Here is a 380,310-nt window from a genome sequence, read left to right on the forward strand (position 1 = left end):
CGGAGCAGGCCCCGCCGGTGAACCCGCTGCGCGCCATATTCGCCGCACTGGCCTGGATCGGCCGCCAGGGCACCAGATCCATCACCGCCCTGGTCATCGTGGGCATCGCGGTGCCGCCCCTGGGCGCGCTGTTCAAGCCCTTTCTCAGCGCGGCGGTCTTCGTGCTGCTCTGCACCGCTTTCCTGCGCCTGGACCCCAACCGGCTGCGCGGCTATCTGGGCAAACCCCGCCTGGTGATTCTGGCCACGGTCTGGACCATGCTGGTCATGCCCCTGGGCTTCGGTCTGGCCTGCTGGGCATTCGGCCTGGACCAGCGCTTGCCCGCCCTGTACCTGGGCCTGATGATGCAGGCGGTGGCCTCGCCCATGATGGCCTCGCCCGCCCTGGCCGCGCTCATGGGCCTGGACGCCACCCTGGTGCTCATCACCCTGGTGGCCAGCAGCGCGCTCATCCCCATCACCGCGCCCCTGTTCGCCCACTTTTTCATGGACGCCAGCCTGGCCCTGGACCCCCTGGCTCTGGGCCTGAAGCTGGCCCTGATCCTGGCAGGCTCGGCCTTGGTGGGCACCCTGCTGCGCCGCCTGGCCGGCCCGGTGGCCATCGCCCGCCACGGCGAGAAGATCGACGGCTTCAACGTGCTGGCCCTGTTCGTGTTCGTGGCCGCCATCATGCAGAACGTGGCCGGCTCTTTCGTGGACAAGCCCCTGCTCTCCAGCGGCCTGACCGTGCTGGCATTCGGGGCGTTCTTTTTGCTGCTGGCCTCCACGGCGGCGGCGTTCCTCTGGGCCGGGCGCGACCGGGCCCTGGCCCTGGGGCTCATGTCCGCCCAGCGCAACCTGGGCCTCATGCTGGCCGCCACCGGCGGAGCCCTGCCCGAGTTGACCTGGCTCTACTTCGCCCTGGCCCAGTTCCCCATCTACCTCACGCCTCAGATGCTCCTGCCCCTGGCCCGCAAGCTGACTCGGAAGGAGAGTTAGAACCTTTCCCTGATCTGCCATAGAGAGAAAAAGAAAAGAGCAGTTTTGAAAGAGGGAAGGGAACAGGGAAAGCTTTTCCCCGCTCCATGACTGCGCTGCTTGCGGTGAGAGCCCACCAACAAGCAACGCCCTGTTGGCCCCGATAGCTATGCTACCGGGGCGGCGAAGCCGCAAGAGATCTTCGGCGGGTACTGACGTGCGGCATAGGCAGAGCGTTCTGATGGCAGGGTTTCTTGTCGCCTCGCTTTCGCTCGACGACCCCGACGGGCAAGCTGTCGGGGGCAACAGAAATAAGGAGGAAATTTGGAATGAAAGTAGCCGCAAGAAATCTTGGCGACAATTCCTTCTGTCATAGCGAGGAGCGGATTCTTGGCCGCAGACTCGGAAAGGCTGCCTCGCCTAGACGGTTCGGGGAGGGAAGAAGAGGCAGGTAAGGGAAAGGCCTTGGTTGGCCCAGACAGCTCGCTGTCTGGGTCGCGGAGCGACAAGAGGTCCGGCCGGCTGCCGCGATTCTCTTCGGCGGTGTCGGTGGGACGATCCCGTTTCTTGCAGGCAGAGATTGCCGCGTCGCCGCTGAAAAGCGGCTCCTCGCAATGACAACCCCTCTTTTTTCTTAGTGGAGGGGCGGGGTTTATCCCCGCCCGATTCGGCAACGAAACATGAGAAGGGTCGAGGCCTAGCTGTAATCGCGCTCGCCGAAGATGGCCGTGCCCACGCGCACCAGGGTGGCCCCCTCGGCGATGGCCGCCTCGTAGTCGCCGCTCATGCCCATGGAAAGATGGGCCATGGCGCCGGGCGGCAGGTCCGGGGCCAGGGTGGCAGCCAGGCGGCGCAGCTCGGCGAAAAAGGGCCGGGCCGCCTCGGGGTCGTTGAAAAACGGCGGCATGGTCATCAGGCCCATGAGCTCCAGGTTGGGCAGCTCGGCCACGGCCTGGGCCAGGGCAAAGGCCTCGCCGGGCTCGCAGCCCGATTTCTGGGCCTCGCCGCCCACATTGACCTGCAAGAGCACCCCCAGCTTGCGGCCCTGCTCGCCGGCGTGGCGGTCCAGGGCCTTGGCCAGCTTGATGCGGTCCACGCTCTGGATCACGTCGAAAAGCTCGGCCGCGATCTTGGCCTTGTTGCTCTGCAAGTGCCCGATGAAATGCCAGGACGCCCCCAGGCCCACGGCGGGAATCTTGTCCTGCGCCTCTTGCACATAGTTTTCGCCGAAGATGAGCTGACCCGCGGCCAGGGCTTGGTTCACCGCCTCGGCCGGGTGGGTCTTGGACACCGCGATGAGGCGCACCTGCTCGGGCTTGCGGCCCGAAGCCTTGGCCGCCTGGGCTATGCGGGAGGTAACGCGGGCCAGGTTGGCGGCGATGCTCATGCCTTTTCTCCTTGCGGCTCGATGATGCCCTGGGCCAAGAGCAGCTCCACCACCGAGGCCAAGGGCAGGCCCACCACGTTGGTGTAGGAGCCGCTCACTTCCTTGACCAAGGCCGCGCCCAGGCCCTGCACCGCGTAGGCCCCGGCCTTGCCCCTGGGTTCGCCGCTGGCGATATAGGCCGCGATCTCGCCGGGGCTCAGCTCGCGGAAGCGCACCTTGGTGCGGCCAAGACCGCTGTGCTCCGAGCCGTTATAGCGCAAGCAAAAACCGGTGAGCACCTGGTGCTCGGCCCCGGAGAGGCGCTCCAGCATGTCACGGGCCTCGGCGTCGTCCTCGGGCTTGCCCATGATGCGCGCGCCCAGCACCACCAGGGTGTCGGCGGCCAGCACCGCCTCGTGGGGCTCGGCCTGCACGGCCCGGGCCTTGGCCAGGGCCAGGCGGGATGCGGCCTGCTCGGCGTTCTCGCCGGGCAGGAGCGCCTCGTCGATCTCGGCCGGGGCCAGGCGGTAGGCCAGGCCCACCCGCGCGAGCATCTCCTGCCGCCGGGGCGAGGCCGAGGCCAACACCAGGGCGCGCCCCGGACTGAGGCGATACAAGCTTAGTCCTCCAAATAGGGCAGACCGAACAGGCGGCGGGCGTTGTCCGCCGTGGTCTGGGCCACTTCCTCGGAAGGCAGGCCCAGGGCCTTGGCCAGGGCGTCGCACACCAGGCTCACGTAGGCGGGTTCGTTGTCCTTGCCCCGGTGGGGTGTGGGGGCCAGGTAGGGGCAGTCGGTCTCGATGAGTATCTTGGTCAGGGGCACGTCCTTGACCAGGGCGCGCAGCTCCTTGGCGTTCTTGTAGGAGATCACCCCGGTGACCCCGATACAGAAGCCCATGGACACCAGGTCCTTGGCCATGGCCGCGTCGCCGCTGAAGCAGTGCACCACGCCGCCCACCCGCTCGGCGCCCAGCTTGTCCAGCATGGACATCACCTCGGAGTGCGCGTCGCGGTCGTGCACCACCAGGGGCAGGCCCAAATCCAGGGCCATCTCGATCTGGGCCTGGAAGGCGTCGCGCTGGAGGTGGCGCGGCGAGAGGTTGCGGTAGAAGTCCAGGCCGCACTCGCCGATGGCCACCGCCGAGGCGGTGAGGGCCATGAGCTTCATCTCGGCCCAGGTGTCTGGCTTCACCTTGTCGGCCTCGTGGGGATGCAGGCCCACGGTGCAGAAGACGCCGCGCATCTGGCGGGTCAGGTCGGCCGCCTTGCGCGAGCTGGGCAGGTCGATGCCGATGGTGATGATCTGGCCCACCCCGGCCTCGCGGGCGCGGGCGAACGCGGCCGCCGGGTCCTTGAGCAGGTCCAGGTGTGCGTGGGTGTCGATGAGCTTCATGTTGACGTTTCCTTGCGCCGGGGCTCCGCATGGTCGCGGCGGAGCGAATACCATCGGCTGCTGGCGGAAGAATCCCCCCGGCCCGCCAGGGCAGCCTTTGCGAAATTATACCGGATGAATGGCCCTTCGTTCATATTTGACACACTTGAACCCTAGGCTACCATGACGCCGGTCATTTGAACTCCCCCGGCGCGAACACGCTGTGCCCGCTGAAAACCTTGAGCAGGCGGGCCGTGTTCAGCAATTCCGGATCTGCCGCGTCCATGAGCGCCACCTCCAGCCCGGCCCCGGCCGCGGCGGCCAGATAGGGCGCGGCCGCGAAGCCCGCCCTGGCCCCGGCCGTGGCCGTGACCAGATTGCTCAGGGCGATGAGCCGGTAGGGCGGCGGATCGAACACCTGGGGCAGGGCGCGCAAAGTGGCCAGCACCGCCGCCGCGTGGGCCTCGCCGCCTTGCAGGGCCAGGGGCATGACCATGGGGTCCAGGATCAGGCGGGGGCCCTCGATGCCCCGGCGCCGCGCCTCTTCCACGATCAGGGCGGCCAGGGCCAGGCGCTCCTCCACCTCCAGGGGCACCGTGGCGGTCATGGTGGCCGCGATCACCGATAGATGATGGTGCGCCGCGATGTCCAGGACCGGGCCCAAGCGGGCGGGCTCGGCCGTGGCCATGTTGAGCACCGGCGGCCGCGAGCAGAAGCCCACCGCTGTTTCCAAGGAGGCGGGGTCGGCCGCGTCTATGATCAGCTTGGCCGGGCTGGCCGCCTCGGCGGTGGCCACCAGCCACTGCCAGGTCTCGGCACGGCGGGCGGCGGGCACAAAGCCGGGGTTCAGGTCGATCCAGGCGGCGCCTTTTTCATGAAGCCCGGCGCACAGGTTGCGCACGAACTCGGCGTCGCGCTCCTCCAGGGCCCGGCGCACCGAGGGCCGCGAAGCGGTGAGGTTGTCGGCAGCCACGATCATCGCCGCAGATTACAGGGCTTCGCTCCGGCTGGCAAGAAAATGCCGCCTTTTCCGAGCGCTTGACAGGGCAGGGCCGGGGCGGTTGAATGGAAGCGTATCGACTTTCCCCCTGATCAGCGGAGCGACTAGGCTTGAGTGAAGAGCTGCTGCGCGGCCTGCGCCGTCGCCTGGAACAGCGCGAGGAGGACACCCTCTTTGCCGGGGCCTGCCTGAGCACCCAGGCCATGCGGCGGCGCGAAGACCCCCTGGCCGAGCGGGGCCACCGCCTGGCTTTCGCGGTGGACGCGGACCGGGTGCTGCACTCGCTGGCCTACACCCGCTACATCGACAAGACCCAGGTCTTCTCCCTGGTGGACAACGAGCACATCTCCCACCGGGTGCTGCACGTGCAGCTGGTGAGCAAGATCGGGCGGGGCCTGGCCCGGATGCTGGGGCTCAACGAGGATTTGGTGGAGGCCATCGCCCTGGCTCACGACCTGGGCCACCCGCCTTTTGGCCACGACGGAGAGGTCTACCTGAGCCGCCTGTGCGTGGCCCATGGTTTGGGACCCTTCCGCCACAACCTCCAGTCGGTGCATTTCTTGGAGCGCCTGGAAAAAGGGGGCAGGGGGCTCAACCTGAGCCTCCAGGTGCTGGACGGGGTGCTGGCCCATGACGGCGAGAGCCACACCGTGGGCCTGGCCCCCCAACGAGGCAAGAGTTTCGCGGAGTTGGACCGCGAGATGGCCGAGATGGCCGTGGGCGAGCGCCGCTCCACCACGCCCATGACCCTGGAGGGCTGCCTCATGCGCCTGGCCGACAGCATCGCCTATGTGGGCCGCGACCTGGAGGACGCCATCGCCCTGGGGCTGGTGGAGCGCCGGGAGTTGCCAGCGGAGGTGCGCGAGGTGCTGGGCGAGTCCAACGGAACCATCGTCTACCGCCTGGTGGAAGACCTGACGGTTCACTCCCTCGAACAGGAGCGCATCGCCTTCAGCCCCCCGGTGGGGTCGGCTCTGGGGGCCCTCAAGGCGTTCAACCTGGAGCGCATCTACACCAATCCGGTCATAAAGACCGAGCACCCCAAGATCGCGGCCGCCTTTGAGCTGATGTTCGAGCGCTTTTTGGCCGACCTGGAGGCCGGGCGGGAACAAAGCCCTCTGTTCGGCGATTTTCTGGCCAACCTGGACTCGGATTACCTCGACCAAACCCCACCGGCCGGTGTGGTGCGAGACTTCCTGGCCGGTATGACCGACGATCTATTTTTGAAACGCCACCAGGAAATGGTGGCTCCCCGCCGCCTGCCGCCACGCCTAAATACAGCCCATGCAAAACAAAACTGAGCGCTCAGTCGGATAGTACACTAGCCTGTTCCTGGTTGATTGAACCGTCGTTCACAATGTAAGGGAAAACAAGCATTTTTGACATTTTTGTGGTTGAACCGGCGGGCTCCTTTGTCATAGAATGCTCACTCAGCCAAGGCGCCCTCTAGCGCGAAAATGCATGGAAAGGCTCACGCCAGCATTGCTCAATAAGCCGGACCCAAGTTGAAACGACCACAGCAAGCCCGTCTCGCCGCTTGAGCGCACGGGTCCGGCCAGGAGGAGATATGCCGTCGCCTAGAACTGCCGGGCAGGAGCAACCCAGCCCTGCCGAGGCCAAACCGCCCCTTCTCATCATTGACGACATTCATCTTAGGTTCGGTGGGCTGAACGCCCTGAGCGGGGTCAGCTTCGAGGTCCAGGAAGGGCACATCCAGGCGATCATCGGGCCCAACGGGGCGGGCAAGACCTGCATCCTCAACTGCATCTGCCGCTTTTATCACCCCCACCGGGGAAGCATCATCTTCAACGGCCAGGACATCTCCAAGGTCGCCACCCACAAGGTGGCTGCCCTGGGAATCGCCCGCAGTTTCCAGAACATCGAGCTGTTTCGCGGCATGACCGTGCTGGACAACATCAAGCTGGGCCACCACGTGCACATGCACGCGGGGTTCTTGTCCGGCGGCATCTACCTGGGCCGGGCCAAGAACGAGGAGATGAAGGTGCGCGCCGAGATCGAGGAGCGCATCATCGACCTGCTGGAGATCGAGGCCATACGCAAGCAGGTGGTGGGCACCTTACCCTATGGCCTGCAAAAGCGGGTGGAACTGGCCCGCGCCTTGGCCATGCGGCCCAAGATTTTGCTCCTGGACGAGCCCATGGCCGGCATGAACCTGGAGGAGACCGAGGACATGGCCCGCTTCATCCTCGACGTGAACGAGGAGTGGGGGGTCACGGTGGTGCTCATCGAGCACGACATGGGCGTGGTGATGGACATCTCGGACAACGTGGTGGTGCTGGACTTCGGCACCAAGATCGCCCAGGGCTCCCCGGAGGAAGTCAGCAAGAATCCCCACGTCATCGAGGCCTACCTTGGGGCCGACGACGCGGCTCATTCCAAGCTGGGTTTGTAGCATAAGCCTGGAGAAGCGCTAGTGCCCCGGAAGACCTATCTGCAAGCAGAAACCAGCGGCGCGGACATCGGCAACGACACCATGCCGGCCCTGCTCAAGCGCAACGCCGACAAGTACGGCGACGACAAGGTTGCGCTTCGCGAGAAGGAATACGGCATCTGGCAGTCGTACACCTGGCGGCAGTACCACGAGCACGTGAAGTACTTCGCCCTGGGCCTGGCCGCCTTGGGCTTCAGCGACGACGACGCCCTGGCCATCATCGGAGACAACCGCCCCGAGTGGGTGTTCGCCGAGCTGGCCGCCCAGAGCCTGAAAGGCCGCCCCCTGGGCATCTACCAGGACTCCATCCTTAACGAGGTGGCCTACGTCATTGACCACTCGGAGGCCAAATTCGTGGTGGCCGAGGACCAGGAGCAGACCGACAAGGTCCTGGACATGAAGCACGAGCTGCCCCGGGTCAAGAAGGTGATCTACACCGACCCCAAGGGCATGCGCGACTACGACGACCCGCTGCTCATCTACCTGCCCGAGGTGGAGCGCATGGGCCGCGAGTTCGAGAAGGAGCACCCCGAGTACTACGAGAAATCGGTGGCGCGCCTGACCCCGGAAGACGTGGCCCTGATCGCCTACACTTCCGGCACCACCGGCTTCCCCAAGGGTTCGCTGCTCACCCATTCCAACATGCTCAAGATGGCCCTCAATTTGGCCCAGGTGGACCCCAAGTTCCCCAACGACGAGTTTGTCAGCTTCCTGCCCCTGCCCTGGATCGGGGAGCAGATGATGAGCGTGTCCACCGCCCTGGCCATCGGCTTCACGGTGAACTTCCCCGAGGAGCCCGAGACCGCCATGGCCGACCTGTACGAGATCGGGCCCAACGTGGTGTTCAGCCCGCCGAGGGTGTGGGAGCAGCAGGCCCGCTCGGTGATCGTGCGCCACTTGGACGCATCCTGGCTTAAGCGCTTCGTGTACCGCCTGTGCATGCCCATCGGCTATGAGATGGCGGACTTCCATTTCGACAAGCAGGAGCCGCCCTGGTACTGGAAGCTCATGTACTCCCTGAGCTACGTGATGCTCTTCCGGGCGCTAAAGGACCGTCTGGGATTTTCCAACATCCGCTCCGCCTCCACCGGCGGCGCGGCCCTGGGGCCCGACGTGTTCCGCTTCTTCCACGCTTGCGGGGTGAACCTCAAGCAGATCTACGGCCAGACCGAGATCTCGGGCATCTCCTGCATCCACCGCGAGGGCAAGGTGGACTTCACCAGCGTGGGCGAGCCCATCCCCGAGACAGCGGTGAAGATCGACGACCCCGACCCCGAGGGGGTGGGCGAGATCATCTCGCGCTCGCCGGCCCTGTTCGATGGCTACCTGAAGAACGACGAGGCCACGGCCGAGACCATCGTGGATGGCTGGCTGCACTCGGGCGACGCGGGCTACGTGACCGACGAAGGCCGCCTGGTGTGCATCGACCGCGTCAAGGACCTGATGCAGCTCACCAGCGGGGCCCGCTTCTCGCCCATGTTCATCGAGAACAAGCTCAAGTTCTGCCCCTACATCGTGGAGCCCTGCGTCTTGGGCCACGAGCGGGGCTATGTAACAGCCATCATTTGCATCGACTACAAGCACACCGGCAAGTGGGCCGAGGGTCACCGCATCGGCTACACCACCTACACCGACCTGGCTTCCAAGTCCGAGATCTACGACCTGATCGAGCGGGAGGTGGTGCGCGTGAACCGGGAGCTGCCCGAGGCGGCGCGCATTGCTAAGTTCCTGTTGCTCTACAAGGAGTTCGACCCGGACGACGGCGAGCTGACCCGCACCAGGAAGCTTCGCAGGCGCTTTATCGCCGAGCGCTACGCCAAGGAGATCGAGGCGCTCTACGAAGACATCGACCAGGTGCACGTGGAGAGCGAGATCAAGTACCAGGACGGCAAGACCGCAACCATCATCACGGACCTGCACATCCGCAAGATGAAGCCCATGGACCAATATGCCCTGGAGGCCGAGCGCAAGTGGTGGCAGTTCTGGAAGCCGGTGCACTAGAACCGGGCCCTTTTTAGACGGGAAAGGCGCATGCAGGAATTCCTACAGCTAATCGTGACCGGGTTGGTGATCGGCTCGGCCTACGCCCTGGTGGCCATGGGCTTCGCGCTCATCTACAAGTCCACCAGCATCATCAACTTCGCCCAAGGCGAGTTCGTGCTGGTGGGCGGGTATGTGTGCTGGTGGCTCTACACCGGGCTGCACGTGCCCATCGTGTGGGCCTTCATGATCACCATGCTTATCGCGGTGCTCATGGGCATGGTGCTGGAGCGCTTGATGCTCAGGCCCATGATCGGCGAGCCCATCATCAGCGTGATCATGATCACCATCGCCCTGGCCGCGGTGCTCAAGGCGGCGGTGACCATGCTGTGGGGGACCCAGATCAAGGTGTTCACCCCGGCCATCTTCAGCCAAAAGGCGGTGTATCTGGGCCCGGTGCTGGTGAGCGAGGTCTACTTATGGACCTTCGGCTTCGCCGCCGTGTTCCTGGGCGTGTTCGCCGCCTTCTTCAAGTTCACCCGGGTGGGCATCTCCATGCGGGCGGTGGCCAACGACCAGCAGGTGGCCCAGTCCATGGGCATCAGCGTAAAGCGGGTGTTCGCCATTTCCTGGTCCATCGGCGCCCTGGTCAGCGCGGTGGGCGGCATCCTGGTGGGCAACATCAACGGCATCAACATCACCCTGAGCGACTTCGGCCTCAAGGTGTTCCCGGCGGTTATTTTGGGCGGCCTGGAGTCCATCGGCGGGGCCATCATCGGCGGGCTCACCATCGGGGTGTTGGAGAACATAATGGGCTCGTACCTCGACGCCTATCTGGGCGGCGGGGTCAAGGAGATCGCACCGTTCATCGTGCTGATCATCATCCTTATGATCAAGCCCTACGGTCTGTTCGGCATCAAGGAGATCGAGCGGGTCTAGGCCCGCCGCGGCCCGGCCGGGGCCGCCAAACTTGGGAGGCGTAAATGCCCTGCGGTCTATTCTTCGAGACCTACCAGAAGGACCAAAGCATCTTCCCCACCTGGTGGCTGAGGTGCTGGATGATCGCCTTGGGCGTGTTCCTGCTGGCCTTCCCCTTCTTTGCCCAGCCGATCAGCGACCTGGTGGGCATCAACGTGCTCAACATGTTCAACCTGATCTTCATCTACGTGGTGGGGGCCCACGGCCTGAACCTGCTCACCGGCTACACCGGGCAGATCTCCCTGGGCCACGGCGCTTTCATGGGTGTGGGGGCCTACACCGCGGGCATCCTGGCCAACATGGGACTGCCTTTTTACGTCTGCCTGCCCCTGGCCGGCCTGGTCGCCGCCGCGGTGGGCATGATCTTCGGCATCCCCTCGCTCAGGCTTCGGGGCCTGTACCTGGCCATCGCCACCCTGGCGGCCCAGTTCATCCTGGTTTATGCCATGCGCAACTGGGAGCACCTCACCGGCGGTTCGGCCGGCCTCTTGGTGCCCACGGCCAAGATCGGCTCCTTCGAGTTCGACAGCGACTTCAAGTTTTATTTCCTGGCCCTGGCCTTTGCCATCATGGCCACCATGTACCTCAAGAACCTTTCCCGCACCCGCACCGGCCGGGCCTTCGTGGCGGTCCGCGACCGCTACCTCTCGGCCGAGGTGATCGGGGTGAACCTGTTCAAGTACCGCATCATGAGCTTCGGCATCAGCTCGTTCATGGTGGGCATCGCCGGCGGCCTGTGGGCCTACTACATCACCATCATCTCCGACGAGCACTTCACGCTGTGGCTCAGCGTCCAGTACCTGGCCATGTGCATCGTGGGCGGCCTGGGCCAGGTCCTGGGCTCCATCTTCGGGGTTATCTTCATGGTGGTGCTGCCCGAGCTGCTGCGCATACCCACCGAGCTACTGACCGGGATATTCCCCAACATCTCCGACATATTCGCCAGCCTGCGCGAGATGGTTTTCGGGATCGTGGTGATCCTGTTCCTGATATTCGAGCCGGACGGCATGGCGGCGCGGTGGCACACCATACGCGCCTATTGGAAGTTATGGCCGTTTTCTTACTAGAATGATAGGGAGCCAAGCCCGGCACACCAAGGCCGGGCGAGGGAGGGACCCCAAGGGACCAATCACGGCGAATGCCTAGCGGCCGCCCCCAAAGAGGGCGGGCCGGTGATTGGTCGCCAAGAAAACGGTTGGGAGAGTGGTAACTTGGGAAAGGAGAGGAATCGGATGAAAAAGGCACTGTTGATCATCGCCTTGATGGCGGCGGCCTGCCTGCTGCTGACCCCGGCGGCAATGGCCAAGGACATCAAGGTGGGCGGCATCTTCGACCAGACCGGCCCCACCGGCGCGGTGGGCGCGGACTATCAGAAGGGCGCCGTGGCAGCCACCAAGTTCTGGAACGACAAGGGGGGAATCGACGGCATCAAGTTGGACCTGATCTCCAACGACTACGCCTACAAGATCCCCGAGGCTCTGAACCTGTACAAGAAGTACAAGGACGTTGACAGGGTTTACGTGATTCAGGGCTGGGGCACCGGCGACACCAACGCCCTTCGGCCCCTGGTCAACCGCGACAAGATCGTGTTCTTCAGCGCGTCCTATGACGGCAACCTGACCAGCCCCAAGAAGAACCCCTACAACTTCTTCATCGGCACCAGCTACTCCACGGCCATCCGTTTGGCCATGATCTACGCCAAGGAGAAGGGCGCCAAGAAGGTGGTCTTCATCTACCCCGACCACCCCTATGGCAAGAACCCCATCCCGGCCGGCAAGGACTACGCCAAGAAGCTGGGCCTGAACATCGGCCCGGACGAGATCGTCAGCCTGCGGGCCATGGACGCCACCAGCCAGTTGCTGCACATGAAGAAGTTCAACCCGGACTTCGCCTGGATCGGCGGCACCACCCCCTCCACCGCGGTGATCATCAAGGACGCGGCCAAGCACGGCCTGACCACCAAGTTCGTGATCAACTGCTGGGGCTTTGACGAGAACCTGCCCCGCCTGGCCGGCAAGGCGGCCGAGGGCCGCGCCTTCGGTATGCTGCCCGTGGCGCCCTTCGGGGCCGACGTGCCCGGCATGAAGGACGTGGTGGCTTCGGCCGGCGGCAAGAACTACACCCTGCACTACGTGAAGTCCTGGGTGTCGGTCATGGTCATGGTCGAGGGCCTCAAGCGCGCCAAGAAGGCCGGCAAGCTCAACGGCCCGGGCCTCAGGGCCGCTCTGGAGACCTTGAAGGACTTCAACACCGGCGGGCTCTGCGCGCCCATCACCTACACCCCCGAGGATCACCGCCCCAACACCTCCATGGCTATTGGTGGCATCAAGGACGGCAAGATCTTCCTGGTCAAGGACGTGAACTTCCCGCGCAAGAAGGAGTACATCGGCTGGTAGGCCGAGCTCACGGCGGGGGCTCCCTCGGGAGCCCCCGTTTCACCTTGAACCGTTCGAGGACCGAATTATGCCGCTGTTGTCGGTGAACAACATCGAGGTCATCTACGATGACGTGATCCTGGTGCTCAAGGGCCTGTCGCTCACCGTGGAGGAGGGCCAGATCGTGGCCGTGCTGGGGGCCAACGGGGCGGGCAAGACCACCACCCTGAAAGCCATCAGCGGTCTTTTGAAGACCGAAGAGGGCGAGGTCACCGACGGGGCCATCGAGTTCGACGGCAAGCAGATAAATCTGCTGGAGCCCGAGGAGATCGTCAAGCGGGGCATCTTCCAGGTCATGGAAGGACGCCGGGTCTTCGAGGACCTCACGGCCAAGGAGAACCTCATCGCCGCGGCCCACACCCAGAAGTGCTCCCGCGGCGAGCTGGAAAAACGCATCGAGCAGGTCTATCACTACTTCCCCCGCCTCAAGGAGCGCGAGAGCGGCCTGGCCGGCTACCTGAGCGGCGGGGAGCAGCAGATGCTGGTGATCGGCCGGGGCATGATGGCCAAGCCCCGTTTGATGATGCTCGACGAGCCTTCCCTGGGGCTTAGCCCCCTGCTGGTGGGCGAGATTTTCGAGATCATCGGCAAGCTCAACAAGGAGCTGGGCACCACCATCCTGTTGGTTGAGCAGAACGCCCGCATGGCGCTGAACATCGCCGACCACGGCTACATCATGGAAAATGGCAAGATCGTCCTGGACGACACCACCGAGAAACTGAAAAGCAACGAGGACGTGAAGCGCTTTTATCTGGGCATGACCGACGTGGGCACCAAGCGCTCTTACCGCGATGTGAAGCATTATAAGCGCCGCAAGCGCTGGCTCACTTAGTCCGGCCCACCCACCCACCGGCAGACTGTGTTGCCGGCTTCGCTGCAGCCTCGACGTAGCTAAGGCTACGCCTCCGGCTGTCGGTCGCCGGACGCCTTGTCTGCCGGCGGCTGGATGAGCCGGAAAAAAATTTGAGAGAGAGTGTCTGGCGTTTGCCAAGGGCCGCCAGGCTTCGGAAATAGGGAGGGGAGCAATGCCGGACAAGGATCGCACCAGCGGGTATCTGCGGCCCGAGCTGGAGACCATGGACCCCCAGGCCCGCCAGGAGTACCTGGACGGCCGGGTGGCCGATATCGTGGCCCACGCCTATGCCAACGCCCCGGGGTTCAAGAAGGTCATGGACTCGGTGGGCGCCCAGCCGGGCGACATCACCTCGGTGGCCGACCTGCCCAAGCTGCCGGTGAACAAGAAGTCCGAGCTGGTCTCCGCCCAGCAGGCGGACCTGCCCTTCGGCGGCCTGATGGGCTCGTCCATGGACAACGTCAGGCGCATCTACATCTCGCCCGGACCTATCTACGAACCGGCGGACAAGACCTATAGCGACGACCGCTGGGCCCAGGCTTTGTATGCCGGCGGCTTCCGCTCGGGTGACATCGCCCAAGTGACCTTCAACTTCAACATGGTGCCTTTCGCTTTCAACCTGGACGAGTCGCTCAACTCCCTGGGCTGCGTCAGCGTGCCCACCGGCGTGGGCAACACCGAGCTTCAGGTGCAGATAATGAAGGACCTCCAGGTGCAGGGCTACCTGGGCACCCCCAGCTTCCTGGCCGCCATCGCCGACAAGGCCGAGGCCATGGGCCTGGACCCCCTGAAGGACCTGAACCTGCAAGTGGCCTTCGTGGCCGCCGAGGCGCTGCCCAGCAGCCTGCGCGCCGAGCTGGAGGAGCGCCTGGGCATGACCGTGCGCCAGTGCTACGGCACCGCCGAGCTGAACTGCCTGAGCCTGGAGTGCTACCACATGGGCGGCATGCACCTGGCCCAGGACTGCGTGGTGGAGGTGGTGGACCCGGAGACCGGCCAGCCGGTGGAAGAGGGTGAGATCGGCGAGGTGGTGGCCACCATCTTCAACAAGACCTATCCTCTGATCCGCCTGGGCACCGGCGACCTGACCTCCCTGACCTATGACACCTGCGCCTGCGGCCGCACCTCGCCCAAGATGGTGGGATGGCTGGGCCGGGTGGACCAGGTGACCAAGGTGCGCGGCATGTTCGTGCGCCCGGAGAACGTGCAGCAGGTGGCGGCCAAGTTCCCCCAGGTGGAGGCCTTCCAACTGGTGGTGACCCGCGAATCCAACCAGGACGTGATGACTCTGGTGTGCGAGCTGACCGAGGCAGGCGTGGACCGCGAGGAGCTTCGGGGCGACATCGAGCGGGAGCTCAAGGAGATCCTCCGCGTAAAGGGCCAGGTCAACTTCCAGCAGAAGGGCCAATTGCCCGAGGGGTGCAAGGTTATCGACGACCAAAGGAAATGGGATTAGCTGGGCGGCTGCGCCGCACTCGCTGGCATTAAAAAAATTGAAAAGGCCGGGGCAGGGCGCCTCGGCCTTTTTTGTTTAGTTGGGAAATTAAAAGATTTGTTTTGAAAGATGCGGCCGTCTGGCCTTGTATTCGTGGGGCCGTTCAGTGTGCGCCGGTCCCCAAGCCCAATGGAATGCGGGCTGCGGCTACGTCACGATAGAGCCAGTGGGCATGGAGGCCAAATTAGGCCCTTAGCCAACGAGGGCGGCGCGCAGCTTTTTCACTTTTTCTTTACCCGCCTCTTATTCCTCCACTGATATTTCTTGTGACCTAATGGTCCCTACGCCGTGGCCTCCCGGATACGCAGGCGCCAGTTTAGCCAGATCAGGTAGAGCACGAAGATGATGGTGCACACGGTGGTGGGCACCGCGGCGGCCGGGCCGAACAAGGCCAGGCACAGGCCCGAGGCCAGGCCGTAGTTTTTCATGCTGCCCAGCATCATCAGGGTGTTGGCCCGCTGGGGGTTGATGCCCTGCCAGCGCATGATCAAAAGCAGCAACTCGCCCAGCACGATGGAGGAGACCACGCCGATGATGATCAGGGGCATCAGCTCCAGGGGGTCGTGCAGGAACACCTCGCGGTTGAGCCCGATGATGGTGTAGACCGCCACGAAAAAGCCCCAGTTGGTCAGGGCGCCCCGGTGGCGCACGAAAGGCTTGTCCCAGCCCTTCCACATGAGCAGGCGCGACACGGCCATGGGCGCCACGATCAACACCATGACGATGATAAACAGCTCGTGGCGGAACAAATGCTCCCCGCCGAAGAAGGCTAGGAAGATCAGGGGAATCATCACCAGGCCGCCCACATAGGCCCCGGACATGGAGACCAAGGCGTAATCAGGGTCGCCGTCCAAGACCACGGCCAGGGGCATGACCACCACCGCCGGCGGGGCCGCGGCCAGCACCACCATGCCTTGGAAATAGGCGGGCTCGGGCACCAGCCACCAGGCCAGGAGCAGTATGATCCCGCCCTGCACCAGATAGCTTAGGAAAAGGCCGATGAGAGCGGGGCGCACCAGCATGCGGGGGTAGCGGAACACCTCGCCGGAGATGGACAGGGTGGCCAGCATCATGACGAAGGCCAGGGCCGGCACCACCAGGGAGCGGGTGTAGGCCGCGCCTTGCCCCACGGCCAGGCCGCAGACCAGGGCCGCCAGGAAGATGAAGTTGCGCTCGTTGAGCATTTTGAGGATGCGGTTCACGATGATTCGCCTGCGCCTGTCAAAAGAGTTAGCCTTGAACTTTTAAAACATAGGGCCCCGGGAAGGGGCGCGCAAGGCGGGGGGCCAAAAAGCCCCGCCCCGGGCGCGGGGCCCGGGGCGGGTAAATTGTGCCGTGCGGGATTATTCGCTCTTGGGATAGCCGATGCCCTGGAGGGCGGTGCCGATCTCGTCCAGGCTGGTGGGATCGTCGATGGTGGAGGGCACGGTGTACTTGGACCCGTCGGCGATCTTGCGCATGGTACCCCGGAGGATCTTGCCCGAGCGGGTCTTGGGCAGGCGGTCCACTATGGCCACCTGCTTGAAGGAGGCCACCGCGCCGATCTGGTCGCGCACCATCTGCACCAGCTCGGCCCGAATCTCCTCGGGGTCGCGCTTGATACCTGCCTTGAGCACCGCGAAGCCCACCGGGAGCTGGCCCTTGAAGCTGTCGGCCGCGCCGATGACCGCGCACTCGGCCACGTCGGGATGGGTGGCGATCACCTCTTCCATGGCCCCGGTGGACAGGCGGTGGCCCGCCACGTTGATCACGTCGTCCACCCGGCCCATGATGAACACGTAGCCGTCCTGGTCGATGTAGCCCTCGTCCCCGGTGAAGTAGTAGCCAGGGAAGGGGGCCAGGTAGGACTCCAGGAAGCGCTTGTCGTCGTGCCACAGGGTGGGCAGACAGGCCGGGGGCAGAGGCAGCTTCACCGCCACCACGCCCGGGGTGTTGGGCTCCACCGGCTCGTTGTCCGGCGAGAGGATGGTCACGTCATAGCCCGGAGCCGCCTTGGTGGCCGAACCCGGCTTGATGGGCAACAGCTCGATGCCCCGGCAGTTGCCCGCGATGGACCAGGCGGTCTCGGTTTGCCACCAGTGGTCGATCACCGGGCGCTGCAACAGGTCCGCGGCCCATTGGTAGGTGTCCGGGTCGGTGCGCTCGCCGGCCAGGTAGAGCGCCTCGAAGTCTCCCAGGTCGTACTCTTTGAGCAGCTCGCCCTTGGAGTCCTCGCGCTTGATGGCCCTGAAGGCGGTGGGCGCGGTGAAGAGCACCTTGACCCCGTGCTGGCTGATCACCCGCCAGAAGGCCCCGGCGTCCGGGGTGCCCACGGGCTTGCCCTCGTAGACGATGGTGGTGGCGCCGTAGAGCAGGGGGGCGTAGACGATATAGGAGTGGCCCACCACCCAGCCCACGTCGCTGGCCGCCCAGTACACGTCGCCGGGCTCCACGGCGTAGACGTTCTTCATGGTCCAGTACAGGGCCACGGCGTGGCCGCCGTTGTCGCGCACGATGCCCTTGGGCAGGCCGGTGGTGCCCGAGGTGTAGAGAATGTAGAGCGGGTCCGTGGCGGCCACGGTGACGCACTCGGCGGGCTCGGCCCCCGCCACCAGATCGTCGTAGTCCACGTCGCGGCCTGGGGTAAGCTCGGCCTCGACTTGGGGCCGCTTTAGGATGATGCAATGGGACGGCTTGTGGGTGGCCAGCTCGATGGCCCGGTCCAACAGCGGCTTGTAGGCGATGATCTTCTTGCCCTCGATGCCGCAGGAGGCGCTGATCATAACCTTGGGGGCGGCGTCGTTGATGCGCACCGCCAGCTCCTTGGGCGCGAAGCCGCCGAAGACCACCGAATGCACCGCGCCGATGCGGGCGCAGGCCAGCATGGCGGTGAGGGCCTGAGGCACCATGGGCATGTAGATGACCACGGTGTCGCCCTTGGTCACGCCCAGGGACTTGAGCCCCCCGGCCAGGCGCGATACCTGGTCCAGGAACTCGGCGTAGCTGATCTTTTGAACGGTGCCGGTTACCGGGCTGTCATAGATGATGGCGGTCTGATCGCCCCGGCCCGCCTCCACGTGGCGGTCGATGGCGTTGTAGCAGGTGTTCAGCTCTCCCCCGGTGAACCAGCGATAAAAGGGCTTGTTGCTGTCGTCCAGCACCTTGTCCCATTTTTTGACCCAAGTGATGTTTTCCGCTGCCTCACCCCAAAAGCCGTCGGGGTCCTCGATGCTCCGCCGAAACACCTCCTCGTAGGTCGCCATCGCCCGTTCCTTTCCCGCCGGCGCCGCCGCCGACGTGGTCCCAGAATAGAGAAAGCCGCGCCTCAGCCTCGGCGGTTACCCGCCAGAACTCAACCGCGCGTGGCTGAGGGCGGCGAAGATCCTGGGATAACTATAATAAGAAGACATTGCCCGACACCATGGGGGGCAACCCCCAATTTTAAGGGGGATGACCCTACCATATCCCTCTCATCGGCAGGCGTATTGTGCTAAGTTTGGTTGCGCGGAATTGTCCCTGAGCGCCATCAGGCCTCAGATGCTAGATTTCATACAACCCACGCCGTAAACCTGCCCACGGCTCTCACATACTTAGGAGAAACAGCAAATGAGCCAACAGCAAGAGCCCAAGCACCCCGCCTGCGCCGCCTGCAAGATTCCCAGCCACAAAAGGGTTTGCCTGGTGGGCGAGGGTGGAGTGGGCATCGAGGGCTGTCCCAGCCTGCATCAGGCCGAGGCCCTGGCCGTGGCCAACGCCAAGTACGAGGACCCGGAGCTGGCCGAGTTCGCCCGCCAGGCCTCCATCCAGGAGGCCACCGCCTATGGCAACCGCCATGCGCGGCCCTTTGTGCTCAGCCCCTGCAAGAGCCGCATTCAGGAGATCTGGGAGTTCGCCCAGCGCATGGGCTATAAGAAGCTGGGCCTGGCCTTTTGCGTGGGTCTGCGCAGAGAGGCGGCCACCGTGGCCCAGATCCTGGAGGACAAGGGCTTCGAGGTGGTTTCGGCGGCCTGCAAGGCCGGGGCCACGCCCAAGGAGATGCTGGGTCTCAGGGAGCAGGACAAGATCAAGCAGGGCAGCTTCGAGACCCTGTGCAACCCGGTGTTCCAAGCCGAACTGCTCAACCAGGCGGGCTGCGAGTTCAATATCGCCCTGGGCCTGTGCGTGGGCCATGATTCCATGTTCTTCATGAACGTCAAGGCGCCCAGCACGGTGCTGGCGGTCAAGGACCGGCTGTTGGGCCACAATCCCCTGGCCGCCATCTACCTGTCGGACCACTATTACTCCAGGCTGAAGGGCCCGGCGCCGGAGCCAACGGACGACTAGAAGGCGCTAGGAGGGGTTGCCGCCCCGGCCGAGGCGCTTTTGCAGCTCCTCGATCATCAGGGCGACGCTCAGGTCCAGGGGGTTGTGCACCTGGAAGGTCTTGAGGTCGGCCAGGGCCCGCTTGTACAGCCCCATCTTTTCCAGGGCCTCGGCGCGCATGTAATAGGCGTCGGCGATGGAGGGGTCGTGCTTGATGGCCAGGCTGAAGTCGTCGGCGGCCAGCTTGTTCTCGCCCTTGAGCATCCACACCGTGCCCCTGAGGTAGTAGGCCTTGGCGTAGTTGGGCTTCAAGGCCACCGCCTGGTTCAGGGCCACCACCGCCTCGGTGAACAGCCCCAGGTTGCGCAGGGTCTCGCCCAGGTAGTAGTGGGCCGGGGCGTTGGAGGGGTCGGCCTCCAGGGCCTTGGCGAAGTCGTAGACCGCCTCGGCCAGGTGGTTGCTGCGCGCCTTGGAGATGCCCCGGCTGGTGTAGGCCTGGGAGAGCTTGTCCAGGGGCAGCCCGCCCGAGTCGATGGCCTCGGTCAGGCGCTTGATGGCGTATTTGTGGTTGCCCACGATGGAGGCCGAGGCGCCCACCCGGAGGTCATCCTCGGGCAGGGGCTTGAACACCGGGCCGTCCAGGCTCATCAGGTTCATGCGGGTGGTTGGGTCCAGGTTCCTCTCCAGCACGTCGCTGGGGTCGCTTTTCATGCCCGAGCTTTGGGCCCAAAGCGAAGAGGGAAGCCCGCCGGCCAGCAGGAGCAGCAGCGCCCAGGCAATCGCCGCCTTGCCTAGACGTTTCCAGAGGCTATTGGGGTTATGCGGAATCATGCAGTCTGCCAACAAAAGCCCCGGCCCGGAAAACGGGGCCGGGGCAGGCATGGTTTTGGGGTGTAGGTCCGGAGCAGGGGAGAGGCTCTAGCTCCGCTCCGTGGCCTTGCGCCGGCGGCGAACCCGCCAAGCGGCCAGACCGCCCAAGCCGCTGGTGAGCAGCAGCAGGGTGGCCGGTTCCGGGGTGCCCGCGCCGCCGCTGCCACCCGCGGTCTGGTAGGTGACGGTTATAAACCCGTTCACCGTGGGCGGGGTGCTGCCCTGAGAGATGCCGCTGGCGCCGGTCACGCTCAGGTAAGTGCCGATCACCCCGGTGATGTTAAAGGTGCCCGCGCCCACGTAATCGGACCAGGCGCTGGCAACCACGTTGCCCGAGAGACTGTTGGTGATGTTGGCGCCGGGCAGCTCACCGTAGTCGATGCCGCCGCTTTGCACGCCCACGCCGTCGCCGTCATCCGAGCCCAGGCTGTAGTCGCCGCCGACCACGGCGGTCACCGGCGCGGCCGGGTTGGTGAGCACGGTGGGCAACAAAGGCCCGCCGGAGATGAGCCAGCCGCTGGTGCCGAAGTCCACATGGACGTTGGCCACGGGGGCGCTCTCGTTGTCCACCTGGGCCAGGCCGCCCACCGTTGTGAGGCTCAGCTCCACCACGATGCCGGTCAGATCGGCCAAGTTCCCGTTATACTGGTTGAAAAACATCACCGGAAAGTAATCGGGAACATCCGGACCAAAGGTTTGGGTCTGGATGATGTCAGCCTTGGCGGGAAGGGCCGCAGCCAGGAAAATCACAATGAAGACAAAAGCTTTGAGGTGGCGCACGGCCTATTCTCTCCTTGAAGGGCAGGCGGACCTAGCCGCCCTTTGGATTCACTTACAGTTATTATAGCCAATTCCCAATACGAAGCAATCATTCATAAAAATAAAAATTCATTAACACGGTATTTTAACAAAGAGCCGTCTCGCGCGGTGGGGCCTGGGCATGGCAAACAGCCTCGCTCCGCTGGAGCGAGGCTGGTCAGGAGCTTGGGGAGAAGAGGACCCCGGGCCCTGGGGTCAGACACTCTCCCTGCGCCGCCGGCGGACCCGCCAGGCGGCCAAGCCACCCAGGCCGCTGGCCAGAAGCAGCAGGCTGGCGGGCTCAGGAGTGCTGGCCCCACCGCCCACGGTCTGATAGGTGACGGTCACGGACCCGTTCACCGTAGGCGGGGTGCTGCCCTGGGAGATACCGCTGGCGCCGGTAACGCTCAGGTAAGTGCTGATCACTCCGGTGATATTAAAGGTGCTTGCGCCCACGTAATCGGACCAGTTGGTGGAGAGCACGTTGCCGCTCAGGCTGTTGCTCAGGGAGCCGCCGGGCAGCTCACCGTAGTCGATGCCGCCGCTCTGCACGCCCACGCCGTCACCGTCGTCCGCGCCCAGGCTGTAGTCGCCGCTGGTCACGGCGGTCACCGGCACGGCCGGGTTGGTCAGCACGGTGGGCAACAGAGGCCCGCCGGAGATCAGCCAGCCGCTGGTGCCGAAGTCAACGTGAACGTTGGCGATAGCGGCGCTCTCGTTATCCACCTGGGCCAGACCGCCCACGCTGGTGAGGCTCAGCTCCACCACGATGCCGGTCAGGTCGGCCAAGTTCCCGTTGTACTGGTTAAAAATCAGCACCGGGAAGTAGTCGGGGACCTGCGGGCCGAAGGTTTGAGTCTGGATGATGTCGGCCGACGCGGGCAGCGCCACCAGCAGCAAGGCCAGAATCACGATTGTCGTTGTAAGGATACGGGCGAATTCCTCTTCTCCCTTCAAGGCGGCTATTTCAGTGCCGCATCATTTCCTACTTCAAAGATATGCATTGAAGGGCTAAAAGCAAGAATAAAGGTGCACAATCAGGAAATGAGGAGGGAGAAGGGGCGAGACGCCATGCCTGCAAGGGCGAAACCACAAAAAACGCGCCAACCCCGGGGGGTTGGCGCGGCTTTTTACTGGTGCCGAAGGGGAGACTCGAACTCCCACGACCGTACGGCCACTAGACCCTGAACCTAGCGCGTCTACCAGTTCCGCCACTTCGGCTCGTCTTGGGCTCACCGCGCCCAAAGGCCCGGTGAACTTGTCAAAGAACAGGGCGAAGTCTATAATCACGACCCATGCTTGTCAAGTGAGTTTGTAGGCCCCGGGAGCTAGAAAATTACACATTTCGCGGGGCAGGGAGCGAAACAACCGTGCTGACCATAATGGGCCTTGAAGAGTTCCGGGTGCGCCATCCCCGGCCGGTGATCACCATCGGCAACTTCGACGGGGTGCACCTGGGCCACCAGGCCCTTTTCGCCAAGACTCTCGAGCGCGCCCAGGCCCTGGACGGCTGCGCCCTAGCCATGACCTTCGAGCCGCACCCCATGCGGGTGCTCCGGCCGGCGGTCAACCTGCCCCTTATAACCCCTTTGGAGCAAAAGCTGGAGCTGATGGAGCAGGCGGGCCTGGATGTGACCTTGTGCCTGCGTTTTGACCAGGACTTCGCCCGCCTTTCGGCCGACGACTTCGTGGACAAGCTGCTGGTGGGCCGCCTGGGCGCGGCCGAGGTGGTGGTGGGCTATGACTTCTCCTTCGGCCACAAAGGCTTGGGCGATCTGGAGCTGATGGGGTCCAAGGCCGAGCGCCACGGCTTCGCCCTGCACGTGGTGGGGCCGGTGCTGGTGGAGGGCCGCCCGGTGAGCTCCACCCGGGTGCGCCAGGAAGTGGCCTCGGGCCAGATGGCCGCCGCCCGGGAGCTTCTGGGGCGCCACTACCAGGTGCAGGGCAGCGTGGTCAGCGGCCACGGCCGGGGCGGACGTTTGCTGGGTTTCCCCACGGCCAACCTCAAGGTCTCCGACGAGCTGCTGCCCGGGCCGGGGGTTTACGCGGTGCTGGTGGAGCTGGAGGACGGCCGCCTGCTCATGGGGGCCAATAACATCGGCAACAACCCCACCTTTGACCACGGTGGGCTCAACGTGGAGACCCATCTGCTGGATTTCCACGGCGACGTCTACGGCCAGCGCATCCGGCTGCATTTCGTGGAGCGCCTGCGGGGCGAAAAGCGCTTCGAGAGCCCCGATGAGCTCAAGGCGCAGATCGGCCGCGACGTGGACCAGGCCATCGCGGTGCTGAAGCCCTGGGTCAAGGCGGGCAACGGCGAGGCGTAAGGCAGAAGGCAGTTGAGAAGGAAGGGGAGGGCATGGTCCCTCCCTATCAATTTTGGCGGGCGCGCTGGGGGCAAAGGGGCAGGTAATGGAAAGGGCGGGGCGAGGCCCTGATTGATTTGCCGGGTGGCCGTCGCTACCGCTGCCATTACAAAAATCATGCGGTGTGCCGCAACGGTTTCATGCGCCGGCGCCATTCCGACGTCCAGGCCGAACCCATGGCGGGCCGGTCTGGGCAGCACCCAGGCCCATGGCTTAATTCGACCACCTGGGCTTCTCCATTCACAGCTCCACCTGAGCGCAGCGCTCTTGGGCGGTGATAAATCCCGACCCTACACCGCATAAACTCGGCAACGTGCCGTGGTGTAGTCCAGGCGCCGGCGGCAGGCCGGACCGCCGCCCACCGGCACGTCCCCGTCTCTTTCCTCATTCCGAGCTGCTTTTTCCGATGAGAGCGGGCCGCTACAGCCCCGAGGTAGGCCTTCCGTCCCTGCGGATGCGCCAGAAGTGGTAGAGGCAGGCCACCAGCACCACGGCAGGCAGGGCCAGGCAGTGCAACACGTAGAACCTGAGCAGGCTGGCCTCGCCCAGGCTGGGGCCGCCCAGGAGCAGGCGCTGGAACAGCGGGCCCACCGCCGGGATGGAGCCCACCACCCCGGCGGCCACGGTGGCCGCGCTTTGGGTGGCCGGGTCCCAGCGCAGCACGTAGCCGCTCAGGTCCAGGGCCAGGGTGAGCACCAGCAGCAAGAGACCCACCAGCCAGTTGGCCGCGCGGGGGGGCAGGTAGGCCCCGCTCAAGAGCACCCGGGCCAGATGCAGGAACAGGGTGATGACCATGGCCTGCCCGGCCAAGAAGTGCAGCCGCCGGAAGAACCAGGCAAAGGGCAGGTCCCCAGCCTCGGAGGCGAAGAAAGCGGCCGCGCCCTGGGGGGTGGGCACGTAGGAGAACATTAGCACCAGGCCGGTGGCCCCCAGCACCAGGAAGAGCAAAAAGCTGATGCCGCCCAGGCAGAAGGTGGCCGAGAAGCGGGTGCGCTCGGGGGGTATGCGCGGGGGGTGGATGTGCTCCAGGAACCCGGCCATGGTTTAGCCCTTCAGCCTCGTGGTGGGGGCCACCTCCGAGCCCGGCCGGGCGATGAGCGAGCCGTTGGGGCTTTTTTCCAAGGCCAGGTGACTCAGGCCCCGGGGGGCGGGGCCGGAAAGGCGCGCGCCGTCCAGGGCAAAGGAGGAGCCGTGGCAGGGGCACAGGAAGCGGCCGCTCGGTTGGTGCCAGGCCGGGCGGCAGCCCAGGTGGGGGCAGACCAGGCTGAGCGCGAAGTAGCCCTCGCCGTCGCGGGCCAGGGCCACCGCCCCCACGTCCCGCGCCTGCCCCACGGCCAGGCCGGAGGGCGAGCCCAGGTCCACCGGGCCGGGCGTGGCCGGGCCTTCGCCCGAGGACACCAGGCGCAACACCGCGCCGATGCCCAGCCCCGCCGCGGCCACCAGGCAGGCCCAGGTGAACACGCCCAGGCCCTTGAGCAAGCCGCGCCGGCTGGGATCTGAAGAGCTTGCTTTGCTGGGGGTGGTTTGGCTCAAGGAAGCATCCTCGCGAATGAGGGGTTCGTCGCCTGGTTCATAGGATACCAGCAGGCTTGCCCTCGCGCCGGACAGGGGCTAGAGTTGATTCATGGCTGAAAGCACCCGCGCCAATCTTGTCAAGAAAGAGGGGCTCTGCTCCCTGATCGTGCTGGCCCTCTTGGGCCTGGCGGCGGTGGCCTATCCCCTGGCCCCGGTGGGCTCGACCCCAACGGGCCATGCCGACGCGCCCTGGGTGTTCCTGGGATTTCAACAACTCCTGCGCTGGCTGCCGGTGGGAATCGGCGGCCTGCTCCTGCCCGCCATCGGCCTGGCCTTGCTGATCATCCTGCCCTGGCAGCGGGGCCAGCGCGGCAAGGCCATTCCCGCCTATCAGCTCCCCGCCCTGCTGGAGCTGCCCGCCTGGGCGGTGCTCCTGGGCTGGGCCGGGCTCACTCTTTGGACTTTGCTGGCCTAAAGGGCCACGACTCCTCCAGCGCCTTCAATAGCCAGCGATTGTAATTCTTGCCCGGCTCGAGCAGGCGCTTCAGCTCTTCCTGGCTGTAGGGCCGCGAGCCCTCCACCAGGAACTCCTGCTGCGCCTCGCCCTTCAGGTTCACCACCCGAGTCCAGTCGCCCTTTAGGTCCAGGCCCTCGGCCCAGGGCTGCCACAGGCCCGGCGCCAGGGGGCTCTCTCCCGGCTTGGGCTTGCCCTCGCGGGTAAAGGTGAGCCCCAGGCCCAGGGCCTTGGCCGAGCCGTGGCAGTCGGCGCAGCCAACCGTTGGCCGGGCTATGGTGTGCGGGTTCCAGGGGGTGATGCCCAGGCCGGGCTTGGGCACCCGCGCCTGCTGGGTGATCTTGCCTTGCTGGTTCATGAGGGTGACCACGTACTGGAAGCGGGGGTTGAGCAGATAGGTGCGCCCCTCGGGGCCCACGCCGTACACCCGCCAGAGCAGACGCCGGAACCAGGGCGAGACCACCCAAAGGCCGGGCCGCTTCTTGCCGCTCAGGTAATCAGCCGTTTGCACCCAGGGGCTCTCGCTGCTGCCGCAGACCAAGGGAGGGCAGAGCAGCTTGAAGGCCTGAGGGTCGCCCTGGGCGGCGATGGGCGACCACACGCCGTAGGACATGCGGGTCTCCAGCATCACCTGCATGCCCCAGGCGCCGGGGTTGTAGGAGGCGTGGCAGGCATGGCAGGCCACCTTGGCGTGCTGGCTGATGCGGTGGGCCACCGGGGCCTTTTTGCCGCCGGGCAGCAGGGGCACGGCCCGCGCCTTGCCGTCCAGCTTGCCGGTGAGCATCAGCTCCTTGCCCTTCCAGGCCAGGTTCACCTTGAGCGCGCCCAGGCTGGTGACCGGGCGGGCGTCGGGCTTCTTGCCAGGGGTGCCGTGGCAGGAGTAGCAGCGCACCCCCACGTGCTCCAGGCCCGAGCCGCCCAGGCGGCCGTCGCCCATGATCTCCGAGCGGGGGTGGCAGTCGATACAGGCCATGCCAGCCTTGAAGTGCGCGTCCGGGCGCATGGGCCGCCACACCCGGTCCTGGATGAACTTGGGCCGCGCGCGGTCGGTCGCCAAGAAGCGGGCCGAGTCGCGGGCGTCACGAGCGGTGCGCCCGGCGTACTCCGCCCCGGCTCCGCAGCCGCCGCCGTGGCAGGTGAGGCACTGGCTAACCGGCACCTTCTTGGTCAGGGCGTGGCCCTTGGGCTTTTGGTTGTCCGGTCCGTAGACCCGGTGGCAGGCCGCGCACCCGGCCGAGCGCCGCGCGCCGTCGCTGTCCGCGCCCTTGCCCCAGAGGTGGCAGCGCAGGCAGCGCCGCCTGAGGAAGTCGTCCACCGGCTTGCCGCCCCGGCCCGGGCCGGGCAGCTCCACCAAGGGCCACTGGTCGTGCGCCCCGTACTCCGGCGAGGCCTGGGACTGCTCGCCCCAGAGATGGCGGGTCTGGTTGATCAGGCCCAGGTTGGTGGCCATGGGCGAGAGGGCCACCTTTTCCGGCCAGCCCTTATGGCAGGAGCCGCAGGCGCGCTTCGCCTGGTCCAAGGCCGAGGGGTTGGCCGCCATGCCCTGGTGGCCTTTGGCGGCCTCGCCGGCCTCGCCGTCGCCCAGGTGGCAATAGGTGCAGGCCAGGCGCTTGTGGGGCTCGGCTTGGGGTGGCATGGGCGAGGCGATGTCCTTGTGGCACTCCCGGCAGCCCACGTCCGGCCCGGCCGGGGCGGCCAGGGCCGGCAGGGCGGCCAGGCACAGCCAGGCGATCAGCCCCACGGCGATGAGGCGCTTCATCGCAGGGCCTTCCTTTCCCAGGCGCGGTGCTTGGCCTTGAGGTCGCCGTGGGGTCCAATGCGCTGCCAGGCCTTGGCCGGGTCGGCCAATACCGGGTCGTCGGGCTTGCGGTGACAGGGCAGGCAGCGGCCAAAGGCGATCACCTTGGCGATCTCCTGCTTGTTCAAAGGCCGCGCGCCCTGGTGGGTGCTGCTCTGCAAGGGCTGGCCCTCGTTGTCCACCAGGGCGTCCCAGTCCGCCGTTTGGCCCACGGCCCGAAGGTCGGCCAGGGGCAGGGCGGCCAGGGAGCCCAGGGGCCGGGGCCCGCCGCCCAGGCCCAGGGCCTTGCCGCTCAGGTGGCAGGCCTCGCAGGGCCGCACCTCCTTGCGGGTGGTGTGGGGAGCGATGGGGGTCATCACGATGCCGCTGCCGATGAGCCGGGGCTTGGGCACCTTGAGCTCCAGGCCGGGCAGGGGCACTCTCTCTCCGTCCAGGGCGGTGTAGACCACCTGGCAGCCGGGTACGAAGGGCTTGATCAGGCCGCCGCCGCCGATGGCCAGCAAGGGGTCCACGAAGCGGTAGAGATCGCGGCTCTCTTGCCAGGTGCCCTTGGTGTGCTTGTGGGTGTCATAGGACCACATCAGGCCGCCGGGCTTGCGGTAGTCGTGGCACCCGTAGCACTGCGGGGTCCAGCGGCTGTGGCAGGCCTGGCAGGCCAGGCGCTGGTGGCCGGGCTGGCGGTGGCGGGCGTCCTGGCCTACCAGGGGCACCGGGTGCTTCTTGCCCGGCTTGCTGCGCGAGTAGAGCACCAGCTTGCCGTCTTCTTGGCGCAGGTTGAGCAGGGGACGGCCCTTGGCGCTGAGCGCCAGGCGGGCGCGCTCGTCCAGGACCGGGCCCTTGTTGAGCGGGCCGTAGGCCGCCTCGTAGCGGGCATAGGCGTCCGGCGGGCCCAGGCGGGGAGGCCCGGCCGCGTCGCCGTGGCAGGTGGCGCAGGTGATCTCGGTTTGGTAGCGCATCCGGCCGTAGAGGCGTCCGTCGCCCATTATCTCGCGGCCCGAGTGGCAGTCGATGCAGCTCATCCCGGCGGCGGCGTGGGCGTCGGGCAACAGGGTGTGCACCCCGCGTCCGCCGCTGAGCTTGACCTTGGGGTCGCCCTCGCTCCAGGGGGTGCGGCCGTTTTCGTCTTCCACCCAGCCCTGGTAGTTGAGCCCCAGGCGGCCGGAGCGGTTGTGGCAGCGGCGGCAGTTCTCCTCGGGCGGGGTCTCGTGCAGCTGATGATAGGCCGCGTGCCCCGCTTCGTCGTGGTTCACGGTGGCGTCCAGGCCCAGGTAGCGGCCGGAGTTATCCCGCTGGCCGTGGCAGGCCGCGCAGCCCTTGCCGTGGGCCGACATACCGGCCTGGCGCTCGGCCCGCAGATGGCAGCGGGCGCAGAACTTGTTCCACTGCTCGTCGGCCACCTGCTTGGGCAGGGGCCCGACCGGGGGCCCGCCGGGAACCCTGACCAGCGAGGCCAGGGTGAGGGCAGGGGGCGGCACCGGCCGCCGGGGGTCGCTGATGGCCGCGGTGGCCACCCGGGCGGTGTAGTCGTCCTGGGCTCCCCAGGCCACCCGCAGGCTGGTGAGCACCCCGGTCATGGTGGCCATGATGGTGCGCTCCACGCGGTAGACCATGTTTGCCGCCGGGTCGCCCCGTCCGGCGTGGCAGCGACCGGCCGCCGCGCCGCGCCCCCCGCAGGAGGCCCGCGCCGTGCCCAGGCGCGAGGGGTTGCGCCCCATGAGGCCCCGGTGAGCCTCGTCCTTGGTCAGGGCCAGGCCCTGGCCGCCGTGGCAGGCCACGCAGCCCATGGCCTCCACCGGATGGGAGGGGCTAATCTGCTTGAGGCCCTGGTGGCAGGTGAGGCAGCGTTCGGGCTGGCCGAAGGCGGTGGGCACCACCTCGATGACCCGGGGCGGCTGCTCGGCCACCTCGCGGGCCCGCTCGGCCGCGCGCCGGGGGGCCATGCCCGCGGCCACCAGGCGGTCCTGGAGCTGCAAGGCGCGGCGTTCATTGATGGCCCGCACTTCCTGGTGCCAGGGGCGGTGCATCTGGGCGTACCAGGCCAGGCCCAGCACCGCGCACAGGGCGGCGGCGGCCAGGGCAAAGGCCCAGGCCCATTTGTGGGATGATTTTGACTCGCCGCCGGCCATGGGTTAGGCTACCAGCGTCTGTGCAAGCGGAGGTGGTTCATGATTTCTCGGTTCGCCAAACTGGCCGAAGCCATGCGCCAGGAATTGGATGCCGTTCCCCAGACCATGCGTCAGGATGCGGTGCTTCGTCAAGCCCTGGTGTGCCTGCTCTATCAAGCGGTCAAGGAAATGGGCCTGGTGCCCCTGGCTTCCTGGAAACCGCCCCGCTCCACCCGCGAGAGCATCGACCTGGTGGGGGTGGACCCCTCGGGCGAGGTGCCCAAGGTGATGATCGCCTTCGCGGTGGACCCGCTGGTGGATCTGCCCAAGGTCAAGTCCCTGGGCTGGGTGGAGTGCGAGGACAAGATCGTGGTGACCTTCAGCCAACGCAAGGACAAGGTGGACCAGAGCGCCTTTTTCCTCACCCCCGCCCTGAGCCACGTCAATCTCTACGACTAGGCCCCGCGCCCGATAAAAAGGCCGGCCCCGAGGGGCCGGCCCAAGAATTCGCAGCTATGGCCGCTTGGGCGCGCTTAGCCCTTTTTCACGTAAAAGCTGATGTAACCGTCCTTCTGCTCTTCGCCCAGGAACTCGTCGCCCGAGCGCTCGGTGAAGGCGGGAAGGTCGTTGCGCGTGCCGGGGTCGGTGCCCTGGATCTCCAGGATCTGGCCCGGGGAGAGCTTTTTCATGATTTTTTTGGTCTTGAGGATGGGCATGGGACAGCTCAGTCCGCGCGCGTCCAAAATCTCATCAGCGGTCCACTCGGCCATAACGTCTCTCCTTTAAGTCTGGTTATTCTGCCAAAGCCAATATCTATACTACTTACACTATGGTAAGGCTATCGGTCTCTTCGTTCCAGGCCATGATCGCCCACCAGACCAGCATCACCACCGCGGTGATGACGATGGCCCAGAAGTAGTCGGTGACCATGGGCAGGAAGATCGGCTTGCCCCAGGAACTGGCCACGTCCCGGGTCCACACATAGTTCTTGAACAGACTGTTGCTCATGGAGAAGGTGATCACCGCCAGGATCAGCTTGAACTGACCCTCGCCGGCCCGCCACACGCTGCCCGAGCCGCAACCGCCGGCCAGGAGCATGCCGATGCCGAAGATCACGCCGCCCACCAGACCGCCGATCCAGTGGTGGTAGATGTAGATCATCTGCCAGTCGGTGCGGAACCACTTGATGGCGAAAAAGCCGAACACGCTCAGGATGACGCTGAGGGCCACGGCGCGGGTGGCCACCGCCTCGCCGGTCATGAAGGGGTCGCGGAAGGAGCGCACGAAGCAGAAGCGGCAGCGCTGGATAACGATGCCGATGCCCACCGCGGCGAGCATGAGCACCGCCTCCTGGGTGTAGGCCCTAAAGGACAGGCAATAGGCCCAGCCCACCAGGAACAGGAAGAACAGGGCGCCCAGCCAGGGCTGCACCTTGGGCCACTCGATGCCGCCTTCCTTGGAGGCCTTTTGTTTGGGCGGCTTCATGTCAATGTGCTCGATCTCCCACATCAAGTACTTGAGCCCGATGAGCGCGCCCACCAGCAGGCCGGCCATCATGGCGAAGCCGGAAACCGAACCGGCGGCCAGCGCGGTGTAGAAGCCACCCACGTTGCAGCCGCCGGCCATCACCGAGCCCACGCCCATGAACACGCCGCCCACTAGGCCCTTGCCCAGCTCCCAGCGGGGGGCGTTGCGCCAGGCGAACTGGCGCGACAACAGGGCCGCGCCAAAGGCGCCGAACAACAGGCCCCAGGTGAGGATGGAGGTGTTGGACAGAAAGAAGGCATAGCCGGGCGCGGTGGGGTAGAGGCCGATCCAGTAGAAGAGCCAGTCGCTCCACACGCGAAGACCGCCGGCCACGCCCCAGGGACGTCCCGCGGCCATACAGATAATGCCCAACAGGGCCAGGAGTATGCCGCCCACCCACAAGGGCCAGTTGCGGTCGAACAGCAAGGAGTAGCCCTCTTTGAACTTCTCCACCAAAACGCTCATGCACCTACCTCCGCCACGATGGATTGTGCCTGGGATGTACACGGCTTGCGGCGCACCAGAGCGCCGTCCGGGGCCGTGGCAAACCGGGACATAGTCCCCAGATTATGAGCGGTGATGCCTGATTTGTCAAATTGTTATGTATATTGAATGGTTGGGTGGTAGAAATGGGTGACGGAAATGTTACGTTTTTCAACGTTCGCGCGTGCATGTGTGAACTTGTATGGGGGTTGCCGTATGTGACGGCAACTAGTGGAGCCAGCTGCGGATTAAATCGGCCGGGGCCATTGACTCACAAGCGTCACTTGGGCATTTTGGAATAGAAAAGACCTATTGGGGTAGGGAAATTACGACTAGATAACTATGGTTTAAGACCCCGGTCCCGGTGAGCAAGGGAGCGCGACAGATGGCGTGGAACAAAGGCAAACCCCTAAGCCGCCCGGCCTTGTTGGCGGCGCTGTTGGCCGCGGCCTTGGCCTTGGCCGGCTCGGCCGCGGTGGGGAGGGCGGACAGCCCCCAGGCCAAGCCCATCGACGGCAAGGCGATTTATCAACAGGCCTGTCTGGCCTGTCACGGCCCGGACGGCAAGGGCGAGCCCGCCGATCGTTTGGCCTTCAAGCCCCTGCCGCCGGACTTCACCGATTGCAGCTTCGCCAGCCGCGAGGCCAACCGGGACTGGCTCATGGTGGCCCAGGAGGGCGGCCCGGGCCGGGGCTTCAACATCATTATGCCCGCCTTTGGCAACGCCCTGAGCAAAGAGCAGCTCTTGGCGGTGATCAACTACATGCGCACCTTTTGCAAGGACAAGCGCTGGCCCCGGGGCGAGCTGAACCTGCCCCGGCCCATGTTCACCACCAAGGCCTATCCCGAGGACGAGGCGGGCATCCAGGTGCTGTACAACCCCTCGACTCCGGGCAGCGTGAAGAACAAGGTGTTCTTCGAGACCCGCATCGGCCCCCGGGGGCAGGTGGAACTCTCCTTGCCCTACGACTGGCTGCAAGTGGATGACGCGGGCGGCGGCACCTCCTGGAACAACGGTATCGGCGACGCGGCGGTGTCCTACAAGCAGGTCGTTTACGCCAGCCTGGAAACCGGGGCCATCGTAGCCCTGGGCGGCGAGCTGATATTGCCCACCGGCGACCAGGACAAGGACCTGGGCAAGGGCACCGCGCGCTTCGAGCCCTACGTGTCCTATGGCCAGCTCCTGCCGGCACAGTTCTTTTATGAATTCCAGGGGGGAGGGGCCATTCCCCAGGACGGGGCCAAGGCCAACGAGGAAATCTTCGGGCGTTTGGCCGTGGGCCGCTGCTTCTACGCCGGGCAGTACGGCCGCCGCTGGACCCCCATGGTGGAGCTGCTGGCCTCCAAGGAGCTGGTGAGCGGCGAGGACACCCAATGGGACGTGGCCCCGCAGTTCCAGGTAACTCTCAGCGACCGGCAGCACGTGCGCCTGGGCCTGGGCGCGCGCATTCCCCTGACCCAAACCGACACCCGCGACGTGCAGTACGGCCTTTATCTGGTCTGGGACTGGTTCGACGGCGGGCTCTTCGAGGGATGGTAGGTGATAGCATGAAATCATTAATCAGCCTATTCACCGCCGTCCTTCTCTTGTCTCTGGGTTCCGTGGCCCTGGCCCAGCCCCAGCCACCGGCTCAGATATTCGTCACCTCGGACCGCTGCGTGGCCTGTCACAACGGGCTAAGGACCGCCGACGGCCGGGACGTGTCCATAGGTTTCGATTGGTCAGGGTCCATGATGGCCAACGCGGCCAAGGATCCCTACTGGCAGGCGGCCGTTCGCCGCGAGATCACTGATCACCCCACCGCCTCGGCGGCCATCCAAAACGAGTGCTCGGCCTGCCACATGCCCATGAGCCGCTACACCGCCAAGATGCACGGCAACATGGGCCAGGTGTTCGCCAACCTGCCGGTGAACCTGGCCGCGCTCAACCCCGCGCCCAACGCCCTGCTGGCCTGGGACGCGGTGTCGTGCAGCATGTGCCACCAGATCACCCCGGCCAAACTGGGCACCCCGGCCAGCTTCACCGCCGGCTTCGTGGTGGACAACACCATGCCCCTGGGCGCGCGCCCGGCCTACGGGCCTTTCGTGGTGGACCAGGGCCGCCAGCGCATCATGAGCTCGGCCTCGCAGCTAAAGCCCACTCCGGGCGCCCAGATGAGGGACGCGGGCCTGTGCGGCTCCTGCCACACCCTCTACACCCACGCCCTGGGCCCGGACGGCAAACCGGTGGGCCGCCTGCCCGAGCAGGTGCCTTATCTGGAGTGGGAGCACAGCGCCTATGCCAGGGAAAAGCGCACCTGCCAGAGCTGCCACATGCCCAAGGAGCCCAAGCCCATGGCCATCACCTCGGTCATGGGGGTGATGCGCCAGCCCTTCAGCCGCCATTCCTTCAGGGGCGGCAACTTCTTCATGCTGGGCCTGCTCCAGCAGAACGCCCAGCCCCTGGGCGTCACCGCCCGGCCCCAGGACCTGGCCGCCTCGGTGGGGCGCACCAAAAAGCACCTGGAGACGCTCTCGGCCAAGGTCGAGCTGGTGGAGGCCAGGGTGCGCGGCGGCAAGCTGGAGGCCAAGGTGCGCCTAACCAACTTGGCCGGGCACAAGCTGCCCACGGCATACCCTTCGCGCCGGGCCTGGCTCTGGTTCCGGGTCACTGACGCCCAGGGCCGCGAGGTGTTCTCCTCCGGGGCCCCGCGCCCGGACGGCTCCATCGCGGGCAATGACAACGACCAGAACGCCCGGGCTTACGAGCCCCACTACCAGAGCATCACCCGGCCGGACCAGGTGCAAATATACGAGGCCATCATGGCCGATACCATGGGCCAGGTGACCACCGGCCTGATCAAGGCGGTGCGCTACATCAAGGACACCCGCCTGTTGCCCCGGGGCTTCGACAAGGCCACGGCCCAAAACGACATCGCGGTGCAGGGCCCGGCCCGCCAGGACCCGGACTTCGCGGCCGGCGGCGACGTGGTGAGCTACGTGGCGCCGGTGGACCCGGCCCAGGGGCCTTTCAAGGTGAGCGTGGAGCTGTGGTATCAGCCCATCGGCTTCCGCTGGGCCCAGAACCTGGGCCTGGTGAACTCCGCGGAGAGCAAGCGCTTCCTGGGCTATTACAACGCCGCCGCCAAAAGCTCGGCCCTGCGCCTGGCCGCGGACAACGCCAGCGCCCGCTGAGCCCAACCAGGGGCCTTATAGACCATCGGGGGCTTGCCCTAAGGGCAGGCCCCCTTTTTTAGGCGCCCCGTGCCGCTGGAAAGCGGTTGACACTGTGACGGCCCCCAGGTACAAAACTGTAGCCGGCCTGACTGAGATAACGTAGTATTTTTGGAGATTTCAGCCCATGAAATGGCGAGTGACCTGCCTGTTGGCCCTTTGCGCCTTTTTGTTCGTGGCCCTGGCGGCCCCCCTGGCCCATGCCGAGGGCACGGTGGACCTGGGCATCATCACCGTCAAGCAAAAGGATTTGGCCGACAACCTGCGCGCCCAGCTTCTCAAGGGCGCCAGCTTCGAGAGCCTGGCCAAAGCCAACTCCGTGGGCCCCGCCTCCTTCCGGGGCGGCCGTTTGGGCAAGGTGCCCAACACCCGGCTGCGCACCGAGTTCCGCGCCGCGCTCAAGGACCTGCCGCCCGAAAAGCCCAGCAAGGTCATTCCCACCGAAGAGGGTTACACCATCCTCATGCGCTTTGACCAGGCAGACGCCTCGGCCGAGGCATCCCCCCGGGCGGTGCCCAACATGGACAAGTCCCAGGATTCGGCCTTCCGCTTCAGCAGCAAGGCCCCCAGCATGGACGCCAAGCCGGAAACCCGCCCCGTTCCCGGTCCCCGATCCGGCCAGGCGGCCCAGGCTCCGGAGCCGCGGACCCTGCAAGGCCACGAGGCATCCTACCTGATCGCCCGGCGGCACGTGCTGGCGGGCATCGAGGCGCTAATCGGCGGTCAGCTCAAGCTGGCCGAGCAGAGCTTTTCCCGCGCCCTGGGCGAAAACCCCCGCGAAGACAGCGCCCAGTTCCTTTTGGAAATGACCCAGCAGGCGCGGGCGGGCAAGGTAAAGCCGGCCGCGGTGAAGCTGTTTGCCGAAGGCTTTGAGGCCGTGACTCAGGGTGATGGCAACAAGGCCCTGGAATTCTTTATGAAGTGCAAGAAGAGCGACCCCAACTTCTGGCAGGGCGACCTCTTCGCGGCCAACATGCTGGCCGGCGCGGGCAAGATGGGCGAGGCCAAGGAAATCATTGAAAAGCAGGTGCTTGCCCGCAACCCGCGCTCCTACCGGGCCTACGTGACTCTGGGGCTCATGGCGGCGGACAGCAAAAAGCCCAACGAGGCCCGCCAGTACCTGGAAAAGGCCATCTCCATCAACCCGGATTTCGCCCAGGCCCACTACCAGTTGGGCATGGTGGCCCTGTACAGCCAAGACCTCAAGCTGGCCGAGACCCAGTTCAAGCGCACCATCACTCTGGACCCCTACAACGACCAGGGCTACAACAACCTGGGCCTGATCTACGCCTTTAAGCGCCAAGCCGCCGAGGCGGAGAAGATGTACAAGAAGGCCCTGGCCCTGAACCCCAACTATCCGGACGCCCACGTGAACCTGGGCAACCTCTACGCCAGCCAGGGCAAGCTGAACCAGGCCATCGACGAGTATGTCAAGGCCTTGACCATCGATTCCAACTTCGCTCCGGCCTTCGGCAACATGGCCGCCGCCTATGCCCTGAAAAAGGACTGGCCCGAGGCCATCAAGGCCGCGGACCGCGCCCTGGAGCTGGGCCAGCGGGTGCCCCAGTCCCTGCTGAACGTGCTGGCCCCTCACCGCGAGGCCGCCAAAAAGAAGAAGTAGTTTCGGAGACTAGGCTTCGGGGAGCTTGAGCAGCTCCCACACCTGCTCCACCCGGCGGCGGCAGACCGGGTCTTCGCAGTCGTCCGCGCCCATTAGGTTCAAATCAGTGCCTTCCAGGGATTGGCCTTGTGCGTCCAAGACCTCCAGGCGCGCCTTGCCCTTGGCCTCGTCCCGGCGCTTGGCCGCGCCCCGGGGCGCCCGCCGCAGCCGCTCTATGGCCCTCAGGCCCAGGAAGTCCGGGGAGGGCAGGGCGGCCATGCGCTCCAGCAGGGGCTCGAAAGGCCCCAAATCCAGCCCCACCAGCCCGGCCACCCGGCGCACCTGCTCCGGGGTGGCGCTGGCATACTCCCGGCCCAGATCCAGGGCCTTCTCCTCGCCTCGCAGGTAATCGGCCAGCATGGGGGCCAGCTTGGCCCACCGCTGGGCCGGGGGCTCCCATCCCATGTTTTTCAGGAAAACGCCCAGCCGCTCCAGGTTGTCCCCGGCCCGCTCCAGGCCCCGGAACATGGGCTGGCCCACGTGGGACGCTTCCAGGTCGCGCTCGATGATGTTCATATAGGCGCGCACCGCCGCCGCCCGCAAAACGTCCCGGTCCTCGCCGGGGATGTCGCCCAGGTGGTGCAGGCTTTCGGCCAGGGCCACCTGGGGCATTTCACCAGCGTTTTCCACAAGCAATACTTCGTCTTCCAGCCAGGCCGGAACCGGGGCGTCGTAGGGGTCGCTCAACATTTTTTTCCTTTGCATAAGCAAGTATTTCGTTGCGAAGTAGGGGGCCGGGTGTTAATAAAGCACAAGTATAACGGGTTCGCGGCCGGGCCGGTAGCGGCGAGAGGCGGGGCCCGCAGTCAGGCCAGGAGCGGAGGCTCCGGAGGATTAAAACCATGGGTGGCGATTTCCACACCAATTACCGCGAAGAGAACCTGATCTCACGTTTGGAGAGTTCTCGCCAGTCCGCCTGGACCCGCCAGCTCATGCAATTGGGTGACTGCGCCGACGAGTTGGCCCAGAAGCTGGCCATGAAACTGGTCAACGCCAACCTCATCGAGACCAGCAACCAGCGCGACGTGGAAGACCAGCTGGCCGGCGCCCTGGGCTCCCTGCTCAATGCCGAAGATTTCGATATCCAGTATGCCATCGCCAACTTCCGCAATCTGATCCCCCAGGCCAACCGCATCAGCCTCTACGTCACCGCCTTTATCATCGAGCGCCTCATCGACCATCGTTCGGTGGTGGACATCTACGGCACCGACGAGGAGATCTACGCGGTGGTCAACACCGAAGTTACCGGCATGATCCGCTAGCCCGACTCCCTCGGAAATGACCAAGGCCCCCGATATCGGGGGCCTTTTTTATTGGGGCGAGGCGTTGGCTCCCCAGTCGCGGGCCTCAATACCAGCGCACCACCTCGTCCAGCTCCGCGCGCGGCGAGCGCATGCGGTTGATGGGGTTGTCCGGGTCCGCGTGTCCCAGGGCCACGGCCAGGACCACCCGCCTATTCTGGTCTATGTTCAGGAAATCCTTGATAACGTCGCCGTAAGAGGTGATCAGGCCTATGGGGCAGGTGGCCAGCCCCTCCTCGGCCGCGGCCAGGAGCAGCCAGCCCAGGGCAAAGCCCAGGTCCAGGGCCCGCTCGGCGGGGAAGGCTCCGTCCAGGGTGCCTACCACCACGGCGGGCGCGCCGTAAAAATTCAGCGATCCCGTGTTGATGAAGTCCCGCCCCAGGCCGGCCTCCTGCATGAGCGGGGCCATGAGCCGCCCCAACTCGGCCTGGCGCTGGCCGTAGACCTCGTCCAGGGGCGCGGTGTTGTCCGGCTTGCAGGAAAAGCCCCGCTCGCCGAAGGCGCGGGTGAGCTTCTTGCCCAGGCGGGGAACCTCATCGTCCATGACCACGGTGAACTGCCAGGGTTGCAGATTGATGGCGCTGGGCGCGAGGCGGGTCAGGTCCATGATTCGCTCCAGGACCTCGCGGGGCACCGGCTGGCCGGTGAAGGCGCGGCAGGAAGAGCGGCTGGTGATGGCTTGGGAAACGTGCATGGCGTGCCTCCGAATGAGTGCTGGCATGGTTTTAACACAGCCGGGGCCCGGCAGGAAGGGCCCTGTGCGGGGCGGTGCGCCACGGCACCGGCATTTCAACCTTGCAAAACACAATTACAACTTGCAACAAATGGTTTCCTGTTATATATACGCCCATTCAGAAACGTAGGGATTCAAAACGATAAAATAACAAAAATTGATCGAAATTAATTCGCTATATTGATTAGAAAAATAACAATAGTAACACCCACGGAGATTGTGAAGTCCGGCCCTATTACATACATTCCGATAAGTATGATAATGATTTTGTGAAAAAGGGATTTGGAAATGAAAATTGCAAGATAGAAAAATGGTAGTTGTGGAGTAGGAATTAAAATCGGCCAGACCGGGCATCTCGCTGGACGAGACGGGGGATTAGGCTATATCATAGTAATATTATCGTTAAAATTAGCTATAATAAGGTGGGTGTAATAACCTTGAAATGGCATCGAAAAGCAATGATTGACAAGATGGAATAAGAGTGTATTTTGAACATAGTTTAATTAGAAATGGGTAATTAGCGGTCAAAACGGGGCGTTGGCCGAAGGAGCCGCCGTGGGTGGCGGCAATATAGCAAAATTCACATAACAGCAAGAGATCGTTGCCGATGTTCTTTCAACTCAGCTTACTGATCGCCTTGGTATTATGCGTCGCCGGGTTGGCCTACAAGGTTTGGACCTGGCTCAGCGTTTCCGTTTCCGCCACCGAGAAGGAGGCCGGCTACTCACCCGGCCAACGCGCCTCGGCCGTGCTGGGCGGGCTGGTCCGCGCGGTGTTCAGCCGCAAGATATGGGCCATGCTGAGAGCCTTGATCCTGGACGGCCTGTTGCAGGCGCGCTCCCTCAAGCACAGCGTCCTGGCCTGGGCGGCCCACATCCTGGTTTTCAGCGGCTTCACCGGCCTTTTGCTATTGCACGCCTTGGGCACCCAGATCACCGACAATTTGTTCCGCAACTATTACCCAACCGTGGACCCATGGTTGTGGCTGCGCGACGCAATGGGCGTCATGGTCATGGTGGGGGTGTGCATCATCATTGCCCGCCGCATCTTGGTGCCCGGGCTGCGCATGACCACCCAGCGCGCCGACCGGCTGGCCATCATTCTTTTGGCCGTGATCATGCTCTCGGGCTTCGGGTTGCAGGCGGTGAAAATCACCTCGGCCCATGAATACCAGCGCATGGTCGAGGAATACTCCATGGTGGAGTCGCCGGAGGAAAAGCTGGCCCTGCGCTCGGTGTGGGCGGCGGATTACGGCGTGGTCTTCCCGGCCGGGCAGACCAGCACCGAGCCCGAGGTCCTGGAGTTGGGCCGCGAGCTCAACCAGGACTCCTGTGTTGAGTGCCACGCCCCGGCGCAGCACGCCTTCGCTTCCTACGGCCTTTCGCGCATCATCGCACCCGTGGCCCTGGCCCTGGACCGGGCCAACATGCCCCAGATCCTTTACTACATCCACTTCCTGGCCTGCTTCCTGGGCCTGGCCATTCTGCCCTTCACCAAATTCCTGCACATGCTCACCGCTCCGCTGCTGATGGGTTTCAACGCGGTGGTGGGCCGGGCGGAAATGGACCCGGCGGCCAAGGCCTTCTACCGGGCCCTGGAGCTGGACGCCTGCACCCACTGCGGCACCTGCTCGGTGCATTGCTCGGTGGCCCCGGCGGTGCGCGTAATACCCAACCAGACCATCCTGCCTTCGGAGAAGCTGGCCGCCCTGGGCGGATTGGTTCGCGCCTCCAACGGCAACGGGCCCGACCCGGCCACGGTGCGCCAGGGCGCCTACGTGTGCACCGACTGCGGTCGCTGCACCCGCCTGTGCCCGGTGGGCATAAACCTGCGGGATCTCTGGGCCGCGCTCAAGGAGGACCTGGAGTGCAAGGGCCTGGGCAAGCCCCTGCCCGAAATGGCCTCCGCCGCCTGGCAGGCTGCCGAGGATAGCCGCCAACAGGCCCAGGTTAAGGTGGACACCCGCGCCCTGCGCAAGACCCTGGGCTACTCGGCCCAGGGAGCCAACTTCTCGGAGTGCTACTCCTGTAAGACCTGCACCAACGCCTGCCCCCTGGTGTTCCGCAGCGAGCACCCGGCCGACGAGCTGGACCTGTTGCCCCATCAGGTGATCTTTAGCGTGGCCGTGGGCATGAAGGAAGAGGCCATGGGCTCGCGCATGGTGTGGAACTGTCTCACCTGCTATCAGTGCCAGGAGGCTTGCCCCAACCTGGTGCCCATCACCGACATCTTCTATGAACTGCGCAACATGGCCGCCAAAGAGGCCCGTGAGAGAGAGGCCGGAGCATGAGCAGCTACGCCCTTTTCGTGGGATGCCAGATACCCGAGTGCGCCCCCCAGTATGAGACCAGCGCCCGCAAGGTGCTCAAGGCGCTGAACTTCGAGGTGACGGACCTGGAGTTCAACTGTTGCGGCTACCCCATGCGCGACACCAGCTTCGAGTCCTTCCTGGTGGCCTCGGCCCGCAACCTGGCCCTGGCCGAGTCCCAAGGCAAGAACCTCATGGTCCTGTGCAAATGCTGCCTGGGCACTCTCAAGGCGGCCCAGAACTTCCTGGCCCAGCACCAGAACCTGCGCGCCCTGGTCAACGACATCCTGGGGCGCGAGGGCCTGGTCTACAGCGGCTCGGCCCAGGTGAAGCACCTGCAAAGCGTGCTGCACGATGACCTGGGCGTGGAGAAGATCGCCGATCAGGTGGAGCGGCCCTTCAGCGGGCTCAAGGTGGCGGCCTTCTATGGCTGCCACGCCCTCAGGCCCAGCCGGGTCACCAACTTCGACAACCCATACGAGCCGCACCTCATCGACGACCTGCTCAAGGCCGTGGGCATCGAGAGCGTGCCCTGGGAGGGCCGCATCAAGTGCTGCGGCGCGCCCCTGCGCGACAAGAACCCCGAGCTGTCCCTGGAGACGGTGCAAAAGCGCATCGCCGAGAGCAGCAAGGCCGAAGCCCAGGTCTTGGGCGTGGACTGCCCCCACACCTTCAAGCAGATCCAATGGGCCTTCGAGACCCTGGGAGGGGAGGGCATGGGCAGCCTGCGGGGCATCGCCGTGTATCCCCAGCTCCTGGGCCTGGCCCTGGGCCTGGACCCCAAAGCCCTGGGCCTGGACGACAACCGCCCCCGCTCGGGCTGCGTGGCCAACTTCCTGGCCGCCGAGCATCCCATCGAGCCCAAGGAGGAGCCCAAGCCCAAGGCCAAGGCAAAGCCCAAGGCCAAGAAGGAAGATGGCGGCGAAAAGGCCAAAGACGCGGTTTAGGGATGACTTGATGTGTTAGATTAAATGCTTGGATATAATATTTAAGGCCATTAATAAGCAAAAAAAGATAATTTAGCTGAATTATTGTTAAAGATCGTAAACAACGGTGATGCCCTGATTCCGGGCGTCGCCGTTGCCTTTTGGGGGAAACGGTTTTTAGCAGCCGTCGACCGGATATGAACCGGCACGGGGCGCGCCTCTTCCCCGCCGATCCCCAAGCCAGCTCGTATTTACACTATCATCTGCATTCGCTTGCCCTATAATGGATTTGACCGCAAGTACCGACTGAATGCCCAAGGAGCCCCCATGCCCCGCCATCGCATTATCCCCGCCGTCTTGGCTCTGACTCTGGCCCTCGGCTTGGCCCTCTCGGGCAGCCCCGCCAGGGCCGCCACTAAAAAACAGATCAAGGAGGCCCGGGCCGAGATCCGCAAGATGTCCCAGGACACCCTGACGAGGCTGTACAAGCTGCGCCCCTCGTCCAAAAAGGCCATGGACAAGTGCGCGGGCTACGCGGTGTTCAGCAACTTCGGTACCAAGCTCCTGTTTTTCGGCGGGGGCAAGGGCGAGGGCGTGGCCGTCGACAAGAAGACCAAGCGAGAGGTCTTCATGCGCATGTTGGAGGCGCAGGCCGGCTTCGGCATCGGGGTTAAGAAATTCAGCGTGGTGATCTTCTTTGACCGCCAGGCGGATTTGCGGCGCTTCGTGGACCAGGGCTGGGAGTTCGGCGGCCAGACCTCGGCCGCCCTGAGGATGGAGGACGAGGGCGCGGGCTATGCCGGGGCCATCTCGGTCTCTCCCGGGGTGTGGATGTACCAGATGACCGACCAGGGCGTGTCCATGGAAGCCACGGGCAAGGCCACCAAGTATTACAAGGACAAGGACCTCAACTGAGGCGTCCATCCTTGCGCTAAAAATGAATCGGGCGCTCGCCTTAATGGCCAGCGCCCGATTTCGGTTCTATGTGTGGTGCCGTCGGCCGGATTTGAACCGGCGTGGGGCATAATATTTTTAGATAGTTAGTCGGATTCTGCCAGACGGCTGTCAGACCGACGCAGCTTATTGGCGGTCTCATAGATGCGCCTGCTGGGCTCGGCCTTGTACTGCATGTAGCGCTCAAAGGCCGCGTTGGTTGCGTGCATGGTCCCGCTTTCGCGGAGCTCATCGCGGGTGAAAATGGCCCCCAGGGCCGAGGCGGCGCGGCGCCGGTCCGGGCCAAATGCCGGAAGAAGGGCAAATCAGGAAACGGGGTGGGCAGGCCGCGATAGAGTTCTATGTCCTCATCCAGCATTGGGATCAGCTTGGGCTTTTTCTCTTTAGGCTTGATGACCACGAAAAAGCCGTTGACGTCGATGTCCCGCTCCCTGAGGTTCCTCATCTCGCCAGGCCTGATGGCCACGTAGGTGGCCAGCCATTTGATGCCCAGCCATATGCGGGGGTTGCGTTTCCAGGTTAGCTCCTCCACGGTTTCCAGGATTCGGGCCTGGAGCTTCAAGTCAATGATGTTGCGCCAGCCGAGCTCGAAGCTGACTTTAGGCATCCTTGGAACTGGGATGTCTTTCTCGCGGAGATTTAGCCACTTGAAAAAGCCCAGCAGATGCGAGCGCATGTTGTGGCGGGTCTTATCGCCCACCTTCTGGGCCAGCAGGAAGTCCTCTATTTGGGCATACTGGATTTCCTTCACGTTGGTCTGGCCCCAGGTGGCCACCGCCTTGTTGATGGTGCGCTCCAGGTCCCGGAGCGAGTTGGCCTTGACCTCGGCGGCCTTGACCCTGAGCCATTGACTGGCCTGGGTTTCAAAGCCGAGGGGTGCCCCTGCTTATAATCGCGGGGGTCAAACAGCCCCCGATCCTCATCACAGCGCAGGGTGTTAAGGAAACGGGAGGCGGCGCCGTAGTTCCTGAACCTACGCTCGATCTCCCGCCCGAATTGGACCCGGAGCCGGTTGGCCTGTACCTCCGGGTGCTCTGGGCAGCAGACGGATTGACGCCGGTCGTTATGCTGGAGGATTTGGCCGCACAGGGGACACCTTTGGGAGGTGTAGATATTACCCTTCATGGACATGGGCTTGTCCGTGAAGGGTGGCAGTCGGCCTCTGGCTTTGGTGGAGCAGAGTCTGCCCAAGCCCGGGAGTCCCCAGGGTGGGCGGAGCGGACGTTAGCGGGGACAGGGCTGCAAGCTCCAAAGCGAGTTTGTCAAGCAATCAATTCACAGCAGGGCACTTCGGCAAGGTGTCCCCTAAGGATCGAGTCTGGCAAGACACACTAATAGGCAGGTTGAATTGCTCGATTGATGGGCGCAATTATTGATAGCAGAACCAGGGCTAACTTTTATGGCGAAATAGCAATGTTTGATCTAGCCGACACCATTCAATGCCTAGCAACCTGAGCTTAATCATCAAGTATAAAGGCTTCTCCTTTTTCCAAAAAAACTATGATTCAAACATTCGTTGAAAGGCCGACATGTAAATACAACTAGTAACCAGGAATATTTATTTATCCAGAACCGACCAGATTTTAGCAAAAAGCTCCTGCCGTTTTACCGGCTTGATAAGGAATGAGGTCGCCCCCAGAGAGGCGATCTCACCCAAGTTGGTATCATGAGAATAACCCGTGGCTATGATTATCTTCACTTCGGGATCTAAAAGCTTCATCTCTTGTAGGCAGCGCTTCCCCCCGATGCCGGGCATGCTCAGGTCCAATAACACCAAGTCGATTTCTTCCCTTTTGCTGTAGAAAATATTTAGCGCCTGCTCCCCGCTGGTCGCAGTCAGGGCCTTATAGCCCTCTGACTCCAGCCTGTGGGAGGTGATCTCCAGAAGAGCCTGCTCATCATCCACGACCAATATGGTTTCACCCCTTCCTTTGGCCGAAGGGGCGGGGTCAACCGTTGCCGTGGGGCCAGCCTCTTGAGCCGGCTTCAAATAGATGTTGAAGGTCGTCCCTTGGCCAAGATTGCTGTCACAGGTCAAGAAACCGCCAAATGATTTGACAGCGCCAAACACGGTGGAGAGGCCCAGGCCCGTACCCTTCCCCACTTCCTTGGTGGTGTAGAAGGGATCGAATATGCGGCTCATGTGATCAGGGTCTATCCCCTCGCCGGTGTCGGCCACACTGAGCACCACGAAATCACCGGAAAATTCCCGGGACCAAATTAGGCAGTTCAGGCCATTCACGTGTGCAAAGCCGGTGGATATGGTCAGCCTACCCCCATCTGGCATAGCATCACGGGCATTGGTGCAAAGGTTCATCAACACTTGTTCTATTTGCGGCTGATCACCCAGGCCGGAGGGGATGTCATCATTTAGTTGCATGTTGACTTCGATCATCTTGGGTAAGGTCTGTTCGAGCAGATGACCGACGTTGAGCACCGCCGCGTTGATGTCGGTTGGTTTGATTTTGTATTCAGCCTGCCGACTGAACATCATTATTCGGCGGACAATGTCCCGCCCCCGCTCGCTGCTATCCATGATGCTCTGTAGAGCTTCTGTATTCGCGGTTCCCTCCTTGGCGTCTTCCAGCGCCATCTCGGACATGCCCATGATGACCGCCAAAATATTGTTGAAATCATGGGCAATGCCGCCCGCCAAAGTGCCGATGGCTTCCATTTTCTGGGATTGCCTGAGGCGGTTCTCCATATCGTGTTTTTGGGTGACATCACGGGCGATCACCAGCCCCTGGGTCACCTTTCCCTGGTCGTCGCGTATGGGCACTCCCAGGTTTTCGTAAATGGTGTCCCGCAATTTCACCTCATAGGTGACAATCTCCCCCGTCAAGATTTTTTGATGCTCGGAGTCTATTACCGTGGCCACTTCTTCGGGGAAAAGTTCCCGGGGGCTTTTGCCCTCGAACTGATGGGGGTCCATTCCCGAAGCGTGGATGGCCTGCCCATCAGCGAAAACAAAGCGCCCCTGTGCCTCGAACAGAAACAGAGCCCCGTCCGGGAAGTTCTCGGCCATGGCGCGGTAACGGGCCTCGCTCAGGCGCAGGGCCTCTTCGGCCCGCTTGCGCTCGGTTATATCGGTGAAGGTTCCCAGGAGGGAGGGGCCCATTTCACTGGTCCCCTGAACCAGCCTTCCCCGGACCAGGAACCAGTGGGTTTCCTTTTGGCTGTCGTACAAGGGCATCTCAAAGACCGCGCTGTCCTGGTCACCGTGGGCCAGGGCTTGCCAGTGTTCCCTGATTCTGCTTTGGTCGGAGCCGGGGCATATTTCCAAGAGGTCTGCGAGGGCCGAGAATTGTTTTGAGGAGGGATAGCCCAGGATTTCCCGGATGCTTTCGTCGATGTTCAGTTCCTGTCCGCTGGGCATAAAGCTCCAGGCCCCCACCCGGCCGGCCTCGGTGGCCCATCGGTAACGGCGCTCCGCCTCCAAGAGGGAATCCCGCTGGCGAGTGGTCTGCCCCAGAAACTCCAGGCGTTTCTTGTCCATATAAAACAGGCTGATGGTCAGGATCAGGTAAACCACCATGTAGCGCAGGCCGAACTTGGAAAAATAAACCGAGACGAAATTGCCCATGAGATAACTGGCCGTGACCGACACGAGCAAAAACAGCAGGGAGAGGGCAAAACCCACCTTGGGGCCAAAGGCCAGGAGGCAAACCAGGGGGATGGTCAGGGCCCAGAGGATGGTGCCCGAGGCCAATTCATAGGTCAGAAAGTAGACGCAAAGGACCCACAGGAGCCCCACGAAGATTATGACCGCCAGTTTGAACAATAGTTTGGTCAGGCTCGGCGAGGTGATGTTGCTGAGCAGAACGGCGAAAAGGATGATGGTTGCCAGGCACAGGACATCCATGGTGCCGGTAAAGTACCAACCGACACTGAAATTGTTGGCAATGAAATAGGTGAAGGTGGGGATGAGGACCACGGTCAGGGCCCGCACCACATGCACCTGGAAGCGCAGATCGATGAATTTGCCCGAGACTTCTATGGGCTTGCTTTCAGGCAACCGGTAGCGGAACACCGCGAAAAGGGTGAGCAGGGCGGGGATGAAAAAGGAGGCCGCCGTGGGGTCCGGCAGCCCTCGATGATATAGAGCCACGTGGTAGTAGGCCACGAAAAAGACCGGGGCGCTCAGGCCGGCCAGGATGAGCAAAATTTCCTTTCTCTCTTGGGCCGGGTTATGGAGCAGGGAATCTACAAGCACTACCAGGGAAAAGCAGATCACCAAAAAAGGATAGGCCAGGTAGACCACCCAAAATACCGGGTTGAGGGTTAAGCGTATCGTTGAGCTGTGCTCAGCCGCTTGCTGAAGAACGAACAGGAGGTGGTGGTGCTGATTGGTCCAGGCCAGCGCGGCGGCGATCAGGGGAACCACTAAGAACCAGGCTATATATCGCCTGTTGAGCAGCCAGGACCAGCGGGAATAGCTCAGGGCCTGCATGGCAAATGCGGATGGTATGACCGCGATGCCGGTGAGGCCGATTTTGGCCCAAAAAATTTTAGCGCCCAGGCCCGGCACCTTGAGCATTAGGCCGTAGCCCAGGGCCCAGACACACAGGGACGTCATGAGGACGATGAGGCTTTTTACGGACCAGAATTCCCGGAAGCGGATCAGTTGAATCGCGGCGGTCAGGCAAAGGGAGGCGCTGACCAGGGTAAGAATCCAGGCGTGGCTAAGCCAAAAAATCATCGGTTTTGGGCTGTGAGGTGGGAAGGCGAGCTGCGGGGGAGTGTCCACAAATTGATTAGGAGCATGGCAACCCCGTTGTTGCATGTGCCAAGCGAGGCTCCGCGTTGGCCAATAACCAGGACGTCTAAGCCATGGCTACAGTCACCTGGCCGCCCACCTTGTGTACTTCATATCTCGCATAAGGCATGCTAGCCCGAATCGTCTATATTGGTCAATGATATATAGTTAGTTATAATGACATTTATCGTTTTTCATCGGCGGTTAATATTCTTCTGCAGGGGCAGGACGGTCACTGGGGGGAGGACGCGGCGGCTCAGACATCAGAAGTTTTTGGTAAAAGCCTAGGCAAGCTTAACTCAGACCTGATAAATGAGTTACAGGGAGGACAAACAAACTTAATCTTGGGCCCCCTTTCATCAATGAAGCATTTAGCCGACTACCTTAGCCGGGACCGATGGCCCGTAATTCAAAGCAGGAGATGCCACTTTCCATCGAGTAGGTTCCTGATCGTTTTCCGCAGGTCAGCGACCTTGTAGGATGTTGGAATTCTGCCATCAGCCATCCTCACCCGAGGCCGGTGGTGGGGACATCTCCGCAGATAAAGCCTCGCCGCCATCGCTATATTTTTCCTTTATGGCGAGTATCTCATCCTTTGCCTGGAAAAAAGCGTCCACCACTTCCGGGTCGAAATGAGTCCCACGCCCCTCCCTAATGATCCCAAACGATTTATCCAAAGTAAACGCATCCTTATAGGGCCGCTTAATGGTGAGAGCATCGAACACGTCGCAAATGGCCGCGATGCGCCCTACCAAAGGGATTTGCTTGCCTTTGAAGCCATGGGGGTAGCCGGTGCCGTCCCAATGCTCGTGGTGGGTCAAAGCGACGATTTCGGCCAGCATGAGGTAGCCCGTCTTCGCCCCGGAGAGAATTTTCCCACCGATGGTGGTGTGGGTCTTCATCACCACCCACTCCTCATCGCTAAGCGGGCCGGGCTTGAGCAGAATTTTGTCGTCTATGCCGATCTTGCCCACGTCGTGCATGGGCGCGGCGTAGAGGACCGATTGGGCTACCTTGTCGCCAAGCCCCATTTGGCGGGCCACGGCAGCGCTGTAGTAGCTCATGCGCAGAATGTGATCACCGGTGTCCTCGTCTCTGTATTCCGCCGCCCGGGCCAGGCGCGTGATGGTGTCCAGGGAGGCTTGGTGGAGCTTGTTCAGGGTCAGGCGTAACCCCTCGGTGCGCTCGGTTACCCTCCTTTCGAGGATCTCGTTATGTTGCTCCAGCTCCCTGCTGGCCAGCAGCAGGGAAAAATGGGTCTTGACCCGGGCCAGGACGATGGCGGGGCTGAAGGGCTTGCTGATGTAGTCCACCGCCCCCAGTTCCAAGCCTTTGGTTTCGTCGACCACCTCGGTCATGGCGGTGATGAAGATGACAGGGATGGCTTCGGTGGCGGTGTCGGCCTTGAGTCGGCGACAGACCTCGTAGCCGTCCATGCCCGGCATCATGATGTCCAGCAAGATTATGTCCGGCCGGTTCTCGGCCACCGCCTGCAAGGCGGATTCGCCGTCCATGGCCACCGCCACCTCATAGTCGTCACCGAGGGTTTCCAGCAAGATGTCTACGTTGGTCTTGATATCGTCCACCACCAGGACGCTGCCTTTGAGTTCCCTCATCGCTTTTACCCCTTCCCGCTGTTTGGGAGCAGGGTATCCAGCAAGGCCAGAGCCGCCATGAATTCGTAGTTGCTCACCAGTTTGCCCAGGTCTGATATCTTCAGTGAAAATTCCGGGGTCCAATTCAGAAGGGAAATTTTTTCGAAAGCCTCATTGCTGGTCTTGGGCTTGCGGGTCTTGAGCGCCGCGGCCAGTTCCTCCAGCGCCCCGGCATGCTCCTGGGGGCTGCCCTCCTGGCCATTGGCCTGTTTGGCGGCGGGGTCGCCGGCCGCGCCCAGCACCTCCAAGGCCTCCACCAATGGCCCCAGCAGCTGGGCCAGCTCTTCCAGCAGTGGGGGGTAACTCTCTGCCCGGCCTTCCTTCAGGGCCGACTCCACGGCCGCAGCCGCCGCCTGCAATCCAACCGCTCCCACGTTGCCGGCCACGCCCTTGATGCTGTGGGCCAGGCGCTGCGCCTCCTGCTTGCGGCCAGCCTCGATATGCCCGGCCAACTCCGCCGGGGCCTTCGCGTAGCCCTCCCGCAGTTCGATCAGCAAGCTTCGGTAGAGTTCGCGGTTGCCGCCCACCCGGTTGAGACCTTCGGCAAGGTCAATCCCGGCGATGGCCTCAGGCAACTCCGCGCCCGGCGGGGCCGGGCCGGCTGGAGTTGCGGCAGCGGCGTCCTGGGGGATCTCGGGGGCGAAGCCCCTGGTTCCCGGCTTAATCCAGCGGATCAGGGAGGCAAAGAGAAGGGCCGGATCTATGGGCTTGGGCACGTGGTCGTTCATGCCCGCCGCAAGGGCCTTCTCCCGATCCCCGTCCATGGCGTTGGCGGTCATGGCGATGATGGGCAGGTCGTCGAAGCGGTTGTCCTTACGGATGGCCTGGCTGGCGGCATAGCCGTCCATCACCGGCATCTGCACGTCCATAAGCACGGCATGGTAGTTTTCCCTTTCAAGCGCATCCAACGCCTGTTGGCCGTCGGCCGCTGTCTCCACCACCAGCCCGACCGACTCCAGAATCTCCTGGGCCACCTGCCGGTTGATCTCGTTGTCCTCCACCAGGAGCACCCGCGCTCCTTGGATGGAGTCGAGCCCTTCCATCTGCTCCTGTTTAATCTCCACATCCCGGCCCACCACCTCCTTGCCTAAGGCGGCCATTATGGCTTCCAGCAGCAACGAAGGGCCCACCGGTTTGAGGATGAAACCGTCCAGACCACTCTGTTCAGCCGCCTGCATGGTTTCCTCGCTGCCGTCGGCGGTGACCATGATGATGGCCGGTGTATTGGCCAGGTCCAGCTCGTTCTTTATGCTACGCGCGGCGGTGAGACCGTCCATGTCCGGCATACGCCGGTCCATGAGCACCAGGCCGAAGGGCTGCTTGTCCTTATCCGCCGCCTGGATTGCGCCTAGGGCTTCGGCCCCGGTGGTGGCCTGGTGGGGCTCCATGAACATGGGCAGGAGCATGGCCTGCAATACTTTTAGGCTGGTGGGGTTGTCGTCCACCACCAGCACCTTGAGCCCGCTGAGGTCGTGATGGGGTGATAATGCGCGCCCGGGTTTGGACTGGCCCAGGCTCAAGCGGGCAGTGAACATAAATTGGCTGCCCACGCCCTCCTCGCTCTCCATCCAAATCTCTCCCCCCATCATCTCCACCAGACGCTTGCAGATGGTCAGTCCCAGGCCAGTGCCGCCGTACTTGCGTGTGGTGGAGTTGTCGGCCTGGCTGAAGGCCTTGAAGAGACGTCCCATCTGTTCCTCGGTCATGCCGATGCCGGTGTCGCGCACACTGAAACGCACCAGAACCTGGTTTTCTTCTCTTTTCTCCAAGTGGGCTGATATGACGACCTCGCCCTTCTCGGTGAACTTGATCGCATTGTTGGTGAGATTGGTCAGCACCTGGCTCAGGCGCAGAGAGTCGCCCTTCAGTTCGTCGGGCAGCAGCGGGTCCACGTCGAAGATTAATTCCAGCTCCTTTTCCTGCACCTTGCCTCCCAACAGTGCGGCCACCTTTTGCAGGACCTCATCCAGCGAGAAGTCGATGGCCTCCAGGGCCAGCATGCCGGCCTCGATCTTGGAAAAGTCCAGGATGTCGCTGATGATGCCCAACAGGGTCTTGGCGCTGGACTGGATCTTGTCCAGGTAGCCCCGCTGCTTGGGGTTCAAGCCGTTCTTCAAGGCCAAGTAGCAGAACCCGATGATGGCGTTAATGGGGGTGCGGATTTCATGGCTCATGTTGGAAAGAAAATCCGACTTCGAGGCGTTGGCTTTTTCCGCTACGACCTTGGCGCTCTCCAGCTCGATGTTCTTGTCCCGCAGAGCCTGATCCAAAAGCTTGCGCTCCGTTATATCGCGGGCGGCGGCGAATACGCCCTGCAACATCCTATTCCGGTCGTAAAAAGTGGTCGCATTGTAGGACACTACGGTTTCCTTGCCGGACCTGCTATGCGCGGTCAGCTCGTAATCGGTGACCTTGCCTTGAGCTAGCACCTGCTTAATACCCGCCTCGGCCATTTCGGGATCGGTAAAGTAGTTCTTGAACGGCGCCCCAATCAGCTCATCGCGCGTACAACCGGTAAGTGCCTCCGTCTGTTTATTGACGTCGGTGATGATTCCTTGCGGGTCGGTGGTCATAAGTGCATCGATATTTGATTCGATGAGAGACCGCGTATAGAACTGCTGGTCACGGAAGCGCTGATCGATCTTCATCCGCTCCTCTTCCGCCTTCTTGCGCGCGGTGTTATCGGTGCCGATCAACAGATAGCCAATAATTTTGTCCTGCTCGTCGCGCAGGGCCGTGACGGATACCCTCGCGGGGAAACGGCTTTCATCTTTACGGATATAGGTCAGCTCGTAGATGTCTTCGATTTCGCGCGAGGCCTTGAACACCAAGGCTTCAAAACCGGGCGCAATGGTGGTGCCCAGATCAACGCTTAGCGAGGTGGCCCGCGCGATGATTTCCTGGGGATCGGAGATATCGGCCGGCGTGCGCTTGTTGATCATTTCGGAGGCCGAGTATCCCAGCATGCGCTCGGCGCCAACGTTGAAAATTTGGATGATGCCCTTGGCATCGGTGGCGATGCTGGAAAAGTTGGCGCTGTTCAAAATCGCCTTTTGCAAAGCCTCCGCATTAAGAAGCACTTGTTCTTGTCGGGCTTCGGTAGGGTTGTCCCCCTCGACGGGAATCTCCTCGTTAGCACCAGAACCTGGATGTTTATTCGGCATGGCTCTCCCCGTTCAACGCAAACCGACCTAGGTCAGCGAGCGTTTCATATCCATTTGGGTCAGGGCCAAACCGCAGGCGATGTGCGCGTGGCTTTGGCCATTTCCATGGCAGAGATGGCGTTCAAATGTTTGGTACCTTGGTCTGCGCTCTAACTCTCAACGCCGCCTTAAAAACCACGGATGTGACGCTCTGCGGAGCGCGGCTATAGGGTTATGGCAATTCCGCCAGGGCTGGACCAATGCCATGCTGAACAGGTCGTCGCCGCCGCATGCAGGGCGGATAAGGAGGGGCAAGGATAGGCCCGAAGGAAGCTTCAGGCGTGGCTGGCGAGGGCAATGTCGAGTCGAGGGCCAGCCAACGCTGAGCCCCATCAGGATTAAGGAATTGGGCTTGTCCTCTTATATAATTATATTATTCGCCTTGCTCTGCTTGCGGTCAAGCACTGGTACGCCTTGAACCGGCGAAGATGAGTTTTCGGAACAGCGGTTTAGGATGGCGGCACCACTGGGACGACAAACGGAATTTCATGGGAGGCAAGGTAGGCGGGACAAGTTTCAGGCGCAAGAGCTCATGCGAAAGTCAAACATGTGCTAAGCAACCTTCACTGGGGGGCGAGTAAGCAGAGTAGCCTCTTGCATGAACAAGATTGAACAGAATCCGTTGCGTGAGGGCCTTTTAGAAAATTCGTACCCATGGGCCGAACCATGGATTATTGAAAAAGGGGTTCCCCCCTCCCCAATTGGTCTCGGGTGAGACTTCCATGATGTATAGGGCATCGGCCACCATAATTAAGTATCACAGTGCGGAGTAAAGCTTCTTCCCGGTATTGCAGAGATTTTTCAACTTGGATGCCTAAAGGTAAGCGGGGGGCAAGCAGTGGGAGTTTATTCGTCCCCATCACTTGCTGCGGGTGGCAGTTTAGTCACACCGAGCTCGGCTAGGCGCTGCTTGATGGCCTCCATGTGCTCCCCGAGCTTTCGCTTCCGCTCGCTCGCCTGCTCGTAGGCCCCGAGTGCTGCTTGCCTGGTGCAGCTTAACCTGTTGTAAATAGAACCCGTCATCCCGCCGGTTTTGAGTCGCCCCGCCGTTTCCTGCTAAGATTTAAAAACAACCATTTTTTTGCAGAGGTACCACTTGCGAGCTTCGGCAGCGGCGGAAAAAGAGATCAGTGGGGTGGTGGACTCGGTGCGCGGCAGCGTGGTGGACGGTGTTTTCCAGCACGGCCTGCCGCCCCTATTGGAGGTGCTGGAGGCCGGACCGGACCGGGGGATCGTTATCGAGGTGGTGCGCCATCTGGACGAGCACCGGGTGCGCGGGGTGGCCCTCACCTCCACCCAGGGCCTGGCCGAGGGCTCGCCCCTGTGGGCCACCGGGCGGCCCCTCATGGTGCCGGTGGGCCGCCGGGTGCTGGGGCGCATGTTCAACGTCTTCGGCCGGGCCATCGACCTGGGCCCGGAGGTGAGCGGCGGGCAGTGGCGCTCCATCCACCAGGAGCCGGTGCCCCTGGACCGCCAGGCCACGGGCAGCCAAATCTTCGAAACCGGCATCAAGGCCATCGACGTGCTCAGCCCCCTGGAGCAGGGGGGCAAGGCCGGGCTGTTCGGCGGGGCCGGGGTGGGCAAGACCGTCTTGATCATGGAGCTGATCCAGAACATGGTCTCCGGCTACCAGGGGGTGAGCCTCTTTTGCGGCATCGGCGAGCGCTGCCGCGAGGGCGAGGAGCTCTACCGGGAGATGAAGGAGTCCGGGGTCCTGGACAACACGGTGATGGTCTTCGGGCAGATGAACGAGCCGCCCGGGGCCCGCTTCCGGGTGGGCCACGCCGCCCTGACCATGGCCGAGCACTTCCGCGACCAGGAGCACACCGACGTGCTGCTGCTGGTGGACAACATCTTCCGCTTCATTCAGGCGGGCATGGAGGTCAGCGGGCTCATGGGCCAGCTGCCCTCGCGCCTGGGCTATCAGCCCACCCTGGCCAGCGAGCTGGCCGCCCTGGAGGAGCGCATCACCAACACCGCCACCGGGGCCATCACCAGCGTGCAGGCGGTGTACGTGCCGGCCGACGATTTCACCGACCCCGCCGCGGTGCACACCTTCGGCCACCTCTCGGCCAGCATCGTGCTCAGTCGCAAGCGGGCCAGCGAGGGGCTCTACCCAGCTATCGATCCCTTGCAGTCGGCCAGCAGCATGCTGGTGCCCCACGTGGTGGGGGCCGAGCACTTTCGGGTAGCCCAGGAGATACGGACCACCCTGGCCAACTACGAGGAGCTCAAGGACATCATCGCCATGCTGGGCCTGGAGGAGCTCTCCCAGGAAGACCGGCGGGTGGTGCGCCGGGCGCGCCGTTTGGAGCGCTTCCTCACCCAGCCCTTCGCGGTCACCGGCCAGTTCACCGGCAAGGAGGGCAAGCGGGTCGGCCTGGAGCAGGCCCTGGAGGGCTGCCGCCGCATCCTGGAGGGCGAGTTCGACGACCACCCCGAGCGCGCCCTGTACATGATCGGCTCCATCGACGAGGCCCGCCAATGAAGCTCAAGGTGCTCCTGCCGGATCAGGTGCTGGTGGACGAGGAGGCGGCCAAGGTGGTGGCCGAGGCCGAGAATGGCTCCTTTTGCCTCTTGCCCCGCCACGTGGATTTCGTGGCCGCCCTGGCCCCGGGCATCCTCAGCTTCGTGGACCAGAACAGCCGCGAGGTGTTCCTGGCCCTGGACGAGGGGGTATTGGTCAAGCAGGGGGCCGAGGTCCTGGTCTCCACCCGGCGCGGTGTGCGCGGCGAGCAGCTGGGCGTGCTGCGTGATTTGGTGGAGAGCCAGTTCCGTGAGCTGGACCAACAGGAGGTCAAGGCGCGCACGGCCATGGCCAAGATCGAGGCCGGCTTCGTGCGCCGCTTCCTGGAATTGCAGGAGATGAACTGATGCCCGCGCCTCCGCCCAAGAAGGGGCCGAGCTTCGACCGCGAGGTGGGCCTCAAGGAAAAGCGCAAGATCAAGGCGCGGGCCGAGAACCGCTCGGTGTGGTTCGGCCTGGGCATGTTCGGGATGGTGGGCTGGTCGGTGGCCATCCCCACCGTGGCCGCCATCGCCCTGGGGGTGTGGCTGGACAAGAGCTATCCCGGCCCGCCCTCCTGGACCCTGACCCTTTTGGTGGTCGGGGTGGCGCTGGGCTGCCTCAACGCCTGGTTCTGGATCAAGCGGGAAAGCAAAGAGGACTGAGATGTTTTTACAAGGCTTGCAACCCATAACCCTGGCCCTGGCTTTTGTGGCCGGGCTGGCGGTGGGCTGGTTCTTCTTCTACGGCCTGTGGTGGACGGTGCGCCGCCTGCCCGCCTCCCGGCATCCCGCCCTGCTCACCCTGGGCAGCCTGGGGCTGCGCATGGGGGTGAGCCTGGCGGTGCTCTACGGGGTCATGGCCGGGGACTGGCGCCGCCTTGCCGTGGCCGTGGCGGGCGTCGTGGCCATGCGCCTGATCCTGGTGCGCCGACTGCGCCCGGCCGGGGAGAGCGCCTGATGGAATCGTTGGACCTGATGGGCATCAAGGACATCAGCCCCGACGTGTTGGTGTTCTGGTCCTGGCACTGGGCCAAACTCAACGCCACCATCGTCTACACCTGGATCACCATGTTCCTGCTGACCCTGGGCTCCTGGCTGGCCACCCGCAACCTGCAAGCCAGGCGCGAGCTCTCCCGCTGGCAGAACTTCCTGGAGGTGATCGTCACTGCGATGCGGGACCAGATTCGGGAGATCGCCCAGCGCGACGCCACCCCCTTTCTGCCCTTCGTGGGCACCTTGTTTTTGTTCATCGCCCTTAGCAACCTTCTGGCCATCATTCCCGGCTGGGTGCCGCCCACCGCCTCGCTCTCCACCACTGCGGCCCTGGCCCTGGTGGTCTTGATCGGGGTGCCCATCTACGGCATCCAGAGTCGAGGCTTTGCCAGCTACCTCAAGCAGTATGTGCAGCCCTCGCCCATCATGCTGCCCATGAACATCCTGGGCGAGCTGAGCCGCACCCTGGCCCTGGCGGTCAGGCTCTTCGGCAACATCATGAGCGGCACCAAGATCGCGGCCATCCTCCTGGCCATCACCCCCATACTTTTCCCGGTGGTCATGCAGGCCCTTGGCCTTCTCACCGGCATGATCCAGGCCTATATCTTCGCGGTGCTGGCCATGGTCTACATCGCTTCGGCCGCCCGTATCCAGGACCAGCGCGAACAAAAGGCCCGCGAAGCGGCCTTGGCGAAAGGAGACGACCATGGATAACTTGGGCCTCATCGGCATGATCTCGGTGGCCACGGCGGGCATCACCATCGGCTTGGGCGCCATCGGCCCGGCCCTGGGCGAGGGGCGCGCCGTGGCCCAGGCCCTGGCGGCCATGGCCCAGCAGCCCGACGAATCCAACACCATCACCCGCACCCTGTTCGTGGGCCTGGCCATGATCGAGTCCACGGCCATCTACTGCTTCGTGGTCTCCATGATCCTCCTGTTCGCCAACCCCTTCTGGGACTACGTGGTTTCCAAGGCGGGGAGCTAGCCCAGTGCTACTTGATTGGTTCACCGTGGCGGCCCAGGTCGTCAACTTCCTTATCCTGGTGTGGTTGTTGAAGCACTTCCTCTACGACCGCATCATCAAGGCCATCGACCAGCGGGAGGCGGCCATCGCCGAGCGTTTCGCCCAGGCCGAAACCCGCGAGGAAAAAGCCGCCCAAGAGGAAAAGGAGCTGGCCCGGCGCCGCCTGGAGCTGGAGGAGGAAAGCGGAGCCATGCTCGCCGAGGCCAAGGAGCAGGCCGAAACGCGCCGCCGCGAGCTGGTGAGCCAGGCCAAGCAGGAGGTGGAGGGCCAGCGCAACAACTGGCGCGAAGCCCTGGCCCGCGACCGGCAGGCCCTGGCCGGAGACCTGGCCCGCCTGGCGGCCCAGGGCGCGGCGGGCATGGCCCGGAGGGCCCTGACCGATCTGGCCGGGGCCGAGGTGGACCGGCTCTCCCTGGAGGTGTTCCTGGCCAAGCTGAAGGCCCTGGAGGGCCAGGAGCGCGGGGAGCTGGCCGAGACGCTGGGGGAGGCCGGGAGCCTCAAGGTGCGCGCCGCCTTCGAGCTGGACGACGAGCAGCGCGGGCGCATCGCCCAGGCCTTGGCCGGGCTCATGGGTCGCGAGCCGGAGCTGGAGTTCAGCCAAGACCCGGAGCTGATCCTGGGCCTGGAGATACGCCTGCCCGGCCGCAAGCTGGCCTGGAGCCTGGACGAGTATCTGAGCGAAATGGAACAGAGCCTGGTGGAGCGCCTGGCCCAGGCCCTCAACAGCGGGGCCCAGCGCGAGGCTGAAGCAGCTCCGGCTCAGGAGGAAGCCTCCGATGCCTGAGCGGCCCGAGGAGCTTAGCCGCGCGCTGGAGGCCCTGGAAGGGGCCTTGAGCCAGGCGGCCGACGCACCGGAGCCCCGCCCCCGTTTGCAGGAAGTGGGCGAAGTGCTTAGCGTGGGGCCCGGCGTAGTGCGGGTGGGCGGCCTGCGCGGAGTGAAGAGCGAGGAGATTCTCCTGCTCGAGGGCGGGGTGGAGGGCATGGCCTTCAACCTGGACCGCCGCGAGGTGGGGGTGATTCTCCTGGACCACGGCGAAGGCCTCAGCGCGGGCGGCGAGGTGCGCCGCAGCGGCCGGGTGCTGGACACCCCGGTGGGCGAGGGCCTGCTGGGCCGGGTGGTGGACACCCGGGCCCGTCCCCTGGACAACCTGGGCCCTGTGGACTCCTCGGACACCCTGCCCGTGGAGCGCCCCGCCCCGGAGATCATGCAGCGGGCCCCGGTAACGGTGCCCCTGCAAACCGGGCTCAAGGTGGTGGACGCTATGATCCCCATCGGCCGGGGCCAGCGTGAGCTGATCCTGGGCGACCGCCAGACCGGCAAGACCGCTCTGGCCCTGGACACCATCCTCAACCAGCGCGGCAAGGGGGTGGTGTGCATCTACTGCGCGGTGGGTAAGCGCTCCTCGGCGGTGGCCCATGTGGTTCAGAGCCTGCGCGAGGCCGGGGCCCTTGAGTACTCCCTGGTCATGGTGGCCACCGAGGAGGACCCGCCGGGCCTGCAGTTCTTCGCGCCCTACGCCGCCACCACCATCGGCGAGTGGTTCATGGCCCAGGGCCGCGACGTGCTGGTGGTCTACGACGACCTCACCCGCCACGCCCGGGCCTACCGCGAGCTTTCCCTCTTGCTCCGGCGGCCGCCGGGGCGCGAGGCCTTTCCCGGCGACATCTTCTACGTGCATTCGCGTCTGCTGGAGCGCTCCACCCACCTGCGCGAGGAGCACGGCGGCGGCTCGCTCACCGCCCTGCCCATCATCGAGACCGAGGCCCAGAACCTCTCGGCCTACATCCCCACCAACCTCATCTCCATCACCGACGGCCAGGTGTACCTGAACCCCGAGCTGTTTCGGAAGGGCATCCTGCCCGCAGTGGACGTGGGCAAGAGCGTGAGCCGGGTGGGGGGCAAGACCCAGCTTCCGGCCTATCACCGGGTGGCCGGCGACCTCAGGCTCTCTTACACCCAGTTCGAGGAGTTGGAGTCCTTTGCCCGCTTCGGCAGCCGTCTGGACGAGGACACCCGCAAGAACCTGGAGCGGGGCCGCCGGGTGCGCGAGGTGCTCAAGCAGCCGCAATACCAGCCCATGCCCGTGGCCGAGCAGATCGCGGTGCTTGTGGCGGTGAATCAGGGGCTGTTCGACGGCCTGGAGCTGGACCGGGTGGCCGAGGCGGAAGAGGAAGTGCGCCGGGTGATGCGCGGCCCCCTGGCTGAGCTGGCCGAGGCCGTTGCCCAGGGCAACCAACTCAGCGACGAGGACCTGGAACTGATCGCCCAGGCCGCCCGGCAAGCCCTGGACATGAAGCCCGGCGAGGCCCCGCCGGAGGCCGCCGATGAGCCGCAAGCCGGGGACGAGGCCTAGCCATGGAGACGGTGGAAGGCCTCAAGCGCAAGCTGGGCAGCACCGAGGATTTACAGTCCGTGGTCAAGACCATGAAGGCCATGGCTGCGGTGAACATCCGCCAGTATGAGAAGGCGGTGCGCTCCCTGGCCGATTACGCCCGCACTGTGGAGCTGGGCCTGGCCGTGGTGCTGGGGGCCGGGGGACGCCCCCCCCGGGCCCGGCGCACCGCCCACGGCAACCTGGGGGTGATCGTCTTCGGCTCGGACCAGGGCATGGCCGGGTCGTTCAATGAGCAGGTGTCCTCCCTGGCCTTCGACGAGTTGCGCGCCGCCGGGGTGAAGCTCGGCGGGCTGCCCATGGTGGGAGTGGGCCAGCGGGTGCTGGGCCCCTGGGAGGACGCCGGCGGCGAGGTGGAGAGCTACCTCCAGGTGCCCGGCTCCATCGCGGGCATCACCCCCCTGGTGCACCAGCTATTTTTCCTAATCCAGATTTGGGGCGAGCAGCGGGGCATCGACCGGGTGTGGCTCTTCTACAACCGCCAGCTCGGCGGCGCGGCATACAAGCCCATCAAGCGCGAGCTCCTGCCCCTGGACCGCGACTGGCTGGACCGGCTGCAGCGAGAGCCCTGGGAGGGGCCCAGCTTGCCCGCCTTCACCATGGACCCCCAGGCCCTTTTCTCGGCCTTCCTCAGGCAATACCTGTTCATCGGGCTGTTCCAGGCCCTGGCCGAGAGCGCGGCCAGCGAAAACGCCTCGCGCCTGGCGGCCATGCAGGGCGCGGAAAAGAGCATCGGCGAGCGCCTGGACGAGCTCACCAAGTACTACTTCCAGCGCCGCCAGTCGGCCATCACCGAGGAGCTTCTGGACATCGTCTCTGGCTACGAGGCCTTCAGCCAGCAATCTTAGTAAAACGAGGCCCCGCTCAGGCGGGGGGATGAAAGCCGGCCACCAGGGGCAGGTGGTCCGAGGCGGCCCGGACCAAGGCGGGCTCGCCGCCCAGTTGATACTCGGCTTGCCAGGAGGCGGGGCGGTGCCAGATGCGGTCAAGGGGCAACAGCGGCGCGCGGGAGGGGAAGGTGGCCAGGCGGGGGCCGGGCTGGAAGGAGCGGCGCATGTTGCGCAGCAGGGCGGCCCAGGGGCGCCACTCGTTGAAGTCGCCCACCAAGATGTCCAGGTCGCCGCGCGGCGGTCCCATTTTCTCTAGCAGGCGGGTCATCTGGCGCTCCCGCTCCCCGGCGCGCAGGCCCAGATGGGTGGCCACCAGGCGCACTAGCTTGCCGCCGCGTTCCAGCAGCACCTCCAGGGCTCCCCGGGGCTCGCGACCGGGCTGGGAGAGGTCCCAGCGGCGCACCCCCCGCACCGGCAGGCGGGTGAGCACCGCGTTGCCGTAGTCGCCCCGCCCGTCTTCAAGGGTTGGCCCGGCTACGACCCGGTAGCCGGTGCGCCCGGCCAGGTCCTGAGCAAAGGTGGCGCAGCCTCCCCCCAGCGCGGGGCAGACCTCCTGCAGGGCGATCACCTGGGCCCCCAGGCTGTCGATTACCGCCAGGCTGCGCTCCAGGTCCTGGCGGCGATCGGAGCCCACCCAGCGGTGCACGTTCCAGGTGGCCGCCCGCAGCAGGGGGCGGCCCCGGCCGCCGGATGCGGCTGCCGCGAATCGTCCGATCAAGCCTCGTCCTTTTCTTCCGCCGTCAGACGGCGCTTGGACCAGGCGGCCAGCAGGAACAGCGCGGCGGCGGCGGCCACCACGGCGGCGATCTGCCAGGGGCCGGGGTCCTGTATGGCGCTTTTCACCCTGCCAGCGAAGGTGGTGAACAGGACCACCCCGGGCAGCAGGCCCAAAGCGGTGCCCAGGGCGAAGTCGCGGAAGCTGATGTGCGAGGCCCCGGCCACCAGGTTGACCACCGTGAAGGGGGCCACCGGCAGGTTGCGCATGATGGCTACGTTGATGATGCCGTGTTCGGCCAGCCGGCGGCTCAGTTCGTTGAGGCCGTCGCCGGCCAGCCGCTCCACCGCCTCGCGCCCCAGCAGGCGGCCGATCCAATAGAAGGCCACCGCGCTTAGCAGGCAGCCGCCTAGGGCATAGAGCGGGCTGAGCCAGGGGCTGAAGACCAGGCCGGTGGCCAGCATGAGCAGAGTCACCGGCAGCATCACCGCCCCGCCCAGTAAAAAGGCCCCCAGCACCAAAAGCACCCCGGTGGCGCCGTGACTGAACCGGTAGGCCCAGGAGGCCAGGGCCGAGGCGTCGAGCACCCCGGACAGGGGGCCCCAGCGCCAAGCCACGGCCAGGCCTCCCAGTACCAGCAGGAGAATCAGCAGGCCGACCAGCTTGCCTTTGGAGGCCAGGCGGGTCTCGTCGGGCAAGAACTTCTTGGCCAGGCTCTTGGCCTCGATGGGCTTTTCCGGGTCCAGGAGGTCCCTGTCCATCAGCTCGGGGTCCAGCCACTCGGGCGGATGCTCGTCCAGCTCCCGCAGGCTGCGCCCCGGGCCACGCAGGGATTCCACCGCCGCTATCAAGGAGCCCTTTTCCCGCACCGCCACGCCCACGTCCTCGGGGGCCACGTCCAGGTGCTCGCCCAACAGGCGGTCTCGGAGGGCGGCAATACCCGAGGCCGTCTTTGGGTCGCCGGCCTCGATCGCCAGGTCGCACTCGGTGTCCAGGCCCATGGAGCGGTTGGAGGCGTTGGCCGAGCCCACCTTCAAAAGCTGATGGTCCACGATCAGCACCTTGGAATGCACATTGACGAACTCTCCCTCGCCCAGTCCGGGGACGTGGGGATAGTAGACTTTCAGGCGACCATGCTGGTCCGCCTCGCGCAGTCTTCTCAGCAGGCGGATGCGCAGGGCGTGCATGGTGCTTTCCTCCAGCCAGCCCACCGCCCGCCGGGGGAGGATCAATATCACCTCGGGCCCCTCGGCCTCGCGCAGACGCTCGGCCAGGCCCTGGCCTATTTTCCAGGAGGTGAGGTACTGGTTCTCGAGGAATATGAAGTGCTGGGCCGAGGCGATGGCGTCGAGATGAAGCCGCTCCACTTCGCGGATTTCAGGCTCGCCGTCATAGGCCGGCAGGGTCCGCGCCAGGGCTACCTCGATATCGTGAAAAGCGGGCGCGACCTCCCCGGGCCAAGGGTCGGCCCCGGCTTCGGGCGGCGCGGAGAGTTCCTCGCCCTGCGATCTTTGCCAGCGCCAGCGGAAGAGCTCACCTAGGCAGGCGGCCGCCGGGCCCTGCACCATGGCCTGCACGTCGTGGAAGGGGCCATAGTTTTTCCCCCTGGAATTGATCCGCCTCGTGTCCTCGGGAGAGTGCTCGTGAGTGTCCCAGCGGTTGCGGGCCAGATCGAATCCGCCCAGCAGGGCCAGCTCGTCGTCGACCACGATCACCTTTTGGTGGTGCGAGGCTCCCAAAGGGTGCTTGCCGTCCATGGCGAACCTCACCCCGCCGTCGGTGCGCCAGCCTAGATGGAAGATTGGTAGGAACTCACGCTCCAGGGCGTAGATCATGGCGAAGTCCCAGTTGAGGATGTAAACCCGCAACTGGGGACGTTTCTCGCTCAACCGGCTGAGGAACTCGCCCAAATAAAGGGGAGGCTCGTCGTGGCCCCGGTTTAGATGCAGCTTGCTGTCGATGTCCCAACTGAGGACGTAAAGGCTATGCTGGGCTTGTTGTGCCACCTGAACAAGGGCGTCAAAAAACTCCTCACCGTCCACCAACACGGCCAGGCGTTGGGCGCGTGCCAAGCGCCAAGCATTGCGGCCGGATTGCAGGATAGGGCCGCCTTCGGACCGGCCGTGGCGCTTGGCGCTTTCCCGCGGCGTCAAGGAGGAAGAATCTCGCTGGAACGTATCGTTGTCCATGAGGAAGCGCGGTTCAGTGCCTGCGGGCGGCGTTGGACAGTGATTCTAACATCTTAATAATAGCCTAAACCAATAGAGGTTGTCTCGCCAGTCCACATCTAACGAAGCCCCGTACACCCCACCATCATCATTAGGCAGATGACTTCTGGCCGATGCCAGGTCTTATTTGTATCCCGAATCATGAGCAATAGGTACTTACTGTCAATCGGCATTGAAAATTGATCCAGGATAGGCGTCGAATGCTGACCCACCTCCGTACGCAATGGTTTGGCCTCCTTTGGGGGCTTTGGTGTTTGAGGTTCTAAGTCAGTACCTGCTCTTGAACCTACGGCTTTCGTAGCCGTTTTCGATGATGCCGCAGTGGTGGGTCAGGCGATCCAAGAGTGCGGTGGTCATCTTGGCGCTGTGGAGGATGCCTGGCTGAGGACGGGTCAATTTTGGACGCCAATTACTGCCAAAACTGGGTCATTTTTGCATGCCGATTCACAGCCATCACCTGCGTCTGACAGAATTCAGGATGCCAGACGGCTGCCAGACGCAAAACGGGCACTTGCAACATGCAAGTGCCCGTTTTATGGTTCTATGTGTGGTGCCGTCGGCCGGATTTGAACCGGCACGGGTCGCCCCACCGCCCCCTCAAGACGGCGTGTCTACCAAATTCCACCACGACGGCACTTGGAAAATCATCGTATGCCCCGCTAGCCTTACTTGGTGGCCGGAGCCGGGGTCTTGGGGGCTGGGGCCGGAGCAGCCGGAGCGGCCTGCTTGGCCGGAGCGGCCATGGGGGCCGCGGCCTTGCCCGTGCCCTCCATGACGGAAGAGGGCGCGCCCTGATGGCCTAGGATGGCCAGGCCCAGGGAGGTGAGCATGAACACGATGGCCACCACGGTGGTCAGTTTGCTCAGGAAAGTGGCCGCGCCGGCGCTGCCGAAGACGGTCTGGGAAGACCCGCCGAAAGCCGCGCCGATGGAGGCGCCCTTGCCGGTCTGCAAGAGGACCACCAGGACCAGGGTTACGCTGGACAGGAGATGAATGATCAGGGTAATGGTGTCCATGAACTCGAGTTTCTTCCAGTTAGGCCGCCTGGATAATCCCCAGAAAGCTTTCGGCGGACAAGGAGGCCCCGCCTACCAGGGCTCCGTCCACCTCGGGTTGATTCAACAAGCCGGCCGCGTTGGACGACTTGACACTACCTCCATACAGGATTCTGGTGGAGTTCGCAACGTCTTTGTTAAATCGGGCCCCTAGCCATGCCCGAATATAGGCGTGCGCCTCGTTGGCCTGCTCGTTGGAGGCGGTCAAACCGGTGCCGATGGCCCACACCGGCTCATAGGCGATAGTGATCTTGTTGGCGTGTCCCGGCATGAACCCGGCCAGGGCCCCGGCCAGTTGGCTCTCCAAAACGCCTTCGGTCTGGCCGCTCTCGCGCTCGGCCTGGGTCTCGCCCACGCAGAGGATGGGCAACAGCCCGGCCCGCAGCGCGGCCTCCATGCGCAGGCGGCAGGTGCGCTCGGTCTCGCCGAAGTACTGTCGCCGCTCGCTGTGGCCCACCAGCACGTAGCGCGCCCCGGCCGCTTTGAGGAAAGGCCCGCTTACCTCGCCGGTGTAGGCGCCCTCGTCCTCCCAGAAGAGGTTCTGGCCGCCCACCAGCACCGGGCTGGAGCTCAGACTCAGCGCCACGGGCTCCAGGGCCAAAAAGCCCGGGATCACCAGCACATCCAGGTCGTCGCGCACCAGGCCGGAGGCGATATCCCCGGCCAGGGTAACCGCCTCTTCCACGGTCTTGTTGAGCTTCCAGTTGCCGGCAATGAGCAGTCTGCGCGCCATTAGGTCCTTCTCCCTGTGTCTAGTGGGCCGAGCCGCCGTTTTCCAGGCCGGTGTAGCCGCCCAGGGCCTCCACCGCGGGCAACACCTCGCCGGTGAGGAGCGCCAGGAAGGCGCCGCCGCCGGTGGAGATGTAGCTGATGTTCTCGATCTCCCCGGCGTTACTCACCGCCACGTCGGTGTCGCCGCCGCCGATGATGGTCATGGCGTAGGTCTGGGCCACTGTGGAGACCATGTTGTAGGTGCCGCGCGAGAAGGCGTCCATCTCAAAGGCGCCCATGGGCCCGTTCCAGATGATGGTCTTGCAGTCGCGCAAGGCCTCGCGGTAGAGCAGGCTGGTGGCCGGCCCTATGTCCATGATCATCCATTCCTTGGGCACGTCCAACACGGTGACCAGCTTGGTCTCGGCGTGGCGGTCGAAGCGGTCGGCCACCACGCAGTCCACCGGGATGTAAACCTTCACCCCGGCGGCCTTGGCGTTTTTTAAGAGCACGTTGGCCACGGGCACCAGCTCGGGCTCGTGCAGGCTCTTGCCCACGTCGATGCCCACGCTCATCAGGAAGGTGTTGGCCATGGCCCCGCCGATGACGATCTTGTCCGCGTGCTCCAGGAGGTTCTCCAGGGCCGGGAGCTTGGTCATGGCCTTGGCCCCGCCCAGGACCGCCGCCAGGGGCCGGGCCGGGTCCAGCATGGCCCGCCGGAAGTAGTCCAGCTCCTTCTTCATGGTGAAGCCGGCCACGCTGATGGGGGCGTAGTTCACCACGGCTACCACCGAGGCGTTCTCGCGGTGAGCCACCGCAAAGGCGTCATCCACGTACACGTCGCAGAGCTTGCCCAGGGCCTGGCCGAACTCGGGTTCGTTGTCGGTCTCGCCCTTGTGGAAGCGCAGGTTCTCCAGCATCACCACCTGGCCGGGCTTCATCTGCTCGATGAGCTTCTCCACCTCGGGGCCCACGCAGTCCGGGGCCATGGTGACCTCTTTTTTGAGCAAACGGCCCAGGCGGCGGGCCACCGGAGCCATGGAGAACTCCTCGGCAGGCTTACCCTTGGGACGGCCCATGTGGCTGGCCACGATGACCTTGGCGTCCTCGTCCAGGGCGTAGTTGATGGTGGGCAAGGCGGCCCGGATGCGGTTGTCGTCGGTTATGTTGCCTTCCGCGTCCAAAGGCACGTTGAAGTCAACCCGGATCAGCACCCGTTTGCCGGCGAGATCGACCTGATTTATGTATTGCAACTGACTACCCTTCTCCCAAGGGGAACGCGGCGGCGCGGGGGCCCCTCAACCCCCTCGCCGCCCGTTATTGGCTCTCCCTGGCCGGCGGAATCATGCCCGGGCCGGCCTACATGCTCCTGGCGACCAGGGCCGCCAGATCCACCAGACGGGCGGCGTACCCCATCTCGTTGTCGTACCAGGCCAGCACCTTGACCATGCGTCCGCCGATGACCTGGGTCAGGGGGGCGTCCACCACCGAAGAGTAGGGGCTGCCCGTGTAATCTATGGAAACCAAAGGTATTTCCGTTACCATCAGGACGCCCTTCATGGGGCCGTCCGCTGCCTCCTTGAGCGCGTCGTTCACCTCGGCCACGGTCACGTCCTTGGCCAGGCGGCAGGTCAGGTCCACCAGGGACACGTCCGGGGTGGGCACCCGGATGGCGAAGCCGTCCAGCTTGCCTTCCATCTCGGGCAGCACCAAGGTAACCGCCTTGGCCGCGCCGGTGGTGGTGGGGATCATGCTCAGGGCCGCGGCCCGCGCCCGCCGGATGTCCTTGGAGCTGCCGTCCAAAATGCGCTGGCTCATGGTGTAGGCGTGGGTGGTGGTCAGCAGGCCGTGCTCGATGCCGAAGCTGTCGTTCAAGACCTTGACCACCGGGGCCAGGCAGTTGGTGGTGCAGGAGGCGTTGGAGACGATCTGGTGCTTGGCCGGGTCGTACTGGTGGTCGTTGACCCCCATGACCACGGTCAGGTCCGGGTCCTTGCCCGGCGCGCCCATGACCACCCGCTCGGCCCCGGCCTCCAAATGGCCGCCGCACTCTTCCTTGGTTTTGAACTTGCCGGTGGTCTCCAGCACCAGGTCCGCCTCCTTGGGGCCCCAGTAGCACTGGTGGGGAACGTCCCGGCGGGTAATGGCCACCCGGTTGCCGTTGATGATCAGGTCGTCGCCCTCGTAGCTCACCTCGGCGTCATAGGTGCGGTGCACGGAGTCGTATTTGAGCAGGTGGGCCAGCTGAGCCGTATCGGCCCGGGCGTTAATGGCCACCAGCTTCAGTTCGGGATGACCCTTGCCCAGGATGCGGGTGGCCAGCCTTCCGATGCGTCCAAAGCCGTTAATGCCGACAGTCACTGCCATGGCGGGTAAACCTCCTTGGAGAGGTGATGCAAATTAGATTGCGGGAACGTTGTACAGGGACAAGGGCGCCCACCCGGCGCACCTTGGCGGCCGGGCCGAGGACAATCCCTGTAATCTCTTTAATCCCCTAGGGTTAACCCTGGGAAAACAATAAGTATTACCAACCCCGGCACCCAAAATGAGGGTTGACTTTAAGGTAAACTTAAGGGGGGGTGGGGGTCAAGAAATTTCCCCAACATTGTTAGCCGGCTACAAGTCTCGCCCCATGAGGATGGCGTCCTCGTTCTCGGGCTGGTAGTAGCGGGGCCGCACCCCCAGGCGGGCGTAGCCCAGGGACTGGTATAGGGCCAGGGCCGCCGCGTTGCCCGCGCGAACCTCCAGGCCGCTCCACACCGCGCCCAGGCCCTTGGCCTCGGCCAGGGCAGTGAGCAGCAACCAGCGGCCCACGCCCCGGCGCTTGTACTCCGGGTCCACCGCGATGTTCTGCACCTGGGCCTCGCCGGCCACCAGCCATAGGATGATGTAGCCCACCACCCGCTCCGTGCCCGCCTCCAGGGCCACCCGGTCCATAGCCCAGGGCAGGCTCAGCTCGTGGGCGAACATGCCCCGCGACCAGGGGTTGGCAAAGCATTGCCCCTCAATGGCCACCACCTGCTCCAGGTGGGCCTGGCGCAGGGTTTGGTAGGTGATATCCAGGCCGGGAGGAAGGACGGGCTCAGGCAGAGAGCAGCTCGCCGGCGGCGGAGATGGCGTCACGGCCAGCCTCGCAGACCTTGCGGGCCAGCTCTTGCAAGCCGACGCCGTCGCGGCCGGTGGCCGCTTTGATCATCATGGGCAGGTTCACCCCGGTCACCACCTCCACCCGGTTCTCTTCCAGGAAGGTGAGGGAGATGTTGTTGGGCGAGCCGCCGAACATGTCGGTAAGCACCAGGACCCCGTCGCCCACGTCCACCTTGTCGATGGCCGACTCCAGGCGGCCGTGCAGCTTCTCGGCCTCCAGGGAGGAGTCCACGGTGACCGTGGCCGCCTGCTCCACCTTGCCCAGAATGAACTCGGCGGCATTGAGCAGTTCGCGGCCCAGACGGGCGTGGGTTATGATCACCAATCCGATCAAGTTTCAATCCAATGCTACGTCGCGGTGCCGGATGGTCAGGCGGGTGCCCGGGATATTCAGCTCCCGGGCCAGCCATTCCACCACGGCCACCGAACGGTGGTGGCCCCCGGTGCATCCAAGGGCCACGGTGAGCTGGGTCTTGCCTTCCCGCTGGTAGCGGGGCAGAAGAAAATCCAACAAGCTTTTGAATCTCGTAAGGAAATCCTCGGCGATCCCGTCTCGAAAAACGTAATCTACCACCCGGGCGTCGCGCCCGTCAAGCTGGCGCAGCTCGTCCACGAAGTGGGGGTTGGGCAGAAAGCGCACGTCCATGACCACGTCCGCTTCCTGGGGCAGGCCGTGCTTGAAGCCGAAGGACAACAGGTTCACCTGCATCTCGGCCGGGCCGCCCTCCTGGCTGTAGGTGCACACGATCTCCATGCGCAGGTCGTGCACCGTGAAGCGGCTGGTGTCGATGATCTGGTGGGCCATGGCCCGGATGGGGGCCATGAGCTTCCGCTCGCGCTCCAGGCCCACCCGCACCGACTCCCCGGGCTCGGACAGGGGGGGCTTGCGCCGCGTCTCGGAGAAGCGGCGGATGAGCACCTCGTCGTTGGCCTCCAGGAACAACAGCTCCAGGCGGTGGCCGGCGTTGGCCAGGCGCAGATAGGTGTTGGGAAAGCGCTCCACAAAGCCGCGGCCGCGCACGTCCATGCCCAGGGCGGCTTGGAAGGGTGTGTTCAGGGAGCTGAGGGGAAGCTTTACAAAAGCGGGCAGAAGCTCCACCGGCAGGTTGTCCACCGCGTAGTAGCCCAGGTCTTCCAGGGCCTTCAAGGCGGTGGACTTGCCCGATCCCGACAGGCCGGTGATGACCACGAAGCGGGAGGGGCTGGAGTCTGGCTTGGGGCTCATGCCGGCTACGCCGTCTCTGAGGCAGGCTTAGAACTCTTCGTCTTGCGCCTCTATGATCTCGTAAATCTCGCGGGCGTCGCCGGCTTCCAGAAGCTCCTGGCGCACCGCGTTGCTTTTGAGCAGGCGGCTTATGCGGGCCAGGGCCTTGAGATGGGTGCCGGCGCTGTTGTCCGGGGCCACCACCAGGAAGAAAAGGTGGGCGGGCTTGCCGTCCAGGGAATCGAAATCCACCCCCGCCCGTGAGCGCCCGAAGGTGAGCATCAGTTCGTTCAGGCCCACCATCTTGCCGTGGGGGATGGCTATGCCGTCGCCGATGCCGGTGGAGCCCAGCTTTTCGCGCTCCACCAACACCTCCATGAGCGCGCCGAGCTCGATCTCCGGGTGCTGGGCCAACAGGGGGCGGCAGAGCTCTTCCATGACCGCGCGTTTGCCGCGGCCGGCCAGGTCGGCCACCACCTGATCAGGGCTGAGTATGTCGGTGAGCTTCATGGACCGTTCCTAGGCTACTGCGGCTCGATCAGGCCGAAGTTGCCGTCGGCACGGCGGTAGATGACGTTGAGCGACTCGGTGCGCTCGTTGATGAAGACCAGGAAGTCGTCTTCGGACAGGTCCAGCTGCATTGCCGCCTCGTCGGCGTTCATGGGCTTGGCCACCAGGCTCTGGCTCATGATCACCCGGGGGGTCTCCTCGGGCAGGCTCTCGGCCTCCAAGACCTCCACGGTGTAGGGGACCTCGGCGGCTTCGGAGCGGGCGCGGCGGCCCACATTCTTGAGCTTGTCGCGGTAGCGGCGCACCTGCTTTTCCAGCTTGTCGCAGGCCAGGTCGATGGACGAGAACAGATCGCCGGTGGTTTCCCGGCTGTGGATCTTCAGGCCCGAGGCGATGAGGTTAACGTCAGCCTCGTGACGGTGCTTTTCCACGCTCAGGGTTACGCTGGCCTCCAGGGGGCCATCCAGGTACTTTTGTAGCTTGCCGACCTTATCCCTGGCGTATTCCTTGACAGCCTCGGAACTTTCCACGTGGCGGAAGGTCACCTGGATTTGCATGCTGCTGTTCTCCTTGGCAATAAAATGGGCACCCGGAAGAATAATGAATATGTGGCTTACCCCCCAGCCGGTTGGTTGTCAACGCCCTTTTTTGCTCAGGGCGCTGAGGGGTTGCCGCCGGCGGGAGGAGGGCAGAATGCCCAACATCTCTCTATATTTCGCCACTGTCCGGCGGGCAATGTCTATATCTTCTTTTTTAAGCATATCAGCAATGGTCTGATCCGACAGTGGCTTGGCCGGATTCTCCTCGGAAATAATCTTGCGGATGCGCTCCTTGACCGCCTCCGAGGCCATGGCCTGGCCCTGGAAGCGGTTGATGCCGCTGTTGAAGAAGTACTTGAGCTCGAACACGCCCTGGGGGGTGTGCACGTACTTGTTGGTGGTCACCCGGCTGATGGTGGACTCGTGCATGCCCACGTCCTCGGCCACGTCTCTGAGCACCAGGGGCTTCAGATAGGCGATGCCCTTGTCGAAGAACTCTCGCTGGAACTTGACGATGGACTCGGTGACCTTGTAGATGGTGCGCTGCCGCTGGTGGATGGAGCGGATGAGCCACAGGGCGCTACGGAGCTTGCCCTGCACGTACTCCTTGGCCTCGGCGTCGCCGCCCGCGGCCAGGGCCGCGCGGTAGAAGTTGTTCACCCTCAGCTTGGGCAGGCCGTCCTCGTTGAGCACGATCACGTACTCCCCGTCCACCTTGTAGATGTAGATGTCCGGGGTAATGTAGTAGGGCTCTTCGTTGCTCAGCGCCTGGCCCGGCTTGGGCTCCAGGGTCTGGATGGCCTCCAGGGCAGCGGCCACCCGCTCCAGGGGCACCTTGAGCTTCTTGGCAATGACTTGGTAGCGTCGCCGCTCCAGGTCGCCCAGGTGCTGGTCGATGATGGTCAGGGCCACCTCGTCCTCGGGGTATAGCTCCCGGGCTTGGATGAGCAAGCATTCGCGCAGGTCGCGGGCGGCCACGCCCAGGGGATCGAAGGTGTGAATGACCTGGAGCACCTCTTCGGTCTGCTCCCGGTCGGCCCCGGCCATTTCGGCCACCTCTTCCACCCCCAAGGGCAAATAGCCGTCGGGGTTTAGCGATTCGATGATCATCTCGCCCAGGGCCATCTGCTCTTGGCTCAGGCCGGTGACCGCCAGCTGCTCCAAGAGGTGGTCGCGCAGGGAAGGGGGCCGCGAGATCATGTTCTCGTAGGCCGGGGCGTCCTTTTCCTCGCGCACGATGCTCTCGTAGCCCGAGCCGCCCGAGGAATACTCGCCCAGGTAGTTCTCCCAGTCGAAGTCCTCGTTGACGTTGCCGTCCACCTCCACCTCGGGCTCGGCCGCGGTCTCCGCCGCCGCCTCGGCCGCGATCTCGTCGCCCCCGTGGGCCTCCTCGATGTCGTCCGCGCGCAGGGCCGGGTCGCTTTCAGGCTCGGCCCCCGCGTCCATGGCGATGTCCTGGCTCTCCTGGGTGGTCTCCTCGCTTATCTCGAGGATGGGGTTCTCCAGCAGCTCCTGGTTGATGGTGTCGGCAAGCTCCAGCCGGTTGAGCTGCAACAGCTTGATAGCCTGCTGCAGCTGGGGGGTCATCACCAGCTGCTGGCTTAGCCGAAGGGTTTGTTTGATTTCCAGGGCCATGGTTTGGCTACAGCCGGAACTGCTCTCCCAGGTAGATGCGGCGGGCCACCTCGCTGCAGGCGATGGCGTCCGGTGTGCCTTCTTCCAGCAGGGTGCCTTCGTTGAGGATGTAGGCCCGGTCACAGACGCCCAGGGTCTCGCGGACATTGTGGTCGCTGATCAGGATGCCGATGCCCCGTTCCTTGAGCTGACGGATGATGTTTTGCAGGTCGGCCACCGCCAAGGGGTCGATGCCCGCGAAGGGCTCGTCCAGAAGAATGAAGTTGGGCTCGGTGACCAGTAGACGGGTGATCTCCACCCGGCGGCGCTCCCCGCCCGAGAGGCTGTAGGCCCGGTTGCGCCGGAGATGGCTAACGCCCAGCTCTCCCAGCAGGCGCTCCAGGCGGGCCTCCTCCTCGGCCTCGGAAAGCTCCAGGGTCTCCAGGATGCCCCGCACGTTTTCTTCCACAGTGAGCTTGCGGAAGATGCTGGGCTCCTGGGGAAGGTAGCTGATGCCCAGGCGGGCACGCTGGTACATGGGCAGGTCGGTGATGTCCTCCTGGTCCAGGTACACCCGCCCCTCGTCAGGGCGGATCAGGCCGCTGGTCATATAAAAAGAAGTGGTCTTGCCCGCCCCGTTGGGGCCCAACAGACCCACGATCTCCTGGTCGCGCACCTCCAGTGATACGCCGTCCACCACGCGGCGGCCGCCGTACACCTTGACCAAGTTTTCCAGACTGAGGCGGGGCATTTAGGCTACTTCTTGTCCTTCAAGCTATTGGGGGTGATGGTCACCGACACGCGCTTGCCCGGCTTGCCGTGCACCACCGCGCGGTCCTGGTCCAGGAACACGGTGATTTTTTCGCCGGAGAGCTGGTTCTTGCCGCGCCACACCGTGGCCTTGCCCTCCAGGAGCATCTTGCGGCCGCCGGCCCAGTAGGTGGCCTTGCGCCCCACGGCGATGCGGTCCTTTTGCACCACCTTCACGTGGCCCGAGGCCACCACCTTGCGCACCTTGCCCCCGCCGTCCATCAGGCCCTCGGCCTTCTTGGAGGCCTTGGACTCCTTGGCGTTCTGGTCGTAGAACACCGAGAGCTTGTCGCAGGTGATCTTCACGTCGCCCTGCACCGCCTTGACCTTGCCGATGAAGTCGGCCACCTGGGTCTTGTTGTTCACTTCCAGGCTGTCGGCCACCACATGGATGGGCTGGTCGCTGGAGGCCATGGGCAATTCGGCGGCGCCGGCAAAGGCGGCCAGGCCCAGCACGAGGGCCGCGGTGACGGCTGCGAACAGGAACCGGGTCATAGTCATCTCCCCTCGGAGCAATAAAATGGGCTCTAGTCCACCGTGGCCCCGGGCGGGGGGCCCGAGCCCTGAGGCCGGAAGGTGGAACGAACGTTGCGTTTCAGTTTCACCAGGCTTTTTTCCACCAGCACCCGCATACCCAGGCCCACTACCTTGTACTGGGCCCCTTCAACCGTGACTTCGGCATCGGTCTCGGCCACCTTGTCCTTGTCGCGATAGGTGATCACCGAGGTGGTGAGCCGGTCGCCTTGGCTGGTGTGGCCGTCCACGTGGCCCTTCAGGGTGACGGTCTGGGTCTTCTGGTTATAGACGCCCTCGTCGCCCTTGAGATATATGGGGCCGCCCTTGTCGCGGTAGAACTCGATGGCCACCTGGTCCAAAAATACCTTGCCGGTGTTCTCCTCGTAGCGGGCCCGGTCGGCCTTGAGGCTCCACTTGCGCACCCCGTTCTCCACGTGGGTGTAGTTGAGCCCTCGCAGGCGGGGGCGGCCGTCGCTGTCGGTGGGCGCCTTGTCGCCGGCCTTGAGGGCCGGCAGCTTGGCCGGTTGGTGCAGCATGGCCGCGGCCATGGCTCCGGCCACGATGGCCGCCAGCACGGCCAGGATTATCCACCGCAGACGCTTCAAGCTATATCCTCGCTGTCCGGCCGGCCGGGCGGTTTCCCGGCACGGGCCCTTGGCCTATGCCCCCGGCACGGCTTGCCGTTCCCAGCCGGGAGTCCGCGCCCCAAGTATATATAGGCGGCATGGGAGGGTAAAGGCAAAATTCTTGCATACAGGGATAAAACCTGGGCCAAATGCTCAGGAATCGGAATTATCATCACTTGAGTTCACATTTCCATTACAGTTTGTTTACAATAAGTGCAGCAAGACCGTCCCTCTGGTCATAAATAGCCGCCAGCCCCACTCCATCCCCCACCAGGATTCGGAGGATTTTTTTGTCCCAGGATCGGCCATGTCCCAAATGCGGCAGCAAAGAGGTCCGGCGCGTACACCGCAAGAATAACCAGGAGCGCTTCATCAGCCTCTTCGGGATATATCCTTACACCTGCCGGGGTTGCCGCCACCACTTCTACCGTCACCGCCGTGGTTCAGCCTTCCTGCTCCTGGTCGCGGCGGTGTGGCTGGTGTCGGCCGTGCTGGTGGGCGGGGCGCTGTGGTCGCTCTTGGGCCCAGATACGCCGGCCAAGGCCGTCACCCTGGAGCGGGCGGCCCCTCGGGCTCCGGCCGAACCCTCGAGCACGCAGGTGCGGGCCAGTCTGCAAGAGCTGCGCCTGGCCGTGGCCGCCCTCAGCCAGGAGAAAGCCGCCCTGCAACAGTCCCTGGCCCAGGTGAGCCGCCAGTTGGCCGCCCCGGCCCCGGCCGTCCCGGAGCCGCGCCTGGCCCAATTGGAGGCCGCCAACCTCCGGCTGCGCCGAGACCTGGAAACCCAGCGCCGCCAGCTGGCCGAGCTGAGGGCCCAAAAGGCGGACATGCAGAAGCTCGCGGCCGCCAAGGCCCCACAGCCCCTTCCCCAGGCTGCCGCCGCCCCGGCCCCAACCCCGGGCCTGCTGGCCACGGTCAGCTTCGGGCCGGGACGCACCCAGCTGAGCGGCCAGGCTCTCGCCGCCTTGCAAAAGGCCGCCGGCACGGCCAAGGGCTCCCCGTCCGCCGAGATATGGGTGGAGGGACGGGCCGACGCCACCCCTCTGGGGGCGGCCACGGCCAAGCTCTACTATGACAATGCGGGGGTGGCCCTGGCCCGGGCGCTCAGCGTGTTCCGGGCCCTGCGCGATCTGGGCGTGGACCCGGAGAGGATGCAGGTGCGCGCCTCCGGCGCTCCGGCCAAAGAGCCGGACGCCGGACGCACCGTCACGGTCTGGATGGTGAAAAGTCCGGGCTAGTCCAGCAGCCCAAGCCTCTTCTTGATGCACATGGCGTGAATGGGCAGGCCCTCGGCCTCGGCCAGGGTTATCACCGTCTCGCCCAAGGCGCTCAAGCCTTCCTTGGTCAAGTACTGGTAGGTGGGCTTCTTGATGAAGTCGTCCACCGACAACCCGCTGAAGCTCAGGGCCGCCTGGCCGGTGGGCAGCACGTGGTTGGTGCCACTGGCGTAGTCGCCCACCGGAACCGGGGCCCAGGGGCCCATGAAGATGCTGCCCGCATGGCGGATCTTCTGCAGGGTCAGGAAGGGATCGGCGGTGATCACCTCCAGGTGCTCGGCTGCGTACTGGTTGGTGAACTCCAGGGCGGCTTCCATGTCCTCGGCCACCAACACCGCGCAGTAGCGCAGGGCCTGGTCCATGATCTCCTGGCGGGGCATGCTGGGGTAGAGCCGGGCCATCTCGTCGCACACCGCCTGGGCCAGCTCCGCGTCGTCGGTGACCATCACCGCGGCCGCGTCCGGGTCGTGCTCCACCTGAGACAGGAAGTCCAGGGCCAAAAAGTCGGCCCGCGCGGTCTTGTCGGCCAGGATCAGGGCCTCGGAAGGACCGGCCGGGGAATCGATGTCCACCTGGCCGTAGACCAGCATCTTGGCGGCGGTCACGTACTTGTTGCCCGGCCCCACGATCTTGGCCACCTTGGGAATGGTCTGGGTGCCGTAGGCCAGGGCGCCCACCGCCCAAGGACCGCCCAGCTTGTAGACCTCGGCCACCCCGGCGATGTCGCAGGCCACCAGGGTGTAGGGGTTGGCGGTCAGGCCTTCGTCGGGCGGGGTGCACACGGCCACCCGCTTAACCCCGGCCACCACGGCGGGCAAGATGGTCATCAGCACGCTGGAAGGGTAGGCCGCCCGCCGGCCGGGCACGTAGCACCCCGCCGAGTCCAGGGGGGTGTTCTTGCGCCCGGCAATGATGCCCGGGGTCACTTCCATCTGCCACTGGGGGCGATCCAGCTGGGCGGTGTGGAACTTCTGGATGTTGGCCGCGGCGATCTTCAGATGCTCCACCACCTTGGGGTCCACCACCTTGTAAGCCGCCTCGGTCTCCTCGGGGGTGATCAGGAAGTCACCCGCCTCCAGGTCGTCCTTGAGCTTCAGGTAGTGCTCCACATTCACCGCGTCGCCGCGAGTGCGGATATCGTCCAGGATCTCCTTGGTGGAGCCGTATATGTCCGAAACGTCCTGCATGGAACGAACCAGGATGTTCTTCAGGCGCTCGGGACTGAGGTCTGCCAGTTTTTCGGGCTTTAACTGCATGGCCTTAAACTCTCTTGTAATTGCAAGTCTTCGGGGAAATGAGAAAATACCAGCAAGGCCCTGCTTTGGCAAGGCCCGGGCGGGCTAGGCGGCGGCCAGGTGGTCCTTGATGGCGTGGGCGGTGGAAACGTAGCCCAGCTCGTCCCAGGGCAGCTCCCCGGGCGCAAACACCTTGATCTCTAGCGCCTCGCGTCCGGCCACCACCTCGCCTCCCACTGGCCGGGCGGCGTATACCACCAGCACCCAGGGGTTGCCCTCGTAGGAATAGACCCCCACCAGGCGGGTCAGCTCCACCTCCAGGCCGGTCTCCTCGGCCACCTCGCGCACCCCGGCAGCGGTGACCACCTCTCCCCGGTCCACGTGGCCGCCGGGGAGGATCCATTTGCCGTGGGCCTGGTCGCGCTGGGCCCGGCGCAAGAGCAAGATGCCCTCGCCGTTTTCCACGATCACCGCCACGGCCACCTTGGGGTCCTCGTAAACCGGCGCGTCGCAGCCGGTGCAGTAGAAGGGCGCGCCGCCAGGGTTAAGGCCGCCGGCCACGGCCAGCTTGCCGCCGCAGAGCGCGCAGAATCGGGGGGTGAAGACCGGGGTCAAGGCTAATCGCACCCCGCCACGGGCTCCTGCCGCTTAATCAGGGTCACCTCGTTGCCCGACTCGTTGTAGATCACCTGATCCATGATGGACTTGATCAAAAACACCCCGCGCCCCCGTTCGGAGAGCAGGCGCTCGTTGGCCGTGGGGTTGAGCACGCTGTGATGGTCAAAGCCTTCGCCCTCGTCGCGGATGGTTACCTGGATCTCGCCGCTGGTGATCTCGGCGGTCACCCGGATCTGCTTGTCCTGGTCCCAGCGGTTCCCGTGCTCCATGGCGTTGGTCACCGCCTCCACCAGGGCCAGCTTCAGGTGGTTGTCCAGGTCCGGCCGGGCGAAGCCCACCGCCACCGCCGACAGGGCCAGCTGGTAGACCACCTCTTGCACGCACTCCGGACGGCTGGGGGCCTCCATGCGGGTCTGCTGCCAGATGGTGGGCAGGGCGCATCCCCGGGGCTGGATGCTGGCCAGGGACAGGCTCTGCTCCACCACGTGCTCCAGGGCGTCTAGGTCCAGGGGCTTGGCCAAAAAGTTCTCGGCTCCGGCCTTGAGGGCCTGCACCACGGTCTCGGCCTCGCCGTAGCCGCTGATCACCACCACCGGCAGGCGGGGGTTCAGGTCCTTGGCCGCCTTTAATAGCTGCAAGCCGTCGAGATACGGCATGCGCACGTCGGTGATGAGCAGGTCGAACTCGTGGGCGCGCAGGTGGTCCAAAGCCTGCTTGCCGTCGGCCGCCGCGACGACCCGGTAGCCCTTGTCCTCCAGGCAGCGGCGCAGGAGCTCGGTCATCAGCTTTTCGTCATCAGCCACCAGTATCCTGGCGTCGGCGGGCCGGTGAGTCGAGGAGTCGGATGGTTGAACTGAAGGTGGCTTCATTGGAAATCCATGACGATCAAAGCCATGTCGTCGCTGTGATCGCCCCGCGAGAAATTCTCCAGCTGCATTTGCAGCCGGTCCACGAAATCCTGGGGAGGCAGGTCTCTGGCCGCTTGGGCCATGCGTTCCAGGCCTCCTATGCCCAGGGGCCTTCCCTGGGCGTCCTCGGCCTCGGTGCACCCGTCGGTGTACAGGAGCAGGCGATAGCCGGGCCCCAGCTCGGTCCGGGTATCCTTAAAGCTTACCAAGGGCGGCTCTTGCGAGAAAACCCCCAGCAGAAAACCGGGGTTGCTCAGGCGCATCGCCGGCCCCGAGGGAGGCAGGCACAGGGGAGGGGGGTGCCCGGCCGAGCACCAGGTAAGGCGGCGGCCGGGGTGGTAGAGCCCCAAAAAGGCGGTGACGTAGCGGTCCTCCTCGGTGAGGCTCACTAGGTCCTGGTTCAAGGCGGCCAAAGCTTCCGCCGGGGAGTAGGTGCGCTCCAGGTAGCCGGGCAAAAGGGCCTTGAGAATGCTGGCGGTCATGGCCGAGGCCACGCCGTGGCCGGCTACGTCGGCCACCACCACGCCCAGGTCGCCGCTGGGCAGGGGGAAGAAATCGAAGTAGTCGCCGCCCAGTTCCTGGCAGGGTTTGAATAGCCAGGCCGCCTCCACCCCAGGGGCTTGCAGGGGGGCGGGGAGCAGGAAGTTCTGGTAGCGGGCGGCCATGGCCAGCTCCCGGCTCATGTGCTGGTTGGCCCGGCGCACCTGGGAAATCATGCGCCGCGCGTTCACCGCGTTGCGCACCTTCAGGGGCAATACCAGCTTCAGCTCGCGCCCCCTCAGCGGTTTGATGAAATAGTCGTAACAGTCCATGCTCAGGGCTTCGGAAAGCGAGTCCAGGTCGTCCAGGGAGCTGTTGACGATCACCGGAATGTCCCGGGCCACCTCATTTTCCAGGCGCCAGCGCAGGAAGGCAAAGCCGTCCATCACCGGCATCATCAGGTCCAGGAGGATCAGGTCCACCCCGGCCCCGGATTGTAGGGTGTCCACCGCCTGGCGGCCGTCTTCGCATTCGATGAAGTGGTAATCGCCCCGGGAGGTGAGGGCGGAGATCAACAGCTCCCGGTTCAGCCGGGAGTCGTCCACCACCATGATCGCCGCCTTGGGTTCCCAGTGGTCTTGCCGCCAATGATGACTCATTTGTCCGCTCCCGTGCGCGCCTGGCGCCACAGCCTTTCCATGATCGGGGCCAAGCGCTCCAGGGGCAACACCAGGTCGGCCGATCCCCCTTCCACCACCGCCCGGGCCATGCCGTAGATGACCGAGCTGGCTTCGTCCTGGGCCAGGATCAGAGACCCGGCCCGGCGCATCTCGGCGGCTCCCAGCGCGCCGTCGCTGCCCATGCCGGTCATGATTATACCAACCGCCGCTGGGCCCGCGCTGGCCGCGGCTGACCGGAACAGGACATCCACCGAGGGTTTGTGATGATTGACCAGGGGGCCGTCCTTGACTCGGACATAGTAGCCGTGCAGACCCTTTTCCAATAAGAGATGGCGGCCTCCCGGCGCGATGAGCGCCCAGCCCGGCTCCAGGGGCTGGTAGTCCTCGGCCTGGGCCACGCTGACCGCGCAGTTTTGGTTGAGGCGGGCGGCAAAGGGCCCGGTGAACTGGGCGGGCAGGTGCTGCACGATGGCCAGGGGAGGGCTGTCGGCCGGCAGGCCGGCCAGCAGGCGCTCCAGGGCCACGGTGCCCCCGGTGGAGGCCCCGATGGCCACCACCATGGCCGGCGTGGGGCGATAGCGCGAGGTTGCGGGCAGGGCAACTGCTTGGGGCGCGGCGGACGCGGATGGCAGCTTAAGCCGGGCCCGCGCGGCGGCGCGCACCTTGGAAACGATCTCCAGGCCCAGCTCGGGCAGGCGCTCCTGGAGGTTGGCGGTGGGCTTGCTCACCACCTCCACCGCGCCCAGGCTCAGGGCCTTGAGGGTGGCCTCGGCCCCCTGCTGGGTGGTCTTGGAGAACATCACCACAGGCATGGGCCGGGAGGCCATCAGCTTTTCCAGGAAGGTCAGCCCGTCCATGCGGGGCATCTCGATGTCCAGGGTCAATACGTCGGGATCGAGCTTGATTATCTTGTCCCGGGCGAAGTAAGGGTCCGCCGCCGCTCCCACCACCACCATATCCGGCTCGGCCTCGAGCAGGGAGCGCAGATACTCCCTGATCATGGCCGAGTCGTCGATGATGAGCACCTTGATGGGTTGGGTCATGTGTTTCCGCCTCTTTCGGCCGGGGCAGGCTTCAATCGTCGAAAACGGTCAGGTCCTCCGCGCGGGAGGCCTTGCGGGCCCGGCGGCGGAAGTCCTCTTCCTGTTCCAGCGCCTCCTGCCCCAGGGGCTGGGCCAGGCGCTTGATAAAGGCCTGGCCGCTATGGGGCAGATAAAACACCTTGCGTCCGCAGTTGCCCCCCACGTCGTAGGACGCCAGAGGGATGTTCTCCAGGGACAAGAAACGCCGCACGAAATCCAGGTTGGCCTGGGGCACGCTGCGCGCGCAAGAGGGCGCCGCGGGCAACACGTGGCCTCCGCCAAAGACCTTGGCCTCCAAATGATCCCGTCCGCCGCCCGCCTTGATGATCCCGCCGATCACCAGCTCCATGGCGTACATGCCGTAGCGGGCGCTGGCCGAGGCCTTGGCGCCGGGCAGGGCGCCGCTGCTTTCCGGCAGCATGAAGTGGTTCATGCCCCCGATGCCCAGACTGGCATCGCGGATGCACACCGACACGCAGGAGCCCAGGATGGTGCTTATCACCTCGTCGCTCCTCGTTACATAATACTCTCCCGCCTGGATGGTGATCAGGGGGCGCGAAAAGCGCGGCGAGTATTGGCGCAGCATGACGATCTATCGCTTCCGGTAAACCGTGGGGCCCACGCAGGCGAAGCGCCCGGCATCGGAGAGCAGGGATTCGGAATGGCCCAGGAACAACCAGCCCCCCGGCTTGAGGGCGGCGCTCAGCCGTTCCACGATGGCCGCCTTGTCCTCGGCCTCGAAGTAAATGAGCACGTTGCGGCAAAAGATGAGATCCAGTGAGGCGGCGCGGGGGTAGGGCGCGCCCATGAGGTTCATCTTGCCGAAGACGATCATCTGGCGCAGCTCGGGCCGGGCCTGGAAATGGGGCCCGCCGGGCTCGCGCAGCCGGGCGAAATGCTTGAGCAGCAAATGGCGGGGCAGGCGCTCGGTTTCCAGCCGGCCGTAGATTCCCTGGCTGGCCCGGCGCAGCAGGGCGGTGTGCAGGTCCGTGGCCAAAACCCGGGCCGACCAGCCCGGACGCAAGGCCAGGAACTCGGACAGGGTGATGGCCAGGGAGTAGGCCTCTTCGCCCGAGGAGCATCCGGCCGACCAGGCCCGCAGGGCGCGGGGAGGGCCCGTGGCGGTCAGGGAGGGCAGCGCCGTCTGGCGCAGGAAATCGAAGTGGTGCCCCTCGCGGAAGAAGCCGGTCTGGTTGGTGGTGATCTGGTTGATCATCTGCACCAGCTCGTCCTCGCCTGCGGCCGATTGGAGCAGGGCCACGTACTGGGTGAAGTTGGCCAGGCCCAAGGCGCGCAAGCGGCGGCTCAGGCGGCTGATCACCAGGTCCTGCTTGTTGGGCCCCAAGGTTATGCCCGTGCGCTGCTTGACCAAGTCGCGGATGGCCGTGAAGTCGGAAGCGCGCAAGGGAAAGGGGCCCAGGGGAGGGGCCTGGGGGGCGCGGGAGGGGCGGTTGGGTTCAGGAGGCATGGCGCATCGCCTCCGTGCCCAGCAGGCCGGCCAGATCCACCAGGATGACCAGGCGCGAATCGTGCTCCACCAGGCCCCGCAGGTGTTCGCGGCCCACCGGCCCGGCCATGTCCGGGGCCTCCTGCATGGTCTCCTCGGGCACGGCCACCACCTCGCGCACCATGTCCACCACCACGCCTTGCAGCTTGCCTTCCAGGCGCGCCAGCACCACCACCGGCTCGGCGCTCTGGTCGTGGGGCAGCCCCAGCAGGCGGCGCAGATCGAACACCGGCACCACCGCGCCCCTGAGGTTCATCACCCCCAGCACGTGGGCCGGGCTCAAGGGCAGGGCGGTGATGGGGGGCAGGGTGAAGATCTCCCGCACCATCCCCACCTCCACGGCGTAGGTCTCCGGCCCCAGGTCGAACACCAGGTATTGCGGGACCGGCCCTTCCACCGGGGCGGGCAGGCCGGCTTCCGGCTCGCGCGAGGCGGGCGCATCCGGGGCCCGGGGCGTGGCCTCTTGCCGGACGGGCATTGCCTGGGCATCCAGGGGGGCGTCCTCTTCGGCGGGCCCGGCTTGGGGCCGCTCCAGGGCGGCCAGACCGTGGCCCAGCTCCTCCGGCCCCAGCGGGCGCAGGCTCTCCCGGGGCAGGGACATCACGTCGCACAGGGGCCCGGCTTCCAGGGCCGAGGCGTAGAGCAGGGCCAGATCCTGGTCTTCGATTTGGGCGCAGGCCAGCAGGTCGCCCAGGGTGAGCAGCTCGCCCAGGCTGGTGTACAGGGACTGGGCGGGCACTTGGCCGCCGCCGGGCAGGGTCAGGCAATACAGACACACGCCCGGGGGCTGGTGCTCTAAGAGCCAGGGGCTGATCCCCCAGGCCGCGCCGGGACGGCCGGGCACGGCCAAGCTCTGGGGCCGCAGACGGGCCAGGTCCTGGCCGGGCAGGCCCGCCCCCAGGGCCGCCTCCAAAGCGCGCAGGGCCCCGGCGGTCTCCACATGCTCCAGCTCCTCCAGGCGGGCGAACATGGCGGCCAAAACGTCGGCTGCTTGCAATAGGGCGTCGGTGAGGTGCTGGCGGGGCTCCAGCCCACCCCCGGCCACCAGGCGCAGGGCCGCCTCCATGCCCCCGGCCAGGCGCTCCATGGGCTCGCAGCCGGCCAGGGCCGCGCCGCCGCGCACCGCGTGCACCGCGCGCAAGACGCTGTGCCCCGCCTCGCTCACCTGCTCGCCGCGCTCCAGGGCCAAAAGGCCCTGCTCCACCTCGGCCAACAGGGCCGGGGAGTCGGCGGCCATCAGGCGCAGCAGGCCGCGCCGCATCAGTGGGCCTCTCCCGTCTCCAGGGACATCTTCTCCAGGCTGGGCACATCCAGCACCAGGCCCACCCGGCCGTCGGCCAGGATGGTGGCCCCGCCGATGCCCGGCACCTTCTGGTAGTTCTGCTCGATGGATTTGATCACCGCCTGGCGCTCGCCCAGGATGTCGTCCACCAGCAGGCCGAAGCGCTTGCCCAGGCTGCCGATGATCATCACCAGGCCCTCGCAGGGGTCTTCCACCCCGCCTTCAAGGCAAAACAGGCGGGCCAGGCGCACCAGGGGAAGGTAGCCCTCGCGGTGCCGGATCAGCTCGCCCTTGCCGCGCACCGTGCGCAGCTGGTCGGGCCGGGGCTTCATGGATTCCACGATGGAGAGCATGGGCAAGACAAAGGTCTCGCCGGCCACCTTCACGTTCATGCCGTCGATGATGGCCAGGGTCAGGGGCAGCTTGATGCGGAAGGTGGCCCCCAGCCCAGGGGAGGAATCCACCTCCACCGAGCCGCGCAGGGACTCGATGTTCTCGCGCACCACGTCCAGGCCCACCCCCCGGCCGGAAAGCTCGGTGACTTGGCTGGCGGTGGAGAATCCGGGGTGGAACAGAAGCTCGTGAATCTCTTCCGGGCCGGGCCGGGCATCCGGCGGGATGAGCCCCAGGGCCTCGGCCCGCTGGCGCACCTGCTCCGCGTCGACGCCCCGGCCGTCGTCGGCCACCTCTATGAAGATGCGCCCGCCCTGCTGATAGGCCCTCAGCCAGATGGTGCCCTCGGCGGGCTTGCCCGCGGCCCGCCGCTCCTCGGGCGCCTCCAGGCCGTGGACCGCCGCGTTGCGCACCAGGTGCCCCAGGGGATCGGCCATCTGCTCGGCCACGTTCTTGTCCAGCTCGGTGTCCAGGCCGCTCAGCTCCAGGCGGATGTCCTTGCCCAGCTCGGCGGCCAGGTCGCGCACCATGCGGCGGAAGCGGTTGAAGGTGCCCTCCACCGGCACCATGCGCACCCGCATCACCTGCTGCTGCATCTCCCGGCTGATGCGGCCCATGGACTCCAGGGCGCTTTGCAACTCCGGCGCGGCATAGGGACCCACCCCCTCGCTCACCCGGCCCAGGCCGATGACCATCTCGCCCACCAGGTTGATCAGCTTGTCCAGCTTCCCGGTGTCCACCCGGATGGTGGGCGCGGCCATGGGCACGGAGCGGGGCGCTGGGCTGGGGGGGGAGGCCTTGGGCGCTGCGGGCTCGGCTGGGGCTTGGCGAGCGGCGGGCGCCTGGGCCCGGCTCGGCCGCTCCGGGGCCTGATTGGCCGGGGCCTCGCCGCTGGGCCGCACCGTTATCTCGCCCTCGTCGCGCACGAAGATGAAGACGTTCTCCACCGTGCTGATGGGGTGCCCGGTGAGCAGCCACAGTTCCCACCACAGGTAAAGCTGGAAGGGGTCCAGGCCGGCGAAGGGCGGCAGCTGTTCGCTGTGGCACACCACCCGCTCCACCTGGCCCAGCTCCTCCAGCTCCAGAAAAAGCTGCATGGGGTCGGTGCCCATGGTGAATACGTGGCGGGGCAGCTTGATGCTCAGGTGCAGGCGCTGGCGCCCGCCGGACTGGGCGGGCAGGGCGGCCGGAGCCGGGGCGGGGCGCGCCGGGCGCGGCGGAGGGGGCGAGCCCTGGTCCAGGAGAGGGGCCAGCTCACTGAGCAGCTCGTCGGCGGGCCGGGGCCCTTGGCCCTCCATGCGGGCCTGGATCATGCCCTTAAGTTGGTCCGTGGCCTTGAGCAGCTGGCCCATGACCGGGCCGCCGGGCTCCCGGGAGCCCTGACGCATCTGGTCCAGCACCCCCTCCATGAGATGGGTCAGCTCCACCACCTCCTCGAAGCCCACGATACCCGCGTTGCCCTTCATGGTGTGGGCCGCGCGGAACACGGTGTTGACCTTCTCGGGGTCCGGACCCCTCTCCAAGGCCAACAGGCCCTCCTCCAGGGCCTCGATGATCTCCTGCGCCTCTTCCGCGAATATCTCTAGGAGCTTGTCGTCCAACGCCGCTACCTCAAGCCAGGGTGCGGGTGAACTTTTTGACCACGGTGAGCAGAGTCTGGGGTTGGAAGGGCTTGACCAGCCAGCCCGAAGCGCCGGCCTCTCTGCCCGCCAACTTGCGCTCCGCCTCGTTTTCGGTGGTCAATACCAGGATCGGCAGGAACTTGAAGGGAGTCTTTTTCACCTCGCGGATAAAGGAGATGCCGTCCAGGCGGGGCATGTTCACGTCGCTGATGATCATGGCCGGCGAGCGCCCCTGGCCTTGCAGCCCGGCCAGGGCCTCCAACCCATCCTGACCGTCGGCCGCCTCCATCACCTGATAGCCGGCGGGCTCCAGCACCGCGCGCACCGACATGCGCAGGGTGGCCGAGTCGTCCACCAGCAGGATGAGGCGGCGGTCTTCGGCGGGCTGGGCAGGCATGGGGCTCACTCCAGGTAGGGGGCCAGGTTCCGGTTAAGGCCGGACAGCTCCAGGGCGCGCTCCACCACCCCGGGCAATCCGGCGAGCACGGCCCGGGGACAAGCGTCGTCTTGCAGCCAGGCGGTAAGCAGTTGCAACCCGGCCAGGTCCACCTCGCGCACCTGGGACAGGTCCAGCCGCACGGGCGGGGCCTGGCTCATGGCCGATTCCAGGGCCTCGCGCAGGATGTCCAAGTACTGCACCCTCAGCTGTCCGCTGAGGGACAACTGGCCGTTGTTGAATTGGTAATCCAGCAAAAGGACGCCGCCGGGTCGTCAGGCCGCCGGGGAGAGCTTGAAGATCTTGTCCAGCTTGACCACCTTGAACATGGTGTAGATGTCCTTGGAGAGGTTGTCGATGCGGACCTCGCCGCCGTGCGGCACCAGGTTTTTGTAGAGCAGCAGCAGCTTGCCGATGCCCGAACTGCCGATAAAGGTCACCCCGCTGAAGTCCAGGATGATTTCATTGAGCGAAGATAAATCCAGATCCAAAAAGCGCCGCTTCATCTCTTCCGCGCCGCGTTCGTCGATGTTGCCCGCGATCTCGATGCGCGCCTTGTCGTCTTGTGGAATTACCTTGAATTCCATTGGTGCTCCTAGCAAGCCTGGTGAGGTGCCATACCACGGACCTGTATGGGCAGGGCTTGAATTCCGAGCTACAGCTTAACAAAGCCCGCAAGGGGGCGCAATGAAAAATGATTAGGATTAAGGTGGGCTTAGCTCGCCGGCCCATGAGGAGTTTCAGGGGGCTTTGCGTGTCAAGCCGGGCAGGGTGATGGAAATCTCCATGTCTTGGCCTTGGCGGCGCAAAAGATAGCGGTGGGGCTGGTGGGGCGCGGCCTTGATGGCGTCGTGGATGCCCTTGGGCGTGGTCAGCTTCTTGCCGTCCACGGCCAGGAGCAGGTCGCCTTTTTTAACCCCCGCCTTGGCCGCCGGGCTTTCCGGGAACACGCCCACCACCTCCAGGCCCTCGGGCTTCACCTTAAGGAACACGCCCAAGCGCGGCCTGGGGCGCGGGCCGGGGGTGGAAACCGCCAGGATGTCCGCCGCCGGAGTCCCCGGCGCGGAGACCATGGCCGAGGCCGCCATGGGGCTCACCGGCAGCACGCCGATCAGTTTGACCCCGGGCAAGCGACGGGCGATGCGCGGGGGCAGGCCCAGCCCGGCGCTCAGGTGCCCGGCTCCGGCCAAGACCAGGCCTCGCTTGCCCCCATCGGGCCAGGGGTAGAGCCGTTTGGCCAGGTTGTTGGCCATGGTCTCGTCGCGCACCACCTGGGCCGCGAAAAAATTCTCCTGGGCCGTGGGGTTCTTTACCCCGTGGAAGGCGAACTGGCGGGCCACCTTGGCGCGGTAGTCGGGGTCGTCCAGGTCCAGGGACGGCGCGATGGCCGCGCGCTGCTCCGGGCTAAGGGACTTGAGCCCGTGCTTGGCCACCGAGCGCACGATCTCCAGCGGCGCGTTGAGGGCCACCAGCACGTGGCCCTTGGCCCGCACCTCGGCGAAGATGGGTGCGAACATCTTCCAGGGCTGGCTCCAGGCGTTGTCCCAGTCCACCTCTTGGCGGAACTGGTCTACCGTGATCTTGCCCGCGCTCAAACGGTCGCAGGCGGGCTGGGCGCTCTGTTCCAGCCACTCCACGCCCAGCACCAGCGGGCCCTGGGCTCCCAGGCGTTTGAGCATGTCGAGTTGTATCTGGTGATGGCCGGGATGGTCGTGGCGCTCGCCCACCAGGACCACCCGGGCTTGGTCCAGGCGCTCATTGAGCCGCGCCTGGCTAAGTGGCTTGGGGGCCGGCGGGGCCAGGAAGTCGCCGGGCTTGTAGGCCGGCGCGGCCGGGGCCTCGGGCGTTGGCCCCACCCCGGCGCAGCCCGTGGCCAGGCCCAGCCCGGCCAGGGCCAAGAGCAAAAACGCGGCGCGCAGACGGGGCAAACAGGCCCCCTACTTGTCCGTGGCCGGCAGGGGCAGGGGCAGGCCCGCCTCGCTGAAGCGCAGCATGATATTGTCCTTGATCCAGTGGGGGTCCCACCACTCGGTGGGGTTCACGTACACCCCGCCCACCAGCACCGAGAAGTGCAGATGGTCGCCCAGGGCCAGGCCGGTCATGCCCGAAAGGCCCACGGTCTGATTCCGCTTGACCTCGTCGCCTTTTTGCACGTTGAGCTGGGACATGTGGCCGTATAGCGTGGCCACGCCCTGGCCGTGGCTCAGGATAACCGCCTGGCCGTAGATGCCCATGTCGCCGGCAAAGCGCACGATGCCCCGCCCGGCGGCCTTCACCGGGCTGCGCTCGGTGTGGGCCAGGTCCACGCCCAGGTGAACGCTGCGACTCACGGTCTTGTTGTTCAGGACGTAGGCCCGGCGGTCGCCGAAACCGGCGCGGGGAGCGCCCAAGGGCCGGGCCAGGCCGTTCTCCCATAGCTGGAAGGCCTGGGCGGGCTGGGCCGCGGCCCGGATGGAGGCGTTGTTCCTCTGCCTGAGGTCCTGGTTGACCCACAAGAACTTGGCCAACGGGGTCTTGCGGTCCGTGGGGATCAGGGAGGCGAAGCGGGCGGCCACCTTGTTCATGAAGCGGTCGTTGAGCGTGATGATGTCGCTCTTGAATTCCTTCCACTTCACCTTCACGTTCAGCGGCAAGACGGCGGTGTTGCCCGCCGCGTCCTCGGCCCACAGGTCTATGTTGGTCCCGCGCGGGGTCTGGTCGCTATAGGCGAAGTAGCAAAGCTTGGTCTTGGGGCGTTGGGCCCAGGGAGACCAGCCGAAGAATACACGGTCGCCCACCCGCACCCCGTGCTTGGCCTGGTCCTCGTTCACGGTGTAGATGGCCAGGCCGGTGCCGCCCCGGTTGAGGCGAATGATCTGGTTTAGCGAGGCCAGACGGGGCGGAGTGGTGTCCACCACCACCGAGAATTCCTTGATGCTCTTGTTGCCCTTGAACCAGTTGCGCCAGGAGCGGTCGCCAGCCTCCACCACCAGGGTGGCCGGGCCTTGGCGCATGCCCATCTCCAGAGGATTAACCGCCAGCTTGAGCGAGGCCAGGGGCGCGCCCGGCGCGTCGAACTGCTGGTTGAGGATCACCCCGGTGCGCTCCTTTTGCACCAGGCTCACCTTGACCCAGGCCAGGCCCTGGCCCGCGTCGGCCACCTTCACGTACAGGCGGTTGGACTTGCCCAGGTGGCTAACCGGCTGGTCCAGGCCGATCTCCGGCGGGGCGCTCTCCAGATGGGGCCAGAGGTAGAAGGCGCCGCCCCCGGCCAGGACCAGGAGCAGGATGAGAATGATCAGCCAGAGACTGCTTTTACCACGGGACATGCGTGCGCTCTCCCTTGCCGGGGTTGGGGGGCTCTTGCTGCAAAAAGGGTAGGGCAGGGCCGAAGCCCTGTCAAGGATGCCCGGCTTGCCGGGGCCGCTTTTGGGCCGTAATATTGAGCCATGATCAACACGGTAAACGGCAAGACCCCCAAGATCGACCCCAGCGCCTACGTGGCTCCGGGCGCGGTGGTGGTGGGCGACGTGGAAATCGGGCCCGAGAGCAGCATCTGGTATCAGGCGGTGCTCCGGGGTGACATCAATTGGATCCGCATCGGGGCGCGCACCAGCATCCAGGACGGCACCATCGTGCACGTGGACCACAAGGGCGACGGCACCCTGGTGGGCTCGGACATCGTGGTGGGCCACCGGGTGATCCTGCACTCCTGCGTGGTGGGCGACCGTTCGCTCATCGGCATGGGCGCGGTGCTCTTGAACGGCTGCCGCATCGGCGAAGGCTCCATGGTGGCCGCCGGCGCGGTGGTGGCTCCCGGCTTCGTGGTGCCGCCGGGCACCCTGGCCGCCGGGGTGCCGGCCCGGGTCAAGCGCGACCTCAGCCCGGCCGAGCAGGAGAACATCCTGGGCGGGGTGGGGCGCTACTTGCAGGTCATGCGGGCCCACCAGGACCCCGAGGTCCGGGTGGACTTCAGCGTAAAGGTCTGAGCCGTGCCCCAGGACCCCGAACTGCTGGAAGAGCTGCTGCCCCAGGTACGGGCCAACTGCGCCGTGGCCGACGCGGCGGTGGCCGGCCGCTTCAGCCTCTGCGGCCTCCTGCTGCGCCTGAGAAACCTCTATAAATGGGAGCGGGCCATCCCGCCCTGGCAAGAGCAGGACACCCCCCAGGTGTTGGACTGGGTGAGCCAGCGCGAGGAGCTGTGGGAGAGCGTGCTGGAGGCCGAGCCCGGCGAGCTTAGCCTGGGCGGGGAGCGCTTCGATCCCTTTGACACCGAGGGCATCAACGCCCTGCTGGAGCCCGAGGGGCTGCTTTACGGCGCGGGCCGCATCGGCGGCCAGGCCCCGCTGTTCTTCCTGGGCCGCATCAGCGCCACCGAGCGCCTAAACGGGGTCAAGGTGCACCGCCTGGGCGATGAGTTCACCCAGGACATCTTGTTCCTGCCCGGCCTGCGCCAGGGCGGCGACATCTACCTGCGCAGCGCGCCGTTCCCTTATCTGGTCTGGGATCTCCTGGCCGATCCGCGCCCCAGCATGGCCGCCTTCAAGCGCTACGCCCTGGAGGCCTATGGCCGCGACCTGAAGGAGCTGCTGGCCCGGCCATCCTGGGACCAGTTGGAGCCGGTGCTCACGGGCGAAATGCACACCGTGCTGTGGCACGAGCTGGGCGAGGCAGGGGACGCGGCGCCGGCGGCGGAGCTCTTGGCCAAGGCGGCGGGCGAACACCCGGGCAGCGACGTGGAGCACTTCGTGCGGGGCATCAAGGACCTCATGGCCGACACCGGGCCGGGCGGGCGCCTGGCCTCGATCATCGCGGCCCAGGCCCGGGGGGCCCTGGCCCTGTACCCGGTGTGGCTGGCCGGTTTCCTGCGCCTGTTGTTCCCGGAGATCATCCCCGCGGTGCGCAGCTTCATGGATAGCGGCGACTGGGGGATCATCGAGCAGACCCGCGAGCAGGGCTGGCAAAAGGCCGCCGACGCCGCCGCCGAGCTGGAGGAGATATTCTCCGGCTACAGCGGCGCCGAGGCGCGCACCCTGGTGCGGCGGGTGGTCATGGAGCCCCTGGTGGGCTGCGCCGTCCCCGCCAGCACGGACTGAGTTGCCAAGGGAGGGTTGCGGGCGTTACTTGAGCCGGTAGGTGATCAGGCCGTGAGTAAGGTCGTAGGGCGAAACGCTGACGCGCACCTTGTCCCCAACCAGAACCTTGATCTTGAAGCGCTTCATCCTGCCGCTGAGCACGGCGCGCAGAGTGTGTCCCTGTTCGGTGACCACTTCCATCTGCCCCCCGCCCAGGGTTCGGGTCACCTGGCCTTCCAGGTGGATAAGATCGTCGCGGCTCAAGCTGCCTCCTTGGGTAGAAAAGTAAGATTTCGCCGCCCGGGCCTTGGCCCGCCCGCTCAACGGTTTCCAGCGGTTACACGGCGGGTCAACTATGCCACGGCCTCGGCACTACGTCAAGGCCGGGGGCTTTAGGCTAATCACAAAAACACTTGTCAACCCCGTGATGCATGTGTATATTTCCGACTCCAGCACACGGGTCGGCAGTTGCCGGCAGCGTCAGGAGGAATATAACCATGAGCCAGGTTTGCGAATACTGCGGCAAGAAGCCCATCACGGGCAACAACGTGTCCCACGCCCATAACAAAACGCGGCGCCGCTTCAACCCCAATCTGCAGCGCGTGCGCACCGTGGTCAACGGCCAGGTCCGTAGGGTGAAGGTTTGCACCCGCTGCCTGCGCTCCGGGGTGATCAACAAGCCCGCCTAAGTTTCGTTGAGCAGCAAATTTCGCGGAGGGCCCAGTGTGGGCTCTCCGCTTGCTTTTGGCCGCGCGCCGGGCGTGGCGAAGAAGTAAGAGGCAGGTAAGGGGAGATATCCCCGGGCCTCTTTTCGTCCTTGGGCCGCCCGGCTATCCAGCGGACCCGGCACTCTCCGTCCCGCCCCGAGGCAGGGCAGGGCGGCGTCCCGCACTCTCCCCGCGACGTATCGCCCGTATCTCAACCGGACGGCGCACTGCCCCTCGCCTCGGCCACGAGCCGTCCTTCTTTCCTTCAAAACCTTTTTTTTTTGAATTGAACCGGCCCGAACCGGGCCCTAGTGATCCATGCGCTTGACCGAAAGGGTCTCCTTGAGCCGTCCGATGAGGCGCAGCAGCTGGTTGAGCTGCTTGGCGTCGTGCACCTGGATGGTGAAGGTGGCGATGCCCTTGTTATCCTCGGTGGTCTTGACATCAGCCTCCAGGATGTTGACCTCCTGCTTTTTGAGGATGCCGGCCAGATCGGCCAACACCCCGGCCCGGTCCGAGGAGAGCACCTGGATGCGCACCGGCCGCACCTCGTCGCCGGCCATATCCCATTCCACATCCACCCGGCGCTCCGGGTCGGTCCGCTCCACGTGGGGGCAGTCCATGCGGTGCACCGTGACCCCGCGCCCCCGGGTGATGAAGCCGGTCACCTCGTCGCCGGGCAGGGGGTTGCAGCACTTGGCCAGGCGCACCAGGATGTCGTCCAGGCCGCGCACCTTGATGCCGCCTGGGGCCTGTTTGCGCCGGAGGCGGCGCACCGAGCGCTCGATGATCCCCGGCTTTTCCTCGGCGTCCTCGCTGGGGCGGGGGAGGATCTTGTTGACGATGTGTCTCGGCGAGACCTTGCCGTAGGCCACCGCGGCCAAGAGGTGGTCCGTGTCGGCCAGGGATAGCTCGGCCAGCACCGGTGCCAGCTTGCCTTCCTTGAGCACGTGGTTCAGGGTGAGCTTGCGCTTGCGTAGCTCCTTGTCCAGGATGTCGCTGCCCAGGGTCACCGAGCGGGCCCGCTCGCTCTCGCGGATGTAGGAGCGTATCTTGGAGCGCGCCCGACCGCTGACCACGAAGTTCAGCCAGTCCTTGGAAGGATTGTGGTTGGCCTGGGTGACGATCTCCACCTGGTCGCCGGTTTTGAGCTCGGTTTTTAAGGGCACCATGCGGCCGTTGACCCGCGCGCCCACGCACTGGTGCCCCACCTCGGTGTGGATGGAGTAGGCGAAGTCCACCGGTGTGGAGCCCCGGGGCAAGGACTTGACCTCCCCCCCCGGGGTGAACACGAAGATCTCACCGGGGTAGAGGTTCATCTTGAGCGACTGCATGAACTCGGTGGGGTCTTCCAGGTCGCGCTGCCACTCCAAAAGGCGGCGCAGCCAGGCGAAGCGCCCCTGCTCGGCCGCGTCGCTGGCCCCTTGCTCCTTGTAGCGCCAGTGGGCCGCGATGCCTTCCTCGGCCACTCGGTGCATCTCCTCGGTGCGGATCTGCACCTCCATGCGCTGGCCCATGGGCCCCACCACCGAGGTGTGCAGGGACTGGTACATGTTGGGCTTGGGCATGCCGATGTAGTCGCGGAAGCGGCCGGGGATGGGCTTCCAGATATTGTGCACCACGCCCAGGGCCTCGTAGCAATCCCGAAGCCGCGCCACCACCACCCTAAAGGCGATGAGGTCGTAGAGCTGGTCGATGTCCACCGCCCGGCGCTGCATCTTGCGGTAGATGGAATAGTAATGCTTGGGCCGTCCGCTCACCTCGCAGGTAATGCCCTGTTCGGCCATGCGGTCTTTGATCATCTGCTTCACGTCGGTGATGAAGCGTTCCCGCTCGCCCTGGCGGGTGGCCACCCCTTCCTTGATGCGCTGGTAGATGCGCGGCTCCAGGAAGTAGAGGGTCAAGTCCTCCAGCTCGGCCTGCCAGCGCCGGATGCCCAGGCGGTGGGCCATGGGCGCGTAGATGTCGCGGGTCTCCTGGGCGATGTAGCGCTGCTTGTTGGGCGGCATGTAGCCCAGGGTGCGCATGTTGTGCAGACGGTCGGCCAGCTTGATCAAGAGCACGCGGATGTCGTTGGCCATGGCCAGGATCATCTTGCGCATGTTCTCGGCCTGCTGGGCGGTCTTGGTGGTGGCCGAGAGCAGGGTGATCTTGGTCACCCCGTCCACCAGGGCGGCCACCTCGGGCCCCAGGAGCTTGGCGATGTCCTCGATGGTGGTCTCGGTGTCCTCCACCGCGTCGTGCAGCAGGGCGGCGCAAATGGAGGCCACGTCGGTGTGCATCTCGGCCAACAGGGCGGCCACGGCCAGGGGGTGGCTCAGGTAGGGATCACCCGAGCGGCGCACCTGTCCCTTGTGCACCTGGGCCGATACCACGTAGGCCTTCTGGATGGCGCTCACGTCCGCGCCCGGGTGATACTCCCGTACCGCGTCGATGATCTCGTTGATGCGTTGCAGGGCCATGAACCCTCGCCACCCGTTCCTTCAGGCAGTTGCTACAGAGGCTGCGCGCCGCCCTCGTTGGCCAGGCGCGCCAACAGCTCGGCCGCCTCGGCCACCGGCACCATCTCCACCTCGCCGCCGGAGCGGCGCTTCAATTCCACCGCGCCTTCCTTGAGTCCCTTGGCCCCCACCACCACCCTGAGCGGCACGCCGATCAGGTCCGCGTCCTTGAACTTCACGCCCGGCCGAAGATCGCGGTCGTCCAGGAGCACGTCCAGGCCCGCGGCGCTCAGCTTGTCGTAGAGCTCCATGGCCGTGTCCATAACCTCGCCGTCCATGGCCAGGGGCAGGATGCTGATGGAGTAGGGCGCGATGGCCAGGGGGAAGATGATGCCCCAGTCGTCGTGGCCCTGCTCAATGGCCGCGGCCACGATACGGGTCACCCCGATGCCGTAGCAGCCCATGATCACCGGGTGGGCCTGGCCCTCGGCGTCCAAGTAGTCGGCCCCCAGGGCCTGGCTGTACTTGGTGCCCAAACGGAAGATGTGGCCCACCTCAATGCCCCGGGCAAAGGTGGGCTCCTTGCCGCAGCGGGGGCAGGGGTCGCCGGGCGCGATTTCGCGCAAGTCGGCCCGCTTGGCTCCGGGCACGTCGCGGCCCAGGTGCACCCCCATCAGATGCGCGTCGGCCGCGTTGGCTCCCACCACCATGGTGCCCAGGCGGTAGAGCTCCTGGTCGGCGTAGATGGGGATGTCCAGGCCCACCGGCCCGGTGAAGCCCACCGGCCCGCCGCTGACCTCCTTGATCACCGCCGGGGGAGCCAGCTCCAGCTCGGCCGCGCCCAACAGGTTTTTGAGCTTGATCTCGTTGAGCACCCGGTCGCCCCGCACCAGAGCAGCCACCGGTTTGCCGTCGGCCAGATAGACCAGGGTCTTGGCCACGCCGGCGGGCTCCACTTGCAGGAAGGCGGCCACCTGCTCCACGGTGTGGGCGTCCGGGGTGTCCACCCGCTCCACCGCCCGCAGGGCCTCGGGCTCCTCTCCCTCGGGCAAGACCACCTCGGCCTTTTCCAGGTTGGCCGCCCAGCCGCAAGAACAGGAGGCGATGGCGTCCTCGCCGGTCTCGGCCAGCACCATGAACTCGTGGGAGAAGGAGCCGCCGATGGCCCCGGAGTCGGCCTCCACCACCGCGAACTCCAGGCCCAGGCGGGTGAAGATCTTGCTGTAGGCGTCGTGCATCAGCTTGTAGCTGGCCGCCGAGGTCTCTTCGTCAGGGTCAAAGGAGTAGGCGTCCTTCATGATGAACTCGCGCGAGCGCATCACCCCGAAGCGGGGGCGGATCTCGTCGCGGAACTTGGTCTGGATCTGGTACAGGTTCAAGGGCATGTCGCGGTAGGAGCGCACCTCGCGCCGGATGAGGTCGGTGATGACCTCCTCGTGGGTGGGGGCCAGGCAGTAGGCGTGCTCGTGGCGGTCGATGAAGCGAAGGAGCTCCCGGCCGTAATGATCCCAGCGCCCGGACTCCTGCCACAGGTCGGCCGGCTGGACACCGGGCATGAGGAGCTCCAGGGCCCCGGCCGCGTCCATCTCTTGGCGCACGATGCGCTCCACCTTCTTGAGCACCCGAAGGCCCAGGGGCAGCCAGGTGTAGACCCCGGCGGCCAGCTTGCGGATCATGCCCGCGCGCAGCATCAACTTGTGGCTGATCACCTCGGCCTCGGCCGGGGTCTCCTTGAGGGTGGGAATGAATGCCTGGGAGAACTTCATCGCGTACTTACTCGCTATCTGAATCCGGTTGAGGGGAATATTCCCGGGCGGCGCCGCGCACCGCCTTCATCAATTCTTCTAGTAGATCGGCCTCGGGCACCTTCTTGATCACCTCGCCCTTGGCGAAGATGATGCCCGTGCCCCGGCCCCCGGCCACGCCCACGTCGGCGTGTTTGGCCTCGCCCGGGCCGTTGACCACGCAGCCCATGATGGCCACGGTGAGCGGCGCGCTGACCTTGGCCAGCTCGGGCTCGGCCCGTTCCAGCAGGCCCATGAGGTCGTACTCGGTGCGGCCGCAGGTGGGGCAGGAGATGATCTCCACCCCCCGCTGGCGCAAGCCGCAGGCCCGCAGCAGATGCCAGGCCGCCTCCACCTCGCGCAGCGGGTCGGCGGTGAGGCTGATGCGGAAGGTGTCGCCGATGCCTTCCATGAGCAGGGGCGCCAGCCCGGCCGCGCTCTTCACCGCCCCGGCCAGGAGGCCGCCCGCCTCGGTGATGCCCAGGTGCTGGGGGTAGTCGTAGCTCTCGGCCCAGAGGCGGCAGGCGGCCAGGGTGGTCTGCACGGAGGAGGACTTGAGGCTCACCTTGATCTGGTCAAAGCGGTGGGCCTCCAACAGGCGCACATGGCCCAGGGCCGCCTCCACCAGGGCCTGGGGCGTGGGGCCGCCGCAACGGGCCAGGATTTCCTTGGGCAGGGAGCCGGAGTTGGCTCCCACCCGGATGGGCGCGCCGGCGGCCTGAGCCGCGTCCACCACCCGGGCCACGGCACTTTCGCCGCCGATGTTGCCCGGGTTGATGCGCATCCCGGCCGCCCCGTTCTCCAGGGCAGCTACGGCCAGGCGCGGGTCGAAGTGGATGTCCGCGATCACCGGCAAGGGGCTAAGGTCGGTGATGGGTTTGAAGGCCTCGGCCGCTTCTTGATCGGGCACCGCGCAGCGCACCAGCTCGCAGCCCGCCTCGGCCAGGGCCTCGATCTGGGCCAGGGTGGCGCTCACGTCGCGGGTGTCGGTGTTGGTCATGGACTGCACCGCCACCGGCGCGCCGTGGCCCAGGGGCACGCCGCCCAAATATATGCGCCGGGTTTTGTCGCGGGTGTAGCTCATGTCTATTCCCGTAGCGAGTCCTTCTCAGATTCAGTCTCGCGCAAAAAGCAGCCCAGGGAAAGCAGTTCCAGGCACCAGCTCACCGAGCTCGCCGCCGGGCCCGGCCACACGGCACTGCCGCCCCGGCACCCGGGTGATGATGAGCTCCTGCTCCCCGGTGCGGCTGAAATCAAAAACCTGCCCGATCCGGTCCGGCCCCAGGCCGATGACCGCGTCGCGGCCACAGGCCAGGCCCAGGAAGGCCGGGCCTTGCTTCAGGTCCGCTGACAGGGCGGCCAGCTCATCGCTGCTGAACCCGAAGCGCCAGGGCGATTTCTGCTTGGCGTGGCGCAGCCAAAGGCGCAGCTTGTCGTTGACCAGAAAGCGGCCCCGCTCCGGCTCCAGGGGCTCCACGCGCTTGCAGGCCGGGTGGCCCAGCACCAGGCTCAGGGCCGCGCCCCGGAAAAAATCGCGGGCTGCGATAGGCATCAGGCCAGGCCGCCCTTAATAAACAGCTCACGGACCCCTTCCAGGGCCAGCTCGATGACCCGCCCGGCCACGGCCGAGCCGTCGCCCTTGGCATAGAAGCTCTTGACCACGCCAGCGGCCAGCACCTCCAGGGGCGTGCCGGCCAGGCCCTCGTTCAGCTTGCTCAGGCTGGTGCCCTCGTAGGCCCTGAGCGGGTGGTACATGGCCTCGGAAAGCCCGGCCATCTCCGCCTCGCTGACCACCGGCACCAGGGGCCTGAGAATCTCATCCGCCGAGCGCCGGGCCGAGCGCGAGACCAGGACGGTTAGCTCCTCGTCCACCGCCTGCCAATAGGCCGGGTCCGCCGCCTGGTTCATGCGGGCCTTTTCCAGGGCGCAGGCCAACAGGCCGTATTGGATCTGGCCGTCCAGGGCCGCGTCCACCACCTCGCTCTGGCCCAGGGCCGCGCCCTGGATGGTGTGCTCGGAGCGCAGGGCCTGGCCCAGCAGGGCGGCGATGTCGGCCGAAAGGGCGTAGAGCGCTTCGGCGTAGGCCTGGGGGTCGGACTGGTCGGCCTGTCCCATGGGGCTCACTCGCCCCGGCCGCTGGCGCGCACTTCGCGCACCTCGATGCCCGCGGCCATGAGCACGGCGGTGAGCACCCCCAGGGCGGGCCCGCCGTCCGGGTTTAGGCCGGCCGGGTCGTGGCCGCAGGAAGGCGAGCGGTCTTTGAGCAGAGCCAGGCGCACGCCCTGGCGCCGGGCCTGGAGGGCAACCGCGCGGGCTCCGCGAATGAAATAGTCGCTCACGTCGCGGCCCTGGTCGTCCATGAGGCGGGCGCGGCCCTCGATGAGGTCCAGGCCCTCGCGGCCCCAGGAAGCGCCCACGAAGCGGGCCGGCGGCCGGGGCACTCCCAGGCCGCCCAGCACCTCGGGGCACAGGGCCAGAATTTCCTCGTCGCCCACCAGGGCCTTGATCTCCTCGTTCAGGGCGTGGCGGCCGTCGTAGCGCACCTTATGCCCCAGGAGGCAAGCGGAAACCAGGATCAAGCAACCACCTCCACCACGGACTCGCCGCCTTGGCGCGCGGCGATCTCGCCCACCAGGTAGGCCTCCTCGCCCAGCTCGGCGAGGCGGGAGATCACCGCCCCGGCCTGCTCGCCGGGCACCACTAGGGCCATGCCCAGCCCCCAGTTGAAGGTGCGGCTCATCTCGCGCTTGCTCAGGCCGCCGGCCTCTTGCAGCCAGGTGAACACCTGGGGCACCGGCCAGGAGCCCTCGCGGATCAGGGCGCGGCAGCCTTCGGGCAGCACCCGGGGCAGGTTTTCCAGCAGGCCGCCGCCGGTGATGTGGGCCGCGGCCAACAGCTCGAACTCGTCTTTAATTGCCAATACCGGCTTCACGTAGATCTTGGTGGGGGTGATGAGCGTCTGGCCCACCGTGCCTTCCAGGCCCTTGGCGTGGTCGTCCATGCCCAGATGGAGCTCTTCGAGCACGATCTTGCGCACCAGGGAGAAGCCGTTGGAGTGCAGGCCGCTGGAGCCCAGGCCCACGATGGCCGCGCCCGGGGCCACCCGGGAGCCGTCGATGATTGAACTGCGCTCGGCCAGCCCCACGGCAAAACCGGCCAGGTCATACTCGCCGGCCGGGTACATGCCCGGCATCTCGGCGGTTTCGCCGCCGATCAGGGCGCAGCCCGCCTGGCGGCAGCCTTCCACCACCCCGGCGATGACCGCCTCGGCCACGCCCAGCTCCAGCTTGCCCGTGGCCAGGTAGTCCAACAGGAACAGCGGCTTGGCTCCGGTGACCACGATGTCGTTGACCACCATGGCCACCATGTCGATGCCGATGGTGTCGTGCTTGCCCGTAAGAAAGGCGATCTTGAGCTTGGTGCCCACCCCGTCGGTGGAGCTGACCAGAACCGGCTCGCCGTCGGTCATGCCGGCCAGGGAGAACAGGCCCGAGAAGCCGCCCAGGCCCCCCACCACGCCCTCGGTGTGGGTGGATTTAACCAACGTGCCGATATTTTTGATGAACTGATCGGCTTTTTCTATGTCCACGCCAGCAGCGCGGTAACGGTCGTCCTGGCTCATGGGGGGCTGACTCCTCTGGTTTTAACCGGCCTTAACCTTAGCAGAAATCTCGGCGGGCATAAAGCGAAGCCACGGGCTTGACGCGGGCCGCCGGGGCGGGCAGAAATGGGGGGAGCAATTTTCCCTGGAGAGCCCCTTGCAAGCCTCGGTGACGCCTTTTGATCTGCCCTTGTTGGCCACCTCTCTGACCGCCCTGCCTGGGGTGGGGCCGGTGACCGCCCGCCGTCTGGCCGCGCGGGGCCTGCAAAGCTGGGGCGACGCCCTGTTCTTTTTGCCCGCCCGCTACCAGGACCGCCGCACTCCCACGCCCATCGCCGAGCTGAAGGAAGGCGACCTGGCCGTGGTGCGGGGCAGGGTGGCCGCCTCGGCCCTGTGGGGGCACAAGGGCAAGCTCTACCGCATGGTTATGGAAGATGCTACCGGCCGCATCACCTGCCTGTGGTTCCGCTTCAAGCGGGCTCATCTGGAAGGCTACGCCGAGGGCGCGGAGCTGTTCGTGGTGGGCGAGGTGAGCCAAGCCCCCAAGGGCGGTTTACAGCTGGTGCACCCGGAGCTTTACCGGGCCGAGGAGGTGGGGCCGGATCATCCCTCGGTGGGGCGGGTGGTGCCCATGTACCCCGAGGTGGAGGGCGTGGCCCCGGCCACCTTGCGCCGCTCCATGGCCGAGCTGATCAACCGGGCCACGGGAGACATCCCCGACCCCTTGGCCGGGCTGCTGCCCAAAGAGTTGTATCCCTTTGCCGCCGGGGAGGCCTTGGCCCGGGCCCACCAGCCGCCCAAGGACGCGGAGCCCCAGGACCTGGACCCGGCGATTGCCCCTTGGCGCAGGGCTCTGGCCGTTAATGAGCTGATCTACTTCGAGCTGGGCCTGGCCCTCAAGCGCCGCACCCGCGAAGCCGCGACGGCCGCGCCCCTGCAAGCGCCGGGCAAGCTCCTGGCCGCCTTGCTCAAAAGCCTGCCCTTCGCTCTTACCCCGGGCCAGAAAGAGGCCGTGGACGCCATCCGGCAGGACATGGCCCAGGGGCATCCCATGGGCCGCCTCTTGGCCGGGGACGTGGGCACCGGCAAGACGGTGGTGGCCGCCGCCGCCATCTGCCTGGCCGTGGAGGCCGGAGCCCAGGCCGCCATCATGGCCCCCACCGAGGTGCTGGCCCGGCAGCATCTGGCCACCCTACAAAGCTATCTGGAGCCGCTGGGCATCAGCATCGCCCTGGCCGTGGGCGGGGCCAATGGCAACAACGGCGCGGCTATCCGCGAGGCCGCCGCCGGGGGCGCCCAGGTTTTGGTGGGCACCCATGCCCTGTTCTCGGCCAAGGTGGCTTTCCAAAATCTTGGCCTGGCCATCATCGACGAGCAGCACCGCTTCGGGGTGCACCAGCGTTTGGCCCTGGCGGCCAAGGGCGCGCGGCCCCATCTGCTGGTGCTCTCGGCCACGCCCATCCCCCGCACCCTGGCCCTGGCCCTGGCCGGACATCTGGACCTGAGCGATCTGCCCGAGAAGCCCACCGGCCCGGCCAAGGTGGCTACCCGCGCCGTGGAGTTCGAGCACCGCAAGGCCGCGGTGGACGAGCTGGCCCGGGTGTTGAAGCGCGGGGAGCAGGCTTATGTGATCTGCCCCTTGGTGGAGGCCTCGGACAAGATCGAGGCCCAAGACGCAGTGGCCACGGCCCGGCGCTTGGAGGCCTACTTCCCGGATCACCGGGTGGAGCTGCTGCACGGGCGCATGGAGGGCGAGGCCCAGCAGGCCGCCCTGGCCCGCTTCCGCGCCGGTGAGAGTCGGGTGCTGGTGGCCACCACCGTGGTGGAGGTGGGGGTGGACGTTCCCGCCGCCACCCTGATGATCGTCCTGGGGGCCGAGCGCTTCGGCCTGAGTCAGCTGCACCAGCTGCGCGGCCGGGTGGGGCGGGGAGCCAAGCCCGGCGCCTGCCTGCTGGTGGCCGGACCCAACCCCGGCGACTTGGCCGCGCGGCGCTTGGCTGTGCTCACCTCGACCACCAACGGGGCCGAGATCGCCGAGGCGGACCTGTACTTGCGCGGCCCGGGCGAGGCCCTGGGCGAGAAGCAATCCGGCCTGCCGCCTTTCCGGGTGGCCCGCTGGGAGGTGGACGCCGAGTTGGTGCCGAGCCTCAGGGAGATCATCGCGGGCTGGCTGAAAGACGATCCGGAGCTGCGGAGCAAAAAGCTGGTTGCGGTGAAAAAAGAGGCGGTGCGGCGCTGGGGCCGGCGGTTGGGCCTGGTGGAAGCGGGGTAGGGGAAGAGAAAAAAATAGGTTGGGAAAAATGGGGGGCTACTGCTGTTTGCTTGCTCCGCCGAATAACGGAATTGCAGTCCGCTACCTCGCCGCCACCCGCCGCCCAGCGTGACCGTCTTGCCTGCTTAAAGGCCAGCCTAACGGCCTGCGCCGCCCTATCTCTTATCCATTAACAACTGCCCTGCCGATGTTGTTCGGCTTGTTTTCCAGCCACGTGCGCCGCAGGGGGGCGGCAGGGAAATTTCGCCAGGGGGGAAACTTTTGGCTTTATTTGGCGCCTTTGAAAGGTAAAAAATGTAGATAGGTTGCTTTGTTATTCACAGTGCCGATAGGGAGGATCCCATGCTTTGCAGTCTCGCCAATCTGGACCAAGGCAATCTGACCAGCATCCAGGAGCTGGAAAAGCAGGCCGGCGTAACGGTGCTGGCCTTTTCCTGCCAGGACCTGACCCCAGCGGCCCTGGATGCCGCCGTGCTCAGCCAATTGCAGAGCCTGGAAGAGAAGTTGGGCCTCTCCCTGGTGGCCATAAAGGCCTGAGCCGGCTTCGGCCGCCAGCCGTTATCAGCTCTTCTTTTTAAGCAAGTCCCCCAGGGCCGCGAAGGGCTGGTGGGTGGTGCCGCCGTCCGAGGCCTTTTGCGGCGCGTCCTGTTCATAGGACTGGGCCACCTGGTCGCGCTGATGCTCGTTGTCGTGGCAGTAAATGCACAACAGCTCCCAGTTGCTGCCGTCGGGCGGGTTGTTGTCGTGGTCGCTGTCCTTATGGTGCACGGTCAGCTCGCTGAGCCGCTTGCCGCTGAACTCGCGGCCGCAGCGCCCGCACACGTGGGGGAACATCTTGAGCGCCTTCTCGCGGTAGGAGCGCTCACGCTCGGCCCGGTTGCGCCGGGCCTCGGACAGCAGGTTGTCCCAGTTGTTATCAGCCGCCAACGATCCCTCTCCTTGTCGTCGCTCTAGAAGCTGAAGCCCAGGCCCGCGCCCCAGCCGTATTCCGAGTGCCACTGCCCCACCACGGACAGGTGGCTGTTGATCATGTAGCTTAGCCCGGCCTCGGCCTCCCAGAAGTCATGGGTATCGTAGCGCCAAGTTCCGAAAAGCGCCAGACGCGGGGTGAGGTCCCACACCCGGGCCAGCTCGACGCGCCCACCCAGGTCCGTGTCCATCCAGAACATGGAGTGCAGGTTGTAGGGCAAGAGGTAGTTGATGCCCACGATGCCCCGGGTCTTGTCCAGGGTGCCGGACTCGCCCTCCAGGTGCGCACCCGCGAAGGCCGAGAAGAAGCGGTTAACATGATAGGCCCAGGTGGGGATAGCCTCCCACTCGGCTTTGCTGCGCCGCTGCCAGCCCACCTCCCATTCCACCCCGATGACGTTGCGGGTGGAGGCGAGCTGCGCCTTGCCCTCGCTCATGTTGCTTAAGATGCTGCCCTCCACCATGGGGTACCAAGACTCGGTGTAGAGCCTGGGCCGCACCGCCTGCACTGCGGCGGGGGGCACGAAGCCCTGGTAGTGCACCAGCCGGGCCATGCCCGCCTTCATGTGATAGAGCAAATGGCAATGGAAGAACCAGTCGCCGAACTCGTCGGCCTTGAACTCGATCACCGTGGTGCTCATGGGGGCCACGTCCACGGTGTGCTTGAGCGGGGCGCGCTCCCCCTGGCCGTTGATCACCCTGAAGAAATGCCCGTGCAAATGCATGGGGTGGTGCATCATGGTGCGGTTGATCATGATGAAGCGCACCGTTTCGCCCTTTTTGATGCGGATCACGTCGCTGGCCGACAGAGGCTTGTTGTTGAGTAGCCACACGTAGCGCTCCATGTCGCCGTCCAGGGTCAGGCGGATGTCGCGCACCGGCTTGCCCTTGGCCAGGGCGGTGGAGTGCTTGGCGCGTAGCTTGGCATAGGGCGGCCAGGGGCGCTCCGGGCCGCCGTCTTTAGCCAGGGAAGGCGAGGCGCTCACGTCGCCGGCCAGGGGCGCTAAGTCATAGGACCAGCGCTTGCCGCTGGGCGGAGGGCTCGGGCCCATGGCTTCCATGGCCTTGCCCTGCGCCATGGCCGGAGCGGGCATCTTCATGCCGCCGTGCCCGCCCATGTCCATGGCCTTGTCCTGGCTTTGGCCCATGGCCATGTCCTTCATGTTGCCATGGTCCATATTCATTTGGCCCATGCCCGCCATGCCGGGCTTGTCGAACTTGCCCGCAGCCACCGCGCTGTCGGGCATGCCCATGGAGCCCGCCGGGGTCAGGGCCAGGATGCGGCCCAAGGAGGGCGTGCCGTGCATGAGGTACAGGTCCGGCCGGGGGATGGCCGGAGCGGGGTGGGGTGCTCCCTTGCCCAGCCACAGCGCCGCCCAGGAAGATCCGTCCTGGGCCGTGGCCCGGAACTCGTAGGAGCCTTTGCCAGGCAACTTGACGAGCAGGTCGTAGGTTTCGGCCACGCCGATCAAAAGGCGCTTTTCCTTGATGGGCTCCACCTCCTGGCCATCGGCCGAGAGGATGGTCAGGGGCCCGCCCGCGAACTCCACGTAGAAAAACGTGGAGGCCGAGCCGTTGATTACCCGCAACCGGAAGCTTTGGCCCGGCTGGGCGTCGATCTTCTGCATGGGTTTGCCGTTGATCAAGAAGCGGTCGTAGGCCACGTCCGCGATGTCCATGGGCGGCATGCGCACCATCTCGCGCATGGTGTAGTCGCCCAAACGGCTCAGCCGGGCCGCGCCGATAAGGCTCTGGGCCGAGCCCTTTTGCACCGAGAAAAATTCGCTGCCCCGCTTGAGGGCCTGCATAACGTAGCCCGGCGAGTCGTTGGTCCAGTCCGAGAGCACCAGCACCAGCTCGCGGTCGGCCGGTGACTTGTAATCCTTGGGCTTGATGACAATGGAGCCGTAAACCCCGCTCTGCTCCTGCAAGCGGGTGTGGGAGTGGTACCAGTAAGTGCCGCTCTGGCGGATGGGGAACTCGTAGGTGAAGGTGGCCCCCGGCGCGATGGGCGGGAAGCTGATGTCCGGCACCCCGTCCATGCCCGGCGGCACCAGGAGGCCGTGCCAGTGGATGGAGGTGTCCACGTCCATCTTGTTGGTCACCTGGATGCGGGCCGTGTCGCCTTCCACGAAGCGCAGGGTGGGGCCGGGGATGGAGCCGTTGACGGTCATGGCCGCGGCCGGCTGGCCGGTGAGGTTAACCTTACCCTGGGCGATAGTCAGATGATACTCGCGCACCTTGGCCAGGCCGGTGGCGGGCGCGGCCAGCAGGACCGGGATAATGAGCAGCAAGAATAAGAAGCGGACGGGTTTGGTCATGTGCGGGGGGCCTCCATTGCCTACTTACAAAGTATGGGAGGCTCTGCCGAACCAGTCAATGCGCGGCGGGGCGCCTCGGGTAAGACCCGAAGCGCCCCTCTGATTTAGATTTAGTCGCGGCTTAGTTGAAGGCGTCCTCCACCTTCCACTCCTGCCACACCTTGCCCACCAGGTCCTCGCCCGGGGTGAGCACCTTTTTGCCCGGCCGCCAGCCGCTGGGCGTGGCCTGGGCTCCCTGGCTCTCGCGCACCAGCTGGAAGGCCTGGATCTGGCGCAGGGTCTCGGCCACATTGCGCCCCACCGGCGGGGTGAGCATCTCCATGGCCTGCACCACGCCGTCCGGGTCGATGATGAAGCGGCCTCGCACGTCCACTCCGGCCTGGGGGTCGTACACGCCGTAGACTTCGCCCACCTTGCCGCCGCCGTCGCTCATCATGGGGAAGGGGATGCCGCTCTCCACCATCTTGGATAGCTCGTGATCCACCCACATCTTGTGCACGAACATGGAGTCCACGCTCATGGAGAGCACCTCCACGCCCAGCTTCTGAAACTCCGGATACTTCTCGGCGACCGCCGAGATCTCGGTGGCTCAGACAAAGGTGAAGTCGCCGGGGTAGAAGCAGAGCACCACCCATTTGCCCAGGTACTCGCTGAGCTGCACAGAGGCGAACTTGCCTTCATAGAAGCAGGGGGCGGTAAAGTCGGGGGCCTTGGTTCCTACGCGCACCATGGGACGCACCTCCGCGGCGGGGGTTTGACTAGTTTTTTCCTGGGGAGAGGGTTGATCCCCCACCACTCCCCCGGTGGGCCGGGCGCATCCGGCCTTTTGCTCTTTGGGCATACGGGTGTCTCCACCTGAGGGTTAAGCATTGGGATAAGCCATGCGAAATACATAGTTCTATTGAAAAGCCTAAAGGCAAAGGCCGGAGTTGTCTAGGGAATAAAGGTGATTCTCAGAGCTGAGGCGGAAAAGTAACCGAAAGCCGGGGGGCTATTTGCTTCGGCGGTCCTTGCGGCGCTCACGCTTCCAGGCGATGTCCTTTTTGATGCCTTTGCGCTTGTAGGGCTTTTCGGTTTCCTCTGGCATGAGGGTGAAGGAGCCGGGCGGAGAGTCGGCTGAAGGCATGGACGGGCTTTCGGGCGGCTTGGCCTTGGGCTTGGGCTTTTTGGCGGGCCGGGTTTGTTCGTCAATGGGCGGGCCCATGAGCGCGCTTGCCGGGGCCCAGTCGCACAAAAAGTACTCGCCCCAGGCCGGGAACATGGCCCCCTGGTCGCTTGCCTGGTGGGCCTGCACCGTGACCAGCACAGGCTCGGAGTCCCGGCGCTGGCCCAGCTTGAGGGCAGCTTCCTTGGTTGTGGCCAGGAGCCAGGGCCGTCCGTCGTGCCCGGCCTCCAGGCCCCGGCGGTGCAGGGCGGGCCAGGCCTTGCGCCGCGCGCCCAAATACAGGTGCGCCGGAGGCGTGGCCCCGTAGTCGGGCCCGGGGTAGTCCCGCTGGGTCACCCGCACCAGCTTGCCGTCGCACTCAACCAGCTCCGGGTCCACCCGGTTGGCCGCGTCCTCGATCATGCTGCCACGCAGGTGCCGCCAGCCCTCTTCCTGGTGCAGGGCGGCCAGGAGCTCCTTCACCGGCACCCAGCCGTCCTCCAGGGGATACAGGCCGAACTCGGCCGGGGCCACGCCCAGGGCGTAACGCAGCATTCGAACCAGGTTGTCCTCTTTTTGGGATTGGCGCTTGGGCATGGCGAATCAGGCGGCGATCAGCGCACCTCTTGCGTGACCCCCCTGGGGGTGACCAGGTAGCGCTTGACGCCCAGAGGGTGCTCCACCTCGATCTTCCAGGCAGTGGGGCTGGCGTCCAATAGCTTGACCTGCACCGGAGCGGGGTCGCTCAGCCCTAGGGCCTTTAGCTTGAGCAAGGTGATCTGGGCCGGGCCCGCAGTGGGCGTGACCTGGCTGGTTTGCGTGGCGGCCTGGTTGGGCTGGGCCGAGGCCGGGGTTGCGGCCGGGGCCTTGCTCAGGAGCTGATAGATCTGTTGCGCCACCTTCAGGGCCTTGTCGTCCTGGTTGTCCATGCGCCGCTGGTAGTGGGAGCCCACGAAGATGGCCACTATGCACAGGGCGGCCAACAGGGCGATGGCCTCGGAGCTGACCAGCTTGCGATAGGCGCTCATGACTACTCCTTGGCTTGGTGGGTCACCTTGCCGCCGCGGATGGTCAAGACCGCGCGGCCGGGCAGGGTGCGGCCGGCAAAGGCGGTGTTCTTGGACATCGATAGCATGGCTTCCGGCTCCACCACCCAGGGCGCGGCTGGATCGAACACGCACACGTCTGCCGGGCCGCCTTTGGCCAGGCTGCCGCCAGGCAGTCCCAGGATGCGGGCCGGGGAGGCGGTGAGGCGCTCGATGGCCTGGCTCAGGGACATAAGGCCTTCGTTCACCAGCTCCAGGATGATGCCCAGGGCGGTCTCCAGGCCGGTGACCCCGAAGGCGGCCAGCCCGAACTCCAGTTCTTTTTCCAGGACCGAGTGGGGGGCGTGGTCCGTGGCCACCGCGTCGATGATGCCCTCGGCTAGGCCCCGGCGCACCGCCTCGCGGTCCGCGGCCGAGCGCAGGGGCGGGTTCATTTTGCGGTGAGTGTCGTACTCGCCCACGTCCTCGTCGCACAGGGCCAGATAATGCGGCGCGGTCTCGCCGCTCACCGCCCAGCCCGCTTCCTTGGCCCGGCGCAAGGCCTCCACGCTGCCCGCGCAGGAGATATGGCAGATGTGCACCCGCGCTCCGGTGAGCCCGGCCAGGGCCAGGTCGCGCTCCACCGCGATCACCTCGGCCTGGGCCGGGATGCCCGGCAGGCCCAGGCGGGTGGAGGTGGGGCCCTCGTGCATGGCTCCGCCGGCCGAGAGGCTCTTCTCCTCGCTGTGGCACACCACCGGGATGTCGAAGCCCGAGGCGTACTCCATGGCTCGGCGCAGGAGGCGGCTGTCGCTCACCGGGTGGCCGTCGTCGCTCACCGCCACGCAGCCCGCGTCCTTTAGCTCGGCCATCTGAGTGAGCGCCTTGCCCGCCAGGCCCGGGGTGATGGCCCCCACCGGGTAGACCCGCGCGCTGCCCGCCTTGGCCGCCCGCTCCAGGATCTGCTCGGTCACCGCCGCGCTGTCGTTCACCGGGTCGGTGTTGGGCATGCAGCACACGGCGGTGAAGCCGCCGGCCGCCGCCGCGGCGGTTCCGCTGGCGATGGTCTCCTTGTACTCCTGGCCAGGTTCGCGCAGATGCACGTGCAGGTCGATGAACCCCGGGGCCACCACCTTGCCGGAGCAGTCGATGACCTTGGCGCTCTTGGGCGGGTCGATCTTGCTGCCCACGGCTTCCACCCGGCCCTTGGCCAGGAGCAGGTCGCCTTTTTTATCCAGTCCGCTGGCCGGGCAGAGCAGCCGGCCGCCCTTGAGCAATATGGGGCGTGGGGCGCTCATGCGGCCTCCGGTCCGATCAAGAGGTAGAGAAGGGCCATGCGCACCGCCACGCCGTTGGCCACCTGATCCAGGATCAGCGACCAGGGGCCGTCGGCCACTTCGGGGGACATCTCCACCCCCCGGTTGATGGGCCCGGGATGCATCACCACCACGTCTTTCTTGGCGGCGCGCATCTGCTTCATGCCCAACCCGAAGCGCTGGGCGTACTCGCGCAGGGTGGGGAAGAGCACGTCGGTGAGGCGCTCCTGCTGCACCCTGAGCATGATGATCACGTCCGCGTCCTCCACCGCCTCTTCCATGCAGGTGGCCACCTTGGCTCCCAGGGTGTCCGCCGCCGGGGGAATGAGAGTGCGCGGTCCGTAGAAAGTCACCTCGCTGCCCATGGTGGTCAGGCCGATGAGGTCCGAGCGGGCCACCCGGGAGTGGGTGATGTCGCCGATGATGGAGACCTTGAGGCCATCCAGATGGCCCTTGGCCTGGCGAATGGTCAGCATGTCCAGCAGGCCCTGGGAGGGGTGCTCGTGGGCCCCGTCCCCGGCGTTGATGATGGATATGGGTATGTGCTTGGCCAGCAAATGGGGCGCGCCGGACTGGGAATGGCGCATCACGATGCAGTCCGGGCTCATGGCCAGAAGGTTCTTGGCCGTGTCGATGAGGGTCTCGCCCTTGGTCAGGCTGCTGGTGGAGGCCGAGAGGCTCACCGTGTCCCCGCTCAGGCGCTTGGCGGCCAACTCGAAGGAGGTTCGGGTGCGGGTGGAGGCCTCGTAAAAGAAATGCACGATGGTCTTGCCGCGCAGGGTGGGCACCTTGCGGATGGGCCGGTAACTAATTTCTTTTAGAGACTCGGCGGTATCCAGAATGGTGGTGATCTCTTCGGCCGAGACCCCTTCCAGGCCCAGCAGGTTGCGGCGCGACAGGCTCACTTGACCTCCCTGTGCGGGCCATGCGGCCCTGAATCAGCCCAAAAAAAACCCCCACTCACCGCGAGGGGTGTGGAGGCCCATCCACCTATTTGCCCCGGCTCAAGGTTGCCGGGACCTTGGTTTGCAGCCATGCTTTTCGCCTTGCCGCTTCATGAGTAACTTAACTAGCTTTGATAGCAAACCACACGGGTTCTGTCAAGGACACAAGGCCCTTTTGAGGCCCTGGCCATGGGCCCGATGGCCGCACCTAGACACTTGTTGCGCTACATGGTACACCTGGGCTCATGGGCGGCAAGCTGCAAAAATACGTGGCGTCCCTGGGTCGGAGCACCCACCTGGCCGGCGAGGTGGTGCACGTGGAGGAGATACCTCCCCGCCCGGCCCATTACGCGAGTATCGACCCGCCCCTGCCCGAGGGCCTGGCCGGGGCCTTGGCCGCCCAGGGCATAACGCAGCTCTACTCCCACCAGGCAGCCGCGCTGAACCTGGTGCGCGCGGGCCGCGACGTGGTGGTGGCCACCCCCACCGCCTCGGGCAAGAGCCTGGTCTATACCCTGCCGGTGCTGGAGCGTCTGGTCGCTGATCCGGACGGCACCGCCCTGTTCCTGTTCCCTTTGAAGGCCCTGGAGCAGGACCAGATGGCCGCGATCAACCACCTGGCCCTTAGCGCGGGCCTGGGGCCGGTGGCTGCCATCTACGACGGCGACACCCCGGACGGTCAGCGCCGCAAGCTCCGGCAAAAGCCGCCGCCCATCCTGATTTCCAACCCGGACATGCTGCACCAGGCGGTGTGCGCCTTCCCCTCGGCCTGGGACAATTTCCTCGCGCGGCTCCGCTACATCGTCATCGACGAGGTGCACGCCTATCGCGGGGTGTTCGGCAGCCACGTCTCGGCGGTGTTGCGGCGGCTGCTGCGCCTGGCCGCCAAGCGGGGCAGCCGCCCGGGCTTCGTGCTCTCTTCGGCCACCATCGCCAACCCCGGCGAGCACGCGGCTGCCCTAACCGGCCGGGAGTTCGCGCCGGACCAGGTGGTGGACTTCTGCGGCGCGCCGGCGGCCGGGCGCTTATTTGCCTTGGTGAACCCCGGCGGGGCCGCCTCCACCACGGCCAGCCATCTGGTGGCCACGGCGGTAAAGCGGGGCCTGGCCACCATCTGCTTCACCAAGAGCCGCATCCATACCGAGTTGATCCACACCTGGGTCACCCGGGCGCATCCCGAGCTCAAGGACCTGGTGGCAGGCTACCGGGCCGGGTTCCTTCCCGAGGAGCGGCGGCAGATCGAGCATGACCTTTCTGCGGGCCGTCTGGCCGGGGTGATCACCACCAGCGCCCTGGAGATGGGCATCGACATCGGCGGCCTGGATTTGTGTGTGTTGGTGGGCTATCCCGGCTCGCAGATAAACACCTGGCAGCGGGGCGGCCGGGTGGGGCGGGCCGGGCGCGACAGCGCGGTGGTGCTGGTGGCCAAGCCCGACGCCCTGGACCAGTGGCTCATCTCCCACCCGGCCGAGTTCTTCGCCCGGCCGGTGGAATCGGCGGTGCTGGACACGGCCAACCCCCAGATACTCAGCAAGCACCTGATCTGCGCGGCTGCCGAGGAGCCTCTGGCCGCGGACGACGAGTTTTTCCACCCCAGCGAGCACCCCGAGGCCCTGGCCCGGGCCAGCCAGGACGGGCAACTGTTGCTGGACGCGGAGGGGACACGCTATTTCACCCCGCGCAAGCGGCCCCAGCGCGAGGTGGACCTGCGCGGCGCGGGCGAGTCTCTGGCCATCCTGGACCACCAGGGCAAGGTGGTGGGCTCCTTTGATGGGGTGCGGGTGTACAAGGAGGGCTATCCCGGAGCCATCTACTTGCACCGGGGGCGCACCTATCAGGTCAAGGAGCTGGACCTGGAGCACAAGAAGGTGCGGGTGGCTCCGGTCAGGGTCGACTACTACACCCACGCGCGCAGCGAAAAAGAGACCGAGATTCTGGAAGAGACCGGCCGCCGGCCCGTGGCCAACTTCCTGGTGCACCAGGGGCGGCTCAAGGTTACCGAGCAGGTGACCGGGTACGAACGGCGGCGGCTCTCGGGCGGGGACCTCATGGGGGTCTATCCCCTGGACCTGCCCGAGCTGACCTTTGAGACCCACGGCCTGTGGATCGACATCGAGGACCTGTTGCGCGCGGCCCTGGAAAAGGCGGGCCGCCACTTCATGGGCTCCATCCACGCCCTGGAGCACGCGGCCATCAGCATGTTCCCCCTGTTCGCCCTGTGCGACCGCGACGACATCGGGGGCATCTCCATCCCCCTGCACCCCCAGACCGGCAAGGCGGCGGTGTTCATCTACGACGGGGTGCCCGGAGGGGTGGGCCTGGCCGAAAAGGGCTTTGACATCATCGAGGAGCTTCTGGAGCGGGTGGTGGAGCTGTTGGACCACTGCGCCTGCGAGGACGGCTGCCCGGCCTGTGTGTTCAGCCCCAAGTGCGGCTCGGGCAACAAGCCCCTGGACAAGGCGGGCTCCTTGCACCTGACCCGCCTGCTGCTGGGCCAGGAGGAGCTTGTGCAGGTGGAGGTGGAGCCCGAGGCCCGGCCCATGATCACCCCGCCCAAGGACCAGGGCCGCGACGCGCCGCTGAGCTTCGGGGTGTTCGACCTGGAGACCCAGAAGCTGGCCGCCCAGGTGGGGGGCTGGGGCAACACCCACCTCATGCGCGTCAGCGTGGGGGTGCTCTACGACTCCGAAGCCGGCGAGTGCATCGCGTACCAGGAAAAGCAGGTGCCCCAGCTCATCAAGCGTCTAAACGAGTTGGAGCTGGTCATCGGGTTCAACCAGATGCGCTTCGACTACGGGGTGCTCTCGGGCTACACCGGCGAGGATCTGCGCCGCCTGCCCAATCTGGACCTGCTCCTGGAGGTGCAGGAGGCCCTGGGGCATCGCCTGAGCCTGGACGCCCTGGCCGGGGCCACCCTGGGCGCGGCCAAGACGGCGGACGGCTTGCAAGCGGTGGAGTGGTGGAACGAAGGGCGCATGGAGGAGCTGACCGCCTATTGCCAGGCCGACGTGGAGCTGACCCGCGATTTGTTCCTTTTCGGCCAGCGCGAGGGCTATCTGCTCTATGAGCGCAAGGGCGGCGAGCGTTTGCGCATCCCGGTGGACTGGTCCTGGCGGGCCATCCGTGACAAGCTGGGGCTGTGAGACGGGGAACGCCAAAGAGGAGGGGAGACATGACAAGCACCGCGAAAAAGTCAAGCGGTCTGATCATTGCGGGATGGCTGATCCTGGCGGCTTTCATCCTGTTGCGCTGCCTCACGGGCGGCAGCCAGGCGGAGCTCGTGGTCAAGCTGGGGCCGTTTTTGTTCCTGGCCCTGCTGGTGGGCTTTGCCCTGTTGCACGGCATAGCCCTCTATGGCGGCAAGAACTTCGCGGTGTTCCTGGCCATCGCCTTTGTGGTGAGCTGGCTCTATGAAAATTGCAGCATCATAACCGGCTTCCCCTTTGGCCATTACTATTACACCGCCGTGCTGGGCCCCAAGCTCTGGCACGTGCCGGTGTTCATCATGGGGGCCTACGCGGCGGTGGGCTATCTGGCCTGGACCCTGGCCCAGGTATTGCTGGGCAACTACCAGAGCCCCTTGCAGGGCAAGAACCTGTTCTTCGCGCCCCTGGTGGCCAGCTTTGTCATGGTGCTGTGGGACGTCTGCCTGGACCCGGTCAAGGCGACCATCGCCAAGCAATGGATTTGGGAGCAGGGCGGGCCTTACTTTGGTATTCCCCTGACCAATTACGCTGGTTGGTTCCTGTGCGTTTACACGATTTTCCAGTTGTTCGCCTGGTACATGCGGGGCAAGAATACGCCGTCGCGCCATGATTTGTTTGGCCAACGCTCCTTTTGGCTGCTGCCGGGATTCATGTACGGAACCATCTTGCTGGAGCTGCCCTTTTTGGCCCTGACCCGGCCCAACAAGACAGTCACCTCCATGGACCATCAGCAATGGTGGACCGCGGACATATATGGGAGTATGACCTTAATTTGGGTGTTCACCATGATTTTCGTGACTGTGCTGAGCACGTTCAAGATCATGGATCAGGTCAAGGATGCAACGGCATCACGGAATTAACTCGGAGGGTTTTTTGCGCATTAGTTTGTGCCATCGCATTTGGGTTCTTGTGCCCTGGGGAAAAGACTAGTTCAGGCAGGGCCGGCGTTCGATAACCCCGGCCCCTAGCAACTGAACCCCCACGGAAACAAGGACAATGCAAGACAGAGAGATTAAGCCAGAGGAGATAATAGAAGCGCTTTGCGCCATGCACCAAGGCCTGCCCCGGGGCGGGCCGGGTAGCGACGACTACACCAGGCGGGCCCTGAGCAGGCTGGAGGACCTTCCAACCTCGCCACGGGTCCTGGACATAGGCTGCGGGCCGGGCAAGCAGACCTTGGTTTTGGCCGAGGAGCTGGGCGTGTCGGTAATGGCGGTGGATTTTTACCGCCCCTTTCTGGACCAGCTGGAGGCGGACGCCGAGCAGCGGGGCCTGGCCGGGCTGGTGCGGGCCGTGCATGGAGACATGCAGCAACTGGAGTTTGCCCCGGCCAGTTGGGACCTGATCTGGTGCGAAGGGGCCATATTTATCCTGGGATTCGCCAAGGGGCTGCGCATGTGGCGGCCCTGGCTGGCTCCAGGCGGCTATGTGGTGGTGAGCGAGTGCTCCTGGCTGCGGCCCAACCCGCCCCGGGAGATAGCCCAGTTTTGGGACCAGATGTACCCGGAGATCGGCCAGATCCAGGATGACCTGGAGGTGATCCGCTCCGCCGGCTATGAGGTGGTGGATCACTTCATCCAGGCCCCCTCGGCCTGGTGGGATAATTACTTCGGCCCCCTGTCGGCCCGCATCGACGAGCTGAGCAAGCAGGGGGGCAATGACCCGGCCCTGGAGCTGGTTATGCAGCGGTCCCGTCATGAGATGGAGCTGTATCGCCGGTATCAGGATTGGTACAGCAACGTGTTCTATGTGATGCGGGCCATTTAGCAAGCAAACGGGGCATGGCCTGTCCGCGCGGGCGGGCCATGCCCCACATCATTTGATAGTTAGGCAGAATCGTTCATGTCCCAGTCTTTGATCCCAGGGGAACAATGCGCCGCCTGCCTGCAGGGGCTCATCGAGGCCACCATTACCGGCTCCAACCTGGAGCCCGTGGCCGAAGAGGCCCTGCGCGCCGAGATCGCGGCCTACACCCAAGACGCCCTGGAGAGGGGACTGGCCCCGGCCCAGGTGGCCAGCGGTTTCTTTGCCCTGGCCCGGGAGCGCTCCGGGGTGGACGATCCCTTCACCCAGAAAAAGGCGGCTGACTTCGCGGCGGCCCAGGAAGCGGCGGCCAAGCTGGGCGACCAGCCAGACACCTTTTCGGCCCGCGCCCGGGTGGCCATCCTGGGCAACGCCATCGACCATTTCTTCCTGGCCGATACCAGCCGGCTGTGGGAAGAGGGCGGGGGCCTGGAGCTGGGGCGCGACGACCTGGCCCGGGCGGAGATGCATCTGCGCCCCGGCGCCTCGGTGGTGATCCTGGCCGACAACTGCGGGGAGCAGTCCTTCGACCGTCTGCTGGTGGAGCATTTGGAGAACCGGGGCTGCGCGGTGTCCTATGTGGTGAAAAGCGGCCCGGCCCAGAACGACCTGACCCTGGCCGACCTGGCCGCGGCCAACCAGGCTCACGGCCTGGGCGAGGTGCTGGCCTGGAGCCCGGCCGCGGTGGGACTGGACCCGCATGCAATGCCGCCGCGTTTGGAAGACCTGCTGGACGAGGCGGACCTGGTCATCGCCAAAGGCATGGGGCACTACGAGACCCTGGCCGTGGCCGGGGGCATGCTGGAACGCGGCGCGGCTCCCTGGCACCTGCTGTTGTTGTTCCTGGCCAAATGCGACGCCATCGCGCGGAGCGCGGGCGCGGGCAAGGGGCAGGGCGTGGCCCTGTATCTGCCGGCCGCTTGATGCCCAACCCCGGCCGGGGTTACCATGCTGACATGAAAAAACCCGCCACTTACCATCGCCAAATTCTCTGGCTGGCGCTGCTTCTGAGCGTCCTGGCCCTGCTGAGCGCCTGCGGCAAGCCGGGCCCGCCGCCCAAGCCCACGGCCGTCAACTCCCTGCGCCTGGTGGCCGAGGCCGACTGGCCCTTATTGCTGGACGACCTGGAGGCCAAGAGCTTCTTCGCGGCGGCCGAGTCCTCCCTGGGCTATCTGCGCCGGGTCAAGCCAAACAAGCGTTTCAGCTTCGGGCCCTACCACATGACCGCCGCCCAGATGGCGGCCATGCTGGAGGAGCTTAAGGACCTGCTCTACCGCGAGCCCGACCCGGTGAAGCGCAGCGAGTTTTTGCGCGGCAAGTACGCCCTGCTGGAGGCCGTGGGCCGCGACGGCGAGGGCGAGGTGCTTATGACCGGCTATTACGAGCCGGTGCTCACCGCCCGCAAGATGGAGCAGGGCAGCTTCGTTTATCCCATCTACGCCCTGCCCGAGGACCTGGTGTGGATCGACCTCAGCCTGTTCAACCCGGAGCTGCCCAAGAAGCGCCTGGTGGGGCAGGTGAGCGGGCACAAGGTGCGGCCCTACCCGGATCGCGAGGCCATTGACTTCAAGCAGGTCCTGGAGGGCAAGGCCGAGGTGCTGGGCTACGTGGGCGACCCGGTGGAGGTGTTCTTTTTGCACATCCAGGGATCGGGCCAGCTGGCGTTCGGCGACGGCTCCCGCCTCCGGGTGGGCTACGCGGCCAGTAACGGCCAGCCCTACCGCTCCATCGGGCGCATGATGCTCAAGGAAAAGCTCATGGAGCCCGGCTCCATGTCCATGCAGGAAATCAAGGCCTATCTGGAGGCCCACCCCGAGCAGCGGCGCAAGGTGCTCACCCACAACCCCTCGTATGTGTTTTTCCGGCCCCTGCCGCCCACCGGCGGGCCGCTGGGCTGCTTCGAGCAGCCCCTGACCGCCGGGCGCAGCATCGCCACGGACCGGCGGCTCTTCCCGGGCCTGGCCCTGGGCTTCATTGACGGCACCATGCCCGCCGAGAGGGGAGGGGAGCGCCGCTTCTCGCGCTTCGTGTTCAACCAGGACACGGGTGGGGCCATCCGGGGGCCGGGGCGGCTGGACCTGTTCTTCGGCTCCGGGCCCCAAGCCGGGGCCCTGGCAGGGCGCATGAAGAACCCAGGGCGCATGTATTTCTTTTTTCCCAAGGAACTGATGGGCAGGTGAACCATGGCGGTTGAAAAGATGATCGGTGAGACCCGGCTGATCCTGAGCCAGGGGGACCTTACCCAGGCCGACGAGGAGGCCATGGTAAACGCGGCCAACAGCGCCTTGGCCGGGGGCGGGGGCGTGGACGGGGCCATCCACCAGGCGGGGGGCCCGGAGATCATGGCAGAGGGCCGGGCCATCGGGCACTGCCCCACCGGCGAGGCGGTGATCACCACCGCGGGCAAGCTAAAAGCCAAGAAGGTGATCCACACCGTGGGGCCCATTTACCAGGGCCGCCCCGAGGACCCCCGTCTGCTGGCCAGGGCCTACCGGAGCTCCCTGAAGCTCGCCGCCGAGTACAAGCTGAAAAGCGTAGCCTTCCCCAGCCTGTCCACCGGGGCCTACGGTTATCCCCTGGCCGAGGCGGCCCAGGTGGCCCTCCAGGCGGTCAAGGAGGGAATCGAGGCCAATCCCGGCTCTTTCCAGCGGGTGCGCTTCGTTTTGTTCAGCCAAGCGGCCTATGACGCCTACGCCCAGGCCCTGGCGCGGCTCTGAAATACCAAACAGCCCCCCAAATAAGCCGGAATTGCCGGGCGCGCCTTGACATTTGCCGGGGCAAATGGTCAAATTTTTGACTAAGACTGCCGCTGAAGCGCCCGTCCGGGGCGTTTCACTCTCTGCCTCATTCCAAGCGGTTGGGCTTGACAACCCTTTGCTGATTGCTAGAATGGGTTGTAGGAATCATTATCAAGGAGAGCCACAATGGAAACGCCAGGAAAACTCCGCATGACCACCCAGAGGCAGGTCATCATGGAGGAGCTCCAGAGCGTCAAGAGTCACCCCACCGCTGGGGAGCTTTGCCAGATGGTGCGCCGCCGTTTGCCCCGTATCAGCCTGGGCACGGTGTATCGCAACCTGGACATCCTTTCCCGGGCGGGCATGATCCAGAAACTGGACGTGGCCGGCCAGGAGATGCGCTTCGACGGCAACACCATGAACCACTACCACCTGCGCTGCCTGGAGTGCGGCCGGGTGTTCGACGTGGAGATGGACCTGCTGTCCGATGTGGAAGAGCGCCTGGCCCAGGAATCGGGCTTCGAGGTGCTGGGCCATCGTCTGGAGTTCGTGGGGCGTTGCGAGGCCTGCCAGGGCCGGGGCCCCAGCCACTAAATCCGGCTTATGAAAATTTGGAGCGACACTCATGGCGTCCGTTGACGACAAGAAAGTATTGAAAGCGCTGTCCGGGGCCAAGGAGCCCATGAGCAACAAGCAGGTGGCCGAGAGCGCCGGCTTGGAGAGCAAGCAGGTTTCCGGCACCATGAGCGCCCTGAAGAAAGAGGGCCTGGTGGAAAGCCCGGTCCGCTGCAAGTACAGCATCACCGCCGCCGGCAAGAAGGCCCTCAAAGGCTAGGCGACGCCGCGCGGCGATTCTCACGTTCACGTTCCCCTTTTTGGAGGTGACAGCATGGCCAGCCTGAAAGGCAGCCAGACCGAGAAGAATTTGTTGACCGCCTTTGCCGGCGAGTCTCAGGCCCGCAACCGCTACACCTATTTCGCCTCGGTGGCCATGAAAGAAGGCTACCGTCAGATGTCCGAGGTGTTCACCGAGACGGCCAACCAGGAGAAGGAACACGCCAAGCGCCTGTTCAAACTGCTGGAGGGCGGCGAGGTGGAGATCAGCGCAGCTTTCCCCGCCGGAATCATCGCCCCCACTCTGGACAACCTCAAGGCCTCGGCGGCCGGCGAAAACTACGAGTGGACCGAAATGTACCCCGGGTTCGCCAAAGTGGCTTTGGAAGAAGGCTTTGGCAAGATCGCCGGAGTGTTGGAGTCCATCGCCGTGGCCGAGAAGTTCCACGAGAAGCGCTACCTGGCCCTGGCCGGCAACATCGAGCAGGGCCTGGTGTTCAAGCGCCCCGGCCCGGTGGTGTGGCGCTGCATGAACTGCGGCTACGTGCACGAAGGTGAAGAGGCTCTTCTTGAGTGCCCGGCCTGCGCCCATCCCCAGGCCCACTTCGCGCTCATTTGCGAAAATTGGTAGCAGTCGCTTACCATATAAAAAGCGTGAAAAACTGAAACCAATCTTCTTTGCCCAAGGAGGCGAATCATGGCCGACAGGCTTCAGGTTTACAAATGCGACGTGTGTGGCAATATAGTTGAGTTGATCAAGGTCGGCGGCGGCGAGCTGGTCTGCTGTGGCGAGCCCATGAAGCTGCAGAGCGAGAACACCACCGACGCGGCCCAGGAAAAGCACGTGCCGGTGATCGAGAAGATCGACGGCGGCTACAAGGTGACGGTGGGCAGCGTGCCCCATCCCATGGAAGAAAAGCACTGGATCCAGTGGATCGAGCTGGTCGCCGGAGACAAGGCCTACATGGAGTTTTTGAACCCCGGCCAGGCGCCGGAGGCCACCTTCCTGGTGGACGCCTCCGGGGTCACCGCCCGAGAGTATTGCAACCTCCACGGTCACTGGAAAGCCAGCGCCTAATCTAGAGATTTAGGAGATACCACATGAAAAAGTACGTGTGCGGCGTTTGCGGATACGTTTACGACCCCGAGGCCGGCGATCCCGACAGCGGCGTGGCCCCCGGCACCGCCTTTGAGGACCTGCCCGACGACTGGACCTGCCCGGTCTGCGGCGCCTCCAAGGACCAGTTCTCCCCCGAGGACTAGTTCCCGACCAGGGGCCGGGCCGCCCGTGGTCCGGCCCTTGTTTTGCTTTTCGCCATTAGGCGTGTCTAACTCAGTGAGCGGATGCTGTCATGAAACCGGTTGAGATCAAAAAAGACATTTATTGGGTGGGCGCGGTGGACTGGGACATCCGTGACTTCCACGGCTATTCCACCTACAAGGGCTCCAGCTACAACGCCTATTTGGCCAAGGACGAGAAGGTCGCTCTCTTCGACACCGTGAAGAAGCCCTTCTACATGGACCTGATGCACCGCATCCACAACCTCATGGACCCCCAGGAGATCGACTACCTGGTGGTCAACCACCTGGAGATGGATCATTCCAGCTCCTTGCCCCAGGTGGTGGAGGCGGTCAAGCCCTCCAAGATCTACACGTCCAAGATGGGGGCCAAATCCATGGCCGCCCACTACAAGATCGACAACTGGCCGGTGGAAGCGGTGGGCACGGGCGACACCCTTAGCCTGGGGGCGCGCAACATCCACTTTTTGGAGACGCGCATGGTCCACTGGCCGGACAGCATGTTCTCCTACATCCCCGAGGAGAAGCTCCTGATCTCCAATGACGGCTTTGGCCAGCATTGGGCTACCAGCGAGCGCTTCGACGATGAGGTGGACAACGAGGAGTTGATGCGCCAGGCGGCCAAGTACTACGCCAACATCCTGTTGCTGTACTCGCCGCTGATCCAGAAGCTCATCAAGTCCGTGGGCGAGATGGGCCTGGAGATCGACATGATCGCCCCGGACCACGGCCTTATCTGGCGCGGCAACCCGGGCCAGATCCTCAAGGCGTATGACACCTGGAGCCAGCAGAAGACCACGGCCAAGGCCCTGGTCATCTACAGCACCATGTGGCACAGCACCGAGATGATGGCCAAGGCGGTCTACGACGGCCTGCTGGACCAGGGGCTGTCGGTGCAGCTTCTCAACCTGGAAAAGGTGCACCGCTCCGAGGTCATGACCGAGGTGCTGGATGCCAACGCGCTGGTCTTCGGCTCGGCCACCCTGAACAACGGCATGATGCCCAACATGGCCGACCTGCTGCACTACATGAAGGGCCTCAAGCCCACGGGCAAGATTTGCGGCACCTTCGGCTCCTACGGCTGGAGCGGCGAGGCGTCCAAGCTCATCGCCGCCGAGCTGGAGGCCATGAAGCTGGAGCTGGTGGGCGACCCGGTCAGGGTGAACTGGGTGCCCAACCACGATACCCTCAAGCCCTGCCGCGAGTTGGGCACGAAGATCGGGCGCATGGTGGTCGAGCAGAATCTGCCCGCCTCCTGCCGCGCCATCTACTGCGGGGATTAGCGGAGCTACGATGGCCCCGGCGGCCAGCTCCCGGCGGCAGGTGCGCCGCCTTTTGGAGCAGCCGGATTTTGCCGCGGCCTTGGATGAGATTAAAAAGCTGCCTCCCGAGCGGGCGCTCAAGCACTTGCAGGCCGCATTGGCCGCGGGCAAGGCAGAGACAAAGTGGCGGGCGGTCACGGCCCTGGGCGCGGTGATCGCTGGGCTGCCCACAGAGAACCTGGAGGCGGCGCGGGAGTTCCTGCGCCGCCTTCTTTGGTGCCTCAACGAAGAGTGCGGGGCCTCGCCCTGGGGAGTGGCCGAGGCCCTAGGCGAGATTCTGGCCAACTCGCGCACCCTGGCCCAGGAGTACGCCAACCTGCTGATCTCCTACATCCAACCCGAGGGGCACAATTTTTTGGATTGGGAGCCGCTGTTGGCCGGGGCGGTGTGGGGAGTGGGGCGCCTGGCTTCGGCTCATCCCGGCCTAGCCGGGGAGCGCGGGGCCGGGGAGAGCCTGATGTCCCTGTTGGGCAGCGACTCGGCGGCCGTGCGGGGGACAGCCGCCTGGGCCTTGGGCAACCTGGGGCAGGGGCATGGGGCGGCCGAGGCCCTGGCCGAGCTGGCCGAAGACCCCGCCGAAGTGGAGCTGTGGCGAGAAGGAGTCCTGTGGGAGACCACCGTGGGCAGCCTGGCCAGGGAAGCTGAGGATAAAATAATAAATAACAATGGGTAATCAATAAAAGATAATATTTGACATTAATAAAAAAAGTTAACATCCCACAAATCAATATAAAAACAGGCAGAATATTAGGCTGAGCCGCTATCCCGCGCCAAGGGTTGACACCCGGATGGCGCCGCGCTAATTTCGTTGTATACGAGATACAAGACAGCGGGCGGCTTGGCCAAGGCCGCCGGGGAGTCGGGCAAGGTGAGCAAGGACGGCAAGAGCACTTTCAAGCGGCGGCGCTCCCTGGGGCAGGAGGTTACCCTGCATCTGAAACAGCAGGTGGTGCGGGGCGAGTTCAAGCCCGGCCACCGCCTGGTGGAGGAGAACCTGGCCCGCGAGCTGGGCATCAGCCGCACCCCGGTGCGCGAGGCCCTGCACCGCCTGGAACAGGAGGGTGTGCTCACCAAACGCCCCCGGGGCGGCTATCAGGTGCGTCCCCTGGCCCCGGAGGAGGTGCGCGACGCCTTGGGGGTGCGCTCGGTGCTGGAAGGCTACTGCGCCGAGCTGGCCTCCAGCCAGGCCCCGCCGGGCACCATCGAGCAGCTCGAGGAAAACGTGGTGGGCTTTGAAAGGGCCCTGGCCGAGCAAAACGAGACCGACCTCTTGGAGATGAACAGCCAGTTCCACGTGCTGCTCTACCAGGCGGCGGGCTCGCCGCTGCTGCTGCGCCTCTTGGGCGAGTTGCAGGAGATCGTGGAGCGCATCTCCCGGGCCATTATCTCCAACATGGAGGCCGGCCTTTGGTCCACCGAGGACCACCGCGAGATCCTGGAGGCGATCAAGGCGGGCCAAGGCGCCCGGGCGGCCAAGCTGGCCCGCCACCACGTGGAGCACGGGGCCCAGTGGATCGTTTCGCGCATGATCGACGAGAAGCTGGAGCTGTAGCCCCATGAACAAGGCGCTGTATTTCGTCTACGCCGGCGGGGTGCTGCACATAGGCTGGGCGGTGTTCCATCTGCTGTTTCCCCGCGTGTTCAAGTGGGCCAAGGCCCTGGAGCCCCTGGACCCGGTGAACCGGGGCATCATGCAGATCATCAACCTGTGTCTCACCTTCTACTTCGCGGTGGCGGCCTACTTGTCCCTGGCCTTTGGGCCGGAGCTCTTGGGCACCCCCTTGGGGCGCAAGCTATTGGCCGTGTTCACCGCCTTCTGGCTGTTTCGCCTGGCCTTGCAGCAGCGCTTTTTCCGCATGGTTCACCCCGTGTCGCTGCTCCTGAGCCTCGCCTTCCTCATAACCATGCTGGCCTACGGCCTGCCCTTGGTCTGGGCGGGCCGCTAGAGCGGGCCTCATAACCATAGAGAGAAAATCATGGCCGACATCTTCACTCCCTGGCAGATCAAGGACCTCACCATCCCCAACCGTCTGGTGCGCAGCGCCACCTGGGAGGGCCTGGCCGGCCCGGACGGAGAGCCCACCCACGAGCTGATCCTGGCCACCGCCGCCCTGGCCGAGGGCGGCACCGGGCTGATCATCACCGGCTACGCCTATGTCTCGCCCGACGGGGTGGGCCTGATGCGCCAGAGCGGGGTGCACATCGACGCCTTGGTGGGCCCCCTTACCCGCGTCAGCGACGCGGTGCACAAGTCAGGCGGCCTGGTGGCCATGCAGATCGTGCACGCGGGCGGCCAGACCAAGTCCGAATGGATGAACGGCCTCCAGCCGGTGGGTCCCTCGGACTACTTCAACCCGGCCTATGAGCAGCAGGTCAAGGGCATGAGCCGGGACCGCATCGAGGACATCGTCGACGACTTCGCCCGGGCGGCGGCGCGGGTAAAGGCGGCCGGTTTCGACGCGGTGGAGCTGCACGGGGCCCACGGCTATTTGATCAACCAGTTCTTGAGCCCCATCACCAACCAGCGCGAGGACGACTACGGCGGCAGCCTGGCCAACCGGGCCCGCTTCGCCTACCAGGTGCTGGACCAGGTGCGCCGGGCGGTGGGCCCCAACTACCCGGTGTTCATAAAGCTAAACACCACCGACGCGCTGGAGGGCGGCCTGACCCTGGAAGACGCCCTGGTGGTGGCCAAGGGTCTGAGCGACCGGGGCATAGACGCCATCGAGGTGAGCGGCGGCACCCCGGCCTCGGGCAAGCTCTCGCCCTCGCGGGTGGTAAAGAAGGCGGAGCAGGAAGGCTATTTCCTGGACAACGCGGTGGCGGTGAAAAACGTGGTCTCCTGCCCGGTGATCTGTGTGGGCGGCTGGCGCTCCAAGGCGCGGGTGGAGGCGGCCCTGGACCAGATCGACGCCGTGGCTATGAGCCGGCCCTTCATCCGCCAGCCCGACCTGGCCAACCGCTGGAAGGCCGGGGAGACCCAGGCCACCTGCATTTCCTGCAACCAGTGTTTCGAGGTGGGGCGCAAGCAGGGCCTGGGCTGCGGCCAGGAACTGAAAAAGCAAAAAGCTTAAGCCCCAGCCCCCGTGGCCCCGGGCAAGGTATCGCATCATGCATGAACTTGAGGGTGCGCTGGAGGCGCTGGGCTTGGGGCCCTGGTTCCGGGAAAGGCTCGACCCCGGGCTGGCCGGGGGCTTTTCGCTGGCCCGCGTGGCGGCGGTGGACAAGGACTCCTGCCTGGTCAACACCGGCACCAAGGAGGTGCAGGCCCAGCTTACCGGAAAGATGCTCTGGGCGGCGGATTCCTCCCTGGACTACCCCTGCGTGGGGGACTGGGTCTATGTGCAGCTGTTGGATGACGACTCCTTTGCCGTGGTCCACCAGATCATGCCCCGCAAGACCAGCCTGGCCCGCAAGACCTCGGGCAAGAAGGTGGATTTTCAGCTGATCGCGGCCAACGTGGACGTGGCCTTCGTGGTGCAGGCCCTGGGCCGGGACTTCAACCCCAACCGGCTGGAGCGCTATCTGGTCATGGCCAACCAGGGCGGGGTGAGGCCCGTGGTCCTGTTGAGCAAGAGCGACCTGTTCTCGCCCGAAGAGGTGGCCGCCAAGACGGAGGAGATACGGGCCCACGCCTCGGATGCCCGGATCATGGCCTTCAGCAACCTGACCGGACAGGGCCTGGACGAGGTCTTGGGGCTGATGAAGGCCGGGACCACCTATTGCCTGCTGGGCTCCTCGGGCGTGGGCAAGACCACCTTATTGAACAACATGCTGGGTGAGGGGGGTTTCGCCACGCGAGATGTGAGGATCAAGGACGAAAGAGGGCGTCACACCACCAGCCGGCGCTATCTGATGCGCCTTCCCAGCGGGGCGGTGCTTATCGACACTCCGGGCATGCGCGAGGTGGGGGGGCTTTCGGTGGACGAGGGCCTGAGCGAGACCTTTCGGGAAATCCAAGAGTTGGCCGAGACCTGCCGCTACCGGGATTGCACCCACACCACGGAAAAGGGCTGCGCCGTCCTGGAAGCGCTGCGCGATGAAAGTTTGTCCGTGAAGCGCTATGAGAACTACATGAAGATGGTCCGGGAATCGTCTCACAACCAGATGTCCTATTTTGAAAAGCGGCAAAAGGACAAATCCTTCGGCAAGATGGTCAAAGACGTCATGAAAAGCAAAGGCAAGCGTAGCTGACCCGGCTTGTGGGCGGCGGACGGCCGCGACTGGGGCGGGAATCATGCGGCGGGCTTGCCAATCAGCCAACCGAGTTGGTATCAAGGGTAGGAATACTACCTCAACGGAAAGGGGCCCATGCCCAAGACCAAGCGCAAGCAGGAAAACAACGCCATGGCCGTGGGCCAGGCCAAGCAGGGCCAGCAGCTCAAGGGCCGCCTGTGGCTGGAGCGCGACGGGCAGACCTACCTCTCCTGGGGCCGGGTGGTGCTCCTGGAGCGCATCAAGGACAAGGGCTCGGTCTCCGCGGCAGCCAAGTCCATGGGCATGAGCTTTTCCCACGCCTGGCAACTGGTGGAGAGCATGAACACCCTGGCGCCCGAGCCCTTGGTGGACAAGCAGGCCGGAGGCAAGGGCGGCGGCGGGGCCTGGCTGACCCCGGCCGGCGAAAAGGCCGTGGCCGAGTTCTGGAGCCTGGTCGGCGGCTTCCAGGAGTGGATCGAGGCCCAGAAGCACTAGGGCCAGGCAGGCCTTTTTTATTTGGCTTGCGTTATTCTGCAAAGGGTATAACGTTATTTTTAAAATACAGTCGAGGCTGCCTGCGCCTCGCTAAATCAGCAACCCTTTGAGTAAAGGGAACAAGTCATGCGCCGTTGCTTGGCAATCCTGTTGGGCCTCAGTCTGCTCCTGGCCGGGGCCGCGCCGGTTTTGGCCGCGCCCCAGCCGCTGCTCATTTTCGCCGCCGCCTCCACCACCAACGCGGTGAACCAGATCAACCAGGCCTTTACCAAGGCCACGGGCATCAAGGTGACCGCTTCCTTTGCCTCTTCGGGCACCCTGGCCAAGCAGATCGCCAACGGCGCCCCGGCCGACGTGTTCCTCTCGGCCAACGTGAAGTGGATGGACTATCTGGACAAAGGCGGCAGCCTGGCCCCGGGCACCCGCTCCGACCTTTTGCGCAACCGCCTGGTGCTCATCGCGCCCGCCAAGTCGCCGGTGCAAAGCGTGGCCGTCAAGCCGGCCACCGACCCGCTCAAGCTGCTGGGCAAGGGCGGCTTTTTGGCCATGGGCGATCCGCGTCACGTGCCCGCCGGGGCTTACGCCAAGCAGGCCATGATCACTCTGGGCTGGTGGCCCAAGCTGGACAAGCACCTGGCCCTCACCGCCAACGTGCGCGCCGCCCTGATGCTGGTGGAGCGGGGCGAGGCGGCCCTGGGCGCGGTGTATGCCACCGACGCCAAGATCAGCCAGCAGGTGAACGTGGTGGGCGTGTTCCCGGCCGACACCCACAAGCCCATCGTCTACCCCGTGGCCCTGGTCAAGGAACGGGACAGCCAGGCGGCCAAGCGCTATCTGGAGTTCCTGCGCGGTCCCCAGGCCAAGGAGGCCTTCGCGGCCTTTGGATTCGAGGCATACAAGAAGTAGCTGATTTGCTGACCCCATTCGAGACAGAGGCCCTCAGGCTCAGCCTGAAGGTGGCGGGCTGGGCCGTGGCGGGCAGCCTGCCGGTGGGCATTCTCCTGGCCTGGCTTTTGGCCCGGGGCCATTTTCCGGGCAAGTCGCTCTTGGACGGCCTGGTGCATCTGCCCCTGGTGCTGCCCCCGGTGGTCACCGGCTACATGCTCCTGTTGCTCCTGGGCCGCAAAGGCGCGGTGGGGGCCTGGCTGCACGACACCCTGGGCATTTCCCTGGCCTTCAACTGGAAGGGGGCGGCCCTGGCCGCGGCGGTGATGTCCCTGCCGCTGCTGGTGCGGGCGGTGCGCCTGTCCGTGGAGAGCCTAGACCAGGGCCTGGAGCAGGCGGCGCGTACCCTGGGGGCCGGGCCGGTGCGCACCTTCTTCAAAGTCTCGCTGCCCCTGGTGTTGCCCGGCGTGCTCACCGGCGCGCTGTTGGCCTTTGCCCGCAGCCTGGGCGAATTCGGGGCCACCATCACCTTTGTCTCCAACATCCCCGGCCAGACCCAGACCCTGCCCCTGGCCCTGTACTCCCTGGTGCAGATGCCCGGCGGCGAGCAGGGGGCGCTGCGCCTGTGCATCATCGCGGTGCTGGTTTCCCTGGCCGCGCTGTTGGTCTCGGAGTTCATCAACCGGCGCTGGGCCGCCCGGCTGAAGGGCTGACCATGCTTAGCTTCAACGCCCGCAAAAAGCTGGGGTCGTTCGACCTGGAGGCCTCTTTCACGGCCAAGCCGCGTTCCATCACCGCCTTGTACGGCCCCTCAGGCGCGGGCAAGACCTCCATGGTCAACATTCTGGCGGGCTTATTGAAGCCCGACGCGGGCCGGGTGGTGCTGGGCGAGCGGGTGCTCTTCGACTCCCAGGCCAAGGTGAACCTGCGGCCCGAGCGACGGCGGGTGGGCTGCGTGTTCCAGGACGGCCGTTTGTTCCCCCACCTAAGCGTGCGCTCCAACCTGCTTTTCGGGCACAAGCTGGTGCCGCCGGAGCGCCGCCGTTTGGAGCTGAACGAGGTGGTGGGGCTGATGGGCATCGGGCACTTGCTGGAGCGCAGGCCCGCCACCCTGTCCGGCGGCGAGAAGCAGCGGGTGGGGGTGGGGCGGGCCCTCTTGACCAGCCCGGAGCTGCTCTTGATGGACGAGCCCCTGGCTTCTCTGGATCAAGAGCGCAAGAACGAGGTGCTGCCCTTCCTGGCCCGCCTTCCGCGCGAGCTGGACATACCCATCGTTTATGTCAGCCATTCAATCGAGGAAATAGAATTCCTGGACGCCAAGCTGATCGCGGTGCGTGGCGGCCGGGCCGAGGCGGCCGGCTAGGCCCGTTTGGCGCGTCGGGAGCGGCGGCGCAGGCCCCAGAACAGGCCGCCCGCCGAGGCGGTGAGCAGGAGGGTGCCCGGCTCCGGGGCGGCCCCCGAGGGCAGGGTGGAGCCGCTGAAGCCCTGGAAGCTGATGAGCCCGCCCGTGCCGGTGGTGCCGCCGCTGGTTATGCGAATGGAGGTCAACTCCAGGCCCACCTGGGCCGAACCGTAGCCCTGGGTCCTGCTGATAAAGCTATCGCCCACCCCGGTGGACCAGGTTACGCCGTCCAGAGAGTAGGCCCAGCGCTCGTCACTGCCCAGGTGGGTGTAATCCAGGGAGTCCAGGCGCACCGGCTGGCCGAAGGCCAACTCCAGGTAGCCTTTGTTCTTGTCCATGGCCCCGTAGCCGGTGCCGGTGTTGACCACGAACCCCAGCCCATCGCTGTTGGGGTCGTAACTGCCCAGGCCCCGCGAGTCCACGTAGACCAGGGAGGATTCCTGACCCTGGTAATAGGCGGTGAGGCTCCACTGCAAACCGCCCAAGTTGCCGTTGAGGCTGGTGGGGCCGGAGTAGCGGGCCTGGTTGCCGCTGGTGGATACCACGTTCCAGGACGAGGTTATGGCCGAGGCCAAATCAGCCACGCTGAATTGGAAGGAGTCGGCTCGGGCCGCGCCGGCGGCCGGCAGGCTCAACACCATGGCCAACAGGGCTATGTGTAAGGCTAAGCGCATGTCTTTTCTTGGAAATCCTCTCACATCCCGATTGTGGTCCGCGAGGCCGTCCGTGTCAAGCACGGGCGGGATTTATTTGCCCAAGGCGGGGTCGCGCGGGGCCGATTGACCGGGGAAGCCGCGGGCGGCTATATTGCCAGCAACCACCAATAAATTTGAGGGATTTCTATTCAGCGGGAAACCGATTTAGGCATCAGCGATACAGGCTCTGGTCCGCCTCCCAAGTCCATAGGGGACGCAACTGCCCGCCATACTTGCAAAAGAGGAGTGAGTCCATGAAAAAAGCCATCGCTTGGGGAATATTATTATCCTGGTTGCTACTAATGGCCCCAAGCGTGTCCCAGGCCATGTGTGCCTACAATGACGCCAAGCACCGGGTGACCGCCTCCTTCATCTGCGGCTGGGGCTGCATCAACACCTGGTCCATGGGCGTGGGTGAGCACGATTGCCGTCCCAGCAAGGGCGGGACTCTCAAAGTCACCTACATCGACACAGAGCACTTTCCTTTCATGGAATGCGATGTCTACAACATCGATGCTCACGGGTACGTGAAAATTTATGAAGATAAATTAATCAACTACTCCTCTAACGGCAGCGTCAAAGAAGTTGTCCAATGTGTGGATGGGTCTGCGCACAAATAGTGAGGCGTGGCAGGCTCAGCGCTTTCCTTCCGAGTAGGCGCCCACCAGCTCGCTCCTGAGATTCCCCACCTTCACCAGGGCCTGCTCCACGGCCATGGTTTCGGCATGGGTCATGGCCCGCCGCAGATGGGGGCACACGTAGTGCAAGCAGGCATAGGGACGCGCGTTCCAAGGCAGGGCGCAGCCGCCAACTTCCAGGAAAGGGCAGCCCCGCATCCGGGCGCTGGGGTAGGGTAGGCCCTCGGGCGCCAGAGCGGCCATGAGGATCAGGTCGCTGGTGTCGATGAGGCCCCGCCGGCTGATGCGCACGCAGCAGGGGCGGGAGCACTTGGGGCACAGGGAGGGGCAGTGGCGCGCGAAGACCTCGCGGGGCAGCTTCAGCCGGGCGTCGATGCGCGCGACCAGGGCCCGGGCCGGGGCCTGCGTGGGCGCGGCCAACTCCTCGGCCAGGCTCTGCAGCCGCTGCTTCCAGCGGCGGGGGCTGAAGGGAAACTTACTCAGACTAATAGCTCAAACCCACCCGCGAGCGCACCAGGTCCAGGGTCTTGACCGCCTCGGCCCGGGTTTTGTCCGCGCCCTTGGCCATGATCTCGCGCACATAGTCCAGGTTGTTCGCCAGCTCGGCCCGCTTGTCGCGGTAAGGCGCGAAGTACTCCCACATGCGGGCGAAGAGCTCCTTCTTGACCGTGCCGTAGCCCAGGCCGCCGGCCCGGTAGCGCGCCGTCAAGTCGGCCTTTTCCTCGGGCGTGAGGAACAGGCTGATCAGGGCGAATACGTTGCACTTGTCCGGGTCCTTGGGGTCTTCCACCGGGGTGGAGTCGGTGACGATCTTCATCACCTTTTTCTTGAGGTACTTCTCCGGCGCGAAGATTTCCAGGGTGTTGCCGTAGCTCTTGGACATCTTCTGCCCGTCGATGCCGGGGATGACCGCGGTGTCGTCCTCGATCCAGGGCTCGGGCACGGTGAAGGTCTCGCCATAGGCGTTGTTGAACTTGATGGCGATGTCGCGGGTGATCTCCAGGTGCTGCTTCTGGTCCTTGCCCACGGGCACCGCGTCGGCCTGGTAGAGCAGAATGTCGGCGGCCATGAGGACCGGATAGGAGAACAGGCCGTTGTGGGGCTGGAAGCCCTTGGCGATCTTGTCCTTGTAGGAGTGGGCCCGCTCTAAGAGCCCCACCGGGGTGTGGTTGTTCAGGATCCAGGTGAGCTCGGTCACCTCGGGCACATCGCCCTGCACCCAGAAGAAGGCCTTGTCCGGGTCCAGGCCCAGGGCCAAGAAATCCAGGCACGCGTTCATGGTGTCGGTGGCCAGGCGCTGGCCGTCGTAGACCGTGGTCAGGGCGTGCAGGTTGACCACGAAGCAGAACAGGGTGTGGTCGCGCTGGAACTGGATCATGCGCTGCATCATGGCGAAGTAGTTGGCGATGTGAAGGGTGCCCGAGGGCTGAATCCCCGAAAGAACGCGCATTTGCCTGGTCCTCCTGGTGCGGATTACGAATCAAACAAGCAATATACCCAAGGGGGGAGGGGGCGTCAATCAAAGCGGAGGCAAGGAGGTTTTAAGAGCGGTTAATGAAAGAACGGTTGGCTTTTTTAGAATAGGCTTTGAAACTTTTTATAGTCACCCGCTTTGAGCAGAGATTGCTTCGCTGCGCTCGCAATGACAGGGGTTGTCATTGCGAGGAGCGGCCTTGCCGCGACGCGGCAATCTCTGCCTGCAAAAGGGGGCTCCGACTGACAGCCACCTTTGGTGGCGCCAGGCGGCACCCCACTATTTCATTACCTGCTTTTTGCGCTGCTTGATCCGCGCCCGATTACTCCAACCCCAGCTCCCCCCGCAGCCGCTCGCTCAACTTCTTGATCAACTCAAACGCCTTCTCCACGGTCGCCCCGCCGTCTGGGTTGACCAGGCAGCAGGTGGCCGGGGACAGCAGCCCCTGCGCCAGGATCAGCTCGCGGTCCAGGCCGCGCCGCTCCAAAAAGCTCCACAGATCCAGCAGCATGTTGTAGAGGCTGTCCAGGCTCTCGGCCGAGAAGGGCTCGATGTTGGTGGGGGTGATGCCCCAGACCAAGGTTCCGCCGCGCTCCAGGAACTTCTTGATGGCCCCCGCGTAGGAGGTGAACACCTCGCCGTTGGAGTACACGTCCAGGGACAGCACGTCGATATCCAGCTTTAGCAGGAAGTCCCAGTCCACGTTGCCGCAAAGATGCACCCCCCGGGGCCGCTCGATGGCTTCGAAAAAGGCCGCCATGTCCGTGGCCGCCTGCACGTCGCTGTAGCCCGACAGGCCGCTGAAAATGAACTGGAGGCCCGGCTCGTCGATGAACATGAAGGCGTTGGGGTTCACCTCTTTGAGCCGCGCCAGCTGGGTGTTCACCCGGTGAGCCATGAACTCCAGCATGAAAGGCCGCACCGTGTCGTCAAAGAGTATGGGCCGGTCGTCCTGGTCCTTCACGTTGAGCCCGAAGCTGATGGGCCCCTCCAGCTGCCCCCGGATGGCGGGACGCTCGGCCAGGTCCAGCTCCAGAAAGCGGTGATACACCGCCGAATAGGGCCCGGTGATGTCGAAGTACTCCGGCTGGTCCATGTGGGCCATGGTCTCTTCGAACTCGGCCAGGAACTTGTCCATGGAAAAGGCGAGCGTCTGCTTGTCCATGTCCAGGACGATGCCCGGGAAGTGCTCCGAGGCCTGCACGTACATGTCCTCGTAATAGCTGACGTGCGGCAGCTGGGGCCAGAAGGGCACGTCCAGGCTCAGGGCCAGCTCCAGGGCGCGGTCCACGTCCTTGTGAGGCATGACCGCCATGGCCGTGGTCAACAGGTTGCCGGGTATGGGCATGGGGAGGCCTTTCTAGGTCTTGGGGGTGGCCGGCTTTTCCGCCGCCTCTTGCAGATACTGGCTCTTGATGGCGGTGATGTATTGCCAGTGGGTCTTGCGGGGCCGGGTCATGCGTTGCTCCAGGCAGCACTCCGCGCACCAGGTGCGGCCCTGGTGGCCATACTCCTCGCCAGGGGCGATCGCCTGTCCGCAACCCGCGCATCTGAGAAGCTTCATCGCTTCGTCTCCCGTCTTAGGTGTCCCACTCCGGCTTGAACTTGTTCATGAAGCTGCGGTCCAGATAGTCCTTAAAGGCGAAGGCCAGCTTGCCCTGCACGATGAAGCCCCACTTGTGCAGGATGCCCATCCCGCCGCCCAGGTTGTAGATGAGCAGATAGGCCCCTTGGGGCTCAAAGTCCTGGAGCTCGCCGCCGGTCAGGCGCGCCTTGAGGTTATGGAGCAGCACCGGGTTCTGGCGCACCGCGAACACCCCCACCTTGTCCAGGGGGCGGGGCTCGAAGTAGATGCAGTCGCCCCCGCCGAAGATGTCGGGGTAGTCCGAGCATTGCAGATACCGGTTGACCATGAGCCCGCCGTCCGGCCCCACGGGCAGGCCCGAGGGCCCGAACAGGGGGCGGGGCTTTACTCCGGTGACCAAAAACACCATGTCGTGCTCAAAGGCGCGGCCGTCGTCCAGCTCCACCCGGGCCGAGCCCACGTGCTTGGCGTAGCTGCCCTCGATGATCTCTATGCCGCGTTGGGCAAACACCTCGCGGGCGCGGGAGGCCACGCCCGAGGGCGCCCGCTTGAGGAACTTGCTCCCCGCGTAGATGCGCACCGCCGCGCCTTTGCCGCCGTTCCTGCGGGCCACGGCCCAGGCGTTGCCCCCAATCTCCAGCGAGGCCGGGCCCCCGCCCACCACCCCGATGTCCACCATCCGGTCGCGGGCTAGCTCCTCGATGCGCCAGCGCGCCTCCAACAGATTTTCGATGGGCTTGACCCTATAGACCCTGGCCTCGCGCTCCACGGTCTCGTCGGGGATCGAGCTGCCCGTGTTGCAGGAGAGCACGTCGTAGGGCACCGCGCCGTTGTTCTGGGTCAGCACCTTTTTGGCCAGGGGGTCGATGCCGATCACCTTGTCTTGCAGGAACACCCCGCCCGCCCGCTCCACCATGGCCTGCACCGGGAAGCTGATGTCCTCTGGCTGGTAGGTGCCGCCCAACATGCCCGGGCCCAAGCCCGAGTAATAGTGGCGAGCTCCCGGCCCGATCACCGTTACCTTCACCCCCTGGCCGACGATCTCGGCCAGGCTCTGCAACACCATCATGTGGGCGTGGCCCGCTCCGGCTAGCACCAGGCGCTGAGACATGCGGCCTCCGTGATTTTGGCTGATTCGCGCTTGTCCATGCCTAGATTGTACGCGAGGCGGGCTATGGGGCACAAAAGGTTGGGCCGCATTTCGGCGCGCTCAGCGCACCGGCCCCTTGAGCGCGGCGGGCGGGGTGCGGCTGCCCGTTGCTCCCGGGAAGTAGGGAGCCACGAAGGCCTTGCGCTTTTCCGCGAGCAGTCGGTCGGCCGCCTCATGGAACTTCACGTAGCGCTTTTTGCACTCGTAGAAGCCGTGCCACCAGGCATAGTCCGGGGCCATCATGGCCGTGCCCATGCGGGCCCGGCGGCCCTCGTGGTGCCACAGCTCGTAGAACTCGACCCACAGGGGGCTCCGGAATAAGGCGTCCCGGGCCATGAGGCCCTGGGCGTAGAGCTGGTCCAGCTTGGCCTTGCTGGGCGCGTAGTAGACCTGGTTGTAGTCCTTGATCACTCCGTCCATCTGCTCGTAATGGCTGAGCACCCATTGCTCGCCGTGGCATTGCAGGCACACGGCCTGCATTTGGGCACGGGCCTTTTGCCAGGCCACCGGCGAGGGCCAGGGCTTGAATTCGGAGGGCCGGATGGTCAGGGGCGTTTGCAGCTCCCAGGAGAGGCGCTCGCCCACGTCGTGGGTGGTGAGCACGCTGCCCGAGCCGCTCATGTGGCAGGCGGCGCAGGTGGGCGCGCGGTAGTCCACCCCCGGCGTCCAGGCGCCGGGCGCGGCGTCGAAGTTCCAGGTGGTTCCGGCCGAGCGGTAGATGGCCCCGTGCTTGGACTCGGCGTAGATCTCCTTTTGGGGATGATCCGGGCCCAGGTGGCACTGGCCGCAGGTCTCGGGCTGGCGCGCCTCGGCCAGGGAGAAGCGGTGCCGGGTGTGACAGGCCGCGCAGGAGCCCCAGGAGCCGTCCAGGTTGAGGCGTCCCACCCCCACGTTGGGCCAGGTCAGAGGGTCCAGCTTGCCGTCCGCGCCCAGCTTGAGCACCGTGCCGTGGCAGTGGAAGCAGCCCGTGGCCCGCTCCAGGCCGGAGTTGAGGCCGTAATTGAGCCAGGGATCGATGGCCCAGATGATCTTCAGGGTCGCGGCGTGTTTGCTCCTCGCGTACTGCTTGGCTTCGTCCGGGTGGCAGCGGGAGCAGTCCTTGGGCGTGACCACCGGGCTGACCGGCGCGCGGAAGCGGCCCTGGGCCCAAGGGCCGTCGCCTTTGGCGTAGACTTTGTAGTGGGCCTGGTCCACGTCCGGGTCGCTGGCCTCGGCCTGGTGGCAGTGCAAACAGCTCACCTTGGCCGAGGCGTGGCGCGAGCGCACCCAGTCGGCGTAGATGCCCGGGGTGGCTTTCTTGTGGCACTCGATGCAGGCCTTGGCCGCGTCGGGCCTAAAGGGCTGAGCCGCGTTGGCCAGGGGCGGGCCCCAGTTCCACCAGGCCAGACACAGGAGCACGCCCACCATGGCCCCCAGGACCACGTAGGAGAGCACCACCAGCAGCCGGGCGGTGGGTCCCAGCTCGGGGCCTGCCTTGGCCTCGGCCGGGGCCACGGGCCCCAGCTTGGGCAGGCGCTCCAACACCTCGGGGCCGTGGGGCGCGGCGGCCAGGGCCTCGGTGAGGTCCTCTCCCGCTTGGTGGCGGCGCATGTGCTCGCCGCCGGGCCACAGCTTGCTGTTTGATACGTCGTAGGCCTGGCCGTCGTATATCAGGTGGGTGGGCCATTCGGGGTGGCTAGCGCCGGGGGAGGGGGCCTGGGCCGCCTGGTCCGCGTCCTGCTTGAGATGGCGGTGGATATAGGTGTTCACCAGCACCGCGATGAACAGCATCACCAGGAACAAGCCCACCTTGATCAGCAGCACGATGCCGAAGGTGGTGTTGACCAGCGAGGCCCAGGTGGGCACCCGGAGCCAGGTGAGCGCCGCGCCGGTTATGGCCAGGGTGATCATCCCGGCCAGGCCCAGGATGCGCTCGCCCTTGGGCACCCCCTTGCTCAGGGAGCGGGGGCCGATGAACAGGTGGATGTAGAAGATGGCCCCGAACCAGATCACCGCGGCCAGGATATGCAAAAAGCCCGCGCCCAGGGACAGGGCCTCGCGCCACAGGGCGGGCTTGAGCGCCGGGTCCAGGCTGTAGCCCCGGGCCCGGAAGGCGTAGCCCTGAGGGGTGAGGGTGGAGCCGCCGTCCGGGTTCTCGTGGCAAAAGGCGCAGGACTGGCCGGTCTGGGCCGAGAAATAGGGGGTGGCTCCGGCCGGCAAGGCGGCCAGAATCAGCAGCAACACTGCGCCGCCCAAGGCAGCCAGCAAGAGGCGGGTAGGTCTCATGGCTCCAAAATACAACCCCCGCCCTGCGCTGGGCAAGGCGGGGGGACGGTTATATGGTGATCGGCTACTTCTTGTTTCCGAAGATCTGGGGCGGCTTCTTGGTGCTGCCCGTGGCGCCGGGGAAGTAGGGCGCCACATAGGCCTTCTTGTGGGTGGCGATGAGGTGGTCGGCCTCCTCATGGAACTTCACGTAGCGCTTCTTGCACTCGTAGAAGCCGTGCCACCAGGCGTAGTCCGGGGCCATCATGGCCGTGCCCATGCGCGCCCGGCGGCCTTCGTGATGCCACAGCTCATAGAACTCGTTCCACAAGGGGCTCTTGAAGAAGGCGTCCTTGGGCATGAGGTCCTTGGCGTAGAGCTCGTCCAGCTTCTTCTTGGTGGGTTTGAAGTACACCTCGTTGTAGTCGCGCACCACGCCGTCCAACTGGGCGTAGTGGCTGAGCACCCACTGCTCGCTGTGGCACTGCAAGCAGACGGCCTGCATCTTCTTGCGCTCCTGTTGCCAGGAGCTCTTGGCCGGCCAGGGCTTGAAGTCCTGGGGCCGGATGGTCAAGGGGGCTTGCAGCTCCCAGGAGAGGCGCTCGGTAACGTCGTGGGTGGTGAGCACGCTGCCCGAGCCGCTCATGTGGCAAGCGGCGCAGGTGGGGGTGCGGTAGTCCACTCCGGGGGTCCAGGTGCCGGGGGCTGCGTTGAAGTTCCAGGTGGTCCCGGCCGAGCGGTAGATGGCCCCGTGCTTGGACTCGTCCCAGATCTCGATCTGGGGGTGGTCCGGGCCCAGGTGGCACTGGCCGCAGGTGTCGGGCTTGCGCGCCTCGCTCACCGCGAAGCGGTGCCGGGTGTGGCAGGCCGCGCAGGAGCCCTTGGAGCCGTCCAGGTTGAGCCGCCCCACGCCCACGTTGGGCCAGGTAAGCGGGTCCAGCTTGCCGTCCTTGTCCACCTTTAGCACCGTGCCGTGACAGTGGAAGCAGCCGCTGGTGCGCTCCAGGTCACTGTTGAGCCCGTAGTTGAGCCAGGGGTCGATGGTCCAGATGATTTGCAAGGTGTTGGCGTGCTTGCTCACCGAGTACTGCTTGGCTTCGTCCGGGTGGCAGCGGGAGCAGTCCTTGGGCGTAACCACCCCGGCCACCGGCGCCCGGTACTGGCTGGTGGCCCACTTGTTGTCGCCCTTCTCGTAGACCTTGTAGTGGGTCTGGCTGATGTCCGCCTCGCCCTCCTTGGCCAAATGGCAGTCGGCGCAGCTTATGTTGGCGCTGGCGTGGCGGCTGTTGGCCCAGTCGTCGAAGATACCCGGCGAGACCAGCTTGTGGCACTCGATACAGGCCCGGGCCTGAGGGGACATGCCCCGCACGATGCGGAACTCTTTTACCTTGGGTTGGTTGGGGGCGGCCTGTTCCGCAGCCAGGCCCGCGCCGGGCATCAGGCACCAGGCCGCGAGCAGCAAGGCCATGCCCGCCAGGGTGATCGCCTTTTTCATCTCCCTCCATCCCTTCCGTTGGTGTTTCCGGTCCGAATCTCTCAAAGGTCAGCTGCCGTAGTTGTAGAGCGCCTTGGGCTTGTGCACCAGGGGCTTGTGACAGTCCAGGCAGCGTTTTTCATAACCAGGGCGCGGGTAGAGCACGCTGCGGTGGGCCAGCATGGCTCCGCGCTGTTTGGGCAGGTAGAGGATGTTGCCGTGGCACTTGAGGCAACGGTCGTTGTTGATGTCCGCCCAGGCCTTTTCGCGGGCTTTCTGGCGGTCGTACTTGCCGCCCAGGAAGTGGGCCACCACGTCCTTGATGCCGTGGAAGGTCTTGGCGTAGAAGAAATCGAAGGTCTCGTGGGGAGCGGGCAGATGGCAGTCCATGCACACCGCGCGGAAGCCCTTGTCGTTCACCGCGTGGCTGGAGGTGCGCCAGTCGTTGTACGCGGGCATGATCTCGTGACAGGATGAGCAGAACTCCGGGGTGGAGGTCCGGTACATGCTGTAATAACTGACACTAAAAACCGGGAAGGCCAGGACCAGGCCCAGCACCACGAAAAAAACTGGTTTGAACCAGCGGGCGCGCCAAATTTTGCCTAGCGGAGAATCAGCCATCCCTTACCCCTCGTCAGGTTGGCGCCGCGCTTTAGCGCCGGCGCATGGCTTGATTCCTCTTATTATGAGAGCGCGCGCAATTAAAAGGCAATAGTCAACAAATTAAAATATTTACAAAAAATGTTCACGGCTATTGTGGAAATCTCAAAAGGGGAGGCGCAAATCACTATGAAATTAAAAGGGTTAAAATGCCTAATTTAATGCGGTGATATGTGGCTATAATTTATAAAACAATCATTACTAAGTGTAAATTAATTTCCTCCTCGCAGCGGAGTGTAAATATGGATTTAACACCTCTGTCGGGGCCCGGTGTTAGCATGAATGATAACCATTTCCCCGGACGCCGTGATACGCTTGACAGGCAGCCCGCCTGTCCCTAGTTTATCGATAGCTATTCCTACTTGGATGCGACATGCCGCAAGACCGAAAACCAGACCATGCCCGCCGCGAACTGGTGAGCCTCGCTCCCCTGAACCAGGGGCCCACGCCCGAAGAAGTGGCCACGGCCACCCGCGAGGCGGCCCTGGCCGTGGACGACCTGGCCTGGCTGAAGCCAGGGGACACCGTGTTCATCAAGCCGGTGATCAACTCGGGCAACCCCCATCCCTCCACCACCAGCCCCACGGCCCTGGCGGCCATGGTGCGCCTGCTCCGGGAACGCGGGGCGGGCCGGGTGATCGTGGGCGACATGGGCGGGGTGGAGCATGTGAAGCAGCGGCCCGGCGGGGTGAAGGGCAGCACCCGGGCCCTGGCCGAAAACAACGGCCTGGCTCCGGCGGCCCGCGAGGCCGGGGCCGAGCTGGTGTTTTTCGAGGAGCTGGGCTGGGACGGTTTTTTTGAAGAGCGGCCCGCGCCGGGCTCCCACTGGAAGGGCGGCCTGATGCTGCCCAAGGTCTTGCAGGAGGCGGCGCACATCGTGCTCATGCCGCGCTGCGGACGTCACGTTTTGTTGGGCGCCACCCTGGGGCTAAAGGCGGTGGTGGGCTACATGCGCTTCGACACTCGCCTGGAGTATCACCACCAGGCCCGGAGCATCCAGGAAAAGACCGCCGAGGCCAACACCGTGGCCACCTTGCGGAATAAGCTTCGCCTGGTGGTCACCGCGGCGGACAAGGTCTTGACCACCTTCGGACCGGACAAAGGCTACGTGGCCCAGCCGGAGCAGGGCCTGGTCATCGCCTCGCGCTCTCTGGTGGCCCACGACATGATCTCCCTGGCCTGGCTGGCCCTGAACTGGCAAGAGGCTCCCGCCCGGCACAAGGCGTTCTACAACGACCCCAACGCCAGCCAGGTGGTGGCCAATCTGGCCAACCACTTCGTGGCCGGCATGCTGGGCGGGGTGGGGGCCGGACTGAGCGCCCAGGCTCTGCGCCGGGAGGGGCCGCCCTCGGTGTGGCCCGACCGCGCCCTGGAACGGGCCTGCCAACTGGCGGGCGGCGTGCCCGAGATAGGGTTGATCCCGGCGGGGGAGGGGCTCGACCCGGCCCTCATTAACGGACTGGCCGCCCTGGCCGCCCGGCCCGGGCAAGAGCAGGCCGCCTAGGGCGCATTGCGCGGGGCGGCCAAATGAGGCAACCTTAGATTTAGGATACAAACCCCGGCTCGCCGCGATGCCGCGTCCGCCGGGGCACGGACGACCATCCCACTCAATGGAGCGATAACATGAGCCAGATTCCCATGATCACCTGGAAGTGCACCAAGTGCGGCTACACCTTCAGCGCCGAGCGGCCCCCCGAGACCTGCCCCTCCTGCAATGAGAAGTGCGAGTTCGTGGATGTGAGCTGCTACACCCCGGACTGCGGCGGCACCGGTAGCGACGACCGTTTGGTTTAGGCCCGGCCCATGTTGGTGCTGGGCATCTACGGCAGCCCCCGCAAGGGCGGCAACACCGACCTGCTCCTGGACGCCGCCCTGGACGAGGCGGCCGTGGCCGGGGCCGAGGTGGAGCGGGTCTACTGCCGCCGCCTGAAAATGTCGGGCTGCATCGCCTGCGGCGGTTGCGACGACACGGGCATGTGCGTGCTGGACGACGGCATGCAGGCGGTCTACCCCTACATTCAACTGGCCAAGGCGGTGGTGCTTTCCTCGCCGGTGTACTTCTACGGCCCTCCGGCCCAGGCCAAGGCGCTCATCGACCGCAGCCAGGCCTGCTGGTCGGCCCGCATTTTGGCCAAGACCACGCCCGAGGCGCGCAAGTCCTATGACTCGGGCAAGGGCTACATGATCGCGGTGGGGGCCACCAAGGGCAAGCGCATGTTCGAGTGCATGGAGTTGACCGCCCGCTACTTTTACGACGCCCTGGACATGACCTACGAGGGCGGCCTTCTGGTGCCCGGCGTGGAGGCCAGGGGCCAGGTGGCCGGCGACCAGGGACTCCTGGAGCAGGCCCGCGCTCTGGGACGGCAGATCGTCGCAAGCGGCGAGTAGCCGCCCCCCAAGGAAAGGATTTTCGCTATGTCCAAAGCCCTGATCGTATACGCCACCCGCAGCGGCCAGACCCAGAAAATCGCCGAGATCATCGCCGAGGGCCTGCGCATGAACGGGAGCGAGGTAACCCTCAAGAACGTCACCGAGATCAAGGACGCGGCCCAGCTCAACGGCTACGACGCCTACGTCTTCGGCTCGGCCACCTATCATGGCGAGATGATGCCCTCCATGAAGCAGTTCCTGTTCCTGGCCGAAAAGGCGGAGCTGGAAGGCAAGTGCGGCGGCTCCTTCGGCTCCTACGGCTGGAGCGGCGAGGCGCCCCCGCGCATCTTCGAGACCATGAAGAACATCTTCAAGATGAATATGGGCGGCGACTGCCTGCGGCTCAAGACCGTGGACCTGGAGGGCGGGGTGCCCATGGCCCAGGGATACGGAAAAGATCTGGCCAAAATGACCGCCTAGGCGGCCTAGGACACAACATGTTGGGGCGCGCCGCTCCAGGGAGCGGACGCGCCCGTTTTTTATGACGATTTGGGTTGACAAGGCATTTGGCTTGCCTTTAGTCTGCCCGCAATTGCCAGTGGGCAAGGCATGGTGAAATGACAATTCGGTTGGGGTCTTAACCTGTTTTCTTCACGTGCCGGGGGTGCGGCGCGCCGGAGGTTGAGATGCACCGCTTTGCTCGGTTCACCAGACTGATAGTCCCCGTCCTTCTGCTCCTTCTCCTGGCCAGCCCCGCCGCGGCCGAAGTGGCCGTCACCGGCCAGATCGGCACCTTGGGCCTGCAAGGCCAGTTCACCGCCAACATCAACAAGTATTTCGATGCCAGGATCGGCGTGGGCGCCATGCCCAAGTGGAGCTTTTCGGCGGACGTCAGCGACATCGACTACAACTTCGACATGAGCCTCTACACCCTGGGCGGGTTCGTGGACTACCACCCCATGGCCGGCGGCTTCCGGGTCAGCGCCGGGGTTATCGTCAACAACCACGACATCAACTCCTCGGTGACCCCGGCCAAGGACAAGAGCTACAACATCGGCGGCACCACCTATCCCGGCGCGGCCCTGGGCACCCTGGACGCCAAGGCAGACTTCAACACCCTGGCCCCATATTTGGGCATCGGCTACAACGGGGTTTGGCGGGCCTACGAGCGCCTGTCCTTCACCTGCGAGCTGGGCGTGATGTTCTGGGGCGCACCGCAAGTCAACCTCAGCTCCAACATGTCTTCCGTGGTGCCCGGCCTTAAGCAGTCCTTGCAGCGCGAGGAGAGCGACCTGGAGAGCCAGTTGGATTTCCTGCAGTACTACCCCGTGGCCGCCGTCGGCGTGAGCTGGGCCTTCTAGACCCCGCTCCCACCAAGTAAACAAAAAGCCCCCGCCCGGATTCGGGCGGGGGCTTTCTTTTCGGTGCGCTGCCGGCTACAGGGCCCGCTTGAGGCGCTTGATAAAGCGTAAGTGATGCTTGTCGGCCAGGCCTAAATGGCGGATCAGGTGCAGCTTGGCCTGGTCCTCGATGAACAGCCATGCCAGGCAATAGAGCCACACCAGGCCGATGAGGCTCCAGGGAAGCTGGGCCACCAGGATGCCGAAGCCCACCAGTATGGCCGCCACCACCTGGGTGCCCAAAAGGGCCAGGAGCAAGACCGGGGCGGGCAGGGGAGGCTTGTAAAAGGCCTGACGGGAACGCACCACCAGCAGGGTGAGGTGCCCGGCCACGGTGAGCTTCAGATAGACCAGCGACTGAAGTTGGGGCACGCTCAGGTTCAAATACGAGACCGCCAGCCAGAGCAGGAGGAAGGTCTCCGCCACCCCGATGAGTCCCAGGGTGGTGGCGATGGTCAGCACCCGGCGCATGCGCCAGCGCACCGGTTGAGGGTCCAGCCAGGTGTTGTCATAGGCGATGGTCATGATGGGCAGGTCGTTGAGTAGCGCCAACAGGATCACCAGCACCGTGGTGGTGGGGTAGAAGTTGAAGGCCAGCATGGCCAGCACCACGAAGAACATCACCCGGATGGTCTCGGTGATGCGGTAGATGGCATAGGAGTTCATGCGCTCGAAAATCTGGCGAGCCTGCTCCACTGCCTTGACGATCACCGAGAGCCCCGGCGCGGCCAGCACCAGCGAAGCCGCCGCCCGGGCCGCATTGGTGGCCCCGGACACGGCCACCCCCACGTCGGCCTGTTTGAGGGCCGGGGCATCGTTGACCCCATCGCCGGTCATGGCCACCAGGTGGCCCCGCTGCTGCAGGGCCTTGACGATGCCGAACTTGTGCTCCGGGAAGACCTGGGCGAACCCCTCGGCCTGCTCGATCTTCTCGCCCAGGTCGCGCGAAATCTGCTCCGGGTCTGCATTCTGCCCGAATATCTCCTCGGCCGAGAGAATATTGGACTTCATGCCCAACTGGTGGGCGATCTCCCGGGCGATGGCCAGGTGGTCGCCGGTGACCATCTTCACCTCGATGCCCTGCTTCTGGGCCAGCTCGATGGTGGAGGCCGAATCCTCGCGGGGCGGGTCGTACAGGGGCAACATCCCCAGGAACTGCCAGCCGCCGGATTGGCCCGCCCGGGCCACCCCCAGGGTGCGGTAGCCCTTGGCGGCCATCATCTCGGCGAACTCTCGGGCCCGCTTTTCGGTGTCGCTGTCCAGCTCGCAAAGCTGGCTGATCACCTGGGGCGCGCCCTTGCTGTAGCGCATTGTTTCGCCTTCGGGAGTGCGCACCGAGGCCTCGGTGCGTTTGCTCACTGGGTCGAAGGGCGTGAACTTGAGCTGCTCGTATAGCTTGAGCTTGGCGCGGTCGCTCAGCTTGTCCAGGATGGCCTGGTCGATGGCGTCGCGGTTTTCCTCCTTGCTGGCCAGGGAGGCGGCCAGGATCAGCTCCTGGGCGTCGGCCGCGGCGAAGACCTCGGGCTCGCCCAGGGTGAGCTGGTTCTGGGTCAGGGTGCCGGTCTTGTCCGAACAAAGAATGTCGATGCCCGCCATCTCCTCGATGGACTGCAAGCGCGAGACGATGGCTTTCATCTTGGACAGGGTCAGCGCGCCCAGGGCCATGGTGAGCGAGAGCACCGCGGGCATGGCCACCGGGATGGAAGCCACTAGGAGGATCAAGACGAACTGGAACACCGCCAGGGGCGAATCGCCGCGCAAAATCTGGGTGAGCACCAAAATCGCGGCCAGGCCCAGGCTCAGGTAGATGAGATAGTCGCCGATGGTCAGCACCGCCTTCTGGAAGTGGCTGGGCGCCTCGGCGCTTTCCACCAGCTGGGCGGTGCGCGCGAACTTGGTGCCCGCGCCCGTGGCCGTGACCATGGCCAGCATCTCGCCCTGCTTGGCCACGGCGCCGGCATAGGCCGTGCCCCCGGCCTTCTTGTCCACGGGCAGGGACTCGCCAGTGAGGGCCGACTGGTCCAGGCTGAGGTAGTCGCCGTCAAAGAGCATGGCGTCGGCTGGCACGATGTCCCCGGGCCGGAGGCGCACCACGTCGCCGGGCACCAGCTCCTCGGCGTTGAGCACCTTCCACTGGCCGTCGCGCAGCACCCGGCACTCCAGGGCCATCTCGCCCTTGAGCGCTTGCAAGGCGTCGTCGGCCTTGCGCTCCTGCCAGAAGCCCACCGCCGCGTTGAAGGCCAGCATGACCATTATGATCACGAAGTCGGTGAGGTGATCGACGATGAGCGACAAGACCGCCGCCGCCTCTATCATCCAGGGAATGGGCCCCCAAAAGTAGCCCAGGAACTTGAGCAAGGCGTTCTGCTTGTGCTCCTCGACCTTGTTGGGGCCGTAGCGTTCCCTGCGGTTGGCCGCCTCTCCGCTGCTCAGGCCCTGGGGCCCGCTCTCCAGCTCCTGAAAGATTTGTTGGGGGGATTGCTTTTCCGGTTCCTCGGCTGTGGCTGTTTCACTCGTGCCCACGTCAGCCCTCCTCGGTATGTGCCAAGCTATATTTAAAGTCTATACCTTTTGGAGGAATGGCCCAAGGCGTGGGCGAAATCGCGCGGGTTTGGGCGCGACAAGGCAAAAAAGAACCCCCGCCCGGATTCGGGCGGGGGCTCGTTTTTGGGCTGGTTGGGGCCTTAGCCCTTCTTGCGCCTCAGCCGCAAGCGGCCCCATCCGGCCGCGCCGCCCAGGGCGCTGGCCAACAGCAGCAGGGTGCCCGGCTCGGGAGCCGCCGCGCCGCCGCCGGAGTAGGGGCTGTAGGACTGTCCGGTGGTGTTGAAAGAGCCCTCGATCTGCTTGGCGATGATCTGGCCGTTGATGGTGGCCCCGGAGGTCAAGATCTCCGCGTAAGGCGCCAAGATGGTGCCTTGCACCGTGATGTTGTTGATGGCCAGTTGCTCGGCCTCGTAGAAGTTGAACAGGATCTTGTCGGAGAAGTCGGTGAGGGCCTGCTGTCCGCCTTGCAGGCTGATGTCGTCGCCGCTCACGTTCAGGATGATGTGCGCGTCGCTGGGGATGCTGGACAGGGCGGCCCACCAGTTGGTGTTGCTCAGGTCGTTGCCCGAGATGTTGAACACCTGGAGGTCGCTGCTGCCGTCGCCGTTCAGATATATGCCGCCGTACTTATAGGTGGCCGCGCCCGTGGTCTGCAACAGGGACAGGGTGCCGCTCAGGTCTTCCAGATACTGCTGGGAGGCGCCGAAGTCCACCGGCAGGTTGCTCTGCTTCTGGTGGATATTGCTGCGGTCCACCCAGCTGGGCAGCTTGGCCTTGCCGCCCACCTGCACCTGTCCCGAGGCCACCGGAGCGATATTGGACTTGAGATTGCCGCCTACCACCAGGCTGTTGTCCGAGGGGCCGACGCCGTAGCCGATGGTGTAGCTCCTAAGGTCCGCGTCGCCGCCCACGGCGTAAGCGCCAGTGGTTTGGTTGTAGCGCACGTCCAAGTCATGGAGCACGAAGGCGCTGTACGCCCCGGCGGTGCCCAGGTTGACGTTGGTGGCCAGGGCCGGACCGGCCAAGCCCAATAGGGCCAGCGCCGCCACAGCTACCGTCAACAAATTGATTAATCTGATGGCCTTCATTGCATCTATCCATATCCGCCGACTGTAAGCGCGGCGAAAACATTGATCAACCGTTCGGGTGGACTATTCCACCTATCTATAAAGCTAAGCTCGCCGGACCTCCTAGTCAACTAAACTAAGATTTATTGTCTAAGTGGCTTTTCTTGTCAAAAACATGTCTTATAATTTAAGAGAGATGAGTGATGCCGCATTGAGAAAGTTTTCCGAGCTTGCCCGCTAGGAGGAATCACATCATGAAACGCATAGTCATTTTCATGATGTTCGCTCTGCTGTTGTTGCCCGCCACGGCCTGGGCCGACAACATCAGTTATCAGGGGATGCAACAGCCCGGCCTCAAGGTGGAAGGCTATGTGGGCTGGGGTTGGCACAGCCAAAAGGTGAGCGCCACCACCGGCGAGTTCAAGGTGACCTGGGACGAGCAGGAGGTGCTGGCCGCCTATTGCACCGACATTCTGACCTCCGGCGTGGGCGGGGCCTACAGCGTGGCCGCCCTGAACACCTTTGATTACGACCAGTACGAGAGCCTGTACCAGGCGGCCTGGATCATGGACAACTACGCCCCCGGCCTGGGATACATCGATTCCCAGTACAGCTCCACCGTGGCGGCCACCGCGGTGCAGGCGGCCATCTGGCATCTGCTCACCCCGGGCTACAACTCCTGGAACCTGACCAAGGTCAAGACCGGCTCCTGGTCTGACAAGCAAAACACCATGGACCTGTACGCCTCGGTTCTGGGCGAGGCCTCCCAGGTGGACTTCAGCTCCTACGATTTCAAGAACGACTTTTATTTCGGCGACAGCCAGCAGAACCGCCAGGACCTGCTGTTCGCCACCGGCGGCGCGGCCTCGGCTCCGGAGCCGGGCACCATGCTGCTCATGGGCTCAGCCCTCACCGGCCTGTGGGGCTACACCCGCAGGCGCAGGCGCCGCAAAAAGGTCTGATTCCAAGGCAAAACAGCCTCGGCCCCCGCTTCGGCGGGGGCTTTTCTTTGCCTGCCCCAAGGCCATCAATTACCATTTCGTAATAAACCGGCCAAGAGCCCAACGCGCTTCCAGTCTTTGCCCCCAAGGGGCCAATAGATAATTATCCAATTAAATTGATCTATTGAGGCATTTGCCCCTGCCGGAGGGGCAACGCGGCGCCAAGGTCGGCACGGCCATTGCAAATATTCGTCCCCGTGAATCTCTGACTCGATGGTCCGTCATAAGCCGTGGTCCGCCGGTGGTTTGCTGTTTCAACAACGAGAGGGGTGCGCGCCATGCGACGGATAGTGGTCAGTTTGCTCAAGGGCGGCGTGGCCAAGAGCGAAACCGCGGTAAGCCTGGCCCACGGCCTGGCCCTCAAGGGCTGCCGGGTGCTTTTGGTGGACACCGACGTGCAGGCTCAATGCAACGACATGTTGGGCGTGGAGCCGGAACAGGGCCTGGCCGAGGTGATCGCCGGGTGGGCCGAGCCCATGGAGGCCTTGGTCGAGGCCAGGGAGAATCTCTTTCTCCTGGCCGGCGGGGTGCCCCTGGCCGGAGTGAAGATGGAGATCGCGCGGCGGGAGATGGCTCCCGAGGCGGTGCTGGACGAGACCCTGGCCGCCTACGAAGACCACTTCGACGTGATGGTCATGGACACCGCGCCGGGCTGGGACACCCTGTTGGTCAACGCCCTGTACTGCGCCCGCGAGGTGATCTCGCCGGTGTCCATGGAGCCGGTGGCCCTGAAGGGCCTCAGGCGCTTCGAGGAGCGCCTGGCGGTGATCCAGAAATACAACCCCGCCCTGGCCCTCAAGTGGATTGTGCCCACCTTCGTGGACGGCCGGGTGAAAAAGACCGCCCACATCATGGAGCAGCTAGAGGCAGAGTTCGGCGACCGCCTGACCGCGCCCATCCGCTACTCGGTGAAGCTCTCCGAGGCCCCGGAATACGGCCTCACCATCTACGAGCACGACCCCCGGGGAGCCGGGTCCAAGGGTTATCGCGCCCTGGTGGAGCGGGTGTTGGCCGAGGCCCCGGCGGGCGAGCAGATGGTATTCGCCCCCCGGCCCGAACTGCCCAAGCCCGCGATGGCCGAGGCCGCCCCGCCCGTGGCCCAGGAACCCTCAATAGCTCAGCCCCAGCCCGCTCCCAGGGAAGCACCCTTGGCCAAGGAGCCCGTAATGGCCCCGCCCGAGCCGGCCCCTCAGGAAGCCCCCGTGGTCATGGAGTCTTGCCAAGAACAGGACGGCCCCCGGGTGGACATGCCCTCCTGGATGGCGCGCGAGGCCGCTCCGGAAGGGGAGGGCCTGGCCATAGAGATGCTGGAACCCCCCAACGATCAAGCAAGCATGGCCCCGGCTTCGGCGGCGGAAAAGTCTGCCCCTCCGCCACGGGACGCCGGGGCCCTTGCTTCTTCCGCGACGCCGCCGGAAGTGCCGCCCGACGCCAGCCTGGCCGCCCTGGCCGAGCGCCTGCTGCAAAGGAAGCTGGCCGCCCAGGGGGTGGAGATGCCGCCGCCGATGGCGGAGGAGGAGCCCCCCAAGGTTTGGGATCTGCGGGAGCGTCTGAAAAAGGTGCCGGTGCTCAGTCAGCGTCTCAAGCGCGGCCTGGGCTCGGGTTCATAAGGCAAACCGGGAGAGGTAGGCAACACATGAGCGGTTTCGACAACGCGCCCGACATCATGGGAGAGGCCCTGGGGCGGCTGCCGCTTCGGCCCTCCCTGGCCCAAGGCAAAGTGGTCAGCATGGCTCCCGAGGCTGCGGCCCGGACCAAGGCGCTGCTGGACAAGATGAAGCGGATGCGCCTGACGGGCATGGCCGCGGCTCTGGAGGAGCAAATGGCCCGCACCCCGTCCTTGCCTCCGGCCTTGGTGAACCACCTGGAGCGCCTGGTGGAGCGGGAAGAGGCCGAGCGCTCCGCCCGCCGGGTGCAACGCCGGATCAAAAAGGCCGGGCTCAAGGTGGAAGCCACGGTGGAGGGCATCGATCATTCCCACCCGCGCAACCTGAACCGGGCCCTGGCGGCCGAGATCGCGGCCTGCGGATGGGTGGCCAAGGGCTGCAACCTCATCATCACCGGGCCCATCGGCTCGGGCAAGACCTACCTGGCCAGCGCCTTCACCCGGGCGGCCTGCCTGCGGGGCTACAACGCCCTTTACCGCCGTTTGCCCGAGCTATTGCGCGAGCTGGCCGAGGCCCGCGCCAAGAAAGGCCTGGAGCAGTACATGGCCTCCCTGGCCAAGCTGGATCTCCTGTGCCTGGACGATTGGGGCCTGGAGCTCTTGGACCATCAGCAGGGCATGGACCTGCTGCAGATCGTGGAGGAGCGCTACGGCAAGAAGGCCATGATCGTGGCCAGCCTGCTGCCCGTGGATGAGTGGGGCCTGGTCATGGACAACCCGGCCATCGCCGAGGCGGTGAGCGACCGGGTGGCCGCCACGGCCCACTGCATAAACCTCAGCGGCGAGTCTTTGCGCCAGGAGTACGCCTCCCGCCGTTAAAACCTCTCACCCGGAGAATGCCATGCCCGCCAAAGCAGCCTCCCGAATCCCGCTGATCCGCCGGGTGTGCCTCCCCAGCTCACCCTGGCTGACCCTGGAGGACGCCGCCCAAGAGGCCCGGGTCAGCGGGCGGGTTCTTCGTCAATGCCTGAATCAAACCAGCCCGGCTGACGGGATGGTCACCTGCGGCTCCGGTCCCAACACTCTCATTCACCGCGACAGCTTGCATGAGCTGCTCGCGCGGGTCCTGCAACCGGCGGGTCTTGAAGAACCCGTCATGAAAAACAAGGGTCCAGGAGGTGATGAGTTGTGCAAATCGGCGGGACATACCTGAACAAGGCGGTGATTTATCTGTTGGCCGTGGGAGTGGTTTGGGCTGCGGGCCCGGCCTGGCCCCAGGACAACACTTGCGCCATCCCACGGCACGTTTGCCGGCATGTGCTGGTAGTGTGCCAAATGACGGCCTACCCGGTGAAGGCAGCGCCGGGGCAGGGGCTGGGTCTGGGGCAGATGAAGGCCATGGCCCGGCAGGCCGAGAGCCCTCAAGTTCGTTACTGCGCCCTCTATGCCCTGGGCGAGTCGAGGAGCCCCCAGGCGGCCGGTCTGCTGATAGCCCTGCTGCAAGACCCCGACCCCAGAGCGCGCCGGGGCGCGGCCCATGCTCTGGGCAAGCTTTCCCAAACCAGCGCGGTCATGCCCCTGGTGGAGCTGCTCTGCCGGCCGGGCGAGTGCCAGGCGGTGCGTAGCGCGGCCGCCGCTTCCCTGGGGCGTCTGGGCGATCCCAGGGCCGTGGCCGTCCTAAGCTATCACTCCCAAAGCCAGTACGCCTGGGTTAGGGGAGAATCGCTCAAGGCCCTGGCCCGCCTTAGGAGCTCCCCTGAAATGCGGCGGGCCGGCCGCTAAAAGGCAGCCGGACAACCCCGATATCGTAATCAGGCGATTACGATATCGTAATAGACTTGCGCGGCGTCCGGAGCGGGTCTAGAACCCGCCCGGGCGGCCGGTGCCCATGCCGCTGGGAGGCCTGACTTGGGGTAGGGCCTTGGGTTTCACGCCCATGGCCTCTAGCCGCTTGCGGTTCTCCTTCACCCACTTCCTGTAGGCGTCGATCTGATCGCCGCTGAGCACCTTGGACAGCTCGTTCTGGGTTTGCATCTCGGATTTGTGCTGCACCTCGAACAGGCGGATCATCTCGTTCACGTTGCTGGTGGAGGCCTGGGCCGAGATGATCTGCGCCCTGCGGGCCTGGTCCTGGCCCAGAATCCGGCGCACCGGGACCACCTGGGCGGGCTTGAGGGCCAGGCGCTTGGTCAGCTCGGCCATGGTCTGGTCCAGCTCCTCCCGGGGGCTCATCTGCTTTTGCTCGTCCATGGGGGGCGGGGCAGGGCGCGTGGCCTTGGCGTCCCGGGGCGCAGCGCTGTCCGCGCCCGGTGGCGGCGGGGGATAGGTCGGCGGGTTGGCCGCGCCGCCGCCGCAGCCCAGGGCCATGGTGAGCAGCAGAAGGGATAGGGATATGGCGTAACGAAGCATAAAGTTCGCTCCAAATGCAAAAAGGTACGCGCGACGGCCGCCCGGCAGGGGCCGCCCGGCCCGAATTATACCAATCGCCGGGCCCGGCGGCTTGGCTTGCATGGGTGGTTTTGCGGTGATAGCATAACCAGTTCCAAGCAGCCGCGATAAGCGGCCCGTATCGTAGCGAACAAACGGGAGAAACCAAGCCATGTCCGCGCCGGCGGTAAAGACCTTTCAAGACCTGATCCTGGCCTTGCAGAGCTATTGGGCCGATCAGGGGTGCATCATTGGCCAGCCCTACGACCTGGAGATGGGGGCGGGCACTTTCAACCCCCACACCTTGCTTCGGGTGCTGGGTCCCGAGCCCTGGAAGGTGGCCTACGTGGAGCCCAGCCGCCGCCCCACCGACGGCCGCTACGGCGAGAACCCCAACCGCTTGCAGCACTACTACCAGTACCAGGTGATCCTGAAACCCTCGCCTCTGGAGGTGCAGCAGCTATACCTGGACTCCCTGGCCGCTTTCGGCATCGACCCCCTGGAGCACGACATCCGCTTCGTGGAGGACGACTGGGAGTCGCCCACCCTGGGCGCCTGGGGTCTGGGCTGGGAGGTGTGGCTGGACGGCATGGAGATCACCCAGTTCACCTACTTCCAGCAGGCCGGCTCCATTGACTTGCAGCCGGTGAGCGTGGAGCTCACCTACGGCCTGGAGCGCATCGCCATGTATCTGCAAAAGGTGGACAACGTCTACGACCTGGCCTGGAACGACCAGGTGAGCTACGGCGACGTGCACCACAAAGGCGAGTGGGAGCACTCCACCTACAACTTCGAGGTGGCCAACACGGACATGCTCTTCACCCTGTTCGACCTCTATGAGGCCGAGAGCCGCCATGCGGTGGAAAAGGGCTTGGTGCTGCCTTCCTATGACTACTGCCTCAAGTGCAGCCACGTGTTCAATCTCCTGGAGGCGCGGGGGGCCATCAGCGTGACCCAGCGCACCACCTTCATCGCCCGGGTGCGGGCCATGGCCCGGGCCGTGGCCGAGGCCTACACCGCCCAGCGCGAACAGATGGGGCATCCGCTCCTGAAGGGCAAGGAGGCGGCGTAATGGCGGAGCTAATCTTCGAGATCGGCTGCGAGGAGATGCCGGCCCGTTTCGTGGCCCCGGCCATGGCGGATATAAAGAAGCTGGCCGCCGCCAAGCTGGGCCAGGCCCGCTTGCTGGAGATCGGCGAGATCAACTCCTACGGCACGCCCCGCCGCTTGGCCATCGCGGTCAAGGGGCTCAAGGAGCGCCAGGAGGACCAGGAAGAGACCGCCCTGGGACCGCCGGTAAAGGCGGCCTACGACGCGGACGGCAACCCCACCAAGGCGGCACTGGGCTTTGCCAAGAGCCAGGGCGTGGAGGTGGAGGCCCTCTCCAAGGTGGACACCGACAAGGGTGAGCGCCTGGCCGCGGTCAAGAACGTGCCAGGCCGTCCGGCCCAGGAGGTGCTCAGCGGGCTGCTTCCCGAGCTGGTGGCGGCCCTGTCTTTCCCCAAGACCATGCGCTGGGGCGATGAGAGCTTCCGCTTCGCCCGGCCCATCCACTGGTTCCTGGCTCTCTTGGACGGCGCGGTGGTGCCTTTCACCCTGGCCGGGATCAGCAGCGGCAACCTGACGCGCGGCCACCGCTTCCTGGCTCCGGCCGAGTTCGAGGTGAGCGGCGCGGCCGACTATCTGGCCAAGCTGGAGGCCGCCTACGTGCTGGCCGACCGTCCGGCCCGCGCGGCCAAGGTGCGCGCCGAGGTGGAGGCCGCGGCCCAAAGCGCGGGCGGCCGCCTGGTGCCCGACGAGCCGCTCATGGCCGAGAACACCGACCTGGTGGAGTGGGCCGCCGCCTGCTGCGGCTCCTTTGACCGCGAGTTCCTGGAGGTGCCCCGCCCGGTGATCATCAGCGCCATGCGCGAGCACCAGCGCTACTTCGCCCTGGAGGACGCATCCGGCAACCTGATGCCCAACTTCATCGCGGTGAACAACACCGTGCCCAAGGACATGGCCGTGGTGACCGCCGGGCACCAAAAGGTGCTGCGCGCCCGCCTGGCCGATGCCCGCTTCTTCCTGGGCGAGGACCGCAAGAAGGCGCTCATCGATTACCTCGAGGACCTCAAGGACGTCACCTATCACGCCAAGCTGGGCACCAGCTACGAGAAGGTGGAGCGCTTCGCCGCCCTGGCCGGTTATCTGGCCCAGACCCTGGGCCTGACCGAGGGCGAGGCCGAGCAGGTGGTGCGCGCCGCCCGCCTGGCCAAGTGCGACCTGGTCACCGAGATGGTGGGCGAGTTCCCCTCTCTGCAAGGCGTGGTGGGCGCGGAGTACGCCCTGCGCGACAACGAGCCCCCGGCCGTGGCCCGGGCCATTGCCGAGCACTACCTGCCTTCGGGCGCGGACAGCGAGCTGCCCGCGACCACGCCGGGCACTCTGGTGGGAATCGCCGACCGGCTGGACAGCATCTGCGGCCTGTTCGGCATCGGCCAGGTGCCCACCGGCGCGGCCGACCCCTTTGCCCTACGCCGCGCGGCCATCGCCATCATCCGGGTGGTCACCGAGAAGAAGCTCAGCCTTTCCCTGGAGGCCATGCTGGCCCAGGCCCTGGAAGGCCTGGCCGCTTGGGTGGAGCGCCCGGCTGATGAGGTTTCCGCCGAGGTGACTGCGTTCTTCGCCGCCCGTTTCACCGGCATCCTGGCCGAGCAGGGCGTGCCCACGGACGTGGCCCAGGCCGTCTTGGCCGCCGGGCTGGACGACCTCACCGCCACGGCGGCGCGGGCCAAGGCCCTGGCCGAGGTCAAGGACTCGCCCGAGTTCGCCTCCCTGGCCGCGGGCCTCAAGCGGGTGATGAACATCCTCAAGAAGGAGGCGGCCCAGGTTACCGAGGCCGCGCCCGACGAGGCCATCATGGTCGAGGATGCGGAAAAGGCCCTGTACCGCGCCTTCGGCGAGCTGGAGGCCGAGGCGGGCGAGCTCTTCGCGGCCGGCGACTACGCCGGGTTCCTGGCCCGGGTCTCGGACTTGAAGGACCCCATCGACTCCTTCTTCGACAAGGTGATGGTCATGGACAAGGACGAGGCGGTGCGCCAGAACCGTCTGGCCCTGCTCAACCTCATGGCCACTCTCTTCGCCCGCTTCGCCCGTTTCGAGCACTTGCAGCTCGTATAGCGGCGGCTAGCTAAAAAAAATAGGCCCGGGGAGCAGCGATGCTCTCCGGGCTTTTTTTTGAAGCTTGGACTTAAAAATAATATCATAGTTTGCAATTCATTTTCACAAAGGAGGGGGCATGAACCGATTGGCAATGAAAAAGGAAATTAGAGAGAGAGTGCTTGTTTTGGCACAGAGAGATAAAGCCGACTGGAGAGAAGCCGAACAACTACGCAGACAATTTGTATCTGATTATCCAATCAGTAAAATTATAAACCTTTCATTAGATGAGTATGTAATAGGCAAAGGCAGTGCCAATAAGTCATTTTGCTATCGTCTTGAACGTGAATTAGACAGCCTTGGACGTATTTTAGGCGCGACGGCTTTTAAGTTTGGTATATATTTCGGAAAAACCAAAAATGACTCTAGATATAAATATCGTTTTGCCAAGCACTGGGGGCAAACTGAAAAAGAGGTATTTGCCTCAGTAAAAAATGAGATTGCTTCGCTACTCAAAGCGGCGTCAGCTGGCAATTATGATGAGGTTCGCGTCAACAAATTATCTCCTATGTTTAAAGGGAAATTGCTATTTATTTATTTTCCAAATAAATTCACCCCAATCTATGCAAAGGACCACTTGAAATATTTCTTAGCGCAATTAAATTTACGCGGTAATTTTACAAATGAAACCGACATGCAGGTAGCATTAATGGAATATCGCTCTCAATGGCAAGAGCTTGAGAATGAACACCCATGTCTTTATATGAAATTCTTGTACGATGTCTTCGGATACCCATCATCGGCATCCTCTACGGAGGAGTCTCGAGTCGCTGATGTCCCTCTTCTGGATGATGCCATTAAAGGGGCTAAATTTATAGATAAAATTCCTAAAGGCAATTCTCGAAAAGCGCCTAAGAATGGGGCTAGTGGAAACAAAACAAATTATGATAAAAGGCAAAAGCGCCTCAAGCAAATAGGTGATAGAGGGGAAGAAATTGTTCTTGCAATGGAAAAACAAAGATTAAAAAATGCTAATGTTAGGGGGCTGGCTTCAAAAGTGAAGCATGTTGCGTTAACAGATGACAGCGCTGGATTTGATATACTATCTTTTGACGAAGATGGAACGAAAAGGTACATTGAGGTTAAAGCGACTACTGGCGAGACGCTGAATAATGGTTTTTATATTTCTGCAAATGAAGCAACCCAAGCGAATATATTGGATAAATATTATATATACTTTGTCCTTTCCGCAATGAGCGATAGACCGCGAGTTATGCCGGTCCCTAATCCTTTTGGCACTCAAAGCAAGTTTGAACTAACCCCAATTATTTTTCATGCCAATCTTAAGCAAGATGGGTAGCCTGCTGATTGTGTGTTATAGATATTACAATTACGAGAGATTGCTCATTTTGCTTTCCTCAGACCATCATCCCCAACGCCCCCTCCACCTCCCGAGCCACCACCTCGCCATCCCGCCCACGCCGCGCCTCCAGGGCCCGCCGGGCGCCGGCCCCGCCGATGCGCCCCAGGGCCCAGGCGGCCATGGCCCGCGCCCGCTCGTCCGGGTTGTCGTCCAGGGCCTGGATCAGGTTGGGCACGTAGGCCTCGTCGCGGGTGTTGCCCATGACCCGGGCCACGTTCATGTGCCAACGCCACAGGTTCTTGGCGTTCATGTAGAACATGTGCGGCCAGATGCGTTCCTGGAAATAGGGCACGTCCATGGCCAGCAGCTTGACTAGGTCGAAGTCGTCCGCCTTGGCCGTGGCGCGGGGGTTGGGCTCCAGGTTTGCGGCCAGCCACGGCGCGTTGCGCGGGCACACGTTCTGGCAGCGGTCGCAGCCGTACACGTACAGGCCCATGGGCTCGCGCAGTTCCAAGGGGGTGAGCCCTTGACCAAAGTAGGTCAGGTAGCTGACGCAGCGCCGGGGGTCGATGTGGCGAGGGCCCTTGAGCGCCCCGGTGGGGCAGGCCACCAGACAGGCGTTCTTGCACCAGTCCGGGCAGCCCACCTTCATGCTGGGCTCGCCGGGGGTCAGCTCCAGGTCCACCACCAGGGGCAGGGGCAGCACCCAGGAGCCGCCTCGCGCGCAGTTCTTGGCATAGAGCAGGGAGTTCTTGCCGTAGTCGCCCAGCCCGGCCCGGGCGGCGGCCGGGCGCTGAGGCAGGTAGGGCGGGAACTTGGATTGCACGCCATTGTCCCGGAGGAACCCGCGAAAGGCCTTCATGCGCTGGGCCAGGCCGTCCTTGGTCACCCGGTCGTCGTCCAAATAGCAGCGGCCGAAGAAGGGCTCCAACTGGCGGGGGTAGGCCTGCTTGAAGTAGTGCTCCAGCAAGACGATGATGGAGCGGGCTCCGGGCAGGGCCCCAGCCGGGTCGGTGCCCGCGACCAGGTCCATGTTCATGGCCTGGGCCCAGGCGTATTCCTCTTGCCGCTGCCCCAGTATTTCCCGCTGTTCGGCAAAGGGTTCGGCGGTGGTGAAGCCCACGTCCGCGAAGCCCAGTTCCCGGGCCTTGTCCATGATTTGGTCTTGTCGCAGCATCGGCCCTCCCTTGCCAAAACAGTCTGGTGATTCTCCTTTGAAGCGCCGCTCCCCGTCAACCCGTTAGAGCTTGGTCCGAGGGGGTAGGGGCGACCAGGCCCACCAGCCACGCGCTATTAGGTCCTTTTTTTATTGTCAAACTCGCCGCGTTTTGCTTTGTTGGAACCCGCCCCGCCTTGCCCCCTTCCCATCACCTCGCCCTAGGAGATTTCGATGATCATGCCAAGGTTCATTTTGCGCGCGGCCCTGCTGGCCACCTTGATCGTCACCCTGTGCGCCCCGGCCGGACTGGCCCGTGCCGCCTCCTCATACCGCTTCCCCGCCGAGTTCGAAAAGCAGCAGGCCGTGTGGCTGGGCTGGCTGTCCAAGGAGTACATCCGGGGCTACCCCACCGACCCGGTGCTTTTGAAAATGACCCGTGAGCTGGCTGCCAGGTTAAAGGTCGTGGTCTGCGTGCCCAGCGAGGCCCAGAAAAAACACGTGCAAACCCTGCTGGCCAAGGGCAAAGTCAACCTAGCCAACGTCTCCTATTTCACCATCCCCTTCACCATGCTCTACTGGCGCGACTTCGGTCCCATCTTCCTGAAAGACGGCGCGGGCCAAAAGATGGTCGCGGACTTCAACTTCAACTGCTGGGGCTATTTCCCCCTGCACGACACCCAGGCCCGCATGATGGAGCGCATTGACCGCACAGTGGCCAAGGCTCTGAAGCTGCCCAGCCGCATGACCCGGCTGGTAAGCGAGGGCGGGGACCGGGAGTTCAACGGCAAGGGCACCCTGCTGGTCACCGAGGCCTGCGAGTTCCAGCGCAACCCCAACCTGTCCCGGGAAGATATCGAGGCCGAGCTGAAAGATACCCTGGGGGTGAGCAACATCATCTGGCTCAAGCAGGGGACCGTGGACGACGATCCCTACAACACCAGCACCCTGCCCAGGCCGGGAGGCAAGGGCGTGGCCTATCGTAGCGCGGCGGCCAACAACCACATGGACGAGTACTGCCGCTTCGTGGGGCCACGCACCATCCTGCTGGCCGAGGTCAGCCAGAAGGAAGCGGCCCAGGGGCCGGTGGAAGCCGAGAACCGCCGTCGCATGGAGGAGAACTTCGCCATCTTGCAAAAGGCCAGGGATCAGGACGGCCAGCCCTTTGAGATCGTGCGCATCCCCATGCCCCATACGCTCTATTTCACCGCCCAGCCCGACGACGAGGCCTACTTCGGGCTGTCATCCTACCCCAAGTACGAAAACGGCACCGCCTTCCCCATAGGGAATCCGGTGACCATCATCCCTGCCCAGAGCTACTGCAACTTCCTCATTTCCAACGGGGTGGTGCTGGCCCAGAAGTACTGGCGCGAGGGGCTGCCCCAAACAGTCAAGGAGCGGGACCAGGAAGCCCTCAAAATCTTGCAGGGGCTGTTCCCGGATCGCAAGGTGGTGGCCATCAACACCCTGGCCATCAACTTCGGGGGGGGCGGCATCCACTGCACCACCCAGCAGGAGCCGGCCACGGGCAAGTAGGCCGCGCACGGCAAAGGCCCGGACGGGAATCCCCGCCCGGGCCCATGCCGGTTTCTATTTCAGCGCCGCGCGGCCTAGCCGCAGTCGCGCTTGATGATCTTGATAAGGGATTCGATCACCCCGTCCAGGCCCTCCTTCATGTCCTCCCAGTCGTTCTTTTGCCAGGAGGTGCCCATCAGGTTCACCGAGTCGATGAGGTCCTGATCCTGCTCCACGTTGGCCACGTCGGCCAGGGCGTTGGACAGCGTGCCCAGGTTCTTGTCCAGCTCGCTACCTTGCTCGATGCTCCCCACCTTGACCAGGGCCTCGGCCGCCTGATCCAGGGTGTTGACCATCTCTTCCAGCTCGGCACAGCTGGGAAGCTCCTGGGCGGCCATGGCCCCCGCCGGGAACAGGGCAAGACACATGGCCAGGGCCAGCGCCCCGAATACCCACTTTTTCACTTAGACCTCCGTGGTAACGGACCTTGATGTTGATCGGCAGGGTTTTGCCCGCCGCCATAAGAATCCCTACTTGTTAGGTTGGGCCTTGCGAGTACGTGAAGCAACACAATTAACGCCACGAAGCGCTCGCGGGCCCGCGCACAAGGCCCTTCATTTGTCCGCCCAGGCGTGGCAGAATCATAGCGTCGCCCCAAGTTACGCCCGGAGGATGGTAATGTTGCGCCGCGTTTTGTTCCTTCTGCCCATGCTGTGCCTGCTGCTCGCGTCCCTTGCCTGCCAGCAAGCGCGCATGGCCGTGCCTTCCGAGCTGGCCGTGGCCGCTCAGACCATAAAGGTAAAGCAGACCATGGTCTCGGGCTGGGACGCGCCCTTTGACTTTGGGCCCTACCATGTGAGCCGGGTGCAACGCGGCTGGACCGAGAGCACGGCCTGGGGCTTCCTGGGCTATGAGGACTACAAGGCCAAGCAGTCCTACCAGTTCGCCATTAAGAGCGAGAACGGCAAGCCCTGGCAATGCAACTGCGCCACCAAGGTGAGCCAGCAGGTGCTGGAAAGCATGGTGAGCGGCGAAAAGCTGACCTGGGAGCTGGGGGCCGGGGAAAACCTGGCCTGCACCCTCCTGGGCCCCAAGGGCGAGATGTGGCGCATGGCCCTGGCCGCCTCGGGCCGCGCCCGGGCGGTGATGCGCGGCCTGCTCAAGGGCCCGCAGCTCAATATCTCGGTGGAGGGCACCGATAAGCTGGAAGGCACCAGCCTTCCCATGCACGGCGCCAGCGGCTATGTCTTCTGGCTGAAAACCGCCACCAGCAGCGGCCTGTTGGGAGCGGTGCAGGTGATCAACAACGGCCTGCTGTGGCTACCCCAATCCCCGGAACGGGACGTGCTGGCCGCGGCCTCGGCCGCCCTGCTGCTGCATCAAAACGTGGATCGTAAAAACTAGGACCGGAAGACAGCCAATGACCCGACGCCTTCGCTTCGCCATGCCCCTGATCCTTTTGGCCGCCCTCGCTCTCTTTGCCGCCTGCGCCACGGCGGGCAAGCAGCCCCCGGCCGCTTCGGGCCTGGGAGCGCCCCTGGCGGTGAGCCACCCCGGCGAGGAAGGCTTTGAGGGCGACATAGTCTTCGGCCCTTACCGGGTCAACGCCATTCAGATGGAAAAGGTGAATCAGGCGGACTGGAGCTTCGTGGGGCGGCCGGGCCAGAGTATGCAGCAGGCCTTTAGCTTCGCGCTCAGCGGCGGGGAGCAGGACTGGCACTGCCTCTGCGCCCTGGGCGGCTACAGCACCGGAATGCCGTTGAACATCGGTACCTTCCTGGGACACGGCTTCTCCCTGGACCCCACCCACAGCCACTCCATGGCCTGCATCCTGCGCCCGGTGGGCGGCAAGAAGACCTGGCGCATGAGCCTCTACGCCCCGCCCACCAAGTGGAAGGACCAGGGGATGCTCAAGGATCCCACGGTGGAGGGCGGCCTGAGCGACGGGGTGGCTCTCACCATCCGCGTGCAGGCCAAGGGCACCGTGGCGGTGGAGACGGTGGGCGGCAAGATGCCCACGGAGTATCATTTCCTGGGCGACAACGGCGAGGTAGCCCAGATTCAGGTGGTCCCGCCCCGGCAGGTTTGGCTGCCTTCCGGGGCCCTGCGCGACCCACTGGCAGCGGCGGCCGGGGCCATTCTCTCGGTGCACCAGGCCAAGCCCGCAAAAAAATAGCCGGGCCCTTTCGGTGCACTCGGCCTAAAAATCCAGGCATCACTGCACCCTACATCTTGTTGTGTCAATGGAAGAGACCCACACAATGTTGTGTGCCCCATTGACTATGACCCCCACTTTTGCTAATTATGAGTGAACTCTAGCGTGGGGCGCCTGTGAAGGTTCGACGCCTGGACATCATTGGTTTTAAATCATTCGCCGACCGTACCCTGATGGATATTCCAGAAGGGCTTTGCGCGGTGGTGGGGCCCAACGGCTGCGGCAAGTCCAACGTGGTGGACGCGGTGCGCTGGGCCCTGGGCGAGCAGTCGGCCAAGCAGTTGCGCGGCTCCTCCATGGAAGACGTGATCTTCAACGGGGCCGACAACCGCAAGCCCGCCGGCATGGCCGAGGTGAACATCGTTTTTGAGAACGACGGCAGCGTCACCGCCGAGCCCTATGCCGGGCTGGCCGAGATCGCGGTCACCCGCCGCCTGTACCGCAACGGGGACAGCGAGTATCTGATCAACAAGATGCCCTGCCGCCTCAAGGACATCCAACAGGTGCTCATGGACACCGGCCTAGGCAACCGGGCCTACGCCATCATCGAGCAGGGCCGGGTGGGGGCCTTCATCGAGGCCAAGCCCGAGGAACGCCGCCTCTGGGTGGAGGAAGCGGCGGGCATCACCCGCTACAAGAACCAGAAAAAGGTGAGCCTGCGCAAGATGCAGGGCACCAAGGACAATCTCAACCGGCTCGACGACATCCTGGCCGAGGTGGCCACCCAGATGGAGCGCCTGAAGCGCCAGGCCAAAAAAGCCCAGCGCCACAAGGAACTGCGCGACCAGATTCGCGTCCTGGACCTCAACGTTTCCAGTTTCGAGTACCGCCAGTTCACCGAGGAGATCAGTGAGGTGAGCGCCGAGGCCGAGGCCGCGGGCACCAGCCTGGAGCTGGCCGGGCAACGCCTGGCCGCCTTGGAAGCCGATTTGGAGACCGCCCGCCTGGAGCTTTTGGAGGCCGAGGAGGAGATACGCGACTCCGGCGCCCGCCGCCTGGAGGCCCAGGGGGCCATCCAAAAGGCCGAGAACGAGCTGATCCTCCTGGGGCGCGAGGCCGAAAACCTCAAGCGTCAATCCGAGCGCCTGGAAGCCGAGCGGGTGGAGCTAAAGGGCAGCCTTGCCGCCGGCCAGGAAGAGCTCAACCAGGCCCGCCGGGTGTTGGCCTCGGCCGAGGGCGGCAAACGCGAGAGCGAGCTCATGGTCGGCGAGGCCTCCCAGGCGGTGGCCGCTCGCATGGAGGCCCTGGCCACGGCCGAGGAGTCGGTGGACCTGGCCAAGGCCGAGCTGGTCGACGCCATGAGCCGCCTGAGCCAGATCAAGAACCGCCTGGGCGACCTGGAGCGCCGCAGGGCCGACCTTAAGCGCCGCGCCTCCCAACAGGAAGAGCAGCGCGGCCAGCAGGCCACCCAGGAGGCCGAGGCCCGTCAGGCCCTGGAAGCCCGCCGGGGCGAGGCCGAGCGCTTGCGTGAGACCCTGGAAGAGGCAGCCGCCGACCTGGCCCGAGGCAAGGCCCGCTTCAAGGAGCTGACCACCGAGCTGGCCGCCCTGCGCCGGGCCGAGGACGAGGCCACCCGCCGCCGCTACGACCTGAGCGCGGCGGTGGACTCCATGGCGCTAAGCCTGGAATCCCACGACTGGGCCGGCGACGGAGTGCGCAAGGTTTTGGAGGCCGCCGCCCAAGGCGGTCCTCCGTCCGCGGTGCTGGGCGTGGTGGCCGAGAAGCTCAACGTGCAGCCGGGCCGCGAGGACCTGGTGGAGTCGGTCCTGGGGCCGGATCTCCAGGCGGTGGTCGTGGCCGACGGCGAGCAGGCCCTGGCCCTGGCCGCCTGGGCCGGAGAAAAAGGCCTGGGGCGCCTTCGGGTGGTGGCTCTGGCCGAGCTGGCCGGCGGCGGCTGGAGCGCTCCGCGCCAGGCCCAGCCCCTGGCCGGGCTGACCAAGCCCGAGCCCGGCTTCGAGCCTCTGTTGCACCTGTTGGCCGGAGCCGGCTGGTGCCCGGACCTGGAAAGCGCATGGCAGGCCGGCCGCTCCCTGGCCCCGGGCCAGGTGGTGGTGAGCCCGGGCGGAAAGCGCCTGGACCGCCCCGGCCTGGCCACGGTGGGCGGCGGAGTGAGCGATTCGGTGCTCACCCGGCGCAACGAACTGGCCGCCCGCCGCGAGGAGCTGGCCAAGGCCGAGCAGGAAGCCGAGGCCGCCACTCAGCGCCGCCGCAACGGGGAGGCCGAGCTGGCCGAGGCCGAGGTGGAGGTCAGCGTGCTGGCCGAGGAGCAACAGGCCCGCCAGGACGAGCTGGCCCGCCTGGAGCGCGACCTGGCCCGTAGCGAACAGGAAGCCGCCGGGGCGCGCCGCCGCCTGGAAGCCTTGCAGTTCGAGAGCGACGAGACCGTGGGTGAGCTGCGCCATCTGGAGGCCGAGGCCGACAACCTGTCGGCCCAAGCCGATGCGCTTAGCGGCCGCGATGCGGAGCTGGAAGAGGCCCTGGAAATGGCCCGCGAGGAGTTGCAGCTCTCCCGGGCTGAGCTGGAGGAGGCCCGCCACGCCGAGGGCGAGGTGAAGTTGGCCGCCCAGGCCAAGGCCAACCAGAGCGACCAGGCCCAGCGCGAGGCCAACCGCCTGCAACAGGAGCTGGACCGCTCCACCGCCCGCCTGCTGGCTCTGGGCCGCGAGTTGGAGCAGACCGCCGCCACCCTCACCGAGGTCACCACCCGCCGGGGCAAGGAGCAGGAAGGCCTGGGCGGGCTCTACGCCGAGCTGGATCGCCAGGAGGCGGGGCTCAAGCGGGCCCAGGACGTGCTGGGCCAGGCCCAGTCGCGCACCGGCCAGCTGGAGGGCGAACTCAAACGGGCCCGCGCCGAGCTGAAGCAGGCCGAGAACTCCAACCAGGAGCTGGCCTGGCGCCGCCGCGAGCTGGAGCTCAAGCGGGAGCAGGTGGCCGAGCAGACCATGGAGCGCTGCCGGGTGGAGCTGGCCGCGCGCTACCGCGAGTTTTTGCCCGAGGACAAGTTCGACCTGCCCGGGGGCAAGGAAAAGCTGGAGCGCCTGCGCAAGCGTCTCAACCGCCTGGGGCCGGTGAACCTGGAGGCCATCAGCGAGCACGCCGCCCTGGAGGAGCGCCACACCTTCCTCAGCGAGCAGCGGGCCGACCTGGAGGCCTCGCTGGAGGACCTGCGCTCGGCCATACGCAAGATCAACCGCACCACCCGGGGCCGCTTCCTGGAGACCCTGGAAGAGGTGAACAAGCGCCTGGACGGCGTGTTCCAGGTGCTCTTCGGCGGAGGCAGCGCCCAGCTCGTCTTGGAAGAGGGCCTGGACCCCTTGGAAGCGGGCCTGCACCTGATGGTGGAGCTGCCCGGCAAGAAGGTGAAAAACCTCGATTCCCTGTCCGGCGGCGAAAAGGCCATGAGCGCGGTGGCGGTCTTGTTCGCCCTGTTCCTCATCCGGCCGGCTCCCTTCTGCATCCTGGACGAGGTGGACGCGCCTTTGGACGAGGCCAATACCGGCCGTTTCCTGGACCTGCTGCAGCAGCTCTCGCGGCGCTCCCAGATCCTCATGATCACCCACAGCCGCTCCTCCATGGAGCTCATGGGCACCCTCTACGGCGTGACCATGGAGCAGAAGGGTGTGAGCAAGGTCCTCTCCGTGACCCTGGAGCAGGGCGAGTCCCTGGCCGCCTAGGCGGGTGGGGCCGAGGGGTATAAGCGGGGAGAGGCTGGGCCGTCAGGCCGGGCCACGCGGACATCAAGAGCAATGTAGGGGCGGGGTTTATCCCCGCCCTTTTTGGTTGGGCGCGATGGTGCCGGGTCATGGGAAGCTGAAGAGGTTGGGGATAGGGTGGGGGAGGCACAACCAAAGCCTTGTCATTGCGAGGAGCCGCCTGCAAGAGGCGGCGGAGCTTCTTGATGGGCCTCGGCATCCAATAGGTCAGCTGGGGATTTCTTGTCGCTCGGCCCAGGCCTCGCAACCCCTATAGCCAAGCTATCGGGGCCAACAGAGACACTTTTCCAACTACTCTCTTACCTGCTTCTTCGTCCTCTGTTATCCGCCCCAATTCCAGCACCGTCCTTGTCACCGCCTCTACCCTTGACGCCCGTGCCGGGTCTGACTAGAGTTGCGGCCAAGCCCTGGAAGCGCATCCGCCAACCTATCCCTCAAGGTTAGAGCAACATGGCCTTTTTCTGGCGCAAGAAAAACAAGCAGGAAGCAGAGACCGTCGAGGAGCAGGCTCAGGCCCCCGAGGCCCCGGAAGAGGTCGCTCCCGAAGGCGAGGCCGAAGCGGCCCAGGCCGCCGTGCCCGAGCCTGAATTGCTCGAGGCCGTGATGGTCGAAACGGCTGAGGAGCCCAAAGCCGAATCCGGCGAGCCGGTGGAGGAGCCCCCGGCAGCTTCCGAACCAGAACCAGAACCAGAGCCTGAGCTAGAGCCCGAAGCGGAACCCGAGCCCGAACCCGAGCCTGAGCCGGAGGAGCCCAAGCGCGGCCTGTGGGGCCGCCTGGGTGCGCGTCTCAAGAAAACCCGCGACAAGATCGGCGGGTCCATCGACCGCATCACCCTGGGCAAGAAGATCGACGACGACCTCCTGGACGACCTGGAGGAGGTGCTGGTCACCGCCGACCTGGGGGTGCAGACCTCGCTCAAGCTCATCGAGCAGCTCCGGGGCCAGGTGGCCCGCAAGGAGCTAAAGGACGCCGAGGCCCTCAAGAAGGCCCTGGGCCAAGGCATCGCCGGGGTGCTCTCCGAGGTGGCCGAGGTGCCTTCGCGCGACAACAACCCCCACGTGATCATGGTGGTGGGGGTCAATGGCGTGGGCAAGACCACCACCATCGGCAAACTGGCCCATCGCTTCAAGCAGGAGGGCCGCTCGGTGCTCCTGGGCGCGGGCGACACCTTCCGCGCGGCGGCCAGCGAGCAGCTTACCCTGTGGGCCGAGCGGGTGGGCTGCGACATCGTGGGCGGCCAGGAAGGGGCCGATCCTTCAGCCGTGGCCTTCGACGCGGTGGAGGCGGCGCTCAGCCGTGGCCGCGACCTGGTGCTCATCGACACCGCCGGCCGGCTGCACACCAAGGTCAACCTCATGGAGGAGCTCAAAAAGATCCACCGCGTGCTGGGCAAGAAGCTCGACGGCGCGCCCCATGAGGTGCTTCTGGTGCTGGACGCCACCACCGGTCAGAACGCCCTTCAGCAGGCCAAGCTGTTCAACCAGACGGTGCCGCTGACCGGCCTGGCCCTCACCAAGCTCGACGGCACGGCCAAGGGCGGGGTGGTGGTGGCCATCTCCGGCGAGCTGGGCCTGCCCATATGCTTCGCGGGCCTGGGCGAGGGTATGGAAGACTTGAAGCCCTTCGACGCCAAGGAGTTCGCCGAGGCCATCTTCTAGGCCGGGCGATCGCGCACAAAAAGAAGGGGAGGGCCGCTAGGCCCTCCCTTATTTATTGCGGCGCGGGGGCCGCGTCAGATCTTGCAGGCCTTCATCTGCTCGCAGACGAAGTCGCACACGTCCACAATGCGTAGGATGCCCGTCACTTTGCCCTGACGGCGTACCAGCACCGAGAGCTTACGGCCCATGACCAGCAGGTGCACCGCGTGGGCCAGGGTGTCGTTTTCGTCGACAAAGTCGTCCTGATCCAGGGGGCGCATGGCCTCCTTGGCCGAGATGTTGGCCGAGCGGGAGCACATGAACTCCCAGGGGTCTTCCCACAGCTCTTCCTTGTCCACCATGGACTTCATGAAATCCGGGTTGAGCCCGAAGTGGGTCAGGCGCTCGAAATCGCCGATCTGGCGGTATTTGGGCTCCATGGCCCGGAGCAGGTCCCAGTGGCTGATCTTGCCCACCACGTCGCCGCCTTCCAAAACCAAAATGGCGCGGTGCTTGAACTTCCCGGCCCGGGGGGTCTTGTCCCAGGACGCCTCCAAGGCGCTCACCGCCTCTTGCATGGTGGCCTCGGGGCCCACGCAGGCGTACTCCTCCAGGGGGATCATCAAGTCTTTCAAGGTCTGGCTCTTCATGGCGACCCTCCTTGCCTTATCTCTGGGCAGCGGAGCCCCTCGCGGAGCCCCCCTGCTTTGCCTGTCGTACATACCTCATTGTGTCACCAGCGCTCCAAAGCGGACAAGCCGCCTACCCACCCACCGCCTTCATGGCCTCGGTGGCGGTGGGCAAAACGCTGTCCGGGAAGCCCACCACGTTGTAGATAACCAGGAATCCGATGACCCACACCACGGCCATGCACAGAAGCCACAGCACGAAGCCGTACTTGATGAAGTCGGTGGGGTGGATGGCCCGCTGGCCGGTGTCCGGGTACACCCCCAAGCCGTAGACGATGGCGTTGTTGGGGGTACCCACGATCAGGAAGTGGGCGAAGCTGGTGGCAAAGGCCACGGCCAGGCCCACGGCCCAAGGCTCGCCGGGCACCTGGGTCATGATGCCCATGGGGATGACGATGGGGCCCAACAGGGCGGTGGTGCCCGCGTCGGACATGAAGTTGGTCATCAGGCCGGACAGGCCGCTCATGCCCACCCACAGGCCGAAGCCCTTGGACATGCCCACCGCTTCCAGGGCGCCCAGGAAGGTCTGGGCCAGCCACATGGCCGCGCCGGTCTCCTTGAGCAACGCGCCCAGGGTCAGGGCGCCGCAGTACATGAACCAGGCGTCCCAGGAGATGCCCCCCAGGATCTTGCGCCAGTCGGTGGTGCGGAAGATGACCGGGATCAACAAGGCCAGAAGGGAAGGTCCGCCCAGGCCCAGGTCGTGGCCGCCGAAAATCCACAAGACCAGGATCAAGAGAAGCATGCCGAAGGTTACGTATTCGGCATAGTTCATCTTGCCCATGCGCTTGGTCTCGTCCTTGATGGCCTTGAGGCCCGGGGTCAGGTCGGTGGTTTTTATTTTGCGCTTGAACAGCACGACCATGTACAAGGCCACCAGGAAGCCCATGACGGGCACCAGGGGCAGGCCGTACTTCATCCAGGTGAAGAAGTCCATGGGCACGTTGTACTCGTCCCAGAACCCCATCATGATCACGTTGCGGCCGCCGGCCGCCGGGCTGCCCACGCCGCCCACGTTGAGCGCGAAGCACAAAGCGAAAAGCAGGAACTTGGCCAGGGCCGGGTCATGCTCGATGGGCCCGCCGGGCTTGGAGCGCGCGGCCACCGCGCCCAGATACACCGCCATCATCACCGGGGTCATGAAGGCGCACATGGCGTGGGCCGAAATGAACGAACCAACCACTGACATGGAGATGCACAAGACGAACACCGGCACCATAAAGCCCTTGGTCCAGCCCAACAGCCAGGCGGCCAGGCGCTTGTGCAAGCCCACGTCCACCACGGCCACACCCATGGCCAAAACGCCCAACAGGAACATGGGGGCGTCGCCGGCAAAGGTCTTACCCACCATGGAGGAGGGCATCAGTTCCAGGAAGTAGGCCAGAATGGGCATGAGCACGCCGGTGAGGCCGATGGGTATGGCCTCGGTGGCGAAGAAGATAACCGCCATGGGGATGATGCCCAGCACCAGCATGGTCTTGTGGGCCGCCTCGGCGGCGTTGGTGGCTATGTGCCAATCAATCATTTTTTGGGCGAAACCGCCCTTTTGCACCACCGAGAGTACGCTCTCCGGGGTGGGCAGGACAAAGCCCACCAGCAGGAAGATGGCCACGCCGATGCCCATCCAGAGCAGGCGCCCCTTGAGGCTGCCTTCGTCGCCGCCGCCGTGATCAATATCGTGAGACATGGTTTTCTGGTCCTCCCCTCCTGATCCGCTGAAAAGAAAGGGCGCGGGGAATTAGTGATTTCGGTTACAAGCCCTAAAACTCTAATACAAACACTGCTGGACTCAAAACAAAATGTTCGGGTCCGCAACGCACATTATCTGGGTGCTTTTTATCACAACACCAGACAAAACTTAAAGAAAAAAGTAACAAGATAAGACACCTTGGTGTTGCAATATTTAACAGTTGCGATCAACTGATTGATATTTCTAGGTTGGCACCACCACCGGTGGCCTAAGCAACAGTTCCACCGCCTCCCGGGCGGTGTCGGCCAGGTGGGGGTGGGTCTCCCGGAGGGAGATGATCTGGCGTAAATTGTCCGCCGTGCGGTAGATGAGCTGTGCCAAATCGCCCTCGGCCCCGCTGTAGAGCAAGACCACCTGCTCGAATTCCATAAGCTGGCACCAGGCATAAACCGCGGCCGCGGCAGAGTAGGGCAGAACCGGGGTGTTGAAGCCCCATTGCCGCAGGCGGTCCATCATGGGGTCCAGGGCCTGGCGCAGCCCGGACAGGGCCGAACGCAGGCGCGGAGGCAGGGGCGGGGCGGCCTCGGGCTCGCGGTCGTCCACGAACAGGGCGATGAGCCCGGCCAGGAGCACCGGGTCCTGCTGGGGCAGGGCGCCCTGGCGGATGGCCTCTGCGATGAGTATCGGCTGGTCCAGGCGAAGCTGGCTGGCCCACAGGCCGTCGCCGGTGAGCTTTCCCTGGGGGTCGGCAAAGCCTTCGGTCCTGAGAAACTCCAGATGCCGCACGAAGTCGTACCAAAAGGCGTGGCTCTCCTGGGCCACCTCGGCCATGAGCGCCTCGGCCTGGTGGAGGAGCTTGCCCAGCCCCCGCTTCTCGGTGCGGCAGTCCGCCTCGGCCGGGCAGGACAAACACAACAGGCCCGAAAGCTCCATCTCCACCTCGGACAGGCGCTCGGCCAGCTCGGCCGACTCCTGGGCGGCCAACTCTTCGATCTGGGGCGCGCCCAGGGGAGTGGGATGCTCCGGGGCCTGCTCCATCACCGCCCCGGCCAGGGCGCGGCCACCGCCCGCCTGAGGCAGGCTGAGCTCTTCCTGAAACACCCCGGCCACCTCTTCCAGGGGTATGAACTGCAAACGCGGCTTGCCCCGCGTCAGGCGGCGGTCCTGCTCCAGGCCCACGGCCAGCACTCCGCGCTCGCCGTTGTTGGTCTCGCGCCGAAGCACGGCCCAAGGAGCGCCGTACATGTCCATGAACACGCGGCCCCGGCTCAGCGCACCCCAGATGCCCGCGCCCTCGTTCTTTAGCTCTTTGCTCATGCGCTGACGCATGGCCTCTAGCTGCCGCCTCCGGCGGCGGCGCACCACCGCCTCCTCGGGGCCAGGGCAGTCAGTGTCGGACAGCTCGAGGGCCAGGGCCTTTAAGGCCCGCTGGGGCCCGGCCCCGGTGCGCGGCTTGCCGCCGGTGCGCTCCAGGCGCTGGAAGGTGGCCAGGGACATGCCCAGCATCTGCTTTACCTCGGCCGGGCGCTGCGAGAGAAGCAGGTTGAGCACCATGGAGAAGTTGATGGACAGCTGGCTCTCGATGGGCTCGGGCTCGGAGGTGAGCAGGGAAGCCACCAGGGGGATGTCGTTGAAGGGACCGGGCACCACGCAGGCAAAGCCGATCTCGTCCATGCCCCGGCGCCCGGCCCGGCCGGTCATCTGCAACAGGTCCGTGGCCTTGAGCTCCACGAACTCGCGGCCGTTGAAGCGGTCGCTCTGGGTGATGACCACGGTGCGGGCCGGGAAGTTGACCCCCGCGGCCACGGTGCTGGTGGAGAAGATGGCCCTCAGAAGGCCCTTCTGCATGAGCCGCTCCACCAGAAGCTTTTCCAGAGGCAGGTGCCCGGCGTGGTGGCTGGCCGCCTGCACCTTGCGGATCTGCTGAACCTGCTCCTGCCCGGCCAGGAAGGGATAGGCCTCCACCCAGGCGTCGATCTCCTGGTTGAGCTCCTGCTCCATCGCCGCGTCGGTGAGCAAACGGGCGGCGGCCACGTGGCCCAGGGCCGCGTCGCAGTCCGAGCGCGACTTGAGGAAAAAGATGGCGGGCAGCAGGTCCGCGTGGCCCAGGGCCGAGAGCACCCGCGAGAAGGGGGGCAAATGGGTGGCCTGCCATCCCCGGCGGCGCTGGCCCTCGTTCTCCACGTAGTACTTGACCTTGCCGAACAGGCCCCGCGAGCTCTTGAGCGGGGTCAGCTCGCCGTCGGGCATCAGGAAAATGGGGTACAGGGGCACGGGCCGCTGGTCGCTGAGCACCGTGGCGCAGGGCTCGTCGCGCACGAACTCCAGCCAGCGGGCGATCTGGGCCGCGTTGGCCACCGTGGCCGAGAGGAGCAGCAGGCGCACCCGCACGGGCAGGTAGATGATCACCTCTTCCCAGACCACGCCCCGGTCCGGGTCGCCCAGGAAGTGGGCCTCGTCCAGCACCACCAGGCCGGCGTCCAGGTCCATGCCCTTGTACATGGCGTCGTAGAGCTGGTTGCGCAGAATCTCGGTGGTGCCCACGATTAGCGGGGCGCCAAGGTTCTCCTTGCGGTCGCCGGTGAGAATGCCCACGTTCTCGCGCCCGAAGATCTGACCGAACTCGGCCAGCTTGGCGTTGGACAGGGCCTTGAGGGGGCTGGCGTACCAGGCCCGCTGCCCGGCGGCCAGGGCCCGGGCGATGGCCTGTTCCGCGATCCAGGTTTTGCCGCTGCCCGTGGGCGCGCTCACCACCACGTCCTGCTTGGCCAGGGTGTCCACCGCCTCCTGCTGGAAGGGGTCGGGCACAAAGGGCGCGTCCTCGGGCACCCCTACGCTGGCCAGGACTGGCTTGAGCTTGGGGTTGATGGAGGGCGAGAAGGGGGTGCGATCGGGCGGCGGGGTGCGCCGGGAACGGCTGCCCGACGGCTTGCCGGGCTTGCCGGAGCGGCCCGCGGCGCCGGACTTGCGCGGCTTGCGGGGTGGACGCCGCTTGCTCATTGGCCGCCCCCGCGTTTCATGCCGGGTCCTCGTAGCCGGTGATGGCGTCCAACTCTTCCTTGATGCGGTTCATCTCATCCTCCAGTTCCTGCCGGGCCTGCTCCAGGGCCGCGCCCTTGATGTCCGGAGGATAGTAAAACTCCTTGCCCGCTGTGAGCACAATCTTGGCGAAAGGCTTGGGGATCATGGTGCGGTCCCAGGTCTTGCGCAAGACCCACACCCGTTTGGAGGACCACATGAGGGGCACCAGAGGCAAGCCGGTGCGCGCGGCCAGGGCGATCATGCCCTTCTTGGCGTGGTAGCGCGGACCCCGGGGGCCGTCGGCCACGGTGGCCGCGTAGCCCTCCGGGTGCTCGCGCAGATATTCGGCCATCTCCTTTAGCGCGGTCAGGCCGCCCCGGGAGGAGGAGCCCCGCACCGGCACCCCGCCCATGATCTCCAGGTAGCGGGCCAGGTACTCGCCGTCGCGGGAACGGCTGATCATGATGGCCGGGTGCAGGGGGCCGAAATAGTACAGGGCGTAGATGGCTCCCCGGTGCCAGGTGACTCCGATGCCCGGGCGGCCGGCGTCGAAGAACTTCTCCACCAGGTCGGGACGCAATATCTCGTTGCGGCAGGTGCGGAAAATGGCGCGCAATAGGCGGGCGGCGAGCTGGGTGACCAGCCAGAACTTCAGGCGTTCCCCGAATTTTCGTTGCGGCCCTGTTGCCAAGCCATCGCCTCCCCGAATAAACACCGGCCCGCCGCGGCGAGCCCATCCTATGCTTACCATGCCTAGGCGCCCGGGGCCAAGGGCCGCGAACAAATGCCTGCCCATTATGGGCCTTTTTTGCTACAAAAAGATTCAAGGCATGACGCCGCCAACCAGGAAAGGCTAGGCATGGAAATGACAGTGGAGCTGGGGCCGGGCGCGGAGGTGCGCGCCCGCTGGGACGACTTCGAGGTGCTCACCGACCAGCCGCCCGCCTTTGGCGGCCAGAACAAGGCCCCCGCGCCTTTTGAGCTGTTTTTGGCCTCCCTGGCCACCTGCGCGGGGTTCTACGTGTCCAGCTTTTGCCAGGCCCGCCACATCTCCATCGAGGGCCTGACCCTGGTGCAGCGCGCCGTGCCCGACCCCGACGGCCAAGGCAAGGACGCCATCGAGCTGGAGATAAACCTGCCGCCCGATTTTCCGCCGCGTTATGAAAAGGCGGTGGTGCGGGTGGCCAATCAGTGCACCGTGAAAAAGGCGCTCCTGAACCCGCCCGAGATCAGGCTGAGCGCCAAGAAAGTTTAAGGGGAAATTACACAGTCTGGCGAAGCCGCCCTAACCCCACCAACCCAGGCCCCAGGCGCAGAGAACCGCCGCCGCCGTGGCCAGCACGAAGGCCACCTGGATGAGCGATAGGCAGTGGTAGCCGTCGCCCTTGGTCACCGGCCCGCCCTTGGGGTTGATCCAGGGCTTGTCCACCAAACGGCCGCCGTAATAGTTGGGCCCGCCCAGGATGACCCCCAGGGCCCCGGCCGCGGCCGCTTCGGGCCAGGCCGAGTTGGGGCTCTTGTGGGCCTTGTGATCGGCCAGGGTAACCCGCCAGGCGTCCTTGGCGCTGAGCCCCAGCAGAGGGCAGACCGCCACCAGGATCAGGGCGCTGATCCGGGCCGGAATCCAGCCCGCGATGTCGTCCATGCGCGCGGCGGCCCAGCCCAGGTCGCGGTAGGTGTCGCTCTTGTAGCCCACCATGGAGTCCAGGGTGTTGATCGCCTTGTAGGCCACCGCCGCGGCCGGCCCGCCGATGGCCAGGTAGAACAGGGGAGCCACCACCCCGTCGTTGAAGCCCTCGGCCACCGTCTCCACCACCGCGCGGCGCACCCCCTCCTCGTCCAGGCGGCTGGTGTCGCGGCCCACGATCATGGCCAGTTGGCCCTGGGCGTAGACCAAATCCCCGGCCCGCAGGGTGTCCAGCACCACCCGGGCCTCGCGCCAGAGCTGACCCGCGGCCAGGCACTGCCAGGCCAGGAGAAGGGCGGCCAGCCAATACAGCGGCGCGGCGATCCAGGCGCAGAGAACCAGAAGAGCCAGGGCTCCCAAGGTGAAGCCGCCGGCCACGGCCAAGACCAGGATGGCCCCGGCCACCTTGAGGTCCGTGGGCGAGAAGCACCAGGCGCGTAAACGGCACTCCAGCCAGTCCACGGCCCGTCCCATGTAGCGCACCAGATGGGGCCAGGTGGGCGGGTCGCCGATAACGGCGTCGATCAGGGCGGCCAGGGCGATGATCCAAGCTCCGGTCATGGTTTCCTCTCGTGGACAGGGGCAGGAGCAATAAAGTCTAAAATTCTAGTTCAGGCTCGGCCTCGGCGCAAGCGGGAGGCGCGGGGATCGTGTTGCGCGGCCGGGCTTTCTGATAACATGGAGCCGTAACCCGCAACTCGTCAAGGAGCCGCCTTGCTAGCCTTTCACCGCTGGTTGAGCAGCCTGGGAGTGGGCCTGTTGCCCGGAGCCCAGGGCACCTACGCTTCGCTGCTGGTGGCGGGCCTGGCGGCCCTGTGGCTGGGCCTGGGCGGCGCGCCGCTCATTGGCTGGCCCTATGCCGCGCTCTGCCTGGCGGTGACCCTGGTTGCCCTGTGGTCCAGCCACGCGGCCTTGCGGCGTCACGTATTCGGAGCCTCGCCCGACCCGGGCCAGATCACCATCGACGAGGCAGCCGGGATGCTCCTGGCAATGTGGGGTGTGCCCTGTCTGGGCTGGCAGATCATCGCCGCCCTGGTGCTTTTCCGCATTTTTGACATCGTGAAGCCCCTGGGAGTGGGGGCGCTGCAACGCCTCCCAGGCGCCTGGGGGGTGGTGGCCGACGACCTGCTGGCCGGGCTATACGCCCTGGCGGTGTGGCGGCTGTTGGCCTGGGTGCCCACCGTCCTTTAAGCGACGGTTTCGCCAGGCAACGGCATACTGTGTTGGCGTCCGCGCTCCAGCCTCGACGTAGGTTTCCCTACGCCTCCGGCTGTCGCTTGCCGCCGCCTTGTCTGCCGCTCCCTGGCTGTGCCGGGGTTCCCAGACAAGCCGTTTGACCGCCGGATAGAAAGCTAACCCTAGCTCCCTTTTTTCACCAACTCTTTGGCTAGAACCAACTGAACCTTCTTATGAAGGCGCGGCTTCCAGCGCTCCAGGGCGGCGATGGTGTTGGCCTGGGGGTGTCCGATGGCAATGGCCGCTCCGCGCTTTTGGGCCAGCTTGATCAGCCTCTGGAACTGGGCGTCAATGTCCGTTGGGTTGCTGGAATGGTCCAGGAACACGTCGCGCCGGGCAGTAACCAGGCCCAGGCGCTGGGCAGTGGCCAGGCCCTGGGAGTCGGCGGCGGTGAAGCTGTCCACGTAGAACAGGCCCCGCTTTTTCAGCTCGATCAACACCGGCTCCATGCGCGCGGCGCTGCGGCTGTAGAGCGAACCCATGTGGTTGTTCACCCCCTGGGCCTGGGGCACCCGGGCCAGGTCCATGGAGAGCACGGCCAGCACCTCGGGGCGGGACATATTGGTCATAAGCAGGCCTGTCCCCTTGGGCATGGCGGCGTAGTTCACCGGCTCCATGGGCAAATGCAGCATCACCCCCAGCCCGGCCTGGCGGGCGCGGCGAGCTACCGCCTGGGCCTGGGGCGCATGGGGCAACACCGACACGGTGAGGGGAATCCTGAGGGCCAGCAGGCGATTCAAAGGCTGGGTGCCGTGGCCCATGTCGTCGATGATAAGGGCCACGCGGGGCAGGGCGGGCCGCTGAGGCTCGGCTGGGGCCGGGGCCGGCTGCTTCGCGGGAGCCGGCTTGGCCTTGGCTTTGGGCTTGGGGGTTGGCTTGGCCTTGGCGACGTGCTTGACCACGGCTTTGGCCCGGGGCCGGGTGGGAGTGCCGCCGCCCCACCACAAGCCGATGGCAAAGGCCAAAGCAACGGCCGCCGCGCCCAGGCCCCAGTAAAGGCGGCGCTTGGCGCGGCGGCGGTCGGCCTTGGTGGGCCGTTTACTCACTGGTTGACGGCTTTGGGCAGCTCCTTGAGTTGGGCCGGGGGCTCCCTGCGGCTAAAGACCTGCCAAGCCTTCAGGAGGTCCAGGGCCCGGGTCATCTGGTTGTCCTTGTCCAGGCGATCCTTGGGATAGTAGAGCTTGTCCATGGCCTTGTCCTTGTCCTTGGCGTCCTTGGCCGCGCCGTTGTCCTCGGCCTCGGGCTTGGCCGCGTTTTCCTTGTCAGACTCGGCCTGGGCGGGGGTATCCTCCGGCGCCATGGCACCTTGCAGGTCCGCCTCCTTGATGCCCTGGTTCTTCTCCGCCTTCTTGGTGGGTGCGGGCGGCTTGAAGGGCACCTCCAGGTCCGGGATGATGCCCTTGGCCTGGATGGAGCGGCCGTTGGGGGTGTAGTAGCGGGCCGTGGTCAGCTTGAGGGCGCCTTTGTCGCCAAGGGGCAGGATGGTTTGCACCGAGCCCTTGCCAAAGGTCGGGGTGCCCAGGATCATGGCGCGGTGATGGTCCTGCAAGGCGCCGGCCACGATCTCGCTGGCCGAGGCCGAGCCCTGGTTCACCAGCACTATGATGGGGTAGTTGCCCGCGGTCATGTGCGGCGTGGCCTTGAAAACCATGTCCTGGCCCGGCGTGCGGCCACGGGTGGAGACGATGACGCCTTGGTCCAGGAACTGGTCGGACACGTTCACCGCCTCGCCCAAGAGGCCGCCGGGGTTGGTTCTGAGGTCGATGATCAGGCCCTTCAGGGGCACTTTCTGCTCTTGCAGCTTGTTCAGGGCGGCGATGAGGTCGTTGGTGGTGTTCTCCTGGAAGCTGGCCAAACGGATCAGGCCGTAGCCGTTCTCCAGGAGGTAGAAGCGCACGCTCTTGATGGGGATCACGTCGCGTACGATGGAGATGTCCTTGAGCTTGCTCAGGCCCTCGCGCAGGATGGTCAGGGTCACCTTGGAGCCCTTGGGGCCCCGGATCACCTTAACCGCGTCCATGAGGTTCATGCCCTTGGTGAGCTTGCCGTCGATCTTTATGATGCGGTCGCCGGCCTCCACGCCGGCCTTGAAGGCCGGGGTCCCCTCGATGGGCGAGACCACGGTGAGGGTGCCGTCCTTCATGGAGATGACGATGCCCACCCCCGAGAAGCTGCCCTTGGTCTCCACTTGCAGCTCCTTGTACTCCTCGGGAGTCAGGTAGGCGCTGTGCGGGTCCAGGCTGCTGACCATGCCCTTGATAGCCTCGGTGAGAAGCTCGTCGGGAGTCTTTTTCTCCACGTACTTCTTCTGGATCAGCTCCATCACCTCGATGAGCAGGCCGGTGCGGCGATAGTCGTTGTCATCGGCCGCCTGGGCAGGGGACTGGCGCAGTTGGGGCAGCATGAAGGCGGTGACGGCCACCACCATGATCAGGAAGATTCCGAAACGCAACCAACGGCCGGGCATGAAGGCCTCCCCGTACAAGTTGAAAATTAAAGAACAACCTTATCCCGCGCCCCCCAGACGGTCAAGAGCCCAGCCGGAGCCAGGCCCTGGGGTCCACGGCCTTGGCTTCCAGGCGCACTTCCAAGTATAAACGCCCGCCCGGGGCCACGGTACCCACTACCTCGCCGGGCGCCACCACCTGGCCCTTGGCCACCGCCAATGAGCCCAGGTGTCCCAGCACGGTGTGCACCTTTTCGCCGTGGTCCAGCACCACCACCCGGCCCATCCGGCCCAGCTCGCCGGCATAGGCCACCCGCCCGCCCCAGGGGGCCCGCACCGGAGCTCCGTCCCTGGCTTGCAGGGTTATGCCCGGCCGGGAGGCTCCTCCGGGCGCCCGGAGCACCCGCCCCGGCACCGGCGGGCTCAGATGGCCCTGGGCCGCGCGCACCCCTGGCAGGGGGCGTGCCTCCTCCGCGCCCTGGGGCAACAGGGCAAAGGCGCGGGCCAGGCGCGCCTCGGCCTCCTTGATGGCCGCGATGCGCTCGATAATGGCCAGGCGGCGTTCTTGCATGTGTTCCAGCAGATTGCTGCGCTGGGTGTGCAACAGGCTCAGGCGCGAGCGGGCCGCTTCGACCTGGGAGCGAAGCTCGGCCAGCTGGTTCTGCTTGAGGGCCAGGCTGCCCTGCACGTGGGTCAGGCGGCGGCGGGCGGCCTGCAAATCGTTCAGGCGCTGGTGCTGCCCGGCAAGGAGCCAGGTTATGGCCCGGGAGCGCGCCGCCACCCGGCGGTAGTCTTGTTCCGAGGCCATGAGCCCCTGGTCGCTCTCCACGCCCAGCAGGTACAGGGCGCGGACCTGCTGGAGGTAGAGCCGCTCCTGACGCTTCAGGGTGGCGCGCAGGTTGGCTTCCTCGGCCAGGACGCCGGGCAGGCGCTGCTCCAGCTCCAGCTGCACCCGTTCCAACTCGGCCGCCTCGGCCTGTTCCTTGGCGTAGCTCTCTTCCAGGTTCTTCAGCTCGCCTCCCAGGCGGGCCATGGTCTTGGCCGCCGCCTCCCATTGGTCCAACAGGGAGATTAGGCGGTTCTTCAGCTCCAAACGGGCCTGTTGGGGAGTCTGGGCCAGGGACAGACAGGGGAGCAGGCAAAGGACTGCGAGCAACGCGGCCGCCGGCCAGAAGCGGGGCAAGCTCACACCATCTCCCGGGGGCGCAGGCTGCGGCCCACCCCCAGGAAACCGCCCAGCACCCCGGCCAGCACGGCCAGCCCGGCCAGGGCCAGAGGCAAAAAGGGCGGGAAAGCCAAGAGCTCAACCAGGCGCAGGCCTAGGGGCAGGGCGGCTGGAGCGGCCAGCAGATTAAACAAACCCCACAGGAGCAGGCTGGCCAGGATGGCGGCCATAAGGCCTTGCAGCACCGCCTCCACCAGATAGGGCAGGCGCATGTAGGAAGGGCTGGCCCCCACCAGTGCCATGAGCTCCAGCTCGCGCCGCCGCACATGCACCGCCAGGCGCACCGTGTTGCTGGCCACCAGCACCACGCCCAGGAAAAGCAGGATGCCCAGGGCCACGGCCAGGTCGCCGCCCGCGGCCAGGGCGCGCTCCAGGCGCTTGAGCCAGGGGCGTCCGCTGACCACCTCGGACACTCCGACCTGTTCCTTGATGTGCGCGCTAAGCTCGGGTCTGGCCGTCACGCCGGGCATGAGCACCAGCTCCACCCCGTCGGGCAGGGGGTTCACCTCCAGATCGTCCAAGAGCGAGGCCTGGGGCCCCAGCTGGCGCTTGAAGCGCACCAGGGCCTCTTCCTTGCCCACGTAGCGGGTGGAAGCCACGCCGGGCAGCTTGCTCATCTCCAAGGCCAGCTCGCGGCCCCGCTCGGCCCCGGCCGTGGGCGAGAGCACCACCAGAAGGGTAGGCCCGGTGAGCAAGCGGGAGGCGGCGGTGTCCAGGTTAAGGCAAAGCGTCAGATAGGCCCCCATGATGGCCAGGGCCACGGTGAGGGTGCTAACCGCCACGGCCTGGAGCCACATGTCCTCGCCCATCTGCCGCCAGGCGCGGCTCAGGGGCCTCCGGCCCACCCGGCTCAACAGACCTCCTCCAAACATCCCCTCTCCAGGTGCACCAGACGGGCGCCGCGCACCAGGGAGAGCAGGGTGGGGTCGTGGGTGGCCACCAATACCGTGGCCCCGCCCACGTAGTCGCCCACCAACAGGCGCATCATGGCCAGGGCGTTGTCCGGGTCCAGGTTGCCGGTGGGCTCGTCGGCCAAGATGAGATCCGGCCCCGGGGCCAGGGCGCGGGCCAGGGCCACCCGCTGCTGCTCCCCGCCGCTCAGGGTGTCGGCCGGGGCCTCGGCCATGTCCCGAAGCTTCACCTGCTCCAGCACCTCGCTGACCCGTTTCTCCATGGCCCGGCGTCCCACCCCGGCCACTTCCAAAGAAAGGGCCACGTTTTCGAACACAGTGCGCCCGGGCAGGAGGCGGAAGTCCTGAAACACCAGACCCAGGCGGCGGCGCAAAAGGGGCAGCTTGCCCGGGGCCAGGCGGCCCAGGTCCGAGCCGCCCACCACCACCCGGCCTTGGCTGGGCAATTCCGCGCCGTAGAGCAGGCGTAATAGGGTGGTCTTGCCCGCGCCGGAGGGGCCGGTGAGATACACGAACTGTCCCGGGGGCACGCGGAGGGAGATCCGCTTGAGGGCGGGTTCCTCCCGGTGGGGATAGAGCTTGGTCACCGACTCCAGGCGGATCATGGCCACATGCCGGTGTTGGGTTTGGGAGCCTTGTAGCCCACCCGGGCCAGGCCCCGGCCCATGGCCCGCTTGAGGCGGGCCTCGGCGATGTTGAAGGTGGCCAGGGCGTTGTAGTAGTTGTTGCGCGCCTGGGCCAGGAGAAGCTGGGCGTCCAAAAGCTCGGTGTTGGTGGTTAGCTGCTCCTTGTAGCGCTCGAAGGTGACCCGGTAGTTCTCCTCGGCCTGTTTCACCCCGGTGGTGGAGGTGCGGATGTTGATCTGGGCCTCGCGCAGGAACAGGGTGGCCTCCTTGACCTGCAAGTCCACCTCGTCCTCGAGCTGCTGCTTGGCCGCCTCCAGGCGGCGCTTGTCGGCCCGCTGCTGGCTGGTCTGGTGGGCGGTGCGGCCCCACTCCCAGAAGGCCCAGTCCAGCTGGGTGGTCACGGTCCAGTTGGTGGCGTCGTTGTACTCGCTGTCGCCCAGGGTGGCGTTGTTGCTGGTGAAGTCGTAGGAGGCCCGGAGGTTCACCTCGGGGTAGAAGCCGCTCTGGGCCCTTTTGATGCTCTGGTCGGCCTGCTTGAGTTGCAGGTCCACGGCCTTGATCTCCGGCCGCTCAACCCGGGCCACGTTGCGGAACTTGGTGTAGTCCAACTCCACGGGATAGGACTTTAGGATGTCTTTAACCCGCAGGGGCCGCTCCACGGCCAGGCCCAGCAGGCGGTTCAGCCGGGCCCGGCTCAGGGCGCGGTCGTTCTTGGCGCTCACCAGGCGCTGCCGGGCGTCGGACAGGCGCACCTCGGTCTTGAGCACGTCGTTGATGGGGATGATGCCCACCTCGTAGAAGTCGCGGCTCACCTTGAGCTGGGCCTCCAACTGGCTCACCGCCTCTTGGGAGACCTGCACGCCCTTGATGTAGCGCAGATACAGGAAGTACTGCTCCTTCACCTTGAGGGCCACGTCGAGGTAGGCCAAAAACAGGTTCACCTCGGCCAGGTTGACCCCCAGCTTGGTGAGTTCGTATTGGCTGGAGATGCGGAAGCCGGTGAACAGGGGCTGCTTGAGTCCGGTGGACCACTGGTAGATGTTGTCCTCGTTGACCACCGCGTTTATGGCCCCGGTGCGGAACTGGGGCGGGTTCTGGGTTTTTTGCCAGCCATAGCTGGTGGAGAGCGAGGGCAGATAGTAGGTGAAGGCCTCTTTTTGCTGGCTGGCCGCCTTTTCCAGCTCGGCCAGTACCTGCTTGATGTTGGGAGAGTAGTCCAGGGCCATGGTCAGGGCCTGGCTCAGGGAGATTTCCCGGCCCGTGGAGGGCGCCTTGTCATCCAAGGCCATGGCGGGGGAGGCGGCCAGGGCCAACATGATCAATCCGAGGCCCAGGGCAGCCCAGCCTTGGCCCAAGCCCATGATGCGCGTTCGCCTCACCCTTGCCCTCCTTGCGCCGAAAATACAAGCCGTTGGCGGGCCCGCGCCCGCTAAATATTGAATATGGCAGGCCTGCCCCGGGTGTCAACCATTGTGTAACCGCGAGGCTGGCCTCAGGCCCGTCCCTGCCCGGTGATGCGGTCCAGGGCGGCCTTGAACATCCCCAGGGTCCAGGCCCAGGGGCGCAGCAGGCACCAGAGCAAGGCCCGCTGCATCAGCTCCGGCTCCCGTTGGGAGAGCTGCTTCAAAAACCCCCGGTTGAGAGGATAGAGCAGCAGCAGGCAAATCAGGGGCAGGGTGATCGCCCGCTCCGGGGCAACGCGGGCCAAAGCTATGGCCAGGCCCACGGCCAAAAGCACCAATACGCTCTGCCAGAAGCGTCCCGCGCCCCGGCTACCGCTCAGGCCCAGGCGGCGGCGGTGCAGGATGTTGCGGAAGCGGTTGCGCCCCAAATGGTAGGCCAGGCCCAGGGCCGCGCCCAGGGTGGCGGGCAAGGGGCGCTTGATGGCCAGCTCCGGGTCCAGGGCCAGCTCCAGATCAGCCGCGTTCAGGCGGTAGGCCAGCTCGTAGTTCTCCAGGCCCTCGCCCTCGTCGGCCGGGTCGAAGCCCCCGGCCCGCAAGAATTCTTGGCGGCGATAGGCCGCGGAGACCGCGTCGGGCAGGGTCTCGCCGCGCTCCAGCTCCAGCTCCAGGGCCACCAGCCGCGCCCAGGCGGCCGAGGGGTCGCTGGGCAGACACCGGCCGCCCACGCCCACCAGGTCCGCGTCAGCCAAATCCGCCCCCAGCCTCGCCAAGAGGTCCGGGGGCAGGCGGCAGTCGGTCTGGCTGAAAAAGAGCACTTCGCCGTGGGCCTGCTCGGCTGCCTGGTTGCGCGCCGCCCCGGCCGGGCAGGGAGGCAGGGGCATAATGGTGATCGGCCCGCCCAGCTCGGCCACGCGGGCCCGCAGGGCCTCTTGGCGGGCCTGCTCCGCCCCGGGCAAGACCACCAGGGCCTCCCACTGCCCCGGCGGCAGGGCGGACAAGGAGGCCAGGCCCGAGTCGTCGCCGCCAGGGGCGGGGTCGGCCAGCAGGATCAGGCTGTAGGGCAGGGCGGATCGGTTCATTATGGCATGGCCCCCTGGGAAGGTTGCATGGCCGCGATTGTAGCAAGCCGGGGGGGATGCCTCAAGCCGCATCATGGGCTTGCGGAAAGGGCCGGGGAGCGTTAAGTATGGAATAACCTTTTTTTACCTGCCCGGGCGAGGCTCCTGGTCAAGGAGGCTGATGTGCTTTTAAGCGTGGTGATGCCGGTTTTCAACGAGGAAAAGTTCCTGCGCGAGATCATCCGCCAGGTGCAGGCGGTGGACCTGGGCGATCTGGAGCGCGAGCTGGTGCTCGTGGACGATTGCTCGGTGGACGCCTCTTGGCAGATCGCCCAGGAGCTGGAGGGCGCCGTTTCGGTGGACGAGTCCCTCAAGCCCTTCGACCGCCCCATCCGGATATTTCGCCACGCGGTGAACCAGGGCAAGGGCGCGGCCCTGCGCACCGGGTTCAGCAAGGCGTCCGGCGAACTGATCATCATTCAGGACGCGGACCTGGAATACGACCCCGAGGACTACCTCAAGCTCCTGGCTCCGGTACTCAAGGGCAAAGCCGATGTGGTATACGGCTCGCGTTTCACCGGCGAGCGGCGCAACATGTTCTTCCACCACTGGATCGGCAACCGCTTTTTGACCCTGGTCACCAACGTGTTGTTCAACACCACCCTGAGCGACATGGAGACCTGCTACAAGCTGTTCAAGCGCGAGGCCCTGGAGGGCATCGTGATCAAGAGCGACCGCTTCAACTTCGAGCCCGAGATCACGGCCAAGATACTCAAAAAGGGCATCCGCATCTACGAGGTGCCCATCTCCTACAGCGGCCGCGAGTTCGAGGAGGGCAAGAAGATCACCTGGCGCGACGGCTTCGTGGCCCTCTGGTGCCTGGTCAAGTTCCGCTTCACCGACTAGGCCGCCCCAGCTCATGTGGAAACAGTATTTATTCGGCCTCCTGGTCAGCCTGGCGGCGGTGTACTTCTTTTTCAAAGCCGCGCCGCCGGACCAGATGCTGGCCTCCCTGGATCAGCTCAATCTCTGGTGGGTCATACCCGCCACCCTGGTCTACATCGGTTCCTATGCCTTTAGGGCCGTGCGCTGGCACTACCTCATGCGGCCCGTGGCCGGGGTGCGCTTTCGGCCCCTGTTCGCGGCCCTGATGATCGGTTTTTTGGGCAACAACATCCTGCCCGCCCACTTGGGCGAGGTGGTGCGGGCCGTGGTCCTGGGCCAGACCGAGCGGGTGTCCAAGTCGGCCACCATGGCCACCGTGGTCCTGGAGCGTGTCTACGACGGCCTGACCGTGCTGTTCCTGTTGCTGGTGGTGCTGTTGTTCGTGGACCTGCCCACGGGCCAGGTGGAGGGCAGCCTCATCACCACCGCCAACCTGCGCGCCGCGGGCTGGCTGGGCCTGGCCCTGTTCGCCGGGCTGCTGCTGGTGTTGCAGGCCTTCCGCTGGCAGCGGGCCGCTTCGCTCCGGCTCATGGCCTGGCTGCTCAAGCCCGTCCCGGAGCGTTTCAGCAAAAAGATCGTCAGCGCTACGGACTCCTTCGCCGACGGCCTGGCCGTGGCCAAGGTCAGCGACCTGGTCTGGATCGGGTTTTACTCCTTGTGCACCTGGATGACCCTGGCGCTGTGGGCCTGGCTGTTCATGCTGGCCTTTGGCATCAGCCTGGGCTTCATGGCAGGAGTGCTCATGGAGGTGGTGCTGGCCCTGGCCCTGTTGATCCCCGCCGCGCCGGCCTTCGTGGGCACCTTCCATCTGGCCGCCGCGGCCACCCTGGCCTTCATGGGGGCCAACCCCGGGGTGGCCGGCTCCTACGCCATGGTGATCTGGCTAAACCATTTCGTGTCCACCACTCTGCTGGGCATCTATTATCTGTGGAGGTTGGGCCTGGGCTGGGGCGCTCTCACCGGCAAGGTGAAAAGCTCGCATTAAAGACCATTTAAGCGAAATTGCGCCTAAATAACTTTAAGTAAAATTCCGGAGGTCAGGGCCATGCAACAAGGCGAGGAGTTCAACTTCAGGGCCGGCGACCTGACCCTGGCCGGACGCCTGCACCGCCCCAAGGGCGCGCCCCGCTCCATGGCCATAATCTCCCACGGCCTAGAGTCCTCCATGGCCTCGGCCAAGCTGACCCGCCTGGCCCAGGCGCTGGCCGAGGCCGGGCACCTGGCCTACCGCTTCGACCACTCCGGCTGCGGCATATCCCCCGGCGACCTGAGCCGCACCTCGCTAACCGTGCGGCGCGACGAGCTACTGGCCGCCGTGGACGCGCTCAAGGCCGCCGAGCCCGGCCTGCCCCTGGTGTACATGGGCTCGTCCTTTGGCGGCACCACCGCCCTGCTGGCCGGGGACATCGAGCCGCCCGCCTGCTCTTTGCACTGGTCCACGCCCTGGGACTTCGAGCCCCTGTTCAACACCATCGCCAACCCGCCCGAACGGCCGCCTTTCCGCGACTTGGTGCGCGACGTGCCCCGGCACGACCTCGAGGCCGTCCTGGCTCGCACGGAGCGCGCCTTTTTGGTGCACGGCGAATTGGATGAGGTGGTGCCCGTGGGTCAGTCGCGCTGGGCTTTGGGCATTCTGCGCGAGCCCAAGGAACTGCTGGTGCTGCCGGCCGCGGACCACCGCCTCAGCGAGCTGGCGGACCAGGACCAGGCCATGGCCGCCTCCCTGGCCTGGGTAGACCGCTGTCTGGGCTAGAGACTAGTCCCTTACTTCGCAGTCGCTGCGCTTGAAACCATTGCAGGTGCAGGTGATTTTCTTGTCCGCGGGCGGGCAATCCCAGTTGTAATCCATGGGGCCGCCCTTGGAGGGCCGCACCAGCAGGGTGTACTCCACCTCCGGCTGGTCGTTGACCGCGTAGAGGCACATCATGCGTCCCGGGCCCTTCAGGAAGCCCTCGTAAGAAGCTCCGGTGAACATGTCGATGCTGGCGTTGGCAGTGGGGGGCTTGTAGTCCCGGCGCTGCTTCCAGCCGCCCGGCGCGCTCCACCATCCCTGGACTTTTTCCAGCTTTTCCGCCGGCGGGCAGGTGAGTATCCCTGACTGAATCGCCCCGGCGGCGGACGCCAGGGTCAGGACCAGGAGCAGGGCGAGGAGAACGCGGGGGATGGTCATGGTCTCTCCCGGAAGCAATGGAGGTGATTCGAGTCGTCAAGTCTTGCTTTTAGGGGCGGACGGGTCAAGGATTGAATGCGGCTCAATCCAGAAAAACCCGGTTGCGGCCAGCTTCCTTGGCTTGGTAGAGCTGCTGGTCGGCCCGCTCCACCAGCGATTCCAGGCTGTCACCCGGACGTACCGAGGCTGCTCCCGCCGAGATAGTCACGCACACATCGCCCTGCGCGCATTCGGTGCGGGTTTGCTCCACCATGGCCCGGTAGCGCTCGCCCACCTTGAAAAGGTTGTGCCGGTCTATGTTGGGCAGCAGGGCCAAAAATTCCTCGCCGCCCCAACGCCCCACCAAGTCGTAAGGCCGCGAGACTTCGTCCAAGGTGCGCGACACGGTGCGCAGCACCTCGTCGCCTACGTTGTGACCATGGGTGTCGTTGACCAGCTTGAAGTGGTCCAGGTCCATCATGAGTATCCCGAAGGACAATTCGGCACGCTGGAACTCGGACAGGCGTGACAGGAGCATCTGTTCCATATAGCGCCGGTTGGGCAACTGGGTGAGGCCGTCCAACAGGGCCATCTTTTCCAGCTCGCTCATGCGCAGGCGTTCCTCGCGGCGCATGGAGTTGTCGGCAAATACCTCCACCGCGCCGACCACGCGGCCCTCGTCATCCAACAAGGGGGTGACCCGCACCACCACCGGAACCCGGTGCCCCTCCTTGTGGTGCAAATACACTTCGGCCTCGCGGAACTGGCCATCCTCCAGGGTTTGGGCCACCGGACAGGCGCCGTGGCAAAGGTTGCTGCCCTCGTCGTCCACATGAGTCAGGATGTTGTCGGCGCAGCTATAGCCCAGCACCTCTTCGGCGCTGAAACCGGCTATTTTTTCGGCGCCCTGGTTCCAGAAAACTATGTTGCGATCCCGATCCAGGACGTATAGGCCCTCGTGTAAAGAGTTGAGAATGTCAACCGTAGGGAGATTGCTGGCAGGTGGCATGATGGCCTCTCGCATGAGGCGGCCTCACCGGAGGAGGCAGCCCCGGCTGGAAGGTTCACTCATTGGGCAAATTGTAGGATAGTCTGCGGTGTAGCACAAGACTGGATGCGTCTCTCCCGAAAAGCAACCGGCAGGGAGGGGGCCCGGCCGAAAGGCGAAAGGCCGGCCAAACGGCCGGCCTTTCTCGAAAAAACTTGGTGGAGGCGCGGGGAATCGAACCCCGGTCCGAAAGCTTTCAGCCCAAGCGTCTACATGCTTATTCCGTGATTGCTTCTCGCCACCGTTGCTCCCCACGGACAGGGGGCCCCGGCGGCCAGCCTAATCTGTGGTTTCGGTCCCTGGCCGATCAGGCGATGCCAGTTCCCTATCCCGCTAGTCGACGCCCGCACCGGCCCCGCAGGAATGGGCCGGGAGGACGACAGCCTTATTTACGCGGCTGCGGCGTATGCGTAATCGTCTGCGATTACTTTAAGTCCCCACCGGATAACGGGCCGACGAGACCCCGGCATGCAACTTGGCGCGTCAACTGCCTCCGTCGAAACCATGTCGCCCCCACAAGCCAATCTTGCGGTTACCTAAATATAGTCACGACCACGCTTCGTGACAAGCGCATAAATAAAGGCCCTATGAAGATCAGTGGCCTAAAGGTATTGACAAGAGGAACAATATTGGAGATAGTCGCTAGACGTGTTTGCAGTAGTCGGTCCGCCGCAACCGCAAAAATTCGATCAGGCTGGCAAAGGAGAGTAGCGTTGGCGCTGACCAAAGAGAACATTATCAGCCAGGTATACGAGACCACCCAGTTGCCCAAGAACCGCTCCCGCGAGGTGGTGGAAACGGCCTTGGAACTGATGAAAAAGACCCTCGAGGATGGCGAGGATCTCCTGGTCAGCGGATTTGGCAAGTTCATGGTCAAGGACAAGAAGGCCCGCCGGGGCCGCAACCCCCAGACCCGCGAGGACCTGCGCCTTCGGGCCCGCCGGGTGGTGGTGTTCAAGACCTCCGGCGTGCTGCGCCGGCGCATCAACGAGGCCGCCGGGCTGGAAGACGAATAGCCCGTCTAGGCCCGTTAAGCTCCTAATAAGCCACTACAAAGGCCTGCTTGTAGCCGATCTGGCGCAAGCGGGCCTGTAGTTTTTCGGCCTCGGGCAGGCTCTCCAGCTTGCCCACCCGCACCCGCTTGAACACCACGTCGCCCCGGTTGAAATCAACCACGTTGACCTCGCCGAAGGTGGGGCGCAGCACGGCGGCCAGACGCCAGGCGTTGCTCTCGCTGGTGAAGGCGCCCACCTGCACGGTGAAGGGCCCCAGCTTGACCATGGCGGTGGGAGCCGAAGCAGGGGGAGGGGAGGCGCCGGGCGGGCGGGTGCCCAGGGCTCGCACCAACACCGGCGCGGTGCCCGGGCCGATCACCCCCAGCTTGCCCGCCGCGGCCTTGGACAAATCTATGATGCGGCCGTCCACGAAAGGCCCCCGGTCGTTGATGCGCACCACGGCGCTTTTGTGGTTGTTCAGGTTGGTCACCTCCACCCAAGTGCCCAGGGGCAACAGCTTGTGGGCGGCGGTCATCTTGTGCATGTCGTAGACCTCGCCGTTGGAGGTCAGGCGGCCATGGAACTGGGGGCCGTACCAGGAGGCCAGGCCGCGCTCCTCGTAGCCTTTGGCTGAGAGGTAGGGCTGGTAGGTGCGGCCCAAAACGGTGTAGGGCCGTCCTTTGGGCAGGTCGCGTCCCGCCGGGGGCGGGGGCACCACCTTGGGGCCGCAGCCGGCGGCCAGGAGAAAAAGCGCCATTAGGGCGATCAGGGTGTTGTGGGCGCGGCGGCCTGAGTGCATGGATTCCTCCCTGGGCAAGCTTCTTTATAGCCGCCCCGGCCTCCCGGCACAAGTGCCGCCGGTTGACAGGCCGCCCACGAGGCTCCTAAACTCTTATCTATTGCTTTAACGGGTGCTTGTAGGACAACCCAAAGGGCTGTTGCAACCATGATCCAATTCGCGGAAGAAGCCTGGCACTGGCTGCTGGTCCATCACTGGGTGTTGGCCTTGGTCTTCATGGTCTTGGCCGTGGCGGCCGCCTTACTGGTTGACCTGCTGCTCACCAAGGTCATCAGGGGCTTCACCCGCTGGACCAAGACCACCATCGACGACGAGATCCTCACCTTCCTGCACGGCCCCATCCGCACCTCGGTGCTCCTGCTGGTATCCCTGGCGGCCATGGATCTGCTCCTGGCCGAGCACCCCTGGAAGGGCCGCCTGATCAACGTGGCCTACACCGCCTTGGTGGTGATGTGGACCATCTACCTGATCCGCACCAGCCGGGCGGTGTTCAACGCCTTCAAGCAGCGCCACCGCAAGGACGCCGCGCCCCGTCAGCTTCTGCCCCTGTTGGACAACCTGGTCATACTGCTCCTGCTGGTGCACGGCGGCTATTGGCTGTTCAAGGTGTGGCACATCAACGTGACCCCCTTGCTGGCCTCGGCGGGCATCGCCACCGCCGCCGTGGCCCTGGCCTCCAAGGACACCCTGGCCAACCTTTTCGGCGGGGTCAGCGTGCTGGTTGACCATCCCTACCGCCTGAACGACTACATCGTCCTCAGTACGGGCGAAAGGGGCGAGGTGGTGGACATCGGCATCCGCTCCACCCGCATCCTCACCCGCGACGACGTGCTCATCACCGTGCCCAACAGCATCATGAGCACCACCACCATAATCAACGAGAGTGGCCGGGTGCCCCGTTTCCGGGTGCGGGTGGGGGTGGGGGTGGGCTACGACTCGGACCCGGACTTGGTAGAAGCAACGCTGCTGGCGGTGTGCGAAGACCTGAGCGAAATACTGCCCAGCCCCAAGCCTAGGGTGCGCTTCCGGGAGTTCGGGGACTCCTCGCTCAACTACCAGCTCCTGGCCTGGATTCACGACCCCGGCGACCGAGGACGCATCATCCACGAACTCAACACCCGCATCCTCAAGGCCTTCCGCCAGGCGGGCATCGAGATTCCCTTCCCCCAGCGGGTCATCTCCTATCACCCCCGCGACGGCAAGCTGGAGGGCCGGGTGGCGGTGACCGAAGTTTCAGGAAAACCGGCCCCCGCACCCGGCGCGGACGGCTAGGAGCTTCCCCCCTGCTCGACGGCCTGGCCGCCAGCAAAACCTAAATTTAAGAAGATGCGCTCAGATTAGGAGCGGTAGTTCAGGCGGCGCTGCTCACGTAGAGCTGGTTTTTGCCGGCCCGCTTTGCTTGGTAAAGCGCCTGGTCGGCGCGCCGGATGAGGCTGTCGGCGGTTTCGCCTTTATGCGCCCGGGCCAGGCCGGCACTGAGGGTTTGCCGCACCTCTACCCCGTTGAGCGAAAGCGCGTTTTGGGCGAAGCGCTGACGAATGCGCTCCGCGATGGCGGTTGCCGATTCCAGGGTTGCCCCGAGCAGAATCACCGCGAACTCCTCGCCGCCCCAGCGGCAAGGCATGTCGTTGGAGCGCACACTGTCTGTAATCACTTCGGCAAGGCTCTTGAGCACCAGGTCGCCCTGGTCATGGCCATAAGTGTCATTGAAGAGCTTGAAGTCATCCAGATCGATGAACAGGAGGCAAGGGCGTTCCTCAGAAGCTTGGCCTTGGCGCAGGGCTTGTTCCAGGTGCAGGGCAAAGAACCGTTTGTTGAACAACCCGGTAAGGCCGTCGGTGTAGCTGAGGTTTTTGAACTTGGTCTCGCTCTCGGCCAAAACCTTTCGCTCTTCCCTGAGGGTCCTGATGCGCGCGGCCAGGGCCAGGGACAACAGGATCGCCTCCAAGGCCGTGCCGGCCAGGAGGGAATTGCGGGCCCAATACTCTCCTTGCAGGGGCCCCAGCTCCTGAATGACAAAGATGACCACCGCCAGGGCCAGCACTCCCCAGGCCAATAGGAAGTAGCGGGCCGCCGCCACCCCGCGGCGCAGGCTTATCAGGCCCGCGGTCAGGGCCAGCCAGGGCGAGAAAACGCCGCTCCCCAGGGTAAGCCAGCGGCTGACCCAGGGCAGGTCCAGCAGGCCGGCCGCCGTGATGCCCAGGCCGTAGCCAAAGCCGAACATGAGCAGCTTGTCTAGGCGGGGGGCCAGGCGCTTGGTCTCGAGGATCCCCCGCATGAACAGATACGCAAAGGCGGTGAATAGCCCCATGATGGCCCAGAGGACACGCACAAATCCCTGGGTGCCGAAGTCCCAGAGGGCGGTTGCCTGGCCATGCAAAAAGGCCATGCTGGCCAAGGCGAACAGGATGTAGCCCACGTAATAAAAATAGATCCGGTCCCTGAGCGAAATGCTGATGAACAGGTTGAAGGCGATCATGCTTAGCAGCACGCCATAACAAATGGCGAAAAAGTAGTTCTCCTTGGTGGAGTGGGCGATGAAGGCGGGCAGGGACCAGACGCGAAAATGCAGGGGATAGAACCCTTTGGTGTTCAAACGCATATAACAGGTGAACGGCCCCTGATCGGTTCGGGGCAGGGTGAAAACGAAGCTCCGGTTGACCAGTTCGCGGGCGCTGAAAGGGCGGCCTAGCCCGGTCTTGATCACCTCCCATCCATCGGGAGCCGGCCTATAAAAGTTGATATTGTCCAGATAGACATAGTCGGTGGCGATCAGCCAGGTGGTCTTGGCGGCACTGGCGCCTAGGGGCGCATAGGCGGTGAAGCGCAACCAATGCACCCTGAGGTCGCTGGAAGGGGTCACCAGACCCGGTCCCCCCAAAGGCTTGAACCGCCGCCTCCAAGGTTCCGAACTCACCTGGTCAATGGTGAGCCGCTCATTCCCTCCATCCAACACTTCCAAGTAGGGGGCCAAATCATAACTGGGCCGCTCCCCCAGCTCCAACGCGCGGCCGGGCTCGCCGGGCCAAGCCTGTCCGTTGGCTGCCAATAGGCAGAGCAGGCAAAGCCCGAGAACATTTAACAAGCGGTGTGGCAAGGGGTTGGCCTAGGTTGGGCGAGGCTTGGCGCAAAAAATCCCGGATAAAACAGGAAAAAACCGATTCGGCGCATACTAGGCCGAATCCCTCTCTCCAGTCAATGCGGCGATTACAGCTTAGTGGAAACATAAAAGGCCCGCCGGAGGCCAATCCGGCGAGCCTTTATTACAGCTTTGCGCTGACGGGCTAACGGATCTGCTTGACCGTCACGTTGTTGTTCTGATCCACCACCACGTTCAGGGTATTCGTGGCCGAGGGGACCGGGTTGTGCCAGACCCGCTGAAAGCCGCCCGAGGAGCTGGTGCAGTCGGCGTCGTTGAACTTCCGGGCCTCCACGTACTCGATGCCGTCCACCAGGCCCTCGTAGATGTAGGTCTCGTGCGGCTTCACCGCATGGGTCTTGGGCGGGCCGTCGGGAATCCACTTGCTCTCCGACTTGGCCCAGAGCAGGCTCTGCCACTTGAAGGCGTAGCAGTTGCTCTTGGTCTCGTTCTTGAAGCCGATGCGGCCGGCATGGGCGGCCATGGGGGCCAGCGCGGCCGCCAGGAACATCAGCAGGGTTATCAGGGCGAGTTTTCGGGCCATGGGGTTTTCTCCCTCAGCATTGGGTTTCAACGCGATATCGTCGTGCAGGGGCGATGGAGCAGGTTGAGAGGCAGGGTCATCCTGATTCTGGAAGCCCATAATGCTTTCCGGTGATGGTTGTGTCAAGCAACGGATGAGCCTTGGTGCGCCGGGAAATCCCCCGGCTTCGGCGGCTAGCGGATTTGTTTAAAATCCACGTGGCCATTTTCCTCCACGATCACGTTGAAAGTGCCCTGTTTGGTGGGGTGGTAGGTGTGCCAAATGCGGGTCCAGCCGCTTCCGGAGGGGACCCAGCATTTGTCATCCTTGCTATCCCCATAGTTAATCCAGCTGATCGCGTCGACAAAACCTTCATAAATGCGGGTCTTGCCCGGCGGGACATCATAGAGCTTGGGGTCGCCGACCACCTCCCATTTCTCCAGGTCGGGGTTCCACTTCAAGGTTTGGAACTGGAAGGTGTAGCAGTGCTTGGGATGGTTGTTCTTAAAGCCGATGCGGCCGGCCTGGGCGGCCACGGGGATCAGGCTGCTCAGGAGCAAGGCCAGGCAGGAAACTAGGATGATTTTACGGACCATGGGCTCTCCCCTGGTGGCGGCAATGGCAAAGCGCCGAATTTTCCGGGTTGGCCGCGCACGAATTAAAACGCTCCGTGACGCCGCGCGGTATTAGGCAGGATAGGGAGAACACGCGCCACGGGAGCTTGCAGGCTTCTTTACAGTAAGGCCTGACGTGGCAAGTAGTCAACGTTCCTGCCCTGTCTTGGCCGGGCTTTGGGCAGCCTGGGTAAAAAAAGATGAGGCCCGCCGGGAAAAGGGAGGGGAACCCGGCGGGCCTCTATTGCAGGAGGTAGGGACGCGCTTTATGCCCGGCGTCCCTGTCGGGCTTGGGCGCTTAGTAAGTGAACGGATACCCGTTCTTGTCCAGCACGCGAGCCGCGATGGCGCGCCTGAGGGCCACGCCGTTGGCCGGCTGGTACTTCAGCAGCTTGCGGGCGCCGATCATCATGGTGCGCAGGTCGTCGCCTTCGCTCATGGCCGCCAGGCACTCGTTGGCCCAGATCATCATCATGGGCAACACGTCGTCCATGTAGGCCTTGGTCATGTCCATGAAGATTTGAGCCTTGTCCTCGCCCAGGGAGGCGATGGCCTTCTTGGCCCGCAGCACGCAGCTCTCCATGGCAAAGGACTGGATGACCATGTCCGCCACCCGCATCAGGATCTCCTGCTGGTGGATGAGCTTCTGCATGTAGGTCTGGGCAGCCAGGCCGGCCACGAAGATGACCGCCTTCTTGGCCATCTCGGCCATGTGGGCCTCGTAGGCCAGGGGCTCGTCCGGCAGCTCCACCATCAGGGGGCTGTACTCCATGATCTCGCCCAGGAGCTTCTGCCCCGCGGCCATCAGGGGCAGCTTGCCCTTCATGGCGCGCTTCAGCAGCTCGCCGGGGATGGTCATGCGGTTGATCTCGTTGGTGCCCTCGAAGATCCGGTTGATGCGGGCGTCGCGATAGGCGCGCTCGGCCGGATACTCGCTCACGTAGCCGTAGCCGCCGTGCACCTGCACGCACTCGTCAACCACGTAGTCCAGCACCTCGGAGCCCAGCACCTTGTCGATGGAGCACTCGATGGCGTACTCGCGGATGGCCGCGGAGGCCTTGGCGCCGTACTCGGGGTCGGAGTGATCCACGTCGTGCAGGCCGGCGTCGATCAGGCCCACCGAGCGGAAGATCGAGCTCTCGGCGGCGTAGATCTTGTAGGCCATCTTGGCCAGCTTCTCTTGGATGGCGCCGAAGTCGGCAATGGGCTTGCCGAACTGGGTGCGGTCCTTGGCGAACTTGGTGGACTGGTTCAGGGCCAGCTTGGCTCCGCCGATGGCCGCGCAGCCCAGCTTGTAGCGACCGATGTTCAACACGTTCATGGCGATGGTGGCGCCCTTGCCCTTTTCGTAGAGCAGGTTCTCCACCGGCACCTGGGCGTCTTCCAGGATCACCGTGGTGGTGGAGGAGCCCTTGATGCCCATCTTCTGCTCTTCGGCGCCGGTGCTCACGCCGGGGAAGCCGCGCTCCACGATGAAAGCGCTGAACTCGGCGTTGTCGATCTTGGCGAAGACCACGAAGGTCTCGGCCCAGCCGCCGTTGGTGATGAACATCTTCTCGCCGTTGAGGATGTAGTGCTTGCCATCCTCGCTGAGCACCGCCTTGGTGCGGCAGCCGCCCACGGCGTCGGAGCCCGCGCCGGCCTCGGTGAGGCCGTAGGCCGCGATCTTGGTGCCCGCCGCCAGATCAGGCAGGTACTTCTCTTTTTGCTCCTTGGTGCCGTAGTACACGATGGGCAGGGTGCCGATGCCGGTGTGGGCGCCCTGGGCCACCGCGAAGGAACCGGACTTGCCTATCTCCTCGGTGATGCACGCGGTGGAGATCTTGTCCAGACCCAGACCGCCGAACTCCTCGGGCACGTCAGAGCCCAACAGGCCCAGCTCGCCGGCCCCGGCCATGAGCTTCTTGACCGTGTCGTGGTCCTTGGCCTCGATTTGCTCGTCGTTGGGCACGATCTCGCCGGCCACGAAGTCGGCGGTGGTGGTCAGGATCATCTTATGCTCGTCGGAAAACTCCTCCGGGACGAATGCCGCCGCCGGATCGGTGGGGCCGAGGAGGAAACCGCCGCCTTGGGGAATGTCTTTGTCAGCCATCTTTTAGGCTCCCTGCTTAAGAAAACGAAACCATGTCCAGCCGGCCGGGTAGGGCGGCTAGTAATCCTCTTTCTCAAAGATGCCCGCCGCGCCCATGCCGAAGCCGATGCACATGGACACCAGGCCCCAGCGGCAGTTGGCGTCGCGCCGGTTCATCTCGTAGGCCAGCTGGGTGGTCAGCTTGGCGCCGGTGCAGCCCAGGGGGTGGCCCAGGGCGATTGCCCCGCCGTTGACGTTGGTCACGTCTAGGTTCAAGCCCAGCTCGCGCACGCAGTAGGCCGCCTGAGAACCAAAGGCCTCGTTGAGCTCGATGAGGTTCAGGTCGTCCACCCCGATGCCCGCGTACTTGAGGGCCTTGGGGATGGCCGCCACCGGGCCAATGCCCATGTAGCGCGGGTCCACGCCGGCCACTGCGAAGGAGCGGTAGGTGAGCATGGGCTTGAGGCCCAGCTCGGCCGCCTTTTCCTTGCTCATGACCATCACCGCGGCCGCGCCGTCGCTCATCTGGGATGAGTTGCCCGCGGTCACCGTGCCGGTCTTTATGAACGCCGGGCGCAGTTTGGCCAGGGTCTCCATGGTGGTGCCGGCCCGGGGGCCTTCGTCGGTGTCGAAGACCTCCTCGTAGAGCTCGAACTTGCCCTTGGCGGTCTTCTTCTGCTTGGTCACCATCAGGGGCACGATTTCGTCCTTGAAGCGGCCCTCGGCAATGGCCTTGAGAGCCAACTCGTTGGAGCGCACGCCGTACTTGTCCTGCTCTTCGCGGCTGATGTTGAAGTCGTTGGCCACGTTCTCGGCGGTCATGCCCATGCCCTCATAGGCCCAGGGCTTGGCCGCCCCCAACTCCGGGTCCAACATCATCATGTTGCCGCCCATGGGGATCAGGCTCATGGACTCCACGCCGCCGGCGATCATGATGTCCGCCTGGCCCACCATGACGCGCTCGCAGGCCACGCTGATGGCGTTTAGGCCCGAGGAGCAGAAGCGGTTGAGGGTCATGCCGGGCACCTCGTCGGGCAGGCCCGCCTTTTGGGCGGCCACCCGGCCGATGTTCAGGCCCTGCTCGGCCTCGGGAAAGGTGCAGCCCAGGATCACGTCGTCGATCTGTTTGGGATCCAGGCCCGGGGTGCGCTTGACCACTTCGCCCACCACCGTGCTGGCCATGTACTCGGGCCGGGTTTGGCGCAGGGTGCCCCGAGGGGCGCGCCCCACCGCGGTCCGGCAGGCCGCGACGATCACGGCTTCCTTCATGAGATACCTCCCACCTTCTTGACTGAGGCGAAAATTATTAGAACAGGAGAGGGGCTCAACAAAATAGCGCCCGCACGACGTGTTTGTATTAAAATCGCCCCTCTCCTGTTCATTTCTTCCACTTGCCGCTCTTTCTCAGTTGCGCAGCGGCTTGCCGGTCTTGAGCATGTGGGCCATGCGCGCTTGGGTCTGGGGCATTCCGCAAAGCTTGAGGAAGGCCTCGCGCTCCAGGTCCAGGATGTACTGCTCGCTGACCTCGGTGTCGGGCAGCACGTTGCCGCCGGTGAGCACCCGGGCCACCTCGGTGGCCACGTTTATGTCGTGGTCGGTCACGAAACCGGCCTTGTGCATGTTGTACAGGGCGTACTTGAACACGCCCATGCTGTCGCGGCCCAGGACGCGGATGTTCTCGATGGGGCGCGGTGCGGTGTAGCCGGCCAGGTTCAGGGCCAGCACGTTGTCCTTGGCCTTCTTGATGCGGTAGTCGGCGTTGACCACCACCTTGTCGCTCTCGCGGAAGATGCCCATCTTGATCGCCTCGGGGCCGCTGGTGGCCACCTTGGCCATGGCGATGGTCTCAAAGGCGCGGGCCACGAAGGGCAGCAGGTAAACCTGCTTGGGGTAGAGGCCGCCCTTGGCGATCTTGAACACGCGCTCGTGGGTGTTCCTGAGCAACAGCTCCTTGGTGCCGCCGCCGGCGGGGATCACGCCCACGCCCACCTCCACCAGGCCGGTGTAGGTCTCGGCCGCGGCCACCACCCGGTCGGAGGCCAGGCAGATCTCGCAGCCGCCGCCCAGGGCCATCTGGTGCGGCGCGGAGACCACCGGCTTGGACAGGTACTTCAGGCGCATGAAGCTGTCCTGGAATTTCTTGATCATCCAGTCCAGCTCGTCCCACTCCTCTTCCTGAGCGGTGAACAGCACCAGCATGAGGTTGGCGCCCACCGAGAAGTTGGTCCCGTGGTTGGCCACCACCAGGCCTTCCCAGCCGTCGTTTTCAATCAGGTCGCAGGCCTTGTCCACCATGGTGATGATGTCCTGGCCCAGGGAGTTCATCTTGGTGTGGAACTCCAGGCACAAGACCCCGTCGCCCAGGTCGATGAGGCTGGCGCCCTTGTTCTCGGCCACGGTCTTGTTCTGCGCCTTGAGGGAAGGCAGCAGGATGATCTCGGGCGACATCTCCACCAGCTTGTAGTCCTTGGAGGGGATGTCGTAGTAGTAGAGCTGTCCGTTTTCGGTCTTGTAGAAGGACTCCTTGCCGTCGGCCAGCATCTCATCCACCCAGGCGGGGATGGCGAAGCCGCCGGCCTTCATGGCCTCCACCGACTTGGCCACGCCCAGGGCGTCCCAGGCCTCGAAGGGGCCCATCTTCCAGTTGAAGCCCCACTTCATGGCGTTGTCGATGTTCACCACGTCGTCGGAGATCTCGGGGATGCGGGCCGCCGCGTAGACCAGGCCGGCGCTCATGTGCTTGAAGGTGAACTCGCCGGCCTTGTCCTTGGCGTAGTAGATGGCCTTGAGCTTGGCCTTGCCGCCGGGCTGCTGGTTGGCCGCCTCCAGGGAGGCGAACTTGGCCTTCTGGGTGGGGCGGTACTCCATGGTGGCCCGGTCCAGGACCATGACCTGCTTTTTGCCGTTCTCGTCCTTGACCTTTTTATAGAAGCCGCCCCGGGTCTTGTTGCCCAGCCAGCCTTTTTCCAACATGCCCTTGAACCAGGCCGGGGGCACGAAACGGTCGCGCTGCTCGTCGTCGGGCGCGCCATCGTACACGTTGTCGGCCACGTGGCCCAGGGTGTCCAGGCCCACCAGGTCGGCCAGGCGGTAGGAGGCCATCTTGGGGCGGCCCAGCACCGTGCCGGTCAGCGCGTCGGCTTCCTCGAAGGTCAGCTCCATCTCGTCGATGAGCTGGTTCAGGTAGCTCATGCCGAACACGCCGATGCGGTTGGCGATAAAGTTGGGGGTGTCCTTGGCGAACACCACGCCCTTGCCCAGCACCTTCTCGGCGAAATCGGCCATGCCGTCGATGACGCCCTGGTCGGTCTTGGGGCCGGGGATGATCTCGAAGAGCTTCATGTAGCGGGGCGGGTTGAAGAAGTGAGTGCCCAGGAAGCGCTTCTGGAAGTCCTCGCTCAGGTGCTCGCTCATGGCGGCCACCGAGATGCCCGAGGTGTTGGTGGTCACCACCGCGCTGGGGGAAACGACCTTCTCGAGGCGAGACAGGAGGTCCTTCTTGATGTCCAACAGCTCGACCACCACCTCGATGATCCAGTCGCAGTCGGCCAGAAGCTCCAGGTCGTCTTCCAGGTTGCCGGTGGTGATCAGCGCGGCGTTGTCCGGCACGTAGAAGGCGGCCGGCTTGGCCTTGAGCGCGCCCTGGAGGCCGGAATCGGCAAAGAAGTTGCGGAACTGCTTGGAGTCCTCGCTAACTTTCTTCTTGGCCAGGGCGTCGGGCATCTTGGGGGGGACGATGTCCAACAGCACCGTGGGCAGGCCGACGTTGGCCATGTGGGCGGCAATGGTGGCTCCCATCACCCCTGCGCCGATGACGCCCACTTTTTCGATCTTCAAGGACATAAACCTGACCTCCTTGCCGGACACGCACCCGCGGTGCCCGCCGCAGTGGTGAATGAGCTGTCATTCAAGAATTTGTGGCTTGTTTGTTTCCCCTGGGCCTTTGTAGCCCGAAAAGTGAATGAATTGTCATTCAGTGGCTAAAAATTAGCACGCAGACTCAAGCCCTGTCAAACGAAAATTTAATTTTTCCGGTGAAATCGCCTTTAAGTGGCCTTTGGCCGGGCGAGGTGGGCTTTTGGTAGTAGTTCTGGGATATTGCCTTTGTATAACGCTTGTGCTAGGCTCCATCCCAGGTAACAATCCGACTCTGGAGTCGAGTTTTATAACCTGTTCAACCCCGTGGTGTAATCGCTTGACCAACACGCTCGCGGCCTGTCCGGCCTTAAAAAGGCCCGCCTTGCTCAACTGGGCAATATTCCTCTTTGTAACGCTATTGTTTTTCGGCACCACCGCCTGGGCCGCCACGGAGGCGCCCCGCTTGGCTCCGTTGGACAGCCAGGGCGTGCCGGTGGTGTGGTGCTATCACGGCCAGGCTCCGGACACCCGCCTGGTGGTGGTGGACAAGTCGCGCCAGCGGCTGCTGGTGCTACGCTATCTGGGCAAGCTGGGCCTGGAGTATGAATACCCCTGCGCCTCTGGCGAAAAGCCGGGCCCCAAGAGCGTGGCCCTGGACGAAAGGACGCCAGAGGGGGTCTATTTCATCACCCACCGCTACAAGGACCGCAAGGTAACCATCTTCGGGGACCGCGCCCTGCACCTGAACTACCCCAACCCCCAGGACAAGGCTCAGGGGCGCAAGGGCGACGGCATCTACATCCACGGCACCAACAAGAGCTACAAGCCGCGCTCTTCCAACGGCTGCCTGGTCATGGCCAACCAGGACCTGGCCATGGTGGAGCCGCTCTTGGACGAGCAGTACACCCCGGTTATCGTGGTGGAGCGCATGGCCTTGCCCAGTCCGGAGCTGCAAGCCGCGGCCTGCGAATATTTGCGCACCGTGCGTCTGGATGAGCTGCTTTCCCAGGCCGGCTCCGCCCCCACCAGCCTGGACCTGGTCAAGGCCAACGGAGCCAAGCACGATCTGAGCGGCCTGGCGGCTGATCTGCAACGCCTGGGGCCGGGCGTCAAGGCGCACACCAAGGGCCTGGCCCTGTTCGGTGCAAAGGGACAGTGGGTGCTTCTGGCCAACCAATACCTCACCGGGCCCAAGAAAAAGGGCAAGAGCAGGGGAGTGGCCCTGACCCGGCGCTTCTACCTGAGCGGCGCCGGCCCAGGCCATCTCAAGCTGGTGCAGGTGCAATGGCTGGTGCCCAACCTGGCCCAGGCTCGCCTGCTGGCCTCCTGGGCGCCGCCCAAGCAGGCCCCCGTGGCGGTGGCCAAGGCCGCGCCCGTGGACTCCCAGGCCCAAATCAAGGCCATGCTCAACGCCTGGCTGGCCGCCTGGCAACACAAGCGTCTCAAGACCTACATGAGCTTCTATGCCCGCGACTTCAACAGCGGGGGCAAGAACCGCCGGCAATGGCGCAAACACAAGGCCTATCTGAACCGGGTCTACAAGCGCATATCCGTGCGCGCCGAGGACGTGCGGATAAGCGTGGCCGGCGACAAGGCCAAGGTCACCTTTGTGCAGCATTACCGCTCGGACTGGCACCGCGACCTGGGCCTGAAGACCCTGGAGCTGGTGCGGCACAAGGGCCGCTGGCTCATTCGCGGCGAACAGTGGGAAAAGCTGCCCGCCTCCGCGTCTCCCGCCAAGCGCGGCTAGGGAGTTCCCTTGCCCCGGCCGTGGGGAATCGATAGGATTGAATAAGCGACAACTCGCCACTCAAGAGGGGGCAAATTGGCCCGGCGGTCAACCGACATCCTGCTGGTGCGCAAGGACGCCCCGGTAAAGAGAATGCGACTAGGACCCTGGTTATTCTACTTCGTCCTGCTGCTCATCTGCCTGACCGTGGCCGGCCTGGCCGGCGGCGGATACTTGCTATACCAGCAAAACCAGGCTCTCCAGGAGCTGGTCAAGGACAACAAGCGCATGAGGCTGGTGGCGCAGAACCTGGAGAGTATGCTCCGGGACCTGCAAGACCGGCTGGATCTGGCCGCCAGCCCCCAGGCCAAACCCGAGCCCAGTACCGGGGTGAAACCGCCCCCTCCGCCGCCGCCGCGCGATCCGGCCCCGGCCGCCGCGCCTCCACCGCCGGCTCCGGCCGAGGACTCCAAGCCCGTCCCGGCCTCCAACAACGGCGAGAAGCCCTGGGTGAGCTCCTCGGCCCAGGCCCAGGCCCTGGAACCCTGGCCCACCAGCTCGGACTGGGTGGACATCCAGAAGGTGAGCACCAAGCGATCCGGCCGTGAGCTGCTGGTCTATTTCAACGTGGTCAGCAAAAAGGACAACAGCCGCAAGCCCGTTGAAGGCTACGTGGCGGTCATCCTGCGGGGCGAGCGCAAGGGCGCTCCCTGGCTGGAGGCCTGGCCGCCCATCCACCTGACCCCCCTGGGGCGGCCCGAGGACTACAAGCGGACCGCCAACTTCGAGGTCAAGCGCTACCGCCGCCTGCGGGCCCGCTTCGCCCTGGTGGACAAAAAGGTGGAGACCCTGGAGTTCCTGGTTTACGACAAGGAAGGGGAACTGGTCCTGCTCAAGCGCCATCCCATGGACCAAAAGGCGCGCTGAGCGGGCCTCCCACGGAGCGACAATTTGGCCCCCAACCAACTTACCGTCATCGCGCCGGGCACCATCGTGCGGGGAGACCTGTTCAGCCAGGACCTGTTGGTGGTCGAAGGCGGGGTGCAGGGTAACGTGGTGGCCGAGCGGGTGATCATCAAGGGCGGCGGCTGGGTGCAGGGCAATCTGCGCTGCGCCTCGCTGTCCATAGAGCTGGGGGGCATCGTGGACGGCGAGGTCACCGTGGAGGACGCGGCCCTTTTGCCGCGCCCGGTCAAGGCCGAGCAAGGGGAACTGGGCCAGCGGGACCAGAAGGCCCTGCCCAACGGCGCCGAGGAGCCCGCGCCCGGAGACGGAACCTGATGCTGGTCAAGCGGGCCGACGCGCTGCCGGTGTTCACGGCCACGGACGGCTGCTCCCTGGCCGAGGTCATCCACCCCAACAACGACGCCACCAGCCCGGGGGTGAGCCTGTCCCGGGCCAGCCTGCCGCCCAAGGGGGTCACCAGCCCCCATCGCCTGGATTTCGTGGAGATCTATTACGTGCTGCGGGGACGGGGGGTCATGCACCTGGACGGCGAGTCCGCCGAGATCGGCCCGGAGAGCTGCGTGTACGTGCCTCCGGGAACGGTGCAATGGGTGGCCAACCCCGGCCCCGGGGAATTGGTGTTTCTGTGCGTGTGCCAGCCGGCCTGGAGCGCCGAGGGCGACCACCCGGCCTGAGCCCGCGCCGGGCCGCCCGGCCCGGTTATCAACGATTTAATCAGGAGACAGACGATGGCCAAAGTCCTGATCGCTTATTTTTCCCATGGAGGCAACACCCGCAAGATGGCCGAGGCCCTGGCCGAGAGCATCAAAGCGGGCGGCTGCGAAGTGTCGCTCAAGAAGCTCGGCGAGGCGACGGTGGACGACCTGCGCGCGGCCGACGGGGTGCTCCTGGGCTCTCCCTGCTACTTCGGCTGCATGGCCGCGGAGATGAAAAAATTCATCGACGAGTCCATCGCCCTGTTCGGCAAGGGCGAACTGGTGGGCAAGCCGGCGGGGGCCTTTGCCAGCACCGGCGGCATCGGGGGCGGCGGTGAGCTGACCCTCATGTCCATGATCCAGGGCCTCTTGATCCACGGCATGGTGGTGCAGGGCTCGCGCAAGGGCGGCCACTTCGGCCCCCTGGCCATCGGCGAGCCGGACGAGCGGGTGCTGGGCGAGTGCGCCACCTACGGGGCCCAGTTCGCGGCCCTGTGCGCGCGCCTGGCCGGGTAGGGCGTTGAGCCCCGACCAGGCCCCGGTCTGCCTGCTCCCGCAGGGACTGGCCGGTGCCGCTCCGCATGATGGCCCTCCCGCCGTATTGCTGAAGTCCGGCCGGATCGCGGCCCTGGGTGGCGAGGCCCTGGCCGCCGGGGCTCCCCGCAGGGAGATGCCCGGCCTGTGGCTCTCGGCCGCGCCCATCGACGCCCACGTGCACTTGCAGATGCGCTCCGGCTTGCAGGCGGCCTTGGACGCCTGCAACTGGGCCGGGCTGGCCGCGGTGCGCGACCTGGGCCACCGCGCCGCGCAGCAAACGCCCCGCCGAAACGATCAAGCTCCCTTGGTGGTGGCGGCCGGGGTGGGGCTGGGAGCGGTAGGCGAGGCGGCCTATTGGCTGGCCGAGCCCGTGGCCGGAGCCGAGGGCTTTGCCCGCGCGGTGGATGAGCGCGCGGCCCAGGGCTGCGGGGTCATCAAGCTATTCGCCACAGGTCTGCTGGACATCGAAAACGTGGGTCAGGTGTGCCATCCCCAGGCCCTGAGTGCCGAGGAGGTGCGGGCGGCGGTGGAGCATGCTCATGCCGCCGGGCTAAAGGTGTCGGTGCACGCCAACGGCGAGGCGGCGGTCAGGCAGGCGATAGAGCAGGGGGCGGACTGCATCGAGCACGGCTATTTTCTGGGCCGCGATACCCTGGCCCGCATGGCCGAGCTGGGGGTGGAGTGGTCGCCCACCTTGGCGCCCATCGAGGGCCACGCCGTTGATCCGGCCGGGCGCAACACCCCGGCCCAGCGGGCGGCCTGGAGCGAGATCGGGGCCCTGCAAAAAGAGCAGATGCGCCAAGCCGTGGAGCTGGGAGTGCGCCTGGTCCTGGGCAGCGACGCGGGCTCCTACGGCGTGCCCCACGCGGAGGGCGCATTTTTGGAGATGCGCGCCTGGTTGGAGGCCGGGCTGGCCCCGGAGTTGGTGTATGATGCCTCCACCCGCCGGGCGGCAAAGGCCCTGGGCCTGGCCGGAGAGCTGGGGGGCATCTTCCCCGGGGCCCGCGCTTGGCTTTTGGGCACGCGGCAAGACCCGCGCGGCGATCCCTTGCAGCTGGCCCGCCCCCTCTGGCGGAGTTTTTAGCCCATCAGGGCGCGCAAACGGCCGGGGTAGTAGAAGACGTATTCGCGGGCCAGGGATGTGTAGCGTTTGACGGCGTAGTCCTTGAGCAGGGCGAAGAACTCCTGCAAGTTGCTCACCGGCGCGACCATGCGTTCGAATTGGCGCGGGTCGGCCGCGTCCTGGTTGGTGGGCGGGATGAAGCGGCCCTCGCCGCCCCGCCAGCGGAAGCCGAGCCGGTCGGAGAGCTGGCCAACTTCCTGATACACCCGGCGGATCAAGTCGGTGCGCAGGATGTCCGAGGGAGCGTTGAGCAGGGCCTCCAATAGGCAGGCCAGATAGCAGACCAGCTCCTGGGCCTCGGTGTCGTCGCGGTGGCGCAGAAAGCCCAAGGCCGTGTCCTGGGTGCCGCCCTCCAGGGCGAAATGAGGGGGCATTTGGCCCGATGGGTCCTGGCCGCCCTCCAGGCATTGCTCGCGGTACTCTTCGTACAGGGCCGCCGAGCGTACGTGCACCAGAAGCACCCGCCCAGTGTGCCAGGGCCCCCAGCGCAGGCGCATGGGCTGGTCGGTGATAACATAATCGCGCCCGTCGCCGGGAAAGGTAATGACTTGATCCAACGCACCGCCCCTAGTGAAAGCATCTCGAATGCCGGTAGGCCAAAAACTCAATTTAGCAGATGGGCCTGGCCCGGAAAAGCCTTGCTTGCGCTTTGCCTGCTCCTGGCCGCGCTTCCCGCCTGGGCCGGCAACCAGGTCCTGGCCCCGCTCAAGCCGGAGCTGGAATCCATGGGCTATACCTCGGCCCAGGCCGATGCCCTGTTGAAGGCCAAGGGGGTGCGCTTCGAGGCCAGGCTCATGGCCGCCTTGCTGGCTCCCAAGGAGACCAGCCTCAATTACGCCCAGTTCCTGGGTAAGCAGCCGGTGGCCGCGGCCCGCCGGTTCATGAAAAAGCACGCCAAGGACCTGGCCCAGGCTGAGAAAGAGAGCGGGGTTCCCGGCTCGGTGGTGGTGGCCATCCTCACGGTGGAAAGCCGTTTGGGGCGCTACGTGGGGCGCTGGTCAGCCTTCAACGTGCTGGCCTCCCAGGCGGTGCTAGACACCCCCGAGGCCCAGCGGCTCTTGGCCAAGCGCTGGCCCAAGAAAAAGAGGGCCCAGCTGAAGACCGAGAAGACCCAGGCGCGTTTCGCCAAGCGGGCGGCCTGGGCCCGCCGCGAGCTGGGCTCGCTGATCAAGCTGGCCAAGAAGGAAGGCCGCTCGCCGCTGAGCTACAAGGGCTCGGTGGCCGGAGCCATGGGCATGGCCCAGTTCATGCCCAGCTCTTTGCTGGCTTGGGGCAAGGACGGCAACCGCGACGGCGAGATGGACCTGACCCATCCAACGGACGCCATTTTCTCGGTGGCCAACTATTTGCGCAAGCACGGCTGGAAGCCCGGCCTGAACTACAAGGGCCGCTTCAAGGTGATCCTCACCTACAACAACTCCAAGCCCTACGCCCGGACCGTCTTGGCCCTGGCCGAGAGGCTGCGGTGATTGAGCGGGCCGAAGCCCTGGTCTGGCCCAGCGGCCAGGCCCGGGAACAGGCCCTTAGCCGGGCCGCCGCCTCGGCCCCCGGCGGACTGCTCTTGGGCGGAGAGCATCACTACACCTTCCAGGGGACCAACCCCCTGCTGCCCTCGCTATGGGCCCAAACCCCGGCCGCCAAGGGCGGGGCGCGCCCCCTGGGCGAGCTGGCCGGGCCCATTCTGGTGCAGGGCATCCTGGGCGAGCTTTCGCCAGCCCAAGCCTCCCTGGCCGGCCTGGCCCGGGGCCGCCGCTTTCCCCATCGTCTGTGGCGCCTGCTGGTGGGCCTCAAGGCCGCCGGTCTGGCGCCCCAAGATTTGCGCGATCTGCACGGCCCCGGCGCTTCACGGCGCGAGGCCCTGGCCCTGGTGTTGGAGACCTACCTGGCCGCCCTGAACTCGCGCGGCCTGCTGGACGAGGCCGACTTTCTGGCCCAGGTGGAGGCACACCTAAAAGCGGGCGGCACGCTTTCCTTGCTGGATGCCTGGAGCGGTCTGACGGTCAAACAGGCCCTGTGGCTGCGCCCGGCCGAGGTGCGTCTGCTAAAGGCCTTGGCCCTGCGTTTGCCGGTGCGGGTGAAATTCGCCATGACCCACCCCCGCGATGATCAAGGCGGGGTGTTCCGGCTGATGAAAAAAACCGCCAAGGCCCTGGAGCGCGAGGACAGCAACATCGAGGTGCTTTGGAGCGACCTGGAAGGGGAGGGCGGCCCCCTTGCCGAGATGGCTCTGGCCGAGTGGGGCGAATCCTCGCCTGCTCCCTCTGACCACGCGGCCCTGGAGCTGGTGCGCGCGCCAGGGGCCTATGCCGAGGTGGAGGCCCTGGTGGCCCGGGCCCGCGCCCTGGCCGACAGCGGGGTGCCCTGCTCGGATATCCTGCTGGTCTTCCCGGACCTGAGCCTCTACGGCCAGATGGCCGAGGATGTGGCGGGCCGCCTGGGCCTGCCGCTCTCCTTCCGGCGGCCCGAGCCCCTGGCCGGATCGCCTCTGGCCCAGGCCTTTCTGGAGCTCTTGGCCTTGCCCCAGCGGGGCTATCCCCGGGTGGAACTGGCCCGAGTGTGGGACTCGCCTTACCTTGGCCCGGCCCTGTCTCGGCTGCTCAAGGTGCCCCGGCCCCAAGGCGCGGCCAGGCTGCTCAGTGCGGCGGGCTACGTGGACGCCCACGAGACTCCGGCGCGGGAGTGGCTGCAAGGCGCGGACGACCAAGTGCACCACAGCCTCAAGGACGGCCTGCGAGAGTTGGCCGATGCTTGCGGGGCTCTCCGCGCCTGGCTGGCTCCCCTGGACCAGCCCCAGACCCTGGAGGAATACGCAGCTATCCTGGACAAGATGCTTTCGCTGCTGCAACCGGCCGCCAACCTTGAAGCCCCGGTCACAGACAGCGATGCGGCCGTGGCCCTGGCTCGTGATCTCAACGCCGCCGCCGGGTTGGAGCGGGCCCTGACAGGGCTGCAACGGGCCGCCGGACAGGTAGGCGGCGCGGAGGCGCTCAGTCCAGGCCGCCTGCTGGCCCTGCTGCGCCAGGCCCTGGAGCAGCAGGATGCGGGCCGGGGAGCTGGGGCGCGCGGCGGGGTGCGGGTATTGCGCCTGGAGGACGCCCATGGCCTGGAACCAGCCTGGCTCTTGGCCGGCGGCCTGAACCAGGAGGAGTTCCCGTCCCGGCCCTCGGACCTGCGCCTGCTGGACCACGATGAGCGCATCAAACTGGGAGGCAAGGCCCACTTGCCGGTGTGGCGCACCGAGGACGAGGAGTTTAGCGGTCAAGAGATGCGCCTGCTCTTGCTCTTGGGCTCGGCCCGTCAGGGAGCCGTGCTGGCCAGCGCGGCGGCGGATTTAGGCGGCGCGCCCCGCTCGCCCAGCTTGCTGCTGAGCCGCCTGGCCAAGGCCCTGGGCCGCGAGGCCGAGCTGGAGGCCCCTTCCGGCGGGGTCTACGGCCAAACGCCCGCCTTGAAAGACTGCCCGGATGAGCGCTCCCTGTGGGCCGCCCTGGCCCGCGAGGCCTTGCGGCCTTCTAATGCGCCACCGCCCAGCGCGGCATTGGCCCAGGCCCTGCTCTTCGAGATTGCCAGCCGAGACGAGCTCGCCGAGCGCTGGCGCTCCCTGGCCGCCCGCGCAACGGTTGAGGAGCGGCGGGCCCGCTTGGAGGCCATGGGAGAGGCGGGCCGCCGCGCCCAGGCCGGGCCCTTTGAGGGTCTCATCCCGGCCGGTCCGGCCCAAGAGCTGCTGCAAGCCATACTGGCCGACCTCGCCCGCCGCCGCCTTTCGCCCACCAGCCTAGAGTCCTACGCCGCCTGCCCCATGGCCTGGTTCCTGGGCCGCATCCTGGGCCTGGCCGAAGAGGACGAGCCCGCCTGGGATCTGGCCGGACGCATCGAGGGCGACTGGGTGCACGCCACTCTGGCCCGCTTTTTCGCTCCCGAGGAATTCGATCCCTCCTGGGACGCCGATGCCTTGGCCGCTCGGCTCGATGCCTGCCTGCAAGAGGCCGGCGAAAAGCTGGCCGCCAAAGGCCGGGCCGGGCACGGATTGGTGAGGGAGGCCCGCCGCGAGGTCTTGCGCACCGCGCTCAACCAGGTGGTGACCGAAGAGATGGACGCCCTGGGCGAGCTGCGCCCCTTTGCAGTGGAAAAGGACTTCGGCCGCGAGGACGAGGGGCTGAGCGTGGCGGTGGAGCAGGGCGAGCCGCTGCGGCTGCGCGGCCGCCTGGACCGCCTGGACCGGAGCGAGGGCGAGCTGCGGGTGGTGGACTACAAACACTCCCTAAGCGAGCGGGCGGCCAAGGACCCGGTGCGCCCCAAGGAGCTGGCCGTCAGCGCCTTCCAGGTGCCGGTGTATTTGGCCGCGGCGCGGCGCTTTTGGGGCTCGCCGGACGACGCGCTCAGCGCCCGCCTGGTGCCCACCCGCCGCCGCGATGGCGGGCCGGGCCTGCTCTCCTTGAAGCCCGACGATCCCTTGCTCAGCGAAGACCCCGAGGTGCGCCGCCGCCTGGACCTGGAGGGCCAGCCCAACCTGTTCAACGCGGTGGCCGCGCTTTGGGGCCGCCTGAGCGGCGGCGACTTCCTGGCCACCCCGGAGAACGCGACTTGCGATTACTGCGCCCTGGGCGGGGTGTGCCGCTCCCGCCTGGACCCGGCCGCCGCCCTGGAGGACACACCGTGAGCGGGCCCGCCCAGCGCCTGTGCCTGGTGGCCGGGGCCGGAGCCGGCAAGACCACCCGCCTGGTGGCCCACTATCTATCGCTGCTCTCGGGTGGGGAGGGCCGGGAGCCGCTTAGGCCTTCGCAGATCGTGGCCATCACCTTCACCGAAAAGGCGGCGGCCGAAATGCGCGCCCGCATAAGCCAGGAGGTGCCGCCCGCCGTGGCCGCCGAGCTGGCCTGGGCGCCCATCAACACCATCCACGGCTTCGCGGCCGGCCTGCTGCGAGACTACGGCATGGCCCTGGGCGTGGACCCGGAGTTCGCGGTGCTGGACGCGGACGAGCACGCCCGCCTTCTGGCCGAGACGGTAGACGATCTCCTGCGCCAGGGCCTGGCCAGGCAAGACCCACTGTTGGCCGGGCTCCTGGCCCACTACCCTCTGAACGGCAAAAGCGGCCTGGCCGGGATGTTGACCTGGCTGCACGCGCGCCTGGCCACCCTGGGACTCAGCCCCGAGCAGGCGAGCCAGGCCACTGAGCAGGCGCATCGGCAAGACCTGGAAGCTGGCCGCGAGCTGCTTCCGGCCATGGACCGGCTCATGCCGAAATTGCGTGAGCTGTGCGATCAGGGCAAGGTCAACAAGGGCAAGGCTTACGGCCAAAAGATATTCGCTCTGCTCGCGGAATGGGACACCCTGCGCGCGGGCCTGGCCATGGACCCGGTCGATCCCCAAGCCATGGCGAGAATGCGGGCGCTTTGCGCGGGCAACTGGTACGCGGCCAAGGCGGTTCGCCAGGAGTTGCTGGCCGCCTTGGATCAGCTGCAAGCTCTGGCCGCCATACCGGATGCCCAAGCCTTGGCCCAGGACCTGCTGGCCCTGTGCGCGCGGCTCAATCAGCGCCTGGACCAGGAATGCTCGCGTCGCTCGGTGTTGGGCTTTGACGATCTCCTGCTCAAGGCGCGCGACCTGCTGGGAGGTTTCCCCGGCGTGCTGGCCCAGGCGCGGCATCGCTGGCCCGCCCTGCTGGTGGACGAGTATCAGGACGTGAACCCAGTGCAGGGCGAGCTGGTGGAACTGCTGGCCGGAATGGGCCACGACCCCGCGCCGGATGCGGCCGCGCCGAGCCTGTTGGCAGTGGGCGACCGCAAGCAGTCCATCTACGCCTTCCGGGGGGCCGAGGTGGCGGTGCTGGCCTCGCTAATGGAGCGCTTGGAGCAAGGCGCGGGCGAGGTGGAGGCGATCGCGGCCAACTGGCGCTCCCACCCCGCTTTGGTGGCCTTGTTCAACCGCCTGTTCCAGGCGGTTCTCCAGCCAGGCGAGAACGCGGCCCACGCACCCGAGGCCTATGTGGAGTTCACCGAACGCGACGCGCAAAAGCCGGGCGGCCGCCAACCTGGCGACTCGGCGGATACGGTGATGGACATCATCGATTGCGCGGGGCTGGCCGGGGAGGACAAACTGGGCGCCGCGGCCTGGCGCGCCCTGGAGGCGCGGGCCCTGGCAGCCTATCTGCGCGGGGTTCTCGACCAGGGCGCCTTCCAACCGGGCCAGGTGGCGGTGCTGCTCAGACGGCTCACTTCGGTGGGCATCTACGAAGAAGCCCTGCGCCGGGCAGGCGTGGATTACTACACTGTGCGGGGCCGGGGCTTCTACGCCTGTCACGAGGTGAGCGACGTGTCCATGGCCTTACGCGCCCTGCTGGACCCGCAGGACGAGATAGGCCTGACCGCCTGGCTGCGCTCACCCCTGGTGGGCCTGAGCGACGAGAGCCTCCTGGCCCTGGCCTATGCCTCCGGTCTGGAGCGTCCTGGTTTGGCTTCTTGTTTTCTGGGCTTCGAGCCTCTGCCCGATTGGTGCGGGTCGGAGCAACAATCGCGATTGGACCTGGCCCGGAGCGCCTGGCGCGAGCTGGGCCCTCTGGCCCGGAGGCTGCATCCGGCCGAGCTGATCACCCGTCTGCTGGAAATGAGCGACCTTCTGCCCGTGCTCATGGGCACCAGCGGGGGCGAGCAAAAAGCGGCCAATTTGCGCAAGCTCATCGAAACCGCGCGGCGGCCCAGCGGTGTGCTGGCCGGAGGGGTGGAGGCCTTCAGCCGGGGCCTGGCCGCCTTGGTGGCTTCCCCGCCGGACGACCCGCAAGCGCCGCTGTTGGGCGAGGACGCCCAGGTGGTGCGCATCATGAGCGTGCATCAGGCCAAGGGCCTGGAGTTCCCCATGGTGGTGCTGCCGGATCTGGCCGGACGCGGCGGCTCGCCGGACCCGCTGCCCGACCTGGGCCCAGGCGGCGAGCTGGCTGCCACTCCCCTGGACCCGGCCAGCGGCACCCGCCGCCAACCGCCGCTGTATGAACGCCTGCGCCTGCGGGCCAAGGCCCGGGCCGAGGCCGAGGAGGCGCGCACCTTTTACGTGGCCTGCACCCGGGCCGAGCAACGCCTGGTCCTCCTGCTCAGCGGCAACGGCGCGCGCAACAAGGGTTGGGCCCATTGGGCCGAAGAGCACCTCATCAACGATCCCGCCGCGCGGGTGATCGAGGCCGCGTCCTTGGGCCGCGAGACCGTGGCCGAGCCTCGCGCCCTGGCCGATGCCTGGCCCGAGGGTCTGCCGCCCGAGCCCGGCCCGGCCGAGAGCGAGGCCCGCGCGCTTCTGGCCCGGATTAACCGCGCGCCCGCCAGGCTCGGCCTGGTGCGCGAATCGGTGAGCGGCCTGGAGAACTGGCTGGCTTGCCCCCGGCTCTACGTGCTCACCCAGCGCCTGGGCCTGGACACCGCCCTGCTGCCCGGCAAGGGCGAAGGCGTAAAGGAGAGCATCGCCGACGCGGTGGCCCTGGGCAGCCTGGTGCACCGCCTGCTGGAGACCACGGACCTGAGCCAGGGCAGGGCTGGGCTGGCCAGCGCCCTGGAGGCCTTGGAGCATGAGCCCGATATTGTTGATCGTGCCTTGGCTCTGGCGGGCCGTTTGTGGGATAGCGATCTGCCCGGCCTGCTGAACGACGCCGAGGCCATCGAACGGGAGCTGCCCTTCCGCTTGCACCTGCCGGGCCAGGGCGGCGAGCCTGCCGTGGAGATCATCGGGGAGATGGACCTGGCCGCGCACCTGCCCGAGGGCTGGTTGGTGGCTGACTACAAGGTCAGCGCCAAGGCCGACCCAACACCCTATCGCGACCAGATGGCCTTGTACTGCCTGGCCCTGTACAAGGGGCAGGGCGGCGAGGGCTCGGTGCCCCGTGCCTGCCTGGTGTTTCTCTCGCCCGCTGGCGGACGGCTCTCCTGGCTGGAGTTCACCGCCGACGACCTGGCCGCCGTGGAAGAGCGGGTGAGCTCGGCAGCCATCGGCATTGCGGCCCTGGGGCCTAGGCCTGATCCCGCGACTCTGCCGCGCGGCGATGACTGCGGACATTGCCCGGCATCGGGTCTGTGCGGAATCAGGGAGGGCGCTGCATGAAAGCCCCCCGCGAGGTCACCTTTCAGGGCCGGGTGAAGCGCATTACCTTTTCCAATCCGGAAAACGGCTACACCGTGGCCAAGGTGGAGGGCGAGGGCCGCCTGGGCCTCACCACCCTGGTGGGACGCATGCCCGGGATAACCGAGGGCCAGGACGTGGAGGTCAAGGGCAAGGAGTCGACCCACCCCAAGTTCGGGCCTCAGATAGAGGTGGAGGAGTGCAAGATCAAGCTGCCCTCCGACGCCGAAGGGGTGGAGCGCTACCTAGCCTCGGGCCTGATCAAGGGCGTGGGGCCGGTGTTGGCCAAGGCCATCGTGAAAACCCTGGGCCCCCTGGCCGTGGACATCATCCTGGAGAGCCCCAAGCGCCTGGCCGAGGTGCCCGGGGTGGGGCCCAAGCGGGCCACGGTCATCGCCGAGGCGGTGGTGGCCCACGGCGCCTTGCGCGACTTGATGGTTTTCCTGCAAGCCCACGGGGTGGCCGCCGGCACGGCGCTGCGCATCTTCCGGCGTTACGGGGCCGGGGCTCTGGACGTGGTGCAAACTAAACCCCACCGTCTGGCCGCCGACATCCGGGGCATCGGTTTCGCCACGGCTGACGCCATTGCGGCCAAGCTGGGCATTGCCCACGATCACCCCGAGCGCTTGCAGGCCGGTTTGCTGTGGATTCTGAACCAGGCCCGCGACGAGGGGCATGTTTACTTGCCCTATGAGGAGCTGATCGAGCGTACCGCTGAACAGCTCCGTGTTTCGCGCGAGCTTCTGGGCCCGGCCTTTGCCCGCTTGCACGCGGAGCAGGAGATCGTGGCCGAGGACCTGCCCGAGGGCGGCCGCGCGGTGTACCTTCGGGGCCTGCACCTCATGGAAGGCCTGGCCGCCAGGGAGCTGGCCCGCATCGCCGGGCAGCCGGGCCTGCTCACCCCGGAGCGCGCGGCCAAAGCGGTAGAGTGGGCCGGAGGGCAGCTCTCGGTGCAGCCCTCTCTGCGCCAGGCCAAGGCATTGGAGGGCTTGCTCACCGCCGGGCTTTCGGTGCTCACCGGCGGGCCGGGCACCGGCAAGACCACCCTGGTGCGCGCGGTTATAAAAGTGGCCAAACGCATGGGTCTGTACGTGGCCTTGGCCGCGCCCACGGGCCGGGCGGCCAAGCGCCTGAGCCAGGCCAGCGGCATGGAAGCCTCCACCCTGCACCGTCTCCTGGAGTTCAGCCCCAAGGAGAACCGCTTTTTGCGCGGCCCGGAAAAGCCCCTGGAGCACGGCCTCATCGTGGTGGACGAGTCCTCCATGATCGATATCTGGCTGGGCGCCCATCTGGCCGCCGCCGTGGGGCCCACCAGCCGCCTGCTCTTGGTGGGCGACGCGGACCAGCTCCCGCCCGTGGGGCCGGGCCTGTTCTTTCGACAGATCATGGACTCGGGCGCGGCCCACGTGGCCCGGCTCACCGAGATCTTCCGCCAGGACGAGAGCGGACTTATCGTGGCCAACGCCCACCGCATCCTGCACGGCCAGATGCCCCGCCTGCCTTCGCGGGACGGGGAGGGCGACTTCTTCTTCATCGAGCAGAAAGACCCGGTCCGGGCGGCGGAGATCATCCGCGAGCTGGTGGCCGCGCGGCTGCCCGCCCGCTTTGGCTTGGACCCGCACCAGGATATCCAGGTGCTGGCCCCCATGCACAAGGGCAACCTGGGTTGCTCGCACCTCAACGCCCTGCTGCGCGCCGCCCTGAACCCTGCGGCCCAGGGCAAGCCCGGCCTGGCCGTGGGCGACCGGGTCATGCAGGTGCGCAACAACTACGACCTTGAAGTTTTCAACGGGGACATGGGCTTGGTGAAGAGCGAGGATGACGAGGGCCTCAACGTGGGAATGGACCGGGGCCTGGTGAGCTACGCCCCGGCCGACCTGGAGGACCTGACCCTGGCCTACGCGGTGACGGTGCACAAGAGTCAGGGCAGCGAGTACCCCTGCGTGGTCATCGCCCTGGCCAATGAGCACTACATCCTGCTCAACCGGCCCCTGCTTTATACCGCCGTTACAAGAGGCAAAGGCTTGGTGGTCATCGTGGGGCAGCGCTCGGCTCTGCGGCGGGCGGTGGAGCACGACCAGCCCACCCAGCGCTACGCCGCCCTGGACGCCAAGATCAGGCGATGCCTCGCCGCCTGAGAAGCTTGGGTTTTAATATAGGTCCGCGAAGAGCGTCTTGACCAGGTCGGCGAACTGCTCGCCATAGGCCTTGCAGTCGGCCAGGGCGCGCTCGTCGGGCTCGCCGATGGCCAGAGGGCCGAAGTGGCCGCCGGTCTTGATGCCCTGAATCACCATGCCGTGGATCATCAGGCCCAGGGTCATGCTGATCAGGGTGGTCTCGCCGCCGCCGCCTATGCCGCCGGTGCTGGCGAAGACGCCCGCGGCCTTGCCCACCAACATGCCCTTGCCAAAGTACTTGATGCTCTCATCCAGGAACTGCTTCACCGGAGCGGCCATGGTGCCGAAGTAGCAAGGCGAGCCCAAGAGCAGGCCGTCCGCGCCGGGCAGCTTGGCCAGGGCCTCGTCGCCCACCTTTTCCAGGACCGCCTCGCAGCCGGAGGCCTCCACCGCCGCTGCCAGGGCCTCGGCCATCTTGCGGGTGTTGCCTCCATGGGAATGGTAGGCAATGAGAATCTGGGGAAGGTTGGCATCCAGAGTCATCATTCTGGGCATGGCTGCTCGCTCCTATATTTTGGAAATGGCCGGAGTTTCCGGCGAAGGGTTTGGGCCTACTCGCGGTACTTGCCCGGCTCCAGGAGCACGTGGTCCTTGGCGGGCTCGGGGTAGAGGAACACGTTCACCGACTCGTTGCGCTCGGTGTTCAGGCTCAGGCCGGTGTGGTCGGGCTGGATGGGCATCTCGCGATGACCCCGGTCCACCAACACGGCCAGCTCCACCGAGGCGGGGCGGCCCAGGGAGAACAGCGCCTCGAGGGCGGCGCGCACCGTGCGGCCCGAGAAGATCACGTCGTCTATGAGCACCAAACGGCGCTCGGCCACAGGGAAGCTGATCACCGTGTCGTTGAGCTTGGGAACCTGCCTTAGGCGGGTCCAGTCGTCGCGGTAAAAGGCGATGTCCACCAGGCCCTTGTCCAGCTCCAGGCCGGGGCGGCCCAGGCGGGCGGCCATGGCCGCCTCCAGGCGCCTGAGCAGCAGGTCGCCGCCGGTGTGGATGCCCACCAGGGCCAGGCCGGAGGGGTCCGCGTGGCGGGCCAGGATGCCGGCCGCGATGCGGTCGATGCCCGCGGCGATGTCCTGGTCGTCGAATACCAGGCGCGGTTTTCGGGCTGGGGCGGTCTGCGTGTTGCTCAAGGTTTTGTTTCCTGCCGATGTTTCCGTGCCATGGGGCGGGCCGCCGGAAAGTATGATTGATAGCAGGCCGTTAAGGCGCTGTCAAGAAACATTGCCGAGTAAGGCCCTTGCCATCATAAGCCCTTCGCCGGGACAGAAGGTTGACCTACGGTAAAAGACCCATCTAATATTGGGATTTTATTTAAGAGGAAACCAAGGCATGCGTGATCTTTATGTTGAGAGGGTTGCACGCTTGGAGGTATGAGGACATGATGCACCGCCTGGACATGACCCGTAAATTCCTGGCCCTGGGCTTGCTGGCCACGGCTCTGGCCCTTTGTTGCCCCGCGCCCGGCTGGGCGAGAATCAAGACAGTAAGCTTGTATCAGGTTTCCTTCCAGCCGGTTTACAACATCGATTACGACACCTGGTGCTATTCAGAGGCGGTTCGCATCAAGGTGACGGGCAGGAAGATGGGATCTTTTGTCACCGTGACCGGGCACGACAACTCCCGGCTCCAACTCCGGGTGAACAAGGGGCCTTGGACCAACCGCACCCAGGTCATGAATTTCGAGCGGGGCGACACGGTGCGGCTCAGGTTCAAGACCCGGCCTTACCTATGGTCCACCCCAGCGGGCAAGATCAACAAGATCAAGGTGATCTTCGGGCCCATTCCCAAGCCGAACAAGGTGGTCTATTGGTTGGTGAGGGAACGGCCCCAGAAAAAAGTGAGCTTGGCCATATACGGGACTCACACAATTGGCGCGTTACCGCGCGTGCAAAACGTCGCCCCGGGCCGCACCTACGCCTCGACCAATGTGACCATCAAGGGATGCCGTGGTAAGGCCTGGATCTATGCGGCCGCCGAGGACCGGGGCGGAAAGGGCACTGAGCGCATCATGCTCAACAACCGCTGGTACCGCACTCATAGCATGCAGGTTCCCTGCGGCAGCACGGTGTGTTTTGCGATGCAAGCGCCCAGCCAGTACAGTAAGGTACGCAAGCTGAAGATACGCATCGAGAACCAGCGCCTGTATTGGCTGGTCATCAACAAACCCCGTGGCGATTAAAGCCCAAGGAAACATCTTATGAGCATACACAGCGACAAGGCCCCGGCGGCCATCGGCCCCTACAGCCAGGCCCGTTGGGCGGGCGACATCCTTTACACCTCGGGCCAGTTGGGCGTGGACCCGGCCAGCGGCGAGTTTGTGGACGGCGGCGTGGCCGGGCAGGCCCGCCAGGCGCTCACCAATTTGGGCGCGGTATTGGAGGCGGCCGATCTGGGCTGGGGGCAGGTGGTCAAGACCACGGTGTTCCTGACCGACATGGGCGACTTCGCCGCGGTGAACGAGGTTTACGCCAGCTTCTTCGAGGGCGCGGCAGCCCTCCCGGCCCGCTCCTGCATCGCCGTGGCCGGGCTGCCCCGGGGCGGCCTGGTGGAGGTGGAACTGGTGGCCCGCCGCTAGGCCGGCCTCATCTGGATCAGATAGTTGGCCCGGGCCCGGGCCACGAGTTGGCCGTCCTGGTTGCTCACGCTGAACTGGAGCACCGCCTTGCCGCGCCGCTCGTTGTCCGGGGCCAGGCCGAGCACTTCGGCCTCCACCGTGACCCGGTCGCCCAGGTAGGTCCAACGGGTGAAGCGCAGGTCCTCGAAGCCCATCACCGCCACCACGTGATCGAACAGGCCGGTACGCTGCACCAGGCCCATGGCCACGCTCAGAAGCATGAGGCCGGGCACCACCCGTTTGGGGTGCCCCTCGGCCTTGGCCGCATCCAGGCTGGTGAACATGGCCAGTTCCAGGCCGGTGGAGGCCACGAAGCCGTCGATGTGCTCGCCGCTGATCTCCCGCTCCGGGCTGGTCAGGCGCTCTCCGGTCTGCAATTCCTGCCAATACATGGCTACCACGGCCCCCAGTCGTTCCAGCCGCCCGAGGTGGTCCGGTCGCCGGAGATGTATTCCAAACGCTCCTGGCCGGTGGCCAGGTAATGCTCCCAGGCCCTGTCGCGGTAGCGCTGGTAATCCGCGTAATCGCCCACGTAGAGGCAGCCGCAGCCGCCCGCGTCGGCGTACACGTACCAGTCCTGGCCCTGGCGCTTGATCTTGAAGATCTTGTGCTGGGGCAGGCTGTCCAGGTGGGCCTTCTGGGCCGGGGTTTTGGGGTTTTGGATGTTGAAGCCCGAGGCAACCAGCACGCCGCCGGTCTCCTGGGCGTGGTTCTCCTGGACCGTGGCGCAGCCGGTCAACAGCAGCAGGGCAGCGCAGAGCAGCCATAGTCGTCGCATGTGATTTCTCATATTCAGCGGTTTTCCAGGTCAGAGAAGCAAGGCCAGCCGCCCAGGCTCTCGGCGGCAAGAAGGCCTCGGATGATGGCCCGGCTCAAGCAGTCGGCCGCGGCCCGGCCGATCTCGGTGAGCGCCGTGGCCGCCGGCGGGCCGAACAATCCCGGGGGCGAGGGCAGGGGACGGCCGTGGGTGCTCAGGGCGAAGACGGTGTCCCCGTCGAACATGGTGTGGGCCGGGCGGATGGCCCGGGCCAGGCCGTCCTGGGCCATCTGGGCCATTTTGGTGCACTGGGCCTTGTCCAGGGCCGCGTCGGTGGCCACCACCGCTATGGTGGTGTTCTTGGCCGGCTGGGGCGGCCAGGGAGGCAACACCTTGGCAGCGCGCGCGGGGCCGAACTCATTCGCCACTTCCAAACGCTCCTCCCACAAGCGGCCCGTGGCCGGGTTCAGGAGAGAGCCCAGGGAGTTGATCGCCACCAGGGCGGCTATGGTTGTGCCGTCTTCCAGCACCTCGCTGGCCGAGCCCAGGCCGCCCTTGACCCCGCCGGCCACCGCGCCCATGCCCGCGCCCACACAGCCCAAGGCCACGGGTTCGCCGCTTGTCGCCTCGCAGGCCAGGCGGCCCCACTCCGGCGACACCGGGGGCACGAAGTCAGCCCCCCGGCCCAGATCGAAGAGCACTGCCGCCGGCACGATGGGAGCCACGTGCCCCTGGTCGTCCAGGGGGAAGCCCAGGCCGTGCTCGGCCAGCCAGCGGGCCGCGCCGTCCGCGCAGGCCAGGCCATAGGTGGAGCCGCCGGTGAGCACCACCGCCTGCACCCGTTCCACCAAGTTGATGGGGTCCAAGAGGTCGGTCTCGCGGGTGCCGGGAGCCGCGCCGCGCACGTCCACCCCGGCCACCGCTCCCTCGGGCGGGCAGAGCACCACCGTGCAGCCGCTCAGGGCCGCGCGGTCGTGGTGGCAGCCTACCTTGAGGCCGGATACGTCGGTCAGGTCGTTGTTGGGGCCGGTCGTGGTCACGGTATCACCTCCAAGCGATGCAGCCTGATATTAGGCAGGTTTGGCCGCGCTTGGCCAGTGGTTGTTTAGGGGCGGCGGCAAAAGGGCGGGCAGGGCGCCTTTGGGCTTGTTTCCAAACGGCGACTCTGGCAGCTTGGGGTTGCGCCCCGGCGCGTCAAGACCACCGCCTTGCGGAGAGAGACCATGCGCCTGAAATCGATCCTGTCCCTGCTGCTAATCGCCCTGTTGCTCCTGGCGGGCTGCGCCGTTCAATCTCAGCTGAACCGTAGCGAGCTGAAGCCGGGCTACCAGGCCGAGCCCCTGAAGCGGGTGATGGTGGTGGGCTGGTTCGAGGACCGCACCAACCGCATCAAGTTCGAGAACGAGTTCGTGCACCAGTTCCGCCAGCACGGGGCCACGGCCGTCACTAGCCTGGCGGTGCTATCCAAGGCCAAGGAATACGACAAGGCCGAGATTATGCGCCAGGCCAAGCTGCAAAAGGTGCAGGCCATCTTCGCGGGCTATCTGCTGGTCATGGACGCGGCGGACAAGTCCACTCCCACCTACAACCAAGATTTCTACAGCATTGCCCCGGGCATCAACCCCTCCTCCCGGGTGCCCACTAGCTACTCCCAGGTGCAGCACAAGATTCGCATCATCACCCAGCTCTTTGACCTGAAAAACAAGAAGCCCTACTGGTCGGCCGAGACCCAGATCGAGAAGGCCGAGACCGTGGGCGACGTGCTGCAGAACCTGGCCATTACGGTCATGGGCGACCTAAAGGCCAAGGGGCTGGTTAGGTAAGTAGCTGTAGAAAAAAGGGTGGGGCATATAGCGCTTTCCGGCCCCCGGAACGCAAAGCCGTGCCCCGGCCTCTAATCCCGCGGGGCCAGCACCACCGCCTCGCCGCCAGATAGAAACAGGCCCCGGCCATTGCTGACCGGGGCCTGTGGTTTGTGCGAAGCGGGGTGGGGAAGGGGCCTTACTTGGCCGCCGCCCACTCCTTCACCTGGTCAGGGCTTACGATATCGCCGTACTTGGCCCGGAGGTCTTCCAACTCGGCCTTCTGCTCGTCATAAATAGCGAACAGCTTGTCCGGGATGTTCTCCTCCTTCTTGAAGGCGTCGTACTGCAAATCGATGCGGGCCATGATCTTGTCGATGTAGAGCGAGAACTGCTTGTTGTAAAGCTCCTCGGGGTAGTCCTTGGAGAGCAGGTCGCTGAACATGGCCTTCAGGTCCGCGTAGGTGGGCAGTAGGCCCACGGGCGAGTAGATAGTCTCCACCTCGCCGTGCACCAGGCGCTCCAGCCAGCCCAGCCACACCTTCACGTCGCGCTTCTCGCCCAACAGGGCGCTGCCTTCGCCGCCGCGCGCCTCGTGGGTCAGGAAATAGTTGAGGCCGGCCATGATGGGCCGGTTGGCTTCGCTGATTTTGTCGCTGTTGAAGAAGTCGAACTGGGCCACCATGTTGTCGCCCAGAGCGCCGGGGATGAAGGGCTGGTTGGCCCAGGGCTGCCGCTTGACGCCGGTGGCGCCCACCTCGGTGGCCGTGGCCTTGCTCACGATGCTGGCCCCGATGACCACGCCTTCATCGGCGTTGCGGGCCACGCGCACCGGAGGCATGGTGTCCGCGTCGCGGCCATTGTAGGTAAAGACCTTGGTCACCACGCCGGCCGGGTCTTCCATCTTGGGGCTGTAGTTGTTCAGGCTGGAGGCCCGGATGGTGAAGCGGGCGTTGCCGTGGGACAGGGGGATGGCCTTGCCGGCATCGTCGGTCTTGCCGGCGAACCATTCGCCCTGGAAGTTGAAGCCCTTGTCCGGGTTCTCCTCGCCGCTGCCGATCCAGTAGGGCACGCCGTCCACCACCAGAACGTTGGAGAAGATGACCTCATGGCCTTGCTTGCGCAGGATGTCCATGATCATGGGGTCGTCGGTCCAGTTCACGTCCTCGATGATGCCGAAGATGCCGCTCTCGGGGTTGATGCTGCGGATGGTGCCGTCCTCGGAGATCCAGATCTGGGCCAGGTCGTCGGAGATGAACTCCTCGCCCACCATGGCGGTGGTGGTCTTGCCGCAGCCGCTGGGGGCGGCGCCGGCGAAGAAGGTCACGCGGCCGCCGGGGCCCTGGAGCCCGGTGATGAACATATGCTCGGAGAGTTCCTCGCCCTGACGGTAGTATGTGGCCCGGTCCACGGCAAAGCGGTGGTTGCCCTTTTTGAGCAGCAGGGTGTTGCCCGCGTAGGTGCAGAAGGTGGAGTAGGTGGTCTGGTGGGAGCGGTCCATGAACACCCGCGCGTTGGGCAGATCTTCGGCGCGGTTGGCCCCCTGGGAGTGCACGTTGGTGAAGAACAGGCCGGCGCGGTCCACCTCGGCGTCGAACTGATCGAAGCAGTTGCGGTAGAGCAGCTCGGCGGAGTGGCACACGTACAGGGAGGTGGTCATCTCGATGGCCGGGATGGCGGCCACGGCGCCCACGGGGCCGCGAGAGTAGAAGCCGATGACCAGGGTCATGCCGGCCATCATGCCGACCATGTGCTCCTTGACGTAATTATAGGCGTCGTCACGGTCGATGCGGTTGGCCAGGGAAGAGACCTTCTCATCGGGGTTGGCGATGTAGAAGGTGCGGTCCACGATGCGGGCCTGTTCCTGGGCCAGATCGTAATGGATGGTGTGGCCGGGGATATTGAGCTTCTTTTCCTCGTTGTCCTCGACCACCAGCTCCTTGATGCGGGCCACGTCGGCGTCGCTGCCGTCGTTGACCAGTACCTTGGCGGGCTTGCCCAGGGCGATGGCGTTGGCAATCTTGAGGCGGGCTTCTGCGTTGATGATCTTTTCGATCTTGGCGAAATCAGCGTCGTCCATGGAATCACGGAAGATGCGTTTGACTTTCTCGGCGTCTTTAACGCCGCCGATATCGGTGAGGATATCGACGCCTTTTTTAAGCTCCAGCATGGATAACTCCCTTGTGGCCCACCGGGCAAAAAAGGCGGGCCTTTACATGAAAACGTGGATGCTTTGAAAGCCCACAAGCGGGCTGGTCAAGTTTCCGGCGGAAGAGGGCTCTGGCGGGCCGCCTTCCATTCTCAGCCTCCGGGCGGCTGAAAGGGTTTCATTCTATAGCTTGCCGATTCCGCGCGTCAAGAGACCAAGCAGGGCAATGCCTTTGAATCTCGCGGAATTTAGCCCGCCATGCCTACCCATTTCCAAAAGTTTACATAATATATCTTATGCGAAGTACTTGTGTAAAATCAAGGTGACGCCGAACGCCAGAACTCAGCGCCACGCCATGAGCGCGAGCACGCCCCAACCAAGATAGTCACAGGTAATGTGGTGAGCCCACTTGGCCGCCTCGTAGCGTTCAGAGCCACCAGAATGGCAAGCTATCTTTGTCAAACTAGATTAAGAAATAGCCTCAAGCATTAGTTATTTCATGTATAAATATGGCTGCACTAACACCTTGTGCCTGGCTGGCTCATGGCCCTAGAATATTAACAAGACCTTCACGGAGAAGCTTCCATGACCAAGTTCATGCCAGCCCTGATTCTCGTTCTCGCCCTGCTGACCGCCGCGCCGGCCCTGGCCGCGCCGCCCTCGGTTACCCCCCAAGGCAGCGCCCTGTCGCTCTACAGCCCGGCGCCCCGCTTCCAAATTTTCCAAGCCCCTAGGCCCTACGGCGGTATGCTCATGGTGGACACCAAGACCGGGCAATCCTGGCAGCGGGTCATTGTCAACACGCCCCAGGGCATCCAGATCCGCTGGGTGGAGTTAAAGCGGGTGGACAAGTTCCCCACGGGCAACGAAACCATTCTCTGGGATTAGGCCAGGCCCTCCCAGATTCGGCGCAATACATCCGAGGCCCGGACCGCGCCCGACAAGGCTGGTTCGGGCCCTTCGTATTCCAGGCTGAAGGCCCCGCCATAGCCGGCGTCCTTGAGCAGCTTCAACTTGCCTTGATAATTAAGCTTTAGGGCCTCCTGTTTTGGCTGGCCGCCGTAGGCCTTGTAGTGCACATGAAGCGCACTCGGGGCCAGCGCCGCCACCCCGGCATAAGAGTCCTGGTCCTCATACCAATTGTCCAAATCAAGGCATATGCCTGTTTTAAAAGCGCTAATTTCTCCGCCGTTAATATTGTATACAAGATTCAACAGGTCGTCCGGCCGTCCGCTTATGCCCCAGTGGTTCTCCACACCCAGGGCTAGGCCCAGGGATTCGGCCTTCTCGGCCAAGGGAGAGAGCGCCTCGCGGGCTGCCTGGTGTTCTGCTTGGCTCTTCGGAGGAGGCGTGCGGCCGTGGCTTCCCCGGTAGCCGCTCATTTGCGCGGCGCTCAGGCACAGTCCATAGAACAGGCGTCCGGCCGGGCCCAGGGGCGTGGCCAGCTGGCTGGATTTCGGCCGCAGGACGGATAGCCATTCCAGGGCGCCGTTGAAGTTCAGCCCCCCTCCCCCCAACCCTACCCGCACGAAACCCACCCCCAACTCCGGGCAGGCCCCCATCAGGTTCAAGGCGCGCCGGATCTGCAAGGCTCGGCGTTCGGGCGAAACCATATATTCCAGGTTGAGACTCAGGCCCCCCTGCCCCAAACCGGCCTGGCGGCAGGCATCGCCCAGACGGGCCAGATCCTCGCGGCGAAAGGAAGGCAGCAGGCGGTCCAGCCACTCCACCCCGTCGAAGCCGTGCTCCGCCGCCAGGGCGGGCAGCTCCCGCCCCGCCCTGCCCCGCAAGGCGTCGCGCAGCAGGGACACCTGGGCCAGCCACACCTGCATCAGAGCTCCTCGTTGAACCCCAGGTGGTCGGCCAGGTGGGCCAGGTCATGGAAAACGGCGTGGGCCTGGGACAGATGCTCGGGCCCCAAGGTAGTGCACAAGGCGTAGCAGGTGGCCCCGGCGGTCACGGCCGCGGCGATGCCCGCGGGCGCGTTTTCCACCACCAGGCATTGCTCCGGCTCCAGGCCCAGGCCCTGGGTGGCTCGCAGATAAGGCTCGGGGTGAGGCTTGTGGGCGGATACCATCTCAGAGCTCACCACGACCTGGAAGGCCTCCAGCATGTCCGGAGGCAGGCACTCGCGCACTTGGTCGCCGCGTGAGCTGGTCACCAGGGCCAGGGGCACCTGGTGCTCGCGCAGGGTAGCCACCAGTTTGGCCGCGCGGGGATAGGGGCGCACCAAGTGGGCATACTCGCCAAGGAAAAGGCTGCGTTGCTGTTCCAGGAGCATGAGCATGAACTCGTCGGGCCCGTACTCCGGCTCCAGGCCGCACTTGCACATCAGGCCCTGCAAAACCCCGGTTTGCAAGCAACCCTCGTGCGCCAGAATGAACTCGCGGTCCACCCTCAACCCGGCCTCGCCCATGACCTTGAGCCAGGCCGAGGCGTGGTGCTCCATGGAATCCAGAAGCACGCCGTCCAGGTCGAACAGCACCGCCTTGTGTTTGAGATTGTGGTTCATGCCGTGTCTTTCGTGTCCATCTCAAGGCTGTTGATCACCCCATGGCAGCGGCAGGCCGTGGCCACCAGCCAACGTCCTCCCTGAGCGGCCAGGCGGTCCCGCAGGGCCAGCAGCTCCGATGCGCGGTAGCCGCCCACCCCGGGGGCCAGCTGGTGGCTGCGCACCACGGCGGTGGCGTGGCCGGGCAGGGTCATCCGGGCCAGGCGGTCGAAAAGGTTCTCGCCCCGGGGTTGGCCCGTGGCGGTGCACAGGCCGGCCGGTTCGGGGCAGTCGTCCGGGCAGAGAAAATCGGCCCGGCTGAGGAACCAGCCCCCATCCGGAGCGGGTATGCGGCTGGGAAGGTCGGGCAGGGCCGCCAGGGGCGTTTCCTGGGGATGCGCCCCCAGCTCGGCCCGCAGCCAGTCGGCCAGCAGATGGCGCGGGATGGCGGGAATCACCCATGCGAGGGGATCATCCGAGGCCAGCGCGCGGCGCAAGGCGGGCACGCCCTCTTCCCGATAAAGCTCCACGCCGCCGCGCCGGGCCAGCTCTTGCAGCTCCGGCCCGGGCCGGGGCTCCGCCAAGGCTCTCACCTTGGCCCCCAGGCGCTCCAGGGCCAAGCGGCCGAAGCGCCCTCCCCCGATTACCAGGATCTCGCGCCTAGCACTCATTGGCCCGCAGGCCCTCCAGGGTTTTGCGCGCCTGGCTGGAGTGCTTGAGGATAAAGTCCAGGTCCGCGCAAGGGAACTTAGGACAGGGCGCGCAGGTGGCCCAGCCCTTGGATTGCACACATGAGCGCACCGCGCACACCCGGCAATGCCCGAACAGGGGCGCTTCCGAGGCATGGCAGCCTTGGCAGGATATCTGCTCGGGAGTTATATCCGCCTGGTAGATGCGCGACCATTCCTCGGCGGTTTGGCGGCGCAGCGCCTCGTCGTCATTTTTCCAGGCCAAGTGAGCCGGACAAAGGGAACAGTCCAGGCCGCAACAGGCGATAATGCTCATGCTCGCATCCTTATCCCGCCATAGGGTGGCTATCCTCGGTTGCATAGGTAATGTTATTATAGACCAACATGTTGGAAAGACTATAACCGCTCACGGTTAAGCACATGGCAAACCCAACCCCGGTTCCCCGGAAACAGCGTCGTACAATTCTCTACGGGGTAGTGCCCGTGATCCTGGTGGCCTTGATGGGCATCGCCATGTCGGTGCTGGTATACCGCTTTGCCGAAAACTGGGAGGCCGCCCAGTTCAGGGGGCGGATACAGTTGGAATCGCGGAACCGCATCGAGGCGGTGAGCGAAGCTCTCCACAAGATGAGCTCCCTGCTGGCCAACCTCCAGACCCTTTACCGAGGCTCCGAGAAGGTCGACTACGGAGAGTTTCAAACCGTGGCCCAGGGTTTCGTCGCGCGGACTCCAGGCGTGCTGGGCCTGGCCTGGGTGCCCAAGGTGGCCGGAGTCCGCCGCCATGAGTTCGTGCAATCGGCCCGCAAGGAAGTTTCGCCGAACTTCGCCATCAAGCAGGTCACCCGCGAGGGCAAGATAGTGCCGGCCGGCCGGGACATCTTCTATTTCCCGATCCTGTATGTGGAGCCGGGGGCCGCCAAGTCCCAACTTCTGGGCCTGGACCTGGCCAGCGACGAGGTGCTGCGGGAGCGCCTGCTGCACGCATGCGAGTCAAAAAGCCTGGTAACCACCACTCGGCGGCGTATCGGCGACTCCCCCCAGAGCCGCGATACCATAACCATGTTTGAGCCTATATCCTCGGGTTTGCGGAGCAAAGGCGCGGACCTCTTGCCCCCATGTCCGGGGTTCTATGGCTTCCTGGGCGGCCGCTTTAGCTTCGGCATCATTTATGAACAAATCCTGAAGCGTTATCCTCCGGCGGGCATCGACATAATGGTGTTGGATTTGAAGGCCCCGCCCGATGACCGCATGCTTTATCTGCATAGCTCGCGCACCCGGGAAGGGCCCGTCAACCCCAAGACGATTTCCGAGGATAGCAGCCATTCCAGCCTGACCTTCAGCCGGGACTTCCGTTTGAGCGGCGGAGTCTACCGTGTGGTCTGCGTTCCCACCGTGGCCTACCTGGAAAGCGGCCACACCTGGCAGCCCCTTACGGTAGCCGGGCTTACCATGCTGCTGACCCTGGCCTTGGTGGTCTACCTGTTGCAGAACCTCCAATCGGCCCGCCGCCTGGAGGCCAGCAACATAGCCCTGGATGAGCAGATCAAGGAAAGGGAAGACGCCCAAAAGAAAGCCGAGACCAGCGAGCGCCGCTTCCGGGCCTTGTTCGAGGGAAACCGCGACGCCTTGATGGTTGTGGACCCGGACAACGGCTATTTCTTGCGGGCCAATCACTCGGCGGTGGAGCTGTTCGGATGCGGCTCCATGGAGGACCTGCTCAGGCAGGGTGTGCTAGCGCTCTCTCCCGCGGTGCAGCCGGACGGCCAATCCTCGGAGCACCGTATGTACGAGGAGCTTCAGCGCGCCATGGAACACGACGGGGCCTTTTTCGAATGGACCCATCGCCGCGCGGACGGCACCTGGTTCCTCAGCGAAGTCTCCCTGAGCAAGGTGCGCGTGGACCAACGCGATGTCATTCAGGCCGCGGTGCGCGACATCACCGACCAGAAGCGGCGCCTGGAAGACCTGGCCTTATTGGCCAGCGTATACGAGAACTCGGTGGAAGGCATCGTCATCACCGACGCCAACGGACAGATAGAGCGGGTCAACCCCGGCTTCGCCAAAATCACCGGCTATTCGTCCTCCGAGGTAGTGGGCCAAAATCCCCGGGTACTCAAATCGGATCGTCACGACTCCGTTTTCTACCACCGCATGTGGCAGGCGCTCGAAACACGGGGCCAATGGAGCGGGGAGATATGGAACCGCCGCAAGGACGGAGAAATATATCCCGAATGGCTCACCGTCAACCGGATCGCCGACGACAACGGACGCACCGCGCACTACGTGGGCGTGTTCCACGACATCTCGGACATCAAGCGCTCCGAGGAAAAGCTGAGCTACCGGGCCCAGCACGATCATCTCACCGGCCTGCCCAACCGGGTGCTGTTCTATGACCGCCTGAACATGGCCATGGCTTCGGCCAAGCGCACCAATACCGGGGTGGGGGTGTTTTTCCTGGACCTGGACAACTTCAAGAACGTGAACGACACCCTGGGCCACCTGGCCGGCGACGAGGTGCTGAAGGAGGTGTCTCGCCGTCTGGAGCTGGTGTTGCGCTCGGAGGACACCGTGGCCCGCCTGGGCGGCGACGAGTTCCTCATCGCCCTCACCCGTTTGGCCGACCCCAGCGAGGCGGTGCGCGCGGCCCAGCGTGTCCTGGATGCGTTGCGGGCCCCCATCAAGCTGGGCGAACAACAAGTCTACATCGGAGGCAGCGTGGGGATCAGCCTGTATCCCCAGGACGGCGATGACGCGGACACCCTGATCAAAAACTGCGACATCGCCATGTACCGGGCCAAGAACCAGGGCAAGAACACCTATGCCGTGTTCACCGAGGCCATCAGCGAGGCGGTGGTGCGGCGCTTCACCCTGGAGAACGAGCTGCGCCAGGCAATGGCCCAAAAGTCTTTCTGCCTGCATTACCAGCCCAAGGTGGAAGCGGCCACGGGCAAGGTAGTGGGCACCGAGGCCCTGGTCCGCTGGCAAAAGTCGGACGGCGAGCTGGTCTTCCCCGACGAGTTCATTCCCTTGGCCGAGGAAACCGACATCATCTACGAGCTGAGCCCCTGGGTCCTGAACAAGGCGTGCGAAGACCTGGCCAGCCTGCACAAGATGGGGCACGAGGAGCTCACCGTGGCGGTGAACCTCTCGGCCAAGCAGTTCCAGGACAAAAACCTGACGGAACAAGCCACCGCCGTAATCGGTAAATACGGTCTGAAGGCCCGCCACCTCTCCTTCGAGATTACCGAGCACACCATCATGACCAACGTGGAGCTGGCCGCCGAGATCATGCGCCGGCTCAGCGAGTTGGGCATCAAGGTGGCCCTGGACGACTTCGGCACGGGCTACTCATCCCTGGGCTACCTGAGCCGCCTGCCGCTCAACGCCATCAAGATCGACAAGTCCTTCGTGGACGACCTGCCCCAGAGCCCCGAGGCCTCGGTGGTGGCCCGCACCATCATCACCCTGGCCCACGGCCTTTCCTTCAAGACGGTGGCCGAAGGGGTCAGCGTGCGCGAGCAGCTGCATTTCATGCAGGAACACGGCTGTGACGAGATACAGGGCTACTATTTCTCGCGCCCCCTGCCCCTGGACCAGCTGGCCGAGCTGCTGGAAGAGACCCCCCGCTTCGACGTCAGCTGAGCTGAAGCCAACAGCACAAAAAAGGGGCCAGCCCGTACGGCTGGCCCCTTGATGTTTTTTGGAGGCGGCGACCGGATTTGAACCGGTGAATAACGGATTTGCAGTCCGCTGCCTTAGCCACTTGGCTACGCCGCCTTTATGTACAAATCACCCGTGACTACGGCCTGTTATCGGCCAGGCCCCGAGTGGGTCAAATAATATCGGCCCCTTGCGGGAGTGTCAAGGACAAAGGGCCTTGTGGAGCACCTCCGGCCGCCCCCCTCCTCCGCCCTTTTGCCAACAAAAAGCCGGCCCCCGAAGGAGCCGGCTTTTGCGTTGCTTTTGGAGCGGGAGACGGGAATTGAACCCGCGACTTCAACCTTGGCAAGGTTGCACTCTACCTCTGAGTTACTCCCGCCTTGCGCAGACGAATCTTACAGTATCCGCCCGTTATGTCAAGGCTAAAACTATCAACTAATTTCATCGCGGCCCATATAGAGCCGGTTGAAACGCACGAAATACCTGAGCCCGGAGACCAGGCTGACCAGGGTGGCCGCCCACAGGGCGATGGTGCCCCAATACTGCGGGTCCACCACGCCCACCATGCCCGGCAAAATCAGCAGCAGGATGGCCAGCATCTGCAGGGCGGTCTTGGCCTTGCCCCAGCGGTCGCTGGGCACGGCCAAGTCCTGGGTGGCGGCCACGGCCCGGAGGCCGGTCACCGCCACCTCGCGGGCGATGATGATGATGGCGGCCCAGGCGGCGGCCCGCCCCAGGGAGACCAACATGATCAACATGGAGGCCACCAAGAGCTTGTCGGCCAGGGGGTCCAGGAACTGGCCCAGCAAGGTCACCTTTTTCAGGCGACGCGCCAAAAAGCCGTCGGCCAGGTCGCTGAGGCCGGCCACGAAAAACAAGATCCCCGCCGCCCAATGCCACCCTTCGGGCGGCATATAGAGCAACGCCACCAGCAGGGGGATGGAGCCCACCCGCACCAGGGTGATCAGGTTGGGCAGGTTGAACACCTGCTCTCTTTTGGGGATGGGGGTCATGCCCGGACCGCTTCCGCCTCTCTAGCCCTTGTTGGCCTTTTCCCAGTCCGCCAGGAAGGCGGCCAGGCCCTTGTCGGTCAGGGGGTGCTTGAGCAGCTGGCCGATGACCTTGAAGGGGATGGTGCACACGTCGGCGCCCATGAGCGCGGCGCTGACCACGTGCATGGGATTGCGGATGCTGGCCACCAGCACCTCGGTGTCGTAGCCGTAGTTGCCGTAGATGTCCACGATCTGCTGGATCAGCTCCATGCCGTCGCTGCCCACGTCGTCCAGGCGGCCCACGAAGGGGCTGATGTAGGTGGCGCCGGCCTTGGCGGCCAAAAGGGCCTGCAAGGGGCTGAAGCACAGGGTCACGTTGACCTTGACGCCCTGGCTGGAGAGCGTCTTGATGGCCTTGAGGCCCTCTTCGATGATGGGCACCTTGATCACCACGTTGTCGCCCCAGGTGGCGTACTTGGCGGCCTCGGCCACCATCTCGTCGTGGGTCACGCCCACCACTTCCACGCTCACGTCGCCGGGCACCACTTCGAGGATTTCCTTGATGCAGGACTCGAAGGGCTTGCCGGTCTTGGCCACCAGCGAGGGGTTGGTGGTCACGCCGTCCAATACGCCCAGGCTCTGGGCCTGCTTGATTTCCTCGATATCCGCGGTGTCGATGAATATCTTCATTGCCTTGTTACCTCCTAATGCCCAAAAAAATTATCAGCAGCCGCGCCGCTGATCTCACGCCCCGAGGGCCTCTAGGCCCCTTTTCGTTTGGCGTCCACATAGGCGTCGCGGCATTTCTTACTGCAGAAAAAGCGCTCCTGCCCATCCACCCAGGCGCTTTTCGCCTCGTGTTTGGGCAAATAGGTTCCGCATTGCGGGTCCTGGACCATAACGTCCATCACCTCGCCCTGGGCTTGGCGCTTCTTACGGGCCTGGGCTTCGGCCCCTCCGGCCAGATAGCGCTTGAAGGCCTTGTAGCCAAACCATATCAGAAAACCCACGATGGCGATCTGGACCAGGCGGATCAATCCCACTCTATGCGCCTCACCTCCTGGGCGGCCCGCTCCTGGGCGGGCATCCGGTCCCACAGCTGGCCTGCCGTGAGCCTCAGGCCGGGTATGACCAGCTCCGGGGCCAGCTCGGCCAGGGGTATCAACACGAAGCCCCGCTCGGCCAGGCGGGGATGGGGCACGCTGAGCTCGGGCAGACTGATGATCTGGCCTCCAAACAGGAGGATGTCCAGGTCCAGGGTGCGCGGCCCCCAGCGTTCCCGCCGCACCCGTCCTCGCTCCTGCTCCACGGCCTGCAAGCCGGCCAGGAGCTCCAAGGCCTCGCCCCTAAAACTACCACGGGCCACGGCATTGAAAAAGCTCGCCTGGTCGGTCTTGCCCACCGGCGCGGTGAGGTACAGCGAACTGACCCCCACAGTGGTGTAGCCGGGCAGGCCGGCCAGGCCCTCCAGGGCGGCGCGCAGGTGTCCCTGGCAGTCGCCCTGGTTGCAGCCCAGGCCCACGAACACCTCATGGGCCTCGGCCACGGGAATTACAGCTCCAGCTTGGCCAGACGCGCCACCGCCTCGGCCATGCGCTCCTTGCTCTGGGTAAGGGCGAAACGCACATATCCCTCCCCGGCCGAGCCGAAGCCGTTTCCCGGGGTGGTCACCACGCCGCACTCGGACAACAGGCGCATGGTGAAGTCGGCGCTCTTTACGCCCTTGGGAACCTGGCACCAAACGTAGAAGGTGGCCTTGGGCTTTTCCACCGAGAACCCCAAGCCCTGCAAGCCGTCCACCAATACGTCGCGGCGCTCGGTGTACATTTGACGCATGTCTTCCAGGCAGCTCTGGTCCGCCTCCAGGGCGGTGATGCCCGCCAGCTGCACCGCGTCGAAGGCGCCGGAGTCGATCTGGCTCTTGACCTGGCCCAGGCCGCCCACCAGCTCGGAGTTGCCCACCGCGAAGCCCAGGCGCCAGCCGGTCATGTTGTAGGTCTTGGACAGGCTGTGGAACTCGATGCCCACTTCCTTGGCGCCGTCCACCTCCATGAAGCTCATGGGGCGGTAGCCGTCAAAGGCCATCTCGGTGTAAGCCGCGTCCGAGACCACGATGATGTTGTACTTGAGCGCGAACTCCACCAGCTCTTTGTAGAAGTCAGCCTTGGCCACCGCGGCGGTGGGGTTGTTGGGGTAATTCACCACCATCACCTTGGCCGCCTGGGCCGTGGCCGGGTCGATAGCCTTCAGGTCGGGCAGGAAGCCGTTCTCTTTTAGCAGGGGCATCTCCACCGGCACGCCGCCCACCAGCAGGGTGGAGGCGGCGTAGACCGGGTAGGCCGGGCTGGGCACCAGGACCACCTCGCCGGGGTTCACGAAGGCCACCGGGAAATGGGCGATGCCTTCCTTGGAGCCGATCAGGGTGATCACCTCGCTGGCGGGCACCAAGTCCACCCCGAAGCGGCGCTTGTACCAACCGGCCGCGCTCACCCGGAAATGGTCCAGGCCCGAGTAGGCGGGATAGCGGTGGTTGGAGGGATCGCCGGCCGCCTGGCGCAGGCTCTCAATGATGTGAGGCGGCGTGGGCTGGTCCGGATCGCCCACCCCCAGGTCGATGATGTCCACGCCCTTGGAGCGAACCTCGTCGCGCAGACGGTCGATCTCCTTGAACAGGTAGGGGGGCAGCAACTTGAGGCGTTCGGCGCGCTGAATTTCCATGATCGGGTCCTTGTGGCTCTTTATTGGTTTATCGTACCGGGTTGGTCAACCGCCCCACCCCGCCGATCTCGATGGTCACGCTGTCGCCCTCCTGCAAGGGGCTGATGCCCGAGGGCGTGCCGGTGGCGATCACGTCGCCGGGGTGGAGGGTCATCACCTGGCTGATAAAGGATACCAGATGATACACGTCAAAAATCATGTCAGAGGTGTTGGTGCTCTGGCGCACCTCGCCGTTGACGATGGCCCGCACGTTGACCTTGGCGGGGTCGATATCCTGGGCGATCACCGGGCCCAAGGGGCAGAAGGTGTCAAAGCCCTTGGCGCGGGTGTACTGGATGTCCTTGCCCTGGAGATCGCGGGCGGTCACGTCGTTCAAGCAGGTGTAGCCCAGGATGTAGGCGGCCGCGTCGGCGGCCTCCACCTGATAGCACTTCTTGCCGATGACCACCGCCAGCTCGGCTTCATGGTCCACCCGCTTGCTAATGGCCGTGGGGCGCACGATCACTTCGCCCGGGCCGATCACCGAAGTGGAGGGCTTCAAAAAGATCATGGGCTCCTGGGGCAAGGCCTTTTTCACCTCGGCCGCGTGGGCCTTGTAGTTCAGGCCCACGGCCACCACCTTGGAGGGACGGCAAGGGGCCAAGAGGCGCACCTGGCTCAGCGGGGCGGTCTGTTTGCCCGGCTTGCCATTGCTGAAGGGGCTTCCTTCGTAGCGCACCAGGCGGTTGCCGCTTATCTGCCCGTAGGACACCTTGCCTTCGTGGCTGAAGCGCACGATGCCCTTTTTGCAGCCGATCATATCGCTGTTCTTACTCACAGGCCGGCTCCCTCAATCCCAAAACATCCTGCATGTCGTAAAGCCCGGGCTCCTTGTCCACCACCCACAGGGCCGCGCGCACCGCGCCCTGAGCGAAGGTGTCGCGGTTGTGGGCCCGGTGGGTCAGCTCCAGGCGCTCACCATTGGCGATAAAGTACACCGTGTGCTCGCCCACGATGTCGCCGCCCCGGATGACGCTCACCCCCAGCTCGTCGGAGGTGCGCGCCCCGGTCATGCCCACGCGTCCGTGGCGGCAGGCCTCTTCCGGGTTCCAGCCGCGCACCTCGCACAGGCCTTCGATGAGGCGCACCGCCGTGCCGCTGGGCGCATCCTTTTTCTGGTCGTGGTGGGCCTCCACCAACTCCAGGGCGTAGTCCGGGCCCAGCACCTTGGCCATCTGGGCGGCCACCTTGAACATAAGGTTCACCCCGATGCTCATGTTGGGCGCAAAGACCACTGGCACCTTCTTGGCCTGGGCGATCAAGGTCTTTTTCTGGGCCTCGTTCAAGCCGGTGGTGCCGATAACCGCCGCCTTGCCCAGGGCGGCGCACTCTTTCAGGTGCTTTACGCTGGCCCCGGGGGAGGTAAAGTCGATGAGCACCTGGGCCTCGGCCAAAGCTTCGGCCGGGTCGTCGCCCACCACGCCCTCCACCCCGGAGTGGCCCACCGCCCCGGCCAGGGACTTGCCCACCGCCGGGGAGCCGGGGGCCTCGAAGCCTCCGGCCAGCTCGGCGCCTTGGCGCTGCATGATGGCGCGCACGATGTGCCCGCCCATGCGGCCGGCCACGCCGGCCACGGCTATCTTGACCATTACGCCCCTCTCCTTGCCTGGCCTACATCAGGCCGTAGTTGCTGAGCGCGGCCTTGAGCTTTTCCAGGTTGGCCGGCGCCATCTCGCAAAGCGGCAGGCGCATCTCGCCGCTGGAGATGCGGCCCAAGAGCCCCATGGCCACCTTGATGGGAATGGGGTTGGTCTCGATGAACATGGCCTTGGACAGGGGCAGCACCTTGTAGAAGATCTCGCGGGCGCCTTCCACATCGCCGTCGAACCAGCGCTGGCACAGCAGGCTCATCTCTTGCGGGATGATGTTGTTGACCACGCTGATCACGCCCTTGCCGCCGATGGACAACAGAGGCAGGACCATGTTGTCGTCGCCGGACAGGAGGTCCATCTTGTCGCCGCACAGGTTGTAGATCTCGGCCATCTGGCTGATGTTGCCGCTGGCCTCCTTGCAGGCGATGATCTCGGGCATCTCGGCCATGCGCGCCAGGGTGGCGGGCTCGATGTTCACGCCCGTGCGCCCGGCGATGTTGTAGGGCACCAGGGGGAAGGCGGCTGCCTTGGCCACGGCCGCGAAATGGCGGTAGATTCCCTCCTGGGTGGGCTTGTTGTAGTAGGGCGTCACCAACAGGGCCGCGTCCGCGCCCACCTGCTTGGCGTGCTTGGCCAGGTCGATGGCCTCGGCGGTGCTGTTGGAGCCAGCCCCGGCCACCACGGGCACCCGCTTGTTGACCTGCTCCACCGTGATCTCCACCACGCGCTTGTGCTCGTCGTGGGTTAGGGTGGGCGACTCGCCGGTGGTGCCGCAAGGCACGATGCCGTTGGTGCCGTTTTCGATATGGAACTCGATGAGCTTTCTGAGGCTCTCCTCGTCGACTTCACCATTGAGGAACGGGGTGACGATGGCCACCAGGGATCCCTTGAGCATTTGGGTTTCCTCCCTAAACTTGCAACCAGGCCAGGGCTCCGGCCTTGAGGGTTCCGGAGAAGACGTAATCCGCCGCCCCCTCCAAGTAGACCGGGCCGAATTCTTCGCCTTGGCCCTCGAAATAAACCTTGAGCTTCTCTCCGCTGCGAACCGAAACCGTGATCGGCGATTTCAGACCCGCGGCCTGCCCCAGCATCAGGGCCGAAGCCACCACGCCGGTTCCGCAGGCCAGGGTTTCATCCTCCACCCCCCGTTCATAGGTACGAACCATCAGCTCCCCGCCCTGGGGCGAGGCGAAGTTCACGTTGGTCCCGGCCGGAGCGAAGTGGGCGTGATAGCGCACCTCGCGGCCGATGGGCACCACCGGAGCCGCCTCGATGTCCTCCACGGCCATCACCGCGTGGGGCACGCCGGTGTTTATGCCCGCCAGGCGCAGCGTCTGCCCGGCTGCCTCCAGCTCCACATCCTGGTAGGCGCCGAAAGGCTTGATCATCTCAAGCTTGACCAGATCGCCCACCCAGGCCCGGATGGGCCCGGCAATGGTGTCGAAGAGCATCTCGTCGCCGGCCAGGCCGATGTCGCGGGCAAAGCGGGCGGCGCAGCGCCCCCCGTTACCGCACATCTCCGCCACCGAGCCGTCGGCGTTGAAAAAGTGCCAGCGCCAATCCACCTTGCCCCGCTCCGGGTCCACCCGCTCGCTGGGCTCCATGATGATCAGGCCGTCGGCCCCCACCGAGCGCCGCCGCTGGCAAATGCCCCGGGCCAACAGGGGCATCAGCTCCTCGGGCACCGAGGCCGCGCGGTTGTCGATGAGGATGAAGTCATTGCCCGTGCCGGTCATCTTGACCAGCTCTATGCCCTCCAGGGCCATCAGGCGTTCAATTTCTTGCGTAGTCATTTCGCTGTCTCACAATAGCTTAGGGGCCCCCTGGGGCCCCTACTCCATCCACTCAGGCAGGCTCTCGCCACGCATGAGCTCTTCCACGGTCTCGCGGGTGCGCACCACGGACCAGCGATCGCCGTTGACCATCACCTCGACCGCCCGAGGGCGGGAGTTGTAGGTGCTGGCCATGGAGAAGCCGTAGGCCCCGGCGCTGAGCGTGGCCAAGAGCTCTCCCCGCTGGAAGTCGGGCAGCTCGCGGTCGCGGGCCAGAAAGTCGCCGGTCTCGCAGATGGGGCCCACCACGTCGGAGACCACCTTGGGCCGCATGGAGTCCTCCGCCACCGGCACGATGGCGTGGAAGGAATCGTACATGGCCGGGCGCACCAGGTCGTTCATGGCCGCGTCGCAGATGATGAAGTGCTTGGCCGGGGTGTCCTTGGTGAACAAGACCTTGGCCACCAGCACGCCGGCGTTGCCCACGATGGCCCGGCCGGGCTCCAAGACCAGCTTGAGCCCCAGGGCTCCGATGCGCTGCTTGAGAGCCTCGGCGTACTGGGCCGGGCTGGGCGGTTGCTCGTCGTTGTAGGTGATGCCCAGGCCGCCGCCCAGGTCCAGGGTGTCCAACTCGATGCCCGCGCCCTTGAGGCGGCCGACGAGCACCGCCACCCGTTCCAGGGCGTCGGCAAAAGGCTCCACCTTGGTCAGCTGGGAGCCGATGTGGCAGGAGATGCCCTTGAGCTCCACGTTGGGCAGGGCCGAGGCCGCCTGGTACTGGGCAAAGGCCAGCTCCATGTCCAGGCCGAACTTGTTCTTGGCCAGGCCGGTGGTGATCTTGGGGTGGGTCTGGGCGTCCACGTCCGGGTTGACGCGCAGGCTCACCGGGGCCTTCACGCCCAGGCGGCCGGCCACCTGGTTGAGCACTTCCAGCTCCTGGGCGCTCTCCAGGTTGAACATCAGGATACCCGCGCTCAGCGCCTGCTCCATCTCGGCGATGGTCTTGCCCACGCCGGAGTAGACGATGCGCCCGGCGGGCACGCCCGCGGCCAGGCTGCGGCTCAATTCGCCGCCGCTCACGATGTCCGCCCCCGCGCCCTGGGCGGCCAGGGTGGCGATCACCGCCCGGTTGCTGTTGGCCTTGACCGCGAAGCAGATCAGGGCGTCCAGGCCGGAGAAAGCCTCGCTGAAGGCGCGGTAGTGGCGCTCCAGGGTGGCCTGGGAGTAGACGTAGGCGGGGGTGCCCACCTGCTCGACGATTTGGCTGAGCGGCACGTCTTCGGCGTGAAGCTGGCCTTGCTTATAAGAAAAGTGGTGCATGATATTATTCGGCCGCAAACCTAAGGGGTTCGTGTCAATGATCGGGTCTTGCAAGTTTTCGCTTATCAGGGGGCGGGCCCGCGGGGCCCGGATTCATGCGGGCAGCTATGCCGCCACGGCAGGCAACCGGGACCAACGCGCGGGCTTGCGTTTGCCCTTAACCGCGCTCTTGATGTTGATCCGGCTCCAGCCCATGATCGACTCGCTGTTTGGTGAAGGGACCAGTCGGAGCTCGTCCCGTGCGGCCGCCAAGCGCGGCTCCAGATAACTTCCCTTAAATTGGCCCTTTTGTCAAGACTGGCCGGGCCCCGAAAAAGGGGACCCGGCCAAGTTTTTACCTAAAACCAGCGGTCAGCTAGGGAAGGTGCACTATATCCAGCACCTCGCTGAATTGGCTCTCGTTGCCCGCCTCGTCCACCGTGGTGATGCGGTAATAGTAGGCCTTCTCGGGCTTGACGCCCTTGTCCACGTACACGTTCTCCACCAACAGGGACTCGTTGACCTTGGTCCAGGGGCCGGTCTTGCCCTTGCGGTATACGTAGTAGCCCGCCACGTCGGCCGAGGCGCTGGGGGTGAAGCGCAGGTAGATGCCCTCCTTGGCGCTGGCCGCGGCCAGGTCGCTGGGCGGCGCGGGCGGTGTCTTGTCAGTGGGCTTAACCTGGGCCCAGGCGCTGCCCACCCCGGGCAGGTTCTTGTCCTTGTAGCCGCGCACCGCGTGCACCCGGTAGGAATACTGCGCGCCGTTGGTCACGGTCTTGTCGGTGAGGGCGGGCTTGGTCAGGGGGCGCTCGTTGAGCTGCTTGGTGCCGTCGGGGCCCTTGCGCATCACGATGTAGCCCGCGATGTCGGTGAGGGTCTTGCCGTCGGCCGAGAGCTTCACCTCGTCCCAGGCCAGCACCACCTGGCCGTCGCCGGGGGCCGCGCTCAGGCTGGCCGGGGCGGCGGCTGGCAGTAGGCGGGGCATTCGGACCAGGGGCGACCTGCCGCTAGCGCGTCCCGCCGCGTCGATGAGCACCACCTGATACAGGGCCTCCTGGTTCACCGGGGCGCTGCGGTCCAGATACACGAAACGACCGCCTTCCTGCGCGCTGGCCTGGCCCTTTTTCTGGGGCTTGGCCGGCAGGTCGAAGCGGTGGTACTTGCGCAGATTGGGCGGGCACGGCGGACAGGCGGGGTCGCCGGTCAGGGGCAGATAGCCGTAGTACAGGCGGATTTCCTCGACGGCCCGGGCGGGGGTGGGCGCGCCGGGCACGCTGAAGCTCACTTGCATGCCCTCGGCCACCGGCTTTACCTCTATGTTGCCCGGAGCCACGGGAGCCAACTGGCTTGAGGGCGTGGGCGGAGCCTTGACCCCGCAGCCCCCGGCCAGAAGGGCCGCCGAGATAATCAACAGAATTGCCGCTAAGCTGAGCCTTCTGGCCATAACCGCTTCCTCGCCTCCTCTAGGGCTGCTTCCACGTTTTGGCGGGCGGTGCCGCCGGGCGATATGCGCCGGTCCACGGCCCGGACCGGATCCAAGGCCTGTTTTAACCCGACTCCCAGCTCGACCTCAAGCCCTTCGCACAACCGGGCGTGATCTTCCTCGCCCAGGTCCTCCAGGGTGCACACCCTTTCCTCGGCCAGGCGCACCGCCTTGCCCGCCACCTCGTGGGCCACCCGGAAGGGCACCCCCTGGGCGGCCAGGTAGTCGGCCAGCTCGGTAGCGTTGAGGAAGCCGTGCCCCACGGCCAGCTCCATGCGCGAGGCGTTGACGTGCATGGTGGAGATCATGGGGGCCATGACCAGCAGGCAGTCCATCACCGTGTCGAACGCGTCGAACACCGGCTCCTTGTCCTCCTGCAGGTCCTTGTTGTAGGCCAGGGGCAGACCCTTGAGCACGGTCATCAGCGCGATCAAATCTCCCATCACGCGGCCGGTCTTGCCCCGCACCAGCTCGGCGGCGTCGGGGTTCTTCTTCTGGGGCATGATGGAGCTGCCGGTGGCAAAGGCGTCGCTCAGGCTGATGAAGCCGAACTCCTGGCTGGACCAGAGCACCAGCTCTTCGGCCAGGCGCGACAAATGCACCTGCACCAGGCTGAGCACGAAGAGGAACTCGGCCGCGAAGTCGCGGTCGCTCACCGCGTCCAGGGAGTTGTTGAACACCGCGCCGAAGCCCAGCTCCCGGGCCACCGAGGCTGGGTCCAGCTTGAAGCTGGTGCCCGCCAAGGCGGCCGCGCCCAGGGGCAAGACCGCCGCGCGGCCCAGGCACCCGGCCAGACGCTCGCGGTCGCGCCAGGCCATCTCCACGTAGGCCAGGAGATGGTGGGCCAACAAAACCGGCTGGGCCCGCTGCAAGTGGGTGTAGCCGGGCATGATGGTGGTGGTGTGCTCGCCGGCCACCTCCACCAAGGCCCGCTGGAAGCCGATCAACGCGCTATCCAGCTCGCGGCCCGCGTCCATGATCCACAGGCGCAGGTCCGTGGCCACCTGGTCGTTGCGGCTACGGGCGGTGTGCAGCCGTCCGGCCGCCTCGCCGATGATCTCCTTGAGGCGCATCTCCACGTGGGTGTGAATGTCCTCCAGGGAGTCGGACCAGGCCATCTGCCCGGCCTCGATCTCGGCGCGCACCTGCTCCAGCCCGGCGATGATCTTTTCAGCGTCGGCCTGGCTCAAGACCTCTTGCCGGGCCAGCATGGCCGCGTGGGCCTGGGAGCCCCGGATGTCCTGCAAATAAAGGCGGCGGTCCACCCCGATGGAGGCGTTGATGCGCTCCATGAGCTGGTGGGGTCCCTCGCCGAAGCGTCCGCCCCAGAGCCTTTTGCCTTTATCGTCAGCCACTTTACTCTATTCCCTAATAGTGCGGTTGAACTACTTCTTGGCCTGTTCCAGGGCATGCCGAATGCGTAGCCGGAGGCCGTTGAGCCGGATGAAGCCGGTGGCGTCGGCCTGGTCGTAGACCGTGTCCGCCTCAAAGGTGGCGATGTCCGGCCTATACAGGCTGTTGGGCGAGCGGCGGCCTAGGACCGTCACGTTGCCCTTGTAAAGCTGTAGCTTGACCTCGCCGGTCACTGGCTCGGCCGCCTTGTCCATCATGCCCTGCAACAGCTCCATCTCCGGGCTGAACCAGTAGCCGTAGTAAATCAGCTCGCTGTAATGCGGGAGCAGGTTGTCGCGGATGCGCAGCACCTCGCGGTCCAGGCACAGGCTCTCCAAGGCCAGATGGCCGGCGCGCAGGATGGTGCCGCCCGGGGTCTCGTACACTCCCCGGCTCTTCATGCCCACGTAGCGGTTCTCCACCAGATCCACCCGGCCCACGCCATGCTTGCCGCCCAGCTCGTTGAGCTTGGCCAACAGCGCCGCGGGGGTGAGCTTCTCGCCGTTGACCGCGATGGCGTCGCCCGCCTCGAACTCCAGGATGACTTCCTCGGGCTGGTCCGGGGCCGCCTGGGGCGACACGCTAAGCACAAACATGTCCTCCGGCGGAGTGGCCCAGGGGTCTTCCAGGATGCCGCCCTCAAAGGAGATGTGCAGCAGGTTGCGGTCGCTGGAGTAAGGCTTGGCCTTGGTTACCGGCACGGGGATGCCGTGCTTGGTGGCATAGGCCACCAGGGCCTCGCGGGAGTTCATGTCCCACTCCCGCCAGGGGGCGATGATCTTCAGGTCCGGGGCCAGGGCCTGGTAGCCCAGCTCGAAACGCACCTGGTCGTTGCCCTTTCCCGTGGCGCCGTGGCTCACCGAGTCGGAGCCGGTGTCGCGGGCGGCCTTGACCTGCCCCTTGGCGATCACCGGGCGGGCCAGGCTGGTGCCCAGCAGATAGCGGGTCTCGTAGATGGCCCCGGCCCTGAAGGCGGGGAACACGTAGTCGCGGACGAACTCCTCTTTGAGGTCGTCCACGATGACCTCGCTGGCTCCGGTGTCCAGGCCTTTTTGGCGGGCCTCTTCCAGCTCCTCGCCCTGCCCCAGGTCGGCCACGTAGGCCACCACTTCGCAGTCATAGGTCTCGATGAGCCACTTCAGGATGATGGAGGTGTCCAGGCCGCCGGAATAGGCGAGCACCACCTTCTTGATGTCTTTTGTCATGACTTTTCACTCTCTTGCGGCCCCATAAGGGCCTCCAGGACGGCCTTTTGCATGTGCAGCCGGTTTTCGGCCTGGTCCCAGACCACCGACTGCGGGCCTTCCATGACCTCGTCGCTGATTTCCTCGCCCCGGTGGGCGGGAAGACAATGTAGCACAATGGCCTCGGGATCGGCCAGGGACAACAGCTCCTTATCCAGGGTGTAGCCGCCAAAGGACTTCAGCCGTTCGCCGGCCTCGGCCTCCTGACCCATGGAGGCCCACACGTCGGTGTTGACCACCTGGGCCCCCTTGATGGCTTCCCGGGGGTCGCCGCTCAGGTTGATGGTCGCTCCCTGCTCCCGGGCGTAGCCAACGATCTCCGGGTCTGGAAGGAAGCCGTCCGGACATGCCAGGTTCAGGGTGAGCCCCAGGGCGGCGGCGGCCTCCAGCCAGGAATGGGCCATGTTGTTGCCGTCGCCCAGCCAGGCGTAGGTGAGCCCGTCCAAGCGGCCGAAATTCTCCTGCACCGTAAGCAGGTCGCTGAGCACCTGGCAGGGGTGATACAGGTCGGTGAGCGCGTTGATCACCGGGATGGAGCCCCAGCGGGCCAGCTCGCTGACCACTTCCTGGCCAAAGGTGCGCACCACCACCCCGTCCACGTAGCGGCTCAGCACCCGGGCGGTGTCCTTGAGCGGCTCGTCGCGGCCCAGCTGGCTGTCCCGCGAGGTCATGAACAGGGTGTTGCCGCCCAGCTGGTTGATGCCCACCTCAAAGGACACCCTGGTCCGGGTGGAGGGCTTGTCGAAGATCAGGGCCACGCTCTTGCCTGCCAGAGGCTGGCCATGGCCCGCGCCCTTGAGCGCGGCCTTGAGCTCGGCGGCCCGGGCCACCAGGCCCCGCACCTCTTCGGGGCTCAGGTCGCGGATGGTCAGCAGGTGTTCGGTTTTGAGCTTCATGACTATTCCGCCTCGGCCAGGACCTGGTCCAGGGCCGCTATGAGTCCGTCGATCTCGTCCCGGCTCACCACCAGGGGCGGCACGAAGCGAAGCACCGTGTCCTGGGTGGCTCCCACGATGTAGCCCAGGTCGCGGAGCTTGCCCACCAGGGGGCCGGCCTCCCGGTCCAGGGCCAGGCCCAGCATAAGGCCCAGGCCGCGCGCCTCCAACACGCAGGCATGCTTGGCGGCCAGCTCCTCCAGCCGGGTCTTGAAGTAGAAGCCCTCGGCCTCGGCGTGCTCCACCAGGCCCCGGTTGATCAGATGATCCAGCACCACCCCGGAGGCGGCCATGATCACCGGGCCGGCCCCGAAAGTGGTGGCGTGGGTGCCGGGTCCGAAAAGAGCCGCCGCCTTTTCCTCGGCCAGGATGGCCCCGGCGGGCAGGCCGTTGGCCAGGGCCTTGGCCAAGGTCATCACGTGCGGAGTCACCCCCCAGTGCTCGTGGGCGAACAGCTTGCCCGTGCGGCCCAGGCCGGTTTGCACCTCGTCGAACAAGAGCAGCGCGCCGTTGGCCTCGCACAGCTCCTTGAGCCCGGCCAGATAGCCGTCAGGCGGCACCACCACCCCGCCCTCGCCCAGGACCGGCTCGGCCAACACGGCGCAGACGTTATCGTCCCAGGCCGCCTTGACCGCCTCCAGGTCGCCGAAGGGCACGTGCTTGAAGCGGGGCACCAGGGGGTCGTAGCCCTTTTGGATCTTGTCCTGGCCCGTGGCCGAGAGGGTGCCCAGGGTGCGGCCGTGGAAAGACCGCTCCATGGTGATGATGGTGAAGGCCCCGTTCTTCTTTTCCTTGCCCCACAGCCGGGCCAGCTTGAGGGCTCCCTCATTGGCCTCGGCCCCGGAGTTGCAAAAGAACACCCGGTCGGCAAAGGAGTTGTTCACCAGCATCTGGGCCACAGCGGCCTGAGGCTCGGTGTAGTAGAGGTTGGACACGTGCACCAGGTTCAGGGCCTGGTTGCACACCGCCTGGGCCACGCCGGGATGGGCGTGTCCCAGGTTCGTCACCGCGATGCCGGCCAAAAAGTCGGTGTACTGCTTGTCCTGGTCGTCCCACAGCCGGCATCCCTGGCCCCGCACAAAGGTGATGGGGGCCCGGGCGTAGGTCTTCATAACGTATTTATCGATAAGCTCCGCGGCTTGCATGGCTCGCTCCTTAAAGCTGGGAAATTTTCTCGCGCGAAAAAACAGCCTTGCTGGGATGCGGCCTTATCGTCGTTTTTGCGGCATGGGTCTGGTCCCCACTTCTTGCTAGCGCTCGCTGAAAATGGTGCCCACGCCCTTGTCGGTGAAGACCTCCAAGAGTAGCGCGTCCGGCACCCGCCCGTCGATGACGTGGGCCCGCTCCACTCCCGCGTCCAGGGCGGAGAGGCAGCAGTTCACCTTGGGGATCATGCCACCGGCGATGACCCCCTCCTCCATGAGTTGCCCGGCCGTGGCCCGGGTCAAGGAGCTTATCAGCTTTCCCTCGGAATCCAAGACCCCGGGCGTGTCGGTCATCATGATCAGCTTGGAGGCGCGCAGCCTTCCGGCCACCGCCCCGGCCACCAGGTCGGCGTTGATGTTGAGTGAGGCCCCGTCCGGCCCCACCCCCACCGGCGCGATCACCGGGATGAAAGCGCCGTGCTCCAGGGCGTGCAGCACCTGGGCGTCCACGCTCTCCACCTGGCCCACCAGGCCCAGGTCGATTATCTCGGGCGGCTGGTCGTCCTTGGCGCACTTGCGGGTCATCTGCATCTTGCTGGCCTTGATCAGCCCGCCGCCATGGCCGCTGAGCCCCACGGCCCGGCCGCCGTGCTGGTTGATCAGCCCCACGATGGAGGTGTTCACCTGGCCCACCAGGACCATCTGCACCACGTCCATGACCTCGGGGCTGGTAACCCTCATGCCGTCGATGAACTCGCAGGCGATGTCCAGGCGCTTGAGTAGCTCGCCGATCTGGGGGCCGCCGCCGTGCACCACCACCGGGTAGATGCCCACGGCCCTGAGCAAAATGACGTTCAGGGCGAAGCTCTGCTTGAGGGCCTCGTCCACCATGGCGTGGCCGCCATACTTGACCACCACGGTCTGCCCCGAGAAGCGCTGGATATAGGGCAGCGCCTCGATCAGGGTCTGGGCGGTCACTTGGGGGTCTAGGGGAGCCATAGCATTTGCTTCCTAAAGAATGTAGCGGCTCAGGTCGCGGTCCGTGCTTATCTCGGACAAGCGCTGTTTCACGTAGGCTGCGTCAATGGCCAGGCTCACGCCGTCCATGTCCGGAGCCTCGAAGCTCACCTCTTCCAAGAGGCGCTCCATCACCGTGTGCAGCCGCCGCGCCCCGATGTTCTCGGTGGCCAGGTTCACCTTGGAGGCGATCTCGGCGATCTCCTTGATGGCGTCCTCGCCGAACTCCAGGGTCAGTCCTTCGGTCTTCATCAGTTCCTCGTACTGCCGGATCAGGGCGTTGTGCGGCTCGGTGAGGATGCGCACGAAGTCCTCGGCGCTCAAGGCGCTAAGCTCCACCCGGATGGGGAAGCGGCCTTGCAGCTCGGGCACCAGGTCGCTGGGCTTGGCCACATGGAAAGCGCCCGCGGCGATGAACAAGATATGGTCGGTCTTGATCATGCCGTACTTGGTGGTCACCGTGGAGCCCTCCACCAGGGGCAGCAGGTCGCGCTGCACGCCCTCGCGGCTCACGTCCGGGCCGTGGCCCGCCTCCCGGCCCGCGATCTTGTCGATCTCGTCCAGGAAGATGATGCCCTCCTGCTCCACCTTGGCCATGGCCTCGGTCACCACCCGGTCCATGTCGATGAGCCGGCCGGCTTCCTCGCCCGCCAATATCTCCAGGGCCTCGGGCACCTTCACCTTGCGGCGCTTGGTCTGCTGGGGGAACATGCCGCCCAGCATGTCCTTGAGGTTCATGCCCATCTCTTCCATGCCCCCGGCCGAGAATATCTCCACCATGGGCGTGGGGCCTTGGGACTGCACCTCCAGGTCCACGTAGCGCTCGTTCATCTTGCCTTCGCGCAACAGGCGGCGCAGCTTGCTGCGGGTGGGGTTGATCTCCTCGCCCACCCGGACCACCTCCAGATGGCCCGCCTCTTCCTCGCCCTTGTCGTCGCCCGGGCGGCGCGGGGGCAAGAGAATATCCAGCAGCCGCTCCTCGGCCAGCTCGCGGGCCTTGGCTTTTACGGTCTCGTGCTCCGCCTCCTTGACCATGTTGATGGCCAGCTCGGTCAGGTCGCGGATCATGGACTCAACGTCGCGGCCCACGTAGCCCACCTCGGTGAACTTGGAGGCCTCGACCTTGAGGAAAGGCGCGTCGGCCAGGCGGGCCAGCCGCCGGGCGATCTCGGTCTTACCCACCCCGGTGGGGCCGATCATGATGATGTTCTTGGGTGCGATCTCGTCGCGCAGGTGCTCGGGCACTTGGCGGCGCCGCCAGCGGTTGCGCAGCGCGATGGCCACGCAGCGTTTGGCGTCGTGCTGGCCGATGACGTACTTGTCCAGCTCGGCCACGATCTCTCTGGGGGTCAGGGTTGCCATTTATAGGCTCTCCACCTTCACCTGGTGGTTGGTGTAAATGCATATGTCCGCCGCGATGCGCATGGCCTCGCGGGCGATCTCCTCGGGCTTCATCCCGGTGTTGCCCACCAGGGCCCGGGCCGCGGCCAAGGCGAAAGGCCCGCCCGAGCCGATGGCCGCCACCCCCTCCTCGGGGTCGATTACGTCGCCCGAGCCGGAGATGATCAAGAGCTGCTCCTTGTCGGCGGCTAACAAGAGCGCCTCCAACTGGCGCAGCACCTTGTCGGTGCGCCAGTCCTTGGCCAGCTCCACCGCCGCGCGGGTTAGGTTGCCGGCATAGGCCTCCAGCTTGCTCTCCAGGCGCTCGAACAGGGTGAAGGCATCGGCCGTGGCCCCGGCGAACCCGGCCAGCACCTGGTCGTGGTACAGCCGCCGCAGCTTGTTGGCGCTGGCCTTCATCACGGTGTTGCCCATGGTCACCTGGCCATCGGCGGCCATGACCACACCTTCCTGGTGACGAATGGCCAAAACCGTGGTGCCGCGCATATTGTTGGCGGGCATCTAGCCCTCCTTGTCCTGGTCATCCCCATGGGCCCGGGGATGGGCTTGATCATACACCTTGAGCAACCGGTCCACCGTCAGATGAGTATACTTCTGGGTGGTGGATAAACTCCGGTGCCCCAGCATTTCCTGCACGCTGCGCAGGTCCGCCCCGCCTTCCAAAAGGTGGGTGGCCATGGCGTGCCGAAGGGCGTGGGGGCTCAAGCGCCGCCCGTGGCTCAGCTCGCCGGCGTAGCGGGCCACCAAACTCTGCACGCTGCGCGGGCTCAGCCGCCCTCCCCGCTGGTTGAGAAACAGAGCCTGCTCCTCGCCGCTGCCCTCGGCCAAGAGTTCGGGCCGCGCCACCAGGTAGCGGTTCAGGGCCTCGGCCGCGCGCGCCCCCACGGGCACCCAGCGCTCCTTGCCGCCCTTGCCGCTCACCACCCTGACCAAGGCCAGGTCAAGGCGCAGATGGCCGATGTCCAGGCCGGTGAGCTCGCTCACCCTGAGGCCGCTGGAGTACAACAGCTCCAGCATGGCCACATCGCGCAAGGTGGCCGCCTGTTGCGCCCGGCTCTGGGCTTTGGCCGCCCCCCGGGACGGGCCTTGCACCAAATGGAAGGCCTCGTCCACGCTCAGCCGGGCGGGCAGATGCTTGCCCTGCCGGGGCGGGGTCACCTGCCGGGGCGGGTTGGCCGCCACCACCTCCCGGGCCACCAGGAAGTCGAAGAACTTCCTCAGGCTCATGAGCTTGCGGGACATGGTGGAGCGCTTCTTCGTCTTCAGGCCGTCGGCCAGCCAGGCCAGCACGTCGTTGTCGTGCACCGAGGGCCAGTCCCACCCAGGCGCGCGATCGCTAAGAAAAGCCGCGAACTCGCGCACGTCGCGCACATAGGCAGCCCGGGTCAGGGGCGCGGCCCCCGCGCCTTCGGCCAGGTATCCCTCGAACGCGGCCAGCAGCTCCGGCAAGGCCTCCCTCGCTCGCTTTCCGTTGCCCTCGCCCGGGGTCCTAACCCCTTGGGCCGCAACGTGAAAAAACAATATCATATCCCGTGAGTGCCATGAAGCAAGTCAAAATAAAAATGCGGCCTCGTTGGAGCCTGGCAACAACAGCAGGAAGCGCGCTGGCAAACGGCAAACCCGACTTCGCTGGACATGGCGGCAAAAATATTTTAACCAGTAAGGGCGGCTATTCGTCCGTCAGGGGGGATAAGAAATAAATGAACAAGAAGCTGTTTGCTCTTTGGGTTTGCCTGGCCTTGGCGGGTATGGCCTGCGCCTCCACCTCTCCCAAGACCGGCACGCTCGGCACCGGTTCCGAACATGTCAACCTGAACCCGCCTGCCACTTTCTATTTGGAACTGGCCTCGGTCCCAGATGACTCTCCCATCTATATGATTTGGGATGATTATTTTGCCACGGTCCCTGGCCTGCTCAAGCCGCCACCCCTGGAGAAGGTGGTCATCCGCAAAGTCACCGCCGCCATGAGTTATCGGGGGCTGGTGCCCAAACCTCGTGGCCAGGCCTCCCTGCGGGTGGTGGCCTCTTTTGACGCCAAAGCCCCTGCCAACCGGATCGGTGACGAGAGCAAGAAGAGCCAGGAAATCAAGTACAAAATCCGCTTCTCCCTAGCGGTGTTCAAGGCCGAAGGCGGCACCAAGCCCGCCTGGCGGGGCTGGTGCACCAGCGTCGCTCCCTTTGACCACGTACTGAACGCCCTCAATATTGGGGTGGCGGCGGTGGTCAAGCATTGGGGCGAGCGGGCCAACGGGGGGACCCGGGTAAATATCCCCAGAGACGACCCGTTATATCGGTTGGTGAGCCAAACGCCCTGACTGCCGGGCGCACTCCGCTTCCGGGCCAGAGAGCCTTTTCCATTACCCTCCCCCAACGGCTTCTTGGGCCCCCCCGGCGGGGCCCACGCTAAAAAAACTCTCCAGCACCAAGCCACCACTTGACTTGTTCCCGGCGCTTGGTTAATTTTGGCCGTTAACTTATCTTTATACCGACAATAGTCATCGCCCGAGCTTTTTTAGGAGCCGACATGAGCAGCGACAAAATCAAGGCAACCAGAACCGTGGCCCTGGTGGGACACGGCGGATCCGGCAAGACCTCCCTGGCCGAGGCGATGCTTTTCAACGCCAAGGCCATCGACCGCCTGGGCAAGGTGGACGAGGGGACCGCGGTCCTGGACTGGGAGCCTGAAGAGGCCAAGCGCGGGGGCAGCATCAGCGCCTCTTTCGGCCACTACTCCTTTAACAAGCACAACGTCAATCTGGTCGACGCTCCGGGCGACGACAACTTCCTCTCCGACGCGGCCGCCGCCCTGCGCGCTGTGGACGGCGTGGTCATGGTGGCCGACGCCATCGACGGCGTGAAGGTGCAGGGCGAGAAGGTCTGGCAGTTCGTGGACGCCGAGGGGTTGCCCGCCCTGGTGGTGGTCAACAAGATGGACCGCGAGCGGGCCGACTTCGACGCGGCGGTCAACATGATCCCCGACATGCTGGGCATCAAGGCTGTGCGCTTGCAGATCCCCATCGGCGCGGCCGAGAGCTTCAGCGGCGTGGTGGATCTGCTGGCCAACAAGGCCTACACCTTTGAAGGCGGCAAGATGACCGTCGGCGATATTCCCGCCGACCTGGCCGACAACGTGGAGGCCGCCCGCGAGGTGCTCATCGAGGACATCGCCGAGGCCGACGACACCCTGATGGAGCGCTACCTGGAGGGCGAGGAGCTCACCGCCGACGACCTGGCCAAGGGCCTGGCCAAGGGCGTGTCCGAGCGCCTGTTCCTGCCGGTGGCCGCTTCCGCCGCGCTCAAGAACATGGGCGTGCAGCCGGTGATGGACCTGATCAACCGCCTGCTGCCCTCCCCCCTGGACCGGGGCGCGGTCAAGGGAGTCAAGCCGGGCAGCGAGGACGAGGAGACCCGCGAGCCCGACGCCGGCGCGCCCTTCAGCGGCCTGGTGTTCAAGACCGTGGCCGACCCCTTTGCCGGCCGCCTGAGCATGGTGCGCGTGTTCTCCGGCACCCTGACCTCGGACATGCAGCTGTTCAACCCCAACCGCGACGCCAAGGAGCGCTTCGGCCAGCTCTACGCCCAGACCGGCAAGACTCAGAAGAATGTGAGCGAGGCCCTGCCCGGCGACATCGTGGCCATTCCCAAGCTCAAGGAAACCCACACCGGCGACACCCTCTGCGCGGGCAACGAGCCCATCCAGTTCGCCGACATCGAACCCCTCCCGGCGGTGATCTCCTACGCCATCGAGGCCAAGGAAAAGGGCGACGAGGAAAAGGTCTTCGCGGGCATCAACAAGCTTTTGGAAGAGGACCCCACCCTGCGCCTGGACCGCGACCCTCAGACCAACGAGGCCCTTCTCTCGGGCATGGGCTCGGTGCACATCGAGACCACCCTGGACCGCCTCAAGCGCAAATTTGGTGTAGAGGTGAACCTCAAGACCCCCAAGGTGCCCTACCGCGAGACCATCAAGGGCTCGGTCAGGGTGCAGGGCCGCTACAAGAAGCAGACCGGCGGCCGCGGCCAATTCGGAGACACCTGGCTGGAGATCAGCCCGGCCGAAGAGGGCGAAGGCTACGTGTTCCTCGACGAGATCGTGGGCGGCTCCATCCCCCGCCAATACATCCCGGCGGTGGAAAAGGGCATCGGCGAGGCCATGTTGGGCGGCGTGTTGGCCGGCTACCCCATGGTGGACGTGAAGGTGCGCCTGGTGGACGGATCTTTCCACCCGGTGGACTCTTCGGAAATGGCCTTTAAGGTGGCCGGTTCCATGGGCTTCAAAAAGGGCGCGGTGCAGTGCAAGCCCACCCTGCTGGAGCCGATCATGAAGCTGACCGTGATGGTGCCCGAGGACGCTATGGGCGACGTGATGGGCGACATTTCCTCCCGCCGGGGCCGCGTGCTGGGCATGGACGCCAAGGGCTCCCTGCAGATCATCAGCGCCCTGGTTCCCATGTCCGAGGTGCTCACCTACCAGCCGGAGCTCACCTCCATGACCGGCGGCCGCGGCGCCTTCACCATGGAGATGGACCACTACGAGGAAGTGCCCGGCGACGTGCAGGCCAAGATCGTGGAAGCCTATGAGCAGGCCAAGGAGGAAGGCAATTAGCTTTCCCGCCGCCATTCTGACCATCAGCGACAAGGCAAGCCAGGGCCGGCGGGAGGATCTCGCCGGCCCTGCGCTCGTCGAGCTCTTGGCCAAGGCCGGCATTACGGCCACGGTGCAGGAGACCGTCTCCGACGATCCCCAGGGCATCGTGGCCGCGCTGAGACGCTACGCCGACGAGCTGCGCCTGCCCCTGGTGGTCACCACCGGCGGCACCGGCCTGAGCCCCCGCGACAACACCCCCGAGGCCACCGCCCAAGTCATCCAGCGCCCGGTGCCCGGCCTGGCCGAGGCCATGCGCGCCGAGGGCCTGAAGCACACCCCCCACGCCATGCTCTCCCGGGGCCTGGCCGGGGTGCGCGGGGCCACCCTGATCATCAACCTTCCCGGTTCGCCGCGCGGCGCGCTGGAAAACCTGGAGGCCGTGCTGGCCGCCCTGCCCCATGCCCTGGAGAAGCTCTGCGGGGACACCAGCGACTGCGCCCGGCCCCTTCCCGAGTAGACATCATGCAAGCATCAGAAGCCAAGTTCGGCCGAGTGTTCATCATGCGCCTGGAAGACGGCGACAGTCTGCCCACGGTCATCGAGGAGTTCGCCCGCGACCAGGGCATCAGCCACGGCCTGGTGGCCTTGCTGGGAGCCTTGGGCGAGGGCGCTCTGGTGGCCGGCCCGGCCGACTCAGAGGCCCGCCCCGTGCCGGTGATCACCAACCCCGTAACCGCTATCCACGAGGCGGCCTGCCTGGGGCTCATCGCCCCCAACGAGAGCGGCGAGCCGGGCCTGCATATGCACGGCGTGTTGGGCCGGGGAGCGGACACCGCGGCCGGCTGCCTGCGCCCGGGCATCGAGGTGTGGCAGGTGGCCGAGGCGGTGATCTTCGAGCTTACCGAAAGCGAGGCGCTGCGGCGCTTCGACCAGGCCACCGGTTTCGGCTTGTTGCAGACCAAGTGACCTCGCGGCGGTTTGACTTCCCCCGCCCCGCCTGTAGACTTTAGCCAGCATCCTTCCTCTTAGAGATTGGCCCAAAATGATACGCTTGCTGACGGGGCGTCTGCGCGGCGCCCTGGCGCTGGCCTCTTATGCCCTGAATACTCTTTTCTGGTCGATACCCCTTTTTGCCATGGCCGCGGCCAAGTTCACCGTGCCCCTGCGGGCCTGGCGGCGGCTCTGCGACCGCGCCTTGAACGGCATCCTGGTGGGCTGGGTGTACGTCAACGGCCTGAACCAGCGTTTCATCAGCCGGGTTAATTATCAGGTCAGCGGCCTGGAGGACGTAAGGCCCGACCGTTGGTACCTGGTGCTTTCCAATCACCAGTCATGGGCCGATATCCTGGTCTTGCAAAACGTGTTCAACCGCAAGATTCCCCATCTCAAGTTTTTCATCAAGAGCGGGCTCAAGTGGATGCCCGTGTTGGGTTGGGCCTGGATGGCCCTGGAGTTCCCCTTCATGAAGCGCTACTCGCGGGAGAAGCTGGCCAAGAAGCCCAAGCTTCAGGGACGGGACATGGACATCACCCTGCGGGCCTGCGCCAAGCTCAAGGCCTTCCCCGCCACCATGATGAACTTCGCCGAAGGCACCCGCTTCAGCCATGCCAAGCGTGACCGCCAGGGCTCGCCTCACGCCAATCTGCTGCGACCCAAGGCCGGGGGGGCCTCCCTGGTGCTGAACGCCCTGGGCGACCGACTGCACAAGGTGCTCAACGTGACCATCTCCTATCCTCAGCAGACGGGCACTTTCTGGGATTATCTCTGCGGCCGGATGCGCGAGATCAAGATCGTGGTGGAACCCATCGCGGTGGGGCCGGAGCTGGTGGGCGACTATAGCACCGACTCCGAGTACCGGCTTCGTTTTCAGCAGTGGTTGAACAAGGTGTGGTGCGACAAGGACAACGCCCTGAGTCGCCTCAAGGGGCAGTAAGCCGAAACGTCTAAGGCACTGTCAGCAGGTGCGAGAGCCGCTCCCGCGCCCTCTGCCCGTGGCTGCCCGGCCAGAACACCTTCTTGCAGCGCGGGCATGTGGTGAAGCCCTCCGCCGTGTCCAGCACGTAGTCCGGCACCCGACCAGCTACCTGGCCCCGCTCCAGGGGCTCCACGGGCACATTGCAATCCAGACAGCGCGACAGGAACTTGGCCGAATCGGGCCGGAGCCCCAACTCTTCGGCCACCTGGCGGAGCTGGTCCTCCAGCTTGTCGTGGGCCACGAAAACGACGCCAGGGCGTCCTTGCCAGGCCTTGCGGCGGGTGAGCACCGTTTCGCCGGGCGCGGCCTGGGCGGGGGGGCGTTTTACATGGGGGGCGTCGTAACCAAGCAGGCGCAGCCAGCGGGCCAAGCGGCCCAGCATGGCGTCGCAAATAAGCCTCATGGCAGGCGCACCACCTCCAGGCCCGGCGGCAGGCTGGCCTCGAACAGGGCCGGGTCCGGGGATTGGTTTAGCTCCAAGGTGTCGTTGATCAATAGCAGGCTGCGTCCCGTGCCGTCATCGGCCTGGAGCCGCTTGGGGTAGCGCGAGTTCAAGGCGCTTATCATCTGGCCGAAGCTGGTCTGCAAGTTCACCCGGCCCGAGGCGTCCTCCAGCCAGGCGCGGCTAACCACGAAATCGCCGGGATCGAACACCAGCCCCTGGCTGACCTGCCGCCCCGCCTCCACCAGGCGCAGCATCGCGCCCTCCCCGCCCTCCACCGGGCTCACCGTGGCGGCGGAGCCCACGGGCAACAGGGGCGGCGCGCCGATGAGCACCGCGAAGATCTCGCCGGGCGAGAGGCTCAGGCCCAGGAAGCGGGACAGGTTTTCCCGGGAGGCCGTGCCCACATAGGCCCGGTTCTCGCGGAAAGACAAGACGCTCAGCTTGCGGCCGTCCACCACCACCCGCAAAAGGGGCTGGCCAAAGGGCCCCAGCACCTCGGCCCGCAAACGGTCCGGGGCCTGGCCGATGATCACGTGGTCGCCGTGCACCTCGCCCTGGGGAGCCTTGACCTCGATCTCGCCGCGCATGACAAAGCTTTTGACAGCCAGGCGGCGGCTTTCCAGGCCTTGCCTGGCCGCCTCGGGAGTGGGGAGGTTGCTAAGGGTGGTTCCGCCGGGCAGGTGGATGCAGGAGGTTAGCGCCAAGCAGAGCATGAGCGCCAGCAAGGCGTAGCCTATGGTTCGGGTGACGGGCATGAGCTCATTGGCCGCTCGGCGCGTCGCGCAGCATCCGGCGGGCCTGCTCCAGCTTGGAGGTCAGAGCCTTTCGTTCGCCGGGCATAAGCTGCAACGCCTTGCCGTAAGCCTCCACGGCCAGCTTGTAGCGCTTCATCTTCATGGCCGCGTCGCCCAGATGCTCGTAGATCACCGGGTCGCGCCTGCCGCCAGCAGTGGCCTGCTCCAGGTAGTTGAGGGCCTGCTTGTAGTCGCCCTTCTGATAATGCACCCAGCCCAGGCTGTCGAGGATGTAGTAGGCCCCGGGCTCCACGGCCAGGGCGCGCCGGATGTAGCTCTCGGCCGCGTCCAGGTCCCGTTTTTGTTCGGCCAGGGAATAGCCCAGGTAATTCAGGGCGCGGGCGTGGCGGTCGTCCAGGCTGATGGCCTTTTGCATCTGCTCCAGGGCCGCCGGCCGGTTGCCCTCTTTGTCCAGGACCACCCCCAGGCGGAAGGTGGCTTCCGCATTGCCCGGCTCCAGCTTGAGCGCCTGCCGAAGTTCCTGCTCCGCCTCGGCCAGGTTCTTGCTGGCTTCGGCCAAGGCGGCCAGGGCCATGTGCAGGTCCGCCTCGCGGGGGAAGAGCTTCAGGGTTTCCTTGAGCACCTTCCCCGCCTCTTCGGGCTGGTTCAGGTCCAGGAGAATCTCGGCCTGCAACAGGCGGCTCTCCACGTAGAACTCGGAGCTGGGCGGCACCTCCTCCAGCATCTCCAGGGCCTGCTCGGACTTGCCCATCTCCTGCAAGGTAAGGCCCAGGTAGTAGCGGGCCCGGTGCTTCTTGGGGTTCAACTCTAGGATGGCCCGGAACTCGTCGGCCGCCTGGCCGTAGCGCTTTTGCTGCAAAAAGACCAGGCCGATCTTGATGCGAACTTCCAGGTCGTCGCGGCTCAGGCCCTTGAGGATGGCAAACTGGTTCAAGGCCTCCTGGTAGCGCCCGGAGCGCAGATACAGGCGTCCCAGGCGCTCGTGGGCCAGGGTGGATTCGGGATTATGTCTAAGGATGGCCAAATACATGGCCTCGGCACGGGCCAGGTTGCGTTGCAGCTCATAGAGGCGGGCCAGCTCGTACTGAGCCCCCTGCAGATCGGGCGAGAACCTGAGCGCGGCCTGGAAGCTCTTCTCGGCCGCGGCGTAGCGCTTCAGGCGCATCTGGGCCTGACCCAGGTAATACAGGGCAGGCACCAGGTCGGGCTCCTGCTGCACCAGGGGGGTGAGCACTTTTAAGGCCGCCTCGGCCTGATGGTCCTCCAGGTACAGGGTGCCCAGGAGCAGGCGGGCGTCCTCCTGGTCCGGGTTGATGCTCAGGGCCTTTTCATAGGCCGCCACCGCGCGCGAGATTTCCTTGCGGTTGGTGTAGACCCCGCCCAGGAGCAGCCAGCCGTCCACCAGGTCCGGGCTCAGGCGCACTGCCTCGCGGGCCTCTTCCAGGGCCTTGTCCACCTGGTTGACCCGGATTAAGAGACGGGCCATCTCCAGGTGCAGATAGCCGCTTTTGGGGTCCGCCTCCTGGGCCTGGCGCAGGAACTTGATGGCCTCCACCTTGTCCCCGGCCCGCAGGCGCAGTTGGGATTGGGCATAGAGGGCCAGGGAGTCCAGCTTCACCGGCTTGGCCGGGGCGGCCTGGGGCAAGGGCTGGGGCGTGGGAACCTGCCGGGAGGGGCCGGTGGCGCAACCGGTGGCCACCAGCAGGCACAAAGCCAGCCCGGCCGCCAGCCGGAGGGGGCGGAGCACCGAAACCGCGCGGCCCGCGACGGGCCTAATCGCCTTCCACCAAGTCGGCAAACTGTTCCTCGAAGTTGGGTATACGCTCGCTGAGCCGTTCCTTGAGCTTTTCCATGAGCCGCACCTGGAGCTGCCGGATGCGCTCCCGGCTCACGCCGTGCTCCTCGCCCAGGTCGTTCAGGGTCATGGGGTCCTCGGACAGGAGGCGGCGGTCCAGGATGTCTTTTTCCTTGTCGTCCAGAGTCTCGCGCACGGCCATGAGCTCGTCGTGGAAAAGCTGCCGGAGCTCCTGGTTGGCCAGCTCGTCGTCCAGGTCGGGCTGCTCCTCGTCGGTCAGGAAGCTCTGATGCGCCTCGTCGGAGTCCTCGCGCACCGGGGCGTCCAGGCTCAGCTCCCAGGAGTCAAGTCGCTGGGACATCTCGATGACGTCTTTCTCGCTGACCCCCAGGCGGGTGGACAACAGCTTGGGGCCGGGGGTGATGCCCTGGGCCTGGAGCTTTTCCTGCTCGCGCTTGAGATTGTAGAACAGCTTGCGCTGGGCCTGGGTGGTGCCCAGGCGCACCAGGCGCCAGTTGTCCATGATGAACTTGAGTATGTAGGCCTTGATCCAGAAAGAGGCGTAATAAGAGAACTTGATGCCCCGGAAGGGGTCGAACTTCTGCACCGCCTGCAACAGGCCGATGTTGCCTTCCTGGATAAGGTCCAGCAGGTTGCGCATCCAGTAGCGCTGGTGATCCATGGCGATCTTCACCACCAGGCGCAAATTGCTGGTCACCAGCTTGGCGGCCAGGTCAGGGTCGCCGGTCTCGTAATAGGCCTTGGTAAGCTCCAGCTCCTGTTCGCGGGTAAGCAGGGGGTAGTGGCGGGCCTCCCACAGATAGCGTTGCAAGGCGCTGGCCTGGGCGGGGGGGCCTCCGGCGGGCATGGGCACCAGGCCGCCGCCCTCCTTTAAGCCGTCGTCCACTTCAGCATCATCGCCATCGCCGTCCTCGGGCCCGGAAAAGTCCAGGTCGAGCTCCTTGCCCTCCTCGGGGTTGGGCTCCTCCTCGGGCTCGGGGTCCAGCACCTCGGGCTCCACCACCGGCGGAGTCGCCTCGGGGGCGGTCTTCTTCCGGCTGGTGGTGCTGCTTTTCTTTTTGCTGGTCTTGGCCGGGGCTTTGGCTTTGGATTTTGCTTTGCTTTTCTGTGCCATGTCGCCTTTCGCGGCGGGATCTGCCCAAACAGCCTTTGCAGCGCCCATAATTGGGTTAAGATAGGCACCTGGGCCGGGGACGAAAAGTCCGCTTGATTAAGAAGATACTAGCCGCCATGCCCAGCGGCAACCAAAAAGGAGCTTCCATGCCGCCCGCCGCCCTTCCCGCGCCCCCCCAAGGTCTCGGACACTATTGGCTGCGCCGGGACTGGGGCTGGCTGCACCTGGTATCCGGCGGCCAAGGCCCGGCCCTGTGGCTGGTGCACGGCCTGGGCGGCAGCGCCCACGACTTCTACGCCCTGGCCCCCTATCTGCAAGAGCGCTTCACTTTGCTCATCCCGGACCTGCCCGGCTCGGGCGACTCGGACAAGCCGGACCTGGCCTACTCGCCCCGATTGTTCGTGGAGGAGCTGGCCGAAGTATCCGTCGAGCTGGGCCTGGAGAGCGCCTTTTGGCTGGGCCACTCCATGGGCGGGCAGATCGTGCTCACCCAGGGTCTGGAGCGGCCGGAGCTGACCCGGGCGGTGGTGGCGGTGTGCCCGGCCGGGGGCCACAAGCGGGTCGGCCGGCTCCAGCGTCTAGCGTTGTCCCTTTTCGCCCGGCCCGACGGCCACCTGCGCATTTACCACCGATCCTTGATTGCCCTGTGGATACGCAACATCTACGGCGACCCCAACCATCCCTCCCGCCAGGAGCTGACCCGCCGGGTGCAGGCCCAGTGGGACTCCCTGGAAGGCCCCTTGGTGGAGCGCTCCTTCGTGCGAGCGGGCCGGACTCTGCTGGAGGAGCCCCTTTGGCATCGCCTGGACACCATGAGCGTGCCGGTGATGATGGTGGGCGGCCGCAAGGACCGCATCACCCCTGCACGCCATGTGGGACGCCTCTTGGGCCACCTTCCCTACGGCACCCCCTTTCACCTGCTTCCTTGCGGCCACATGCCGGTGTACACCCGGCCCCAGGAACTGGCCCTGCTGGTGTCCGGCTTCCTGGGGGAGATTGCCTAGCCGTGTTGCCTCCGGCTACGCGGGGCCTGGTGCTGCGCCTGCGCTCCCTGGGCGAGAGCGACCTCTTGGTGGACCTGTTCACCCGCCGCCTGGGCCGCCTCACCGCCGTGGCCAAGGGCGGCAAGCGCTCCAAGCAGCGCTTCTTCGGGGTGCTCCTGGCCGGGCACTTGCTGGAGATGGACCTGGCCCCCACCAAAAGCGCGGACTTGTGGCGCCTGGAGAGCGCCAGGGTTTTGGCCGCCCACGTGGGCCTGCGGGCCGACTACCGCCGCCTCATGGCCTCGGGCCCGGTGCTGGAGCTATTGCTCAGGGCCACGCCGGTGCAGGCCCCCCAGCCCGGAGCCCTGGAGCTGGCCCAGGCCACCTTGGGGCGCATGGAAAAGGCCAGCGACCCGGCGGAGCTGGGCTCGGCCCTGGTCATATTCCTGGCCCGCCTCCTGGAGCTGTTAGGCTATGGCCTGAACCTGGACTCCTGCCTGCTCTGCGGACGCCCCCACACCGGAGCTGGCGGTGGCCGCCTCAGCCTGGGCGGAGGCCTCACCTGCCCGGCCTGCCCGCCTGGGCAGCGCGACCACCCCGCCCCGGCGGGGCTGATCAAATCCCTGCGCGCCGCCGTGAGCCTGGAGCCCGCCGCCTTGGGACGCCTGCGCCTGCCCATGGATCAGGTTTCCGGGGCGTTGGCCTTTTTAGGCGAGTTCTGGCAGGAGATCGTGGGCAACGACCTGCCCAGCCTGGGGCTGGCCGCGCGCAGCCTGGCGAAAAGATGAAGGCAAGAAGATGGTTGATGAACATCAAGATACGGGCATTGACCCATTTTGGGAAAAATATTTGGAAGGTGAAATACGACCGCAAATAACAACAATATTAAAAATTGTTAAGGAAAAAATTATCCCCATTTTTAAACAAGCCGAAGTTGAGGCTGACGAAGTGTCAGACCGAGCATGGTATGCTGAGGGGTATTCTGAGAATGCAGACCCTGGCAGCATGGCGGATTATGCAATGGAAATGGGTCTCGATCATTATTCTCTGTTAACCAATTTAACATATGGAATATTAAATTTATTTTCCGTGCATCTGTATCACCTATATGAACAGCACCTCGTTTATCTATGTATGCATGAACTCATTCACCCTGCGACGTTCCCTGACCCGCATTCGCTAAATGCAACAATCGTGAATCAAATGCTGACAGACAAAGGAATCGAAACATTTTCATTCAAAACATACCCAAAAATTAAAGAATTAAAATATGTATGTAATTGTGTAAAACACGGTGACGGTCGGTCATGCGAGGAAGTAAAAAAGTTACGCCCGGTACTGTTTGAGCACCCTAGTTTCAGGGGGCAAGATATCCCTTCCCTGCCTCCGGGCCCCATAATCACGCCTCTTGCTGGCGATAGCCTATGGATATCTGAACAGGACTTCGAAGAATACGCCCAAGCGGTCCTATCTTTTTTTGAAGAGCTCTTCCAAACCAACCGCAAATTACGCGAAGAGGCAGGCTACCCCATCTACAATTAGACTGAACCACCATTCATATTGACACCCGGGGTCTTGGGTGGTTTTATTGAGCATTGCCGCGGGCGCGGCAAGCTGCCCATAAATACGGCTCCACGCGCCAGCACCGCACGCAGCTCACCCGCTAAGCGAGGTCCTGATGAAGCAGTTCTTCTATCCTGACTCGGTGGCCATCCTGGGCGTTTCTCCCCGTCCGGGCAACATGGGCCGCAACATCTTCAAGAACCTGCAAAACCAGGGCTTCGCCGGCGAGATCTATCTGGTCAACCCCAAGGGCGGCGAGCTGGAAGGCCGCACCCTATACCCCTCGGCGGCCGATCTGCCCGAAGCGCCCGACATGGCGGTGATCCTCACCCCGGCGGCCACGGTGCCCGGCCTCATGGAGGACCTGGGGCAGCGGGGCTGCAAGCGGGTGGTCATCGAGAGCGGCGGCTTCAGCGAGCTGGATTCGGGGCGCGGCGATCTGGAAGAGCAGATCAAGGCCACGGCCGCCAAGTACGGCATGCGCTTCATCGGGCCCAACTGCATCGGAGTCATCTGCACCGACTCCGGGGTCTCGGTACCTTTCCCCCTGCTGGACCGCCCCGCCATGCGCGGCGGGCTGTCCATCATGGCCCAGAGCGGCGGCATCGGCCTTACCTATCTGCACGCGGCCTCGGTCTCCAAGGTGGGGGTGGCCAAGTTCTGCTCCATGGGCAACAAGCTCAACGTGAACGAGCGCGACCTGCTCTCCTATCTCATCGAGGACCCCCAGACCAAGTCCATCCTGCTCTACCTGGAGTCCATCGTGGACGGCCGGGCGCTCTACGAGCTGATCCGCTCCACGGATAAGCCGGTGGTGGTGCACAAGTCCAACGTGGGCGAGCTGAGCCACGGCATCGCCAGCAGCCATACCTCGGCCCTGGCCAACGATGACGCCATCGTGGACGCGGCCCTGAAGCAGGCCGGGGCCATCCGGGTGCACACGGTGCACGAGTGCCTCCAGGTGATCAAGGGCCTGAGCCTGCCCAAACCCAAGGGACGCCGCCTGGCCATCATCTCCCGCTCCGGAGGCCACGCGGTGGTGGCTGCGGACGCGGCCTATCGCCACAACATGGAGCTGCCCACCCTGCCGCCCGAATATCTGAAGCCCATCCAGGAGGCCACCCGCGCCTCGGTCATCAACCTGCAAAACCCGCTGGACCTGGGCGACCTGTTCAAGTTCGAGATCTACGTGGACATCCTCAAGGGCGCCCTGTCCCTGCCCGACATAGACGGCGTGGTGATGGTGCACGGCTATCGCGGCCCCGAGGTGGAGGGCTCGCGCAAGTTCGTGGCCAAGGTGGGCGAGCTGTGCCGCGAAACGGACAAGCCGGTGGCCCTGGCCCTGCTGGTGGATGCGGAGGAGGCCATCGTGGCCGCCGAGTTGGCCACCATCCCGGTGTTCCCCTTTGCCGAGGAGGCGGTCGCGGCCCTGGCCGCATCCGAAGAGGCGGGCAAGGTAGGGCCCGAGAGCGAGGCCTCCTGCTCCGGCGGTTTCGACCGCAGGCTGGTGCAGCAGCTGACCGCCTCGGCCGGGCCGGACGGCTGGCTGGAGCTGCCCGAATCGCTGCACGTCCTGAACGGCGCGGGCATCCCGGTGGCTCCTTTCGTGGCCGCCCTGGACCCCGAGGACGCGGTGCACGCGGCCGCTTCCCTGGGCTACCCGGTGGTGCTCAAGGCGGTGGGTGGCGGCGAGCTGTTGCACAAGACCGAGTCCGGCGGCGTGGTCTTGAATCTGCAAACCCCGGAGGAGCTGCGCGCCGCGGCCGAGAAAATGATGGCCGAGCTGAAGCCCAGCCGCTTGCTGGTGATGAACCACATCACCGGCGGCCAGGAGCTGATCCTGGGCATCAAGCGCGATCCCAGCTTCGGGCCGGTGGTGCTCTTGGGCCTGGGTGGCACGGCGGCCGAGGCCCTGGGCGACGTGAGCCTGCGCCTGGCTCCGGTGGACGACAAGGAAGCGGGCCAGATGATGGACCAGCTCAAGGGAGCCCGCCTGCTCAAGGGCTTCCGGGGCGCCCTCCCGGTCAAGCGCCCCGCTGTTCTGGAGGCGGTGATGCGCCTTTCCATCCTGGCCGCCCAGGTGCCGGGAATCGTGGAGCTGGATGTGAACCCCCTCTTGGCCGGTCCCGGCGGGGTCATGGCCGTGGACGCCCGGGTGCGCATCAGCCCCGAGGGCTCCGCGCCCCTCTGCTAGGAAAGGCCCTTGTCCTCCCCCCGCCTGCTGGGCCTCACCTCCACCATACCCGTGGAAGTGGCCCTGGCCGGGGGCTGGACCCCGGTGGACCTTAACAACCGCTTCATCACCCATCCCGACCCGGCCTCGCTGGTGCAGCGGGCCGAGGACCTGGGTTTGCCCCGCACCCTCTGCGCCTGGATCAAGGGCATGTACGCCTGGTGCCTGGCTCACCCCGAGGTGGGCGCCATCGTGGGCATCACCCGGGGCGACTGCTCCAACACCCACGGCCTCATGGAGCTACTCTCCCGCGAGGGGCGCTCCATAATGCCCTTTGACTATCCCGACGCGGGCGACCGGGCCGGTTTGGAGCGCTCCCTGGCCCGCTTGGCCACGGCCCTGGGCGCGGACTTGGACCGGGCCGAAGAGATGCGCGCCGGGCTCGAGCCCCTGCGCGACGACCTGGAGTGCCTGGACCACCTGACCTGGCAAGAGGGCAAGGTCACTGGGGCGGAGAACCATCTTTGGCTGGTGAGCGCCAGCGACTTTGATGGCGACTCCGATGATTTCGCCGCGCGCCTGCGAGTCTTTCTGGCCGAGGCCGAGGCCCGCCCCCTGCGCGAGCCCCGGGTGCGCCTGGGCCTGTTGGGCGTGCCGCCCATCATGAACGGCCTGCACCAGGCCCTGGAGGAAATGGGCGCGGCGGTGGTGTTCAACGAGGTCCCCCGCCAGTTCGCCATGCTGCCCGGCGAGGGGGGCCACCCGAAAAGCCTGACCGAGCAATACCGGCGCTACACCTACCCCTACGAGGTAGGCGGGCGCATCGCGGACATTAAGCGCGAGGCCGCCCGCCGGGGCCTGCACGGCCTTATCCACTACACCCAGACCTTCTGCTGGCGGCAGATGCAGGACGCGCCCCTGCGCCAAGAGCTGGACCTGCCCCTGCTCACCCTGGAAGGCGACCGGGTGGGGCCTATTGACGGGCGCACCCGCCTCAGGCTGGAGGCCTTTGTGGAGGTGCTGGGCTGAGCCGCCCCGGGCTGGTATTCTAAGAAAGAAATTTCACGCTAACTCTGAGAGCAGTCCATGAGCCAGAACAAAGAGGAATTCCCCATCGATCTGGAGCTGGAAGCGCCCCTGAAGAAGGTGAGCTACCCCGGCTTTGACACCGATATTATCTCCATGCAGCTGGTCACCGAGGCCCACATGGTCGAGGGCAAGGCGGTGATCAAGCTCCGTCCCCTCTCCGCCCCGCCCGAGGTGGGCGAGGAGCTGGAGAACCGCATCGCCGCTGCGGTGCGCGAGGCCACCGGCGCCGAGGAGATCGAGGTGCACCTGCCCGCCCCTCCCCCGCCGAAGGAAAAACAGGGCCCCCAGCCCATCGAGGGCGTCAAGTGGGTGGTGCCCGTGGCCTCGGGCAAGGGAGGCGTGGGCAAGTCCACCGTAGCGGTGCACCTGGCCCTGGCCCTGGCCTCCCAGGGGCTCAAGGTGGGCCTGCTGGACCTGGACCTCTACGGCCCTTCGGTGCCCATCATGCTGGGCTTGGTCAACGCCAAGCCCGAAGCCGCCGGCGAGAAGATCGCTCCCATCGAGGCGCACGGCATCAAGGTAATGTCCGTGGGCTTCCTGGTGGGCGCGGACAAGGCCCTGATCTGGCGAGGCCCGCTGGTGATGAAAGCGGTGCGCCAGCTTTTGCACGAGGTGGCCTGGGCCCCGCTGGATGTATTGATCCTGGACCTTCCTCCGGGCACCGGCGACGTGCAGATCACCATGGCCCAAGAAGTTCCGGTGGACGGCGCGGTGGTGGTGACCACCCCGCAGGACGTGGCCCTGGGCGATGCCATCAAGGGGGTGGACATGTTCCGCCAGGTGGGCGCGCCGGTGCTGGGCATCGTGGAGAACATGAGCTACTTCATGTGCCCCGACTGCTCCAGCCGCCACGAGATTTTCGGCCACGGCTCGGTGGAGCCCCTGGCCGCCAAGCTGGGCGTGCCTTTCCTGGGCGAGCTGCCTTTGGTGCCTTCGGTGCGCGCCCTGGCCGACCAGGGCAAGCCCGGCGAGGTGTTGCGCGGTGAAAACGGCGGGCCTTTCCTGGCGGTGGCCAAGCAGGTTCTGGAGCGTCTCGAGGAGAAATAAGGCCATGGGACAATTGAGCAAGGACCAGGTTGAGGCCGCCCTGGGCATCGCCCGCGCGGAGTTGGCCAAGCACGGCGGCAACGTGGAGCTTTTGGGGGTCAACGACCAGAACGTGGTGCTGGTCAGGCTCATGGGGGCCTGCTCCGGCTGCGCCTCGGCCAAGGTGACCCTCAAGGAGATCATCGAGAAGAGCCTCAAGGAGCAACTTCCCGCCGTGGCGCGGGTGGAAGCCCTGATGTAAAGGGCCCTGGAGGATAGCATGATCCAGTTCAATAAGATTCTGTTCCCCGTGGACCTGTCCGAGGTCTCGCCCAAGCTGGTGGAGTTCGCCCTGACCATGGCCCAGCGCTTCGAGGCCGAGCTGCACGTGGTCAATGTGGTGCGCCCCCTGCTGGCCCAGTCCCAAGGCCTGGATTTCACCGGCGAGGAGATCGAGCAGCTCCGGGAGCGCTACTACGAAAAGCTGGGCGTGCAGCTCGACGAGTTCGTCAAGAAGCACCTATACTGCTACGGGAAAGTGGTCACGGCCCATCTGCTGGGCGATCCGTCCGACGGCATCCTGGACTACATCAAGGACAACGGCATCGAGCTGGTGATCATGGGCACCCACGGCCGCAAGGGCCTGGACAAGATCCTCTTTGGCAGCGTGGCCCAGCGCATCGTGCAGATGTCGCCGGTGCCGGTGATGACCATCAACCCGCATCGCGGCAACCAGGCCAAGTAGGCGGCGGGGAATCGTTGGCTCAAGCGCAGGACAAGCCCCGCGCGGTGGTGCTTTTGTCGGGCGGGCTGGATTCAAGCACCTGCCTGGCCATGGCCAGGGAGCAGGGCTTCATCTGCCACGCCCTCACCGTGATCTACGGCCAGCGCCACCAGGTGGAGCTGGAGGCGGCGCGGCGGGTGGCCCAGGCCCTGGACGCGGCGGAGCACAAGGAGATCACCGTGGACCTGGGGGCCTTCGGCGGCTCGGCCCTGACCGCTGACATCGAGGTGCCCAAGGGGCGCAGCGACGCGGACATCTCCCAGGGCATCCCGGTCACCTACGTGCCCGCGCGCAACACGGTATTCCTCTCCCTGGCCCTGGCCTGGGCCGAGGCCCTGGACGCCACCGACCTGTTCATCGGGGTCAACGCCCTGGACTACTCCGGCTACCCCGATTGCCGCCCCGAGTTCATCCTGGCCTTTGAGAACCTGGCCAACCTGGCCACCGCCCTGGCCACCGAGCAGGGTCGCCGCATCAAGGTTCACGCGCCCCTGATCCGCATGAGCAAGGCCCAGATCATCCAGGCGGGCCTCAAGCTGGGCCTGGACTACGGCCTGACCCACTCCTGCTATGACCCCGCGCCAAACGGTCGGCCCTGCGGGCAGTGCGACTCCTGCCTGCTGCGCGCCAAGGGTTTCGCCGAGGCCGGAATCGACGACCCGCTCTGGGGGCCCTGACCCACACTGGGGGGAAACATGGTCGCGGGAATAATTCTGGCTTCCGGCCTCTCCACCCGTTTCGGCTCCGACAAGTTGACCGCGCCCCTGGCGGGCAGGCCCCTGGCCCATTGGGCCATCGAGGCGGCGCTGTCCTCCAGCCTGGGTCAGATAGTCGTAGTCACCCGCCCCGAGCTGGCCGAGGGCCTGGCTAGTGCTTTCCCCGCCGCGCGCGTGGTGGTCAACCAGAACGCGGTGCGCGGCCAGGCGGGCTCCCTACGCCTGGGCCTAGCGGCTGTCGAGCCCGAGGCCTCCCACGCCCTTTTCTTGCTGGCCGACCAACCCTTGATCACTCCCGCCTTGATCGACAGTTTCGTGGCCGCCGCCACCACCGGTCAGGAGCTGGCCGCCCTGGCCGGGGATGAACGACTAATGCCCCCCACCCTATTCAGCCGCGAGCACTTCGCCGCTCTGATGCAGGCTCATGGCGACCAGGGAGGCCGCCAGGTGCTGGCCGCGCACCAGGAAGAGGTGTTGGCCCTGCCGCCCAACTTCCCCCTGGCAGGCATGGATGTGGACCTGCCCCGCGATCTGGGCCGAGCCGAGCTGTCCTTGCAGAGCGGCCTGCACCGCGCCCTGGGCCTGGGCCCCCGTGAGCTGGTGAGCGTGTGCGGCGCTGGCGGCAAGACCAGCCTGGTCCACGCCCTGGCCAGCGAGGCGACCTTGGATGGGCGAGCGGTGCTGGTGGCCACCACCACCAAAGTCTTCGTGCCCGCCGGACGCCTACTGGTGGAGCAGGATGCCGGGGCCATGCTTTCCACGGCGCTAGACCGCTGCCTGCCTGGCTGGGTGCTCAATTTGGCGGCCGATCGCCGGGTGGTGCACGGCGCGTCCAAGCTCATCGGCCTGGAGCCAGAGCTGGTAGACCGGCTGTGGCAGGCGGAAGCGGCGCCCCTGATCTTGGTGGAGGCGGATGGCGCGCGCAAGCTGTCCCTCAAGGCGCCGCGCGCCCACGAGCCGGTGGTGCCGGCGGCCAGCAGCGTGGTGGTGGGAGTCATGGGCCTGAGCGCCTTGGGCAAGCCGGCGGACGAGGAACACGTCTACGGCTTGGCCGAGTTCTTGGGCATCACCCAGGCTCGCGGCGGCGAGGCCATCGCGCCGGAGCACCTGGCCGCCCTGGCCCTGCATGAAAACGGCCTTTTCAAGAACGCCCCGTCCGGAGCCCGCAAGATCGTCTTTTTGAATCAGTGCGACGCGCCGGGCTGCGGCCATGCCGGACGCAAAACGGCTGAGCTGATCAAGCAAAAGGATTCTTCGCTAAGGATCGTTCTGGCCTCCCTGGAGTCAGGAATGGCCGAGGTTCTGCACCAGGGCTAGGCGGCCAGCAAACGTCCGGGGGGTGGGGATGCCTGCCAGTCCAGGCGGCGGGTGCGGTCCAAGAGCAGGGCGTCCCCCTGCACCATCACCACGCAACCGGCGATAAGCTCGCGGCCGTGTAAGGCCTGGGCGCGCACCCGCGCCCCTTGTAGGGCTTGGGACCGTTGCGCCTCGCTTAGCCGCTCCACCCCAGTGGTTATGGCCTGCTCTCCCAAGCCGCACTCAGGATCGAGAGTAGAAGCGGGCGAGGTCCGAGCCGCGTCCTGGGCCAGGGCCGCGTTGCCCAGGGCGGTGGCAGCCGCATCGGCCAGGGCCGCGCTGGAGGCCCAGGCGGTGGCCAGGTCGGCAACGCCCGATGACAGGCTGCGCCCCTGCCACCCGCTGGTGGCCACGCCGCCCACGCCGTCCGAGGCGCTCAGGCGCAAACGGCCCAGCAATGATACGGGCTCCCCGTCATCAGCCGAAGTAGGCCGCAGGCCCACGCTGAGGCTCTGGCCCGGCCCCAGGCGCAGGGCCACGTCGCCGCCGTTGTTGACCACCACCTTGTCCGCGCCCAGGGCCAAGGCCGCATCGGCCACTTGGTCGGCCACCGCGCCGGCCACGGCGGCCAGAGGGGTCAGGTTCTGGTCCACCGCGCGGCAAGCATCCACCGCGCGGGCCACCACCTCGGGCAGGGGCCGTCCCTCGGGCAGGTCGCGCACCCGGCGGCGCATGTAGTCTTGAAAATCGGAAAGCACGGCCAGACAGCGCAGGGCCACCCGGGCCGCCTGGGCGGCCATCACCGGGCGGGGCTCGCCGCTGGCCCACGCGGATATGCTCAGGGTCATGGGGCCCCAGTCCACCAGGACCAGGTCGGGCCGGATTATTTGGACCGGTTCCAAGGCACGGGTTCCTTGGCGTCGAATGGCTTGACCGCCTGCATGTGGCCGCCCATGGCCTCGTAGTCGCTCAGGCGCATGGTGTACTCCACCGGGGCCACCGTGGCCGGGGTGGGCACCCAAGTGAAGGCCCCGGGCATGACCCGTTCCACGTCCACGTAGAAGGTTATGCCCCCGCCGGGCAAGACGAACACCGGCGCGCCGCCGCAGGTGAGCACCGCCTGGGACGCGTGCACCGCCCGGGTCAGGCGCAATGGGTAGCGGGTGACGCCCGCGCGGGCCGAGCCGCCCGCCCCGCCCACGTACACCGCCGAAACGCGGCTCTCCTGGCAGGTCTCGGCGATTGCCGCCACCGCCGCGCTCGCCGCCTCGCTAAGCTCCATGGGCTGATACACCCCGTCGTCGCCCAGCACGAACATGGCCGCGTTCTGGCCGGTGGTCTCGGTGATGAGCAGGGTGGAGCCTGGCGCGGTTTTGCTGGTGTCCACCTTGGCCACTATGTCCAGGGGGTCTTCCAGGTCCGTGCCGCCCCAGCCCTTGCCGTGGGTGCCGAAGTAGCGCCCCGGAGTGGAGCGCGGGAAGCAGAGGTCCACCCCGCCGGGGGTGAGCCCCAGGCAGCGCCCGGCCGCGTGGTGGGTGAAAAGGCTGGTGATGTGGGCGTCCAGCACGATGACCTCGTCGGCCGCGTCCTTGAAGAAGGGCGCGAAGAGCCCGGCGCTGGCCGATCCGCAGCCAACCCGCATCTTCTCCACCCGCGCGCCGTCGATCACCGGCGGCGAGCCCACCTGCACCTCCAGCTTGGCCCCGCCCTTCACCTTGAGCTTTAGCGCCTCGCGGTTGGCTAAGGCCACCACCGCGCGGGCGGCCGCAAAGCCGTTCTTGCCGGTGAGCCGGTTGACCCCGCCGATGGCCAGCATCTTGGAGCCGTATTCCTCTGTCTCCACCATGCCCACGGTGCGGCCCTCGAACTTCACCTCCGCGCCCTCGGGCCCCACCTCAAGGTCGGTGTCGATCTTCAGCTTGAGTCCCGAGTAGGACAAGGGCACCTCGGTGACCACGGTCACCACCTCCACGCCCTCGCGCTGGTGGCTCATGATGTAGGGCGCGGGCACGTAGTCGGGATAGGTGCCCCCCGCGCCTATGGCGGTGATGGTGGGGCGCTCCAGGATGGCCTCCGGCTCCGGGCCGATGAGGTCGATGACCTCGGCCAGGGTGACCAGGGGGCGGGTGCGTTTCAGCTCGCCGTCCGCATAGGCGTAGCGGCCGCAGGCCCCGGTGAGGCCGGGAGCGATGGTGCAGCCCACGGGGCAGTGGTCGCAGACCAGCGCGCCGGGCGCGGCGGTCACCTCGTCGATCACCGCGCCCTGGGGGCAGACCTTGAGGCAGGTGCGGCACTCCACGCAGGCGTCGTTGATGGCGGCTTTCTTGTCCACCAGGGCCACGGCGGCCACGGGGCAGTCGCGCACGCAGGTGCCGCAGCCGTTGCAGATTTCCCTATCGATCTTCATGATGCTTACCTCGGCTGCTCAGGGCCTCCATGACCCGCTCCAGGGACAGGGGCAGATGGTGCAGTGGGGTGCCCACCGCCTGGCTAACCGCCGAGGCCACCGCCGGGGCGGTGGGTATCAAGGCGGGCTCGCCCACCCCCTTGGCCCCGAAAGGCCCGGTAGGCTCGGGCTCCTCCACGATCAGCGGAGTGATGGCCGGGGCGTCTGCCGCGGTGGGGATGTGGTACTGCTGCAAGTTGCCTTCGCGGCCGGGGTGGTGCTCCTCCATGAGGGCCATGCCCACGCCCATGACCACGCCGCCGCAGATCTGGCCCAGCACCGCGCGGGGGTTGATGGCCCGCCCCACGTCATGGGCCGCGGCCACTTCCTTGACCCGCACCATGCCGCTGGCTGGGTCCACCGCCACCTTGGCGCATTGGGCCGCGTAGGCGTAGGCCGCATAGGGGCGGCCCTGGCCGGTCTCCGGGTCCAGGGGGGTGAAGTTGGGGTCAAAGGCGCCCTCCCCCCGCGCCGCGCGGCCCAAATGGCGGGCCACCTCGGCGGGCTCCACGCTGCGTCCGTCGGCGGCCTGGAGCAGGCCGTCCTTTAGCTCAATCTCTAAATGGCGCTCGCCCAGCATCTCGCGGGCGCCCTCCACCAGGCTCATGACCAGGTTGTCGGCCGCGGCCAGGGCCGCGTTTCCCGAGATGTAGGTCTGGCGGCTGGCCGAGGTGGCTCCCGCGTTGGTGGTGCGCTTGGTGTCGCCCCGGCAGACCTTGACCCGGGCCGCGTCCAGGCCCAGGCGGCCGGCCGCGATCTGCTTGAGCGCCGTGTCGCTGCCTTGGCCGATGTCCGCCGCGCCGGTGAAGAGGGTAACGGTGTTGTCCGCGCCCCATTCCATCTGGGCGGTGGAAGGATTGGACACGCCGGTGTTGCCGATGCCGTAGAACATGGCTCCCAGGCCCACGCCGCCCAGGCCGTCACTATCGGCCAGCTCCTCGCGCCAGGCCTTGTAGATGGGCTCGATGCGCTCCAGGCAGGCCACCAGCCCCACCCCGGCATTGAGCTTCTGGCCGGTGCAGGTGCGCATCCCCGCGCGCAGAGCGTTGATCTTGCGCATCTCCAACGGGTCAATCCCCAACTTGGCGGCCAGGGCGTCCATCTGGCCCTCGTGGGCCAGAGCCACCTGGGGGCAGCCGAAGCCGCGCATGGCGCCGTAGAAGCCGTTGTTGGTGTAGGCCATGCGGCAGGCCACGTCCACGTTGGGCACGTTGTAGGGACCGGTGGCGTGCACCGCCGCGCGCATGCACACGGCCAGGCCGTAAGAGGCAAAGGCTCCGGTGTCGCCCAGGATGCGCGCCTTGAGCGCGGTGAGGCGGCCCTGCTCGTCGGCTCCGGTGATGTAGTGCATTTGCAAGGGGTGGCGCTTGGCCGTGGCCAGGAAGGACTCCTCGCGGGTGAAGCGCATGCACACCGAGCGCACCAGATGCCAGGCGGCCAGGGCCAAGAAAGGCTGCACCGAGAGGTCCAGCTTGCCGCCGAAGCCGCCGCCAGTCTCGGCCTGGATCACCCGTATCTTTTCCTCGGGCACGCCCAAAAAGCGGGCCAGGTCGGCCTGGTCGTAATGCGGGTTCTGGGTGCAGGCCTCGACCACCAGCTGGCCGTCCTGCCACCAGGCGCGGCCGCCCTCCACCTCCAGGGCGGCGTGCTCCAGTGGGCTGGTGGAATACACCGCCTCCACGGTAACCGCGCTGGCGGCCAGAGCCGCGTCCACGTCGCCCCGCTTGATCAAGTTTTCCCGGAGCAGGTTGCCGCCGGGATGATCAGGATGCACCAGGGGCGCGCCGGGGGCCAGGGCCTCTTCGGGGTCAAAGACGCCGGGCAGCTTGGCCAGCTCCACCCGCACCGCGCGGGCCCCGGCCAGGGCCTGGGCGCGGGTGCTGGCCGCCACCAGGGCCACGGCCTGGCCCTTCTGGCGCACCGTGTCCACGGCCAGAAACTCCTGGTCCCGGCTTACCGCGATGATGCCCAGGTCGTGCTGGCCGGGCACGTCGGCCGCGGTGAACACCCGCACCACCCCGGGCATGGCCAGGGCGGCGGCGGGGTCGATGTTCACGATGCGAGCCGGAGCCGCCTCCGCCCGCACGCAGGCCAGGTGCAGATCCTCGGATCGGCCCTGGTCCCAACCGAAACGGGTCTCCCCGCGCACCCGGGCGTAGACCCCGCTATGAGCCATGCTCTGCCCCACGCTCATGACGCGGCCTCCAGACCGGACCAGGCCATGGACAGCGCCTGGGCGGTGCAGCGGGTGATGGCCGGGACCTTGTAGTCGGCCGAAGAACGCCAACCGCACACGTCGGTGAAGTGGCTGGCCGCGATCTCGCCGGCGTGTTGCCACAAATCCGGTCCCGGCTGGCCGGCGTGCAAAAGATTCTCCACGTCGATCATGCGGTGGGGGCTGGGGAAGCAGGAGCCCAGCACCACACGGGGGTCTTCCAGGCTGCGGTCCAGGGCCACGGCCAGGTTGAGCCGGGCCACGGCCACCTCGTGACGGCGCCCCACCTTTAGGAAGGCCTGGCCGTCCGGGTCGGGCGGCAGGGCCAGGCGGAAGCCCAGGATGATCTCGTCCTCGGCCAGGGTGGTCTGGTTGGGCGCGGTGATCAGCTCGTGCAAGGGGCAGAAGCGCTGTCCCCGGGGAGAGGCGATCTCCGCGCTGGCCTCCAGGGCGGTCAGGGCAGTTAGCCCGTCGGCCGCGGGCGAGGCGTTGGCCACGTTGCCGCCGATGGTGGCCGTACTGCGCACCTGCACCGAGCCCACCGAGGCGGCGGCCCTGGCCAGCAGGGGCAGGCGCCGGGCCACGGCCGGGTTGCTCTCCAAAAAGCGAAAGGTGAGGCCCGCGCCAAGATAGGGCTCGTCGCCGTCCAGGCGGATGCGTTGCAGCTCGGGCAAACGGGTGAGGTCCACCAGAGTGGCGGGCAGGTCTCCGCCTTGCAGGCGGGCCTTGCGCAGGGCCACCATCAGGTCGGTGCCCCCGGCCAGAGACTTGGCGTCACCCCGGCTCAGCGCTTCCAGGGCCTCGTCCAGCGAGGCGGGCTGGACAAAGCGGCTCATGATTCGCCGCCCTCCCCCCGCATGTGCTTGGCCCCCCGGCGCACCGCGCGCACGATGTCGTGGTACCCGGTGCAGCGGCACAGGTTGCCCGACAGGGCGCGGCGAATCTCGGGGTCGGCGGGGTCGGGGTTGTGGCTTACCAAATCAAGGGAAGAGAGGATCATGCCGGGGGTGCAAAAGCCGCACTGCACCGCGCCGGTCTCCACGAAGGCCTCCTGCATGGGGTGCAGCTCGCCGCCCCGGGCCAGGCCCTCCACCGTGGTGATCTCGCGTCCGGCGGCCTGCCGGGCGGCGGTTAGGCAGGAGTTGACCGCCTCGCCGTCGATGAGCACGGTGCAGGCTCCGCACTCGCCCACCCCGCAGCCCTCCTTGACGCCCAGCATCTCCAGGCGCTCGCGCAGGACCTCCAAAAGGGTGGCTTCGCCGGGGACATCCTCCAGGCTTACCGGGGAACCGTTGAGAGTGAACTCGAGGGGCATAGCCAGATTCCCGTCACCGGTTCATCATGCCCGGCAAAAGAGTGGCAATGCCGGGGATGACCGTGATCAAGAAGGCCACGAAGAAAATGGCCAACAGGAAGGGCGCGACACCCTTGAAAATCGTTTCCAGCTTGGTGCTGGGGTCCACGCCCGCCACGGTGAAGATGTTCAACCCCATGGGCGGCGTTATGAGCCCCGCCTCCATCATCAGCACCGCGATGACCCCGAACCAGATGGGGTCGAAATGCAGGGCGGTGATGATGGGGTAGATCACCGGCAGGGTGAGCACCATCATGGAGATGGCGTCCAGGAAGCAGCCCAGGAAAAGGTAGATCAGGATGATCACCGTGTGGATCAGGTAGGGCGAGACCTCCAGGCCGGTGGCCCAGGTGGCCACCTGGGTGGGGATGGTGGACAGGGCCAGGAAATAGGAGAACACGTTGGCGCCCGCCACCAAAAACAGCACCATCACCGAGATGCGCACCGACTCGAACAGGGCGCTGATCAGCACCTGCCAGCTAAGGCGTCTTTTCACCAGGGCCACCAGGAACAGCACCGTGGCGCCCACCGCGCCGGCCTCGGTGGGGGTGAAAAAGCCCGCGTAGATGCCGCCCATGACGATGAAGAACAGGGCCAGCGGCTCCCACACGCCCCTGAGGGAAGCGAACTTGTCGGCCCAGCTAACCCGCTCCGGGCTGGCCGGGGCGGCCGCGGGGATCAACTTCACCCAGGCGACCACTATGCCCACGTAGGCGAAGGCGAGCAAAAACCCCGGCATGATGCCCGCCACCAGGAGCTTGCCGATGGACTGCTCGGTGAGCATTCCATAGACCACGAAACCGATGCTGGGCGGAATGAGAAAGCCCAGGGTGCCGCCCGCGGCCACCGCGCCGGTGGCCAGGCTGGCGCGGTAGTTGAAGCGCTTCATTTCCGGCAGGGCCACGGTGCCCATGGTGGCCGCGGTGGCCACCGAGGAGCCCGACACCGCCGCGAAACCGCCGCAGGCGCCGATGGTGGCGATGGCCAGGCCGCCGGGCAAGCGGCGCATCCATTTGTCGAAGGTGCCGTAAAGCTCGCTGGTGATGCCCGAGCTGGAGGCGAAGCCGCCCATGACGATGAACAAGGGGATCACCGTGTAGGGATAGAAGGAGGCCACCTCCCACACCGTGCTGGCCAGCTTGGGCAGCGCGGCGTCCATGGAAGCCAGGTAGCTGATGCCGGAGAAGCCTACCAGCATCAGGGCGAAGGCGATGGGCATACCTAGGAACAGGAGGACGAATACGGCGATGGTGCCGAGAACTCCTACGGTGATGGGATCCAACATTAGTTACCTGCCAACTCGCGCACGGTGTCCACCAGATCGAAGATCAGCTCCAGGCAGAGGAAGAGCGCTCCCACGGCCACCAGCATCCGGAAGGGAGCCTGGGGCACGCGCAGCATGTCCGAGACGGACACCTCTTCCATGGCCACCGCGTAGCCTTGCCAACAGAGCATGGCGATGATGAAGATGCTCAGGAGATTGGTTAATAGGTCGAGGCTCAGGGAGACCTTTTTGGGCAGGCGGTCGGTGAACATGGTCACCCGCACGTGGCCCTTTGCCTGTTGGGTGTAGGCCAGACCCAACAGGATGAACACCGAGAGCATGTAGGAGGACATTTCCAGGGTGCCGGGGATGGGCCGGGACCAAACGCCCCGGCCCACCACCTCGGCAGCCGTCCATAACATCATGGGGATGAGCAGGAACATGCCCACATAGGTCAACCCGCGAGTTACCTTTTGAATGAAGGCCTTGGTTTTTTCGTACGCTTCCATGGGTGCTCCCGGGTTCGGGGCCTGCGCCTGCTAGATGTTTACTTCTTCTTCTCGGTATTCCACTCGGGCGGGAAGGCCACGCAAGTGGAACCGGCCTGCTGGACCGCCTGGTTGTACATCATCACCGCTTCCTTGGCGGGCTTGCCTTGCTTCTCCAGCTCGGCCACCCACTGGCGGGTAACCTCCTGGAAGCGGGCGAACCAACGCTGCTCCTCCTTGGGAGGCAGGTCGTAGACCTTCACGCCCTTGGCCTTGATCTCCTTCATCATCTTGGCATAGGTCTTTTTGTCCAGACCGTGGGTGTGGGCGAAGGGGTTGCCCACCACCTCCATGATGATGGCCTGCAGGTCCTTGGGAGTGCGCTTCCAGGACTTCTCGTTCATGATCACGCCCTCGGACACGCAGCCGAAGGTCGCCTTGACGCCGTACTTGGCCACTTCATAGAGCTTGAAGGCCAGCACCAGCGGAGGACAGGTGACCAGACCGTCGATGGTGCCGGTCTCCATGGCCAGGTACACGTCGCCCAGGGGCATGAACACGGGCTGGGCGCCCAGGGACTTGATGTAGTTGGTCTGCATGCCGCCGGGGGTGCGGATCTTGAGGCCCTTCAGGTCCTCCAGGGTGTGCACCGGCTTGGTGGTCCACAGGAAGGCCTGGATGCAGCCGTTGAGTTCCAGCACCTTGACGCCCTTGAACTCCTTCTCCAGGGCCTTCTTGTAAACCTGGTTGCCGATGTCGGTGGCCAGGTCCTTGCCGTCGACCCAGGCGGCCATGGAGAGCACGTCGGTCATGGGGAAGCGGCCGGGGGTCCAGGTGGCGGTGAAGTAGCCCATGTCCGACAGGCCGTTTTTCACGATGTCGAAGTGCTCGGGGCCCTTGCCCAGGGCGCCGCCGGCATAGAGGGTGTAGGTGATGCGGCCGTCGCTGCGCTTCTTGAGCTCCTCCAGCATGGGAATCCACACCGTCTTGACCTCGCGGCTCATGGGCGGATGCCAGGTGGAGAATTTCAGGTGAATGCTTTTCTTCTCATCGGCCGCCTTGGCGTTGGTTACGCCGGCGAAGCAAATAAGCAACGCCGCCATAAAGCTGAGCAGCCACGCAAATTTTTTCATGAATCGAGCCCTCCTTCAGTGAGTTTCATTGGTGACGCGCCTAATCCCGCGCCCCGTGAGGCGCGCGCCGGGAGGCGCGAAAAAATAGCCAACCGGAAGCTATTCAGTTTATTCTCCACCCCTCGATACATCCTGGCGTCTACTCCCTAGTGTATTCGCCAAAGGCTTGCGCCCAGGTGTAAATTAATATTTACTTTATTGTTTAAATATAATTTAAATTGGTTTCCCGTCAAGTTTTTTGAATTCATTCCTAATATTGACCTATATAAACCAGGCATTAAGGCGTCCCTACCCTAACGGTCCTTCCAGGCCGGCATGGGGTACAAGGGCTTCTTTTCAGCCCAATCCTCTGGATAGACGTTGACGATCCGCCCCTTTTGCACCTGCATGGCAACCGGCGGTCGTTTTTGGATGGCTCCGTCGGCATCAAAGCGCACCGGACCGTAGAAGGTAGTCAGCTCCATGCGGTGCAGCTTTTCGGCCAGCCTGATGCGGGCGGCGGGCCCAAAACCGGGCCTCAGCCCCAGGGCTTCCACCGCCTTTTGCTGGGCCACCGCCGCGGCCACGCTAGCCGCCTCCACGGAGCCGGGCGCTCGACCCAGGCGCTTTTGGAAGGTGTCGTTGAACTCCCGGGCGCTGCCGAACACCGATCCCACAAAAGGCAGGTTGGGCGCCCATTCGCCGGCCGTGAACACATAGTCGGCCTTGGCCCTGAGCCCCTGCCTAAAGGCGGGCGACAGGGGGCCGTCGCTGAAAGCCACCGCCTTGGGGTTGAAGTCGATGGCCTGCATGGCCTCGACCATCCTGACGGCCACTTCCAGGCGGGAGCCCACCAACAAAAGATCGGGCCGCTTGGCCTTGGCCTTTAGCAGGATGGTGTCGTAGTCCTTGAGCTGCACCGGGAACAGCTCATAGTGGATGATCTTGAAACCGCTCTTTTCGGCGTATTTCTTAAAGCCCTGGCAGGCCAGTTTAGCAAAAGGCAGGTTGGAGCCCAGAATGGCCACGGTCTTGGGCTTGGGGCTAACGGTGGTGAATACCTCCACCGCGCCGCGCACCGCCTCGGTGGCCTTGCCCAGGGTGCCGAAGAAATATTTGTAATGCCGCTGATAGAGCCGATCGGCCGAGGCGCCGCCCGAGAGATAAGGGACCTTGTGGCGCTCGGCCACGGCGGCGGCGGCCATGACCTGGGCCGAGCCGTAGGAGCCCAGCAGCAGGTCCACCTTGTCCTGGGTGATCAGCCGCTCCACCAGCATGGCGCTGACCTTGGGGCTGGACTGGTCGTCGCGGAAAACCAGCCTGACGGGATTTTGTCCGGCGATGCCGCCGTTGTCGTTGACTTTCTCGGCCCAGAGGCCGTAGGACTCTTTAAGGAGCTGGCCGACCTTGCCGAACTGGCCGGTCAGGGGAACGGTGCAGCCGATGACGAACGCCCTGGCTGCCAGGCAGGTGGTTTGAGCACCCAGGCCGAGCACCAGGGACAAAGCAATCAAGACGATTCCGGCCCGTCTCAGAATCATGAGTTCACACCTTGGCTGCGGTTGATGAAGAGCGGTGCGGGCCCCGGCGCTTTCGCTTGGTGCGCGCGCCGCGCCTTATCAGTATATTTTAGCCAGGCCGAGGCCCATCTTGGGCTCATTTCTTGCCGGCCGGCCATTCCGCTAATTCCTCACTCTCTTTACTCTTGACCTGCCCACATTTAAGCGATATTTTATTTTTTAGATTATATTTAAATCTCGGCACGCGTCAAGCTGTTTCGCCGGATTTGGGAGAAGAGGGGCTCTTGGAAAGTTTGGGGAGTAAAATAAAGCAGATGCGTCTAGCCCAAAAGCTGACGCTGAAGCAGGTGGCCGACAAGGCCGACTGCACTGCTTCGTATTTATCTCAGGTGGAGCACGACAAGGCTTCGCCCTCCATCGCCTCGCTGAAACGCATCGCCGGGGTGCTGGGGGCGCGCATCGTGGATTTTTTCGCCGACGAATCCGAGCACGACCCGGTGGTGATGGACCCTTCCCAATGGGTGCGGGTTAGCCTGCCCCGCTGGAAGGCGGACATCAAGCAGATGGTGGCCATGGTCAAACATCGCCACATGCAGCCCTTCTTCACCGTCATTCAACCCGGGGGCGGCACCCGGGAGGATTATCACCACGTGGGCGAGGAATTCGGCCTGGTGCTGGAGGGTGAGCTCACCCTGCGCCTGGGCGAGGAGATACACCTGGTGCCCGCTGGTTCGTCTTTTTATTACTCATCCAGCCAGCCCCACGCCTGGACCAACGAGGGCGACGAGCCCTGCCGGGTGGTTTGGGTGGTGACCCCGCCCAGCTGGTAGGCGGCGAAGCACTCGCGGAGGGATTGAACCCATGAGCAGCGTATTGATCAAAAACGTGGGCCTGATGCTCAGTGGCCTGGTGGACGAACCCATCCTGGCGGCGGACAGCGTTCTCATCGCCGACGGCCTCATCCAGAAAATCGGCTCCGGCCTGGAAGCCCCCGAGGGCGCCACGGTCATCGACGCGGGCGGCTCGGCCCTAACACCGGGCCTCATCGATAGTCACTGCCACGTGGTCCTGGGCGACTGGACCCCGCGCCAGCAGATGCAAAACTTCCTGGACTCCTCGCTGCACGGCGGGGTGACCACCTCCATCAGCGCGGGCGAGGTGCACCTGCCCGGCCGCCCCAAGGACCCCCTGGGAACCAAGTGCCTGGCCATCCTGGCCGCCAAGAGCTGGGGCACGGTGCGCCCCGGCGGCATGAAGGTACTGGGCGGCTCGCTAATCCTGGAAAAGGGCCTCACCGAGGCTGATATCGAAGAATGCTACCAGGCGGGCGTGCGGGTCGTCGGCGAGGTCGGCTTGGGCTCGGTCAAGGAGCCGCCCGAGGCACCGGAGATGGTTCAGTGGGCCAAGAAGCGCGGCATGACCGTGATGATGCACACCGGCGGCACCTCCATCCCCGGCTCGTCCGTGGTGGGCGCCGAGCAGATCATCGCGGTAAAGCCCTCGGTGGCCAGCCACATCAACGGCGGCCCCACCGCGGTCAGCCTGGAAGGGGCCAAGGCCATCATCGATGAGAGCGACGCGGCTATCGAGATCGTGCAGTGCGGCAACATGCGCCGCGCCGCCGAGGTGGCCCAGTACATCGACGATACCAAGCAGTGGGGCCGGGTGATCTTCGGCAACGACGCCCCCTCCGGCACCGGCGTGGTCACCCTGGGCATCCTTCGCAACATGGCCCTGGTGGCCAGCCTGGGCGGCGTGGCCCCCGAGCTGACCGTGGCCATGGCCTCGGGCAACACCGCCGCGCTCTACGGCCTCAACCGGGGCGTCATCGCCGAGGGCCGCGAAGCGGACCTGGTGCTCATGGACACCCCCATAGGCTCGCCGGGCAAGGACGTCCTGGAGGCCCTGGCCGAGGGCGACACCCCCGGCGTTTCCCTCATCCTGATCGACGGCAAGGTTGTGGTCACCAAGAGCCGCAACACCCCGCCGCCGGTGCGCGCCGCCAAGGTGGCCGCTTAGCATCAATTTGTCCTTTGGAGGATTTAGCCATGCAGATTCGTAAGCTGGTCACCATCGTGGAAGAGACCCTGAACGAGGCGGGCAAGGCCATCGAGCCCCCCACCCGCAAAGCCGCGGCCATCGCGGTCATCGCCAATCCCTTTGCCGGCGGCTACACCGAGGACCTGAGCGAGCTGATGGACATCGGCGAGGAGCTGGGTGGGATGCTGGGCGACAAGGCCCGCGACGCTCTGGGCATCGCCCCCGAGGAGTGCGAGAGCTACGGCAAGGCGGCCATCGTGGGCCTGAACGGCGAGCTGGAGCACGGCGGCGCCATCCTGCACCCCAAGCTGGGCGCCCCCTTCCGCAAGGCCCTGGGCCGGGGCCTGGCCCTGATCCCCTCGGTGAAAAAACGCGGCCCGGCCGGCTGCACCATCGACGTTCCCCTGAACCACAAGGACGCGGCCTTCATCCGCTCCCACTTCGACGGCATGACCATCAGCCTGGAAGATGCGCCCATGGCCGACGAGATCCTGGTGGCCCTGGTGGTCACCGATTCCGGACGTCCCCTGCCCCGCATCGGCGGCCTGACCAAGGAAGACGCCAAGTACGAGGACGGCCTTCGTTAATAACCAGCGGCCGCCCCGGCGGCCCTGCCCCAAACCTTTTCGGAGTCATTAGTCATGGCCATGTTGCCTGAAGTCAAGAAGCACTACGGACGCCTGAAGCTGCTTATCGGCGGCGAGTGGGTGGAGTCCAAGTCCGATATCATCAACGAGACCACCAACCCGGCCACCGGCGAGGTGATCGCCGAGTTCCCCACCGCCACCCAGGAAGAAGCCCGCGCGGCGGTGCAGGCCGCGGCCGACGCCTTCGATACCCTGAAGAACATCCCCCTGCGCGAGCGCGCCCGGATGCTCTTTGACATGCGCCAGATCTACGACCGCGAGGCCGACACCCTGAGCCGCGTGCTGAGCCAGGACCACGGCCGCACCTACAAGGAGGCCGCCGGTTCGGTGCGCCGTTGCATCGAGAACATCGAGTCCGCCTGCGCGGCGGCCTACGGCCTGGTCTCGCGCAACGAGCACCTGGACAACCTGGCCAACGGCATCGACATGTGGCTGACCTGGGAGCCGTTGGGGCCCTTCCTCATCGTGACTCCGGGCAACATCCCCATGCACGCCTGGAGCTCCTTTGTGCCCTACGCCCTGGCCTCCGGCTGCCCGGTGGTGGTGAGCCCCTCGCGCCAGGACCCGGTGGCCGCGGAATACATGAGCAAGGTGGCCCTGGAGGCCGGTTTCCCGGCAGGCGCCATCAACCTGATCCACGGCGGCCGCGACGTTAACTCCTTCATCCTGGAGCAGCCGGAGATCGAGGGCATCGGCTTTATCGGCTCCACCAGCGCCGGTCTGGACCTGTTTGCCCAATGCGGCAAGCTGGGCAAGACTTCGAGCCTCAACGGCAACGGCAAGAACACCGTGTTGATCATGCCCGACGCCGACCTGGACGCCTGCCCCGGCTACGTGCGCCAGGGCTGCTTCGGCATGACCGGCCAGCGCTGCCTGGGCTCGGACAACGTGGTGATCATCGGCGACCAGAAGCGCTACGACGAGGTGAAGCAGGCCCTGGTGGCCAACGCCTCGGCCATGAAGCTGGGCTACGGCCTGGACGAGAGCGTGACCATGGGCCCCTACGCCACCCCCGGCGGCCGCGACAAGGTCATCGCCTGGGTCGAGAAGGGCCTGGGCGAGGGCGCCAAGATGGTCCTGGACGGCCGCACCATGCTGCCCGCCGACTATCCCGACGGCTATTTCATGGGCCCCACCCTCTTGGAAGACGCCGACATTGACATGGAAATCTGCAAGGAAGAAGCCTTCGGCGCGGTGGCGGCCCTCATCCGGGCTGAGAGCCTGGAGCAGGTCATCGGCTGGATCAACTCCAAGACCGACCTGGGCCACAGCGCCTGCATCATGACCGCCAGCGGAGTGAACGCGCGCAAGTTCGCCCGTGAGGTCAACGTGGGCAACGTGGGCATCAACGTGGGCGTGCCCCAGCCCTACGCCTTCTTCCCCCTGGGCTCCAAGCGCAAGTCCTTCCTGGGCGCCGCCAAGAGCCGCATGGCCTCCATGCGTCTGTTCCTGGATGAGCGCACCGTGACCGCGCGCTGGGTTTAAGCCCCGCACGACAATCGCCTTGGCGACAAGGCGAATTCCCCTCCCAACCCCTGGGGCCTTTCCGTTCGCGGAAGGGCCCCATTTATTTTCGGGGCCACGCGATTTGCATCGCACAGTGGTTTGGTGGCTCAATAAGGTTAGAGAATCATCATCGCAAGCAAGGAGACTTTAAGCCATGGCTCAGATACTGATCGTTTACGCCAGCGACCACGACGGCACCGGCAGGATGGCCCGGGCCCTGGCCCAGGGAGTCGAATCCGTGGAGGGCTGCAAGGCCAAGCTGATAAAGGCCGAGGAGGCCACGGCCGACGACGTGATAGCCGCCGACGCCCTGGTCCTGGGCACCCCGGTGCACATGGGCAGCATGGACTGGCGCATGAAAAAATTCATCGACACCCAATGCGCCCCTTTGTGGATGGGAGACAAGGTGGTGGGCAAGGTGGGCGCGGCCTTTGCCTGTGGTTCTGGTTATGGCAACGCGGGCGAAGGCTGCGAGCTGACCATGCTCTCCATGCTCAACAACCTGGCCGAGCTGGGCATGGTGCTGGCGACTCTGCCCAAGAATACGGCGGGCTATGCCAAGGGTGGCCTGCAATGGGGCCCCTATGGCCGGGCGCACAACGAGGATATTTCGGTGATCGAGGGCGGACTGCCCGAGGAGCGGACCGAGGCGGCCCTGCACCACGGCAAAAACATCGCCCGCTTGGCCGCGGCCCTGAGCGGCAAGAAGATCTTCGGCTGATATCTGTCTAGAAAATACGGCCTATTGCGCGGCCGGCTTCTCCCCGGCCGGGGGGGAGCCGGCCGTTGGCAATGCGGCCCCCTGATCGGCCGCCGGAGCGGTTCCCGGTGCCGCCTCCGCCCCGGACAAGGGCGCCGGCGGCTCGGGCTTGATCCGGTCCTGGTCGTTCACCGGCCTGAAACCCCGTCGGTCCACCGTGAAAATGGTCACCTTTTCGCTCAAGCTGCGCTGGGGGGTGACGCTCATCGCCCCGCACACGCCGGGCAGGTCCTTGACCTCCTGGATGGCCTGGCGCATGGCTCCCCGGGTGCGCGGCGGCTGGGGCTTGTTGATCAGCGAGCGCAACAGCAGCGCCGCGTCGTAGCCCTGGGCCTCCAGCAGGGTGGGCGTGCGGCCCATGGCCTGGCTGAAATCGGCCACGAATTTCTTGACCACCGGATCGTTGGACCCGGCGTCGAACAGGCCCGGGAAGATGGCACCCTGCACGTCGCGGCCGGCCAGGTCCAGCAGGCGGGGATCGTGCCACAGGTCCGTGCCCATGAGCAGCACGCTGGTCACGTCGAAGTACCTGAGCTGGCTTGCGGCCATGGCCACGGCCTGGGGTCCGTCGGGGATGAACAGGGCCTCGAAGTCGATCACCGGGGTGGGCGCGTCTTTCTCGCCGGGGCGGAACTTCTTCTCGGGAAGCTGCACCAGCCGCTTGACCCACACGGTGTAGTCCCTGGCCTGGGGGTCGAAGAACACCACCCGCACCAGCTCGCCGCCGCGCTCGGCGACCCCGGCGCGCAGCAGGGAGGTGAAGCCCCGGCCGTAAGAATTGTCCGGCGCCAAGACCGCGAAACGATTCAGGCCCCTAAGGCCCATGGCCTCGTCCAACAGGCCTTTCATCTGGCGGCCCGGGGTGAGCGAGTTCTGGAAAACAAAGTCCCCGGTGCGGGCCACGCCGTCCACCCGGGCCAGGCTGATGATGGGCACCTGGCGCATCTGGGCCTGGCGGGCGGCGGCCAGGGAGGCCGAGGCGCCCATGGGCCCGATGATGGCCATGACCTTGTGCTTGTCCACCAGGGTGTCCACCGCGCTCACCGACTCCAGGGCCTGGCCCTTGCTGTCGGCCATGTAGAGCACCGGGGCGTTGCCGGTGGTGGTCTCATAGAGCCCCAGGCCCAGTTCCAGGGCGGCCAGCACCTCGCGGCCGGGCTGGGCCCAGGCCCCGCTCAGGGGCAGGATGGCCCCCACGGCCACCGGGTTGACCAGGTGGGCCTGCATGATCTCCTTTTGCAGGGCCTTGGCCTTGAGCTTCATGGCCGGGTCCTGGCTGAGGCTCTCCACCTGAGCGGTGGTGGCTTTGGCCTCTTCCAGGCGGCCTTCGCGCAACTGGGCCCGGGCAAGGGAGAGCAGCAAAAGAGCGTTGAGCGCGGGCGGCCGGGGTTTGCCCAGCTGGGCCTCCAGCTCGGCGGAGGAGGCCCGCGCCGATACGTCGGCCAGCTTGTTCTTCAGCATCACCGGCAGGGTGCCGCCGTCCAGGGCCGCGATCTCCAATAGGCTGCCCGTGGCCTGGCCGTACTGGCCCAGGTCGGCCTGGGTCTCGGCCAGGGTGGTCAGGGCCTGCTTGCGCTCGGTTTCGGTGAGGGGGCGGGCCGGTGTGGTCAGCACCCGGCGCAGGGTGGCCGCGGACTGGGACCACTGGCCCAGCTTGCGCTCCAGGTCGCCCAGGAGCAGGGCCCCGGCCACCAGGGCGTCGGGGTCGCCGCCGGTCAGAGGCATGTTGCGCAACTGGTCCACCGCCTCCACCCGCTGGCGGGCTCCCTCGAAGGCGCGGCCCAGGCCCAGGCGGATCTTGCTCTGCAAGGCCGAGTCCGGCTTTTGGGCCAGAGCGGCGCGGAAGGCGTCCACTGCCATGAGGTAGCGGCCCCGCTCCAGGCGCTCCTGGCCCACCTGGGCCAGGCGGCCGGCCTCGCCGCTGCCCGGCTTATAGGCGGTAGCCGCCGAAGGAGCGCCGCGGGGGATGGTGGGCGCGGGGCCGGAGCCCGGGGCGCAGCCGGCCAGGGCCAAGGCGGCCAACAGCATCAGCCAGGCCCAGGACAGGTGCCGGGTCTTGGGCGCGCAAGGTCGAAACTTCATGGGCTCTCCCGCTTAGGGCTTGGCCGGATCAGGAAGATTTTTTGCTGACCACCACCATGGCCGGCCGGAGCAGACGCCCCTGAAACAGGTAGCCTTTCTGGGCCACGGCGATCACCGTGTTCTCGTCCAGCTCGGGATTTTCCTGCTGCATCATGGCCTCGTGGAGCTCGGGGTCAAAGGGCTGGCCCATGGCCTCCATGGGTTCCAGGCCGTGGCGCTCCAGGGTCTTCAAGAGCTCGCCGTGGATCATCTCCACCCCTTGGGCCAGGGTGGCCTCGCCGCCGCCCGTGGCCGCGCTTTCCAGGGCCCGCTCCAGGTTGTCTAAGACGGGCAACAGGTCCTTGACCAGGCCCTCGTTGGCTCGCTTGAAGAAATCGGCCTTTTCGCGCTCGGTGCGCTTCTTGTAGTTGTCCAGCTCCGCCGCCTGCCGGAGCATGCGCTCCTTGAGCTCGGCCAGCTCCCCGCCCTCTTCCGGGGCCTGGGAGGCCTGCTCCTCGGACTCGGCCTGGGGAGCCTTTTCGGCGTCCGGTTTTTCGATCTTTATCACGCTGACTGATCCCTTCTTTCCGCTCTACTTGGTGCGCTCGTCCAGGATGCGGCTGACCAGGCGGGCGGTGAAGTCCACCATGGGAATGACTTTGGAATAATCCATGCGAGTGGGGCCGATGATGCCCAGGGCCCCCAGGGGCTGGTCCTGATCGCCATAGGCCGAGGTGACCAGGGTGAGGCCCTCCAACTCGGCCTGCTCACTTTCCGAGCCGATGACCAGGCGCACGCCCTGAGCGGTGAGCGCCTTGTCCAGCAAGCGCAGCAGGGTGGATTTTTCCTCAAAGGTCTGAAAAATACCTCGCAGGCGCACCACGTCGCGGAACTCGGGCTGGTCCATCAGATTGCTCTGGCCGTCGATTAATAGATCGCCCTCCGAGCGGCTCTGCAAGGCCTGCTTGCCCAGGGTGAGGGCCCGCGAGAGCACCGCGTCAAAACGGTTGCGCTCCTGGGCCATCTCCTGGGCCACCCGCTGCTTTACCTGGCCCAGAGTCAGGTCTGCCAAAAGTTCGTTGAGGTAGCGGGAGTACTTGTCCAGCTCCTCTTGGGCGATGTCTTCCTCGGCCTCGATGATGCGGTTCTGCACCCCACCGGCCTTGGAGACCAGCACCACCAGGATGAGCCCGGCGGCCAGGCGCACGAACTCCATATGCCGGAACACCTCCTGTTCCGGGCTGGGCACCGCCACCAGGGAGGCCTGGCGGCTGATCTGACTCAGGGCCCGGCTGGTGGCCTTGAAAATGTCGTTGAGGTCGTAGAGCTGGTGGCCGTCGAGCTGGGCCCGGATGGCTGCCTTGACCGACTCGTCCAGCTCGTCCAGCTCCAGGATGGAGTCCACGTAAAAGCGCATGCCGTCCGGGGTGGGGATGCGGCCGGCCGAAATGTGGGGCTGGGCCAAAAAGCCCATTTCCTCCAAGTCGGCCATAACGTTGCGAATGGTGGCCGCGGAAAAGCTCACGTTCTTCTGCTTGGAAATGGTGCGGGAACCCACCGGCTCGGCCGTGGCGATATAGGTGGCCACCACCGAGGAGAGCACCAAGCGAGCGCGCGAGGAAAGTTCATCCGCCACAGATACTTACCGCCTTTTTCACCCGAAATATATGACTGATAGGAATCTAGCAACCCCAGGGGGCCATGTCAAGGCAAGCCCCCGAATAAGCTTTAAGTTTCGAGACTTAGCCAGTCCCACAGGGCCAGAATGATCCGCTTGTCCCCGTCGCTCAGCCCCATTTCTTCCAAACGCACGCCTTTGAGACGCTCCAGAGCCTCGCGGCGCCCCTCGGCGCTGCGGTCCGTCCCGGTTCCGTTGATCTGGTCCAGGGCCAGTTGCAGGGCCTCCACCAAGGGCAGGCTGGCCCCTTCTTGGCAGAGCCTCAGGCCCAGGCCGCTGATCAGACAGGCCAGGTGGTGGTCCACCACCTGGATCACCGTGGCGGCCAGCTCCGGAGCCTGGTCCTTGCTGGCCTTGGCGATGGCCGCTTCGTCCTCTCCCTGAGGCTTGATCAGCACCCCCTGGGCCCCGGCGTGGGTCATGGCCGCCGCATCGGCCAGGGAACCCTTGCGGCTGTAACCCAGGGCCGCGGCCTCGGGATAGTGCTCGCGCACCGAGGCCAGGGCGCTCAGCCCGAACTTGGGCCCCTGCCCCAGCTGGGCGGCCACCTCAAGGAACGCGGCCTGGGCCGTGGCCGCGCGGGCGTAAACCCTGCGCAGGAATTGGTTGGCCCGTTCCCAGCCCTCGCCCTCCAGGCCCTCGTAGAGCGGCTCCACGGCCTCGCCCGGGCCCATGAGCTTGGCCAGATCCTCGGGCGCGGGCAGCTCGCCGGGCTCGCTGCCCGGTTTTGCGCCGTAGATGTCCAGCAAAAAGCAGAGGCAGAGCTTGCCCTCCAGCTTGCGCTGGGCCCGCTCAAAGTCGCGGGCATAGATCATCTCCACGTTCTTAAAGGCCGGAGCGATGTTTTGGCTGAAGTTGTCCAGCTCGAATTCTGTGTCGTCTATGAAGCAGATAGTGGGCTGCATTTCAGGCTGGCTCTCCTTGGGACGCGGGGCGGGCCCCGACGGCGCCGGGACAAATTAGGCTTAACTATAAAGCATATAGAGTCCACATAGGCCGGGGCAAACAAAAAGAACCCCCGCCCTAGCCGCCAAGGCCGTCCCGCTCACTTGGCCGGGGTTATGTCCTTGTAGTCCTGTTCCTTTTTCCGGTCCATGGGCAGGTGGACTATCTTATTCCCCGAGAAATCCAACTTGTCCATCTTGAGGCGGCGCACCCGGCGGTCGTTCTGGGTGTGGAAGTAGAGCAGCTTGTTACGCGTATCCCAGCCGCTGGTCCAGATGGTGGAGCTGCGCATACCCTTGCTGGCCTTGGTGCTGCCGCCCTCGCCGCTGCCCAGGGGCACGTTGAAATTATCCAGGATGCGGAAAAGCTCGTATATGGCTTCCGGGCCGTCGGGCAGAGGGCGGTGGGTCTGGGTCCAGGCCACGGCCCGGATGAAGCGCGAGGGCGGGGTGAAATCGCCCGGCAGGCCGATCATGCCGCTGCCGTGGCCCAAGGGGGTGAAGTCCTCGTCGGCCAGCTTCTTGCCGGGAATGCCCACGGGCGACAGGTTGATGTAGTTACGCAGGTTGGTGGTGTGCCAGTCATAGGTGGGCGCGTTGGTGATCACCGCCAGGGGGCTGTCGAACACCTTCATGCGCCCCTCGTGGAACTCGATGACCACCGCCTTGCCCGAGGGCTCGGTGAACATCCAATGCGCCTCCACCGGCTTGCCGATGGCCGGCTCCATCACCGCCACCACTCGGACCTTTTTCAAGGCAGCCACGGCCTGGTCCACGCCGGCGCACTGGGAGAGCACGAAAGCCACCACGTCGGCCGCGGTGATGGTGTCCTTTGACTTGGCCGGGTCGTATTTGGGGTAGACCGCGAAGCCGGGGTGATAGAACAGCCCGGCGGTGAGGCCCGCCTGGTTCATGCCGTCGGCAAACACGTCCCGGTGCACCATGTCCAGGGCCACGAAGCCGTACTTGGCCACCCAGCGCTTGCCGTTGAGGCCCTGCGGCGTGGTGCCCACAAAGGCGTAGCCCTTGGGCACGATGGCCACGCGGGACTCCAGATCAAACGCGCCCCACTCCATGGAGCGGCCGTAGACCGTGGCCCCGTCCTTGGCCTTGAGCCGTATGCCGGTGCAGGCCTCGGCCGGGAGGGAAGCTAGGGCCGCCATGGCCAGGCAGGCGATCGAGAGCAGGATCGTGCTTATGTTCCGGCGCATAGCGCGTCTCCGTATGGGTATTATCTATTTGGTAGCATCAACCGCCCCGGCCAAACAAGCTGGACGCAAGCCGCTTGACCGCCTTGGCCGGTGGTGCTAATTAATTCCCCATAACTTTCAGGGAATCAACGGCCCGCCAGGGCCCCCAAGGAGGACCTTCAATGAAAAAAGTGCTGATCATAGGCTGCGGCTCTTACATGGACAGCGGCTACGGCTGCCCCGGCGAGTGGCGCTGTCTCAAGGCCGCCGCCATGGGCGAAGGCAATTTCGACGAGCCGGTGCAGGTGCTGGGCTTCCACACCTGTCATTGCCCCGGCCGCAACACCATCTCCAATCTGGGCATGAACATGAAGCTGGCCGAGGTCAAGCCCGACGCCATCTATTTGAGCTCCTGTATGGCCGGAGCCAAGCCCGAGTGCCCCTACACCAAGCCCGAAGACCTGGCCGAGATGATCACCGGCAAGACCGGCATCCCGGTGGTTCTGGGCACCCACGACTACCACTAGTTTACGCGCCCGCCGCCCTCCCCGGCCTGTCCGGGGAGGGCCTTTGCTTGCACCCCGCCCCTTCCGCCCTTATAAATATAGGCGCACCCTGTTCCATTGGAGAGACACATGGACTGCGCCAGCGAACCCACCGGCTTTGACTACGTAGGCAACTGCATCCGCCCGCCCAGCGAGGCTTATTCCATACTGATCCAGGCCACCCTGGGCTGCTCGCACAACAAGTGCGGCTTCTGCGGCACCTACCGCGACAAACGCTTCGCCATCAAGGACCAGGCCATCCTGGAACGGGACATCGAGTTCGCCTCCAAGCACTGCTCGCGCCAGCGCCGGGTGTTCATCATGGACGGCGACGCCCTGATCATGCCCATGAAGCGCTGGGAGTGGCTGCTCACCCAGATCAAACAAAAGCTGCCCTGGGTGACCAGGGTGGGGGCCTATGCCAACTCCAAGGCCGTGGCCATGAAGAGCGACGAGGAGCTGGCGCGGCTCAAGGAGCTGGGCCTGGGCATCCTCTACTTCGGAGTGGAGAGCGGCCATCCCGAGGTGCTCAAGCACATCGTCAAGGGCGCCAGCCCGGCCAAGCTAATCGAGCAGGGCCAACGGGTAAAAAAGGCGGGCATCAAGCTGAGCGTCACGGTGCTCCTGGGCATCGGCGGCACCAAGCTGAGCCTGGAGCACGCCAAGGCCACCGGCGAGCTCTTGAGCAAAATGCAGCCCGACTATGTGGGCGCGCTGACCCTGATGCTGATTCCCGGCACCCCGCTGCACGACCTCTACGAGCGCGGCGAGTTCGAGGTTCCCGGGGTTGAGGGCATGCTCCGCGAGCTGCGCGAGATGATCGCCCACACCGACCTGGGCGGCGGGCTGTTCTATTCCAACCACGCCTCCAACTATCTGCCGGTCAAGGCGGTGCTGCCGCGCGACCGCGAGCAGACCCTGGCCCTGATCGACCAGGCCCTGCAAGGCCGGGTGGGGCTCAAGCCGGAATGGATGCGGGCGTTGTAAAGAGGCTGTCTGAAATTATTGCATGGGGCGGGGTGCCTCCCCGCCCTTTGCTTACAAAAAGGCAAAGCAGCGGTTAAGGAAAAAAGAAAGCTGAGAAAGCTTAACTTGGAGGCGCAATACGGATGCTGATGCCATCCAGCTGGCGCCTGCCGCGCTGCCGCCCACCGGACAGGCCGCCCAACCCAGGCCGGACTTATTCCTTCCCTACCCTCTTCTGATCTTCATTCTTCCTGGCCATGGCAGAGATTGCTTCGCTTCGCTCGCAATGACAATAGCGTTATGTCATTGCGATGAGCGGCCAACAGGACGCGACGAAGCAATCTCTGCAGGCACAGAGAAGTCACGCCTCTGGCGGGGCCGTCACGAAAGGAATAGTTGGTACTATTGCGAGGCTGGTTGCCCCTGGGTCTGGTCCGTGGGCGGGCTGGCCGGCTGGGGAGCGGGCGCGGCCTGGGGCTGCTGCTTCTCGCTGCGCTCCTCGATCTGGATGCCGTAGCGGTCCTTGAGGAACTCCTTGCCCAGGGCCTTCAAGTCGCGCGAGTCGATGGACACCACCCGCCAGTGCTCGCCCTCTTTCTGGTGCATGCCCAGGCGCAGGCGGCGGCCCTGCCCCGGCTCTGAGAGCACCACCAGGGCGTAGTTGCGGTTGGTGGTCACGTTGGCCGCGAACACCAGGGTCCAGGAGCTGGGCAGGTTCTGGCGGTTGGGGTCCTTGATGGCCTTGGAGACCTCGTAGCGGGCCTGATCCACCGCCGCGCCCATGAAGGCCCCGGCCAGTCCCCGGATGATGCTGCGCCGCTGCTCGTCCTCGCCCTTGGGGGCCACCATGTCCACGAAGAAATCTTTTTGTCCCCTGAGCACGCTGTCGATGTCCACATAAGCCAGGAACAGACGGGGCTCACGGTCGTGGATGGCCTTGCCGATCTGGTACAGGGCGTAGCGCGGCCCGCTGAGGAAGCCGTGGGTCAGCCAAAAGGCGCTGGAGGCCAGCGCGGCTAGAATCACCCACAACCACCAGCGCCGCATCATCTACTTTTGCTCCAGGTCGGAGGAACCGGCGGCCGGGGCGGCCATGCCTTCCTTGGAGAAGAGCACCTCGCCCACCACCTTGTCGGCCGCGTCGGCGGTGTCCAGGAGAAGCTCGATCTTCTCGATCATCTCCAGACGCAGCTCTTCGCCCGCGTTGTTAAAGGCGTCGGCCCAGTTGCCGGACTCCAAGAATTCCTTGAACCAGGCTAGATCGTTGGTCTTAAGCATGGGGCGAGTATAGGCCGAGCGCCGGGGGGTGTCAACGCGCGGGACGTACTAGGCCAGGGCCTCCACCCTGACCTCCAGGCCGCGCTCCTTGCCGGGCCTCAGGCCCAGGCGCTGCAAGAGGCTGCCCTGGCTCACGGCCAGCTCCAGGCGTCCCAAGGAGTTGAACAGGGCCACGCCCTGCCCCGCCTCGGCCGAGTCGTAGGATTTGGCGATGCCCTGGATGGCCGTGCCCGCCAGGCTGACCAGGGCCGGGCGGCCGGCCAGGAAACCCTCCACCTGCTCGCGGCCCAGGTTGGTCATCAGGTTGCCGAAGCGGTCGGCCATGAGCACCGCTCCCACTAGGGCGTGTCCCTCCTGCCGGGGCTGCGGCCAGTCCAGGCGCATTGGGTCGCTGATCGCCGGCCCCAGGCTGGAGGCGGCGCGGCCCTTGGCCAAGTGGGCCGCGGCGGGAGCGAATACGTCGCGACCGTGGAAGGTGGCGGACACCGGCTGGCGGAAGATGCTTTGGTCGCTGATCTGGTAGCAGCGCGCCTCAGGGTCCGCGTTCAGCACCGCGCTGAACAGGCCGTTGTCCGGCCCCACCCACAGGCACCCGGCGGCCTCGATGGCCATTGCCCGCCGCTCGCCGCCTACACCCGGGTCCACCACGGCCAGATGCACCGTGCCCGAGGGGAACACGCCGATGGCCTGCTCCAGGGCCAGGGCCCCGGCAGCCACGTCCTGGGGCGCGATATCGTGCTCCAGGTCCACCAGGCGCGCCTCCGGGCAGACGCCCAGGATCACGCCTTTCATAAGGCCCACGAATACGCCCGGGCCGAAGTCGCTGGTCATGGTGATGATCGGCGCGCTCATAGCTGCCTCACGATATCGGGCAATATCTCGCCCGCCTTGCCCATCAGCGACAGGTCCACCTCCGCGCTGTTGGGGGTGGGCTCCAGGTTTATCTCGATCACGAAAGCGCCCGCCTGCTTGGCCACCGAGGCCAGACCGGCCGCCGGCTGTACCACCGCGCTGGTGCCGATGACCAGCATGACCTCGCACCCGGCCGCCGCGCGCCAGGCGTTCTCCAATATGTCGGGGTCCAGATTTTCGCCGAACCAAACCACATGGGGCCTGAGCATGGCACCGCACTCGCGGCAGGCAGGCGGATCGGGGCCGGTCAGCGAACGATCCTCGTAAAGCGCGCCGCAAGCAGTGCAGCGCACCCACCACAGATTGCCGTGCAACTCCAGAATGCGCTGGCTGCCCGCCAGGCGATGCAGGCCGTCCACGTTCTGGGTGATGAGGGTGAAGTCGCTGCCGCGCTTTTCCAGGGCCACCAGGGCCTCATGGGCCGGGTTGGGCGCGCAATCGGCGATGAGCCCCCGCCGCCAGTGGTACCAGCGCCACACCAGCTCCGGGTCGCGGGCAAATGCCTGGGGCGTGGCCAGCTCCTCGGGGCGGTAGTTTTCCCACAGGCCGCCCGGCCCGCGAAAGGTGGGCACCCCGGATTCGGCCGAGATGCCCGCCCCGGTGAGCACGGCCACCCTCTGGGCCTGCCTCAAATGGCTGGCCGCCTGGTTGAGGCCTATATCGCTACGGCTCGGCATGATGGCCAAGATAGGCGCGAAAGCACGGACCTGTCAATCGCGGGACAAAACAAAGCGCCCCCCGGCTGGGAAGCGCTTGGAATCGTATAGGTGCGAAGCGGGGCTATTCGGCCTTGGCCTCCTTGGCCTTTTTCTCTTTCTTTTTGGTCTCGGTCTTGGGGGCGGTGTCCGCCGGGGCGCTGGAAGAGGTGTCGCCGTCGCCGGCCGGGGCCGCCACCGAGGAGTTCTTGCCCTTGTAGTCGGTCACGTACCAGCCGCCGCCCTTGAGCTGGAAGGAGTTCAGGCTCATGATCTTCTTTACCTTGCCGCCGCAGTGAGGGCATTTTTTCAGCGGGGGGTCGGAGATCTTTTGCAGGGCTTCGCAAACCTGGTTGCATTTACTGCATTCATATTCATAAACCGGCATGACCTAACTCCTTACGGCTTGTCTGTATCGCCTAGCAGTGGCCCTGATGCAGGGCGGCCGCTGAGTCCTCGTAACAACGCAGCACCTGGTCCAGGCGGGGCAGAGGCACCTTTTTGAGCACCTCTCGGCTGAGGCGGTGAACCTCGGCCTCCTCGGCCTGGCGACGCTGGTGATCCAGATCGAAAAGCTGCACATAAGTGCTGAAGCGGACCACGTGCACCAACTCGTGCACCATCACGTAGGTGAGCAAGGGCAGGAACATCTCCTTGGCCCCTTCGCGCCGCGCCACCTCCAGGAAGTTGTGGTCCTGGAAGCAGATGCGCCAGTAATCCTTGCCGCGCAGACGTTTCTCGTGCGACTTGCGCAACTTGAGAACCTGGGCCAGGGCCTCGCCGCTCACCTCCTCGGGCGAAAGCTCGGCCAGGGTGCGCACCTCAAAGGGGTGGCGGCACCAGAATCCCTCGGACAGCCGAAAGTGGTCGCTCACGCTGTCCTCGGCCACGCTGAGGCCCTCGTGCAATAGCCTCAACTCTTCGCGGCCAAATATGGCTTGGGGGCGCGTCATCGCTCCTCCGCTGGCTCACGACAGGAATATAGTCACGCCTCGGCAAGGGTGCAAGCCTTTTTGTTGATTTTTTCCGGCTCCTTGCCCGGCATTGACAACCCCCGCCCCCGCGGGGACAATGATGAGCGACCCACTTGCTTCCCCTTTCCTGGCCGGGACGGATTATGCGCCTCAAGCACCTGATTAGACTGACGTTATCCTTGTTGCTCCTCACCGGGTTCGCCGCAGGCGCCCCGGCCGCCGCGCCTCCCGCCCTGCTGGACGGCCTGTATCAGCCCGCCGACGCCTCGGCCACCGCCCTGGTGGCGGCCCAGCCCGACGGTTCGTTGATCATGCGCCTGTGGCAAGGCAGCGAGGCGGTGCACGACGGCGGCTTCGCCTTTTTGGGCCGTCTGGTGCCCGGCCCCCAGGGCAAACGCCTCACCGGCACCTGGCAAGCCCTGCCCGGCTCCTGCTGCCCCGGCCGGGGCCGCCAAGAGATCGAGGTGCTGGGGCCCGAATCCTTCCGTTTCGCCTCTTTCGCGCCTTCCCTGGACCGCACGGCCTGGCCCGGGGACAGCGGCCGCATCTTCCGCCGGGTGGCCGGCCCGCCCAGCGACGAGCCCGCCCAGCGCCTGGGCGGCCAGTGGCGGGTGACCTACTGGTACAACGGCCTGCTGCCGGGCGGCGCCCCGGCAGACCTCACCCAGGGCTCCCTCACCCTCACTCCCATGGGCGAGTCCTTGCAGGGCGCGTGGCAGGATCATCCCGGCGCGCTCACCGTAATGCCTTCACCGGGCGGGGCCACCCTCACCTACGCGGACCCCGAGGCCCGTTTCGAGCTCAACGCCCAACTGGCCGAGGAGGCCGGCGGCCTGAACCTGGTGGGGGTATTCTCCTCCACCCTGGGCAAGGGCCAGATGGTGCTGACCCGCCAGGGACTGCCCGCCTCGCCCCCCGGCCCCCAGATCGCCCAGGAGGGCAACCTCAGCGGCCTGTGGGTGGACCAGCGCACGGGCAGCGACTTCTACAAGATCACCGGCTCGGACAACGGCTTCAGCTTCCTGGCCTACGGTGGCGACCGCAACCAGCCGCGCTATCTTTCCAAGGGCCGTGCCGCTCCGGCCGGGCCCGGCCAGTTGGAAGGCGAGGCCAAGGACCAGGCCGGTTATTGCTGCGGCAACCAAGGCCAGTTCAGCTTCAAGCTGATAAGCCCCGAACAGATGGAGGTGACCGCCTATTGGTGGCCCCAGAACCAGCCACGGCCGCAGAACCTGCGGGGCGAGAGCTTCATGGTCCTGCGTGCCTCTGGCAGCCAGCCGGACATGGCCGCCACCCCGGCGGGATGGCCCCAGGTGCTTAGCTCGCGGGCCGACCTGCCCGCCGGCGAGAGCGGCTCCTTGCAGGTGCTGTTCAAGCCCAGCGAGGCCCCGGGCGCGCCCCAGACCCTGTTCTCCCAGGGCGGCTACAACCGCCGCCTGGAGCTGTACCTCACCCCCGAGGGCCGCTTGGCCGCGCTCATCGACACCGCTCAGGGGCCGGTGGAGCTCAACTCCACCGCCGTGGCCGAGCCCGGCCGCGAGCACGCCGCCTGGCTGATCTGGCAGGCCGGCGGCGAGGCGCGGCTCTACCTGGACGCCACCCAGGTGGCCGCCGCCAACCTGCCCGCGCCCTGGACCGGATCGGAAGCGCCCTATTTGGTGGGCGGCAGCCGCTGGCCGGACCGGGTCTTCCACGGCGACATCGACGAAGTGCGCCTCTGGGCCAGCGCCCAGAACCCGGACGAGGCCACCCCGCCCAACCTGACCATCACCCCGGGCGCGGCCCAGCCGGCCAAGGAGCCCGCCGCCCGGGCCGAGGCCCCGGGCACCCGCACGGTGGTGCGCCTGTGGCACCCCAGCCTGCTCATCCACGCTTACGCGGCCACCCCCGAGGCGATCCAGACCTGGCAGAACCGGGGTTTCCGGGTTCAGGGCCCCGTCGCCCGCTTGTGGACCAAGCCGGTGACCGGCAGCCACCCCCTGTGGGCCTACCAACACCAGAGCGGCTACATGCTCATCAGCCCAAAGTCCAGCCCGCCCGAAGGCTGCACCTCCCTGGGCATCCTGGGCTACGCGCCCGAGGAGCCGGGGCCGGGCCGGGTGGAGCTGTATCAGCTCGACGCCTCCCTGGCCGACCCCCTGCGCGGCTCGGTGGTGCCCGACCGTCTCTTCGCCACGGACAAGGCCACCTTGGAGCGTGCCCGCAAGGCGGGCTACGGCCAACCGGTCAAGGTGGCCCTGGTGCTGCCTCCGACCAAGCCGGCCGTCTTCGCCGCCCCCCTGCTCTACACCTGGGACGGCGCTTGGCGCGGCGAGGGCTGGGGCCGTTTCTTCCTGCAAAGGCGGGGCAACGAGCTGATCATGTTCTGGTACTACGCCAACATGAAGGGGCCCAAGTTCTACGGCCGCTATCAGCTCTCCAGCGACGGCAAGACCGCCGAAGGCGTGGCCGTTGGCCAGCCCGGCCCCAAGGCTCGCTTCTACCGCCACCAGCTGGTGTTCGACACCACGGCCAAGGCCGGACCCCGGGTGCGGCTAACCTCCTGGCGCCTGGCCGCTCCCCTGGACGACGGCCGCTTGGTGATCTTCGCCAAGCCCCGCTCCAGCCAGACGCTGTTGATCAAGGCCAGCCAGGCCATGCCCGAACGGGAGCGCTCCATCGTGGAGGGTCTGTTCGGATCGCCCAACCCGCGCGCCTTGTATGACGAGGCGGTGGCCAAGGCCAAGGCGGCCGGCCGCCTGCTGGAGCGCTAGATATGGCGAGCAAGGATAATTTGCGCGCCGAACTGGGGGCGCGCTGGAACGAGCTTTGGCCCGACTCCGGCGAGGCGGGTCGCCTGCCCTTGTTCCCCCTGGCGGGTCGCGCGACCGAGCGCCTGCGCCGCTTGCAGGCCTACCGCCTGGCCCAGACCGTGGCGGTCTTGCCATCGCCCAGTCTGCTCCAGGCACGCATTAACGCGCTCAACGACAACAAGAGCCTCTTGGCCGCCACCCCGGGGCTCAAGCAGGGGTTGGTTCGCCTGACTCCCCAGGAAGTGCCCCTGCCCGCGCGCAGCAAGGTTCTGCGAGGCTGGTCCCTGGCCTCGGCGGGCAAGGTGCTGCGCCTGCCCGAAGCCCGGGCGGGCAAGGCTGGTTTGGTGGTGGGCGCGGCCCTGGCCGTGGACCCGGCGGGCCGCATCCTGGGCGACGGCCGGGGGCTCCTGGATCTGTTCTGGGCTCTATTAATGCGCCTTGGGGCCATCAAGGCCAAGACGCCGGTGGTGGTGGTGGCGGCGGACGAGCAAGTGGTGGATGAGCTGCCCGGCGATTCCTGGGACGTGGGGGCGGACATCATCCTGACCCCCACCCGCACCATTCAGGTGAGCGGCGCGGCCAGGCCCGAGCCCGATCTGGACAGCCTGCCCGAAGCCCTGGCCGGGCTGCCCGTGGTGCAGGCCGTGCGGGGCATGGCCCGGGGCTAGTTCTTGCGGTTGAGGCGGCGCCAGGCCAAGGGTGTGGCCCGGTCTTCCATGCACAGGCGCAGCCCCACCCGGAAGGGCGGCCCCTCGGCGGTCATCTCCCGGTTGATCCACCTGACCTCCCCCTGCACGGTGAGTTCCGCGCCCTCCTCGGGGCGCAGGCACAGCTCCAGAGGGTAGTCCTGGGGAGCCTCCAGGCAACGGTGCAGATGGAACCCGCCGCAATCCAGGCGTTCCAGGGCCAGGCAGCATCCGCTGGGCGAATGGTCCATGATTATGGCCGGGTATTGTTCAGTGAGCTGGTTGCCGGAGAACTGGTCTCGCACCAGGAAACAGGCTTTCAGGCTGGAGGGATGGCGCGGTTCGGAACGGCGCTCCATATGAAAAGGCCACAGCTTCATGTGTCCCCTTACATCAAAAAATGGACCCAGCCGTGGCCTACGCATGGTCATGATCACCTTTAATTGACAAAATGTCAATCCCCTTGGATAGTTGAAAGCGTAACTCGCACCCAAGGCCAACCACGCAGGAGCTCGCTTTGTCAGCCGCCAGAGCCTCGGACCCCATCAGCGTACTGTTTCTGACCCCGGAAGTGACTCCTCTGGCCAAGACCGGCGGCCTGGGCGACGTGGCCGGCGGGCTACCCCCGGCCCTGGCCGCCCTGGGCCTGGACGTGCGGGTGGTCATGCCCCTGTACGGCGACATAGACCGCGCGGCCCACGGCCTCAAGGACACCGGCCTCAGCTTCCCGGTGCCCGTGGACGATCATGCCTACACCTGCCACCTGTGGCAGGTTGAGTTGAACGATTGCCCTATATACCTACTAGGGAATGACGGACTTTTCCAGCGAGACGGCCTCTACGGCGATGTTTACGGCGATTTCGGAGACAACCTGACCCGCTTTGTGTTCTTGTGCCGGGGCGCTTTCGAGCTGGCCCGGGCCCTGGACTGGCCCGCTTCGGTGGTGCACGCCCATGACTGGCAGGCCGCCCTGGCAACCGCCTATCTGGCCACCGCGCCCTTTGACCTGGGGCCCCTGGCCAAGGCCAAGGGAGTGGTGACCATCCACAACCTGGCCTTTCAGGGCATCTACCCCCGCTGGGACTTCCCGCTTCTGGGCCTGCCCGAGTGGATGGACTCCATCGACGGGGCCGAGTATTGGGGCAATATCTCCCTGCTCAAGGCCGGGCTCATGACCGCCGACGCCATCACCACGGTGAGCCCCACCTATGCCCAAGAGATTCAGGAGCCCGATCTGGGCATGGGCATGGACGGGGTGCTGCGCCACCGGGCCCGCCTGCTGCACGGCATCCTGAACGGGGTGGACTACGGTGCGTGGTCGCCCGACACGGACCGCCATCTGCCCGCGCCCTACTCGGCGGCCGACCCGGCCAGCAAGGCGGCCTCCCGCGACGAACTGCTAACCACCTTCGGCCTGGAGCCGCCGAGCGACGGCGGCATGGTCCTGGGCTTCATCGGACGCCTGACTTATCAAAAAGGGGTGGACCTGATCGCGGCCACGGCCCACGAGCTGGCCGCGCGGGGGCATCGCCTGGCCCTGCTGGGCACCGGCGACACGGATTTGGAGGCGCGCCTGAAGCACCTGGCCGGAAGCCTGCCGGGCAAGGTGGGACTCAAGCTGACATTCAGCGAAAAGCTGGCCCACCTGCTGCAAGGCGGCAGCGACCTGATGCTCATGCCCAGCCGCTTTGAGCCCTGCGGCCTGAACCAGATGTACGCCCTGCGCTACGGCACCCTGCCCCTGGTGCACGCCACCGGCGGGCTCAAGGACACGGTGGAGGCCTATGACCCGGCCACGGGCGCGGGCGACGGCTTCGTCTTTGCGCCCCACACCCCGGAGGCCCTGCTGGCCCAGGTGTCTTTGGCCGAAAAGGCCCACGCCAGGCCAGACGGCTGGCGCGCCTTGCAGGCGCGGGCCATGGGCCGCGACTTTTCCTGGGCGGCCAGCGCCCAGCGCTACGCTTCCTTGTTCGAGGATCTGCTCAGGGATTGAGCTGAAGGCTCAGTTCAGGGGCGCGCAATCCAAGACCACCTGCTTTACCTCGCCCGCGGTCACGGTCCAGTCGCCCAGGCTGAACTGGCCGGACAAGTAATAGCCGCCGTCGATCTTGAAAGTGCCCTTGGTGCCGTCCTTGGCCACATAGGCGAAGGTCACCAGCTGGCCGGAGCTCGCCTTGGTGGGCGGGTCCAGGCGGGTCATGCTCTTTAGGTCGCGCAGGTCGATGGTGGCTTGTCCCTCATCCATTTGCACCACCACCTCGGTGGCCAGGAAATCCGCCTGGAGCAAGCGGGCCCCGAAGTTCTTCACCCGCATGACCTCGCCGCCGAGCATGGTAACCTTGGCCGCGCAGCCGGTCTCGTCGGCCAGGGCAGCCGGAGACGTCAGCAACCCAACCAGCAGCAGCGCCGCCCCCCAAATTGCCAGCCGCTTGGTCATGCCTTTGTTTCCTCCTTGGCTTCATCCTCCGCGCCGGAGGCGGGATTCTGCCCTCCCCCCATGCGGTAGCCTTCCAGGTCCATGGTCACGTACTGATAGCCCGCCGCCTTGACGGCCTCTATTATGCGGCCGCGCAGGGGCTCGGACAAGGCCCGGGCCAAATCCTCGGGCATCAGCTCCAAACGGGCCAGGGGATGGTGGTCGCGCACCCTGAGGTTGCCTGTGAGCATCCCGCGCAAGGCGGCCTCGGCCCGCTCGATGCGCCCCAGGGCCCCGGCGCTCAGCGGGGTCCCGTAAGGCACCCGCGAGGCCAGGCAGGCCGCGGCCGGCACCTCGGCGGTGGGCAGCCCCAGGGCCCGGCTCAGGGCGCGCACCTCGGCCTTGTTCAGCCCCGCCTCGGCCAGGGGGCTGGCCACGCCCAGCTCCTCCTTGGCCCGGTTGCCGGGCCGGAAGTCGGCCGCATCGTCGGTCTGGCTGCCTTCGGCCAGGGCGGCGATGCCCTTTTCGGCGGCCAGGCGCTTGAGCTCGCCGAAGCGCAGGCGCTTGCAGTGATAGCAACGCTGCTGGTCATTGGCCGCCAGCTCGGGATGGTCAAGCTCGTGGAGGTCGCTCTCGATGAGCTCCACCCCCAAGGCCTCGGCCAGCTCGAGGGCCCGCGCAGCCTCCCAGGAGGGCGTGAAGACGCCCATACACAGGGCGGCGCTCACCCTCCCGCCCAGGGCCTGGCGGGCGGCGGTGAGCAGTAGGGCCGAATCCACCCCGCCGGAAAAAGCCACCAGCAGGGACTCGTGCTCCCCCAAACGCTCCAGGAGCCGGCGCCACTTGGCGGCCAGCTCCGGGGAAAGCTCGCTATCGCGTAGAGAATAGGCCATGCGCCTCAGACCAGGGCGCCGTGCCCCGCCGCCTCCAGGGCAGCCACGATGGGCTCGGTGTCGATCTTCTTCAGGCGGAAGGTGTAGACCCGGCGGCCCACGTCGGAGTTGAGCTGGGCCACGCTGACCACCTCGCCGCCGTGCTTGCGGATGATGCCGTAGACCTCTTCCAGGGAGCCAGATCCGGTACGGAGCACTACGTCCAGGCGGCTGCTCTCGTCCAGCAGACCCAGCAGGGCCACAAAGACTTTGAGGATGTCGGCCAGGGTGATGATGCCCTTGAGCTCGCCGTCGTCCACCACGGGCAGACCGGTGAGGCGGTGGGCGTGAATCAGGCGGGCGGCCTGGTACACCGTTTCCTGGCTGCCGATGGTCAGGGGATCGTGGTGCATCACGTCCTTGACCCTAAGCTCCTCCAGCAGGCTGGCCACGTAGGCGGTGCGCAGATCTATGTCCGTGACCAGGCCCAACAGCTTGCCCTCTTCCAGCACCGGCAGGTGGCGCACCCCATGCTCCTGCATCAAGTTGAGAGCCTCGGCCACCGAGGCCTGGGGCCCGATGGTCCAGGGGGCGGGACTCATGCGATTGGCGACTATCATGCACACCTCCGTAACCCAATGGTCACCTTATTCTTCAGATAGCAGGATTGGGCTAAAAAATGATAGCCTAAATTTAATTGACCCATTGGTCACTAAAACCCAAGGCAGCGGGCTTAGTGACCTTTTTCCGGCCTCAGTGCACCGTGCACAATTTTGCCCCATGGTCTTGGCAAATTTTCACACTATGGTATCTTGACATTCTTCCAGAGATGCTCTTAATTTATAGCTCATGAACAATGTCGGTTCAGCAGGCAGCCAGCCGTTTCATGTGCACTCCGCAATGAACCCTTCGCAACGCAGGAGACCAGGCCAATGACCCCCAAATTTATTTTCACCACTGGTGGTGTGCTTTCTTCCCTGGGCAAGGGTCTGGCCTCGGCCTCCATCGGGGCCCTCCTGGAAGCGCGCGGTCTGTCCGTGGTCCTGCAAAAACTCGACCCCTATGTGAACGTGGACCCGGGCACCATGAACCCCTTCCAGCACGGCGAGGTCTACGTAACCGACGACGGGGCCGAGACCGACCTGGACATGGGGCATTACGAGCGCTTCACCCACGCCAAGATCAGCAAGAAGTGCAACCACACCACCGGCTCCATCTACAACAGCGTGATCACCAAGGAGCGGCGCGGCGACTACCTGGGCGGCACGGTGCAGATCATTCCCCACATCACCGACGAGATCAAGCAGGCCATCACCAACGTGGTCAACGGCTCTGACCTGGCCATCGTGGAGATCGGCGGCACGGTGGGTGACATCGAGTCCCTGCCTTTTTTGGAGGCCATCCGCCAGTTCCGCAACGACGTGGGCAAGGAAAACTGCCTTTATGTGCATTTGACCCTGGTGCCCTACATCAAGACCGCCGGTGAGCTGAAAACCAAGCCCACCCAGCACTCGGTCAGCGAGCTAAGGCGCGTGGGCATCCAGCCGGACATCCTGCTCTGCCGCACCGAAATGCCCCTGGACCGCAGCCTCAAGGAAAAGATAGCCCTGTTCTGCAACGTGGAGCCCGAGGCGGTGATCACCGCCGTGGACGTGGACACTATTTACGAGGTGCCGCTCAAGTTCCACGAGCAGAACCTGGACGAGCAGATCTGCCGCAAGCTGAACATCTGGACCCGCACCCCCAAGCTGGACAATTGGGAGGAGCTGGTCTACAAGCTCAAGCATCCGGCCCACGAGGTGACCATCGCCATGGTGGGCAAGTACGTGGACCTGAGGGAAAGCTACAAGAGCCTCAACGAGGCCCTGTGTCACGGCGGGGTGGCCAACAACAGCAAGGTCAACATCGAGTTCGTGGACTCCGAGCAGGTGGAGCGCGACGGGGTCGGCATCATCGGCGAGGTGGACGGCATCCTGGTGCCCGGCGGCTTCGGCTCGCGCGGGGTGGAGGGCAAGATCAAGGCGGTGCAAAAGGCCCGCGAGGAATCCATCCCCTATTTCGGCATCTGCTTCGGCATGCACATGGCGGTGATCGAGTTCGCGCGCAACGTCCTGGGCTGGAAAGAGGCCCACTCCTCTGAGATCGACCCCAACACGCCCTACCCGGTGATCTACCTCATGCGCGAGTGGTTCGACTTCCGCACCCAGCAGGTCGAGCGCCGCGACGAGCTGACCGACAAGGGCGGCACCATGCGCCTGGGCGCCTACCCCTGCAAGCTGGTGCCCGGCACCCTGGCCCACAAGGCCTACAAGGTGGACGAGATCAGCGAGCGCCACCGCCACCGCTATGAGTACAACAACCAGTTCAAGGAAGAGATGGCCGAGAAGGGCATGATCCTCTCGGGCACCAGCCCGGACGGCGAGCTGGGCGAGATCGCCGAGCTCACCGACCATCCCTGGTTCCTGGGCTGCCAGTTCCACCCCGAGTTCAAATCGCGCCCCATGGACCCCCATCCCCTGTTCCGGGAGTTCATCCGCGCGGCTGTCCGCCACAAGAACGCCAAGGGCAGCTAGGCCGTGGACCAGGAAGTCGCCAGCGTCACCTTGGCCGGGCGGCCCTTTGGCCGGCAAGAGTTTTTCGTCATCGCCGGGCCCTGCGTCATTGAGGACGAGTCGGTCACCCTCACTGTGGCCCGGCATCTGGCCCAGCTTTCGGCCGAGCTTGACCTGCCGCTGATCTTCAAGGCCAGCTTTGACAAGGCCAACCGCACCAGCGTGACCAGCTTCCGGGGGCCGGGCATGGCCACCGGCCTGGAGGTGCTGGCTAAGGTAAAGGACCAGACCGGCCTGCCGGTGATCAGCGACATCCACCACGCGGCCCAGGCCGCCCCGGCCGCCCAGGTGCTGGACGTATTGCAGATCCCCGCCTTTCTCTGCCGCCAGACCGACCTGTTGGTGGCCGCCGGCGAGACCATGAAGCCGGTGAACGTGAAAAAGGGCCAGTTCATGGCCCCGCACGACGTGGGGCCCATCCTGGACAAGGTGAGGAGCACCGGCAACCAGACCGTCTGGCTCACCGAGCGGGGGGCCAGCTTCGGCTACAACAACCTGGTGGTGGACATGCGCTCCATCGCCATCATGCGGGCCCGGGGGGTGCCGGTGGTGTTCGACGCCACCCACAGCGTGCAGCTTCCCGGCGGGCTGGGCACGGCCAGCGGCGGCGACCGCGAGCACGCCCCGGTGTTGGCCCGGGCGGCGGTGGCCGCCGGGGCGGACGCGGTGTTTTTGGAAGTTCATCCCGACCCGGACCAGGCCCGCTGCGACGGCCCCAACAGCCTGCCCCTGTATGAAGTGGGCGCGCTCCTGAAACAGCTCAAGGCCATCCACGCCTTGGTGCGGAGAGAAGCCTGATGAGCCCCAGCCTGCAAGAACGCGCCGCCAAGATAAAGCTCCTGGTGTTGGACATCGACGGGGTGCTCACCGACGGCCGGGTCGTATACGACCAGAACGGCAGCGAGTCGAAGTTCTTTGACATCAAGGACGGCCACGGCATCAAACTTTTGCAGCGGACCGGCATGGGCATAGTGTGGCTCAGCGGCCGGGCATCCACGCCCAACCAGGTGCGAGCCCGCGAGCTGGGCATCGACGAGTTGGTGGAGGGTTGCAAGATCAAGCTGCCCGAGTTCCAGCGCCTGGTGAGTGAGCGCGGCCTGACGCCTGACCAGGCCGCCTTCATGGGCGACGACCTCATCGACCTGCCGCCCATGCGCGCCTGCGGCCTGGCCCTGGCGCCCAGCGACGCCTGGCCCGAGGTAAAGGACGCGGCCCAATGGGTGGCCACCCTGCCCGGCGGCCGGGGCGCGGTACGCCAGGCCTGCGAGCTGCTCATGAAGGCCCAGGGCAAGTGGGAAGAGATTACCAGCCGGTATTTCGATTAGACCGCGCGCTGAAAGAAAGTAATGGGCCGTGGCCGAAGGGCTGCGGTCTTTTGGTTTAGTTTGGAATATAAAGAAGGCAATGCTCCTCGCGGGCGCGTTCTGTCGGCGCAATCCCTTCGGGCGTAGACAAACCCCGCCCCTGCATTTGCCTAGTGTTAAACGAAAGTGTCATTGCGAGGAGCGTAGCGACGAAGCAATCTCTGCCTGAAAGAAGACACATCCAACGGCCGGTGCCGCCTGCCTGAAACGCCGCCGTCCGCCTGAACTCTTGTGGCTTTGCTACGCTTCGCCACCCCGACAGCAAGCTGTCGGGGCCACCCAAAAACGATTTTTTTACTTCCTGATTTTCCTTCTGTTGCCCCCGATAGCTATGCTATCGGGGCGGTATAGCCGCAAGAAGACCTAATTCCTTTGGCGTTTGTAACCGAGAAAAGCGGCAAGCCAGGAAGCGACCAAAATGCCTCAACCCAACCTGGAAACCCTGCGCGCTCAGGCCCTGGAGCTGGGCGCGGACCGCGCGGCGATCATCAGTACCAGCGATATCGCGGTGTCCGAGGCGGTGGCCTTTAAGTGCCGGGTGCCCCGCTGCCCCAACTACGGTACATCCGCCAACTGCCCGCCGCACGCCCCCACCCCCGAGGAGTTCCGCAAGGTCCTGGCCGGCTTCTCCCAGGCCATCTTGTTCAACAAGCGCTTTGCGCCCGAAGTGATGATCAGCCCGAAGAAAGACGCCGAACGGCGCGGGGCCTTCCGGGCCATCTTCCAGCTCTGCGCGGACCTGGAGTCGGCCGCCTTTTACGCGGGCCACTACCTGGCCTTCGGCCTGGCCGCCGGCTCCTGCAAGAAGGTGCTGTGCCCCAAAAATACGGTGTGCAAGGTACTGGACGGCGAGGCCTGCCCCGCCCCAGCCCTGGCCCGGCCTTCCATGGAGGCGGTGGGCATCGACGTGTTCCAGCTGGCCGCCCTGGCCGGATGGCCGGTGCAGCCAGTGGGCCGCGAGGCCGCTCCCAAACAGGTTGCCGACTCCTCGCTCACCGGATTGCTGGTGGTCCACTAGTCCCGGCAAACCTTGCCCTTGCCTGCAAAGGGGTTACTTTATTAGCCCTAAATAGGCTAGGATATCCGCTGAGACATACACCGTGGCAGCACTGAAGCCTTGTGGGGGGCAATCTATTCGGTCCGCTGAACGGACGGCTTGATGCGGCAAGACGGCTCTCTGCAAAAGCGCTCACCTTCCGATCACAACCAGGCCCTGCGCCTGCGCCTGACTTTCTACGCCCTGCTGGGCGGCATGACCCACCTGTTCCTGGTGTGGATGTGCTTGTATTTCGGCTTTTTCCGGGGCGGCGTGAAAGTCTTCCTGATCCTAACCGCCGTGGACCTGACCGGCCGCCTCGCCTTCCTGGCCCTGGTGGCCACCGGCCTCAACCTGCGCTTCAAGGAAGCCGGCCTCACCCTGCCCCAGATACTGTGGGCCACCCTCTGTGTGCTGGCGGCGGTCTACTTCGTGGAACACGGCCGCCTGGTCCTGTTGATGTTCTATCTACAGGTAATGCTTTTCGCGGCCTTCATACTTCGCCGGGAAGGCTTCATTTTGGTCACCATCCTGGCCGTGCTGGGCTACGCGGGGGTCATAGTCGCCCTCACCGCCTATCATCCCCAGGCAGTGAACCAGCGTTTGGAATGGCTGCAATGGCTGGGCTTCTTGCTGATCATGTGCAGCCTGTCCCTGGTGGGGGCCCAGCTCAACAAGTTCCTGCGCCGTTACCATCTTCAGAACCGCCAGCTAAAGGATGCCATGGAGCGCATCGAGGAGCTGGCCATCACCGACGAGCTGACCAAGCTGTTCAACCGGCGCTACGTCATCGACATACTCAACGAACAGATGGCCTTGGCCGCGCGCGGGGTCAGTTCTTTTTCGGTGTGCTACATGGACCTGGATCACTTCAAGGTGATCAACGACACCCTGGGCCACGACGCGGGCGACCGGGTGCTGCAAAAGACCTCCGAGTTGCTGACCGCTTCCCTCCGGGAGGTGGACCGGGTGGCCCGCTTCGGGGGCGAGGAATTCCTGGCCGTGCTGATCAACTCCACGGTGGAGCGCTCCCACGACGTGGCCGAGCGCCTGCGCCGTCGCATCGAACAAGAGGCTTTTCCCGAGTTGGACGGCGATCTCAGGGTGACCATCTCCATCGGCGTGGCCGAGTACCAGCCCAACGAAACGGTGGACGACGTGCTCAAGCGGGCCGACCAGGCCTTGTATGAGGCCAAGCGCAGCGGCCGCAACCGCACGGTGAGCATCCCGGCCTAGCGCCTTCCCCCCAAAAAAGAAAGGAGCCCCCGAAGAGGCTCCCTCCTACCGGCTATCTTGACGGGCTATCCGGCTTTGGCGGCCTTGAAGCCCAGGTCGAACGCTTTGACGTTGGAAGCGGCGAAGCGCTTCTTGGTCTGGGAACGGATGATCTTTTTCATGGTCTTTACGTCCACGGGCAGCTCCACCGCTCCGAAGAGCGCGCCCAGCATGACCATGTTCAGGCTCAGCGGGTTCTTGGCCTCCTCGGCCAAGGCCTGGCCGTCGAACGCCACCACCTTATTGACCTTCTTCTTCAGATAGGCCACCGATTCCTCGGCCGGCGGATAAGGCGCCGCGCCGATGGCCACCGTGAAGGGCGGCAGGGGCCGTACGTTGGTGATGATCAGGGTCTCCTTGTTGGCCTTGGGCAGCAGGCGCAGCGCCTCCACCGGCTCGAAGGCCACCAGGACGTCTGCCTCGGCATTGGCCACGATGGGGCTGGTGCCTTCGCCCAGGATAACGGCCGACTCCACCACGCCGCCGCGCTGGGCCATGCCGTGGATCTCGCTGACCACCACCTTGACGCCCGCCGCCAGGGCCGCCTGGCCCAGAAGGTTGCTGGCCAAGAGGTTGCCCTGGCCGCCCACGCCCACGAAAACTATGCGTTGGGTGCTCATGATCTCCTCCTTAAGCCTTGGCCTTCACGGGCAGGATGGCGTTCTCCGGGCAAATCTGGGCGCAAAGCGCGCAGCCGATGCACTGCAGCGGGTTGATCCTGGCCTGGCCGTCCTCAACGAACATGGCCGGGCAAGCCACCTTTTTGATGCAGTCCATGTGGCCCTTGCACTTGTCCGGGTTCACCTGGAAGGACTTTTTGCTGCTGGGGGCCACCCGGCGGGCGAACAGCGGACACAGCTCCTTGGAGATGATCACGCTTACGCCCTCGTGGGCCACCGCCTCTTCAATGGCCTTTTTGGAGGCGCGCACCTTGAAGGGCTTGATGGTGGTCACGTGCTGCACACCCAGGCCCCTGACCAGGGGCTCTATGTCCAGGTGGGTGGTTGCGTCGCCGATGGCTTCGGTGTCCACCCCCGGGTGGGGCTGGTGGCCGGTCATGGCCGTGGTGCCGTTGTCCAGGATCACCAGGGTGAAGTTGTGGTTGTTGTGCACCGCGTTCACCAGGCCGGTGATGCCGCTGTGGAAGAAGGTGCTGTCGCCGATAAAGGCCACCACCTTCTGGCCCGTGGCCCGGGCGATGCCACCCGCGCTGGAAACCGAGGAGCCCATGCAGATGAGGAAGTCCGCCGCCTTGATGGGGGGCAGCAGTCCCAGGGTGTAGCAGCCGATGTCCGTGGGGTAGATGGCCTCCTCGCCCATGACCTCCTTGACCGCGTGATAGGTGGCGCGGTGGGGGCAGCCGGGGCAGAGGTTTGGCGGACGCCCCGGAGGCGCGGGCATGTCGGCCAGCTTGAGCTCGGCGGTGTTCTTGTACTTGAGGCCGAAGGTCTTGGCGATGACGGTGCGCACCAGGCGGGGGTTGTACTCGAAGGCGCGGCTCAGGAAGTCCGGCGCCTCGATGTCCACGCTCTTGGACGGCACCTTGCCCGGAACCTTGCCCACGATCTTGACCTTGATGCCCTTTTCCTGGGCAATGGCCCTGACCGCCTCTTCCATGATGGGCTCGAGTTCTTCGATGACCAGGACCGTGTCCAGGCCCTTCAAGAAGTTGGCCAGCTTCTTCTCGGGCAGAGGGTAGCTCATGCCCACCTTGAAGATCTTGACCTTGCTCTTGGCGCCCAGGTCGGCCACGGCGTCGGCCACGTAGTTGTAAGACACGCCGTTGGTGATGATGCCCAGCTTGCCCCGGCCCTCGATCTTGTTCCAGGGGCTTCTTTCGCTGATGGCCTGGGCCTGGTTGTAGATGTTAAGCAGGCGCAGGTGCAGGTTGCGGCTTACCGCGGGCACCGTGACGAAGCGCATGGGCTCCTTGACGAACTTGGCGGTCTGCTTCACCTTGCCCAGCTTGTTCAGCTTCACCGCCTCGCGGGCGTGGTTCACCCGGGTGGTGGTGCGGATGAACACCGGCACGCCCAGCTCCTCGCTGAGGTCGAAGGCGTGGGTGACCATGTCCCTGGCCTCGGCCGGTCCGGCGGGCTCCAGCATGGGCAGGCCCGAAAGACGGGCGTAGTAGCGGTTGTCCTGCTCGTTTTGGCTGGAGAACAGCGAGGGGTCGTCGGCGGTGAGGATCACCATGCCGGCCCGCACGCCCACGTAGGCCAGGGTCATCAGGGGGTCGGCCGCCACGTTGACGCCCACGTGCTTCATGGTGCACAGGGTGCGCACCCCCGAGGCGGCGGCGCCCGCGGCGCACTCCATGGCCACCTTCTCGTTGGTGGAGTACTCGAAGTAGTACTTCACCTTGCCCGGGAATTGCTTCCTGAGACGGTAGAGGGTGTCGGGCACCTCCGATGAAGGAGTGCCCGGATAACAGGTGGCAAAGGCCATGCCCGCCTCCAGGGCGCCGCGCACGATGGCCTCGTTGCCCAACAGCAGGTGTTCTTTACCGCCCGAGGGAGTCAGCAAAACGTCCATGCGTCCACTCTCCGGCCAAATGTGGGATTGATTCCAAGGGCTGCGCTGGGTGGCGCGGCACCATCGGGCGCCGGCCGACACCCCTCCTTTAGCGTCGCGCCCCAATAGTTATTTAGTAGCTATAAAATAACTATCGTGAATTTAGACGCGTCAAGTGTCCGCTGTCAAGCCATAAAAACGCTTGTGCCCGCTCATTGGGCTTACATTGCGCCTTTCAGCGGTTCAAAATAATGAATGAGGCCCATTTGGATTGACTTGGCCCAAAGCGTGGTTTAAGGTCAAATCCGGTCCGTATACCACTCACTTACTCTGCCGGGTGCACGTATGCCTAAAATCTTGATTATCGACGACGACGACGATTTCCGCACCGCCACCCAGGCCATTCTGGAGGCAGCGGGCCACCAGGTCCTCAGCGCTTCGGACGGCAAGGTGGGCCTTGAGATCGTCACGGCCGAAGACCCCGACCTGCTGGTGCTGGACATCATGATGGACTCCATCTACGAGGGGTTCTCGGTGATCACCACTCTGCGGGCCACCCCCGAGTACATGGACTACCGCGACATCCCGGTGCTCATGTGCTCCGCCGTTAAGCAGATCACTGGCGAGCGTTTTGATATTCCGCCCGAGGCGCGCATCGCCCAGGGCGACGCCTTCTTGGACAAGCCCTTTACTTCCGAGGCGTTGTTGGAGAAAGTCAATACTTTACTTCAACGTTAGGTCGGCCCGTTCATGTCTCCGAAACGCTCACCGGTGCACGTACTGTGCATTGACGACGACGAGGTAGCTCGCGAGTCGTCCGAGGTTCTGCTCACCCGCTGGGGTTACCGGGTAAGCCTTGCGGTAAGCGGCGAGGCGGGCCTGGAGGCCCTGGAGCAGGACCCGCCGGACCTTATCCTGGTGGATTTGCAGATGCCGGGCATCGATGGCCTGGAGGTTCTGGAGCGGGTGCGCGAGACCCATCCGGACATCATCTGCATCATGATCACCGGCCACGCCACCCTGCAAACCGCCGTGGAGGCCATGAAGCAGGGGGCCTACGATTTCCTGGCCAAGCCCTTCTCCCCGGACGAGTTGAAACTCACCGTGGAGCGGGGTCTGGAACGCCGCCGGCTCATGTTGGAGACCTCGGAGCTTCGGGCCGAAAAGGCCCTCATGCAGGCCAACTTCATGACCCTGGTCTCCCACCAGATGCGCTCTCCCCTGGCCGCGGTGAGACAGCTTTTGGAAGTTCCGGCCAGCCAGGCCCTGGGCCCGGTGCCCGAGGCCTACCAGGGATTCATCACCCGGGCGGTGTACCGCTTGGATCTCTTGGCCCGCACCCTGAACACCTGGCTGGTGATGAGCCGCCTGGACCAGGAGGGCATCGAGAGCCGCCGCCAGGCCGAGACCCTGGGCGATCTGCTCGAGCAACTAATTAAGAGGGCCGAGGCCGACGCGGCCGCCGCGGACCAGACCCTGGCCCTGGAGCTGAGCGAAGACGCTCCGGTGGAGGTGGACCGCGAGAGCCTTTTGGAGGCGCTCTACAACCTGGTGAGCAACGCGGTGAAGTACAACCGCCCCCAGGGCACGGTTTCCATCCGGGGCAGCAAGGGGCCGGGCGAGGTGATCATCGCCATCAGCGACCAGGGCCCCGGGGTGCCGCCCCAAGAGGTGGAATACATTTTCGACGAGTTCTACCGGTCGCGCCGCAAGGAAATAAAAGCCAAACCGGGCACCGGCCTGGGCCTGGCCATAGCCCGCAAGGTGGTGCGGGCCCACGGCGGAGATATCACGGTGGAGTCGGAGGCCGGCCAGGGAGCGGTTTTCCTGGTTCGCCTGCCCTGCTGAAAAAGGATTGATCCCGCTTGGGATTGGTTGACAGGGCGGGCGGTAAAGAATAATATTTGGGCCCAAAACAGCCTCGGTCCGGCTTCTGAGAGATTGCTACTAATGACCCCTCTGCTACGAGAACACTCCGGCCTGGATATGGTTCATCCCTATCCTTCAGCCGGCATATTTTTAACCCTCACTTGTGGCTTTCTTCACGAGTGCGCGCCCCGCCGCAGCGCTCTGACTGCCGCGCGTCCCAGCGCCTGAACTGGAGTTCGATGGCATGAAGCTTTCAAGTTGTTTAAAGGGCATAGGCTTGCCCCGCCCGCCGGCGGCCGCCCCGCCCCAGCCGCTGCCCGCCCCTGCCAAGGTGTATCTGCCCATGCGGCAGCACCAGGGCGCGGTGGCCCAGCCCAAGGTGGAGCCCGGCGACAAGGTAACCATGGGCCAGGTGATCGGCGCCTCCGATGATTTCGAGGCCGCCAACGTGCAGGCTACGGTAAGCGGCACGGTGGAGGCCATCATCGAGATGCCCGACCCCTCGGGCGGCATGGTCCCCACCGTGGTCATCGCCAACGACGGGGCCGACGCCTGGAGCGAGGAGCTCGCCTCTCCCGAGAACGCCCTCGCCTCCCTGGAAGAGGTTGGCCTCACCCGCCCCTCCCGCCTGCTCAAGCGAGTGCGCGAGGCGGGCCTGGTGCGGTCCCAGGTGCAGGGACGCCCCCTGCACGTGGACCTGAGCCCTCCCATGGCGCCCCAATCCTACCTCTACATGACCGGCATCCCGGTGGTGCGGCCCATCGACACCTTGATCGTCAAGGCGGTGGACCCCGATCCGCCGGTTTGTCCCAACGCCTCGCTCCTGGGCGAGGCCGGCGACACCCTGGCCGTGGGCGTGGCCGCCCTGGCCCGCATCAGCGGCGCCAAACGGGTCATCCTGGCCCTGCCCTCCGGGGTAGACGCCTCGGCCCTGAGCGCCCTGGCCAAGCAGCGCGAATGGGAGACCGCTTCGGTCAGCCAGACCAAGTATCCCTTTGCCAACGACCACCTTATGGTGCTCTCGCTCACCGGCCGCGAGGTCCCCACTCCCTACGGCGAGCCCCGGGACGTGGGCGTGACCGTGCAGCCGCTCTCCACCGCCCTGGACGTGGGTTCGGTGCTCCTGAGCGGCCGTCCGGTGATGGAGCGGGTGTTCAGTGTGGCCGGCGAGGTCAAGAACCCCGGCGTGTTCAAGGTGCGCCTGGGCACCCCCATCGGCGAGGTGCTCCAAGCCGCCGGCGGCGGCCCCAGCCAGGCCGGCAAGGTGGTGGTGGGCGGCCCCATGATGGGTCTGGCCATCTACGACCTGGGCACCCCGGTGACCCGCGAGACCCAGGGCGTGTTCGTGCAGAGCGGACCCAAGGTCCGGCACTACGCGGACCATCCCTGCATCCACTGCGGGCGCTGCGTGGCGGTTTGCCCGGTCAACCTGATCCCCTCGGAGCTGGGCAAGCTCTGCGAGTTCCGCATGTACGAGGAAGCGGCCGAGCAGAACTTGATGAACTGCATCGAGTGCGGCTGCTGCGCCTACGTATGTCCGGCCCAGCGGCCCATGGTCCACTTCCTCAGGCACGGTAAAACCGAGGTCATGGCCGGGAGGATGGAGCAATGAACCAAAACCTTCTGACCGTATCCACTTCTCCGCACATCCTGGGGTGCACCACCCTGCGCTCCATGTATCTGGAGATGATGATCGCCCTGGCCCCGGCCCTGATCACCGGTCTGTACTTCTTCGGGGCGCCGGGCCTTATCACGGTCTGTCTGGCCGTGGCCTCGGCCATGGTCACCGAGTACGTGATCAGCCTGATCCTTAAAAAACCCTCCACCCTGGGCAACCTGCACGTGGTGCTCATGGGCCTGCTGATGGGCCTGATCCTGCCTCCGGGCGCGCCCTGGTGGCTCCCGGTGGTGGGCGGCTTCCTCACCGTCGCCTTGGGCATGAGCATCTTCGGCGGCAACGGCGCCTATCCCTTCAACCCCGTGCTGGTGGCTTGGGCCGCCCTGGCCATCTCCTGGCCCGAAGCCATGGGGGCCTATCTGGAGCCCATGGCCCTGGGTTCTGGCGACGATTGGATGGAGGCCGAAACCTTCCTGATGCAGCTCAAGGGCGACATCGGCACCCTGGAGATGTTCGAGCTGGGCAATGTCTGGCTGGGCAAGATGGCCGGCGGTGTGGGCACCACCGGGACCTGGGCCCTGCTGGCCGGCGGCATCTACCTGGTCATCCGGCGCCTCATCCCCTGGCAGCTTCCCCTGGGCGCCCTCATCGGCGCCCTCGGCATGGGCCTGGTGGCGGTCTACACCGACGAGCGCATCGCCGAGATGGGCTATGAGGAGTTCGGGGCCTACTTGAACGTGGTCTGGTTCCACCTGGGGGCCGGCGTGTTTATGATCGCCGCCTTCTTCCTGGGGCCGGAGCCGGTCTCCAGCCCGGTCACCCCCTGGGGCACTTTCCTGTTCGGCCTGGGGGTGGGCTTGATGACCATCATCGTGCGCTTCTGGGGCAGCCCCATCGACGGCGCCTTCTACGGCGTCCTGCTGATGAACGCGGCCACTCCCCTGTTGGATCGCATCAGGCCCCGGGTCATCGGAAAGGTGGTGAGCGGTGCGTGATATTATCAAAATGCTGGTGGTGCTCACCCTGATCTGCGCGGTGAGCGGATTCATGCTGGCCCTGGTGCACGACGTGACCCGGGAGCCCATCGAATACAGCCGTCTCAAGTTCATCAAGGAACCCGCGGTCAAGTCGGTGCTCACCGGCTATCAGAACGACCCCATTAAGGACCGCGTGTCCATCGACTTGGGCAAGGACAAGAAGGGCAAGCCGGTCAAGCTGATCGTCTTCCCGGCCAAAAAGGACGGCAAGACCTATGCCGTGGCCTTCGAGAGTAGCGCCCAAGGCTACCATGGCCCCATCGGGGTGATGGTGGGCGTGGACCTGGCCAGCAAGAAGCTCACCGGCATCAGCATCGTGGAGCACACCGAGACCCCTGGCCTGGGCGCGCGCATCATAGAGCCCAATTTCACCGATTCGTTCAAGGGTAAGGCCCTGGACAAGGAGCTGGGAGTGGGCGACATCAACGCCCTGTCCGGCGCCACCTTGTCCACCAAGGGCGTGGTCGCCGCGGTCAATCAGGCCCGGGCCACCTTGGACAAATACCGCGACAAAATGGTGCAGTAGGGAGCGGCGGTCATGAGCATAGCCAAGGAATTCACCAAGGGGCTATGGGAGATCATCCCGCCCTTCCGCCTGGTGCTGGGCCTCTGCCCCACCCTGGCGGTCACCACCTCGGCCGAAAACGGCATGGGCATGGGACTGGCCACCACCTTCGTGTTGGTCTGCTCCAACCTGCTGGTCTCGCTGCTGAGAAAAATCATCCCCAGCAAGGTGCGCATCGCGGCCTACATCGTGATCATCGCCAGCTTCGTGGTCATCGTCGAGCTGACCATGCAGGCCTACGTGTTCCCGCTGTATCAAGCCCTGGGCATCTTCATCCCCCTGATCGTGGTCAACTGCATCATCCTGGGCCGCGCCGAGGCATTCGCCGGCAAGAACGGGCCGGTGGCCTCCATCGCCGACGGCCTGGGCGTTGGCATCGGCTTCACCATAAGCCTGACCGTGCTGGGCGCCTTCCGCGAGATCCTGGGTAACGGCACCATCTGGGGCGCCAACCTCATGTGGGACTCCTACGAGCCCTTCGTGTTCATGGTGCGGGCGCCGGGCGCCTTCGTGGCCCTGGGCCTTTTCCTTGCGGCCATCAACCTGATCAGCCACGTGCTTGACCAGCGGAAGCGGAGGGCCTAGCCATGAGTTTCGGCGACTACATGCTGTTCATCGTTGGCGCCATCCTGGTCAACAACATCCTGCTGGCCAAGTTCCTGGGCAACTGCCCCTTCCTGGGGGTCAGCCGCCGCATGGACACGGCAACCGGCATGTCCATGGCGGTCATCTTCGTCATGGTCATGGCGGGCATGATCACCTGGCTGGTGCAGTACTACATCCTGGTGCCCCTGAACATCGAGTACCTCCAGACCATCGCCTTCATCCTGGTGATCGCCGCCCTGGTGCAGCTGGTGGAGATCGTGATGGCCAAGACGCTCCCGGCCCTATACCGGGCCCTGGGCATCTTCCTGCCGCTGATCACCACCAACTGCGCGGTCTTGGGCGTGGCCATCATCAACATCAACGAAGAGTACGACTTCGTCGACACCCTGGTCTTCTCCTTCGCGTCGGCGGTGGGTTACAGCCTGGCCCTGGTGCTCTTCGCGGGCATCCGCGAGCGCTTCATGCTGGTCAAGATGCCCAAGGCCTTCGAGGGCACGGCCATCGGTCTGGTGGTGGCGGGCTTTTTGGCCCTGGCCTTCTCCGGCTTCGCCGGCCTGGTCAGCCACTAGGTTTGGAACTGATTGCGTGCTTTTTGCGAAACGAGCCATCACTGAGCCGGTCGGCGTACCGGCGAGGAGAACATAATAATGTTGTTTGAAGCCCTGGCAATCGGAGGACTCGGCCTGGCTTCGGCCTTGGGCCTGGGCGTAGCCGCCAAGGTCTTCGCGGTCGAGGTGGACCCCCTGGTTGAAGCGGTGGAAGAGGCCCTGCCCGGCGCCAACTGCGGCGGCTGCGGCTATGCCGGCTGCTCCTCGGCGGCCCTGGCCATCGCCAGCGGAAAAGCCGCGGCCAACATCTGCGTGGGCGGCGGCCCCGAGGTGGCCGTGGCGGTGTCCGCGGTCATGGGCGTGGAGGTGATTTACCGCGAGCCTGACGTAAGCCAGGTGGACTGCACCTACTCCACGGACATCGCCCAGCTCAAATACCAATACGACGGCGTTCAGGACTGCCGGGCGGCGGTGCTTCTGGCCGGCGGCCCCAAGGTCTGCGAGATCGGCTGCGTGGGGCTGGGCTCTTGCGTGAAGGTGTGCCCCTTCGGGGCCATCCAGATCGGCCCGGACAACCTGCCGGTGGTGGACCCCACCCTGTGCACCGGTTGCGGCAACTGCGAGAAGGTCTGCCCCAAGAACATCATCCACCTCAACTCGGTGACCCGCCGCATCCTGGGCTTCAACGCCGACTACAACTGCCTGGCCCCCTGCCAGGCCACCTGCCCCGCCCAGATCGACATCCCGGGCTACATCCGGGCCATCGGCGAGGGGCGCTACGACGACGCGGTCGGCATCATCAAGGAGCACAACCCCCTGCCCCTGGTTTGCGGCCGGGTGTGCCCCCATCCCTGCGAGGACCAGTGCCGCCGGGGCGAGACCGAAGAGCCGGTGAACATCAACCACCTCAAGCGCTTCGCGGCCGACTATGAGATGAACTCGGGCAAGCGCATCCAGCCCTTCTGCATGCCCAAGAACGATCGCAAGGTGGCCATCGTGGGCGGCGGCCCCGCCGGCCTCTCCTGCGCCTATTACCTGGCCCGCCTGGGCTACGCGCCCACCATCTTCGAGGCCCAACCCCATCTGGGCGGCATGCTGCGCTACGGCATCCCCGAGTACCGCCTGCCCAAGAAGACCCTGGATTGGGAGATCCAGGGCATCCTGGACCTGGGCTGCGAGGCCAAGACCGGCGTGGCCATGGGCAAGGACTTCACCCTGGAGAGCCTGAGGCAAGACGGCTTCGAGGCCATCTTCCTGGGCGTGGGCTGCTGGTCCAGCCGGGGCATGAGGGTCGAGGGCGAGGATCTGAACGGCGTGTTGCCCGGCACCAACATGCTCATCGACCGGGGCAACCTGAAGGATACCCCGGTCGGCGACCGCGTGGTGATCATCGGCGGCGGCAACACCGCCATGGACTGCGCCCGCACCTGCTGGCGCCTGGGCGCCAAGGAAGTCACGGTCCTCTACCGCCGCACCGAGAAGGAGATGCCGGCCAACGACATCGAGATCGAGGAGGCCAAGCACGAGGGCATCAAGTTCCACTTCCTGGCCGCGCCCACCAAGCTGGTCGGCGAGGGCGGCAAGCTCACCGGTCTTGAGTACATCAAGATGGAGCTGGGCGAGCCCGATGCCTCGGGCCGCCGCCGTCCGGTGCCCATCGAGGGCAGCGAGACCATCCTCGAGTGCGACAACGTGATCTCGGCCATCGGCCAGTTCCCGGACCTGGCCTTCCTGGAGGCCGATGCCGCAGCCAAGGACCTGGCCGTGACCAAGTGGAACACCATCGACGCCAACGTCGACGCCGGCAGCACCAACATCCCCGGCGTCTTCTCCGGCGGCGACACGGTGACCGGCGCGGCCACCGCGGTGGAGGCCATCGGGGCCGGCCGCCGGGCGGCGCGGGCCATGCACAACTTCCTCAGCGGCGAAGAGGTGGAGGCTCCGGACAACTGGGTGCACAGCACCAAGGACCTGCCCATGATCTCCGCCACGCCGGACGCGGTGCCCTCCGGGCCGCGGGCCAAGATGCCCGAGCTCAGCGTGGCCGAGAGGGCCAACAGCTTCGTGGAAGTGGAGCTGGGCCTCACCGAGGAGATGGCCAAGCAGGAGACCCAGCGCTGCCTGCAGTGCGGCCTCTATTGTTACCGCCGCCAGGGCCAAGATTACGAGGCCTGGAAATGGGAGAGGTAAGAATGACTAGGATGCTGCACCGCCGCTCCTTCTTGCAGCTGACCGGAGCCGCCCTGGGCGCGGCCGCCCTGCCCCTGGTGTCGCCGGCCATCGGACTGGCCAAGGTGACCCGCGAGCTCAGCGTGGCCCAACAGACCCGCATGATGATGGGCACCCTGGTTTCGGTCACCGTGCTGGACGCTTCTCCGGTCAAGGCCCAGGAGGCCATGGAGAGCGCCTTCACGGCCATGCAACAACTGACCCCGGTCTTTGACCGTCACCGCCCCGTGGGCCAGGTGGCCGCCCTGAACAGCGAAGGCCGCCTGAACGACCTGGAGCCCCGCCTCAAACAGGTGCTGGACCTCTGCGCCCTTGTGCAGAAATCCACTGGCGGCGCTTTCGATCCCTCGGTGGCCCCGGTGGTGGACGCCATGGCCCACAGCTACGCCCAGGGCCGCAAGCCCACCCGTCAGGCGGTGGTCGAGGCCCTGAACGCGGTGGGCGGGGTGTCTTATGACGGCGCCAGCCTGCGCCTGACCAAAGAGGGCGCGGGCCTCACCCTGGACGGCGTGGCCAAGGGCTACATCGTGGACGAGGGCCTCAGGGCCGCGCACCGTTCCGGCGCGCGCCACGTGCTCATCAACGCCGGCGGCGACGTGGGCGTGTTGGGCGACCGGGGCGGCAAGCCCTGGCGGGTGGCCGTGTCCGACCCGGACGCGCCCACCAAGGCCAAGATGGTGGTGCCCATGACCAGCGGCGCCCTGGCCACCAGCGGCGACTACGAGGTCTACTTCGACCAGGAGCGGCTCTACCATCACATCGTGCGGCCCGACACCGGCCGCAGCCCGGGCTCGTCCCACAGCGTCAGCGTGCGCGCGCCCCAGGCGGCTCTGGCCGACGCCTTGGCCACCGCCTGCTTCGTGATGCCCCCGGCCCAGGCCACCCGCTTCCTGAACGCCCGGCCCCAGCTGGAGGGTCTCATCCTCACCCGCTTCGGCCAGCGCTACCAGACCAAGGGCTTCGCTGCCTAGCAGCCCACGGCCCAGAGCCAAGCAAAACCGGCGGCCGCGAGGCCGCCGGTTTTTTGTTGGTATCGGGCCTTGGCTTAGAAGGGAATGCGGATGCCCGCCTGCACCTCGTTGGAGGTCATGTCCCCGCCCAACTCGCCGTCGTAGCGCAGATAGACCTGAGTGCCGTTGGTGCACACCAAAGTCAGGCCCACCCCCGGCACCACCGCGTCGCTGTCCTGGTCATACCCCTGGAAGGTCGCCCCGTGGTCCTGGTCGGCCAGCCGGGCGGTGATGTCCCCATCGCCCAGGGAGAATTGATGGGCCCAGCCCAGGCGGAACTGGGGCACCAGGCGCGTGCCGTTATCCAGGGTGAAGGAGCGGCTGAGGCGCAGGGCCAACTCGCCGCGCAGGGTGCTGGCCGTGAAGGAATCCACGCTCAGATCCAGGCTGTCCGCCCCGGTCTCGCTGAAGGCGTTGTTGTAAACGTAGTAGAAGTTGAGCCCGGCCAGGGGCTGCAAGGTCCAGCCGCCCACCAAGAAGTTCATACCAGCGTCCACTCCGGCCGAGAGGCCGTAGCCGTCCGGGTTGCTGTGGGGCGAGTAGTCCATGCCCGGGAAAGTGATGTCCCGGTTGGCCTCCTCCAGGTTGTAGCCCGCGGTCAACACGCCGTCCAGAAAGAAGCGCGGCGTGAAGTAGCTGGTGTACACCCCCATCTTGAGCCCCGATACCGCTCCCTTGCCGCTTACGTCCTTCCAGTCGAATTCGGTCTGGATGAAGCCCGCCCCGAAGCCTAGGATCAAGTTGGGGCCCAGCAGCCAGTCGGCCCCACCCAGGACCCCGCCGGAGTGGTAGTTGAAGCCGTAATCGTCGCCGTTGGTCTTGGCCTCGCCCAGGGCCCCGGCCAGGCGGCCCCAGATGTAGGTGTCGTTGATCTTCTGGTGGGTGGCCGCCGCCTCCCCGCCGGGGTTCAGCAGGCAGGTGCGCAGGTCGTTGCGCCGCTGGCTCAGAGCCTGGCTGAACAGGATGTCCTGGCGGGTGGCCAGACGCGACAAGGCGTCAAAACGCTGGGGCCCCAACTGGTTCAAGGCATCGCGCCGCTGGGCGTCGTCGGGCAGATAGCTGAGCATAAGCTCGGTCACGTCCAGCAGGCTGTAATTGGGCACCGTGGCCCCGTCCAGGTACTGGCCCATGATCCGGGCATTGCCCGAACCCACCCGCTCGGCCAGGGGCCCGGTATAGAGCAGGTCCGTGGTGGAGCGGTCGCCCTGATAGTTGCCCACGTCAATGAAGTTGTTCAGCAGGAATTGCTGCCCGCCGCCCGCGCCCCAGCCGGTAATGGGCCCGGCGTTGCCGGTGCGGCTCAGGGTGCCCGCCGGCATGCGCACCACGATAACCCGGTCTGGATGCGCGGGCAGGGCGTAGAGGGAGCGCACCTGATAAGAATTCAGGCCCTTTACCGAAGAGGCGGCCATCATCCAGCGGCCCGCGCCGCCAAAGCGGTACCTGGCGCTGTTGGTGGGGTCGTATTTGTAGTACCGCACGAAATAGGCCACCCGGGTGGTGCGTATCTCGTATACCGTGGTGCCGTTGGCAAAGGGCAGAGTGCTGGGCGTGGCGCTTCCCGCGGCGATCAGTTCCTGGTTTTCCTGCGCGGCGCTCAGGGTCTGGGTTACCACGGCGCCATTGGGCAGGATAATGGGGTTCCAGGCCAGGGCGGGCGAGGCAAACCCGGCCAGGGCCAGGGCCACAATACAGACCCGGCCATACCAGGCTGAAAATCGGCGGACCATTCTAATTCCTCCTGAATTGCCAGCGGATGCGAGCAGGAAAAACTGCGTATTCAATTTTGGCTAATATCTGGCTTGTCAATGGTGAGAATGTTTTTAGATACTAAATGCGCATCTAATTTGTCTATATTTTTTTAGACTGTTGGGCCAGCGGCGGGCTTGGGGTCATTAGCGGAGAATTTTCAGCGGCGCCTCATCTCCAGGGGGCCGCCCAGCCGGGTGGGGGTGAAATCCTTGACCTTGCCTTTGCCGAACAGCTGCTTGGTGGGGTCCTGGGAGGTGAAGAACACCTGGCCCTTGATCATCCCGTCCTTGAACTCGCCGGCGAAGCGCACCTTCCACAAAAGCTCGTCCCCCGCGAACCAGAGATGGCTGCCCTCCACCTTGCCCTGATTGATCTCAAGAACAATCTGGTCTTTGGGGTCCGCGCCCACGGTAAGCATGCCCTTGAGGCGCTGGGCCTCCTGCTTGAGCTCGGCCTTGATCGCCGTGGCCTGGCCGGGCTGGGGCTTGCCGCCCTTCACCTTGCCCAGCTCGGCGGTGCCCTGGTAGCTCCCGGCCACATAGGCCAGCTCCCCGGCCAGCAGGGGAGAAGCCGCCAGCAGGGCCGTCAGCAGGATCGAGGCCATCATCAGCGGCCGGGACGCTCTGATCATTTCACTCACCTCCACGGGGTTCCATTTCAATTTAGCACCATCTTCGCCGGCCCGCATGGCGGGGTTTGCCACCCGGCCCCGTAGTGTGCTTCAATAGCCCAGCGAAACGCTCATCAAACGGAGCTCAGCCCATGCCGCGCACTCTGGCCGTTATCTGCTGCCTGCTCATGCTGCTGCTCACCTCTCTCCTGGCGGGCTGCGGCAACTCGGCCCTGGAACAGGGGCTGCGCGCCGAAAAGGCGGGCAATGACCAGGACGCCCTGGCCTCCTACAACGCGGCCATCGCCTCCACCTTCATGGTGTCCCAGAAACGCTCCCTGGCCTATGCCTCCCGGGCGGGCATCCTGATCACCCAGGGTAAGCTGGACCAGGCCATGGCCGATTTGGACAAGGCCCTGGAGCAGGACCGCCAGAGCGAGCCCGCCTATTACAACCGGGCGGTGCTCTTTCTGCTCAAGGGCAATGTAAAAAGGGCCGAGCTGGACGCCAAGCGCCTGGTGGAGCTGGCTCCCCAGAACAAGGCCGCCCTGCGCCTGTACGAGCTGGCCCAGAACCCACCCGCCAAGTTCAGCCTGCCCCTCACCTGGCTCAAGGCCAACCAGGGCTCCTGAGCTTGCCTTGCCAAGCCCTCCTTAGCCCGCTTATGCTGGTTATAGAACAAGGAGGGCCATCATCGCCGAGAACCAAGCCAAGGGGCGCCTGAGCCTCAAGCAACTGCTGGAGCTGTTGAAAATGCCCACCCGGGGCGAAGTGCAGATGGAGGGCTTCAACCCGGACATCGACACCTATCGCAAGGTGGCCCACAAAGTGGCCCTGAGCTACTTCGCCAGCGCCGGCCTGACCTTGGCGCCCTTGGAGGACGAGCTGTTCCAGGTGGCGCCCATCCCGGGCAACGACTGGCCGGACGTGGCTTTTTATCTGGCCCACGAGGCCAACCTGGAGGCCGGGGCCGTGACCATCCACTCGGCCCAGGAGCTCCTCAAGCGCAACGCACCCCAGGGCCGGCCCTGGCCGGATTACGAGAGCGCGGTGCTGGCCAATCTGGACATCATCCGCGACGCGCCCGAGGCCCTGAGGATGGGCAGCGGCCGCGAGACCATGCTGAAGGCCTTTGAGCTGATCAAGAAGGGCCCGGCCGAGCTATTGGCCGAGGAGCTGGCCGAGGAGGCCAAGGGCCAAACCAAACACTGAGCCATTACACGACGAAGCCCCCGGCCGCGCGAAGCAGCCGGGGGCTTTTTTCGTTTAACGGAGCGGGCTACTCGACCACGCAGATGGTCGCGCCCTGCAGATTGCCGATGACGCCGCTGGATACCGACCCGAAGAGCATCCCGGTCAGGTTGCTGACGCCCTTGCGGCCCAAGACCACGGTGCCGTAGCCGCCCTTTTTCACCTCGTCGATGATGTCCTTGGCCACGCCCTTGGTCTTTTCCATGTACTTGACCTTGACCTGGTCCTCGGCAAAGCCCATGCGGACGAGGTGCTTCTTGGCCTCTTCCATGCTCTCGCGGCCCTTTTCGCGCTCGCGCTCCAAGACCGAAATGCGGGCCTTGACCTGATCGGTGAAGGGGGTTTGCACCATGTCGTACTCGGGCACCTTGTCGTAGACCCCCAACAGGGTCACCTTGACGTTGTCCACCCGGCCGAACATCTGACCAACATATTCCACGGCCCTCAGGGCCTGTTGGGAGTTGTCATAAGCAAGCAGAATTTGATTCCAGAGCATCCCTCTCTCCCTGTTGCAGTATGCGCACCACCTTGACGGTCAGTTCCTTGCGCCCGGCCAGGCGCTTGGAAACGCGGCGCAGGATCAGCCACGCGCCCAGGAGGCTGAGCGCGCCCAGAATAACCGCCCCGGTCTGGGCCTCCAGGCCATAGGAGGGCCCCAGCTGCTTGCCCACCATGGCCCCGGCCAACAACGCGAAGACCGGCACCATGTAGAGCAGGAAGCTGGCTCCCAAGACCCCTTTGCGGGCCATGATCATGAGCACCTTGTCCCCGGCCTTGGCGCCCGCCTGGTTGATGGCCGCGATGACCCGACGCTTGTCGCCACCCAAAGTCTGGCAGGCGCCGCGGGCTCCGCAGCCCTTGCAGGCTTCCTGCTGCATGGTCTCCACCTGGGCCAGTCCGCCCATGGTTTCGATCACCACGCCCTCTTCCTGCATGTAGTTGCTGGGCACTGTTTCCATGCTAATTCTTATATCAGAACGCAGGGGGTTTATAAAGCTTTTCAGCGGGGTTAAACCGGCTAAAACCAGGCTTTTTCAAGGCCGGGGCGCCTCTTGGCGGGCCGAGGCCTCGTGCCGGATGCGGTCCATCCACTGCCCCAGGTGCAAGCCGTCCACCTTGCGGGCGAAAAGGGGCAGCAGCTCCTTTTCCAGACGCTCCTGGTGCTCGGGCGGGGCCAGCAGGCCGGGCAGGGGCCGACAGGTCCGAAGCGCCGCCTGATCCCCGGCCAAAACGGCGGCCAGCGAGCCGTACCCCGTGCCCATGGCCAGGTGCTCGGCGATCTGCATGAGCGCGGTATCCAGGGTGAACCACCAGGGATCGCCTTGGGCCTCGCCGCCCGGAACACAACGGCTCTTGGAGGCCATCACCCGGCAGGCCAGGGGCCGGGCCCCGTAGGCCGCGCACAGGCCACCCTCCAAAAGAAAACAGGCCTTGGGCAAGGCCTGGCTTTGCGGTTCGGCCGGGGGCTCGCGCTGCTCCAGGCAGCACTGGGCCAGCTCGTTGCAGGTGTAGGCCGGGGCTGGCGTGGCCGGGGCCAGCTCGGCCGCCCGGGCCAAAAGGTCTTCCCGTCCCAGGCGCTCCAGCTCGGCGGCCAGCACGGCACCCTCCAGGCCGGTGAGGTGCACGTGGTCGCTGCAGCAGGCGAAGCAGCCCGCCCCGCAGGCGGTGTCGCGGTCGTCCTGATCGATGCCGGCCTGGATGTCGTAGAGCGCGGCCAACAGTTCTTTTTGGGGGACTGCGTTGAACTTGGGTAAAAGCATGACGGCTCCTTGGCTGGCCTTCGATTGTACCAAAGCCGTCCCGCCCCCGCCTTGACTAGGCGCGCCAGCGATCCCATACTTGAGCATGAACAAACCTAAAACCGTAAATATTAGCCATTTCCAAGGAGATACCCATGCGGCCTCTACTGCGGCTGACGGCCATTTTTCTTTTGACCCTGGCCTGTTCCCTGCCCGCCGCGGCCGATGAGATCAGCAGCCAGCTGGAAAAAGGGACCAAGCTATATCAAGACGGCAAGCTGAGCCAGGCCATCAGCGAGATCAAATTCGCCCTGGCCCGGCTCAAGCAGAAAAAGGCCGAAGCCCTGGCCGCGATATTCCCAAAGCCCCCGGACGGCTGGAGCATCGAAAAATCCCGGAGCTCCAAGGGAGGCGGGGCCATGATGGGCGGCGCGATCAGCGCCTCGCAACGCTACCGGGACGCGGGCAAGGGCCGGGTTCGCATGGAGGTGGTCACCGACTCCCCTTTGATCCAGGCCCTGTCCATGATGCTCTCCAACCCCATGTTCTTGCAGTCGGGCAAGGCGGGCAAGCTGGTGACCATGCAGGGGCACAAGGCGGTGCTGAAGGATCAGGGCAACCGGGCCGAGTTGCAGGCGCTCATCGACAACAAGGTGGTGGTTCGGGTCAACGCCTGGCGGGTTAACCAGGCGGCGGCCGTGGTTCAGGACTTCGCGGCCAAGATGGACCTGAGCAAGCTCAAGGAGCTGGGCCAATAGGCCCCGTTTGACTTGGCCGGGGTTCGGGCCGCAGAATTTAACTAGAGGCGGGTTTGGCCTAGCCCGGCCATTTCAAACCGGAGGTGTGCTATGAAGGCTGGCATCATCTTCACCGGCACCGGGCCCATCCTGGTGCTCACCACCTACAGTTCGTTCGACGATCCCCAGTTCATCGAGAAGCTTGCCCGCAAGGGCATCATGAAATTCATCGCCTATGAGCTGGACGTGGACCTGGTGCACCAGAAGTACGGTGGCCAGTACGATGCCATCGTCAACGACGTGAAGCAGTCCGACGACCTCAGGGTGCTGGACTACAACGGACACAACGTGTTCTACAATTTCTCCTTCACGGAGATGGCCCCCCCCATCTCCCACGAGTAGCTCCCTTTGCATGGGCGGGAGCGGGGCCGCTCCCATGGGGGGCGGCCCCGTTTTTTGGGTTATGTACGTCTTTATTGTGCCGGTTAAGTTCCCCTGGGGATACGCCCTAGCCGCCTATTTTCGTGGCTGCTCGTCAGGTTAACTCTCGGCTATCTCGGATAATTTTTTTGGCGCCTCCGCGTAATCAACCATTACGCCCACCCCGAAGTGCACGAAAATTTCAGGCCACCCCTCCACCGGCAGCCAATACGAGATAATTTCTTTTCCGTCTGATTCTACCTTTTTGTACGCTGGTTGCTGAGTGCGCAACGCTTGATTGGCCAGACAACCTCTATGAGATTCAGGTGGGCCGAACTTTGCGCAATTCATTCCCGCCTCCATTCCCAAAGCTCGGCATGCCTTGTTTGCGGCGAGTACTTTCCTGCTTTTGTGCACGAGTGTGGTTGGTTCCGGAAAGCTCCCCCACATCAGATGGAAAGCCTCGATCAATTCGCGCTCGCTCATTTTTTGTCCTCCTTTGCGAGACACCCCCTCGGGTGAAATGCCGGGGCGTGTTTCGCCGTATATCAACACAGTTATTGCAGAGCCAACTAAACGCCTTGCCTATTCGGATATGGTTGCGTTTGCCATAACTATAAGATACAATGGATCATTATATTTTCTTGCCATATTGGCCACAACAAATACACTATTGGACAAATCATGCTTTGGAACGTTGCCGTCACACTTTCAGAGTCTTCAGAATGGCACTCCCACGATATTTTTGAATTCGTGTTGTGCCACGCCGGATCGGGACTCGTCGTAACGGACCAGCAGTGCATAGGGCTGGTGGGCCGGCGGAGTATCCTCTTGACCCCGCAGGTTCGGCACCGGTTTGTTTTCAGAAGAGGAGAGTCCGCTGACCTGAAAATCATATGTCTGACCCCCTTGGATATGGGGGTCCACCTTGCCCCCGCCCAAACCTCCGCCCTTCAAAGAATGAATCAGGCCGGTGTTACCTTCACGGATCACCCGGATCTCTGGGACCGTTTAAGCGAGGTGCTTGAAATGATCCCGGAAGGCCTGCACTGCGAAGATCAGGGCGAGTTACAGATGGCATGGGGAGCTTTGGCGTTATTACTCGCCGGACACCAGCAGGGCCAGTGCATCACGGAGGAAGCTCCAAAAGCTGCCCGTCACCTGAACGCAATTCAAAATGTCTGCGAGTGGATTGAGGCGCATCTTGACCAAAAGGCTGATCTTGATGAGCTCGCATCACGTTTCGGGCTGTCCCGCAGTCTGCTGACCCGCGAGTTCCGGAGGCATACTGGTACCAGCGTGGTTGATTACCTAAACACACACCGGCTTCAGAAGGTGGGGGCGCTACTTGCCGCAAGCGACAAGAGCATCGCGGAAGCGGCATTTGAATGCGGTTTCTCGAGCCTGACGAATTTTTACCGGAGATTCAAGGTTCTCTACGGCGTAACGCCCGTTGAGTTCCGGAAGTTCGTCGAAAACACTCCATCGCTAAATAGAGGAAATTTGCCTTAGTTCCAGGCCTTCCCACGATGCATATCTACAATGGCCGTATTTCCGGCGATATCTTGGCCGTGGACCATCTACACCTTGAGGGTGCAGGAGGAGCTCTGAGCACGGGCGTTGTCGCGGCAATTACCCCTGCCGTTCATGGGGCGCACCAGGCCCTTCCGGCTCAACAGGGCTCCATTTGGGGTATTGACCGCTATTGACCCACGATGATAACTTTGCTGAAGGCCCAAGGAGGGACCGAGGAATGCACCGCGAGTTTCGATTTATCCGGTATTATTATTATCCCGGGAACGGGTTCGCGGAGGCTTGTTGACGCCTTAGGCCAGTAGAAGCCATAGCAGCCGCGAACCCAAGGGTTCGCGGCTTTTTTGTTGCTCCGCGCGGGAGGAAGTTTCATGCCGGTAGCCAGTAAGATCGCTGAGTTCATCAACCGCTCCAGTTGGATTCGGGCCATGTTCGAGGCCGGGGCCAAGCTCAAGGCCGAAAAAGGGGCCGAGAACGTTTTCGACTTCTCCCTGGGCAACCCCAACATCGAGCCGCCCGAAAGGTTCTACGAGGTGATCGGGCGCCTGGCCGTCGACCGCTCGCCGGGCCGCCACGCCTACATGCCCAACGCGGGCTACCCCGGGGTGCGGGTCAAGGTGGCCGACTACCTCAGCCGCCAGCACGGTCCCTCCTTCAGCGAGAACGAAATCATCATGACCGTGGGCGCGGCGGGTGCCCTGAACATCACCCTCAAGGCCATCGTGGACCCCGGGGCCGAGGTGGTGGTGCCCACTCCCTACTTCGTGGAGTACGATTTCTACCTGGACAACCACGGCGGCACGGTGAAGCGGGTGCCCACCACCGACAGCTTCGACTTGGACGTGGAGGCCATCGCCGACGCCATCAGCGATAAGACCTGCGCGGTGCTGATCAACAACCCCAACAACCCCACCGGCGCGGTCTACTCCAAGGCCACCATCGACGCCTTGGCCGCCATGCTCAGCGCCAAGAGCCAGGAGTTGGGCAAGGCCATCTACCTGATCAGCGACGAGCCCTACAGCCAGATCGTATACGACGGCCTGGAGGTGCCCAGCATCTTCGCGGCCTATCCCCACAGCATCGTGGTTACCAGCTTCAGCAAGAACCTGTCCCTGCCCGGCGAGCGCATCGGCTTCGCGGCGGTGCACCCGGAGATCGCGGACAAGGGCCTGCTGCTCGGCGGCATGACCCTGGCCAACCGCATCCTGGGTTACGTGAACGCCCCGGGCATCATGCAGATGGCCGTGGCCGAGCTGCTGGAGGACGCCGCCGAGGTGGCCCAGTACGCCAAGAAGCGTGAGCTGATCCTGGACGTGCTGGACCAGGCGGGCTTTGACTACGTGCGGCCGGGCGGGGCCTTTTACGTGTTCCCCAAGAGCCCGGACCCGGACGACGTGGCCTTCTGCAAGGTGGCCCAAGAGGAGAACATTCTCTTGGTGCCGGGCTCGGGCTTCATGGGGCCGGGCTACTTCCGCATCGCCTACTGCTGCGACGACGCTACCATCACCAACTCGCTGGAGGCCTTCAAGCGGGTGCGGGCGCGTTTCGCCTAGGTTTTAGGGTATGTTTAGAGGCCGGGCGCAACGAGCGCCCGGCCTCTTTCATTTGTGCGGTACGGAAGAAGTGCATTTTGAAGCCAAACACGGCACAGCCAGGCGACGGCAGACAAGGCGACCGGCAAGCGACAGCCGAGGGCGTAGTGAACCTACGTCGAGGCTGGAGCGTGGCCGGCAACACCGTATGCCGGCGTCTGGCGAAGCCGCAGGTTGGTAAGCCATGAACAGGTTCGTCATAACCAGCCTGGGCTGCAAGGTCAACCAAGCCGAAGCCGCCTCTCTGGCCTCCGGCCTGGAGGCCCAGGGCTGGCAGCGGGCCGAGGGCGAGCAGGCGGCTGACCTGGTAGTCCTCATGACCTGCTCGGTGACCGGCACCGCCGCCCGCCAGTCCCGCCAGATGGCCCGGCGGCTGATCCGCTCGCACCCCGGCGCGCGGGTGACAGCCACTGGCTGCGACGTGCAGGCCGACCCGGCTTCTTACGACGAGGCGGGCTGCCTGGTGCTGGGCCGCTCCCGCCTGGCCGAGCTGGTGCACGACGCCGAAACCCAAGGCGACACTACCCCTGCCCCGCCCGATGCGGGCACTTTCTGCCCGGGGGTGCAGCTCCCCGGCCCGAAGCGCACCCGGGGGCTCTTGAAAGTGCAGGACGGCTGTGACGCGCGCTGCGCCTATTGCATCGTGCCCGACACCAGGGGCCGACCCCGCAGCTTGCCCCTGGAGCAAGCAGCCGAGGCCATGGCCCAGCTGGGCGCGGCCGGGGCTCCGGAGGTGGTGCTCACCGGCATCCACTTGGGCCGCTGGGGCCAAGACCTCACCCCCCGCCGCGAGCTGACCGAGCTGCTGGAGGCCCTGCTGGCCGCCCACCCCGGCCCGCGCCTGCGCCTGTCTTCCCTGGAGTCCGAAGAGCTCACCGACGGCGTGCTGGCCTTGGCCGGGCGCGAGGAGCGCATCTGCCCCCACTTCCATCTGCCCTTGCAGACCGGCAGCGCCAAGCTTTTAAAGGCCATGGGCCGCCCTTACGGCCCGGAGCAGTACGCCGAGCGGGTGCACGCCGCGCGCGCGGCCATGCCCGGCGCTTGTCTGGGCGCTGACGTGCTGGTGGGCCTGCCCGGCGAGGACGATGCCGAATTCACGGCCACCCGCGAGCTTATCGCCGCCCTGCCTATCAGCTATCTGCACGTGTTCCCCTACTCCCCCCGCCCCGGCACTCCGGCCGCATCCATGCCGGATCACCCCGCGCCCGAGGCGGTCAAGGAGCGGGCCTCGATCCTGCGCGACCTGGGCGCGGCCAAGCGCCTGGCCTATTACCAGGCCCAGGTGGGCCGCACCCTAAATGTGGTCATGGAGGGCTCGGGCCTGGGCCGGGCGGGCAATTACTGTTTGGCTCGCCTCGACCCGGCTCCCCCGGCGGGCACGGTGCTGCGTACCGTGATCACCGCCTGCGCGGAAGAAGGCGGCCAGCCGGTGCTTTTGGCAAGCCCCGCCTAAACAACGCCTTTTGACTTGGCCTTCCGGCTCTTGTACAGTTTGTCTCAATGCTTTTAGTCAGCTTGGGAGGCGGGTTAGCATGAGTCCCCTCGCCAGGGTTCTCATAGGGCTGCTCTTGGCCGTGGGCCTTTTGGCCGCCGCCGCGGGGCTGTCCCTCGCCCAAGACGGTCCCGCCAAGCCCGCCGCTGACAATGGCCCCCGTTTAGAGTGGGTGGAGGTGTCCATCGGCGGGCTGCCCCTCAAGGTGCGCGCCGGCGGGGTGGCCACCCTGCATCCCGACGCGCCCTTCCGGGTCCTAGGGGCCAAGAGCGACTCTTGGTTGGACCTGGGCCTTTCCTACCGCCTGGCCTCCTTCCCCGAGCTAGACCTGAACCACTACCACACCGCGGCCAAGCTCCTGGGCCCGCGCATCTACGAAACCCCGGCCCTCAAGCTGGAGGTGCTCAAGAGCGGCGAGCCCATCGGCGCGGTGACCCTTTTGGTGCGCCTGCTGCCCATCGACTGGCTGCGCCGGGCCAAGGCGGCCGAGAGCCTGGACGACAAGATCACCTACACCGAGCGCGCCCTGGAGCTGACCCCGGATGATCCCCTGCTCATCGAGCGCCTGGCCGACCTCTACAGCGAGGCGGCGCGCTATCCCCAGGCGGCCGAGCTTTTGGCCGGCCACGCCAAGAGCGAGAAGGACCCCCGCTGGCTGGAGCGCCTGGCTTTGCTCTATGAGCGCATGGGACAAAACGAGCAGGCCGCCGCCGCCCTGAGCAAGCTGGCCGCCGTGCGGCCGGGCGACACCGCGCTCCTGGAGCGCCTGGCCTCGCTTTACGAAGACCTGGCCCGCTGGGAAGAGGCGGCCGTGTTGCTGGAGCGCCTGGCCGAGGCCCAGAAAGGGACCGACCGTGCGGCCAGCCTGGCCCGGCTCTCCATAGCGCAGCAAAAGGCGGGGCAGGCCGAGCTGGCCCTCGGCAACCTGGAAAAGGCGGTGCGCGCGGACCCCGGCCAGCCGGACTATTGGCAGGAGCTGGCCCGGCTGCGCGGCGAGGCGGGCGACAAGGAAGGCGAGCGCCAGGCCTTGGCCCGCGCTTCCACCCTCTCTCCCAAGGACCGCGAACTGCACCTGGCCCTTAGCCAGGCCTACCTAAGCGCCGGTGACAAGCGCGGAGCCATCAAGGAGACGGAGCTGGTGTCACAGCTCTCTCCCGAGGACCCGGCCCCGCTCATGGCCCTGATCAAGCTCTACCAGGAAATGGGCTGGCGCAAGTCCCTGGCCCGCACCTACGAGCGCCTGAACAAGCTAAAGCCCACTGATCCGGACTTGAGCTTCAACCTGGCGGTGCTGGCCTTTGAAGAAGGCAAGTTCGCCCGCTGTTTGGAACTGCTGGAGCCGGTGAGCTCAGCCCGGCCGGGCGACCCCGAGGTGCTGGAGCTTAAACTGCGCTCTCTGCTGGGCCTAAAGCGCTGGGACCAGGCCGTGGCCCTGGCCCCGGAACTCTTGGCCAAAAAACCCCACGACCTGAACCTGTGGCTTGCCGTGCTGGGCGCCATGAGCGATCCCGCGCCCGAGCAGACCGGCGAGCTCCTGGACAAGGTGATGGAGCTCAACCCCAAGAGCGCCGAGCTGTGGCAGTTCAAGGCCGCCCTGGCCCTGGAGCGCGAGGAGCCGGGCCCGGCCATCGAAGCCCTGGCCCAGGCGGTGGAGCTGGCCCCCAAGGACCTGAAGCTCAAGTTCCAGCTGGCCGGGCTGCTGGAATCCCAGAGCCGCGACGCCGAGGCGCTCAAACTCTACGAGGCCATCCTGGACGCGGACCCCGCCTATCCCCAGGCCGAGGAGCGCTACCTGAGCCTGCGCACCCGCCAACTCGGCCACAAGAACCAGGCCCCGGCCAAGCCATGAGCCAGGCCCCGCTGGAGGTTACCTGCGCGGTGGTCCTGCGCGGGGGCCGGGTGCTTTTGGCCCAGCGCCGCGAAAACGGCCTGTGGGAGCTGCCCGGCGGCAAGGCCGAGCCCGGCGAGAGCCTGCCCGCCTGCCTGGCCCGGGAGCTGGTCGAGGAGCTGGGCGTGGCCGCCTCGGTGGGCCCCTTGCTGGCCAGCCAGGAGGGTCTGACCCCGGATGGCCGGCCCCTCATGCTGCACGCCTTCGCCTGCCGCCTGAACGGCGGCGAGCCCCAGGCCCTGGAGCACCGCGCCCTGGCATGGAACGCACCGGAGGCGGCCCTTGGGCTCGCCCTGTGCCCCACGGACCGCGTTTTACTCCAGAGGCTCAAAACCACCGGAGCCCTTGACAATTCCGGGGTGCGGTGGTAGCTGTTTAGCTTCTTTATCTACTCCTTTCTCCGGCAGCTAAGGCCGTTGCCGGGGACGTTCAGACCGAGAGGAGGCCTTATGCGACATTATGAGACGATCTTTATTGTCCATCCGGAGCTGTCCGAGGAGGACACCGCCGCGGCGGTGGACAAGTTCCGCGGCATTCTGGAGGACGGAGGCGGCTTCCTGGTCAAGGAAGACCACTGGGGACGCCGCCGCCTGGCCTATACGGTCAAGAAGCAGAACAAGGGCTATTTCGTGCTGTTCGAGTACGGGGCCGATGCCCCGGCGGTCGCCGAGATGGAGCGTAACTTCAAGATCGACGAGCAGGTGATCCGCTACCTCACCGTCAAGCTTTACGACTCCTTCGACGAAGAGGCCATGGCCAAGGCCAAGGCCGAAGCCGAAGCGGCCAAGGCGGAAGCCGAAGCGGCCAAGGCCGCCAAGGCAGCCTCCGGCGAGACCGAAGAGGACAAGGACCAGGACGATCAGCCCCGTGCCGATCAACGCGACGACGAAGACGACGAGAGCTAGGAGGACGGCATGATTACGCTCAAGAGAAGGAGATACGGACGCCGCAAGGTTTGCCGCTTCTGCGCCGACTCCAGCTTGCAGATCGACTACAAGGAGCCCCGCACCCTGCGCTACTACACCACCGAACGGGGCAAGATCATCCCCCGGCGCATCAGCGGTTGCTGCGCCAAGCACCAGCGCGAGCTGACCCTGGCCATCAAGCGGGCCCGCCACATCGCGTTGCTGCCTTTCTCGGCCCAGGGATCCAACTAGGTCCTTTGTGCTGGCGGTGCTCATGAACCGAGCCCGCCCCGTGGATTGGCTGCCGCCCCTGGCGGCGGCGGCCGGCGCGGTGGCCCTGTTCGCCGTGCCCTGGTTCCTGCCCCTGGCCGGGTCGGTGATCACCTTCGCCTCGCCCCTGCCCCTGCTTCTGGCCTATCGGCTCAAGGGGGCCTGGGCGGGCCGCAGGGCGCTGTTGATGGCCGCGCTGATCACCTTCCTGCTCTTGCAGGTGGCCGCGCCGCCGGGAGGCGGCTACTACCTGCTCTACTTCTTGGCCATGGCCGCCGGGCTGGGCGAGTTGCCCAACCTGGGTCTCACCGAGAAGTGGGGGATCGGCGGGGGAGCCGCCGGCGGAATGCTGGCGGTGTTGGCCCTGCTGGCCGTGGCCTCGATGATCAGCGGCATGGGGCCTTGGGAGATGTGGCGCGCCCAGTGGCGCCTGGAGATGTCCTCGGTGCTCCAGATATACCGGGGCATGGACTTGTCACCCGAGGTCCTCGGGCAGATCGAGAGCGGCTTGCGCCTGGCCGAGCGCATCGTGCTTCACCTGGCGCCGGGCATCCTGGCCACGGTGTCGCTTATGGTGGCCTGGCTCAACATGCTGGGCGCCCGCCGTCTGGCCTCCCGCTGGGGGGGCCTGGGCCCGGTCGAAGACCTGACCCTGTTCCGCGCCCCCGAGCCCCTGGTGTGGGTGTTCATCGCGGGCGGGGGACTGATGGCCCTGGGTTCCGGCTGGCTCTTTTGGGCCGGGGCCAACTTGGTCTTGCTGATGGGCTCGCTGTACTTTCTGCAGGGCATGGCCGTGGTCGACTACTGGCTGCGGGCCAAAAACGCTCCGGTCCTGCTCCGATGGGCCCTGTACCTGCTGGTGGTCCTGGAGTTTTACCTGGCCGCGTTGCTGGCGGCGGTGGGCCTGTTCGATATATGGTTAAATCTAAGGCGGCGGGGCAACAGCCAGTCGTCTGAGTCGGAGGAATAGACAATGAAAGTTATCCTCACCCAGGAAGTCCTGGGCCTGGGCGACCCCGGCGAGGTGGTGCAGGTGAAAAACGGCTACGGCCGCAATTACCTCATCCCCCAGGGTCTGGCCTTGATGGCCACCAACAAGAACATCAAGGCCCTGGATGCCGAGCGTCAGCGCATCGAGGCCGCCGCCGCCCGCCTGGCCGAGAAGGTCAAGGGCGATGCCGACAAGCTGGCCGGCATCAAGGTGGAGATCCTCGCCCGTTCCGGCGAGGGCGGCAAGCTCTACGGCTCGGTGACCAACATGCAGATCGCCGCGGCTCTGGCCGATCTGGGCCATGAGATCGACCGCCGCCGCATCATCATGGAGGAAGGGCCCATCAAGGCCCTGGGCACCTACACCCTGCCGGTGAAGCTGCATCCCCAGGTGGTAGTGGACATCGAGGTGGCGGTGCTGCCCGAGAGCGGCGACGAGCCCGCCGAGGCCGCGCCCGCCCAGGCCGAGCCTGTGGAGGCCGAGGCTGTGGAGGCCGAGGCCGCCGAGGAGCCCGAGGCTGCCGAGGACAAGGTGCAGTCCGCGGTGGAGGAGACCCTGGAAGCGGCCGAGAAGGTCCTGGCCAAGGCGGCCGAGAACTTCAACCGCGACTAGCGGCGCTCTCCGGCCGGTCGCCAGACCGGCGCCAAAATAGCTGCAAGGCGGCGCGGGGCTTGGCTGGAACCACCAGCCACGGCCCCGGCCGCCTGTTTTTTTGCCCGGAGGCCGCGCCGCGCATTTTTTGAGACCCGCCCCTTCCCCTCGGAGCGGCACCGCTATAGAATGTGATTCTGTTAGCCTGAATTGACTTCCAACGAACCCAGGAGCCAGCGTGAGCGAATCCGGCGCTCCCAGCCGCCGCGTACCCCCCCAGGACATCGCCGCCGAGCGCGGGGTGCTGGGCGGCGTATTGGTGCACGGCAGCGATATATTGGCCGGAATCGCCTCCACCCTCAAGCCCGACGATTTCTACGACCGCCGCCACGGCCAGATCTACGCGGCCATGCTGGCCCTGTACGACAAGAACCAGCCGGTGGACGAGATCACCGTCACCTCGCGCCTGTCCGACGAGGCCCGCCTGGACGCGGTGGGCGGCGCGGCCTATCTGGCCGAGCTGGGCGACATCCTCCTGGGCCCGGCTCACGTGGATCACTACGCCTCCCTGGTCAAGGACAAGGCCCTTCTCAGGGGCTTCATCGCCGCGGCCCACAAGGCGGTCGAGGAAGCTCATGCCCACCAGGCCGAGCCCGAGATCGCCCTGGAAGGGGCGGAGCGGGCTATCTTCGCGGCCACCCAGGAGCGCCTGAGCCAGCAGGTGAGCCACATCGGCGACGTGGTGATCTCCTCCATGAAGGTGATCGAGGAGCGCTTCGCCTCCCAGGGCCAGGTCTCGGGGGTTCCCACCGGCTTCAAGAAGCTGGACCAGCTCACCACCGGCCTGCAAAACGGCGACCTGATCATCATCGCGGGGCGGCCCTCCATGGGCAAGACCGCCTTTGCCCTGAACATCGCCTCCAACGCAGCCTTGGACCACGGGGTGGTGGTGGCCATCTTCAGCCTGGAGATGAGCAAGGAGCAGCTGGGCATGCGCCTGCTGGCCTCCGAGGCCCGGGTGTCCGGCTCCAAGATCCGCTCCGGCTTCCTTACCCACAACCAGGACTTCCCGGCGCTGACCCAGGCGGCGGACAAGCTGCACGGCGCGCCCATCTACATCGACGACACCCCGGCCCTTTCGGTATTGGACCTCCGGGCCAAGGCGCGGCGGCTCAAGCTGGAGCACGGCTTGGGGCTGATCCTGGTGGACTACCTCCAGCTCATGCGCGGCCGGGCGGGCAGCGACAGCCGGGAGCAGGAGATCAGCAGCATCTCGCGCTCCTTGAAGGCCCTGGCCAAGGAGCTTTCGGTGCCGGTGGTGGCGCTCAGCCAGCTCAACCGCAAGGTGGAGGAGCGGCCCGGCGGCGACAAGCGCCCCATGCTCAGCGACCTCAGGGAATCCGGGGCCATCGAGCAGGACGCGGACGTCATCGCCTTCATCTACCGCAAGAAGGTCTACAAGAAGCGCGACGACCCGGAAGAGGAAGACGACCACGTGGCCGAAATCATCATCGGCAAGCAGCGCAACGGCCCCACCGACACGGTGCGCCTGGCGTTCTTGGACGACCTCACCCGGTTCGAGAACCTCACCTTCGACCCCTCCCTGGAGGAGTAGCCTGCTTTGCCCAAAGTCCTGGGCCACACCAGCGGCCTCAAGCCCAATCAACTAAAGCGGCTGAACAACCTCTTCCGGCGCCGCCTGCCCCCGGCCGAGCTCATATTGCCCGAGCAGGCCCGCGACCTGGCCCGGCTCAGCGCCGAGCTGGCCCGGCCCGTCGGCCTGGCCCTGGACCGCAAGGGCGCGGTGGCCTCGGTGGTGGTGGGTTCGCCCGAGCAGGGCATCGCCTCGCCCGACCCGGCCCGTCTGCGCCGGGGGCGCGGCCGTCTGGCCGGCCACGTCTGGCTGCACACCAGCCTGGGCGGGGGCCTCAGCTCCGCCGACCTGGGCGACCTGGGCCTTAAGCGCTGGGACCTGGTGGCCGCCCTGGAGGTGCGCGAGGAAGGCCTGCCCGGGCTTATCCACGCGGCGCACCTGTTGCCCGTGCCCGAGGAAGGCGAGGACGAGCACCTCATCGAGCCCTTCCTCCCCGGCCAGCCGCCCGAAGACCTGGCCCGCCTGGTGCGCGCCCTGGAGCAGGAGCTGGGGCGCACCGCCGGGGCCCAAGAAGTGGGGCGCTCGGGCGCGGCCTTGCTCATCAGCGTGACCAGCGGGCCCGAGGAAGAAGCCGCCGAGCGCCTGGACGAGTTGTCCGAACTGGCCCGCTCGGCCGGGCTCAGCGTGGTGGGCCGTGTGGTGCAGCGGCGGCGCAAGCCCGACCCGCGCACCCTCATCGGCCCGGGCAAGCTGAGCCAGGTGCTACTCAAGGCCCTGCGCCTGGGCGCGGACGTGCTGGTGCTGGACCAGGATCTGACCCCTGGCCAGGCCCGCTCCCTGGCCGCCTCCACCAGCGCGGAGCTGAAGTTCATCGACCGCACCCAGCTCATCCTGGACATCTTCGCCCAGCGGGCCGCCACCCGCGAGGGCAAGCTCCAGGTGGAGATGGCCCAGCTCAAGTACCTCATGCCCCGTTTGGGCGCGCGCGACGACGGCCTGAGCCGCCTAACCGGCGGCATCGGGGGGCGCGGCCCGGGCGAGACGCGCCTGGAGATCGACCGCCGTAGGGTACGCCAGCGGCTGGACCGCCTGGAGCGCGATTTGAAGCAGATCGCCAAGCAGCGGGGCCGCCGCCGCGCGGCCCGCGCCCGGGGCGGCCTTCCGGTGCTGTCCATTGTGGGCTACACCAACGCGGGCAAGTCCACCCTGCTCAACGCGCTCACCGGCTCCAAGGTGAAGACCCAGAACCGGCTCTTCGCCACCCTGGACCCCACCACCCGCCGCCTGCGCTTTCCCCGGGAGCGCGAGGTCATCATCACCGACACGGTGGGCTTCATCCGCGATTTGCCCCAGGAGTTGCAACGGGCCTTTGCCGCCACCCTGGAAGAGCTGGAGCAGGCCGACCTGCTGGTGCACGTGGCCGACGCGGCCAACCCCAGGGTGGAGGAGCAGATCGCCTCGGTGGAGGCGATTTTGGATCAGATGGAGTTCAGCGACGCGCCCCGCTTGCTGGCGCTCAACAAGGCGGACAAGGCCTCGCCCGAGGCTCTGGCCCGGCTGAGCAACCGCTACGGCGGGGTGGCGGTGAGCGCGCTCAGGCCCAAAAGCCTGACGCCGCTCCTGGAGCGCATGGAAGAGATGGTGGCCGGCGCGGGAGGCTGGAGCCCCCCGGATTACGGCGCGGAGTACGGCGAGGATTGAGCTACTTCTGGTTCTGCATCCGCTTCAAGTCCGGCGGGTAGATGTAGCGCGGGTCCAGCTCGTGGCTTACGGGCAGATCCCAGAACAGCCAGCCGTTGAGCTTGCCCCGCGAGCCGTAGGCGGGCGAATACTTCTGGGCCAGCTCGCCCTGCTTCTCGGGCATCAGGGGCTGCCCCAAGAATCCGTTGGACAAGTTATAGACCTGGGTGTAGCCCGCCTTGACCAGGGCCTCGGCGGCCTGGGCCCCCTGCTCCCCACTGCTGGAGAGGATCAAGAGCTTGTCGCCTTTTTTGAACAACGAGCCCATGACCCCCAGGAAGTCGGGGTTGGCCTTGGCGCTCAGCTGATACCCGGTGCGGGCCGCCTTGCCCCCGTTGTAGGAGCCGCCCGCCACCTGGAAGTCGTTGGTGCCCAAGCGCCAGGGCACGTTGTAGGCGTGGGGTGGATGACCTACCAGGGCGTATTCCATGCGGGTGCGCACGTCCACCAAAAAGGTGTCCTTGGGTTCGGCGGCCAGCATCTGGGCCGCCTCCAAGACGGTGATGGTGATGGGCTCGGCCGCGGGCTTGGCCCAGGCCGGCAGGGCGGCCAGGAGCAGCGAGAGCCCCATGGCCAAAATGAGCGCTTTGCGGATCATGCCAGTCATCTCCAGCGGTTGCCTACCCGTTGCCTGATACTATGCATACGGACCTTTCCTGTCAATGCCGCCCCCCCTGCCTCCGGCCAGGCCGCGTTGACCCGTTCAAGAGGCCGTGCTATTCTTTTCGAAGCGTTATTAGCCAATCTTTGTCAGCCCTATCAATAGGATAGCCGCCCATGTCCCTAGAGGTGAACGCCCTGCCCATCCTGGAAGCCGCCCTTAAGCACGGTGGCCAGATGTCCGAGCTGTTTTTGGAGCGCTCCACCGGCCTGATGATCGTCATGGACGACGGCAAGGTGGAAAAGGTGCTGGGCGGGGTGGACCAGGGCGCGGGCCTGCGCCTGATCTACGACCTGAAGACCGCCTACGCCTACGGCAACCAGCTCAGCCAAGAGGCGCTCATGCCCCTGGCGGGCAACCTGGCCCTGCTCTCCAAGGGCCAGGCCGTGGCTCCCTCGGCCTTGCAGAGCCTGCAACCAGGCCTGACCACCCAGGTGGCCTCGCCCCCCCGCGACAAGGCCACCGAGCAAAAGGTGGAGCTGGTCAAGGCGGGCGAGGCCGCGGCCCGGGCGGTGGATTCGCGCATCAGCCAGGTGCGGGTCACCTACATGGACCGGGGCCAGCAGGTGCGCATCCTCAACTCCCTGGGCGTGGAGGCGGCCGAGGAACGCACCCAGATCATCCTGGCGGTGCACTGCGTGGCCCGCGAGAACGGCCGCTCCCAGACCGGCTACGAGACCATGGGCGGCATCCGGGGCATGGAGATCTTCGACCTGGAGGACCCGCTGAAGGTGGCCCGCGAGGCGGCCCGGCGGGCGATCTTGATGTTGGAGGCCGACCCCGCGCCCGGCGGGGCCATGCCCGTGGTGCTCTCGGCCGAGGCGGGCGGCACCATGATCCACGAGGCGGTGGGCCACGGCCTGGAGGGCGACCTTGTCTTCGAGAACATGAGCGTGTACGCGGACAAGATCGGCGACAAGGTAGCCAGCGAGCTGGTCACGGTGATCGACGACGGCACGGTACCCGGACGCCGGGGCTCGGGCGGCTTCGACGACGAAGGCACCCCCTGCCAGAAGAACGTGGTCATCGACCAGGGCGTGCTCAAGGGCTATCTGCAAGACCGTCTCTCCGCCTGGAAGCTGGAGGCCCAACCCACGGGCAACGGCCGCCGCGAGTCCTACCGCCACCGGCCGATACCCCGCATGACCAACACCATGATCGCGCCTGGCTCCGACGACCCGGAGAGCATCATCCGCTCGGTGGGCGACGGCCTTCTGGTGCGCAAGATGGGCGGCGGTCAGGTGAACACCATCAACGGCGACTTCGTGTTCGAGGTGAGCGAGGGCTATTTGATCCGCGACGGCAAGGTGGGCGCGCCGGTGCGCGGAGCCACCCTCACTGGCAACGGCCCGGAGGTGCTCCAGCAGATCGACCGGGTGGGCAGCGACCTGGGCTGGAGCCTGGGCACCTGCGGCAAGGACGGCCAGGGCTCGCCGGTGGGCGATGCCCAGCCCACCCTGCGCATCCCCCGCCTGGTGGTGGGCGGCCATCAAGGTTAGGGGCTTGGCACCCTGCCCCGCCCGCCTGTTGTGGGACGGGGGTGGCCTTTGGTCGCTGATGTGCCTGGAGGCGGCCTGGCAAAGCGGACTGTGCCTATGGCCCATCAGCGCGGCCTCGGTGGCCGATGGAGGCCTGGAGGGCGCCGGCCTGCTGGTGGTCCCGGGCGGCTTTTCCCAATACAAGAAGATGGCCCTGGGCGAAGCCGGGGCTCGGGAGGTGCGCCGCTTTGTGGAGCGCGGCGGCGCTTACCTGGGCTTTTGCGGCGGCGCGGGCCTGGCTCTTAGCGTGGCCGACGGCCTGGGGCTGGTGCCCCTGGACCGGGCCACCGGCTATCAGCGCCTGCCCGGGCTCAGCGGCCCGGTGATGGTTCGGCCCGAGGGCGGGGCCCAGGGCCATGCTATGTGGCAAGGCACGACCAACCCGGCCCGCTGGCTGGTGTGGTGGCCCGGGCAGTTCGCCGAACCGACCGCGCCGGAGGTCAAGGTCCTGGCCCGCTACCACGGCCCCACCGAGACGCTGTGCGTGGCCGACGTGCCCTTGGACCAGACCGCCGCCGAGGATCTGCCCGCCCTGGAAGAAAAGTACGGCCTTTCTCTGGACCCGGCCCCGCTGTGGGGGCAGCCCGCGGTGATTGAGGCCCGGCTGGGTGAGGGGCGGTTGTTCTTGTCCTATCTGCACCTGGACACCCCGGGCGATGAAGCGGGCGGCGCGGCTCTGGAGCGCCTGTGGGAGGCCTGGTTGGGCCCGAAGGCACGCGCCCAGGCACCGGCCCCGCCCGAGGCCCCATCGCCCCGCCTGGCCCAAATGGCGGCCTCCTGCGCCGAACTCTGGGAGCAGGGCCGCGGCCTGGGCCTGTGGCGGCACCGCCACCCGGCCATGCCCCTGTGGTCTCGCGGCGCACGGGGCCTGGAGTTCTGGGAGCTCAAGCGCCTGAGCCAGGCCACGGCCGCCTGGTGCGCGGATGAGGCCTTGGCCGATGAGCTGGCCTCGGCCCTGGAGTCGGTGCTGAGGCACGGCGAGAGGGTCTTGCAAGCTCAGGCCACCCGCCTGGCGGGCCGGGAGACTGAGCAAGCGGCGGTCGAGATCGAGGCGGCTTGGTTTCCGCAGCCTAGGAGAGTGGGGGGTGATTGGGCAGAGGCAATGGAAAAATTGGCTGAAGTGTTGCCCAGGGCTTTGGCCAGCCGGATTCCCTAGAGCGAAACAGGCTCCAAATCGTCGAGTAAGGCCAGTCGCACCTGGCCCGAACTTTTATCCCATCCCCTGATTTTCCCTACCTCGGCGGGCAAGGAAGCGAACGCCTCGCTTTGCTGGACCAGGTTTATATCTTCGCTTGGGTACCGACTTATGGCCCCCCAAATGGTGTGATTGCCGTTTTTGCCTTTTACATGCAACTGGCAGCTATCGTCTCTACCGCACATGGCGCTGTAGATTTTTCTAATGCCCACGATCAGGGTGGTCTCCACTCCCCGACGCATATGTGCGTCATATTTTTTATCAAGGGGAGCAAAGGCAAAGGACAGGTTGTCCAGATAGGCGCGGTTGCAGTTGCGAATTCTCTCGGGAGAAAATTGTTTTGAAAAGAGGAAATCCGCGTCGCGGGGACCAGCGGCGAAAAAGGTCTTGCCCCCCCTCTTGATTTCTTCTGGATCCTTGCCGGCCATGTGCTGGGCTATATGCTTTACCAAATCCTGTTCAGGCCTTATGTCGTGGACCGTATACATGCCGGCCATGAAGTTGGCCATGTGCTGGTACAGACGGCTAAGATAGTTGGCGGCCTCGCCCACATAGGCCACCCGGAGCGGTTTCCCGCGATAGAGCCAAAGGTAAACGCCCCCGTTTTCATTAAAAAATTTTAAGTGTTCGTCCAACTCGCTGGTTTTACAAACCAGCTTCCAGTTCAGCTCTACCTGCACGCAGTCCCCCCGATCTTCCTGCCCGCCCCTTCTCGGCGAACCCTAAAAAGCGTTTTAGCGCGATCCCTGTCCCTGAAATAGCGCCACCCAATTGACAACTACCCGTCCCGATGGTACATATCCCTTCGCGTCGGGACGTGGCGCAGTATGGGAGCGCACTTGAATGGGGTTCAAGGGGTCGCTGGTTCAAATCCAGTCGTCCCGACCACTTAGCAAACCCCACCGGCGGTTGGCAAAAGCCAGCCGCCGGTTTTTTTTGCGCCTAGCTCCCGATACCCAGCAGCGTGGCCCCGCCGTGGGCGAAAAGTCCGGCCACGCAGCCGGTGAGCATGGTGGCCAGAGTGGCGGCCCACAGGGCCTTGACGCCCAGACGCGACCACTCGCCCAGGCGACCCGGCGACAGCGCTCCGAAGCCGCCCACGAAGATGGCGATGGAGGCCACGTGGGCAAAGCCGCACAGGGCGTAGGAGGCGATCACCGCGCTGCGGCTGTAAGTCAGGCCCCCGACCGCCAGGATATCCTTTAGCTGCATGTAGGCCGGTATCTCGGTGACCAACGCCCGCTGGCCCAGGAGCGAGCCAACCGCCGCCGCGTCGCTGGGCGGCACGCCCATGGCCAAGGCAAAGGGATAGCCCAGCCAGCCCAGCACGGTTTGCAGGGAAAAGCCCTGCCACCCCGCCAGCCCGGCCAATCCGCCCAGGATGCCGTTGGCCAGGGCCACCAGGCCCAGGAAGCTGAGCAGCAGGGCCGACACTCCCACCACCAGCTTGACCCCGTCCATGGAGCCGTTGGTCGCGGCCTCCATGAAGCCGCCGTACTTGCCCAGGGCCGGGTCCACCAGCTGCCCGGCGGTGAGCGGCTCGCCGGTCTCGGGTTCCATTAGCTTGGCCACCACGATGGCCGCCGGGGCCGAAATTAGCGAGGCGCTGACCAGGTGCCCCGCGATGTTGGGGAAGCTGCCGGTCAGGGTGGCCACGTACACCCCCAGGGTGGAGGAGGCCACCGTGGACATGGCCGCGGTGAGCAGGCAGAACATCTCGCTGCGGGTGAAGCCGCTTAGGAAAGGCCGCACCATGCCGGCGGACTCCACCCCCACGAAGATCAGGCTGGCCACGCCCAGGGACTCGGCCCCGCTGGCGCCCAGGCTCTTGACGAACACCCGCGAGAACAAACGCACCACCCGTTGCAGGATGCCGGCTTGATACAAAAGCGCGGTGAGGGCCATGAAAAAGATGATGGTGGGCAGGGCGTGGATGGCCAGTATGAAGCCCAGGGAGCCTTTTTCGCCGACCGGGATGGCCAGGGGCCCGAACAGGAACTCAATGCCCGCGTGAGAGTAGCTCAGCAGGGCCACCATGGCGTGGTTGACCAGCAGCAGGCCGCCGCGCCCAGCCGGCAGGGCAAAGACCAGCGCGCCGATGGCCAGTTGCAGGGCAATGCCCCAGATGAGGGTGCGCCAGGCCATGCGGCCTCGGCGCAGGCCGCCCACCCGGGCCAGGGCCAACAGGACGATCATCCCCCCCAGGCTGATCAGATTGTAGAACCAGGGCGCGCTTTGCATGGGGCCTCCTTGTCGCGGGGCTGATCATACCACGCCTGGCCCCAGCGGTTAAGCGACTGGCAATGTTGCCGGAAGCGTTGCGGGGTGCTATCTTCTGGCCCCATGATCACCCTGCACAACGTCAGCAAATTCTACGGCAAGCAGGACGTCCTCAAGGCGGTGAACCTGCACGTGGGGCCGGGCGAACGCCTGGGCCTGGTGGGCCCCAATGGCGCGGGCAAGTCCACCCTCTTGGGGCTCATGCTGGGCACCGTGGAGCCGGACAGCGGCGGGGTGTACAAGGCCAAGAACCTGCGCCTGGGATACCTGCCCCAGGAGCTCTTGACCCTCTCGGGCCGCACCGTCCTGGAGCTGGCCATGGAGACCGGCGACAGCCTGCCCCAAGTGGAGGAGGAGCTGAACGAGGTGCACCGCCTGCTGGGCCTGGTCAAGGACGAGGCCGAGCTGGAGGAGCTTCTGGCCCGTCAGGGCCAGCTCCAGAGCCTGTTCGAACAGCTGGGCGGCTACGACCTGGAGGCGCGGGCCTCCCGGGTCTTGGCCGGGCTGGGCTTTGATCAGGAGCGCCTGCACCGCGACGTGGGCGAGCTCAGCGGCGGCTGGCTCATGCGGGCCGCCCTGGCCCGGCTGCTGCTCTCGGCCCCGGACCTGATCCTCTTGGACGAACCCACCAACCACCTGGACCTGGAGTCCTTGCTGTGGCTGGAGGGCTATCTGGTGAGCAACCCGGCCTCGTTGCTCCTGGTCAGCCACGACCGGGTGTTCTTGGACAAGGTGGCCAACCGCATCGTGGAGCTGGACCAGGCCCAGCTATATGTCTACGGCGGCAATTACAGCCATTTCCAGGAGCAGCGCCAACGGCGGCGCGACGCCCAGCGCGCGGCCTACGAGAGCCAGCAGGAGCGCGTCAAGCAGATCCAGGACTTCGTGGACCGCAACCGCACCCGTAAGGACCGGGCCAAGCAGGTGCAGGGCCGCCTGAAGATGCTGGAAAAGATGGAGATGGTCTCGCCTCCGGCCGAAGACCAGGCCATCAAGCTGGAGCTGCCCCCGGCCGAGCCCTCGGCCAAGGTGGTGATCGAGCTACTCAACGTCACGCTGGCCTACGGCGAGAAGACTATTTACCAAGACCTGAGCCTCACCCTGCGCAAGGAGGACCGCCTGGCCTTGTTGGGCCGCAACGGCGCGGGCAAGTCCTCGCTGCTGCGCCTCATGGCCGGGCAGCTCAAGCCTTCGGCGGGCCGACGCCTGGTGGGCGGCCGGGTGAAGATGGGCGTGTTCTCCCAGCACACCATGGAGGACCTGCAACCCGAGAACACCGCCCTGGACGAGCTGGGCAGTGTGGCCGGGCTCATGGCCCAGAGCGCCCAGCGCACCCTGCTGGGGGCCTTCTTGTTCAAGGGCGACGACGTTTTCAAAAAGGTCAAAGTGCTCTCCGGCGGGGAGCGGGCCCGCCTGGTGCTGGCCAAGCTCCTCATCCAAAAGCCCAACTTCCTGCTCATGGACGAGCCCACCAACCACCTGGACATCGCCTCGCGCCAGGTGTTGGAAGTGGCGCTGTCCCAGTACAACGGCACCCTGGTGCTGATCAGCCACGACCGCCATCTGATCAACACCATCGCCACCCAGGTGGCCTACGTGGCCGGCGGCGAGGTGACGATGCTGCCGGGCAACTACGACGACTTCGAGCGGCTGTGGAAAAAGAAGCTCTTGCCAGGCGACGAGCCCGTCCCGCCCTCCCCCGGCCCCAGCCAGGCCAAGGCCGAAGCGCCTCCCAAGGCCCGGGCCAAGGAAAAGCCGGCGGAAAAGCAGGCCACCGCGGATGCCGACAGCGGCAAAAAGAGCCCGGAGCAGAAGCGGGCCGAGGCTCAGGCGCGCAACGAGCGCTACCGCCGCCTCAAGCCGCTCAAGGACAAGGTGGCCAAGCTGGAGGCCCAGGTGGAGGAAGCGTCTGCCGAGCTGGACCGCCTGGTGGCCGAGATGGTGGACCCGGAGGCCTTTGCCGACGGTCCGCGCTGGGCAAAGCTGACCAAGGATCATGCCGCTGCCCAGGCTCGGGTGGATAAGCTCACCAAGAAGTGGGAAAAGATGGCTTTGGAGCTGGAGGAATTGGAGAGCGAGGAATAGACGCCTCCCCAGATGGCTTGCCTGGCATCGCTTTAGTCTTATAAAGTGACCGCAGGCTGCGCAACCTTGATCAAAAATCCGCCCTGCCCCTCCCTCTCCGGACATGGAGCTTAAGCATGAGCCTGGAAGTGCTGATCGCATTCGTGGTCACGTCGGCGATCATCGTGGTGGTGCCGGGGCCCAACATAATGCTGCTGGTGAACGACAGCATCAATGTGGGTTTCAAAAAGACTCTTCTCACCATCCTGGGCATCAAGGTAGGCAACCTCCTTTTGATAGGCCTCTCCATGGTGGGGCTGGGCGCTCTTTTGACCTGCTTCTCCGGGATGTTCACCATCATTAAATGGGCAGGGGTGTGTTATCTGCTGTATTTGGGTATCTGCCAGATCCGCTACTCCTTCAAACCGGTTCCCGCCGCGGACCTGCCCCAGGCCGGAAACGGCAGACTATTCCTCAAAGGCTTTCTGGTTTCAGCCACCAATCCCAAGGGATTCCTGTTCGCGGGCGCCTTGTTTCCCCAATTCCTGATCCCCCAAGCGCCGCTGGCGCCGCAGATGATCATTCTTTGCCTGCTGCTCACCCTGGTTGCGGGCTTGATCATGACCGCTTACGCCTACGCGGGAAACCTCGTGGCCAAGCTATTCAACTCTGATCGGTTCAAGAGAATGAGCCAGCGGGTATCTGGCGCGATCCTGGTCTTGTTCGGCATCGGCCTTTGTTTTGCCGAGGAAAAATAATCCAGAAATGAGGCGGCGACTCGTAACGAGGGTTACGGTCGCTCCATTAGGCGGGAATGACTTGAGGGGGGATTCTCCGGCAAGGGGGTAAGCACGGCCAAACCCATTTGGGCCGCCTTCCGGCGGGATGAATCAATCCATACCCAGCAGGCGCTCCAGCTCGGCCACCTCGGCCTCCAGCTCGCGGCGCTGCTCATCGCTCAGCTCTTCGGTGCTCAGCTGGCGCTTGAGGGACAACAGGCGTTTTTCGGCCCGGTAATCGGCACAGGGTACACAGGGTTGGGTGGCCATGATGCTTCCTCCGCTTGAGCTGGAAATCTAGCACACCCCTGGCCGCCCGCCAAGCCGCACCCGCAGAAACCCGGGGCGCGGGCCTCGCCGGGCTTTGTAGGTTTAGCAAAGGATATGCCGGGAAAACTGTTGACGAAACCCCGCCGGACTGATAAATACACCTTCACATCGTCCAAGGGCTGCTAGCTCAACTGGCAGAGCAACGGACTCTTAATCCGTAGGTTCAGTGTTCGATTCACTGGCAGCCCACCAAAAATAAGCCCGTTTTTCAAACGGTTATTGCACTCCCGGTCGAACTCCTCAGTTCTTCCGGGAGAGCCTTTTTTAGGCCTTTTTAGGGCATGTTTTGGCACAATTTGGGATCACCCCTTTGGCACAGTTTCAGTGCCGTCCGGGGCTCCCAAATTTTTCTGTGGGCCGTCTGCAGATTTTGAGGAATGGGTTAGAAAGGGCTCTGAACCCTCTTATGAATGCCCGGCCGGCCGGCTATCTCAGATCCCGTCGCCTTCCGCTCCAGACTCGCCATTGGGGATGTAACGACTCACCTTGATCTCGCCTTCCCTCTTGCGGGCCTCGGCGATCTCAAAAGCCATCTGCATCCGGATCAAGGTGTCCATCTTCACCCCAAAGGCCTTTTCCAGGCGCAGTCCCATCTCCGGAGTAAGAGAGGACCGGCTGTTCAAAAGGGTGGATAGAGTCGGCCGGCTGACGCCAAGCACCTTGGCGGCGTCGGTTATGGAGAGCCCCAGGGGCTCGATTATTTCCATCCTAATGAACTGCCCTGGATGGCTGGGCTTGGCCATGCGCACCACGATGGCACCTCCTAATGGTAATCCTCATAATTGGTGTAGCCCGTCAAGTAACACCCTACAGCAGAGATCATATATTTCCTTGAAATAAACAACCCATCGGCTTATTTTTAGATAAAGCGTTATCCGAAAATAACGCGGGATCTTATTTTCACTTCGGCGGGTGCCATGAAACGGGAACTGCAGGGCCATTACGTGAAAGTCTCCACCGTGGGCGAAACGGTGCGCGCCTTTGTCCCGAATCCTCTACCCCCTACTCCGCCTATCGATTGGACTCCGGAGCTGCAGGAGAAGTTTGACCAGGCACTCTTGGCTCTCGGCCGACTCGATGCCGTGGCGGATCTCCTGCCCGAGGCTCCCTTGCTCCTCTACATGTACATCCGCAAGGAAGCGGTCCTTTCATCGATGATCGAGGGCACTCAGTCCTCTCTGTCCGATCTACTGCTTTTTGAACTGGACCAGGAGCCTGGGGTGCCCCTGGACGATGTACGCGAGGTGAGTAATTACGTTGCCGCCCTCTATTATGGCCTTGTTCGCTTGGACCAAGGCATGCCCATCTCTTTGCGGCTATTCAGGGAGATCCATGAGAACTTGCTTGCCAAGGGAAGGGGCAGCGATCAGACTCCTGGAGAGTTCAGGCGTAGCCAGAACTGGATCGGTGGATCTCGGCCGGGGAACGCTGCTTTTGTGCCTCCCCCTGCAGACCAGGTTTTGGAATGCATGGGAAAACTAGAGTTATTTCTGCATGATCAACCTAAGCATGTTCCGGTGCTGCTCAAAGCGGCCCTTGCCCACGTCCAATTTGAGACTATCCATCCCTTCCTGGATGGCAACGGCCGGCTAGGCCGCCTTCTCATCACCTTATTGTTATGCGAGCATAAGATTCTCCGGGAACCAATGCTCTATCTGAGCCTGTATTTCAAAACTCATCGCGAATACTATTATGAGTTGTTAAACAAAGTCCGGACGGAAGGAGATTGGGAGGCCTGGCTTGTCTTTTTCGCGGAAGCAGTCATCGATACGGCCTCCCAAGCAGCAGAAACAGCCAGGCGTCTACATGCGTTATCTCAATCTGACCTTGAAAAGATAAGTGATTTAGGTAAGGCAGCAGGATCAGCTTTGCAGGTGCACCGAGCGCTATTAGAGCGCCCTATCGCTACGGCCGGCTGGCTTTCCAACAAGGTTGGTATTGCCAACTCCACCGTTAACAGAGCGATTAATCAATTAGAGCGCCTGGGAATTGTAAAGGAAATAACCCAACAGAAGCGCAATAGGGTCTTTAGTTACTCGCGGTATATTCAGATCATGAACGAGGGCATTTCGCCGGCAGAATAACTCGCCCACCCAACCTTTTTCTCAGGGCACCAATTTAAAGGTCCAACAGAGATCTCCCAGCCGGTTGCATTCCTCATCGATGTCATCCGGGGAGCATTTGCAGCTCTTCCCCTTGCGGAAGGCCGGCCGGCGGGTGCGTTCGTCCTCACAGTGGCCCTCTGAGCAGTAATTCAGAGCTGAGACCTGGATAACGCCAGCGAGCCACTCCCCCACCAGAGGCAGGCACCTGGCCACCTGGCCCAGGATCCCCAGACCGTCATAGAGTCGGCCGAGCTTGGCCTCTGACTGCTCCACCAGGTGGCGCCGGTCCGCCTCGGTATATGCGGGGTTGGAGTAAACCCGGATAGTCTGGCCCACCCAGTCCTCCAGGGAGGCCTCCCGGTGCACCTTCTCCTGGCTCAGGGCCATGCCCTGGCCCTTGTAGCGCATGGCATGGCGCCAGATCACCGCGCGCCGCTTGACCACGCTCTGGAAGAAGACCAAGGCCCAGGTAACCCAGTGCCCGGGTTTGGTGGTCAAAATGGTGTCCCCGGCCGAAAGGCCGGGGAAACCACGTCTCTTCCATGCCTGAAAAGAGACCAGATCCATGGTCTACTGCCCGGTGGCCGCCTGCATACTGCTGATCAGCGGCCAGATCCAGGTGGGGATGCTCATGCCCAGCCCGCTGGCGAGCGACAGGGCCAGGCTCAGGGCGGCCTTGGGATGCTCCTTCATCCACGCCAACAATTTCTCGTACATGCCTTCTTGCCTCCTTATGATTGCCACCCCTCAAACATGGCCATGGCCCAAGCCAGGCTGGCGATCTCCGAGGTGTCCAACCCCATCAGATTCCGCCAGGCCGGAAGGTCCGTGGCCCGACACACGAAGTCAATGTAGGCCTCGGTGTTGTTGCCGGCCTCTGCCGGCGCCCAACGCTCGATGGCCTTTTGAATGCTGAGCTCCTGGTAGCTGCCCGAGCGCAGGAGATCCACCATGGCCTTGAATCCCTGGGCCGAACTCCGGAAGTTGGCGAACCCGTCACCGTCGAGATCCTGGCCGCCTCGCCGGCGAGCAAAGGCGCTGGCGATGATGTTTCCGGGGTTGTTATTGCGAACGCTCACCGAAGGCATTGTCTTCCTCCCGTTGTTGTCAAGATCACGCCCCTGAGGCAGCCATAGGCCCGCCAGGAGCTTCAGGGCCGTCCGCCCTACTCTGCCCTTGCCTTCCCGCCGAGTCGGCGGAGCATGGATGGCAGATCGCCGCAATCAGCCCCGGTCTCACCGCAGATGCTGATGATGGCCAGGCCCATGGCAATCAGGGTTTCAGCCACCACACCATCCCTGGACCGGAGATCCTTGAAGGCGTCATCGCCGGCAGCCAGGTCATTGATCACCTGCTGGTGGCAGTTGGCGCACTCGTGGCGGGTGACAAACACCTTCCGCCCTCGATGCTCCAGGTAGATCAGGAAAAGCCCCACAAAGGGCGGGAGGCACAAGGTGGCCACCCCCACCGCCAGCTGCCATGCTTCCAAGGTGATATGCACCGGGCTCACGCTACTCCGCCTTCAGTTCATTCCAGTGATCGATGATCCAGTTGTTCACGCCCACCAGCCGGATGATCATGCGCGCCTGCTCCAGGCTGGGCCGGCCGGTGGCGCTCTTGGCCCCCAGGCTGGCCGCCTGACGGGTGAGCTTGCCCAGGGCCTCCTGCTGCACCAGGTCAAAGGGATCGAAGTTCCCGGCCAGAGCCTCCTGCAGGCCCTTGAAGCCCTTGTATTGCAGCCCCTGCTCCAGCTGGCGGAGCTGATCCTGGCCGGCCTGCAGCATTTCTTTTTCCCGGTCCATCAGCTTCTGGTAGCTGATCTCCGGGAACTGTCCGGCAAAGTGATTAGCCAGGGTGTCCGCCTTGGTCCACTGCTTGCCCTTGCGCAAGTTGAAGGTGGCCACCGCCCGGTTCTCGCGGGGGATCTCCACGTCGCGCAGGTTCACGCCGGTGAGGAACTTCAACGACTCCTGCAGGGGATCCATGGTCCGGGGCCGGCCGGTCACCCGGTCCACGGTCTGGTGCAGCTTGCTCCGCTGGCCGGGGATTATGGATTGGATCTGCTGAGTGAATCCCCAGGGAGTCCTCTTAGGAATCAGGCCGGTGGCGGGGTCCCGGTCGGCCATCTTGGCGCCATAGTCCAGCCAACGATGCAGGGGGATAAAGCCAGTTGCCAGCTCACCAGCCTGGCCGGGTACATCCCGGGCGCCATAGCGCGGCTGCAGCTCCAGGAACTGCCCCAGGAGAGACACCAGAGGCCCCACCGACTTCATCTCATCGGCCACCGCATTGAGTTCCGAGGCGTCGCCATAGCGGGTCAGGCGATAGAGTCCCCGGGCCAGGGGCAGCATGGCCAGGGGCCCGTATTTGACCGAACGGATATAGCGCTCCCGGCGCTCGCCCTCCGGCCCAGGCGGGGCCTCCCCGATGAACTCCCGGCCGCCGGTTCGGGTGCCGGGCCATTCCTCGCCCGGATGCTCTTCCCGGAAACGCTGCTGCAGCTCCTGCAGCTCGCTCTCTTGCCCAGTGGACTTTAGATAGGCATGCAGGGCCAGGTACGGCGCCCCGGCCGAGCCGGCCAGGCCCGTTGCCCGGGCCGCCCTTTCCTTCATGGGCATGGCGCTAAATGGGTTGAAGGCGTTGAGCTGGCTACCCACCATGCGGCCGTACTTGTAGGCGTAGGTTGGGAAGGGCCAGATCAGGCGAAGGAAAGGATTCTTGCGCATCCCTTCCAGCCACCAGGGGGTGTTTTGGTAGAGGTAGGCGAAGCGGTCCACCGGCCCCTGCATGATCTCGGTGAACTGACCAGGCTGGTGATCCAGCATGCCGGCGATGTACTTCTTGACCAGCTCTCCCCGCTTGCCCTTGTCCGCCTTGCCTTCCTTGATCAGCCCGTCAACGAAGTCCTCGGCCATGGTCCGGGCCTCGGAGAGGAACACCGAGCGCTTGTAGAAGTCCTCCACCGCAGAGAAGGGGTAGAGGTTGGCATTGAGCGCGCCAGACAGGGCCGCGTCGCCGGCCGCGCCCATCTTGCGCAACTTGCTTACCGGCTCCCCCTCTTTGAGAGCCCGGCGGGTCTGCCTCATGAATTGACCGCTGTCCTCCCCCAGAGACCGGAAGAGGTTGGAGCCCTCGCCGAACACCTCGGTGGGCAGCATATGCCGGTAGGAGGGCATCAGGGCCAGAGCCGGGGCCAGGGTGGTGTTTTTCAGCTGGCGCAGGCTGCCCCGGCCGAGATCCTCCCACCATTTGGACGAGTACTGGGCCGCACCGCCCAGGGCGTTGGTGGCCACCGTGCCCGGTGCACTCAGGACGTTCATCACCCAGTAGGTGGCCAGATCCCGCATGGCCCGGCCGGCGCCGGCCAGAACGGTCTCTTCCTGGCCCGAGCGGTGGCGGCCCATGAGGACCTTGAAGGAGTCGTCCAGGGCCTTGGGCATGAGGTAGCGCCCCGGCTCGATCTCCAGGACCTCCGCCTCCTCGGGCCGGACATAAACCTCGCTCAGGACCTCGGAGCGCTTCACCATGCGCTTGGCCGCCGGGTCGTAGACCATGCGGGTCCGCCGCAGGTGCTCAGGCTCCAGGCGCCCCTTGGGGGCCTTCTGCAGGATGGTGGGGGCAATATCCCGGAGCAGCTGCCGCTGGGCTATCGCCTCCTGGGCAAAGCTGCGCTGCTTGATGATGGTCTCATCCAGGCGTTCCCCCATCTCCCGGAAAGATCCCCGCCGCTGGGCCATGGGCTCATAGACCGCGTTGAGCTGCAGGTCGGGAGTGGTGGTGCTCACCCCGCTCTGCGTCGACTGCCTGCCCGCCTGGGAGGCGTAGCCGGTCAGGTACTGATCCGGGGTGAGGATCCCTTCCTTGACCAGGCGCTGATGCAGGGGATCCGAAGCCAGGGGCACCAGGCCCTCGGAGGTGCCCTGGGCCGGCGCGGTCTGGCCAAGATCAAACAGGCTTTCCTTGCCCAGGGGCGCGCTGACCTGGCCTTGATCCGGGCGCTGCCCACCGCTGACAGGGACCAGGCCCCTATTCTTGGGGAAGTAGCGTTTGAACAGGTTGTCGGCCGCCAGCTGGGCCTGAGCCTCATTGATGCCGCCGGCATTCAAGGCCCCTACCCAACGATTGCGCCCCTGCCCCTTCAGCTCCGAAGCCAGATATTCCGGATCCAGGTTGGTGCTCTGCTGGATGTAGTTCACCGCCGCGCCGCCAGGCTCATATCCCTGGGGCGCGAACTGCACTGGCATCTTGTAGCCTCCGGCCGGCATCCGGTAAGCCAGCACCAGGCGCTGCACCTCCGGCCGCTGGGCCTCGAAAAGCTCCCTGGCCTTGTCGGGCTCCAGGCCATGGGCCCAGGCGTCCTGCAGGGCGCCGTCGGCGTTCTTCACCTTGACCTTGACCCCGAACTGCAGCACGCCGTTGGGATCCACGCCGGACATGCTCTCGGCCAGGGATCGGGCGGTGATCATCTCCTGGGGAGTGATCCCCATGGTTCGGGCCAGGCTGGGATGGATCTTGCCGGCCGCGTCGCGGGCCTTTTGGGCCAGGATCAGGCCGGTCTCCGGCGACATCCAGCGCCTGCCGGCCAGCCACTCCACTAGGCCGGGCCGCAGGGTGTAGCGCCCCATCTCCGCCTGGATCCGCGTCAGGTCCCGGTTGAGCTTGGCCTCCTTGTGCAGCATGGACCCGTAAACGTCAGGGCCCACCGCCTCCGCCCGGGTGCCCAGGGTGCGCGACAGGAAGCCGTGAGTCTCATTGCCCTCCATGGGCCAGGACCAGCTCTTCTGGGCCACTTTCTGAGCGGCCGACTCCAGCCCCTTGCCCAGAGCCTTGCGGGTCATGGTCAGGCCGGTCCGGGCGGCCATGGGTGCCCCCAGACCCGCCACCAGGCCGCTCAACTTGGATCCCGTGGCCTGATCAGTGGCTTCCATGGCCGCGCCAGCCAGCCCGCCCCAGGTTGCTTCCTTGGCCGCCTCCTGGCCGGCCACCCGGGCGATGGCACCGGGCCCCATGGAAGCCAACATCTTGCGGGCCGCCTGGCCCGCCTTGGGGGCCATGAGCTTCCACAGAGCCTGGCCGGCCAGCTTGCGAGTGCCCCAGAGACCGCCGGTCATTAGATCCAAAGGCAGGTCGAAGCCGGGGTCATACATGGACCCTTCCACCGGCTTCTCGCCTATGGGCACCGCCTGGCCGTCCTGGACGCGGTAGTAGGTCCCTCCGGAGGGGTACTCGTAAACGCCCGGCGGGAGCTGGGGCTCTTCGGCCTCGGCCAGCCCTTGCTCCACCGGGAAGCCGGTGCCCCGGGGATCCCCCAGCCACTGGGCCGGCAGGTCCGGCTCATCTACCGGCACCAGGCGAGGCTCGGGATCATCCACGGGCACCAGGCGGGGGCCGGGACCATCCACCGGCACCAGGCGCGGTTCAGCGCTCTCTACGGGAACCAGGCCCATATTAGTCCGCTACCACCTTGTACTTGCGGCCGTCGCGGACCACGTACCAGTTGCCGTCAGGCCCTTGCTTGGCATCTGGATATTTGGAGTAAGGCGACTTGCCGCCCTGGGGCGGCTGCTTCATCTGCAGCATGGGAGATTTGGAGCTGGGCGGCCGGGAGGTCTGAGGCGCCATGGCCGGGGGCTGCTGGCTTTCCAGGCGCCAGTCAGCCGGCAGCTTGCTGTTGAGGATTGCGATCTCCCGATCCATGGCCTGCAGGGCCTGTTCCTTGGCCTGGGGATCCTCGGGATTGAACTTGAACCCCATCCCGGCCAAAACGGCGGCCATCTCGGGGTTATCCGTGCCGTACTGGCCTACCTTGAGCCTTAGCTGGTGTAGCTGAGTCAGGCGCTTCACGTTGGCCAGGTGGTCCTTGTCTTGTTGCCGGGGGTCCGGGTTATCCAGCTTCCACTGCTCCTTTTTCATGAACCAGGGGAAGGCGCTTTTTTCCTTCGCTCCTTCCACGGCTCCCGCCTTGGCCGCCGTCGCCGGCGTGGTGGCCCGGATCTTCTCCGCTTCCCGCTGGGCCGCTCCGGGCAGGTAGCCGGTGAACACTCGCTCCTTGCCATCGCGCTTCACCGTGGTCACTGGTGGGGTGAGCGGGGCACTATAAGGCACCAACCCAGCCCCTGGGGCGGAAGCCAACCCGGCCTGATCCCTGGAGGCATAGCCAAAGCGCCCTAAAAACTGCCTCTGCTGATCATTGAGGCCGGCCCCCAACTCCTTACCGGAGTCGAACAGGTTCTTGGCCACTCCGGCCTGGCGGTCCCAGTTATCGGCCCTGGACTTGGCCATGGCCGCCGCCTCCTTGTTCCACATGCCGATCCAGGCGTGGAGCTGTTTCATGCCCTGGGCATCGCCCAGCATCTCCGGAGAGATCTCCTGAAGGGCACCGACCAGCTCGGCCTCGGATATGGGCCGGTTCTGGGGGCGGCCTTCCATCAACTCCTGGCCGAGCCTTGCCGCTACCTTCTGCCGGTAGGGTGCCCTTTCCCTTTGCAGCTGCAGCTCCGCCGCCACCGGCCCCCAGACCGTGGAGCGGTAGCCATGCCAGAAGGGACTGGCTTCGGGAGCCTTGATAAGCCCGCCACTCGGCCGGGAAGGCGGAGCCAGGGATGGCCGCTGGGCTGGCTGGGGCCCCGGCGTGGAAGGGAAGCGGGTGTAGTTGTCTAGCAGGCCTGCCATTACTGCCCCCAGTAGTTGAAGCGGGTGTACTGCCCCAGGTTGTTGGCTTGGCTTTGCGGCTGTCCGGTAAAGATCCCACCCAATCCGCCGGCCACGCCGCGCCCCACCGTGCCGCCCAGGCCGGTAGCAAAGGCGTCCAGGGTATTGCCGAGCAGGCCGCCGTTAGACGGCTGGATATAGCCCATGCCCTTGCGCCCCTGCTCCAGGAGGTAACCGCCCTGCAGCCAGGGATCCACCATGTCCATCAGGGCCGCCGCCCGGCGGATCCTGGAATTCTGGTAGGCGGGTATGGTCACCCCGTCCAAGCCGATGTTAATGGCCGGAGCGGTCAGCTCACCCAAGGCCCTTTCTACTAACTGGTAGGGATCGCCTGGACCGTCTGGCCCGAAGATCTCTTCCCAGCGCTGCCAATAGCGCTTTCCTTCCCCAGTCCGGTCAGACCGTGTGTCCACCGTCCCCTGGTCACCGTCGCTACCGAAAATAAAGCCCAGCGGATCATCCAAGAGGCCCATTGTGTGCTCCTAACCCAAAAGCATGGCCAAGCTGTTGATGTAGCGTGCCAGCTTGTCCTCACTGCTGCTGTCCTGTTCGCGCCCCATGTTCACCAGCTCGCCGGCGACCTCCGCCCCCATGCCCCGCAGCTTAGCCGCATCCACCAGGCCGGAGGACTTAACCTCCAATCCCTTGGCGGCCAGCTCCTGCTGGTTTTGCCGGAAGTCGTCCGCCAGCAATCCGCCCAGGTTGGTGAACGCGTCCCGGGCCATGGTGCTGTCCAGCACTCCCCGGGAGGCCAGGCCTTCCATGGGCTTGCGGATGTAGTCCTGGAAGGGCTGCATCTGGCCCAGGTAGGCCTTGCCGCTGGCGTCCACCCACTGGTCAACCAGGCCGGGCAGGTTATCCAGCTGATCCAGCGAGGCCTGGAAGGAATCCATCAGGCCAGGCAGACGCGGAGCGATCTCTTTCAGCGGCTCCAAGCCCCAGTCCGGAAGCCCGGCATGAGATTTGGACCAGGGATAGGCATCCTCGGGGATGTTGAGGGTGTCAGCACCGAAGGCACCGAAGCTCCCAAAGCTTTTCTGCTGGGGTTTATCGTCCTCAATCACCAGCTGATAGTCGTTGACCGGCAGGTTCGTAGCCGGCGCATAGGGGCCGTAGTTCACCCCCGCGATCGGCGAGTTGGAGCCGCCCCAAGGGGTCCAATAGGTGCCGGTCATGGGATCGTATTGTCCGGTCAGCCCCATGAGAAATCCTTTCTAGGCCCTACAGCCCTTCACAAAGATGATCAGCATCGATGCCCAGGAAATGGGCCATGGCCTCGTGGCCAAAGGCGTGCTGAGAGGCGTAGAGCTTGCCGTTGGGCAATGGTCCGCCCAGTACATAGGCGTGATCCACCACCCCGCCCGGCCCGTCGCCGGCCCAGCACATCCAGCCGGTGGGGCTCAGCCGCTTGATCGCCTCCGGCCCGCAGATATGCAGCGTGACCTGGCCCATCTTCACTTCCTGGTGGTAGTCCGGCTCGGTGATCAAAGGAGCTATCTCCGCATCCAGTCGCCCTTGGGCGTCGCAGGCCTCTCGCCAGGTGTCTTCGACCGTACCGAAGAACAGCTTTCTGAAGAAATTGGCCATGACCTACTCCCTTCCCGCCCACTGGTGGGGCTCCAAGATTTCCTTGCCCATCAGATCCAGGCCCAGGGCCTTGGCCTCGGCCACCTTGACCCGGCGCGTGCCCATGACCTTTCCGCCGCTGGGATCCTGGATCTCGGCCGGGATGGCCACCTCCATCACCTGGTCAGCCACCTCGGACGGTAGGTCCTCATATTTGGCCCCCAGATAATCAGGCCTCTGCTTGAGAGCGTCCAGGTGGGCGCCTTTGACGAGCCAGTGCCAGACCTTCTTGCCGTCGTGTTCACCGACGGGCTCCATGTGGGCCTCGTGCTTGGTCAGCACCAGCCCGTCTCCGAGCTGGACTCCCTCGACCATAGAGCCGTCTTCGTTGAGGGTGTTCACCGGCGCACCGGTGAACAGTGCGAGTTCATCGCTCATCGCGGGTCCTCCAGCCATTTTTCGTGGAATTCGGTGGAGCCGATCTCAAAAGGATAAGTAGGTGAGTAGCCAAGGTTAAGGTAACTACCCAGAGCGAAGGAACCGTCAAAGGGCGCGGGATCGCCCCAGATCCAGTCATTCCAGCTGGAGAGCTTGTGGCCTACCTGGGAAAGGCCCAGCCCCGCAGACCAGCGCTCGGCCAGGTCGTAAGATTTGCCAGCGACCCAATTGTTGACTACCAAGGCACCGTTAATGCCATCATAAGCACGTATTAAACCGCCACCTAACGGGTTGTAGTCTTGATAGTAGAGCAGCGATGCTGTTGCATCAGATGCCCCTATGATTGAGCATGCTGTCGTAATGTCTCCGTGATTAAATTCCGGCACCCACCCCCGCACAACCAGGGTGCCCTGGGCGGCGGCCGGCCCTTCTGCGGTGCTTAAAATGTTCTTGAGGGCCTGTGGCAGGGTCCATCCAACCGCGTCCGCCGCCCTAGATACGGGGCTCGCAACGGTGGGGATGTAGGCAGTAGGCACTTGGCCCGCTTCAAGCTGGGCGCCCCAGATATACACATGACCCGTTTGATTTGTGGCGTAAGAGGCATGGATATAGGGAGTAATTGTGCCCGTCCCGGCGCCCATCGTTACGGTGTAATGGAACCGTTGCCAATTCGTTGTGATGGAAATGGCTTGGGACCCCCCCGTGGAGGTGCCGTTAGAACTGACCTCCAGGCGTCCAGTTCGATCTGTATCTCCTCGAAGCCAGGCAGAAAGCGTGACCGTGATGCCATCCGCTGCTTGGCTGGTGGTTTGTTTCACACGCGGGTAGTCCTGGCCGGTGAACTCAATTTTGTCCGCAGTGGTGTTACCGTCAGGCCCTCCTATCGCGTTCGCACTTACTATGCAATTGACCTTGCTCCAAGCAGCGTTATCAAATGCCTCTGAATGAGTCAGCAGGTTGGTGGCCGCAGGCTGGATGTCAATTCGCGTCTTACCGTAGCGATCACTGAGCGCCACCTGGCCGATCCCCACGGTACGCACCCGCCCACCCCTGATCACGGTGCGTTCGGTGCCTCTTCCATTGGTCGCGTTCTGGCCAGAGACCAGATCCACCAGGTTTCCCCGGGCGGGATCAACGTCAAAGACCAGCCCGGCGCTGGACCGCAGAGGCCGGCGTAGCGGGCTTCGCAGGACCTCGCCTTTGAGCAGCGACTGCATCACAGCTGAGCCAACCTCCCGTTCACCGGACCAGATACGAACTTGCCGGCGGGCACACCGAAGCGGGCCAAGCCCCCCTCCGGCTCGCGGCCTTCCCAGCGCCCCGCGTCATAGCGGTAGTCCGCGGGCACCCAGGTATTGCCTCCGTCATGGCTGAACTGCAAAACCACCTCGGCGTCAAAGTCGCCCCACAGGGCGAAGCTGAAGTAGCCGGCCACCAGGTGGAGAGGATCAGACCAGGTGTCCTCGGCCTCTATCACCGCCTCCACCTTATTGATCACTTGGTTGTTGATCTTGGGCATGCCTGCTCCTTTGACCGTTAGAAAAGCGGATGCACGAAATGCTGATTCGTGGAGATGTAGGGATTGCCGTAGCTGTTGTTCCAGCCGGCTCGGATGGTGGCTCCGGTTAGGTCCACCTTGCCGGGCAGGCCGAAGATCTTTAGGCTCCCGAAGTTGGTGGTGTTGTCACCGCCACCGCGCGTATCGATGACGCCAGTGACCTTCATGGGCCAGGGCCCGGTGCATTTGATAAGCACCCCGCCGCCTGCTCCCGGCCCGCTGTCTCCACCAGGCCCGGAAAAGTAAGTCGAGGTGTTGTTGCCGCAGAAGGCCGGCGCACCTTGCGCGGCCGCGCCGCCCTGCCCGCTTCCCGCGCTGTTGGTCACCGAGGCGCCGGCAGCTCCCGGCCGGCCGCTTCGATCGTCGATTCTTGGAATGCCCGGCGCGCCCGGCAGGCCCAGGCCGCCCTTGGTCAGGATGCTCCCGGTGATCACCAGGCTGTGAGAGGCCACCAGCTTTACCCTCCCGCCGCCACGTCCTCCGGAGGCACCGCCGCCACCGCTTGCGCCACCGCAGCCGTTGCAGGTGCCAGTGCCGCCGCCCGAGCCCCCACCGCCACCACCGCCGCCGCCCCCCGATCCCGGGAGGACCTCTTCATCGGTGGTCGAATCGCCGTTGACGCCGTAGCCTCGATAGCCGCCCCGGCCACCATCACCGCCCGCAGAGCCATTCAGGCCGCCGGCGCCGCTGGCACCACGAGAGCCGCTGTAGGTCCCTTTTCCCGCATAGGCGTCCGAGCCCGGAGGCCCGCCCGACCCTCCGCAGCTGCCCGTGCAGTCACAGTTAGCGGCGCCGCTGACTCCGCTTTGGGCCGCCCCTTCCCTGCCCCCGCCGACACCACCCGTAGTGCCGCCGTGGCTCTTGCTCTCGCCACCTCCACCACCGCCACCGCCGGCCCAGCCGAAGTAGCCGGCCAGGCTGGCATCGATGGTCCCGAGGACCTGAATGTCCCGGGCGAAGACCTCCACCTGGCCGTATTGGCTGCCATCCCAGGGAGTGACGTGGACCGTCGCGCCGGCGGGCACTTTGAAGCGGCGCACATTGGTGATGGAGCCATGGATGTAGTCCCCATCGGCCAGGACCAGATCCGCGCCTCCCTGGTTCCCGGTGTAGGTGGCCGCCCACCCGGGCATGGCCAGGGCCAGGACCAGGAGCAAGCTGGTGATTATGTTTCTGGCGGTCCGCATGGCTTCCCCGGCTACAGCTGCTCTTGGTTCAGCTCGGCCGGCTTGATCCGGTCCGGCAGGTCCACCAGGTCGTATTCACGGCCCAGGTCAGCCGAGAGATCGGCCGGGGTGGCGTTGGCGTTGGCCTCCAACTTGGTCACGTACTCCTTGATGGAGGCCAGGATCTCTTCCCGGGAGTTAGAGGCATCGAAAGCCATCTTGCTTTCCTCCCAGGAGCCGTCCTTCAGCTTGTAGCGGAAGACCACCACCTGGGAGTGCTTGTCATGGGCACTGTTGGTCAGCTTGACCTTGGTCCCGCTCTTCTCGACTTTCGCCATGTTCACTCTCCTAATTAGGGGCGATCTCGATGTAGCCCAGGGGATGGTATGGATCGCCGGCATCAATCCCGGTGCAGTCCAGGCTCATGATGCTCAGGGCGCCAACCGTGGTGTTGCTCAGTTCAGTGGTCTCCTGGCCACCGGCAGCCGCCGCGTTCACCGTGGCCATGGCCGCTCCCTCGTTATTGAGCCTGAGATTCACCTGGCTGGCGCCGCCCGCCTCCTTGAGCCGCATCCCGAACCTAACCACCTCGCCGGCCACACCGGGAACAAAGGTCAGGATCCCATTGGCCACCATCACCGCCCCCTCCAGGGAGATGACCCGGGTATGCCGAACCGCGCCCACCTGGGCATCCACATATCCTTTGCTCGCCGGCTGCAGGTCCTGGGTAGGGTTGCCGGGCAACAGGGGCAGGCTGCCAAAGCTCTTCACGCCCTGTATCGCCTGATCGCCAAAGGTGCGCACCACGTCCAGCGGCAGGGCCGCGTTGGCTCCCGGCGTGAGGAACCCCGGGCTCACCTGCTCCAGACTTTCATCCAGCACCCCGGATCCCAGGGTCACCGTGGTGATCTCGGCCTCATCGTCATAGGCGCTTCCCGCCACCGCCGCGAAAACATCCAAGGCGCCCAGCCGGGCCCGGAGCATGCGGCCGGCCGGGAACAGGCTGGTGGCGTCCCCGGCCAGGGTGAACTCGGTGGCCGAGAGATATGCCGGGCTGAGATCGCCTTCCAGCCACTCGGTGCAAGAGGCCACCGCCTGGCCCAGCCGGCTGTAGATGTCCAACAGGGTGGGATTGAGGCGTTCCAGCAACTGAGGGCCCGCGCCCACGTTGCCCAGGATCAACAGGGGATAATCAGCCATCAGCTCACTCCCAGAAGAGCGGTGTCCAACACGAAAGAGCCCAGGTAAACGTGATCACCGCCCGGGTCTATGTCCGTGACCCCGGCCTGGACCGCCTTGCAAACGAACTGGTGATCGTGGTGCTTGAGAGCCTGGGATTGGCCGGTGGGCGGATAGATCCAGTCCTCCACCGGGAGGGTCAGCTCCTTGACCGTGAGCCCGGCATCGATGGGAACCGAGAGATCCCTCTGCAGGGCCTCAGTCTCGATGCTCTGGTAATCCAGCTTGAAACGCAGCTTGGCCGTGGCTCCCATGCGGGCGCTCATCATGTAGCCGAAGCCGTGGACGTGCTTGTCCCGCTGGCCATCGCCGAAATCATTCATGGGGCCCCAGACCTCGCACCGGGACCACTCGGCCCCGCCGTCTTGGCCTATGACCGCATCGTCCACCTGATAGAGGTGCCCGTCATCGCCGCCCACGTAGGTCTGATCGTCTTGATGAAGGAAGCAGGTGGGCGTGAAGCCCTCCCAGAGGTAGAAGCTCCAGTCGCCCAGCAGCACATGCAGGACCATGGTGTAAGGCAGTCCCTCAAGCTGCAGCCAGTATTGATCGTGGTTGGCGTGGTAGCAGGCAAAGGCGTTCTCTGACTTGTGGGCCTCCACCAGGTCAGCCACGTTTTCGCTACGCGGCCACTGGCGCACGTCGCCATAGCCTTGAACGCCTTCCAGGCCCAGCACCTGGTCAGCCAGGAAGAGGATGTTATTGCCAACGTTGGCCATGGAAAGACCGGCCAGGGCGCCCAGCTCCTGGAAGATCTCATCCATGCGCAAATCTCCGTCAGATCCGGGCACGCTCCCGGAGAGGCGATGGATGCTGGCCGGCTCGGCCTTGCTTACGAATAGACCCGTGAAGAACTTGACCAGGCCGTTGATGGCGCCGCCCACGCCCCGCTCCACCCCGATCCAGCCGGCGTCCGCCCCGTTGTACTGGCGGGCTCCCCACTTGTAGGGGTTGTTCAGGCCGCTGTAGCCCAGCTTGGCCGCGTCTTCGGCTAGAGGCCAGTTACCGCCCCCCACCGCCAGGCGCTCGCTCTTGACCGCCCCCCAAGAGGCCCGGGGAGGCAGTCCCGGGCCCAGGGCCAGGAGAGGTTCCTTGTCCCCGTCCGTCTGCCACTGGGCCCCATCCCAGGTCACCGCCGCGCCGGCGCCGCTCGCTTCCGCCCACTGGAGATGTACCGCGTTGTTGCCGTCGCCTCCGGTGAACTCCACCGAAACGTAGCGGGCCTCGCCGGCCGCCACAGTCAGCTCCTGGCCGGCCTCGGCCTCAATGTCCACGTCCTGGATCAGGACCTCGCTGGGCAGATCCTCGGCCTGCAGGGTGCCCGTGCCAAGCAGGGTGGCCCCGTCGGCGGACCAGACCTGCAGGGCCACCGCGCCGGTGGGCGCGCCGCTCTTGTAGAGCGCGGCCCGAATCTCATTGAGCGGGATCTCGCCCGGGCCCCAGGCCGGCGCGGTGAACAGGAAGCCCGCCCGGGTAATGCCGCCGGCATGCAGGGACCAAGCCCCGGCCGCGTCGCCAGAGCCCCAGTCACCCCAAAGGAAACCGTCTTCATCCCAGAGGATCCCGTAGGCATGGCCGGTGTCGGGATCCACTGACTTGAGATAGCCCCCGTCCAGCACCATCAGGAGGCCGGCATAGGCCAGCAACCGAGGAGCCGTGGCCACGTCGCCCACCAACAACGGCGCGCCCTGCCCGTCCAGGCGGTAAAGGTGCTGATCAGATGCCAGGTAGGTGGTGCCCTTCAGAAGGCGGGCCGCCCTCACTGGCCGCCCGTCGGGCAGGGGCTGCGAGGTGATCCGCGCCGCCCCCGGCCGGGTGCGCCACTGCTTGCGGTAGCCGCCCTTGCCGTCCTGCCCCTTGATCAACATCATGTTCACGGCGCTCTGGCACTTGGCAGAGCCGATCAGCCATGGCTCATTGACCGTGCACACCCCTCCGGCCGGGATGGCGTTGAAGGGCTTGCGTTTGGCCTGGCGACGGGAAGCTCTCATTACCAGCCCCCGCTAAAATCGTAGTTGGCTCTATCTCCGTGGGCCTCCGGGACCACGCTGTCCATGGCCGCCACGTCGGCCGCCTGGCTCTGCAGGAGCCGGTAGAGCCCCAGCTCCATCTTGGTGTCGTATTCGTTGCGGTTCAGGCAGCGCATCTTGACGAACTCGACAAGCACCAGATCAAACAGCCCCGCGAAGGGCAGCTCCACCGCCAGGGCCGCCCGAGCCGAGTCATCGTCAGCCGGGATCGCGGCCCGGCCCAGGGCGGGCATGGCCGCATAGATCAGGTCCAGGTCCTCGGAGGTCTCCGGCTCCGGGTAGAGGTGCAGCTTGGACGCCTCGATAAAGCAGCCCAGGTAATGGCCGCCCGACAGGGGGAAGTCATGCCGGGACATGAGAGGCAGCGGGGCCGCGCCCCCCACCACCCGGGCCGAGATGAAGCCCAGCCAGCCCTCTGGAAAGGCCACGCCCTCCGGCCCCACCTGCAGCACGGTCCGCTGAGCCACCTGGGCGCTCTTGCGCCGGGCCAGCTCATTGGCCAGTACCTTCACCCCCTCCTGCAGGTAGACGAACTTCTCCCGAGGGGTGTAGGTGGTCTCCGGGGTGTCGCGCACCCCGAAGGCCACCGCTACCGATAGCTCGCTCCCGGTCATTTAGGCGTCCCGGGGAATGGTGTGGGTATGGACCTGGCCGCCCGTCTTCACGTGGAACACCAGGTCCGTGCCGTCCAGGGAGCAGGTAACCTGGCCATCGACCATATCCGCCGTGTGATCGGCGGTGGCCGGCAGGCCCAGGATGCTCTGCCCCGTGAGGTTCATCGCCGGCCCGGACAGCTCCCCCAGGAACAGGGGATCGCGGCCCAGCGGCGTTCCGGCGGTCTTCTTGCTCATGACAGCGCCTTCCCTTCCGGCCGCTTAGTAGGTCAGGCCCTTGTAAAAGGCGTTGCCCTTCTCTTCCTTGGCGCCCAGGGCCAGTCGGCCGCGGATCATGCCCCGGGTGCGGTCGCCGTCCTTGGCCATGGGTACGTGCTCCACCCGGCGCAGCCAGGCCAGCTCCCAGAGGTTGGGATCGATGGCCAGCATCTCGGAGTGGGCCAGGTAGCGGGTGGGCACCACCTTAACCTCGCCGAAGTCGGTGTCTAGGTAGTCCACGCCCAGCACCAGCTTTTTCTTGGCGGCGTCGATGTTCTTCACCGTGCCGCCGGTGAACTGGCTGATCACCCGCTTCTGGATGCTGTTAACAAACACCACCGAGGGCTCGCCGCCTTCGTCCCAGGCCAGCTGCAGGAGATCGTTGAAGCCGTCCTCGGTAAGGGGCTCGGCGCCGCCGGCGTCAATCACGTTGGTGGTGATCGCGCTGGTCAGGCCGGTGAGCTTGCGGGGCTGCTGGGGACCCTGGGGCACCTGGCTCATCAGGGCCTTCTCGATGTCGCGCGCGATCTCCTTCATGGCCTTCTTGGAGAAGTAGGTGTAGGCCTTCTTCATGCCCTGGATCTGCACGTCCTGCAGGGTGTCCGGCACGATCACCCACTTGAGGAAGTTCTGGGCGTAGCTCTGGGTCACGCCCGGCGGAGTGTGCTCCACCTCGCTGAAGGTGGAGCCGTCCACGTGGGCGTTCTCGGCCGCGTCCGCCAGGGAGTCCTGCATGGTCTCCACCAGGGTGTTGATGGCCTTGCGCGACTTCTTGCCCAGCATGGTCAGCAACGGCGTGGCCGTCGGGCTGATGTTGGTGATGAGGTCGGTGAGATCTCGCTTTACAGTCGAGAAATCGTCAACATGAACGGTGGCCATAAAATTGTCTCCTTATGAGGTGACGGCTACTTCAAGTCCGGGTGGGTAACCAGGGCCTCGATAGCCGCGTCAAAGTCGATATCGTCGGCGCCGGGCGTGATCGCCTTGAGCACCAACTCGCTGGTTTTGGTGTCCGGCGGCTTGGCCAGGCTGGGAGTCGGAGTCCCGGCACTGACCTTCAGCTCGCTCTTGTTGGGGGTCTTGGGCGTGGTCTTCAGCTCCGCGCTCTCGCGGGCGGGGAGCTTGCCGGCCATGCCCAGACGCATGTAGTAACTCAGCCAGGTGTTGGGATCGTCGTTGCCCGGATGGCCCGGGCCTATGCCGTCGGCGGTCATGGCCTCGATGACCAGATCCCGCGCCTGCTGCCAGGAAGCGCTCCCGGGGTAGTTGGCATCGATGTAGCGCGACAACTCCCCTTCCTTGGCCTGCTGGACCAGGGAGCCCACGTAGGGATCCCCGGTCTGCTGGCTCTGCTCTTGCCCCTGGCCCTGCAGTTGCGAGAGATGGGGCTTCAGCACGTGGTTGACCACCTGCTTGATCCAGTCGAGGGCGGCCGGATCCGGCTTGACGTAGACCGTCTGACCGTCCGGGCCCTCCACCGGCATGAGCAGGTTGTCATCGATCTCCAGCTCCTGGCCGGCGCCGGCGGTGGCCGGCTTGGGCCCCTGGGCCGAATCCTCCTGGCCGGTGAGAATCGCCTTGAGCTGGGCCGCCTTCTTGGGATCGTTCATGGCTTGATACAGGAGCTGCAAGTTGCCCCGGTGGGGCGCCAGCCGCTGCATCTTGACCTGGTAGTCCAGGCCCTTCTGGATCAGCTCGGTGGCCTTGTCCGGCGAATCGATGGTGTGCTGCTTGCCGTTGTAGGTGATGGTGATGGGTTTGAAGTCACCCGCCTCCGGGGGTGGCCCTTCCCCGTCGCCTGGGGCGGCTTGGCCTTCCCCGGTCGGGTCCTCGGGCTCCCCGGAAGCGGGGCTGCCGGCCTCGGCTCCCGTTGGCGGAGTGGTGTCCTCCAGCTCGGGATGCTGAACCAGCCCGGCGAGTTCATCGCCGTCGGTTCCCGCACTCCCGTCCGGAACTTGGGCGCCGGGCTCTGCCGGGTTGGGCTGAGCCTCCGGGGCCTGTCCCTGCGGGTTGGTCGGGGTTTCTATGGTCATTGGGTTTCCTCCGTTTCGGTTAATTGGCTCAGTTCCTGGCGCGCCTGGACCAAGGTGAAGCGGGCGTCATCGCCCCGCTTGATGGTGTGCTCCAGGTCCGCCGCCAGGGAGTCGACCGCTCCCAGGGAGCTTTTCACGGCCAGGGCGCCCATCAGGAAGGCGTCCTTATCCAGGCTGTCCAGGTGCTGAAACTCCACCAAGATTTCCCGCCGCCGCTTCTCCAGAAAGCTGCTCAAAAACCGCCGGGCCGCCTTGGCTTCCTCGGCCATCTGCAACTCCTGCCAGCGCTCGGCGATCTCCTGCTCCAGCGCCTCCTTCTTGCCTTGCTCCACCGGTTTCCTCCCGGTCCGGATCGTCAGTGAACAGCCTGGGGTCAAAGCCCATGGCCTCGATGATTTGCTTGAGTGCGTTGTAGATATGGCGGATGTTGACCATGCGTTCGGCGCCGGGCACCTGCGAGAGCTGGGCCATCTGGCTGAGCAGGGTCTGCATCTGCTGGATGGTCAGGTTGCGGTCCGTGTTGCCCACGCCCACGTTGACCACCAGGTCGAAGTCACCGCCCAGATCCCCGGGCTTGATGGTCAGATCCTCGGAGTCGGAGACCGCCACCACCAGCTCCCGATCCCCGAACTCCTGCTCCATCCAGATCAGGGCGCGGTACAGGGGCTTGAGCCCCATTTCCGCGAAGAGCCGGGCGATCAGGCGGAGCCGCTTGTTGGCCTGCTGGATCAGCTCCATCATGCCCGTGGCGGTCTTGTTCAGGCTCCGGCCCTGCAGGCCCTGGTTGAGCCGGGTGACTCCGGAGCTTTGCTCCTTGGCTCCCTCGAACATCTCGATCAGCCGGAAGGCGCCCATGTCCAGGTTGGGCTTGTCCAGGTACTTCACCGCGCCGGACTTGCCAACGTCGGTTTCGATCAGCCTCCGGCCCATGGTGATGCTGTTGAGATTGACCCCAGAATCCCGCTCCACCACGGTCTGGGGGAACACGTTCTCCCTGAGGTAATCCAGGGACAGGCGGTAGAGGGCCGTCTTGATGTGCTGGTACTGCTTGACCAGATCCACCATGCTCATGCCCTCGAACTGGTGAGGCAACCTGGCTGGGGTAATGTCAATGAAGGGCGGACGCTTGAACACGTTCTCGGCGACGTGGACCACCTTGTCATTGATCAGGGTGACCACCACCTTGGTCGTCTTGCCGTCCAGCTCCCAAGGCAGGTAGCAGATCCAGCGCTCGCGCCGGCCGTGCTTCTTACTCCACTCCGCCGCCGCCATGGGATCTTCCCGGTCCCGCTCGGCGTGGGCCGTGGCCTGCTCTTCGTTTTGCTCCGGCTCGGTGGCCTCCACGCCACTCATGTCATAGCCGTAGAGCTCGGCATCCTGCTTGAGCTGCCAAGCCTGGGGGTAGTCGCGCACCGCCACAAAGCCAGCGTCGTCAATGCTGGTGGCATCGGGCGAGATGATGAAGTTGCCCCGGGGGATCACCCTGAGCATGGGCTGATCCCGGTGGATCACCCGCTCCTTGACCTTGGCGTCCCGCCAGCCCAGGGGCTGGCCGTCGGGCCCGGGCTCCGGCGTCCCCTGCTCCAGGACCTCGCCGCCGTCCCAAAGCTTTTCGGCCAGATCCTCGGCAGTGATCACCTCGTACTCCCGTTCTTCCCAGGTGAAGCGGAAGTCCCAGAAGTACTGCAGCACCCCGTTGCGATTGACCAGGGCGTCCCAGAACCAGTCATGCGCGGTCAGGAACATGTTGAGCTGGCGCTGCAGCCGGAAGCGAATCACCGCCCGCATACGCCGAGCCGCTTCCATGGCATCGGTGCGCCGGTGCTTGATGGTCACTGCGTCCCCGGCGCCGAAGAATATCTCCAGCAGGTCCGGCAGCACGGTCAGCACCGCGTCCCGAACATCCGGGCTCACCACCTGGGAGAGGCCGGGCTGTTCGTTGCCCAGCTTCTCGGCCAGGAAGAGCTGCCAGGCATTGTCCCGGTCCTTGGCCTTGGCCTCATCCCAGGTCTTGGCCGCGTCCTTCTGGGCCTTGAGGTGGCGCTCCAGCTCTTCGCGCTGCTCTTTGGGCAGGTTGATCAAGGTGTCAAACTCCCGTCAGACTGTCGCGGGTGCGGTCGATGGGTCGCTCTTCCCGGGCGGGCTGGACCTGCCAGGTGTGAAAGGCGCTGATCAGAAAAACCAGAGCGTGAAAAGCAAATAGGCTCTCAACCATGGCCTCTCCAACTTCCTGGTAGCTCATGCCCGCCGCCACCCTGAGGTGCTTTTCGAAAAGCTCCAGGCCTGGCCCGGACACAAGTTGTCCGCCCTTGATGAAGCCCATGGCCAGGCCCAGAGCAATTTGAGGAGCGTCCTGCTGGGGAGCCGGCTGCAGGGGAAGCGTCTCGAAGCCGCCCCAGCCCGTGGGCTTGGTCAGCATCTCTTCCCGGCAGAGTCGATTGGCGAAGTTGCGAAAGCTATCACCCACGCTGCCGGACTCCTGCAGCCAGCGGCTCACCTTAAACCCCTTGCCCAGGTCCACCATCCGCCGGGTAAGCTTCTCCCAGTCGCGCTCCGCCGCCTCGGCCAGGAGGTGAACCCGCTTGCTGGTCTTCTCCTGGGCCCCCACCAGGGCATAGCCCTTGGTGTTCCCGGGCCAGATCACCGCCCCCCACACACGCGAGAGCGGCGCCGGGGCCACGCCCTCGGACTCCAGGAAGATCTCCAGCTTCTTCTCAGCTACCTGCGCCATTAGGCCGCCCTCCTACCCAGCACCTGATCCAGGTCCGCGCCGTCCAGCCAGTCGTCATCCTTGCCCCGGCTCATCCCGCGCCAGGCGCGCACCGCCAGGGCAAGAGCTATGACCTCATCGTCATGGGCCCCCTCCGGCGCCTGGTAGCGGATCGCCCCCGAGGGCAGCCGGTCATATTCGAAAATCTTCAGCTCAATGATCAGCTCGGGAATGGACGGGAAGGTGATCAGGCTCTGCTCCAGGGCGGTCATCAGCCCCTGGATCAGGCCCTGCTTGGAGCTGCCCGTGGTGGCGAACCCCTCGCAGCTGACCCCCGCTTCCCGGAGGTCATCGATGATCACGTCCCCGATGCTGTTGGACTCCACCACCAGGTGGGCCCGGTAGCGCTTGGCCGCCTCGATGATCCGGGCCTTCATCACCGGCCAGTTCTGGCGCTGGAAACGGTCATGCCAGGCCAGCCGGCCCCGGGCGTCCAGGATGTCCAGGACCGTGTAATCCTCGTGCTTGGCCAGATCCAGCCCGCCGGCGTAGGGGCCGTTGACCGGCACGGTGTGCGGGCTGTCCAGCTCGCCCTTGGTGCAGGCGTCGATGTTGCGGAACACTCCCGAGCTGTCCGGCAGGAACTCGGCCAAGTACTCCTGGCGGAATGACTCGGCCGGCAGGTCCTTCTTGGCCGCCTCGATGAACTTCGGATCAATGTGCGGGTTGGCGCTGGTGGGGAGCTGGATGGAGGCGTAGTCAGGTGACTCCGCGCTCTGGCCCTTGAGGAATTCCTTGTACGTCCAGTGGCCCTGCCCTTTGGGCGTGAAGGCAAAGGCGGCCCGGCCGCCTGTGTCGGTGAGCATGGGGTAAAGGGCCTCGTACCAAAGCTCGGCCTTGATCAGGCTGGCTTCGTTCAGATAGGCCCGGTGCACACCCTCGCCGCGCAGCCGGTCACCACGCTCGGCGCTATGGAACTCCATCACGCTGCCCGTGATCAGCTCGATCCGAAGCTCTGATTTGCTGATGTTCTCCGGGGTGGCCAGGTAGGACGCGGCCACCACCTTGCTCATGATCCGGAAGGCCCGGCGCGCCAGGTAGTGGATCGCGTCGACCCACCAGGCGTTGATGTTGGGGTAATTGACCGACTCCCGGAGCATGTCCATGAGCAGGCCGATGGTTTTCCCGAAGCGCCGGCCGCAACAAGCCAGGACGAATCGGTGGGTAGTCAGGAAATTGAGCAGCTGCAGCTGACCCCGGTGGGGAGGCGGCTTGATCACCACCGCGCTGGGCCGCCCGCTCATGCGGCTTCCTCGGTTGCGTTAGAAGCGAACTCTGCGGTGATCATCACCCGGCCGTCTTGAACCTCGAAGGGTAGCTCCATCTGGTTTTTGGGATAACCGCCACGCAGTTTCATGATTATGTCTACGAATCGCGCCCGTGCACCCCAGTCCGGGACGTGATATTCAGTGATCTCGCCAGTTTTCTTGTTTTGAAACAGGTTGACTTGGGTCGCCTCAACGCCTGCCTTCGCTGTTCCCACGATGGAGAAAACATCCAGTCCAGCCTCTTCCATGATTTCTTCGAAGCTGGCATTTTCTTTAATTTCCTTGAGTATTTGGCTGCCCAAGCTTTGGCAGCTTGCCTCGGTAGAGCACTTACTGCCCGCCGCCTTGATTGCCTTGCCCAGGTCATTCAGCTCAATGTAGGCGCGCAGGAATTTCCTGCGAAACACGGTCCAGTTGAATTGCTTCTTTTTGGCTTTGCGGCTCATCTCTGTGCACCTTTATGGCCCGGAGCCTGAACGCTAAAGCTAAGTGCCGTCAACGGGGTGCTGTCCTGGTTGTCCCGTTTGGCCTGGTTGTCCTGGTTGTCCCGTTTGGTCTGGAACTGGCCGATCTTCTTTGCCCTTTTCCCCCTTGGCCTCTGAAAAATATTTTTTGGGAATGCGCCAGTGCCCGCCCATGGTCCGGAACGCACCGGGGAAAAGACCATCCAGGCAATACCTGGAAATATTGCGTCTGGAGCAGCCCAGGGCCTCTGCCATCTGGCCGCTGGTTACGTAGCCGTTGCCTTTACTCATATCGTTTTCCTCCCGGCCCGGGGGGCCCTGGCACTTAAGTTTTCTTAAGTTTTTTCCATCCCAATTAGCCTGTAATTACTGCCCTTTGTCCCAGTGCACCTATCCGGGGCCGGCCCGTGCAAGCTCATCAGCCGCCCGCGCAAGCATGGAAGCCCACCACGCAGCCGGTGAGTCCAAGCCCTTGTTCCGGTGGCGGTGACGACGCCACACGAACTCAAAGGCCTGTTCCACCTGCCACGGCTCAAGCCGCCCCAGTTTGTCTTGGAGGGTTCGGGTTAGCTCTGGACGCTCCCAGGCCTGCACCCGGTCAAGGAGCTGTCGCGCCCGGGCGAGTCCTGGTGTTTCTGGCTTGTGACCAGCAACGGGGGAGTCGGGCCCCGCTCCGGTGGTCTCTGTTTCAACCGGAGCGGTTGTATTAAAGCGCTCTGTTGCTGCTGGTACGTTAGAAACGCTTACATGAGAGCCTTCACTTGAAAGAGAACGCTCTCTAGAAATATTAAATTCCTTATGGGGGGGTCTGGGGGGGTGGCGTCCGGCCATATTTGGCCGGACGGGATCTTGTTCGCCGGATCGTCCGGCCATATTTGGCCCCTCGTGGGGGCTGTTTTCATCCCGTCCGGCCATATTTGGCCGCACAGGAATGATTTCCGTCCGGCCATTTTTGGCCGGACGGTCATTCTGCGGGATGTTTTTTCCTGTCTCCTCTGCCTCCGGGTCCCAAAGAAAGACCATGAACTCCAGGCCTGCGCTACCCGACTTCCAGGTCTCCAGGTATTCGGCCTCGCGCAGCATGGCCACGTGTCTTCTGACGGTGCGCAGGGGGATCCCGGTAGCCTCTGCGATCTCTTCCAGCCTGATCGGCCGGGAGTTGCGGACCTCGCCGGCCCACTCGCCTTCTTGCAGGCCGGCCTCCCGCCATAGCCACAAAAAAACCCAGAGCGCCGGGCCCATACGGGCCTGGTGCTCCGGGTGCAATAAAGCAGCCGGTAGCTGAACACAGTTACGCGGCGCTGCCGGGCTCTCGCCCCGCGCGCCGCCTTTTTCTTGTTTTGTGGCCCCGTTAGCGCTTGCCGGGGCCGTGGTGCCTTTGGGCACTCAGGTCATCCCGCATCCGCCGGGCCTCTGCTAGGGCCACCCCTGACCCCACCCGGCGCCTGCGGCGCCGCGTTTGAAAATTACATCAATTTATTTTCTATTGTCAAGGTTACTCTTTTGTGTTGACGTATTGTTTTTACATATATATTTTGAAACGAATTACTATGATAAATATAATCCTTAGCCATGCAGACGTTGCCACACCACTTTTCTCGCTGCTTATAATTCTCTCCTCATTATATTTTAAACAAAAATATATCCATGACCGATTAATTTTAACGACTGTAAAACATTCATTAGTTTTCATCCCCTTTGTCTTAATCCTTGCAGCAGTAGTCGTTTTCCCCAAAGACCAAAATATAATTACAGTTGAGAAATATATATGGCCAACAATTATTGCCTTATACCTCACATCTTTTTTCTGGATCATTTTTGGATCATACTTTGGCGCCAGCGAATTCACGACATATAGCGAAGACAATTTTTTAACTTTACAAGCTAATTCCTTTTCATATGTCGCGGCAATCGTAGTGTCATATTGTTCCATTTTATCCTCCAGTATATACATAATATTATCTGGCATAATGTTATCAACATATCTCCTCTTCAGTGTCGTTAAAAATAGAATTTACGATGATATCATAAAATACGATGCATATGCTTCAGCACACATATTATCACTACATAGTCACAAGGGATACGTTCTATTGAGAGGGTTGTTTGTTTCTTTCCTCAAAGCATATATCGACACCGTTTTTTCCTTCTCAATTTTTCAAATTATGTTATTTAAGTTTGACGATAATGCATTTAATATCACTAACAAATCGGGGAGTATTTTTTTAGATTTTTTATATTACAACATAGTTACAGTTGCCACCATAGGATACGGTGACATTGTTCCAGTCAGCATTGCAGCAAAGTTGTTATGTATACTCGAAATCTTTTTAGGTATTCTCGTACTCGGAACAATCATTATTTTAATTATTTGGCGGTACCAAAACATCGTTTTAGATAAAGATAATATTTCGAGGGATGATTAATTGACAGACCACCTCACCAAAAAACAAAGAAGCCATTTAATGGCTAGCATACATTCTACAGATACTAGGCCAGAGCTTATTGTCAGAAAACTACTACATTCGATGGGATTCAGGTTCAGGCTGCACAGGAAAGATTTACCAGGCAAGCCAGATATAGTATTGCCAAAATACTCAACAGTTATATTTGTACATGGTTGTTTCTGGCATCAACATAAAAATTGCAAGGACGGTAGGATTCCAGAGACAAACCGGTCTTTTTGGGAAACTAAACTCAAAACGAACGTGTCAAGGGATGCCAACAATGTTGACAAATTAAAACGCATGGGCTGGAATGTACTAATAATATGGCAATGTCAATTAAACAATTTAAGCGATCTTGCCAATTTTCTCCAGAAAGAATTGAAAAATCAAATTATATCTTAATGTCCAGTTTAAAAATATAAACTATTGTCCTTTATCAGCCTTATGGTACGACTCAATCAAAGCCTTGAGTTCTTTGAAATTTGCCCTTTGTTTCCGGAGTTCGTTCCTCAAGTCCAGCGCTTCCTGCAAATTGAATTTCTGTTCGCCAAATTTCACAAATTCTAGGCCATTTTCAACCATTGTCCTGCCATGGGCCAAAAAGTTTCTTTTACCCAATACCCCCTGGCAATTCGAAAAAACTGAAAATTCATCCCCGTCAATTTTGCACTGACCTAATATTTTCTGGGTAGTTCTACGCCGTTTATCAGAATCAATCACCCTCCAATCAAGACATTTTTCGAGTGAAAGCTCTTCAGCAATCCTTTTGATCTGGCTACTTCTATCATTATTAGATTTTTCAATTCTCCTATAAATGTCTAGCTCGATTTTTTGTTTCCCACCATTGTCTAGGTTTTTGTGATGGGCTCTTATAATATCTTCCATGTCATAATCCATCTCGGCCACCTCGGCCATGACCAAACCACGCATAGAATTAACATTCATTACAATCCGCAAAGTGTATTCTATTACGTTTTTTAGAGTTTCCTCTAACTCATCATCACGACTAGCCCAATATACTCCTTCTAAAGCTGACTTTTTAATTTCCTGTTCAACCATAGCAGGGTCAGCTGAATAAAACACAACCGAAGCGATTATTCCCTTTTCTCTAATCTTTGTAATAAAATCTTTTCCAGACATTTCTTTAGTTAAATTGTAGTCAACAACTATTAAATTCCACAATTTATTCTCTATTGCGTCATCTAACTCACGTTCGGCCATTGGAGTTAATACAGTAATATTTGGCTCATACCCAAGCTTATCTATGTGCTCTCCTATTTCTTCCACCGACCCCCTAATGCTTACCGGTTGGTCGTCTACCCAAAGGACTTTATATACAAGATTCATGTACCCCCACCTATTTACGAATAACGGTAAACCTAAGTGCCATACCACCTCTTTTAGACTCCACTACTTCAAGAGTCCCACCCATCTCCTTAGCAGTATTCATAGAATGATAAAGTCCTATTCCAGATCCGTCGGTGGTAGTGAAACCACGCTTAAAAATGTCGGACGCATTTATTATTTCTTTGTCAAGGCCCTTACCATCGTCATCAAAAATAATAGTCAATTTATTTTTTTCGCATTTTTCAATTTCAATGAATATATTTTTTGCGCTTGCCTTTTTAGAGTTTTTAACAATGTTATCGACAAGTATTGTCATCTCCAAAGGCTTGAAGTATGACATATATTTATTCTTATCGGAATTCAACATGTTATGTGTTTTAATTAATTTAATAGGCTTAAGTTCATGTTTATGATCAAGGTATTCACTAATAAATCCAAGTAAATCTCCTTTTCTTGGTTCCGCATTTAGTCTCAAATTTTTCTTGGTTGCAAAGCTAGCCAATTGAATTATTCTTCTTATTTGCTCTTCAATGTTTTCTATGGCCTTTACAGTCTTATCTTCGTTTTTTATAGCGTGGGTATCTTTTAAATTTTTTAATGCTCGTCGACAATCTTTTGAGATAGACTCGGCCCATGCAATAATTTGATGATGCATATCAACAACATCTTCAAGGTCTTGGCTAGCCTCAGCCTTTAAAAACAAGTTTTCTTCTTCATATTTCTGCGCTTGATATTGTGCCTTGTGAGCAGTATCTTCAGCAGACTTTGCCTTTTGTTCCGCTTCCTTTTTTTCTTCTTGATATTTTTTTGCTTTTTCTCTCGCCTCGTCTCTCTCTTTGCGGTATTTTGCCACTAAATCTTTCTCTTCTTCAAGCATATTTCTGAGCTTACTAATATTTTCCAAAATATCTTTTGGGTTTTCGCTTTTTTCAATGAAAGTTTGAAATTTTTTAAAAAAATCTGCAATTGCATCCTTTTCTTGATTTGCTAGCATTTTTACAAGTGAAGAGTCAAATTCGAATGCTTGGATATTGGCCTGTTTGGTTCCACCCGCAACAATAATATCTTGAATAAAGCTTAAAACATCTTTTTCTTTCTCTTTCTCTTCTTTTCTGTAAGGCAGCTCCGACTTAACTATCCATTTCTGGTTAACTAGTCTCTCTTCCAGCTCCTTATCGGTCATCATTAAGGTATCCCACCCTAATCCTTGGATAACATACTTCTCTAATTTTTTAAAAACTCTATAAAAGAAGCCGTCAGTAGGATCTGTCAAACTTTCAAAGGCCTCATTGTTCACTATACCTTCTCGGTTTGAAATTATCCTCCATCTACCAGGTGTCTCATCATTAATTTCTATTCGACCGAAAATTTCCCTGGTGCCAAGATATCTCGCATATCCTTGCTGTTTTCGGTTATCCAAACCTAGCCAGTCATTGTTGCGTTCTCCATAAGGGCTAACTCTAAACCCATGTAAAAACAAAAAAACGGATCCAAAGGACAAGACCTGATAACCCATTCTCCTGGTAAATAGTGCCTTATCATATTGGTTGAGATACATCACATGTATTTCAATATCTTTCAAAACACTCTTATAGTCGTTTTCCTCAATTATTGTAAATAATTCTTCGCCACGATGATATAACGTAGTTGTTATATGCTCACCTTCCTTGTCAATCCTAGAATGTATTGATGATGTCCTTTCAATCAAATCATCATAAATGCTATTTAAAACAGGCCCGTTAATCCTCTGTGATCTTTCTTTTTTTGAATCGCTATCAGCATATTCAGGGCATATCAATCTAATGTCAAATGATTGCAGATCAACGGCTTGGTGTGGGTTTATAAACTTTTCTAGCTCTCTCTTGAGCTTTATTAATTTATCTTCACCCCACTCACTTTCAAGCTTGGTAATTTTAAGAATAGTACCATGTTTAAACTGGCTATTTTCGGCCAGTTTTTTCAACAAAGCGATTGGAACTATTTCGTATTCAAGTGCAACGTGGCCAATTTCTTTGTTTTTCGCTGAATTTTCAAACTCACGCCACTCAATGGGCAAATGAATACATTCCCCACCTTGTCTTAAAGTATACATATCCAATCTTGAGCCAAGCCTGTCGCATGAAAACCTGCCAACTCCTTTGTTGCCGGCCATTCTCCTGCCGTCTTTTAGTTTTTCTTCTTTTTTTTCAGAATAAGCAATATTTAACCATTTCTCCTTTATGTCATTTAAATCCATCCCACAGCCATAATCCACAATCGTTATAAAACCGCTTTCTTTTTCAGCGCTTTTAGTATTATTAAAATATATTTTTACCTTATCAGAGCCAGCATCATATGCATTTTTAACTAGCTCTAATACAGCAATATTGTCATTATTAATTAGGTCCTTACCTATAACGCTTTTTAATTCAGCGTTAACGATAAAATGTAATTTTTCTGCCATATCCCCTAACAATTACCCAGGCTAGCCAGGGTCCTCCCTAACGCTTCAGCAAGCAATGGCGGGACTGCATTACCAACTTGCGTGTATCTTGGGCATTCAGATTTTCTCTTTTTATTTCCTGTAGTATATTTCCCTAAAAAGGAAAACCAATCCGGAAACGATTGCAATCTTGCCATTTCTCGCACAGTAAGGATTCTTGGTTCGCTATAATGGATTATATCATCTGGCAGTGTCGTAACAGTTGCAGAGAGTTGATCAATTGCTAGAGGCATCAATGCATGCTTTTTTATTCCAAGCCTAGCCCTATCATCACATGAAAGATTTTTACCGTGAACACAGGTGTCCAGTATTTTTTTAAATTTATTTTTTGTTTTAATTCGATGGTTGGCAAGCCTGAGGCTGTCAGGCATATCACCATTCATCCCGTGACGCATTAGGGACACATATGGGCTCAATTTTTTTGGAGCGCTGTAGTCAATTTGCATAAAACCAGATTGGTCTGTGTCGACACACGAAATTAACTTGTGAGCATTGGTTTCTAGGTCTGAAATCGCCATGCCCACCGTAATATCACCCTCCGGCGGCAAACCTTTATAAGCCCTAAATGGCTTTAAATATCCCCTAAAAATATCAAATGGCGAATCCTCACCAATTTGCATTAAAGCTGGATCCTCTTTAGCAATTGCTAAGAGTAAGAATCTCTTTCTTCTTTGAGGGATTCCAACATCAGCTGACCGTATAACCTCCTTAAATACTTTATATCCTATCTCGGCTAATGATGATGCTATAAGTTGGTCATATGGCTCAGAGCGCTCTCTGTTTTTATTTTTTTTGGAATCTTGAAACCCGACAGTGAATGCCTGAACATTTTCAAACAACAAAAAACGGGGTAAAAGTAACTTCACGATTTCAAGGTAAGATTTGAATAATTGGTTGCGTGGATCATGGGGATCACGCCTACCCACCAGCGAGAAGCCCTGGCATGGGGGGCCTCCAGCTACCAAGTCTATCTCGCCCCTCATATCTATGAGGTTTTTCCTGTTAGTCTTCAGAAACTCATCAATCTCATAATTCTTAACTTCAAGCCACGATGGCCACTTAAATGAATATTTCTCTCCTTCAATCAAATTAAATTTCAAGGAGGAAAAGGCATCTTCAGATCGTTCTATAGCAAAAAGTCCATCCCAACCTGCTTGCATCAAACCAAGCGAGAGCCCACCGCATCCCGCAAATAGGTCCACAAACAGCATCGAGATCAACCTTTCCGGTTACAGCCGCAACTTAACTTAATTAGGTTGCGGTGAATACCTCCTAACCACACGCACCACGACCAATGCTACTGCCTACGGGGCTTCCATAGCCCCGCTCGCCCCCCGTCTATCACCCTTAGCCTTGGCTTTCTCGACCTTCCTTCTTCTTCTCCGAGCAGGGCCCGTCTATTTTCTTCTCTGTGCCTACCCCGTGTTTGCCGGTCTCCACAGCTTGCTGAATCATCTTGGTGTATACGCCGGCAGGCCCGTCAAGAACTAGGATGTCTACGACATCCTCAAGGAGCTTTCGCTCTCTGCTCTTGAGTGTGGGATGTCCACGCGGTAATCGGATCCAGGCTCTCCCCCCTTCTTCCTCGATCGAGGTCCCCACACGAGGATCTAGCAAGTCCTCGATAGATTCCCCCATGACCTTGCTCAATTTCAAGAGAAAATTCCACTCCGGCACTCTGCCGTCTTTATACTGATATGCAGCAGTCTTAGAACAACCTAAAATATCAGCTAGTTGTGGAGCATTCATTTCCTGGATATCCATCCAGGCTTTAAGCTTCTCTCCAAAATGCTGGTTCTTGCTAGCCAAAAAAAACCTCAGACAAGAAAAAATACTTGACGCAAAGTCAACGATCGTTTACTTTCAATTCATCGATTGATCACACGCTCACCCCTTCGCTTGCTCACTCGGAGGTTGGAACGTGCAACCGCTCTCCCGTAACAGGCTGCTCCAGGAGCCACCCGGCCCCCGGCGCATCAATCTGGCCCTCCGCAAACATGGTTATGAACAACGCCATGTTGCCGAAGCCTGCAACTGCGACCGCACCACAGTCTCCCTTGTGGTGCGCGGGAGAAACCGGACTCCACTCAATCAACGCATCAGGAGCAAGGTAGCCGAACTGACCGGGCTTGAAGAGAACTGGCTCTTCGCCCATGCGGAACCCCCCTTGCGGCCCGAGGCTTAGCAGTGAAGCCGGGCAGTTGCAGCAGAATACCTCAAGATTACGCAATCGCGCAATCTTTCATTCGATCAATCGTTCAATCGAATTTCCTTGAAATTTACCCACGGCCGCTGGCGGCGCGCTCCGATATCACCCCTCCGGAGTGCCCGCCGGCGGCCGTCCCCCCCTTGGGGGACAACAACGCTAACCTGGCGCCGCGCAATCTTCTCCATGTTGAACTCTCGCCGATCTCACGGTCCGGCGTCAATTGGCGATTGGAGCTCAAATGCTAAAGCACAGCGAGCTTGAATTTGAACAGGCCCTCTACGACGTGGTGCACCAGGTGGGCACCGTCGAACTGGGTAAGCTTCTGGGCATTAAGCCCGGCTACCTCCGTCGTATGGCGATCCCCCATGACCGTGAAGCCTGCTTCCGTGCCCGCGACCTGATCGCCACCCTGAACCATGCCCAGCAGCTCCTGCCGGCTGAGCGCGCCCTGGCCCCGTTGAACATCATGGCCCGCGCCTTGGGCCATGCCCTCTATCCCCTGCCCTCCAATCCAGGCAGCTGCAGCGTGATCCTTGACGTCAGCTCCGCCGCCCGCGCTTTCGGCGATCTGGGAGCCGAGTCCGTGGCCGCCGTGGATCCCGGCTCAGAGGCAGGCGTCCTAGTCACCAGGAGCGAGCAACGCCGCATCGAGGCCGCCGGCTTTGCCCTGTCCGGACACGTGGCCCGCATCATAGCCTCCAGCCGGGCCCTGGCCCGCCCCAGGGAGGACAGCCATGCCTAAGACCGATAAGGCAAGCGCCAGCGTGGGGCAGTTCCTCCTGGAAGCCTTGGAGCAGGCCTATCAGAAGATCGAGGCCCAGGAGATCGTCATCTCCCGCCTGGAGGCCGGTGATCACCGCTTCCATTGTTGCCTGTGCACTGATTGGGCCTGGAGCGATCAAGGCCTGCCTCCCAAGGGGTGGGAGTGCGTGGGCCGCGATGACAACGGCAAGGACCTCTACGTCTGCCTGGATTGCGTTACCACCTTCCAGACCGTGGCGAGATCCTGACCATGGGCGTCATTGTCGCCGGCGGGGCCGACCTGGAGCGGGACTCCTACTGGGATGACGATCTCCGCTCCCTGGACCGGGCCAACTTCGGCTTCATCGACATCCAGCTGATGAACCTCACGCCCGCTGCCATGGCCCTGGGCCCCGCCAAATTCGAGCGGGAGCTGATCGTGGAGTTTCGCCTGGCCTTTGCCGAGCTTCGGCGTAGATACGAGGACAAGCAAGGTGAGCGCGCTGCCTGAGATCCCCGAGATCATCCTGCCCACCCCCTGGGGCGCGGCCCTGGTGCTGGGCCTGGTCAGTTTGCTGCCCATGCCCTCCCCCACTCGCCACCGGGGCCTGATCAAGGTGATGCAGGTGCCCAGCCAACGGCGCACCGATTTCAAGCGCCGCCTCAACTGCCTTATCCGTGCCGCCCACAAGCAACGGCGTAAACCTGGCCATGATTTTTCCGTGACCTTACAGATAGCCCAGGGCCACGTGGGCTGGGTGGAACTTATCGGTTGCCAGGACCTGCAGGCTCCTGGCTGCATCTACACCTGGGAGGATCACTACAACGCCGGCGAGCCCACCACCGAGCCCTGGGCCTGGATCCTGGCCAACCCTCGCCTTGCCCGAGAAGGCGAGCCCGTGCCGGCCCTGGCCACCCCAGCCCAGCAAGTCCTCTTTGCCGGAGTGTGACCATGCAGCAAGCCACTGCTCTTGATCCTGCCCAGTACCGGCCCCTGCCTCCCCTCAAGGGGACCATGGAGCGCGGCCTCTGGCGCGCCCTGCACTGCCAAGCCGGCTCCCTGCAGCGCTGGGATGCACGCCGGCAATACGGCCTGGACAACCGCCAGCTCAAGGAAGTTGTGTCCCAGGAGTTCGGCCGCTTCGCCGGCCTGGCAGGTCCTGACATTGAATGCATCGCCTGGCGCGGCGGTGATGATCCCGCCTTTTGGTGGGGCGGAAAGGATCCGGTGAAACCGCCCACCTTGCGCGGGGCCGAGCTGATCAAGCGGGCCCGGGAGATCCTTGACATCCCCTGGCCCATCGCCACCCGCCACTAACCATGCACCGGCCGGGGGCGGTGGTCTGCCCCTCGCCCCCGGCCCTTCAAACATCCTGCCTAAGGAAAGCCTCATGCCTCACGAGCCCTGGTCCCCTCCCCTGGCCACCAAGATCCTCTGTGAACCCACGGGTAAGGTGATCCGCATCCCCATGAGCAAAGACAGCATGCGGGCCTGGGCCGACAACCGCAAAGGAGAGACCCGCCGATTGATCCGGCCCCAGCCAGAGTGGCGGGAGATCGAGCAGGAGACCGAGTTCGCAGCGACCGGCTGGTGGTGGCAGCGCACCAAGAACACCGGGATCCACTCCCAGCCCACCGAGGCCGCCCTAAAAGAGGTCTTCTCCCGGGCCCTCTACTGGTGTCCCTATGGCCGGCCAGGTGACACCCTGGTCTTTTCCGAGGCCCTGGTCCAGGAGGGCGACCTGGCCACCTATGAGATGGACGGCCGCAAGGTGGAAGTGGATCCCGCCATTGCCGAAGAGCTGGGCCTCAAGCTGCACGAGGAAAAGTGGCTAAAGTGGCGGTGGAGTAAAGACCGCCTGCCTTCTATCTTCATGCCCATGTTCGCGGCCCGGGTCCGGGTGCCCCACCAGGGCGCGGAGGTGCAGCGGCTCCGAGAGATCACCTTTGACCAGTCCCTCAACGAAGGCATCATGAGTTACCCGGATTACTCGGCCGATCCTACCGAGGAAGACTGGGCCTTCCTGGAAGCCGATCCCTACCGAGAGATCTTCACCAAGCCGCACCCGGAATATGACGATTCGGACGGCATGGACCAGGGCTTCATTGACATGTTCCGCTTCTACTACTTCAAGCTCTGGGATCGGATGCACGGCGATGGAGAGCATGACCACCGAGCCAACCCTTGGATCTGGCGGATCTGTTTCCCCCGCAGGGAAGAGGTTGACCCTGAGTGGCGCAACATCGCGCCCCTGGAAAAGGTTGGGCCGTAAGCATCATGGACACCAGTTCCCTCCTGGAAACACCCCCCAAGCTGCAGGGCTGGATCCGCGGTCTAAAGGCCGCCGCCGAGGCCTCGGGCCTCGGCATCAAGACGCTCAAAAAGCTAGCCGGCAAGGGCGAGATCTGGGCCTACCAAAACCCAGAGCACGGACGCGGCCGGGCCAAGGGCGGTGATGGGGAGTGGTTCTTCCACGGCCCCAGCCTCCATGAGTATCACCTACGCAAATCAGGCCTCTTGGAGCTGCAGGAGGCCGCTCTTGACGCCATCAACCGCGCCGGGCTATGACCATGGGCATGAAGCCATTTAAGCGCGGCAAACGGTGGTACGTCCGCTGGTGGGAAAACGGGAGGGATCATCGCCAGTCCCTGGGGCCCAAGGTCAGGACCGAGGCCCAGGCCCAGAAGGTGGTGGACGAGATGGACAAGGCCCGGCGCAATCGCCGGCTTGGCCTCATGGACCCATCGCGCATCAAGCTGGGCTCAGCCATTGAGGAATACCTGGCCACCCTGGGCGGGCGCACCAAAGACGGCTCCTGGGCCGGCCAGGTGGCCGAGGCCACCCACAGCCGCTATGAGTGCTCCCTACGGGCCCTCAGGGACTTTGCCGGACCTGGTTGCCTGCTCCGATCCCTGACCTCCCGCAAGCTCTCTACTTTTGCCGCCCACCGCCTGGCCGCCGGCGTCACGCCGGCCGGAGTCAACGCGGATCTGCGCGCCGCCCGGGCCTTCCTACGCAAAGCGGCCCGTTGGGAGTGGATAGAGCGCGCCCCTGAGATCGACATGATCAAGGAGCCCAAACGCCTCCCCCGCCACCTGACGCCCGACCAGGTGGAGGCCCTGCTCAAGGCCGAGCAGGATCCCGAACGCCGGCGCTTGTGGATCTTCCTTTTCTGGACTGGCTGCCGTCGGGCAGAGGCCCACTCCCTTCACTGGGAGGACATCACCTGGGAGCCCAAGCCGGCCGCCATGGTCACCGGCAAGGGCGACAAGCAACGCATGGTGCCTCTGCTCCCCAAGGCGGTGGAGGCCCTGGGGGAGCGCAAGGACGTGGGCCCGGTCTTCGCCTTCCACGTGGCCGGCCGAGGCCGTAACCGCAAGCACGCTGTAGCGGTGCACCCGGACACCCTCACCCATTGGTTCAAGGCGGCCGCCCGCCAGGCTGGCCTGGAGATCCCCCGCCTGCATGACCTCCGCCACACGGCCATCACCTACATGCTCAGCCGGGGAGTCCCCGCCCGGATCGTCCAGGAGGTGGTGGGCCATGCCCAGCTCTCCACCGTCATGCATTACTCCCGGGCGGTGGTCGCAGACCTTTATGATGAGCTGTACAAGGCCTTCCACGAATAGGCACACTGGCACAAATTGGGATCACCAAAAATCACTTTTTAGTGATATCAATCAGTTACTTGGCGATAGCGGGGACCTCTTAATCCGTAGGTTCAGTGTTCGATTCACTGGCAGCCCACCAAAAATATCAAGGGGTTAGGTCGCAAGGCCTAACCCCTTTTTTTGCCCCCGCCGGCGTGCGGCCGGGCCTGTCCCAGACATTCCAGTTTTTGCTCAATTCCCCTCCCCTCCGGCGGGCCCCGGGCCGGGCCAATTGTGCTATATTGCCCACTCAGCCCACGGAGCAAGGAGCAGCCTGATGAGCCCTGAGAGTTTCAGCAAGAACCGGGAAGAACGCTATCTGGAAGACTACGTGGAAGGCGCGGTCTACGAGTTCGGGCCCATCAGCCTGACCCAGGACGAAATCATCGAGTTCGGCTTGAAGTACGACCCCCAGGCCTTCCACACCGACCCCGAGGCAGCCAAAGAGTCCATCTACGGCGGGCTCATCGCCAGCGGCTGGCAGACCTGCGCCCTGTTCATGCGCCTGTTCGTGGAGCACTACCTCCCGGGCCAGGCCAGCCTGGGCAGCCCTGGGGTGGATGAGCTGCGCTGGATGCGGCCGGTGCACCCCGGCGACCAGCTTTGGCTGCGCATCACGGTGCACAAGGTAAAGCCTTCCAAAAGTAAGCCCGACCGCGGCGTGCTGTTCTCCTTTTGCGAACTGCTCAACCAGGCGCGCCAGCCGGTGTGCAGCATGATGGCCTTGAACCTCATCTCCTACCGGGGACGCAACTAGGCCGCCCCATTCAACTACTTTTACACGCTGATTTCCCGGGACCCGGGTTCGTGTTATTTTTTAACTAGGGCCGCAACGCCCCATCACGTACCCAACCCACAAAGGAGCTGCCCCGCGCATGCCTTCTTCCCAATCCACGCTTAAACGCAAGCCTCGCCAGCGCCTTGCCAAGGGTCAGCCGCGGCTTTTGCAGGGCAACGAG

At 64.8% G+C, this 380,310-nt stretch carries 373 protein-coding genes, 6 tRNA genes, 1 other RNA gene and 1 pseudogene; 170 read left to right on the forward strand and 211 right to left on the reverse strand.

Going from position 1 to position 380,310, the window contains the following annotated elements; translation table 11 throughout:
- Positions 1-17: 17 nt before the first annotated feature.
- Complete coding sequence (locus tag KQH53_06555) at positions 18-977, forward strand: hypothetical protein (GenBank protein MCB2226324.1); 960 nt, start codon at positions 18-20, stop codon at positions 975-977.
- Between the two features lie 676 nt (positions 978-1,653).
- Here the strand turns inward: KQH53_06555 and KQH53_06560 are convergent.
- The 4 genes from KQH53_06560 to KQH53_06575 form a co-directional block, all read right to left on the reverse strand.
- Complete coding sequence (locus tag KQH53_06560) at positions 1,654-2,343, reverse strand: YggS family pyridoxal phosphate-dependent enzyme (protein MCB2226325.1); 690 nt, start codon at positions 2,341-2,343, stop codon at positions 1,654-1,656.
- The gene (maf, locus tag KQH53_06565) at positions 2,340-2,939 is read right to left on the reverse strand and encodes a septum formation inhibitor Maf (GenBank protein MCB2226326.1); all 600 of its coding nucleotides are present in this window, start codon (positions 2,937-2,939) and stop codon (positions 2,340-2,342) included. Before maf ends, KQH53_06560 begins: the two co-directional genes overlap by 4 nt.
- A 2-nt stretch (positions 2,940-2,941) precedes the next feature.
- A complete protein-coding gene (locus KQH53_06570; GenBank protein ID MCB2226327.1) occupies positions 2,942-3,715 on the reverse strand; it encodes a TatD family hydrolase in 774 nt (257 codons plus the stop codon).
- 172 nt (positions 3,716-3,887) lie between these two features.
- Positions 3,888-4,667: a dihydropteroate synthase gene (locus tag KQH53_06575; protein ID MCB2226328.1), complete on the reverse strand. Its 780-nt coding sequence runs from the start codon at positions 4,665-4,667 to the stop codon at positions 3,888-3,890.
- A gap of 230 nt (positions 4,668-4,897) precedes the next feature.
- On the opposite strand from KQH53_06575, the gene KQH53_06580 reads away from it, so the two are divergent.
- From KQH53_06580 to KQH53_06615, 8 genes are all read left to right on the forward strand, one after another.
- Positions 4,898-5,995 (forward strand): HD domain-containing protein, encoded by a 1,098-nt coding sequence (locus tag KQH53_06580; protein ID MCB2226329.1) that lies wholly within the window; start codon positions 4,898-4,900, stop codon positions 5,993-5,995.
- A 266-nt stretch (positions 5,996-6,261) separates the two neighbouring features.
- Positions 6,262-7,107, forward strand: coding sequence for an ABC transporter ATP-binding protein (locus KQH53_06585; GenBank protein ID MCB2226330.1), 846 nt, complete (start codon positions 6,262-6,264; stop codon positions 7,105-7,107).
- A 21-nt stretch (positions 7,108-7,128) separates the two neighbouring features.
- A complete protein-coding gene (locus KQH53_06590) occupies positions 7,129-9,147 on the forward strand; it encodes an AMP-binding protein (GenBank protein MCB2226331.1) in 2,019 nt (672 codons plus the stop codon).
- A 30-nt stretch (positions 9,148-9,177) separates the two neighbouring features.
- Complete coding sequence (locus tag KQH53_06595; GenBank protein MCB2226332.1) at positions 9,178-10,065, forward strand: branched-chain amino acid ABC transporter permease; 888 nt, start codon at positions 9,178-9,180, stop codon at positions 10,063-10,065.
- A 44-nt stretch (positions 10,066-10,109) separates the two neighbouring features.
- Complete coding sequence (locus KQH53_06600) at positions 10,110-11,171, forward strand: branched-chain amino acid ABC transporter permease (GenBank protein ID MCB2226333.1); 1,062 nt, start codon at positions 10,110-10,112, stop codon at positions 11,169-11,171.
- A gap of 165 nt (positions 11,172-11,336) precedes the next feature.
- Positions 11,337-12,500: an ABC transporter substrate-binding protein gene (locus tag KQH53_06605; protein ID MCB2226334.1), complete on the forward strand. Its 1,164-nt coding sequence runs from the start codon at positions 11,337-11,339 to the stop codon at positions 12,498-12,500.
- Positions 12,501-12,567: 67 nt separating this feature from the next.
- On the forward strand, positions 12,568-13,371 hold the full coding sequence (locus tag KQH53_06610; GenBank protein ID MCB2226335.1) for an ABC transporter ATP-binding protein: 804 nt from the start codon (positions 12,568-12,570) through the stop codon (positions 13,369-13,371).
- 193 nt (positions 13,372-13,564) lie between these two features.
- A complete protein-coding gene (locus KQH53_06615; GenBank protein MCB2226336.1) occupies positions 13,565-14,848 on the forward strand; it encodes an AMP-binding protein in 1,284 nt (427 codons plus the stop codon).
- Positions 14,849-15,168: 320 nt separating this feature from the next.
- On the opposite strand, the gene KQH53_06620 is transcribed toward KQH53_06615, so the two are convergent.
- Positions 15,169-16,089 carry a hypothetical protein gene (locus KQH53_06620; protein ID MCB2226337.1) on the reverse strand — a complete coding sequence of 307 codons (921 nt, stop codon included), beginning with the start codon at positions 16,087-16,089 and terminating at the stop codon, positions 15,169-15,171.
- 141 nt (positions 16,090-16,230) lie between these two features.
- A complete protein-coding gene (locus KQH53_06625) occupies positions 16,231-18,129 on the reverse strand; it encodes a propionyl-CoA synthetase (protein MCB2226338.1) in 1,899 nt (632 codons plus the stop codon).
- A gap of 343 nt (positions 18,130-18,472) precedes the next feature.
- Here KQH53_06625 and KQH53_06630 point away from each other — a divergent pair, with 343 nt between their 5' ends.
- Positions 18,473-19,189 carry a DUF1847 domain-containing protein gene (locus tag KQH53_06630; GenBank protein ID MCB2226339.1) on the forward strand — a complete coding sequence of 239 codons (717 nt, stop codon included), beginning with the start codon at positions 18,473-18,475 and terminating at the stop codon, positions 19,187-19,189.
- Positions 19,190-19,195: 6 nt separating this feature from the next.
- On the opposite strand, the gene KQH53_06635 is transcribed toward KQH53_06630, so the two are convergent.
- The 4 genes from KQH53_06635 to KQH53_06650 form a co-directional block, all read right to left on the reverse strand.
- A complete protein-coding gene (locus tag KQH53_06635) occupies positions 19,196-19,999 on the reverse strand; it encodes a tetratricopeptide repeat protein (protein ID MCB2226340.1) in 804 nt (267 codons plus the stop codon).
- 87 nt (positions 20,000-20,086) lie between these two features.
- Positions 20,087-20,818, reverse strand: coding sequence for a PEP-CTERM sorting domain-containing protein (locus KQH53_06640; GenBank protein MCB2226341.1), 732 nt, complete (start codon positions 20,816-20,818; stop codon positions 20,087-20,089).
- Between the two features lie 234 nt (positions 20,819-21,052).
- Positions 21,053-21,748 carry a choice-of-anchor E domain-containing protein gene (locus KQH53_06645; protein ID MCB2226342.1) on the reverse strand — a complete coding sequence of 232 codons (696 nt, stop codon included), beginning with the start codon at positions 21,746-21,748 and terminating at the stop codon, positions 21,053-21,055.
- Positions 21,749-21,970: 222 nt separating this feature from the next.
- Positions 21,971-22,057 (reverse strand) — tRNA-Leu (locus KQH53_06650).
- A gap of 149 nt (positions 22,058-22,206) precedes the next feature.
- Here KQH53_06650 and KQH53_06655 point away from each other — a divergent pair.
- Entirely contained in the window at positions 22,207-23,163 is a 957-nt protein-coding gene (locus KQH53_06655; GenBank protein ID MCB2226343.1) for a bifunctional riboflavin kinase/FAD synthetase, read from the forward strand.
- 459 nt (positions 23,164-23,622) lie between these two features.
- On the opposite strand, the gene KQH53_06660 is transcribed toward KQH53_06655, so the two are convergent.
- Positions 23,623-24,243 (reverse strand): cytochrome b N-terminal domain-containing protein, encoded by a 621-nt coding sequence (locus KQH53_06660; GenBank protein MCB2226344.1) that lies wholly within the window; start codon positions 24,241-24,243, stop codon positions 23,623-23,625.
- A gap of 3 nt (positions 24,244-24,246) precedes the next feature.
- On the reverse strand, positions 24,247-24,735 hold the full coding sequence (locus tag KQH53_06665; protein MCB2226345.1) for a Rieske 2Fe-2S domain-containing protein: 489 nt from the start codon (positions 24,733-24,735) through the stop codon (positions 24,247-24,249).
- Between the two features lie 91 nt (positions 24,736-24,826).
- On the opposite strand from KQH53_06665, the gene KQH53_06670 reads away from it, so the two are divergent.
- The gene (locus tag KQH53_06670; protein MCB2226346.1) at positions 24,827-25,192 is read left to right on the forward strand and encodes a hypothetical protein; all 366 of its coding nucleotides are present in this window, start codon (positions 24,827-24,829) and stop codon (positions 25,190-25,192) included.
- Here KQH53_06670 and KQH53_06675 read toward each other — a convergent pair.
- Together KQH53_06675 and KQH53_06680 are read right to left on the reverse strand one after the other, a co-directional pair.
- Positions 25,167-26,990, reverse strand: coding sequence for a cytochrome c3 family protein (locus KQH53_06675; GenBank protein MCB2226347.1), 1,824 nt, complete (start codon positions 26,988-26,990; stop codon positions 25,167-25,169). The two genes, KQH53_06670 and KQH53_06675, sit on opposite strands and share 26 nt — an antisense overlap.
- Positions 26,987-29,155 carry a hypothetical protein gene (locus KQH53_06680; protein ID MCB2226348.1) on the reverse strand — a complete coding sequence of 723 codons (2,169 nt, stop codon included), beginning with the start codon at positions 29,153-29,155 and terminating at the stop codon, positions 26,987-26,989. The genes KQH53_06675 and KQH53_06680 overlap by 4 nt, the downstream gene beginning before the upstream one ends.
- Before the next feature lie 39 nt (positions 29,156-29,194).
- Between KQH53_06680 and KQH53_06685 the strand changes: the two genes are divergently transcribed.
- Positions 29,195-29,593: a hypothetical protein gene (locus tag KQH53_06685; protein MCB2226349.1), complete on the forward strand. Its 399-nt coding sequence runs from the start codon at positions 29,195-29,197 to the stop codon at positions 29,591-29,593.
- A 74-nt stretch (positions 29,594-29,667) separates the two neighbouring features.
- Here KQH53_06685 and KQH53_06690 read toward each other — a convergent pair whose 3' ends face one another.
- Both KQH53_06690 and KQH53_06695 read right to left on the reverse strand, forming a co-directional pair.
- Positions 29,668-29,904 (reverse strand): sulfurtransferase TusA family protein, encoded by a 237-nt coding sequence (locus KQH53_06690; protein ID MCB2226350.1) that lies wholly within the window; start codon positions 29,902-29,904, stop codon positions 29,668-29,670.
- A gap of 52 nt (positions 29,905-29,956) precedes the next feature.
- Entirely contained in the window at positions 29,957-31,126 is a 1,170-nt protein-coding gene (locus KQH53_06695) for a YeeE/YedE family protein (protein MCB2226351.1), read from the reverse strand.
- A gap of 403 nt (positions 31,127-31,529) precedes the next feature.
- Between KQH53_06695 and KQH53_06700 the strand changes: the two genes are divergently transcribed.
- The 3 genes from KQH53_06700 (at position 31,530) to KQH53_06710 (ending at position 35,978) form a co-directional block, all read left to right on the forward strand.
- Positions 31,530-32,684 (forward strand): c-type cytochrome, encoded by a 1,155-nt coding sequence (locus tag KQH53_06700; protein MCB2226352.1) that lies wholly within the window; start codon positions 31,530-31,532, stop codon positions 32,682-32,684.
- A gap of 8 nt (positions 32,685-32,692) precedes the next feature.
- Positions 32,693-34,318 (forward strand): hypothetical protein, encoded by a 1,626-nt coding sequence (locus KQH53_06705; GenBank protein ID MCB2226353.1) that lies wholly within the window; start codon positions 32,693-32,695, stop codon positions 34,316-34,318.
- A 166-nt stretch (positions 34,319-34,484) separates the two neighbouring features.
- Positions 34,485-35,978 (forward strand): tetratricopeptide repeat protein, encoded by a 1,494-nt coding sequence (locus KQH53_06710; GenBank protein MCB2226354.1) that lies wholly within the window; start codon positions 34,485-34,487, stop codon positions 35,976-35,978.
- A 9-nt stretch (positions 35,979-35,987) separates the two neighbouring features.
- Here KQH53_06710 and KQH53_06715 read toward each other — a convergent pair whose 3' ends face one another.
- Positions 35,988-36,704: a hypothetical protein gene (locus KQH53_06715; GenBank protein MCB2226355.1), complete on the reverse strand. Its 717-nt coding sequence runs from the start codon at positions 36,702-36,704 to the stop codon at positions 35,988-35,990.
- A 155-nt stretch (positions 36,705-36,859) separates the two neighbouring features.
- Between KQH53_06715 and KQH53_06720 the strand changes: the two genes are divergently transcribed.
- Positions 36,860-37,279: a hypothetical protein gene (locus tag KQH53_06720; protein ID MCB2226356.1), complete on the forward strand. Its 420-nt coding sequence runs from the start codon at positions 36,860-36,862 to the stop codon at positions 37,277-37,279.
- 85 nt (positions 37,280-37,364) lie between these two features.
- On the opposite strand, the gene KQH53_06725 is transcribed toward KQH53_06720, so the two are convergent.
- Positions 37,365-38,012: a nitroreductase gene (locus KQH53_06725; GenBank protein MCB2226357.1), complete on the reverse strand. Its 648-nt coding sequence runs from the start codon at positions 38,010-38,012 to the stop codon at positions 37,365-37,367.
- Positions 38,013-38,658: 646 nt separating this feature from the next.
- Here KQH53_06725 and KQH53_06730 point away from each other — a divergent pair.
- From KQH53_06730 to KQH53_06740, 3 genes are all read left to right on the forward strand, one after another.
- Positions 38,659-40,341: a 4Fe-4S dicluster domain-containing protein gene (locus KQH53_06730; GenBank protein MCB2226358.1), complete on the forward strand. Its 1,683-nt coding sequence runs from the start codon at positions 38,659-38,661 to the stop codon at positions 40,339-40,341.
- A complete protein-coding gene (locus KQH53_06735; GenBank protein MCB2226359.1) occupies positions 40,338-41,306 on the forward strand; it encodes a CoB--CoM heterodisulfide reductase iron-sulfur subunit B family protein in 969 nt (322 codons plus the stop codon). Before KQH53_06730 ends, KQH53_06735 begins: the two co-directional genes overlap by 4 nt.
- Positions 41,307-41,612: 306 nt before the next feature.
- Positions 41,613-42,200, forward strand: coding sequence for a hypothetical protein (locus KQH53_06740; protein MCB2226360.1), 588 nt, complete (start codon positions 41,613-41,615; stop codon positions 42,198-42,200).
- Between the two features lie 40 nt (positions 42,201-42,240).
- Here KQH53_06740 and KQH53_06745 read toward each other — a convergent pair whose 3' ends face one another.
- The 4 genes from KQH53_06745 to KQH53_06760 all read right to left on the reverse strand — a co-directional run bounded on the left by KQH53_06745 (position 42,241) and on the right by KQH53_06760 (position 51,814).
- Positions 42,241-42,990: a hypothetical protein gene (locus KQH53_06745; protein ID MCB2226361.1), complete on the reverse strand. Its 750-nt coding sequence runs from the start codon at positions 42,988-42,990 to the stop codon at positions 42,241-42,243.
- Positions 42,991-43,797: 807 nt separating this feature from the next.
- Entirely contained in the window at positions 43,798-47,022 is a 3,225-nt protein-coding gene (locus tag KQH53_06750) for a response regulator (protein MCB2226362.1), read from the reverse strand.
- Between the two features lie 470 nt (positions 47,023-47,492).
- Positions 47,493-48,611, reverse strand: coding sequence for a two-component system response regulator (locus KQH53_06755; protein ID MCB2226363.1), 1,119 nt, complete (start codon positions 48,609-48,611; stop codon positions 47,493-47,495).
- A 5-nt stretch (positions 48,612-48,616) separates the two neighbouring features.
- Positions 48,617-51,814, reverse strand: a complete 3,198-nt coding sequence (locus KQH53_06760) for a response regulator (protein ID MCB2226364.1) — start codon at positions 51,812-51,814, stop codon at positions 48,617-48,619.
- A gap of 1,135 nt (positions 51,815-52,949) precedes the next feature.
- On the opposite strand from KQH53_06760, the gene atpD reads away from it, so the two are divergent.
- Genes atpD through KQH53_06805 form a run of 9 tightly spaced genes read left to right on the forward strand, consistent with a single transcriptional unit; the run spans position 52,950 to position 59,618 of the window.
- Positions 52,950-54,341 (forward strand): F0F1 ATP synthase subunit beta, encoded by a 1,392-nt coding sequence (gene atpD / locus KQH53_06765; GenBank protein MCB2226365.1) that lies wholly within the window; start codon positions 52,950-52,952, stop codon positions 54,339-54,341.
- On the forward strand, positions 54,338-54,727 hold the full coding sequence (locus KQH53_06770; protein MCB2226366.1) for a F0F1 ATP synthase subunit epsilon: 390 nt from the start codon (positions 54,338-54,340) through the stop codon (positions 54,725-54,727). The genes atpD and KQH53_06770 overlap by 4 nt, the downstream gene beginning before the upstream one ends.
- The gene (locus tag KQH53_06775) at positions 54,727-55,023 is read left to right on the forward strand and encodes an AtpZ/AtpI family protein (GenBank protein ID MCB2226367.1); all 297 of its coding nucleotides are present in this window, start codon (positions 54,727-54,729) and stop codon (positions 55,021-55,023) included. The genes KQH53_06770 and KQH53_06775 overlap by 1 nt, the downstream gene beginning before the upstream one ends.
- Position 55,024: 1 nt before the next feature.
- Positions 55,025-55,318 carry a hypothetical protein gene (locus tag KQH53_06780; protein MCB2226368.1) on the forward strand — a complete coding sequence of 98 codons (294 nt, stop codon included), beginning with the start codon at positions 55,025-55,027 and terminating at the stop codon, positions 55,316-55,318.
- 17 nt (positions 55,319-55,335) lie between these two features.
- The gene (locus tag KQH53_06785; protein MCB2226369.1) at positions 55,336-56,067 is read left to right on the forward strand and encodes a F0F1 ATP synthase subunit A; all 732 of its coding nucleotides are present in this window, start codon (positions 55,336-55,338) and stop codon (positions 56,065-56,067) included.
- On the forward strand, positions 56,060-56,338 hold the full coding sequence (locus KQH53_06790) for a F0F1 ATP synthase subunit C (protein MCB2226370.1): 279 nt from the start codon (positions 56,060-56,062) through the stop codon (positions 56,336-56,338). Before KQH53_06785 ends, KQH53_06790 begins: the two co-directional genes overlap by 8 nt.
- 4 nt (positions 56,339-56,342) lie before the next feature.
- Positions 56,343-57,161 carry a F0F1 ATP synthase subunit delta gene (locus KQH53_06795; protein ID MCB2226371.1) on the forward strand — a complete coding sequence of 273 codons (819 nt, stop codon included), beginning with the start codon at positions 56,343-56,345 and terminating at the stop codon, positions 57,159-57,161.
- On the forward strand, positions 57,154-58,731 hold the full coding sequence (locus KQH53_06800) for an alternate F1F0 ATPase, F1 subunit alpha (GenBank protein MCB2226372.1): 1,578 nt from the start codon (positions 57,154-57,156) through the stop codon (positions 58,729-58,731). Before KQH53_06795 ends, KQH53_06800 begins: the two co-directional genes overlap by 8 nt.
- A gap of 2 nt (positions 58,732-58,733) precedes the next feature.
- Positions 58,734-59,618: a F0F1 ATP synthase subunit gamma gene (locus KQH53_06805; GenBank protein MCB2226373.1), complete on the forward strand. Its 885-nt coding sequence runs from the start codon at positions 58,734-58,736 to the stop codon at positions 59,616-59,618.
- A 16-nt stretch (positions 59,619-59,634) separates the two neighbouring features.
- Here KQH53_06805 and KQH53_06810 read toward each other — a convergent pair whose 3' ends face one another.
- From KQH53_06810 to lptC, 17 genes and pseudogenes are all read right to left on the reverse strand, one after another.
- Positions 59,635-60,378: an endonuclease/exonuclease/phosphatase family protein gene (locus KQH53_06810; protein MCB2226374.1), complete on the reverse strand. Its 744-nt coding sequence runs from the start codon at positions 60,376-60,378 to the stop codon at positions 59,635-59,637.
- A complete protein-coding gene (locus tag KQH53_06815; GenBank protein ID MCB2226375.1) occupies positions 60,375-62,447 on the reverse strand; it encodes a VTT domain-containing protein in 2,073 nt (690 codons plus the stop codon). Before KQH53_06815 ends, KQH53_06810 begins: the two co-directional genes overlap by 4 nt.
- A gap of 423 nt (positions 62,448-62,870) precedes the next feature.
- Positions 62,871-62,966, reverse strand: a pseudogene (locus KQH53_06820) (ATP-binding protein).
- A gap of 185 nt (positions 62,967-63,151) precedes the next feature.
- Positions 63,152-63,237 (reverse strand) — tRNA-Leu (locus KQH53_06825).
- A 31-nt stretch (positions 63,238-63,268) separates the two neighbouring features.
- On the reverse strand, positions 63,269-63,619 hold the full coding sequence (gene secG, locus KQH53_06830; GenBank protein MCB2226376.1) for a preprotein translocase subunit SecG: 351 nt from the start codon (positions 63,617-63,619) through the stop codon (positions 63,269-63,271).
- 19 nt (positions 63,620-63,638) lie between these two features.
- Positions 63,639-64,391: a triose-phosphate isomerase gene (gene tpiA, locus KQH53_06835; GenBank protein MCB2226377.1), complete on the reverse strand. Its 753-nt coding sequence runs from the start codon at positions 64,389-64,391 to the stop codon at positions 63,639-63,641.
- Between the two features lie 19 nt (positions 64,392-64,410).
- Positions 64,411-65,622: a phosphoglycerate kinase gene (locus KQH53_06840; protein MCB2226378.1), complete on the reverse strand. Its 1,212-nt coding sequence runs from the start codon at positions 65,620-65,622 to the stop codon at positions 64,411-64,413.
- A 106-nt stretch (positions 65,623-65,728) separates the two neighbouring features.
- Entirely contained in the window at positions 65,729-66,736 is a 1,008-nt protein-coding gene (gap, locus tag KQH53_06845) for a type I glyceraldehyde-3-phosphate dehydrogenase (protein MCB2226379.1), read from the reverse strand.
- Positions 66,737-66,985: 249 nt separating this feature from the next.
- Complete coding sequence (gene rimI / locus KQH53_06850) at positions 66,986-67,492, reverse strand: ribosomal protein S18-alanine N-acetyltransferase (GenBank protein ID MCB2226380.1); 507 nt, start codon at positions 67,490-67,492, stop codon at positions 66,986-66,988.
- Positions 67,452-67,850, reverse strand: coding sequence for a PTS sugar transporter subunit IIA (locus tag KQH53_06855; protein MCB2226381.1), 399 nt, complete (start codon positions 67,848-67,850; stop codon positions 67,452-67,454). The genes rimI and KQH53_06855 overlap by 41 nt, the downstream gene beginning before the upstream one ends.
- Before the next feature lie 3 nt (positions 67,851-67,853).
- A complete protein-coding gene (rapZ, locus tag KQH53_06860) occupies positions 67,854-68,741 on the reverse strand; it encodes an RNase adapter RapZ (GenBank protein MCB2226382.1) in 888 nt (295 codons plus the stop codon).
- A 27-nt stretch (positions 68,742-68,768) separates the two neighbouring features.
- Positions 68,769-69,230, reverse strand: a complete 462-nt coding sequence (locus KQH53_06865; GenBank protein ID MCB2226383.1) for a PTS sugar transporter subunit IIA — start codon at positions 69,228-69,230, stop codon at positions 68,769-68,771.
- Positions 69,231-69,244: 14 nt separating this feature from the next.
- Complete coding sequence (raiA, locus tag KQH53_06870; protein ID MCB2226384.1) at positions 69,245-69,787, reverse strand: ribosome-associated translation inhibitor RaiA; 543 nt, start codon at positions 69,785-69,787, stop codon at positions 69,245-69,247.
- Between the two features lie 78 nt (positions 69,788-69,865).
- The gene (gene rpoN, locus KQH53_06875; protein MCB2226385.1) at positions 69,866-71,404 is read right to left on the reverse strand and encodes an RNA polymerase factor sigma-54; all 1,539 of its coding nucleotides are present in this window, start codon (positions 71,402-71,404) and stop codon (positions 69,866-69,868) included.
- Between the two features lie 7 nt (positions 71,405-71,411).
- A complete protein-coding gene (lptB, locus tag KQH53_06880) occupies positions 71,412-72,119 on the reverse strand; it encodes an LPS export ABC transporter ATP-binding protein (GenBank protein MCB2226386.1) in 708 nt (235 codons plus the stop codon).
- Between the two features lie 20 nt (positions 72,120-72,139).
- Entirely contained in the window at positions 72,140-72,688 is a 549-nt protein-coding gene (lptA, locus tag KQH53_06885) for a lipopolysaccharide transport periplasmic protein LptA (protein ID MCB2226387.1), read from the reverse strand.
- A gap of 32 nt (positions 72,689-72,720) precedes the next feature.
- Entirely contained in the window at positions 72,721-73,314 is a 594-nt protein-coding gene (gene lptC, locus KQH53_06890; GenBank protein ID MCB2226388.1) for an LPS export ABC transporter periplasmic protein LptC, read from the reverse strand.
- A 311-nt stretch (positions 73,315-73,625) separates the two neighbouring features.
- Between lptC and KQH53_06895 the strand changes: the two genes are divergently transcribed.
- Positions 73,626-74,570 (forward strand): OmpA family protein, encoded by a 945-nt coding sequence (locus KQH53_06895; GenBank protein ID MCB2226389.1) that lies wholly within the window; start codon positions 73,626-73,628, stop codon positions 74,568-74,570.
- Here KQH53_06895 and hisD read toward each other — a convergent pair.
- From hisD to KQH53_06965, 14 genes are all read right to left on the reverse strand, one after another.
- Positions 74,567-75,865 carry a histidinol dehydrogenase gene (hisD, locus tag KQH53_06900; protein ID MCB2226390.1) on the reverse strand — a complete coding sequence of 433 codons (1,299 nt, stop codon included), beginning with the start codon at positions 75,863-75,865 and terminating at the stop codon, positions 74,567-74,569. The genes KQH53_06895 and hisD overlap by 4 nt on opposite strands.
- Before the next feature lie 84 nt (positions 75,866-75,949).
- Positions 75,950-76,471: an NUDIX domain-containing protein gene (locus KQH53_06905; protein MCB2226391.1), complete on the reverse strand. Its 522-nt coding sequence runs from the start codon at positions 76,469-76,471 to the stop codon at positions 75,950-75,952.
- The gene (locus tag KQH53_06910) at positions 76,462-77,265 is read right to left on the reverse strand and encodes a response regulator (GenBank protein MCB2226392.1); all 804 of its coding nucleotides are present in this window, start codon (positions 77,263-77,265) and stop codon (positions 76,462-76,464) included. The genes KQH53_06905 and KQH53_06910 overlap by 10 nt, the downstream gene beginning before the upstream one ends.
- A 62-nt stretch (positions 77,266-77,327) precedes the next feature.
- Positions 77,328-78,509 carry a fused response regulator/phosphatase gene (locus KQH53_06915; protein MCB2226393.1) on the reverse strand — a complete coding sequence of 394 codons (1,182 nt, stop codon included), beginning with the start codon at positions 78,507-78,509 and terminating at the stop codon, positions 77,328-77,330.
- Positions 78,506-79,573 carry a chemotaxis response regulator protein-glutamate methylesterase gene (locus KQH53_06920; GenBank protein ID MCB2226394.1) on the reverse strand — a complete coding sequence of 356 codons (1,068 nt, stop codon included), beginning with the start codon at positions 79,571-79,573 and terminating at the stop codon, positions 78,506-78,508. The genes KQH53_06915 and KQH53_06920 overlap by 4 nt, the downstream gene beginning before the upstream one ends.
- 31 nt (positions 79,574-79,604) lie before the next feature.
- Complete coding sequence (locus KQH53_06925; protein MCB2226395.1) at positions 79,605-80,198, reverse strand: hypothetical protein; 594 nt, start codon at positions 80,196-80,198, stop codon at positions 79,605-79,607.
- Positions 80,199-80,204: 6 nt separating this feature from the next.
- Positions 80,205-81,080 carry a protein-glutamate O-methyltransferase CheR gene (locus tag KQH53_06930; GenBank protein ID MCB2226396.1) on the reverse strand — a complete coding sequence of 292 codons (876 nt, stop codon included), beginning with the start codon at positions 81,078-81,080 and terminating at the stop codon, positions 80,205-80,207.
- Positions 81,070-82,380, reverse strand: coding sequence for a chemotaxis protein CheW (locus tag KQH53_06935; GenBank protein MCB2226397.1), 1,311 nt, complete (start codon positions 82,378-82,380; stop codon positions 81,070-81,072). The genes KQH53_06930 and KQH53_06935 overlap by 11 nt, the downstream gene beginning before the upstream one ends.
- The gene (locus KQH53_06940; protein ID MCB2226398.1) at positions 82,380-84,395 is read right to left on the reverse strand and encodes a chemotaxis protein CheA; all 2,016 of its coding nucleotides are present in this window, start codon (positions 84,393-84,395) and stop codon (positions 82,380-82,382) included. Before KQH53_06940 ends, KQH53_06935 begins: the two co-directional genes overlap by 1 nt.
- Before the next feature lie 10 nt (positions 84,396-84,405).
- Positions 84,406-84,813 carry a response regulator gene (locus tag KQH53_06945; protein ID MCB2226399.1) on the reverse strand — a complete coding sequence of 136 codons (408 nt, stop codon included), beginning with the start codon at positions 84,811-84,813 and terminating at the stop codon, positions 84,406-84,408.
- Between the two features lie 5 nt (positions 84,814-84,818).
- Positions 84,819-85,109: an STAS domain-containing protein gene (locus tag KQH53_06950; protein MCB2226400.1), complete on the reverse strand. Its 291-nt coding sequence runs from the start codon at positions 85,107-85,109 to the stop codon at positions 84,819-84,821.
- An 18-nt stretch (positions 85,110-85,127) separates the two neighbouring features.
- The gene (locus tag KQH53_06955) at positions 85,128-85,439 is read right to left on the reverse strand and encodes an STAS domain-containing protein (protein MCB2226401.1); all 312 of its coding nucleotides are present in this window, start codon (positions 85,437-85,439) and stop codon (positions 85,128-85,130) included.
- A 153-nt stretch (positions 85,440-85,592) separates the two neighbouring features.
- Positions 85,593-86,780: a ChaN family lipoprotein gene (locus tag KQH53_06960; GenBank protein ID MCB2226402.1), complete on the reverse strand. Its 1,188-nt coding sequence runs from the start codon at positions 86,778-86,780 to the stop codon at positions 85,593-85,595.
- A gap of 9 nt (positions 86,781-86,789) precedes the next feature.
- Positions 86,790-88,160: a M23 family metallopeptidase gene (locus KQH53_06965; GenBank protein ID MCB2226403.1), complete on the reverse strand. Its 1,371-nt coding sequence runs from the start codon at positions 88,158-88,160 to the stop codon at positions 86,790-86,792.
- Positions 88,161-88,280: 120 nt separating this feature from the next.
- On the opposite strand from KQH53_06965, the gene KQH53_06970 reads away from it, so the two are divergent.
- Positions 88,281-88,820 carry a gamma carbonic anhydrase family protein gene (locus tag KQH53_06970; protein MCB2226404.1) on the forward strand — a complete coding sequence of 180 codons (540 nt, stop codon included), beginning with the start codon at positions 88,281-88,283 and terminating at the stop codon, positions 88,818-88,820.
- Between the two features lie 3 nt (positions 88,821-88,823).
- A complete protein-coding gene (locus tag KQH53_06975) occupies positions 88,824-89,927 on the forward strand; it encodes a hypothetical protein (GenBank protein MCB2226405.1) in 1,104 nt (367 codons plus the stop codon).
- 24 nt (positions 89,928-89,951) lie between these two features.
- Here KQH53_06975 and infA read toward each other — a convergent pair whose 3' ends face one another.
- The gene (infA, locus tag KQH53_06980; GenBank protein ID MCB2226406.1) at positions 89,952-90,170 is read right to left on the reverse strand and encodes a translation initiation factor IF-1; all 219 of its coding nucleotides are present in this window, start codon (positions 90,168-90,170) and stop codon (positions 89,952-89,954) included.
- A 233-nt stretch (positions 90,171-90,403) separates the two neighbouring features.
- Between infA and rpmB the strand changes: the two genes are divergently transcribed.
- Positions 90,404-90,595: a 50S ribosomal protein L28 gene (gene rpmB, locus KQH53_06985; protein MCB2226407.1), complete on the forward strand. Its 192-nt coding sequence runs from the start codon at positions 90,404-90,406 to the stop codon at positions 90,593-90,595.
- Between the two features lie 326 nt (positions 90,596-90,921).
- Here rpmB and KQH53_06990 read toward each other — a convergent pair whose 3' ends face one another.
- From KQH53_06990 to purM, 7 genes are read right to left on the reverse strand one after another with little or no spacing between them, the layout of a single operon-like run.
- Positions 90,922-93,069 (reverse strand): bifunctional (p)ppGpp synthetase/guanosine-3',5'-bis(diphosphate) 3'-pyrophosphohydrolase, encoded by a 2,148-nt coding sequence (locus tag KQH53_06990; GenBank protein MCB2226408.1) that lies wholly within the window; start codon positions 93,067-93,069, stop codon positions 90,922-90,924.
- A 38-nt stretch (positions 93,070-93,107) separates the two neighbouring features.
- Complete coding sequence (locus KQH53_06995) at positions 93,108-94,820, reverse strand: proline--tRNA ligase (protein MCB2226409.1); 1,713 nt, start codon at positions 94,818-94,820, stop codon at positions 93,108-93,110.
- A 7-nt stretch (positions 94,821-94,827) separates the two neighbouring features.
- On the reverse strand, positions 94,828-95,922 hold the full coding sequence (ispG, locus tag KQH53_07000) for a flavodoxin-dependent (E)-4-hydroxy-3-methylbut-2-enyl-diphosphate synthase (GenBank protein ID MCB2226410.1): 1,095 nt from the start codon (positions 95,920-95,922) through the stop codon (positions 94,828-94,830).
- 30 nt (positions 95,923-95,952) lie between these two features.
- Entirely contained in the window at positions 95,953-96,390 is a 438-nt protein-coding gene (locus KQH53_07005; protein ID MCB2226411.1) for a hypothetical protein, read from the reverse strand.
- Entirely contained in the window at positions 96,390-96,953 is a 564-nt protein-coding gene (locus KQH53_07010) for a hypothetical protein (GenBank protein MCB2226412.1), read from the reverse strand. Before KQH53_07010 ends, KQH53_07005 begins: the two co-directional genes overlap by 1 nt.
- A 5-nt stretch (positions 96,954-96,958) precedes the next feature.
- Complete coding sequence (locus tag KQH53_07015) at positions 96,959-97,417, reverse strand: DUF523 domain-containing protein (GenBank protein ID MCB2226413.1); 459 nt, start codon at positions 97,415-97,417, stop codon at positions 96,959-96,961.
- A complete protein-coding gene (purM, locus tag KQH53_07020) occupies positions 97,414-98,460 on the reverse strand; it encodes a phosphoribosylformylglycinamidine cyclo-ligase (protein ID MCB2226414.1) in 1,047 nt (348 codons plus the stop codon). The genes KQH53_07015 and purM overlap by 4 nt, the downstream gene beginning before the upstream one ends.
- Positions 98,461-98,596: 136 nt before the next feature.
- Between purM and KQH53_07025 the strand changes: the two genes are divergently transcribed.
- Both KQH53_07025 and KQH53_07030 read left to right on the forward strand, forming a co-directional pair.
- Positions 98,597-100,711 (forward strand): ATP-dependent DNA helicase RecG, encoded by a 2,115-nt coding sequence (locus tag KQH53_07025; GenBank protein ID MCB2226415.1) that lies wholly within the window; start codon positions 98,597-98,599, stop codon positions 100,709-100,711.
- A 342-nt stretch (positions 100,712-101,053) separates the two neighbouring features.
- Positions 101,054-101,248: a hypothetical protein gene (locus KQH53_07030; protein MCB2226416.1), complete on the forward strand. Its 195-nt coding sequence runs from the start codon at positions 101,054-101,056 to the stop codon at positions 101,246-101,248.
- A gap of 24 nt (positions 101,249-101,272) precedes the next feature.
- Here KQH53_07030 and KQH53_07035 read toward each other — a convergent pair whose 3' ends face one another.
- The 8 genes from KQH53_07035 to KQH53_07070 form a co-directional block, all read right to left on the reverse strand.
- Positions 101,273-101,608: a YajD family HNH nuclease gene (locus KQH53_07035; protein MCB2226417.1), complete on the reverse strand. Its 336-nt coding sequence runs from the start codon at positions 101,606-101,608 to the stop codon at positions 101,273-101,275.
- A gap of 53 nt (positions 101,609-101,661) precedes the next feature.
- Positions 101,662-104,001, reverse strand: a complete 2,340-nt coding sequence (locus tag KQH53_07040) for a multicopper oxidase domain-containing protein (GenBank protein MCB2226418.1) — start codon at positions 103,999-104,001, stop codon at positions 101,662-101,664.
- A gap of 121 nt (positions 104,002-104,122) precedes the next feature.
- Positions 104,123-104,536, reverse strand: coding sequence for a redoxin domain-containing protein (locus tag KQH53_07045; protein ID MCB2226419.1), 414 nt, complete (start codon positions 104,534-104,536; stop codon positions 104,123-104,125).
- 54 nt (positions 104,537-104,590) lie between these two features.
- Positions 104,591-104,842, reverse strand: coding sequence for a redoxin domain-containing protein (locus KQH53_07050; protein MCB2226420.1), 252 nt, complete (start codon positions 104,840-104,842; stop codon positions 104,591-104,593).
- Positions 104,843-104,992: 150 nt separating this feature from the next.
- Positions 104,993-105,742 (reverse strand): RNA 2'-phosphotransferase, encoded by a 750-nt coding sequence (locus KQH53_07055; protein ID MCB2226421.1) that lies wholly within the window; start codon positions 105,740-105,742, stop codon positions 104,993-104,995.
- Between the two features lie 17 nt (positions 105,743-105,759).
- Positions 105,760-106,173, reverse strand: coding sequence for a hypothetical protein (locus KQH53_07060; protein MCB2226422.1), 414 nt, complete (start codon positions 106,171-106,173; stop codon positions 105,760-105,762).
- Between the two features lie 2 nt (positions 106,174-106,175).
- Entirely contained in the window at positions 106,176-107,468 is a 1,293-nt protein-coding gene (locus tag KQH53_07065) for a dihydroorotase (GenBank protein ID MCB2226423.1), read from the reverse strand.
- Complete coding sequence (locus KQH53_07070; GenBank protein ID MCB2226424.1) at positions 107,465-108,391, reverse strand: aspartate carbamoyltransferase catalytic subunit; 927 nt, start codon at positions 108,389-108,391, stop codon at positions 107,465-107,467. Before KQH53_07070 ends, KQH53_07065 begins: the two co-directional genes overlap by 4 nt.
- Positions 108,392-108,675: 284 nt before the next feature.
- Between KQH53_07070 and KQH53_07075 the strand changes: the two genes are divergently transcribed.
- From KQH53_07075 to modC, 21 genes are all read left to right on the forward strand, one after another.
- Entirely contained in the window at positions 108,676-111,573 is a 2,898-nt protein-coding gene (locus KQH53_07075) for a DEAD/DEAH box helicase (protein MCB2226425.1), read from the forward strand.
- 29 nt (positions 111,574-111,602) lie between these two features.
- On the forward strand, positions 111,603-112,496 hold the full coding sequence (locus KQH53_07080; GenBank protein ID MCB2226426.1) for a carotenoid biosynthesis protein: 894 nt from the start codon (positions 111,603-111,605) through the stop codon (positions 112,494-112,496).
- 136 nt (positions 112,497-112,632) lie between these two features.
- Positions 112,633-113,403, forward strand: coding sequence for a class I SAM-dependent methyltransferase (locus tag KQH53_07085; GenBank protein MCB2226427.1), 771 nt, complete (start codon positions 112,633-112,635; stop codon positions 113,401-113,403).
- A 75-nt stretch (positions 113,404-113,478) separates the two neighbouring features.
- Complete coding sequence (locus KQH53_07090) at positions 113,479-114,363, forward strand: DUF89 family protein (GenBank protein ID MCB2226428.1); 885 nt, start codon at positions 113,479-113,481, stop codon at positions 114,361-114,363.
- 32 nt (positions 114,364-114,395) lie between these two features.
- Entirely contained in the window at positions 114,396-115,619 is a 1,224-nt protein-coding gene (locus KQH53_07095) for an MltA domain-containing protein (protein ID MCB2226429.1), read from the forward strand.
- Between the two features lie 3 nt (positions 115,620-115,622).
- On the forward strand, positions 115,623-116,156 hold the full coding sequence (locus KQH53_07100; protein ID MCB2226430.1) for an O-acetyl-ADP-ribose deacetylase: 534 nt from the start codon (positions 115,623-115,625) through the stop codon (positions 116,154-116,156).
- Positions 116,157-116,363: 207 nt separating this feature from the next.
- Positions 116,364-116,771 (forward strand): transcriptional repressor, encoded by a 408-nt coding sequence (locus KQH53_07105; GenBank protein ID MCB2226431.1) that lies wholly within the window; start codon positions 116,364-116,366, stop codon positions 116,769-116,771.
- A gap of 31 nt (positions 116,772-116,802) precedes the next feature.
- On the forward strand, positions 116,803-117,012 hold the full coding sequence (locus KQH53_07110) for a helix-turn-helix domain-containing protein (protein ID MCB2226432.1): 210 nt from the start codon (positions 116,803-116,805) through the stop codon (positions 117,010-117,012).
- 54 nt (positions 117,013-117,066) lie between these two features.
- Positions 117,067-117,642 (forward strand): rubrerythrin family protein, encoded by a 576-nt coding sequence (locus KQH53_07115; GenBank protein ID MCB2226433.1) that lies wholly within the window; start codon positions 117,067-117,069, stop codon positions 117,640-117,642.
- 66 nt (positions 117,643-117,708) lie between these two features.
- Entirely contained in the window at positions 117,709-118,089 is a 381-nt protein-coding gene (locus KQH53_07120; GenBank protein ID MCB2226434.1) for a desulfoferrodoxin, read from the forward strand.
- Between the two features lie 23 nt (positions 118,090-118,112).
- Positions 118,113-118,274, forward strand: coding sequence for a rubredoxin (locus tag KQH53_07125; GenBank protein MCB2226435.1), 162 nt, complete (start codon positions 118,113-118,115; stop codon positions 118,272-118,274).
- Positions 118,275-118,363: 89 nt separating this feature from the next.
- Positions 118,364-119,593: a flavodoxin domain-containing protein gene (locus KQH53_07130; protein MCB2226436.1), complete on the forward strand. Its 1,230-nt coding sequence runs from the start codon at positions 118,364-118,366 to the stop codon at positions 119,591-119,593.
- A 10-nt stretch (positions 119,594-119,603) separates the two neighbouring features.
- Positions 119,604-120,305 (forward strand): HEAT repeat domain-containing protein, encoded by a 702-nt coding sequence (locus tag KQH53_07135; protein MCB2226437.1) that lies wholly within the window; start codon positions 119,604-119,606, stop codon positions 120,303-120,305.
- 165 nt (positions 120,306-120,470) lie between these two features.
- Positions 120,471-121,184 (forward strand): GntR family transcriptional regulator, encoded by a 714-nt coding sequence (locus tag KQH53_07140; protein MCB2226438.1) that lies wholly within the window; start codon positions 120,471-120,473, stop codon positions 121,182-121,184.
- 4 nt (positions 121,185-121,188) lie between these two features.
- Positions 121,189-121,578 (forward strand): hypothetical protein, encoded by a 390-nt coding sequence (locus KQH53_07145; GenBank protein MCB2226439.1) that lies wholly within the window; start codon positions 121,189-121,191, stop codon positions 121,576-121,578.
- A 30-nt stretch (positions 121,579-121,608) separates the two neighbouring features.
- Positions 121,609-122,706 carry an NADH:flavin oxidoreductase gene (locus KQH53_07150; GenBank protein MCB2226440.1) on the forward strand — a complete coding sequence of 366 codons (1,098 nt, stop codon included), beginning with the start codon at positions 121,609-121,611 and terminating at the stop codon, positions 122,704-122,706.
- A 37-nt stretch (positions 122,707-122,743) separates the two neighbouring features.
- Positions 122,744-123,826, forward strand: a complete 1,083-nt coding sequence (rsgA, locus tag KQH53_07155; protein MCB2226441.1) for a ribosome small subunit-dependent GTPase A — start codon at positions 122,744-122,746, stop codon at positions 123,824-123,826.
- Between the two features lie 117 nt (positions 123,827-123,943).
- A complete protein-coding gene (locus KQH53_07160; GenBank protein MCB2226442.1) occupies positions 123,944-124,324 on the forward strand; it encodes a LysR family transcriptional regulator in 381 nt (126 codons plus the stop codon).
- 126 nt (positions 124,325-124,450) lie between these two features.
- Positions 124,451-125,230 carry a molybdate ABC transporter substrate-binding protein gene (modA, locus tag KQH53_07165; protein ID MCB2226443.1) on the forward strand — a complete coding sequence of 260 codons (780 nt, stop codon included), beginning with the start codon at positions 124,451-124,453 and terminating at the stop codon, positions 125,228-125,230.
- On the forward strand, positions 125,218-125,922 hold the full coding sequence (gene modB, locus KQH53_07170) for a molybdate ABC transporter permease subunit (protein MCB2226444.1): 705 nt from the start codon (positions 125,218-125,220) through the stop codon (positions 125,920-125,922). Before modA ends, modB begins: the two co-directional genes overlap by 13 nt.
- Positions 125,923-125,924: 2 nt before the next feature.
- Positions 125,925-126,572: a molybdenum ABC transporter ATP-binding protein gene (gene modC / locus KQH53_07175; protein MCB2226445.1), complete on the forward strand. Its 648-nt coding sequence runs from the start codon at positions 125,925-125,927 to the stop codon at positions 126,570-126,572.
- On the opposite strand, the gene KQH53_07180 is transcribed toward modC, so the two are convergent.
- The gene (locus tag KQH53_07180) at positions 126,569-127,285 is read right to left on the reverse strand and encodes a PEP-CTERM sorting domain-containing protein (protein MCB2226446.1); all 717 of its coding nucleotides are present in this window, start codon (positions 127,283-127,285) and stop codon (positions 126,569-126,571) included. The genes modC and KQH53_07180 overlap by 4 nt on opposite strands.
- Before the next feature lie 275 nt (positions 127,286-127,560).
- Between KQH53_07180 and KQH53_07185 the strand changes: the two genes are divergently transcribed.
- Positions 127,561-127,926 carry a hypothetical protein gene (locus tag KQH53_07185; protein MCB2226447.1) on the forward strand — a complete coding sequence of 122 codons (366 nt, stop codon included), beginning with the start codon at positions 127,561-127,563 and terminating at the stop codon, positions 127,924-127,926.
- 15 nt (positions 127,927-127,941) lie between these two features.
- On the opposite strand, the gene KQH53_07190 is transcribed toward KQH53_07185, so the two are convergent.
- The 8 genes from KQH53_07190 to KQH53_07225 all read right to left on the reverse strand — a co-directional run bounded on the left by KQH53_07190 (position 127,942) and on the right by KQH53_07225 (position 136,492).
- Complete coding sequence (locus KQH53_07190; GenBank protein MCB2226448.1) at positions 127,942-128,364, reverse strand: hypothetical protein; 423 nt, start codon at positions 128,362-128,364, stop codon at positions 127,942-127,944.
- 64 nt (positions 128,365-128,428) lie between these two features.
- Positions 128,429-129,394 carry a tryptophan--tRNA ligase gene (trpS, locus tag KQH53_07195; protein MCB2226449.1) on the reverse strand — a complete coding sequence of 322 codons (966 nt, stop codon included), beginning with the start codon at positions 129,392-129,394 and terminating at the stop codon, positions 128,429-128,431.
- Positions 129,395-129,740: 346 nt separating this feature from the next.
- Positions 129,741-130,766, reverse strand: coding sequence for a hypothetical protein (locus KQH53_07200; protein ID MCB2226450.1), 1,026 nt, complete (start codon positions 130,764-130,766; stop codon positions 129,741-129,743).
- A 12-nt stretch (positions 130,767-130,778) separates the two neighbouring features.
- Positions 130,779-130,982, reverse strand: a complete 204-nt coding sequence (locus KQH53_07205) for a hypothetical protein (protein MCB2226451.1) — start codon at positions 130,980-130,982, stop codon at positions 130,779-130,781.
- Positions 130,983-130,998: 16 nt separating this feature from the next.
- Entirely contained in the window at positions 130,999-132,114 is a 1,116-nt protein-coding gene (locus tag KQH53_07210) for an FAD-dependent oxidoreductase (protein MCB2226452.1), read from the reverse strand.
- Between the two features lie 99 nt (positions 132,115-132,213).
- Entirely contained in the window at positions 132,214-134,418 is a 2,205-nt protein-coding gene (locus KQH53_07215) for a CopD family protein (GenBank protein MCB2226453.1), read from the reverse strand.
- Positions 134,419-134,482: 64 nt separating this feature from the next.
- Positions 134,483-135,892: a cytochrome c3 family protein gene (locus KQH53_07220; protein ID MCB2226454.1), complete on the reverse strand. Its 1,410-nt coding sequence runs from the start codon at positions 135,890-135,892 to the stop codon at positions 134,483-134,485.
- A gap of 48 nt (positions 135,893-135,940) precedes the next feature.
- Positions 135,941-136,492 carry a NapC/NirT family cytochrome c gene (locus KQH53_07225; GenBank protein ID MCB2226455.1) on the reverse strand — a complete coding sequence of 184 codons (552 nt, stop codon included), beginning with the start codon at positions 136,490-136,492 and terminating at the stop codon, positions 135,941-135,943.
- Between the two features lie 412 nt (positions 136,493-136,904).
- Here KQH53_07225 and KQH53_07230 point away from each other — a divergent pair, with 412 nt between their 5' ends.
- The 5 genes from KQH53_07230 (at position 136,905) to KQH53_07250 (ending at position 140,262) form a co-directional block, all read left to right on the forward strand.
- Complete coding sequence (locus KQH53_07230) at positions 136,905-138,035, forward strand: DUF362 domain-containing protein (GenBank protein ID MCB2226456.1); 1,131 nt, start codon at positions 136,905-136,907, stop codon at positions 138,033-138,035.
- Positions 138,036-138,154: 119 nt separating this feature from the next.
- Positions 138,155-138,325, forward strand: a complete 171-nt coding sequence (locus KQH53_07235; protein MCB2226457.1) for a hypothetical protein — start codon at positions 138,155-138,157, stop codon at positions 138,323-138,325.
- 9 nt (positions 138,326-138,334) lie between these two features.
- On the forward strand, positions 138,335-138,919 hold the full coding sequence (locus KQH53_07240) for a flavodoxin family protein (GenBank protein ID MCB2226458.1): 585 nt from the start codon (positions 138,335-138,337) through the stop codon (positions 138,917-138,919).
- A 27-nt stretch (positions 138,920-138,946) separates the two neighbouring features.
- Positions 138,947-139,381 (forward strand): flavodoxin domain-containing protein, encoded by a 435-nt coding sequence (locus tag KQH53_07245; GenBank protein MCB2226459.1) that lies wholly within the window; start codon positions 138,947-138,949, stop codon positions 139,379-139,381.
- A 206-nt stretch (positions 139,382-139,587) separates the two neighbouring features.
- Positions 139,588-140,262: a hypothetical protein gene (locus KQH53_07250; GenBank protein ID MCB2226460.1), complete on the forward strand. Its 675-nt coding sequence runs from the start codon at positions 139,588-139,590 to the stop codon at positions 140,260-140,262.
- A gap of 75 nt (positions 140,263-140,337) precedes the next feature.
- Here KQH53_07250 and KQH53_07255 read toward each other — a convergent pair whose 3' ends face one another.
- Together KQH53_07255 and KQH53_07260 are read right to left on the reverse strand one after the other, a co-directional pair.
- Positions 140,338-142,824, reverse strand: a complete 2,487-nt coding sequence (locus KQH53_07255) for a plasma-membrane proton-efflux P-type ATPase (GenBank protein MCB2226461.1) — start codon at positions 142,822-142,824, stop codon at positions 140,338-140,340.
- Positions 142,825-142,985: 161 nt separating this feature from the next.
- On the reverse strand, positions 142,986-143,933 hold the full coding sequence (locus KQH53_07260; GenBank protein ID MCB2226462.1) for a choice-of-anchor A family protein: 948 nt from the start codon (positions 143,931-143,933) through the stop codon (positions 142,986-142,988).
- A 233-nt stretch (positions 143,934-144,166) separates the two neighbouring features.
- On the opposite strand from KQH53_07260, the gene KQH53_07265 reads away from it, so the two are divergent.
- The 5 genes from KQH53_07265 (at position 144,167) to KQH53_07285 (ending at position 148,301) form a co-directional block, all read left to right on the forward strand.
- Positions 144,167-144,874, forward strand: coding sequence for a PEP-CTERM sorting domain-containing protein (locus KQH53_07265; protein ID MCB2226463.1), 708 nt, complete (start codon positions 144,167-144,169; stop codon positions 144,872-144,874).
- A 317-nt stretch (positions 144,875-145,191) separates the two neighbouring features.
- Positions 145,192-146,523, forward strand: coding sequence for an AAA family ATPase (locus KQH53_07270; protein ID MCB2226464.1), 1,332 nt, complete (start codon positions 145,192-145,194; stop codon positions 146,521-146,523).
- 26 nt (positions 146,524-146,549) lie between these two features.
- Complete coding sequence (gene istB / locus KQH53_07275) at positions 146,550-147,398, forward strand: IS21-like element helper ATPase IstB (protein MCB2226465.1); 849 nt, start codon at positions 146,550-146,552, stop codon at positions 147,396-147,398.
- A 22-nt stretch (positions 147,399-147,420) separates the two neighbouring features.
- A complete protein-coding gene (locus KQH53_07280; protein MCB2226466.1) occupies positions 147,421-147,732 on the forward strand; it encodes a hypothetical protein in 312 nt (103 codons plus the stop codon).
- A gap of 122 nt (positions 147,733-147,854) precedes the next feature.
- Positions 147,855-148,301 carry a HEAT repeat domain-containing protein gene (locus KQH53_07285; protein MCB2226467.1) on the forward strand — a complete coding sequence of 149 codons (447 nt, stop codon included), beginning with the start codon at positions 147,855-147,857 and terminating at the stop codon, positions 148,299-148,301.
- A gap of 78 nt (positions 148,302-148,379) precedes the next feature.
- Here the strand turns inward: KQH53_07285 and KQH53_07290 are convergent, their stop codons facing one another.
- Entirely contained in the window at positions 148,380-148,928 is a 549-nt protein-coding gene (locus KQH53_07290) for a hypothetical protein (GenBank protein MCB2226468.1), read from the reverse strand.
- Positions 148,929-149,118: 190 nt separating this feature from the next.
- On the opposite strand from KQH53_07290, the gene glyQ reads away from it, so the two are divergent.
- The 3 genes from glyQ to KQH53_07305 all read left to right on the forward strand — a co-directional run bounded on the left by glyQ (position 149,119) and on the right by KQH53_07305 (position 153,444).
- Positions 149,119-150,018 (forward strand): glycine--tRNA ligase subunit alpha, encoded by a 900-nt coding sequence (gene glyQ / locus KQH53_07295; protein MCB2226469.1) that lies wholly within the window; start codon positions 149,119-149,121, stop codon positions 150,016-150,018.
- The gene (gene glyS, locus KQH53_07300; GenBank protein ID MCB2226470.1) at positions 150,018-152,105 is read left to right on the forward strand and encodes a glycine--tRNA ligase subunit beta; all 2,088 of its coding nucleotides are present in this window, start codon (positions 150,018-150,020) and stop codon (positions 152,103-152,105) included. Before glyQ ends, glyS begins: the two co-directional genes overlap by 1 nt.
- A gap of 118 nt (positions 152,106-152,223) precedes the next feature.
- Positions 152,224-153,444 carry a DUF3883 domain-containing protein gene (locus KQH53_07305; GenBank protein ID MCB2226471.1) on the forward strand — a complete coding sequence of 407 codons (1,221 nt, stop codon included), beginning with the start codon at positions 152,224-152,226 and terminating at the stop codon, positions 153,442-153,444.
- Between the two features lie 58 nt (positions 153,445-153,502).
- Here the strand turns inward: KQH53_07305 and KQH53_07310 are convergent, their stop codons facing one another.
- Positions 153,503-154,624 carry a HEAT repeat domain-containing protein gene (locus tag KQH53_07310; GenBank protein ID MCB2226472.1) on the reverse strand — a complete coding sequence of 374 codons (1,122 nt, stop codon included), beginning with the start codon at positions 154,622-154,624 and terminating at the stop codon, positions 153,503-153,505.
- A gap of 213 nt (positions 154,625-154,837) precedes the next feature.
- Between KQH53_07310 and KQH53_07315 the strand changes: the two genes are divergently transcribed.
- On the forward strand, positions 154,838-156,139 hold the full coding sequence (locus KQH53_07315; protein MCB2226473.1) for an agmatine deiminase family protein: 1,302 nt from the start codon (positions 154,838-154,840) through the stop codon (positions 156,137-156,139).
- Between the two features lie 74 nt (positions 156,140-156,213).
- Here KQH53_07315 and KQH53_07320 read toward each other — a convergent pair whose 3' ends face one another.
- Positions 156,214-156,582, reverse strand: coding sequence for a hypothetical protein (locus tag KQH53_07320; GenBank protein ID MCB2226474.1), 369 nt, complete (start codon positions 156,580-156,582; stop codon positions 156,214-156,216).
- Positions 156,583-156,796: 214 nt separating this feature from the next.
- Here KQH53_07320 and KQH53_07325 point away from each other — a divergent pair, with 214 nt between their 5' ends.
- The 4 genes from KQH53_07325 (at position 156,797) to ftsY (ending at position 163,705) form a co-directional block, all read left to right on the forward strand.
- The gene (locus KQH53_07325) at positions 156,797-157,522 is read left to right on the forward strand and encodes a hypothetical protein (protein ID MCB2226475.1); all 726 of its coding nucleotides are present in this window, start codon (positions 156,797-156,799) and stop codon (positions 157,520-157,522) included.
- 16 nt (positions 157,523-157,538) lie between these two features.
- Positions 157,539-158,294 (forward strand): hypothetical protein, encoded by a 756-nt coding sequence (locus KQH53_07330; protein ID MCB2226476.1) that lies wholly within the window; start codon positions 157,539-157,541, stop codon positions 158,292-158,294.
- Positions 158,295-158,449: 155 nt separating this feature from the next.
- On the forward strand, positions 158,450-162,007 hold the full coding sequence (smc, locus tag KQH53_07335; protein MCB2226477.1) for a chromosome segregation protein SMC: 3,558 nt from the start codon (positions 158,450-158,452) through the stop codon (positions 162,005-162,007).
- A gap of 642 nt (positions 162,008-162,649) precedes the next feature.
- Positions 162,650-163,705, forward strand: coding sequence for a signal recognition particle-docking protein FtsY (gene ftsY, locus KQH53_07340; protein MCB2226478.1), 1,056 nt, complete (start codon positions 162,650-162,652; stop codon positions 163,703-163,705).
- A gap of 74 nt (positions 163,706-163,779) precedes the next feature.
- On the opposite strand, the gene KQH53_07345 is transcribed toward ftsY, so the two are convergent.
- The 4 genes from KQH53_07345 to KQH53_07360 form a co-directional block, all read right to left on the reverse strand.
- Entirely contained in the window at positions 163,780-164,334 is a 555-nt protein-coding gene (locus tag KQH53_07345; protein ID MCB2226479.1) for a CBS domain-containing protein, read from the reverse strand.
- Between the two features lie 112 nt (positions 164,335-164,446).
- Positions 164,447-166,060, reverse strand: a complete 1,614-nt coding sequence (locus tag KQH53_07350; protein ID MCB2226480.1) for an anion permease — start codon at positions 166,058-166,060, stop codon at positions 164,447-164,449.
- A 246-nt stretch (positions 166,061-166,306) separates the two neighbouring features.
- Positions 166,307-169,063, reverse strand: coding sequence for a DEAD/DEAH box helicase (locus KQH53_07355; protein ID MCB2226481.1), 2,757 nt, complete (start codon positions 169,061-169,063; stop codon positions 166,307-166,309).
- A 16-nt stretch (positions 169,064-169,079) separates the two neighbouring features.
- Positions 169,080-169,775, reverse strand: coding sequence for a lysophospholipid acyltransferase family protein (locus KQH53_07360; protein ID MCB2226482.1), 696 nt, complete (start codon positions 169,773-169,775; stop codon positions 169,080-169,082).
- 174 nt (positions 169,776-169,949) lie between these two features.
- Between KQH53_07360 and KQH53_07365 the strand changes: the two genes are divergently transcribed.
- Positions 169,950-170,339, forward strand: coding sequence for an OsmC family protein (locus tag KQH53_07365; GenBank protein ID MCB2226483.1), 390 nt, complete (start codon positions 169,950-169,952; stop codon positions 170,337-170,339).
- A 30-nt stretch (positions 170,340-170,369) separates the two neighbouring features.
- Here the strand turns inward: KQH53_07365 and cbiB are convergent, their stop codons facing one another.
- Positions 170,370-171,332 carry an adenosylcobinamide-phosphate synthase CbiB gene (cbiB, locus tag KQH53_07370; protein ID MCB2226484.1) on the reverse strand — a complete coding sequence of 321 codons (963 nt, stop codon included), beginning with the start codon at positions 171,330-171,332 and terminating at the stop codon, positions 170,370-170,372.
- Between the two features lie 153 nt (positions 171,333-171,485).
- Here cbiB and KQH53_07375 point away from each other — a divergent pair, with 153 nt between their 5' ends.
- Positions 171,486-171,962, forward strand: a complete 477-nt coding sequence (locus tag KQH53_07375; protein ID MCB2226485.1) for a phosphatidylglycerophosphatase A — start codon at positions 171,486-171,488, stop codon at positions 171,960-171,962.
- 167 nt (positions 171,963-172,129) lie between these two features.
- On the opposite strand, the gene KQH53_07380 is transcribed toward KQH53_07375, so the two are convergent.
- The 7 genes from KQH53_07380 to KQH53_07410 all read right to left on the reverse strand — a co-directional run bounded on the left by KQH53_07380 (position 172,130) and on the right by KQH53_07410 (position 179,697).
- Complete coding sequence (locus tag KQH53_07380) at positions 172,130-173,053, reverse strand: divergent polysaccharide deacetylase family protein (protein ID MCB2226486.1); 924 nt, start codon at positions 173,051-173,053, stop codon at positions 172,130-172,132.
- Positions 173,050-174,474 carry a S41 family peptidase gene (locus KQH53_07385; protein MCB2226487.1) on the reverse strand — a complete coding sequence of 475 codons (1,425 nt, stop codon included), beginning with the start codon at positions 174,472-174,474 and terminating at the stop codon, positions 173,050-173,052. Before KQH53_07385 ends, KQH53_07380 begins: the two co-directional genes overlap by 4 nt.
- 61 nt (positions 174,475-174,535) lie before the next feature.
- A complete protein-coding gene (locus KQH53_07390; protein ID MCB2226488.1) occupies positions 174,536-175,642 on the reverse strand; it encodes a peptidoglycan DD-metalloendopeptidase family protein in 1,107 nt (368 codons plus the stop codon).
- A complete protein-coding gene (locus KQH53_07395) occupies positions 175,639-176,532 on the reverse strand; it encodes a permease-like cell division protein FtsX (protein MCB2226489.1) in 894 nt (297 codons plus the stop codon). The genes KQH53_07390 and KQH53_07395 overlap by 4 nt, the downstream gene beginning before the upstream one ends.
- A complete protein-coding gene (locus tag KQH53_07400) occupies positions 176,529-177,194 on the reverse strand; it encodes an ATP-binding cassette domain-containing protein (protein ID MCB2226490.1) in 666 nt (221 codons plus the stop codon). Before KQH53_07400 ends, KQH53_07395 begins: the two co-directional genes overlap by 4 nt.
- Positions 177,191-178,594: a TolC family protein gene (locus KQH53_07405; protein MCB2226491.1), complete on the reverse strand. Its 1,404-nt coding sequence runs from the start codon at positions 178,592-178,594 to the stop codon at positions 177,191-177,193. Before KQH53_07405 ends, KQH53_07400 begins: the two co-directional genes overlap by 4 nt.
- A 113-nt stretch (positions 178,595-178,707) precedes the next feature.
- On the reverse strand, positions 178,708-179,697 hold the full coding sequence (locus tag KQH53_07410; GenBank protein ID MCB2226492.1) for a hypothetical protein: 990 nt from the start codon (positions 179,695-179,697) through the stop codon (positions 178,708-178,710).
- A gap of 162 nt (positions 179,698-179,859) precedes the next feature.
- On the opposite strand from KQH53_07410, the gene KQH53_07415 reads away from it, so the two are divergent.
- From KQH53_07415 to KQH53_07425, 3 genes are read left to right on the forward strand one after another with little or no spacing between them, the layout of a single operon-like run.
- Positions 179,860-180,582: a glycosyltransferase family 2 protein gene (locus KQH53_07415; GenBank protein ID MCB2226493.1), complete on the forward strand. Its 723-nt coding sequence runs from the start codon at positions 179,860-179,862 to the stop codon at positions 180,580-180,582.
- 13 nt (positions 180,583-180,595) lie between these two features.
- Complete coding sequence (locus KQH53_07420; protein MCB2226494.1) at positions 180,596-181,606, forward strand: flippase-like domain-containing protein; 1,011 nt, start codon at positions 180,596-180,598, stop codon at positions 181,604-181,606.
- Positions 181,607-181,666: 60 nt separating this feature from the next.
- Positions 181,667-182,374, forward strand: coding sequence for a lysophospholipase (locus KQH53_07425; GenBank protein MCB2226495.1), 708 nt, complete (start codon positions 181,667-181,669; stop codon positions 182,372-182,374).
- A 3-nt stretch (positions 182,375-182,377) separates the two neighbouring features.
- Here the strand turns inward: KQH53_07425 and KQH53_07430 are convergent, their stop codons facing one another.
- The 3 genes from KQH53_07430 to ssrA all read right to left on the reverse strand — a co-directional run bounded on the left by KQH53_07430 (position 182,378) and on the right by ssrA (position 184,333).
- Entirely contained in the window at positions 182,378-182,791 is a 414-nt protein-coding gene (locus KQH53_07430; GenBank protein MCB2226496.1) for a hypothetical protein, read from the reverse strand.
- Between the two features lie 82 nt (positions 182,792-182,873).
- Positions 182,874-183,779 carry a sensor domain-containing diguanylate cyclase gene (locus KQH53_07435; protein ID MCB2226497.1) on the reverse strand — a complete coding sequence of 302 codons (906 nt, stop codon included), beginning with the start codon at positions 183,777-183,779 and terminating at the stop codon, positions 182,874-182,876.
- 195 nt (positions 183,780-183,974) lie between these two features.
- Positions 183,975-184,333: a transfer-messenger RNA gene (ssrA, locus tag KQH53_07440) on the reverse strand.
- Positions 184,334-184,531: 198 nt separating this feature from the next.
- Between ssrA and KQH53_07445 the strand changes: the two genes are divergently transcribed.
- Positions 184,532-184,834, forward strand: a complete 303-nt coding sequence (locus KQH53_07445) for an integration host factor subunit alpha (protein MCB2226498.1) — start codon at positions 184,532-184,534, stop codon at positions 184,832-184,834.
- A gap of 22 nt (positions 184,835-184,856) precedes the next feature.
- Here the strand turns inward: KQH53_07445 and KQH53_07450 are convergent, their stop codons facing one another.
- On the reverse strand, positions 184,857-185,612 hold the full coding sequence (locus KQH53_07450) for a septal ring lytic transglycosylase RlpA family protein (protein ID MCB2226499.1): 756 nt from the start codon (positions 185,610-185,612) through the stop codon (positions 184,857-184,859).
- Positions 185,613-185,759: 147 nt separating this feature from the next.
- On the opposite strand from KQH53_07450, the gene KQH53_07455 reads away from it, so the two are divergent.
- The gene (locus KQH53_07455) at positions 185,760-186,884 is read left to right on the forward strand and encodes a mechanosensitive ion channel family protein (GenBank protein ID MCB2226500.1); all 1,125 of its coding nucleotides are present in this window, start codon (positions 185,760-185,762) and stop codon (positions 186,882-186,884) included.
- Positions 186,885-186,963: 79 nt separating this feature from the next.
- On the opposite strand, the gene KQH53_07460 is transcribed toward KQH53_07455, so the two are convergent.
- The 6 genes from KQH53_07460 to KQH53_07485 form a co-directional block, all read right to left on the reverse strand.
- The gene (locus KQH53_07460; protein ID MCB2226501.1) at positions 186,964-188,586 is read right to left on the reverse strand and encodes a sensor domain-containing diguanylate cyclase; all 1,623 of its coding nucleotides are present in this window, start codon (positions 188,584-188,586) and stop codon (positions 186,964-186,966) included.
- A 310-nt stretch (positions 188,587-188,896) separates the two neighbouring features.
- The gene (locus KQH53_07465; protein ID MCB2226502.1) at positions 188,897-189,295 is read right to left on the reverse strand and encodes a hypothetical protein; all 399 of its coding nucleotides are present in this window, start codon (positions 189,293-189,295) and stop codon (positions 188,897-188,899) included.
- A gap of 173 nt (positions 189,296-189,468) precedes the next feature.
- Positions 189,469-189,870, reverse strand: a complete 402-nt coding sequence (locus KQH53_07470) for a hypothetical protein (GenBank protein ID MCB2226503.1) — start codon at positions 189,868-189,870, stop codon at positions 189,469-189,471.
- Positions 189,871-190,186: 316 nt separating this feature from the next.
- Positions 190,187-191,980: an acyl-CoA dehydrogenase family protein gene (locus KQH53_07475; GenBank protein ID MCB2226504.1), complete on the reverse strand. Its 1,794-nt coding sequence runs from the start codon at positions 191,978-191,980 to the stop codon at positions 190,187-190,189.
- A 57-nt stretch (positions 191,981-192,037) separates the two neighbouring features.
- Positions 192,038-193,228, reverse strand: a complete 1,191-nt coding sequence (locus KQH53_07480; protein MCB2226505.1) for a thiolase family protein — start codon at positions 193,226-193,228, stop codon at positions 192,038-192,040.
- A 135-nt stretch (positions 193,229-193,363) separates the two neighbouring features.
- Entirely contained in the window at positions 193,364-195,802 is a 2,439-nt protein-coding gene (locus KQH53_07485; GenBank protein MCB2226506.1) for an enoyl-CoA hydratase/isomerase family protein, read from the reverse strand.
- A 478-nt stretch (positions 195,803-196,280) separates the two neighbouring features.
- On the opposite strand from KQH53_07485, the gene KQH53_07490 reads away from it, so the two are divergent.
- The 6 genes from KQH53_07490 to KQH53_07515 all read left to right on the forward strand — a co-directional run bounded on the left by KQH53_07490 (position 196,281) and on the right by KQH53_07515 (position 200,828).
- Entirely contained in the window at positions 196,281-197,567 is a 1,287-nt protein-coding gene (locus KQH53_07490) for a L,D-transpeptidase (GenBank protein ID MCB2226507.1), read from the forward strand.
- 75 nt (positions 197,568-197,642) lie between these two features.
- The gene (locus tag KQH53_07495; GenBank protein ID MCB2226508.1) at positions 197,643-198,473 is read left to right on the forward strand and encodes a hypothetical protein; all 831 of its coding nucleotides are present in this window, start codon (positions 197,643-197,645) and stop codon (positions 198,471-198,473) included.
- Between the two features lie 24 nt (positions 198,474-198,497).
- On the forward strand, positions 198,498-198,827 hold the full coding sequence (locus tag KQH53_07500) for a polymer-forming cytoskeletal protein (protein ID MCB2226509.1): 330 nt from the start codon (positions 198,498-198,500) through the stop codon (positions 198,825-198,827).
- Positions 198,827-199,186: a cupin domain-containing protein gene (locus KQH53_07505; protein MCB2226510.1), complete on the forward strand. Its 360-nt coding sequence runs from the start codon at positions 198,827-198,829 to the stop codon at positions 199,184-199,186. The genes KQH53_07500 and KQH53_07505 overlap by 1 nt, the downstream gene beginning before the upstream one ends.
- Positions 199,187-199,240: 54 nt before the next feature.
- Complete coding sequence (locus KQH53_07510; protein MCB2226511.1) at positions 199,241-199,723, forward strand: NAD(P)H-dependent oxidoreductase; 483 nt, start codon at positions 199,241-199,243, stop codon at positions 199,721-199,723.
- A gap of 85 nt (positions 199,724-199,808) precedes the next feature.
- Entirely contained in the window at positions 199,809-200,828 is a 1,020-nt protein-coding gene (locus tag KQH53_07515; protein ID MCB2226512.1) for an amidohydrolase family protein, read from the forward strand.
- Here KQH53_07515 and KQH53_07520 read toward each other — a convergent pair.
- Positions 200,825-201,424 (reverse strand): hypothetical protein, encoded by a 600-nt coding sequence (locus KQH53_07520; protein MCB2226513.1) that lies wholly within the window; start codon positions 201,422-201,424, stop codon positions 200,825-200,827. The genes KQH53_07515 and KQH53_07520 overlap by 4 nt on opposite strands.
- An 81-nt stretch (positions 201,425-201,505) precedes the next feature.
- On the opposite strand from KQH53_07520, the gene KQH53_07525 reads away from it, so the two are divergent.
- The 4 genes from KQH53_07525 to KQH53_07540 are packed head-to-tail and all read left to right on the forward strand — an operon-like array spanning position 201,506 to position 211,102.
- Positions 201,506-202,336 (forward strand): lytic murein transglycosylase, encoded by an 831-nt coding sequence (locus tag KQH53_07525; protein ID MCB2226514.1) that lies wholly within the window; start codon positions 201,506-201,508, stop codon positions 202,334-202,336.
- Entirely contained in the window at positions 202,333-205,524 is a 3,192-nt protein-coding gene (locus tag KQH53_07530; GenBank protein MCB2226515.1) for a PD-(D/E)XK nuclease family protein, read from the forward strand. Before KQH53_07525 ends, KQH53_07530 begins: the two co-directional genes overlap by 4 nt.
- Positions 205,521-208,946, forward strand: a complete 3,426-nt coding sequence (locus KQH53_07535; protein MCB2226516.1) for a UvrD-helicase domain-containing protein — start codon at positions 205,521-205,523, stop codon at positions 208,944-208,946. Before KQH53_07530 ends, KQH53_07535 begins: the two co-directional genes overlap by 4 nt.
- The gene (locus KQH53_07540) at positions 208,943-211,102 is read left to right on the forward strand and encodes an ATP-dependent RecD-like DNA helicase (GenBank protein ID MCB2226517.1); all 2,160 of its coding nucleotides are present in this window, start codon (positions 208,943-208,945) and stop codon (positions 211,100-211,102) included. The genes KQH53_07535 and KQH53_07540 overlap by 4 nt, the downstream gene beginning before the upstream one ends.
- 12 nt (positions 211,103-211,114) lie before the next feature.
- Here the strand turns inward: KQH53_07540 and KQH53_07545 are convergent, their stop codons facing one another.
- On the reverse strand, positions 211,115-211,624 hold the full coding sequence (locus KQH53_07545) for an NAD(P)H-dependent oxidoreductase (protein MCB2226518.1): 510 nt from the start codon (positions 211,622-211,624) through the stop codon (positions 211,115-211,117).
- A gap of 68 nt (positions 211,625-211,692) precedes the next feature.
- Complete coding sequence (pyrR, locus tag KQH53_07550) at positions 211,693-212,274, reverse strand: bifunctional pyr operon transcriptional regulator/uracil phosphoribosyltransferase PyrR (GenBank protein MCB2226519.1); 582 nt, start codon at positions 212,272-212,274, stop codon at positions 211,693-211,695.
- Positions 212,275-212,522: 248 nt separating this feature from the next.
- Here pyrR and KQH53_07555 point away from each other — a divergent pair, with 248 nt between their 5' ends.
- Both KQH53_07555 and KQH53_07560 read left to right on the forward strand, forming a co-directional pair.
- Complete coding sequence (locus KQH53_07555; GenBank protein ID MCB2226520.1) at positions 212,523-213,323, forward strand: hypothetical protein; 801 nt, start codon at positions 212,523-212,525, stop codon at positions 213,321-213,323.
- A gap of 18 nt (positions 213,324-213,341) precedes the next feature.
- Positions 213,342-213,719, forward strand: a complete 378-nt coding sequence (locus KQH53_07560; GenBank protein MCB2226521.1) for a RidA family protein — start codon at positions 213,342-213,344, stop codon at positions 213,717-213,719.
- On the opposite strand, the gene KQH53_07565 is transcribed toward KQH53_07560, so the two are convergent.
- The 3 genes from KQH53_07565 to KQH53_07575 are packed head-to-tail and all read right to left on the reverse strand — an operon-like array spanning position 213,716 to position 215,555.
- Positions 213,716-214,150 (reverse strand): hypothetical protein, encoded by a 435-nt coding sequence (locus tag KQH53_07565; GenBank protein MCB2226522.1) that lies wholly within the window; start codon positions 214,148-214,150, stop codon positions 213,716-213,718. The genes KQH53_07560 and KQH53_07565 overlap by 4 nt on opposite strands.
- A 2-nt stretch (positions 214,151-214,152) precedes the next feature.
- Positions 214,153-214,536 (reverse strand): hypothetical protein, encoded by a 384-nt coding sequence (locus KQH53_07570; protein MCB2226523.1) that lies wholly within the window; start codon positions 214,534-214,536, stop codon positions 214,153-214,155.
- A gap of 14 nt (positions 214,537-214,550) precedes the next feature.
- Positions 214,551-215,555 carry a P1 family peptidase gene (locus KQH53_07575; GenBank protein MCB2226524.1) on the reverse strand — a complete coding sequence of 335 codons (1,005 nt, stop codon included), beginning with the start codon at positions 215,553-215,555 and terminating at the stop codon, positions 214,551-214,553.
- A 183-nt stretch (positions 215,556-215,738) separates the two neighbouring features.
- Between KQH53_07575 and KQH53_07580 the strand changes: the two genes are divergently transcribed.
- Positions 215,739-216,338 carry a hypothetical protein gene (locus KQH53_07580; GenBank protein ID MCB2226525.1) on the forward strand — a complete coding sequence of 200 codons (600 nt, stop codon included), beginning with the start codon at positions 215,739-215,741 and terminating at the stop codon, positions 216,336-216,338.
- Positions 216,339-216,516: 178 nt separating this feature from the next.
- Here the strand turns inward: KQH53_07580 and KQH53_07585 are convergent, their stop codons facing one another.
- Entirely contained in the window at positions 216,517-218,487 is a 1,971-nt protein-coding gene (locus KQH53_07585; protein MCB2226526.1) for a phosphoenolpyruvate carboxykinase (GTP), read from the reverse strand.
- A 564-nt stretch (positions 218,488-219,051) separates the two neighbouring features.
- Here KQH53_07585 and KQH53_07590 point away from each other — a divergent pair.
- On the forward strand, positions 219,052-219,354 hold the full coding sequence (locus KQH53_07590; protein MCB2226527.1) for a hypothetical protein: 303 nt from the start codon (positions 219,052-219,054) through the stop codon (positions 219,352-219,354).
- On the opposite strand, the gene KQH53_07595 is transcribed toward KQH53_07590, so the two are convergent.
- The 4 genes from KQH53_07595 to KQH53_07610 are packed head-to-tail and all read right to left on the reverse strand — an operon-like array spanning position 219,351 to position 221,962.
- Positions 219,351-220,298 (reverse strand): sugar phosphate isomerase/epimerase, encoded by a 948-nt coding sequence (locus KQH53_07595; GenBank protein ID MCB2226528.1) that lies wholly within the window; start codon positions 220,296-220,298, stop codon positions 219,351-219,353. The genes KQH53_07590 and KQH53_07595 overlap by 4 nt on opposite strands.
- Positions 220,298-220,978 (reverse strand): HAD family phosphatase, encoded by a 681-nt coding sequence (locus KQH53_07600; GenBank protein ID MCB2226529.1) that lies wholly within the window; start codon positions 220,976-220,978, stop codon positions 220,298-220,300. Before KQH53_07600 ends, KQH53_07595 begins: the two co-directional genes overlap by 1 nt.
- Complete coding sequence (locus KQH53_07605; GenBank protein ID MCB2226530.1) at positions 220,975-221,628, reverse strand: hypothetical protein; 654 nt, start codon at positions 221,626-221,628, stop codon at positions 220,975-220,977. The genes KQH53_07600 and KQH53_07605 overlap by 4 nt, the downstream gene beginning before the upstream one ends.
- Positions 221,618-221,962, reverse strand: coding sequence for a DUF3795 domain-containing protein (locus KQH53_07610; protein MCB2226531.1), 345 nt, complete (start codon positions 221,960-221,962; stop codon positions 221,618-221,620). The genes KQH53_07605 and KQH53_07610 overlap by 11 nt, the downstream gene beginning before the upstream one ends.
- Before the next feature lie 167 nt (positions 221,963-222,129).
- On the opposite strand from KQH53_07610, the gene KQH53_07615 reads away from it, so the two are divergent.
- Positions 222,130-225,288, forward strand: coding sequence for an EAL domain-containing protein (locus KQH53_07615; GenBank protein MCB2226532.1), 3,159 nt, complete (start codon positions 222,130-222,132; stop codon positions 225,286-225,288).
- Between the two features lie 59 nt (positions 225,289-225,347).
- On the opposite strand, the gene KQH53_07620 is transcribed toward KQH53_07615, so the two are convergent.
- From KQH53_07620 to KQH53_07720, 21 genes are all read right to left on the reverse strand, one after another.
- Positions 225,348-225,423, reverse strand: a tRNA-Cys gene (locus tag KQH53_07620).
- A 187-nt stretch (positions 225,424-225,610) separates the two neighbouring features.
- A tRNA-Gly gene (locus tag KQH53_07625) sits at positions 225,611-225,685 on the reverse strand.
- A gap of 52 nt (positions 225,686-225,737) precedes the next feature.
- Positions 225,738-226,319 carry a CDP-diacylglycerol--glycerol-3-phosphate 3-phosphatidyltransferase gene (pgsA, locus tag KQH53_07630; GenBank protein ID MCB2226533.1) on the reverse strand — a complete coding sequence of 194 codons (582 nt, stop codon included), beginning with the start codon at positions 226,317-226,319 and terminating at the stop codon, positions 225,738-225,740.
- A gap of 21 nt (positions 226,320-226,340) precedes the next feature.
- Entirely contained in the window at positions 226,341-226,988 is a 648-nt protein-coding gene (gene fsa / locus KQH53_07635; protein MCB2226534.1) for a fructose-6-phosphate aldolase, read from the reverse strand.
- 71 nt (positions 226,989-227,059) lie between these two features.
- Positions 227,060-227,341: a hypothetical protein gene (locus tag KQH53_07640; GenBank protein MCB2226535.1), complete on the reverse strand. Its 282-nt coding sequence runs from the start codon at positions 227,339-227,341 to the stop codon at positions 227,060-227,062.
- Complete coding sequence (folK, locus tag KQH53_07645; GenBank protein ID MCB2226536.1) at positions 227,332-227,844, reverse strand: 2-amino-4-hydroxy-6-hydroxymethyldihydropteridine diphosphokinase; 513 nt, start codon at positions 227,842-227,844, stop codon at positions 227,332-227,334. The genes KQH53_07640 and folK overlap by 10 nt, the downstream gene beginning before the upstream one ends.
- A gap of 5 nt (positions 227,845-227,849) precedes the next feature.
- Positions 227,850-229,010, reverse strand: coding sequence for an LL-diaminopimelate aminotransferase (locus KQH53_07650; protein MCB2226537.1), 1,161 nt, complete (start codon positions 229,008-229,010; stop codon positions 227,850-227,852).
- A 34-nt stretch (positions 229,011-229,044) separates the two neighbouring features.
- Entirely contained in the window at positions 229,045-229,815 is a 771-nt protein-coding gene (locus KQH53_07655; protein ID MCB2226538.1) for a fumarylacetoacetate hydrolase family protein, read from the reverse strand.
- Positions 229,816-229,825: 10 nt separating this feature from the next.
- Complete coding sequence (gene dapB, locus KQH53_07660; protein ID MCB2226539.1) at positions 229,826-230,644, reverse strand: 4-hydroxy-tetrahydrodipicolinate reductase; 819 nt, start codon at positions 230,642-230,644, stop codon at positions 229,826-229,828.
- A gap of 22 nt (positions 230,645-230,666) precedes the next feature.
- Positions 230,667-231,542, reverse strand: coding sequence for a 4-hydroxy-tetrahydrodipicolinate synthase (gene dapA / locus KQH53_07665; GenBank protein ID MCB2226540.1), 876 nt, complete (start codon positions 231,540-231,542; stop codon positions 230,667-230,669).
- Positions 231,543-231,555: 13 nt separating this feature from the next.
- Positions 231,556-232,440: a diaminopimelate epimerase gene (dapF, locus tag KQH53_07670; protein ID MCB2226541.1), complete on the reverse strand. Its 885-nt coding sequence runs from the start codon at positions 232,438-232,440 to the stop codon at positions 231,556-231,558.
- A 39-nt stretch (positions 232,441-232,479) separates the two neighbouring features.
- Positions 232,480-233,739: a diaminopimelate decarboxylase gene (gene lysA, locus KQH53_07675; protein ID MCB2226542.1), complete on the reverse strand. Its 1,260-nt coding sequence runs from the start codon at positions 233,737-233,739 to the stop codon at positions 232,480-232,482.
- A gap of 355 nt (positions 233,740-234,094) precedes the next feature.
- Positions 234,095-235,162: a hypothetical protein gene (locus tag KQH53_07680; GenBank protein MCB2226543.1), complete on the reverse strand. Its 1,068-nt coding sequence runs from the start codon at positions 235,160-235,162 to the stop codon at positions 234,095-234,097.
- Positions 235,141-236,556: an argininosuccinate lyase gene (gene argH / locus KQH53_07685; GenBank protein MCB2226544.1), complete on the reverse strand. Its 1,416-nt coding sequence runs from the start codon at positions 236,554-236,556 to the stop codon at positions 235,141-235,143. Before argH ends, KQH53_07680 begins: the two co-directional genes overlap by 22 nt.
- A gap of 30 nt (positions 236,557-236,586) precedes the next feature.
- Positions 236,587-237,798: an argininosuccinate synthase gene (locus KQH53_07690; protein MCB2226545.1), complete on the reverse strand. Its 1,212-nt coding sequence runs from the start codon at positions 237,796-237,798 to the stop codon at positions 236,587-236,589.
- Entirely contained in the window at positions 237,795-238,733 is a 939-nt protein-coding gene (argF, locus tag KQH53_07695) for an ornithine carbamoyltransferase (protein MCB2226546.1), read from the reverse strand. Before argF ends, KQH53_07690 begins: the two co-directional genes overlap by 4 nt.
- Before the next feature lie 2 nt (positions 238,734-238,735).
- Positions 238,736-239,917 (reverse strand): aspartate aminotransferase family protein, encoded by a 1,182-nt coding sequence (locus KQH53_07700; protein MCB2226547.1) that lies wholly within the window; start codon positions 239,915-239,917, stop codon positions 238,736-238,738.
- Between the two features lie 105 nt (positions 239,918-240,022).
- Positions 240,023-240,916: an acetylglutamate kinase gene (gene argB, locus KQH53_07705; protein ID MCB2226548.1), complete on the reverse strand. Its 894-nt coding sequence runs from the start codon at positions 240,914-240,916 to the stop codon at positions 240,023-240,025.
- 12 nt (positions 240,917-240,928) lie between these two features.
- Positions 240,929-242,296, reverse strand: a complete 1,368-nt coding sequence (gene hslU, locus KQH53_07710; GenBank protein ID MCB2226549.1) for an ATP-dependent protease ATPase subunit HslU — start codon at positions 242,294-242,296, stop codon at positions 240,929-240,931.
- The gene (gene hslV, locus KQH53_07715; GenBank protein MCB2226550.1) at positions 242,297-242,821 is read right to left on the reverse strand and encodes an ATP-dependent protease subunit HslV; all 525 of its coding nucleotides are present in this window, start codon (positions 242,819-242,821) and stop codon (positions 242,297-242,299) included.
- A gap of 15 nt (positions 242,822-242,836) precedes the next feature.
- Complete coding sequence (locus tag KQH53_07720; GenBank protein ID MCB2226551.1) at positions 242,837-243,784, reverse strand: tyrosine recombinase XerC; 948 nt, start codon at positions 243,782-243,784, stop codon at positions 242,837-242,839.
- Between the two features lie 92 nt (positions 243,785-243,876).
- Between KQH53_07720 and KQH53_07725 the strand changes: the two genes are divergently transcribed.
- From KQH53_07725 to KQH53_07750, 6 genes are all read left to right on the forward strand, one after another.
- Positions 243,877-244,035: a hypothetical protein gene (locus KQH53_07725; protein ID MCB2226552.1), complete on the forward strand. Its 159-nt coding sequence runs from the start codon at positions 243,877-243,879 to the stop codon at positions 244,033-244,035.
- The gene (locus KQH53_07730; GenBank protein ID MCB2226553.1) at positions 244,036-244,650 is read left to right on the forward strand and encodes a hypothetical protein; all 615 of its coding nucleotides are present in this window, start codon (positions 244,036-244,038) and stop codon (positions 244,648-244,650) included.
- A 209-nt stretch (positions 244,651-244,859) separates the two neighbouring features.
- The gene (gene fusA / locus KQH53_07735) at positions 244,860-246,941 is read left to right on the forward strand and encodes an elongation factor G (GenBank protein MCB2226554.1); all 2,082 of its coding nucleotides are present in this window, start codon (positions 244,860-244,862) and stop codon (positions 246,939-246,941) included.
- Entirely contained in the window at positions 246,937-247,440 is a 504-nt protein-coding gene (locus tag KQH53_07740; GenBank protein ID MCB2226555.1) for a MogA/MoaB family molybdenum cofactor biosynthesis protein, read from the forward strand. The genes fusA and KQH53_07740 overlap by 5 nt, the downstream gene beginning before the upstream one ends.
- 5 nt (positions 247,441-247,445) lie before the next feature.
- Complete coding sequence (locus KQH53_07745; GenBank protein ID MCB2226556.1) at positions 247,446-247,889, forward strand: DNA-binding protein; 444 nt, start codon at positions 247,446-247,448, stop codon at positions 247,887-247,889.
- A gap of 76 nt (positions 247,890-247,965) precedes the next feature.
- Positions 247,966-248,856 (forward strand): acyltransferase, encoded by an 891-nt coding sequence (locus tag KQH53_07750; protein MCB2226557.1) that lies wholly within the window; start codon positions 247,966-247,968, stop codon positions 248,854-248,856.
- A 10-nt stretch (positions 248,857-248,866) separates the two neighbouring features.
- Here KQH53_07750 and KQH53_07755 read toward each other — a convergent pair whose 3' ends face one another.
- The 4 genes from KQH53_07755 to KQH53_07770 are packed head-to-tail and all read right to left on the reverse strand — an operon-like array spanning position 248,867 to position 252,761.
- Positions 248,867-249,301, reverse strand: coding sequence for a Mut7-C RNAse domain-containing protein (locus tag KQH53_07755; GenBank protein ID MCB2226558.1), 435 nt, complete (start codon positions 249,299-249,301; stop codon positions 248,867-248,869).
- Positions 249,298-250,098: a DUF4292 domain-containing protein gene (locus tag KQH53_07760; protein ID MCB2226559.1), complete on the reverse strand. Its 801-nt coding sequence runs from the start codon at positions 250,096-250,098 to the stop codon at positions 249,298-249,300. Before KQH53_07760 ends, KQH53_07755 begins: the two co-directional genes overlap by 4 nt.
- A 4-nt stretch (positions 250,099-250,102) precedes the next feature.
- A complete protein-coding gene (locus KQH53_07765) occupies positions 250,103-251,845 on the reverse strand; it encodes a tetratricopeptide repeat protein (protein ID MCB2226560.1) in 1,743 nt (580 codons plus the stop codon).
- Between the two features lie 25 nt (positions 251,846-251,870).
- Entirely contained in the window at positions 251,871-252,761 is an 891-nt protein-coding gene (locus KQH53_07770) for an RNA polymerase factor sigma-32 (GenBank protein ID MCB2226561.1), read from the reverse strand.
- Positions 252,762-253,174: 413 nt separating this feature from the next.
- Here KQH53_07770 and KQH53_07775 point away from each other — a divergent pair, with 413 nt between their 5' ends.
- The 10 genes from KQH53_07775 to yqeC all read left to right on the forward strand — a co-directional run bounded on the left by KQH53_07775 (position 253,175) and on the right by yqeC (position 262,679).
- Positions 253,175-254,032: an alpha/beta hydrolase gene (locus tag KQH53_07775; protein MCB2226562.1), complete on the forward strand. Its 858-nt coding sequence runs from the start codon at positions 253,175-253,177 to the stop codon at positions 254,030-254,032.
- Between the two features lie 2 nt (positions 254,033-254,034).
- Entirely contained in the window at positions 254,035-254,799 is a 765-nt protein-coding gene (gene recO, locus KQH53_07780) for a DNA repair protein RecO (protein MCB2226563.1), read from the forward strand.
- Positions 254,800-254,809: 10 nt separating this feature from the next.
- Positions 254,810-255,553 carry a hypothetical protein gene (locus KQH53_07785; GenBank protein ID MCB2226564.1) on the forward strand — a complete coding sequence of 248 codons (744 nt, stop codon included), beginning with the start codon at positions 254,810-254,812 and terminating at the stop codon, positions 255,551-255,553.
- A gap of 136 nt (positions 255,554-255,689) precedes the next feature.
- Positions 255,690-257,768: an acetate--CoA ligase family protein gene (locus tag KQH53_07790; GenBank protein MCB2226565.1), complete on the forward strand. Its 2,079-nt coding sequence runs from the start codon at positions 255,690-255,692 to the stop codon at positions 257,766-257,768.
- A 9-nt stretch (positions 257,769-257,777) separates the two neighbouring features.
- Positions 257,778-258,776, forward strand: coding sequence for a 2-hydroxyacyl-CoA dehydratase (locus KQH53_07795; GenBank protein MCB2226566.1), 999 nt, complete (start codon positions 257,778-257,780; stop codon positions 258,774-258,776).
- Positions 258,777-258,833: 57 nt separating this feature from the next.
- Positions 258,834-259,883, forward strand: a complete 1,050-nt coding sequence (locus KQH53_07800) for an Mrp/NBP35 family ATP-binding protein (GenBank protein MCB2226567.1) — start codon at positions 258,834-258,836, stop codon at positions 259,881-259,883.
- Positions 259,884-259,887: 4 nt separating this feature from the next.
- The gene (locus KQH53_07805; GenBank protein MCB2226568.1) at positions 259,888-260,124 is read left to right on the forward strand and encodes a NifU family protein; all 237 of its coding nucleotides are present in this window, start codon (positions 259,888-259,890) and stop codon (positions 260,122-260,124) included.
- A gap of 18 nt (positions 260,125-260,142) precedes the next feature.
- The gene (locus KQH53_07810; protein ID MCB2226569.1) at positions 260,143-260,607 is read left to right on the forward strand and encodes a universal stress protein; all 465 of its coding nucleotides are present in this window, start codon (positions 260,143-260,145) and stop codon (positions 260,605-260,607) included.
- A gap of 14 nt (positions 260,608-260,621) precedes the next feature.
- Positions 260,622-261,323: a 7-cyano-7-deazaguanine synthase QueC gene (gene queC / locus KQH53_07815; protein MCB2226570.1), complete on the forward strand. Its 702-nt coding sequence runs from the start codon at positions 260,622-260,624 to the stop codon at positions 261,321-261,323.
- Positions 261,324-261,341: 18 nt separating this feature from the next.
- Positions 261,342-262,679 carry a putative selenium-dependent hydroxylase accessory protein YqeC gene (gene yqeC, locus KQH53_07820; GenBank protein ID MCB2226571.1) on the forward strand — a complete coding sequence of 446 codons (1,338 nt, stop codon included), beginning with the start codon at positions 261,342-261,344 and terminating at the stop codon, positions 262,677-262,679.
- On the opposite strand, the gene KQH53_07825 is transcribed toward yqeC, so the two are convergent.
- The 9 genes from KQH53_07825 to KQH53_07865 form a co-directional block, all read right to left on the reverse strand.
- On the reverse strand, positions 262,676-263,560 hold the full coding sequence (locus KQH53_07825; protein MCB2226572.1) for a hypothetical protein: 885 nt from the start codon (positions 263,558-263,560) through the stop codon (positions 262,676-262,678). The two genes, yqeC and KQH53_07825, sit on opposite strands and share 4 nt — an antisense overlap.
- The gene (locus tag KQH53_07830; GenBank protein MCB2226573.1) at positions 263,542-265,068 is read right to left on the reverse strand and encodes a 4Fe-4S binding protein; all 1,527 of its coding nucleotides are present in this window, start codon (positions 265,066-265,068) and stop codon (positions 263,542-263,544) included. Before KQH53_07830 ends, KQH53_07825 begins: the two co-directional genes overlap by 19 nt.
- Positions 265,052-267,298 (reverse strand): xanthine dehydrogenase family protein molybdopterin-binding subunit, encoded by a 2,247-nt coding sequence (locus tag KQH53_07835; protein MCB2226574.1) that lies wholly within the window; start codon positions 267,296-267,298, stop codon positions 265,052-265,054. Before KQH53_07835 ends, KQH53_07830 begins: the two co-directional genes overlap by 17 nt.
- A complete protein-coding gene (locus KQH53_07840; GenBank protein MCB2226575.1) occupies positions 267,295-268,155 on the reverse strand; it encodes an FAD binding domain-containing protein in 861 nt (286 codons plus the stop codon). Before KQH53_07840 ends, KQH53_07835 begins: the two co-directional genes overlap by 4 nt.
- Positions 268,152-268,634 carry a (2Fe-2S)-binding protein gene (locus KQH53_07845; protein ID MCB2226576.1) on the reverse strand — a complete coding sequence of 161 codons (483 nt, stop codon included), beginning with the start codon at positions 268,632-268,634 and terminating at the stop codon, positions 268,152-268,154. Before KQH53_07845 ends, KQH53_07840 begins: the two co-directional genes overlap by 4 nt.
- Positions 268,635-268,647: 13 nt before the next feature.
- A complete protein-coding gene (locus tag KQH53_07850) occupies positions 268,648-269,958 on the reverse strand; it encodes a TRAP transporter large permease (GenBank protein ID MCB2226577.1) in 1,311 nt (436 codons plus the stop codon).
- Positions 269,958-270,446, reverse strand: coding sequence for a TRAP transporter small permease (locus KQH53_07855; GenBank protein ID MCB2226578.1), 489 nt, complete (start codon positions 270,444-270,446; stop codon positions 269,958-269,960). Before KQH53_07855 ends, KQH53_07850 begins: the two co-directional genes overlap by 1 nt.
- A gap of 38 nt (positions 270,447-270,484) precedes the next feature.
- The gene (locus KQH53_07860; GenBank protein MCB2226579.1) at positions 270,485-271,558 is read right to left on the reverse strand and encodes a TRAP transporter substrate-binding protein; all 1,074 of its coding nucleotides are present in this window, start codon (positions 271,556-271,558) and stop codon (positions 270,485-270,487) included.
- Between the two features lie 293 nt (positions 271,559-271,851).
- The gene (locus tag KQH53_07865) at positions 271,852-273,078 is read right to left on the reverse strand and encodes an amino acid ABC transporter substrate-binding protein (GenBank protein ID MCB2226580.1); all 1,227 of its coding nucleotides are present in this window, start codon (positions 273,076-273,078) and stop codon (positions 271,852-271,854) included.
- Positions 273,079-273,371: 293 nt separating this feature from the next.
- Between KQH53_07865 and KQH53_07870 the strand changes: the two genes are divergently transcribed.
- The 5 genes from KQH53_07870 (at position 273,372) to KQH53_07890 (ending at position 277,971) form a co-directional block, all read left to right on the forward strand.
- A complete protein-coding gene (locus tag KQH53_07870) occupies positions 273,372-273,887 on the forward strand; it encodes a cupin domain-containing protein (GenBank protein MCB2226581.1) in 516 nt (171 codons plus the stop codon).
- A 31-nt stretch (positions 273,888-273,918) separates the two neighbouring features.
- Positions 273,919-275,076 carry an amidohydrolase family protein gene (locus tag KQH53_07875; protein ID MCB2226582.1) on the forward strand — a complete coding sequence of 386 codons (1,158 nt, stop codon included), beginning with the start codon at positions 273,919-273,921 and terminating at the stop codon, positions 275,074-275,076.
- Between the two features lie 29 nt (positions 275,077-275,105).
- Positions 275,106-275,684 carry an amino acid synthesis family protein gene (locus tag KQH53_07880; GenBank protein MCB2226583.1) on the forward strand — a complete coding sequence of 193 codons (579 nt, stop codon included), beginning with the start codon at positions 275,106-275,108 and terminating at the stop codon, positions 275,682-275,684.
- Positions 275,685-275,738: 54 nt separating this feature from the next.
- Complete coding sequence (locus KQH53_07885; protein MCB2226584.1) at positions 275,739-277,229, forward strand: aldehyde dehydrogenase family protein; 1,491 nt, start codon at positions 275,739-275,741, stop codon at positions 277,227-277,229.
- Positions 277,230-277,404: 175 nt separating this feature from the next.
- On the forward strand, positions 277,405-277,971 hold the full coding sequence (locus KQH53_07890) for an NAD(P)H-dependent oxidoreductase (GenBank protein MCB2226585.1): 567 nt from the start codon (positions 277,405-277,407) through the stop codon (positions 277,969-277,971).
- Between the two features lie 21 nt (positions 277,972-277,992).
- On the opposite strand, the gene KQH53_07895 is transcribed toward KQH53_07890, so the two are convergent.
- The 5 genes from KQH53_07895 to KQH53_07915 form a co-directional block, all read right to left on the reverse strand.
- Positions 277,993-280,092 carry an ABC transporter substrate-binding protein gene (locus tag KQH53_07895; protein ID MCB2226586.1) on the reverse strand — a complete coding sequence of 700 codons (2,100 nt, stop codon included), beginning with the start codon at positions 280,090-280,092 and terminating at the stop codon, positions 277,993-277,995.
- A gap of 28 nt (positions 280,093-280,120) precedes the next feature.
- Positions 280,121-280,639, reverse strand: a complete 519-nt coding sequence (grpE, locus tag KQH53_07900; protein MCB2226587.1) for a nucleotide exchange factor GrpE — start codon at positions 280,637-280,639, stop codon at positions 280,121-280,123.
- A 24-nt stretch (positions 280,640-280,663) separates the two neighbouring features.
- Positions 280,664-281,707: a heat-inducible transcriptional repressor HrcA gene (gene hrcA / locus KQH53_07905; GenBank protein ID MCB2226588.1), complete on the reverse strand. Its 1,044-nt coding sequence runs from the start codon at positions 281,705-281,707 to the stop codon at positions 280,664-280,666.
- A 92-nt stretch (positions 281,708-281,799) separates the two neighbouring features.
- Positions 281,800-282,654 (reverse strand): hypothetical protein, encoded by an 855-nt coding sequence (locus KQH53_07910; protein ID MCB2226589.1) that lies wholly within the window; start codon positions 282,652-282,654, stop codon positions 281,800-281,802.
- Positions 282,655-282,794: 140 nt separating this feature from the next.
- Positions 282,795-283,904: a choloylglycine hydrolase family protein gene (locus KQH53_07915; protein ID MCB2226590.1), complete on the reverse strand. Its 1,110-nt coding sequence runs from the start codon at positions 283,902-283,904 to the stop codon at positions 282,795-282,797.
- A gap of 161 nt (positions 283,905-284,065) precedes the next feature.
- Here KQH53_07915 and KQH53_07920 point away from each other — a divergent pair, with 161 nt between their 5' ends.
- Positions 284,066-284,410: a CGGC domain-containing protein gene (locus KQH53_07920; GenBank protein MCB2226591.1), complete on the forward strand. Its 345-nt coding sequence runs from the start codon at positions 284,066-284,068 to the stop codon at positions 284,408-284,410.
- A gap of 108 nt (positions 284,411-284,518) precedes the next feature.
- Positions 284,519-285,415: a B12-binding domain-containing radical SAM protein gene (locus tag KQH53_07925; protein MCB2226592.1), complete on the forward strand. Its 897-nt coding sequence runs from the start codon at positions 284,519-284,521 to the stop codon at positions 285,413-285,415.
- Positions 285,416-285,796: 381 nt separating this feature from the next.
- Here the strand turns inward: KQH53_07925 and KQH53_07930 are convergent, their stop codons facing one another.
- The 6 genes from KQH53_07930 to KQH53_07955 all read right to left on the reverse strand — a co-directional run bounded on the left by KQH53_07930 (position 285,797) and on the right by KQH53_07955 (position 289,232).
- On the reverse strand, positions 285,797-286,444 hold the full coding sequence (locus KQH53_07930) for a DUF2939 domain-containing protein (protein MCB2226593.1): 648 nt from the start codon (positions 286,442-286,444) through the stop codon (positions 285,797-285,799).
- Positions 286,445-286,672, reverse strand: a complete 228-nt coding sequence (locus tag KQH53_07935) for a hypothetical protein (protein ID MCB2226594.1) — start codon at positions 286,670-286,672, stop codon at positions 286,445-286,447.
- A gap of 48 nt (positions 286,673-286,720) precedes the next feature.
- Positions 286,721-287,524, reverse strand: a complete 804-nt coding sequence (locus KQH53_07940) for an SAM-dependent chlorinase/fluorinase (GenBank protein ID MCB2226595.1) — start codon at positions 287,522-287,524, stop codon at positions 286,721-286,723.
- On the reverse strand, positions 287,521-288,261 hold the full coding sequence (locus tag KQH53_07945) for an NAD-dependent deacylase (GenBank protein ID MCB2226596.1): 741 nt from the start codon (positions 288,259-288,261) through the stop codon (positions 287,521-287,523). The genes KQH53_07940 and KQH53_07945 overlap by 4 nt, the downstream gene beginning before the upstream one ends.
- Before the next feature lie 103 nt (positions 288,262-288,364).
- Positions 288,365-288,667 (reverse strand): zinc ribbon domain-containing protein, encoded by a 303-nt coding sequence (locus KQH53_07950; GenBank protein MCB2226597.1) that lies wholly within the window; start codon positions 288,665-288,667, stop codon positions 288,365-288,367.
- Between the two features lie 31 nt (positions 288,668-288,698).
- Positions 288,699-289,232, reverse strand: a complete 534-nt coding sequence (locus KQH53_07955; protein MCB2226598.1) for a hypothetical protein — start codon at positions 289,230-289,232, stop codon at positions 288,699-288,701.
- A 164-nt stretch (positions 289,233-289,396) separates the two neighbouring features.
- On the opposite strand from KQH53_07955, the gene KQH53_07960 reads away from it, so the two are divergent.
- Complete coding sequence (locus KQH53_07960; protein MCB2226599.1) at positions 289,397-292,006, forward strand: LamG domain-containing protein; 2,610 nt, start codon at positions 289,397-289,399, stop codon at positions 292,004-292,006.
- A 2-nt stretch (positions 292,007-292,008) separates the two neighbouring features.
- Positions 292,009-292,713: a 5-formyltetrahydrofolate cyclo-ligase gene (locus tag KQH53_07965; GenBank protein MCB2226600.1), complete on the forward strand. Its 705-nt coding sequence runs from the start codon at positions 292,009-292,011 to the stop codon at positions 292,711-292,713.
- Here the strand turns inward: KQH53_07965 and KQH53_07970 are convergent.
- The gene (locus KQH53_07970) at positions 292,710-293,111 is read right to left on the reverse strand and encodes a PilZ domain-containing protein (protein ID MCB2226601.1); all 402 of its coding nucleotides are present in this window, start codon (positions 293,109-293,111) and stop codon (positions 292,710-292,712) included. The two genes, KQH53_07965 and KQH53_07970, sit on opposite strands and share 4 nt — an antisense overlap.
- A 137-nt stretch (positions 293,112-293,248) precedes the next feature.
- Here KQH53_07970 and glgA point away from each other — a divergent pair, with 137 nt between their 5' ends.
- Positions 293,249-294,724, forward strand: coding sequence for a glycogen synthase GlgA (glgA, locus tag KQH53_07975; protein ID MCB2226602.1), 1,476 nt, complete (start codon positions 293,249-293,251; stop codon positions 294,722-294,724).
- Between the two features lie 9 nt (positions 294,725-294,733).
- Here the strand turns inward: glgA and KQH53_07980 are convergent, their stop codons facing one another.
- Genes KQH53_07980 through KQH53_07990 form a run of 3 tightly spaced genes read right to left on the reverse strand, consistent with a single transcriptional unit; the run spans position 294,734 to position 296,639 of the window.
- Complete coding sequence (locus KQH53_07980; protein MCB2226603.1) at positions 294,734-295,168, reverse strand: hypothetical protein; 435 nt, start codon at positions 295,166-295,168, stop codon at positions 294,734-294,736.
- Positions 295,165-296,040 (reverse strand): ATP-dependent sacrificial sulfur transferase LarE, encoded by an 876-nt coding sequence (larE, locus tag KQH53_07985; GenBank protein ID MCB2226604.1) that lies wholly within the window; start codon positions 296,038-296,040, stop codon positions 295,165-295,167. The genes KQH53_07980 and larE overlap by 4 nt, the downstream gene beginning before the upstream one ends.
- A 5-nt stretch (positions 296,041-296,045) precedes the next feature.
- Positions 296,046-296,639 (reverse strand): CBS and ACT domain-containing protein, encoded by a 594-nt coding sequence (locus KQH53_07990; protein ID MCB2226605.1) that lies wholly within the window; start codon positions 296,637-296,639, stop codon positions 296,046-296,048.
- A gap of 312 nt (positions 296,640-296,951) precedes the next feature.
- On the opposite strand from KQH53_07990, the gene KQH53_07995 reads away from it, so the two are divergent.
- From KQH53_07995 to KQH53_08015, 5 genes are all read left to right on the forward strand, one after another.
- The gene (locus tag KQH53_07995; protein MCB2226606.1) at positions 296,952-298,592 is read left to right on the forward strand and encodes a CTP synthase; all 1,641 of its coding nucleotides are present in this window, start codon (positions 296,952-296,954) and stop codon (positions 298,590-298,592) included.
- 30 nt (positions 298,593-298,622) lie between these two features.
- Complete coding sequence (kdsA, locus tag KQH53_08000; GenBank protein ID MCB2226607.1) at positions 298,623-299,429, forward strand: 3-deoxy-8-phosphooctulonate synthase; 807 nt, start codon at positions 298,623-298,625, stop codon at positions 299,427-299,429.
- Positions 299,429-299,956 carry a phenylphosphate carboxylase subunit delta gene (locus tag KQH53_08005; protein ID MCB2226608.1) on the forward strand — a complete coding sequence of 176 codons (528 nt, stop codon included), beginning with the start codon at positions 299,429-299,431 and terminating at the stop codon, positions 299,954-299,956. The genes kdsA and KQH53_08005 overlap by 1 nt, the downstream gene beginning before the upstream one ends.
- Before the next feature lie 457 nt (positions 299,957-300,413).
- Positions 300,414-301,013 (forward strand): DUF2284 domain-containing protein, encoded by a 600-nt coding sequence (locus KQH53_08010; GenBank protein ID MCB2226609.1) that lies wholly within the window; start codon positions 300,414-300,416, stop codon positions 301,011-301,013.
- Positions 301,014-301,154: 141 nt separating this feature from the next.
- A complete protein-coding gene (locus KQH53_08015; GenBank protein MCB2226610.1) occupies positions 301,155-302,267 on the forward strand; it encodes a GGDEF domain-containing protein in 1,113 nt (370 codons plus the stop codon).
- A 65-nt stretch (positions 302,268-302,332) separates the two neighbouring features.
- Here KQH53_08015 and KQH53_08020 read toward each other — a convergent pair whose 3' ends face one another.
- Both KQH53_08020 and iorA read right to left on the reverse strand, forming a co-directional pair.
- Positions 302,333-302,926: an indolepyruvate oxidoreductase subunit beta gene (locus KQH53_08020; protein MCB2226611.1), complete on the reverse strand. Its 594-nt coding sequence runs from the start codon at positions 302,924-302,926 to the stop codon at positions 302,333-302,335.
- Between the two features lie 10 nt (positions 302,927-302,936).
- A complete protein-coding gene (iorA, locus tag KQH53_08025; GenBank protein MCB2226612.1) occupies positions 302,937-304,841 on the reverse strand; it encodes an indolepyruvate ferredoxin oxidoreductase subunit alpha in 1,905 nt (634 codons plus the stop codon).
- A 324-nt stretch (positions 304,842-305,165) separates the two neighbouring features.
- Here iorA and KQH53_08030 point away from each other — a divergent pair, with 324 nt between their 5' ends.
- The 9 genes from KQH53_08030 (at position 305,166) to KQH53_08070 (ending at position 314,263) form a co-directional block, all read left to right on the forward strand.
- A complete protein-coding gene (locus tag KQH53_08030) occupies positions 305,166-305,558 on the forward strand; it encodes a response regulator (GenBank protein ID MCB2226613.1) in 393 nt (130 codons plus the stop codon).
- A gap of 12 nt (positions 305,559-305,570) precedes the next feature.
- On the forward strand, positions 305,571-306,668 hold the full coding sequence (locus KQH53_08035) for a response regulator (protein ID MCB2226614.1): 1,098 nt from the start codon (positions 305,571-305,573) through the stop codon (positions 306,666-306,668).
- Positions 306,669-306,966: 298 nt separating this feature from the next.
- Positions 306,967-308,301 (forward strand): RnfABCDGE type electron transport complex subunit C, encoded by a 1,335-nt coding sequence (locus tag KQH53_08040; GenBank protein MCB2226615.1) that lies wholly within the window; start codon positions 306,967-306,969, stop codon positions 308,299-308,301.
- A complete protein-coding gene (locus KQH53_08045) occupies positions 308,298-309,302 on the forward strand; it encodes an RnfABCDGE type electron transport complex subunit D (protein MCB2226616.1) in 1,005 nt (334 codons plus the stop codon). The genes KQH53_08040 and KQH53_08045 overlap by 4 nt, the downstream gene beginning before the upstream one ends.
- Positions 309,295-309,870 carry an RnfABCDGE type electron transport complex subunit G gene (locus KQH53_08050; GenBank protein ID MCB2226617.1) on the forward strand — a complete coding sequence of 192 codons (576 nt, stop codon included), beginning with the start codon at positions 309,295-309,297 and terminating at the stop codon, positions 309,868-309,870. Before KQH53_08045 ends, KQH53_08050 begins: the two co-directional genes overlap by 8 nt.
- A gap of 12 nt (positions 309,871-309,882) precedes the next feature.
- Positions 309,883-310,494 carry an electron transport complex subunit E gene (locus tag KQH53_08055; GenBank protein MCB2226618.1) on the forward strand — a complete coding sequence of 204 codons (612 nt, stop codon included), beginning with the start codon at positions 309,883-309,885 and terminating at the stop codon, positions 310,492-310,494.
- A 2-nt stretch (positions 310,495-310,496) separates the two neighbouring features.
- Positions 310,497-311,084 (forward strand): electron transport complex subunit RsxA, encoded by a 588-nt coding sequence (rsxA, locus tag KQH53_08060; protein MCB2226619.1) that lies wholly within the window; start codon positions 310,497-310,499, stop codon positions 311,082-311,084.
- A 78-nt stretch (positions 311,085-311,162) separates the two neighbouring features.
- Entirely contained in the window at positions 311,163-313,253 is a 2,091-nt protein-coding gene (locus tag KQH53_08065; GenBank protein MCB2226620.1) for an RnfABCDGE type electron transport complex subunit B, read from the forward strand.
- Between the two features lie 2 nt (positions 313,254-313,255).
- Positions 313,256-314,263 carry an FAD:protein FMN transferase gene (locus tag KQH53_08070; protein ID MCB2226621.1) on the forward strand — a complete coding sequence of 336 codons (1,008 nt, stop codon included), beginning with the start codon at positions 313,256-313,258 and terminating at the stop codon, positions 314,261-314,263.
- A 74-nt stretch (positions 314,264-314,337) separates the two neighbouring features.
- On the opposite strand, the gene KQH53_08075 is transcribed toward KQH53_08070, so the two are convergent.
- Together KQH53_08075 and KQH53_08080 are read right to left on the reverse strand one after the other, a co-directional pair.
- Positions 314,338-316,032 (reverse strand): autotransporter outer membrane beta-barrel domain-containing protein, encoded by a 1,695-nt coding sequence (locus KQH53_08075; GenBank protein ID MCB2226622.1) that lies wholly within the window; start codon positions 316,030-316,032, stop codon positions 314,338-314,340.
- Between the two features lie 179 nt (positions 316,033-316,211).
- Entirely contained in the window at positions 316,212-316,685 is a 474-nt protein-coding gene (locus KQH53_08080) for a hypothetical protein (protein MCB2226623.1), read from the reverse strand.
- 131 nt (positions 316,686-316,816) lie between these two features.
- On the opposite strand from KQH53_08080, the gene KQH53_08085 reads away from it, so the two are divergent.
- Both KQH53_08085 and KQH53_08090 read left to right on the forward strand, forming a co-directional pair.
- Entirely contained in the window at positions 316,817-317,296 is a 480-nt protein-coding gene (locus KQH53_08085) for a tetratricopeptide repeat protein (GenBank protein MCB2226624.1), read from the forward strand.
- A 121-nt stretch (positions 317,297-317,417) separates the two neighbouring features.
- Positions 317,418-317,876, forward strand: coding sequence for a hypothetical protein (locus KQH53_08090; GenBank protein ID MCB2226625.1), 459 nt, complete (start codon positions 317,418-317,420; stop codon positions 317,874-317,876).
- Between the two features lie 67 nt (positions 317,877-317,943).
- Here the strand turns inward: KQH53_08090 and KQH53_08095 are convergent, their stop codons facing one another.
- The 3 genes from KQH53_08095 to KQH53_08105 form a co-directional block, all read right to left on the reverse strand.
- The gene (locus KQH53_08095) at positions 317,944-318,411 is read right to left on the reverse strand and encodes a universal stress protein (protein MCB2226626.1); all 468 of its coding nucleotides are present in this window, start codon (positions 318,409-318,411) and stop codon (positions 317,944-317,946) included.
- Positions 318,380-318,874, reverse strand: coding sequence for a SoxR reducing system RseC family protein (locus KQH53_08100; protein MCB2226627.1), 495 nt, complete (start codon positions 318,872-318,874; stop codon positions 318,380-318,382). Before KQH53_08100 ends, KQH53_08095 begins: the two co-directional genes overlap by 32 nt.
- Before the next feature lie 75 nt (positions 318,875-318,949).
- The gene (locus tag KQH53_08105; GenBank protein MCB2226628.1) at positions 318,950-319,675 is read right to left on the reverse strand and encodes a hypothetical protein; all 726 of its coding nucleotides are present in this window, start codon (positions 319,673-319,675) and stop codon (positions 318,950-318,952) included.
- Between the two features lie 134 nt (positions 319,676-319,809).
- Here KQH53_08105 and KQH53_08110 point away from each other — a divergent pair, with 134 nt between their 5' ends.
- Complete coding sequence (locus KQH53_08110; GenBank protein MCB2226629.1) at positions 319,810-320,412, forward strand: hypothetical protein; 603 nt, start codon at positions 319,810-319,812, stop codon at positions 320,410-320,412.
- A 90-nt stretch (positions 320,413-320,502) separates the two neighbouring features.
- On the forward strand, positions 320,503-320,793 hold the full coding sequence (locus KQH53_08115; GenBank protein MCB2226630.1) for a hypothetical protein: 291 nt from the start codon (positions 320,503-320,505) through the stop codon (positions 320,791-320,793).
- Positions 320,794-320,931: 138 nt separating this feature from the next.
- Here KQH53_08115 and KQH53_08120 read toward each other — a convergent pair whose 3' ends face one another.
- On the reverse strand, positions 320,932-321,297 hold the full coding sequence (locus KQH53_08120) for a hypothetical protein (GenBank protein ID MCB2226631.1): 366 nt from the start codon (positions 321,295-321,297) through the stop codon (positions 320,932-320,934).
- Positions 321,298-321,495: 198 nt separating this feature from the next.
- Between KQH53_08120 and KQH53_08125 the strand changes: the two genes are divergently transcribed.
- The 11 genes from KQH53_08125 (at position 321,496) to hflX (ending at position 333,368) form a co-directional block, all read left to right on the forward strand.
- Positions 321,496-322,323 (forward strand): AraC family transcriptional regulator, encoded by an 828-nt coding sequence (locus KQH53_08125; protein ID MCB2226632.1) that lies wholly within the window; start codon positions 321,496-321,498, stop codon positions 322,321-322,323.
- A 392-nt stretch (positions 322,324-322,715) separates the two neighbouring features.
- Positions 322,716-323,897 (forward strand): pyridoxal phosphate-dependent aminotransferase, encoded by a 1,182-nt coding sequence (locus tag KQH53_08130; GenBank protein MCB2226633.1) that lies wholly within the window; start codon positions 322,716-322,718, stop codon positions 323,895-323,897.
- Positions 323,898-324,120: 223 nt separating this feature from the next.
- The gene (locus KQH53_08135) at positions 324,121-325,389 is read left to right on the forward strand and encodes a MiaB/RimO family radical SAM methylthiotransferase (protein MCB2226634.1); all 1,269 of its coding nucleotides are present in this window, start codon (positions 324,121-324,123) and stop codon (positions 325,387-325,389) included.
- A gap of 79 nt (positions 325,390-325,468) precedes the next feature.
- Positions 325,469-327,277 carry a tetratricopeptide repeat protein gene (locus KQH53_08140; GenBank protein MCB2226635.1) on the forward strand — a complete coding sequence of 603 codons (1,809 nt, stop codon included), beginning with the start codon at positions 325,469-325,471 and terminating at the stop codon, positions 327,275-327,277.
- Positions 327,274-327,687 carry a (deoxy)nucleoside triphosphate pyrophosphohydrolase gene (locus KQH53_08145; GenBank protein ID MCB2226636.1) on the forward strand — a complete coding sequence of 138 codons (414 nt, stop codon included), beginning with the start codon at positions 327,274-327,276 and terminating at the stop codon, positions 327,685-327,687. Before KQH53_08140 ends, KQH53_08145 begins: the two co-directional genes overlap by 4 nt.
- 78 nt (positions 327,688-327,765) lie before the next feature.
- Complete coding sequence (rpsF, locus tag KQH53_08150) at positions 327,766-328,221, forward strand: 30S ribosomal protein S6 (GenBank protein MCB2226637.1); 456 nt, start codon at positions 327,766-327,768, stop codon at positions 328,219-328,221.
- A gap of 9 nt (positions 328,222-328,230) precedes the next feature.
- Positions 328,231-328,473, forward strand: coding sequence for a 30S ribosomal protein S18 (gene rpsR, locus KQH53_08155; protein MCB2226638.1), 243 nt, complete (start codon positions 328,231-328,233; stop codon positions 328,471-328,473).
- A gap of 22 nt (positions 328,474-328,495) precedes the next feature.
- Positions 328,496-329,461 (forward strand): YybS family protein, encoded by a 966-nt coding sequence (locus KQH53_08160; protein ID MCB2226639.1) that lies wholly within the window; start codon positions 328,496-328,498, stop codon positions 329,459-329,461.
- A gap of 3 nt (positions 329,462-329,464) precedes the next feature.
- A complete protein-coding gene (gene rplI, locus KQH53_08165; GenBank protein MCB2226640.1) occupies positions 329,465-330,094 on the forward strand; it encodes a 50S ribosomal protein L9 in 630 nt (209 codons plus the stop codon).
- Positions 330,095-330,311: 217 nt separating this feature from the next.
- Positions 330,312-331,688 carry a replicative DNA helicase gene (dnaB, locus tag KQH53_08170; protein ID MCB2226641.1) on the forward strand — a complete coding sequence of 459 codons (1,377 nt, stop codon included), beginning with the start codon at positions 330,312-330,314 and terminating at the stop codon, positions 331,686-331,688.
- A 6-nt stretch (positions 331,689-331,694) separates the two neighbouring features.
- Positions 331,695-333,368: a GTPase HflX gene (hflX, locus tag KQH53_08175; GenBank protein ID MCB2226642.1), complete on the forward strand. Its 1,674-nt coding sequence runs from the start codon at positions 331,695-331,697 to the stop codon at positions 333,366-333,368.
- 1 nt (position 333,369) lies between these two features.
- Here hflX and KQH53_08180 read toward each other — a convergent pair whose 3' ends face one another.
- Positions 333,370-334,005: a hypothetical protein gene (locus KQH53_08180; GenBank protein ID MCB2226643.1), complete on the reverse strand. Its 636-nt coding sequence runs from the start codon at positions 334,003-334,005 to the stop codon at positions 333,370-333,372.
- Between the two features lie 179 nt (positions 334,006-334,184).
- Between KQH53_08180 and KQH53_08185 the strand changes: the two genes are divergently transcribed.
- Both KQH53_08185 and KQH53_08190 read left to right on the forward strand, forming a co-directional pair.
- Positions 334,185-335,567 carry a TldD/PmbA family protein gene (locus tag KQH53_08185; GenBank protein MCB2226644.1) on the forward strand — a complete coding sequence of 461 codons (1,383 nt, stop codon included), beginning with the start codon at positions 334,185-334,187 and terminating at the stop codon, positions 335,565-335,567.
- 4 nt (positions 335,568-335,571) lie between these two features.
- On the forward strand, positions 335,572-336,762 hold the full coding sequence (locus KQH53_08190; protein MCB2226645.1) for a hypothetical protein: 1,191 nt from the start codon (positions 335,572-335,574) through the stop codon (positions 336,760-336,762).
- Here KQH53_08190 and KQH53_08195 read toward each other — a convergent pair.
- A complete protein-coding gene (locus KQH53_08195) occupies positions 336,759-337,481 on the reverse strand; it encodes a hypothetical protein (GenBank protein ID MCB2226646.1) in 723 nt (240 codons plus the stop codon). The two genes, KQH53_08190 and KQH53_08195, sit on opposite strands and share 4 nt — an antisense overlap.
- A gap of 131 nt (positions 337,482-337,612) precedes the next feature.
- Between KQH53_08195 and KQH53_08200 the strand changes: the two genes are divergently transcribed.
- Positions 337,613-337,689: transfer RNA gene (locus KQH53_08200), tRNA-Pro, on the forward strand.
- A gap of 54 nt (positions 337,690-337,743) precedes the next feature.
- Here KQH53_08200 and KQH53_08205 read toward each other — a convergent pair.
- Positions 337,744-339,042, reverse strand: coding sequence for a hypothetical protein (locus tag KQH53_08205; protein MCB2226647.1), 1,299 nt, complete (start codon positions 339,040-339,042; stop codon positions 337,744-337,746).
- A 102-nt stretch (positions 339,043-339,144) separates the two neighbouring features.
- On the opposite strand from KQH53_08205, the gene KQH53_08210 reads away from it, so the two are divergent.
- Together KQH53_08210 and KQH53_08215 are read left to right on the forward strand one after the other, a co-directional pair.
- On the forward strand, positions 339,145-341,166 hold the full coding sequence (locus KQH53_08210) for an ATP-binding cassette domain-containing protein (protein MCB2226648.1): 2,022 nt from the start codon (positions 339,145-339,147) through the stop codon (positions 341,164-341,166).
- Positions 341,167-341,282: 116 nt separating this feature from the next.
- Entirely contained in the window at positions 341,283-341,903 is a 621-nt protein-coding gene (locus tag KQH53_08215) for a LysE family translocator (GenBank protein ID MCB2226649.1), read from the forward strand.
- Positions 341,904-342,035: 132 nt separating this feature from the next.
- On the opposite strand, the gene KQH53_08220 is transcribed toward KQH53_08215, so the two are convergent.
- A complete protein-coding gene (locus KQH53_08220; protein MCB2226650.1) occupies positions 342,036-342,194 on the reverse strand; it encodes a hypothetical protein in 159 nt (52 codons plus the stop codon).
- A 176-nt stretch (positions 342,195-342,370) separates the two neighbouring features.
- Here KQH53_08220 and KQH53_08225 point away from each other — a divergent pair.
- A tRNA-Lys gene (locus KQH53_08225) sits at positions 342,371-342,446 on the forward strand.
- Between the two features lie 239 nt (positions 342,447-342,685).
- On the opposite strand, the gene KQH53_08230 is transcribed toward KQH53_08225, so the two are convergent.
- Positions 342,686-343,006 (reverse strand): HigA family addiction module antidote protein, encoded by a 321-nt coding sequence (locus KQH53_08230; GenBank protein MCB2226651.1) that lies wholly within the window; start codon positions 343,004-343,006, stop codon positions 342,686-342,688.
- A 165-nt stretch (positions 343,007-343,171) separates the two neighbouring features.
- On the opposite strand from KQH53_08230, the gene KQH53_08235 reads away from it, so the two are divergent.
- On the forward strand, positions 343,172-344,338 hold the full coding sequence (locus KQH53_08235; GenBank protein MCB2226652.1) for a Fic family protein: 1,167 nt from the start codon (positions 343,172-343,174) through the stop codon (positions 344,336-344,338).
- Between the two features lie 21 nt (positions 344,339-344,359).
- On the opposite strand, the gene KQH53_08240 is transcribed toward KQH53_08235, so the two are convergent.
- From KQH53_08240 to KQH53_08375, 28 genes are all read right to left on the reverse strand, one after another.
- Complete coding sequence (locus KQH53_08240; GenBank protein ID MCB2226653.1) at positions 344,360-344,857, reverse strand: hypothetical protein; 498 nt, start codon at positions 344,855-344,857, stop codon at positions 344,360-344,362.
- Positions 344,858-344,929: 72 nt separating this feature from the next.
- Positions 344,930-345,076 (reverse strand): hypothetical protein, encoded by a 147-nt coding sequence (locus KQH53_08245; protein MCB2226654.1) that lies wholly within the window; start codon positions 345,074-345,076, stop codon positions 344,930-344,932.
- A 14-nt stretch (positions 345,077-345,090) separates the two neighbouring features.
- The gene (locus tag KQH53_08250) at positions 345,091-345,447 is read right to left on the reverse strand and encodes a hypothetical protein (GenBank protein ID MCB2226655.1); all 357 of its coding nucleotides are present in this window, start codon (positions 345,445-345,447) and stop codon (positions 345,091-345,093) included.
- A 77-nt stretch (positions 345,448-345,524) separates the two neighbouring features.
- Positions 345,525-345,869: a hypothetical protein gene (locus tag KQH53_08255; protein ID MCB2226656.1), complete on the reverse strand. Its 345-nt coding sequence runs from the start codon at positions 345,867-345,869 to the stop codon at positions 345,525-345,527.
- Between the two features lies 1 nt (position 345,870).
- Positions 345,871-349,806, reverse strand: a complete 3,936-nt coding sequence (locus KQH53_08260; protein ID MCB2226657.1) for a hypothetical protein — start codon at positions 349,804-349,806, stop codon at positions 345,871-345,873.
- Position 349,807: 1 nt separating this feature from the next.
- Complete coding sequence (locus tag KQH53_08265; protein ID MCB2226658.1) at positions 349,808-351,031, reverse strand: hypothetical protein; 1,224 nt, start codon at positions 351,029-351,031, stop codon at positions 349,808-349,810.
- Positions 351,031-351,543, reverse strand: a complete 513-nt coding sequence (locus KQH53_08270) for a hypothetical protein (GenBank protein MCB2226659.1) — start codon at positions 351,541-351,543, stop codon at positions 351,031-351,033. The genes KQH53_08265 and KQH53_08270 overlap by 1 nt, the downstream gene beginning before the upstream one ends.
- A gap of 9 nt (positions 351,544-351,552) precedes the next feature.
- Positions 351,553-352,272, reverse strand: a complete 720-nt coding sequence (locus KQH53_08275; GenBank protein MCB2226660.1) for a hypothetical protein — start codon at positions 352,270-352,272, stop codon at positions 351,553-351,555.
- Between the two features lie 19 nt (positions 352,273-352,291).
- Positions 352,292-352,657 (reverse strand): hypothetical protein, encoded by a 366-nt coding sequence (locus tag KQH53_08280; GenBank protein MCB2226661.1) that lies wholly within the window; start codon positions 352,655-352,657, stop codon positions 352,292-352,294.
- Between the two features lie 3 nt (positions 352,658-352,660).
- A complete protein-coding gene (locus tag KQH53_08285) occupies positions 352,661-353,074 on the reverse strand; it encodes a hypothetical protein (protein ID MCB2226662.1) in 414 nt (137 codons plus the stop codon).
- Positions 353,071-354,291 carry a hypothetical protein gene (locus KQH53_08290; protein ID MCB2226663.1) on the reverse strand — a complete coding sequence of 407 codons (1,221 nt, stop codon included), beginning with the start codon at positions 354,289-354,291 and terminating at the stop codon, positions 353,071-353,073. The genes KQH53_08285 and KQH53_08290 overlap by 4 nt, the downstream gene beginning before the upstream one ends.
- Positions 354,291-354,593: a hypothetical protein gene (locus tag KQH53_08295; GenBank protein ID MCB2226664.1), complete on the reverse strand. Its 303-nt coding sequence runs from the start codon at positions 354,591-354,593 to the stop codon at positions 354,291-354,293. The genes KQH53_08290 and KQH53_08295 overlap by 1 nt, the downstream gene beginning before the upstream one ends.
- Before the next feature lie 17 nt (positions 354,594-354,610).
- Positions 354,611-355,789 carry a hypothetical protein gene (locus KQH53_08300; protein MCB2226665.1) on the reverse strand — a complete coding sequence of 393 codons (1,179 nt, stop codon included), beginning with the start codon at positions 355,787-355,789 and terminating at the stop codon, positions 354,611-354,613.
- Positions 355,790-355,830: 41 nt separating this feature from the next.
- On the reverse strand, positions 355,831-356,136 hold the full coding sequence (locus KQH53_08305) for a hypothetical protein (GenBank protein MCB2226666.1): 306 nt from the start codon (positions 356,134-356,136) through the stop codon (positions 355,831-355,833).
- A gap of 10 nt (positions 356,137-356,146) precedes the next feature.
- Positions 356,147-356,998, reverse strand: coding sequence for a hypothetical protein (locus KQH53_08310; protein MCB2226667.1), 852 nt, complete (start codon positions 356,996-356,998; stop codon positions 356,147-356,149).
- Complete coding sequence (locus KQH53_08315; GenBank protein ID MCB2226668.1) at positions 356,998-359,028, reverse strand: hypothetical protein; 2,031 nt, start codon at positions 359,026-359,028, stop codon at positions 356,998-357,000. The genes KQH53_08310 and KQH53_08315 overlap by 1 nt, the downstream gene beginning before the upstream one ends.
- Positions 359,028-359,681, reverse strand: coding sequence for a hypothetical protein (locus KQH53_08320; GenBank protein ID MCB2226669.1), 654 nt, complete (start codon positions 359,679-359,681; stop codon positions 359,028-359,030). The genes KQH53_08315 and KQH53_08320 overlap by 1 nt, the downstream gene beginning before the upstream one ends.
- Complete coding sequence (locus KQH53_08325) at positions 359,682-359,918, reverse strand: hypothetical protein (GenBank protein MCB2226670.1); 237 nt, start codon at positions 359,916-359,918, stop codon at positions 359,682-359,684.
- 24 nt (positions 359,919-359,942) lie between these two features.
- Positions 359,943-360,818, reverse strand: coding sequence for a DUF5309 domain-containing protein (locus tag KQH53_08330; GenBank protein ID MCB2226671.1), 876 nt, complete (start codon positions 360,816-360,818; stop codon positions 359,943-359,945).
- A gap of 26 nt (positions 360,819-360,844) precedes the next feature.
- Positions 360,845-361,972, reverse strand: coding sequence for a hypothetical protein (locus tag KQH53_08335; GenBank protein ID MCB2226672.1), 1,128 nt, complete (start codon positions 361,970-361,972; stop codon positions 360,845-360,847).
- Positions 361,969-362,169 (reverse strand): hypothetical protein, encoded by a 201-nt coding sequence (locus KQH53_08340; protein ID MCB2226673.1) that lies wholly within the window; start codon positions 362,167-362,169, stop codon positions 361,969-361,971. Before KQH53_08340 ends, KQH53_08335 begins: the two co-directional genes overlap by 4 nt.
- Complete coding sequence (locus KQH53_08345) at positions 362,138-364,054, reverse strand: hypothetical protein (GenBank protein ID MCB2226674.1); 1,917 nt, start codon at positions 364,052-364,054, stop codon at positions 362,138-362,140. The genes KQH53_08340 and KQH53_08345 overlap by 32 nt, the downstream gene beginning before the upstream one ends.
- A 4-nt stretch (positions 364,055-364,058) precedes the next feature.
- On the reverse strand, positions 364,059-364,703 hold the full coding sequence (locus KQH53_08350; GenBank protein ID MCB2226675.1) for a hypothetical protein: 645 nt from the start codon (positions 364,701-364,703) through the stop codon (positions 364,059-364,061).
- Positions 364,703-365,986, reverse strand: a complete 1,284-nt coding sequence (locus KQH53_08355) for a phage terminase large subunit (GenBank protein MCB2226676.1) — start codon at positions 365,984-365,986, stop codon at positions 364,703-364,705. Before KQH53_08355 ends, KQH53_08350 begins: the two co-directional genes overlap by 1 nt.
- The gene (locus KQH53_08360; GenBank protein MCB2226677.1) at positions 365,983-366,456 is read right to left on the reverse strand and encodes a hypothetical protein; all 474 of its coding nucleotides are present in this window, start codon (positions 366,454-366,456) and stop codon (positions 365,983-365,985) included. The genes KQH53_08355 and KQH53_08360 overlap by 4 nt, the downstream gene beginning before the upstream one ends.
- A gap of 39 nt (positions 366,457-366,495) precedes the next feature.
- Positions 366,496-366,765, reverse strand: coding sequence for a helix-turn-helix domain-containing protein (locus KQH53_08365; protein MCB2226678.1), 270 nt, complete (start codon positions 366,763-366,765; stop codon positions 366,496-366,498).
- Positions 366,766-366,864: 99 nt separating this feature from the next.
- The gene (locus KQH53_08370; GenBank protein ID MCB2226679.1) at positions 366,865-367,860 is read right to left on the reverse strand and encodes a winged helix-turn-helix domain-containing protein; all 996 of its coding nucleotides are present in this window, start codon (positions 367,858-367,860) and stop codon (positions 366,865-366,867) included.
- Positions 367,861-367,996: 136 nt separating this feature from the next.
- The gene (locus tag KQH53_08375) at positions 367,997-368,407 is read right to left on the reverse strand and encodes a hypothetical protein (protein MCB2226680.1); all 411 of its coding nucleotides are present in this window, start codon (positions 368,405-368,407) and stop codon (positions 367,997-367,999) included.
- Positions 368,408-368,567: 160 nt separating this feature from the next.
- On the opposite strand from KQH53_08375, the gene KQH53_08380 reads away from it, so the two are divergent.
- Entirely contained in the window at positions 368,568-368,900 is a 333-nt protein-coding gene (locus tag KQH53_08380) for a hypothetical protein (protein MCB2226681.1), read from the forward strand.
- The gene (locus KQH53_08385) at positions 368,901-369,323 is read left to right on the forward strand and encodes a very short patch repair endonuclease (protein MCB2226682.1); all 423 of its coding nucleotides are present in this window, start codon (positions 368,901-368,903) and stop codon (positions 369,321-369,323) included.
- Between the two features lie 21 nt (positions 369,324-369,344).
- On the opposite strand, the gene KQH53_08390 is transcribed toward KQH53_08385, so the two are convergent.
- From KQH53_08390 to KQH53_08410, 5 genes are all read right to left on the reverse strand, one after another.
- Positions 369,345-370,268 carry a response regulator gene (locus KQH53_08390; protein ID MCB2226683.1) on the reverse strand — a complete coding sequence of 308 codons (924 nt, stop codon included), beginning with the start codon at positions 370,266-370,268 and terminating at the stop codon, positions 369,345-369,347.
- Positions 370,269-370,278: 10 nt separating this feature from the next.
- Positions 370,279-372,711 carry an ATP-binding protein gene (locus KQH53_08395; GenBank protein ID MCB2226684.1) on the reverse strand — a complete coding sequence of 811 codons (2,433 nt, stop codon included), beginning with the start codon at positions 372,709-372,711 and terminating at the stop codon, positions 370,279-370,281.
- A 5-nt stretch (positions 372,712-372,716) separates the two neighbouring features.
- Entirely contained in the window at positions 372,717-373,961 is a 1,245-nt protein-coding gene (locus KQH53_08400) for a DNA cytosine methyltransferase (protein ID MCB2226685.1), read from the reverse strand.
- A 136-nt stretch (positions 373,962-374,097) separates the two neighbouring features.
- Entirely contained in the window at positions 374,098-374,559 is a 462-nt protein-coding gene (locus KQH53_08405; protein ID MCB2226686.1) for a helix-turn-helix domain-containing protein, read from the reverse strand.
- Between the two features lie 94 nt (positions 374,560-374,653).
- Positions 374,654-374,905: a hypothetical protein gene (locus KQH53_08410; protein ID MCB2226687.1), complete on the reverse strand. Its 252-nt coding sequence runs from the start codon at positions 374,903-374,905 to the stop codon at positions 374,654-374,656.
- Between the two features lie 292 nt (positions 374,906-375,197).
- Between KQH53_08410 and KQH53_08415 the strand changes: the two genes are divergently transcribed.
- From KQH53_08415 to KQH53_08455, 9 genes are all read left to right on the forward strand, one after another.
- The gene (locus tag KQH53_08415; GenBank protein ID MCB2226688.1) at positions 375,198-375,701 is read left to right on the forward strand and encodes a hypothetical protein; all 504 of its coding nucleotides are present in this window, start codon (positions 375,198-375,200) and stop codon (positions 375,699-375,701) included.
- Positions 375,694-375,969, forward strand: a complete 276-nt coding sequence (locus KQH53_08420; protein ID MCB2226689.1) for a hypothetical protein — start codon at positions 375,694-375,696, stop codon at positions 375,967-375,969. Before KQH53_08415 ends, KQH53_08420 begins: the two co-directional genes overlap by 8 nt.
- A 2-nt stretch (positions 375,970-375,971) precedes the next feature.
- Entirely contained in the window at positions 375,972-376,211 is a 240-nt protein-coding gene (locus KQH53_08425; protein MCB2226690.1) for a hypothetical protein, read from the forward strand.
- Positions 376,195-376,650, forward strand: coding sequence for a hypothetical protein (locus KQH53_08430; GenBank protein ID MCB2226691.1), 456 nt, complete (start codon positions 376,195-376,197; stop codon positions 376,648-376,650). Before KQH53_08425 ends, KQH53_08430 begins: the two co-directional genes overlap by 17 nt.
- 2 nt (positions 376,651-376,652) lie before the next feature.
- Entirely contained in the window at positions 376,653-377,018 is a 366-nt protein-coding gene (locus KQH53_08435) for a hypothetical protein (GenBank protein MCB2226692.1), read from the forward strand.
- A 73-nt stretch (positions 377,019-377,091) separates the two neighbouring features.
- Positions 377,092-377,973: a hypothetical protein gene (locus tag KQH53_08440; GenBank protein MCB2226693.1), complete on the forward strand. Its 882-nt coding sequence runs from the start codon at positions 377,092-377,094 to the stop codon at positions 377,971-377,973.
- 5 nt (positions 377,974-377,978) lie between these two features.
- Positions 377,979-378,269, forward strand: a complete 291-nt coding sequence (locus KQH53_08445; protein MCB2226694.1) for a hypothetical protein — start codon at positions 377,979-377,981, stop codon at positions 378,267-378,269.
- An 8-nt stretch (positions 378,270-378,277) separates the two neighbouring features.
- Positions 378,278-379,330, forward strand: coding sequence for a tyrosine-type recombinase/integrase (locus tag KQH53_08450; GenBank protein ID MCB2226695.1), 1,053 nt, complete (start codon positions 378,278-378,280; stop codon positions 379,328-379,330).
- A 298-nt stretch (positions 379,331-379,628) separates the two neighbouring features.
- Entirely contained in the window at positions 379,629-380,108 is a 480-nt protein-coding gene (locus KQH53_08455) for a MaoC family dehydratase (GenBank protein ID MCB2226696.1), read from the forward strand.
- Positions 380,109-380,310: the final 202 nt, after the last annotated feature.

The organism is Desulfarculaceae bacterium (genome assembly GCA_020444545.1).
Taxonomy (GTDB): domain Bacteria; phylum Desulfobacterota; class Desulfarculia; order Desulfarculales; family Desulfarculaceae; genus Desulfoferula.

What these genes read in the sequence shown, in the direction of transcription:
- KQH53_06560 (MCB2226325.1), bottom strand. Translation starts at nt 2,343, where the DNA reads ATGAGCATCGCCGCCAACCTGGCCCGCGTTACCTCCCGCATAGCCCAG.
- KQH53_06570 (MCB2226327.1), bottom strand. Translation starts at nt 3,715, where the DNA reads ATGAAGCTCATCGACACCCACGCACACCTGGACCTGCTCAAGGACCCG.
- KQH53_06580 (MCB2226329.1), top strand. Translation starts at nt 4,898, where the DNA reads ATGCGGCGGCGCGAAGACCCCCTGGCCGAGCGGGGCCACCGCCTGGCT.
- KQH53_06585 (MCB2226330.1), top strand. Translation starts at nt 6,262, where the DNA reads ATGCCGTCGCCTAGAACTGCCGGGCAGGAGCAACCCAGCCCTGCCGAG.
- KQH53_06595 (MCB2226332.1), top strand. Translation starts at nt 9,178, where the DNA reads ATGCAGGAATTCCTACAGCTAATCGTGACCGGGTTGGTGATCGGCTCG.
- KQH53_06600 (MCB2226333.1), top strand. Translation starts at nt 10,110, where the DNA reads ATGCCCTGCGGTCTATTCTTCGAGACCTACCAGAAGGACCAAAGCATC.
- KQH53_06605 (MCB2226334.1), top strand. Translation starts at nt 11,337, where the DNA reads ATGAAAAAGGCACTGTTGATCATCGCCTTGATGGCGGCGGCCTGCCTG.
- KQH53_06610 (MCB2226335.1), top strand. Translation starts at nt 12,568, where the DNA reads ATGCCGCTGTTGTCGGTGAACAACATCGAGGTCATCTACGATGACGTG.
- KQH53_06615 (MCB2226336.1), top strand. Translation starts at nt 13,565, where the DNA reads ATGCCGGACAAGGATCGCACCAGCGGGTATCTGCGGCCCGAGCTGGAG.
- KQH53_06625 (MCB2226338.1), bottom strand. Translation starts at nt 18,129, where the DNA reads ATGGCGACCTACGAGGAGGTGTTTCGGCGGAGCATCGAGGACCCCGAC.
- KQH53_06630 (MCB2226339.1), top strand. Translation starts at nt 18,473, where the DNA reads ATGAGCCAACAGCAAGAGCCCAAGCACCCCGCCTGCGCCGCCTGCAAG.
- KQH53_06635 (MCB2226340.1), bottom strand. Translation starts at nt 19,999, where the DNA reads ATGATTCCGCATAACCCCAATAGCCTCTGGAAACGTCTAGGCAAGGCG.
- KQH53_06660 (MCB2226344.1), bottom strand. Translation starts at nt 24,243, where the DNA reads ATGGCCGGGTTCCTGGAGCACATCCACCCCCCGCGCATACCCCCCGAG.
- KQH53_06670 (MCB2226346.1), top strand. Translation starts at nt 24,827, where the DNA reads ATGGCTGAAAGCACCCGCGCCAATCTTGTCAAGAAAGAGGGGCTCTGC.
- KQH53_06675 (MCB2226347.1), bottom strand. Translation starts at nt 26,990, where the DNA reads ATGAAGCGCCTCATCGCCGTGGGGCTGATCGCCTGGCTGTGCCTGGCC.
- KQH53_06680 (MCB2226348.1), bottom strand. Translation starts at nt 29,155, where the DNA reads ATGGCCGGCGGCGAGTCAAAATCATCCCACAAATGGGCCTGGGCCTTT.
- KQH53_06685 (MCB2226349.1), top strand. Translation starts at nt 29,195, where the DNA reads ATGATTTCTCGGTTCGCCAAACTGGCCGAAGCCATGCGCCAGGAATTG.
- KQH53_06690 (MCB2226350.1), bottom strand. Translation starts at nt 29,904, where the DNA reads ATGGCCGAGTGGACCGCTGATGAGATTTTGGACGCGCGCGGACTGAGC.
- KQH53_06695 (MCB2226351.1), bottom strand. Translation starts at nt 31,126, where the DNA reads ATGAGCGTTTTGGTGGAGAAGTTCAAAGAGGGCTACTCCTTGCTGTTC.
- KQH53_06700 (MCB2226352.1), top strand. Translation starts at nt 31,530, where the DNA reads ATGGCGTGGAACAAAGGCAAACCCCTAAGCCGCCCGGCCTTGTTGGCG.
- KQH53_06705 (MCB2226353.1), top strand. Translation starts at nt 32,693, where the DNA reads ATGAAATCATTAATCAGCCTATTCACCGCCGTCCTTCTCTTGTCTCTG.
- KQH53_06710 (MCB2226354.1), top strand. Translation starts at nt 34,485, where the DNA reads ATGAAATGGCGAGTGACCTGCCTGTTGGCCCTTTGCGCCTTTTTGTTC.
- KQH53_06720 (MCB2226356.1), top strand. Translation starts at nt 36,860, where the DNA reads ATGGGTGGCGATTTCCACACCAATTACCGCGAAGAGAACCTGATCTCA.
- KQH53_06725 (MCB2226357.1), bottom strand. Translation starts at nt 38,012, where the DNA reads ATGCACGTTTCCCAAGCCATCACCAGCCGCTCTTCCTGCCGCGCCTTC.
- KQH53_06730 (MCB2226358.1), top strand. Translation starts at nt 38,659, where the DNA reads ATGTTCTTTCAACTCAGCTTACTGATCGCCTTGGTATTATGCGTCGCC.
- KQH53_06735 (MCB2226359.1), top strand. Translation starts at nt 40,338, where the DNA reads ATGAGCAGCTACGCCCTTTTCGTGGGATGCCAGATACCCGAGTGCGCC.
- KQH53_06740 (MCB2226360.1), top strand. Translation starts at nt 41,613, where the DNA reads ATGCCCCGCCATCGCATTATCCCCGCCGTCTTGGCTCTGACTCTGGCC.
- KQH53_06750 (MCB2226362.1), bottom strand. Translation starts at nt 47,022, where the DNA reads ATGCAACAACGGGGTTGCCATGCTCCTAATCAATTTGTGGACACTCCC.
- KQH53_06755 (MCB2226363.1), bottom strand. Translation starts at nt 48,611, where the DNA reads ATGAGGGAACTCAAAGGCAGCGTCCTGGTGGTGGACGATATCAAGACC.
- KQH53_06760 (MCB2226364.1), bottom strand. Translation starts at nt 51,814, where the DNA reads ATGCCGAATAAACATCCAGGTTCTGGTGCTAACGAGGAGATTCCCGTC.
- KQH53_06770 (MCB2226366.1), top strand. Translation starts at nt 54,338, where the DNA reads ATGAAGCTCAAGGTGCTCCTGCCGGATCAGGTGCTGGTGGACGAGGAG.
- KQH53_06775 (MCB2226367.1), top strand. Translation starts at nt 54,727, where the DNA reads ATGCCCGCGCCTCCGCCCAAGAAGGGGCCGAGCTTCGACCGCGAGGTG.
- KQH53_06780 (MCB2226368.1), top strand. Translation starts at nt 55,025, where the DNA reads ATGTTTTTACAAGGCTTGCAACCCATAACCCTGGCCCTGGCTTTTGTG.
- KQH53_06785 (MCB2226369.1), top strand. Translation starts at nt 55,336, where the DNA reads ATGGGCATCAAGGACATCAGCCCCGACGTGTTGGTGTTCTGGTCCTGG.
- KQH53_06790 (MCB2226370.1), top strand. Translation starts at nt 56,060, where the DNA reads ATGGATAACTTGGGCCTCATCGGCATGATCTCGGTGGCCACGGCGGGC.
- KQH53_06800 (MCB2226372.1), top strand. Translation starts at nt 57,154, where the DNA reads ATGCCTGAGCGGCCCGAGGAGCTTAGCCGCGCGCTGGAGGCCCTGGAA.
- KQH53_06805 (MCB2226373.1), top strand. Translation starts at nt 58,734, where the DNA reads ATGGAGACGGTGGAAGGCCTCAAGCGCAAGCTGGGCAGCACCGAGGAT.
- secG (MCB2226376.1), bottom strand. Translation starts at nt 63,619, where the DNA reads ATGGACACCATTACCCTGATCATTCATCTCCTGTCCAGCGTAACCCTG.
- tpiA (MCB2226377.1), bottom strand. Translation starts at nt 64,391, where the DNA reads ATGGCGCGCAGACTGCTCATTGCCGGCAACTGGAAGCTCAACAAGACC.
- gap (MCB2226379.1), bottom strand. Translation starts at nt 66,736, where the DNA reads ATGGCAGTGACTGTCGGCATTAACGGCTTTGGACGCATCGGAAGGCTG.
- rapZ (MCB2226382.1), bottom strand. Translation starts at nt 68,741, where the DNA reads ATGAGCCCCAAGCCAGACTCCAGCCCCTCCCGCTTCGTGGTCATCACC.
- KQH53_06865 (MCB2226383.1), bottom strand. Translation starts at nt 69,230, where the DNA reads ATGAAGCTCACCGACATACTCAGCCCTGATCAGGTGGTGGCCGACCTG.
- raiA (MCB2226384.1), bottom strand. Translation starts at nt 69,787, where the DNA reads ATGCAAATCCAGGTGACCTTCCGCCACGTGGAAAGTTCCGAGGCTGTC.
- rpoN (MCB2226385.1), bottom strand. Translation starts at nt 71,404, where the DNA reads ATGGCCCTGGAAATCAAACAAACCCTTCGGCTAAGCCAGCAGCTGGTG.
- lptA (MCB2226387.1), bottom strand. Translation starts at nt 72,688, where the DNA reads ATGACCCGGTTCCTGTTCGCAGCCGTCACCGCGGCCCTCGTGCTGGGC.
- hisD (MCB2226390.1), bottom strand. Translation starts at nt 75,865, where the DNA reads ATGCAGTTAAAGCCCGAAAAACTGGCAGACCTCAGTCCCGAGCGCCTG.
- KQH53_06915 (MCB2226393.1), bottom strand. Translation starts at nt 78,509, where the DNA reads ATGAGTCATCATTGGCGGCAAGACCACTGGGAACCCAAGGCGGCGATC.
- KQH53_06920 (MCB2226394.1), bottom strand. Translation starts at nt 79,573, where the DNA reads ATGACCCAACCCATCAAGGTGCTCATCATCGACGACTCGGCCATGATC.
- KQH53_06925 (MCB2226395.1), bottom strand. Translation starts at nt 80,198, where the DNA reads ATGCTGCGCCAATACTCGCCGCGCTTTTCGCGCCCCCTGATCACCATC.
- KQH53_06930 (MCB2226396.1), bottom strand. Translation starts at nt 81,080, where the DNA reads ATGCCTCCTGAACCCAACCGCCCCTCCCGCGCCCCCCAGGCCCCTCCC.
- KQH53_06935 (MCB2226397.1), bottom strand. Translation starts at nt 82,380, where the DNA reads ATGCGGCGCGGCCTGCTGCGCCTGATGGCCGCCGACTCCCCGGCCCTG.
- KQH53_06945 (MCB2226399.1), bottom strand. Translation starts at nt 84,813, where the DNA reads ATGCCTGCCCAGCCCGCCGAAGACCGCCGCCTCATCCTGCTGGTGGAC.
- KQH53_06955 (MCB2226401.1), bottom strand. Translation starts at nt 85,439, where the DNA reads ATGGAATTCAAGGTAATTCCACAAGACGACAAGGCGCGCATCGAGATC.
- KQH53_06965 (MCB2226403.1), bottom strand. Translation starts at nt 88,160, where the DNA reads ATGTCCCGTGGTAAAAGCAGTCTCTGGCTGATCATTCTCATCCTGCTC.
- KQH53_06970 (MCB2226404.1), top strand. Translation starts at nt 88,281, where the DNA reads ATGATCAACACGGTAAACGGCAAGACCCCCAAGATCGACCCCAGCGCC.
- rpmB (MCB2226407.1), top strand. Translation starts at nt 90,404, where the DNA reads ATGAGCCAGGTTTGCGAATACTGCGGCAAGAAGCCCATCACGGGCAAC.
- KQH53_06995 (MCB2226409.1), bottom strand. Translation starts at nt 94,820, where the DNA reads ATGAAGTTCTCCCAGGCATTCATTCCCACCCTCAAGGAGACCCCGGCC.
- ispG (MCB2226410.1), bottom strand. Translation starts at nt 95,922, where the DNA reads ATGAGCTACACCCGCGACAAAACCCGGCGCATATATTTGGGCGGCGTG.
- KQH53_07005 (MCB2226411.1), bottom strand. Translation starts at nt 96,390, where the DNA reads ATGCCTATCGCAGCCCGCGATTTTTTCCGGGGCGCGGCCCTGAGCCTG.
- KQH53_07010 (MCB2226412.1), bottom strand. Translation starts at nt 96,953, where the DNA reads ATGGGACAGGCCGACCAGTCCGACCCCCAGGCCTACGCCGAAGCGCTC.
- purM (MCB2226414.1), bottom strand. Translation starts at nt 98,460, where the DNA reads ATGAGCCAGGACGACCGTTACCGCGCTGCTGGCGTGGACATAGAAAAA.
- KQH53_07030 (MCB2226416.1), top strand. Translation starts at nt 101,054, where the DNA reads ATGCTTTGCAGTCTCGCCAATCTGGACCAAGGCAATCTGACCAGCATC.
- KQH53_07040 (MCB2226418.1), bottom strand. Translation starts at nt 104,001, where the DNA reads ATGACCAAACCCGTCCGCTTCTTATTCTTGCTGCTCATTATCCCGGTC.
- KQH53_07050 (MCB2226420.1), bottom strand. Translation starts at nt 104,842, where the DNA reads ATGCCCAAAGAGCAAAAGGCCGGATGCGCCCGGCCCACCGGGGGAGTG.
- KQH53_07055 (MCB2226421.1), bottom strand. Translation starts at nt 105,742, where the DNA reads ATGCCCAAGCGCCAATCCCAAAAAGAGGACAACCTGGTTCGAATGCTG.
- KQH53_07060 (MCB2226422.1), bottom strand. Translation starts at nt 106,173, where the DNA reads ATGAGCGCCTATCGCAAGCTGGTCAGCTCCGAGGCCATCGCCCTGTTG.
- KQH53_07065 (MCB2226423.1), bottom strand. Translation starts at nt 107,468, where the DNA reads ATGAGCGCCCCACGCCCCATATTGCTCAAGGGCGGCCGGCTGCTCTGC.
- KQH53_07075 (MCB2226425.1), top strand. Translation starts at nt 108,676, where the DNA reads ATGGGCGGCAAGCTGCAAAAATACGTGGCGTCCCTGGGTCGGAGCACC.
- KQH53_07080 (MCB2226426.1), top strand. Translation starts at nt 111,603, where the DNA reads ATGACAAGCACCGCGAAAAAGTCAAGCGGTCTGATCATTGCGGGATGG.
- KQH53_07085 (MCB2226427.1), top strand. Translation starts at nt 112,633, where the DNA reads ATGCAAGACAGAGAGATTAAGCCAGAGGAGATAATAGAAGCGCTTTGC.
- KQH53_07090 (MCB2226428.1), top strand. Translation starts at nt 113,479, where the DNA reads ATGTCCCAGTCTTTGATCCCAGGGGAACAATGCGCCGCCTGCCTGCAG.
- KQH53_07095 (MCB2226429.1), top strand. Translation starts at nt 114,396, where the DNA reads ATGAAAAAACCCGCCACTTACCATCGCCAAATTCTCTGGCTGGCGCTG.
- KQH53_07100 (MCB2226430.1), top strand. Translation starts at nt 115,623, where the DNA reads ATGGCGGTTGAAAAGATGATCGGTGAGACCCGGCTGATCCTGAGCCAG.
- KQH53_07105 (MCB2226431.1), top strand. Translation starts at nt 116,364, where the DNA reads ATGGAAACGCCAGGAAAACTCCGCATGACCACCCAGAGGCAGGTCATC.
- KQH53_07110 (MCB2226432.1), top strand. Translation starts at nt 116,803, where the DNA reads ATGGCGTCCGTTGACGACAAGAAAGTATTGAAAGCGCTGTCCGGGGCC.
- KQH53_07115 (MCB2226433.1), top strand. Translation starts at nt 117,067, where the DNA reads ATGGCCAGCCTGAAAGGCAGCCAGACCGAGAAGAATTTGTTGACCGCC.
- KQH53_07120 (MCB2226434.1), top strand. Translation starts at nt 117,709, where the DNA reads ATGGCCGACAGGCTTCAGGTTTACAAATGCGACGTGTGTGGCAATATA.
- KQH53_07125 (MCB2226435.1), top strand. Translation starts at nt 118,113, where the DNA reads ATGAAAAAGTACGTGTGCGGCGTTTGCGGATACGTTTACGACCCCGAG.
- KQH53_07130 (MCB2226436.1), top strand. Translation starts at nt 118,364, where the DNA reads ATGAAACCGGTTGAGATCAAAAAAGACATTTATTGGGTGGGCGCGGTG.
- KQH53_07135 (MCB2226437.1), top strand. Translation starts at nt 119,604, where the DNA reads ATGGCCCCGGCGGCCAGCTCCCGGCGGCAGGTGCGCCGCCTTTTGGAG.
- KQH53_07145 (MCB2226439.1), top strand. Translation starts at nt 121,189, where the DNA reads ATGAACAAGGCGCTGTATTTCGTCTACGCCGGCGGGGTGCTGCACATA.
- KQH53_07150 (MCB2226440.1), top strand. Translation starts at nt 121,609, where the DNA reads ATGGCCGACATCTTCACTCCCTGGCAGATCAAGGACCTCACCATCCCC.
- rsgA (MCB2226441.1), top strand. Translation starts at nt 122,744, where the DNA reads ATGCATGAACTTGAGGGTGCGCTGGAGGCGCTGGGCTTGGGGCCCTGG.
- KQH53_07160 (MCB2226442.1), top strand. Translation starts at nt 123,944, where the DNA reads ATGCCCAAGACCAAGCGCAAGCAGGAAAACAACGCCATGGCCGTGGGC.
- modA (MCB2226443.1), top strand. Translation starts at nt 124,451, where the DNA reads ATGCGCCGTTGCTTGGCAATCCTGTTGGGCCTCAGTCTGCTCCTGGCC.
- modC (MCB2226445.1), top strand. Translation starts at nt 125,925, where the DNA reads ATGCTTAGCTTCAACGCCCGCAAAAAGCTGGGGTCGTTCGACCTGGAG.
- KQH53_07180 (MCB2226446.1), bottom strand. Translation starts at nt 127,285, where the DNA reads ATGCGCTTAGCCTTACACATAGCCCTGTTGGCCATGGTGTTGAGCCTG.
- KQH53_07185 (MCB2226447.1), top strand. Translation starts at nt 127,561, where the DNA reads ATGAAAAAAGCCATCGCTTGGGGAATATTATTATCCTGGTTGCTACTA.
- trpS (MCB2226449.1), bottom strand. Translation starts at nt 129,394, where the DNA reads ATGCGCGTTCTTTCGGGGATTCAGCCCTCGGGCACCCTTCACATCGCC.
- KQH53_07200 (MCB2226450.1), bottom strand. Translation starts at nt 130,766, where the DNA reads ATGCCCATACCCGGCAACCTGTTGACCACGGCCATGGCGGTCATGCCT.
- KQH53_07205 (MCB2226451.1), bottom strand. Translation starts at nt 130,982, where the DNA reads ATGAAGCTTCTCAGATGCGCGGGTTGCGGACAGGCGATCGCCCCTGGC.
- KQH53_07210 (MCB2226452.1), bottom strand. Translation starts at nt 132,114, where the DNA reads ATGTCTCAGCGCCTGGTGCTAGCCGGAGCGGGCCACGCCCACATGATG.
- KQH53_07215 (MCB2226453.1), bottom strand. Translation starts at nt 134,418, where the DNA reads ATGAGACCTACCCGCCTCTTGCTGGCTGCCTTGGGCGGCGCAGTGTTG.
- KQH53_07220 (MCB2226454.1), bottom strand. Translation starts at nt 135,892, where the DNA reads ATGAAAAAGGCGATCACCCTGGCGGGCATGGCCTTGCTGCTCGCGGCC.
- KQH53_07225 (MCB2226455.1), bottom strand. Translation starts at nt 136,492, where the DNA reads ATGGCTGATTCTCCGCTAGGCAAAATTTGGCGCGCCCGCTGGTTCAAA.
- KQH53_07230 (MCB2226456.1), top strand. Translation starts at nt 136,905, where the DNA reads ATGCCGCAAGACCGAAAACCAGACCATGCCCGCCGCGAACTGGTGAGC.
- KQH53_07235 (MCB2226457.1), top strand. Translation starts at nt 138,155, where the DNA reads ATGAGCCAGATTCCCATGATCACCTGGAAGTGCACCAAGTGCGGCTAC.
- KQH53_07240 (MCB2226458.1), top strand. Translation starts at nt 138,335, where the DNA reads ATGTTGGTGCTGGGCATCTACGGCAGCCCCCGCAAGGGCGGCAACACC.
- KQH53_07245 (MCB2226459.1), top strand. Translation starts at nt 138,947, where the DNA reads ATGTCCAAAGCCCTGATCGTATACGCCACCCGCAGCGGCCAGACCCAG.
- KQH53_07250 (MCB2226460.1), top strand. Translation starts at nt 139,588, where the DNA reads ATGCACCGCTTTGCTCGGTTCACCAGACTGATAGTCCCCGTCCTTCTG.
- KQH53_07260 (MCB2226462.1), bottom strand. Translation starts at nt 143,933, where the DNA reads ATGAAGGCCATCAGATTAATCAATTTGTTGACGGTAGCTGTGGCGGCG.
- KQH53_07265 (MCB2226463.1), top strand. Translation starts at nt 144,167, where the DNA reads ATGAAACGCATAGTCATTTTCATGATGTTCGCTCTGCTGTTGTTGCCC.
- KQH53_07270 (MCB2226464.1), top strand. Translation starts at nt 145,192, where the DNA reads ATGCGACGGATAGTGGTCAGTTTGCTCAAGGGCGGCGTGGCCAAGAGC.
- istB (MCB2226465.1), top strand. Translation starts at nt 146,550, where the DNA reads ATGAGCGGTTTCGACAACGCGCCCGACATCATGGGAGAGGCCCTGGGG.
- KQH53_07280 (MCB2226466.1), top strand. Translation starts at nt 147,421, where the DNA reads ATGCCCGCCAAAGCAGCCTCCCGAATCCCGCTGATCCGCCGGGTGTGC.
- KQH53_07285 (MCB2226467.1), top strand. Translation starts at nt 147,855, where the DNA reads ATGACGGCCTACCCGGTGAAGGCAGCGCCGGGGCAGGGGCTGGGTCTG.
- KQH53_07290 (MCB2226468.1), bottom strand. Translation starts at nt 148,928, where the DNA reads ATGCTTCGTTACGCCATATCCCTATCCCTTCTGCTGCTCACCATGGCC.
- glyQ (MCB2226469.1), top strand. Translation starts at nt 149,119, where the DNA reads ATGTCCGCGCCGGCGGTAAAGACCTTTCAAGACCTGATCCTGGCCTTG.
- glyS (MCB2226470.1), top strand. Translation starts at nt 150,018, where the DNA reads ATGGCGGAGCTAATCTTCGAGATCGGCTGCGAGGAGATGCCGGCCCGT.
- KQH53_07305 (MCB2226471.1), top strand. Translation starts at nt 152,224, where the DNA reads ATGAACCGATTGGCAATGAAAAAGGAAATTAGAGAGAGAGTGCTTGTT.
- KQH53_07310 (MCB2226472.1), bottom strand. Translation starts at nt 154,624, where the DNA reads ATGCTGCGACAAGACCAAATCATGGACAAGGCCCGGGAACTGGGCTTC.
- KQH53_07315 (MCB2226473.1), top strand. Translation starts at nt 154,838, where the DNA reads ATGATCATGCCAAGGTTCATTTTGCGCGCGGCCCTGCTGGCCACCTTG.
- KQH53_07325 (MCB2226475.1), top strand. Translation starts at nt 156,797, where the DNA reads ATGTTGCGCCGCGTTTTGTTCCTTCTGCCCATGCTGTGCCTGCTGCTC.
- KQH53_07330 (MCB2226476.1), top strand. Translation starts at nt 157,539, where the DNA reads ATGACCCGACGCCTTCGCTTCGCCATGCCCCTGATCCTTTTGGCCGCC.
- ftsY (MCB2226478.1), top strand. Translation starts at nt 162,650, where the DNA reads ATGGTCGAAACGGCTGAGGAGCCCAAAGCCGAATCCGGCGAGCCGGTG.
- KQH53_07345 (MCB2226479.1), bottom strand. Translation starts at nt 164,334, where the DNA reads ATGAAGAGCCAGACCTTGAAAGACTTGATGATCCCCCTGGAGGAGTAC.
- KQH53_07350 (MCB2226480.1), bottom strand. Translation starts at nt 166,060, where the DNA reads ATGTCTCACGATATTGATCACGGCGGCGGCGACGAAGGCAGCCTCAAG.
- KQH53_07355 (MCB2226481.1), bottom strand. Translation starts at nt 169,063, where the DNA reads ATGAGCAAGCGGCGTCCACCCCGCAAGCCGCGCAAGTCCGGCGCCGCG.
- KQH53_07365 (MCB2226483.1), top strand. Translation starts at nt 169,950, where the DNA reads ATGACAGTGGAGCTGGGGCCGGGCGCGGAGGTGCGCGCCCGCTGGGAC.
- cbiB (MCB2226484.1), bottom strand. Translation starts at nt 171,332, where the DNA reads ATGACCGGAGCTTGGATCATCGCCCTGGCCGCCCTGATCGACGCCGTT.
- KQH53_07385 (MCB2226487.1), bottom strand. Translation starts at nt 174,474, where the DNA reads ATGCCCGGCCGTTGGTTGCGTTTCGGAATCTTCCTGATCATGGTGGTG.
- KQH53_07400 (MCB2226490.1), bottom strand. Translation starts at nt 177,194, where the DNA reads ATGATCCGCCTGGAGTCGGTGACCAAGCTCTATCCCCACCGGGAGGAA.
- KQH53_07410 (MCB2226492.1), bottom strand. Translation starts at nt 179,697, where the DNA reads ATGAACCGATCCGCCCTGCCCTACAGCCTGATCCTGCTGGCCGACCCC.
- KQH53_07420 (MCB2226494.1), top strand. Translation starts at nt 180,596, where the DNA reads ATGTGGAAACAGTATTTATTCGGCCTCCTGGTCAGCCTGGCGGCGGTG.
- KQH53_07425 (MCB2226495.1), top strand. Translation starts at nt 181,667, where the DNA reads ATGCAACAAGGCGAGGAGTTCAACTTCAGGGCCGGCGACCTGACCCTG.
- KQH53_07430 (MCB2226496.1), bottom strand. Translation starts at nt 182,791, where the DNA reads ATGACCATCCCCCGCGTTCTCCTCGCCCTGCTCCTGGTCCTGACCCTG.
- KQH53_07435 (MCB2226497.1), bottom strand. Translation starts at nt 183,779, where the DNA reads ATGCCACCTGCCAGCAATCTCCCTACGGTTGACATTCTCAACTCTTTA.
- KQH53_07450 (MCB2226499.1), bottom strand. Translation starts at nt 185,612, where the DNA reads ATGCACTCAGGCCGCCGCGCCCACAACACCCTGATCGCCCTAATGGCG.
- KQH53_07455 (MCB2226500.1), top strand. Translation starts at nt 185,760, where the DNA reads ATGATCCAATTCGCGGAAGAAGCCTGGCACTGGCTGCTGGTCCATCAC.
- KQH53_07465 (MCB2226502.1), bottom strand. Translation starts at nt 189,295, where the DNA reads ATGGCCCGAAAACTCGCCCTGATAACCCTGCTGATGTTCCTGGCGGCC.
- KQH53_07470 (MCB2226503.1), bottom strand. Translation starts at nt 189,870, where the DNA reads ATGGTCCGTAAAATCATCCTAGTTTCCTGCCTGGCCTTGCTCCTGAGC.
- KQH53_07475 (MCB2226504.1), bottom strand. Translation starts at nt 191,980, where the DNA reads ATGGCTGACAAAGACATTCCCCAAGGCGGCGGTTTCCTCCTCGGCCCC.
- KQH53_07480 (MCB2226505.1), bottom strand. Translation starts at nt 193,228, where the DNA reads ATGAAGGAAGCCGTGATCGTCGCGGCCTGCCGGACCGCGGTGGGGCGC.
- KQH53_07485 (MCB2226506.1), bottom strand. Translation starts at nt 195,802, where the DNA reads ATGTCCTTGAAGATCGAAAAAGTGGGCGTCATCGGCGCAGGGGTGATG.
- KQH53_07505 (MCB2226510.1), top strand. Translation starts at nt 198,827, where the DNA reads ATGCTGGTCAAGCGGGCCGACGCGCTGCCGGTGTTCACGGCCACGGAC.
- KQH53_07510 (MCB2226511.1), top strand. Translation starts at nt 199,241, where the DNA reads ATGGCCAAAGTCCTGATCGCTTATTTTTCCCATGGAGGCAACACCCGC.
- KQH53_07540 (MCB2226517.1), top strand. Translation starts at nt 208,943, where the DNA reads ATGAAAGCCCCCCGCGAGGTCACCTTTCAGGGCCGGGTGAAGCGCATT.
- KQH53_07545 (MCB2226518.1), bottom strand. Translation starts at nt 211,624, where the DNA reads ATGACTCTGGATGCCAACCTTCCCCAGATTCTCATTGCCTACCATTCC.
- KQH53_07555 (MCB2226520.1), top strand. Translation starts at nt 212,523, where the DNA reads ATGATGCACCGCCTGGACATGACCCGTAAATTCCTGGCCCTGGGCTTG.
- KQH53_07560 (MCB2226521.1), top strand. Translation starts at nt 213,342, where the DNA reads ATGAGCATACACAGCGACAAGGCCCCGGCGGCCATCGGCCCCTACAGC.
- KQH53_07565 (MCB2226522.1), bottom strand. Translation starts at nt 214,150, where the DNA reads ATGTATTGGCAGGAATTGCAGACCGGAGAGCGCCTGACCAGCCCGGAG.
- KQH53_07570 (MCB2226523.1), bottom strand. Translation starts at nt 214,536, where the DNA reads ATGCGACGACTATGGCTGCTCTGCGCTGCCCTGCTGCTGTTGACCGGC.
- KQH53_07580 (MCB2226525.1), top strand. Translation starts at nt 215,739, where the DNA reads ATGCGCCTGAAATCGATCCTGTCCCTGCTGCTAATCGCCCTGTTGCTC.
- KQH53_07585 (MCB2226526.1), bottom strand. Translation starts at nt 218,487, where the DNA reads ATGCTGGAGCTTAAAAAAGGCGTCGATATCCTCACCGATATCGGCGGC.
- KQH53_07590 (MCB2226527.1), top strand. Translation starts at nt 219,052, where the DNA reads ATGACCAAGTTCATGCCAGCCCTGATTCTCGTTCTCGCCCTGCTGACC.
- KQH53_07595 (MCB2226528.1), bottom strand. Translation starts at nt 220,298, where the DNA reads ATGCAGGTGTGGCTGGCCCAGGTGTCCCTGCTGCGCGACGCCTTGCGG.
- KQH53_07600 (MCB2226529.1), bottom strand. Translation starts at nt 220,978, where the DNA reads ATGAACCACAATCTCAAACACAAGGCGGTGCTGTTCGACCTGGACGGC.
- KQH53_07605 (MCB2226530.1), bottom strand. Translation starts at nt 221,628, where the DNA reads ATGAGTGCTAGGCGCGAGATCCTGGTAATCGGGGGAGGGCGCTTCGGC.
- KQH53_07610 (MCB2226531.1), bottom strand. Translation starts at nt 221,962, where the DNA reads ATGAGCATTATCGCCTGTTGCGGCCTGGACTGTTCCCTTTGTCCGGCT.
- pgsA (MCB2226533.1), bottom strand. Translation starts at nt 226,319, where the DNA reads ATGACCCCCATCCCCAAAAGAGAGCAGGTGTTCAACCTGCCCAACCTG.
- fsa (MCB2226534.1), bottom strand. Translation starts at nt 226,988, where the DNA reads ATGAAGATATTCATCGACACCGCGGATATCGAGGAAATCAAGCAGGCC.
- KQH53_07655 (MCB2226538.1), bottom strand. Translation starts at nt 229,815, where the DNA reads ATGATCGGCTGCAAAAAGGGCATCGTGCGCTTCAGCCACGAAGGCAAG.
- dapB (MCB2226539.1), bottom strand. Translation starts at nt 230,644, where the DNA reads ATGGTCAAGATAGCCGTGGCCGGCGTGGCCGGCCGCATGGGCGGGCAC.
- dapA (MCB2226540.1), bottom strand. Translation starts at nt 231,542, where the DNA reads ATGCTCAAGGGATCCCTGGTGGCCATCGTCACCCCGTTCCTCAATGGT.
- dapF (MCB2226541.1), bottom strand. Translation starts at nt 232,440, where the DNA reads ATGACTACGCAAGAAATTGAACGCCTGATGGCCCTGGAGGGCATAGAG.
- lysA (MCB2226542.1), bottom strand. Translation starts at nt 233,739, where the DNA reads ATGCACCACTTTTCTTATAAGCAAGGCCAGCTTCACGCCGAAGACGTG.
- KQH53_07680 (MCB2226543.1), bottom strand. Translation starts at nt 235,162, where the DNA reads ATGGCCAGAAGGCTCAGCTTAGCGGCAATTCTGTTGATTATCTCGGCG.
- KQH53_07690 (MCB2226545.1), bottom strand. Translation starts at nt 237,798, where the DNA reads ATGACAAAAGACATCAAGAAGGTGGTGCTCGCCTATTCCGGCGGCCTG.
- argF (MCB2226546.1), bottom strand. Translation starts at nt 238,733, where the DNA reads ATGAAGCTCAAAACCGAACACCTGCTGACCATCCGCGACCTGAGCCCC.
- KQH53_07700 (MCB2226547.1), bottom strand. Translation starts at nt 239,917, where the DNA reads ATGCAAGCCGCGGAGCTTATCGATAAATACGTTATGAAGACCTACGCC.
- argB (MCB2226548.1), bottom strand. Translation starts at nt 240,916, where the DNA reads ATGGCTCCCCTAGACCCCCAAGTGACCGCCCAGACCCTGATCGAGGCG.
- hslU (MCB2226549.1), bottom strand. Translation starts at nt 242,296, where the DNA reads ATGGCAACCCTGACCCCCAGAGAGATCGTGGCCGAGCTGGACAAGTAC.
- hslV (MCB2226550.1), bottom strand. Translation starts at nt 242,821, where the DNA reads ATGCGCGGCACCACGGTTTTGGCCATTCGTCACCAGGAAGGTGTGGTC.
- KQH53_07725 (MCB2226552.1), top strand. Translation starts at nt 243,877, where the DNA reads ATGAAGCAAGTCAAAATAAAAATGCGGCCTCGTTGGAGCCTGGCAACA.
- KQH53_07730 (MCB2226553.1), top strand. Translation starts at nt 244,036, where the DNA reads ATGAACAAGAAGCTGTTTGCTCTTTGGGTTTGCCTGGCCTTGGCGGGT.
- fusA (MCB2226554.1), top strand. Translation starts at nt 244,860, where the DNA reads ATGAGCAGCGACAAAATCAAGGCAACCAGAACCGTGGCCCTGGTGGGA.
- KQH53_07745 (MCB2226556.1), top strand. Translation starts at nt 247,446, where the DNA reads ATGCAAGCATCAGAAGCCAAGTTCGGCCGAGTGTTCATCATGCGCCTG.
- KQH53_07750 (MCB2226557.1), top strand. Translation starts at nt 247,966, where the DNA reads ATGATACGCTTGCTGACGGGGCGTCTGCGCGGCGCCCTGGCGCTGGCC.
- KQH53_07755 (MCB2226558.1), bottom strand. Translation starts at nt 249,301, where the DNA reads ATGAGGCTTATTTGCGACGCCATGCTGGGCCGCTTGGCCCGCTGGCTG.
- KQH53_07760 (MCB2226559.1), bottom strand. Translation starts at nt 250,098, where the DNA reads ATGCCCGTCACCCGAACCATAGGCTACGCCTTGCTGGCGCTCATGCTC.
- KQH53_07770 (MCB2226561.1), bottom strand. Translation starts at nt 252,761, where the DNA reads ATGCCCGCCGGAGGCCCCCCCGCCCAGGCCAGCGCCTTGCAACGCTAT.
- KQH53_07775 (MCB2226562.1), top strand. Translation starts at nt 253,175, where the DNA reads ATGCCGCCCGCCGCCCTTCCCGCGCCCCCCCAAGGTCTCGGACACTAT.
- KQH53_07785 (MCB2226564.1), top strand. Translation starts at nt 254,810, where the DNA reads ATGGTTGATGAACATCAAGATACGGGCATTGACCCATTTTGGGAAAAA.
- KQH53_07790 (MCB2226565.1), top strand. Translation starts at nt 255,690, where the DNA reads ATGAAGCAGTTCTTCTATCCTGACTCGGTGGCCATCCTGGGCGTTTCT.
- KQH53_07800 (MCB2226567.1), top strand. Translation starts at nt 258,834, where the DNA reads ATGAGCCAGAACAAAGAGGAATTCCCCATCGATCTGGAGCTGGAAGCG.
- KQH53_07805 (MCB2226568.1), top strand. Translation starts at nt 259,888, where the DNA reads ATGGGACAATTGAGCAAGGACCAGGTTGAGGCCGCCCTGGGCATCGCC.
- KQH53_07810 (MCB2226569.1), top strand. Translation starts at nt 260,143, where the DNA reads ATGATCCAGTTCAATAAGATTCTGTTCCCCGTGGACCTGTCCGAGGTC.
- yqeC (MCB2226571.1), top strand. Translation starts at nt 261,342, where the DNA reads ATGGTCGCGGGAATAATTCTGGCTTCCGGCCTCTCCACCCGTTTCGGC.
- KQH53_07835 (MCB2226574.1), bottom strand. Translation starts at nt 267,298, where the DNA reads ATGAGCGTGGGGCAGAGCATGGCTCATAGCGGGGTCTACGCCCGGGTG.
- KQH53_07840 (MCB2226575.1), bottom strand. Translation starts at nt 268,155, where the DNA reads ATGAGCCGCTTTGTCCAGCCCGCCTCGCTGGACGAGGCCCTGGAAGCG.
- KQH53_07845 (MCB2226576.1), bottom strand. Translation starts at nt 268,634, where the DNA reads ATGCCCCTCGAGTTCACTCTCAACGGTTCCCCGGTAAGCCTGGAGGAT.
- KQH53_07850 (MCB2226577.1), bottom strand. Translation starts at nt 269,958, where the DNA reads ATGTTGGATCCCATCACCGTAGGAGTTCTCGGCACCATCGCCGTATTC.
- KQH53_07855 (MCB2226578.1), bottom strand. Translation starts at nt 270,446, where the DNA reads ATGGAAGCGTACGAAAAAACCAAGGCCTTCATTCAAAAGGTAACTCGC.
- KQH53_07860 (MCB2226579.1), bottom strand. Translation starts at nt 271,558, where the DNA reads ATGAAAAAATTTGCGTGGCTGCTCAGCTTTATGGCGGCGTTGCTTATT.
- KQH53_07865 (MCB2226580.1), bottom strand. Translation starts at nt 273,078, where the DNA reads ATGATTCTGAGACGGGCCGGAATCGTCTTGATTGCTTTGTCCCTGGTG.
- KQH53_07870 (MCB2226581.1), top strand. Translation starts at nt 273,372, where the DNA reads ATGCGTCTAGCCCAAAAGCTGACGCTGAAGCAGGTGGCCGACAAGGCC.
- KQH53_07875 (MCB2226582.1), top strand. Translation starts at nt 273,919, where the DNA reads ATGAGCAGCGTATTGATCAAAAACGTGGGCCTGATGCTCAGTGGCCTG.
- KQH53_07880 (MCB2226583.1), top strand. Translation starts at nt 275,106, where the DNA reads ATGCAGATTCGTAAGCTGGTCACCATCGTGGAAGAGACCCTGAACGAG.
- KQH53_07885 (MCB2226584.1), top strand. Translation starts at nt 275,739, where the DNA reads ATGGCCATGTTGCCTGAAGTCAAGAAGCACTACGGACGCCTGAAGCTG.
- KQH53_07890 (MCB2226585.1), top strand. Translation starts at nt 277,405, where the DNA reads ATGGCTCAGATACTGATCGTTTACGCCAGCGACCACGACGGCACCGGC.
- KQH53_07895 (MCB2226586.1), bottom strand. Translation starts at nt 280,092, where the DNA reads ATGAAGTTTCGACCTTGCGCGCCCAAGACCCGGCACCTGTCCTGGGCC.
- KQH53_07910 (MCB2226589.1), bottom strand. Translation starts at nt 282,654, where the DNA reads ATGCAGCCCACTATCTGCTTCATAGACGACACAGAATTCGAGCTGGAC.
- KQH53_07915 (MCB2226590.1), bottom strand. Translation starts at nt 283,904, where the DNA reads ATGCGCCGGAACATAAGCACGATCCTGCTCTCGATCGCCTGCCTGGCC.
- KQH53_07920 (MCB2226591.1), top strand. Translation starts at nt 284,066, where the DNA reads ATGAAAAAAGTGCTGATCATAGGCTGCGGCTCTTACATGGACAGCGGC.
- KQH53_07925 (MCB2226592.1), top strand. Translation starts at nt 284,519, where the DNA reads ATGGACTGCGCCAGCGAACCCACCGGCTTTGACTACGTAGGCAACTGC.
- KQH53_07930 (MCB2226593.1), bottom strand. Translation starts at nt 286,444, where the DNA reads ATGATGCGGCGCTGGTGGTTGTGGGTGATTCTAGCCGCGCTGGCCTCC.
- KQH53_07935 (MCB2226594.1), bottom strand. Translation starts at nt 286,672, where the DNA reads ATGCTTAAGACCAACGATCTAGCCTGGTTCAAGGAATTCTTGGAGTCC.
- KQH53_07940 (MCB2226595.1), bottom strand. Translation starts at nt 287,524, where the DNA reads ATGAGCGCGCCGATCATCACCATGACCAGCGACTTCGGCCCGGGCGTA.
- KQH53_07945 (MCB2226596.1), bottom strand. Translation starts at nt 288,261, where the DNA reads ATGCCGAGCCGTAGCGATATAGGCCTCAACCAGGCGGCCAGCCATTTG.
- KQH53_07950 (MCB2226597.1), bottom strand. Translation starts at nt 288,667, where the DNA reads ATGCCGGTTTATGAATATGAATGCAGTAAATGCAACCAGGTTTGCGAA.
- KQH53_07955 (MCB2226598.1), bottom strand. Translation starts at nt 289,232, where the DNA reads ATGACGCGCCCCCAAGCCATATTTGGCCGCGAAGAGTTGAGGCTATTG.
- KQH53_07960 (MCB2226599.1), top strand. Translation starts at nt 289,397, where the DNA reads ATGCGCCTCAAGCACCTGATTAGACTGACGTTATCCTTGTTGCTCCTC.
- KQH53_07965 (MCB2226600.1), top strand. Translation starts at nt 292,009, where the DNA reads ATGGCGAGCAAGGATAATTTGCGCGCCGAACTGGGGGCGCGCTGGAAC.
- KQH53_07970 (MCB2226601.1), bottom strand. Translation starts at nt 293,111, where the DNA reads ATGAAGCTGTGGCCTTTTCATATGGAGCGCCGTTCCGAACCGCGCCAT.
- KQH53_07980 (MCB2226603.1), bottom strand. Translation starts at nt 295,168, where the DNA reads ATGACCAAGCGGCTGGCAATTTGGGGGGCGGCGCTGCTGCTGGTTGGG.
- larE (MCB2226604.1), bottom strand. Translation starts at nt 296,040, where the DNA reads ATGGCCTATTCTCTACGCGATAGCGAGCTTTCCCCGGAGCTGGCCGCC.
- KQH53_07990 (MCB2226605.1), bottom strand. Translation starts at nt 296,639, where the DNA reads ATGATAGTCGCCAATCGCATGAGTCCCGCCCCCTGGACCATCGGGCCC.
- KQH53_07995 (MCB2226606.1), top strand. Translation starts at nt 296,952, where the DNA reads ATGACCCCCAAATTTATTTTCACCACTGGTGGTGTGCTTTCTTCCCTG.
- KQH53_08005 (MCB2226608.1), top strand. Translation starts at nt 299,429, where the DNA reads ATGAGCCCCAGCCTGCAAGAACGCGCCGCCAAGATAAAGCTCCTGGTG.
- KQH53_08010 (MCB2226609.1), top strand. Translation starts at nt 300,414, where the DNA reads ATGCCTCAACCCAACCTGGAAACCCTGCGCGCTCAGGCCCTGGAGCTG.
- KQH53_08015 (MCB2226610.1), top strand. Translation starts at nt 301,155, where the DNA reads ATGCGGCAAGACGGCTCTCTGCAAAAGCGCTCACCTTCCGATCACAAC.
- KQH53_08020 (MCB2226611.1), bottom strand. Translation starts at nt 302,926, where the DNA reads ATGAGCACCCAACGCATAGTTTTCGTGGGCGTGGGCGGCCAGGGCAAC.
- iorA (MCB2226612.1), bottom strand. Translation starts at nt 304,841, where the DNA reads ATGGACGTTTTGCTGACTCCCTCGGGCGGTAAAGAACACCTGCTGTTG.
- KQH53_08030 (MCB2226613.1), top strand. Translation starts at nt 305,166, where the DNA reads ATGCCTAAAATCTTGATTATCGACGACGACGACGATTTCCGCACCGCC.
- KQH53_08035 (MCB2226614.1), top strand. Translation starts at nt 305,571, where the DNA reads ATGTCTCCGAAACGCTCACCGGTGCACGTACTGTGCATTGACGACGAC.
- KQH53_08045 (MCB2226616.1), top strand. Translation starts at nt 308,298, where the DNA reads ATGAACCAAAACCTTCTGACCGTATCCACTTCTCCGCACATCCTGGGG.
- KQH53_08055 (MCB2226618.1), top strand. Translation starts at nt 309,883, where the DNA reads ATGAGCATAGCCAAGGAATTCACCAAGGGGCTATGGGAGATCATCCCG.
- rsxA (MCB2226619.1), top strand. Translation starts at nt 310,497, where the DNA reads ATGAGTTTCGGCGACTACATGCTGTTCATCGTTGGCGCCATCCTGGTC.
- KQH53_08065 (MCB2226620.1), top strand. Translation starts at nt 311,163, where the DNA reads ATGTTGTTTGAAGCCCTGGCAATCGGAGGACTCGGCCTGGCTTCGGCC.
- KQH53_08070 (MCB2226621.1), top strand. Translation starts at nt 313,256, where the DNA reads ATGACTAGGATGCTGCACCGCCGCTCCTTCTTGCAGCTGACCGGAGCC.
- KQH53_08075 (MCB2226622.1), bottom strand. Translation starts at nt 316,032, where the DNA reads ATGGTCCGCCGATTTTCAGCCTGGTATGGCCGGGTCTGTATTGTGGCC.
- KQH53_08080 (MCB2226623.1), bottom strand. Translation starts at nt 316,685, where the DNA reads ATGATCAGAGCGTCCCGGCCGCTGATGATGGCCTCGATCCTGCTGACG.
- KQH53_08085 (MCB2226624.1), top strand. Translation starts at nt 316,817, where the DNA reads ATGCCGCGCACTCTGGCCGTTATCTGCTGCCTGCTCATGCTGCTGCTC.
- KQH53_08090 (MCB2226625.1), top strand. Translation starts at nt 317,418, where the DNA reads ATGCCCACCCGGGGCGAAGTGCAGATGGAGGGCTTCAACCCGGACATC.
- KQH53_08095 (MCB2226626.1), bottom strand. Translation starts at nt 318,411, where the DNA reads ATGCTCTGGAATCAAATTCTGCTTGCTTATGACAACTCCCAACAGGCC.
- KQH53_08100 (MCB2226627.1), bottom strand. Translation starts at nt 318,874, where the DNA reads ATGGAAACAGTGCCCAGCAACTACATGCAGGAAGAGGGCGTGGTGATC.
- KQH53_08105 (MCB2226628.1), bottom strand. Translation starts at nt 319,675, where the DNA reads ATGCTTTTACCCAAGTTCAACGCAGTCCCCCAAAAAGAACTGTTGGCC.
- KQH53_08110 (MCB2226629.1), top strand. Translation starts at nt 319,810, where the DNA reads ATGCGGCCTCTACTGCGGCTGACGGCCATTTTTCTTTTGACCCTGGCC.
- KQH53_08115 (MCB2226630.1), top strand. Translation starts at nt 320,503, where the DNA reads ATGAAGGCTGGCATCATCTTCACCGGCACCGGGCCCATCCTGGTGCTC.
- KQH53_08120 (MCB2226631.1), bottom strand. Translation starts at nt 321,297, where the DNA reads ATGAGCGAGCGCGAATTGATCGAGGCTTTCCATCTGATGTGGGGGAGC.
- KQH53_08125 (MCB2226632.1), top strand. Translation starts at nt 321,496, where the DNA reads ATGCTTTGGAACGTTGCCGTCACACTTTCAGAGTCTTCAGAATGGCAC.
- KQH53_08130 (MCB2226633.1), top strand. Translation starts at nt 322,716, where the DNA reads ATGCCGGTAGCCAGTAAGATCGCTGAGTTCATCAACCGCTCCAGTTGG.
- KQH53_08135 (MCB2226634.1), top strand. Translation starts at nt 324,121, where the DNA reads ATGAACAGGTTCGTCATAACCAGCCTGGGCTGCAAGGTCAACCAAGCC.
- KQH53_08140 (MCB2226635.1), top strand. Translation starts at nt 325,469, where the DNA reads ATGAGTCCCCTCGCCAGGGTTCTCATAGGGCTGCTCTTGGCCGTGGGC.
- KQH53_08145 (MCB2226636.1), top strand. Translation starts at nt 327,274, where the DNA reads ATGAGCCAGGCCCCGCTGGAGGTTACCTGCGCGGTGGTCCTGCGCGGG.
- rpsF (MCB2226637.1), top strand. Translation starts at nt 327,766, where the DNA reads ATGCGACATTATGAGACGATCTTTATTGTCCATCCGGAGCTGTCCGAG.
- rpsR (MCB2226638.1), top strand. Translation starts at nt 328,231, where the DNA reads ATGATTACGCTCAAGAGAAGGAGATACGGACGCCGCAAGGTTTGCCGC.
- KQH53_08160 (MCB2226639.1), top strand. Translation starts at nt 328,496, where the DNA reads ATGAACCGAGCCCGCCCCGTGGATTGGCTGCCGCCCCTGGCGGCGGCG.
- rplI (MCB2226640.1), top strand. Translation starts at nt 329,465, where the DNA reads ATGAAAGTTATCCTCACCCAGGAAGTCCTGGGCCTGGGCGACCCCGGC.
- KQH53_08180 (MCB2226643.1), bottom strand. Translation starts at nt 334,005, where the DNA reads ATGATCCGCAAAGCGCTCATTTTGGCCATGGGGCTCTCGCTGCTCCTG.
- KQH53_08185 (MCB2226644.1), top strand. Translation starts at nt 334,185, where the DNA reads ATGTCCCTAGAGGTGAACGCCCTGCCCATCCTGGAAGCCGCCCTTAAG.
- KQH53_08205 (MCB2226647.1), bottom strand. Translation starts at nt 339,042, where the DNA reads ATGCAAAGCGCGCCCTGGTTCTACAATCTGATCAGCCTGGGGGGGATG.
- KQH53_08210 (MCB2226648.1), top strand. Translation starts at nt 339,145, where the DNA reads ATGATCACCCTGCACAACGTCAGCAAATTCTACGGCAAGCAGGACGTC.
- KQH53_08215 (MCB2226649.1), top strand. Translation starts at nt 341,283, where the DNA reads ATGAGCCTGGAAGTGCTGATCGCATTCGTGGTCACGTCGGCGATCATC.
- KQH53_08220 (MCB2226650.1), bottom strand. Translation starts at nt 342,194, where the DNA reads ATGGCCACCCAACCCTGTGTACCCTGTGCCGATTACCGGGCCGAAAAA.
- KQH53_08235 (MCB2226652.1), top strand. Translation starts at nt 343,172, where the DNA reads ATGAAACGGGAACTGCAGGGCCATTACGTGAAAGTCTCCACCGTGGGC.
- KQH53_08245 (MCB2226654.1), bottom strand. Translation starts at nt 345,076, where the DNA reads ATGTACGAGAAATTGTTGGCGTGGATGAAGGAGCATCCCAAGGCCGCC.
- KQH53_08250 (MCB2226655.1), bottom strand. Translation starts at nt 345,447, where the DNA reads ATGCCTTCGGTGAGCGTTCGCAATAACAACCCCGGAAACATCATCGCC.
- KQH53_08260 (MCB2226657.1), bottom strand. Translation starts at nt 349,806, where the DNA reads ATGGGCCTGGTTCCCGTAGAGAGCGCTGAACCGCGCCTGGTGCCGGTG.
- KQH53_08265 (MCB2226658.1), bottom strand. Translation starts at nt 351,031, where the DNA reads ATGGCAGGCCTGCTAGACAACTACACCCGCTTCCCTTCCACGCCGGGG.
- KQH53_08270 (MCB2226659.1), bottom strand. Translation starts at nt 351,543, where the DNA reads ATGGGCCTCTTGGATGATCCGCTGGGCTTTATTTTCGGTAGCGACGGT.
- KQH53_08275 (MCB2226660.1), bottom strand. Translation starts at nt 352,272, where the DNA reads ATGGGGCTGACCGGACAATACGATCCCATGACCGGCACCTATTGGACC.
- KQH53_08280 (MCB2226661.1), bottom strand. Translation starts at nt 352,657, where the DNA reads ATGGCCAATTTCTTCAGAAAGCTGTTCTTCGGTACGGTCGAAGACACC.
- KQH53_08285 (MCB2226662.1), bottom strand. Translation starts at nt 353,074, where the DNA reads ATGAGCGATGAACTCGCACTGTTCACCGGTGCGCCGGTGAACACCCTC.
- KQH53_08290 (MCB2226663.1), bottom strand. Translation starts at nt 354,291, where the DNA reads ATGCAGTCGCTGCTCAAAGGCGAGGTCCTGCGAAGCCCGCTACGCCGG.
- KQH53_08295 (MCB2226664.1), bottom strand. Translation starts at nt 354,593, where the DNA reads ATGCCCAAGATCAACAACCAAGTGATCAATAAGGTGGAGGCGGTGATA.
- KQH53_08305 (MCB2226666.1), bottom strand. Translation starts at nt 356,136, where the DNA reads ATGGCGAAAGTCGAGAAGAGCGGGACCAAGGTCAAGCTGACCAACAGT.
- KQH53_08310 (MCB2226667.1), bottom strand. Translation starts at nt 356,998, where the DNA reads ATGGCTGATTATCCCCTGTTGATCCTGGGCAACGTGGGCGCGGGCCCT.
- KQH53_08315 (MCB2226668.1), bottom strand. Translation starts at nt 359,028, where the DNA reads ATGAGAGCTTCCCGTCGCCAGGCCAAACGCAAGCCCTTCAACGCCATC.
- KQH53_08320 (MCB2226669.1), bottom strand. Translation starts at nt 359,681, where the DNA reads ATGACCGGGAGCGAGCTATCGGTAGCGGTGGCCTTCGGGGTGCGCGAC.
- KQH53_08325 (MCB2226670.1), bottom strand. Translation starts at nt 359,918, where the DNA reads ATGAGCAAGAAGACCGCCGGAACGCCGCTGGGCCGCGATCCCCTGTTC.
- KQH53_08330 (MCB2226671.1), bottom strand. Translation starts at nt 360,818, where the DNA reads ATGGCCACCGTTCATGTTGACGATTTCTCGACTGTAAAGCGAGATCTC.
- KQH53_08335 (MCB2226672.1), bottom strand. Translation starts at nt 361,972, where the DNA reads ATGACCATAGAAACCCCGACCAACCCGCAGGGACAGGCCCCGGAGGCT.
- KQH53_08350 (MCB2226675.1), bottom strand. Translation starts at nt 364,703, where the DNA reads ATGGCGCAGGTAGCTGAGAAGAAGCTGGAGATCTTCCTGGAGTCCGAG.
- KQH53_08355 (MCB2226676.1), bottom strand. Translation starts at nt 365,986, where the DNA reads ATGAGCGGGCGGCCCAGCGCGGTGGTGATCAAGCCGCCTCCCCACCGG.
- KQH53_08360 (MCB2226677.1), bottom strand. Translation starts at nt 366,456, where the DNA reads ATGAGCCGCAAAGCCAAAAAGAAGCAATTCAACTGGACCGTGTTTCGC.
- KQH53_08365 (MCB2226678.1), bottom strand. Translation starts at nt 366,765, where the DNA reads ATGAGTAAAGGCAACGGCTACGTAACCAGCGGCCAGATGGCAGAGGCC.
- KQH53_08375 (MCB2226680.1), bottom strand. Translation starts at nt 368,407, where the DNA reads ATGGAACAATATGACACTACGATTGCCGCGACATATGAAAAGGAATTA.
- KQH53_08390 (MCB2226683.1), bottom strand. Translation starts at nt 370,268, where the DNA reads ATGAATCTTGTATATAAAGTCCTTTGGGTAGACGACCAACCGGTAAGC.
- KQH53_08395 (MCB2226684.1), bottom strand. Translation starts at nt 372,711, where the DNA reads ATGGCAGAAAAATTACATTTTATCGTTAACGCTGAATTAAAAAGCGTT.
- KQH53_08400 (MCB2226685.1), bottom strand. Translation starts at nt 373,961, where the DNA reads ATGCTGTTTGTGGACCTATTTGCGGGATGCGGTGGGCTCTCGCTTGGT.
- KQH53_08410 (MCB2226687.1), bottom strand. Translation starts at nt 374,905, where the DNA reads ATGGGCGAAGAGCCAGTTCTCTTCAAGCCCGGTCAGTTCGGCTACCTT.
- KQH53_08415 (MCB2226688.1), top strand. Translation starts at nt 375,198, where the DNA reads ATGCTAAAGCACAGCGAGCTTGAATTTGAACAGGCCCTCTACGACGTG.
- KQH53_08420 (MCB2226689.1), top strand. Translation starts at nt 375,694, where the DNA reads ATGCCTAAGACCGATAAGGCAAGCGCCAGCGTGGGGCAGTTCCTCCTG.
- KQH53_08425 (MCB2226690.1), top strand. Translation starts at nt 375,972, where the DNA reads ATGGGCGTCATTGTCGCCGGCGGGGCCGACCTGGAGCGGGACTCCTAC.
- KQH53_08435 (MCB2226692.1), top strand. Translation starts at nt 376,653, where the DNA reads ATGCAGCAAGCCACTGCTCTTGATCCTGCCCAGTACCGGCCCCTGCCT.
- KQH53_08440 (MCB2226693.1), top strand. Translation starts at nt 377,092, where the DNA reads ATGCCTCACGAGCCCTGGTCCCCTCCCCTGGCCACCAAGATCCTCTGT.
- KQH53_08445 (MCB2226694.1), top strand. Translation starts at nt 377,979, where the DNA reads ATGGACACCAGTTCCCTCCTGGAAACACCCCCCAAGCTGCAGGGCTGG.
- KQH53_08450 (MCB2226695.1), top strand. Translation starts at nt 378,278, where the DNA reads ATGAAGCCATTTAAGCGCGGCAAACGGTGGTACGTCCGCTGGTGGGAA.
- KQH53_08455 (MCB2226696.1), top strand. Translation starts at nt 379,629, where the DNA reads ATGAGCCCTGAGAGTTTCAGCAAGAACCGGGAAGAACGCTATCTGGAA.